Raw genomic sequence first — 461,373 nt, 5'->3', positions numbered from 1 at the left:
ATCTATCAATTTATCTGTAAAGAATAAACGGCTTTCAAACATTTTTTGGTGCACTAACACTTCGCCTTTAGCTTGTGTAGCAACTACCAATACAATACTTAATAAATCTGGAGTAAAACCTGGCCATGGCGCATCTGCAATGGTAAGAATAGAACCGTCAATATAGTTTTGTATTTCGTAACCATCCTTGTGAGCAGGAATATAAATATCGTCTCCTCTTCTTTCAAGAGTGATTCCTAATTTAGCAAATACGTTAGGTATTTGCCCTAAATCTTTCCAGCTTACGTTTTTAATGGTTAATTCACTTTTTGTCATAGCAGCAAGACCAATCCAACTTCCTATTTCAATCATGTCTGGAAGCATTGTGTGGTCTGTACCACCTAAAGCATCGACACCTTCTATAGTTAATAAGTTAGAGCCAACACCAGAGATTTTTGCTCCCATTCTGTTTAGCATCTTACACAACTGTTGTAAGTAAGGTTCGCAAGCTGCATTATATATTGTTGTTGTACCTTCTGCTAAAACTGCAGCCATTACAATATTTGCTGTTCCTGTTACAGAAGCTTCATCTAAAAGCATATCTGTACCAACTAATTTAGTGGCTTCAACACCATAAAAATAGTCTTCTCTATTATATCTAAATTTAGCACCTAGATTTATAAAACCTTCGAAATGTGTATCTAAACGACGACGACCAATTTTATCTCCTCCTGGTTTTGGTATGTAACCTTTACCAAAACGTGCTAATAATGGACCAACCATCATAATAGAACCACGTAATCCACTACCATCTCTTTTAAAATCGGCAGTTTGCATATAATCTAAGTCTATAGCATCTGCTTGAAAAGAATAAGATCCTTCACCAAGTTTTTTAACTTTAACACCTAAATTTTTTAGAAGTGATATTAGCTTGTTAATATCAATAATATCTGGAATATTATTAATTGTTACAACTTCTGGAGTTAGTAACACTGCACATAATATTTGTAATGCTTCGTTTTTTGCGCCTTGTGGTTGGATGTCTCCTTTAAGTTGGTGACCTCCTTCTATTATAAATGTACCCATTTCTTGTGTTTAGTATCGCTTTTTACCTCGATTTGAGTTGTTTGTTTTCTTTTGGTATGCTTTTTTATTAGAAGTATTAGTGTACTTCTTTTTAGCACTAGATTTTAATAAACTAGCAGAATCTGTTAATTCCTCTTCAGAGTTTTTTAAGTCAATTTGCCCATTAGACAATTCGAATAAATGATTAAAAATCACATAATCCTCAACTGTATCTTTATTCCAATTTAAAAAACACTTTTTCATGTGATTTGCAATGGTATAAAGTAAAGCTTCTTTTAAATCTCCATCTTCCCAAGACACTGCCACGTCAATCATGGTTTTAATATTGTTTCCGTAGAAACGGTATTTAGGAAAATTTTGAGGGTACTCTAAAGTTTCAGGACGCTCTTCAAGAACTTCTTTTAATGGCTTTTCGTATGGTGAATCTACGTCTAAACCAAAGTTAGCCATGATAAATAATTGATCCCAAAGCTTGTGCTGAAAATCTGGTACATCGCGCAAATGCGGTTGTAAGTTTCCCATTACCGCAATAATAGCCTTTGCTACTTTGTTGCGCTCCTCTTTGGTTTCTCTGCTTTTTGCAAAATTTACCATTTTTTGAACGTGTCTTCCATATTCAGGAATAATTAAGTGTTCACGCTCAGTGTTGTATTCTATATCGTCTATCAAATTCAAAATTGTGTAGATTTAATGTGTTGCATCGAAGTGTCTAATGCTTTCGCAAAATACAAAATTGTTTATGGATTTACACCAAATAAACTTCAAAATAATCAATTAAATGTGTTTATTTTTTCTTTTTATTTCAATTTAAAAATATAACTCTAACCTATGCCATGCTTAGGGTTTCTATATTTTAGAAAGAAAAAACAACTCTAATTTATTAACAATCCCTTTAAAACTTCTTTAATAGAACGCAATAATTAAAGAGAAATTACACCTTCTACTTTTTCTCCAATTTCAATATATTTGGCAATAACAACATCTGGATTTTCCATTCTAACATTAATAGAAATGCTAGTATATTTCCCGTTACTTGATTCTTTTGTTTTTATTACTGCTCCTGAAAAATCAAAAATAGCTTCAATTTCTGCTATTTTATGCAAATCTGAAAGCACAATAAATTTATACAAATATTCCGATGGCCATTGTGTAGTCTCTAATAATTGTTCTTTTAATTTCGCGTAAAATGCTTCTGGATTTTCTTCTTTGCTCATAAAACTAATTTGTTTTAGGTATGGTTTGCAAAGATAAGTTATCCTTGCATTTTTTTTATACCTTTTTTATTCCGAATTTTACATCGAATTCTTATAGATTTTTGTTTTAAACCTAAAAGTTTAACTTTTGCAATTTAATAAAGTTCTTTTTTCTCAACATAGCATCGCTACGTTTATAAAAGAAAGCGAAGTTAAAGTGCAAAATATAAGGTTTGCAGGTAAAAGAAAAATTTATACTAATTCGTTAAAAATTATACTATAGTTGAATACAAAAACAATTGTCATAACAGGAGGACCAGGAAGTGGAAAAACCTCAATAATTAACGAATTAACAAAAAGAGGCTTTACTTGTTTTGAAGAAATTTCAAGACAAATAATTCTTAAAGCACGAGAGGATGGCATCGAGCAGTTATTTCTTACCAACCCTATACAATTTAGCGAACTACTTTTAGATAGTAGAGTTAAACAACATGATGATGCTTTAGAAAGTAATAATGAGTTTGTTTTTCTAGACAGAGGTATTCCAGATATTCCTGCTTACATGGATTTTAAAGGTGATATTTATCCTGAGTTTTTTACAGAAGCTTGCGAAAAGCATAATTACGATTCTGTCTTTATTTTAGCTCCTTGGCAAGAAATTTTCACAAGTGATAGCGAACGTTACGAGAACTTTGACCAAGCATTAGAAATACATGAGAAACTTCTAGAAACTTATACAAAATTCGGTTACAATTTAAGAGATGTACCTTTTGGCTCTATTGAAGCCAGAGCAGACCACATAATAGACGTTGTAAAAGCATTATAATACAATTTGAATCATCCTATTAACATATTAGAACGTTATTGGAAATTCACCTCATTTAGACCGCTTCAAGAAGAAATTATTAACTCGGTTTTAGAAGGTGAGGACACCTTTGCCTTGCTACCAACAGGTGGAGGGAAATCGGTTTGCTTTCAAGTACCTGCTTTAGTAAAAGAAGGCATTTGTATTGTTGTTTCGCCATTAGTTGCCTTGATGAAAGACCAAGTGCAATCTTTACAAAATAAGGGTATTAAAGCCATGGCTTTAACTAGCGGAATCTCTTATAAAGAGCTAGATACACGCCTAGACAATTGCATCTATGGCAATTATAAATTTCTTTACCTTTCTCCAGAGCGTTTGCAACAAGATCTTGTACAAGATCGTATAAGACAAATGAATGTTAACCTTATTGCTGTGGACGAAGCGCATTGCATTAGCCAATGGGGAAACGACTTTAGACCAAGCTATAAAAATATTGTTAAACTAAGAGAACTACAACCTACTGTAAATGTTATTGCTTTAACAGCAAGCGCAACACCTGAAGTGGTAGACGATACTATAAAGGAACTCGATTTTATTAATCCAAAAGTGTTTAGACAATCGTTTTCAAGGTCTAATTTGGCTTATATGACGTTTACTGAAGAAGATAAACTCTTTAGACTTAAAGCTATACTAACAAAAAACAAAGCGGCTTCAATTGTTTATGTACGCAATAGAAAAGCAACACAAGATATTTCTAACTTTCTAGAAAGTAATGGTTTTACCGCGACTTTCTATCATGGTGGATTAACAAATACCGAAAAAGATAAAGCTCTTGAAAACTGGATGAACAACCAAAAGCAAGTTATGGTTGCCACCAATGCTTTTGGAATGGGAATTGATAAACCAGATGTAAAAACAGTTATTCATTTAAATTTACCAGAAAGTCTAGAAAGTTACTTCCAAGAAGCTGGTCGTGCTGGTCGAGATGGCAACAAAGCTTTTGCTGTTATCTTAAAAAACAAGAGTGACGAATTATTGGTAAGAAATCAGTTTTTAAAAGTGTTACCACAAGTCGATTTTATTAAGTTAGTGTACAGAAAACTAAGCAGCTACTTCCAAGTACCTTATGGAGAAGGACAGGAAGAAACTTTTGATTTCAATTTTAATAGATTTTGCAAAACATATGGTTTTAATACCCTTTTAGCATATAATGCAATCCTTATTTTAGACAGAACAAGTATAATTACATTAACTAAATTATTTAAAAATAGTACTCAAGTACTATTTAAAGTTAGCAATAATGCGCTATTTAGCTATTTAGAAACGCATCCTCAAATAAGTATTATAGCAAAATCTATATTAAGAACTTATGGAGGCGCTTTCGAGCAGGAAACTAAAATTAACACGACGTTAATGGCAGAAAAAGCGTCTACAAGTGAAGATAAAATAATTGAAGCTTTAGTATTACTTGAAAAAGCCGAAATAATTACTCTAAAACATTCTAAAACCGATGCACAAATCACTTATTTAGTGCCTCGTGAAGATGAAAAAACCATCAATAGAATTACAAAGGTTATTAAACAACAAAATGCATTAAAGGAGAAACAGGTACTATCTGTTTTAGAGTATTCAAATAATGATACCATATGCAAAAGCGTACAACTCCTCTCCTATTTCGAAGAAACCCAAGTTAAGGACTGTGGTATTTGTTCGGTTTGTATTACTAGAAAGCCATCGAAAAAGGTAGCTTCAGCAGATATAAAGAAAGACATTATTAAAGCTTTAGAACATGGTGAACTATCATCGAGAGCATTGTTTGAACGTCTTAGTTTTTCCGAAGAAAACATTAACACGCAATTAAAAGAATTGTTAGAGTACAATATTATTAGTATTACAAAAACAAACAAGTACAAATTAGCACATATATAATGAGTAAAAAAAGAGATTTAAGAATAGTATTTATGGGAACACCAGAATTTGCGGTGACCATTTTAGATACCTTATTAGAAAACGATATAAATGTTGTAGGTGTTATTACAGCTCCAGACAAACCTGCTGGTCGTGGTAGAAAACTAAACAAAAGTGCTGTAAAAGAATATGCTGAAACTAAAGGCTTAAAGATCTTACAACCTACAAATTTAAAAAGTGAAGACTTTCTAGAAGAATTAAAAAGCTTAAATGCTAATTTACAGATTGTAGTTGCTTTTAGAATGTTACCAAAAGCAGTGTGGCAAATGCCAGAATATGGCACGTTTAACTTGCACGCATCTTTATTACCTAACTATCGTGGTGCTGCACCTATTAACTGGGCTATTATTAATGGCGAGACTAAAACTGGTGTTTCTACCTTTTTTATAGATGAAAAAATAGACACTGGCGAAATGATTTTGCAAGAAGCAATAGCAATAGATAAAAACGAGAACGCAGGAAGCCTTCATGATAAGTTAATGCACCTTGGAAGCGGCCTTGTTATTAAAACCGTAAAACACATTGCTCTTGGAGATGTAAAAGCAACGCCTCAACCAGAAAACGCTATTTCAAGAACAGCTTACAAACTAAACAAAGACAATTGTAAAATAGATTGGACTGAAAACATAGACACTATACATAATAAAATACGTGGTTTAAGTCCGTATCCTGCTGCTTGGTGTCAACTTTTTAATAATGAAGAGGCTCTGGATATAAAAATATATACTGTAGAAAAAGAAATTATAGAGCACGACTACAAAGTAGGAAGTATTATTTCTAGTAAAAAAGAAGTAAAAGTTGCGGTAAAAGATGGCTACATTAACATACTAGATATTAAACTTCCAGGAAAGCGAACATTAGATATTAAATCGCTTTTAAATGGTTATACTTTTAAAAGTGATGCTAAAATGCTCTAAGCCCTTATGGTTACTGTAAAAGTTAAAAACTCGTAAAAGTGGTCAAGTTTATTAACAAAAGCCAAAAGTTATTAACAATATAGCGTATTTCCCTTGCTATTACTTGCGTAGTACCATAATCCGTATAAATTTGTAGGAGGATAACAAAAATATTGTTTACCAACTATTTATTAATAATTAAAATTTACATTATGAACAAAACAGATTTAATCGATGCTATGGCAGAACACGCAGGAATTACTAAAGCAGCTTCAAAGAAAGCTTTAGAATGTGCGTTAATTGAAATTGAAGGTGCTTTACAAAAAGGTGACAGAGTTTCATTAGTAGGATTTGGATCTTGGTCAGTTTCTAAAAGAGCTGCAAGAGATGGAAGAAATCCTCAGACAGGAAAGACTATCAAAATCAAAGCTAAAAACGTTGTTAAGTTTAAAGCTGGATCTGATTTAGCTGGTGCAGTAAACTAATTTTTACTACATTATATCTTACAAAAGCCTTCCCAACGGAAGGCTTTTTTAATTTAAAGCACAGATTTATTATTTTATTTTATATAAATTTTAACAAGAAAGAGTATAAACCTTTAAAAATATTGCTTATTAAATAAATATAGTTTACATTTATTTTATAAATTTCTCTTTTAATATGATATTAACCAAACCAACAAAAGGAGATTTGTTAGTCGCAGAACCATCGATAATAGGTGATTTATCTTTTAATCGCTCTATTGTATTATTAACAGATCATTCTACAGAAGGCTCTATAGGTTTTATACTTAATAAACCCTTAGAATTTACTATCAGCGACTTAATACCTGAAATCGAAACACCTTTCAAGGTCTATAATGGTGGTCCAGTAGAACAAGACAACCTCTATTTTATTCATAAAGTTCCAGACTTAATACCAAATAGTATAGAAATTTCTTTGGGTATTTTTTGGGGAGGCGATTTTAGTGAAGTTTCAAAGCTAATTATCGACGGTAAAATAAACGAAAAGGATATTAAATTCTTTTTAGGCTATTCTGGTTGGGAAATTAACCAATTAGAGGACGAATTAAAATCTAACGCGTGGGTAATTACAAAAAACGTCTACAAAAAATCAATTATAGAAAAAGACTACGAGTTTTTCTGGAAAGAAAAAATGGTGGAGCTTGGTGGAGAATATAGTATTTGGTCTAATGCTCCTGAGAATCCTAGTTATAATTAGTTTCTATTTATCTTAATATGGTTAAGGTTTAAATAGGTTTAGCCCAATCTCACTTTTACATTTATTTTTTGAAGTAGCATTTTACTCACTTCATTTACAAACACCTTTTTTCTGTATTTTGTAATAGGCTGTATGCCTTGTATTACATTAGTTACAAACAACTCGTCTGCTTTTTGAAGTTCGAAAGGAGAAATAGACTCTTCTATTAAAGTATAATCTGGTAATAATTCTAATACATTAATAATTTGCTGTCTCATAACACCTTTTAAACAACCATCTGCCAAAGGTGGTGTTTTAATAGTATTTCCTTTTACAAGAAATAGGTTTCCATTTAAGGCTTCAACTACACTTTTGTTTGTATTTAATAATAAACAGTTATCCAAATCATTTTCTTTAGCATATATACTTCCTATAACGTTTATAGCTCTGTTATTTGTCTTTAAAGTAGATAATAATCCTGGAGCAACATAAAAGTCTTTAAATAAATCAACTTGATAAGCGTCGTCGTTTAATAAATAGAAATCTGTATCTAACGCTTTCGCGGAAATAATAAACGTAACCTCTTTGTTAGTAGGAAAATATAATCCACCACTATTTCTATGTACTTGAACCTTTACTCTTGCTGATGCGCTTAGTAGATTGTTTTTTTCTATAGTTTTTAAAATTTCGGCTTCTATAAATTCCATTGTAAAGCTCATAGGTATTTCCATACGCATAATACGCATAGAAGACATTAACCTAAAATAATGATCCTCAAGAAATAGTATTTTACTATTTGAAACCTTAATCGTTTCAAATAGCGCATCACCATAACTATAGCCACGGTTTTCTGCTGTTAATACTTGGTTGTTATCGCTAAAATTTCCGTTAATATTTATCATAAAAAAAGTGCCGAATTTCTTCGACACAAATATAAGTTTAAAATATGTAATTTATTAAGCAGAGCCTAATACTTGTTTTAAATCTGAAATCTGATTTTCCCAAAGCATCTTCCCTTCTTCAACTTCATCTTCTTCGGCAAAATCGGTAATCATTATAGAGACATCTTTAGTAATTTCGTCTACCTGTATTCTAATTTCGAAGTAATAAGATTCACCTTCATCTTCCATCCAACGAAATTTAACACGTTCTCCACTTTTTTTTGTAAGCAGTTTTGCTTGCTCTTCAGAGCCATCCCAAATAAATTTAAAAATCTCACCACGAGAATTTACATTATCTGCATACCATTCAGACAAACCAGAAGGTGTCGATATGTATTGATAAAGCAATGTAGGTGAGGCATGTATGGGAATTTCTATTTCGTATTTAACTTTTTCGTCCATGTAATAATTATATAAAAATATTATGTCTCCAATATATACATTAATTAATGAGTTTTAAAAAAAAATTAAAAAAATATTTTAATTCACTTTTATGTTTGCGCACTATGAATTTGTTTTTATATTTGCAATCTCAAAATAATGGCGAGGTAGCTCAGCTGGTTAGAGCGTCGGATTCATAACTCGGAGGTCATGGGATCGTGCCCCATTCTCGCTACAACATTGAAATCATTGTAAATAAACGGTTTAGTCTTTCTAAACCGTTTTTTTTATGCTTAATTTTAACAAGATTATTACATTTGCATACGATAATGAATACGATACAGCATACGATTTGAAAATTAAAAAGAATTTTTCTACACCAAAAATCTATAACGCGAAAGGTGATTTAGCCAAGCGTTGGTATGTTTATTTTTACTTTAGAGATCCTGAAACTGGAAAGCTTAAGAGAATGACACCAATCTATGGTGACGCTAACTCTTATAAAACCAAAGAAGATCGTTTACAAATTTTAACACAATACCGTAAAACTCTTATTAAATTATTAAATCAAAGCTTTTCTCCTTTTAAAGATAATACTGAAGCGTTTAATAATTTTGTCTAATATTTCTACTTGTAATAACTGTAGACGCATAATAATCTTACATACTAGTTTCTGAAGCTATTATTCACAAAACAAATTAAGTAAAATAAGCGGATAAAGATTAAAACCACAATTAGCAAGTTAAAAATAGTACTTATTTATGTTATTCTAATGTAGCATACTCTTAATGCTTAAGTTAAAAATTACTAATTCAATTCTCTCCAACACTATAATAAAAAGTTAAATTTATGAGTTTTTCTGCTTAAATATCGTATAAATCACGTTTAAACGCTAAAACACGTATTTCATAAACAACACTAAATCAGTGATATATAAAATTTAAACACATTTAATCGTGTTTATTAGCGCTTTGACGTTAATTTTAAAATATTTTTTTTAATTTAGCAAAAAAAATAAATTAATTTATAGATTGCTAAATCTAAAAAAAAATATGAAAAAAATTACCCTACTAATGTTAATATGCTTCAGTGCATTAATTTCAGTTAACGCTCAAACCAAAACTAAAGAAAGAGCTAAACAATTATTAAATATTCAAGGAGAACTTACTTTTTCGTTTAAAGTTAATAGTTCTAAAGATGTAATAAGTGAAACTCAAAATATGTCTTTTGTTAATTTTGATGAATCTACAAATACTGTTACAGCTTGGGCTAACACTAAACAGTTTACCCAATTTTTAGAAAAAGGCATACCTTATACTATTGATGATGCTCAAAACGATTTAACTCCTCGTTTAATGACTAATCAATTAAATAATAGTTTAGGCAGGTTTACAAATACACTTACGTTTCCTTTAACAGCATATCCTACATATGCTGACTACGCACAGCAAATGCAGGATTTCGAAGATGACAATCCTACTTTGGTAGAAACCTTTAGTATTGGTTCTACTGGACAAGGAGATAAAGAGTTATTATTTGTTAAGATTTCGGACAATATTGGAACAGATGAGTCTGAACCAAGATTAATGCTAACCTCATCTATGCATGGAGATGAAATTGCTGGATATCCAATGATGTTAAACTTAATTGACTACATTTTAGAAGCTTATGGAAATAACTCGCATGTAGATCATCTTAGAATTAAAGACTTAGTTGAAAATGCCGAAATATGGATTAATCCTAGTGCTAATCCTGATGGAACATACCATAATAATTCTTCTAATACATCTGTAGCTAATGCTAGAAGAGGAAATGGAAATAATATAGATTTAAACAGAAACTACCCAGATAATATTGGTGGAGCACATTCTGATGGCGAAGCATACCAAACAGAAACTTTAGCTTTTATGAATATGGCACAAAATAACAAATTTGTTATTGCTGCAAATTTTCATGGTGGTATTGAATTAGTAAATTATCCTTGGGATAATACTTATGATAGACATCCAGACGATGCCTGGTTTATTGAGGTTTGTGGAGAATACAGAGATAATGCCCAAAACGATGGTTCTTCTGGATACATGGATGACGAAAACAATGGTATTACGCATGGTGCAGATTGGTATTTAGTATATGGAGGTCGTCAAGATTATATGAATCACGATCATAATACAAAAGAAGTAACAATAGAACTTTCTAACACAAAAAAACCAGCTGCAAATCAATTAGTAAATTTTTGGAATTATAATAGAGAAGCCCTTTTAGATTTCTTAGCCCAAGGAGTTTATGGTTTTAAAGGTATCGTTGAAGATGCTTCTGGAAACCCAGTTCCTGCTACAGTAAAAATAGTAGATCACGATGCGTTAGGTTCTTGGGCATCAACAGATACAAAAGGAGATTTTTATAGACCTATAAAAGCTGGTACTTACGATATAATTATACAAGCAGATGTAGATTGTTATGAAAATGTTGTATTACAAAACCAAACAATTACAAATAAACAAACAATAGACCTTGGAACCATTGTATTAAATTCTGGAGCAGCAATACCTACTATTAAAACACCTACAGTTGGTAGCACAACAGCTACTATAGATTGGTACGAAATACCAAATAACACATTTATACTTACATACAGAGCTATTGGAACTTCTACTTGGACGACTATTAATAATTTAACCACTAATACTTATGAAATTACAGGATTATCTGTTGGTCAAGAGTACGAAGTTAAAGTAAGATCTATTTGTGCCAATTCTAACACTTCAAACTATTCTGCTTCAAAAACATTTACTACGCAAGCTAGTTATTGCGCTTCTAATGGAAATAATACTGGTGATGAGCATATTAGTAAAGTAGAATTAAATACTATAAATAATAGTACTGGAGTTAGTGCAGGTGGCTATGGAGACTACACAAGTATAAGTACAGATTTAACAGTAGATACAAATTATACAATTACGGTTACTCCAACATGGACTCCAACACCCTATGCTGAAGGGTACTCGGTTTGGATAGATTATAATAGAAATGGCGATTTTACAGATACTGGAGAACAAGTGTTTACCCAAAGCGCTACAACAGCAACATCTGTTTCAGGCAGCTTCACAGTTCCAAATGGAACAACTTCTGGACCTACACGTATGCGTGTTTCTATGCTTTATAATGCTCAACCATCGTCTTGTGGTACACTTAGCTATGGTGAAGTTGAAGATTACACTGTTAATATTCTTATTGGAACTTTAGATGTTAAAGAAAACACTTTAGAACAAGTAAGTGTTTACCCAAATCCATTTAATAACACCTTAAGTATAAAATTCCCTATTGCTTTTCAGAATATTAACATTCAAATTTTTGATTTAAGCGGTAGAATTGTTTATTCAGAAAAAAAGAATAACAATAGTAATACAATTCTTAGCATTTCAAATTTAGATAAACTTTCAAACGGCACATACCTATTAAAATTAACCGATTTAGATTCAAATAAATCCATAATTAAGAAGGTTTTAAAATAAACAATTGACGAAATACATATAAAAAAGATAAAACACATCTGTTTCGTTTTTGTTTAATTAACTGTAATTCAAATGATTAAATAAAACAAAATAACCATTAATCTATTATTATTGCATTTCACAGATGTGCTATGTGTTTTTACACCATAATAAAAACTAGGTAGCCTCAACCTTATCGCTTATGAAAAATTTTACATTCAAAACAAAACTATTCGTCATTTTAACTTTTTTTGGCTTTTTAAATAGTCAGACACTAACCGCCCAATGTTCTTCAAACGGAAATGATGATTCTGCTGAATATATTGGTCGTATCCAATTAAACACTATTGATAATAGTTCTGGAGTTGGAATAACAGGTACAGGTTATTCCAATTACACTGCTTTATCCACAAATTTAACAGCAGGTTTATCTTACACACTATACATTACGCCTACATTTCTTTCTACTGCATATGATGAAGGCTATAGCATTTGGATTGATTATAATAACAATAATGACTTTACAGACCCTGGAGAACAAGTTTTTACGCAAATACCTACTAATGTTGCTCTAATTACTGCTCCATTTGTTGTTCCAAGCGGAGTAGCTGCAGGGACAAAAAGAATGCGTGTATCAATGAAATATAATGGTATTGCAACGTCTTGCGAATCCTTTGGTTATGGCGAAGTTGAAGATTACACAGTAAACATAATTGCGTCAGCTAGTCCAGAAATAGATATTACTGGTAACTCAATAAGTATTATAGATGGTAATATATCTCCATCAATTGCTGATCATACAGATTTTGGAACTTCATTAATTGGTTCTCCAATTGTTAGAACCTATACTATAAATAACAATGGCACATCAAATTTAAACATTGGCTCAATAACTATAGGTGGTACAAATGCATTAGATTTTGTAGTAACCTCGCCTCCTGCTCTAATAGTAACTCCTAGTTCTAGCACAACATTTAGTGTCACTTTTACACCAATTGCAATAGGTTTAAGAAATGCAAATATTTCTATAGTAAATAATGATAGTAATGAAAATCCATATAATTTTAATATTCTAGGAAATGGCGTAAGCGTTATAGCTAATGGTCCTGGAGGCATTACTGTAGATCTTGAGCTATGGCTAAAAAGCACAGAAGGCTTAAGTTATACAAATGGTCAAAGCGTTAGCACTTGGGCAGACCAAGGCAATGGATCTGATGCAACAGTTAATACTGCTGGACAAGAACCAACTTATAAAGATAATGTAACAGACAACATTAATTTTAATCCTGTAGTAGAGTTCGATAATAGTTTTTCAACTTTCGTATTAGATGGTGATTACTCATTCGATGATACATCAACACAATTTTTAGAAGGATCTTCTGGTTTTTATACTCAAGACATGTTTATTGTTATTATTCCTGATGAAACAATAATTAACAACTCTTTCGGGTTTATGGATGTTTTCTGTGGCGACATAGATCTTTCTTCAAATGCTCCTGATGCAACAGGAATTGGATTTGGAGATTATACAGGTAGAATAACTGGAGAAAGCATTTCTTTCGCTTTAGATAGTTATGATAATACAGATCCAGGAGATGGGTATGCTGTTCATGATGGAACTACTGCCAGTTATTCTAATGTTGGAATTATTAACACTAGAAATAATACTGCTACTACACAACAAGAATTATATTACAACGCTAACGACATAGAAACTACACAAAACGATATCGCAGAATTTACAAATGTAAATGACTCTCGTTTTTGGTTAGGAAGAAGTGAAGGATGGGAAGCTAGTTTAAACGCTAGAGTTGCAGAAGTAATAACATTTTCATCTAGATTAAGTGATACAAATTTAACAGATGAGCGCAATAGAGTACAATCATACTTAGCAATTAAATATGGTATTACTTTGGGTATAAATGGTACTTCTCAGGATTATGTAGATAGTAATGGAAGTGTTATTTGGGATCAATCTGCAAATGCTGGTTATAATTATGACATAGCAGGTATTGGTCGTGATGATAATTCTAACTTAAACCAAAAACAATCTAATAGTGTAAATAATGCTACAGATGTTCTTGGTCCTATTGAAGGCATCCTAACTATAGGATTAACAAACATATACGATACTAACAATCTTAATAAAAGCACTAACGCTAACACTTTAAATGATAAAGACTTTTTAGTTTGGGGAAACAATAATGCTAGTTTAGATGCAGCTCCAACTACTATTGCTGTAGACTTGAGCACTGGTATTACTGGTTTATCTACTCCTGTAAGCTTCTTAGGAATGCAGCGTATTTGGAAAGTTGTTGAAAATGGTAGTGATATAGGCAGCGTTAAAGTATCAATACCTCAAAATGCAATTAGAAATATAAGTCCTCCTGGAAGCTATTATATGTTTATCTCAGATACACCAATATTCGATCCAACAGCAGACTATAGGCTAATGAATTCAAATGGTGCAAACTTAGAAACATCATATAATTTTAATGGCACTAAATACATCACTTTTGGTTATGCTCCACAAATAATAGTAGAACGCTCTGTTTATTTTGATGGCGCAGCTGATTATATAGATATGGAAGACACTTTAAATTTAAATACTTCTGGCTTTACGGTGTCTGCATGGATTAAAACAGACGGGAGTTCTAACAACTCTTCAATTCTATCTAAAAGAGATGCTATCTATACTGAAGGTTACGATTTAAAAATTAACGCTTTAGGTAGAGCCGAAATGTCTTGGGGAATTTCAGGTACACAATCAATCTCTTCAAGTATTCCTATACCTCAAAATGAATGGCATCAAATTTCTATTATTTACGATGGAGCTCAAGCTAATTTATATATTGATGGTGTTTTAGACACTACCGAAACACTAACCGCTCCCGTAAATACAGACCAATTTTTCCATATTGCTGCAGCAGGAAAAAATACAGTTACTGCTCATTTTAAAGGAAATATAGACGAAGTAAGAGTTTGGGATACAGCATTAACAGAAAACCAATTAAGATATGTAATGAATCAAGAAATTCTTGATAACGCATCATTCGTAAACGGAAAAGCAGTGCCAAACACAATAACCAAAAATGACATATCATCAATATCTTGGTCAGATTTAGCAGGCTATTACCCAATGTCAATTTACACATATACAAATACAAATGATGAATCTGGGAATAATAACCAAGGTGCATTAAGGAACTTAAATACTGTAGATTTTCAAACTGCTCCATTACCTTATACTAGTGCTGTTGGAACAGATTGGAATTTAAATTCAACTTGGACCAATGGAAATGTACAAACAATTCCTGGAGCTGTTTCTATAGTAGACAATACTGTTACAGTAGATTGGAATATTGTTGAAACCAGCCATAATATTACTTTAGATAACGGTACATTACCTGCGGCAAAAAACAATAATAGAGCTGTATTATCTTTAAATGTTATTGCCAATAAATTAATTGTAACTGGAGATACTAGCACAAACTTAGGAAATGGATTAACAGTGTCTCATTACTTAAAATTAGATGGAAAAATTGATTTAAATGGAGAGTCGCAGTTAATACAAACACTAAACTCTGATTTAGATGCTACAAGTTCTGGAACCTTAGAACGTGACCAACAAGGTACTCTAGATTTTTACACCTATAATTATTGGTCTTCTCCTGTTGGAGCTACTAATAGTACATCAAACAACAATAGTTATACTTTGCCTCAAATATATAATGATGGCTCAGACCCAAATGCACCTTTAAACATAAATTTCATAACCAATAGTTATAATGGTACACCATCTTCTCTAGGAACACCAATTGGAATTGCAGATTTTTGGATTTGGAAATACGCAAACCTATCAACAAATTATTACAACTGGCAACATGTTAGAAGCACAGGCTCTATGCTTACAGGAGAAGGTTTTACTATGAAAGGTGTTACAGACACAAGCAACAACGTCTCTTTAGAACAAAATTACACTTTAGAAGGAAAACCTAACAACGGAGCAATTACTCTTAATATAGATAACGAAAGCGACTACTTAGTTGGTAATCCTTATGCCTCTGCAATTGATGCCGATAAGTTTATTTTAGACAATACTGACACTACAGGAGCAATTTATTACTGGGAACATTTTGGTGGTGGCACACATAACACTTATGGATACCAAGGTGGTTATGCTATTTACAACCTATCTGGTGGAGTTCCTGCTATAAAATACGATTACTCTGTTAGTGCTCCAGACCCAACTGGTGGTAATGGAACTAAAACACCTGGACGATTTATTCCTGTTGCTCAAGGTTTCTTTGTAACTGGAACTGCAGATGGTAGCACTATTAATTTTAATAATGATCAACGTGTTTTTCAAAAAGAAAATACAACCTCTGTATTTGTAAAAACCAATAATAATCAATCTACTAATTATCAAAATCAACAAGTAGACGATAGATTAAAAATTAGGTTAGGCTTTAGGACTTCAGATTCATTTAATAGACAATTATTAGTCACTAGAGATTATCATGCTACAAATTTAATAGATTTTGGATTTGATGCAGAAAACATAGACGACCTTAGTACAGATATGTATTGGATTGTTGATACTAAGAAATTTACAATTCAAGGTACTAATGAAATAGAGGCCTCGACTATTCTTCCACTAGGAATTAAAACTAGCGAAAGCGGTATAAACACCTTTAAAATTGATGCACTAGAAAATGTGCCTACCGATTTAGAAATCTATATCTATGATGCTGCTACAAATACAAGTCACGATATTAGAAATAATCCAGATTTCACAATAGACTTACCAGCAGGAGAGTACTTAGATAGGTTCGAACTACGCTTTAGTAATACTGAAACTTTAAATACAGAAGATTTCGAAACAATAGAAACAGGTATTCAATTCTATTTTGCAAACAATAATGAATCCATTGTAATAAACAACCCTATGCTTAAAAACATTACTAAAGTTGAAATGTTTAACATGTTAGGGCAATCTATAATTATGTATAATGATTTTGAAAATCAAGACTATATAAAACTTAGTACAAACAATATAAGTGTTGGAAGTTATATTTTAGAAATAAAAACCGATGAAGGTAAGCTATCTAAAAAAGTATTGATCGAATAGTAAACATTTAACTTCTTATATATTTTAAGTTGAAACCACAATTTTAAAAAGCTCTAAAGGAAACTTTAGGGCTTTTTAATTATTAAATACTGTATTTAATAATTAAAAACTTGTAGAAGTAACCCTTACATATATCGTTTTTACAGGTTAATTCGAGCTCTTTTTTTAGCTAGCTTACTTTAATTCATAAATTTAGAAGTGTTAAAACACCTCAATTCCTAATAAGCTATTTAATGACTAAACTTTCGCTAAAATTCGTTTTACTTTCATTTCTATTTATTGCTTTTTTTACTAATATATTCGCCCAATCTAATGGAGACGACAAAATGAAAATACGTTTAGGATTTACCTCTGTAAAAAATATTCACAGACAACTTTTAGTAACAGCAGATACTAATGCAACATCAGGAATAGGTTTTTGCTATAATGCTAATAGTTTTGAAAACCATCCATACAATATGTACTGGACAATTAGCGATAGACTGTTTTTAATTCAAGGTATAGATATAATTAATGAATATTCTATTCTAGCTTTAGGATTGGACATAAGTACAGCTGCTGTTAGCACAAAATAAATGCAAAAAGCCTGAAATTAAATTTCAGGCTTTTTCTATTTAATATTTTTAGTTTTACTTAACCGCAGTAATAAGAGCTTCTAAAGACACTTTGGTCTGATCTCCTGTTATCATATTTTTTAAAGTATAAACCGAAGTATTCATCTCCTCCTCGCCTACTAACACCACAAATGGAATCTCTCGCTTGTTAGCGTAATTCATTTGTTTTTTCATGTGCTTACCGTTGGTAATTTTATCTGGGTACAATTCTGCATTTACACCAGCTTCTCTCAAAGATTTAACTGCTTTTAAACAAAACAACGCTTCTTTATCACCAAAATTAATAAACATAACCTCTGTACTTTTTGCTATAGTTTCTGGAAACAATCCTAATTCTTCAAGTACTAAGTATATGCGATCTAAACCAAAACTAATACCAACACCACTTACATTCTTTAATCCAAAGACGCCTGTTAAATCAGCATATCTTCCACCTCCTCCAATAGAGCCCATTTTTACACCTTCTGGTGCAGAAACTTCAAAAATAGCACCTGTGTAATAGTTAAGACCACGTGCTAAAGTAACATCAAGTTGTAGCTTTGCAGATTGTAAACCTAAACTAGAAATAGCTTCGTTTATAAAATCTAACTCTTCAATACCTTTTTTTCCTTCTTCGGAAGTACTAAGAATACCTTTTAAAATTTCTATTTGAGCTTCAAAATCACCAGATAAAGAAAATAATGGTTGCAATTTATCAATCCCACTTTGCGGAATTCCTTTACCTAACATCTCTTCTTTTACCTTCTCCTCTCCTATTTTATCTAACTTATCTAAAGCAACAGTAAAATCGATAAGCTTATCGCTTGCTCCAATTACTTCCGCAATACCAGATAATATTTTTCGGTTGTTAATTTTTATAATTGTGCCTTTTAAACCTAAAGCTGTAAATACGTTATCGTACAACTGTATAAACTCTACTTCTTGCCAAAGTGAATCACTACCAACAACATCTGCATCGCATTGATAAAACTCTCTAAAACGTCCTTTCTGTGGTCTATCTGCTCTCCAAACTGGTTGCATTTGATAACGCTTAAATGGAAACTCTATTTCGTTTTGATGTTGTACAACGTAACGTGCAAATGGCACTGTTAAATCATATCTTAATGCTTTTTCTGAGATATATTCTCCTACATATTTATTCCCTAATTCATAATAAAAATCACCAAATATTATTATAGTTAAAGTAGTTAAGTACCTGTCGTCATCCTCGACAAACATCTCTAACAAAAAGTCTTTATCTAAATATGTTTGAATTTTCGTAGATATATCTGAACTTAATTTATCTAAATTTATAGATCTCTCATCAAATTTAATTTCCTTATTTCTTCTTAATACTTCAGGAAAAACATTAATGAAATTATCAAAAAAACCTTCTTTTTCTGCTTTATTTGAATTTTTCTCAATAAATGCTTTAAAATTTCTCAAAGCCAACTTAATTGACTTAATTAAATTATTATTATAATCACTAATAAAATCACCACTATTCAAAATTTTAAAAATCAAGCGATCACCTTCTTCACCATACTTCCCCATTAAAGTATCGCTATTTTCGAAACTTGGTGTTTCTATAGGTTGAAAACCAAAAGTTTGAAACTGAGATTTTATGGTACTAAAAATATAGTTACGTTTTGCAACTTGTTCTGGATTAAAATCTCTTGTTCCTTTTGGTATGCTTGGTTTTTGTGCCATATGTATTTCCTGCTAAAGCAGGTTTTTTTTAATAATTGTTTGAATTCTAAATAAATTCAGAAAACAAAAATAGTAGTTTAATTTTAAATTATTGCTTCTCGATACAATTCCTCATACTTCGGAATCACTCGAAGTGACAACGTAGTTTTGTCATTGCGAGCTTTTTCAATAAAAAAAAGCGTGGCAATCTTTTGATAGGTTACCCAAGTATAATTGAAATACAAATTAACAGATTGCCAAGTCCTTCGTCCTCACAATGACACTGTGTTTCTACTGCTAGTTTATTAACTTAGACATATACTCGTACAACTCTCCTTTTGTAATGTTTGAACCTTGCTGAATAAGTGTAAACCTATCTAAGTTTTTATCTTCGCTATAGTCTTTTTTAGCTTGTACGAATTCTACATTATCATGCATTAAGTTAGCACGTAGCCAAGCAAAACCTTCTGCTGTAGTTAAATCTGCCTCGTCTTTTACTTTAACACCAATTAAATGCATATGGTCTTCGTTTAAAGCAAACAAGTGAATGTCGTTTGGTGAAATATGTTCTAAATATTTTGCTTGGTTTAAAACACCTTCCCAAATTAAATCGCTAAAAATATCTAATTCCAATTCTGCTAATTCTGGTTTATTAGCTTTTAAATTAGTCCATTCATCTCCTGTTATAGATTGTGTCGCTAAGAAGTTAATAAACTCTTGTTCTAATTCTTCAAATTGTTCTTTTGTAAGTCTTGCGTATTTCATGAAAAAATATAATTTTTCGTTCCCATGAAAATGGGAATATTATTAATTTATTATTCTATTTCTTAATACCTAATGCCTTTGCAGTAGCGAAAGGTCTATCTGTTGCAAAAACATCTATTCCTTTGTCTTGCCATAATTTATAAGGCACATCTCCTTTAGATTCAGCTTGTTTATCTAAGTTCCCTAAAGTACCTAAAATGGTTTTTATACCATGAGATTGTACTGTTTTATAAAAATTATTTGGAGACAAACGTGTGCCTGTAAATGCTAACATATTTTCTGTAGGAATATTAGAGCCTAATAACCAACCTAACTCTTTTTCATTTCTAGCAGAAACAGATAGCAATAAGTCTGGCGCCAATTTATAGGCGTTTTTAGCTTGTTGCATGTCGTAAGTAATAATAATACAAACATCTTCTGCTTTTTCTGCTCTAATAGCGTCTATTACAGTTTCTACGTTTACACTACGTTTAATGTCTACTGTTAATATTACATTATTAGTTTTTGCCCATTTTAAAACGTCTGTAAATAATGGGATTTTAAAAGTTGTTTCGTTTCCAAAAGCATCTTTTAAATAGTAATCGCTTAACTCTTTATAGGTATGGCTTGTTAATTTACCTATTCCTGTAGTTGTACGCTCTAAACTATTATCGTGCAATAGTACTAATTTATGGTCTGTTGTTTTGGCTACATCTATTTCGTAAATAGCAGGAATACTATCGTTTACATATTGTAATGTTTCTAAGCAGTTTTCTGGATAATTTTTAATGCTTTTTCCTCCTCGATGCACACTTATAATTGGTGCTGCATTTGCCGAATATTCAAAAGCTTCAATTAACGCAGACTTTTTAATAGTTTGTGTTTCAGCTTCAGTTGAAGTTGAAGTTGAGGTATTAGAAACATCGTTCTTGCAAGACACAAAAGAGATAACTAATAATATGTAATATAAATGCTTCATAAATTGGTGTTTCCGCGACAGCGATATAATTAAAATTAATTTTAATTTTAAAAATTAGAAACGATTTTTAATAAAAAATGCGCTTCTAAAAAAATTAGAAGCGCAAATTTACGTAAATTATTATGTTTTATTATTAGAAAATGTAACGCACTCCTACTTGTGCTTGCCATCTTGATAATAATGACGTGTTGTAACCAAAAGTTTCTTGATTAGACTCGTTAAAAGAATATGTTGGTGTATTTGTAGACTGGTCTACAGACACAGAAACTGGACTTACATTGTTAGGAAGTTGTACAATTCCCCAATCGCTATTTAATAAGTTTCCAACGTTTAGAACATCTACACTTATTTGGATAGTGTTTGTTTTACCGTTTCCAACATTAAATTTATAATCTTGTAATAATTTAACATCCCACTTTCCTCTCCATGGTGCTAATGCTCCATAACGGTCTGTATAATCACCTCTTTTTTCGCTTAAGTAATCATCCTGTTGAATATATGCTTCGTAATTTGCTGCTTGAGTAGCTTGCTCTGCTGCTGTTCCAGAAAACTGCATTTGTTGTAATTCTCCTGCTGTTGGTACATATAATAAATCGTTATTCTGTCCAGAACTATCGTTATTTATGTTTCCTGCGTAAGTATAACTAAAACGTCCGCCTTGTGCATACTCAAAAAATGTAGATAATGTTGTAGACCATTTATCGTTAGCGTAAGTAAATTTCTTACTTGCTACACCAATAAATCTGTGTTTATCTCCATATTTAGAAGCACTTAAAACAGCGTCATTTGCATTTCCAGATACTTGATTAAAATCGAATGCATCACCAGTAATTTCAGCTTCAATTGAATTTACATCTTTAGAGTCTAAATGGTTATAAGCTAAACTTGTATAGAATCCTTTTCCAAACGTTTTTTGAGCCTTTAATGTATAGTTCCAAATACGTCCTTTATTAGAATTTGTAAATACATATGCATTATTACCTTTATCTGCATCTGCATAAACGGGTCTATTATCTCCAGGTGCATTTAAAGTTTCTGTAGGATTACGTAATCCCCAATTTTGAACATGCGCTCCATTAATATCTTTAGTATAAGATACATCTGCAGTCATTATTACACCATTTTCGAATTTATAATCACCACCAATATTTGTTCTCCAAACTTGTGGCCATTTATATTCGGGATCTACTATTTGAAAGAAACCATCGTCTGCTCCACTTACTTGATTACCTAACCAAACAAAAGGAAAACGACCTGTAAAAATTCCTGATCCACCACGTACTTGAAAAGTGTTATCACCTTTAACATCGTAATTAAACCCAACTCTTGGAGAGATTAATGGCTTACTATCTGGTAATTTTGTAGACTCTAAAGTAACTTCTTCGTTAGTATTTGGATTAAAATAAGTAACCGAATTGTCTCTTGTAGCTCCATTTTCTGTATTAATATACTTCTGTATTAAATCTGCAGTATCAAAATATAATGGTTTATCCATACGTATACCGTAAGTAAGCTTAAAATCGTCTGTAACATTCCACTCGTCTTGAACATAAAATGCTAATTGTCCAACGTTAAGCTCTGCTAATTTCCAACCTCCATCATTTCCTTCTCCATTAGCGTTAAATTGATCATAAGCATTTTGTGTTGCTCCTAAATACTGGTCTACTACTCCTCCTGGTTGTGCATTGTCTAAAAAAGTTTGAACATCTGGATACGGAGAAAATAATCCGTAATAAGGGAAAATACCAAAGTTGAAAGATTCGTAATTTACTAAGTTAAATGAATTTTTAAATTCGAATTTCTCAAAGTTAAATCCTACAGTAAACGTATGGTCTCCTTTAAAGAAATTCATATTATCTGTTAATTGAAAAACGCGTTGGTCTAATTTATTATTTATTGAAAATGGCTCATGACCAGCAATAATATAACTTGAACCTGCTCCATCTTGAATAGAAATTACTGGTGCTGGACCAGATAAAGGGTTTCTAAAATCGTCGAAGTGAGTGTAACCTATTTGTAATTTGTTTGTAACATCTCCAGGTAAAGTAGAATTTAATTCTATTTGAAATGAATTTAACTTATTATTAATTTCGTAACCAGAGTTTTCAAATTGTAACGTTCTAAAACTTGGACCTCTAACACCAATAGCTGTTGGATGTGCTGGCTTTTCTTTTGATGCATCTAAGAAATTGTAGATTACTGCTAATCTGTTATTATCATTGATATTCCAATCTAATTTAAAAATTCCTTTTGTAGAGTTAGAGTTGTAGTTAAAACCTTCGTATCTACCAGGATTATATCCTAGATTCAATAAAGCATTACTAACATCCATTAAGTCCTGCTCTGCAACAATAGACTCATTTACTGCACCAGTACCTCTATTTGGTGCAAAAGGAGCACCTAAATCTGTACGTTCGTCTTTTTCAAAATTGGCGAAAAAGAATAACTTATTCTTTATAATTGGACCTCCAATACTTAATCCATATTGTGTTTGTTCTAAATCTGCTTTAAAAACATCTTGTCCTTTAATTTTACCACCTGTAAGATCTTCATTTCTTGTAAAGCCATATACAGTTCCGTGAAATTCATTTGTTCCACTTTTTGTTACAGCATTTACAGATGCACCTGTAAAACCCGATTGTGTAACATCGTATGGTGCTAATGATACTTGAATTTGATCTATAGCATCTAACGAAATTGGCTGAGAATCTGTTTGTCCTCCAACTGTTGCTGCATCCAATCCAAAAGGATTTCCAAAAACAGCACCATCTAAACTAAAATTGTTGAATTGATCGTTTCTACCTCCAAAAGAGTTTCCAGAAGACGAAGGTTCTAATCTAGTAAAATCTGCTGCAGATCTTGAAATTGTTGGCAAACTTGTTAATTCTCTTCTTCCTACACTTGTTTCTGCTCCTGTACGGTCGCTACCAAAAGTTCCTGTCCCTCCCGTTCCTGTTATAACAACAGTTTCTAAAGACTGATTATTTGAAGCCATAGTAATGTCTAAGTTTTGCGTTTTACCTAAAGTTAAATAAACATCGGTAAAAGCTTGTTCTTTGTAACCAACAAAACTAATTGTAATAGAATATGGTCCACCTACCTTAAGATTAAGTAAGTTAAAACGACCATCGAAATTTGTAGCAGCACCAAATCTAGTTCCTGTTGGTGTATGTATCGCAAGTACATTGGCTCCAGGTAAAGGTTCATTCATCTCGTCTAAAACAAGACCTTTTATGTTAGATGTTGTAACCTGAGCAAAAGCCAAAGCGACAAAAAACATAAGTAAAACTGAAAGTAATTTTTTTTTCATTTCGTAGTGAGTTGTTGTTGTTATATTTAATCATGCTTGCATAATTAATTCTCTACAAAATTACCAAAAAAAAAGCCACTTATAAATAAGTGGCTTTTTAATATTAATATTTTATTAACATAACGTTAACAAAATTTACTTTTTAAGCTTGTGCTACAACTTCAAACTGAATATCTGCAGATACTTCTCTATGTAAACGAATAGATGCATTGTATAGACCTAAACGCTTAACATTCCCACCTGTTACTAAGATGAATTTCTTATCTATAGTGTGACCTTCTTTTGCTAAAGCTTCTGCAACATTAATATTGTTTACAGAACCAAATAACTTGTCTCCTTGACCAGTTTTAGATGCAATCTTAATTTCTAAACCTTTGATAGCATCAGAAATTGCTGTTGCTTCTTCGATTTCTTTCTTTTCTTTATATGCACGTTGCTTTAAGTTCTCAGCTAATACCTTCTTTGCAGAAGACGTAGCGATAACAGCGTGACCTGTAGGAATTAAAAAGTTTCTACCATAACCGTTCTTAACCGTTACAACATCGTCTTTAAATCCTAAATTTTCAACGTCTTGTTTTAATATAAGTTCCATTGTTATGAATATTTTATTTTAATAAATCTGTTACATAAGGTAATAACGCTAAATGACGCGCTCTTTTCACAGCTACAGATACTTTTCTTTGATACTTTAAAGAAGTTCCTGTTAAACGTCTTGGTAAAATTTTACCTTGTTCGTTTATAAAACCTATTAACCAGTCTGGATTCTTGTAATCAACATACTTGATTCCAGATTTCTTGAAACGACAATACTTTTTTTGCTTGTTCGTATCAATATTTAAAGGCGTTAAATATCTAATTTCACCTTCTTTTTTTCCTTTTGCTTGTTGCTCTATAGATGCCATAATTACGCTTTTGCTTTTAATTTAACTCTTCTTCTCTCTGCCCACGAAATCGCGTGCTTGTCTAAAGCTACAGTTAAGTAACGCATAAAACGCTCATCACGTCTAAACTCTACTTCTAAAGGATTAATGTGTTCACCATCTACGGTGTACTCAAATAAGTGGTAAAACCCACTTTTTTTGTTTTGAATTGGGTAAGCTAACTTCTTAAGTCCCCAATCTTCTTTGGATACCATCTTTGCTCCTCTACTAGTAAGAAATTCTTCGTATTTCTGTACTGTTTCCTTTATCTGCGTATCAGATAAAACGGGATTTAAGATGAAAACAGTTTCATAATGATTCATAAAAATCTATTTATTTGTGTTAAAATGAGTGCAAAAATAACTCTTTTTGTAATAACACACAATTCTTTTTACAATTAAAATAAAGTATTAGCACAGTCGTTCAATTAAGTCTAATAAAATGTTCAAATTTACATTTAAGCGATGTTTTTTGGTTTTAATCCGAATTTTTTGTAACATTGTCGATAATTAAACCCAAATAAATATACGCTATGACTCTAAATTGTGTAGTAGTTGATGATTCGGCAATACAAAGACTTTCAATAGTTAAATTGATTGAGAACAACAACTCCCTAAACCTAATTGCTGAATACAGCAGCGCTTTAGAAACAAAAAATGGCTTGAACACACATAAGGTAGACCTTATCTTTTTAGATATTGAAATGCCTGTACTTAATGGTTTCGAACTATTAGATGTGCTAAACAACAAACCTCAAATTATTTTTGTTACTGGAAAAACAGAATACGCATTTAAAGCTTTTAACTACGACGCGACAGATTACCTACAAAAACCAATTAATCGCGAACGTTTTAATCAAGCAGTTGATAAAGCTTTAGAACAACACAAACTTAAATTAGACTTTAACGAGACTGAAGGTGAGCACATTTTTGTAAAAAGTAACCTTAAAAAACGTAAAGTATATATTAAAGACATTAAGTGGATTGAAGCACTTGGTGATTACGTTAAATTAGTAACCGAAGACACTTCTCTTGTAGTTTTATCTACAATGAAAGCTTTTGAAGGCGAACTACCTGAAGGTAAATTTTTAAGAATTCACAAATCCTACATTGTGAATTTGGACAAAGTAGACCGATTTAACAGTAAAAATGTTGAAGTTGGTTCTTACGAGATTCCTTTAAGTAGGAACAAAAAGACTTTACTTGTTGACGCTTTGAATAATATTTAAGCTGAAACAAATTCTATAAAATTTAAAATCCTATTCGAGAGAATGGGATTTTTTTTGCCTAAAACTTATCCTTTCTGTCATTCCTGCGAAGGCAGGAATCTATTATAAATAAAATTAAAAGTGGATTCCTGCCTGTGCAGGAATGACAAAACCACATTGTGAATTTGGACAAAGTAGACCGATTTAACAGTAAAAATGTTGAAGTTGGTTCTTACGAAATTCCTTTAAGTAGGAATAAAAAGACGTTACTTGTTGACGCTTTGAATAATATTTAAGCTGAAACAAAAACTATAGAATTTAAAATCCTATTCGAGAGAATGGGATTTTTTTTGCCTAAAACTTATCCTTTCTGTCATTCCTGCGAAGGCAGGAATCTATTATAGAATAAGACTTAAAATGGATTCCTGCCTTCGCAGGAATGACATAAAAGATTTCACTTTTCAGCAGAATTAATGCAATCACACAATTTGAAACCAAATTGCTATTTCATTAATAATTATCCACATTCAAAATAACACGAACACCTTTAAAAGGACCAATAGTTTCAAAACTTGAATTAATTTTCTTTATCGCTTCTTTTGTTTTACCTAAAGATTGTGGTTGTGGAATTTTTATTAGAATATTTTTTAAATATTGATTTCTAACTCTCGACACTGGTGGGAATTCTGGGCCTAAAACATTGCATTTAAACACTTGTCTTAATGATTTTGCAAACCAATCGCTCGCAGTTTCTACCTTATTATAATCTCTATGTTTTAAGGTGATTTTTATAAGTCTATAAAATGGAGGATATTTAAAATCGCGACGTTCTTGTAACTGCTCTTTAAACATTCCAAGATAATCGTTGGTAGATACTTGTTGTAATATTTTATGATACGGATTATAGGTTTGTATTAAAACCTTACCACGTTCTTTTGTTCTTCCTGCACGTCCAGAAACCTGAAGCATGAGTTGAAAACTACGCTCATGTGCTCTAAAATCTGGAAAATTAAGCAAATTATCGGCATTCATAATACCTACAACTTTTACATTTCTAAAATCTAAACCTTTGGTTAGCATTTGTGTACCAACTAAAATATCTATTTCCTGTTGTTCTAAAGCCGTAATTATTTTCTCGTAACCATATTTCCCACGAGTAGTATCTAAATCCATTCGTGCAACTTTAGCCTTTGGAAACAGAGTTTTTGCTTCGTTTTCTATTTGTTCTGTACCAAAACCTTTAGTATCTAAATTAGACGTACCACAAGCCATACATTTTTGCAACATCGCACTAGTATAACCACAATAGTGGCAACGTAATTGACCTCTGTATTGGTGGTATGTTAAACTTACATCACAATTTGTACACTGTGGCGAATGACCACAAGTATTACACTCTACAATTGGCGAGTAACCTCTCCTGTTTTGAAACAAAATTACCTGGTAACCTTCTTCTAAAGCTTCTGTAATTTCCTCAATCATTCTATCGCTAAAATGACCTTTCATGCGTTTCTTTTTGTATTTCTCGGCAAGATCTACCAACTCAATATCTGGTAATTGCACATTGTTGTAACGACGGTTAATTTCTACTAATCCGTATTTATTTTCAATAGCATTATTATAGCTTTCTAAACTTGGCGTTGCACTACCTAACAATGTTTTAGCCTTATGTAAATGTGCTAAAACTATTGCAGCATCTCTTGCGTGATAACGTGGTGCAGGATCGAATTGCTTGAAAGATTGCTCGTGCTCCTCGTCCACTATTATTAATCCCAAATCGTGAAATGGTAAAAATATAGATGAGCGAGCACCTAAAACTATTTTCGCTTTCGCGGAATTACCCAATACTTGATTATAAACCTCAACGCGCTCATGTGCTGAGTATTTACTATGAAACACAGCTACTTGCTCTCCAAAATAATTTTGAAGACGCACAACTAATTGTGTGGTTAAAGCAATTTCTGGCAATAAATACAATACTTGCCTGCCTTCTGCTAAAATTTGTTCTATAAGTTTTACATAAACTTCGGTTTTACCAGAAGAAGTAATACCATGTAAAAGCGTTACATTTTGTGTCTCGAAAGACGTTTCTATTTGTTTAAGTGCTTCAGTTTGGTATTCGTTTAAAGCCTTGGTCTCTTCACTTTCATCGCCTTCATATTGCACACGATCTGTTTGGATATGGTATTCTTCTAAAACACCTTTATCTATTAACGTTTTTACAATTGCCGAAGAACCTCCACTCTCCTCTATCAACTCTTTAACCTTTACAGGTTTTTTAGTTTTTGCCGAAATTGAAAACAAAGTCATTACTACTTGTCTTTGTTTTTCGGCTCTACTTAAATCGTTTAACAATTCATGCAAACCAATTTCGCTAGTATATTCTGGCATAAGTTTAACATAACGAACATATTTAGGCTTGTATTTATCGTAAATTTCTTCCTGTAATAAAATAACTTCCTTTTCTATTAATCGCTTAATAACTGGAAGCACATTCTTTTTATCTAGAATGTTAGAAATCTCTTGAATCTTTAAAGTTGATTGATGATGTAAGGCTTCGTACACCAAATATTCATCGTCTTTTAAATCGGTATCTTTTATTTCCTTTTCTAAATTTCTACTAACTAGTGTTTCGCTCTCCAAAATAAAAGCATTTGGCAATGCTGCACGCATAACCTCACCTACTGTACACATATAATATTTCGAAATCCATTGCCAAAATTCTAATTGTTTTTGTGTAACAATAGGCGTTTCGTCTAAAATTTGATGAATTTCTTTGGCTTCATATATTAAAGGCGGATTGGTATGTATTGCACCAACTAAACCTGTGTGAATTTTTGTTTTACCAAAAGGTACAGACACTCGCATACCAACTTGCAAAAACTCAGATTCGGCTTTTGTAATGCTATAAGTAAACATTTTTTCCAGCGGAATGGCTAATATGACGTCTATGAAATGATTCAATTCGATTGTTGGATTATTCGATATTTAGATTACTAAATTTTTAACTAATAACTTAATACTGCTTACCGCATAACACGCTCCCAATATTGCGTTTGGTAAAAAAAACCAATATAACCTCGTACCTGCAAAATATCATTATTATCGTTATCCAAAGCTAACCTTAATTTATATGTTTTTCCGTTTTCAGGATTTATTACTGTTCCTTTTCTGTAATATTCATCATCCTTTTTCATGTTTTTAATTATTTCTAAACCTAAAATTGGTTTATTATAATCTATTCCATTGCAAAAGACACAAGGCAAATCTCTTTTTGAAGCATCAAATATTTCTATAATTTTTCCAAAGACTTTTCCGTCTCTTTTAAAAATTTCTACAATCGATTTTTTTTCCTTCGTTTCATCATCAACTGTTATCCATTGTCCAAAAACATCTTGGGCATTTCCTGAAAAGGAAATTAAAAAAATAAAAACTATTAGATATTTATTCACTTTCCTGTTGTTTTCTTAAGCCCATTAACGCCATGTTTAAATCGAAACCTAATAGCAGAATATTTGCGTTTAGCCAAAGGTAAAATAGCAATATTAATAAGGCTCCAATAGAACCATAAAGCTCGTTGTAATTTGAAAAATTCTCAATATATATTCCAAAAAAATATGAGGTTAACATTATTAATATAGTTGTAAACAAAGCACCTACAGAGAAAAAACTGGCTTTCCTACCTTCTCGTGTTCCTAGATAATATAGTGTTGCAGTTGCTAGAAAAGTAATGATAACAAAGAAAGCATATTGTGCTATGTTTGCCCAAAAACCTGCTTTACGTCTTGATTCGTAACCATATTCTTTAAAGAACTCTAAAGTGTTATCTACTACATAAATTTGAAAGTATCCTAAAAACGCTACTGTTAAAATTAGTAGTAAAGATAGAATTAATGCTACTCCCATTGCAAAGAAATATTGCTTAAAAGCGTTACGAGTCAATTGTTGATGATAGGAATTCTCGAACCCAGAAAATAGTGCGTTTACACCATTTGTCATTAAAAAAATAGCAACCACTAAAACAGTAGATAATAATCCGGTATTACTATTGTTTCCTTTTAGGGCATCAAATATATTATCGTGAAAAAAATCTGTTGTTGTTGGTGGCAATACCGATTCTAAAAAAGTTAAAAACTCGCCTTCAAAATCGTCTATAGGAATACTTGGTATAATAATTATTATAAAAAGCAAAAACGGAAATAGTGCAGTAAAAAAACTATAAGCTATTGCACTTGCTCGCGTTGTTAGTGCTCCTTTTGCTATTCCTATGACATAAAGCTCTAATAAATCGTAAAGCGATAAACCTTCTAATCCTGGTAATTTTATCTTACTCAGTAATTTTATCACAATATTAAGCACAGGAATTTTTAGCAGTTTTTGTTTTAACTGCTTTTCTTTAAGCTGTTTTTCAACAACTTTCTCTTCTATTAATTCTTCAATCCTTGCTTCCGGCATTTATATGCTATTTAATCTACGGCTTTTAAGCTTAAATCTAAATTATAAACGGAATGTGTTAACGCTCCAGACGAAATATAATCTACTCCACAAAGAGCATAATCTCTAATCGTTTTTTCGTTTATACCTCCAGAACTTTCGGTTAAGCATTTGTCTCCAATAAGCTTTACTGCAGTTCTAGTGTCTTCGTAATTAAAGTTATCTATTAAAATTCTATAAACACCGTCGGTTTTCAAGATTTCTTCAATTTCGTTTAAATCTCTAGCTTCTACTATAATTTTTAAATCGCGATTGGTATCTTTTAAATACTGCTGTGTTTTTTCTATGGCTTTAGTAATTCCGCCTGCAAAATCAATGTGGTTATCTTTAAGCATAATCATATCGTACAAAGCGAATCTGTGGTTCTCTCCTCCTCCAATTTTTACAGCCCATTTCTCTAATGCGCGAATTCCTGGAGTTGTTTTACGTGTGTCTAGAATTTTTGTTCCAGTACCATCTAGTAAATCTACAAACATTTTAGTTTTAGTCGCAATCGCACTCATGCGCTGCATAGCGTTAAGCACAAGTCTTTCTGCTTTTAAAATAGATTGAGAAGCACCTTTTACATAAAAAACAATGTCACCATAATTTACTTTACTACCATCCTCTATAAGCGTTTCTACTTTCATTTTAGGATCGACATAAGCAAATACTTGTTTTGCAAATTCTACACCTGCAATTATACCATTGTCTTTAACTAAAAGCTTTGCTTTGCCTTGTGCTGTTGCAGGAATACACGATAGCGAACTATGGTCTCCATCTCCTACGTCTTCACGAATGGCATTTGCAATTATTAATTCTATTTCTTTATTAAATTGTTCTTGAGAAATCATTGCTAAAAAATTGTTTCAGCTAAAATAATGATTGCAAATCAAAAAAATGAAATTTTTAAATTCCAAATTATAAAAAGTTTTACCTTTACCACATGACCATTAAACTCATTGCCATTGGCAAAACAGACAACAAGCAGCTTCAAGCGTTAATAGACGAGTACCAAAAGCGTTTAGGCTTTTATATTAAGTTTAATTTAGAAATTATACCTGATATAAAAAACTCTAAAAACTTAAGCGAAGCACAACAGAAACAAAAAGAAGGCGATCTTATTTTAAACAAATTAAGTGCTACTGATGTTTTAATTCTGTTAGATGAAAATGGTAAACAGCACGATAGTGTAGGTTTTTCTAATTACCTCCAAAAGCATATGAATTCTGGAATAAAACAGCTTGTATTTGTTATTGGTGGACCTTATGGGTTCTCTGAAGATGTTTACAATAAAGCTAAAGGAAAAATTTCACTCTCAAAAATGACTTTTTCTCACCAAATGGTTCGCTTATTTATTATCGAGCAATTGTATAGAGGTTTTACTATTTTAAGGAATGAACCTTACCATCATAGATAAGTTACTGTTTAACCAAAGTCATAACTTCCTTGTTTCCAGAGCGACTCATTGTAAAAGCTAAAGTATCTTTAGTCAATTTATTAATTTCTACCGCAATTTCCATTTTACTAGTTGGTGTGCAGTATAATAAACCGTTAGTAATTTTATAACTTCCTTCTGTTTTATCAGACTGGATTTTAGAAGTATAGCTTTTATCTTCTTTAAAATTGAAGGTTACATTATTATTGCAATTATCTGTTCCTGTTGCTTCATTAATCCAGCTTACACATTCCCACTCACCAATTATATTTTTTGAGTGTTCTGCATCGTTACAAGACATAAATAATACAATACATAATAGGCTAATACATTTTTTCATGGTGTTTGGTTTTGTTTAGTTAAGGCTTTAAAATTTTTACTAAGGTATACTTATCTAGCCTCATTTAATAAAAACGTTACACTTTTAGAATTATACTTTTAAGTATAATTGTATTTTTACCTTTTAAAAAACAAACCATGCAACTAGTCTTCGCTACAAACAACCTCAACAAACTAAAGGAAGTACAATCTTTAATCCCATCTTCTATAAAACTATTAAGTTTAAAAGATATTGGTTGCTTTGAAGATGTTCCAGAAACTCAAAATACTATTAAAGGTAATGCCGTCCAAAAAGCCGAATACATAAAAGAGCATTACGGTTACAATTGTTTTGCAGACGATACAGGACTTGAAGTTGAAGCTCTAAATAATGAACCTGGAGTATTTAGTGCGCGATATGCAGGACCAAAACGCGATGCTAACGACAATATGGATTTGCTTCTAAAAAACTTAAAAGAGAAACCAAACCGAAAGGCCCAATTTAAAACCGTTGTATCTCTAAACTTAAATGGTGAGTTAAAAACGTTTACTGGTATTTGTAAAGGTGAAATTACCTTAGATAAAAAAGGAGACCAAGGTTTTGGCTACGATCCTATTTTTATGCCAAATGGTTATACTGAAACCTTTGCTGAAATAGATTTAAAACTGAAGAATAAAATTGGACATCGTGGGAAAGCGGTTACTAAACTTGTTCAATTTCTGAGTACTTTATAAGGCTTGACTTTGTCAAAAAAATAGGCTAACTTCGTATTTAAACTATCGCGTATTTAAACTATCGTTTGATATAAAATATTAAAACAGTTTCATATCAGTTAACACGTTAACAGCAATAACCCTTCTCAAAAGCATGAATAAGGATTTCTCTTTCATTAAAAAGAAACTTGAAGAATTTGAATCAACGGGTAATCTAACGTCTATAATAGCCGCATATTGTGATATAAAAAATGATTCGATAGAAGAAAACACAAAAACATTATTGAATTACGGCTGGTATATTCCTGGTGATATTGAAGTCAAAAAAGTTTCTGAGGTCATCGATTTAATAAAAACTGAAAGAACAGTAGAAGCTGATTCTATCATGGTAAATTTCTTTAAAAAAAATTTAATCTCAATAGAAGAAAATTTAATTCAAAAACATAATGAAAGAAAAGCAATAATTAAAGAAGCTTTTAAAGCACATAACTCCAATATGTTTTATTCTTCTACAATTCTTTTCTTGTCACAGGGAGATGGAATAATGGATGGTAAAATTTTTCATAATAGAAAAAATTTAGAAAAGCATTTAGACAAAGAAAAAAATCCAAGTTTTGTAGAATTTTTAAAAGAAGATAGCTCACTAAATGTTCCTTCTATAAAAGTCAAAAATTCTAAATATTTCAGTAAACTTAATAGACATTCTGTTATGCATGGACAATCAGTTGACTACGGCACAGAAATAAATAGCCTAAAGGCGCTTTCTCTTTGTTGTTTTGCAAGTGACTGGTACAATCGGTATAATAATTTAAGCTACTAACACTAGCTAAAAGCAATTACGTCTGACCTTTTGCTTTGCGAAGGCCAAATCTATTCAAAAAAGATTGAAGTAATAAAATCGTTCTCCACCAAGTCCATTTTATGCGCATTATCTAAAACACCATAAGCCGTTACAAACGTAATATGCACCATCTTTTTAGATTTTGTAACCGCTTTTAAACCTTCACGTTTGGTACGTAGTTTTTGAGCATAATCTTTACTAATACTAAATTCGTCTGCATAAAATTTCATCTCACAAATGTTTATAATATTATCTTTTCTATCGATAAGCATATCTATTTGGAAGCCTTTTCCGTAGTTATTATCCTTTCTATGCAAAAAGCTATTAACGTTCGTTTCTACACCTAAAATACCTAAGGCGCTTTTAATACTATCTATATGTTTAATACACAAGTTTTCGAACGCATAACCACACCATATTTTATACTGTTGCGTTTCGCTTACGCGTAACCAATCGCTTTTATTAAGCTTATTGCGTCCTACCATAAAACTGAGATAAAATAAAGAGTACTCATCGGTTAAACGAAACAACGTATCCTTTTTACTTTTCTCTAAAGGCTCGAACGTAGATATAAAGCCAGAAGCTTCCAACTCGCTTAAAATATTGGTAAAGTAACCACCATCAGATAATTTAGTGAGTTTTAAAATGGTTTGTCTATTTAATCCGCTAGCTTTACTAGCCAAAGCTTTTACAATTTTTATATGGCTTCCAGCATTATCGAATAATGCAGGATAAAGGTTTTCGAATTCGGTAGTTAAGAAACCATCTTTTTTAAAACAGAGATCGTTAATGTTTTGCGCTGCACTTTTTCCTTTTTCTACCTGATCTAAATAATGCGGAATACCACCTAAAGATAAATACAGTTGAATAATTTGATAATGACTTAAATTTATATTTTTTTCCTTCAGAAAGGCCTCAGTCTCCTGCAACGTAAAAGGCATTAAACTAATAAGTTTGGTAATACGATTATGCAAACCGCCTTTAGCATTCACTACATGCTGAAGCATCCACGAAGCTGCAGAACCACAAACAACCACAATTATATTTTGTTGTGATGCCCAATTGTTCCACCAATGTGCTAAGGCCTCCATAAAACCAGAGCGCTTACTAGCAATCCATGGTAATTCGTCTAAAAAAACAACCGGTTTCTGTTTTGTTTTAATAGCTGCAATAACCTGACTTAACTCACTAAAAGCCATAAGCCAACTTTCTGGTTTTTTATAGATTTCCTTATTGGGAAAATAGAGATTCATCTGTAATGAAAAGTTTGTTAACTGGTCGTGTAGATTTGCATCCTTTAAACCTGTCATTTCAAAGACCTTTTCATTTTTATAAACTTCGCGTATTAAAAAGGTTTTACCAACACGACGACGACCAATAACAGCTAACAAATGTGCTTTATCATCCTTTTGCATGGCTTGCATGGTTTTACGCTCTTCTACTCTACCAATAATTCTCATATCTATTATATTACGCGGAATCTCACCAAATATAATAATTATAGCGTACTATAGAATTATAATACGCGGAAAATTAAACAACAAAATACATTCCGCGTATTATAGAAATTATTTATTATTTACTTTATATAGAAATCCAGAATAAATTAATATTAAATAATAATTTACTAAAAACAAAACTGTAGTTTTTAAAAGGCTTACGGCTATTAAATAGCACTTAAAATTATAAAAATTGAATATCCTAAATAATTACGTACCTTTGCACCTTGAAAAAACGCATATGCGTTTATTACTCCTCAGAGTGAGGATGTGTTACTAGAAGTTTTAGGTTAAGTATGTTCAATGCACTTCTATTCGTAACACCAAAATAGTTTGACATTGAAATACATAAAATAAGAATGAGCACATTCCAAGAATTAGGTCTAAACGAAGATCTTTTAAAAGGTATTACAGATTTAGGTTTCGAAACACCATCTGAAGTACAAGAAAAAGCAATCCCAATATTATTAAACGAAGAAACAGATTTAGTAGCCTTAGCGCAAACTGGAACTGGAAAAACAGCTGCATTTGGTTTTCCAATGTTGCAAAAAATTGATATTGATAGTCGTACAACACAAGGTTTAATACTATCTCCTACTCGTGAACTTTGTTTGCAAATTGCAAACGAAATGAAAGCTTACGGTAAATATTGCAAAGGTTTAAACGTGGTTGCCATATATGGTGGATCAAGCATTACAGACCAAGCAAGAGAAGTAAAGCGTGGCGCACAAGTAATTGTAGCTACTCCTGGTCGTATGAAAGATATGATTAAGCGTAGATTAGTTGATATTACTAAAATCCAATATGCGGTTTTAGATGAAGCTGATGAGATGTTAAACATGGGTTTCAAGGAAGATATTACAGATATCCTTTCTGGAACACCAGACGAGAAAAACACATGGTTATTTTCTGCAACTATGCCAAGAGAAGTGGCAACTATTGCAAAAAAATTCATGAATGAGCCTCAGGAAATTACTGTAGGTCATAAAAACCAGAGTACAGATACAGTATCGCACGAATACTATATGGTAAACGCTCGCGATCGTTACCAAGCTTTAAAACGTTTAGCAGATGCTAATCCAGAGATATTTTCAGTAATATTTTGTAGAACAAAACGTGATACACAAAAAGTAGCAGAAAACTTAATTGAAGATGGTTACAGTGCAGGAGCTTTACATGGTGATTTATCTCAAAATCAACGTGATATTGTGATGAAGCAATTTAGATCGCGTCAAATACAAATGCTTGTTGCAACAGATGTTGCTGCACGTGGTATTGATGTAGACGATATTACTCACGTAATTAATTATCAATTAAGTGATGAAATAGAAACCTACACACACCGTTCTGGTAGAACTGGTCGTGCTGGAAAAACTGGTGTTTCTATGGTTATTGTTTCTAAAAGTGAAGTACGTAGATTAAAAAGTATCGAACGTATTATTAATAAGAAATTTGAATTAAAAGAAATTCCTAACGGAATGGCTATTTGCGAAGTACAATTAATGTCTTTAGCAAATAAAATACACAATACAGAAATCAATCATGAGATTGATAAATACTTAGAAGATATTAATGCACTGTTTGAAGAGACTTCAAAAGAAGAGCTTATTAAAAAATTCTTCTCTGTAGAATTTACACGTTTCTTTAATTATTACCAAAAATCGAAAAACTTAAACGTTGCAGCTGGAGATTCTGGTCGCGATAGTGGTCGTGAATCTAGCGGAAGCGCAGCACGTTACTTTATAAACGTTGGTGAGAAAGATGGTTTCGATTGGATGAAATTAAAAGATTTCTTAAAAGAAGTGTTAGACTTAGGTCGTGACGATGTCTTTAAAGTAGATTGTAAAGACACGTTCTCTTTCTTTAACACAGAAAAAGAACACCAAGAGAAAGTATTAGCTTTCTTTACAGATTATAAGCATGAAGGTCGTTTTGTAAACGTTGAAATCACTGAAGATAAACCAAGTCGCGGTGGACGTGGACGTGGAGGATCTGGTGGATCTGGTGGAGGCGGAAGACGTCGTGAAGGTGGATCTGGTGGAGACAGAAGAAGATCTGGCGGTGGAGACAGACGCTCAAGTGGTGGTGGAGACAGAAGACGCAGCGAAGGTTCTGGAGACAGAAGACGTGGAAGCGACGACTCTCCAGCTCGTTCTAGAAGAAGTGATGGTGGAGATAGAGATAAAGGCGAATTTAAAACTACGCACTCAAGATCTGGACGTTCTAGAAGAAAAGATTAAACTAGAAGAAAATAGTATATATATAAATCCCAAATCTTTACGGTTTGGGATTTTTTTTATCGTTTTAATGTAAAATGACCTTTATAAATCTGCTCGTTATTTGGACGTTTAACTACAAACCAATAGTCTGATGTTGGCATATTTTTACCATTATATGTTCCGTCCCAACCTCGACCTAAAGGGTTAAGTATTTTTAATAATTTACCAAACCTATCGTATATTAATATCTCTAAATCAGGATCAGTATTAGAGGCATATATTTGCCAAAAATCGTGAACTGTATCTCCATTTGGAGTAAAGTAATATGGATAATATAATAAGTAAACTGTTTCTGCTATTACACCACAGTTATTTTTATCTCTTACATAAACAGTATACTCTCCTACTCCCAATCCAGTAAAAACTGGACTGTCTTGAAAAGTAATATTATCTATTGAATATTCGTATGTTCCTATTCCATTCGCTATAACAGAAATTACATTATTATTAGCAGTCCAATCTTGAATATTTATAGTTTCTATAACTGCTTCGTCTGAAGCTATAACAGTAAAATTATGCGTTGCACTGCAGCTTTCTTGAACAGACGGATATACTGTAGAGACTGTTAAACTATAATTTCCAGCTTCGCTAATTGTTATTGATGAAGTTGTTTCATTAGTACTCCATAAATAAGTATTGAAACCTGTTTCGGCTTCTATAGTTAACGTTTCACCAACACATATAAAATATCTAGTTTCTAGATTAACTACTGGTTTATCCAAAACACCTATTATAAAGCTAGTAACATCATAACAATTACTGTTATTTGCTTTTTCAATTCTTGCATAAATAGTTTCAGTAGAACTTACATTATTATATGGAAGTTGCAACTGGTTTTCATTTAAATCTGCATCAGCTTGGTTTAAGTAATAAGTAACTATAAAACTACCTGCTTGATTGTTTATTACTTCATCATTTAATTGAGAAAGGTTAAATGCCTCTGTTCCATCATTTAAATCATCGCATAAATACATGTTATTTGGTTGATAAGCGATAATTTGTCCATCTATAATAATATTAAAACTATTAGTATCGAAACATAATGAATTACTACTGTTCTCTATACGAACATGAATTGTCTGAGGATTGCTTTGTGTTTGAAAACTATTAGACAAACTATTCGTTCCATTTTGTGCATCATTAGCATTCAAATGGTAAGTAATATTAAAACCTGACGAATCTTGATTTTGAAGAATTTCTGAATTAAAACTTGTTAAATTAACAAGTTCAGAATTATCATTTTCTACACCATCACAAAAAACAGAATTTGTAACAGGATTAGCTATTGGTTGTTTACTAACTATAAGGTTAAAAGTAGTAATATCGTAACAATCGCTATTTTGAGAATTATAAATCTTTGCAAAAATTTCTTGAGGCATTACTGTATTTGTATATAAATTATCTAATATATTTTGATGATTTATAGCATCTTGCTCAGACAAAAAATAAGACACATTATATTGCGTTTGAGACTGACTTCCGAAGATTTCGTTAGATTTAGCAGGTAGATTAAACGCTGCAAACTCATCGTTACTTACATCATCGCATAGTATATAATCACTCACAATATTAGCAACTGGTATTTCACTAATTATAACTGTGTTAGCAACAGTTCTTGATGAAATACTTGTGTCTATAACAGCAGACACATTGTAAGTACCAGCAGCAGTATAAGTATGCGTAGGACTCACTAAATTAGAGGTGTTTCCATCTCCAAAATCCCAAAGTATTGAATTAATTGTATCTGTGGTAGAAGTTTCTAATGAGAACGTTGTTGTATCACCTAGACAAGTATTTTCAACATTAAACTGCACATTAAAATAAGACTGAATAAATGGTGGCAAACCTAAATAGCAAGTCCTTCCATTTAATTCTAAACCTCTATTAATATAATTAGCTCCTGTGCCAACAACATTTGGTTCTTCAATAATATCTAAAAATATTTTATCCTCGTTTGTCAAGTATATTTTTCCATCGATAGCTAATTGTATTGCTCCAATAAAATCGCTGCCTTGATATAATGTTTGCTGCGAAGTTGTTATGCTGGCAAGAGTATAAGTGCTCAAATCGAACTGGTACACTTTAGATAAATTAATACCATATAACAACTCTGAAATGTATAAAAGATTACTGTTTGGAGAAAACTCAACGCCATAAGTTCCTCCACCAGAATTTGCAAATACTGGATCTACAAGTGTAATAGGATTAGACACAATACCTGTAGCACTATTGAAGTCGAAAATCTCTACTCTACTACCTGTTCCATAAACCGATAACGCTAATTTTGAAGCGTCTGGCGACATTTTTAGATAACCTATAGTTTGTTCAATATCTGGAGAGTCATAAACATAACCAACAGAAGAGACTACTGGAGCCATAGTTACTCCACTAGGAGTTACTTTATAAGCTATAAAATCTTGACTTTCCCAAGAATGGCTAACGACCCAAATATCTGTTTGATTGGCATGCTCTACAGCCGAAATCTTCTCTGCAGTTGGAACACTTAACAGAATGTTCTTATTCGAAGTAATATCTCCATCTCCATTGTTTAGTGTTAAATCTACTTCAGAATAACGTAAACCATTTGCTCCACCTATATCATCTACAGTAAAAATATAATAAACAGAAGTATCGTTTGGTTTAGGTACAATTATTCCTGATTGCGTACTAGATGGATCTCCTAATAAACCAACACCATTAGGCATAACGTTGTGGTTTTTATCCCAAACAGAAATACCATCTGTATAAAATAAAAGATTGCCATTAGTATCGCTAATTGTAGAACAACCTTCGCTTGTACTCAATTGCCCATCTGTTAACACAACTGGAGTTCCAGAATTAAAATCTAATCCTGCGTTTCCTCCAAAATACCAAATAGCAGCTTCGTTTTGTGCGTTTCCTTCTATAGAAAAAAACAAAAGAACACTCAATAATATATAGCTAGCCTTATTCATTTTACTATAAAAATTAATCATAAAGCAAAATATAATATATTATTAATTAATAATCTCTTTTAAAGAACAAAACTGGTATTATATATGTTAATATTTACTCAAACATTGGCTAAATAATACATAATTAGCTTTTTGTTTAGTACTTTTATGCCTTACAAAACAAACATGAAACACTTTATAGCCTTACTTTTTTTAATTATTAGCTCATCATTCGCATTTGCTCAGGTAGAGGAAGCAGATAAGAAAGAGGCTGTTGAAGGTGTTATAATAGACTCTCAAACTAATGGTCCAATAGACAATGTAAACATTGTAAACCTTAATCAGGTAATTGGTACATCTACTAACGATAAAGGAGAGTTTAAACTTAAAGCAAAAGTAAACGACACATTACACCTTACTTATATTGGTTATAAATCTATTAAAGTTCGTGTAACTAACGATTGGTTAAAATTTGGAAGTTCTAAAATTACCTTAACAGAACTAGCACTTGCCTTAGAAGAGATTGTTGTAAACGAATTACAGCTTACAGGTTACTTAGAATTAGATATTAAGCAAGTACAAGTAAATACTAATTACCGTTATAGCATCTCTGGTTTAAGAACAGGCTACGAAGCAGGAAATAACAAATCACCAAATACTATTAGCAAGGTTTTAGGCTCTATTTTTAATCCGTTAGATTTTCTCTACAACACATTTAGTAGAAAAGGCACAGAATTGAAGAAGCTTAAACAGATGAAAAAAGACGACGAGATTAGAAATCTTTTAGCGTCTCGTTTCGATAGAGAAACATTAATGGTTTTATTACAATTGACTAAAGTAGATTTAGACGAAATTGTATCGCAATGTAATTACTCTAAAGATTTTATAAATAAAGCAAACGATCTTCAAATGCTAGACGCCATTAGCCAATGCTATGAAGAATATAAGGTATTAAGCCGTGATAGAAAACGTGGTTAATTAGTTTTAGTCACACTATACAATATAAAAGCCTCAAAAAATCTAAGATTTTTGAGGCTTTTTATTTTGTGTTCTATTTCACTGAGACTAGTGCGTACTAAAAACTATTCCTTCTCATAATAGCGCTCAATAATTTCTGAATAACTTTTAATCGTTTTTTTACACCAATCGAGACGTTTTTCTAGTTTTTCTTCTTCAGTTAATTGCCAATTAATATCTGTTTTTTTCAACTTTGTAGTCACGTGTTGCAGTGTTATTGCAGCAGAAACCGAAATATTTAAACTCTCTGTAAAACCTACCATCGGGATTTTCATAAAAACATCTGCTTCTTTTAAAACGGCTTCAGATAGTCCTTCAGTTTCCCTTCCGAAGAAAAAACAAGACTTCTTAGTTACATCAAAATCGTGCAACTCACAATCGTCTGTATGTGGTGTTGTTGCCACAATTTGGTAACCATTATCTTTTAAATCTTTAATACATTCTTTTACAGATTGGTATCTATTTAAATCTACCCATTTTTGGGCTCCCATTGCAATTTCTCTATCTATACGCTTGGTATTTGTTTCCTCTACTATACTAACTTCCTGTATGCCAAATACATCGCAACTACGTATTACAGCACTTGTGTTATGTAATTGGTAAACATCTTCTGTTGCCACTGTAAAGTGTTTTGTGCGGCCTTCTAAGACTTTATGAAAACGTTCTAATCTGTTTTCTGTAAGATAGGTTTCGAGATGTTCTATAAGTTTAATATCAATCATAATGTAAAAATAAAAAAACCTGATACAAATGCATCAGGTTTTTAAAATCTATATTTTTTTTGTTTAGTTACTTCCTATGTTGCCTTGTGCAATTAAAAGTGAAAGGTCATTTTCAAAATGAACATTTACATAACCGTTTACTGTTAAAACATCGTTGTACACAAAAGGAGTCCCATCGTCAAGCATTTCTATGTTTGTATGACTAGAGCCTGTTGTACCATTTACCATTTTAAAAGTAAAAAGAATTGGTCCTCCTGTTGCTGCATCATTTGCATGAATATGAGCAGGAAGCATGCCACTAGCAGGAGTTCCTTCTAAATTAAAAATAGCTAAAGCTTCACCATTTAATCGCTTTTTAAAAGTAATTGTACCTGAAGCATCTGTTAAATCGCGCTCTTCTAAATCGTAAGTTACTTGATCGCTTGTTAATTCGTTTTGTCCAATATCTCCATTTGCTTTTGGAGTATTTAAATTTACATCGTTAGACTTAATCTCAATATAGCCATCGAAATTTAATAATTCTTCATAAGAGATTGGTGTATCGTCATCCAATTTGGTGAAAACAGTTGTACTCATTCCCGTTTCTCCAACTACAGTATCTAAAGTTAAAGCAATAACTTCTCCATCGTTAGCAGCATTGTCCATATATAAAAAGGCAGAATGATAATCGTTATCAATAGTACCTATCATATTTAATTCAATACTTAATGTAAAATTAGAATTTTTAATAAAACGAACTGAACCAGAAATTTCAGAGTTACCAACTGGGTTCAATATATATGTTTTAGATTCTAAATCTGTTACTTGGTCTGTTTCTGCATCGTCCGATCTACAACTAGATAATAATACTAATGGTAACAATACAAAGACTTTAAAAAATGTTTTCATTTATTGATTAGGTTTTAATTATTGTTTTAATAGCTAAACAAAATTACAGATTAATCATAAGTCTGCCAACCATAAAAGAAATAATACTAACTTTATAGCTTTAAGACTTTATTAAACTAAAACAAGCCTTAAGAGGTTTAACCAAAAAATATGATGATTAGCAAACAACATGTGATCATAAAAAAACAATAAAAACAAATACATGAAACACATTGTTGCACTTACAGGAGCTGGAATGAGTGCCGAAAGCGGACTTAAAACCTTTAGAGACGCAAATGGGCTTTGGGAAGGACATAACGTTATGGACGTTGCTTCTCCCGAAGGTTTTAAGGCTAATCCTGAATTAGTTTTCGATTTCTATAACCAACGTAGAAGACAATTATTAACGGTTAAACCGAATGCCGCACATTTTGATTTAGCAGCTTTAGAAAGTACTTACAAAGTAACTATTATCACTCAAAATGTAGACGATTTACACGAACGTGTAGGTAGTAGTAACGTGTATCATTTACATGGCGAATTATTAAAAGTGCGTTCTATTAAAAATGAAGCCGTAGTAAAACCTTGGACTGCCGATTTAAATCTTGGTGATTTAGACGAAAACGGACACCAATTGCGACCGCATATTGTTTGGTTTGGTGAAGCTGTACCAATGATTGATAAAGCGGTAGAAATATGTAACACAGCAGATGTTTTACTTATTATCGGCACCTCTATGCAAGTGTATCCTGCTGCTAGCTTAATGCATTATGTACCAGAAAATACTGCTACTTATTTTATAGATCCGAATCCTTCTATTGGTGATTCTAAAAACTTAACCGTTATAGAAGCCACTGCAACCAAAGGTGTTAAACAATTTATTAATCTACTGTAATTAAATGAAGTATAGCTTACTCGTATTTTTAATGTGTTTTACTGTTTTTAGCTACAGCCAAGAAACCGAAAACGACTCTACTTACATTACTTCTTTTAAGCATAAAATAATGCTGAAAGCAAATATTAATACACAAACAGAATCGTATTCCATACAAAATAACGACACCGAGAATTTTAGCTTAACGGCTAATAACAATTTTAAATTTACGCTATCTGCTAATTATGAATTTCTGGGTTTAAGTATTGGTTTTTCGCCAAAAGCGAAAAACTTACCTTATAAAACGGCTTTTCAAGATATTAAAATCCGTTTGTTCTTAAAGCAATGGATACAGAATATTCAATACAGACGCGTTCGTGGTTTTTATAGAGATGGTGAAATATTAGAAGGTGTGCAAGAGGAGTTTCCTAACTTTAAAACCATAAGCTGGAATGGAGCAACGTCTTACGTTATGAATCCAAATTTCTCACTAAAACACGTATTATATAATACCGAGTGGCAACGCAAAAGTGCAGGAAGCTTAATACCAAGTTTACGTTATGGTTACCAGCGTATTTCGGATTATGTAGAGAATGAAAAAGAAGCTCAAAATTTCTATAACATTTCTATAGCTTCAGACTATTACTACACTTGGGTTTTAGAAAAAAGCTGGTTTGTTACGCCCTCTATTTCTCCTGCTATTGGTGTACGTTTTACAAACTACGCTTTAGGCGATATAAACGAACAAAATACTTTATTTACTACAGCTTTAAACTTAGGTCTATACTTTGGTTATACCTCTCCAGACTTTGTTGCAGGTGCTAATTTTAATTTCGATTCTAATGCATCGAATGCCAAAACAAAAACCAATATTATTAGCGATAGAAGTTATGCAAAACTCTATTTTGGGTATCGTTTTAATGCGCCTAAATCTGCAAAAAGAAGTGTAGATTGGATTAAAGAAAAAGTAAAAAAGAAGTAAAACCTATAGGTCCATTTCTTTAATACTCTTAATACGGTTTCTTTCTAAAAAGGCATCAATAGTTTCAAAATGCTCGATAACACGTTGGTCTTTAAATTCGAATACCTTTTGAGATAAACCTTGTAAGAAATCACGATCGTGAGATACTAATATTAATGTACCATCAAAACTTTGAAGCGCTTCTTTTAAAACATCTTTAGATTTTAAATCTAAGTGGTTTGTAGGCTCATCGAGAATAAGCAAGTTTACAGGTTCTAGTAATAGTTTTACCATTGCCAATCTGGTTTTTTCTCCTCCAGATAATACACTTACTTTCTTTTCTATATCGTCGCCTTTAAACATAAAACGACCTAAAATATTTTTAATTTGTGTTCTTACATCGCCTTTTGCTACTAAATCTACTGTTTGAAAAACAGTTAATTCTGTATCCAATAAAGCGGCTTGGTTTTGTGCAAAATAACCAACCTGTACATTATGGCCTAAACTACACTTCCCTTCTACTTCAATTTCGCCAAGAATAGATTTAATCATGGTAGATTTACCTTCACCATTTCTTCCTACAAAACTTACTTTCTCGCCTCTAGCAATAGAGAAACTAGCATTTTTAAATACCGTAAGATCGCCGTAGCTTTTAGTTAAATCTTCTACCATTACCGGATAATCTCCAGAACGCTGTGCAGATGGGAACTTTAGTTTCAAGGCTGCAGTATCCACCTCATCAATTTCTATAATTTGTAACTTCTCAAGCATACGCTCTCTAGAGGTTACTTGGTTTGTTTTAGAAAAAGTACCCTTAAAACGATCAATAAATTGTTGATTATCAGCAATAAACTTTTGTTGCTCTTGGTATGCTTTTACTTGGTGTACTCTTCGCTCTTCTCTTAATTGTAAGTAATGCGAATAGTTAGCCTTGTAATCGTAAATACGTCCCATAGTAACTTCTATAGTACGATTGGTAATATTATCGATAAAGGCTCTATCGTGAGAAATAACCATTACCGCATTGGCTTTATTAACTAAGAAATCTTCTAACCAAATTACAGATTCTATATCAATATGGTTTGTAGGCTCATCTAATAAAATTAAATCTGGTTTCTGAAGCAAAATTTTAGCCAACTCAATACGCATTCTCCAACCTCCAGAAAACTCGTTAGTTAATCTTGTAAAATCTTCTTGCTTAAAACCAAGACCTTTTAGGGCTTTCTCTACCTCAGCATCGTAATTAACATCTTCTAAAGCGTAGAATTGCTCGCCTAACTCACTTACCTTCTCGATAATAGACATGTATTCGTCGCTCTCGTAATCCGTTCTTGTTTCTAGGGCTTTATTGTACGCGTCCATTTCACTCTTCATTTTAAAAACGTGAGCAAATGCTTTCGATGCTTCTTCAAAAACAGTACAATTATCTTGTGTTAGCAAATGCTGCGGAAGGTATGCGATTACAGTTTCCTTTGGATGACTTATTTTTCCTCTAGTAGGACTTTGAGCGCCTGCTACAATTTTCATCATAGTAGATTTTCCTGCTCCATTTTTTCCCATAAGTGCAATCTTATCGTTAGGATTAATAACGAAATTTACATCGCTAAATAACGTTGTACCACTAAATTCTACTGCTAAGTTATCTACTGTAATCATATTTATTTCTTTGAGATTGCGAAATTAAGAAAAAGGCTAATATTCTCTTTATTAAAAGTTGACTTTATAAAAAAAATAGTCGAACTTCGAATTTAAACTAACTGCTGATATAAAACATTAAAACAGTTGTATATCAAGTAATACGTTAATTTAAATTCGAAACACCTAAAAACAAACTTCTTAAACCTCTAAATCCAAAACAAAAAAATGGAGGAGTTAGTTGAGATTGGTTGCGAATAAAACTACTTACAATAATATATTAAACACTTCTATAACTACCCTTAAATTTCAGTATTTATAATACTTGACTTAAAAAAAATAGTCAAACTTCGAATTTAAGCTACTGATATAAAACATTAAAACGGTTGCATATCAGTTTAACTGTTGGGCGTAAGCTAAGAATATTGAATCCAAGAAATACGATTTAAATTATTGTGGCGTTTGAAAATTTCAGGTGACTAACAGAATTGGAACTCCAATTGCACGTTATTGGATTATAATAAGTACCTTGACTAAAACAAAATGACTAAATTATGAATATGACCAAATTAATTTTTCTAATTTCAATTTGCTATATAGCAACCTCTTGTAATCAAAACAAAAAGTCAAAGGACATTAATCCAAATACATCCATTGATACCATAAAAGATAAAGTCTCATTGACAACCGACTCCTCAAATGTAGAAATAGACGTTGTCAAAGTTTCCCCAAATAATTACAAAGTACTACTAGAGAATGAGTATGTAAGAATTGTAGAGTATACTCTTAGGCCGGGAGAAAAAGATAATTTGCATAACCATCCTGCCAAAACAGAATATGTAGTATCAGGTGGAAACATAAGGGTCTATCCAGAAAACGGACAACCTGTTGACTATAATGAAGTAACTGGAACGGTTTTTTGGGCGGACAAAACAACAAAACATTATGTTGAAAATATAGGCAACACAACTGTTAAAATCCTCCTCCATGAGATAAAATCGGTTAAATAACAATGACGCTAAGAATTTAATATTGAAATAATACGGAATAACCATTCGTTTATGGTGTTTAGTGGCCAACACTCTATAATATTGCTGGTGCAAGGCTGCTTACAAAAATTATTGCAGATTTTCTATTCGGTTTGTATTTGCACAAATTAGTTACCTAAACAACGCAACTAATCTTATACCAAACGTTAGCAGAAATTTGAGCAGACCAACAACTAATGAAATATTTTATACCATTTATACTACTAATTACAATTTTAGCTTACGGACAAGTTAAGCGAACAGAATTTCCTCTTGCGCTGAATATATTATTGATTGTGTTAATTTTTTTAACCTCTTTTTTAGAAGATTATGCCATTTTAAATAATGACTACGAATCTGACTTTAAAATTCGTAGTCAAACAAAAAAAATAAGTATTTTTTCATTCGTTATTGCATCATTTTGGACAACTCTTTTAATTATTAATGATAATTATAGTAACGTGATTTTTATTATTTTGATTTTTTGGGTGCATTCAATAGTTGAGTTTATTATGCATTTTATCTATAATGCAAAAAAACCATTCACAATATTTATCAAAGACAACGAACTAATTTTAAATAAACGTTGGCATCCGAAAAGAAATCTGAATGAACTCACTCAAATCCAATTTGACCGATTTAGTAAAAATTTAAAACTTGATTTCAAATCAAAATCTGAAATCTCAATAAAAACTACGGAATATAACGCTGACGATATTCAAAAATTATTAGAAATTCTAATAGAGAAATCTGAAAACAATGTTTTTATTCCGAATAATTATGAACCGAAAATAAAAAACAGCTGCTAATATCGTATAAAAATAATGCGTAATTTAGAGCGTTTTTGTTACGTCTGATTTTCCTGCGGAAAATCCTCGCATACAAAATGCTAACTTAAGTTATACATAACCGTTAATTTAAATTCGAAACCACCTAAAAACAAACTTCTTAAACATTTAAACCTCAAAATCGAAAACAAAAGAGTACTTTCGCGCACTATTAAAAATAGCATTTATTATGAAGCGTATTAACGAGTACAGAAAATTATTTCAAGTTGAAGCAAAACCAACACTTGGAGAGCTTAAAAAGAAGTATAGAAACCTAGTAAAGGAATGGCATCCAGATAAGTTTCAAGATGAAGATGAAAAAGCTGTAGAGGCTGAAGAAATGGGTCGTAAGGTTATTGATGCTTACCACTTTTTAGTAAGTATAGCTCCAGAAACTCACACTGCTAATTTAGAAGAATACAATACCACTATTACATCTCCAATTATGGATTGGAAACATAAAGGCTTACTTTTAGAAGTAACTTTTTTAGATGGTAATACCTACGAGTACTTTGGTGTAAATAAAGCATTATACATTAAATTTTCTCAAAGTGATAAGCAAACGCGTTTTGCTAAACGTAGTATTTTTAACTCGTTTACATACAGAAAAATTAAAAAGAAAGAAGTTGTTGCTTAATTAGCAAGCAAAACCTTAACTATAAAAAAGCCTCAAGAAATTAATTTCTTGAGGCTTTTTTATAGTTATTCACTATACTGTAGAAGTGGACTCCTGCATTCGCAGGAATGACAGAGGATACTATCATCAATATTACGAAAGTGGATTCCTGCTTTCGCAGGAATGACAAAACGAATGACAGAATACTATTCCTTTACACGTTTTAAATCTAAATCTTGAAAATCGAAACTAAAATCGATGTTTGGAGAAATACCTTTTATAGCAATACTTTGTGCTTTCTCTTTAGCATCTAAACTAAAAGTAACAAAGGCATCTGCATTCATATCTTGGTATTCCCACTTTACTGCAAAGGTATTATCTTTATAATATTGTAATTCTCCATTTAGTTTTGGTGAGCGCAAAAACTGAATGTATAGTTTTCCTTTTTTCTTAAAAACTTGGGCTTTACCAAACCAATTATCTTTATAAAAACCAGTATATTTTTTATGCTTAATATGCGAAGCATCTACAGTAGCAATAGCATCCCATACTTTTTTTGATGCATCATCATTTCCAGTAGCGCGTTGTTTATAATATGCTGCGTATTTATCTACCCAATTAAAATTGTCAAGACCTAAATAATCGTCTGTTATAGCATTTGCTACAGCCGAGAATAATGCACCACCATCGTCGCTAGTATTGGTTAAAATAACAACACCAAGGTTAAGATCTGGAATTAAAACGGTGTTAGAAAGCATTCCTGGTAATCCGCCTGTGTGTTCTACTTTCATATTACCTTTTACATCAGATAGAAACCAACCTAAACCATAACCTGCAAAGTGAGAATTGTATCTTGGATTTGGATCTGCACTCATAACAGTGTGTACTCTCCACATTTCGCGATGATTTTTTTCTGAAAACAATTGCTGCTTCAAACTGTCTCCAAATTTTCCTTTATTTAATTGTAGTAACATCCATTGCGAAAGATCATCTACATTAGAGAAAATACCACCTGCAGCACCATTCATCATTTCTTTAAAAGTTGGTATTACTCTAATCTCACCTTTTTCCACTGCATGCGATGATGATAGATTACTGGTGTCTTTTATTCTATCTAAAGAAGCATAGGTATTATCCATAGCCAATGGTTCTAGAATATTCCTTTTAATATAGGCCTCCCAAGTCATGCCACTTTTTCTTGCAATAAGCTCTCCTGCTACTATGTATAATAAATTATCGTAATCCCATTTGGTTCTAAAAGCCGATTCTGGTTTAAAATATTGAAAACTACTTAGTAAATCTTCCATTTTAAAATCTGTACCATCGGGAAAAAACATTAAATCTCCCATTCCTAAACCTAAACCGCTTCGGTGTGTTACTAGATCTTGGATGTTGAAATTATCTTCAACATATTGATTATACATTGTAAACTCTGGAATGTGATCTTTTACTTTATCTAGCCAGTTAATTTTTCCTTCTTCAACTAAAATCGCCAAAGCGGCAGTTGTAAATGCCTTACTATTGGATGCAATAGCAAACTGAGTGTGTTCGTTTACAGGACTTTTAGAGATAATAGATTTAACACCATAACCTTTACTATGAATTACTTTGCCATCTTTTACAACAGCAACGGCACAACCGGCAACATTAAATTTACTCATAGCATAATTTACTAATGAGTCTACTTGCTTAGTATTCATTTGGGCATTTACCATAATGGTAAACCCTAATAATACTAATAGCATTGTTTTTTTAAGTGTGGTAAGTTTCATAATTATGGTTTTTAATTAATAGCGATTATATTAAAAGATAAACTATTCTTTTTTATTCTTCTCCTCTATCCATCTACTCATAAACTTTGTACTCTGCATGGTATGATGCATAAGCATGCTTCCTGTAAAGTTATTTCTTCGGTGGATTTCTAATGCATTCTGGGTGTTTTCAACTTTAAGAAGAAAATCTTTAGTGTAGAGTTGCTTATCGAAACGAATATTGATAATGTTTATTCCTAATTTCTGTTTTCCTGCCCAGAAAATTTTATTGTTATAGAGTTCTACTGCTTTTTCGGCAAAGTCTTCAGGAGCATCCTCTATAAATCCATTAGGTTCTAAATTGCCATACATACCTTCTGCTCCAATACTTGTAGTAACACATGGCACACCATTTAACATGGCATCTAAAATTTTACCTTTTAAACCTGCTCCATAGCGCAATGGTATTAAACAAATTTTATAATTCTGCATAAGACTACTAACATTGTCTGCATAGCCTTTTATAATAAAGCCTTCCTTTTCGTTATTTAACTGCTTTGCGTGTTCTGTAACATAAGCACCATAAATATGAATTTCGGCTTTAGGTAGTTTTTTTCTAATAAGTGGCCAGATATTTTCTTTTAAATGTATCAATCCATCTACATTTGGTTGATGTAGAAAGTTACCAATGGTAATAAAATGTTCTCGTTTTTTAAAATCTGGTAATGCTTTTTGCGATTTCTGAGATATAGAGTCTACTAAAAATGGCAAGTAACAAAGTAAGCCATCGCTAACATGAAATTGTTGACTTAAGATTCCCATTTCTACTTCCGAAATGATAATAGACAAATCGCACCTATAAATACTAGCGACTTCTCGCTTTGCAGTATCGTTATATAGATAACTAATATCGAAAACGGTATTGTCTTTTAAGGCTTGATGTCTGCCGCGTCTTAAACAATGTAAGTCTTCTGTGTCCAGTATTCTTAATGCTTTAGGACAGTTTGCTGCAACTCTCCAGCCAAATTGCTCTTCTATCATAAAACGATCGAACAGCACCACATTTGGATTTAATTCTTTTACAAAAACATCGAAACTAGAATCGTTAAGGACAATGTTTTCTATCTTTACTCCTATTTCTTTTAAATCGAAAGCATTATCACTTTTAGCACAAGCTGTGGCAAAAGTAATATCGTAATTTTTACTTTTAAATATTTCTATAAGTTGCATCATTCGGCTTCCTGCTGCAGAACTTTGAGGTTCTGGCCAAACGAAACCGATAATAAGAAGTTTTTTATTCAAGAGGGAGGTTTAAAAAAGTGTTCTATTAAAACAATGCGGTTTTAAGCAAAAAATTATTGTGGTCTTGGAGCCAAAGCATACATTGTTCTTACTTGGTTTGCCCATTTTAAGACGTCTTTAATTTGTTGTTCGCTTAATTTAGCTTCACTATGCGTCCAAGTGTAAGAAGGTAAAGGCATCTCTTTTGCTTCTACCATTTCTATTAACTCTTCCATTTTATGGTCTTTTCTTTTTACAGAAGAACCTGTCCATTTAGAAACGTTAAAATGTTTTGTCCCATCTTTTACGTGGTCTGCCATCCAATAGTTTACAGGTGTAATGTTGTTGTACCAAGGATAACGTGTTGCATCACTATGACAATCGAAACAAGCTTGCTCTAGTATTGTTTTTACATGTTCTGGAGGTTTAGTCTCTTCTAAAAATGCAGCTACAGATTCTAATGAGCCTTCATTTTTTTCAGGCCCAAAAAACTGAGCTATTACGAATGCAACTAATAATAGGAGTAATATTTTTTTTACAATTTTCATATCCTTAAATTTATTTAGTTTTTGCATATTATTTGTTATTAATAACAAAAAAATAACATGCTCATTTCATTTTACTTAATTTTAAAGCCTAAAAATAATAATTTCATTTGACTACTGAAGCCTTATACCAAGAATTAACTTATGTTAATCACTCTAGAGAAAAGCGATTATACTATGCTAACCTAGTTATTAACGACATAAGCCTAATACCTAAACTATTAGATATTCTTTTTATGGTTGACGATAAAATATCTCCTCGTGCTGCTTGGGTTTTCGAATTTATGTGTGGTGAAAAGCTAGAGGCTATTATTCCTTTTTTAGATTCTTTTACCAAAAACATACATAAAGTACATTTAGATTCTGCAGTAAGACCAGTTGCTAAAGTTTGTGAATATTTGGTTAAAGCTTTGTATAGCAAACATGACAACGCAATTAAAAAAGCACTAAGGCATAAACATAAAGAAAAAATTATTGAAGCTTGTTTTGATTGGATGATTAATGATGAAAAAATCGCTCCTAAAGCGTATGCTATGAATAGTCTTTTCCTTTTAGGAAGTGATTATGATTGGATACATCCAGAACTAGTTTTAATTTTAGAGCGCGATTACCAAATGCAGAGTTCTGGTTTTAAAGCTAGAGCGGGACATATTTTGAAGAAGATAAAGAGGTAGTGAAGAACTAATAAATTAAATTAACTCCTCTTTCTTCAAATTCTAAAAAGGAATTTGAATGCATTACTCCGCTTTGAAAAAAGAGGAGAGCACTACATATTGAACTTTTAAAATGTATAATCATGTTTCGTAACTTATTGCTTATCATTTTACTATAAATACAATCGTTAAGCGCTCCTTCCTTTAGTTAAAGGAAGGTGGTTTTTTGAAGAAAAATCGGATGGTTTGCGATAAGCGCGAAGCGGCTTTTTAAAAACAACAGTTAGTATTAGAGTAAGCGCGTTAAGGGTTGATGCGGCATCCTTTTTTTTGCTGCCATATATGGCAAAAAAAAGATATAGCGGAAAACCTGACTTTTTACAATCTTAACAGGTTTTTTTAACCTGTTAAGATTGTAAAAAGAAACGCCATAATAATAAAATGAATACATTTTTACGTGTCTGCTTTACGTTTTTAGCAATTAACGAGGTGTTTAAAACTAGTTAATAAGTGCCAAAAACTTATTACTTGTAACTTCTTACTTATAACTTTGTTAACTATCTTTATGCCTTTCAAAATTTGAAACAAAACAACACACAACTATGTCATTAAATGCATTAAATGCCATCTCACCAATAGATGGACGTTATAGAAATAAAATTGAAATATTAGGCGACTACTTTAGTGAAGAAGCCTTAATTAAATACCGTGTTCTAGTTGAAATAGAATATTTTATTGCGCTTTGCGAACAACCTTTACCACAATTAGAAGGTGTTAATCCTTCTGTTTTTGAAGATTTACGTAAAATATATAAAGAGTTCACTACTGAAGATGCACAAGCGATTAAGGACATTGAAAGTGTTACAAACCACGATGTAAAAGCTGTTGAATACTTTATTAAAAAGGAGTTTGATAAACTTGGCTTAGAACAATACAAAGAATTTATTCACTTTGGTTTAACGTCTCAAGATATAAACAATACTGCAATACCTTTAAGTATTAAGGAAGCTATGAACGATGTCTATGTACCTCGTTATTTCGAGTTATTAAAACGCTTAGAAGAACTAGCTAGTGATTGGGCAAATATACCAATGTTAGCAAGAACTCATGGTCAGCCAGCTTCTCCTACTCGCTTAGGGAAAGAGATTGAAGTATTTGTAGTGCGTTTAAAAGAACAATTTAATTTATTAAACGATATACCAAGTGCTGCTAAATTTGGTGGTGCAACAGGTAATTTTAATGCACATAAAGTAGCCTATCCAACTATAGATTGGAAAACTTTTGGTGGTACTTTTGTACAAGAAAAATTAGGATTATCACATTCTTTCCCAACAACACAAGTTGAGCATTACGACCATATGGCTGCTTTGTTCGATTGTTTAAAGCGTATAAACACTATTATTATTGATTTAGATCGTGATATTTGGACTTATGTGTCTATGGATTACTTTAAGCAGAAAATTAAAGCTGGAGAAGTTGGAAGTAGTGCAATGCCACATAAAGTAAATCCTATTGATTTTGAAAATTCTGAAGGTAATTTAGGTCTTGCAAATGCAATTTTCGAACATTTATCGGCAAAATTACCAATTTCACGTTTACAACGTGACTTAACAGATAGTACTGTATTGCGTAATGTTGGTGTCCCTTTTGGACATACACTTATTGCTTTTCAATCGACTTTAAAAGGGTTAAATAAATTATTACTTAACGAACCTAAGTTTGCACAAGATTTAGAAAACAATTGGGCTGTAGTTGCAGAAGCGATTCAGACTATTTTACGTCGTGAAGCCTATCCTAATCCTTATGAAGCTTTAAAAGGTTTAACAAGAACTAACGAAGCGATTACTAAAACGTCTATTTCAAATTTTATTGATACTCTAGAAGTTAGCGATGCTATTAAAACAGAATTAAAAGCTATTTCGCCAAGTAATTATACAGGTATTTAAAATACTTTTTTACACAAATAAAAAAAGGCTTATCGAGAGATAAGCCTTTTTTATTACTATATAAATCACAGTTTATCCTTTAAAATAATCCATAACTTTTTGAAGTTGATTTCCATCTACATCTGCATTTTGCATTTGTGATATTAGTTGATATAGTTTTTCAGGCTTCATATCATCTCCTAAAACTCTTACAACTGCAAACCCAAATTCGTTAGAGCTTGCTAAGACTAAAAATTCATCTACAGCATCATCGTCTCCAATAGTATTAACTCTAAACTTCATGCCATTATCGCTGAATTCCATTAGCTCACTATACTTTTTATTTTTAAAAATAGTTTTCACTTTTTCTAATTCTTGAGTATAGTTCTCTTTACTTACATCTTTAGCTTTATATGCTAAAATATTAACCTTTTCAAAAGAATTGTAAACAACTTTTTCTTCTTCGTTTAATTCAACTTTAGAAATATCTATCATTTTTGCTGATAGGTCTATGGTTAAAAATTCTGGTAAATCTTGATGCTCTACAAAGTAGTTTTGTATTGAAGCTTCGTCTTTACAACTTACTAAAGCAAGTGCTAAGAATAGACTAAAGCAAACGGTTTTTATAATTGATTTCATAGGATTTATGATTTTATGATTGATAATTTTTAGAATGCTTACTTATTATTTTTCTTATCTAACTCTTTTCCTCCTGGTAAATCGAAAGCATTAATAAGTTTAGACAATTGATTTAAATCGATATCTCCAACAAAAGAAACCAATACAGATTCCATTCCTCTTTTCTTACCATTAACAGAAACTTCTAAGTCTTTAGTAATAGCGTCTAAGCCATTTACAAACATTAAAAGCTCTGCAACGTGATCTTCGTTTTTACCTTCTTTAACATAGAATCTTACAACTACACCATCGTCTTTAATTTCCATTAATTCTTCAAGAGAACTAGAACGAGACTTTACCCATTTTGCAATATCTCCTGCAACAGCTTTATCGTCTGTAGCTAGAGTTTTAAAACTAGTAATACTTTTTACCATATCCATAAACTCTTGTGCTTCTTTATCGTCTGTTTGCACATTAATTTTTGCCAACATTTGAAACATTTTAGGCTTAATAGAGGCATATGTTACATTATCGTTATCGCTATACTTATCAAATATATCGCTTTGAGCCATTGCTGTTAATGGCATTAATAGTATTGCAAAAGCAAATACAATTATTGATTTTTTCATAGTGTTTAATTTATTTATTGTGTTCATTTTTTTCGTTTTTATTTGTTATTAATGTAAAAATGTGTTCGCGTGTTAGAATTTGTTTTTAGTATTTAAATTCGTTTTGCGCTCGGTTCATTTTTTTTCGTTTTAATTGTTAGTAATGTAAAATGCTTTTGCATTATTTTAAGTTTGATGCACTTTCAATTTTTAATTCATTTTAGGTTAATTACCTTTTAAATAAGCGATCCATAGGATTCGTTATTTCTTTTAGATAGTCAACTTGTGTGCCAGCTTTATTAATTACGCCTAAATAACCTACTTGAGCAGTGCCTTTATTAAAGTGTTTAGACATGATCGTTAAGGCTTCTTTAGCATTATTAATTTCAACTTTTTCTGCATCTGTTATAGTTGTTTTACCTAAATTATCAGGTTTAAAAACATAAATAGATAACATAAGAACCGCAACTGCTGCAACAGATAACCACTTAAAATTTAATACTTTTTTAGTTTCTAGTGGTAGTTGTTTAGTAAACTGTTCTTTTTGGCTTACCAAAAAATAGTTAAACATTGGCTTATACATTTCTAAATGTGGCGCTACAGTTTCTTGCGAAAAATAGTCTTTTAACTGCTGCTCTTCCTTTAGTGATGTCTCGCCGTTTTCGTACTTTTCTAGTAAGTTTTCTATATTATTTAACACCATAATTGTGTGTATTTGTTAATTTTTCTCTTATTGTTTTTCTTGCTCTTGATAAAGCGACACGTATTGCTGTCTCATTCATATCAAGCATTTCGGCAATCTCTTTAAAATCGTATTGCTCTATATCTCTTAATTGTACTACCATTTTTTGTTGTTCTGGTAGTGATTCCATTATTTTACCAACCCAATCAATACTATCATTTAATTCTACTTCTTTTTGAAGCGAAATGCTATGGTCTTGATAATTACTATGCACAATTTTTAAATTCTGTGCTTGCTTAGATTTTAATTTATCGTAACAAAAATTCTTTGTCATGGTCATTGAAAACGCTTCAACATTTTTATAGTCTTTTATCTTCGTTTTATTCTTCCACAGTTTTATTAAGACTTCTTGAGTAGCATCTTCTGCCTCTTCTCTAGACACAAGCAATCTTTTTGCTAGTCTAAAGACCTTATCTTTAAAAGGCGTCACAATATTTAAAAACTCTAACTGTGTCATTTAATTGGTTGGTTTATGTTATTACGACGAACGTGTTTCTATTTTGTTACAATTTATTTTCAAAAAATATTTTATTAAATTAAAAGTAAGTACTTTTAAGCTGAAAAAGAAAACATTACCATATATGAAAACGCCCAAGATAATTCTTGCTACCCTACTGCTACCTCTACTTTTTACTAGTTGTTTTGAAGATTTAGACGATAATCCAATTAGCACATTAGATATAAACGAATTTGTTTACAGTGGATTAGATTCTTACTACTTATATAAAGATAGTGTTCCTAATTTAATTGAAGACAAAGCCAATAGCAGTAATTTTAGCAGCTATTTAAATGGTTTTAATTCACCTGAATCTTTATTCGAAAGTTTAATTTACGACAGAACAAATACTGATAGATTTAGCTGGATAACAGACGACTATATTGCACTTGAACAGCAATTTGATGGTATTACAAAATCTAACGGAATGGAATTTGGGCTTAAACGTTACACTCCAGGAGGAAATGAACTTTATGGTGTGGTTCGTTTTATATTACCAAATACAAGTGCAGAAACTAACGGGTTACAAAGAGGCGATTTATTTAATGCAGTAAATGGTACACAACTAACCATTAGTAATTGGAGAACACTTTTAGGTCAAAATAATTACACCTTAAATTTTGCCGAATATAACGACAATGGCACTTCAGGAACAAACGATGATACTATTGATGCTACAACAAATACTGTTGCACTTTCTAAAATACAATACACAGAAAACCCTGTTTTTAAAACAGAAATACTTCAAGTAGAAGGTGAAAATGTAGGTTACCTTATGTACAATGGTTTTGTTAGTAATTTTAATAACGCTTTAAATAGCGCTTTTGGCGCATTTCAAGCAAATAATGTACAGCATTTGGTTCTCGATTTACGTTATAATCCCGGAGGTTCTGTAAATACGGCAACGCTTTTAGGTAGTTTAGTTACAGGAAGTAATACTGGTCAAGTTTTTGCAAAATTAAAATACAATAGCCAACAACAAGGCAACAACTTTAATTACACATTTGTAGATAATAACAACGGTTCTACGCTTAATAACTTAAACCTAAATAAGGTGTATGTTTTAGCAACAGGATCGTCGGCTTCGGCTAGTGAAATGGTTATTAATAGTTTAGATGCTTATATAGAGGTTATTCAAATTGGAACGCAGACTGTTGGTAAATCTCAAGCTTCTATTACATTATACGATTCTCCAGATTTTACAAGATCTCAACCAGATCCTAGACATACTTATGCTATGCAACCTCTAGTTGCGATTACTGTAAATAAAAATGATGATCAAGTACCTGCAGAAGGCTTAAACCCTTTAATTGAAATAGAAGAACAAGTAAACAATTATGGTGTTTTAGGTAATGTAAACGAGCCTCTTTTAGCTGAAGCTTTAGCACATATTGCTGCTACTAATAAAGTTGCAAGCACTAAAAAAGGTAAAGTTTCTAAAACTATATTTGATAGCAACGATTTATTACCTCATTCTAAGGAAATGTATATTGAGTAATAAAACATATTTTAATTGGAGTACTGGAAAAGACTCTGCCTTAGCATTATACCACTTACTTAAAGACGAGCGTTTTACCGTAGAAAAACTAGTCACCTCTGTTAATTCACATTATAATAGAGTAACCATGCATGGCTTGCCAGTCTCATTATTAATTAAACAGGCCGAATTATTAGAGATACCGCTTCAAACTATTAATCTTCCTGAACAGCCGAGTATGGAAGATTACGAAACAATAATGACTCAAGCTATAAGTCGTTTAAAAGCTGAAGGATTTACACACAGTGTTTTTGGCGATATTTTTTTAGAAGACTTAAAAGCATATCGAGAAACTAATTTAAGTAAAGTAGGTATTTCTACAGTGTTTCCGCTTTGGAAAAGAGATACCAAAGCACTTATTACAGAATTTTTAGATCTTGGGTTTAAAGCAATAGTAGTATGTGCTAGCGCAAAACACCTATCTGAAGACTTTGTTGGTAAAACCCTAACAAAAGAACTTATAGAAAACTTACCCGAAGATGTAGATGTTTGTGGAGAAAATGGTGAATTCCATACCTTTTGTTACGATGGTCCAATTTTTACAACACCTGTTCCCTTCTCTATTGGAGAGAAAATATATAGAGAATACGATACACCTAATACTGAAAATGAAAAAACCGGGTTTTGGTTTTGTGATTTATACTAAATACGAAAAGCCTGCAAAATACAGGCTTTTCGTAGGTTAATTTGTATTTAGATATTGATTAATTAAATTATAACTTATTAGTTAAAATAGATTTTTGAAGCTCCTATTCCAACAGAAAAACTATTCGTTTCTGTTCCTGTTACTATATCATAAACTAATAAAGTACTATTTTCAGTAAAAATTGAATCTGCAACAAACAACTCATTATTTTTAACAGACAAGCCATAAGCAGAACTTGCCGTAATAGAAAATAAAGACGTTGCTGGTAATGCTGTAGCAGCATCTATTAAACCATATACTTCATTGTTTAATATGTAATATGCTATACCATTATCGTAAGCCATTAAACCTGGATGCTCACCATCTGCAAAAGTAAAAGTAGAAATAATTGAATTGTCCGACATATCTATTTTAGTAATTGAAGCCTGTGTTTCATTTCCTGTCCAACTTTCGTTACCTCCAGATAATACTACTAAATCTCCTTGATTATTAATAGCCATTTCATCTGGCTTAGAACCTACAGTTATGGTATCTGTAGTACTATCTGCAGTATTAACTACAGTAACAATATTATTACTACTATAACCTCCTTTATGAGAAACATAAAGTTTATTAGAATTTACTAAAACTTGCTCTGGTCCTTCACCTACAGCAATTGTTGATGTTATAGTATTAGAGTTTAAATCTACAACAGCAATGTAATCATCTGTAGCATCAAATGGATCTGCCCAATCAGATACATAAGCAGTATCACCATCGAAAGCAATATATCTAGGTAATGATAATCCTGTAGAAATTTCGCCTAATTTTTCAAATGTATAACGGTTAACAACTGTAATTGTTCCTGCGTCTACAACGATATAAGCTTTATTTCCATTAAAACCTACAGACTGTAAATACACTCCTAAGTTTTCATTATTTACATTAAAATAAACTTGATTTTCTAAAGTAGATAAATCGTTAGATATGTAAGAAATTGAAGATGGTCCACCTTCTGTACTTACAATAATTCCGTTTTCGTAATCTCCTAAAGGCTCAGAAGGTGTTGCTAAATCGTCATCATTAGAACATGAAAACACTAACAGTGAAAGCGTTAAAATTGAATAAATAATCTTTTTCATAATTGTTTTAAAATTTATAGTGTAATTGAATATTAAAGTTTCTGTTTGACATTGGTCTAAAAGCTACATTTTGATAAACTTCATTAAAAATATTATTAATGTTTAAGCCTAAATCTAATTGGTTTGTTGTTGTTTTAATTACTTTATAGTTAAGTCCTAAATTAGCAACATCGTAAGGTTCTAAACTATAAAAAGAACCTTTTAAATTATCGGCAGTTGTAAAAACACTACCATTAAATAAATGCTGATAATAAGCAGAAAACTTATTAAAGCTATATGCTAAAGAGGCGTTTGCTTTATGAAAAGGCACATAAATTAATTGTTTATTAGTCTCTAAATTCTCAGACACTGTATAAGAGTAATTAGAAGTAAACTTTAATTGATGTTTATTAAATGTTTTTGTAATATCTATACCTATTTCTGCACCATAACTATGAGACTTAGCTATGTTTTTAGGTGACCAAAATCCAGACGAATTTGGTTGCCACTGTATTAAATCTTCAGTTGAAATATAATAGGTGTTTAATTGAAATTGTAACCAATTAAAAGAAACAACATGGCCTAAATCTATTTGATAAGAAGACTCTGGCACTAAATCTAAGTTTCCGCCAGGTTGCCAATATAAATCGTTAAATGTTGGAACTCTAAAATTCTTAGAACCATTAATTTTTAATTTGTAATGGCTCGAAAAACGAAAAGCACCATCCATCGAGAATAATAATGGGCTTTTAAAATTAGACATTACATCTTGGCGTACATTAAAACCTAAATTCACTTTTTTATTAGGGTTGTATTGTAGCAATCCTGTAGCAGAAAATGCGCTTCTATTTGGCTCACCAAAACTACTCCCTTCACCTTCAAAATAATTATAATCTAAAATACTTTTTACAGATAATGTTTTAGATAACTTATAATCGAAATTGTGTTTTAATAGTAACGTACTTACTTCTCCAAAAGAAAAGAATTCAGAATCTTTGTTTTGAAAAAACTCAAAATACTCTTTTAAATAAGCAACCTTCAACGCAGACGTATAAGCCAAACCATTTCTTGACCACTCTAACATTGATCTAGAGTTTCTATCTTCGTATTTACTATTAGAAGGTGTTGCAGTTGTTCCAGAAAATTCTCTTTCACCTAAAAAATATTGATGGTATAGCTTTATAACATCTTTATCAGAAATAAAATAACCCAAATTAGCACTCAAACTTAAATTATTAAAAGCACCATTTTCGTTTACTTGATCTCTGCCTAAATATTTATAGTCATTTTCAGAATCTATATAATTTACACCAATATTAAAAGCAAACTTCTCGTTACCATAATCGGTTACAAAACTTACGTTTTTTGTATCGAAACTTCCATAATTAAGTTTGACATCGTTTTTTAAATGCGAACTAAAACTTAGGGTATTATCTAAATGAATACTTCCGCCAATGGCACCACTTCCATATTGTACACTACCTCCTCCATTTCTAATAACAACTTGATTGATGTTGTTAGTATTTATGGTATTAAAATCGGTTTGCCCATTAAGTTGAGAGTTTATAGAAATACCATTCCAAATAACAGCAGTTTGAGAAGCATTTGTTCCTCTAAAAGAAGGTGAAGACACCATTCCATAACCATTTTCTTTAAAATAAATATTAGAATTAAAACGTAGTAGATTGGTGAAATTTGAGTTGTTTTTGCTTAAAATTGAATCGTTTAGAACGGTAACTTTAAAACCTGCTGCATTTTGATTAAGCTTAACATCGTTTAAAACAACCTCCTCTAACTTATGGACAGAATCTAGCTTAGTTTGAGCTACAATGCTTAAACTAAAAAGAACACCTAATAAAAATAGAATACTTTGTTTCATAATCTTAAAACCTTTCTCCCGAAGATTTTTACGATATTGAAAATGGCAGGTCTCCTGACTCTCGTCTTGCTATCTGTCTTCCCAGAAATTTTTTCCAGTGACTTGAAGGGTGATAACAAGCATTCACTTACGTGAACTAAGATTACAGTTGCGGGAACAGTTCAAGGTTTTAACTTGATTCCCTTTTAATTAACTTTACTTTATTGTAAAGTCAAACCAAAATTCTTTGCAAAAGTAAATTCTTTTTTAAATGCAGACTAATTAAACTTACTTTTTCTTCGTCAGTTTATAAAATAGATAAATGAAGCCTACTAAAAAATGTAGTAAAATAATGCCTCCTAGTATATATATTGTTAAATTTGAACCGTCTTTCATTACTATAATTTTATATAAATTTAAAGGAATCTCATCTATTTAAATGTTACAAATGTTACAGAACAAGTCTTTATTATTACTTTTATTTTCACTTCTATTTTTACTAAATTGTAAGAATGAGAAACATAATTTAACTCCCGATGATTATAATCTAAAGCATAATATTGAAGAGGGAAATGAAACCAAAAACAACTATGCTGAAGGCTTTAAAATTATTAATTATAACGGTTTCGATGTTTTAGAAATCAATAATCCATGGCCTGAAGCAGAAAAAAATTATAGGTATGCATTGATTTCTAAAGAAAGTGCTGCGAAAACCACATTTAATAAAGACGGTTACGATGGTATTATTACAACACCAATAGAAAAAATTGTAGTAACTTCTACTACTCATATTCCTGCTCTTGAACTTTTAGGAGTTGAAGAAACCTTAATTGGTTTTCCTGGAACAAACTATATCTCTTCTAAAAAAACCAGAGCACGAATTGATAATGGAGACATAAGAGAACTTGGCAAAAACGAAGGTATAAATACTGAAGTTTTATTAAACCTCAATCCACACTTAGTTGTTGCTTTTGGAGTAGATGGAAAAAGCAAGTCGCTAGAAACTATTAAGAACGCTAACATTCCAGTAATATATAATGGTGATTGGGTAGAAAAATCGGCTTTAGCAAAAGCAGAATGGATTAAGTTTTTTGGTGTACTTTATAATAAGCAAAAGGAAGCCGATTCTATTTTTAATAGTATTGAAAAAGACTATTTAGAAGCTAAGAAGATTGCAGCGAAAGTTACTAAACAACCAACAATTTTAAGTGGTGCCATGCATAAAGATATTTGGTATTTACCAAATGGAACAAGTACAGAAGCACAGATCTTAAAAGATGCTAACGTTAATTATTTATGGAGAGAAACTACAGGAAGTGGAAGTTTAGCTTTAAACTTTGAAACTGTTTTCGATAAAGCTAAAACTGCCGATTTATGGTTAAGTCCATCATACTATTCAAGTTTAGAAGCACTAGAAAAAGGAAATAAGCATTACACAAAATTTGATGCTTTTAAAAACAAAAACATATACTCTTTTGCAGATACTACTGGAGAAACTGGAGGCGTCTTATATTACGAACTTGGAACTGCAAGACCAGATTTAGTTTTAAAAGACATTATTAAAATCTGTCACCCAGAATTATTACAAAATTACACACCATCCTTTTTTAAACCTTTAAAATAATTGCAAGATACCAACACATACAAAGCTTCTTTTATAGTGTTAACATTAGTTTTAATACTGTGTTTCTTTGCTAATATTAGTTTAGGATCTGTTTCTATTCCATTTAAAACCATTTTCGAAAGTTTAGTTGGTATTACAGATAATTATATTATTCAAAATTACAGATTACCAAAAGCCTTTACTGCTATTTTGGTTGGTTCTGGTTTAGGAATTTCTGGACTATTAATGCAAACTTTATTTAGAAACCCATTAGCTGGTCCTTTTGTTTTAGGTATTACCTCTGGAGCTAGTTTAGGTGTTGCTTTGTTAATTATGGGATCATCGGTTTTTGGTGGTTTTTTTGCTACACTTTTAATTTCTAAATGGAGTTTAGTTATTGCAGCAAGCTTAGGTAGTTTTCTTGTGTTATTAACTGTTTTAATAGTGTCTTCAAGAGTAAAAGACACCATGGCAATATTAATAATAGGTCTCATGTTTGGTAGCATTACTGCTGCTGTAGTAAGTGTACTTTCTTATTTTAGTTCTGCCGAAGAATTACAACGTTACATTTTTTGGGGCTTTGGGAGTTTAGGTGATTTACAATGGAGCGAACTTAAAATATTTGGGTTCATTTACGCTCTTGGAATTGTATTTAGTATCGCTTCAATTAAAGCATTAAACACACTTTTACTAGGAGAAAATTATGCAAAAAGCTTAGGTTTAAATATTAAACAAAGCAGATTAATCGTTATTATAGCAACCAGTTTATTAGCAGGTACAATAACTGCTTTTGCTGGACCAATAGCCTTTATAGGTTTAGCAATTCCGCACATAACAAGACAGGTTTTTAATACCTCTAATCATAAAATATTATTACCAGCAGTGTTTTTAATTGGTGCCATTGTTATGCTTATTTGCGATAGTATTGCACAATTACCAACAAGCGATTATACCTTACCAATTAATGCTATAACCTCTTTAATTGGTGCACCTGTTGTTATTTGGCTATTGGTTAGAAAACGTAAAATGGTGTTTTAAATGGAAAAAAATATAGAACATACCATCCTAGAAACAAAAAACCTTTCCATTGGCTACAAGTCTAAAAAGGCTGAAACTATTATTGCTTCAAATATTAATTTACAATTAAAAGAAGGGCAGTTAATAGGATTAGTTGGTGCTAATGGTATTGGAAAATCTACATTATTAAGAACCTTAACACAAGTACAGCCCAAATTAGCTGGTGCTCTCTATTTAAATAATAAACCATTAGATAAATACGATAATTTAGAATTAGCACAAGCAATGAGTTTGGTTTTAACCGAACAAATAGCCTCAAAAAACTTATCGGTTTTCGAACTTGTTGCACTTGGTAGACAACCATATACCAATTGGGTAGGTAGTTTATCTGAAACTGATATTTTAATAATAAACAAAGCCATTACACAAACAAACATTGAAGATTTAAAACATAAAAAATGTTTTGAACTTAGTGATGGACAGCTTCAAAAAGTAATGATTACACGTGCATTAGCACAAGATACCGACTTAATAATTCTAGATGAACCTACCACGCATTTAGATATGTATCACAAAGCATACATTCTTAAACTACTTCAAAAGTTAGCTAAAGAAACTGGCAAGACTATATTATTTTCTTCTCACGAAATAGATTTAGCAATACAGTTATGCGATACAATGATAGTAATGACAAAAGATAATGTGATTACCGATTCTCCAAAAAGCTTAATTAAAAAGGGTGTTTTCGAAACACTTTTCCCAAAAGACTTAATTGTATTCGATGAAAACTCTGGAACTTTTAGAGTGAACTAAAAACGATTGTTAAAAATTTCTATCATTAAATTCTACTAATTCCATAAAATTAGATTTTTATATACCATTTTGGTTTCTACGCAAAAACATCTAACTTGCTTATATGCAAAGGATAAACAAAAAGATTTTAATAAAAACGAAGCTTATACATTCTATTAGTATTGTATTACAACTATCTTTATTTTCTTTTTATTATACTTCTGCGCAAAATAATCTACCAAGTATTAAACATTTTTCGTTAGAAGAAGGGCTGTCTCAAGTTACCATTAATGACCTATTACAAGATAAAACTGGTTTTGTTTGGATAGCAACACAAGATGGTTTAAATAGATTTGATGGTACAAATTTTAAGCATTATAAGTACCAAGAGTTAGATTCTACAAGTATTCCCGGAAACTTAACAAATGTATTATTAGAAGATAAAAACACAAACATATGGGTAGGATCTATTGGTAATGGCCTTTCTTATTATAACCAAAAACTAGAACGTTTTTATAAAGTAAAATTAAAATATGCAAAAAACGAAAATGAAACCATATCTGATTTAGATATAGATAATCAAGGTAATGTATGGGTAGCATCTAGACTCTCGGGATTGCACAAGCTTAAAAGCTTAGAGAATAACACCTTTTTACAAGAAAATTATTTTAATAATCAATCATTAAGTGCCTTACTCTATCAATCTAACAATAACAATCTCTGGGTTGGCGATTTTAATGGTAACGTTTATAAAATTAACTCTTCTGAGAGCTTTAACCCTAACATTAAACCAGAATTTACAATTAAAAGTCGTGTTCGCTGCTTTTTTAATACAGGAAAGCACTTATTAATTGGGAGCGATTATGGCTTATATATCTATACTTTTAAAAGTAAAAAGTTAGAGCTATTCAAGTTTGAATTAGAAAACCTTATCTCGGTAAAGTTTATATCCTCTTTTTTAAAAGGAAATGATGATTCTGTATGGATTGGAACTGGAAATGGTCTTTTTCTATTAAACTGGAAAAAAATGAAAATAATTCGTGAAATAGAAAAATCAAAAAATAACAAAGATTTATTAAGCAATAATACGGTTACTGCTTTACTAAATATTGATAAAGATAAAATACTTGTAGGCACTGCAAATAATTTAAATCTACTAAATTTTAAACCTCCTCTTTTTAAAAATATATCAAAAAACAAACAAGGTAATCACCTCCTTAATGATAATGTTATTTTTTCAATTCTAAGAGATAAAACAGATTTATGGGTTGGCACTTCAGATGGTGGATTAAATTTAATAAGAAATGGTGTTCCTTATTATTTTGAAAAGGTAAAAAACGACTCTTCAATTACATTTGGTACTGTAAGAGAAATAATTAAAGACCATAAAAACCAAAGACTTTGGGTGGCAACCACAAGAGGTTTACGTATGTTAAACCTAAAAACATTTGACCCTAAGCAACCAAAATTTAAAGTATTTAGATACAATCCTAACGATATAAATTCTATAAGTGGCGATTTTTTAAAAGGAATGACACTAGATTATAATAATAATATTTGGGGAGCAACTTATGGATATGGTATTTTTAGATTAGAAATAAAAAACAACGATAATATAAAAATAACTCGCTACGAAAATAATCCTGTAAACAAAAACTCCTTACAAAGTAATGTAACTATGTGTGTAAAAACCGATAGACAAAACAATGTTTGGATTGGTACGCAAGGAGGATTAACCAAACTATATTTTAATAACAATAATTATACTAATCCCGTTTTTACAAACTATAATAAAAATTCTTCAAAAAAAGAAAGCCTTTCTAATAACTCCGTTTACGACATATTAATAGACAAAAATGACAGTATTTGGCTAGGTACTCGCCATGGATTAAATTTATTCACAGGCAATAACACTTTTGTTTCATGGAAAGAGCAAAGCCAATTCCCTAATGCAGCAGTTTATAGTATACAAGATGATAATAAAGGAAATCTTTGGCTAGGTACAAATGACGGTTTAGTAAAATTTAATACTAAAAACAGGAAATTCACTCAATATAGCACACAAGATGGTATACAAAGTAACGAGTTTGATATTCATGCCAAATTTAAAGATAGTTTAGGCACTATATATTTAGGAGGCATTGGAGGTGTAACATATTTTAATCCAGAAGAAATAGAAGCTATTGATATAAAAAAAACAATTTACTTCTCAGAATTAAAAATAAAAGATTCTGTTATAAAGCCAAATAGCAAAAAAAACAATGTGTTAAGTAAATCTATAATAAATACAAGTTTATTAGAGTTTAAACATAATCAGTTTCCATTTTATTTAGAATTTTCATCAATAGATTTTCGTCATTATAAAAATGTGAAATATGGCTACAAACTTTTACCAACAGACGAGAATTGGAATATGTTAACTGGTTCAAAAATTCAATTTCTTAATTTACCTTCTGGCAAGTACACTTTACAAATAAATGGTTTTTCTAGAGGAATAGAGTGGGATAAAAAACCATTAGAAATGAAATTAAATATTTCACCACCATGGTGGTTAAGTACTTTAGCATATTTTGGTTACTTTATAATATTAATTTCACTCGCTTATTTGTTTTATCGTTTTCAATTATCTCGAAAACTAGCTGTTGAAGAAAGCTTACGTTTAAAAGAAGTTAATCTACTCAAAAACAGTCTATATACTAACATTACACACGAATTCAGAACACCTTTAACAGTTATTTTAGGTATGGTAGAATCTCTAAAGCTCAATGTACAAGATAGGGTGTTTAAAGGTGCAGATAAATCTTTAGAACTAATACATCGCAATAGCGAAAGCTTATTACAACTAGTAAATAGAATGTTAGATCTTGCCAAATTAGAAAGTGGAGTAGTAAAATTAGAACTATATAAATCTGATGTGATTCCATACATTAAATATGTGTGCGAAAGCTACCATTCGCTCGCGCAAGCAAATAGTATAAATCTTACAATTTATTCTGAAATTGACCATTTAGAAATGGATTTCGACGCTAACAAGCTTTCTTCAATAATTTCTAATGTCCTTTCTAATGCTATTAAATTTACACCAGAAAATGGAAAAATAATTGTGCATCTAAACCATGTCATAAATTTAGGTCATGAGTTTTTATTATTAAAAATAAAAGACAATGGACTTGGTCTAACAGAAAACGATTTATTACATGTTTTTAATCGTTTTTATCAAGCAGATAGCTCTACGTCTAGAAGTTACGAAGGCACAGGTATTGGTCTTGCATTAACAAAGGAATTGGTGAATTTAATGCATGGAGACATATCTGTAAAAAGCAAACTGGGGAAAGGCAGCGAATTTATTATTAAAATACCAGTAACCAGAAACGCTATTTTATCACTCCCTCAAACTCCATTATACACATCAAAAACAACAGTTTTAGAAGAGTCTATAGAAGCTATAGAATCCATAAATTCTAATTTACCAATTGCGCTTATTATTGAAGATAACATAGATGTAGTGCATTACTTAAAAACATGCTTAGAGAACAAATACCAAGTGCAACATGCTATAAACGGAAGGATTGGTATAGATATGGCTTATGAAAATATTCCAGATATTATTATCTCAGATGTAATGATGCCTGAAAAAGATGGCTTTGAAGTCTGTTCTACATTAAAATCTGATGAGCGTACAAACCATATTCCTATTATATTATTAACAGCAAAAGTTAGCAACGAGGATCGCTTAACAGGTCTCTCATTAGGTGCAGATGCATACTTATCGAAACCATTTAACAAGGAAGAATTATATATAAGACTCGATCAGTTATTATTACTTCGTAAAAAAATAATTGCGAAATTTAAAACGAGTGATTTTAATGATCTGGTAAAAAAACCTACTAGTAACCCTGAAGATAAATTTCTAAAAAAAATAATTTCAATTATTCATGAAGATATTAATAATCATGCTTTTGGATCTAAAGAGCTTGCTAAAAAACTTTTTTTAAGTGAGTCTCAAGTTTACAGGAAACTAAAAGCTATTAGCGGAAAATCTACTGCACTATTTATTAGATCTATTCGTTTACAAAAAAGCAAAGACCTAATACAGACTACAAATAGAACTATTGCTGAAATTGCCTATGATGTTGGATTTAATGACCCTTCGTGGTTTAGTAGAGCTTTTAAAGAAGAGTTTGGTCTCTCACCAAGTGAATTTAAATAGCATTTTCAGTGTAATATCTTAAAATTTCATCCTTTTCCTTTTCATTTTAAATATTCTATCTTTTTTAACTACATCTCCTCCTCTGCATAAATAATCCTATTTTTTGACAAAATACTACATGTAAAACATGTCTCTAAAAGCAACTACTATTTTAAACAAGAAGCTACATTCCTATTGGTCTTAAACGCATTTAAGGGCTTGATATTGACAATACTTACTACAAATAAATTCTAAATACTCAAAAGTGTCAAATGCATTATTAATTCACGAATAATACAACATTTAGATAATATAGTGAAAGAGTAAACAAACTATAGCTTTTAATATTGTAAAAGCATTAAAGCTATAATTGACTAGTTGTTTCTATTACATCTTCTAAATCATGTTTTACTTGTTCCCTTTTTAATAAGAAGTAAATAAATTTATGGAATACAGCATAGAGAAAAATAGCTTAAAACTAGATTTTTAGAAGCGAAACTTTAAAATAAAAGAGAATAAATAATATTAAATAAAAACCATCATGAAAAAGTTTAAAACCATGAGTTTAAAAAATAAGACAAAGCACTTTGCATTGATTAAAAGAAATAATGTTTTTGCAAAAAAACTCATTTTAATACTATGTTTTGTAGGCTTAGCAACATTAGCTCACTCACAGGCCAGTTTGGCCGCAGAAAATAGAATTGACGACATTGTTGTAACAACCAAAAACGGTGAAAAAAAAATGTACACAGTTTTTAGAGATGCTATAGCAATAGACCAATTTTTCTATATGCCTGGTGCTCTTGCAATTACTAATAAAATTGATAAAGAGGGAAATGAAATTCCAGATTTAACATTGCTAAGGTTTCAATATAATACTGGTAATGAGACTATAGAAGGCGGTATTTTACAAGGTACAATGACGATGGCTGCAGAGCCAGAGGTTATTGAAACTATGAAAGCATACATATTAAAAAAAGCACAAAAAAGTGAATTAACAAAAATGCCACAGTTGAGAAAAAAAATAGATGAAATTAGGTTATCTGCAATGCCTCTTGAAGAATGTGAGTTTAGAATACTCACTAATAAAGGACAATTTTTAGGAAACCCAGATACTAAAACTGCTTTTCAAGGACCATTAATTGCTAATCAAAAAATGGGATTTAGCCTAAATTTAAATGCATTGGGAGCTGCTGTTATTTCAGAACTAGCAACTGGAAAAGGCGGAATCCTAATTCAAGTAAAAATGAAATATAGAGGTCTAACACCTCCATGTGGATATGGTATGGAAGCAGGATGGAAAAATGTATATAGCTTCTATGAACAACAAACAAAAAAGGAAGGAGGCATAAGTTTTTGGAAATTTAAATTTGGAGGTGCAGACACCAAGAACAAACTAATAGAAAGTCTTGAACAAACAAACGATATTAAAATTACACGAATTAAATGTGATACAATTAATAACTCTCCAGAAGATCAGCATTTTCAAAAATTAAAAGATAAAATAGAAAATGAAGTCATGAGTAAAGAGTATCAAGAAAGAGAAGCACACCTAAACCAATTGCAATCTATGTTTGCAAGTACCGAAGATGATGATATAAAAAAGAAATTATTAGATAAAATTACAGATGCCGAAAAAGCGATACAATTTGGCTACCAAAACTCAGTAAAAAATATTAATAAGAGAAAACAAGGCTCCATTTCTTATGATTCTAGGACTCAATATCTACAGTCTCGCACAACTAACTTTTTTAGCATAATTGGATTCTCAAAGTTTAATATGACAGAAGAAGAGTTAAAAGAAAAAGGCCATATTATAGATATTAATGCAAACGATGCGTTTCCATATATAGCAATAGGACTAGAAGAAATAAATCCTGCTTTCGATTTAAGGTCTATAGCGCTAGATATAAGTTATAAAAATAGCGAAGGAAATATACACAGCGAAGCATGTAGATGGACACCAAAAAAGGGCTGGACAAACTTTAATGGCAGCAAAATAGGCTATTTGAGGTTTAATTTAATTGGTGAAAAAGATATTGAAAAAAGAAATGAACCTGCTGTAAAAATTAAGTTACAAGTCAATTCAAAATTACTTAATGGTTCATTTGTTATTGAAAAGGATGTTCAGCTAGAAAAAGGTAATAAAAACATAGATGCTTTAGGGATTATTACTAAGCAATTATCAATTGATGGTAGCAACTTATCGTTCTATAAAATAACTGGTGATAAAACAGATTTAGATTTTGCTGAAGTTAAACTTAAAATAGGTGATTTAAATATTAAAAAATCCATAAAACCCTATGCCCAAAACGGAATTTATGGAGAACCTAAACCAATAGTTTTATTAGTACCAAAAGACAATAGCTCAATATCTAGTGAAGTCACTTTTATAACTAAAAAGGAAGAAATAAAAAAAACAGAGCTTATAGAAATAACCGAAAACACGTTACGAGATTTACAATGGAGAACCTTTGATAATGAATAGAAATCTCATTAAATATTGAAAATATGAAAAATTATACAAATTATATCGTTTTATGTTTTTGTTTATTAATATCCAACTCTTTATATCCGCAAATAAAAAAAACAGCGAAATTAAGCGCCAAAAACCAAGCTAAAGCAAGACTTCTTTTACCAAGTGCTCAAATAATAAAACTTGCTCCTCGAAAAATGATGCCTTATAGAAAAGATAAAATTTGGGTTTTAGGAACAAATACCAGTAAAGGGCATTGGTCCAAACCGCTCACTAATGAAATAAATACATTCTATAAAAACAAACAATATTACACCTATCCCATTAAATTATATAGTTCTAATTGGTCCTATAATAAAGCACATCTAAATAGTAGTTTTACTACATCAATTGGAATAATAAAAAAGAAGGGATACAAGATTCCTAAAAAAGTTTTTAATATAAATACTATAGTACCAGACTGGGATTGGATTCGTAAAAAAAAGATACGGACTATACATTTGGCTGGAACACCTAGTAAAAAAAACGTCTATTTTTTAAAAAAAATAAAAAAAAATCAACTAATTAGCTTTAAGACTGCACATGATCATATTATTGTAACAGACACCTTATACGCTCCTATTTCTATTATAAGTACCGAAAGAGAGAAAAGGAACTATATAAAAATTATTGCCAACTGTATTGTCTATGAGAGCCCTATAAAACCCGCTTCTGTTCACATTAATAGCAAAACGGATTATGTATTTTCTACTAAAAAAATCATATTTAAATCTAAATACGAAGACTTAGAAAAAACAGCTCTTACTCCTGCTCCTCCATTTGTTATTGGCGATACAAATATTAAAATTCATAAAGATCCATATTTAGAAGACGAAAGCAAATTAATGAATCGGTTATTTATTGAGATTATGATGCAAATAGTTAGGGATTTAAATTCGGACATAGATGAATGGGAAAAAGATAAACTTTTAACAGAATTTCAAAATTATAAAAAAAACAAAATAAATCATGACATATTATATAAAGACAAAGACTATGATAATGATTTTAGGAATGTATGCAGTCAGATAGAAAATATAAAAATTAGAAAAAACAGAAAGCTTAAGGATTTAGACCTATTTGTTGAAGGTAATTTTGGAGACTTACCAGAAGTCCCTTTTAAATATTATACCATACCTACTAAAGCGACACTATTACCTGTTAAAAATATAACTACAGGAATACAAGATAAATTGGGAGATATATACTTTAAGGCTGGTGGCGATTCAAAATTATCATTAACCATCCAAACAAAGTTAGGATATGATGCTACAAAACTTATTAAAGCAAATCTAGAACTAAATGCAAAAGGAGTGATTTTAGAAAGTAACACTCCAAAAACAGTAATAAAATTTGAAGAACAACCTTTAAAATCAAGTGGTAAAACAATAGGTAAAATAACACCTATTAGTAATCAAATTCTTCGTTTTGAAATTGACTTACAAGAAGAGAATTTAGACCTGATAAAACTTTTTCTTCAAACTAATAATACTTTTAATTTAGACTATAAAGTCTTTCAAGGACAAAAAGAAGGTAGTCAAAAAATATCTCTTAAAATTCCTGAAAACATTTTAAAGCAATTGGATTTTACCGATTTGCAAAAAGAGTTTAATACCATTGAAAGCAATACATCTACAATCATTGATGCTATTAAAATAACAAGCAATTTATCGCCTGTTTTAGAAAGTACAGGAGAAGGTACTTTAGAATATATAGAAATATCTTTAGCATTCTTATTTCAAGACAAAACTGTATTTCGAGGGCCTAAAAGGTTCTCATCACATTCTGTAAATGGTTCTGAAGAAGAGATTTATTTTATGAAATATTCAGAGGATTATACAATAAAAATAACTGGTACAGCATACTACGAATTTGGCCAAAGAGATATTGTAAATAATAATTCCTTTACTAATACTAAATATATAACACTCCAGGAAAGCATGTTTAAAAAAAACGATTAAGAATTTCCTAAACAATTAATATTAATTTAAACAAAAGTACTCATGAAAAATTATAATAAAATAACAACAGCAATAATTATAATCCTATTTACAATACAACTCCAAGCACAAGGAGATTGGAATGCTCCAACCGAGGAAGAAGAACGTAGTAAAATATATACTATGAAAGATGCTATTAGAGATAAACAATATGTTTTTTCCTTTAATTTTAATAAAAGTTCTGAAACAGCTATGTGGAGCGGTATTTTTTTAATGCTAGAAAAAAGATTTAGATATACAGATTATAATATTACTCTACAATGTTTTAGCAGTGCAGGAGAAAGCGAATCTTACGATAAAGAATTAGCCACAAAAAGAGGTAATGCAGTTAAGAAATTTTTAATAGATAAAGGTATTTCTAAATCAAGAATTAACATTGAAGTATATGGAAATAAAGATATTTACGGCATTAAATCTGAAGGGTTTAATGGACTCAAAGATTATGTCTATCATAGAAGAGTCGAACCCATTTTTGTTCTTAAAGAAAAAAAGAAAATTAAAGATTTTATCATTGACTTTAAAAACGCAGAAACCTTAAATGATGACATTGATGAAGGTCAAGAAATATTTCTTGATCTAATAGAGCCTTATGTAAAAGCAATTAAAGAAGGTAATCACTTACAAAAGCTACCAGGTGTTGGAAGACCATCTTCAGACCAAGATGAATTTTTAGAACAAGCCGAAAGCCTTATTAAAGAAACTGTAAAAGCAGGAACCAATCCTAAAAAACTTGGAAAGCTAATTGCAACTTATGGTCTTGGATCGTTTATTGATCTCTTTACAAGTAATCAAACCAAAGTAATCGCTAAAAACAGGAAAGAGATGTACATCATGATTATAGAAGCATTTACGAAGTACTGCTTTCCTAAATACCCATCTAATAATAGGATAAAACAAGGTAATTATAGTAGCAGTCAAAAGTATCTTTTTTATGTTATTGGTTATGAAATTAGCAAACTCTCAAATCATGAAAAATATAAAATTAGAGCGCGCTTTATTGCAGGGCAAACTCCAGGGTTATCTACAGAGTCTAGAAGTCATCGTTTTAAATATAAAATAAATAATCCATCGACATTTAAAAGTAGTATGTCTTTCTTTTTTGCAAAAAGTGAATATAGATATAGAGATTAATAACTTTTTTATTGTAAGTAAACATCTATCTCTATAACAGTATTTATTTACTCAGCAATACAAAAGTAAATTTTCTTAACATACTAAAAAAGGACAGCTTTCCTGCTAATATAATTGATGAAATAGCATTAATATAAACTCTACAAAATAATCACTATCTTAAATACAAAAGTAAACGCCATGAAATCAATATATTATGCTAATCGTATTATTTATCTTTCTTTTGCCATGCTTTTTTTTACTTGCAAAGACAAAACACCAAAACCAAATCCTGCATTAGCTTCTATAGATTTAAAACGAGGCGAACTATTATTATGCAGTACCGAACAATTTGGTGATGTTAGTTTCTCCTTAGATTGCAACTACGAAGTAAAAGAAACCTTTGATTTAGCCCTTTCATTATTACATTCGTTTGAATATACAGAAGCTGAAAAAGCTTTTGTAAAAGTAGTAGATATGGATCCAGAATGTGCAATGGCATATTGGGGAATTACCATGAGTATGTATCATGGTCTTTGGGCACCACCAAGTGAAAATGATCTCAATAAAGGATTACAACTTCTTGCTATAGCAGAAACATTGCAAAAAACAGAAAGTGCACAACAATATCTTGGTGCAATTACAGCATTTTATAAAGATTGGAAAACAAAAGACCATCGTACACGCGTATTATTGTATGAAAAGGAAATGGAAAGAATGTATGCTAAGCAGAAAGAAGATACAGAAGCCGCCATTTTTTACGCATTAGCAATAAGAGCTGCTGCAGACCCAAAGGATAAAACCTATGCAAGGCAAAAAAAATCTGGTAAAATATTAGAAGATTTATTTATTAAGCAGCCCAATCATCCTGGAATAGCACATTATATTATCCATAATTACGATTATCCCGAGTTGGCTCAAATGGCATTAAATACTGCTAGACGTTATGCTATTATAGCACCAGCCTCAGCACATGCACAACACATGCCTTCCCATATATTTACGCGTTTAGGACTTTGGCAAGAATCTATAAACACGAATATAAATTCTGCTTCTTCAGCAGTTTGTTATGCTGAAAGTATTGCTCCAAATGCCAATTGGACGCAAGAAATTCATGCGGTAGATTATCTAGTATATGCGTATTTACAATTGGGAGACAATAAGAAAGCACAAGAAGAATTAGATGCCATGCAATCTGTAACTGCCGTTTTTCCTAAAAACCATTTTGCTTCTAGTTATGCGTTAATTGCTATGCCAATTCGAATGGCTTTAGAAAATAAAAACTGGAAACAAGCTGCCAATCTAGAGTTACCTTCCATAGCTTTCCCTTGGGAAAAATTACCTTGGGAAAAATCCATGATGCATTTTGGAAAAGCACTAGGGTATTCACATACTGGAAATATCGCTTTAGCGGAAGCAGAATTAAACACTTTACACATATTACATAAAAAATTAGTTGAAGCAAACGAAACCTATAAAGCAGATCAAGTAAATATTCAAGTGCATGCTGCAAATGCATGGATTCAATTAGCAAAAGGAAATAAAACGGAAGCACTAAATTTAATGCAACTTGCCGCAAAACTAGAAAACGAAACCTCTAAACATCCAGTAACTCCAGGTGAAGTTTTACCTGCAGACGAGCTTTTAGGCGATATGCTTTTAGCTTTAAATAAACCAAAGGAAGCATTAGATGCTTATGAAGTAAACCTTCTTGGACATCCAAATAGGTTTAATGGAATTTATGGTACAGCAATAGCAGCAAAACAATCTGGAAACCCAGAAAAAGCTACTCAATATTTTAAAGAACTTATAGAACTAACTAAACATGTTAATAGTGATAGACTAGAATTAGAGGAAGCTCGATTGTTTATTGCAAAACAACAACCTCTTTAGTTTATGCGTTCTAAAACCTTTATTATTTCAATAGTTTTTGTATTATTTTTATCTTGTAATAAGCAGAAAATCAAACCATTGCCTATTTACAATCCTGCAAATTTAAATAAAGAATTAGTAGATAAAAGCTTAAGAAGCACATCAAAAAACCACACTGTTTTAGATTTTAATCTCATCAATCAAAACGGACAAATTATAACTCAAGACAATTACAAAGGTAAAATTTATGTAACCGATTTCTTTTTTACAAGTTGCGGAACTATCTGTCCGACTATGACAAATAATATGTTCAAAATTCAAAAGGCATTTTTAAATAATCCAGATGTAATGTTCCTATCAATATCTGTAACTCCAACAATTGATAGTGTTCCCGTTTTACACGAATATGCAAAAAACAAAGGTGTTATAGATGTTAAATGGAATGTAACAACTGGTAATAAAAAACACATCTATAATCTTGCTCGTAAAAGCTACTTTGCTGTTGTAGAGAAAGGTGATGGAGGATTACAAGATTTTATACACACACCAAATTTTATATTAGTAGATACAAAAAAGCAAATTCGAGGTATTTATGATGGAACTAATAATGACGATGTTAAACGCATAATTAGTGATATAAAAATCTTACGTAATTAGCTTATATCTTTTCTTTACATTCCTACATTTTTCATCAAAATAATTATCTTTGATAAAATTCAATGTATTACATGAACGACAACATTATCCTTATTCTTGCTATATTAATTTCAGCCATTATTGGTGGTTATTTAGGAATGCTTTTTACTAAACTAAAAAGTAAAAGCGAAAAAAGCACTTTAGAAGAACGCAATAATAACTTACAACAACAGTTTAACGACTTCAAGCTGTTTTCGGAAACAGAGAACCAAAAACAAAACCAAACTTTCGACAATCAGTTAACAGAATTAAAAGAAACTATTTCTAAGATTGAAGTTGAACGTGAAGATATTAGACGTGAAAAAGACTTTTTAAATACGGAATTAGCACGTAGAAATTCGGAATTCGAAAACCTTCAAAAACTTAATCTTAAAAGAGATGAAGAGTTAGAAGAACAACAAAAACGATTACGAACAGATTTCGAGAATCTTGCTAATAAAATTCTTGATGCTAAATCTGAAAAATTCACACTTCAGAATAAAGAAAATATAAAGAGCATTTTAAATCCTTTACAAGAGAAAATTCAGCTATTCGAAAAGAAAGTAGACGATACTCAAAAGGAAAGTATAAGTATGCATTCTGCTTTAAAAGAACAATTGTTAGGCTTAAAAGATTTAAACCAACAAATGACGAAGGAAGCAACCAACCTTACCAGAGCTTTAAAAGGCGACAGTAAAATGCAAGGAAATTGGGGAGAACTAGTTTTAGAACGTGTTCTTGAAAAATCTGGTTTAGAAAAAGACAGAGAGTATTTTGTACAACAAAATTTCACTAGAGAAGATGGTACAAGAGTATTACCAGATATTGTACTACACTTACCAGACAATAAAAAAATGATTATTGACAGTAAAGTGTCTTTAACAGATTACGAGCGTTACGTTAACGCAGAAGACGAGGATAGAGAAACGTATTTAAAAGCACATATTAATTCTATTAGAAGACACGTAGATCAACTCTCTGACAAGAAATATGAGGATTTATACGATATAGAAAGCCCAGATTTTGTATTACTTTTTGTACCAATTGAGCCTGCTTTTGCAGTAGCAATTAATGCAGATAACTCTTTATACAATAAAGCTTTCGAAAAAAACATTGTTATTGTTACACCTTCTACGCTTTTAGCCACTTTAAGAACCGTTGACAGTATGTGGAATAACGAAAAACAGCAACAGAATGCCATTGAAATTGCGCGTCAAGCAGGTGCTTTATACGATAAATTTCATGGCTTGGTAACTGATTTAACTGGAGTTGGAAAGAAAATTGACGATGCTAAAAAAGATTATTCTGCTGCAATGAATAAATTAGTAGAAGGAAAAGGAAACCTTATTACTAGTGTTGAAAAAATTAAAAAGCTAGGAGCAAAAGCAAAAAAAGCGCTACCTGAAAAAATTATAAAACGCGCTCAAATCGACGAATAATAAACTAACAATATGATGAAATTTTTATTTAAAACATTTGTAGTAATACTTCTTATAATAGCTGGTTATTTTGCTTTTATCTATTATGCCTCTTATAGTGAAGGTGTTCGTGCTGGTGAATTGGTGAAATTTAGCAGTAAAGGCGTTTTGTTTAAAACTTGGGAAGGAGAAATTAGCCAAGGTGTTAGTGAGGCTCAAATTTTCAAATTCTCGGTAGAAGCCGGAGAAACTAAAGTTATTGAAGACTTAAACAAATACCAAGGTCGTTTAGTTAAACTTACTTATTTTGAACGCTACAAATCTTTATTTTGGCTTGGTGATACACAATATTTTGTTTCTAAGGTTGAATTAAACACATCTAATAACGAATAATAACATGCCAAATTATAGAAAAGTTGATAGCTCGAGGATAAATCTTTCAGAATTAATGAAGCCTTCCCATTCTAATTTTAGTGGAAAAATTCATGGAGGTTACATATTAAGCATTATGGATAATATTGCTTTTGCATGTGCTAGTAAACACTCTAAAGCATATTGTGTAACTGCTTCTGTAGATACTGTAGATTTTTTAAATCCAATAGAAGTTGGAGAGCTAGTTACAATGAAAGCTTCTGTTAATTATGTTGGTAGAACCTCTATGGTTGTTGGTATTCGTGTTGAAGCAGAAAATATACAAACAGGAAAAATGAAACACTGTAACTCATCTTACTTTACAATGGTAGCTAAAGATGATAATGGAAAATCAATTGAAGTTCCTGGTTTAATATTAAACGATAAGACCGAAGTAAAACGTTACCTAAAAGCACTTAAGCGAATAGAAACTAAAAAGGCTAGACAAGAAGAATTCGATCATCAAGATTTTTCACATCAAGATTATTTACATGAGTTAAAAGGGTATAAAGTTAAAATTGAGCTACCTGACAATTTTTAACAAACAAAAGAGCCTTCAATATTATATTGAAGACTCTTTTAATTTTATAAAACTTAATAATTAAAGTTTTACAAATCGCTTAGTTAAAGTAATATCTTGATCTGGAGACGACAGTCTTACCAAATACAAACCACTATTCCACTTTGCTATATTAACGCTAGAAGATAACTCACTTAAAAGTTGTGAATATACTTTCTTACCTAAAACATCGAAAACTTCAAGTTGTAAACCTTTGTCTGTTAGCGTAGGAATGTTAATATTCATAACATCGTTACATGGGTTAGGATATATTGAAAATTTTGTTGGTGCTTCAAATTGCGGAGTACTTAATATTCCTTCTGCAACAACTGTAATTGTCCCATTCATACTTCCTGGATGTGGAGTACATTCGTAAGGATTAGTACCTATTGAAGTAAATACTCTACTATAAGTCACTCCTGCTCCAGATGCAATAAAACCGCTATCCCAACTTTCTGTGCTTCCTGCTTTACTAGTAACAGTATGAGTACCTGTGGCATAATAGTCCCAAACAACTGTGTCTCCAACCTCTATTGTTCTGTCAGCATTATTATTAGTGCCAGTTGCACTAGGATTAGAGCCAAAACTCCAATCAATAGTAATTGTTTCGACTTGTGCGCTAAGACTCATTGAGCTTATTGCACAAAAAATAAAAAGTAATTTTCTCATCATATAATAGTTTTTTATTAAAAATACAAAAAAAATACCTTTTTAAAATAAAAAAATGAAATAAATGCAAGTTTTTAGTTAAAACTTACACTTATCTCATTTTATATAAAAAACTATTTTACTTACTTAAATACATCTTTCTACGTGAGTATAAATTATAAAACTCATCGTCTTTTAAATCATCTATAAATAATATGCTTTCTCCAGTACTTTTCATTTCTGGACCTAACTTTTTATTTACGTTATGAAACTTATTAAATGAGAAAACAGGTTGCTTAATGGCATATCCTTTCAACTGTGGATTGAAATTAAAATCTGTTACTTTTTTCTCGCCTAACATTACTTTAGTTGCATAATTTACATAAGGTTCTCCATATGCTTTTGCTATAAACGGAACCGTTCTAGAAGCTCTTGGATTGGCTTCTATAATATATACCATATCATCTTTTACAGCAAATTGTATGTTTATTAAACCTACTGTATTTAAAGCTAAAGCAATCTTATTAGTATGATCTATAATTTGTTGCATTACTAAAGGTCCTAGATTAAAAGGAGGTAATAAAGAATTACTATCACCAGAGTGAATACCACAAGGCTCAATATGCTCCATAATTCCTATTATATACACATTTTCACCATCGCAAATTGCATCTGCTTCTGCTTCAATTGCTCCATCTAAATAATGATCTAGTAACAATTGATTTCCTGGCATACGCGCTAATAAACTTACAACATGCTCTTCTAATTCTTGTTTATTAATTACAATTTTCATGCCTTGCCCACCAAGTACATAAGAAGGTCTTACTAGAATTGGAAAATCTAAAACATCCGCAATTGCTGCTGCTTCGTCTGCAGTTGTAGCAATATCGAATTCTGGATAGGGAATATTATTTTCTTTTAACATATTAGAGAATAAGCCTCTATCTTCAGCTAAATCTAAAGCTTCAAAACTAGTTCCTAAAATTTTAACACCATATTTAGATAGCTTTTCGGCAAGCTTTAATGCCGTTTGTCCACCTAACTGTACAATAACACCTACTGGTTTTTCATGTCTAATTATATCGTAGATATGTTCCCAAAATACAGGTTCGAAATACAATTTGTCTGCTATATCAAAATCGGTTGAAACCGTTTCTGGATTACAGTTTATCATAATTGTTTCGTAACCACATTCTGCAGCTGCTAACACACCATGTACACAACAGTAATCGAACTCGATACCTTGTCCTATTCTATTTGGACCAGATCCTAAAACAATAACTTTTTTCTTATCTGAAACTATACTTTCGTTATCTGCATAACGTTTACCATCTGGAGTTTCAACATCACTTTCGAAAGTAGAATAATAATAAGGTGTTTTTGCTTCAAATTCTGCAGCACAAGTATCTACTAACTTATAAACTCTAGTAACACCTAATTCTTCTCTTTTATTATAAACCTGACTTTCTAAACAGCCCAACATGTGTGCTATTTGTCTATCTCCATAACCTTTTTGTTTCCCTTCAAGAAGTAAATCTTTTTGGATTGTATCTATTGTAAAGGTTGAAATTTCTTTTTCTAAAACATATAATTCTTCATATTGCTTTAAAAACCACATGTCAATTTTTGTAATTTCATGAATACGGCTTAATGGAATTCCCATTTGTATCGCATCATAAATAGCAAATACACGATCCCAACTTGCATTGGTTAATTTGTCTATAATTTGATCGTAATTTTTATAACCCTTTCCATCTGCACCTAATCCATTACGTTTAATCTCTAAAGATTGCGTTGCTTTATGAAGCGCTTCTTGGAAACTTCTACCAATTCCCATTACTTCTCCAACAGATTTCATTTGTAAACCTAATGTTCTATCAGATCCTTCGAACTTATCAAAATTCCAACGTGGAATTTTAACAATAACGTAATCTAAAGTAGGCTCGAATAAAGCAGAAGTAGATTTTGTAATTTGGTTTTGTAATTCGTCTAAGTGATAGCCTAAAGCTAATTTAGCAGCAATTTTAGCAATTGGATAACCTGTTGCTTTACTAGCTAATGCTGAAGAACGCGATACACGAGGATTAATTTCGATGGCGATAATATCTTCATTTTCATCTGGACTTACAGCAAACTGCACATTACAACCACCTGCAAAATCACCAATATTACGCATCATATGGATTGCCATATCACGCATTCTTTGGTATGTTTTATCACTTAATGTCATTGCTGGAGCAACAGTTATAGAATCTCCAGTATGAATCCCAATTGGATCCATATTTTCAATAGCACAAATAATAACAACATTATCGTTAGAGTCTCTAAGTAACTCTAATTCATATTCTTTCCAACCTATTAAGGCCTTATCGATCATAACTTCATGGATAGGAGAAATTTCTAATCCACGCGTTAATAACTCATCAAAATCTTCTTCTTTATGCACAAATGAAGCACCAGCTCCTCCTAAAGTAAAAGAGGCTCTAATTATTAAAGGAAACCCAAATTCTTGAGCAATTTCTTTCCCTTTTAGATAAGAAGTAGCTGTAGCTTGCGGTGCCATAGGAATATCTATGGCAAGCATTAACTCTCTAAACTTCTCTCTATCTTCTGTAATATTAATAGCGTCTATATTAACACCTATAATTTCTACATCGAAATCTTTCCAGATTCCTTTTTCGTCTGCTTCAATACATAAATTTAAAGCAGTTTGTCCTCCCATTGTTGGTAAGACCGCATCAATATGAGGATGTTCTTTTAATATTTTAACTATCGATTTTGTGGTTAGAGGCAGCAAATAAACATGATCAGCCATTGAAGGATCTGTCATTATTGTTGCTGGATTAGAGTTTATTAAAACAGTTTCAATTCCGTCTTCTCTAAGCGAGCGTAATGCTTGCGTTCCAGAGTAATCGAATTCACAGGCTTGCCCAATTACAATAGGTCCTGAACCTATAATAAGTATTGATTTTAATTTAGAATTTTTTGGCATTTTAGTAATTTATTATGTGATGCAAAAATAGTAAAAATTAGACACAAAAAAAGGCGTTACACCTAAGTAACGCCTTTATAATATTAACAATTGTTAATCATTATTTTTTATGTCTAGTTTCTGTTGAAACAGATAATTTCTTTCTTCCTTTTGCTCTTCTACGAGCTAATACCTTTCTACCATTAGCAGAAGCCATTCTTTCTCTAAAACCATGTTTATTTCTTCTTTTTCTTTTCGATGGCTGAAACGTTCTTTTTGGCATTTTCTTATTTTTTAAATCTGAATTGTAAAATCTTTCTAATTGTTTTGGGTGACCCCTAAAACTGAGCGCAAATATACAACGACTTTTTTATTTCACAAACCTTATTTTAAAAATATTTTATTATGAATTGCTTTATTTCTAAATATGAAGCATTTGGCAATAAAATAAGCCTAAAATGAAGCACAAATCCAATTCTTAACGATGCATATTTCAGAAAAAATGAGTTTCTTTGCACTCCTATATGATAAATATAACGCATAAATCATAATAGGCATTTCAAAAAAACAATAAAAACGTATTACAATGTATAATAAAGTCTTTAAATTAATAATTGCAGGTTTAATATTAGCAACAGCTGTATGGCAGTTTACAGAAGGTGGTATTGGTAATGGTATCATGCTTATTTTCTTAGCACTCATTTTTGTGTTTCTATATTTTAAAAATGAATTTATTTTACTTGCCTTTTTAAAATTACGTAAACAAGATTTTCCAGGCGCTCAAAAATGGCTTAACAAAATTAAGAGCCCAGAAGCAGCTTTAGTAACTAAACAACAAGGTTATTTTTACTACTTACAAGGTATCATGGTTTCTCAATCTGATATGAACCTTGCTGAAAAACACTTTAAAAAAGCTGTAACTCTTGGTTTAAGCATGGATCAAGATATGGCAATGGCAAAATTAAATTTAGCCGGTATTGCTTTTTCTAAGCGTAAAAAACAAGAAGCGACTATTCTTATTAATGAAGCTCAAAAACTAGATAAGAATGATATGCTTAAAGAGCAAATTAAAGAAATGAAAGCAAATATGAAACGTGCTCAAGGTGCTCCAAAACAACATTATGGACAAGGCGGCTCTATGAGAGCGCAAAGAAGAGCTTCGAGATAGTCAAAGACTTATGTTAAAATATTAGATTCAAAAAAAGCTCACTATCGTGAGCCTTTTTTTTGTTTAAAACTTATAATAAAGGAGCCCAAAGTTTACAATAAGCTTCTTTCAGTTTTGTAAAATTAGATCTTTTCGACCATTCTTCAGGAATCATCTCTTTAGCATTTCTTAAATCAGCTATAAAATCTGCTTTTAAGTCTTCGCTTGTCTGTTTATCGTAAATAACTGCATTAATTTCAAAGTTAATTTTAAAACTTCTATAATCCATATTTGAGGTCCCTATAGTCGAAAACACATCGTCTACAACCATTGTTTTTGAGTGTATAAAACCTTTGGTATAACGGTATACTTTTATATTAGCCTTAAACAAGCGCTCTAAATACGAATTTGTTGCGTGTTTAGCAATCCAAGAATCACTTTCGTCTGGAATAAGCAACTTTACTTCTATTCCGCTAAGTGATGCTATTTGTAATGCCATGATAAATTCATCATTTGGGATAAAATACGGAGTTGTTAAATAAATATAATCATCAGCAGAAGTGATTGCAGAAAACATAACATCCATAATATTTGCCCAATCAGTATCTGGACCACTGGCTGCTATTTGTACTGCAACGTTATCATTACACGATTCATTTGGGAAATAATCTCTGGTAATTTTCACTTTGGACTCAGATACAAATTCCCAATTAATAAAAAACTGAGCTTGTAATGTTACAATTGCTCCTCCTTCTATACGTAAATGTGTATCTCTCCAATACGTTTCTTTCTCCGGCTTGTTTACATAAGAATCTGAAATATTTATACCTCCTAAATAACCAATAGCACCATCGATAACAGCAATTTTTCTGTGATTACGATAGTTCATTCTTCCTGTAAATTTCGGGAATAAAACTGGCATAAATGAATAAAACTGAACACCACTCTCTATCAATTTGTTTTTCATTTTATGCGAAATATCTGCACCAACATCGTCCACACTTAGCCTTACTTCTATTCCTGCTCTTGCTTTATCGCAAAGGATATTTAAAAATTCTGAGCCAATAACATCATCTTTTACAATGTAGTACTCTAAGTGAATGTGGTGTTTTGCTGCATTCAAATCTTGAAAAAGGCGTTTGAATTTAACTTCGCCATTATTTAGAATCTCAACTGTATTAGATAGCGTTAATGGTGCTTTATCACTTTTCTGTAATAATTTTACTAGTTTTATTTTATCTTCTAAAAAATCGTCTTCCAATTCTTGAAGTTCTTTTGTATTAAGATTTAATTCATCGTTAAGGGTTTTTATAATTTTCTCATTGAGAATATTCTTGCGATTAAATATTTTGTTCTTCCTATATTCTTGTCCAAATAAATAATAAACTAAAAGTCCTACAAACGGAAAAAACACTAGCACAATAATATATGTTAGTGTTTTGGTAGGATTGGTATTTCTAAAAAGAATAGTTATTGCTGCCGAAATAGCTAACAAGTAATTAATAACAATAATTAACTTAAACCAATTATCTTTTAGAAACTCTATCATTTATGGAGTTATAGAATAGTAACCTTTTTCTGGAATATCAATAAAATATTGTTTTTTTGAAGCATTATTTAACTTGTTCTCTCTTAACCAAGGATTATGAATTTTTAGAATTTTGTAGTTAATACCCATATCTTTTGCAAACTGTGCAAAATCTGTAACAGCAGTATCTACAGATACTTTATAGGTTGGAATGTTTGTATATAAATCTTTTTGCCTAAAGTTAAACCCATATTTTGTTGGGTTAGATAAAATTTCTTTTAAAGCTATAATTCTAAATACGTAACGACCTGTTTCTTGTCCTAAAAGCAAATCGTAATAACTTTCAACTTTCTGAGCGTCTAATCGCTTAGAAACACCATAATTTCCAGCATTATAAGCAGCAGCAGCATTGGTCCAAGACCCTAAACGTTCTTTCGATTTTTTTAAATAATCGCAAGCTACTTGTGTTGCCATTTCGAGGTTATAACGCTCATCTACATTTGCATTTACTTCCAATCCATTTTCTCTTCCTGTTGCCTTCATAATTTGCCAAAACCCACTTGCTCCTGCTGGAGATTTTGCATTTGTTAATCCGCTTTCTATTACTGCTAAATATTTAAAATCGTCTGGAATTCCGTTTTTGGCTAAAATAGGCTCAATTATAGGAAAATATTTTTGTGCACGTTTAAACATTAATAAACCATTAGATTGCCAATAGGTATTTACCAATAACTCTTTATCCATACGTTCTAAAATATCTGGATTATGTAAAGGCATGCGTTCACCAGCAAAGTCCAAATAATCTGGAACCTGCAAGGCATAAACGTTATAATCGTTAATAATTTTCTTTTCTAAATTCTCGTCTGTTGGCGCTTCTTGATAGGCGTTTATAAATAATGCTCCTAAGCATAAAAGACCAATTCCTGCTAATACTTTTTGTACAATTTTCATCATCATTTCGTTTTTTATAAAATTATAATAATTTACGGATAAACTCTTCTTTATTCTAAAATAAATTTAGGTAAATTCTCGTTAAACCATTTGTATTTATCTATTATCATTATATGTGTTCCATTTTTTACTGTAATACAATTTTCTATACAGTGATGCGGAAAAACCATATCTTTTTCTCCATGTATATGAATTACTTCTAGGATAACTTCATCCTGTTCCCAATTAATGACCTGTTCTATCGACCAATCTAAATAGTACTTATCATTAACGGAAAGATACTTCTTATACAGGTCTATACGTTTCTTTATTAAATCTCCAAACGAAAATTTAGTTAATAAATCGAGATTACTCGCTAATTGGGTTGGTAACAATTTATAAGCTTTTGTAGCTTTTAGCACTTTAAATCTTTTTGGCAGCTCATGTTTCGTTTTCACACTAGACACCACAAAAAGCTTCCGCAAAGTAATATGTTTACTCATTTCTTGAACCAAAATACCACCAAAAGACACGCCTAATAATACTACATTTTCATGATTTATTTTCTTGGTCATCCTTAAGGCATAGTTACTTAGCGTTTCGTTTTTTATAGGAATCTCCCAATGCAACTTATGCATTTGAAACTGATTTTCTGGTAATGAGATATTATCAAAAATCGATGGATTTGCTGCCATTCCAGGCATTAAATAAACATGTATTATGTCTTGATTCATAAGGATTTAACAGTGATTAACAACTAATTAACGATAAGTTTTCGTATTTTTGCAATGTGTAAAGCTATAAAATAGCTGGCATTATATTTGTTCCCTTAACAATAAATTAAACTTATTATATTATGACTGATGCTGCTGAACTGGTTGACAATGATTTTCAACGTCAATTTGAATTAAAGATTGGAGAACATTTTGCAAAGATTGAATATTCTTTGCAAGAACGAAAAATCTTCTTAACTAAGTTAATTATTCCTGAAGAAATTACAGACGAAAATTTTACTTCAGATTTTTTAAAATTAGTGTTTGAGAATATTGAAGAACGTAATTTAAGTGTTGTACCTACAAACCCTGAAATTGCTAAATTTATTCGAAAGAATAGACAGTACAAGAAATTACTCCCTGTTGGATTAAGGATTTAATTTAGAAGGTTTTAAAGACATAAAAAAAACTGAAACTAATATTTCAGTTTTTTTTATGCCATTATGTTTTCAAACTCAAACCTTACCAATCCATCATCATCGATATTAGTAAGATTAACTTGGTGTATTGTATTAACTAACTCTGGATTCCAAGGTGCTTTTACCTTTACATAGTTTTCGGTAAAACCATGAATATAGCCTGCCTTATTTTCACTTTCAAACAAAACAGATCTAGAAGTTCCTATTTGTTTTTCGTAAAAAGCACGACGCATTTTAGAGCTTAAACCTCGTAACATTTTGCTACGTTTACTTCTTACATTTTTAGGTACAACAGTTTCAAAACTTGCTGCTTCTGTATTGTCTCTTTCAGAATATGTAAACACATGTAAATAAGAAATATCAAGTGTGTTTAAAAAATTATATGTTTCTAAAAAATGCTCTTCTGTTTCACCAGGAAATCCAACAATAACATCTACACCAATACATGCATGCGGCATTACTTCATTAATTTTCGCAACACGATCTACATACAATTCTCGCATGTAACGTCGTTTCATTAACTTCAAAATATCGTTATGCCCACTTTGTAATGGAATATGAAAATGAGGTACAAATGCTCTAGATTTACTTACAACATCTATAGTTTCATTCTTTAACAAATTTGGTTCTATAGAAGAGATACGAAGTCGCTCTATACCTTCAACTTTATCTAAGGCTTGCACCAATTCTAGAAAGGTATGTTCGTGCTTTTTATTGCCAAATTCACCTTTACCATAATCACCAATATTGACTCCTGTTAATACAATTTCTTTAATACCTTTTGAAGAAATTTCTTTAGCGTTATTTATTACATTTTCTAATTCGTCACTTCTAGAAATCCCTCGTGCTAGAGGAATGGTACAATACGTACATTTATAATCGCAACCATCTTGCACTTTTAAAAAGGCACGTGTTCTGTCTCCTATAGAATAACTACCAACATAGAAATCGGCATCATTAATATCGCAAGAATGCACTTCGCCAAAATCGTTTTTGGTTAAATCGTTTAGGTAATCTGTAATTTTGAATTTCTCGGTTGCTCCAAGTACTAAATCTACTCCATTAACATCTGCTAATTCTTGCGGTTTTAACTGTGCATAACAACCTACTGCTGCTACAAAAGCATCTGCATTTGCTTTTTGTGCCTGCTTAACTATGGTTTTAAAACGCTTATCGGCATTTTCTGTAACCGAACAGGTATTAATAACATAAATATCTGCTGTTTCAGAAAAATCTACACGCTCAAAGCCTTCATCTTTAAAATTTCTAGCTATTGTAGAAGTTTCAGAAAAATTAAGCTTGCAACCTAAAGTATAAAATGCGACTTTTTTTTGTTTCATGAAAATATAATAAACGCCACAAAATTACATAAAAAGAGCGTTTTAATTAGTTAAAACGCTCTTTTATTCTAAAAAATAAATAACTTAATTTTTAATTATTTTTTTAGTTACGCTTCCTTTGTCTGTTTGTACACGTAACATATATACACCATTACCTAAGTTAGTAATGTTAATTTTTGTAGTATTATTAAAGTTTAAAACGCGTTTCCCAGTAATATCGAACACTTCTACTTTTTCAATACTTTTTGGGTTATTCATCTTAATATTAATAAAATCTTTACTTGGGTTTGGAGATATTGAAACATCATTTAGAGAAAACTCTTCTACGCCTAGTAATAAACAAGTTCCTGTAAAAGTATAAGTTCCATCTAATAATGGTGCTGTAGTAGTAACAGCCCAAACACCAGCAGTAGTATCACTTTTAGAAGCATAAGCTTGCCCTGCAACTAGAGCACCAGCTGTAACTCCTGTATCTCCATTAACTGTATTACCCATTACAAAACCTATCCAATAATTAGCAACTGTAGCTCCTGCTGTATTATCTAAAACTACAGGTGTAGTAAAAGTAAAAGTAACAGTATAAATAGCAAAGGTAGATATTGGAGTTTCTGTAACCACAGTTGGTGTAATAGTTTCTGAACTTACAACAGTACCTGGAATACCACCTACTTCACTATAAACAGTAATATCTCCTGTAGGGTTTAGAGTAGCCAAATCTGCAGTAGCCATTTTAACTGTTATAGATGTTAAAGCAAACTGAGTATAGGCGTCAACAGGGAAATCGAATGCCACATTTTGGTTATTGTTTTCAGGGTTTGTGTATACAATACTAGACACAGGAGCATCGTTACCTACCGAGCAAGCTGTTTGTGCATTAAGTTGTAAACCAAATGCAACGAGTAGTAATAATAAAATGTAGTTTTTTTTCATGATTTTAAAATTTAATTATTAATGTTAAATATAAATAAAAAATAATCAATCTCATTAATTAAACTAAAAAACTCGATCGTAGAATAGAAGTAATAGCTTTGTTTTTTGGTATTTAATCTAATTTTTTAAGTTTATTCCTAGGTTAGAATTTATATATTTACTCCCAACTTTATTTAAATATTCGTGTTTTACTTACAACTTACATTTTTTACAAATAAGTTAAAAGACAACACACTAAAACTGATAAGCAACACTTGAAGGCAAAATATTAATTATGGATTTAAATATTAATACGACTATTAAATACATACTACTCTTACTGTTATTTTTTTTGTTTTTTTCCTGCGGAAATACTAAAAACGAAAATAATCTAAACCAAGTATTTAGATATAACGAACATAAAAATATTGGATCACTAGATCCTGCTTTTGCTAAAGACAATGCCGATATTTGGGCTGTAAACCAATTATTTAATGGTTTAGTACAAATGGACAATGCTTTAAATGTACAACCAAGTATAGCTAAAAGTTGGACAGTTTCTCAAGACGCACTCACCTACTCTTTTTCACTTAGACACAATGTTTATTTTCACAAACACAAATTGTTTGGCAAAGATTCTACACGTACAGTAAAAGCTTCAGATTTCGAGTATAGTTTTAATAGACTAATCGATAAAAAGATTGCTTCTTCTGGTCGTTGGGTTTTAAATAAAGTGGATCGTTTTTCAGCAGAGAACGATAGTACTTTTATAGTTAAACTAAAACAGCCATTTCCTGCTTTTTTAGGCTTACTTACCATGAAATACTGCTCTGTGGTACCAAAAGAAATTGTAGAGCACTTTGGAACAGATTTTAGAGCAAACCCAATTGGCACTGGACCTTTTAAATTTAAACGTTGGGAAGAAAATATTAAACTTGTTTTTAGGAAGAATAACAATTATTTCGAGAAAGACGATAAAGGCAAAAAATTACCATATTTAGAAGCTATTGCCATTACTTTTTTACCAGATAAACAAAGTGAATTTTTACAATTTATTCAAGGTAATTTAGATTTTTTAAATTCTTTAGACGCTTCTTATCAAGACGATATACTAACAAGTAAAGGTGAGTTAAGAGCAAAATACAAAACTATTAACCTGATTCGTGGACCTTATTTAAACACTGAGTATTTAGCATTTTACATGGATTCTAAAGTTCCAGAAATGCAATCGAAATTAATTAGACAAGCCGTAAATTATGGTTTCGATAGGCAAAAAATGATGACGTACTTGAGAAATGGTATTGGTATTCCTGCAAATGGTGGTTTTATACCTAAAGGATTACCTGGCTATAATGCTAATATTGGCTACACTTATGACCCTGACAAATCTAAAGAGTTAATTAATCAATTTAAAAATGAAACAGGTATCAATACTCCAGAAATAACCATTACAACTACAAGTAACTATTTAAATTTCTGCGAGTATATACAACGAGAATTACAAAAAACAGGCTTAATAGTTAATGTAGATGTTATTCCTGCATCTACTTTAAAAGGTGCTAAGGCAAATGGCAAACTCGATTTATTTAGAGCCAGTTGGGTTGCAGATTATCCAGATGCTCAAAATTACTTATCGCTTTATTATAGTGATAATTTTGCACCAAATGGCCCAAATTATACGCACTTTAAAAGTGAAGAATTTAATACGCTGTATACTCAATCATTTTCTGAAACTAACACCAAAACTAGAGAAATACTTTATACTAAAATGGATAGTATAGTTATGCAAGAAGCTCCTATTGTTCCATTATACTATGATGAAGTCGTTAGATTTACACAACAGAATGTAAATAATTTAGGCATAAACCCTATAAATATGTTAGAGTTAAAACATGTTACTAAAGAGTAACTGTATCTTTTTCTAGACTCCCTTCTTCAACTAAGTCTGTAATAAAAAAATATTGCGATATTCCATAAAGCATCATTACTAATCTTTTGTAAAAAGGAAACTCTTTATAATAAAAAGAATATATTAATGTAATACTCTCACATAAAACGGCTATTGTTACACTCACTAAAATAATAGTATAACTTTTATTATTTATAGCTCCTTTTCTTAAATAAGCAAATAATAATACTATTAAACACGAATATAAATATAGTAGGGAAAAATACACCTAAATTACCTAAGACTAACAGCATAATAAAAATTAGATATATAAAACATACCAAAAGGAAAGGCAGTAATCTAAGAATTTTAAAACCCTGTTTGTTATAAAAGCGTCTAGCTTAAGACAGCTTACTAATAATAAAAAAATTACAATAGAGACAAAACAACTAATGGTTTTGTGATTAACCTTTATAGCACAGTTTCAAAAATTTAATTTTACAAAAATATCTGAAAACAAAATAATGAAAAATGCTATAGAAAAACAAGGTTTGTTGATGAATACAACTTTTATAATAGCCATATCATTAGTCTCTTTTATTCTACAATTTAATTTTTATTAACTGTTTTCTTTAGCAATTTTCACTTCAATCAAAATGCCGTAAACAATCAAAAACTGAGCTATCCCATAAAAAAGCATAACAGAAATATTTTGAAAAGGAAGTGGCCTATAATATGTTTTTACACCCATAATAACTTCAGAAAGTATTAAAAAAAACATAGCTATCAATACAAGATTATAACTTTTAGTATTAACATCGCCCTTTCTTAAATAAGCAAATATGCATAATAATAAGGAAACAAAAAAGTAGATTAAAACTGGTATAAAAAAATCACCCAAACCTTTATAAATAAGAGAGAGAACTGATACCATAAAAACAAAACCTCCAGCTAAAAATGGCACTAATCTTGAAATTTTAAAATCCCTATTATTAGTAAACCGAAAACAATACATAATCTTAGCCAAAATAAAAAACAACATACTAATAATAAAATTCAAATTATTAATATGATTAATTATACTAACACTTGCTGTCCAAAATAGAAACAAAGCCAAAAAAGTAAAATAGTGCTTTTTTTTATCGTTTTTATTATAATTTTTTAAATAAAAGACTATTAATAAAATCATAAGGAGTGATTTAGTAATATATCTATATGGAATCGGATCCAAATATAATTTACATAAAAGATCTATAAATAAAATTGAAAAATAACCGGTTACAAAATATGGTTTTTTAATATTGAAAAAATTGTCAAGCATTTTGAGCTTCAAAATTATTTATTAATATATTCTTAAAAAAAATAAGGAAACAAAGAATAATTTAAACCTAATTTAACTTATTTTTTCTATCGAGATTCTCTTTATTATTATTATTATTAGTTTCTTTTAAAATCCCTAAGACTATTAGATATTGTGCTAAACAATAAAAAAACATAACTGTAATCTTATTGTAAGCTATTAATGGATTATAAAACATTTTAAGTATGTTAATACTATCTGCAAGCATAAATGACACAACTCCTATGATTACTAGCCAAAAACTAATAGTGTTAACCTCTCTTTTTCTTAAATAAGCAAATTGCATTAACAACATTGAAACAAACAAATAAATGAGTAGCGGCACAAAAAACCCTTCTAAATTACTATAAACCATAAAGATAATAATACTCATATAAGTAAAACAGAAAAGTAGAAAAGGAATTAATTTATTTATTATAAAAACTTCATTATTTAAGAATCGTACAGAATAGCATATTTTGGCAATAACAAATAATAAAGCTGCAATAACAAAATGCAATATATTACCATTGTCTCCTGTTATAAAAAAAAAATTTCCAATAACAAATAAACTTAAGGCAGCAATAACCAGTCTCTTTTTATTAAAATCTTTTTGATAAGTATTATAAAGATAAAACAGTAATAAGCTTAAACCTAATAATATTTTTGAAATATATCTATAGGAATATAACGCATCATTATTCTTAAAAAGGGCATCTAAAAAATATAAAATTATATATAGAATTGAAAATCTAAATGTATTTTTAAAAATAAATTTCATATTGGTAATTGGGGTAACCAATGTAAAAAAATATATTTAATAAATAAAGACTTATTAAATATATTTATTCTCTTCTAAATTTTTTAGTCTCCTCAAAAACATATTCTAAAATAGATTGGTCTACTTCGGTAAATTCTAAAGTTCTTCTAGACATTACAACTTTACAAACCTCAAATGCTTTCTTAGTTAAGTAAGTAGTAAAACCACTACTTCCTCCCCAACTATAACTTGGTATGAAGTTTCTGGGAAAGCCACTACCAAAAACATTAGCATTAACACCTATAACTGTTCCTGTATTAAACATCGTATTAATACCACATTTACTATGGTCTCCCATCATTAAACCACAAAACTGTAAGCCTGTTTTAGCAAAACCTTCTGTATCGTAATCCCAAAGTCTTACCTCTGCATAATTATTTTTAAGGTTAGAATTATTAGTATCTGCACCTAAATTACACCATTCTCCTATTACAGAATTTCCTAAAAAGCCATCATGTCCTTTATTAGAATACCCAAATAAAACAGAATTATTTACTTCTCCTCCTACTTTACAATGTGGTCCAACAGTAGTTGCTCCATAAATTTTTGTAGCAAGTTTTAAAGTTGCATTTTCACACAAAGCTAATGGTCCACGAACTACACTGCCTTCCATAATTTCGGCATCTTTTCCAATATAAATAGGACCTGTACTTGCATTAAGTGTTGCAAATTCAAGCTTTGCTCCTTCTTCAATAAAAATATTTTCAGGAGCAATTATGTTATTAGACTTTGGTATTGGTTGAGATTCTCTATCTTTAGTTAGTAATTCGAAATCTTGAGCAATAGCCTCTCCGTTTTTAGCAAAAACATCCCAAGTATGTTCTATTGTAATTACATCTTCGTCAAATTCTATAGCATCAAATGTTGATAAATCTATATCTTCTTGATCTTCTTCAGTAAAAAAAGCAATAACCTCTTCTCCTTTAAAAATCGCCTCATTTCGTTTCAAGCTTTTAATCTTATCAACCAAAGTTTCGGTTGGACAAAACGAAGCATTAATCATTACGTTAGCTTCCATCTCTACCATTGGCCATTTTATAGACAAATAATCTTCTGTAACAGTTGTTGTAGTTACTAGTAAATGCATTTCCCATTTTTCACGAATGGTTAAAATACCAACTCTAATATCTGCAACTGGTCGTGTATAAGTAAATGGCAACAATTGATTTCTTGCTGGGCCATCAAAGAGAATGTAATTCATAATATAGTTAAAAAGTTGAAAGTTATAAAGTTTTGCTTATTCTTTCTTAAAGCTTAAGGTTTAAACAAAAATAGTATAATTGTAGAAAACAAAAAAGCCTTTCATTTTATATGAAAGGCTTTTTAATATGTTGCAAGCTAAATTATTTTTTAAACTTAGCGTATTTAGTTTTGAACTTGTCAATACGACCAGCTGTATCTATTAATTTAGATTTACCAGTGTAAAATGGGTGAGATGTTCTTGAGATTTCCATTTTAACTACTGGATACTCAACACCATCTACTTCAATAGTTTCACTTGTATTTGCTGTAGATTTTGTTAAAAAGACGTCTTCGTTAGACATGTCTTTAAATGCTACTAGTCTATAATTTTCTGGATGTATACCTTTTTTCATCGCTTTATGCTTTAATTGTATTCTAAATTCGAGGTGCAAATTTAGTTATTTTTTACAAACCTACACTATTTTTTTTAAAATAATTTAAACTTATTTCTGTAACGTTTTTTTATCTTTGACAACTAACTATTATAATTAACTAATAAACTACAAAAATATGGAAACTTCAACAAAATCATCTGCAATTAATCTTGGCCTATATTTAGGAGGCTTAATGGCTCTTACTACCATTTTAGGTTATGCTCTTTATCTTGAACTTTTAACTAAATGGTGGCTAGGAATAATACTATTTATTGCAATTATTGCATTTGGAATAGTTTCTGCTTTAAAATCTAAAAAAATGCAAAACGGCTTTATTACCTTTAAAGAAGCCTTTAGTTCTTACTTTATTACTGTTGCTATTGGAATATTAATTAGTATGGTTATAAGTATAATAATTTTTAACTTTGTTGATCCTGAAGCTGCATTAGCTTTAAAAGAAAAAACAATTGAAGCCTCAGTACAAATGATGCGTAGTTTTAATGCTCCAGAAGAAGCTGTTGCCACAGCTGTAGAACAAATGGAAGCTCAAAAAAATCAATTTTCTATTGCACCTCAATTACAATCTAATGCTATATTTTTAATTATTCAAGCAGTAATAGGTCTTATTGTAGCTTTAATAGTTAAAAGAGACCCAGAAAACGCATAATAGTTTTATATTTGAAGTATCAATTTCAAAATAATACATGGATATATCTGTAGTCATACCACTACTTAACGAACAAGAATCACTCACAGAATTACACGATTGGATTGCAAAAGTTATGCAATCCAATCGTTTTTCTTATGAAATAATCTTTATAGACGATGGTTCTACAGATGGTTCTTGGGAGACTATAGACGCACTTTCTAAAACCAATACCAATGTAAAAGGCATAAGGTTTTTAAAAAACTTTGGAAAATCTCAAGCCTTGCACGCTGGATTCGAAAAAGCACAAGGTGATGTTATTATTACTATGGATGCAGATTTACAAGACAATCCAGAAGAAATACCTTCGCTTTACAACAAAATTACTACAGAGCATTTTGACCTTGTTTCTGGTTGGAAGAAGAAACGTTACGATAATAAATTTACAAAAAACTTACCCTCTAAACTTTTTAATTGGGCTGCCAGAAAAACATCTGGAGTAACCCTTAATGACTTTAATTGCGGACTTAAAGCCTATAAGAATGTTGTTGTTAAACACATAGATGTAAATGGAGAAATGCATCGCTATATTCCTGTTTTAGCTAAAAACGCTGGTTTTACCAAAATTGGTGAGCAAGTAGTACAACATCAAGCTAGAAAATATGGAGAAACTAAATTTGGAATGGAACGTTTTATCAATGGATTTCTAGATTTAATTACCATATGGTTTATATCTCGTTTTGGAAAAAGGCCAATGCATTTATTTGGTGCTTTAGGTGTAATTATGTTTGCTATTGGTTTTGTTTTTTCTGTATACTTAGGAATCGACAAACTGTTTTTTCATAAAACAGGACGATTAATTACTGAAAGACCACAGTTTTATATTGCTTTAGTGACGATGATTATTGGTACTCAATTTTTTATTGCTGGCTTTTTGGGCGAAATAATTTTACGCTCTAAACAAAATAAAAAACGTTATTTAGTAAAGGAAGAGTTAAACCTAAAAGGCCAAAATTCAAACTAATACTACTTTACAAATTTTTTATAATGCTTACTTTTACATTCTATTAATTTACAACTATGATACATATAGAACCAGAATTACTAAATAGAGTCAATGCCTGGCTAACTCCAGCTTTCGACAAAGACACGCAATCACACATAAAAGATCTTATAGGCACAAATCCTAAAGAACTAAAAGAATCATTTTACAAAAATTTAGAGTTTGGAACTGGTGGAATGCGTGGTGTTATGGGAATTGGCACTAATAGAATTAATAAATATACTTTAGGAAAAAACACACAAGGTATTAGCGATTACTTGTATAAAGTGTTTCCAAACGAAACATTAAAAGTTGCGATAGCTTTTGATTGTAGACACAATAGCAAATCTTTAGCTAAAGTGGTTGCAGACGTGTTTTCTGCAAATAATATTGAAGTCTTTTTATTCGAAGACCTTCGTGCGACTCCAGAATTATCTTTCGCTTTAAAACATTTAAACTGCCACTGTGGTATTGTTTTAACAGCATCACATAATCCTCCAGAATATAATGGTTACAAAGTATATTGGCAAGATGGAGGACAATTGGTTCCACCTCAAGATGGAGAAGTTATTAATGTTATTAATAATTTAGATTATGCAGAAATAAAATTTAATGCAAATGAAGAGTTAATCCATTATATAGGTAAAGAAGTTGACGATGTTTTTATTAATGCATCAGTAAAAAACGGAAGCTTTAATACTTCCGCGGAAGCGAGAGAAAATTTAAACTTAGTATTCACTTCACTTCATGGAACTTCAATTACTGTAGTACCAGAAACGTTAAAACGTGCTGGTTACACAAATGTTAATATAGTTGAAGAACAACGCGAACCTAATGGCGATTTTCCAACGGTAGTATCTCCAAACCCTGAAGAGCCTGAGGCTTTAAAAATGGCAATGGAATTGGCAAATAAAAGCGAAGGCGATATAGTAATTGGTACAGATCCAGATTGCGATAGATTGGGTGTTGTTGTTAGAGATTTAGAAAATAATCTTGTTATTTTAAATGGAAATCAAGCCATGTTATTAATGACGGATTTCTTACTTAAACAATGGCGAAATGAGGATAAAATAAACGGTAAACAATTTATAGCAAGTACTATTGTTTCTACACCAATGATGAGTGTTTTAGCAAAATCTTACAACGTAGAATCTAAAATTGGTTTAACCGGTTTTAAATGGATTGCTAAAATGATTAAAGACTTCCCAGAACTAGACTTTATTGGTGGTGGAGAAGAAAGCTTTGGTTTTATGGTTGGCGATTTTGTTCGCGATAAAGATGCCGTTACAGCCACTTTACTAGCATGTGAAATTGCAGCTCAAGCAAAAGCGAAAGGCAGTAGTGTTTACCAAGAATTAATTAAGCTTTATGTTGCACATGGTTTATTTAAAGAACGCCTAATTTCTATAACAAAAAAGGGAATTGAAGGTGCACAAGAAATAAAACAAATGATGATTGAAGCTCGTGAGAATCCGCTAACAATAGTAAACAATTCTAAAGTTGTTTTAATTGAAGATTATCAATTATCGGTTTCAAAAAACACCGTTACAGGAGAAACAACTACAATCGATATCCCCAAATCTAATGTGTTAATTTACTATACAGAGGATGGAAGTAAAATTGCTTTAAGACCAAGCGGGACAGAGCCAAAAATTAAGTTCTATATAAGTGTAAATACAACTTTAGACAATGTGTCTGCTTTTAAAGCAACGGAACAACAATTGGAAACAAAGATTGATAATATCATTAATGATTTGAAACTAAACTAAAGAATGAATTATCTTAAAAAAATATTTGTCTATGCCTTGCCATACAAGCGATATATCTATTTAAACATTTTCTTCAATACATTATACGCTTTATTTGGCGCACTATCTTTTGTAGTATTAATGCCAATGTTAAATATTTTATTTAACGAAGAACGAGAAATAATAGAAAAAAAACCTATTTATAATGGTTTAAGCAAGCTTGGGAATTACATTAGCGACAGCTTTAATTATTCCATACAAGAATACGCACAGGATGATAGATTAAAATCGCTAACCTTAGTTATTTTTATGGTTATCATTGTTTTTTTACTAAAAAACATATTCAATTATTTAGCCTTATACTTCGGTACTTTTTTAAGAAACGGAATCTTAAAAGATTTACGTAATGCACTTTACAAAAAAACAGTAAGCTTACCAATTAGTTTCTTTTCTGAAAAACGTAAAGGAGATATTATGGCAAGAATTGCAGGAGATGTTAACGAGGTACAAAATTCGTTTCTATCTGTTCTAGAAATTATTGTAAGAGAACCACTTAGTGTTATTTTTTCAATAGGAATTATGCTAACGATTAGTGTAAAACTTACCATTTTTGTATTTATTTTTATACCTACAGCTGGTTTTATTATTTCGCTTATTGCAAAAAAATTAAGAAAACAATCTGCAGATGTTCAAAAAGAACAAGGTGTCTTTTTATCTACTTTAGAAGAAACATTAAACGGTTTAAAAATTATTAAAGGCTTTAATGCAGAAGGTATCTTTAATACAAAATTCACCAACTCTACGCATCGTTCGTTTATTTTTTCGAATAGAATGATGAATCGTCAAAATATTGCAACTCCCTTAAGCGAGTTATTAGGAATTATTACAATTGCATGTTTATTATGGTTTGGTGGACGTATGGTTATAATAGATCAATCTTTAGTTGGATCTTCATTTATAGCATTTATGGGATTAGCATATAATATATTAACACCAATTAAAGCGTTAAGTAAGGCCAATAATAATGTACAACGTGGTAATGCAGCAGCAGCTAGAGTATTAGAAATAATTGATGCAAAAAGCCCTATTAAAGATAGTCCAAACGCAAAAACTAAATCCGATTTTATAACAGGTGTTAAAATTGAAGATATCTCTTTTAAATACGAAGAGCAATTAGTATTAAAAAACTTTACAATAGACGTTAATAAAGGAAAAACTATAGCTTTAGTTGGACAATCTGGTAGTGGAAAAAGTACTATAGCAAACCTTGTTACTCGATTTTACGATGTTAATGAAGGCAAAATCACTATTGATGGTGAGAATATTAAAGACCTAACTAAGAAGTCTTTAAGATCTTTAATGGGCTTAGTAACTCAAGACTCTATACTATTTAACGACACTGTAAAAAATAATATTCTAATTGGTAAAGAAAATGCAACAGACGAACAAGTTATAGATGCTTTAAAGATTGCTAACGCTTGGGAATTTGTTAAAGACTTACCTAAAGGTATAGAAACCAATGTAGGAGATTCTGGAAACAAACTATCTGGTGGACAAAAACAGCGTTTAAGCATCGCGAGAGCTGTGTTAAAAAACCCTCCAATTATGATTTTAGACGAAGCAACCTCAGCATTAGATACAGAAAGCGAACGTTTAGTTCAAGTTGCTCTAGAAAACATGATGAAAAACAGAACCTCTATTGTAATTGCACATAGATTATCTACTATTCAAAATGCAGATGAAATAATTGTTATGCATAAAGGAGAAATTGCAGAACAAGGTAAACACAACGAACTTATTGCCTTAAACGGTATTTATAAAAAATTAGTCGATATGCAAAGCTTTGAGTAAGCAAGAAAAGACACTAAATAAAAAAAGGATAAACGTAATGTTTATCCTTTTTCCGTTTACGTATAGATTTGGGGCATCTAAAACATAAGTATTATTTTCTAAAGTAAACTTATGTAAATAATAGTTACCAACAAAATATTTTTGTGTTTAATCGTTTAAAAACATCTTTTAAACGGATTAATTTAAAAACATGCTTTCAAAGTCTGAAGCTTAGCTGAAAAAACAAATCATCAATAGTATTCATTTTAAAAGAAAAATACATTTACTTTAAACCTTATTAAACTATAATAGTCTAAAAGAAAATTCGATATAGTGACCACAGAAACTGAACTTATATCTCAACTACAAGCTAAAGGCAATAAAGACGCTGCTTTTAGAGAGCTTGTAGCGCAATATAAAGAACGATTGTATTGGCACATTAGAAACATTTTGAAATCGCATGACGACGCAGACGATGCGCTACAGAATACATTTATAAAGGTTTACAGAAGCATCGATGGTTTTAAAGGTGAAAGCAAACTCTATTCGTGGCTCTATAGAATAGCAACTAACGAAGCAATTACTCTAATAAATAAAAATGCAAAACGCTTACAAATAACAAACCAAGAAGCACAAGATCTAGCCATAAACAATATGGAATCCGATGTTTATTTTGAAGGCGATGCCATACAACTTAAGCTCCAAAAAGCAATTGCAACATTGCCAGAAAAGCAACAAATGGTTTTTAATATGAAATACTTTCAGGACATTAAATATAAGGAAATGTCTAAAATTTTAGACACTAGTGAAGGTGCCTTAAAAGCATCATACCATATTGCAACAAAGAAAGTTGAAGCATATTTAATTAATGATTAAACTATTTAATAATTATAGAGTCTTAATAGTAATAAACGACGATAAAGGTTTCCAATATATCGGAAAGTAAACATGAAAAACGAAAACTCACATAACGTTAAAAATCCAGGTTTTAAAGTTCCTCAAGGTTATTTTGAAGCACTTGAAGATTCTATTTTAGCAGAAACAAAACTTAAAAGTTTAGTTAGCTCTTCTGGTTTTAAAACACCAGAAGGTTATCTAGAAAACTTTAATGTTTCAATTAAAAAAGAAACTAAAGTTATTTCTATTTTCTCTAAAAAGAATATGTTTCTTGTTTCAAGCATTGCAGCTGCTTTAGTATTATTCTTCAGCTTAAATATTTTTGATAATTCACCTTTATCATTTAACGATTTAGATATAACAACGGTAGACAACTATATAATTAATGAAACTGAAACAGGAGACCTGTTTTCTCTATTTCAAGATAGCGAGTTAAGCGAAACAAATTTTATAGATTACACTATAAGTGACGAAGCATTAGATGGATATCTAGAGAATATTGATGTTAACGACTTATATTCAGAATAAAAAAATATAAACAAAAAATGAAAACAATAAAAACAATAAAAACAATACTCATCCCAGTTTTTTCTTTGCTTCTATCGGTAAGCATACATGCACAAAAACCTAATAAAGAAAAAATAAAAGCTTTAAAAGTAGCACATATTACAGAACAATTAGACCTAACAACTAAAGAAGCTCAAGCTTTTTGGCCAATTTATAATGCTAATGAAGAGGCACGTTATAGACTTAGAGATAATAAAGTAAAAGATTGTTTATACGATTTAAACCAAACAGCAGCAGAATCTAAATTCACTGAAAAGGAGTCTAAAGAATTACTAGAAAAAATATCTAAATTAGAAGAAAATAAATGCAACCTTCAGATTGATTACATCAGTAAACTTAAAGACGTATTGCCTGCAAAAAAAATACTTAAACTAATAAATGCTGAACGTTCATTTAGATATAAAATGATTAAAGAGTTTAAAAACAGGCATAAAGGAGAAAAAAATAAAAGATAATTATAAAAAAAGCAACCATTGGCCGCTTTTTTTATGTTTTATACTTACCTAAAAATCAATTTAGCAATCCTCTTGCTTCCTGCTGCGTAAGCAACACTGTCGTTTACAAAACAAAGTGTATAAAAACCTTCGTCGCTTATATGTTTCCATGATTCTCCTGCATTGTTAGAATAATCTATACCCTTAAAACCAATGGCAACTAATTCTTTTGCCGCGCTACCAGGAATATACTGTACACAACTTCTATATCCAGGGTTTTGGTTTTGTGCAACTAATTGCCACGTTTTACCACCATCTGCAGTTCTTATTTTATTAGCAGAACTGTCTGCTGGCTTTGTATAATCTCCTCCTATTGCAAATCCGTTTTTATTATCGTAAAAATCTAAACTATACATCCCTTGTGGTCCATTACCTTGTACAATTGGAGTATTAAAAACCTCCCAAGTTTCACCTTTATCGGGAGAATACATTATGCGGCTTGCTCCTCCTCCTGTTGCTACCCAAGTTTCGTCGCCTACAATTGCAATATTAGTATCGCTTGCAGCAAAGGCTGCTTCGTCTTTTATTGCTTCTGGTAACACATCACATGACAATTTACTCCATGTGTTTCCACCATCTCTAGTTACAATAACACTTAAACAACCATCTGTTGGATTACCAATGGCAACACCTTCTTTATCGTTCCAGAAACCCATAGCATCATAGAATGCTTTTTCGTGGTCTTCTTGGTAAACTATTGACGTTTAGTTTTCTCCTATTTTATATAAACATGCTGGACTTTCTACAGATAAAGCAAAACCCGCTTCATTAGTAGTAGCAAAAGCTCTGAGATTTAATTCTCACTATCTATCTCAATTGGAAAAACAATTTCGTCTTCTCCTATCATTCCTCCTTTTCCGGTAGAAGTCAAGAAAAATAATCACTCATAATCTTTAAGTATTTCTATAGCTCTAACCTTTAAGGTAGAATCTTTAAGTAACACACTTATTTCTATTTCGCTAATATCTCTAGGAATAAAAATAGTTTCTTTTTTTGCTTCCTATTTTTTACATGAAAATAATGATACTGCAATACCTAAGGTAATTAAAAGCTTTTTCATTTGTTCTTTTGATTTTCTTAATTTCTATAAAAATAAAAAAAGCTCCACGACATAATCGTGGAGCTTTTCAAAATAAAAATATTAATTTATTTAATCTCTTACAATTTTTAAAGTTGTTGTGTTATTAATATTAACCATATAAATACCTTTTGAGTACGTAGAAAAGTCTAACTCTATTTGATTACTATTTGAGTAATTGTTTTTATATAATAACTGACCAATAGTATTATAAACAGCTACTGTATTAATTGAAACATTCGAATTCTTAATAGTTAACAACCCATTTGTTGGATTTGGAAAAACTTTTAAATAATTATGTAAATTAAAATCATCAACCGATAACGATTCGTTATTACCATTATATGTTGGTGCTTGAATTACAAAATTCCCAATTCCGTTAGGTATTCTTGCATAACCCATATCTTCTGTTTGCGCTCCAAAAGTTATGCTTTCAATAACAGTACCATCTGCATAAGATAAGACAGCCTCTTCTCCTCCAGAAGAAAATTTTAAATCGGCATGTAAACCTACTTGTTCCTCATCTTTATCACACCAAACAATTAAATAACTATCTGGTGCAATTGTAGTTCCTGTAGGGAATTCCCATACTAACGGATCTGTAGAATCATCTGATAAGTATAAATTATCTAAACTAAGCGTTTGAGATGAGTTATTATAAAGCTCTATCCAATCGTCGAACTCTCCATCTTGATCTGCTATAGTTGTTCCATTATCAGCCATAATTTCGTTAATAACTAAATCTCCTACAGTTAATGTAGTGTAAGTAGCATTAATTGTATAAAACTCGTACTCTGCTCTAGCTGGTGAAAACGCACCAATATTATTATTTTCTGCATAAATATAATATTGCATATAGTCAGTATCTACAATAACATCTACACCATAAATGTCGTCTCCAGATCCACTATCATTGTGATTTCCATCATCATACATTAATATTCTAGTGAATGGCAATGTTTCATCTGTTCTATAACCGAAATACACTGCGTCTGTGTTAGTATCTATAACTGTACTTGTTATTGTTACTGTATCTCCTATTGTTGGAGTTGTAGTAGATGATACAGTTCCTGTTATATTAGGTTGCGTATTTGTAAAATCTATTTGTGATAATAAATATGTACTTCTAGCAGACATTAAGTTTGTAAGTCCCGAAGCAGTATTCATTCCTAAACTATAATCTGTGTTTATATTACCCGTAAATTGAGCGTCAGTATAAAACTTATTTGTATCTGCTGTTACAGCTGTTGTAATAAGTGCTTGGTAATCGTTTGCTAATGTTAAGTAGCTAGAGTTACTGATATTCTCTGTTAAAATAGTTTTATAGTGTGCTAAATATTTCTTCTTATATGTAGGTACTGCTAAAAGCTTAGATAGTAAAGGAAAATTAGCATCTGTATCATGTAATAAATGATCTAGCTGTGCTTTATCTGTAGTAGAGTTTAAACTTCCATTTCCTCCTCCACCTCCTCCAGGTCCTCCTCCACTTGCTCCAGTTTGACCAAATGTTCCAAAAGACATATTTAAATCCCAAACTATAGATTTAAAACGACCATTATCGTCTTTATATAAATAGTAGTTTTGCTTAAATTGCCCAATGTAACTATCTAAATTAACCATGACATTATCGAAAGCTAGCATCCAAATAGCCATATCTACATCTAAAACCGCTTCAATATTTGTAATATCACTCTCTAAAGCATTAGTTAATTCTATTAAATTATCCCAATGTGCTACAGCAATTGTCGCATCAGTTTCATCATCAGACTTAATCTCATAAGCATCATCATAACTAAAACTATTAGTTCCTAAATAAGCTAAATTAGGAAAATTAGTAGATTGTGGTCCTGCTCCATCTGGAGGACTACAGCTAAAAAAAGCATTATCGTTAGAGTTAAAATGCTTGTTTACAAAGGTTTTGGTTATAGCTTCTGTATTAGTATATAAACCTATTAAAATTCCGTTTACATACACATTTGCATAATTTGCTTGAGGAGCATCCATATATTGGTTTACAATATTATAAGCTACAGTTTCTCGAACAAAAGAGGGATCGAACATTACATTCGCTAATTTTATATCTTTATAACCTTGATGATCTTGGTCGACATAAGTGTCTAATTCTATATGAAATGGGTTTTTTGTTTGGTTAGCATTATAAGAGCTATTTCCTTTATATTTTACACCTACTTGGTTGTAAATAGTTCCATTAATACTTACTGAGGTTGCTTCTGTATAATTATTATCTGCAGCTTTTTCTGCATCTAACAAAGCATCCCAATTACTTTCTGCAAAAACTATTTCTATAGTTTGAATTGTATTAATATCATACAAATCTTGAGCATGCGTTTTAACAAAAACGAGTAAAAATAATATTAGAGTAATTAGTTGTTTCATTTTATAAAATTTAATGTTATTAGATTTTAGATGCGGAATTTCAAAAAAACTTGCGTTAAACTTATTGTTTTTTTAAACTTAAACCAATACAGTGCTATTAAAACACAAAAAGACAGCAATACAAGAATGCTTAGTAGAATATTTCTTAAATTATTTTGTGTCTCATTAATTATAAATGAGTCAGTTTCTTTAGTCGTTATGTATTCAGGATGATCTCCTTTTAATATAATGTTATGGTAATTCTTTTGATTATGATAAAGATTAAACATTATTGTATTTCTTACAGCATTATAGCTACTACCTTTAAATATAAAAATGAAATTGTTTTGATGTGAATGTCCATCGTTTAAACCTTCTTTAATATAAATTAATTTTAAAGCTTAATAACCTTTCTTTTAATGTCAAATTATTAGAAATATATTTAAAAAATAAAGCGTCTATTTGTTCTTTGCCTTTTAAATGTTCTAATTCTGGAAAAGATTGTTTAGATGATTTAAACGAAACAGCTGCAGAATCTAAATTCACTGAAAAGGAGCCTAAAGAATTACTAGAAAAAACATCTAAATTAGAAGAAATTAAAGGCAACCTTCAAATTGATTACATCAGTAAACTTAAAGGCGTATTGTCTGCAAAAAAAATACTTAAACTAATAAATGCTGAACGTTCATTTAGATATAAAATGATTAAAGAGTTTAAAAACAGGCGTAAAGGAGAAAAAAATAAAAGATAATTATAAAAAAAGCAACCATTGGCCGCTTTTTTTATGTTTTATACTTACCTAAAAATCAATTTAGCAATCCTCTTGCTTCCTGCTGCGTAAGCAACACTGTCGTTTACAAAACGAAGTGTATAAAAACCTTCGTCGCTTAAATGTTTCCAAGAATCTCCAGCATCGTTAGAATAGTCTATACCTTTAAAACCAATGGCAACTAATTCTTTAGCCTCTCTTCCTGGAATATACTGTACACAACTTCTATATCCAGGGTTTTGGTTTTGTGCAACTAATTGCCACGTTTTACCACCATCTGCAGTTCTTATTTTATTTGCAGAACTGTCTGCTGGCTTTGTATAATCTCCTCCTATTGCAAATCCGTTTTTATTATCGTAAAAATCTAAACTATACATACCTTGTGGTCCATTACCTTGTACAATTGGAGTATTAAAAACCTCCCAAGTTTCACCTTTATCTGGAGAATACATTATACGGCTTGCTCCTCCTCCTGTTGCTACCCATGTTTCGTCTCCTACAATTGCAATATTAGTATCACTTGCTGCAAAGGCTGCTTCATCTTTTATTGCTTCTGGTAACGTATCGCAAGACAGCTTATTCCATGTGTTTCCACCATCTCTAGTTATAATAATACTTAAACAACTATCTGTTGGATCACCAATAGCAATACCTTCTTTATCGTTCCAGAAAGCCATAGCGTCGTAAAATGCTTTTTCATGGTCTTCTTGATAGACAATTGAAGTTTCGTTTTCTCCTATTTTATATAAATAAGCAGGACTTGCTACAGATAGAGCAAAACCAGCCTCATTAGTACTGGCAAAAGCTCTAAAATTTAATTTTTCATTATCATTATCTATTTCAATTGGAAAAACAATTTCGTCTTCTCCTATCATTCCTCCCTTACCTGTAGAAGTCAAGAAAAACAATCCCTCATAACCTTTAACCTTTTCTATAGCTCTCACATTTAAAGTAGAATCTTTAAGCAATACACCTATCTCTACTTCGCTAATATTTCTTGGAGTAAAAACAACTTCTTTTTTTGCTTCATCTTTTTTACATGAAAATAATGATACTGCAATACCTAAGGTAATTAAAAGCTTTTTCATTTATTCTTTTGATTTTCTTAATTTCTATAAAAGTAAAAAAGCTCCACGACATAATCGTGAAGCTTAGGGAAGTAAATTCAAAAAATAGTTAGTTATCTTTTTTCAAAGTCTTTATATCTGCTATAAGTTGTTGTACAGAAGTTTTATTGAGCCCATTATAAATACCACGAATATGTTTGTTTTTATCTATAAGCACAAAGTTTTCGGTATGTAGGAAGTCGTCTTCTGTTTTTGGCTCTCCTAAATCTTCTTCTACAAAATAAGCTTGTCTTCCTAAATCGTAAATTGTTTTACGCTCTCCTGTTACTAAATGCCATTTACTACTATTTACATTTTTAGCAATTGCATAATCTTTTAAAGCTGCAACAGAATCTATTTTTGGAGTTACTGAGTGTGATAATAATAGAATCTCATCATCATCTTTAAATTCTTCTTGTAAAATAGACATGTTAGCTGTCATTTTCGGGCAAATTCCTGGACAGGTTGTAAAGAAAAAATCTGCTACATAAATTTTATCTTTAAACGTTTCTGATGTTACTGTTACTCCTTCTTGATTAGTTAGTGAATAATCTGGTATTTTATGAAACTCTTTTGCTTCATCACTACCTGCATCTAACCAATATGGCGTAAATGTAGCGTCTTTATAGAATGGCAAACTTGCTACTCTACTTGTTTTTTCTGTTTTATTGTTACAAGCAAAAATTAATAAGAAAACTAAAAACAGTAAACTATAACTTTTTTGTTTGTACAACTTCTTCTTCCAGTTCATAACACAATCCTGCTCTTTTTAAGCCAAAAATTCGTCCGTTTTTTGCCTCATAATTATTATACAATTTTCCATTTCTACGCCAAGCGCGTTGTAAACCTTCTTCTTTTCCGTTTACAATATTTATTTCTTTAAACAACATGCCTTCTTTATACCACTGTTTTTGAACGCCATTAACTTTTCCGTTTAGGTGATTTGCTTCAGATCGAATTCTACCGTCTTTCCACCAGCTTTTTGTTGTTCCATGTTGCAATCCGTTGTTGTAGTAAGATTCAAAACTTAAGGTTTCATCTTGATACCATTTTTTATAACTTCCTTGTCTTTTACCTTCAACATAAAAAATTTCTTCAGCCTTAATTCCGTTAGGATAATTTAAAACAGAAATCCCAGAAAAGGGCTCATTGTTATAATAAATGAGCCCAATGTTGGGTTTGGAAATTAATTCAGGTTTTAATACTTCTATTAAAACACTATTATTCTCAGTATTATTTATGGCATTATTATCCTTTTCCTTGTGTTTACAAGAAAAAAATAAGACAATGCTTAATGCTAAAAATAGCTTACTGAATGTTACTTGGAGTTCCTTGATAATCACCTGGGAATAAAATATAATATGAATTTAAATATAATTCGTTTTGAATATGATAGTGATACTCTGCTGTTGTTGTATGCTGCGTAGTACTTGTATGTCCACCTGAAACATCTAAACCTGTAGCATATGCTCCTGTAGAGTTACATTTTCTTCCGTAAAGAAAGAAACCATCTGCAATTATACCTATTAACGCATCATCGTCTTCAGACCAAGCCTTAGTTTCTAAATGGTAATGGTAACTTTGTGGTCCTGTGTGAGCTGCTGTATAATCTAAAGATCCAACGGCATTGTCTAAAGGAATATTTGGTCCTTCTTCGTCATTATAAATCATTGCTCCAGATACTGCAATACCAATTGGACCTAGTCCTGTTGTACTTGAACTTGATGCTAATTGTGGATTTGCAGATACTGTTAGGCTGTAAGAACCATTAAAATCGTCTATATTTCCAGGAGCCATTTGATCGTGACTTGTAACTGTTGGCTCTACCCAATTTACATGATTTGAACTTGAAACCGTAGTCATTGTATTACCCATAGGACCTGTTATTGTTCTTGATGTTGTGTTAGACCAATATGGAGAGGTATGATTTGGCATACCATTAGATTGAATAACAACATTATCACCACTAAGTACGATATCTAAGTTGTTTGCATCAAAATCCGCAAATGCTTCATGTAATGTATTTGCAGTAGTAGCAGTACTACCGTCTGAATCTGAGTTACTGTCGTCGCTAGTACAAGCTATAGAGATAGCTATTAAAGCAAAAAACAATGTGATTTTAAAAAAGTTTTTCATAAAAAAGGGTATATTATTTTGTTTGTTTTCTATTTAGATGCTACTTAGAAATAAAACTTGCGCTTTATTTTATTTTAAAAAAAATTATCTTGGAGCTCTTCCGCCTTGTGGTCTTTTGCTATTACCATTTGCTCCTTTTTCTAATTCTTCTTTAGAAATAAAACCATCGCTATTAGTATCTATTTTAGAAAAGTCTTGTTTTAATGGTCCTTTTGCTTCTGTTTTAGATAGTTTCCCATCTTTATTAACATCCATTTGCTTAATAAGTTCTGCTGTATTTGGTCTTTCTCCTCTTCCGCCTTGAGCACTTCCTTGTTGCTCTTGTTGTGATACTTCACCCATTACACAACGACTTATATAAGGAAACTCTTCTGTTACTAAATATATGTATTTCCCATCAATTGTAATACCATTACATTCATCTAAATCTCCAGAACTATCAACATATTCGTAATCCGAGCCATAAGTTCCATCATGATGTCCTCCAACAGAAATATCTATAGTTTTACGTGCTGTATACGTACAATCTTCTCCATCCCTATTACCATTTAGCAATTTATAACTTGGCTTATATTTTCCACTTTTAGAATAATACATTGGAAATCCATCGTGAGCAAAACCTATATGTACTAAATCTTCACCAGTATCAAATTTACTAATTATAGACGTTGGAGAACCGTGATAATGGTATGCTCCTGTTGGCTGCACGTGTGCATGATTAAAATCTAATCCTAAATCTATTACATTTTGTATAGCCTCTACTCTATAATTCTCTCCTGTTTCGCATTCTACAACCTCTGCTGTTCCTGGTTCAAATTTCACACCGTTTAAGGCAACTCCTGGTTCTCTCATCCATTGTGCATTTCCTGTATATTTAGGATTTAAAGGAAAAGTATATGTTAGATTTTGAGCAGAAATAGTATTAGGGTTGCCTTGATTTGGAAACGCTCCCGTTTCATGATTTGGTAACGAATTTGTAATCATAATACGTTCGTTACCTGAAATAGTAACTTCTGTTTTTGTATCATAACTTTCGTCTTTTAAACTATAAGCTGCAAAATAGTTACTCACTTTATTTGAAGCTTCATCATCATGGCTATGATACTCTTCATCATGAGTATGTATGCTAGTATTTTTATGGCTATTACAACCAAACAAAACGGCTACTAAAATAATTGTTGAAAATTTATTTTTCATTTTAAATAGTTCTTTAAAAAAATTAATCTCTTTTTTTACGTTTTGGTTTATCGTCTTTAGCATAAAACACCTTTAATTCCTCTAGGTCTAGTTCGTTATCACTATTAGTATCGATTTCTTGAAAATTCTTAGTTAATTCTCGCTTTCTTTTTACAGCAACTTCTAATTCGTTTAATAAGCCGTCTCCATTATCATCAACTTCTTTTATTATTTTCTCGGCAGATACTTTTTTAGGTTTCTTTTTTCCTGATCTATTGTTTAAAGAATCTTTTAATTCTTGAAGATCAATAAATGAATCTTCATTACTATCTATCTCGTCAAAATCTTCAGCAATCTTTCCTCTTGTATCTTTTGAAGCTTCATCTTTATCGATAACCTCGTCATTGTTAGTATCTAATTTTGATAAAATTTCTGAAGCATCCGGTTGTCCACCTCTTTGCCCACCACCTTTTCCACCTCTACCACCTCCTCCTCCTGGAGGTCCTTGTGCGTATAAGCCTATAGTTAATAGTAATGTAAAAATTGTAAATGTTAATTTATTGTTCTTCATTTTAGTTTTCATTTAATATTTAGATGTGTAATTTAAAAATAACTTGCGCTAGACTATTACATTTTCTAAATACCTAATTCTACATTTAATTTAGATGCTATAGTTTTTGTTTTATCTCTTAAACTAATACTATTTGCTAATTGCATTTCTGTTTGTATTAACCTATCGACTAAGGCATTTTGATAGCCTCTGCTATTTAATAGGTTAATATAATTAGATTGTGTCGAAAAAGAGTTTGCTGTTTTAAAGCCGATGTCTCGATTAGAAACAATATCTAATAAAGAAACATGCAATTCTATTTCTGGTTTTAAACGGTTAGTAATAATGTTTTCAATTTTAGCTTCTTGACTATTAAAGTTATCTAACTCGTTTGGGTAAGACGCTATTAAATGTTTTAGTACTGCACTTTCTATAAATTCAAAATTATTTGTGCTATTTATAGAGTTTATTGCACCATCATGTAACTGAGTTAGCTTATAGTTAAGTAAAACAATATCCTTTTTTAATTGAGTTGTTATCTCTTCTGGCTGCAAACCAACATTTCTTATTGTGTTACTAATGGTTTTTACATTTTCTGAATATCTGTATATTGAAGAATCCAGAATTTTTAAATTAGAATCTAACTCTTCGTTTAAACTTTGATAGATTTTTTGTTCTACAATTTTATTTTTTCTTATTTCGTTTAGGCTATTAATTTTCCAGGCAATTAAAATACCGATAACAATTAAAACGATTTCGCCAAAAGCATAAATTAAGTAGCTTTTAGTTTTACCTGAAGCTATTAAAGTTCTTCTAAGTTTTCTGAATATCTTCATTCTTTACATTACTTTAAAATGACACATAATTACTTTTTTTATAAAAAAAACTCCATAATTTTTACATTATAGAGCCTTTTACTACCAACCAAAATTTTAATAAAAATAATTTAATTTAATTTAAATAATCACTTACGGCACTTGCTCTTGCTGAAACATGAGTATTAAGTTCGTTTACTGCGCTTTGAAAATCTGAGCTATTATTTAAAAATGTATAACCTTCAATTTCCGAAATTGCGTACGGCTGTACTAATGATGCATAAGTAGAATAAGTAGACTGCATTGTGCTTACATTAAACGCACCATCAGCAACTTCTTGAACATAGGTATCGTATTGAGATTTATATACAGAATCTTGATATAAATAACCAATTAATGGCCATTCGCTAGCATTTAATCCTGAAAAATCTAACGGTAAAGAACCTTCCATATTTCCATTTTCAAGTGCCTCGTTATTATCCCAAGGAATCCAAGTTAATTTACTCGTATCTGGATTATTATATAAAAAGTAATTATGTGTCATTCTACCATAAGTATCCCAATTTTGAATAACCGTATTCACTGCTAAATATTTCAAAAATACATCTGTATCTAAAACAGCATCAAGATTTGTTCTCCAAGCTACAGGATCCGTAGTTCTTGTATCGTCGTGTAAAATTGATAATAAACTTTCTACATCAGAAAAATCATCTTCATCTTCGTTTGTTTTCTTTACATATTCAGATTCATTATAAGTTCCAGCGGCAAAACTTGCTGCATCTCCATCTGGCTTATATAAATTACCATTATCGTCCAAGAACTGTTCATCTAAAACAGTATCATCCACTTCTTCAACTAAAGTATATAACCCAAAATATTCAGGTCCATTTCCATGATCTACATAAACGGTATAAAATGCGGCATGAGAAGATACTAAACCAGCATTTCTAAAAACATCTGTCGCTACTTTTTCACGAAGCATAGATTTATCGTTAAAATTATTTTTAAGACTTAGCTTTTTAAAGCCATAGAAACGTTGGTTATCAATTTGTGGATAATCATCTTCAAACTCATCGAAATCCAATTTAAACGACAGCTTTAAAATACCACTTTCCCAACTTGTTTTTAAACTTGAATTCCCTTTAAAACGAACGCCAACTCTATACCATTCTTTACCATTATAAAATACTTCTCCAGGTACAAAAATTGGATTTTCTTCATCTAATACTGTTTCACCTGGACCTCCTGGACCTCCTCCTGGGCCTCCTGACACAGAACCAAACGTTCCATACAAACTAGTCATATCGTCCAGCATACTTTGCCAACGTGTTTCTGTTATTACAATGTCAAGTCTTTTAACAGCATTGTCTTCAAAAACTTCATCAAAATTAGGATCTGCATCTTTACTATGTGTTTCTGCTGTCCAATCTGTTGCTACAAAATCGCTATCGTCTGCTTCTTCTGCCGCTTCCTCTTCTGCAACTACAGTCGCAATATCTTCATCGCTAGCACAGGCGTTAAATGTTAATATAGTGGCTCCAAATGTTACTGCTACTATAAATAGGTTTAGGTTTCTTTTTAATCTTTTCATTCTGTTTATTTTTGGTTTACTTAACTGCTAATTAGTATTTTTTACTTTCTTTCTTTTCTTTTTGGCTTTGGTGCTTTTTTAAATTCTTTTTCAGAAATAAAACCATCTTCGTCTGTATCTATTTTAGAGAAATCTTCTTTTAACGGACCTTTAAGTTCAGCCTTTGCAAGCTTCCCATCTTCATTTTTATCCATTTCTTTTAGTAGTTTACTAAATGTTGGAGGCGTTTTCTCTTGCCTGTCTTGCGATTGACCAAAAGAACTATTAGCGACTAATAGTGTTAATCCAAAAACTAATACTGCTGTTTTAAATGTGTTACTTTTCATAATCTAAATTTTATTTGTTATGTACTTTTAGATGCTACCTAAATAAATAACTTGTGCATGTTTTTGTTAAATAAAGCACAAAAAAAAGACCTTTATATAAAATAAAGGTCTTTTAAAATATTACTGTAAACAATAGCTATTCTGGTCTGCTCGGTCTTCCTCCTCTTGGACCTTCTGCTCCAGGTCCATCAGGTCTACGTGCTTTTTTTATAATATTACTAAAACGTTGTTTTTGTTCTGCATTACACAAATTATAAATACCTCGAAGCCTATTAAAAATAGCTTTTTCTTTTAAAATTTCTTTTTCCGAAATTAATCTTATTAAGCTATCTATTTCACCTTGATTAACTTCTGAAGCTGAAATTTTTTGAAACAATTCATCTTTATAAACCTTAACATTATCACCAATATTTTTCATACTGTCGTGATGATTTTTTTCTACACTCCTAAATTGCTTTAATTGTGTCTCATTTAACCCTAATGCTTTTACAATAAATTCACCATTTTCTTTTGGTCTTTTATGTTCTGGTCTTCCTAAATAGTTATATAAGAAAAAACCATTCATTATTAATAATACTAAAAGGAGAATATATAAAACGCTATTCTTTTTCATGTGTCTTTTTTATTACTTTTTTATAATCGCATGTATTTTATTAATCATTTTTATTTGCGGCAATATTTTTAATGTACTTCTTTAATCATTAATTTAAAATAGAAGATTCTTGATCTGCTGTAATTCCATAATCTGAAGCAAAACTTGTTATCGACGCTTCGTATTTAGAACTATTTATTTGTTTTACGGCATAAACATTAACAAAAATAATACAAGCTAAAGTTGCTAATTGTAACTGTGGTGTAAACCAACTCCAAATAGATACAGATACTGTTTTCTCTTTTTCGGCAAATAAAAGCTGCATAGTTTTGTCCTTAAAAAAAGGAGGCGTTTCTACAACCTCTACTGTATCAAAGACTTCTAAAGTCTTTTTAACGTTATCTTTTATATTCATATTTGTATTCATTACTATATTGTATTAGATGCGAGTTTTATAAAAAACTTGCGCTAATTGTTATTTTTATAAAAGTTTTCTAACAATTTTTGCAGACTTTTTTTAGACCTAAACATTAAAGATTCTATAGAAGGCAAGCTTTTATTTGTAATTTCACTTATCTCTTTATAACTCTTGCCATCTATTTTATTAAGCGTAAAAACAACACGCTGTGCTTCGGGCAATTGGTTAATTGCATAAAATAAAGTTTCACTTGTTTCTTTATTTTCCAGTACAACTCCGGGATGATTCATCTCTGTAAAATATGCCGTCTTGTCCATTGGTATTGCGTTTCCTGTAATAGACTGCAAAAAAGCAAAACGTTTTTTTGTATTTTTCTTTCTTATAAACTCTAAACATTTATTAGTTGTTATTCTATAAATCCAAGTGGATAATTTAGAATCACCTTTAAACTTATGTATAGAATTAAACACTTCTACAAAAACCTCTTGTGCAATATCCTCCGCATCTTCAGTATTAGGCACAAACGAAATACAAGTAGCAAATACCTTTTGTTGAAAATCGTCCAAAAGAATACTATAAGCTAGTTGGCTTTTATTTATTAATTGTTTTATGAATTCGGTTTCTGTCAAAAAATAGAATTAAAAATTATACTAATAGTATTTAGATGCAATACTAATTAAAAACTTGCGTAAAAATATTTTTTTTTGAAAAGATAACACTTTAGTTAAACGCTTCAACTATTAAACTTTTAACGTACCTTTGCAAGCTGGATTAGCCATCAAAATAACTTGATTTTTAATTCGATTAAATATTGAAAATGAGATTACACAGAAATTTATGTTTTGCTACTGTTGATGGATTATTATTAATCTTTAACGAAGGCAAGTATGCAGATAAAGTAGTACAACAACTTTTAAAACGAGATAAACGTTGGGGAAGTAGAGATCGTGGTTTTGTTGCCGAGACAACTTACGATATTGTACGTTGGAAACGTTTATATGCTGAAATTGCAGATGTAAAAGAGCCTTTTTCGCGTGACGATATTTGGCGTTTATTTGCTGTTTGGGCGACATTAAAAGGTATAAAATTACCAGATTGGACTTATTTTGAAGGTACACCAACTAGAAAAATTAAAGGCCGTTTTGATGAGTTGTCTAAAATCAGAAAAATAAAAGAGTCTTTTCCAGATTGGATGGATGAATTAATTGTATCTGAATTAGGCGAAAAAGTATGGAGCAAAGAAGCTACCGCACTTAACCAACAAGCTGATGTTATTTTAAGAGTAAACACTCTTAAAACTACTAAAGAAAAATTAAAAACTGCATTATTTGATTTAGACGTTGAAACCGAAGAATTAAAAGGTTATCCAGATGCTTTAAAACTTGCAGAACGTGGAAACGTTTTTACTACAGAAGCTTTTAAAAACGGATGGTTTGAAGTTCAAGATGCATCTTCTCAATTAGTTGCAGAATTTCTTGATGTAAAAGGTGGAATGAAAGTTGTGGATACTTGCGCAGGTGCTGGTGGAAAAACATTGCATCTTGCTGCCTTAATGGAAAACAAAGGCCAAATAATTGCAATGGATATTTATGACAATAAATTAAAAGAATTAAAGCGTCGTGCTAAACGTGCTGGAGCTCACAATATAGAAATGCGAGTGATTGATTCTACCAAACCAATTAAAAAATTATACGATAAAGCAGATCGCGTTTTAATAGATGCTCCTTGCTCTGGTTTAGGAGTTTTACGTAGAAATCCTGGTGCAAAATGGAATATGCAACCAGAATTTATTGAGAGAATTAAAAAGACACAATTAGAAATTTTAAACTCGTATTCTAGAATGGTTAAACCTGGAGGAAAGTTAGTATATGCTACGTGCTCTATTTTGCCATCTGAAAACAATGAACAAGTTGACAAATTTTTAACATCGGAAAACGGAAAAGATTTTACCTTTGTTAAAGACAAAGTAATATTATCTCACGAATCTGGTTTCGACGGATTCTATATGGCATTATTAGAAAAGAAGTCTTAAAATTAAAAATTAGTTATCATGAAACACTTTTACCTTACATTAACTTTTTTACTAACAACATTTGTTGCTATAGCGCAAATTCCTTCTGGTTATTACAACAGTGCAAATGGCTTAATAGGTTTTACCTTAAAAACAGAATTAAGAGACATTACAGCCAATGGGCATACTGCTAGAACTTACGATCAATTATACGATGGCTCTGGAGTAAGTGGCTCTCAAGGCTATGTAGATACACATTCCGATGTTAATGTTTCATCTGGAAACGTATACGAAAACGACGGAACAGTTTTAGATATGTATTCTGAAAACCCATTAGGTACAGATCCATACAACTTTACGCATAATGTAGACGAAGGTGGAAATCAAAATGCTGAAGGAGATTGCTATAATAGAGAACATTTAGTTCCTCAATCTTCTTTTAATAGTGCTTTGCCAATGCAAAGTGATATACATCATGTAATACCAACAGATTGTAGAGTGAACAATTACAGAGGAAGTTTCCCTTTTGGAAATGTAGGCTCTGTAAATTTAACTTCACTTAATGGCTCTAAAAGAGGAACAAGTTCTGCAGCAGGATATAGTGGTGTTGTTTTTGAACCTATCGATGAGTTTAAAGGAGATATTGCTAGAGCTTTATTATACTTTGCCACTCGTTACGAAAACACGATAAATGGCTACACAAGTTTCGATATGTTTAATGGTAGTAACGATCAAGTATTTTTTCCTTGGGCAATCGATACATTATTAGATTGGCATAATAACGTAGATCCTGTAGATCAAAGAGAAATAGACAGAAATAATGCAGCATTTAATTTTCAAGGAAACGCAAATCCTTTTGTAGACCATCCTGAATATGCAGATTTAATTTGGAATCCAAATCCAGATACTCAAGACCCAACAACACCAACAAATTTAGTGGCTTCTAATCCAACTGCAAGTACTGTCGATTTAACTTGGACAGCCTCAACAGATGATACTGCTGTAACAAGTTACGATATTTATGTTGACGGTGTTTTTTATGTAAACACAAGCTCTAATACAACTACGTTTACTGTAACAGGTTTAAGCCCAGAAACAACTTATATCTTTACTATTTTAGCAAAGGATGCTGCTGGCAACACCTCTAACCTAAGTGCTTCTGATACTGCAACAACACTTGCTGGAGGAGCAACAGGAACAAATTGTACAAATGAAGATTTCGAAAACATACCAGTTAATGCAGGATCTTATGCCACAAGAACTTGGACAGGAGTAGATGGTATTGCAAATGGTTGGACTGCAACAGACGCAAGAACAGATCAAGTATTAAACACAAGATCAATATGCATTAGAAACGGAACTTTAACATCACCTTCAATTAGTGGAGGTATTGGTGAACTTACAGTAACAACACAATTAACTTTTGGAGGATCTGCAGGAACTTTTGATGTTAAAGTAAATGGCGCTTCTGTTGGTTCTATTCCTTATACTGGCGATAATACAACTAGTACAACTACTACTATTTCTAATATAAATTTAACAGGAAACGTATCAGTTGTTTTAGAGAACCAATCTGCCTCAAACAGAGTTAGAATTGATGATTTATCATGGACGTGTTATTCTGCATTAAGTATTGAAGACTTTACGTTAAATACAATTAAAATATATCCAAATCCTGTTAAAGGAAACCTTTTAAATATTGAAGTAGAAGAAAACACTCGTTTTGAAATCTACTCTATATTAGGTAAGAAAATTTTAGAAGGAAACGTTACTCCTGCTAACAAACAAGTAAGTGTATCAAGATTAAACAAAGGCGTTTATATCCTCAAATTAGAAACTCCTAACGGAAGCATTTCTAAGAAATTAGTGAAAGACTAATCTTTAATAAAATATATAAAAAAAGCGATTCTAAACGAATTGCTTTTTTTTTGGTTAATAACCACGTGAATAACTATAAAATTAAGTGTCATTTTTAGTAAAAAAATCTAACTAAAAAACCTAAATTTGTGTTTTTAAAAACAACTCAAACAACTATAAAATGATTCATTTCTTCGGAAACCAAAACAGTAAACTATATGCTGTTCAAGCAACAAAAGAATTATCAACTATAACCATCTCAAAATTGATATGGTTATTTGGCGACCAACCAAAAATAAATGCAGCGTCTATAGACGCTTTTTTTATTGGTCCGCGTGCAGCCATGATAACACCTTGGAGTACCAATGCTGTAGAAATTACCCAAAATATGGGAATAGAAGGTGTTATTAGAATTGAAGAATTTGAAAGTTGTAAGCAGGATTTCAAGGATTTCGATCCTATGATTTCTGAGCAATACAAAAGCATAAATCAATACTCTTTCACTATAGATGTTAAACCTGAACCAATTCTTAATATCGAGGATATCTCAGCATATAACAAACAAGAAGGCTTAGCTTTAAACGATGAAGAAATTGAATACCTAGAAGGTGTTTCAAAAAAAATAGGACGATCATTAACAGATTCTGAAGTCTTTGGTTTTTCTCAAGTTAATAGTGAACATTGTCGTCATAAAATATTCAATGGTACTTTTATTATCGATGGTGAAGAAAAACCAACGTCTCTTTTTAAATTAATAAAAGAAACAGCAAAACAACATCCTAATGATATTGTTTCGGCTTATAAAGATAACGTGGCTTTTATTAAAGGCCCAAAAGTGGAACAATTTGCTCCTAAAACAGCAGATAAACCAGATTATTACACAACATTAGACTACGAATCTGTAATTTCTATAAAAGCAGAAACGCACAATTTCCCAACAACAGTAGAACCTTTTAATGGAGCTGCAACTGGAGCTGGTGGAGAAATTAGAGATAGACTTGCAGGTGGAAAAGGTTCTTTACCTTTAGCAGGAACTGCTGTTTACATGACCTCTTATTCTCGTTTAGAAGAAAATAGACCTTGGGAACAAAAAATGGAAGCTAGAGATTGGTTATACCAAACTCCTGTAGATATTTTAATAAAAGCTAGTAATGGTGCATCAGACTTTGGAAACAAATTTGGACAACCATTAATTTGTGGTTCGGTATTAACTTTCGAACACGAACAAGATGCTAGAAAAATTGGTTTCGATAAAGTAATTATGCAAGCTGGTGGTATTGGTTATGGTAAAGCAGATCAAGCATTAAAAGACACTCCAAAAACTGGCGACAAAATTGTAATTCTTGGTGGTGAAAACTACAGAATTGGAATGGGAGGAGCAGCTGTTTCTAGTGCAGACACTGGAGCTTTTAGCTCTGGAATTGAACTAAACGCTGTACAACGTTCTAATCCAGAAATGCAAAAACGTGCTGCAAATGCAGTTCGTGGTATGGTAGAAAGCGAAGAAAATTTTATTGTTTCTATTCACGATCATGGTGCTGGAGGACACTTAAATTGTTTAAGTGAATTAGTAGAAGATACTGGTGGAAAAATCGATTTAGATAAACTACCTGTTGGAGATCCAACGTTGTCTGCAAAAGAAATAATTGGTAACGAATCTCAAGAACGTATGGGATTAGTAATTGCCGAAGAACATTTAGATACTTTAAATAAAATTGCAGAACGCGAACGTTCTCCAATATATACTGTTGGTGAAGTTACAGGAAACCACCGTTTTACTTTCGAATCTAAAACCAAAGGTGATAAACCAATGGATTTAGCTTTAGAAGATATGTTTGGCAGCTCTCCTAAAACCATAATGAACGACATTACTGTAGATAGAAACTATGGTGGAATATCATACAATACAGATAACTTTTATAACTATTTAGACCAAGTATTACAGTTAGAAGCTGTGGCTTGTAAAGATTGGTTAACAAACAAAGTAGACCGTTGTGTTGGAGGAAAAGTAGCAAAACAACAATGCGTTGGACCACTACAAATACCATTAAATAATGTTGGAGTTATGGCTCTAGATTATAAAGGTAAAGAAGGTATTGCAACATCAATTGGCCACTCTCCTATTTCAGGACTAATAAATCCTGTCGCTGGAAGTAGAAATAGTATTACAGAGGCTTTAACAAATATTATTTGGGCACCTTTAAAAGAGGGGCTACAAAGTGTATCGCTATCTGCAAATTGGATGTGGCCTTGTAAAAATGAAGGTGAAGACGCGCGTTTATACGAAGCTGTAAAAGCAATTTCAGAATATGCTATAGATTTAGGTATTAATGTGCCAACTGGAAAAGATTCACTTTCTATGAAGCAGAAATACCCTAACGAAGAGGTTATTTCTCCTGGAACAGTAATTATTTCGGCTGCTGGTAATTGTAACGCTATTTCTAAAGTTGTTGAGCCTGTTTTCAAACAAGGAAAAGGAGACATTTATTATATTAATATTTCTCAAGATTCTTATGAATTAGGAGGGAGTTCTTTTGCGCAAATCAATAATAAAATAGGAAATACTACACCAAATGTTAAAAGTGCAGATTATGTAAAAACGGTATTTAACACCATTCAGAAATTAATAAAAGAAGAACAAATTGTTGCAGGACATGATGTTGCTTCAGGTGGTTTAATTACTACTCTTTTAGAATTATGTTTTGCAGATAACAATTTGGGTGCTGAATTAGATATTACAGCAATCAACGAAAAAGATGCATTTAAAGTATTGTTTGCAGAAAATGCAGGTATTGTTTTTCAATCTAAAGATGCTTCAATAGAAAAAGTATTAGCAGATGCTAACATAGATTTTTTCAACATAGGAAAAGTAACAGAAAGCGACACGCTAAGCGTTATTAATAACACTGAAGTTTTCACTATGACAGTATCACGTTTACGTGATGTTTGGTATAAAACATCTTTCTTATTAGACCAAAAGCAAACTGCAAATAATTTAGCTGAAGCACGTTATAACAATTATAAAAATCAGCCATTAAAATATATATTCCCTAAGCATTTTACAGGAAAATTAGAGGACGTTATTGCGAACGCAGTGAAGCAATCTCATCATAATAAAGAGATTGCCACGTCGCAAACTCCTCGCAATGACGGAAAACGACCTAAAGCTGCTATTCTTCGTGAAAAAGGTTCAAACTCTGAGCGTGAAATGGCTAATGCTATGTACTTAGCAGGTTTTGATGTTAAAGATGTACACATGACAGATTTAATATCTGGTCGTGAAACACTTGAAGATATTCAGTTTTTAGGTGCAGTTGGAGGTTTCTCTAATTCTGATGTTTTAGGTTCGGCAAAAGGTTGGGCTGGAGCTATAAAGTACAACGAGAAAGCAAATAAAGTAATTAACGATTTCTTTAATCGTGAAGACACTTTATCTATTGGTATTTGTAACGGTTGCCAATTATTTATGGAACTTGATCTTATTAATCCAGAACACGATGTACATGGAAAAATGATTCATAATGAATCTAAAAAACATGAAAGCTCGTTTACTTCTGTAGCTATTCAAAAAAATAACTCTATAATGCTATCTACTTTAGAAGGCACTACTTTAGGTGTTTGGATTTCTCATGGCGAAGGTAAATTTAACTTACCAAAAGAAGAGAATCAATATAATATTGTTGCTAAATATGGTTATGAAGGGTATCCAAATAACCCAAATGGATCAGACTTTAACACAGCAATGCTTTGTGATACAACTGGAAGACACCTAGTAACGATGCCACATATTGAACGTTCTACTTTTCAATGGAATTGGGCAAACTATCCGGAAAACAGAAAAGACGAAGTATCACCTTGGTTAGAAGCTTTTGTGAATGCTAGAAAATGGATTGAAACTACTAAACGTTAAAAAAGAGATTCTGTAATATCGTAAGTAAGATTATATATATTTTTGTAATGCTATCTAATTGATAAATTACAACCAACAAATATGATTTACAATGCTTATAAAAGTAAGAATTCATCAAATCTCATACATGAATTTTTTGAATTAAAAATCTCTAAATCAGTTTTACCACTTCAAAACAAAGTGCTCCCTCTTGGAAAGCACTCTATGGCTTATACATACAAAGGATTACACAAATTAACTGTTGCCAATAAAACATATAATGGTACTGGTCTTATTATTTCTGGACAGACCACAAAATCGTATACTTTAAATGTAGACATAGAGAGCGAATGCGCTGGTATTATGTTTCATCCAACAACTTTATATAAACTTACACAATTAAATGTTTCGCAAATTAATGATAAACATATTCCATTAGAAGAGGTTTCTAAGCCTCTTTTTAATACAATAAATTCATTTTTTTTAAGAAAACTAAAAGGAGAAGAAGCACTTAACGCCTTAGAATCTGATATAAAAAAACTTCCACTTACAATAAACAACCATACAAGAAACGTTGATAAAGCGATTGCTATTATCAACAAAAAAGATGGACAAATTTCAATTAATGATCTTTTAGAAGAAATACCAGTTTCTCAAAAAACATTAGAAACCAAGTTTAAAGAAATGGTTGGTTTAACTCCAAAAAAATATGCTAGACTATATAGGTTTAGCAGATTAATGAAGATGTACGAGCAAAGGCAATTGAAATTTAAAGATTTAGTAGAAATGTATAACTTTCACGATATTTCACACTTTTCTAAAGAATTTAAGTACTTCATGAACGAATCTCCTAAGTCTTACTTTAAAAATGAGAGCGAATTAATAAAAAAATACTTAAAATAGTAGATATTACGATTTTTTACATCCTTGTTTAATTTAAACTAATTATATTTACCTAGAATTTATGTAAAATTTATTTAATTAAATGAAAGTTAAGGGATTCATTTAAAAATAGTTAGTTATTAAATAAGCTTATATATAAAGCATAGATTCTTGCTATCAATCAATTAGCAGAGGAGCTGTTTTTAACAGCTCCTTTTTTTTCATCTTTGAAATAGAATTAAAAATCCTTACTTTGCAAGTCTTACTAACTTCCAATTAAAAGTATGACTGAAATAACTCGCCTCTTCGATTTTCCTTATTATCAACTAGAAAAATATAATCTAGAAGCCGCTTTAGTAACTAAATATGATGGAAAATGGACACCAATGTCTACCCAAGAGTATATAGACAAAGCCAATGCTGTTAGTCGAGCTTTATTAAAAATAGGAATTAAAAAAGATGATAAAATTGCACTTATCTCCACAACTAATAGAACCGAATGGAATATTATGGATATTGGTGTATTACAAACTGGTGCGCAAACCATTCCTATTTATCCAACTATTAGTGCCGAGGATTATGAATATGTATTAAACCATAGCGAAGCTATTTATTGCTTTGTATCAGACATAGATGTATTAAAAAAAGTACGCAAAGTACAAGCAAATACAAAAGTAAAAGAAGTGTACTCTTTTAATCATATAGAAGGTTGTAAACATTATTCAGAATTATTCGAGCTAGGTAAAGATGAAAGTACACAACATGAAGTACAAGCAAGAAAAGATGCGGTCTTACCTTCAGACTTAGCAACAATTATTTACACCTCTGGTACAACAGGAAAACCAAAAGGAGTAATGCTTTCTCATAATAACATAACAAGTAATGCGTTAGACGCTTCAGATCGTTTGCCGTTTATGGACAATGTAGAAAATAGAGTATTAAGTTTTTTACCTATTTGTCATGTTTTCGAACGTGTACTAATCTACCTTTATCAATATGCGGGAGCAACTATTTACTTTGCAGAAGGTATTGATAAAATTGGAGAAAATGCCAAAGAAATTAAACCAAACCTAATGAGTGTTGTACCACGATTATTAGAGAAAGTTTACGACAAAATCATGGCTAAAGCCGAAGATTTATCAGGTATAAAAAAAGCACTTTTTCATTGGGCAGTTCGTTTAGGTGAACAATGGGAACCATATGGTGCAAATGGAGCTTGGTACGAATTTCAATTAAAAATTGCGAACAAATTAATTTTCAGCAAATGGCGCGAAGCACTTGGTGGCGAACTACATACAATGGTTTCTGGCAGCGCAGCTTTACAAACTAGATTAACAAGAGTGTTTTCTGCAGCTGGAATGCAAGTGATGCAAGGTTATGGACTTACAGAGACTTCACCAGTTATCTCAGTAGAGATGTATGCCAACCAACATTTTAGAGTAGGTAGTGTAGGTAAACCAATAAAAAATGTAGAAGTTAAAATTGCTGAAGATGGCGAGTTATTAGTTAAAGGACCAAACGTAATGCTAGGTTATTTTAAAGACCCTGTAAAAACAGCAGAAGTTATGACTGGTGATTACTTCCATACAGGAGACAAAGGAGAAATAGATTCAGACGGTTTCATTAAAATTACTGGTCGTAAAAAAGAAATGTTTAAAACCTCTGGCGGAAAATATGTAATTCCACCACTTTTAGAAAATGACATGAAACAATCGCTTTTTATAGAACAAATCATGGTCGTTGGTGAAGGTGAAAAAATGCCAGCAGCTATTATCCAACCTAATTTTGAATATATAAGAGGCTGGATTAATGATAAAAATTACAAGATTGGCACATCTCAAACCGAAATTTCAGCATCTCAATTAGTAATAGATCGTATTCAAAAAGATATTACTACGTACAACCAAAACTTTGGTAAATGGGAACAAGTTAAACGTTTCGAGCTCACACCAGATGTTTGGTCTATAGATGGAGGACACCTTACGCCTACTATGAAAATGAAACGAAAAGTAATTACAGAAATCTACCAAGAACTTTATGATAAGATTTATAGGAGTTAAATTATAAAAAACCTTATAAACCTAAAATTAGCACTAGAAATAGTATTTATTTCTTAATTTACTATGCGTGCATAATAAATTTTCACTATATTTGGATTCCTAAACAAACGAATTCAATTTTAATGAAAGATAAAACCATAGACTATTTACTTCGTACCACTTGGTTAGCAGTAAATAAAATGTATAATGAAGAAGCTGCCAAATTCGACTCTACTATGGCAACTGGTTTTACTTTACTTAGTATCGATCCAGAAAACGGAACACCTTCAACTTCTTTAGGCCCTATTATGGGAATGGAAGCTACTAGTCTATCTCGCATTCTAAAAAAAATGGACGAGCTTGGTTTAATAGAACGTAAACCAAACCCAGAAGATGGTAGAGGCGTACTTATTCACTTAACAGACTTCGGAAGAGAAAAAAGAGAATATTCACGAGATCGTGTATTAACTTTTAATGACACCATAAAAGAACACGTTTCTGAAGAAAAACTAAAACACTTTCAAGAAGTTACAGAAACAATTAGCGAATTGATTTCTAACAAAAAAATATACAATCAAAAAGAACATACTTTAAAATAAGATGAGCAAACGTAGAATAAAAAAAATAGCCATTATTGGTTCAGGAATTATGGGAAGCGGTATCGCTTGCCATTTTGCTAACATTGGAGTTGATGTTTTATTATTAGACATCGTACCAAGAGAGCTTAATTCTAAAGAAAAAGCAAAGGGATTAACTTTAGAAGACAAAGCTGTAAGAAACAGATTAGTAAACGATGCCTTAACAGCATCAATAAAATCTAAACCTGCACCACTCTATAATGCATCTTTTGCAAATAGAATTACTACAGGAAACTTAGATGATGATATCGCTAAAGTAAAAGATGTAGATTGGATTATGGAAGTTGTAGTTGAAAGACTCGATATCAAACAACAAGTTTTCGAAAAATTAGAAAAATACAGAACTCCAGGAACGTTAATTACTTCGAATACTTCTGGTATTCCAATTAAATTTATGAGCGAAGGACGTAGTGAAGATTTCCAGAAGCATTTCTGTGGAACACACTTTTTTAATCCTGCACGTTACTTAAAATTATTCGAAATCATTCCTGGACCTAAAACAGATACGTCTGTTTTAGATTTCTTAAATGGTTACGGAGAAAAATTCTTAGGAAAGACCTCAGTAATCGCTAAAGATACACCTGCCTTTATTGGTAACCGTATTGGAATTTTTAGCATACAAAGTTTATTTCACGCAGTTAAAGATTTAGATTTAACGGTTGAAGAAGTAGATAAATTATCAGGACCAGTAATTGGTCGTCCAAAATCAGCAACTTTTAGAACAGTTGATGTTGTTGGATTAGATACTTTGGTTCACGTTGCAAACGGAATTAGAGAAAACTGCCCTAAAGACGAACGTTTAGAGTTGTTTAAATTGCCAGATTTCATCAATACCATGATGGAGAATAAATGGTTAGGAAGTAAAACTGGTCAAGGTTTTTACAAAAAGACAGTTTCAGCTGAAGGCAAAAAAGAAATTTTAACTTTAGACTTAAACACTTTAGAATACCGTGAAGCTAAACGCGCAAAATTTGCAACTTTAGAATTAACAAAATCTATTGATCACGTTGCAGACCGATTTAAAGTATTAGTAAAAGGAAAAGATAAAGCCGGAGAATTTTACAGAAAAAGTTTTTCTGCATTATTCGCTTACGTGTCAAACCGTATTCCTGAAATTACTGATGAATTATACAAAATTGACGATGCCATGAAAGCTGGTTTTGGTTGGGAACATGGTCCTTTCCAAATCTGGGATGCTATTGGTGTTGAAAAAGGAATTGAAATGATGCAAGCTGAAGGTTTAAAACCTGCAGATTGGGTGCACGATATGGTTGCTTCAGGAAGCGATAGCTTCTACTCTATTCAAGATGGTGCAACTTATAGCTATGATATTCCGAAGAAAATACAAGAAAAAATCCCTGGACAAGATTCATTTATCATTTTAGATAATATTAGAAAAACAACCGAAGTTTTCAAAAACTCTGGTGTTTCTGTTCAAGATTTAGGAGATGGTATTCTTAATGTAGAGTTCCAATCTAAAATGAATACTATTGGTGGTGACGTTTTAGCAGGATTAAATAAAGCTATTGATATGGCTGAAAAAGATTTTGCTGGATTAGTTGTTGGAAATCAAGGTCCAAACTTCTCGGTTGGTGCAAACATAGGCATGATTTTTATGATGGCTGCCGAACAAGAATATGATGAGCTTAACGCAGCTATTAAATATTTCCAAGACACAATGATGCGTATGCGTTATTCTTCAATCCCAACAATTTCTGCTCCTCATGGAATGGCGCTTGGTGGTGGTTGTGAAATATCACTACACGCAGATAAAATTGTAGCAGCAGCAGAAACTTATATGGGACTTGTAGAGTTTGGTGTAGGTGTTATTCCTGGTGGTGGTGGTTCTAAAGAAATGGCTTTAAGAGCATCAGATACTTTTAGAAAAGGTGATGTGCAGTTAAATACACTTCAAGAATACTTTTTAACTATTGGTATGGCAAAAGTATCTACTTCTGCTTACGAAGCATTCGATTTAGGTTTAATGCAAAAAGGAAAAGATATCGTTGTAGTTAATAAAGACCGTCAAATAGCAACTGCAAAAGCACATGCTAAATTAATGGCAGAAGCTGGTTATACACAACCTGCAAAACGTAACGATGTATTAGTTCTTGGTAAGCAAGCTTTAGGGATGTTTATGGTAGGTACAGATTCTATGAAAGATTCTAACTACATAAGTGAACACGATATGAAAATTGCAAATAAACTAGCCTACGTTATGGCTGGTGGTGATTTATCTGAACCAACTTTAGTTACCGAACAATACTTATTAGACTTAGAGCGTGAAGCTTTCCTTTCGCTTTGTACAGAACGTAAAACTTTGGAAAGAATTCAGCATATGTTAACCAAAGGGAAACCTTTAAGAAACTAAGAAAAATGAAAACAGCATATATAGTAAAAGCATATAGAACAGCAGTTGGTAAAGCACCAAAAGGCGTGTTCCGTTTTAAAAGAACAGATGAATTGGCAGCAGAAACCATCAAATACATGATGAAGGAATTGCCTGGTTTAGATCCAAAACGTATTGACGATGTTATTGTTGGTAACGCAATGCCTGAAGGTGCTCAAGGATTAAATATGGCGCGTTTAATCTCTTTAATGGGATTAGAAATTGTTGATGTTCCTGGTGTAACAGTTAATCGTTTTTGCTCTTCAGGAGTAGAAACTATTGGTATGGCAACAGCAAAAATACAAGCCGGAATGGCAGATTGTATTATAGCAGGTGGAGCTGAAAGTATGAGTAGTGTCCCAATGACTGGTTTTAAACCAGAATTAAATTATGACGCTATTGTAAAAGGAGGCCATGAAGATTATTATTGGGGAATGGGAAATACTGCAGAAGCTGTTGCAAAGCAATTCAAAATATCTCGTGAAGATCAAGATGAATTTACATTTAATTCTCATATGAAAGCATTAAGAGCGCAAGCTGAAAATCGTTTTCAAGATCAAATTGTACCAATTGAAGTAGAGCAAACATATATTGATGCTAACGGAAAGAAAGCAACAAAATCTTATACAGTAACTAAAGATGAAGGACCTCGAGCAGGAACTAGTAAAGAAGCTTTAGCAAAACTAAGAGCAGTATTTGCTGCTGGAGGAAGTGTTACTGCTGGTAACTCATCTCAAATGAGTGATGGTGCTGCTTTTGTAATGGTTATGAGTGAAGACATGGTTAAAGAACTAGGTTTAGAGCCAATTGCAAGAATGGTAAACTATGCTGCTGCTGGTGTTGAGCCTCGTATTATGGGTATTGGACCCGTTAAGGCTATTCCAAAAGCATTAAAACAAGCAGGTTTAAAACAAGATGATTTATCGTTAATTGAATTGAATGAAGCTTTTGCTTCTCAATCTTTAGCAGTTATTCGTGAGTTAAACTTAAATCCAGATATTATTAACGTAAATGGTGGTGCTATTGCACTTGGTCACCCATTAGGTTGTACAGGAGCAAAACTATCTGTACAGTTATTTGATGAAATGCGTAAGCAAAACATGCAAGGTAAATATGGTGCAGTAACAATGTGTGTAGGTACTGGACAAGGTGCTTGTGGAGTATTTGAATTTCTTTCTTAAAAAAGAATCAAACCCAAAAAACTAATAAAAAAAGAGAACAACAAGATTATAATATAGCTATGGCAACAGAAGAAAAAGAATTATTAAGAGGTGGACAGTTCCTAGTAAAGGAAACAAATTGTGAAGATGTATTTACTCCTGAAGATTTTTCAGAAGAACAAAACATGATGAAGGAAGCGGTTATGGAATTTAACGACCGTGAAATTATACCACACAAACCTCGTTTTGAAGCTAAAGATTATGCATTAACAGAAGAAGTTATGCGTAAAGCTGGTGAATTAGGATTTTTAGGTGTAGCTGTTCCTGAAGCTTATGGCGGATTAGGAATGGGCTTTGTATCTACAGTTTTAACTTGTGATTATATTTCTTCAGGAACTGGTTCTTTTAGTACTGCATTTGGAGCACATACAGGTATTGGTACTATGCCAATTACATTATATGGTACAGAAGCTCAAAAGCAAAAATATGTTCCAAAACTATCTACTGGAGAATGGTTTGGATCTTACTGTTTAACTGAACCTGGTGCAGGATCTGATGCTAATTCAGGAAAAACAACAGCTGTACTATCAGAAGACGGTAAATCTTACAAGATTAATGGTCAGAAAATGTGGATTTCAAACGCAGGTTTTTGTACAGTAATGATTGTTTTTGCTCGTCTTGAAGATGATAAAAATATTACTGGTTTTATTGTAGAAAATGATGCTGCAAATGGTATTACAATGGGTGAAGAAGAACACAAATTAGGTATTCGTGCTTCTTCTACGCGACAAGTGTTTTTTAACGATACAGTTGTACCAATCGAAAATATGTTAGCTGGTCGTGGCGAAGGTTTTAAAATTGCCATGAATGCACTTAACGTTGGACGTATTAAATTAGCAGCTGCTTGTTTAGATTCTCAACGTAGAATTTTAACATACGGCGTAAAATACGCAATGGAGCGCAAGCAATTTAAAACACCTATTGCAGATTTTGGAGCAATTAAAATGAAGCTAGCAAAAATGGCTACTGATGCTTATGCTGGTGAATCTGCAACTTATAGAGCTGCAAAAAATATTGAAGATAGAATCGCTTTACGTGAAGCTGCTGGAAACACACACCAGGAAGCAGAACTTAAAGGTGTTGAAGAGTATGCTATTGAGTGCTCAATATTAAAAGTAGCAGTATCGGAAGATGTACAAAATTGTGCAGATGAAGGTATTCAAATCTTTGGTGGTATGGGCTTTAGTGAAGAAACTCCTATGGAATCTGCTTGGAGAGATGCACGTATAGCACGTATTTACGAAGGAACTAACGAAATTAACAGAATGTTATCTGTTGGTATGTTAGTTAAGAAAGCAATGAAAGGTCACGTTGATTTGTTAGGACCAGCAACTGCTGTAGCTAATGAGTTAATGGGAATTCCTTCTTTTGAAACACCAGATTATTCTGAATTATTTTCAGAAGAAAAAGCAATTATTGGTAGACTTAAAAAAGTATTTTTAATGGTTGCAGGTGCAGCTGTTCAAAAATATGGTCCAAAAATGGAAGAACACCAACAGTTATTAATTGCTGCTTCAGATATCTTAATTGAAATCTATATGGCTGAATCTACAATTTTAAGAACTGAGAAAAATGCTAAACGTACAAGCGAAAAAGAACAAGCTGTACAAATAGCAATGTCAAAATTATATTTATATAATGCAGTTAGTATCATTGAAAACAAAGGAAAAGAAAGTGTTATTTCTTTTGCTGAAGGAGATGAGCAACGCATGATGTTAATGGGACTTAAACGTTTCACAAAATATACAAACTTCCCAGATATCGTTGATTTACGTAATGAGATTGCTGAGAAAGTAAAAGAAGAAGGTAAATATTGCTTCTAAAAATTAAGTTTTAATTAAATAGTTAAAAAGTCGTTTCTTTATTAGAAACGGCTTTTTTTTGATTCGAAACAAAACCTAAGAATTAAATTAATAGTTAAAAACCGCTTCAGATTGAAGTGGTTTTTTATTTTTCATTAATTTAGAAGAAAATTTAATAGTAATGAAAAACACAATCTACCTACTACTCTTCTTTGTACTTTCACCATATATAACAACACAAGCCCAAGGCTTACTACAAGAAAAAAACAATTTTACTAGACAAGACACGCTTAGAGGCAGTATTACTACAGAACGCGAATGGTGGGATTTAACCTATTATCATTTAGATATTAAAGTTAATCCTGAGGATAAAACAATTTCTGGAACAAACACGATTCAGTATACCGTTTTAAAACCGAATCAAGTTTTACAAATCGATTTACAAGATCCTTTAGAATTAACTAAAGTCACTCAAAATGGTAAAGTATTAGAGATTAAACACGATGGAAACGCACATTTTGTAACACTTAAAGAACAACAAAATATAGGCGAAATAAATAGTGTAATTGCATATTACCAAGGTAAACCACGTGAAGCTGTTAGAGCGCCTTGGGATGGTGGTATTTCTTGGAAAAAAGACAATAACGGAAATCATTTTGTAGCCTCGTCTTGTCAAGGACTTGGAGCAAGCGTCTGGTGGCCAAACAAAGACCACATGTACGACGAAGTAGATAGTATGCTTATTAGTGTAAACGTACCAAAAGGCTTAACAAACGTCTCTAACGGAAGGCTAAGAAGTGTTGATGAGAAAGAAAACACAACAACCTTTAATTGGTTTGTAAATAACCCAATTAATAATTATGGTGTAAATATTAATATAGGTGACTATGCTAATTTCTCTGAAGTTTTTAAAGGAGAGAAAGGTGATTTAGATATGAATTATTATGTATTAAAAGATAATCTTGAAAAAGCTAAAGAACATTTTAAAGATGCTCCTAAAATGATGAAAGCATTCGAACATTGGTTTGGACCTTATCCTTTTTATGAAGATAGCTTTAAATTAGTAGAAGTCCCATATTTAGGTATGGAACACCAAAGTTCTGTAACTTATGGTAACAAATATATGAAAGGCTATTTAGGACGAGATTTATCTGGAACTGGATTAGGCTTAAAATTCGATTTTATTATTATTCATGAAGCTGGACACGAGTGGTTTGCTAACAATATTACTAATATAGATATTGCCGATATGTGGATTCACGAAGGCTTTACAGCCTATTCCGAGAACATTTTCTTAGATTTTTACTACGGAAAAGAAGCGTCTGCAGATTACGTTATTGGTACTCGAAAAAACATACAAAACGATAGACCTTTAATTGGACAATACAACGTTAATAACGAAGGCTCTGGAGACATGTATTACAAAGGTGCAAACATGCTGCATACTTTACGTCAAATGGTTAATGATGACGAAAAATGGAGACAAATGCTTCGCACTTTAAACTCTAAGTTTTATCACCAAACTGTAACGACACAACAAATTGAAGACTGCTTAGCTGAAGAATCTGGTTTGGAATTGAAAGGTTTTTTTAATCAGTATTTAAGAAGTATAAAAATTCCTGTTTTAGAATATAAAGTTGAAGGCAAAAAACTAAACTACAAATGGACTAATACTGTTGATGACTTTGTAATGTCAATTCAAATTGAAATTAATGGAGAATCACAATGGATTACACCTTCTTCAGAAAATAAAACATTAAAATTAAAGTCTAAAAATGCTAAAATAAAAGTAGATAGAGATTTTTATATAGATATAAAAGTACTCTAAATATGGATTTAGAAGAACTCTATTTTAAATCTGATACAGAATGGCGAGAATGGCTACATAGTAATCATGATAGTGATAATGGTATCTACCTCATCTTTTACAAAGTTGACCATAAAAACGAAAGTATGCGTTGGGAAGAAGCCGTAAAAGTGGCGTTATGCTATGGTTGGATAGATTCTACAGTAAAAAGTTTAGGTAACGGTAAACGCAGACAATACTTCTGTAAGCGTAATCCTAAAAGCGTTTGGAGTGCATTAAACAAAAGACATATTAAAGCCTTACTTGCCGAAGACTTAATGCATAAAAAAGGTTTAGAAATTATAAAAACCGGAAAGAAAAACGGAAGTTGGACGGCTTTAGACACTGTTGAAAAAGGTATTATTCCAGAAGCATTACAATTGGCTTTTAATAAAAACTCTAAAGCTTTTGAAAATTATAACAACTTTGCGCCTTCCTATAGAAAACATTACTTGTATTGGTTAAACCAAGCCAAAAGAGAAGCTACAAAAGAGAAAAGAATTACAGAAATAATAAAATTTTGCATGGCTAATATTAAATCTCGCAATACGTGGTAATTTCTTTATTTTGAAAGACTACAAATATTTTTCGACTGAATAAAAAAACCATCAAAATGAATATTCAAAAAATAAATTTCACTAACGCTGAAAGTCAACAATTAGTTGGTAGATTAGAGCTTCCTATAAATCAACATCCTCATAATTTCGCCATATTTGCGCATTGTTTTACTTGTAATAAAAACTTGTCTGCAGTAAAAAATATTACTCGAGAATTAACGTCTAACGGCTTTGGAGTGTTACGTTTCGATTTTACTGGTTTAGGCGAAAGTGAAGGTGATTTTGAAAATACTAACTTTTCAGGAAATGTAGAAGACTTAATTAGTGCTTCAAATTATTTAAAAGAAAACTATACTGCTCCTACCCTATTAATTGGACATTCTTTAGGTGGAGCAGCAGCAATTTTTGCAGCAGCAGAAATAGAATCTATAAAAGCTGTTGCAACTATTGGAGCGCCTTCAAACCCTAAACATGTTCAAAATTTAATACAAAGTAGTGTTGATGAAATTAAAACTACAGGAAAAGCCAACGTTAATATTGGAGGAAGACCATTTACAATAAAAAAGCAATTTTTAGATGATATAGAAACGAAGTCTTTACCAGACGTTGCTAAAAACTTACGTAAAGCAATATTAGTAATGCATTCTCCACAAGACGCGACTGTTGGTATTGAAAATGCTGAAGAGATTTATGTTTCAGCAAGACATCCAAAAAGTTTTGTTTCTCTTGATGGAGCAGATCACTTATTAATGCGAAAAGAAGATTCTATTTACGTTGGAAGTGTAATTGCTACTTGGGCAAAACGTTATATTTCTATTCCTAATACAGAAACTATTTCTACTTCTCATCAAGCTGTAGCAAGTTTAGATGCTGAAGATGGTTTTACAACGCAAATGACAGTAGGAAGCCATACTATGATGGCAGATGAACCTACAAGTTATGGTGGTAACGATTTTGGGCCTTCGCCTTACGAGTTGGTTTCCGCAGGACTATCTGCTTGTACAGCAATGACTGTTCAGATGTACACCAAACGAAAAGGCTGGGATTTAGAAAATATAGAAGTACACACGTCGCACTCAAAAGTACCGACTCCTATTTTAGAAAACGATGAAACTAAAGAAATCCAAATAGATACTTTTAGTAGAGAGATTAAACTAAAAGGAAATTTAGACGATAAACAAATACTACGTGTTCTTCAAATTGCTAACAAATGCCCTGTACATAAAACACTGCATAGCGATATCGAAGTGGTTACTAAATTGGTTTAAATAAAAAAGCGCATCATTAAAATTAATGATGCGCTTTTTAAATATATTAAAAATTCAGATTATTATATTCCACTTATAAAACTCCCATAAGGATCTTTAAACTGAATACCTTCAGTAAATCTGTACTTACTTAATTGCTTATACTGTACTAATCCCCAAAGCACAAACTCTTTAATAAAATAGCTTTCTTCTTTTGCTAGATTTGGTTGGTATTTACCTAACAAATCATCTAAAGGAGTTACTGCATCTAATAAAGCTTTATATTCTTTATCACTTAAATCGTCCAACAATTCAAAACCATCACGATTATTAAAGAACCAGGACACAATATCATCATAAGGACTTTCGTCTTCCTGTTTTTTTAATTTTTCAATCTCAGGAAAGAACTCTGGAAACAAACTTTGTACAGCTTCGTCAATTAATTTAAAAGCCACTTGTGCTGCACCTTCTTGTTCTCCTTCGTAAACCAATTCTACTTTTCCAGTTATTGCTGGAATAACACCAATAAAATCGCTTAAACGTACCATTGTATTTTTATCCCCAGATTTTAGAGATCGCAATTCGGCAGTACTTAAAAGGTTCTGGTAAGCTGTAATACTTAGACGCGCACTTACACCACTTTTAGCATCTATATATTCGCTTTCACGTGCTTCAAAAACAATCTGCTCTAATAAGTCTTTTGCTAATTCTGGCACTTGTATTGCTTCAGATTGTGCTTTATCTAAATTCGCCTCTTGCTCTGTAATTAATTTTGCAGTTTCAATATCTGTTGGATAATGCGTTAAAATTTGTGAACCAATTCTATCTTTTAAAGGTGTAACAATGCTACCTCTATTGGTATAATCTTCAGGATTGGCAGTAAATATAAATTGCATATCTAAATTCAATCGTAATTTAAAACCACGAATTTGAATATCTCCTTCTTGTAAAATATTAAATAAAGCCACTTGTATTCTGGCTTGTAAATCGGGTAATTCGTTTATAACAAAAATACAACGGTTTGCTCTTGGTATCATTCCGTAATGAATCACGCGATCATCTGCATAACTCAATTTTAAATTTGCTGCTTTTATTGGGTCTACGTCTCCTATAAGATCAGCAACAGTTACATCTGGAGTTGCTAATTTTTCTGCAAAACGCTCACTTCTATGTAACCATGTAATTGGTGTATCATCACCTTTTTCTTTAATCAATTCAATAGCAAAACGTGATATTGGTTGTAATGGATCATCGTTAATTTCACTGCCTTCAACTAAAGGAATATACTCGTCTAACAGATTAAGCATTAAACGCGCTAAACGTGTTTTTGCTTGACCACGCAAACCTAACAAGTTAATATTATGTCTTGATAAAATGGCACGTTCTAATTCAGGTATTACGGTGTTTTCGTATCCATGAACACCTTCAAACGTTGTTTCTTTATTCTTTATTTTTTCAATTAAATTATCTCTTAATTCATCTTTAATCGATTTGCTTTTATATCCAGTATTTTTTAAATCGCCTAAAGTTTTTATATTTTTTATATCCATAATTTTTTAAAATCTTTTTCAATTGAGTAGAAAAGCTATTCTTTTTTACTCCAAATTTTCACTTTTTTTTATCCTTTAATTCTCTTTTTTCTATTGGTTTCATAATCTTCAAAAATCATTTCACCTAAACCTTTTAAGCCTGTATAAAATGCTTTTCCTTGATTTGCTTTTGTAAACGTTTCTACAAATTGTTGTAAATATGGATCTTGAGCAATCATAAAAGTAGTAATTGGTATATGCAATTTCCTAGCTTGTTGTGCCTGTGCATAACATTTATTTGTAATGTATGGATTTAGTCCGTTACTATCTTTGTAATAAGTACCATCTGGCATTTTCAAACAACTTGGTTTCCCATCGGTTATCATAAAAATTTGCTTATTGGTATTACGCTTTCTGCGTAATAAATCCATTGCCAATTTTAAACCTGCAACTGTATTTGTATGGTATGGTCCAACATTAAGATATGGTAAATCTTTAATTTTAATTGGCCAAGCATCATTACCAAAAACTAAAATATCTAAGGTGTCTTTTGGATAACGTGTGGTAATTAATTCGGCTAAAGCCATGGCTACTTTTTTAGCAGGAGTGATACGGTCTTCACCATACAAAATCATACTATGGCTAATGTCTATCATTAAAATAGTACTCATTTGCGATTTGTGTGTGGTTTCTTCCACTACCAAATCATCTTCCGTTAATCTAAAATCACCAATACCGTTATTAATTTGGGCATTACGAAGACTTTCGGTCATGGACACTTTATCCATACTATCGCCAAATTGGTAATTTCTAAAATCGCCTGTGTGCTCATCTCCTATTCCAACACCTTTACTTTTATGGTTACCGCTTCCACTACGTTTTATGTTTCCAAAGATTTGATCTAATGCAGATTGCCTAATAGCGCGTTCCGTTTTAGCAGTAATTCCAGTGCCTTTTTTACCATCTGGTTTTATCTCGTCTCTTATATAACCTTTTGCTTTTAGATCTTCAATAAAATCTTCGATAGTATATTCTGGAGTAGTAAGCTTGTATTCTTTGTCTAGTTCTTTTAACCAATCTATAGCTTCATCAAAATCTCCAGATGTATGCGTAATTAGCTCTTTAAAAATATCGAAAAGAATTTCGAAAGGTGATTGTGATGGTGCTTCGTATTGTTTAAACACGAAACCTTTTTTGTGTAATTTATCTTTTTTCATTGCTCTATAAAAATACGATAAAATAGCATCTAAATAAACCTCTTAACATCTATTTAAGATTATGTTTCTTAACTTTATACAAACTAATTTACCAAAAATGAAAAAACTATCCTTTCTACTTTTATTACTCCTCTCTTTCACAGCGTTTTCACAAGAGTTCTCTATGGACTTAGTAAAAAACATGAAACCAAGAAATATAGGTCCAGGCGGAATGTCTGGTCGTGTAACTGCTATTGATGCAGTACATAGCAATCCAGATATTATGTACGTTGGTACAGCTTCTGGAGGTTTATGGAAATCAATTTCTGGAGGTATAAAATGGGAACCTCTTTTCGATAAGGAAGTTACATCGTCTATTGGTTCTGTTGCTATACAACAATCTAATCCTAGTGTTATTTGGGTTGGAACTGGTGAAGGCAATCCTAGAAATAGTTTAAATGGAGGTTACGGAATTTATAAATCTTTAGATGCTGGAAGAAGCTGGAAATCTATGGGTTTAGAAAAGACACGACATATTCACAGAGTTGTTATAGACCCTACAAATCCAGATATAGTTTATGCAGCAGCCATTGGCAGTCCTTGGGGAGAACATAGTGAACGTGGTGTGTATAAAACGACAAATGGCGGAGAAACTTGGAGCAAAATTCTATTTGCAAACAATAAAACTGGAGCTGCAGATTTGGTTATGGATCCTTCTAACCCAAATAAATTAATTGCGACGCTTTGGGAGCACAAACGTGAACCTTGGTTTTTTAATTCTGGCGGAAAAGGTTCTGGTTTACATATTACTCACGATGGTGGAAAAACATGGAAACAAATTACTGAAAAAGAAGGTTTTCCTAAAGGAGAATTAGGTAGAATTGGTGTAGCTATTGCTCCAAATAAGCCTAATATTATCTATGCTTTAGTTGAAGCTAAAAAGAATGCATTGTACAAAAGTGAAGATGGTGGTTTTAGTTGGAAAAAAATTAATGATAAAAGCGATATTGGCAACAGACCTTTTTACTACTCTGAAATTTATGTCGATCCTCAAAATGAAAACAGAGTATATTCTGTTTTCACCTACATTAATGTGAGTGAAGATGGCGGAAAAAACTTTAAACAATTAATGCCTGCCTATGGTGTTAGTAATGGTGTGCACCCAGATCATCATGCATGGTGGATACATCCTGAAAATGGAAATTTCATGATTGACGGAAACGATGGAGGCATGAATATTACAAAAGATGGCGGGAAATCTTGGCGTTTTATTGGCAATATGCCTGTAGCTCAATTTTATCATATTAACGTGGATAATGAGTTTCCTTACAATGTTTATGGAGGTATGCAAGACAATGGTTCTTGGCGAGGACCAGCTTATGTTTGGAAAGCGCAAGGTATTAGAAATAGCTATTGGCAAGAAATTAGTTTTGGTGATGGTTTTGATGTTATTCCAGATCGTGACGACTCGAGATATGGTTGGACCATGAGCCAGCAAGGATACGTAAGTAGATACGATTGGCAAACAGGAAATAATTATGGTGTGCAACCAACACATCCTGATGCAGAAGTATTGCTTCGTTTTAATTGGAATTCTGCAATAAACATTGATCCTTTTAGTAATAAAATACTTTACTTCGGAAGTCAGTTTGTACATAAATCGAATGATAAAGGTGATACTTGGGCAGTTATTTCGCCAGATTTAACAACCAACGATCCCGAAAAACTAAAACAACGTGATAGTGGTGGAATAACCATTGATGCCACAGGAGCCGAAAATCACTGTACCATTTTAGTTATAGAACCTTCTCCAATTGAAAAAGATATGCTTTGGGTTGGAACAGACGATGGTAAAGTACATGTTACCCAAAATGGTGGTAAAACCTGGGATGATGTCAGCAAAAACCTAAGAGGTTTACCAAAAGGCAGTTGGATTGTTCAAATAAAAGCAAGTAATAAGAAAAAAGGTGAAGCCCTTTTAGTTGCCAACGATTACAGACGTTTTAATTTCGAACCTTACGCTTACCGAACGACAAATTATGGAAAGTCTTGGGAACGTATTGTAGATACTAACGATGTTAAAAGTTACACATTATCAATAGTTGAAGATTTAGAAGAACCAAACCTGCTTTTTTTAGGTACAGACGATGGTTTATATGTTTCTATAAATGCAGGGCAAAAATGGACTAAATGGACAGAAGGTTTCCCAACAGTTCCTGTAAAAGATTTAGTTATCCATCCAAGAGAACACGATTTAGTAATTGGAACTTTTGGTCGTGCAGCTTGGGTTTTAGACGATTTAAGACCGTTGCGAGCCATTGCTAGAAATGAAATAGCAAATACTAAATTAGAACTCTTCTCTCCTCCTACTGCTTACAAAGCAGCTTACCAACAAGCAACAGGAAGTCGTTTTGGTGGTGATGCTATGTATTCTGGCGATAATAGAGATTCTGGAGGACGCTTTAGGTATTTTGTAAAGGTTGATGAAACTAAAAAAGAAGAAAAGAAGGATGATGAAAAAGAAGATGAAGAAACTACTGAAGAAAACGAGAACGTAGTAAAATGGGATTCAATTACAATGAAAATCTATGACAACGATAAATTAATAAGAACCATTAAACGAAAAACTCCAGATTCTACAGGAATATATAATTGGTCATGGAGATTGCGAGAAAAAGGAGTGGATTATCCTTCAAAATCAATAAGAAAAAGAAAAAATGAGCCAAGTGGTGTTTCGGTTAAGCCAGGAAAATATAGAGCTGTGATGCATTATGGTAATTTAATTTCAGAAGAATTAATTACTGTAAAAAATGATCCACGAATTGAGGTTTTAAAGGAAAATACAGACGTTATTTATTCAGCATTAAAAGTTATTGGGTATAATAGACAAACAATGGCTGATGCTACTAAGCAATTAGCTGAAAGCAAGCAGACAGCAGAGAAATATAAAAAAGACCTCAACGCTTTAGATAAAGAAAAATACAAAGAAGAAATAAAAGCGTCCAAAGAGATAATTAAAAAAATAGACATATTATTCGCTATTTATTTTGGAAAAGAAGACAAACGTCAAGGTATTACACGTAGTAATCTACCAACTGTAAATTCTAGATTAAATAAGGCAAATAATTATATTCGTTCTAGACAAAATGGTTATACTATTACCGAAACCGATCTATTTAATCATGCAATAAGTGCACTAAATGAAGCCTTAAAAAAAACAAATACATTCTTTAAAGACGAATGGAAACCTTATCAAAATAAAATTGAAAATCTAAGCATTTCAGAATTTAAAGAGATAAAAGAATTTAAAATAGATTAATATGTAGATTCTTGCAAAAAACCATTAATAACCTTAACTTCCTAAATTATAATTTTAAACTAATTATCACCATGAAAAAAATAGTATTATTCTCATTATTAACTGTTTTCGCATTCACAACAAGTTGTAAGAAAGACGCAAAAGACAAAGTTGAACCTACAACTGAAGCTGAAAAAGCAGTAAAAGTAAAATTTGCACTATCTCCAAAAAGCGGTAGTACAGTAAAAGGTAATGTTGTATTTACGCAACTAAATGGAGAAGTTGAAATGACTGCCATTTTAGAAGGCTTAAATTCTGGTGAACACGCAATACATATTCATGAAACGGCAGATTGCTCATCAGACGATGGGAAATCTTCTGGTGGACATTGGAACCCAACTGCCCAACCACATGGGAAATGGGGAGATGCAGCAGGTTTTCACAAAGGAGATATAGGAAACTTTACAGCAGATGCTAGCGGATTTGCTATAGTTAATAAAACTACAGACCAATGGTGTATTGGCTGTGGAGACGAAACTAAAGACATTTTAGGAAAAGCTATTATTGTACATGAAGGTGTAGACGATTTTACCTCACAGCCAAGTGGAGCAGCAGGAAGCAGAGTTAGCTGTGGTGGTATTATTAAATAAATTTTAACTACAAAAAAAGAATATGCAATTAGAAGCTTTAGTAGCTAAATTTCAAAAAAAGGACGAAAGAGCTTTTGAGAAATTATACAATATGTACAGCGAAAGTATGCATGGTGTTATTTACAATATCGTTAGAGATCACGATATTGCTCAAGAAGTCATGCAAGATGTATTTATAAAAGCATGGCATAAAGCCGACTCTTACAGTTCTAGTAAAGGACGATTTTTTACTTGGATTCTTAATATTGCTAGAAATGCAGCAATAGATAAAACACGTTCTAAAAGTTTTAAGAACAGTTCTAAAAACCTTAATGCCGACTATTTCGTAGATATACTACCAACTCAAGATAACCTCGACAACTCTACCGATGCCATTGGCATTGCAAAGTTTGTTGGGAAACTAGCCGATAAATGTAAAAAGGTTATAGACCTACTTTACTTTAAAGGTTATACGCAAAAAGAAGCGTCTGAAACACTCGACATGCCTATTGGGACTATTAAAACTCACAATAGAAATTGTATTAAGGAATTAAGAGAAATGGTATTAAATTAAAATGGAAAAGGAACAATACATAGCATCTGGAATATTAGAACTTTATGTTGCTGGTTCATTAACTGAAGCAGAAAACAAAGACGTTTATAATATGATGCTAAAACATCCTGAAGTACTTCAAGAGGTTTTAGACATAGAAGCTGCAATAATTAAACTAACTAAAGCTGCAGCTCCAAAAGATAAAGTGATTTTTAATTCTATATTAAATAAATTAAAAGACACAGATAATGATACAAAAGTAGTTTCATTAAATAATAAGCCTAAAAATAGTTGGTATAATTACACTGGTTGGGCTGCTGCACTTATTTTTGGTGGTGGATTATTATGGATGAATACTCAAAACAATGCATTAGAAACGCAAATTACCGAAATACAAACTGAAAAGGATTTCTTCGAAACTCAAATAGAAGATTTAAATTCTGATTTAGTTGATTCTAAGAAAATAATTAATGTGTTTAGAGATAAGGATATTATTAGCGTGCCACTTGCTGGACAAGCTGTATATCCTGAAGCTTATGCAAAAGCATATTGGAATAAAGAGGATAAAACAGTTTATTTAGATTTAGCAGGCTTACCAGAACCTCCTGAAGGTAAGGTTTACCAAATTTGGTCTTTAACTTTAAACCCATTAACACCTACTAGTTTAGGTACAATAGATGATTTTAAATCTGATGATAATAAGATTTTTAGTCTAGAAAACACTAACGAATCTCAAGCCTTTGGTATTACATTAGAACCAGCTGGAGGAAGTGTTTCTCCTACGCTAGAACAATTATATACATTAGGAGTTATAGAATCTTAATAAAAAAATTACACCTACTTAAACAGCCTCAAATATATATTTGAGGCTGTTTTTTTTGCTACTATATGCTTGATTCATTTTAAATATAATTGATAATGAATTTGAGACATCTTACTCTATCAATTATTAAGCTCTAGCCATCTTTTTATGCTGTAGTCTTTACTATAATTTTTTACTAGATGAGATAGAAGAAACAATCCTTATTAGCGTTGCTCTATTTAATATTAATACATAGATTAAAAAGAAACTAAATGTGATTTAAGGTTATCGAATTACTATTTAAAAAAAAGAGACTCAAATATAATGTTTGAGCCTCTAATTATAAAGTAATCCTCTTCCCTGAAAAGATCACTTTAATTAATAAAGAAAGTCCTTACTTATCTAGTTAAGAACATAAGCAAGGTACTTTCCAATCAACCAACAAAAAAACAAACAAAACTTTCTAACTTTTTCATAGCTTAGACTTTATATTTTACTGATTTTTATACTGATTACAAACTACTTACGTAAATAAAGTAATTATGGTTTTATATTAAACACATTACTATTAAAAATTATAAGTTAATGTTGCTTTAGCATTAAATGGTGTTCCAGGAGTAAAATGAATTTCTTCCACAGATTCCGTTTCATTTTGCAATCTAGACTCTGTTAAAAACTGTGTTTCGTTCCAATCTGTATCAAATACATTTTCAATAGCTATACCTAAAGTAAGATTAGAATTCACCTCATAATTTAAATTAAAATCTGTAACAAAATAACCTTCAGCAGTAACAGAATAGTCTTGGTTTGCAGCTCTATCATCTAAAAAACGATAGCGTAAAGCACCCGAAAAACCTTTATAATCGTTTAATGCTAATCCACCAACCATAGTAAAACTTGGTGCTAATGGAATATAATCTTCGCCATCTTTCTCCTCTACGCTTCTCGCTTTAGTTAAGGTTGCATCTGTATTAAAGTATAGGTACTTATTTAATTGGTATCTTAAACCAAAATCTAAACCTAGACGTTCTGTTTTTCCGCTAGGTTCTACAATTCCAGCATCTCCAACGTAAACAAATTCTTGCTCTAAAAATAAATACCAAGCTGTAGTATTTATTACCAAATTTTTAGTTGGCTTCCATACATTACCAAAATCCACTCCATAAGCTCTAGGTAAAACATTCTTACCTTCTTGGCTTACCACTACTCTAGTATCGTTAGAATGGAAACCAATTCCAGACTTTAAAAACCATTGTAGATTGTTGTTTTTGTTGTACTGTATATTCAATTTTGGTAATAATGCCGTTTTGGTTTCCGATTGTGTTTTATAATCTTCAGTTAAATCATCATTATATAAAAACTTAAAATATTCTAATCTTAAACCTGGTGTAATTTTTAAATTACCTAAATCGAATTCAGCTTTATAATACCCAAATGCGTTGGTTTGGTTTATATCTCCAAGCTGTAAATATTCTAAAGTGGTATTTCGGTTTAAAGTATGAGACAACTCTACATCATTAACTCTATCGTGTCTTAAACCAAAACCACTGGTTACTTCAATAATAGCATTATTAAAAGCATTCTGTTTTTTAATTTCGGTATTAAAACCAAAAATTGAGCGCTCTTCTTTTTGCTTAATTTGATCTCCATTTATAGGATCGTCAAGAAAAAACGTAAAGTTTGAATATAACTCGAAATCGTAATACGAATAAAATGTATTAGATTTTACCGTCATGTCGTCACTTGTAAAAAACTTATGCTCTAAGTTTATATTTGTTCTACTGGTATTTCCTCCTTCGGTATTATCAATAGCTCCAAAACGATCTATTTTTCCGCTTTTAACTGCACGATTAGGAACCTGTCCAGAAGCATCCCAACGACTAGTAAAATGTGTTATTGTTGCAGAAATCTTGTTTTTGTTTTCGAGTAAAGTAGTATACTTTCCAATTAGGTTTAATCTATTAAAGTTCTGTGAAGTATTAAAAGGCCCTTCAGTTTCAATATACTCAATACCTGCATAAGCATTACTTTTACTGTTTCTATCTGTAAGATTAAATAACCCTAGCGTTCTTATGGAATTAAAATCTCCATAAGACACCTTTACAATATTACTTTCAAGACTACTTTTTGTTTTAAAACCGATGTAACCTGCAGTAGTAAAATCTTTTGCTTGTGCACAATACGGTCCTTTTCCAAAATTAATATTATCTATTGTTTCTGGAATTACAAAGTGTAAATCACTATAGCCTTGACCATGTGCATGAGAGACATTATTTACAGGAATTCCATCTACATTTATAGAAACGTCTGTTCCATGATCGATATCGAAACCTCTTAAAAAAATCTGTTCTGCTTTTCCTCCTCCTGCATGCTGACCAATTATTAATCCTGGTACTTTTCTTAAAACTTCTTGCGAAGAATTAATAGGTGTTGTTTGTAGATCTACCTTTACTAACGTATTTAAAATGTTTTTTTGCTCTGTTAAAACAAGTTCATCAAGTTGAAAGATTCTAGAATCTAAATCTACTATTATCTTTTCCTCAAAATCTTGTTGACTAAGGATAATTTCTCTCATTTTAAAGCCTAATAAGTTAACTGTTATTGTGTCGCCAACATTGTTATTTTCTAGAACAAAATATCCATTATCCGCAGTATGTGCATGCGATTCTGTATTTAAATTATAAATATAGGCGGTGCTTAAAGGTTGTTTACTATTGTTGTAAACATACCCTTTTATTTGTTGTGCAGTAAGTATTTTGAAGCTTAGAAAAAAAACAAAGTATAATGCGATTTGCAGGATACTCTTTACGTTTTTCATTTTTTATAATTGGTTTATTTTTATTTCCATTAGTGGTCCTAACTCATAAGTTGCACCAAGAAGTTCTTCTTTTAATGGTTGTAATTCTTTTGTTAATCCGTTAGCCTTGTATATTTCGGCAACGTGATATAGTACTTCTGGCTCGTAAGTTTTATTAATTATAAACTCATTTACAATCTCTAAAGCTTTTGTAGTTTCACCATTATTATATAAAGACCAAGCTAACAAATCGTAAGATTGTGGTGTTGCTCTATTTTCAATTTCTCGATTCGCAATAGCTATTGCTGAATCTACAAATTTATTGTTTTCTGCAAATAATTTAGCATTGTAAGCATTATACATTTCTCCATATTGAGAATTTTTTACTGCTTCGTTATAATTTGCTATATAATTTTCTTTTGACACCTCATCTTTTAAAAACTCAGAGATTTCTGCTTTTAAAAGAAAATAATCTGGTGCACTATAGTTTTCTGTAATTGTGTTTAAAATTCTAAGAGCTTCTTCTGGATTGCGTTCGTGAGAATAAACAATCCAAGCAATTCCTTTTTTTGCATAAGCATCGTTAGGGTTAAGCAATAAGGCCTTTAAAAAGTATTCGTAAGATTTATTTATTTGCCCATCGTGCCCATAAAAATCTGCAATATTGGTATAAGACCATTGTTTTAAACCTGCTAAATTTGAAGATTCTGCTTTAGCCATTGCCATTTCCATATACTTAATTGCAGCACCAAGCTTACCAATGTGATCGTTCCATTTTGCTGTTCTAATTAAGTAATCGAAACTATTTAAATCTACTACTTTTTCAAGGTAAGATTTTGCAATATCGAAGTTCCCTAGTTCCATATTGACATCAAACATCATTTTTTGAGTGCTTTCTAGATCTTCGGCAAGTATTTCGGCTTTTTCTAACAGTAATAAAGATGCTTTAAAACGATGTTGGGAAATGTAATTTCTAGCTAAAGCTCTCAAATAGCCTGATTTATTCTGATTTGTTTTTTGATTGAGTTGCAATAAATATGCTTCCGCATTCTTTAAGTTTTCAATATTACCTGTCGCAGCAAACAACTGTGTTTCTGCACTTGCTATTTTTGCTAAATATGGATATTGATTTGGTGTTGCTTCTAGTTTGTTTGCCCAGAATAGTTGTTCTTCTTTGGCATTACTTAATTTTTTGTTTTCGGCAATTAAGAAAACATCATAATCTTTTGCATTAGTAACCGTTTTGTCTACCTCTTTACAATTAAAAAGTAAAGCTAGAACTAGCAATAAGTATAAATTAGTTTTCATTTTGTTTTGTTTTTGTTGGTTATTGTGTTGATTCTATTGTGAAAAAAATCCAGAGCGCTTACATAAGCACTCTGGATTATTATTATATTCTACCAAGGAGAAGCTAAGTAAGGAAAAGAAGAAGAAAATGGCTTATCATTTGCATCTACATGGTCATCTGTTAATTGAGGATTTTCAGAACCATCTGGTCCACCAAAAATTAATAATAACTCTACAGAAATAACATCGTCAGCTAAAGCACGACCAGTTAATACGTTAGTTCCATCAAAAAATGTAGTTGTACCCTCTAAAGACACTGTTAAAACATCTGTAGCTAATGCTCCTGTAAAAGTAGATGCATTCCAACCTAAAGCATTTGTTGTATATCCTGCATTTAATGCTAATAATCTAGATTCAAAAGCAGATTGAAAAGCAGCTCCTTGAGCAGAAGGCACAGTTGTATTAAAGGTGTTCTTTGCAGACGCATCTACAAAAACAGTGTTTATTGCTGGTCTTGCCATTTGATCATCTTGAGAGTAGGTTCCTGAGAATTCTACTGTAGGCTCAGTTGTTGGCGTTGTTGTTGGTGCAGTATCATCATCACTAGAACAATTAAATGCTGCTCCAGATATTAGTAATGCGAACATTATAGTTTTTATATTTTTCATAATTATATATTTTTAAAAAGTTGATTATTATTTAGACTTAGTTTCTACCCAAGTATTTATGTTTCCAGTTCCACCAATCATTGCTTTTGGCACTTCAATAATAATTGACATAACATTTGATCCTGCAAAAGTATCTGCTCCAGGATTATTAAAACTAGTTGCATTACCTGCTATAATCTCACCATATTGAGCGAAATCCATAAAGAAAGGATCATCTCTTGGTCCTGCAAATGCTGTAATACCTGTTGTAGAAGTTGCAGTAATTGCAGTAGCTCCATAAGGTGTAATATCTACAACCGTTCTACTAGCAGTATCATTAACCGTACTGTTTAAACTTGTAGAACTTGAAGCAAAAGGTCCAAATACATACATTTTTCCATCTCTTGGAATAGCTTGTATAACCAAATCTTGAATAGCATCACCATCTGTATCGATGTTGATTTCTACTAACACATTTTCATCAAATGCCGCAGTACCTGATGCTGTTGGGCTTAAAAGACCTTGAACATTTACTACAAAAGCAATGTTACCTGAGTCTTGTCCTTGAAATGCGTAGAAGTCTGTAATGTCACTTGTTCCGCCTGCAACTGCTGGAGCATCGATGTGATCGGCTGCTACCATAAAGAAACCTGTAACCGCTATAGCTGAAGCTCCTAATAAAATTTTAAATTTTTTCATAATAAATGAGATTTTTGTTAATTAATTTTTTGGTTCTCAGTTCTACATACGCAGTAATTTCAAAGTCGGTTTTGTTAAAGTTATGTTAACACAAAAAACCACTAACAATGTGAATTGAAAAAACTAACTTTGTCGACCTAAAGAAATAACAAGTGAACCCATCTGCTTCAGGCTGGATTAAAAAGCTAATCTCAATAAACGACAAGGAATTCTCGAAAGAGTTCTCATCACTTGCTGTGTTATATAAAGCCCTTATTCCTTGCGGCTACATTTATGGTAGTAACACGAATATTGTAAATGATATAATTGATAAAGACGATTTGTCTTCTGAAGAGATATGTAAGGTCAATCATCTTATAGCATTATACGTTACACATAATAGCCTAAAAAATACAGATGATTTTATAGAAGATACCGTAGAGTTTTATAAAAAAATAAATGCACATAAAACCAATTTCTTTCTAGATATTATTAGCAAAGGCGATACTACTGAAACGCTTGAGAAAATTATTCATAAAAGAATTCAAATAGATAACAACCTCATCGACAAGAGCTTCAATTACTTTATAACCAATGCTTTATTATTTATTGACGTTCTAGCTTACAAGCAATATTTAACCACAGGAGCTATTTCTGAAAATTCTATTATTAAAGAGGAAAGTGCTATAGAAACTATTGTTTTAAAAACTTTAAATGCTAAAGTTGAAAAAACCAAATACGATAACAGCCTTATAAACTTATTCGATCAATCTTTAAGATACCAACAAACAAATAAGCTCAATTATAACGAAGCTATTACACTTTTAAAAACGCCTTTAGAAAAACAATACATCCTAGATTTAGCTTGCATGGCAACTTGGTCTGATAAAACAATAGACGACAACGAACGCTACTTCTTATTTCAATTAGGCAAAGACTTACAACTTGAAACAAAAGATGTTAAAAATGCAATGCATTCCATTTCAGACTTTTATATAAAACACAAAAAAGACATTGTATTATTAGGCTCTAAAAATATTGTGAAATCTTTTTACAACAACTCTAGTGCAATGGTAATGAAGCTAATCTCTAGAAATAGTAAGCGCTTACAAAAAGAATTATCCCAAAGTAAAGAGTTAATGCTATTATTAACAAAATCTACTGTTAAAGATCTTTCTAAAGAAGAACAAAAAAAAGTAAACGACCAATTACTAGATATTTTTAAAGCAATACCAAGTCTTGCTATTTTTATATTACCAGGAGGCGCATTGCTACTTCCATTAGTTATTAAATTTATTCCAAAACTATTACCATCTGCATTCGATGATAATAGAATTGAAGAATAATAAAATTAAACATATTTGGCTTAACGTTTACGCTCTCTATTAGCAATATAATTATTTATGGCTTCTTTGGTTGTATACCAATTTCTACCTTCTTTATGTGCATCTATTTTTCCTTGTCTAGCCAATAAGCTAACATATTCTTGACTGTAAGCTACATCAGGCTCTTTAACAATATCGCTTATTATTTGATAGTCTTTATCATGCTCTGGCAATGCAGTTAAATAAATATTTGTTGTACGTTCTAAAGCTTGAGCCATTAGTAACATTAATTTTGCGTAGTTACCTTTATTGGCTTGATTTAAAGCTGCATAATATTTATTTCTATCATTTTTTAAAATAATAGCTGGCGGAAAACCTTCACGCATTAATAACAAGTTCATGACCAAACGAACTGTACGACCATTACCATCGAAAAATGGATGAATATGTACAAACCTATGATGAAATACTGTAGCCAACTCTATACTATTTAATTGTAAAGGATTCTCGTTTACAAAGTCTACCAACTCGTTAAGTAATTGATGCACTTTACGCGCATTTGGTGGCACAAAATTAGCACCACTTATACGAACACCTGCATTACGCAATCGTCCTGCAAAGTCATCTTCTATGGTTCTAAGAACTAAAGCATGCAAAGACATTATATCTTTACTACTTAAAACATAATCTGGTTTAACTAAAGTATATAAATAGTTTATGGCATGCTCGTGGTTTTTTGCTTCAAAATGCTCGCGAAGCGATTTACCCTTAATAGTAACGCCTTCTTGTAAAATCATTTTAGTCTCGCGAAGATTAAGCGTATTACCTTCTATACTATTAGAATTATAAGTCCATTCTATTAGTAAAGCTTCTCGAATACCTAATAAAGCTGTATTAGGAAAAGGTCTCAGTTTTTTAAGATACTGCACCTTCTCTTCCAGACGTATAAACGTTTCTTTTAAATCTTCTCTATATGTTGTATCCAATGTTTCCACATTACAAAGATACAAAATATATCGGTTACTATTAAATTTTAATCTATCCGATGTTAATCTGTTTTTTACTCTAACCAGTTTTTAAAATCCTTAACACGTTCACGAGCTACAATTACATCTTGCTCGTTGTAGTTATTCAGTTTTATTTGTAAACGCGAATTGGTATAACTCACCATATCTTTGATTGCCTGAATGTTAACAAAGAATTTTCTGTTTATTCTAAAAAATTGCTCTGGAGCCAATTCGTCTTCCAAACCGTCTAGTGTGGTATCTAAAAGGTAATTTCTACCTTGTGAAGTATGTAAATATGTGCCTTTGTTTTCGCTATAAAAACATTCGATATCATCAATATTCACCAATTTTAAATACTGACCAACCTTTACCGAAAAGCGTTTTTTATACTCGCGTTCTATCGGGTTTACTAGTAGTTTTTTTATCTCGTTAAAATCTAGCGTTACACTTTGCTTTTTTGGCATTCGTGTTTTAAATTTTGAAACCGCAGTTTCTAATTCCTCATCGTCTATTGGTTTTAATAGATAATCGATACTGTTTAACTTAAAAGCTTGAAGTGCGTACTCATCGTAAGCGGTTGTAAATATTATAGCCGAAGTAATTTCGATAGCATCGAAAATCTCGAAAGAAAGGCCATCGCTTAATTGAATATCTAAGAAAATAAGATCTGGATGCTCGTTATTTTGAAACCATTCTATAGACTCTTCTACCGAGTGTAACATTGTTTCTGCTTGAATATCTAGAGTTTTAAGCATACGTTGTAAACGTCTTGCAGATGGTTTCTCGTCTTCTATAATTATTACGTTCATTGGTTTAATGGCTTTTAGTTTAATGGCTTTTAGCCTTTAGCTGCTTACTCTTGTGTTACAACTTTATCGATTATACTGTTGCTGCTTGCGTTAAGGATTGAAAGGTTTGTTTGAGCTCCTCGAAGAGAGCGAGCCTTGAAAGCCTGACCAAGACAATGCAAAAAAGCATTGTCTTGGTAACGCCCAAACTATTTCCAAATGTGTTTGTCTTTTTCCATAATTTCTTTAATTTTTCGTTCTTCCCAATTGCTTCCTAAAATAAAGTTTGGTAGAAAAACAGTGAGCGCGTGTATAATAATTACAATGCCCCAAAGTGCAAAGGTTATAAAATTATGGGCTTGAAAATAGCTTTCTCCAGGTTCTAGGTATTCTATGTTTTGAAAAACAACTATTAAATTTATTACTACATAAAAAAGTAAATGTGTGTAAAAACCTTTTATCTTTTTAACACGTTGCCTTGCACGATCCAAACGTTGTTGGTCTATTTTATTTGTGCCCATAATTATTCCCATTTTTTATTTTCTTCTTCCATATACTTTTCAATTTTACGTTCTTGCCAAGCTTTACCAAATATTAAGTTTGGACCAAAAACACCCATAAAATGAAAAAACAAACCAATGCCCCAAAAAATTATTGTTGAAAACACATTAAAGCTCCAAAATTTAGTTCCGTTTAGGTTTTGCGAAATCATATATAGAATAAAAGCATTAATTACTACATACGAAGCCAAATGCCAGTAGAAACCTACGATTTTTTTTACTCTTTTCTTAGCTCTTAAATAGGCTTCTTCGCGCTCGTAATTACGCTCTGTGTCTCTACTACTGTATGGTTCTATATTATTTTTCATTAGTCTTTAGCTATAACGTTTATCTTCTTCCTCTTTCATAAATTTTTCAATTTTACGTTGTTCCCAATTGCGTCCTAAAACACCATCGTTTACAAACACTTTGTAAGCATGAATACTTAAGCCTAATCCCCAACCAAACATTGGAAATAAAAACCATTTAAAACCCCAAAAAGTATAATAATTAATAAATATTAAAAACGGAATAACTGTACAATAAGATATTAAATTATAATAAAATTCTTTTTGTTCCTCTACGCGTTTACGTGCTCTTACATATCTATCGTCGAATTGTTTCTCTGGTATCTGTCTCATTACTTTTACTTGTTTGGTAAGCATTGGTATTGCAACTGTAAAGTGGGTTTTATCTTCTACAATACTTACTTTTCTGTTTGTTAATAATTGGTAGCGTTGCGTAATATTATTTAAACCTACTCCACTACTCTTTTTAATTACTTGTTTGGTTTGTAGATTGTTTTCTACAATTAGGTCACCATCACTTTCGTAAATTTTAATATGTAATGGCTTGCTTGTTGTTACCACATTATGCTTTACTGCATTTTCTAAAAGTAGTTGTAAAGATAATGGCACTACTTTACTTTCTGGATTCGAGACTTGCTCTGGAATATCGAAAATAATACTGTCCTCGAACCTCATTTTTAGAAGCGACATATAAGTTTTTGCAAATTTTAGTTCCTCGTCAACTGTTATTAAATCTTTGTTTTTTTGTTCTAAAACATAGCGATATACTTTAGACAAGCTGGTTGTAAATTTTTGTGCATTATCTGGATTCTCTTCTATTAAACTGGTTAATACATTTAAACTATTAAATAGAAAATGAGGATCTAACTGGTTCTTTAAAGCATCGAACTTTGCGCTTGCTGTTCCTGCAATTACTTTTTGTTCTTTAACTTTTCGGTCTTGTTTACTTTTGTAATAATAAATACTATAAAAAATTACGGTAATAAAAATTGAAATACTTAATGCAAATTGATAATTACTTAGTGTTTCGGTTTTTAAAAAATCGTTAAAAGTACTATTGTAAATTATTACTTGTGTAAAATAACGAATGCAAAAGACTGATAAAATTGAAACTCCAATAGACAATATTATTGCTATAACAAGGTTTTTAAACTCGAAAAGTTTATTCCCCAATCTATCGGTTAAATAACTTAAAGTGTAAGCGTTTACCAAATACAAAACAACAGAGTACGCTTGGTTATGTATAAAATACTCTAGTAAATATTTATCTAAATTAATTGTATCTCCATTAATATGCCTAAAAACACATATAATAAGAAAGACTATAATACCAATTCCAAACGCTTTACCAAACTGCTTAACAAAATTAATCATATTTATTCTTTACAAGATTGTATCATTGCTTCTGCACGTTCTTTTCCCCAATGAGGATGAAACTCAGATTCTGGTTTAAAGTTAGCAAAAAGTTCTAAGGCTTTATCAAATTCCTTACAAAATGGCTTAGTATCTTGTCCAAAATATTTTGCGCTTCCCATATTCCATTCAGCTTTATTTAAAACAACTCTTGGATTTGTAGGATCTAGTTTTTGCGCTTTCATGTAAAACTGTTCTACTTTTGGAGCCATCGTCATGCCATATTTTGCGCCATCGCTAGCAACATAAACGGTATATAATATGGCTTGCATAACTAGAATTTCAGAATTGTCTTTAGAGTTTGTAGTTGCGTCATTAATAAAATCTTGCGCTCTTAATAATTGTGCATTCAATTTTTTGGTGTCTTGCATTATAGCAAATCCGTCGAGAATTAAAACTTGTGCTGCATAATAACTTGGCAACCAGTTTTCTTTTTCTGCGCTTGCAATACGCTCGAAAAGGTTAACAGCATCTTCGGTTTTATTCTCTTGCCATAAAGCCATTGCTTTTTGCATACCTGTTTCGTATTTACTTTCGGTTTGTCTTTGTGCTTCAACTTGAGAAGTTAAAAGCATAATGATAATAATTGCTAATCTGTACATAATGGTGTGGTTTTTAATGTTGAGACAAATATGCAACAGAATGTCTGCTTTTTAAAAAGTGAATTACCGAGTTGTCGTTTTTTTATGCTGAATTGTAAATACTTTATAAAATGAAGATAAAATATTAAAAATCGCTTTGCTCTTTTTCTTCAAACCATCCGATTTTTTACTGAAGTAAAAACCACCTTCCTTGGACTGAAGGAAGGAGCTCCAAACAAGAATATTTAACATTAAAACAAAAATACGTAGTGCTACTTATTTTATATAAGGCAGATATTACCTAAATTTAAGTCTTAAATAAAATGGATGTCAGAAATTTTCACACCAAAAGTCGTTTGGACAATTGTACAAGTATGCATTAGCATAATTATACTTTTAAACCTTATTCTAAACCTCAACAAAGTAAAGAACGATACCGTAAACAATAGACTAAGTCTTTGGGCAAATGGAAAGTATTTTTTTATCACCTTTTTTTGGGGCGTTTTAGGCGGACATTTTTTCTTAGGAAGCGCGAAACCTCTATTCTGTTGTAATTGGTGGTTGCCAGTTGCGCTTCTAGTAGTAATTGCTGGTATACTAATGTTGCTTAGAAATAAAATAAAAGTAAAACCATACCACCAAGTTATATTAATTATTTGCGGATTGATTTACGGTCACTTTGTGTGGTCGCAACGTCATGAAGACACTATTTTCGAAAACGGTATTTGCGAAAACACCAACATATTTTGTAAAGATGATTGAACTAAAAAAAATAGTAAATAGTGAAGTCGTTATTAAAAGAATAGAATACTTTTTAATAACACTTTTTGTGGTGCTAATTGCTTGGGACTTGTACTTAGCAGTAACAAAGCCAGACAACAATACTATAAGTAGAGTAATACAAGACAATGTAGATAGTGGTAAATACATACTCACCTACTTTTGGGGAGCCATTTGTGCCAATATCTTTTTTCCAATACAACATAAACCAAAAATTAATCCAACAGTTGGCTCTATTATAATGTACGTAATAGCATTACTAATCTGGATTGCAGATCCAAAAGAAACTGTAGAAGAGTTTTTAAAGGCAGATTTATACCGTTATGGTTTAGGCATGGTATTCGGTTTTATAATTGGTTTTGTGTTTTGGAGACAGCAAGTTGGAAAAACAATAGAAATTAAAGAAGAGTAGTCTTTAGGCTAAGAAATAGATGTTTTGAAGAAAAGGCGAAGCACTTTTAAATAAATTTTAAACCCAAATAAAACAGTAGCTAATAAAAAAACAATAACAGCAAATAAACCAACACCTTAATTCCGACACAGTCGGGAACATCAAAATCAAGAAATAATGAGTGAAGGAATGTAGATGCAAAGCGAAGCTTTAAGCACGTAATTCCGAAAGCGAATGTCACTTTAGTGATTTCCTATTTTAATCGTGATTTTTTGGTTCGTTTTGTATCAAGACAAAATGAACGTAATAAAAAACAGCATCAAATCCTTCCTTAAATTTAAGGACAATGAGTTTACAAATAAAAATAGATGTTTTGAAGAAAAGGCGAAGCACTTTTAAATAAAAAAGCAATATTAAAATAAGTAACACTACATGATAACAACAAAACTAAAAACATACAAACACGTACTACTAGTCTTTAGCTTCCTATTATTAGCCAGTTGCAAAACCTATTTAGCACCAAGTTACAACCAAGAAATAATAACCAAATCTACAGCTGCAACAACAAGCACTTTTCAATACTTTGCAGCAATTGCTGGAGGCACAAATAAAGAAAGCTTTACAACGCGCAAAAACACCTACAACACATTAATAGGGCAATTTGAAACCCTAAAACTCCTGGCCAAAGCAAGACCAATACCAAGTAACAAAACCACACAACGTATAAATAATCTATTAGCAGAACGCAACAGCCCAACCTCATCTAGCGATTACCCAAGTGCTTTTGCCTTTAACCGTATTGTAGAAAACTTGGTTAAAATGAAAGAAAAAGACCAAGCCTCTGGTTTAAACCCAATAGTAATACAAGCCTTTAAAGGAGAGATTGAAATATTTTTAGACCAAGCCATAACTTACGAAAGCTTTTTAAAACGTTAATAACATGAATACTAAAACAGCCAACCTAATAGACTCTATAAAAGACGCAGCTTCCACAATACTAGAAAAAGACATTGCATTGGTAAAAGGATTTAGCGAACGCCAAATAGAAGCCATATCTAAGCAAACCTTAATTATAAAAGCTGGTATTGCAACTGGTGAAATTGAAGACGACCTCATCGCCTTTTTTCTCGACGGACTTAAACACATGGTTACCAACTTTATAAACACACTTAAAGGCATACTTAAAGTAGTTTTAGAAAAAGTATGGAACGGCATTATTGCCGTGCTTTACGAAGCTATTGGCATTTTTAATGTGTAAAAAAAAGATGTTTTTTACTAAATAAAATACGTAGTTATATGTATTGCTTTTCTTATATTTTAAATTTAGCTTGCATCTATAAAAAAAATAGATAATTGAGGAAAACCATAAAGTTTTAATAATGCAAATGGTTTTCTTTACATAATAGATATATAGTTACTAGTAACTATATATCATTGTTAGCATACATTAACCACGAAACCCAAGCTGAACAATGAAACAAAGAATTTTACTAATTTTTATGATTGGTTTTTTAACCAAAATTTATTCACAAGACAAAAAAATTAATTTTGAATTATCTGTTGGACCGACATTATCAGTTCCAAAAACAAGTGAATTAACTAATACTAATGTTGACGGAAGTCCTGAAATTAAATCCTCAATAAACATAGGAGCATTTATTTTACCAAGTGTAAACTATTCACTTAATGAGAAATCATCTCTTGACTTTGGAATCGGATTTTATCTGGATAGATTTTCTATTGAAGATAAAATAGGAGCAGTTACGAATAAAGGAAATCGAAGTATTAGTCAAATTCAGACACCAATAAATTTTAACTTTCAATTTAGTCAAGATAAATCTTATCAATTTGGAATTGGAGGATTTGCGAGTTTTTTAATATCTGCGAAAGAAAAAGGAGAAACTATAACTGATTTTTCACAAATTGATATAATTGACCCAAACGACCCTACATTCAATAACAATTCAACTGTCAATTATGATAATAATATTAAGGATAATTATAATTCAGTTAGTTTTGGAGCATTTATTCAATTAAAGAAAAGTATTTCCTTTTCATCAGACAAAAAAGGGTTTATACTTATAAGAATTAATCAATATTTTAATTCTATAAAAAACAACGATTCCGATTCTGATTTGAGCCAATATATTGACTTTAAAAATGAAAAAGAACCGACAACAGTAAATTTAGGAATTGGAATAATCTTATAACGTATGCTAACACCGTGTATAATTAATTGCTTGGTCACTGCCGACTTACGAACATTCCTGCGGAATATTCTATCTGTGATTTATTTGCTAAATTAGTTGCTTAACCACGCAACTAACCATACACAACAACATTGCCAAACATTTAAAAAACAAAAAAATATTCACCTTGCAAGTAGAAGTAAACAATCCAAGACTCAATTGTTACAAATGCATGAGACCCTCAAGCACATGCATTTGCAAACACATTAGCCCTTTCCATACTAAAACTCGTTTTATTATTCTTATGCACCCAAAGGAGTACAAAAAAGAAAAAAACGGAACAGGACATATAACGAATCTTCAACTTGAAAATTCAGAAATTATAGTTGGTGTCGATTTTACCAATAATAATCGTGTAAATAAAATACTGTCTAATAAAAAAAAATGTTCTTTCTTACTTTATCCAGGAAAAGATAATTTCAACTTATCGCTAAGAAAAAGTTCCGAAATAAATTCTTTCATGGGTAATAATCCACACATCTTCATTATTGATGGTACATGGCCTTGCGCTCGTAAAATGCTTAAACTAAGTAAGAACTTGCAAAAACTAAAAAGAGTGAGTTTTGATAATAAAATAAAATCAAAATTTATTATCAAGCAGCAGCCAAAATCTCTTTGTCTTAGCACTATTGAGTCTGTCTATACTGTCTTAAATTTACTTAATGAAGGTGACTTAGAACAATGCGAAACGAAGGGCTTCCTTATTCCTTTTGAAAAAATGATTGAGTATCAACTCGAATATATTTTAAACCCAAATAGTAAAAACTATTGTTCAACTGCGAGCACAGAGATTATGCCTAAGAACATGTATAAAAAAAACACGGTAAGAAATGTTATTTTTGAACAAGAATAGATGTAATTACTAAATTAATAAGGAAGATATAAAGAATTATAAAAACAGACTTTAACACTGTCTGTAATTAATGGCTAGTTATAGCCTACTTCCAAAAATCCTCACTCTATTTTTCTATTCAGTTTTTACTTGCTAAAGTAGGTCCTTAGACACCTAACAAACCACCTAAAAACACCTTTTTTTAGCTTTTAAAAATACGTAGTTCTACGTATTTTTTTTGATATGTATTAATCTTAGCTTGCTGCAATAAAATAATTAGGGCAATTGTGGATATCCGTAAAGATTGAATAATACTAATTGTTTTCTTTACAAATTAAAGATGTAGTAGATTTTAGCTATATATGATTGTTACCCAAAATTAAAAAAACTCCGTGAATAAAGAGAAAATTGAATTTGCTAAACTTTTTAGTAATTGTAAAAAAAAAGCAATTACTAGTGTTAGAGAATGTTATTATCCAGAATGTAAAACACAATCAATAAATTCCCATATTCTTCAAAAAAACGGAATTTTATCATCAATCGCACCTAAAAAGCATCTTTGGGAACTTGGGATTAATCATTATAAATCACCTCCGTTTCGTTTTGAAAGAAATGGTCTTAATCAAATTTTTTCATTTAATTGTTTTTGTGAAAAGCACGACAATAGCTTATTTAAAAAAATTGAAAGTGAAGTAATTGATTTCAGTGATTATGAAACCTGTCTTTTATTTACTTTAAGAACAATTTATAATGAAATATTTCGAAAAGAAGTTAATAGTAAAACATTTGAATGTTTAATTCAAGAAAAAGATGGAAGTTATAATAATGCTCATTTCAGAGAAACATTGAGGCAAGAAAAACTTGGATTAGACGATTTAAAATTATTAGAGAACGATATTTGGTCTGATTTTAATAATAAAACTCAATCTTACATTTTTAATAATAGGAAAATTAAAAGAGCTGAAATTTGTCTATCATCATTCTACACATATGACACAAGCATTGAGATTGAAAACTATTATTACAAATTCGGAAAAGATATGGAACGAACTTCAGAAATTTATATTAATAGTTTCCCTTTCGAAAAACATTCAATTTTATTAATGGGCTATCATAAACGAGATGAAAATAAACTAAAAGGTTATTTCAATACCTTTTTTAAAGAAAACGAAAAAAAAGTACAAAGAAGAATAACAAACCTTATGCTATTTAATTGCGAAACTTGGGTTGTATCTGATAATTTCCACAAGTCTAAAATTGAAGGAATTGAAGATTTATATGCAACAGCTGTAACGTATACAGGAAATAATAAAAACGAAAGAAAAACATTTGATTTGAATTTCTTTAACGAAGATTTTAAAACTAAATTTCAGCAATGGAAAAATAATAACGTTGGTTAACACCTTATAAAAACAATGCGTGGTTTAGTACTTAACAAGAGTCCATGCTCATTTATTACGTCTGATTTTCCTTCGAAAAATTCTCATACACAAAACCGCATTATTCTTATACATCAACGTTAGCTAAAATAAAAAAACACTCATTTGAATGAATAATCTAGGAATATTAAAAAAATTAATAGAACAACTTGAAACTGATTTATCAACTAATAACAAGTTGATAATCGCATTAATAATATTTGTCTTATTGAATTTTATCTTAACAGGTATAAATATATATTTTCAATTCAAATTAAAGAATAAAGATAAAGAAATTAATCATCATAATTTGAGGGAATCAAAAAGGATTGAACATCAAGAAAAATTATATATTTTACTCGAAAGTTTGACTTATTTTGATGGCAAAGCATCTGAAAAAAATAAGTTCCAAAAAACTATCACTGAAATAAATAAATTTTTAACTCAAAAAAGATTGTATCTAAATAAAGATATTATTAAAATATCACAAGAATTCACAGATTACAACACCCAAATTCTTGTTGATTATAGAAAAAAAAATTACGAAAAAGAGATTTTAATATTAGAAAAATACAATACCAAATTCAATGATTCAAAATCATAACCGAGGAAAAATAATTAGAATGCCTAAGAATTTAGGTGTAAATTCAATTAATTTGGTGTTAACTGAATTTAAAGATGTGTTTAATTATAATGAACAAAGACTTACGGGATATGTATTAGATTTGTCTAAAATTAGAAAGATAAATGTTCTTGGTATGCTAATTGTGTACAAAATAATAGAATATTCAGTTGAAAAAAAATGTTTCCAAAACCCTGAAATTCATTATGAAGAATTGATGGAGGACAAGTGGGCTGAATTTGAATTTATTCCTATATTAAACTCCTATATTAAAGAAGTAGATTCTTCTCAAAGTTTTAAAAATTTAAAAATACAACTAACAGATAAATTCATCTTAGCTCCACAACCTTTATTAAGAAATTCAGATTTTACTGATAAGTATTTGAAAAATAAATTTCTACCTAAAATAAAACAGTATTATCAAGGTCGTGATAAGGTTATATCAATGGTATTTACATGCTTTAGTGAAATACTGCTTAATTTTTGGGAACATGCAGTAGATGACACCAAATCTATTATGATTGCTGATGGTAATAAAAATTATATGGAGATTGCTTGTTCTGATACAGGTAACGGAATAATATCAACTCTAAAGAAAAACCCAAAATATAACGGTTTTTCAAATACTGAGTTAATTTCAAAATGTGTAAATAAAAATGTAACATCAAAGGAAAACACATATCATATGGGCTTTGGGTTATGGATAATTGATCAGATAGTTAAAGAAGTGAAAGGTAGATTTCATTTATTTTCTGAAGGAGTTCATTACTCAAATGAATATGGAAAAGTGAAAATTAAAAATACAGGATTTTGGCAAGGAACAATTGTTTACATTGCCTTACCTCTAAATAATGCTAAATCTCTCTGCGATATTGATAGATTTAAAACAAAAGCAATGGATAATATTAAAATAGATTTCTTATGATAATTAAATTAGAAAAATTTGGACCAATAATTAGTGATAAAAAACTAGGTGATACTATTTCTAAACTTATAGAGAAATCACTAGAGTCTAACAAAGCGATTGAAATCGACTTTCAGAACGTCATTAGTATGGCAACATTTTGTGCAAAACAAATATTCGGGAAATTATATATAGAAAAAGGAGCTGAATTCTTTTTTGAAAAGATAAAAATGTCCAATGTAAATGATGACTTAAAAATCATTATTAAAATGGGAATACAAAGTGCAATTGAAGAAAAATAACTGTACCTAACTTTTAGTTTGGATGTTCCCACAATGTTTTATGACGAGAATCCGGATTTTTATGACAGCCTCATTATTGAATATTAGTTTCCTATACGGAAAAGATAATGTGAATAAATATTTGAAAAAAAAGTAAATTTAAAAAAGGACAACAGGCAACTTGATAAAATAAACCAAAAAATTAAAGAAAGTTACAATTATAAAAATGGCGCAGAAACAAAAATCATCAACAGAAGACCACTTAAACAACCTAAAGAATGATTTGATTATTCATTTTTATCAAGATGCAGCTTTCTATGAAAGACGAACTTATATATTGTTTTTCATCATTTCTGGTTCTGGTCTATATGCTTGTTTAGATTTATATAAAAACTTAAATGAGAATAATAATATATTTTTATTACTAGTGACCTCTGTTTTTTTTATTATTCCTTTGATACTATCGATCATTTCAAATGAAATAGCACGGAAGAAGAGTTTATACAAAGCTGAATACTTTCAAAGTCGAGATGAAATAGACAGAGAAGGTGCTGGTAAATATATTAAAATAGAAAATGGTTTAAAATTAACTATTGGAACATGTTTTTTAATCGGTATAACATTAATAGCAATTATATATTATCAAAATTTTTAACATATTCAAAATTAGAAAATGTTTAATTATAATTACTTTTAATTAGCCTTCTTAAGCTTGTCCTGAATTTATAAATCAACACTCTACTTACAAATTATCCAACTGGTTATCAGTTCCATTCTCGCTAATAGTCCAAAAGAAACCAACAAAAAAGAATTGATCTGCAGCAGGTTTTAAAGCACGTCTAGCAAAATTATTATTTATGTCTGGCGTGTTTGCATATTGGTAACCGTTTACATTATTAAAGCCTAAGGCATTGTTTACAGAGAAATATAGAATTTTCTGTGGGCTTAATAAATAAGCCCAATTAAGACTTAAACTATTGTAACTTTTGGTTTTTGCATTTAAAAAACCATCTTGGTTTGGGTTAGTGTACGTTCTACCAGAAGCAAAAGCATAGCTTAAACCTACTTGGCTTTTCCAATCGTTAATCCAATATTTTCCAACTACAGACACATTGTGCTTGTTTGCAAAATTAGGTTGTGCTGCTGTGGTGTAGTTTCTATAATCGCGCTCTGTATCTAAATAAGAGTAGCTTACCCAATAGTCTATATTTTTTATGCTTTTATTATCGCGATAAAAGAGATCTAAACCTTTGGCAAATCCGTTACCAGAGTTGTTATAATTAGCATCAAAACTAGCAAACTCGGTATCGTACTTAACTAGGTTGTTATAATTTTTGTAATAGGTTTCGGCTCTAAAAATTCTGCCATCGTTATTGTATTGGTAATTTAAAATATAATGTTGTGTTTGCTGTGCTTTTAGGTTTTGCTCGAACTTTAAAATGCTAGCGTTTGGGTTTTGGTAAAAATCGCCATACGCTAAAGACACTTGGCTTCTAGCTCCTGTTTTATAGGCTAAAGATAATCTTGGTGCAATAGTCGCTTCTTTAAACAGTTCGCTATATTCTGCACGCAAGCCTGCTTTTAAGGCTAGTTTTTTAGAGAAAATAACATCGGCTTCTGTAAAAGCAGCAGAGATGTTGTTTTTAAATCCGTAATCTAGAGGTTGTATAGTTTCATTCTGGAACGCTTCGTTAAAATTAGTTGCAAAATATTCTGCTCCAAAGTTTAATTTAAAGCGGTTGCTAAAGCTTTTACGTAGTTTTAGTTTTGCATGGATTGAGTTTTCGGTAGCATCGATGTTATTAGCGTCTATTGCTATATTGTTTATAGCATGAGTGTAACTAAAACCTGTTTCTAATTTCCATTTGTTTTCTAGTTTTGCAGCGTAAGAACCGTTAAGGTAAAGGTTAGAGTTATCAAGTTTAAAATGTAAACCTTCTGGACTGTTTATATCTTCTTGAATAAGTTCGAAATTACTTTTATCGAAAGCCGAATAGAGTTTCAACATTCCGTTATTAGTTTTATACCTGTAAACAGCTTCTCCAGAAACACTTTGAACCGGTTTTTTCCATTCGTTTCTATCTTTAAAAACAGCTTGATAAGGTGCTAAATTAATATACGATGCATTAACACTTAGCGAGCTTCGCTCCCACTTTTTAGTATTACTAAGTGTTGCACCAAGCGACATAATACCAATATGCGTTTTCTCCTGAGTTGGTTCTTCTATAGTATTTAATAACAATACGCTTGATAAAGCTTGACCATATTCTGCACTATAACCACCAGTTGAAAAGGTGATACCATCAAATAAAAATGGTGAATAACGTCCGCGAGTTGGTGTATTGTTTGCAGAAGGTGTATAAGGTGTAAACACGCGAATACCATCTATAAATATTTGAGTTTCCTCTGCTTCTCCTCCACGAACAAACAGTCTACCATCTTCGGCAACCGTTGTTGTACCTGGTAATGTTTGTAATGCGCCAACAAAATCGCCAAGTGCACTTGCTGTGGTTACCACATCCATAGAGGTTAAAGCAGAGATTTTACTATTATCGCCTGCCGAAAATGTTCCTGCAGATAATACAACGGTATCTAACGCGTTTATATCTTCTCTTAAGGTTATTTTTAAGCTGTTTAAAGTAGAAACATCGCTTGAGAGTATATAAGTCTCGAAAGAAATATAAGAAACGGTTAGCGTTTGTGTGCTTGTTTCGGTGGTTTTAAAACTGAATTGACCTCCTGCATTTGTAGTTGCTCCATCGTAAGTACCATCGAGATATACGTTGGCGCCTTCAATGGGATTGTTTTTAGCGTCTTTAACTGTTCCGCTTACAATTGTTTGCGCTGAGAATTGAAAGCTTATTAGTGTAATTAAAATTGCGATAAGAGACTTCATAATTTGGTTCGTTGGTTTTAATTGATGGTACAAAGATGCGTTTGCACTATCGTTTTTAAAACTTATACTTACCGAACTGTCTATTTTTTAGGCTGGAGTGTTTGTTGGATTTGCTTGATTGGTTGGATTCTTGGATTGTTGAATTGTTGGATTCCGCAATACTGTCATTCCTGCGAAGGCAGGAATCTACTTTGTGTATTCAATACTTGTGGGTTCCTGCCTGCGCAGGAATGACAATGTGGTTGAATAGACTTTAGCGTCGCGAAATGTAGGTATTGGAATTTTGGATTACTCGATTATTAGATTAGTTCGATAACTCGATTGGTTGGATTCTTGGATTCTTGGATTCTTGGATTGTTCGATTATTAGATTAGCTCGATTCCGCAATACTGTCATTCCTGCGAAGGCAGGAATCTACTTTGTGTATTCAATACTTGTGGGTTCCTGCCTGCGCAGGAATGACAATCTGGTTGGATTGGTTGGATTGGTTGGATTAGATTGATTGTTGGATTACTCGACTTGTTATATTTTCGGATTAGCTTGATTATTGGATTAGCTTGATTATTGGATTCTTGGATTATTGGATTGTTCGATTCCGCAATGTTGTCATTCCTGCGAAGGCAGGAATCTACTTTGTGGGCTCAATACTTATGGATTCCTGCCTGCGCAGGAATGACAATGTGGTTGAATAGACTTTAGCGTCGTGAAATGTAGGTATTGGAATTTTGGATTACTCGATTATTAGATTAGTTCGATAACTCGACTGGTTGGATTCTTGGATTCTTGGATTGTTCGATTATTAGATTAGCTCGATTCCGCAATACTGTCATTCCTGCGAAGGCAGGAATCTACTTTGTGGGCTCAATACTTATGGATTCCTGCCTGCGCAGGAATGACAATGTGGTTGAATAGATTTTAGCATCGCGAAATGTAGGTGTTGGATTTTTGGATTACTCGATTATTAGATTAGTTCGATAACTCGACTGGTTGGATTCTTGGATTGTTGGATTGTTGGATTCTTGGATTAGCTCAATTCCGCAACACTGTCATTCCTGCGAAGGCAGGAATCTACTTTGTGTATTCAATACTTGTGGGTTCCTGCCTGCGCAGGAATGACAATGTGGTTGAATAGATTTTAGCGTCGCGAAATGTAAGTGTTGGATTTTTGGATTACTCGATTATTAGATTAGTTCGATAACTCGACTGGTTGGATTCTTGGATTGTTGGATTCTTTGATTAGCTCGATTCCGCAATACTGTCATTCCTGCGAAGGCAGGAATCCACTTTGTGGGTTAAATACTTATGGGTTCCTGCCTGCGCAGGAATGACAATGTGGTTGAATAGACTTTAGCGTCGCGAAATGTAGGTATTGGAATTTTGGATTACTCGATTATTAGATTAGTTCGATTCCGCAACACTGTCATTCCTGCGAAGGCAGGAATCTACTTTGTGTATTCAATACTTGTGGGTTCCTGCCTGCGCAGGAATGACAATGTGGTTGAATAGACTTTAGCGTCGTGAAATGTAGGTATTGGAATTTTGGATTACTCGATTATTAGATTAGTTCGACAACTCGACTGGTTGGATTGTTGGATTGTTGGATTATTTGATTAGCTCGATTCCGCAATACTGTCATTCCTGCGAAGGCAGGAATCTACTTTGTGGGTTAAATACTTATGGGTTCCTGCCTGCGCAGGAATGACAATGTGGTTGAATAGACTTTAGCGTCGCGAAATGTAGGTGTTGGATTTTTGGATTACTCGATTATTAGATTAGTTCGATAACTCGATTGGTTGGATTCTTGGATTGTTGGATTCTTTGATTAGCTCGATTCCGCAATACTGTCATTCCTGCGAAGGCAGGAATCTACTTTGTGGGCTCAATACTTATGGATTCCTGCCTGCGCAGGAATGACAATGTGGTTGAATAGATTTTAGCATCGCGAAATGTAGGTGTTGGATTTTTGGATTACTCGATTATTAGATTAGCCCGATTCCGCAATACTGTAATTCCTGCGAAGGCAGGAATCTACTTTGTTTTTAGAATACTTGTGGGTTCCTGCCTGCGCAGGAATGACAAATTGTAGAAATAACAAAAACGTTCTCTAAATAATATTAGAGATAAATTAAAGAGATTGCCGCGCTTTTTTTCTATTGAAAAAGCGCGCAATAACAGTAACGTTTTACTTTTTAGATTTATGATAAGGTCTAATAATAAGTCTGGCTGCTTTATCGAAATTAATATAATTGTAACTCCAATTAAAAAACACAATCACTCTGTTTCTAAAACCTACAAGTGACATTAAGTGTACAAACATCCAAACAAACCAAGCAAAAAAGCCTGCAAATTTATAATGCTTTAAATCTACAACAGCTTTATTTCTACCAACTGTAGCCATAGAACCTTTATCGTTATAGGTAAACGCTTTAAGTGGTTTTTTATCTATAAGCTTTAGTATGTTTTTACCTAATAGTTTTCCTTGTTGTATTGCTGGTTGTGCTACTTGTGGATGTCCTTTTGGGAAAGCTTCGGTTTCCATTAATGCAATATCGCCAAGTGCGAAAATAGAATCGTAACCTTCTACTTGGTTATATCTATTTACTTTATAACGGTTAGAATGTTTCATTACCACTTTTGCATCAAGACCTTTTACTGGTCGTCCTGTTACTCCTGCTGCCCAAATTAAGGTTTCGGACTGTAAAACTAAATCTGAATTTGTGGTTACCGTTTTGCCATCGTAATCTTTTACAAACGTGTTACAATGTACTTTTACGCCTAATTCTTGCAGAAACTGTTCTGCTTTTTTTGAAGCATGTTCACTCATTGGTGGTAACACTCTTGCATTACCTTCCAGCAAATGTATTTGCATTCTATTGGCATCAATATCTTTATAATCTCTTGGTAAAATGTGGTTTTTAAGTTCTGCAATTGCTCCTGCAAGCTCTACTCCTGTTGGTCCACCTCCAACTATCACAAAATTTAGTAATGCTTCGCGATCGGTTTTATTATTACTTACTGCTGCACTTTCAAAATTTTGAAGTATTAAACTACGAATATTAAGTGCTTGTGGCACTTTTTTCATTGGCATACTATGCGCTTGAATAGCTTTATTACCAAAGTAATTTGTTTTGGTTCCTGTAGCTAATATTAAATAATCGAATGTAAGACTACCAATATCTGTATGGATTTCCTTTTTATCGGCATCTATTTGCTCTACTTCTGTTAAGCGGAAATAGGTATGCTTATGGTTTTTTATAATTTTTCTAAGTGGATAAGCTATAGAATCTGGTTCTAATCCTGCCGAAGACACTTGATATAATAAGGGTTGAAAGGTGTGGTAATTCCGTTTGTCTATTAATACTACTTGTACATTTTTGTTTGCTAAAGATTTAGCCATACTTACACCTGCAAAACCACCACCAACAATAACGATTCTTGGTAATTTAGATTCTGGAATATTCATAGAAAAATAGTATTTAAATAGAGTACTCAAAGATACAATTTACTGTTTATAAAGGCTAATAATTAAAGGTTAAACAAATGGTTAAGTAGATTGTTCGATTTTTGGATTAGCTCGGTTATACTCGTCATTGCGAGGAGAGACGAATGAACGACGTGGCAAACTTTTGTTGAATTATTAGTTTTTTTGGATTGTTTGATTGTTGGATTCCGAGATGCTGTCATTCCTGCGAAGGCAGGAATCTACTTTGTTTTAGTATACTTGTGGATTCCTGCCTTCGCAGGAATGACAATGTGGTTGGATAGATTTTAGCGTGATGAATTATTAGTATTGAATTAGTTTATGGATGGATATAATCGAATTTTGGATTTTTGGGTTCTTGGATTAGCTCGATTCTACTTGTCATTGCGAGGAGAGACGAAGGAACGACGTGGCAAACTTTTGTTGAATTATTAGTTTTTTTGGATTGTTTGATTTTTGGATTCCGCGATGCTGTCATTCCTGCGAAGGCAGGAATCTACTTTGTGGATTCAATACTTGTGGATTCCTGCCTTCGCAGGAATGACAATGTGGTTGGATAGACATTAGCGTGATGAATTGTTAATATTGAATTAGTTGATGAATGCATATAATCGATTATTGGATTACTCGACTTGTTGGATTAGCACAATTTCACTTGTCATTGCGAGGAGAGACGAAGGAACGACGTGGCAATCTTTTGTTGAATTATTAGTTTTTTTTTGGATTGTTCGATTGTTCGATTCCGCAATACTGTCATTCCTGCGAAGGCAGGAATCTAAGTTGTTTTAGTATGCTTGTGGATTCCTAACTTGCGCAGGAATAACAAAGCATTTTAAATTACATACTTTTACATAACTCAAACCAACTTTAATGAAACCAACCTCAACGTTTTCCTTTTACATTCTATTTGCCATTATTGTTTTATTTGAAACACTACTTGCTAGCTGGCTAGATTTAAACTGGATACATTACATATCCAAACCTCTTGTTGTTATAAGTCTTATTATTTTCTTTTTACTAAATAGCAAACACCTTAAAAAAAACATTAGAATGCTAACGCTTCTGGCATTGGTGTTTTCGTTATTAGGTGATGTACTTTTACTTTTTGTAAGTGAATCTGAATATTTTTTTATCTCTGGTCTCATTGCTTTTTTAATAGCTCATATTTTCTATTGTGTGGTGTTTTTAAAACATAGAGATAAAAGTAAAAAGCCTTATGGTTTTATTGCCTTACTTTTAATTTATGCTTTTGGAATATTTTGGTTTCTAAATTCTGGTTTGAACGATTTATTGATTCCTGTAATTTTATACATGCTTGTTATTTTAGCAATGGCTACTTCGGCATTTTTAAGACACCAAAAAGTTGGTGCTAAAAGTTATAATTTGGTGTTTTATGGCGCGTTGGTTTTTATGATTTCGGATAGTCTTTTAGCACTTAATAAGTTTTACTTACCGTTTTCTTTAGCAGATTTTGGTATTATGTTTACTTATGCTTTAGCACAATTACTTATAGTTAAAGGGCTAATAATACAAAGTGATAAAAGCGTACTATAGAGATTAACTATAGTAGATGCTAAAAACAAACAAATGAGTGATTTAAAAATTTTATATAAAGTATTAATTTAAGAACAAATCTTGAATTTAAACCGCTTTGCGTTAGGGATTACTCGTTCATTCTTATTTGATAAATAAAAACTCATGATTGCTTCGCAGTTGAAGCGGCATCCTTTTGTTTTTTTAGACAAAAGATATAGCGTAAAGCCCGACCTTTAGGTAACGCCAAAAAAATTAATATTGCAATTAATGTAACATATCTTATTTTTACACTACTTATATAGTAACCTAACCAAAAACATTGAATAAAGAACTCGAACATAGTTTTGTAGAATTACTGGAAAAACACCAGAACATCGTGCATAAAGTCTGTAGATTATACACCAATAACTACGATGCGCATAACGACTTGTTCCAGGAAATTACCATACAATTATGGAAGGCTTACCCGAAATTTCGTGGTGATGCTAAGTTTAGTACTTGGATGTATCGCGTTGGTTTAAATACAGCTATTACATTATATAGAAAGTCTAAACGAACGATTAACACTACGCAGTTTGATACTGTGCAGTTTAAAATTAAGGCTGAGGATTATGATGATACCGAGGAGCAGCAATTAAAGCTATTGTATAGTGCTGTACACCAATTAAATGATATTGAAAAAGCGCTTGTTTTCCTTTATTTGGAAGATAAGAATTATAAAGAAATTAGTGAAACAATGGGTATTAGCGAAGTGAATGCTAGAGTGAAGATGAATAGAGTGAAAAATAAGTTAAGAACCATTTTAAATCCGTAATTATGGATGAATTAGAATTATTAAAAAAACACTGGCAAAGTGATACCGTTGAAGAGAAACAATTAAGCTCTAAAGACTTGTACCCTATGCTTTGGAAAAAATCGTCTTCGATTGTTAAGACTTTATTTTATATAAGTATTGCAGAATTAATATTTTGGGTAGCGATTACTTTTCTACCAAAATTATCTACTTCTTACAGAGAACAAGTAGAATCTACGCACATTAACGAAACCTTGTTAACGACTTTAACTATTATAAGTTTTGTTGTTATACTGCTATTTATATACCTTCTCTACAAGGCGTACAAAAGTATTTCTGTTACGGATAATGCAAAGAAACTAATGGAAAGTATTCTTAGCACCAGGAAAGTGATAAAGTATTATGTTGGCTACAATTTAGTTATGGCATTTGTATCTATGATTTTAGGCTCCTACTACGCAACCCAAACAGATCCTAAAGTAGCCGAATTAATGACAAAATCTGATACCAGTGGAAAGCTTTTAGTTGCTGGCTTAATAATAGTGATCACAGTTATTTTTGTGGGCTTAATTTGGTTATTTTACAAACTACTTTATGGTATCTTAATGAAACGTTTAAATCGTAATTATAAAGAATTAAAAAAATTAGAAGTTTAAATATGAAAATTGAAGAAGCCATATTATTTTTTGAAGGTCTAAAGACTATGAACAGTTCTAAAAAAGAATTAAAAACCTACACTAGTTTTATCGCTGTGCTTACAGATATAAAAAGCAGAGCAATATCTGATGAAGATTTTTTAGCCATTGAAACCGAGTTAACAGCTTTAAAAATTAAAGAAAATGCTAATGACGCTAAAATATTAGGCAAAAAAAAATGCAACTTTATTGCATTTGTAAAAAAGAAACTTTCTTTAATTTCTGAAGGACAACATATGAGTAATGGCATGGCTTTAGGCATGTCTATTGGTCTATCTCTTGGTATGTCTATTGGCATTGCTTTTGGCAAAAATAATGGTATGGCTCTAGGTATGAACTTTGGAATGTTAATAGGAATGGGTATTGGTATGGCCATTGGAACAGCCAAAGACAAAGAGGCTAAAAAAGCTGGTAACGTATTAAGTACTAAAGGTTAATTTAAAACGTATAAATAGTATGAAAACTCAAGAAAACGAATTCTTTATTGATAAAATTATAACCAAATACCAATCTTTATCTAAAAAAGAAAAATCTAATATTAACTTATGCTTAGCATTAATTTTTACTGTTTTTATTATTGGACAGTTATATAATGGAGGTGAAGTATTTGGAGCGTTTTTATACAATATTAGTCACTAATACTATTTTAAAAACTTAAACCGTTATTGCTATTAAAGGTTCTAGAATGACTTGAAATTTTCTTAATTCTTTTTCTAATACAAACTTAGCTTGCTTGATGAGATGGCTTCCTTCCCTCGCAATGACATAGCGTTTTGTTTTTACTGAGACTGTAAACTGTTTATTTTAAAACTGTTTACTAATTAACTATCCAACCACTCACGCTTCTTATTTAACTCTTCTTGAGCCAATAATTCTTCCTGCGGAATTACTTTTAAAAATGAAGGATGCTGCTCGATAGCATATTCTATTTTCTCTACAATACTATCTATAGATTCGTTTTCGTAATCAATATCTAAAGGTTTTTTAATTTCGAAAGTTTGATATACATTTTTCTTTTTTATGTACAGTCCTTTTTTATCGAAAGAACGTCTAAATCCATCTATTACAATAGGTACAACAATTGGTTTGTAGCGTTTTATAATATGCGCTGTTCCTTTACGAATAGGCTTAAATGGAGTTGTTGTGCCTTGCGGAAATGTAATTACCCAACCATCGTCTAAAGCTTTTGAAATGGCAGAAATATCACTCATTTTTACTTGCCTGTTTACATTTTCGCCCTTGCTTCTCCATGTACGTTCTATACTAATAGATCCTGTATAAGCAAATATTTTAGGTAGTAGACCAGATTTCATAGTCTCTTTGGCTGCAACGTAATACAAGTTTAATTTTGGATTCCATAGGTAACCAACATTTTTAATAGAATCTCCTCTATTACTTAAACTCGCATTAAACACATGAAACATTGAGAATACATCTGCAAAGTACGTTTGATGATTAGAGATAAAAAGGACGTTAGTATCTGGTAAGTTTTTTATAATTTCAGAACCTTCAATCTGTAGATTATTAAAACCACGAAAGCGCCTGTGAGATAATACTCCAAGGAGTCTAATAAGCCACTTTTTTAAAAATAATATATGTCCGAAAGGATTTCGTTTAAATAAACCCATAATTTTTTTATAGTTTTTAGGATTAACAAATGTAGCGAAATACAACTATTTAAAGCTAGCCTTTAACAAGTCTTTCACTTCACTAAGCATCATAGCTGTTGCTCCCCAAACTAAATGATTATTCAAACGATAAGCTGGAACACTCACCTTTAAGCCATTAGCTAGCGTAACTGTTTTGGTTGTTATTATTTTTTCATCTAAAAAATCGCTTAGTTTTACTTCTAAAAGCGCCTCTACTTCTGTGTTTTGTTTTATAAATTCGGGCGTTTTGTCTACAATCCCAATAAATGGTTTCACATAAAAATTACTTGGCGGAATATACATTTGGGTTAATTCTTTTAAAACAGTAATGGTATTTTGCTCTACTCCTATTTCTTCTTCGGTTTCACGTAAAGCCGCTTGTTTATTGGTTTCGTTAGCTTCTAGTTTACCTCCTGGAAATCCTACTTGTGCAGAATGTACTCCTTTATAAGTTTTTCTTAAAATTAAAATAAGGTAAGTTTCACCTTCTGCATTTGGATAAAACAATGCCATAACAGCACTTTTTCTTGCATTCGCTATTCTTTTAGCTTGTAGCTTTATTAAATCTGCTCTATAAGGAGGCGACATTTTAAACTGTGAAGTTTCGGCTGGCAGTGGTAAATTCTCTATTTTTACAATAGATTTTAAAAACGATTCAAATTTCATTTATGAGAGTACTTTTAATACTTAGTTTTTTACTTTTATTTAATTGTGAAGATAAACAAACTAAACCTAAACCTGTTGAGAAAAAAGTTGTAAAAATCGATACTATTATACCAAAAGCAGAAGAAATAGTAATAGAAATAGACAGTTCTAAACTTACATTAGAAGAACGTTATCTTCCTTTAAACGATGATAATGCCATGGATTTCTTTGCAGAATATGGCAAAATTAATAAAGAAAATAAAGTACGTATTTATACCCAATATGGTAATATAGATTTAGAGCTATTTAACAATGTGCAATACCATAGAGCAAATTTTATCTTTCTTACAAAAAACAAGGCTTTCGATGGTACGCAGTTTCATCGTGTGGTAAAAAACTTTGTAATTCAAGGAGGCAATAGCGATGAGCCTGAAGTTTTAAAAAAACGCAGAAAAATGGGCCGTTATCTTTTACCTCCAGATGTTAGACATGGTTACAAACACAAACGTGGTGTGATTTCCATACCTAGTGGAGAAATTAAAAATGCTTACAAATTAGCATCTCCTTTCGAGTTTTTTATTACACAAAGTAATCAGTTTCATTTGGATGGAGAATACACCGCTTTTGGACGTGTAACTAGTGGTATGGAAGTGGTAGATAAAATAGCAGAACAAGAAGTTGATGGAGGACATTGGCCAATGCATAATATCTATATTGATAAGGTTGTGGTAATTGATTAGAAATCAGTATTTAGTATGCAGTGCTCAGATACCGTTTTTAGTTAAAGAACTAAAAGCAAGTCCAAAACAGTATCATTTCCTTCAAGAAAAGAGAAAAACTATCGATACAAACTTGGCAACCTCAACTTAAACTTTACAGCTAAAATACGTATTACTATAACTACCAAACCTGCAATTATAAATACCAGATTACCTTCTATTGGTAAGCGTTTAATAATAAAGTAAACAATACCTCCAATAATACAGGCTGTTGCGTACACTTCTTTTCTAAAAATTACAGGAATTTCATTACATAAAATATCACGAATTACACCTCCAAAACAAGCAGACATTGTACCTAAAGCAATACAAATAATTGGGTGTAAACCTGCATTAATACCTTTCTCTATTCCAACTACTGTGTACAAACCAATTCCAATAGTATCGAATAAGAATAGTGACTTACGTAGGTAATCGATTTTAGTTTTAAAAATAACTGCTAGAATTGTTGATGCTAATACCACGTAAACAAAGGTCATATCCTTCATCCAACTTACTGGTGTTTCTCCAATTAGCACATCGCGTAATGTACCACCTCCAACTGCTGTTACAAATGCAATAATGAGAACACCAAAGGCATCCATTCTTTTGTTAAGTGCAACTAATACACCAGAAATGGAGAATGCAAAGGTTCCTAATATGTCGATAAAATAGAACATTGACTATTTGAATTGTTGAATTGTTGAATTGTTGAATTGTTGAATTGCTGAATTGCTGAATTGCTGAATTGCTGAATTGCTGAATTGCTGAATTGCTGAATTGCTGAATTAAATAAAGAATTTATTTCTAGACTCCAAACTGTGTTAAATGATGATCTAAATGCTTGTAGAAAGAGTTATTCCATTCTGTTGCAGTTAATTTCCCAAAAGAATGAGATTCTTTACCTTCAAAATAATCTTCGCCTAACTCTTGAGTTTTTATTATAAAATCTACCAATCGTTTTTTTTCTATTTCAAAATCTCTAGTATCTGCAATTATAAATTGAGGTGCTGTTCTTCCGTTTTTAGAATAAGGCTTTTCGTTTACAACTGCTTTTTTTACAAACAGTTTTAACATTGTTCTCACCAATGCATTAGGCTTGGGATGCTTATCTGTATAAACCATTTCGTAAGCGACACAACAATGTGCTAACATTTGCGAAACATTCATTTTTCCCCAATTTGGTTGTGTAGTAGCTGTTAAAGCTTCAATTTTAGTAACGACTTCGTTAGTGATTTCTTTATTAAAAATATTTTTCATTTTATATATCCTTTTTAATGTGATTTATTCACCTTTTTAATAAAGTGAAGTCTGATTCTTTGAGTTCCAAAAAATAAATTTTGGATAAGCAATTTGTTCAATATTTCAGAAAAACAAAAGTATTAATTTTCCTTTTAACAGATACCAAAATAATTTCGATTTAAGCAATTCACTCAAATTTTACAAAAGAGTAAAATCTGGTTCTCTGAGATACTTCGTTTACACTCTGCATAAGCGATTCACTCAAATTTTACAAAAAAGTAAAATCTGGTTCTCTGAGATACTTCGTTTACACTCTGCATAAGCGATTCACTCAGTTTTTACAAAAAAGTAAAATCTGGTTCTCTGCTTACATGTTTTGGGTGTAATAATTATAATCTTTTAAAATGGTTTCAACAAAATCCTTATCGTACATTTTACTTTCAATATTTAAAATTTCGCAAATTTTATTTCTTAAAATAATAAACGTTTTATAATCGTTCGCTTTTTTAGCAATATTAAAAGTCTCTTTAATTATTCTAACATCTTTATCTTTTAACTGCGTAACGTTTGTAAACACAGGTTGATAATCTTCAACTAAATCTTCTAAAATGGTGCTCGAAATTTTATGTTTATTTTTAGTGGAAATAACCACAGTTCCTGCAGCTGCATCTCCAATACGTTGTTTTTTTTCAGAAAATAAAATACTTAAAGTCCCTATAGATCCAAAAAACATCCAGATATCTATTAAACGCAACATCCAACGTACAAATAAATTATACCATTGCGTAGGCGAACCATCAAGACGCACAACTTTAATTTTCATTATCATTTTACCAATGGTTTTTCCATCGAAAATAATATGACATAATACAGAATAGAACAAAGCTGGTAATGTAATTAAGCCTAACAAACCTCGTTTTCCCCAATCATCAATTTCGAAAATATCTGAAAGAGACACTAGGTTTTCCATTATAGATATATAGGTAAACAGAATAATTCCGTCTATTAAAAAAGCAAGCAGCCTTTCTCCTAGCCCAATAAGTTTGTAATCTAAGTTTACATTTTGCGCAGTGTTAATTGCTAAATTGCTCATGGAAATGTATATTCGTTAAAATAATTATTGATAATATGCGTGAGGCATCTTTTGTGAAGCAAAATAAGGAAAAATGGATTGCATTTGAAAAATCATTGCATAATAATATTAAAATAAATCCAGACACCTTAGCTTCATATTATATTCAGCTAACAAACGATTTGGCTTATGCACAAACGTATTATCCTGAGAGTAAAACGTTATCCTACTTAAATTCGTTAGCTTCACAAGCACATCAAAAAATTTATATCACAAAAAAAGAAACAAGCAATAAAATTGTTTCCTTTTGGAAATACGAGTTTCCTTTGTTTTTTAAACAATACCATAAAACCTTATTATATACCTTTTTGTTTTTTATGGCAGCTGTAGTTATTGGAGCTGTTTCAACTCTAAACGACGATAGTTTTGTTCGCCTAATTTTAGGCGATGCTTATGTTAACATGACCATTGAAAACATAGAAAAAGGCGAACCAATGGCTGTTTATAAAAGCAGCGGAGAAATTGGGATGTTTTTAGGTATTACAATTAACAATATACGTGTAGGTATTTTTGCTTTTGCAATGGGTATTTTATTTAGCGTAGGTACTATTTATGTATTGTTTAGTAATGGTATTATGCTTGGCGCTTTTATTACTTTTTTCTACAATCATGGTGTTCTAGAAAAAACCTCTACTGTTTGGCTTCATGGTACTATTGAAATTTCTGTAATAGTAATTGCAGGATGTGCAGGACTTGTAATGGGAAATAGCTTTTTATTCCCAAAAACATATTCCAGACGTGTTTCCTTTATGAAAGGTGCTAAAGATGGTTTAAAAATAATGGTAAGTACTTTTCCGTTTTTTATAATTGCTGGTTTTATTGAAGGCTTTATAACAAGGTATGGAGATAATATGCATTGGGTAATTTCTTATAGTATTATCTTAGCTTCAGTAGCATTAATTAGCTATTACTATATTTTTTATCCTATTTTGCTTAACCGAAAACTAAAACTTAATTGAAAACAAAATATATAGAATTACGTACCAGAAGTTCTTTTGGTGCAATTATAGACAGCTACTTTTCTTTCCTTAAATACAATTTTAAAGATTACATAAATTTGTATTTAAGATACAATGCATTAAGCGTTATTTTTGTGTTATTATCTAGCTACCTTTTAGTTACTGGCTTTATGGGTTTAGCAAGTAGAGATTTTAGATTTGGAATGGGAAGCGACACAACCGAAACTCAATTATATCTAGGACTTGGAGCTATATTACTTGCTTTAATTTACTTTATCACTGCCTTAATTAACTACAGTTTTTCTAGCGCATACATTACCCAATATGTTAAAACTGGTGGAAACCAAAACTCTAAAGATATTTGGGATAGTATAAAAATTAACATTGGAAATATATTTTTATTTATTCTTTTAGGCATACTAATTTATATTGGATATTTTATTGTGTCCTTAGTACTTGCCTTTATTCCTATTGTTGGTACATTAGTACAATATGCTATTAGTTTTATCCTTTCTGCTATGTTCGGAATAGCATTTATGGCTATTTTTTCGAATAACCTATCTACAATCGATGCTTTAAAAGAAGGTTGGGAATTCTCGATCAATAACTTCTTAAAAGTAATAGGTTATAGCTTTGTAATTGGTGTTTTAAACTTAATGATTACTGCTTTAATATTAGCAATTCCAGGTTTTATACTTTCTATTTATATCTATTTTTCTGCGGAAAGCAATATCGATATTTTAACCAGTAATTTTGCTAGTATATTATTTACAATTTCATTCGCTATATTCCTTTTGTCGTTTATTTTCTCGCAAGCACTATCACAATTAGCTTACGGAGTGCTATTCTACAATTTGCATGAAGAAAAGTACAACACTTTTTTACAAAGTAAAATCGATTTGATTGGTAAAGATGAATAAAGCTTTAAAAATCACATATCTGCTATGCTTAGCTTTTTTTAGTTTCACATCTGTAAACGCGCAGGAGCTTGAAATAAAAAAAGACTCTTCTACTATAGATGTAACTTATTTTAAAGAGAACATAAAAGAACGTTATACTGGTAACGACTTTAATTACTCGATTAACGATACAGGTGGTGTTAATTTAATACAATCTGTTTTAAAAAAATTCTTTGGTTGGCTTCAAGATATCTTCGGAATAGATATAGATGTAAATTATAAATTTTTAGAATACATAGTCTATGCTCTTTTAGGTGTTGGTGCCTTGTTTTTACTTATTCGATTTTTAATGCAAACACCCATAAGCAATGTGTTTAAAAATGAATCTCGAACCATAGATTCTATTTATTTTACTGAAGACACTTTAACCGAAACTAATTTTGATAAGCTCACAAAAAAAGCAATTAAAAAAGGAGACTATAGACTTGCAACACGTTACCTTTATTTAAAATCTTTACAGCAACTCTCTAAAAAAGAGATAATAAAATGGAATTTCGATAAAACAAATAGCGAATATCTAACCGAAATAAAAAACAAAAACACGAAAGACTTATTTAAAAGAGCCTCTTACATTTACGATTATGTTTGGTATGGTGAGTTTTCTATAAACGAAGACAATTTCAACCAAAACCAAGCGCTTTTTAATCAATTAAACAATGCAACTAATGGATAAGCGTTCAAAAATAGCATTGTTTAGCATTGGCGCAATTATCTTGTTCATGATTATTGCCGAAATTGTAAAACCCAAAGCCTTAAGCTGGAGAGATTCTTACAACTCTCAAGACAAAATACCATTAGGCTGTTATGTATTATATAATGAATTAGAAACATTCTCTAGCAACGCTATTATTACCAATACAAAAGATTTTTATTCAAGTTCTAAGTCCTTAGATTCTACAAAAAAATCAACAGCTATTTTTATAAATAAAAACATCTCTTTTTATGGAGAAGAAGCAGATGCTATATTAAATTATGTAAGTCGTGGAAATACAGCATTAATTTCGACATCTAGTTTTTATGGTAAAATTGCAGATACATTAAACATTGAAACAGAAAACATTTACAGTAGTCTTATTAAAAAAGAAACAGAGCAAGACTTCACCAATCCTAGATTAGGAGATAACAAAACTACTTTTAAAGATGTAATCGAGAATAGTTATTTTACTTCAATAGACACTTTAAAAACCACTGTTTTAGGCACCGTTTACAATGAAGATTTTGATAAAGAAGAAATAAATTTTATTAAAGTGGAATTTGGAGAAAACAATGGTGCTTTCTTTATACACACAAATCCTTTTGCTTTTACTAATTATCATTTATTAAATAATAATGAAAATTATGCAGCAACCGTTTTATCTTACTTACCTAAAGGGCAAATAATTTGGGACGATTATTACAAATCTGGACGTAGAGTTATACAAAGTCCGTTGCGTTATATCTTATCGCAATCGCCTTTAAAATGGGCTTTCTATTTATCATTAATAACCTTAATAATTTTTGTGCTTTTTAAAAGCAAACGTACGCAACGTATTGTTCCTGTTATAGAACCACTAAAAAACACAACAGTAGAATTCACAAAAACTATTGGAGGTTTATATTTTCAGAATAATGAATACACTAATATTATAGATAAAAAAATCACCTTTTTCCTAGAAAATATTAGAACACAATACTATTTAAACACAACCAATTTAAATAGCGATTTTATAGAGAAACTTACGCTTAAATCGGATAAATCACCTACAGAGGTAAAAGCATTAATAGATTTAATAAAGTATTGCAAACAAAAGATAGTGCATACCGAAAATGATTTAATTGTTTTAAACACAAAATTTGAAGAATTTTTAAATAACGAGGACTAAATGGAAGATCAAAACAACCTAGAGAACCAAAATCTAGACGCTACAAATAACACGAATAACGAAGCTGAAGCTAACAACATTTTAGAAGCAAACACTAGCGAACAATTTAGTAGTCGAATAGATTTAGAACCATTACAAAAAGCTGTAGAAAGTGTAAAGCATGAGATTGGTAAAGTTATCGTTGGACAAAGTAACATGGTCGAATTGCTTATTATCTCTATTCTTGCCAATGGACATTCGCTTATAGAAGGTGTTCCTGGTGTTGCAAAAACAGTAACTGCAAAATTGCTAGCAAAAACCTTAGATGTAGATTTTAGTAGAATACAGTTTACACAAGATTTAATGCCAAGTGATATTCTTGGAACTTCAATTTTTAATGTAAAATCTCAAGATTTCGAATATAAAAAAGGACCTATTTTTTCTAATATTATTTTAATAGATGAAATAAATCGTGCGCCTGCAAAAACACAAGCTGCATTATTTGAAGTTATGGCAGAACGCCAAGTAACTATAGATGGTAATCGCTACATAATGGAAAAACCTTTTTTAGTTTTTGCTACACAAAACCCAATAGAGCAAGAAGGAACGTATAGACTTCCAGAAGCACAATTGGACCGTTTCTTATTTAAAATTGAAGTCGATTATCCGTCTTTAGAAGAAGAAATAGAGATCCTTGTTGGTAATCATAAAAGTAAAGATATTATCGATTTTGATAATATTACAAAGGTTTTAAATGCTGAAGAAATTGCAAAATACCAAGACATTGTTAAATCAATTCTTATTGAAGATCATTTAATAAAATACATTGCCTCTATAGTAAATAACACAAGAAATAATGCAAATCTTTATTTAGGAGCTTCACCAAGAGCCTCGATATCTATTATGAATGCTGCCAAAGCAAATGCAGCTATTAATGGTCGTGATTTTGTTACACCAGACGATATTAAACGCTGTACAAAAGCAGTATTAAAACACCGTTTAGTACTAACACCAGAACGCGAAATGGAAGGCTTTACAAATGCTAAAGTAATAGACCAGATTTTAGAAACTATAGAAATTCCGAGATAGTGAAATCATTTTTTAAAAATAGTTATTTAACCTCTCGATTTTTTTTAATCGTAGGAATTATTATTGCCCTATTTATTATGGCATATATTTTTCCTGGATTATTAAATATCATAAAAATGCTATTTTTTGTTTTTTGCGGATTAGTAATAGTAGATTTTATTATTCTTTTTAAACAAAAAGGAATTAATGCTACACGTCTACTACCTAATAAACTAAGTAATGGCGACGATAACGAGATTGCAATTACTATAGAAAATAATTATAATTTTAAAACTCATATTAAATTAATCGATGAGCTTCCGTTTCAATATCAAAAACGAGATTTTAATATTGATACTTCTGTAGAAAAACTTGAAAGCAAGAAAATAAAATACACGTTACGCCCACTAGAGCGTGGCGAATATCATTTTGGAAACCTTAACATCTATACCAATTCGCCTATAGGTTTAGTATCTAGACGTTTTAAATTTGGTAAAGATGAAATGGTGCCTAACTATCCTTCATTTTTACAATTAAGAAAGTATATGCTAATGGCATTTACTAATAAGCTTTCGGAATATGGTCTTAAAAAAATTAGACGTATTGGCCACACCATGGAGTTCGAGCAAATTAAAGATTATGTTCCTGGTGATGATATTAGAAATATTAATTGGAAAGCTACTGCAAAACGTAACCAGTTAATGGTTAACCAATTTCAAGACGAAAAATCCCAACCAGTATATTCTGTTATCGATAAAGGGCGTGTAATGCAAATGCCATTTGAAGGTTTAAGCCTTTTAGATTATGCTATAAATGCAACACTAGTAATTAGTAACATTGTATTAATGAAGCAGGATAAAGCTGGTATGTTTTCATTTTCAAGAAACGTTAGCAATAGAGTTGTTGCACAGCGCAGACCTTCTCAAATGAATACCATTTTAGAAACGTTGTATAATTTAGATACAGATTACGCAGAGTCGGATTTCTTAAGACTTTATATAGACGTTAAAAGAACTATTAACCAAAGAAGTTTACTTTTACTGTATACCAATTTTGAAACGCTTGATGCACTTCATAGGCAATTAGGCTATTTACAAGCTTTAGCTAAAAACCATTTATTAGTCGTTATCTTCTTTAAAAACACAGAACTAGATAAAATTACGACTAAAAAATCTAAAAATACTTTCGAAATTTTTGAAAAAACAATTGCAGAGAAATTCATTTACGAAAAAAAACTTATTGTAAACGAACTTCAAAAACATGGTATTTATTCTATTTTAACTACACCTCAAAATTTAACCGTAGATACCATTAACAAATACTTAGAAATTAAAGCCAGAGGATTATTATAAAAGGCACATTATTGCATTTTATCTTAGGTTTAAGCCCTTTTACCGCTAAAGTTTTATTTATTTTTTATTTTCTAATTTTTAGTATATCTTGCTATAGCTATTAATTAATTCAAATAAAACCCAATGAAATCATTTTGCTATTTCCTTATTGCAATTGTTTCAGCTTTAAGCTTTCAAACAGGAAACTCTCAAACTATAAATAGTCCTTGGACCACTAGTTTTGGACCAAATGCTATTAATAATCCTTTACGAGAACAAGAAGCTGGTTTAGATCGTTTTAAAACCTGGAACTTAAACGCTGCAGGTTTTAGACTATCTGCAGGACGTTTAATAAAAAATAAAATCACTTTTGAAGCTGTAGCATCACTTAATAGTTTAGAAGAAAATTATCCTACCGAAGAGACACTAAATCTAGAGTACTCATATATTTCTTTAGATGGTATGTTTAAATACCAACTTACAAATGGACTTAGCATTTTAGATCCTTACGCTACTATTGGTGGAGGATATACTTGGTTAGATACTATTGGAGCTGGTACAATTAATGCTGGTATTGGTACAAATATTTGGATTGGTACTTCTTTTGGGTTTAATGTTCAATCTACCTACAAACACGCTTTCGAAACTTACGGATTAAAACATTGGCAACATTCTTTAGGAATAATATTTAGATTTGGAGGAAAAGACACCGATAACGATGGAATAAACGATGATAAAGACGCATGTCCTGAGCTATTTGGAACCTTCGAAACCAATGGTTGCCCAGACACAGACAAAGATGGAGTTATAGATACCGAAGACCTTTGCCCAAATAATTTTGGACCAACAAATATGCGTGGTTGTCCAGATAGCGATGGTGATGGCACACCAGATAAATATGATAAATGTCCAGAAGTAAAAGGTGAAATTAATGATGATGGTTGTCCTGTTTTCGATACAGATAAAGATGGTGTAATAGACAGTAGAGATAAATGCCCTCAACAACCTGGACCTCCTCAAAATGCAGGCTGCCCAACGCAACAACAAGTACAGCAGAAAAACATAACACAACGTCAACAACAAATAGAACGTAATAATGCTATAAAACAACAAGTAACTAATGACCTAAAGACGCATGCGCAATCAATCGCGTTTAACAATGGTAAAGCCACTTTAACTAGTAGCGATATAACAGTATTAAATAATATAGCAAAAATTATGTTGTCTCAACCTAACATGAAATTTCATATCACTGGACACACTGATAATACAGGAAGCAACGAAACAAATTTATCTCTTTCAGAAAAAAGAGCTAGTAAAGCCAAAACATATTTAATTTCTAAAGGCGTAATTGCAAATAGTTTAACCTCTCAAGGCTATGGAGAAGACAATCCAATTGCAGATAATAGTACTGCTGATGGTAGGTTAAAAAATAGACGTATTGAGATTTATATTGTTAATTAAAATTGAAAGTTTATTTACTTGACTAATAAATATTTTAACTAGAGAAACAATAAAGGCGACCAAATGGTCGCCTTTATTGTTAATATATCTTCTTTTTATATACTTTCTCCTAACCAAGCATTCATCATCCAAATAGTTTTTTCTTGCTCTGTAATTAAATCGCTCATCATAGAATTAGTTCCTTCATCTCTAGCGTCTCCTGCCTTATCAAGAATTTGTCTTTCTAAATTTAATAATTCAGCTAAAGAAGTTACAATTAAATGTACCGCATCGTTATCTTTTGAAATATTTTTTCCAACAGGCACTTTTGCTTTTTTAATATAATCATCGAAAGTGTGTAAAGGTGTCTCTCCTAAAGTAAGTACACGCTCTGCTAACAAATCAACTTTCATGTTAGCATCTGTATATAATTCTTCGAACTTTACATGCAAGTCGAAAAAATTCTTTCCCTTTATATTCCAATGTATTCCTCTTAAGTTTTGGTAATACGTTTGAAAATTTGCTAATAAATTATTTAAATCTTCAGCGATTTCCTTAGTCTTATTTGTGTCTAATCCTAAACTATTTAATGCCATAATTTTATATTTTTATATTCATTATTTATAATACATCAAATTTAATCCAAAAATAAACGCTAATAAGCATAAGTTTTATTGATAGATTTTATATTTTTATAGTTTAAAACTATATAAAATGACAATCACTCAATTAACATATGTTCTTGCTGTAGCAGAACACCAAAATTTTACTAGAGCAGCACAAAAATGTTTTGTAACGCAGCCAACATTAAGTATGCAAATTCAGAAATTAGAAGATCAATTAAATATTTTAATTTTCGATAGAAGTAAAAAACCAATTGAATTAACAGATGTTGGTAGAAAAATAGTTAACCAAGCAAAAAACATAGTAAACGAATCTAACAGAATACAAGATATTGTAGACCAACAAAAAGGGTTTATTGGAGGTGAGTTTAAATTAGGAATAATTCCAACAGTAATGCCAACATTACTGCCAATGTTTTTAAAAACCTTTATTAAAAAGTATCCTAAAGTAAAACTTAAAATTGAAGAGCTTACTACTGAAGAAATTATAACCAGAATTAACGATGGACACTTAGATGCTGCTATTGCAGCTACACCTTTAGAAAACGATTCGATAAAAGAACGTGTTCTCTATTTCGAGCCTTTTATGGCATATATTCCTCAAGGACATCGTTTAAGCAGTAAAAAAACAATAAGCACAGAAGATTTAGACATTGAAGACATGCTCTTACTTGAAGATGGGCATTGTTTTAGAGATGGTGTCATTAATTTATGTCGCGTATTTAAAGACCAGAACGATGAGAGTTTTCAATTAGAGAGCGGAAGCATAGAAACATTAATAAAACTCTCTAACGAAGGCTTAGGCATGACCTTACTACCATATCTACATACATTAGATATTAATGAGAAAACAAGAAACAACTTAAAAGAATTTAATGCGCCTTCTCCTGCTCGAGAAGTGAGTATTATCTACCATAAAAGCGAATTGAAAATGCAGATTATTGAAGCTTTACAAGATGTTATTTCTGGGATTATTAGAGGAGCAATTGCGTTTCAAAATGTTCAAATAATAAGTCCGTTACCAAAATAGAATTACTAAATATCAAACATAAAAAAAGCGACTCGTGAGTCGCTTTTTTTTTATGCTTTTAAATAGATTAGACATTTGTCTAAATCTGGGTTTTCGTTTATTAAGGATGTTATATAAATTTTCAACTCTTCAATTTCGTAAGGTAGTAACCGTTGAAGTGCTTTCTGAACTTCCTTACAAAACAAGTTGGCATCAAAACTAACTTTATTAAGTATCGTTTTGGTGTACTCGAACATTGCTCTTGACATAATAATTGTGTTTAATTAAGTAAAAAAGTAAATTTCAAGAATAGGCAAACAAGTTTTAAATTCGATTAAATGTAGTGAAAAAATCAATTGAAAAAGAGGATGTTTCTTATTTTCATTGTTAATTTATTCACAATTAACTATTCTAGAATTTATTATCACCATCTAACAAATCTCCTAAACCTCCTAGAATACTACCTTCTCCTTTACTGTTCCCTCCTTTTGGTAAGCTTGCTAAAACACGACCAGCTAATCTGCTAAATGGTAACGATTGAATATATACTGTTCCTGGACCTTGTAGCTTTGCAAAAAACAAACCTTCACCACCAAAAACTGTATTTTTAATACCTCCAACAAATTCTATATCGTAATTTATGCCTTGAGTAAAACCAATAATACAACCAGTATCCACGCGTAAAGTTTCTCCTGTTTTAAGTTCTTTTTTAGCTGTGGTTCCTCCTGCATGAACAAATGCCATGCCATCACCTTCTAGTTTTTGCATTATAAAACCTTCACCTCCAAAAAGCCCACGACCAAGTTTTTTACTAAACTCTACTCCTATGCTCACACCTTTTGCAGCACACAAAAAAGCATCTTTTTGGCAAATAAATTTCCCGTTAAATGCGGTTAGATCTATTGGGATTATTTTTCCTGGATATGGAGAGGCAAAAGAAACGTTTCGTTTTCCATCTAAATCGTTGTAAAAAGCTGTCATGAACAAGCTTTCACCTGTAAGAATTCTTTTTCCTGCGCCTAGAATTTTCCCAAGAAAACCTTCATCTTTTTTTGAACCGTCTCCAAAAATGGTTTCCATTGTAATGCCATCATCCATCATCATAAAACTACCAGATTCTGCAACAACACCTTCTTGATAATCGAGTTCTATCTCTACGTATTGCATTTCTTCTCCGTAAATTTTGTAATCTATTTCGTGTGATGTCATTGTTTCTTGATTTATATTGATATGCTAATTTGTAGCATTATAAACTAAAATGTTACAACTATTTTATTTTTTCACTCTAACTGACCATTCAAAATTAAAAGTAGATACTACTATTCCTTCTTTATTTGTACCTATAGATTGCATCCAAAAGGTTTGACCATCACCAGTTGCTATCGTTTTTCTTAAAGCTTCATCTATTAAATGTCCATCGTTACAAGAAAAAGTAATTCTTCCTGTTGCTTTTTTAGTAAAGCTTGCATTATTATTAGACACTAACATCGATACTTTTTTTCCAGAAGCTCTAATTTTCATAAGCACTAAAGCACCAGTTGTTAACTCTGCAGCCATACCTTGAACTGCCCAAAACATGGATTTAAATGGGTTTTGATTAATCCAACGGTGTTTTACTTTTACAGTACAAGAGTTATCGTCTATAGTTTTTACGCGAACACCTGTTAAGAATACTGCAGGTAGTTTAAAAAAGTTGAAAGTGTTTATTTTACTTGGTGTAAGCTTCATATATTTTAAGATTTCTTCAAAATTATTGAAAATATTTCATATTCCAATATGTTAAAAATTTGTTAAATTTTAGTACTATGCGTTACATAATACCTTTTTAAAGACATATATTTGTATAAGCAACTATTATATACTTTTAAAATGCAAGAAAAAAACCACACCAATATTGCCACTTTTATTCATCTTTCTACCTTTTCAAGGTTTCTTATTCCTTTTGGAAATTTTTTAGGACCATTAGTATTGTGGATAATAAACAAAGACAAATCTGAATTTATAGATGAGAATGGAAAGCAAGCCTTAAATTTTCAAATAAGCATATTAATTTATTCTTTAATTATTGGCTTAATAACCATTCCGTTCTTTGCCTTCAGTATTTTTAATGGATTCGATTTTATGAATTTCGATCTTTTCGAAGGCATTCATTTTAATTTAAGCAAACCTTCTCCTCTATTTTACATTGGAGGTTCTTTAGGTTTCTTGGCTGTAATAGGCTTTATACTTGAAATCGTTTTTATAATAAAAGCAAGCATAAGAGCTAGAGATGGAGTCATTTTCGAATACCCATTAAGTATTAAATTTTTAAAATAACGTGTACTGAACTTGGTTTTAGTATCTAAAAAAAATCATCAATAATCAATCAAAAAATGAACAGTTTAACAACATTAATTCGCATGACAATATGAAGATAGAAAACACAAAAGCACAAATGCGTAAAGGTGTTTTAGAGTATTGCATATTATCTGTCTTAAAAGACAAAGATGCTTACGTCGCCGAAATTTTAGGCACACTAAAAGACGCTAAGTTGCTAGTAGTAGAAGGTACAATTTACCCACTACTTACACGACTTAAAAACGCAGGACTTCTTAATTATCGTTGGGAAGAAAGCACCTCTGGACCACCAAGAAAATATTATGGATTAACAGAAACAGGACAATTGTTTTTAAAAGAATTAACCACTACTTGGGACGAATTGCAAACAGCAGTTAACATTGTAACACCATCAAAAAACAACACTAATGAATAAGACAGTCAACATAAATTTAGCAGGTATATTTTTTCATATAGATGAAGATGCGTACTTAAAATTACAGCGCTATCTTGAGGCTATAAAACGTTCATTTACAGATTCTCAAGGACGATCGGAAATAATTGCAGATATCGAATCTCGTATTGCAGAATTATTTTCGGAACGTATATTAAACGAAAAACAAGTTATTGGAAACAAACAAGTTGACGAGGTTATTACCATTATGGGACAACCCGAAGACTACCTTGTTGATGACGAAATATTTGAAGATGAACCGCAACAAAAAGCATATTCTAAAGGTAGATCTAAAAAATTATTTAGAGACACAGAATCCTCTTATGTTGGTGGTGTTTCTTCTGGATTAGCACATTACTTTAGTATAGATGCTTTATGGATTAGAATTATATGGCTAGTATTAGTTATAGGCGGTTTTGGTACAGGAATACTAATTTACATCCTCCTTTGGATATTGGTTCCTGAAGCTAAAACAACTTCAGAGAAAATATTAATGACTGGAGAAAACGTCACGATCTCTAACATAGAAAAAAAAATTCGTGACGGCTTTGGAACAGTTTCAGAAAGTGTAGGACACAATTTGCAAACTGCAGGCGATAAACTTAAAGAAGGTTTTGAAAATGCAAGCGATAATATATCTAATTCTGTAAAAAACATAGATGTTAATAAGTCTACTAACAGAATAAAATCTAGCTCACAGACGTTTTTCGATACTATTGCAGATATTTTTATGTTCTTTATAAAAATCTTTTCTAAGTTTATAGGTCTTATATTAATGTTTACTGGTGCAGTTGGTGTAATAGCAACTACTGTCGTTTTTATTTCTTCAATGTTTATGGGACGCATAGGTCAAATACATCTTGGAAATTCTGACTTTACGTATTTAGCAGAAGCATCAAACACGCCTTTATGGTTTGTGTTTTTAGTAATCTACTTTTTATTTGTAATTCCATTATTATTACTTTTCTATTTAGGTCTTAAAATTTTAGTAAATAATCTAAGATCTATAGGTAATGTCGCTAAGTTCACTATGCTAGGTCTTTGGTTGTTATCATTAATTGGCATATGCATTATTGGAGCAAAGCAAGGCTTATCTTATAGCGAAAAAGCACCTTCAATTACAACCGAAAAATTAGAGAGCATTACAAAACAGGATACTTTATTCTTATCTATGAGAGGTAATGAAAGTTATGCTGATGGGTTTTATAAAAACTTTCATGATTTTGATACTGCTTTTAACGATAAAGGTGATAAGATCACTTTTTCAAGAGGTGTTCAATTTAGAATTCGCTCTACAAGAGATAGTGTCGCAAAAATTAAAGTTGTAAAATTATCTAGAAATTCATCTTTTGAATCAGCCAAAAAATTAGCAAATAATATTAGTTATGATTATGAATTAATTGGAAATGAATTACTACTAGATAATCATTTCGTAATTCCAAATAATGATATTAAGAGAAATCAAGAGGTAGAATTAACTATTTATTTACCAATTGGAATGACACTTTTTGCTGAAGAAAACACACATAGATTCCACAGCCGTAATTGTTTATTATCTACAACCAAAGAAGGTCATTTTCTAACCGTTAAAAATGGAAAACTATTATGTAACGATTGTGACGAAGACGACAACGACGACGATGATTTTGAAATCGATTTAAACATTAATAAAGATGGTGCAAAGCTTAAAATAAATTCTGAAGGTATTGAAGCTTCAACAAATGTTAATTCTATACAAATTAACGAAGATGGTGTAAAAAGCAAAACCAATAACGTTGAAGTAAATATTGACGAAGATGGTATTAAAATAACTTCGGATAAAAATAAAGAATAACACAAATAATTTATACTGAACGTGTTTCAGTAATCTATAAAAACAGAAATTATGATAACCATAGCAAAGTTTTTAATCGCATTAATACTAAATATATTACTGTAAAAAAAACAAACAAAAATCAACCAACCGCAAACCATCCCATTCTTTTTTAAAAGTTTGGGATGGTTTTTGTTATATATTTGCTGAACAATTAATTACAAGATTTCCGCTTTCTCGGAAAATAAATATGAAAACTAAAATACACCTCCTTATTCTTACTTGCTTTATTACTCTTTCTGGATTTTCTCAAAGCACAGAAAAAATAAAAGGCAATAGAAACGTTACGACTCAAACTACAGAAATTGATCAATTTAACAGATTGGTAATTGGTGACAATTTTAAAATTAACATAAAACAAGGAAAAACACCCTCTATACAAGTAGATACAGACGATAATTTACATGAAGTAATAGTCTTTAATGTACAAGAAGGTAGTTTAAGTTTTAAAACGAACAAGAAAATTACTTCTAGTAAGAAAATGGAAATTACTGTAATATTTAAAGATTCTTTAAATATTATAGAATTAAAAGAAGATGCCGAGTTAACAGGAAAAAGCACAATTAAAGCGCAAAATCTAATACTAAGAACAAAAGAATCTACCAAAGCCTTTTTAACTATTGAAGCAGATACTCTAAAATATATTGGAGCAGGAAAAACTAAAGTCGAATTAAATGTAACTGCAAAATCTACAACTTTAGATTTAAGTGATAATACTTCTATTGAAGCTTTAATAAACTCTGAAATTATTGCTATAGACATGCTACAACGTGCCAGCGCAAGACTAGAAGGAGATGCTAACGAATTAATAGTAAATACAGATAATTCCTCTACTTTGAAAGCTGAAAAACTTACCGTAAAAACGTGTCATTTAATTACTGAAGGAAGAGCAGATACACATATTGAAGCCGCTTCAAATTTTATTATTGAAGCTTCTGGAACTACGGAAACTTATATTTATGGTAGCCCAAAAATTGAATTGAAAAAATTTGAAGATGAAGCTGTTTTGAGAAAGAAGTAGAAAAACTAGTTAATATTAGAACTAAAAAACCCGAAGCAATTGCTTCGGGTTTTTTAGTTCTAATATTTATATTTCTAACCTAAGCTAGAATAAGTCTAACTAGTTATAATTAGAAGTACTAACCTCGAAAGTAGAGTCTTTAGCTGCTAAATAACGTTCTGCATCTAAAGCTGCCATACAACCTGTTCCAGCTGCTGTAATTGCTTGTCTGTACACATGATCTGCTGCATCACCACTAACAAAAACACCATCTACATTAGTTTTAGATGTTCCTGGTTTAGCGTTAATTATATATCCTGTTTCATCAAGATCTAAAAAGCCTTTAAAGATATCTGTATTTGGTTTGTGACCAATAGCTACAAAAAATCCTGTTGCAGGAATATCATGCGCTTCGTTTGTTTTATTATTTTTTACTCGAACACCTGTTACTACTTGCCCATCACCTAAAACTTCTTCAGTTTCTGTGTTAAATAGTATCTCTATATTCTCTGTGTTTTTTACTCTTGCAGCCATAATTTTAGACGCTCTAAACTCATCACGTCTTACTAACATTGTTACTTTTTTACAAAGCTTAGATAAATAATGTGCTTCTTCACAAGCACTATCTCCTGCTCCAACTAAAACAACCTCGTGGTTTCTATAAAAGAAACCATCGCAAACTGCACATGCAGAAACACCTCCACCAAGTTTTAAATATTTTTGCTCAGAGTCTAAACCTAAATATTTAGCACTTGCTCCTGTAGATATAATTACAGTCTCTGCGTGAATTTCTTTCTCCTCGTTTACCCAAACTTTATGTACATCTCCAGAGAAATCTACTTTAGTAATCCAGCCGTCTCTTACATCAGTTTCAAAACGTTCAGCTTGCGCTTGAAGTTCCATCATCATTGCAGGTCCAGTAATTCCTTCTGGATAACCAGGGAAATTTTCTACTTCGTTAGTTGTCGTTAACTGTCCTCCAGGTTGTGTTCCTTGGTACAAAACAGGTTTCATGTTCGCTCTGGCAGCATAAATGGCAGCAGTATATCCTGCTGGTCCAGATCCTATTATTAGGCATTTTACTTTTTCTATTGTATCAGACATGTTCTATAATTTATACTACAAAAGTAGTTTTTTTGATAGAATACTTACAGTTAAGTTATCAACAGAAATTATAGACACATAAAGTTTTATTATTCTAAAGAAACCACAAATAAAAGCATCAACAATCTTAAAGTTTATTGCAATGCTTTCACATTATTATTAATAGCTATTTATATCTATTAATTCAAACTCATCTTTATTTACATCATGTATTCCCATAAAATCGCAATAATTTGATCCAAATAAAATACGCTGTGCTTTGTTGCTTTTCTCCCAAATCCCTGTCCATTTTCTATTACCATTTACTTTATATGTTTCAACATCTATTAAATTATAACCTTCCCTATCTCTTTTGTTTACTAAAGTTATAAACGCTGCTTCATCAAAATTTCTATTTAATTTCCCATCCTCTCCTGCTATCCATACACCAGACCACTTTAAGCCATTATTTGAATTATAAACCTCAATATCAATTAACTTATACCCAGATTTTGCTAATTTCTCTCGCTTTGTTCCAAATTTTGAAGTTGAATAGTTTCTATACATTACATATTTTCCTGAGCCCTTTTTAAATAATCCTGCCCATTTTCGTTTGCCATTTATAGTGTATGTTTCTAAATCATAAAGACGGTAACCTTTTTTATTCATCTCTTTCCATTTCTTATTAAACTGGTCTTGATTATAATTTCTCCACATTGCATATTTTCCTGCTCCTTTTTTAAAAACACCATTCCATAAATTGTTTGAAAATTCAAAATTTTCTAAGTAATATCCTTTCGATGATAAAAATTGCCATTCTGTATTAAAATTATTGGTTGCGTAACCACGTCTAATAATTACATCTTCTCCAGTTTTTCTCCACACGCCAACAAAATTTTTATTTGAACTTTTCATTCCTGTACCACATTTATTTATTGGTGTTTTTTGGGTTCTATATCCAGGTTGGACATTATTCATTTTATTTAAAATTTTATAGACAAGGTTTTCTCTTTTAGCATAATTTGCTGGAATCAATACAACAATCGCAATACTATCATTTGGCTTTATGTACATAAAAGATCTTAAATTGCTATGTGCTCCTCCATGATATATTCTATGTCTAAGCCCGCTACCTTCACTTAAAACACCTCTTCTTGTTTTAACTGGACTCCCATCTGCCTTTCTATTACCATCATCTCTCCATAGGCTGTCTGTATTTTCTAATAGTTCACCTTCTATAATACCTCTTGAAAACCTAAGAAGATCTCTTATATTTGATTTCCAACCACCACCAGGCAGAACATATTCTTTACTTCCATCTACTTTTAATTTAATAGCACCATCTATAGGTTTCTGAAACCCAACCATACTATCATTAGAAACTTCTAAACTTGGCATATCTAATACGTTTTTAATATTAGTATTTATCCACCTTGTATAGCTTCCTGTTTTTTCATCTATAACGGCTCCTAATAAACTATAACCATACGAAGAATATTTATATCTGTCTCCAGGCTCAAAATCTAATGTCATATTTCTAAAAACATCAACAGAAGAATTTGCGTTAAAACTATTACTATTTGTTAAATAATTTTCTTTATTATAGCTAGCTCCTTTTCTATAATGATTAATACCACTTCTATGCGTTAATAGCTGCTTTAGTGTGATTTTTTCTTTATTTTCTTTGTCAGATACTTCTTCACCATCAATATTAGCAGTCCAATATGGGTAATGCGCGATAACTGCATCGTTTATATCAATATCATTTCTACTTTCAAAAATCTGAAACGCAGCAACTGCTGTTAATGTTTTAGATATAGATGCCCAATTAAAAACCGTAGTATCACTAATAGGAATTTTACTATCGACATCCTTAAACCCATAGCCTTTGGTGTAATTTATTACTCCTTCCCTAAATACGCCTATTGCTAATCCTGGTAGATTTTGTAGTATCATTTCTTCTTCTACAATATTATCTATATCCTTTGTAGTTATTTGCGCATTTGCCATGATGGCAAAAAAGCATACTATTATGGTGGTTTTTAAAGTTTTCATATGTATTGGTTTTATAATAATTGTTTGCACTTCACTTTATACTAGTCAAGCATGATTCCTTTTTTATTCTTTTAATAATTTTTCTACATTTAATTTTTTAATATAATCCCATAACTCTTCCGCATTAATATTCACTCCTGAGGCGTTTACAATTATTCTATCTTCAACTTTGTATAGTAGTTGTGTTGCTTTTTTTTCTTCACTATATTGAGCTATATATGGCTTTATATCCTTTTCATCTTTACCTTTATTTTCCATCGCATAAGCAAAATCAATCATTCCTATATCATCTGGATTCTTAGCACAATCAACTACGTAAATATCTATTTCCCTTTTCTCTACTTTGTTAGTATAGACTAAGTGCATGTTGTTTTTATTACTTTGTCCAATAGGTGGTTTACCGTGCACTTTGGTTGTTATTGATAAATCACCAAGTTTGTTTGGTACCCATTTTTCAAATTTTGTTTTTGTAATAGGAGTTAAATTGTATAATTTTTTGGCTACTTCTATCTTTCTATCTTTTTGTATTTGCCTTAAAGACCATTTCACCTTTTTATTCGCAGGTTCAATTTTGGAAAAATGTATCGTACTTGTTTGATATGGAAGAGAGTCTACTTCACTATTATTTTCAACTATTTCAAGGCGCTCTTCTATAAAGTTCCATCCTTTTTCAAACTTAATATTTGCACTAATATTAGCATAAGGATTATTAGTCGTAGGAGATGTTTTAATACAATCGTCCTTAAATGTTATAGCTCTATCAATATAAAACCAAAAATATTTACTGTTAGCAACAAGACTATCTCCAACAGGTTCTAATATCGCTACGTTTATGCCATACTTTTTTATTAATAGTTTGTATTTCTGAGCGTAAATAGCATCAAATGGTGTTTTTGCAAAAACATCCCTGTCTTTACAGCTACTGTTCATTGAAAAAATATTTTGAAACTTATAAGGTTGCAAAGGAATACTATCATAAAGTGCCTTAATATCAAATTCTGGTAAATTAAAATAGATTGTCCCATCCGTATTAATTTTTCCTAATTTAATTTCTTTACCATTCTGTTGTCTTTGAACAATTTCTAGTGCTTCATGCCTATAATCTAAGACTCCTTTAAAATGGTTTTCAACTTTTGGAAATGCTTGGTCTTGTTGTGCTTTACATGACTGAAATAGTATAAACACCAATAGGAATAGTACGTGAATTTTTGTTTTCATTTTTATTTTTTTTTAAAGTTCGAGTTTATGACTACTACTCTTTCATATAGAATCTCTCAAAAGGTTAACAGAATGAGCTATTAAAAAAAACGTAAAATGATTATTAAATATAAAAAAAGCAGTTTTAGAGCTAGGCAGCAATAACACTTGCATTGTTTTAGATGATGCCGATTTAGATAAACACCTAGACGTCATGGCAAAAGCAAGATTTTCAGAATTCAGGACAGAGTTGTATTGCTGCTAAACGTTTTATAGTAAAAGAAGGTATTTACAATAAATTTGTAAAACGTTTTAAAGACAAAGTAGAAAACTTAAAATATGGTGACCCATTAAAAGAATCACCCGAAATTGCCACACTAGCAAGTGCAGATTTAGCTAGCGATTTAAGGAAACAAGTTGAAGCATCCATAAAAAAAAGAGCCAAAGTTTTAATTGGAAATAAAATAGACAAAACCTATTTCTCACCTACAATTCTTACCGAAGCAACAGAAGATATGGACGTTTTTAAAGAAGAAACTTTTGGTCCAGTCGCACCCATTATTAAAGCAAAAAACCTAGATCATGCAATTACACTAGTATCTAATAGTCCATTTGGATTAGGGACCATGCTTTTACAAAAGACATAGAAACAGCAAAACAAAAAATTATAGATATTCCAGGTGGCGCTTTTTTTATAAATGATTTAGTAAAATCTGATCCAAGATTACCATTTGGAGGCACAAAAACTTCAGGATATGGTAGAGAATTATCAAAAGAGGGTATTCATGAGTTCGTAAACATAAAAACAGTATACATCAATAAATAAACACAACAGGTGCAAAATAAAAAGTTCAATTAAAAAAAAGTGAAATTTTGGCATAAAAAAAGCTCAGTAAAAACTGAGCTTTTAAAAGTCGGGGTGGCAGGATTCGAACCTGCGGCCTCCACGTCCCAAACGTGGCGCGATAACCGGGCTACGCTACACCCCGAAAACAGTTATCAAAACTAAAACATTAAATTTTAGAAGTGCAAATATACTTTACTTATTTAAATAACAAGCTATTTTTATTGTAAATTGTAGAAAACATTTCAATTTAACAATGGGAACAAAAAAACTAGCTTACTTTGTACTGTTATTGCTCACTTTTTCGGCTTGTGCTCAAGATAAAAACCCAATAAATAATAAAAATTCTCACGAGGTTATAGTTTCAGAACTAACAAATCCTTGGGGATTTGTATTTTTACCTGACAGTTCTATGCTAATTACAGAGAAAGAAGGTAAAATAATTCACTTTAAAAACAAGACTAAAAAAGAAATTAAAGGCTTGCCAGAAATCTATGTTCGTGGTCAAGGTGGACTATTAGATATTAATATTCATCCAGATTATAAAAACAACGGTTGGATCTACTTCTCTTATGCTTCACCAAAAGGAGAAGAAAAAGGTGGCAATACTGCTATAATGAGAGCAAAAATTAAAAACGACTCTCTAATTGAAAAAGAATTGCTTTATAAAGCAGAACCAAATACTACTAAAGGTCAGCATTTTGGATCACGAATCCTTTTCGATAAAGAAGGTTATCTATATTTCTCTATTGGAGAACGTGGTAATCGTGACGAGAATCCACAAGATATAACTAGAGATGGTGGCAAAATATATCGATTAAACGATGATGGCTCAATACCAAACGACAATCCTTTTACAAACTCTAAAGGTGCTAAAAAAGCCATTTGGTCTTATGGACATCGCAATCCACAAGGCATGGAGCTACACCCAGAAACTCAAGACATCTGGACACACGAGCATGGACCTAAAGGAGGTGACGAAATAAATATAATAAGAAAAGGAAAAAACTACGGCTGGCCTGTTATTACCTATGGTAAAAACTATTCTGGCACTTCAATTACCGACGAAACTAAAAGGGAAGGCATGGAAGAGCCGCTTCATTATTGGGATCCATCTATTGCACCTAGTGGTCTGTCTTTTATTTCTTCGGATAAATATGGAGATTGGAAAGGTAGTTTATTAGTAGGTTCATTAAAATTTAGCTATTTAGATCGTTGTGAAATTAAAAACGGTAAAGTTGAAAAAGAAGAAAGGCTTCTCGCTGGTATTGGCAGAGTACGTTCTATAGAACAAGGTCCAGATGGTTATATTTACGTTGGTGTAGAAAACTTAGGCATTGTTAAATTGATAAGACATTAAATAGTTATGAAAAACTTCAGCTTCAGTTTATGTCTGCTTTTTTTGATGTGTTCTTGTAATTCTTCAGATAAAAAAATGACTCAAAACAGTGCTCATGTTAATCAGGATTTTTCCGAAGGCAAAGAAATCTACAACGACTTTTGTATGCAATGCCACATGGCAAATGGAAAAGGTGTACCTAAGGTTTTTCCGCCTTTAGCGAAATCAGACTACTTAAAAAACAACAGATTAGAGAGTATAAAAGCTATTAAATATGGGCTTTCTGTGGAGATTACAGTTAATGATAAAAAATACAATTCGGCAATGGCTTCACAAGGCTTAAGCGATAAAGAAATAGCAGATGTAATGAACTACATTACAAATAGTTGGACAAACAAAAATACATCGTTAATAAGTGAAGAAGAAGTTTCGAAGGTTGAACGCTAATCTTTTGTTTCAAATTCCTAAATTTGTTCAATTAAATTTAATAAACAAAATATGCTTATAATAGGAATTGCTGGTGGTACAGGTTGTGGTAAAACAACTGTAGTAGAGCAAATAATGAATGAACTACCAGAAGGTGAAGTTGGTATTATTTCTCAGGATTCATACTACAAAGACACTTCAGAAATGTCTTACGAGGAGCGTACTAAAATAAACTTCGACCATCCAAAATCTATAGATTTTAAATTATTAAGACAGCATTTAACAACTTTAAAAGCTGGAAATAGTATTGAGCAGCCAGTCTATTCTTTTGTAGACCATAACAGAACAAAAGAAACAGTAACTACACATCCCAAACATGTGATGATTGTAGAAGGTATTCTTATTCTTAGTAAACCAAAAATTCGCGACATGTTCGATATTAAAATATTTGTACATGCAGATAGTGATGAGCGTTTAATAAGACGTGTAAAAAGAGATATTGCAGAACGTGGTAGAGATATAAATGAAGTGCTTACACGTTACCAAACAACGCTTAAACCAATGCATCAACAATTTATTGAACCAATGAAAGAGTATGCAGATTTAATTATTCCGAACAATAAATACAACACAGTAGCTGTTGATATTGTACGTACAATAATTAACGAAAAACTAACTTAATGCTTAAGTATTTTAAAAATATATTCTTAATTATTTTTATAGCATTTGCTATATGGATGCTGTTTTTTGATGGTAATTCTTTAATAATTCACAATGAATTAAATAATGATATCGAAAAACTTGAAAAAGAAAAAGAGTATTATAGAAAAGAAATAGTTAAGGACAATAAAGCCATTAAGGAATTAAAAAAAGAAGAAGGTCTAGAAAAATTCGCTCGCGAAGAATATTATATGAAACGAGATAACGAAGACATTTATATAATTGAATATCAAGACAGTTTAAAAGTTAAAAAAGATGAGTAAAAAACTATTTAGCGATTTTGATAGTGTTTCTGCAAAAGCATGGAAACAACAAATTCAGGCAGATTTAAAAGGCGTAGACTATAACTCTACTTTAATTTGGAATACTCCTGAAGATATTAATGTAAAACCATTTTATCATGCAGACGATTTTAATGGAGAACCTTTTCCAGAAATCCCATCAAACTCATGGTCTATATGCCAATCTATATTTGTTTTTGATGTTGAAAAATCTAATGCAAAAGCCATAAACGCAATCGAACGCGGTGCGGAAAGCATTCTATTTATTATCCCAAATAAAGAAGTTTCAATTGAAATTTTATTAAAAAACATCAATGCTACTTCTACTCCATTATTTTTTGAATTACAATTTTTAGATGCAGATTATGCTAAGCAGCTATCTGCTATTACTGGAGTTTCTTTATTAACAGACAGTATTGGAAACCTTGCCAGATCTGGTAATTGGTTTAATAATTTAAAAAGTGATCACGAACAATTAGAAAAAATTGTTTCAAAAAAAAACAACACACTTAGCGTCGATTTAAGTTTATACCAAAATGCAGGTGCAAATATTATACAGCAACTCGCTTATAGTTTAGCACATGCAAACGAATATTTAAATATTTTAAATAGTAATTTAAAATCTAAAATTACTTTTAAAGTATCTGTAGGTACTAATTACTTTTTCGAAATAGCAAAGCTTCGTGCTTTAAGGCTACTTTGGAAAACTTTAGCATCAGAATATGGTGTAATAGAAGATTGCCACATTATAGCTATACCAACAAAACGTAACAAAACACTTTACGATTACAATACCAATATGTTACGCACAACTACGGAATGTATGAGTGCTATTCTTGGTGGCGCAAATACTGTTTGTAATCTTGCTTACGATGCTATTTACCATAAAGACAACGAATTTGGCGAGCGTATTTCTAGAAACCAGCTTTTGGTTTTAAAACATGAAAGCTATTTTAATGCTGTCAAAAATGCATCAGATGGTGCTTACTATATCGAGAGTTTAACACAACAGCTTTCGGAAAAAGCATTAGCATTATTTAAAGAGATAGAAGCCAAAGGTGGTTTTCTAAAACATTTAAAAGAAGGGTTAATTCAGAAAAAAATAAAAGAAAGCGCAGCTAAAGAACAAGCTAGTTTTGATAATGGAGACATTACATTATTAGGTACAAACAAGCATCCAAATACAGAAGATAGAATGAAAGACGACCTTGAGCTCTATCCTTTTTTAAAAATGAATGCCAGAAAAACGCTACTTGAACCTATTTTAGAAAGACGATTAGCAGAAACTATAGAACAAAACCGATTAAAAACAGAATAAACATTTTACAAATGAAGACAACTTTTAAACTTTTAATTTTAGTAATTTTAGTTACAATTTCTAGCTGTAACAATTCTAAATCAATCGATTACAAATACTCAGAAAATCCTAAACTACTGGCTTGCGACTTCCCAAATGGCCATTTATTGCAAGAGGCTGTTTATTCTTTCGAGAACGACATAATTAGAGCTTATAATATTAATAATAAAAATTTCACAAAAGCATATTCTACTTTTCTAAACGAAAGACAAAGAGGTAAATTAAATGTGAAAAATATTGCCAGCGAACATAGTTTAAAAATAGCAAAAGCCTTAAAAGAAAGTACTAATTTATGGACAGAGACCAACGGAAAAAACTCGCTTAATAACTCAGGTCCATTAGTAGATTGTATTGCCAATAACATAAAAGACAAAGACATTAAAGCAACCTATAACGCTTTATTAGCGACTAACAGCTTAAAGCCAAGTTTAATTTTACCGCTTTTAAGTAGTAGTTCAAGATTTATCCAAGCAGATGGTAGTTTAAAATCTTATGTAGCTTTAGAGTTTTTCTATTCTCAATTATTAAATACCAAACTAGAAGAACTAAACACAAACTTTTCGCAAGCACAGCCTGATCCAACAAAGCCTAGTGTTGATGGTGTTAATTTTAAAAAAACACCTAAACAAGCAGTTCCTACAAAAGGAGCTGCGAATGATCCACACGCTGGACATAACCATGACTAATGAGCAGAAAAAACCTTCAACATATCGCAATTAAATCTGTAGTAAAAAGTCAAGAAACAAAATCTGTTTCCTCTTTAACTGCTGAAGACATTCCTGTAAAATCGAATTATTCAAAATCTGATTTAGAAAACTTAGAGCATTTAGGTTTTGTAGCAGGAATTGCTCCAAATTTACGTGGACCATACTCAACAATGTATGTGCGTAGACCTTGGACTATTAGACAATATGCAGGATTTTCTACTGCAGAAGAAAGTAATGCGTTCTACCGTAGAAATTTAGCCGCAGGACAAAAAGGATTGTCTGTCGCTTTCGATCTAGCAACGCATAGAGGTTATGATTCTGATCACGAACGCGTAGTTGGAGATGTTGGAAAAGCTGGAGTTGCCATAGACAGTGTTGAAGACATGAAAGTACTTTTCGACCAGATTCCGCTAGATAAAATGAGCGTTTCTATGACTATGAATGGTGCTGTTTTACCAATCTTAGCCTTTTATATAGTTGCAGCACAAGAACAAGGCGTTGCATTAACAGATTTAGCAGGAACCATACAAAACGATATATTAAAGGAGTTTATGGTACGTAATACGTACATCTATCCTCCTACACCATCCATGCAAATTATCTCGGATATTTTTGAATACACGAGCAAGAACATGCCAAAATTCAATAGTATTAGTATTTCTGGTTACCACATGCAGGAAGCAGGAGCCACTTGCGATATTGAGTTGGCTTACACACTTGCAGATGGTTTAGAATACATAAGAAAAGGGTTAGCCGCAGGAATGGACATTGATACTTTTGCGCCAAGACTCTCTTTCTTTTGGGCTATTGGTATGAACCATTTTATGGAGATTGCTAAAATGCGAGCTGCAAGAATGTTGTGGGCAAAATTAGTAAGTCAGTTTAATCCTAAAAATCAAAAATCATTGGCATTACGTACGCATTGCCAAACTAGTGGTTGGAGTTTAACAGAACAAGATCCATTTAACAATGTAGCACGTACAACTATAGAAGCTACTGCTGCTGCTTTTGGTGGCACACAAAGTTTACACACCAATGCCTTAGACGAAGCTATTGCACTACCTACAGATTTCTCGGCTAGAATTGCAAGAAACACACAAATATATTTACAAGAAGAAACCAATATTACCAAAACGGTAGATCCTTGGGCTGGAAGTTATTATGTTGAAAAACTAACCGATGACATCGCACAAAAAGCGTGGTCTTTAATTGAAGAAGTTGAAGAACTTGGTGGCATGACCAAAGCTATAGAAGCTGGTATTCCAAAACTAAGAATTGAAGAAGCTGCGGCAAGAAAACAAGCACGAATAGATTCTGGTCAAGACCTTATTATTGGTGTTAATAAATATGTTTTAGACGAAGAAGATCCGCTTCATATTTTAGAAGTCGATAACCAAACCGTTAGAAAACAACAAATTGAACGTTTAGAAAAAACAAAAGCAGAACGCGATACTAAAAAAGTAACTCAGGCTTTACATAATTTAACCGAAGCTGCACGATTATCTAACAAAACTAAAGACTCTAATGTAAGTGCTGAAAATAATTTACTACATTTAGCAGTAATAGCAGCAAAAGAACGTGCTACTTTAGGCGAAATTAGTGATGCTTTAGAAGCTGTTTATGGTAGATATAAAGCACAAATAAAATCATTTTCTGGTGTGTATAGTAAAGAGATAAAAGACGACAAGAGTTTTGCAAAAGCAAAACAATTAGCAAACCAATTTGCAGAGCAAGATGGTAGACGACCACGTATTATGATTGCTAAAATGGGACAAGATGGACATGATCGTGGTGCAAAAGTTGTGGCTACTGGTTATGCAGATATTGGTTTCGATGTAGACATTGGTCCATTATTTCAAACGCCTCACGAAGCTGCAAAGCAAGCTGTAGAAAACGATGTGCATATTCTTGGTGTCTCTTCTTTAGCAGCAGGACACAAAACATTAGTGCCACAAGTTATAGAAGAACTTAAAAAGTATGGCAGAGAAGATATTATGGTAATTGTTGGTGGTGTAATACCAAAACAAGATTACCAGTATTTATTTGATGCTGGAGCTGTTGCAGTTTTTGGTCCTGGAACTAAAATTAGTGAAGCTGCCATTACTATTTTAGAGGTTTTGATTGATTAAAAACTACAAACCAAATAGTAATAAACTATAAAAAAAATAGTAGTACTATTTAAAACCACTTAGTGAAAACTTAGTGGTTTTTTTTGTTTTTACGGATATCCTCAAAATATATTAATTAGACTGTTGTAATTTGGCTTTTGTTGAAGAAAAATACGTAGTTCTACGTATTTTTTTCTAGACTAATAAGAGCTAATTTCGTTGCTTATATCTTTTAGGGTATAAATAATAAGAAACTTATTATATCCTCTTATATTTAATGGATATGAGGAATAAAGGTTATTATATAACTAGTTGTGCATAATGCGGAAAAACGATAAAAATTGAACATTTGAACTAAATAAGCCAGCCGCACAAACAGCACATTTGGTTTTTTGCCGACACATAAGCCAACGCTGAAAAAACCAAAAGAGCTGTTTTTTGCCAACGCTCGAGTAAAAATTGAACTGAATACGGAAAACCGTAATCCGAAATAAAAAAAAGAGAGTAATTTGAAAGACTTAAAACCAACCGAAAAAATATGGAGTTAATCCAAAATAACCCTTACCGAATTGCAGGAATTCTTTCAAATGCTACTGCAAAAGAACTTGAAAAGCAAAGAGGAAAAATCAGAGCATTTGCAAAGGTTGGAAAGAAAATAAATTCTGAATATGACTTTCAAGATTTAAATAGCATTACCAGAACCGAAGATTCTATAAATAAAGCTTTTTCAAACATTGAGCAAAACCAAGATAAAGTAAACTATGCTTTGTTTTGGTTTTTAAATGTCAATCCTTTTGATAATACTGCGATTGACTACCTGAAAAATGGAGACAAAGAAAAAGCAATTGAAATCTGGGATAAAGTAACCCAAAACAAAGATGTAAATTCTAAGAACTTTTCAGCTTTTAATAATTTAGGAACTTTCAAATTATTGAGCAAAAACCAAGATGAAATAAAAAAAGGAATTGAAGCTAAAATCAAACTTATAGAATCTGGATACTTTGAAAATTTTGTTCATTCTGTTGCAGATGAAACTTTTACCATTGACAATAAAAAACAAATAGAAAAATTGGTTGATGAATTGCTTACGCAATTCAAAAACCAATATTCTAGTTCTGAAACATTACAATTATTCAGTAATTGCAACGGTTCTACTCGAAATTATCTTTCAAAAAAGTTCACAGAAGAACCGCTACACAATATTGAAAGCCAAATTTCCAGAAGTAAAAACAAAAGAAAGGATAACAAAATTGATGCCTACCAATTTGGACTAAACTTAGCTGCAAACTGTAAAGATGACTTAGTAACGTTGCAATCATTACTTGGAATTACTGATTTAAAATATAAAACAATTGCAGACCAATTAGCAAATGAAATAATGCAATGTGGAATTGATTATTTCAACGAAAGTCAAGAAAATGATTCCAATAAAGATTACTTAAAACAAGCTCAAGAACTTAATAAAACAGCATTGTCAATTGCAGTTGGAAGTTTGATTCAAGATAGAGCAAAAGACCATATTTCTACACTCGAAGAAATGAAAGACAATAGCCTTTCTCAAGCTGTTGAACTATTGCAATCTGTAAAAGATGCTTATGAAACAAATGAAGCGAAAATAAGGCAACAGATTAAAGATTTAATGGAAAATGATGCCGAAATAAAGTTTGGATTGAAAACAATTAACCAAACTGCTGTTGATGATAACATTAAAAATTCGATTAATTGGAAAGAGGTAAATAACTTGCTAAATGCAGTTTTGGATAGTAGTAGTTTAGGGAAGATAAAAGAAAGCTCTAATAACAAACTCAAAGCGGAATTTATTGAATTAGCAAAATGGTTAAAAGAAAATTCTTCAAGTAATTCTGTAATAACTAGAATAATTAATGACTACAAAAAGATACCGCCAAAACTAACTTTCAAAGTTACTTCTTCTGAAATAACCAATACAGACAATCAACCTTTATATATTAAATTTGTGAGGTATATTGGATTAAACCTCAATATAAAAGTTGAAAATCCTACTTCTGTAAACTTTTACCTAAAGTATATAAATCCTGATGGTAGCATCAAACGAAACTCAAAAATATCACCAATTGGATACTCTCAATCAACTACAAAAGAAATAAATAATGATTCAAAAACAATTGAGTTACCAGGTTGGGGGAATTCTGATGAATGCACGTATAAGATAGGAGAACATCGAATTGAAGTATATGTAGATGAATATTTGATTCATAGCAAAAAATATGTTGTTGAATTAGCACCTTCTGAAAGATTACAAAAGGAAATATCAAGTGCTGAAAAGAAGTTAAGACAAATAAATCAAACTAATTACCTCGAAAATGAAATTAGATTTGCTCGCAATGAAATGAGCGAAATTCAAAAATTCAAACTGTTTAGAGGTAGCTCTGAAAAGCAAGAACAAATTCAATCCCAACAAAAGAAAATTGACCAGCTCACAGAAAAATCAAAAATAGAAAAGAGAAGAAACATCAAATCTCAAGAAGAAAAGATTTACAAATTAAAAATGGAACTTTCAGCAGCAAAATACTAACAATGAAAAAAACAATACTAATAATTGCTTTTTTAGGAGCAACCAATCTTTTTGCTCAAGAGCAACCAAGTACGGAATTAATTGAAAAAATTAAAAGTTTACAAACTCAAGTAAACCAACAGCAAAACGATATTCAAAAACTTTATTCCGAATTGAATAAAGAATACAGAACATATCGTATTGTTAAAAAAGATTTGAACCAAACAATTATAGACAATCAAGTAAAAGTTGTCGATAGCTTGAATACTCTAATTAACAAAAGCAAGCAAGAGTTATCTTCTGTCAACAAACAACTAAACAAAAAAATTAAACAAACAGGCGAAAATGCAAATTCCAAAATTTCAGAATTAGATAGTAGTTTAGGCAAAAATCGTTTGTATTGGATAATTGCAACTTTGGCTACACTTTTATTAGGTGGTTTGGTTTATTGGCTATTGGGTAAACGTATGCTTTCAGATAAAAATGAAGTTAAAAATCAAATACAATCAAGTAAAACAGATGTTGAAACACAAATAAAGAACACTAAAACTGCATTAGAAGAAGAAAGTGTGAAGTTAGATAGCCAGCTTTTAGAAATTATTAGCTCACAATTAAAAATCAAAGAATCAGAAAGTAAAACATTAGGCAAAGAGGAAAAAGACCATTCTTTAGTACTTAAAGTTGCTGATGAAGTAACAAGAATCTTAATGAATCTCGAAGTAATGGACAAGAGCATCAAAGGATATAAACATTTGAAAAAATATTCTGAATCCATTTTAGATAATCTTAAAGCTTATGGATATGAAATCCCTAAACTTATAGGACAGAACTACAATTCAGGAATGAATATGGTAGCAACATTAGAATTTGATGACAGTATTGAAGAAGGAAAACAAATAATAAAAAGAATTATAAAGCCACAAGTAAACTTTGATAAAAAAATGATACAAGCGGCTAAAGTAATTGTTGCATTCAACGAATAAAAAAATAAATATGGCAAGATTAAAAATAGATTTTGGGATAGATTTAGGAACTACCAATTCCGCTATTGCAGTAATGGAAAATGGGAAAACAAAAGTTTTTAAAAATGAAGTTAATGGAGAAACAACACCATCTTCTGTTACAGTAACGAAAAAAGGGTTTCAAGTAGGTGTGAAATCTTTTGCCCAATTTCCTGTGGATAAAAGAAGAGCATTTAACAAACCAGATTTCCAATCAAATATTTTTACAGAGTTCAAACGAACTATGGGTAATGCGGTTCAGCATACCACATTAAAAGGCAATTTAAGTTCTGAAGACTTATCTGCGGAAGTTCTAAAGACTCTTAAATCTTATGTAAAAGAAGAAGATGTAAAATCTGCAATAATTACAATTCCAGCTGCATTTGAAATGAATCAAATTAGTGCAACAAAAAAAGCTGCCGAATTAGCAGGAATTGAATACGTAGAGTTAGTGCAAGAGCCTTATGCTGCTGCAATTGCCTATGGTGTTCAATCTTCAAATAAAAATGGATATTGGTTAGTTTTTGATTTTGGAGGTGGTACTTTCGATTCTGCTTTGGTAAAAGTATCTGATGGTATTATTAAAGTAATAGACACAGAAGGCGATAACTTTTTAGGTGGTAAAAATTTAGATGAAGCAATTGTTGATGAAATATTTATCCCATACTTAAAAGAGAACTTTTCAATAGACTTTATTATATCCAATTCTGAAAAGTTTAACGCTTTTAAAGAAATGTGGAAACCTTTAGCAGAAGATGCTAAAAACCAATTATCATATAAAGATGAGTATTCTATACTTACTAATCTTTATGATGAATATGGAGAAGATGATGAAGGAGAAGAATTTGAAATAGATTTAACAATAACACGAGAACAACTTAAAAAAGTAATTACGCCATTTATTCAGAAAGCAATTGATTATTGTAATGTCTTATTGAAAAGAAATAACAAGAACGGTCAATCTTTAGATGAATTAATATTAGTTGGTGGACCTACGCTTTCACCTGTAGTTCGAGAAATGCTTGAAACTCAAATTAAAAAACCAAATACTAGTGTTGACCCAATGACAGTAGTAGCTGAAGGTGCTGCCATATATGCTTCTACGATAAACAATCCTGTTGAAAATGTAGATATAGATACATCAAAAGTGCAATTACATATCGATTATGATTCAATGGTTGTTGGAGAAAGTACTTTTATAACTATAAAAACGAAAGATGAAGATAGAATAGTTTTTGCAGAAATTGCTAGAGAAGATGAAGCCTTTAAAAGTGAAAAAGTAGAAGTAAATAGTATTGGTGAAGTAATTGAATTACATTTAAAATCAGAAGAGCGTAATGTCTTTTCTATTCTAATTTATGATGAAAAAGGTAATAAATTAGAATGTGAACCCTATAATTTTTCAATTTCTGAAGGTACTGATGTTGGAAAAACAGTTTTGCCACATACTGTTTGTATAGAGGTTATAGATAAGGTTTCAAGAAAAAAAATACTTAAACCCCTAAAAGGTTTAGAAAAAGGAAAAACTCTTGCAGCAACGGGTGTTTTTAATGACCTGAAAAATAAAAAACAAATTCGTCCAGGAATGGATGATTTTATTGATATTCCAATATACCAAGGCGAACCGTTTACAAAAGCAGTTTTAAACAATCACGTTTCAACAATTCGTATAACAGGCAATGAACTTCCTTCATTATTAGCCGAAAATAGTATTGCCAATCTAACTATTGAAATAGATAGGTCAAATATTATGACAGGTAAAGTAAACTTTATTGACATTGATTTTGAAATGCCTTTTGAAGTAATTGCTAATGACTCTAAACTCACAGAAGCTTGGTTAAAAGAACAAGTTGAAGAAACCGAAGATAATATTGATAACCTTGATTCTAATAGAAAAGAAGAATTTAAAGAAAAACTAAACAAAGTCAAAAACATATTTGAAACTAAAAAAACTGAATCAGGAAGATTAGAAGCTCGTTCCGAACTTCAAAAACTTGCAAAAGAGGTTGAGCAAATTGAAATTCAAAATGAATGGCCAAAATTAGAAGAAACTTTGAAGGAAGAATTTTATAAATTAGAAGAGGTAAATAATGATTTAGGGAATGATAAAACTACACGAACTGTAAATCAATTTCGTTCGCAATTAGAAGAAGTTATAAAAGCAAAAGATGCAAAACTTGGAAATATTCTTTTAGAAGAAATCAATAGCTTTTTTGTTCAATTAACATTAATATATCAATTAATCGGATTTGTAAGACAACACAATGATAATTTCGGTTCATACAATTGGAAAGATAGTAGTAGAGCAAGAACGCTTCTAAATAAAGGTTTACAAATTATAGGAGAAAATCCAGATGTAGAAGAATTACATCCTATGGTAATCTCAATAATTGATTGTCTTGTTGATGAAGATAAACCAACTGATATTTTTGAAGGTTAAAATTATATATTATGAAAAGATTTATTTTAACATTATTCTTAGGTCTAATATTTGGTTTTGTTTCTTCTGCTCAAAGTTATTTAGGCTACGTAAATAAAACTGTAAACTTCAGAACTGAAGCAAACACAAGTTGTAAAGTTATTTCTTCATTACAGCAAGGAACAGTATTGTTTGTTATATCTAAAGATAAAGTCAACGGCTTTTATCAAGTTTTAGATATTGAAACAAATAAAGAAGGATTCGTTCATTCTAATTTTGTAAAATTAGATAGAATGCTTCCTAAGAATGAAGAAGGTATTTTTACACCAATTGGAAAGACTAGTTCCGAAAAACCTGTTATTAAAATTTACAACAACACAAGTAAAACACTAACATTAAAATTGAATAATGAAATATATTCATTCTCACCACAAGAACGAAAGTCATTAACATTATCTTCTGGTTCATATTCTTACAGAGCTTCTGCACCTGGAGTGTTACCTGACTATGGTACTGAATTGATGAAAAGCAGCTATGAGTATGAATGGAGTTTCTACATTTCAACAACTAAGAATTAAATGATTAACAAACAATACATATTAACCAAAGGACAAAGTATTGCGAATAAATACAAAATAACCTTCTTTTTAAAAAAAGGAAGTTATGCAGAAACATATCGTGTAAAAGACCAAGAAGGAAAAACAAAACTATTAAAGTTGTTTACCTATTCTAAATTAGATAGAACACAATTCAATGACAATGATGCTGTTTTAGAAATTGAGATTTTAAAGCAAATTAAACATCCTAATTTGGTAAAGTATTGTGATAATGGCGAATTGCTTTTAGAAAAACAAAAGTATGCTTTTGTAATTCTCGATTTTATTAGTGGCGAAACGCTAGCTGATAAAATGAAGCGAGAGCAAACATTCAATCCTTATGATGCAAAAGATATAATTTCAGGCGTATTAAATGGATTGAATTATTTACATAATCTTAAAAATCCAGTTATTCATAATGATATTACCAATCTAAATATTATGACTGACTTATCTGGTAAAGTCGAAATTCCAAAAATCATTGATTTTGGTTATGCTAGATATTTAAGTCAATCAAACAAAGATTTTTTAAAAGATGGTTTAAACCCATTTTATCAAGCCAACGAAAATTTTAACAAAGTATTTTCTGTGCAGAGTGATGTGTTTTCAGTTGGAGCTTTATACTATCATTTACTTTTTGGTTTACCACCTTGGTTTGTAGAAATATCAAAATACAAGTCCGATAGGATAAAATTAGAAGATGTTATTTTAGAAGAACGAAATAAAACTTTAAAATTTAACGATTCTGATATTAAAATTGACCAACAAACTGTAAATATCATAAGCAAGGCATTACAACCAAATGCAGAAAATCGTTTTAAAAATGTAAAAGAGTTTATTCAAGCTATCAACGGAGAAATTGAAATTAAACAAGTTTCTAATTCAAACGAAGCCGCCAAACCTAAATTAAAGAACATAAAAAATGGTCAAGGCTTTAAGGCTATTGCAGGAATGCAAAAACTTAAAGAAACCATACAATTAGATGTAATTGATGCATTAAACGAGAAAGAAAAATATGCCGAATATGGTTTAACAATTCCTAATGGAATGTTGCTTTATGGTCCACCAGGTTGTGGGAAAACATTTTTTGCAGAACGAATGGCAGAAGAAATTGGGTTTAATTTCTACCAAATAAAGCCTTCTGATATTCAGAGCAAATTTGTAAATCAATCGCAAGAAAATATTAAAAACCTTTTTGATGAAGCTCGTGAAAACGCACCAAGTATCATTTTTATTGATGAATTGGATGCTGTTGTTCCTAATCGTGATAATTCAAGTGTAAATCATATGAATACAAGTGCTGTAAATGAATTTTTAGCACAAATGAATAATTGTGGAGATGATGGTGTATTTATTATTGGAGCGACAAACAGACCTAATTCAATTGACCCAGCGATTTTAAGAGCAGGTCGTTTAGATAAAGTAATCTATTTACCACCACCAGATTTTGAAGCTCGTGAATTGATGTTTAAGTTATATTTAGAAAAACGACCAAGGGAAATTGGTTTAGACTACTCTACTCTAGCAAAATCTACAGAAAATTATGTTTCAAGTGATATAAAGTTTTTGTGTGATGAAGCATCTAGAAAAGCACTTAAAATGAAATCTAGAATTTCAAAAGGGATTCTAATCGAAACTATTGAACAAAACCGTCCTTCAATTTCTTTAAAAGAATTGAATAGTTATAAATCAATTAAAGCTAAAATGGAAGGCTTAACAGATAACACTAACCAAAGACCAACTATTGGTTTTAAAAACAACTAAAATGGAAACAATAAACTTTGACAAATTATTATTAAAGACTGCGTTTTCTTGTATGGCTTGTGATGGAGATATTGACAAGAGAGAAGTGAAATTGATAAAAAAATTACATAAAGAGAAAAAGACTTTTGGCGATATAGATTTTAATACAGAAATGGATAATTTACTAATCGCAATCAATAAAGATGGACACCAATTTTTAAAAGATTATTTTAATGAACTTACATCTTCTAACCTAACAGAAGCGAATGAATTAAAATTAGTAGAAGTCGCAATTGATACAATTAAAGCAGATGATAAAGTTGAGTATAGTGAAATTAAGTTTTTTAAAGTTATTCGCTCTAAATTAAAAATAGCTAATCAACCAATTCTAGATAAGCATCCTGACTTTGAAGATTATTTAGAACAAGACATTATCAGCGACTCATATTTATCAAGACTTCAAGAGGATTTTTTTGATACGCATATTTCGAATGAATTTGAGTTAATTAGCGAAATAGATAGCGACACATTTGATAGCTTAAAAGAAAGCAATGAAGAATAGCGGAACAATAATTAAAATTGCATTAGCAATATTATTGTTATTATGTTTATTAGATATGCCTTATGGATTTTATCAATTAGTGCGTTTTGCTTCACTAATCGGTTTTGGAATTTTAGCATATTTTGCAAGCGAAAAGGAAAGTAAAACAGAAATGATTATTTACGGAGGACTTGCACTACTCTTTCAACCGTTTTTTAAAATAGCACTCGGAAGAGAAATATGGAATATTGTGGACGTAATTGTCGGTATAGGCCTTATTGCAAGTTTGATAATTAGTAACATAAAAAGCCAACGCTAAAAGCCATACACATTTACAGTCGCATCATCCAAGCTTCACCAAAACTGTAAAAGAGTATGTCTTTGCCAACGCTCAATCCGAACTAAATAACAAACATCGGAAAACCAAGCTGAACGTGAAAGCACTATGCACAACAACGTGTATAAAACATAGCTATTACAGGCTTCCCGAAAGGTTTTTGTATACTTACAAAGTACGCCAAATTTTTTATTTGGTTATATTTAGAAAAGAAAATTAAACATAAAAATAAAAAATTCGGCTCGTGCTAAATCCGAAAAGTTAGCGTTTATTTATACGCTACGTTTCATACACAATACCGTTAGCTAACATTTGAGAATGAACAAACCAACAATATTTTTACTTCTATTTTTATTAATAGTTAGCTGTCAAAAAAAGAAAGACAAAATCGATTTTAAAAACAAGTTAAGCGGAAAAACCTTTGAAGATATAAATAACCCGTATTTTCCTAGAGATTTTGAATTCAAAGACTCAACATTTATCGCGTATCAATTTAAACGTAGACATGGTAATTATAAATTCATAGAAAAAGGAGATTCTACATTTATAATAATTGATGATCAACTAGGATATATTAGTGAAAATAGTGATGGGGATTTTGACCTTTTAATTATTGGAAAAACAATAGATGACACTCTCAGACTAAAGCAGAAAAAACCTAAATGGAGTTCGGAAAAAATCTATGGAGAATGGATTGTAAAAAGCAATAAAAAGTCCGAACAAAGTTCTGAAATGAGTTATTTATTGGAACCAAATAAAATATCATATTCGAGAAATGGCTTGGAAATTGAATCCGAAATTGAGATTAGTAAAACTCACGATTATGTTAACATGGAACTTGTGCATTCAGATAAAAAAACTGAATGTTTATGGAGAATAATTAGTTTAACAAATAACAAAATGATTATTGATAAGTCCACAATTAGTGGAGAATATTCATTCAGCACAGAAAATAATATTGAATTGACAAAAAAACGTTAGCTAACATCGCATAAAAATAATGCGTAGATTAGTGCTTAAACAAAGAACAGTGCATTTTTGCAACTTCTGATTTTCCTGCGGAAAATCCTCGCACACAAAAACGCACTATTCTTATACGTAACCGTATAGAAAGAGAGGACTCGTACGTGTAAGGGAACGTTATTCTAAAACACGTTATAGTTCTCCTCTTTTTCTATCTAAAGATATTTATTACAAACTAAAGAAACACGTTAGACAACATTTGAAGAGACAATTCCGAATTCAATAACACAATCACTGTATTTCAACTAGTACATTTAGTTTTTAGTAGAAAAACACGAAACCTATTAATTTTTATCTAAAAAATTAATTTAACTTGTTATCAATAAATGATGTGTAATTTAAAGTAAATTATAAGATATGAAAACTTGCAATTTAAAATGGATGCTAACTCTACTGTTAGCTTTACTTCTATTTGAATCATGTAATACTGATGATGACCAAATCAACACATATACAAATGAACCAGTTGTAACTGATACAACAACCCAACTTATGGTTGAGTGGAATGACCTATGGCTAAAACTAGATCGGTATTCTTTTGGAATGCGACCAAATGCAACAGCTAGAGCATTGGCATATATTCATCTTGCAGCTTATGAAACTGTAGTTAATGATATGACAGATTTCACTTCAAATACTTCTAGATTACAAACTTTAACCATTGATAGTGCTCAGCGTGCAAATACAATTGACTTAAACATTGCATTAAATACATGTTATGCTGAAGTAATGGATCACTTTATGTATAATACATCTAGTGAAATGGATGGTGCAATAGACCTGTTTAAAGTGACAAAAGAGAATGTGCTTTTACAAAATGTTTCTAATCAAGTACTTCAAGATTCCCGACAATGGGGAAACTATATTGCAGAACAAGTCATAGAATATAGCCAAAATGATGTTCAAGCAGAATCACAAATATTAGAACCACAGCCATTATCTTATGAGCCTACAATTGGAGAAGGTTTCTGGACTTATAGTGCTGATCAAGAAAGAGCCTTGTTTCCTTATTGGGAATCCGTACGCACTTTTGTAATCTCTTCTGATGAGACTTCTAGTACCCCTCCAATGGAGTACAATGAAGATTCTAATAGCGATTATTTTGCACAGATGATTGAGGTCTATACCATAAATAACACAGCTAAATTGGAAGATAATGAAGATTTATGGATTGCCGAGTATTGGTCAGATGATGTTGAAGGTCTAATGATGAGTCCACCTGGTAGGCAAATTTCAATTGCCAAACAATTAATTATTCAAAATGATTTAAGTCATGAAACATCTTTAGTACTATTACTTAAATTAGGCTTTGCGCTTAATGATGCAGCAGTATCTACTTGGGCAGACAAGTATAATTACATGGTTATGAGACCAAATGTATATATACAAGAGTTTATTGATGTCGAATATGAAACAAACCTTTACAGATTTATAAATTGGCCAAATCCATCATTTCCAAGCTATCCTTCTGGTCATTCCTGTTTTGTATCGGCAGCGGGTGGGATTTTTATTGATGTATTTGGTAATGATATAGATTTTACTGAACGCTCTCATGAAGGAAGAACTGAATTTAGAGGTACGCCAAGACAGTTTAACTCTATTAGTGAAATGGTAGAAGATGCTGCATTTTCTAGAGTACCACTAGGAGTACATATGCGAATAGATTGCACTGAAGGAATGCGACTGGGTTATGAAATTTCAGAAGCTATAAATGGTTTTGATTTATCAACTAATTAAACTTATATAAAAAACGTTGCCTAACATATCATTGTACTTTGCTAAGTATAGATAGAAAGCGCTCGGGTAATTTGAAAACATTCTATTTCATTCTTAGAATTACCTTGCCAAAGCTTTAATTCTACTTTCTGAGCATACTCACAAATAAGCTTAGAATCGCTCTTATCTGTCTTGATTTTTGATAGCTTCATCTGTATAAATCGTTTAACAGATAATGAATTCTCTACAGACAATTTTATACTAGACTCTAACAAATAATATGCTAATTGATAATGATAATAACCTGTAGCTTCCATTACACAATGACTATAAGTATTCTATAGTTTTGTAAACTTCCTAAAGCCTCCCACATTGTTTTTAAACTGATAGTAATTACCATCAGAATCGGTAACATCAAATACTAAATAACTAATGTCAATTCCAAAATATTTTATATCTTTATTCATAAGAAAATGTTTTTTGAAAGGACAATCTACGCGAGTTTCAACGACTTAAAAGCGAGGTCTTAAAGCCTCATAGAACTGTACGAAATCTGTGTAGAAAAGAGAGGTGATTTTCAATGTTGACGAGATCTAAGTCTCTGCGTTTATAATAACCTTAATTCTCTCTTTTGTGCTTTCTGTTTATTTATCTAATTTAAGGATAATACAAACTTAAGACGTGTATAATTAATTGCTAGTACTAGCCTACGTGGAAAATCCTGCGGATTGTCCACTGGTTCGGTTCATTTTTACTAATTTAGTTGCTTGACACGCAACGAAATCATACACAACACGTTAGCAAATATTTACAAAAAAATACTGGTCATAGAACGAACAAAGCCTTTCATCAAAAGAAACTTATGGTTAATATAACCAATTAAAATATTCAAACAAGAAAATACTACTTTTATAAAAATAATCAGAAATTATGAATTTCAAAAAATCAATTTCAATAAGCCTAATATTCTTTGCTGTGATAATTACAACATTAATTTCTTGTACCCAAGAAGAATTGGAACAGTTTATCCCGACTCAAGCAACTTTGTTAACGCCTACAAATAATGAATTGGATGTTAATAAAACACCTCATTTTAGTTGGGAACCTAGTACAGATAACAATGGAGATGACAATTTAATCACATATGATGTTTATCTATGGACTGCAAATCATCCAGAAACTTTAATTGCAGAAAATCTATCTGAGACGACTTTAAATGCATACCCAAACAATCTAATGAGCCTAACTACTGGAGAGACTTATTTTTGGAAAGTTATATCAGTAGACCAGAGTAGTAACGAAGCTTCAAGTGAAACTTGGAGTTTTACTGTAACAGAGTGTCCAACTTTAACATTTGACGGGAAAACATATATTACCATAAAAATTGGCAATCATAGATGGTTAAAACAAAACTTAAACTCTGCTAGTCACCCTATTGGTCACAGTACTTGTTATGATGATGAAAATATTAATTGTGCAATTCGCGGAAGACTATATGATTGGTATGCGGCAATGAATATTGCCGAACAAATACCTGGATGGCATTTATCGAGCGATGAAGAGTGGAAAGATTTAGAGCGAGCTCTAGGTATGGATGAAAGCGAAATAGATTATTCAGGAGTTCATCGTGGTGTCAATCAAGGAATTGGAACTCAACTTAAAATAGGAGGAACCAGTGGTTTTGAAGCGAGAAATGGAGGGTATGCAGCTCACAATTTTGCCACTGATGAATATACTTATTTATCTTTAAATGAGAGAGCTAGTTTTTGGACATCAACTGAAAAACCAAACTCCATTTATGTCTATTTTAGAAACCTCAAAACAGTTTCAGAAGGTATTGGCCGCTATGGTGGTGATAAGGAATTTTTGAAATCCGTGAGACTAGTAAAGGATTAGTAATAATAACATTTGCTAACACCATATATAATTTATTGCTGGCTTCTTGCCTACTTGCGAAAGTACTCGCGGACTTTCTTGGTCTGTAATTATTTACTAAATTAGTCGCTTAAAACACGCAACTAACCATACACAAAACCGTTGTGCTTCATTATCAGAAATCGCTAACCAATGATAAAATTCTTTAGAAAAATTAGACAAAACTTACTTTCGGAAGGAAAAACCGGAAAGTACTTCAAATACGCTATTGGGGAAATTATACTTGTAGTTATAGGCATTTTGATTGCTTTAGGAATTAATAATTGGAATGAAATCAGGAAAGAAACAATTAAAGAAAAGCAGATTATAAGCAATCTGCATCAAGAGTTTATCCAAAATAAACAAATTATTGAATCGATTAAGGATGGATTTAAATTAAGTTCAAACGCATGCTATACATTAATGAATCTATTGAGTGAAGATTTACTTGAACCGTCAGCCCAAAATATTGATAGTTTAATTTACTTATCACTTGAACACACACCATTTATTCCATCAAATAGTGTTTTTAGTGAGATTATTGAAGCAGGTAATATTAATTTAATAACTGAAGAATCTTTGAAGAAAAAATTATTCAAATGGTCTACAGAAATAGAGAATATTCAAGCAACATATTTAGTATTTGAAAAATGGATTGAAGATGGTTACCTACCATATTTGAGTAAAAAAATATCTTTAAAGAATTTAGATAAATATAGTCCTATGGCTTGGGATAAAAAATCAAAATTTGAATCAGATTATAATATTATTTTTAAAGAACGTGAGTTTGAAAACATCATTGACAACACACTATATCATCACTCAAAGATGACGAAATTATATGATAACGTTGAGTCTTTAATTAATGAAATTATCGCTCAAACTGATACTTTGAATAAAAAAAAACGAAAGCAAAAAAACGTATATAAAACATAGTGCGAGTTGTTTCTAAAACGAAAGTTCGGACATTTTACGAAGTCGCAAATTTAAAAATTTGGCTTGTGCTAATCCGAAACGAAACTGCCATTTTTCTGCACTACGTTTCATAAACAAACACGTTATGCTTCATTATGACAAACCACTAACCAATGATAAAATTCTTTAGAAAAATTAGACAAAAAATGCTAACTGAAAACAAATTCAGTAAATATTTACTTTATTCAGTTGGCGAAATTGTTTTGGTTGTTATTGGAATTTTGATTGCCTTATCCATAAATAATTGGAATGAGTCAAAAAAAGATAGAGTTCAAGAAATAAAGAATTTTAAAAACATTCAACAAGATATTCTTTTGGATACTGTAGATATTATGTACAATGTAAAATACCATAAATTGTTTCAAACATCGCAAAAACAATTGCTCAATTATCTACATAGTAAAGATTTACAACCTAAAGAGATTATAAAATATGAATTAGCCCTCGGAACTCCGATCTTTTTGACGCTTCATGAATCTTCATTTACGAACTTGAAAGATTATAACATCAATATAATCTCTAACCAAGAACTCAAAAAACAAATATCAAATCATTATGACAATATTTCAAAAGTAATGTTACGCGTGGAAAACGACCTTGAGCCTTATAAAACCTACATATTCCTAAAACCATATTTTTTAAAACATTTCAGTAATGTAAATAAAGTTTCCAAACTGGGAGATACTGAATTTAATAACGAAGATTATTACAATGCAGAAACGACTTTAAACACATTAATTTTAACAGATACTTTGGGTCTTAAAAACAACAGAGCGTTTAAAATTGACTTGGCAGAAAGTATAGCATATACTGGATTTAAAATAGACATGTACAAGCACTTATTAAAAGCTATCTATACGTTAAATGATTCCATAAACAACGAACTGAAAAAAATCGAATAAATTAATGATAAAACTGTTTCAAAACCTTCCACAGAAGGTGAAACCACCAAGTATTTAAAATATAGTATTGGAGAAATTGATTAAATAATTGCTAGCGGATTTCATAAAACAAAACACTTGTAATTAACTACCTTGGGACTGGCCGGACAGTTGCCGTTAGCAATATCTGCAACTAGCCATAGGCGTATTCCAAGATCAAATCCTAATTAAATTTCGTTTTTTTTATGCTGCATATTGTTGTAAAACAACATAAGCTGTTCCTCTTTTAACAACCGCAAAAGCTCTTGCTATTAATTTATTTCTAACATTATTAATAGCAAGCATTTTATCTTTCCCTTCGGCTAATTTTCTCTGATAATATAAGCATAAAAAACCGCTAAACAGATAAAAAAAATATGCTATTGGTGAAATTGTATTAGTTGTAATAGGTATTTTAATTGCTCTGCAAATTAATAATTAGAATCAATCTCAAAAAGAAAAGCAAATTGAAACACAATACCTAAATAACATTGTTAGAGACCTCAACCAGCAGTTGAATTCTATTGATGCCCAAATGCAAACGGAACAATCTTATTATAAAACTGCAAGCTATTTAATAGAAGATTACAACAAAGATCATGTATTTACTTTAGACAGTATCTTTTACAAACGTGCTAGTTACTTAGGTAATAGAAAAACATTTGTGATTACAGACCCAACCCATACCAATTTAATTTCTTCTGGAAAAATTAGTGTTTTAAAAAACCAATCTAATAAAGACCAACTTCTAAATTATTATAAAGAATTAGAACGTATTGAAAAAATTATTCAAAACAATAATTCTCTACAAATTGATCAGCATTATTTTGAAGCCTTATTAAAATTTGTTTATAATTATGAAAATCTGTTTGAAACATTTGGCAAAAACTTATCAAAATTTCCAGGTCATTTAGTAACACCTAACTACGAAACTGATATTCAAGAGATCTCTAAAAGTGTTATTTCAAAAGATGAAAATAAATTAGCATTAATGAATGCTATTACACTAAGATAATATTTTGCACTTGGTCATTATGAACTTTTGATAAGCGCAAGGTCTGATACAAAAACATTAATTGAAGAATTGAAACACGAATAACTTGATAAGATTTTATAGAAAAATAACGAAAGAACAATGTACAAAAAGAATAGCGTATTTATCGCTACAAGTTTAGATGGATATATTGCTGACAAAAATGACAGAATTGATTGGCTATATACTATCCCAAATCCAGATAATGACGATATGGGATACGTGGAGTTCAACACTAGAATTGACGCACTTGTTATGGGATGAACAACATTTGAAACCGTACTTAGATTTGATGTTGAATGGCCATATGATAAGCCTGTTTTTGTGTTGAGTAATAAACTAAAAGAAATACCTGAAAGCCATAAAGAAAAAGCATTTTATCACCTTTGCATAGATGGAAGAACTACAATAAGGGATTTTTTAAAAGAGGACTTTATTGATGAAATGGTTCTTACTACAATACCAATTTTATTGGGTGGTGGTTCTTCCTTATTTACGGAACTGCCAAACGAACTGAATTTTGAACTGATTGGAACAAAAAACTATCTGAATCAAATAACACAGAATCACTATAAGCGGAAAAAATAAAATACGAACTAGCAACAAAGTACATAATCTATTGCTAGTTCTAGTCTACTTACTAAAATTATAGCAAATTTTCTATTCGGTTTTTATTTCCTAAATTAGTTACTTAACTAATAACAAATGAACACGTTATCTGCAATAAATGGAAAAAGACTATTCGCACATTAAACTCCCTGCAAATGGCAAATGGCAAACTTTAATTGGGCCCATTTCAGGGTTAATTACGTTTGAAATTATCGCCTACGCTAAAGGAAAAGAAACAGAAGGAAAATACGCTGTATTACATTCAATAGCAACTAATGCATTCGGTTCTGGAAAACTAAATAATACTAAAACAAATTATGGTGATCGGTCGAATAGATTATCGCTGAAATGGATCCAAAACAAAGAAAAAAAACTATTCTATTCATTACAAATCAAAACTAATCGTAATTATGGTAATGAAGAAATAATTTTTATCAAGATGAAAGAACTATTAAATATTCAGCCTTATCAAGATTAACAAATACAGTATATAACAAATAGAATTTAAAATACTTTGCAAAAGCAAGGTGTTTTTTTGGCAAATAATTACTAACTTAGTTTCACATAACCTACTCTTTTAAAACAAATAAGAAACAAAACTACTACAACACACGTTGCGTTTTATGTTTAGTTATCCCAAATAAAGGCCATACATTTTAATAGAACATATTAAAAAATTGATAACTCATTAAATATAAAATTATGACAACAGAAAACAACATTAAAACGATTAAGGCTTTATACAACGGTTTTTCAACTGGAGATATGCCAACGGTTTTAGGGTTAATGCATCCTGAAATTGAATGGAACGAAGCTGAAAGTAATGCGCTTGCAGATGGAAATCCTTACGTTGGTCCAAATTCAATTTTAGAAGGCGTATTTGCACGTCTTGGAGCAAACCACGAACACTTTGGCTTGCAAGATGTAAAAGTCCATGGCATGAGTGATAACATGGTTTTAGCGACTCTAAGATATGATGGTAAAGTAAAAACAACTGGAAAAAGCTATAATGCTCAAGCTGCACATTTATGGACGCTTAATGCTGAAGGAAAAATTACTACATTTCAACAGTATGTTGATACTAAGAAGTTAGCAGATTCTGAAAAGTGATTTAGAATAACCAAACGTGTTAATAATAAACGGAAAACCGAATAAAGTAGGTCTAAAAATCAATATAATTATGAAAAAGTCAACCAATCAACTCACTTTAATTACGATATTTATTACATTATTTTTCACAATTCAAAGTTGCGAGCAAAAGGAAAAAGGATTAACCAAAGCTATTGAGAAAGAAGTAGTTGTTAAATCTGAAAAACCTGAATACTTTTTACTTAGACCAGAAGTGGAAAAAGCATATGGCTATTCGCATGCTATAAAAATTGGAAACGACATTAAAATTTCTGGTGCTGTAAGTATGGATAATGAAGGCAATCCAACTGCAATTGGCGATTTAGGACAACAAATGAAAAATTGTTATGCAGATTTAGAAAAAATACTAAAACACTATGGTTGCACATTTGATGACGTAATTGCAGAAAATATTTTTACAACCAATATGGCATTGTTTCTTGAAAATGCAGCTTACAGAAATGAAATTTACAAAAAGCAATTTCCAACAGGTTCTTGGCTTGGAGTTAAAGAATTAGCCATGCCAGAATTTATGATTGAAATAGAATTAGAAGTACATAAACCTGAATAATCTAAAACCTTATAAACAAAAACTTGCCAACTAGAATAATTACTAATTGGCAAGTTTTATGTTTTAAAACTTCTTAAAAACTAATCTACTTTTTTAGCTTCTTTTTTAATTTCAAAATTTTCGAAATCTCCAGCGTTTACAACGGTCCATTCATCAAATGTTTTAAAGTGTTTTTTAATTGCCTTATTAACATCTGCAACGGTAAGACTACTTACTTTAGCTTCAATATTTTGTTGAAAACTTAAATCTCTATCGTAATACATGTTGTTACTAATAACACCAGATAACTCGTTATCTTTTGCTCTAGCAACACTTTGTCCTTGAATCCAGCCATCTACAGCTGTTTTAAGTTCTTCTTGAGTAATACCATCTTTAATAAAACGAGCGATTTCCTCTCTAAAACCTAGTTGTACTTTTTCTGCATTTTCTGGTGCATAAATAGCATAAACCATAGCTGCAGAATTGTTATCGTTTTTATTATTATCTACATTTACTCTTGCTCCTGCTCCATAACTTACACCATCTTGTTGGCGCAAACGGTTTGCTATTCTAGAACTTATAAAACCACCACCTAAAATTTCGCCAGCCATTTGTAATGCAGCATAATCGTCGTCATATTTACTAGTTTCTATTGGTAAGGTTCCAAAAGAGATGGCATTCTTTTTATCTGGTGTTTTAATTTTTTGGTTTGCTGATTTATTTTTTTGATGCTTATCGCTAATAACTGTGTAAGGTAAATTAGACTTAAAGTCTTTAAACGCATTATCAAAATAGCTTTTTAAAGCCTGCTCGTCTATATTACCAATAGCAACTAAAGTTGCGTTATTGGAGATTCCATAAAAATTATTATAATACGCTTGAAGCTCTTTAACTGAAACTGCATTTATTGCTGCAACCTCTTCATCTATTGTCCAATTATAAAGTGGATGTCCTTTTTTATAATACTGGTTTAATAGTCCCATTTCTCTAATCGCTAAAAACTGTGGATCTGTTTTGTTTTGCTCTATAGCTGCCAAATCTTCAGTTTTAAGCTTATCTAGTTCTGTAGCATCAAACAACGGATTCTTTAACATATCTACCATTAAGGATAAGGCTTCTGTAAGATTTTCTTCTGTACTTGTAAGATTAGCAGTTATTTTCCCATTAGAACCACTAAAACTAATCGAAGATTTAATAGCACTTAATTTATCTTCAATAGCTTGTCTAGATTTACTTTTTGTTCCTTTATTCAACATTTTTGCGGTATAACTTGCTGCAAGCCCTTTATTCATGAGATCATTAACATTTCCTGTTCTAGAAGTAAAAGAAACGGTTACTGTTTTGCCTCGATTATTCTTTTTAATAAAACCATATGCTATTGGACTACTACTTAAAGTTCCTGTATTTAAAGTGCTTTGAATATTATCGAAAGACACATTAAAAACATCTCCTGCTCCCATGCTTTCTTTTCCTTTGTAGTTTGTTACTAAAGCCTCAATACCTTCTGTATGTTCTATAGATACTCGCATAGGTTTTTCTTCAGGAATAAATAAACCAACCGTTCTATTGGTTTTAATTAAATAGCGTTGTATTGCTGCATTTACTTTATCTGCTGTCATGTTTTCTACACGATCACGCAAAACAAATGCTAAACGCCAATCTCCTGCTCCAATAAACTCACTCATAAAGGTGCCAAATCTTGCAGAGTCTCTAAAAACATCATCTGCTTGTTTTAAAAACTTAGTTTTACCACGATTTACTTCTGTTTCAGTTACAGGATTATTTCCTAAATTATCTAATAAAGATAACAAGGTTGTTTCTGCTTCTGTTAATGATTTGTCTGAAGGCACATCAACATTTATGTACATAAAACCAGGTTCTTTTGTAAAAGGAGAAAACGACCAAAGGCTAGACGCTTTTTTTTCGTTTACTAATGCTTTATATAATCTTCCAGAAGGCTCATCGGCAAGTATTAACTCTGCAACTGCAATTGCTGCATAATCTTCGTGAGATACTGCTGGAGTATGATAAAGAGCAGATACTATTTGCAAATCTCCAACGCGACTTAATGTTACTCTTTTTTCTCCATCTTGAGCAGGTTCTATGGTTGGAACATCTTTTAAAGGTGCTCCTGAATTTTTAAGTACACCAAACTTTTTTACAACTTTGGCTAACATATTAGCTTCTTCAAACTTTCCTGTTACCATTAATACAGCATTGTCTGGTCTATAATATTTTTTATAAAATGCTTTTAAGTTTTCAATAGGCACACGTTCAATGTCTGAGCGATTTCCTATTGTAGATTGTCCGTAGTTATGCCATAAATATGCAGAACTAATTACTTTATCTACAAGCACACTTGAAGGTGAGTTTTCGCTCATTTCAAATTCATTTCGTACCACAGAAAATTCAGATTGAAGATCTTTTTCGGCTATAAAGGAGTTTAGCATGCGATCGGATTCCAAATCTAAAGCCCAATCCAGATTTTCTTCGGTAGCATTAAAGGTTTCAAAATAATTAGTACGATCGTACCAAGTAGTTCCGTTTGGTCGTGCACCATGTGAGGTTAATTCTTCTGGAATGTTTGGGTGATTTGGAGTACCTTTAAACACCAAATGCTCTAATAAATGCGCCATTCCTTTTTCGCCATAACCTTCGTGTCTAGAACCTACTCTATAGGTAATATTTACAGTTATTGTTTGTGCAGAATTATCTGGAAACAGTAGTACTTTTAAACCATTGTCTAGCATATATTCTGTAATACCTTCAACACTTGCTGTTTTTTTTATTTGCGATTGTACAGTAAAAGAAAATACTAATAGTAGGATTAAGGTTAGGGACTTTTTTAAAATTTGATTTATGTTTTTCATAATATAAAAAGTTGATTAATAGCACTTAAAGATATATAAAAAGACTTAATACGTTGCAAACCAAACACTCTATTTTACTGATTTTAAGCATTATATAATAAAATAAGTAATTATACGTAAGAAAACACATGTATAATTACTCTAATTGTAATATTATTCTTTCTAAGACTTTCTATTATTATTAATTTAGATGATTATTTGTATCTAAATACCTTAAACAACTTCCGTTTTATTACCTTATAGTTGTATTTTTGAGTTTAATTGAAGCACAACTTAACTAAGCCTATCGCTTTAAATGTGTACAATACAATAAGAACTCTTGGAACAATTTTTGCTTCAATATTAAAAGACAATATATCTTTGCAATAACAATGAAAAGCAGCGCCTTGAAACATATTAATTTAAATTGTATCCTTTTAGGTCTCTGCTTTGCTTTAAGCTTACATATTAATAGTTATGCCCAACAAGCTACTTTTCCTAATGTTCCTAAAAAAGTAGATAATGCAGAAAAGCAAAAAAACAATAAACCCATAGCCTTTAATGGAAGTGATGGTCCCTATATAATAAACGATTCTTTATTGTATACCATTACCTCAAAAAACAGGCTTACGGTCTCTCCATTTTTTAATAGAGATTCGGTAGTTGTAAGAGTAGATAATAAAGATAAAAACGCGTTTTACTTGTCTTTAAAAGATGAATATACAATTCCTGAAACAGTTTACAGCCTGCCAGAAAAAATGGTTATTATTTCAGACATTGAAGGTAAATATGATGCTTTTTCTAGTTTTTTATATGCAAATAAAGTAATTGATGAAAACCATAACTGGATTTATGGCAATGGTCATTTAGTTTTAGGAGGCGACTTTGTAGATAGAGGTAAAAATGTAACACAAGTACTCTGGTTAATATACAAACTTGAAGATCAAGCAAAAAAACAGAATGGTGTTGTACATTTTATTTTAGGAAACCATGAAATACTTAATTTTTATGGAGACCATAGATACAATCTTGGTAAATACATAAAAGCTGCACAGGAAATAAGCCAACTAGAAGACCAAAAAGAAGCGGTAAAGCATCTATACTCTAAAAATTCTGAGTTAGGTAAATGGTTAGCTACAAAAAATATTATTGAAAAAATTGGCCATTATCTATTTGTTCATGCAGGATTAAGCCCTGAAATTCTAGATTACAAATTAGATCTTGAGGACATAAATAAACTTGTTCGCTTACAATTTCACAGTTTAAAAAAATCAAAAGATAAAACGACTGATTTTCTTTATAGTACAAAAGGTCCTTTTTGGTATAGAGGTTTAGTTAAGACTAGGTTTCAATATGATAAAATAAAAGAGACAGAACTTGAGGCCATTTTAAAATATTATAATTCAGAAAAAATAGTAATTGGTCATACTCCAGTTAAAAAAATATCAACCGGTTTTAATGGTAGCGTAATCATGACTGATGTTCACCATGAAGACATTAAATTTACAGGTAAAACAAAAGGATTACTTATAGAAAATAATCAAGAATTCATTATCGACGATAACGCTATAAAAACACCATTACAAGACTAATTATAAAGTTTTAAAGTAAGTATCTAGAAAGAGTAATCTATCTTCTAAAAACAACTTTAAATAATTATAATGTTCCTTATTAGTTTCTTCATTCAACTTGTTTTTCCAAACCAATTGTTCGCGTTCGTAAACTTTTTCTTCAGTAAACTTAGCATAGACTTTATCAATTCTAGACAGTAAGTCTTCATTACTAAAAGCAGTAGTTCTTAATGCAATCCATCTTGCTTTTACTTTTGCTTTATAATTGTTTGGGTTAACTTCTAGCAATCTATTAAAAAGCCCATTCCCTAAAACATTATCTGTTATGCGCTCGCGTTTACCATCTTGAATAACACCTAAAACACCATCTAAATCCCATGGAGTAAAAAAGTAAGGCTCATCTTTATCATACTTTCCTAGGTAATAGTTTTTACCTAAATTATCGGTTGCTCTAAGTACATTTACAAGAAGATAATAGTCTATAGCGTTAGTAATATGAACCTCTTTTTCTATGTTTTTAGAAAATGCTTCATCTGTACCATTAACTACTAAACCCGTAAATTGAGATAAATTTTCGAAATCTGAGGTGTAATTTATAAAAGGATATTCCGTTTTCCAGCCATTCCAATGTGGGAAAATATTATTAAACTTAGCAGGAGACTTGCTAAAATCTGGTCCACCATCATAAGAATTAGCTTTGTATAATTTACCATTAATAATCTTACCAACATTCTTTTTAAGCTTTAATTGTTTTCTATCTACAGATTCTGAAAACTGATAAATGCCAAAATATTCGTTGTTTTTAAAAACTTCAACATACTTTACTTCGAACCCACTTTTTGCTTTAGGTTCTTTTTCTGCATAATAAGGTTTATGAATTTTTGTCCATAAATTAGTTGCTATATGAGACCGTAAACGCAATGGCTCATTATACATACCATCTAAAATCCAATCATCATCAGATCGCATACCTTTAAACTTTACATCTTTTTTTTCTTTGGAAACACCATCTGTCCAAAACTCTAAATCGAAAGATTTCTTTGGAAAACCTAACGATAAATTACCACGTTGCCTAACTCCTATTACACTTTCAAGGTATTCGTTATTATTAAAATAGGTAAAATAACCTGGTATTTTTGAATCACTATTAATAGTAGAAGTATCAATAGTAATATGTATTAGCGGTATTTTAGAAATATATAAAACGTAGTCTTCTCCATTTGTAACACTTACACCTTCAGTATATGATAATTGGTTTGAGGCTTCCTTTAACTTAAAATTTTTATTAAATTTTATAGTAGTAATCTTTTTATTTATTGAAACAATGGAATCTAAATCCTTTTGATGCCAAACAATAATTTTATGCTTTGTATCAATTCCATAACTTCCTTTATCTGCAATAATTTCTTGTGCAAAACTATGTACTCCATAAAGTAACGTGCAAATTATAAGCAGACTATATGATAATTGTTTCATTTTAAAATTGAGTTTCAGGTAAAAATACCGAATAAATACTTTAACCTAATGTTCTGTTTAAATAATACAAATTCTATGCCTTAATTAACTTATTTCTATCTCTTTTGGCTCTATACTAGACAACAAAAGGCATAAATAAAGAAACAACTTATAAAAGCTAACTTTTAAGTTTAAGCAACTGTTAACAACTTCCGTTTTCTAAACCCATAAATAATTGTATTTTTACGTCTGGACTTTTAAACGAAAGCTCTCTAATAAAACCAAATCAATTAATGGGTAAAATAATAGCCATTGCCAATCAAAAAGGAGGCGTTGGAAAAACAACGACTTCAATAAATCTAGCAGCTTCTTTAGGTGTTTTAGAGAAAAAAGTATTACTTATCGATGCAGATCCACAAGCGAATTCTACCTCTGGACTAGGCATAGATGTAGAAACTGTAGAGATTGGAACCTACCAACTTTTAGAGCACACCAACACTGCTAAAGAAGCGATAGTAAAAACCAATACACCAAACTTAGATATTATTCCTGCTCATATAGATTTAGTTGCTATAGAAATTGAGCTGGTAGATAAAGAGGATAGAGAATACATGCTAAAAAGAGCATTAGAGCCAATAAAAGATGATTACGATTTTATAATTATAGACTGTGCTCCTTCTCTTGGTTTACTAACACTAAACGCTTTAACTGCTGCAGACGCTGTAATGATACCTATACAATGTGAGTATTTTGCACTAGAAGGTTTAGGTAAATTATTAAACACCATTAAAAGTGTCCAGAAAATACATAATGCAGAATTAGACATCGAAGGCTTATTATTAACCATGTACGATTCGCGTTTACGTCTCTCTAATCAAGTAGTAGAGGAAGTACAAAAACATTTTAACGATATGGTTTTTAAAACCATAATACAACGAAATGTTAAACTTAGTGAAGCACCAAGTTTTGGTGAAGACATTATTAATTATGATGCCTCTAGTAAAGGTGCAGCAAATTATTTAAGTTTAGCAAAAGAAGTAATAAATAAAAACTCCTAAGCAATGGCGAAGGCAACAAAAAAACAGGCTTTAGGTAGAGGACTTTCAGCTTTACTAAAAGACCCAAGTAACGATATACAATCTGTACAAGATAAAAATGCAGATAAAGTTATTGGTAATATTGTGGAATTAGAATTGGATTGTATTGAGATGAATCCGTTTCAACCACGTACTAGTTTTAACGAAGAAACCTTACGCGAATTAGCATCTTCTATTAAAGAACTTGGTGTAATACAACCCATAACGGTAAGAAAATTAGGATTCGAAAAGTATCAATTGGTTTCTGGAGAACGTCGTTTTCGTGCTAGTAAATCTATAGGTTTAGAAACAATACCTGCATACATACGTATAGCAAACGATCAAGAAAGCCTAGAAATGGCATTGGTAGAAAACATCCAACGTCAAGACTTAGATCCTATTGAAATTGCATTATCGTACCAACGTTTAATTGATGAAATTCAATTAACACAAGAACAAATGAGTGATCGTGTTGGTAAAAAACGTTCTACAATTGCAAACTATTTACGCTTATTAAAACTTGATCCAATTATTCAAACAGGAATGCGTGATGGCTTCTTGTCTATGGGTCATGGTCGTGCAATTATTAATATTGAAGACCAAACAATACAATTAGATATTTACGAAAAAATATTAGCTAATAAATTATCTGTTCGTGATACAGAAGCATTAGTAAAAAACTATAATGCTACAGACGAAGTGGTTGTTCCTAAAAAAGCAACTAAAGAAGAATTGCCAAAGTTTGTTAAAAAAGGAGTAGCCGCTTTTTCTGAATACTTTGGACATAAAATAGACGTTAAAGTAGCTAGTAATGGTAAAGGAAAAATAACAATTCCTTTTCATTCTGAAGAAGATTTTAATCGTATTAAAAAGTTAGTTGAAGGTGACAAATAAACTACTTATATCCATCTTTTGTTTACTACTTAGTCTTTCCGCTTTAGCGCAAAAAGACAAAAAAAAGATAGAGGAAAAGAAAGCAGAAGACAAAAAGGAACAAACAAAACAAAACGTTGAAGGGTTAGTTATTGTACCTGCAGATTCTGCTTTGGTACGTAAAGAAATAGATCCATTACGTCCATCTAAGGCTGCCTTCTACTCTGCTATTTTACCTGGTTTAGGTCAAGCTTACAACAAGAAGTACTGGAAAATCCCTCTTGTTTATGCAGCACTGGGAACAGGTGTTTATTTTTACATAGATAACAACAAACAATACAAACGCGTACGTGATGCTTACAAACGTAGATTAGCAGGTTTTGAAGACGACGAATTTCAAGATCGATTAACAGATGATGGTTTACGTGAAGCACAAAAATCGTTAAGAAGAAATAAAGAATTATCGCTTTTAGTAACTATCGGTTTATATGCTTTAAATATTATAGATGCCAATGTAGACGCGCATTTATTACAATATAATGTAGATGAGAATTTAAGCTTTAAACCACATTATAAAATTGATGAGTTCGATAAAAAAGGAACTGTTGGCCTGACCATGAGTTTTAAGTTGGATTAGTAATTGCACTTCGACTGCGCTCAGTGTGACAAAAAAAATAGATTTCTGTATAAACACAGAAACAAAATATTAATAAAATTTCCAATGTCTCGGAAACTAAAATTTATAATTTTTGATGAAAATCGCTTTACTAGGCTATGGTAGAATGGGAAAAACAATTGAAACCATTGCTTTAAGTCGTGGACACAAGATTGTAATTAAAACTTCCGAAACCGTAACTTCTGAAATAACAAAAGCAGATATTGCTATAGACTTTAGTATTCCAACTGCTGCTTTTGGTAATATTTCTAACTGCATTAATAATAATATACCTGTAATTTCTGGAACTACTGGTTGGTTAGATCATTATGATAAGATTGTTGATTTGTGCCAGCAAAAAAAAGGAGCATTTATATATGCTTCAAATTTTAGTTTGGGTGTCAATATCTTTTTTGAATTGAATAAAACCTTAGCAAAAATGATGTCTGCTTTAGAAGATTACAATGTTAGTCTTGAAGAAATTCATCATACAAAAAAACTTGATGCACCTAGTGGTACAGCTATTTCTTTAGCTAAAGATATTGTAGAAAACCACAACCAATTCAACTCTTGGCAATTAGATGCTAATGAAGAAAAAGTACTTCCTATTACTGCAAAACGTATCGAGAACGTACCAGGAACACATAATATTACTTACAAAAGCGAAGTAGATACCATTAAAATAGAACATATTGCACACAGTCGTCAAGGTTTTGCTTTAGGAGCTGTTGTAGCTGCAGAATGGCTTATTGGAAAAACAGGTGTTTATACAATGAAAGACGTGTTAAATATTAGTTAACTAAAAATAAAAATGTAACATTTGCGAAAGCAAAACCACTAATAGACTTTATTAACTATTAGTACAAAATATAGATTATGAACGGAACACAATGGATTATATTCTTCTTGATTATTCAATTAATTCACGGATTAGCCACTTGGAAATTATATATAAAAGCAGGTCGTAAAGCGTGGGAAGCCTTTGTTCCTGTTTACAATGCTGTTATTTTAATGAAAATAATTAATAGAGAATGGTGGTGGACTATCCTACTCTTTTTACCTATTGTAAACCTTATTATGTTTCCAGTTATTTGGGTAGAAACAGCAAGAAGTTTTGGAAAAAACTCAAGATTAGATACTATTCTAGCTATAGTAACTTTAGGTTTTTATAACTTTTACTTAAACTATGTTGCAGATGTTAGTTATGTTGCAGACAGAAGTTTAAAAGCAAGAACTAGCGCTGGAGATTGGATAAGCTCAATTCTTTTTGCAATTGTAGCAGCAACTATTGTACATACTTATTTTATTCAGCCATTTGTTATTCCTTCTTCTTCATTAGAAAAAACATTATTAGTTGGAGATTTTCTTTTCGTTAGTAAATTTCATTATGGAGCAAGAGTACCAATGACAACGGTTGCTTTGCCAATGGTACACGATTCTGTTCCGAAGACAAAAATGAAATCTTATATATTTGACGATAAATACGAAGAACGTAACACTTCTTGGAAAAACAAACTACAATTGCCTTATATGCGATTGCCTGGTTTCCAAAAAATAACACGAAACGAAATTGTAGTTTTCAATCAGCCTGCAGATACATTGTTGGACATGAATGATTTTACACCAGACCGAAATTACTACAAACCAATTGATAAGAAAACTAATTTAGTAAAACGTTGCGTTGGTGTTCCTGGTGATAATTTAGAAATAAGAGAAGGTCATGTTTACATAAATGGAGAGCAAAATATTTTGCCAGATCGCGCGCGATTACAGTTTTTCTACACTGTAAAAACTAATGGAGATATTAGACAGTTGTTTAATAAGTATGAAATTACCGAAAGTAGCGCTAATGAAACGTATTACATTGAAAACAAGTATTTAGACGATCCTAAAATTAAAGATTTTATAAACGCTAGTACAGATGTAAATTTAAATATAATAAAAAGAGATTCGCTAAAAACAGAAGTCTCTGGTCGATTAAATCAGCGTTTTTTCAATCGCTTAAAAATGACTGTTGCCAATACCAATTATATTGGTAACATGACTGAAGAATTAGCTGCGAAAGTAGCAAAAGACCCAAGCGTAATCTCTTTAGAGAAAGTAAACTCTGAAACTCCAGATGCTCGTTTATTTCCTCAAGATTCTGAGTATAGTTATACAGCAGATAACTTTGGACCAATTTACATTCCTAAAAAAGGAGAATCTTTAGATTTAACTATAACAAATTTCCCATTATACAAACGTGTAATTGGAGAATACGAAAGAAATACAATTACGTCTCGTGGAAACCAAATTTTAATAAATGGAGAAGTTGCAACAAACTATACCTTTAAACAAGATTACTATTGGATGATGGGAGATAATAGACAAAACTCAATCGATTCTAGATATTGGGGATTTGTACCTTTCGATCATGTCGTTGGGAAACCTGTTTTAGTATGGATGAGTTTCGATACTATTAAAAAGAAAGTACGTTGGGATAGATTGTTTACTACTGTACATGGAACAGGTAAATCTACATCTTACTTAATACCAGTATTGGTTTTAATTGCTGGGCTTATAGGTTTTAATCGCTTTAGAAAACGTAAAAAAAAATAAACCATGGATAATTCGCTACTAGAAAGCTTATTAAAAGCACTTGAGTTTTCTCCAGAAAATAACGAGTTACGTTTTCAAATTGCAAAGATTTATCTCAATAGTTTTAATTATACTGAAGCTGAAAAACATCTTATTTCTCTGTTAGACAAAGCTAATAAGAAAGAGTACAAGTATTTATTGGCTAAATGTTATTACAATCAAGAAAAATATAATTTAACCGAAGTTATACTAGAAGAACTTACAGAGAATAGCAATGACATAGACCATCTCGAATTGTATTGCAGCGCATTACTAAAGCTAGAAAATCATGCCGAAGCATTATCTATTTATCAAACGATTTTAGAAATAGATAATAGATATTATAATCCTGATTTCGAGTCGGTTTTTAAACTTGCAGTTACTAGTGAAGTTGACGATTTTATTGACGAAGATGCACTTTCCATGCTAAAAAAACCAGACGTTAATTTTAGCGATGTTGGTGGTATGGAAAATGTAAAAGAAGAAATAGATTTAAAAATTATAAAACCACTACTCCACAAAGATTTATATAAAGCTTACGGAAAAAAAATTGGAGGTGGTATTTTGCTTTACGGTCCTCCAGGTTGTGGAAAAACGCACATTGCAAGAGCAACAGCAGGAGAAATTGATGCCAATTTTATAAATATTGGTATTAATGATATATTAGATATGTGGTTGGGAAATTCAGAAAAGAACCTTCATGAAATTTTTGAAACTGCACGCGAAAATAAACCATGTGTTATTTTTATAGATGAAATTGATGCACTTGGAGCCAATAGAAACGACATTAATAAAACAGCAGGACGCACAGTAATAAACCAGTTTCTGTCTGAGTTAGATGGTATAGATTCAGATAACGATGGTATTCTTGTTTTAGGAGCCACAAATGCACCTTGGTATATAGATCCAGCCTTTAGAAGACCTGGCCGTTTTGATCGTATTATTTTTGTAGCGCCTCCAGATGAAAAAGCTAGAGAATCTATTTTTAAAATTCAGTTAGAAGGAAAACCAACGGAAGACATAGATTTAAAACAATTAGCTAAAAAAAGCAAAGAATATTCTGGTGCAGATATTAGCTCTAGTATTGATATTGCAATAGAACAAAAGTTGCTAGAATCTTTTAAAGATGGTATTCCAAAACCTCTAAAGACAAAAGATATTATTAAAGCTTTTGGTAAAATGAAACCTTCAACAAAAGAATGGTTTGGTTCTGCTAAAAACTATGCTCTATATTCTAACGATTCTGGATTGTACGACGACATTCTTACTTATTTGAAAATAAAAAAATAATGGAAAGCCCTAATCTACAAAGAGGTCTGCAGTTATTTGAGTTAGGACGATTTAAAGAGTCTATTCCATATTTTCAAAATGCTATAACAGAGAATGCCGAAGACTTTAATGCAAAATATTTTTTAGCACAATGCTACTTTCAGTTAGATAATATCGACAAAGCCTTTACTGTAATTACAGATTTAAGAAAAGACTATCCTAACGAAGCTGAGATATACTTTTTACTGTCACAAATTTATCTTCATGAAGATAAGCTTAAAGAGGCTAATGAAAATGTAGATAAAGCATTAGAAATTGATCCAGATGACGAAAATCATTTTGGACAGAAAGCTTATATTCTTATAAATAGTAAACAATTTGAAAGCGCTTTAGATTTTGCAAACGAAGGTTTAAGAATCAATTCTAAAAACACCTTTTGCTTAAACGCAAGAACAACTGCACTTACCAAATTAAACCGAAAAGATGAAGCTGCTTCATCAATAGAGAATCTTCTTAACGACAACCCAGAGAACGCTTACTCTCATGCTAATGTTGGTTGGTCTCATTTAGAAAGTAATAAGCCTAAGGAAGCTTTAAAACATTTCAAAGAGGCTTTAATGCTGGATCCTAATTTAGATTATGCTAGAAGTGGAATGCTTACTGCTATGAAATCTAAAAATAAAATTTACAATCTCTATTTAAGATATTCTTTTTGGATAAGTAACAAGTCGCAAAAAAACCAATATATTTTTATAATAGGTTTATATATTGCCTACCGCCTTTCTTTAAAATTATTATCGGCAAGCGGATTAACAATTATGGCAATTCCATTAATAATTGCTTATTTATTATTTGCATTAGGCAGTTGGATTATGGATCCTTTGTCTAATATGATTTTGATGTTCGATAAATTCGGAAAATACCTTTTAGATAAAAAAGACAAATTAAGCGGACAAATTATGTTTGGCCTTTTAATAAGTGCATTGCTATTTTTTGGAGTCTACTTTATTCTTAACGATCCGCTTTATGCACTAATTAGCGCTGCTTGTTTAGCTGCAATATTGCCTTTAACACGTGCTGCACTATCAGATACTGAAAAGTCTGAAATTATTAACTATATTTATGGAATAGCCATGATATTAATCGCCATTTTTGGAACATCTTTAGGTTTCGAATTTGGAACAGTTGCAACAGCTGTTGGTATTCTATTTATTGCCTACACTTGGTTAGGTAGCTTTTTAACAAAATAATGACAATATTACTCCATCCTACATATTTCCCAAGCATTGCAACTTTTGTTGCTATTATAAAAGCAGATGCTGTTGTTTTGGAAGTTTACGATAATTACCAAAAGCAAACCTATAGAAACCGTTGTTATGTTTATGCTGCAAATGGAAAATTACAATTAAGTGTTCCTGTTGTTTTTAGCCAGAAAAATAGACAAAAGTATAGCGAAGTTAAGATTGCCAACGATTACAAATGGCAAGACAATCATTTTAAATCTTTAGAATCGGCCTATAGAACCTCTCCTTTTTACGAGTATTATATAGATGAATTAAAACCACTTTTCGCACAAACGTTCGATACTATTTTAGATTTTAATCTAAAATGCTTTGAAGTCATTTGCGAATGCCTTCAGCTTGAAATAAATAGTTCTAAAACTAAACTTTTTGAAAAAGAACCCAAAGATTTAAAAGATTACAGAGGCTTAGTAAATGCTAAAAAAGAAAATATAATTACCTTAGAACCTTACACTCAAGTGTTTTATTCTAAACATGGCTATATTAATAATTTAAGCATATTAGATTTACTTTTTAACGAAGGACCTAATGCTATTAGTTATTTAGAATCTCAAAACATTCTATAATGATGCAACCATTCTTACATTATGGTATTCATTTTTTACTGCCTTTAGCAATAGCTTTATACTTTTTTAAATCACAGTGGAAAAAGGCTTACTTAATAATGATTTTGGGTATATTAATTGACTTAGATCACTTGTTAGCAAATCCTATATTTGAAGCCAATAGGTGTAGTATAAATTTTCATCCGCTACATAGTTATTACTTAATTCCTTTCTACTTGCTTTTAGTGTTTCCGAAAAAAACAAGATGGATAGGCTTAGGTTTATGTATTCATATTTTAGCAGATGCTGTAGATTGTTGGATGATGAGCTGATAACACTTAGCATTTAACAATAAAAATTGATAATTGTTTATTGATCACTGAACAAGACTAACCTTCGTCATTATAGGATAATGATCTGAATACTGGACATCGTAAGTTTTAAAACTATTTACTTTAAATGCAGGATCTGCAAATATAAAATCGATACGCATTGGAAAGAACTTAAAGTTATACGTTCTACCAAAACCATTTCCAGCTTCTTTAAACGTGTCTTTAAAATCTGCTCTAACCTGTTTATAAACATAAGAAAAAGCTGTGTTATTAAAGTCTCCACAGATAATTGTTTTATAACTACACTTGTTTTTGTGCTTTAAAAATAATTCGGATTGAAACTGTTGCATTTTAAAAGACTCTCCTACTCCATTAAATAGTTTCTCGGATTCTTTGGTCGTTAAATTTTCAACTTTTGGATCGATACGTAGTGACTGTAAGTGTAAATTATAAATTCTAATAGTGTCCTTATCTTTTACGATATCAATATAAATAGCATTGTTAAAAGTATTAGGAAATTCTACCGAACCAGAATTTATTATTGGATAATTTGAGAAAATGGCTTGTCCGTAATTTTTCTTTTTACCAAGTAGCTTTTCATATTTATACTTGTAAAAACCTAATTTAGTGCTTTCTCGTGGATGGTATTCTTGTAAAGAGAGAATATCTGGTCTTTCTTTTTTTATAAAACCAACTAGTTTTTCCTCGGCATCTTCATTAGGAATCCATTTATAGAGATTAAATAATCTCACGTTGTAATTCATAATAGAAATATTGTTTATATCCTCTATTGTTTTAGATTCAGAAAACTTATACAAAGAACCAAAAATAGAATACCCAATAGCTAAAATGAGTAACGATAATAAAAGTTGTTTTTTTATTTTAACTAGCCAATAAACAAAGAATAAGACATTTAAAAGTATTAAAATTGGCACACCTAAACCTAACACAGACAGGGCTGCAAACGTTTTTGGTGGTAGTAATGGTAAGATATAAGACAACAGTAAAATAAATGCCACAACAGAGTTGAAGAAGAACATTATTTTCTCGAAAAATTTTAATTTCCGCATTTTACTTTCCGGCTTTAAATAGATATTCTTTTTCTGCAGCAGAAAGACTTTCGTAACCGCTTTTACTTATTTTATCTAAAATAACATCTATTTTCTTTTGGTTATTAAACTCGCTAAACTCGCCTTTAGTATAACCACCAACTTTAGATTTATCTTTATAAACTGTTTTAAGGTTTCCTTTTTTCCTAGGTTTAAACCAACTAGTGATAGTAACTAATAATCGTTCAAAACCTTTTCCAATGTCATTTCCTTTTACTAATTGTTTAGTATAAATATATCCAAAAACAGCTCCTCCTAAATGAGATAATTCTCCTCCTGCATTTGCATAAGGTATTAAAGCTATAAATGAAATAAGATACAATACTGTTAGCACCCAAAGCTTAAGCTGAAACACACCGAACAAGTTTAATACATAGTTTGGAGATTTAGTGGTTGCACCAACCAAAACTGAAAAAACAGAAGCAGAAGCACCTAGTAATATCGCAGATTCATCTACCAAAGCAGGTAAGAGATTATACGAGACAACAAATACTAAACCACCTACTAAACCACCAACAAAGTAGTAGTTAATAAGTTGTTTTACAGAAAAGAAGGTTAAGAATATACGTCCGAAATAATACAAAGCAATCATGTTTCCTAAAAGATGCCAAAAACTAGTATGCATAAAAGCATAAGTAAGAAACGTCCAAGGTTTAAATATAAGTTGATTTAAATCTTCGGGTAGCGCTAAGTAATCTTGAAATAATAATAAATGTGATTTTGTTGCTAAAAAATAGACTGTATTTAAAAGTGCTACAACAGCAAAAACACCAATGTTTACGAAAATTATTTTTTCGTGAACAGACGCTAAATTATACTTGTATTTTAAATCTGAAAGCAAACTCATTAATTAGCTCTATTTTTTTTGATTAGTTGTTTCTTCCAATACCACATCATAATAAATCCTGTAATTGCGCCACCTATGTGTGCCATGTGCCCAACATTTGTAGAACCTACTAATGGCGTTCCTGTTAAAACTGCAGAAACAACATCTCCCGCTACATAAGCCATAACTAAATATTTAAGCTTAATAGGAATTGGAGGAAACATTAGCATAAACTCTACATTTGGAAACAAATAAGCCGTTGCAACAGCAACACCCATAACTGCACCAGAAGCGCCTAAACTAATTTTGTTAAAATTAGTAACTAAGTTTTTAAAAGAGTTCTCTGTTAATAATGACTCCCAAGCAGGATAATACTTTCCTTGACTTAGCGTAGACATTATATCTGTTTTGTTAAAACCTGAATTAGTTAATGTATTTATTGCCAATTCTATTTGTATATAATCTACTAAAACACTTAAAATTACTGCTCCTAAACCTGCAGAAAAATACAAAATTATAAACTTATTCTTTCCTATCGCCCTTTCTAACAACGTCCCAATAAAAATAAGCATTAGCATGTTAGACAATAAGTGCATGAAGTCTAAATGCATAAAAAGGTGTGTTACTACCTGCCAAATATGGAAATCGTTATTTAATGGATAATACATAACCATCCATTTGTTAAACAAGGTTGTATCTCCAAGCGTAATTGATGCTACAAAAAATATAACATTAATAATTACAATATGCTTTATTACTTCTGTTAACTTAATCATTACACAAACTTTTTATCCAACTCGTCTACAGTCATTGTTATAAATGTAGTTCTATTAGTTGGCGAAACATTAGGTTCCTTACATGCAAAAAGTGAATTCACTAAATGCTCTTGTTCCATAATTGTTAAGCTTTGTCCTGTTTTTATTGCTAAACTCTTAGCTAAAGACTTGGCAAGCAAATCTGTTGGACTAAAGTTACTATCTGGCACTTCGTTTTCGACATCATTAATAAGTTGCTCTAAAATAATAGACACCTCACTTTCTGGAACACTTACAGGCACTCCAGAGATTTCAACAAGTTCTCCTTTTATGGTCTGAAAAATGAAACCTGTGTGTTCTAAATCGGTTTTTAACTGATTAATAATCTCAATCTCTTGCGGTGAAAAATGAAGTTGCAATGGAAACAATAGTTGTTGACTCATTGCTTCTTTAATTGTCATATTCTTCAAGAAATCTTCATACAACACACGTTGGTGTGCACGATGTTGATCTATTAACAACATACCAGATTTTATAGTACTTACAATGTACTTATTATGAAACTGATACGTGCTTTGCTTCTTTTCTACTTGATTATCGTTATCAAAAATCGATTCGTTTTTAGCTGCACTCTCAAAATGTACTTCGCTAAAATCTTGCTGTGTTTGCGTGCCTTTAGATTCTAGACCTACATACAAACCTTCCCAATTTGAACTTGAAGGTTTTTTATAAGAACTACTAATTACAGGTCCACTATTACTAGATTGTTTTTCCTCTCTAAACGGATTAAAACTTCTATCGATTTCTACAGAAGGCTCTCCTTTTTGTTGATAGCTGTATGGTGTGTCTAAATTTGCATCGCGATCAAAATCTAAAACTGGTGCAATATTAAACTGTCCTAAACTGTGTTTTACTGCCGAACGTAAAATGGCATACAAAGTATGCTCATCGTCAAACTTAATTTCAGTTTTAGTAGGATGAATATTTATATCTATAGTTTGTGGATTTACCGTTAAATTTAAAAAGTAACTAGCGTGTGCTCCATCCTTTAAAAGCCCTTCAAACGCTGAGCCAATAGCATGATTTAAATAAGCACTTTTTATAAATCTATCGTTTACAAAAAAGAATTGCTCGCCTCTCGATTTCTTAGCAAATTCTGGTTTACCAACAAAACCTGAGATTTTTAACACTTCGGTATCTTCATCTACTGGAACTAGTTTTTCGTTTGTTTTTGTTCCAAAAATATTTACAATACGTTGTCTGTAATTACTTTCTGGAAGATTGAACGACTCACTTCCATTATGATACATAACAAATCCAATATTAGGATGCGCTAATGCTACACGATGAAATTCGTCTATAATATGACGTGTTTCTACAGTATTCGACTTTAAAAAATTACGTCTTGCAGGAATATTATAAAACAAATTCTTTACTGAAATCGACGTTCCTTTTGGTGTCACCACAACCTCTTGGCTGTTTACAGTACTCCCTTCAATTTCTATGCAAGTACCAACATCTTCGTTTTCTTGCTTTGTTTTTAATTCTACATGTGCAATCGCTGCAATACTTGCTAATGCTTCTCCTCGAAAACCTTTGGTATTAAGTTTAAAAAGATCGTCTGCTGTTCTAATTTTAGAAGTCGCATGACGCTCGAAACTTAGTCTCGCATCTGTAACGCTCATACCTTTACCATTATCGATAACTTGTACAAGTGTTTTTCCTGCGTCTTTTATAATAAGTTTTATTGTGGTTGCTCCAGCATCAATTGCGTTTTCCAGTAATTCTTTGACTACAGAAGCTGGTCGTTGTACAACTTCTCCTGCAGCAATTTGGTTTGCAACATGATCTGGTAATAATTGAATAATATCTGCCATTTACAGCTTAGAAAAATATAGTGAGATCGAAATCGATTATAAAAAGAAAAATAAGCACTAAAACCGAAATAATAATTAATACACGTCTATTAACTGCTTTGTCTGGTGAATTTTGAAATTCATCTACAGCTTTTACCAATCTATTTTTAACATTACCTGAAGCCTCTAAAGTAGAACGTTCGGCATCAAATTTACCTTTCATAGCAAACGGACTCCCTTCTCCTTTATAAAAACGTGGCTTATAATTATAACGCTTATTTTGTTTTAGTTTAAATCCCATAACAATTATAGTTTATATTCTAGATAGTACATGACTGCAATAATAATGCCTAATAATAAGATTAATAACGGTAAACCTACTTTACGTTTTCCTGCACCAGTTTTTCTAGTGCGTTTCCATTCTGAGGTTATCTCACTTTTAGTGTCAGATTCCGTTTTTACATTCTTGATTTCATCTTTAGAGAATCTAGAATTATAATTAAACGTTTTGTTTTTTCTTTTATTAAACACAGTGTTATTTTATACTATTGAAATACACTCAAAAGTACTGAAAATACAGAAGAAATTATATAATGAAATGCTAAAATTGTTAACAGATATATTTCTCGTAAATACGAGAAGAAGCAAAGTCTACTCCTATGTGCTTACATTTTATAAAAATAAAATCCTGAAATTAACAACTAAAACCGTGACTGAAAACTAAGTACCAACTACTTAGACTTACTTCTTACTAAGAACTGCCATTTTAATAGCAGCTACAGCAGCTTCTGTACCTTTGTTTCCATGAATACCACCAGAACGCTCGATACCTTGTTGTTCGTTATTATCTGTTAATACACAAAAAACCACTGGTGTATCATGAAGTACATTTAAGTCTTTTATACCCTGAGAAACGCCTTCGCAAACAAAATCGAAATGTTTAGTTTCACCTTGAATTACGCTTCCTATAGCAATAACAGTATCGACATTATATTGTTGCATTTTTTTACAACCGTAGATTAGCTCAAAGCTTCCAGGAACATTCCAACGTGTAATGTTCTCAGGTAATACGTTATGCTCGATTAGCGTTTCGTAGGCTCCTTTGTATAAGCCTTCGGTTATATTATCATTCCATTCTGAAACAACAATCCCAAACCGAAAATCTTTCGCGTTTGGGATTGATGCTTTATCGTATTCCGATAAATTATTATTTACTGTTGCCATGTTTATTTTTCGCTATAGCGATAAATTATTTGTTTGACATTGCTTGCGCTTTCCCAATAAACACTTCTACTGAAGAAGCTTCAGGTGCATTAGGATACGTGCTTTTAATAGTATTAAAATAACCTAAAGCTTCAGAAGCTTTTCCTAAATTTAAAGCAGTAATTCCAGCTTTATAGTAATATGTAGGAGCAGTTAATTCATTAGTTCTCATTTTTGCAGCTTGTAAGTAATACTTTAAAGCTTGCTCTGGCTGCTCTAATTGAATAAAAGCATCTCCAATAGATCCTTTTGCCATTGGTCCAGCAGCTTGATCTTCACTTTCAAATTTATCTAAATGCGTAATTGCATTTTTATAATCCTTTAAGTTTAAGTAAGCCATTCCAGCGTAATAGTTTGCTAAGTTAGAAGCAGGTGTTCCACTGTATTCTTTTATAATATCTAACATACCATATTTACCTTCGCTACCTTTTAGTGCAACGTTGTAAAGAGAATCGCTAGAAATACCATTAACAGCATCGTTAAATTGCTTTTGTGCATGGTACATTTCGTTCATTCCATCTGCATTTGCAGGTTCTTGAACAAATTTAGTATAAGCTAAGTAACTTAAAACCAAAGCAGCAACTACTCCAATAATAATGAAAATGTATTTCTGGTTAGCAGCCACAAAGTCTTCTGTCTTAGAAGCTGTCTCGTCTAAAGCATCAAATACTTCTGCAGTTGTTGAGTTCTCTCCCAAGTTCTCATCTATAACTTCCTTTTCTTTTTCTGTTTTTGGTTTGTAACCTCTTTTCTTATAAGTTGCCATGTATCGTTTTATTTATGCGTCGCAAAAATAAAATATTTCTTCATATATAAAAGCTTATTTATTTGTTATTTTGCAAACCACATATAATTGCAAAAATAACAGCTACTACATTTGTGAAAATAGTCTATGATTTTAAAATCACTTTCCTTAGTAAATTACAAAAATTTCGAGAGCAAATCTCTTACTTTCAACGACACCATAAATTGCTTTGTAGGCAACAATGGCGTAGGAAAAACGAACATTCTTGATGCTATTTACCACCTGTCTTTTGGTAAGAGTTATTTTAATCCTGTGGCTTCACAAAACATTAAACATGACGAAGAATTTTTTGTTGTAAATGGTGATTATAATAAGGCAAATAAATCTGAAAAGATTGTAGTTAGCCTAAAACGAGGACAAAAAAAGGTAATTAAACGCAACGGAAAGGCTTATAATAAGTTTAGCGAGCATATTGGCTTCTTACCTTTGGTAATAATTTCACCAGCAGATAGAGACCTAATTACAGAAGGTAGCGATACACGAAGAAAGTTTATAGACAGCGTAATTTCGCAAAGCGACAAAACCTATTTAGACGATTTAATTAAATACAATAAAACACTCGCACAACGTAACAGTTTACTAAAATATTTCGCACTTAATAATACTTTTAATATTGATACGTTAGAAGTATACAATAGCCAATTAACAGATTTTGGCACTAAAGTTTTTAATAAAAGAGAAGCCTTTTTAAAAACGTTTATTCCTATTTTTAAATCTAGATATCAAGCCATTAGTAATGGAAATGAATCTGTAGATTTAGCATACAAAAGTGATTTGTTTGACACAGATTTAAATACATTACTTATGCAAGTTATTAATAAAGATAAGATGATACAGTATACCAGTGTTGGTGTACATAAAGACGATTTAGTATTTAATATAGACAACCATCCTATTAAGAAGTTTGGAAGTCAAGGACAGCAAAAATCGTTCTTAATAGCTTTAAAGTTAGCACAATTCGATTTTATAAAGCAGCAAAGCGGTTTTAATCCTATATTATTGTTAGATGATATTTTCGATAAGCTAGATGAAGAACGCGTTACGCAAATAATAAAGTTGGTGGACGATGAAAACTTTGGTCAATTATTTATTAGCGACACACATGCTGAACGAACAGAAAAAGCTATAAAACAGGTGCATCAATCTTATGAGATATTTAAGTTGTAATCTGTAGTGTCATTGCAAGAAGTGACACAGGAACGACGTGGTAATCTTTTAATTATATAAAATTCACACTATGAAAAAAAGTATTTTTGTCTTATTAGTATCTATTATCGTTTTTAGCTGTTCTCAAAAACCAGAAACTTTAATAGAACATATTGAGGGTTATTGGGAAATTGAAAGTGTTTTATTATCTAATGGTGTAAAAAGAGAATACAAAGTAAACCAAACAATTGATTACATTTCTATTGGTGACAGTTTAAAAGGTTTCAGAAAAAAAATGAATCCTCGTTTTGATGGCAAATATGAAACATCAAAGGACTCTGAAACACTTCAGCTTAAAATAGAAAACGATAGTTTAAACTTGTATTATTCTACTGAGTTTTCTAATTGGAAAGAAACCGTTTTAATGGCAAATAAAAGTCAGTTAAAAATTATTAATCAAAATAACAATGTATATTTATACAAACGCTTTACTCCTATTATAGTAAAGTAAATTACTAATTTAATTAATGAGCCTTCCGATGTCTCGGAAGATAAATATGGCAAAAAGAAACAATAGCATATTAAATATTCAAGACGCTTTACAAGACTTTGTAGAAAGCAATAAACTAGAAAAAGGTTTAGATAAGGTTAATGTTCGCGATGCTTGGGCAAAATTAATGGGTAATGGTGTAAATAATTATACAACTGCTGTAGATATAAAAAACGAAACACTCTATGTACAATTAAGCTCAAGTACTTTAAGAGAGGAATTAAGCTATGGTAAAGATAAAATTGTAAAAATGCTTAATGAAGAATTAGGTAAAGATCTAATAAAAAAAATAGTACTAAGATAGTTTTACACCAAAGAAGTAACTAAAACTATTATTATATTTCACTACTTAACCTATTGAGCATTACCTATAACCAGTATCAATAATTTTAAAACATATTTGGTATCAATCTAGAGTTAAGAGAGATACATCTACAATTTTTAATATTATTAAATTGTAATCAAAAAAAATAAACACAGATTCTTTAATAAAAAATATTATATTTGTTACTTATTATAAATTAAATTTTTTTTAAAATGGCTCAAGGCACAGTAAAATTTTTCAATGATTCTAAAGGATTCGGTTTTATAACTGAAGATGGATCAGAAAGCGACCATTTCGTACACATTTCTGGATTAATCGACGAAGTTCGTGAAGGAGACGTAGTAGAATTTGACCTTCAAGAAGGTAAAAAAGGTATGAATGCAGTAAACGTAAAAGTAGTATAATTATATATTCAATTTACTTTATTACAAAAAAAGCTCACTATTTATTTAGTGAGTTTTTTTTTGCACCTATCTAAAGCAGGTTTAAACAAATAAGTAACATTAATTAATGTCATTATTTTTGTTTTCAATTAAATAATTAAAATTTATTACAATGAGTAAAGGCACAGTAAAATTCTTCAATAACACTAAAGGATTTGGTTTCATAACAGAAGAAGGTCTAGACAAAGACCATTTTTTACACATTTCAGGTTTAATTGATGAGATTCGCGAAGGCGATGAAGTTGAATTCGATCTATAAGAAGGTAAAAAAGAATTAAACGCAGTTAAAGTTATTTAATATATACTACAAACTTTTTTATTTTAGTTGAGTTCAGTTCAAAAAACAAAAAGCGCAACCAATGGTTGCGCTTTTGAGTTGTATATAAGTCCTGCTTACAATTATTATTGTTTCATTAATTTAATAACACTTTTCGCTTCATCTGAAGTAATAGTCATAAAATACAGACCAGAAGCAGCATTCGATAAATCGATTGCTTTCATTTCATTCATATTAAATAAATCTACAGTTTTAATAAAACGACCGTTAATGTCATTAATTTCGGCTTTTACTAAATTTATTTGTCCTATTTTTTTCAAATTAAAAGTCCCATTTGATGGATTAGGATATACTTTAATCATGTTACTTATAACATCAATTTCTGAAACAGATAATGCATAGTCACAGTTATAAACGTTTACCTCATCTAAATACCAACCTTCACGACCATTACAACCATCGGTTCCAAAATCGAAACTAAACTGTACAGTTCCATTAGCCGTTACACCTAAAGACGATAAGTCTACAACACTGGCTCCCCAACTTCCTTTATTAGAACCTGGATCTGTTCCTGTAAATGCAACTTGACCTTGCATAGGATTATCATTTCCGCCTCCATTTATCGCTCCATTATAGGCATTATTTATAAACGCAGAAGCTGGTAAAATAGTCCAATTAGCAGCACCATCTACCTTATATTTTACATTTCCACCATCCCAACTAATCTCTGTAGATACATAATGATTAAACGCTAATTCGTAAGTTCCTGTTGTAACATTAGGCATTGTAATTACTGGACTTACTAATTGTATAATTCCGTTTTGAAAATCTGCTTGGCAGTCACCACCATAAGTCTCTCCTATTGCAGCATTTACTGCATAAACACCATTACCTGCTCTATTATTTGGCAAACTTGTTTCCATTTCCCAATCTCTTGGTGTCCATGTTGCGCCAGTTGGTACTTGACTAAAAGTCCAACCATCTGTTCCTGTTTCCCAATCTTCAAAGAAGATAGGATTATTTATTCCTGCATCGCAAGTTGGTGGTACATCAGCTAGAATTGGTGAAAACCCACACTGTATTGGTTCTATACGGAGTTCTACAGCCAAAACCGCGTTTGTTACTTGCTGTATATCTGCAGCAGTAATAATTTCTCCAGAAGCTCCTGCTGGCATGCCAATTGTAGATAAACCTTCTAAATTTACACCTAGCAAATCATTAGCCGAAGTTTCTAATGCATTTGCTAGATCAATAAAATTACTAGTAGCAGTTAAATACAGACTCTGTGCTCTCCAAAAAACATGAGCAGCTTTAGTAAAACCAATTCCTACAATTACTTGTCCATTATAATTACCACCATCTACCATTAAAGCATAAGCGTGGTTAGGAACACCAGAGTTTACATGTACTCCTCCAGAATCACCATCACTACACCAATAATTTCCATCTGTAACTTTTCCAGGATGCCCATTACAAGTTGGATCCCAAAGGTCACGAATTGGTGCACTAAAAAATGACGCGTCTTCTCCCATTCTCCATCTATCTGAACTTTGGCAAGCAATTCTTAATGTATGGTCATCATCTGTATCTTCATAATTATTTAAAAGATCTATGGTTTCTCCCCAAATATCTGAGTAAGACTCATTGATTGCTCCAGATTGCCATGCATAAACTAAACCACTAGTATATTCTGTGTAAGCGTGTCCCCATTCATGTGCTATTACATCGTCTGCTGCTGTACCATCACGATAATTTGCAGTAGAACCATTCCAACTAGCATTTGCGACATTAGGATTGTTATTTATAGTTCGCATTTGTGCGTCTGCACCATCGTATGATGTGTAACCAAAAGTATTATTAAAAAAATGATAAACATGTCCAGAGGCTTCGACCTCATTACGTTGCCAAATATCTAAAGCACCAGGAAAAGCATCTCCTTCTTGCCAAATTACATTACTTGTATCTCCTTCAAAAACTATGCGATCTATAGCGTGTGCCATTCCTGTAAATTGTTCCACAATAGTTCCATTGTGAGCGTTTACAAACACAAATTCTCTAACATCATTTTCATTTCTTATTTCAACTTCGTAAACCAAATAATTAGCTCCTTTAAAACCTTGAACTAGTCCTTTTTGAAAAATATATAATTTTGTATCATGGACTAATAATGCAGCACCAGAATAATTAAGATCCTGGTTTTCTATAGTTTCTATAGCAATAGAATGTGCTTCAGTTTTTGCTATACTAGGTGCAGCATTCAACTTTATATCTGTAATATAATTACCATTTATTGCCGTTAAATTGTTTTCAGAATTAAAATGAAATAATAACTTACCATCGTAAACAGACACACCATTATAGTATTGATTTAATACAACACGTTGAAATCCTATATTATCAACCTCCTCTGTTTTTAATTTGAAAGTACTACTAACGTCTTCAATTTTATAAAGTTCCTTATTTTCATTTAAAAAACTGAACGCTTTTTCGGCAACAGAACTACCAATAAGATCTAAAGGATTATTGTTCGAGAATCTAATAAACTCTGGAACTTTAGAATCTTTGTTAATTGTAACCGAAGCATTTGTTTTTTGTTTAAAGTTTTCAATTGCTCTTTCTGTATTTTGCGCTTGAGAAAAAGTTGAAAATAAAAAACAGACTAAGAATAGACTTTTAATAGTTTTCATAATATTTTTTTTTAGTCTTGCTAAATTACTTGATTGTTAGGTACAAAAAAAGCCTAACTGTGTTAAAGTTAGGCTTAAACGTTAGTTTTTATCGTCTAAATGCTTAGAACATCTCTCTTCCTGAGAAATGAAAAGCACCTTCTATTGCAGCATTATCGTCACTATCACTTCCGTGTACAGCATTTTCTCCAATTGAAGCAGCATATAATTTACGAATAGTACCATCTGCAGCATCTGCAGGATTTGTAGCACCAATTAAAGTTCTAAAATCTTCAACAGCATTCTCTTTTTCTAAGACTGCAGCTACTATAGGTCCACGTGTCATGTATTCTACTAATTCACCAAAGAAAGGTCTTTCGTTGTGAACTGCGTAAAATGCTTCAGCGTCTGCAGTAGTCATTTGCGTTAATTTCATTGCTACGATTCTAAAACCAGAAGCATTAATTTTTTCTAAGATTGCTCCAATATTTCCTTTTTCAATTGAATCAGGCTTAAGCATTGTAAATGTTCTATTTGTTGCCATTTTAAATTTTTATAAATTTTTGTGCAAAAGTAGTATTTTTCTATTGAAAAACAATAACATACCTTTTCTACATTAAAATAACAGTAATAAAACATCCCTTTTTAGTTTCTATTTTATCTTAAAAGAAAAAATAATTGTTTTCTCACAAAGCATTTCCAAAGCAAACATACTATAAATCAATATTAAAAATTTGTATATTCGCGACCTATGAATACACAAGATATTTTGGAGATTAAAGCACTTTTAGCAACTCCTAAAAAAATTGCAATTATACCACATAAAAATCCAGATGGAGATGCCATTGGCTCTACTTTAGGTCTTTTACACTACTTACTTCAATTAAATCACGATGCAAAAATTATTGCTCCAAACGATTTTCCTGACTTTTTAAAGTGGCTTCCAGGTGTAGAAACTGTAGAAATTCACGAAACTGAAAAGGAAAAAACTGAAGCGTTTATTAACGATGCAGATATTATTTTTACCTTAGACTTTAATGCATTCCATAGAACAGGTAACATGGAATCTGTTTTAGCAAATAGTAAGGGCTTAAAAATAATGATTGACCATCACCAACAACCAGACGACTACGCCAAATATATGTTTAGCGATGTGTCTATGAGTTCTACTTGTGAGATGGTATATCATTTTTTAGATAAAATTGATGCTTTAGATAAAGTAAATACAGAAATAGCAACCTGTCTTTATGTTGGAGTTATGACAGATACTGGCTCGTTTAGATTTCGTTCTACAACAAGTACAACACATAGAATTATTGCTAGTTTAATAGATAAAGGAGCAGATAATACAGCAATACATAATAATGTATATGATACAAATAGCTATAACCGACTACAATTATTAGGTTGTGCATTAAGTAATTTAAGAGTATTGCCAGAGCACAAAGCTGCTTATATTACGCTATCTCAAAAGGAATTACAAGATTTAGATTATAAAAAAGGAGACACCGAAGGTTTTGTTAATTATGCATTATCTCTAGACAAAACTGTTTTAGCTGCTATTTTTATTGAAGATAAAAAACAAGGTATTGTTAAAATATCTTTACGTTCTAAAGGCGATTTTTCTGTAAACGAATTGTCTCGTGCTCACTTTCAAGGTGGAGGACATACAAACGCAGCTGGTGGAAAAAGTGACACCTCTTTAGAATCTACAGTTGAAAAATTTATTAGTATATTACCAGCTTATAGTAAAGCCCTTAATAATGAATAAACTTGTAGTTTTACTCTTTGCTTTTACATGTATATTCGCTTGTAAAACACCAGAAGCTCGAAAACCAGAGACTGTAAAAACAGGATCTTCAATCGAGGAATCTGTAATACGTAATAAAAAACTTTACGAAACCGAAGAAAAAGCTATCCAAGCATACATTAAAACTCAAGACACTAAACAATTTACGGCTTCAGAATTTGGTTTTTGGATTGCTAAAGATTCTGTAGTTACTGGAAACGAAACTTCTAAATTAGCAGAATTTAGTGATGTTGTTAATTTCGATTTTAATCTTAAAGCCTTAAATGGTCAAACTATTTATACAGCTTCAGAATTAAAAAATAGAAACTACGCCATGGACCAAGAAGAACTTTTTACAGGTTTGCGCGAAGGTTTAAAATTAATGAAAGCAGGAGAAACATACACCTTTATATTCCCATCGCAAAAAGCGTATGGCTATTATGGAGATGAAAATAAAATTGGTAGAAACACACCTTTAATTAGTCAAGTAACAGTAAATTCAATCACAAAAAAATAATATCTTTAAAATGAATAACATTAAACACACTATGAAACTTTTTATTATTGCCCTATTGGTAAGCATGAGCGCATCATCTTGTCAAGATCAGTATCCAGATTTAGAAGATGGATTGTACGCAGAAATTAATACCACTAAAGGTATAATGGTTGCAAAATTATATTATGAAAAAGCACCTGTTACTGTTGCCAATTTTGTTGGTTTAGCAGAAGGTACTCACCCAAGTTTAGCAGATTCTTTAAAAGGAAAACCTTTTTACGATGGTATTATTTTTCATCGTGTTATGGATAAATTCATGATTCAAGGTGGAGATCCAACTGCAACAGGAACTGGAAGTGCTGGATATAAATTCTATAGTGAGTTTGACACAAGCTTAAGCCACGACAAAGCAGGTATATTATCTATGGCAAATTCTGGAGGTTTAAATACAAACGGTTCTCAGTTTTTTATTACAGAAATTCCATTTACTAAATTAGATGCTTTTACTGCAGATGGAAGTTTAAAGAATTGTGATGGCCAACGTGTAAGTTGTCATCCTGTTTTTGGAGAATTAGTTAAAGGTCTTGAAGTTCAAGATTCTATTTCTAATCTACCAGTTTCTAAAGAACGTGGTAGAGTTAATAGACCGTTAGAAGATGTTGTTATTAACAAAGTAACAATTATCCGTAAAGGCAAAAGTGCTAAAGCTTTTGATGCTACTAAAGTATTTACAGAGCTAGAACCTCTTTTACCTCAACGTTTAATTGATATGAAGACAAAACAAGAAGCGCTAGCAAAAGAGAAATCTAAGGCAGCAGCTCAAGATTTTATTAAAGCTAATACAGGTTTAGAAGGTGAGATTTTCGAATCTCCAACAGGAATAGTTATGATTCATAACAAAATTAAAAACGGTGTAAAGCCTAATACTACAGATAAAGTATTAGTTAATTGTAGCGCTTACTTTATGAATGATAACTTACTTTATACTACTTACGTAGATATTGCTAAAAAAATGAACCAATACGATGAGCAACAAGACAAAGGAGGTGCTTATAAGCCGTTTCCAATGATTTACAATGAATCTGCTGGTTTGGTTGCTGGATTTAGAGAAGCAATGCTAAGAATGAATGTAGGAGACAAAGCAAGAGTTTATGTTCCTAGTTATTTAGGATATGGAGCAGGTGGACGACCACCAAAGGTTCCAGGAAATACAGATTTATATTTTGATATCGAAATCTCAGGTATACAGTAATAAAATTCTAAAATATTTTTACAAAAAAAGCCTTTCAGTTTATTCTGAAGGGCTTTTTTTTTTTAAAGAAAAGACTTCGTTTTAATCGGAATATAAAAATAGCATTACTTTTATTAGTTTTTATATTAACACTAGAGCAAGCAATAGCTAAACTTGACTTTGTCAAAAAAAATAGTCGAACTTCGTTTAACGTATGATATAAAACATTGAAACGGTTGTGTATCAGTTTAATTGTTGGCATTCATTAAACATGATGAAATCTCGAATAAAAACCCTAAATTACAGTTTAAAATAAACTCTTAACAAAAATTAATAATTATGAAAAACCTCTTTACACTACTCTTTATTGTAAGTTTTCTATTTAATAATAACGCACAAGCACAAAATATAACAAATACTTTAGGTGCTAATGGTGATTTTAAAATTGACAATAGTGTAGCTACTAACTTGATGACAATAAAATCAAATGGAGCAACTATCCTTAATGGAAGTCTAAGCACACCCGCTAAAGCAACATTAGCAAATGCAATAACTTTAGATGAGTCTGACCACACCTTAATTTGTGCGGATGGAGGAACAACAACAGTAACATTACCTACAATTACATCAGAAACTCACGGAAGGATATATATAATTAAAGCTGGAATGATTGCTACTGGTCAAGTAAATATTGTAACAGGAAATAGTGAGCAAATTGACGGTAATTCAAGTATTACATTAGACACCAATTGGGAGTTTATAAAACTTCAGGCAATATTTCAAACAGGTTCTCTTTCTATTACTACATGGGTGATAATTGGCGGTAATTACACACCTTAAATAAAACTAATCATTAGAAAGACTTTAATTATGAAAAAAATACTACTTATTTTATTTCTTTATTCAAACTTTATTAATGCACAAGAATTAGCTGTGGATAATTCTAGTAAAATTACTATTGAAAATGGAGCCTCTTTAAATATTGGAGGCCTAGAATTAGCTCCTTCAACAACTTATGATGTTTCTGGAGCAATAACTATTACCAAATCAGAAACCCCTATCACAGGTTCCAATGGAATCAGTATAGATAGAGTTTATAATAATTCAAATGCCATGAATGGTTTTGAGGGCACTATGATTTTTCATTATGAAGATATTGAACTTCTAAATAGTGGTGCAAATGAGAGTACTCTTAAACTCCAAGTTAAGGAAAGCCCTAGCGGAATATGGGCACCATTTACAGGAACAATTGACCAAGCTTTAAACACAATTACTTATACCTTCTCTTCAATTGACTTTTTATCAATAACAGCAAGTGGAGATGGAATCACATTACCTGTGGAAGATTTTGGGAATGAACTTGAGGAAATTAAAATTTATCCTAATCCAACAGCTTCAATATTGAAAATATCTACCGATAGAAACCTGTCATATGAGTTATATAATCTCTTTGGACAACGAATTTTGAGAACAAAAAAATCATCCATTGAAATGTTATATTTACCAAATGCTGTTTATTTGTTAAAAGTAACAGATGAAGATTCTAACTTTTCAAAATCATATAAAATTGTAAAAGAATAGACCGTAATAATTACTATCATTTTAAAAAAAATATTACTAACACAATTACACCTTCTGAAATTTAAAGTTTTATCTGAAATATGATAAACAAGAAAACGAAATGCCAACAATGTATATAAAAAATAGACGAAATATTTCCAAATTTGAGGCTCTTGACTCATGTCCATTTTGTTCTCAATAGAAAGTTTTTATGCTTTGCAATCGCCTACTTTTCATATACTAAACGTTAAACGAACCGCTCCAAAATCCAACATAAAACAAAAAAAAGCACAGTCCTAAAACTGTGCTTTTCTATTTTACTTATTTAGAAATTCAATAAGTGAATCTTCTAATACATTACTTTTTAGGAATTTCCTTTAAAATCTCTAAAACAAAGTTCCAATATTTTTTAGCCGAAGAAATACTTGCTCTTTCATCTGGAGAGTGTGCTCCTTTAATAGTAGGTCCAAAACTAATCATTTCCATCTCTGGATAGTTTTGACCAAGAATACCACATTCTAATCCTGCGTGACATGCAGCAACGTTTGCTTTCTCTCCGTTTATTTTTTCGTATAAACTACTTAATACTTTTAATATAGAAGACTCCATATTTGGTGCCCAACCAGGATAATCTCCAGACAACTCAACCTCACAACCTGTAAGCTCAAAAGTTGCTCTTAAAGTATTTGCTAAATCGTCTTTAGAACTCTCTACTGAAGAACGTGTTAAACAACCCACTTTAATAGCACCATCTTTAATAATTACTCTTGCAACGTTATTAGATGTTTCTACTAAACCTGGAATATCTGCACTCATTCTAAACACACCATTTAAAGCTGCATATAAAGCACGAGTAATACCTTCTTGAACACCTAAGTCCATTATTTTTTCTGGAGTATCCACTTTAGAAATTACGACTTCTAAATCTGGCTCCATTGTTTTCATTTCTGTTTGAATAGATTTTATTAGTAAATCCATTTCAGTAGAAAAAGCTTCTTCATGCATAGCATCTATAGCAACAGTAGCATTACTCTCTCTTGGTATTGCGTTACGTAAACTTCCACCATCTATTTCAGAAATACGTAAACCAAAGTTTTCGAAACCATCAAATAATAAACGGTTCATTATTTTATTTGCATTACCTAAACCTTCATGAATTTGCATTCCCGAGTGTCCGCCTTGTAAACCTTTTACAACAATATGGTACCCAATTTTAAACTCAGGTGTTTCTTCTTCTTCGTAAGTTCTTGTAGCAGTTACATCTATTCCTCCTGCACATCCTACTCCAATTTCATCGTCCTCTTCTGTATCTAAGTTTAATAGAATACCTCCAGAAAGCAAGCCTCCTTTTAGTCCCATTGCACCTGTCATCCCAGTTTCTTCATCTATAGTAAACAACGCTTCAATTGCAGGATGCGCGATAGTTGTACTTTCTAAAATAGCCATAATTGTTGCCACTCCTAGCCCATTATCTGCACCTAAAGTTGTGCCTTTTGCTTTTACCCAGTCACCTTCAACATGCATCTCGATACCTTGAGTATCGAAATTAAAAGTAGTATCACCATTTTTTTGGTGTACCATATCTAAATGCGATTGCATAACAATAGTTACGCGATCTTCCATTCCTTTTGTCGCTGGCTTTTTAATAATAACATTTCCAACTTCATCTTCTATCGTTTCGAAACCTAGTTTTGCTCCAAAATCCTTCATAAAAGCAATCACACGTTCTTCTTTTTTAGAAGGTCTTGGCACTGCATTTAAGTCGGCAAATTTGTTCCACAATTCTTTTGGTTCTAAAGCTCTTATTTCTGAATTCATCTATTATTTTATTTTATGAATTGCAAAAGTACAAAAAAGACTTGTGGTGATGTTAAAAGCAAAGCCATCTAACAGAAAATTAACTATTTTTGAATTATGCTGAAAAACAAAAAAATATTAATTGCATTCGCCATAGTTCCTGCTTTTCTATTAGTAAAGTTATTAGCTAAGTTTCCAGAATTTATTGAAACCTATTATAGTAAAGGCTTATACCCATTAACCTCTAAATTGTTTCGTTATACTTTAGGTTGGTTACCATTTTCTTTTGGCGACTTTGTTTATGCCTTTGCAATTATCTATAGTATAAGATGGCTTATTATTAATAGGAAGCGCATTTTTAAGGATTTTAGAAATTGGTTAATAGATGTGTTTTCGGCATTATCTATCGTTTATATCGCGTTTCATTTGTTTTGGGCAATGAATTATTACCGATTACCGCTTCATAAAAACCTAAATTTAAAAGCAGATTATACTACCGAAACTCTTGTAAAGGTTACAGAAAACCTTATCGCAAAATCTAACGCAATTCATCTTAAAATTACAAAAAACGATACTATAAAAGTAGCATTCCCTTATTCTAAATCTCAAGTAATGTCTAAGGTACCCGAAGGTTATACGGCATTACAAAAAACGTTTCCGCAATTGGAATACAAAGGTAAGAGCATAAAAAAATCGTTACTTAGCTTCCCTTTAACTTATATGGGATTTAGCGGTTATTTAAATCCGTTATCTAACGAAGCACAAGTAAATAGTATGATACCTGTGTTTAAGTTTCCTACTACAGCATCTCACGAAGTGGCTCACCAATTAGGTTATGCTGCAGAAAATGAAGCAAATTTTATAGGCTTTTTAGCTGCTACAAATAATGAGGATATCTATTTTAAATACTCTGGTTACACGTTTGGTTTACGCCATTGTCTTTATGAAATCTATAGACGAAATCCAGAACAATACGAAGCGCTTGTACAAACCATTAATCCTGGAGTTTTAAAAAACTATCAAGACGTTCGAGACTTTTGGAATGCACATAAAAACCCAATAGAACCTTTATTTCATTCAACTTATAACACGTTTTTAGAAGCCAACAACCAAAAAGGAGGCATGAAAAGTTACAGTTATGTTGTTGCACTTTTAGTTAATTACCTACAAGACAAAACACTTTAACAATAATCATTTGCTTTAAAGGGTTTCTAATTATTATATTTAGTGTCTAATCTCTTTTTAAACCAATTTATGATTAAAAAATCTCTAGTATTTGCTTTTCTAATATGCAATTTATGTCTCTTTGCGCAAGAAAACATTCCGAAGAATGATGGTGTAAAAACCATTAGTTCTAATTACACAGCGGTTACGAACGCAAAAATTTACGTCTCACCTACTCAAGTAATTGAGAACGGAACCATTGTTATTAAAGATGGTAAAATTGTATCTATTGGTAGTAATGTATCGATACCTAAAAATGCGGTTATTACAGATTTATCTGGAAAAAGCATTTATCCTTCATTTATAGACATCTACTCTACTTTTGGAGTTGAAAAACCTAAAAGACCAGAAGACCATTCGCGTAGACCACAATACGATGCTGGAAGAGAAGGTTATTATTGGAACGACCATATTAGAGCAGACCAAAATGCTATCGACAAATTTAAGTACGACGATAAAGAGGCTAAGAAATTAATGGAAGCTGGTTTTGGAGTAGTTAACACACATATTAATGATGGTATTGTTCGTGGTACAGGAACATTAATAGCACTTAATAGCGAAGGCAGTGATGCTAATAGAATATTAAAAGAGCATTCTGGACAGTACTTAGGCACAAGCAAGAGTGCTACTTCTAGACAAGCCTACCCAACCTCAATAATGGGAGCTTTTGCTTTGCTTCGCCAAGTAAATATGGATGCCAAATGGTATGCCACTGGAGCAGCAAAAGAAACAGATAGAACTTTAGAAGCTTTTAACAGAAATAAAAATCAGGTTCAAATTATTGAAGCTGGCAGTAAAATGAATGCTTTGCGTTTAGATAACATTGGAGATCAATTTAATACGCAGTATGTTTTTGTTGGTGGTGGTGATGAATACGAATACATAAAAGATATAAAAGCCACTAACGGCACTTTTATTTTACCTCTTAACTTTCCAGATGCTTTCGATATGGAAAATCAGTTTTTAGCTAATTCTGTAGATTTAGCAGATTTAAGAGAATGGAACCAGAAACCATACAACCCTAAAATATTAGCAGATAACAATGTTAATTTTGCACTTTCTACATACAAGTTAAAAGAAGCAAAAGAATTTATGCCTAATCTTTTAAAAGCTATTGAAGCTGGATTATCTAAAGAAAAAGCATTAGCAGCATTAACAACTATTCCTGCTCAAATTCTTGGAAAGAGCAATGAAATAGGAAGCTTAAAAACAGGAGCTTATGCTAACTTCCTAGTAACCTCTGGAGATGTATTCGAAAAGGAAACTACCATTTACCAAAACTGGGTTACTGGTATTAAAAATGAATTAAAACCAATGGATATTACAGATATTCGTGGAGATTACACTTTTAATTTAGGAAACACAGATTACAAATTAACTATTAAAGGAAAAATTGAAAAACTAAAGTCCGAAATTAAAGCCAACGATAAAAAGTTAGGTTCTAAAATTAGTTTTAGTGACGATTGGATGCATCTTACATTTTCGACAGTAGATACTACTAAACAAGAATTTATTCGTTTGGTTGCTAACATAGAAAACTCCTCTGCCTTTAACGGAAAAGCTGTTTTTCCTAACGGAAATGAAACAACTTTCTATGCCAAAAAGAAAACAGATTCTAAAACATCTGATAATAAAAAAGACGAAGATGAGAATAAAGAAGATGATGATGACAAAAAGGACACTGTTGCTAAAGCTGGAAAGCGCTTTCCTGTAACTTACCCTAACATGGCTTATGGTTTTGAAGCTTTGCCAAAACAAGAAACACTTTTATTTAAAAATGTAACAGTTTGGACTAATGAAAAAGAAGGCATTTTAGAAAACACAGATGTATTAATTAAAGACGGCAAAATTTCTAAAATAGGACAAAACCTCAACGCATCGCATGCACAAATTATAAATGGAGAAGGAAAACACTTAACCTCTGGAATTATAGACGAGCATACGCATATTGCTACATCGTCGGTTAACGAAGCTGGACATAATTCTACAGCAGAAGTAACTCAAGAAGATGTTATTAACCCAGAAGATATAAATATCTATTACAACCTTTCTGGTGGTGTTACCTCTGCACAAGTGCTACATGGATCTGCAAACCCAATTGGTGGACGCTCTGCTATTATAAAACTTAAATGGGGAGAAACAGCTAATAACCTAATATATAAAAATTCGCCTAAATTTATAAAATTTGCTTTAGGCGAAAACGTAAAACAGAGTAATTGGGGAAGTGATAATAAAGTTCGTTTTCCACAAACAAGAATGGGTGTTGAACAGGTTTATACCGATTATTTTCAGCGTGCTAAAGAATACGATGCAAAAAAGAAAAGCGGACAACCTTACCGAAAAGATGTTGAGATGGAAGTAATTGCCGAAATTTTAAACAAAGAACGTTTTGTTAGCTGCCACTCTTACATACAAAGTGAAATTAATATGTTAATGAAGGTTGCAGATAAATTTAACTTTAACATTAATACGTTTACACACATTTTAGAAGGTTACAAAGTCGCAGACAAAATGAAAGCACATGGTGTTGGTGGTTCTACCTTTAGCGACTGGTGGGCTTACAAATATGAGGTTAACGATGCCATACCAACAAATGCAGCAATTATGCATAATGCAGGAGTTACTGTTGCAATAAATAGTGATGATGGCGAAATGTCAAGACGTTTAAACCAAGAAGCTGCAAAATCTGTTAAATATGGAGATATAAGCGAAGAAGATGCCTGGAAATTTGTGACGCTAAATCCTGCTAAGCTATTACATATCGACGATCGTGTTGGCAGTATTAAAGTTGGAAAAGATGCAGATGTTGTTTTATGGAGCGACCATCCAATGTCTATTTACGCTAAAGCAGAAAAAACGATTATAGAAGGTGTTACTTATTTTGATATCGATCGTGATAAACAATTACGAGCATCTATAAAAAAAGAGAAAAACGAATTAACATCGTTAATGCTTCAAGCTAAAAACAAAGGTTTAAAAACAAAGCCTATTGTAAAGAAAGAGAAAGCTCATTTTCATTGTGACTCAGAATTTTAAAATTAGTAGACAGTGTTCAGTAGGCAGTTTTACTCGGATGGCTTACTCAAATGGTTTAGTCTGATATCTTGCTCTAGTGGCTTACTCAAATGGTTTACTTTTAAATTAATAAAAAAGGTTTTCGCTTCCGCGGAAATAAAAAAATATAATTAGAATGAAAAAATTAAAATATAACATATTAGCTTTTGCCTTATTGCTTTCGGCAATTGCAATTGCTCAACAAACACCAGCTTCTAAACAAACAAATGCTATTTCTATTGAAGGCGCAACTGCACATATAGGAAATGGAGAAGTTATCGAGAACTCGCTTATTATGTTTAACAATGGTAAAATTACTTTTGTTGGTAGTGCCATGATGAAAATTGCACGTCAAGGAGAAACAATTCTTGCCAAAGGCAAGCATATTTACCCTGGTTTTATAGCTCCAAATTCTACTTTAGGCTTAGTAGAAGTTGATGCTGTTCGTGCAAGTAACGATGTTGATGAAGTTGGTGCAATGAATCCACACATAAGAAGTTTAATTGCTTATAATACTGAATCTAAAGTAGTAGAGTCTATGAGACCTAATGGTGTTTTAATGGGACAAATAACACCTCGTGGTGGACGTATTTCTGGAACCTCATCTGTAGTACAATTTGATGCTTGGAATTGGGAAGATGCAGCTATTAAGGCAGATGACGGTATTCACATGAATTGGCCAAGTCCATTCTCTCGTGGTCGTTGGTGGAAAGGAGAACCTTCTATGTTAAAAGAAAATAAAGGTTACAAAAAGCAAGTTGAAGAATTAACATCTTATTTTGCAGAAAGCAAAGCATACCAAGCAAGTAGTAAATCTCCAAAACATTTACCTTTCGAAGCTTTACAAGGAGTAATTGATGGTTCTAAAAAACTATATATTCACGTTGATGGTGAAAGAGGTATTACAGATGCTATTAATTTTACAAAAGCAAATAACATTAACCATATTGTAATTGTTGGAGGTTACGAAGCTATTAAGGTAAGTCACTTATTAAAACAAAACAATATTCCTGTTTTATTACAACGTGTACACAGCAAACCTAAAAACGATGATGATGATTACGATTTACCATTTAAACTAGCTAACCAACTAGTAAAATCTGGTGTTTTAGTTGGTTTAGAAAACGCAGGAGATATGGAGCGTATGAATGCAAGAAACCTTCCGTTTTTAGCTGGAACTTGTGCTGCTTATGGTTTAGACAAAGAACAAGCCTTAAGTTTAATTACTTTAAACACTGCCAAAATTTTAGGAGTAGATGCTAAAGTTGGTTCGCTAGAAGTTGGAAAAGATGCAACTCTTTTTATAAGTGAAGGCGATGCTTTAGACATGCGTACAAATAAATTAGAAAAAGCGTACATTCAAGGTCGTGATATTAGTTTAGAATCTCACCAAACGGAATTGTACAAACGTTATAGCAAAAAGTATAAGGAGTAGTTTTTTAAATAAATAATTATGAAAAACCTCTTATTTGTAATCATTATCTTAATAAGCGTTTTAGGTTTTGCTCAAGAGCAAAAAACGAATACAAAACCCTTATTTATTTCTAATATTAACATTAGTGCTTTTGATAAGGTCTATTTAGATTTAGATAAAGTTACGAATAGCATCACTAATATTAACTTTGGGATGAAACGTATAGACGAAATTAGACAAGGTCAACTTATTATATCTACTGAAAACATTGGAAGATCTTTAAAGAATATAAAAATTGATATGCAACCAAGTTTAAATACTGAAGTACAACGCATTATGTTTACTTGAAATTTTCACAATCCACGAAGTCCTGGTTTTATTAGAATTAACCAATAAAAAAAGAGCCGAAAGGCTCTTTTTTTTATGTTATATTTTATAAATATTATTCTACAAACTCACCTTTTTCTGGTTTTGCAAATACTTTCGTATCTACAGCAGAAGAAGATACTTTAATATCAATAAAGTTAGTTGTTGCTTTTGCTTCAGTAGGCTTATCATTTTTAAAACCATAACCTGTAATCGTTTTTGGTAATTGTAAGCCATTTACTTCTTGCCAATTTCCATATTTTCTAAAGTGTAATTCTTTTTTATCTATTCCTGGCACAAAAGATACTGTATAACCTAGCCATTCCATTAAATATGTTTCTGGATTGTAATACAATACATAACGATCTTCTGGTGTTTCACCAACTCCTGCATTATACGTTACTTGAATTCCTGGATACGTTACGCCTCCGAAAACCAAAGGTTCTGCATCTGCATAATTAATACCATCGTCTGATAGTATAAAAGGCATAGCATAAAAGTAAAACATTAAGTTATAATAGAATTTTGGAGGATAACCTTTATACTCTCCTTCCATTTTATTTAAGAACCAAGCTTTATTACCATCGAAGCCAATAGTTGCTTTTGGACTTTCTATTAAAGCCTCTCTAGAGTGTAGGTTTGTTAATGTAACTTCTTTTCCGTCTGGTTTATCCATAGTAAAAGATAACGACTTCATCGTTTCCCATGCATCTATTCCTCCATGTGCATTAAATACTTTCGTAAGGTTTTCTGGATAAATAGAAGTTGTTACGTCTAAAACTTCTTTTTTGTAATCTATAGTTATTACAGGTTCTGGTGATTTGTTTTGCTTACATGCAGTAACAATAAGTAATAAGGCTATTGCAACACTATAATTTTTCATCAATTATAATTATTTTTTGTTTTTCTATATGTCGAATAACAAATCTAATACTTACAAAAAAAGCTTCAGAATTAACTGAAGCCTTTTAACAAAACTTTATCTTTTCTTATTCTATTATTAGTTTTTTAATGAACTGCTTCTTGTTTTGCTTCAATTTTACAAAATACAGTCCTGCTTCTAAGTTTTTAACGTTAAGCTGAAGTGTTTCATCTATAGTATTTTGTATTACTATTTTACCTTGAACATCTATGACCTCAACAGTGGCATTTCCGCGTAAAGCGTTATTTAATTTAATATTTACAATGCTACTTGCTGGATTTGGATATAGTGTAAAATAGTTAGTATTAAATTCTTCAACAGATAGACTTTCTACTACAAACTCTGTTTCGAAAGTATTTGTAATTACTGGTGCATTGAAATCGAAATAAATTTCGGCAGTATTTGGTATAATAGTACCAATAGTATAACCTGCAGTTGGCTTTATTCTAAAGTGAACATAACCATTACTTCCATAATTGTCTTGCGCTTGTGCAGGTAGGTTTATGTTATCAAACGTCCAAGTTAATTGGTTTGCGTTTTGCATCATCACCACATCGTGTGTTGCTCTAATAAACTGTAATGTACTTAAATCTAATTGTGTGTCTACTGTGTTTTCTATTCTAACATTTATAGCTTCGGCAGTACCAATATTTTGAAACCTTATAGTATAGTATAAGTACTCGTCTGTTGTAATAAAATTGTTATAAACAATCTCTCGTCCATGAGATTCTGTAATATCGTTTGGATCGTAAGAGCCAATAACTTCTTGGGTTACTACAGATACATTGTTTTCGCTAACCACATCGTTAGCAGCAGTAGAATAGACTACAGAACTAGTTACTAATTCTCCTAAGTTTACAGTTGCTGGTGTAAACAATTTAAACCAAACTACTCTTGATTCTCCTGGTAAAAGATTTGTAAAATCTACAATTGCTCCTGTTGCAGTTGGTGCTACTGTTAAACCACTATTTTGTGGTGTTGCATCTACATAATCTACAATTGTATCATTTATAAATGTTACTGTTCCAGAGGTAATTGTTGTTGCACCTAAATTTTCTATTACTAAATCGTTCCAATAAGTAAATCCTGGTCTTGGTGCACTAAATGGTATTAAATAGACTGAAAGATCTTCGCAAGACATTTGCTCGGTTACTGGAAAGTCTATTGTTACTGTGCTACCATTTAAAACTGTTACATCTTCAAACAATGCAGTTGGTATAGTAAAGCAACTCTCGTAACCTGTATTTACTGCAAAAGTAATATCGTAAGCATCTGTTTCTATTTGGTTTACTATTGTAAAGCTTCCTGTATTAGAATTTACTGTACTTACATTACCATCATTATTTATTTCGTAAGTAAAGAATCCGTTGGTAAAAGGAGTATCTGTTCCATTAAAAACACCATCGTTATTGTCATCTAAAAAAGCATTAACTTCTATAAACCCAATGCTACTTGCACAGAATACATCAAAATCTATAGTATCGTTTTCGCAACCAATTACAGAACCATCAGACGCTATATAAACCGTTGCAGTTGTACCAGTGGTTGTAAATGTTAATCCTGTTAAATCTCCATCGTCATTAAGACCGTAAGGATTATCCGCATTTAGGTTTGTTATTCCATCACTATCTAAAACTATTAGATCATCGTAATTAAATTCGGTTGAACCAGAATTAAATACAATGTATAATGCTGAACCATCGTTACTTGAAAAGTTGTATTGTAATGTTTCGTCATTTGCATAACAAAAACTAGTATTTACAGGTTGCCCAGAAGCACAATCTACCATTACGTTTGGATCTGCTCTTGTTGTAAAACTTGTTTCGTTACAATTATCTGCGTTTCCATTTGGATTGTAAGGTGTAACTGTAACAAAATATCCTGTGTTGTAATTTAAAGTTCCAACATTGTAAGTAGAAACATTACCTACATCTACCATATCTAATACAAACTCTCCTGTAGAAGTTACAAGAGTTAAATTATATCCTGTTACATATCCAGAAGCAAGTGTCCATGAGATATCTGTGTTTTCGTTAACATCTATTGCTAAATTTTGTGGTGTTGTTATTACAGCATCGCAAGTTGGTATTGAAGAAGTATCTAAACAGCTTACTACATAATCTATTGTCGAGTAATTATTTCCTTGGCAGTCTACACTACCATCAGAATCCACATAAATTATAATTGTATCTCCAGAAGCTGCAAACACTAAATTAGTTACATCTCCTGCGTTTCCGTAAGGTGTTGCTGCATTTAAATCTGTAACGCCATCACTATCTAAAACGATTAAGGCATCGTAGTTTTCTTCAACTTGACCAGAATTAATAACCAATTGAAGTGGTGTACCACCACTACTTGTGTAGGTATATTGAATTGTATTATCGCTTTCATAACAAAATGAATTTGTTACTGGCTGGCCACATATTACTGTTACAGGACATGTACTAGTAATTACATTGAAAGATGAAAATGCAAAACAACTATTTGTTACAGAACTTACAGAAGCTGTTATATTTTGACTATCATTTTGCGGAAAATAATTTGAAGGATCTGTTATTTCATTTACCTGACTAGCAGCATCTGAAGCACTTTCATAGAAAGTAATTGTGTTTTGTAGTGGGTCTAAGCCATCTAAAATTTCAGGAATTGTAGTTGATAAATCGTAAGCTTGGTTAGGATTACAAGATGTTAAATCACTTGCTGTACCTAGCGTTGGATAATTACCAACTTCTACAGTTGTTGTTTCTATATTTATACAACCTGTCATTGTATTGGTAATAGTAACTGTATAATCTCCAGATTGAGTAATAAGTATTGTTGGAGAATCTTCTCCTGTATTCCATTGGTAAATACAATTTTGCTGTGTTAATGTATATGGAGCTAACTCCAAAGTATCACCTTGGCAAATAAAATAGTTATCGTTAAATTGAATAATAGGCAATGTATTAATTACTAAACTAATTGTTGTAGTTACATAGTCTCCAGTTCCAGTTCCAGTTTCTGTTACACCAGCATAAACTGTAGTTGTATTTAGATTACTAGTATAAGCCGAAGGATTTGTTATTGCATTTGTTTGCGCGTTAGCATCGTTATTAGTTTGGTAATATGCAACAGTATAATTACTAGCATTAATATTACTAAGGATGTCTGGATTTGCAGTGGTTAAATCGAAAACAGCCTCACCAGTTGCTGTAGTTCCACAAACACCAAGTGTAGCAGGATTAACTTGAAATGCTGTATATTCTGTAAGTAATACTAATTCTACATGAGCTGAGCAACCATCGTTTATATTTTCTACTCTTACATATACAGTTTGTTGGTTTGCTACAACATTAATATATGGACTGGCTAATGCGTTAACATCATTATCTGCATCTACTAAACTTTCATGGTAGGTAACAGTTAGTCCTGTTGTACCATTTGTTATTTCTATATCCTTATCTATTAAATTAAAAGGAGTAAAACCATCATTATCTGGATCCTCTTCTACTAATGGTGTTGGCTGATTAATTTGTAAAAAACTTACATTTAAGTAAAGCACTGTATTGTTATTAACATATACACAACCGGAATTTACGTTTTCTATTCTTATATAAATAGTTTGATAAAAAGACGAGCTATAGTTTTCGTAAAATGTAGGATTCGTAATTACGTTTGTATTATTATTTGCATCATTTATATTTTGAAAATAAGAAACAACTAAATCAGGATTTCCATTTGTAATTTGGCCTTCGTAAATTGTTAAATCAAAAAAACCAACACCATTTCCATTTCCACAAGAAAACATATCGTAAGCTTGAGGATTAATGTTCAATGTATTTACAAGTAAATTATACGTTACAGAATTAGATGTACAGTTACCATTAACAGACTGTACTACAGCATAAATGGTTTGTGGATTAGTTGTATTTGTATAAGGACTACTTAAAGGATTCATTTGCGCATCAGCATCTGCTTGCGTTACATAATGCATTACAAAGAAATCACTTGGATCTTGACCTCCTAAAATTTGTTGGTTTTGTTGGTCTAAATCAAACTCGGCAAAACCATCTCCATCATCATCACAAATTTCTAAATCGTCTGGTGTTGATGCAAGACCTACTGGAGACACTATTAAATCGAAATCAATAATTGTAAAACATCCTGACACAGTACTTTCTACTCTTACAAATATCGCTTGCTGGTACTGCATTGTATTCGAAAAATAGGTAGGATTTGTTATAGGACTGGAAGCACTATTAGCATCTGTAATACTTTCATAATAAGAAATAGAATATGGTTCACCATTAAAAATTTGTGGTTCATTAACAGTTAAGTCAAAAGTATAAAATCCATCTACTGCACCATCATTATCACAAACCTCTATTGCACTTGGCAGGCCAGGAGTAGGATTAGGTAAAACATGGATGGTTAATGCAGAGGTTTCATAGCATAAAGTTGCTGGGTCCTCTACTCTAACAAAAAGTGTTTGAGGATTAGAAAAATTTGTAAATGCGGTAGGATTAGTAATAATATTCGTTCCATTACTAGCATCTGCTTGTGTTAGATAATAACTTGTATAAAAAACACTTGTATCTCCTGCAAACCAAGCATCGTTTAAAGTTAAATCTATAGTACTAACTTCATCGTTATTATCATCGCAAACTTCATTTGATGTAGAACTGCCTATATTAGGAACTTCTCCTGTATTTATATAAAAATCTGTTGTATCAAAAAGACCACTAGAAGTATCTGTAATTCTAACAAAAATTTGTTGATTTGCAATAATATTAGAATAGGGGCTACTTAACTCATTAGTTCCAGCAATAGCATCACTACTTGTTTCGTGATAAGTAACAACTAGGCTTGTAGGATCTTGAGTACCTATAACCTCGTTGGTTTTCGATTCTAAATCAAAATCGGCATAACCATCTGTATTTACTTCACATATAGTGTAGAATGATGGTGTGTTTGCAACTACTTGAGCATGCATGAAATTTAATGAGAAAAGGATGAATCCTAAAAAAAGTAATTGTTTTTTCATAAGTGTGATGTTAGTTTGTATTGGTCTTATTACTTATAGAACAATTAATAAGTAAAAATTCCTACTTTAGAATATTATAGGAACAAGGTATTTAGCGTAAATTTGTTTTAGGTATAAATATAAGAATTTCTTTACTTAAATGGTTAATAAACAAATAAACAGTACCCAAAACACATTAATAAAACAAATTGTTTTATTAAAAGAGAAGTCTCGCGAACGTAAAAAGTCTGGACTATTTTTAATTGAAGGCGCTCGAGAAATAACATTAGCTCTAAAAGGCGACTACACGCTAAAAACTATTTTGTTTTATGCTGAATTATTTTCTGCTGAAGATTTAAAAGCACTTTCTATTAACAACACCGAAATTATAGAAATAAGCAAAGACGTTTACACTAAAATAGCATACAGAGAAACTACCGAAGGTATTATTGCTATTGCCCAAAGTAAACAAAACGACATTGAAAATTTAACCTTTAAAAACAACAATCCGTTAATTCTTGTTGCCGAAGCTCCCGAAAAACCTGGAAATATTGGTGCTATTTTACGTACTGCAGATGCTGCCAATGTAGATGCTGTAATTATTGCAAATCCAAAAACCGATTTATACAACCCAAATATTATACGCTCTAGCGTTGGTTGTGTATTTACCAGCCAAATTGCAACTGGTTCTACCCAAGATATAATTGCTTTTCTTAAAGTTAAAAATATTAATATTTACTCTGCTATTTTACAAGAATCTAAAGAGTACCACAAACAAGATTACACACAACCAACTGCAATTGTTGTTGGCACAGAAGCTACGGGATTAAGTGATGCTTGGCGCAAAGCTGCAAAGCAGAACATTAGCATTCCTATGCAAGGCGCAATAGATTCTATGAATGTATCTGTAGCTGCTGGAATTTTAATTTTTGAAGCCAAAAGACAACGCGATTTTAAATAAAAATTGCAATAAAAAAAAAAACTAAAATCAAAATTCCAAAATAAAATCTGTCATTGCGAGAAGCTTTTTTTTGCGACGTGGCAATCTCATCAAATATTTTACAATTTATGACCTCAACTACTCTATTCTACATTCTTATAGTCATTCTGATTATTAGCTTTATCATCGATCAAATTTTAGACGTTTTAAATGCTAAACATTATAATGATGCCATTCCTGAAACATTAAGCGATGTTTACGACACCAAAGAATACCAAAAATCTCAAGACTATAAGAAAACAAATTATAAGTTTTCACTATTAACTGCTACTTTTTCTTTAGTAACAACTTTAGCTTTTTTCTTTTTAGATGGTTTTGCTTTTATAGACGAATTAGCAAGAAGCCTTAGTAGTAACGAAATAGTAATTACACTTATTTTCTTTGGGATTATTATGTTAGGAAGCGATATAATTTCTACACCCTTTGAATATTATAGAACTTTTGTAATTGAAGAAAAATTTGGATTTAATAAAACCACAAAAAAGCTATTTGTAATCGATAAAATAAAAGGTTGGTTAATGACAATTGTAGTTGGTGGCGCAATATTAGCTTTACTAACATGGTTTTACCAAACTACAGGAAACACATTCTGGATGTATGCTTGGGCATTAATTGCAGTATTTACATTATTTATGAATCTCTTTTACTCAAGACTAATTGTACCATTATTTAATAAGCAAACGCCTTTAGAATCTGGTAGCTTACGCAATGCTATTTCTAGTTATGCAGAAACTGTTGGGTTTAATTTAGATAAGATTTTTGTTATCGATGGTTCTAAGCGAAGTACCAAAGCCAATGCCTATTTTTCTGGTTTTGGAAGCGAAAAACGAGTAACACTTTACGATACTCTAATTAACGATCTTGAAGAAGAAGAAATAGTTGCCGTTTTAGCTCACGAAGTTGGTCATTATAAAAAGAAACACATTATTTTTAACCTTGTAGCGTCTTTACTCTTAACTGGTTTTACTTTATACATTTTATCACTTCTAATTTCTAATCCGTTATTATCGCTAGCTTTAGGAGTCTCGAAACCTAGTTTCCATATTGGCTTAATTGCATTTGGTATTTTATACTCTCCAATCTCTACAATTACAAGTTTAATTATGAATTGGTTTTCAAGAAAATTCGAATACCAAGCCGACGATTATGCTAAAAACACATACAAAGCCGAACCTTTAATTACATCACTTAAGAAACTTTCTAAAAACAGCTTGAGTAATTTAACGCCACATCCTGCTTATGTTTTTATGCATTATTCGCATCCTACTTTATTGGAGCGAATTAGTAATTTGAAGAAATAATCTAACTTGACTTTTTCATTTTTTTAGGCTAACTTCGTTTAACGTCTGATATAAAACATTGCGATTTTATATCAACGAAACATTAGGCACAATTCGAAAAAATCATGACATTAATAACACATATTTGGACTAAAAACATCAACGTAATTGCTGGCGACAGAAGACTTACTAATAAAAAATTAACTAATCCAATAGTATCTGAAAACACCCGAAAAATTTATGCAAATAAAAATAGTTTCTTTTCTTACCATGGTGATTATGATATAAATAATGAAATGACTATGACAGATTTAGCAGGTGATTTCTATTCAGAGAATTCAAATAAATCAGTTGTTGATATTGCTGATAACCTCAATCGGATTCTGATTGAAAATCGAAATAGACCTTTAAAAACTGGATTTATCATTGGCGGACAATTCGACACAAACCAGTCTGCATATTTTAATGAAAACAAAATAATTTATGATCATCAGAATCATGAAATTGGAAGTAGATTAAATTACGAATCTGAACAACAACGTATTAAGTTAATGGAATTATTACATATTTCCATAAATGAAGTAACGAGCAACTCATATAAGTCTTGGAGTAAATATGACGAATATTCTAATCAAGATTTTCTTGACATATTTAATTCATTTTACAACAAAGTTCATAAAGATCCAGAAGCTAATCCAAGTAACGGTATAGGTTCTGAATTTGATCTAGGTATAATTAGAAACGGTAAATATGAATGGATTAAGCTAACATAAAACTGTACCTAACACCGTATATAATTTATTGCTAGTTTTGGTTTATTTGGAGAACTTTAGGATTTTCAAAAGGTATGTTTTAGTTTACTAAAATAGTTGTTTAAACCACGCACCAAATCATATACATAACCGTTAGGAGTGAATTCCTCCGTCATTCCCTCCTAACGCCTCACGCATTAAACTCGTCGCGACTGCCAAATGGCACTCACTCTAACAACGGATAAAATCCATTGAAACGAGATCCAATCCGTGAGGCGTTAAACGAAATCCTACCACTACTCCACCAAAAAATCAAAATACTGGTCTCTATACGGTTCTCCTCGTAAAGTAAAATGCCACCATTCTTGAGCATAATTTCTAAAACCATTGCTAAGCATTACCCTCTGTAAAATCTGCCTATTTTTAGATTGAGATTCTGTTAAATTGGCATTTACAACCCAAGATTCACTACCAAAAAAATCGTAAGGAGATCCCATATCAAGCGCTTCACCAGTTTTTAAATTAACCAATGTAATATCTAAAGTACTACCACTACTGTGTCTAGATTTAGAAGCTATATATCCAGACTTAAACAAGTTTTTTTTTTGCACTCTTGGATAAAACTGTTGTTTCATTAAAGTATCGTTAACAACTTTTGCCCAACGCACAAAATGGTTTACTGCACGCTGTGGTCTATAAGAATCGTAAATTTTAATAGATAAATTTTGCTTCGCTAATTCTGTTTGCACCTTTTTTAAAGCACTAGCAGTTTGTTTTGTCATTATAGCAACATTAGCATTATAGCCATCTATAATTTCTCCAACAAAATTGTTATCGCCACAATATTGTAGCTCCACTTGTATTGTAGGAATTTCTATTTTAGCGTACACAAAACCTTCAGGTAATTGAGCAAAAGCCACAAATGAATATAATGTTAGTAAAAAGCCAAAAGCAAATCTCATAATACAGAATTTATATGCTAATTTAGAGAAATAATTATTTATCTATGGTATTCCCTTGGCATCTTTACGCAATGGCTTTTATGTATATTTTTGCAGGTATTATGCATTTTATTAAACCCAAAGCATATTTACGTATTATGCCTCGCTACTTACCTAACCATAAACTATTGGTTTTGCTTAGCGGAATTGCAGAAATTACATTAGGTATTGGTTTATGTATTCCAATACTTAAAAACGCTTCAATTTATGGTATTATAGTAATGTTAACCATATTTCTATTAGTTCACTTTTATATGTTAAGCAGCAAAAAAGCATCGGCAGGAATACCTAAATGGATTTTATTGTTACGAATTCCGTTGCAATTAGCATTAATATATTGGGCATATTGGTACCTTCAAATTAATTAAAATTATGTTTTATTCGGAAGAAACACCACTCAATCTACCAGACTCAGACATTAGTTATTTTCCAAATTTCTTTTCTAAAACTGAAGCACATGCGTTTTACAGTTCAATTCTAAATGAAACCAATTGGAAACAAGATAATATTACTGTCTATGGAAAAACGTATGAACAACCAAGGTTAACAGCACTTTTTGGGAATAATAACAAACCATACAGTTATTCCAATATTACAATGCGTCCTGAAGCATTTACTGGTCTTTTATTAAAAATAAAGTCTAAAATTGAAACAAAAACAGATGCAAAATTTACAACTTGTTTGGCAAATTTGTATCGAGATGGTAACGATAGTAATAGTTGGCACGCAGATAACGAAAAAGAGTTAGGTAAAAATCCTATTATAGCTTCTGTAACATTAGGTGCAGCACGTTACTTTAATTTAAAACATAAAAACGTTAAGAGCTTAAATCAAAAATTATTATTAGAAAATGGTAGTCTATTATTAATGCAAGGCGAAACACAACACCATTGGTTACACCAAATAGCAAAGACTAAAAAAGAGGTAAAACCTAGAATTAACCTAACCTTTAGAGTTATTCGTTAAATATAACGCACAAAAAAAACCAAAGTCCCTCAACTTTGGTTTTCTGTATTTGCGTTTTATTCTTTGGTTAGATTTAGGGTTTCTATATCAATTTAAAGCGATGTGCAAATATTAATTAATTAATCCATTGACTAAAAAGTATATCCCTTAGTACATTTCAAATGTAGGATAGTTTTTGCTTTACGGACGTTTAAAAGCGTCATTTTTCGATGAAATACGTTAAATTTTAACATTTAACGACGAAATAAGTCATAAAATCGACGAAATACACACCTCTATAAAGAGTGAAAAACTATTTTCGTTAAATATTAAACAGTAAATTTGCTTTATAGAAATTACAAATGGCATTCATTTTGTAATACAATAAGTCTAAATCTATATATCATGAAAATAAAGTTTCTAATTGTTTTATTGTTTGTTGGGAGTTTAAGTAGTGCTCAAGAAAAAAACTATACAGCTCAAGAAATTGCCATAAACAAACTAATTGATGGCACGCTCCTACTTCCTAATGGTATTGAAAAACCAAATTTGGTAATTATTATTGCTGGTTCTGGACCTACAGATCGCGATGGAAATCAGAACTTTCTAAAAGGTAACTCACTTAAAAAATTAGCACAAGGTCTTTCAGCAAAAAACATTGCAACCTTTCGTTACGATAAGCGCATAGTAAAACAAATAAGAAAAGGAAATGTAGATAAAGACATGATGTTTGATGATTTTGTAGTAGATGCAAAATCTGTACTCACTTATTTTAAAGACACTAAAAACTATAACAAAATATACATTGCTGGACACAGCCAAGGTAGTATGGTTGGAATGCTAGCTGCAAAGGGCAATGCAGATGGTTTTATATCGCTAGCTGGAGCTGGACAATCTATAGATAAGGTTATTATTGAACAAGTAGAAAAAACAGCACCAATGTTTTTAGAAGATACCAAACGTGTATTTAAAGTTTTGCAAGGAGGTAAAACAACTTCAGATTTCCCACCTGCTTTAGCTTCTATATTTAATATAGATGTACAACCGTTTATTGCAAATTGGATGTCTTACAATCCTCAAGTTGAAATTAAAAAATTGAACATGCCAATACTTATAATTAATGGCACAAAAGATTTACAGGTTTCAGAGGCTGAAGCTAAGCTTTTAAAAGAAGCTGCTCCTAAAGCAGAAATAATAATTATTGCTAAAATGAATCATATCTTGGTTCCTATAGAAGGTGATAATTTAGAAAATTCTAAATCTTATAACGAAACTGCTAGAAAATTAGCTCCCGAATTACTTGAGGCTATTGTTGAATTTGTAAAGTAATTCTCAACATTCTTATCTAATAAAAAAGGCTCACAAAATTGTGAGTCTTTTTTATTGCAATTTATACCAATAGAAAAAGCGCCTTATAAAAGACGCTTTTTCATACTAACCAACCAAAAATATGGTAATTACTACTCTTAATTTAAAGTAACCACACTCTAAAATAGTCGTTGCAGTAATTACTATCTATATTTCAATTAACGTGCCAATCTAATTCTGTAGTATTTGTGACATCTTATTTTATGAAAAATTTCACATTTAGCCTATAAACTGCAATTAATTAAAATGAAACTTTATAGAATAGAAAAAGCGCCTTTTAAAAAGACGCTTTTTCATACTAACCAACCAAAAATATGGTAATTACCACTCTTAATTTAAAGTAACCACACTCTAAAATAGTCGTTGCAGTAATTACTATTTATATTCCAATTAACGTGCCAAACTAATTTTATAGTATTATTTGCCTTATATTTTATGAAATATTTCACACTAAATACATACAATAGAAAAAGCGCCTTAAAAAGGGCGCTTTTTCATACTAACCAACCAAAAAAATAAGAACCACCTACTCTTAATATAAAGTAACCACACTTTTAATTAGTCGCTGTAAGTAATCTCGATTTGTATATTTCAAATTGTGTGCCAAAGTTTATTTCTTACTTTTTTTTATCCTGTTTTAATTTGGTATTTTGCGAGAACTAATTAAACTAAATTATGGACATTACACTACCGTTTACAAATGATGCTATTGTTTTTGGCTTATTATTTCTAGCCTTAGGCTTTGTATTCTATACCGAAAACAAAAAAACAGGATTTTGGAAAACATTTTACAAGTTTGTACCAGCACTATTAATGTGCTACTTTATCCCTTCGTTATTTAGCTTATTTGGTTGGGTAGACCCAGAAACCTCTAAAGCATATTTTGTTGCGAGTCGTTACTTCTTGCCTGCATCACTAGTACTATTTACATTAAGCATAGATTTAAAAGCTGTTTTTAATTTAGGGCCAAAAGCACTAATAATGTTTTTAACAGGAACTGTAGGTATTATTATTGGTGGACCATTAGCCATTTTATTAATATCTATTTTTTCACCAGAAACGGTTGGTGGAGCCGATTTTGATGCCGTTTGGAGAGGTTTATCTACGCTTGCAGGAAGTTGGATTGGAGGAGGAGCTAACCAAGCTGCAATGCTAGAAATATACCAATACAATCCGGAAAAATACGGAAACATGGTAATTGTAGACATATTTGTAGCCAATGTTTGGATGGCTATTTTATTATTAGGAATTGGCAAAAGAGAAAAGATAGACAAATGGCTAAAAGCAGATAACTCTGCTATTGATGCGCTTCAACAAAAAATGGAGAATTTCGCTCAGAAGACAGTAAGAAATCCATCTCTAAACGATTATATGGTAATACTCATGATTGCGTTTACAGCAGTTGGTGCTGCTCATTTTGGATCTGAACAAATTACTAACTTTTTAAAGAATAATTTTGAAGCCGTTAGCGATCCTAAAAGTGCATTATCTTCTTTTGGAAGTAGTTTCTTTTGGTTAATTTCTATCTCTACTCTAATTGGTGTGTTACTGTCTTTTACCAAAGCAAAAAAATATGAAGGTGCAGGAGCTAGTAAAATAGGAAGTATTTTTATTTACATTTTAGTAGCCACAATAGGCATGAAAATGGATTTAGGAGGGATTTTAGATCAGCCTGGCTTAATTATGATTGGTTTGGTTTGGATGACAATACACGCAGGTTTATTAATACTAGTTGCCAAACTAATTAGAGCACCTTATTTCTTTTTAGCAGTAGGAAGCCAAGCTAACGTTGGTGGTGCAGCTTCTGCTCCTATAGTTGCAGCAGCTTTTCATCCATCTTTAGCCACTGTAGGAGCGCTTTTAGCGGTCTTTGGTTATGTAGTGGGAACTTATGGCGCAATACTCTGTGCCGAATTAATGAGAATAGCTGCAGTTGGTTAGTATTTAATTATTTTTTATATCATATTTACGCACTTAAAAACTAAAAATTACACATGCAAAAATTATTTATTCTATTAAGTTTATGTTTTCTATTTTCTTGCGGAAACAATTCAGATACGCTTATTGTAAAAGGAAACATTAAAGGTTTAAAAAAAGGGACTGTTTACCTAAAAAAAGCTAATAGTACGACTTTAATAACTGTAGATTCTATGGTGGTGAATGGAAATTCTAATTTTCTATTACAAACAGAAATAGATAGTCCTGAAATTTTCTATCTGTATCTTGATAAAAATGATACCGAAGAGAATAGAATTACCTTTTTTGCAGATAAAGGTATTACAGAAATTAATACCTCAAGAAAACGTTTTAGTTACGATGCAAAAATTAATGGATCTAAACAACAGAAAGTTTTTGAAACATATTTAAGCATGGCATCAAAATTTAATGATAGAAACTTAGAGTTAATAAAAGAGAATTTCGATGCTATTAAAGAGAAGGACACTGCACTAATTAGTGAAACTGAAAAAAATTATAAAAATCTTGAAAAACGCAAGTATCTATACACTGCGAATTTTTCAATTACTAATAGAGATAGTGAGGTTGCCCCATATTTAGCATTAACAGAATTGTATAATGCAAACATTAAATTATTAGATATGGTAAACGATACACTAACTAGTAATGTTAAAGCTTCTAACTACGGAAAGGAATTACAAAGCTTTATTGATAAGATTAAAGAGAAAAAATAAAGAAGTAGTCTACTGTTGTTATAAAAAAAATCCTAAGAGGATATTAATTTTAAGAAAATATTTTTGAGGGAGAATAGTAACAATAGAATTAGTTTAATCTTGTTTACTTATGGGATATCGGTAATAAAATATACCATAAAACGAGTTGTGGTTAATTTGAGAAACATTGAGAGTGAACATTACTAAAAGATATTTAAGTAAAAGTCCGAAAGAATTATTTTGGCTTTCCTTATTAGGAATTCCTTATATGATATGGATGTATTCAATCGGAATTGAACTCAATAAAAAAAACCAAAAAGATATCGGAATTAAAAAAATACTACTGAATATTCTTTTTGGTTATCCAACTATATATTTGATTAGTGCGTGGATTTTAATATTATCTGGAAATATGAATATGGATACTATTTTACCTTTTCATTTTGGCGCAATGTTCTGTATATTTTTACTAATAATTTTAACATCTCGAACAATAATTAAATTTGAAAAAGAAGAGAATTTGCAAGAATCAAGCGGAATTGGTCTCTTTTTCGGAATTTGGTATTACTTCATTGGAATTTGGTATATACAGCCAAAATTAAATGAATATATTAAACGAATTGAATAAAAAACTAACCACAACATTCGTATATAACAAATAGAATTTAGAATCCTTTATATTTCATATCAATAATAAATACTTCAAAATTAATTAAAATCTTCTTTTATATTAATACATCATTCTTCTCTGAATGTTTTTGCTAGTTTTATATTATACTAAATGTATACTCAAATACATTTAGTAGTTTTTAAGAGTCTATAGAGCGAATCGTTTCGACTAAGCTAAACAAAACTTCTAGTTCTTCAATATCGTTATAAAAACAAAAAACCTCAACCATAAATATGATTGAGGTTTACAAAGAGCCGATGGAGGGACTCGAACCCACGACCTGCTGATTACAAATCAGCTGCTCTAGCCAGCTGAGCTACATCGGCGAAACGAGTGCAAATATAATTTTGTAATCTATATTTGCAAACTTTTTTTTGATTTATTTTTAAACTTTTTACAGTTTATTTATTCTTTCTATTAATTCAAGACCTTTAGTCTCTAAGTCTGAACTAATTGACTTAAAATGTGATTTTTTATTTTCTACATTTTTTGCATTAACTCTTACAATTAAATCATCGAAAACCTTGATTGCATCATCAATAACTGCTTCACTTTGTTTAGTGTCCTTGTTAGAGTTTGTATATTCCCAAACGTAAACTGCTTCAATAATGTCTCCTAAGACATAATTAAGGTCTTTTTTTAGGTCTCTTTTATTTGCCATAATATTAAATTTATTTAAGATGCAAAAGTAAAGAATTAATTTGGAATAAATGATTGAAAAGAATGAACTGTTTTATTTAAAATAAATTAAATATAAACTTCTAATAGTTCTGCTGATTCAGCATTAATTTGAAAAGATGAAATTGCAGCAGGCATTAATATTGTTTCACCTTTTTTAATTGTTTCAATAAAACCTTCTACTTCTATTGTTGCTTCACCTTCAACACATATATAAATAATAAAAGAATCGAACGTGTTCTTTTTACTAAGTTTTTCAAATTGAATAGACAGGTAATTTACTGTAAAGTACGTACAAGTTACCAGCTTGTTTGTTTTGTTCTCTATTTTAGAATAACTAATTCTAAAATCGTCTTTCATATTAAAATTAATAGCATCGATTGCTAAATCGTTATGTAAGTCGCGAGAATTCCCATTGACACCTACTCTATCCCAATCGTAAACGCGATAAGTGATATCGCTGGTTTGTTGTATTTCGGCAAGCATTACACCTGCTCCAATAGCGTGTATACGACCAACATCTATAAAATAGGCGTCTCCAGATTTTACTTTATCGAAATTTAATATATCTGGAAGAGTTTTGCTGCTTAAATGCTTCAAATATTTTTTTGAAGTCATCTCTTCATTAAAACCAACTATTAAGTTAGCATCTATATCTGCTTGCATAACGTACCACATTTCAGTTTTACCAAAAGAATTATGTCGTTTTGCAGCTAATTCGTTATTAGGGTGTAATTGTATAGATAAGTCTTCTTTTGCATCTATAAACTTAATTAACAGTGGAAATTTATTACCAAAGGTCTGGTAATTTTTAATTCCTATAAAATCTGATTTATATTCTTTTAAAAGACTTTGAAGTGATTGCCCTTTAAAGTCTCCGTTAGCTACAATTGAGACATCATCATCAACATCGCTAATTTCCCAGCTCTCTCCAAGAGTCTCAATACTGGTTTTTTTACCTAAAACTGATTTTAATTTATTTCCTCCCCAAATTTTTTCTTTAAAAATGGGTTGAAACTTAATTGGATAGCGTTTTTTAAATATCATTATTAACCTGAATAGCTTACGAAGTTCCTAGGTGTTTCGTATAAAGTGACTTCTAAATCTAAATGTGATTCTAGCTTTACTTTTATTTTTTTATGAATAACCACTACAATGTTTTCTGCTGTAGGATTCAAATCTTTAAACTCCAAAACATCTAAGTTTAGATTTTTATGATCGAAGACATCTTCAACTTCATTTTTAATAATATCTCTAAGAGTTTTAATATCTATTACAAAACCTGTTTCTGGATCTATTTCTCCAGTGACACTTGCTATCAATTCGTAATTATGTCCATGATAGTTAGGATTATTGCACTTACCAAAAACAGCGTTGTTTTTTTCGTCGCTCCAATCTTTTCGATACAGTCTATGTGCTGCATTAAAATGTGCTCGCCTACTAACTGTTACTTTCATCTGTAATGTTTATGTATTGGTAGAATTTATCGAAAATAATCTTAAACCAAGCTGTATATAACTCTGGTTGTTCTATTATATCCTGTTTTACGATTTCTAATGGCATCCATTTCCAAGCTTCCACTTCGTTTGTATTAATCTTTGGAATAGCGTTATAATAGCCAACCATAATATGGTCTAATTCGTGTTCTGTTAAACCATTATCGAAAGGCGCCTTATAGATAAAAGACATTTTCTCTTTTAATGGTGCTACAAAGCCCATTTCTTCTTGTAAACGCCTTGTACCAGCTTCGATATTGCTTTCTCCATCTCTTTGGTGGCTACAACATGTGTTGGTCCATAAACCTGGTGAATGGTATTTGCTTAAAGCCCGTTGCTGAAGCATTAACTCGTTTTTATTATTAAAAATAAAAACAGAAAAAGCACGATGTAAAACAGCTTTTTCATGCGCTTCCATTTTAGGCATTAAGCCTATTTGCTCGTCTTTTTCGTTTACTAAAATTACTTTTTCTTCTGCCATATTTTTATAGAGGAAAGCAAATTTACAAAATAGACCGTATAATTTAGGCCTTTTAAGTTTATTTTAATATTGCATGTAAAGCATAAAAAAGTGCCATATCTCTATGGCACTTTTTTATTTAATACTTATTAATACTTTATTTCTATTGCTAATTTTTAGTTACAATAAACATACTACGTCTATTTTGTTGATGTTCATCTTCACTACACTTAACACCGTCTGAACACCCATTTACAAGTTGTGTTTCTCCATATCCTCTACCTGAAAGACGACTAGATGAAATTCCACCTTTTTCAATTATCCAATTTCTAGTTGAAACGTTTCTACGTTGCGATAATGCTTCATTATAAGAATATGGTGCTCTGGAATCCGTATGCGACTGAACATCAATACTTACAGAAGGATATTCATTTAAATAGTTAATCACTTTCTGTAACTCTATTTGTGCGTCTGGTCTAATGTAAGACTTATCGAAATCAAAATATATAGGATCTAAATCTAATAATTTAAATAAATCTACTCCAACAGAAGCTGGTTCTGCAATAATAGTTTTTGGAGTTAAATTTAACTTTAGAGTTAAATCTAATTTAATCTCAGGGTCAATAATATATGTTAATTCTTCTGGGCTATAACCTTCTTTACTAGCTACAGCTTTATAAGTTCCTTTTTTACAATCTGTATTGTAGCTAAATGCTCCATTAACATCTGTTGTAAAACGGTATACTTTTTCTTTGCTATCATTGTAAATAATAACATTAGCTTCTGGTATTACAATATTAGTGTTCTTATCTACAACTGTCCCAGCTACTAGTTGATTACATATTTCTCGTTGAAATCTATAAATATCATCATCACCTTTACCATTATATCGGTTAGAAGTAAGATATCCAGTATTAGTAAATTCATCTATAATAAATTCAAAATCATCACGTGGACTGTTAATAGGCTTACCTAAATTTTCGATTTTTTCAATATTTCCATCTAGACTTGCATAGAAAATATCTAAACCTCCTAAACCTTGATGTCCATTAGAAGAAAAGTATAGTGTTCCATTATTACTAACATAAGGAAAGTTTTCACGCCCTTCTGTATTTACTACGTCTCCTAAATTTGTAGGCTCTCCATAATTACCATCTTCTAAAATATCTACTACAAATATATCAGACTGACCTCTAGTTCCAGGCATATCTGAAGCGAAATATAGCTTTGTATTGTCTAAACTTAATGCAGGATGCGCAACGTTATATTCATCGTTGTTAAATGGCATAGATATTAAATTACTCCATTCTCCATCATCATTTAATGTCGCTTTGTATATTTTTAAACCTACAACTTTATCACTACTCTTTCTTTTTTTACCATTATGATAGTTATTACGAGTAAAGTAAATGGTTTTTCCATCATCAGTAAATGATGTTGAAGACTCGTGATACTTTGTATTTAATACCTTTGAGAATCTTTTAGGTGTCTCTCCTTCTTTTGCAAAAAACAAATCAAGAAAAGGTTGCTCATTCCATTTGTATAATTTCCCTTCTCCTCTTGAAGAAGCAAATACGATTCCATCTTTGTAAAACGATGTACCAAAGTCTGAAAACCTAGAGTTAAAATCTAAATTTTCGATAGTAAAATTACCAGACAATTTATCGATTGTTGTTAAGTAATCTGGAGATTCTAAATATTTTATTGATCTTGAATCGTTAGGTTTAAGAACTGCAAATTTCTTTAAATATTTATTAGCAGCTTCATATTTACCTGTAGCTTTAAGAGCCATAGCATATCTATAATAATTTTCAAAATCTATTGCTGTATCTTGAGCTAGAAGTTCTCCGTACCATTTTGCAGCTTCTTCCATTTCAACATTAAAATAATAGGCATTAGCTAATTTGGTTAAAACCTCAGGGCTATTATTTCCAGATTTAACAAGCTTATTAAGGTCTCTAATTACCTCTTTGTACTTTAAGTTCTTATACTCTTTATCTACACCAGTATTAACCTTACCATCCTCTTGGGAAAAAGCAGTATTAAAGGTTATAGAAAAAATTGCTAGTATTATATATATTCTTTTTTTCATAATTACTATTTTCTATATTAGAAGAATCTTGGTGATAATATTTTTTGCTCATCGAAAATTTCAAATCTTAAAAACACTTCATACGAACCTTGTTCAAACTGTGTTTTTCCTAAATCTGTGGTTTCTCTATCGTAAGCTAAACCTAACATAAGCCTATCTGTTAATTGATAACCAACTAAAGCACTTACCGCTGCACTCCATCTATAAGCTAAGCCTAATGTTAATTTTTCTCTTAAAAGAGCGTTAACAGTTAAATCTGCTTGTAATGGTGCTCCTGCAACTCCTTTTAATAATACAGCTGGTTTCAATTTTAAATCTGAATTAATATCAAATACATATCCACCTATAAGATAAAGGTTAACATTCTCTTTTGCTACAGATAGAGAAGCTTCATCAAAATGTTTAGTCTCTAATAAATTAGGTGCAGACAAACCAACATACCATCTATCTCCTTTTCTATAATAAATACCAGCACCAATATTTGGTGAAAATTTATTTTCAATATCAGATTGTAATAATTGATCATTTGCATTGAACTGACTTAACTCTGAATAAGCCACATCTAATAAGTGACCACCAGCTTTTAAACCAAAAGCTAGTTTTCCTTCTTCTGAAGTATTAATCGTATATGAGAAATCAATATCAAAATAAGTTTCATGAGTTGGACCAATATTATCATTAATAATAGATAAACCTAAACCAACTTTTTCATTATCACCAATAGGAGAATGAATATTAAAAGTTTGCGTATCTGGAGCACCATCTAAACCGACCCATTGTGTTCTATACAACCCTGTCATGCTAATACCTTCTCTAGATCCTGCATAAGCAGGATTTACACTCATTGTATTATACATATACTGTGTGTATTGAGCGTCCTGTTGCGCAGTACTTTCTAAAGCAAAGATAGAACTGATAAGAGTTACTAAAATTAATATTCTATTTTTCATTATAAAAGGTATAATTTAATTTTGAAGGCAGAACTGCTCTGCCTTCATTATTGATTTTAATTAACGTTGAATGTATAAGTGACCAGCTTTAGATTTAGCTTCGTCTCCTTTTTTGTATTTAACAATATAGAAATATGTTCCGACTGGTAATTGTTCTTTTTGTTTAATTGTCACTCTACCATTAGATTCACCTTTAAAGAAATTATCGTTTTGACCATAACCTTCAGTTTCATAAACTAAAACTCCCCATCTGTTATAAATCTCAACAGTATTTTCTGGGAATAACTCAATGTTTTTAATAACAAACACATCATTATCGTTATCTCCGTTTGGTGTTACCGCTTGGAAAACTTCTAAATCATCTATAATAGTACCATTATCAAACTCTAAGTAATCTGGAAGACCATCTCCATCACTATCCTGTGCATCTCCTCCAAATCCTATACCATCTTCATTTGAATCAGCATTCTCATCAATAGTTAATATACCATCATTATCATCATCATCATCTAAATAATCAGGTATACCATCACCATCAGTATCGTTATCCGTTGGATCATCATTTCCTGTTGAATCAACATCTCCATCTGAAACATCTACATCTCCATAATCTTCATTAATAGTATCAACTCCATCATTATCATCATCAGTATCTAACCAGTTTGGTATACCATCTCCATCTGTATCTCCTAGAGCGAATTCAAGACCGTTTATTACATTGTCTTCATCACAATCTCCATTAAACCAATCTGTAGATTGAGGTAATGTTACACTGTCTGTTAAGAAGCTACAATCACTTAATGGATCTGTTCCGTCAACTATTTCTTGACCGTTTGTTACACCATCTCCATCACAATCTGCTGCTAGCCAATCTATAGTTGGTTCTACTGTAATATCATCTTCAATAAAACTACATGGATTATTTGGATCTGTTGGATCTTCACCATCCGGAGGTGTTAATTCATCTCCATTTGTTACACCATCTCCATCACAATCTGCCGCTAACCATATGTCACTTGGCGTTTCTGTAATATCATCTGAAATGAATTCACAAGGATTAGTTGGATCTGTTGGATCTTCACCATCTGGAGGTGTTAATTCATCTCCATTTGTTACACCATCACCATCGCAATCTGCATCTAAATCAGAAAGACAATCTTGTATTGTTACAGTTCCACTTGGATCTGTATTACTTGTGTTTCCACTTGTAACCGTTCCATCAACTGTAAATATTTCATCACCTTCAGAAATAGTATCAACTGTAATAGCAATAACTACAGCTACACTTGTTTCTCCTGCTGGAATTGTTACAGTAGTTGTTGTTTCTGTGTAATCTGACGTTCCTGCTGTTCCTGTTGTTGTTACAATATCTACTACTGTATCTACTGAACTTACTACATCAATTGTTACTGGTACTGTTGCTGTTCCATCTCCTTCGTCTACTGTTACATCTCCTATTGTTATTGTCACTGAATCGTTATCTGTAATAGTTACCGTTCCACTTGGATCTGTATTTGTTGTGTTTCCACTTGTTACTGTTCCGTCAACTGTAAAGTCTTCTGGTGACTCACTTATTGTATCATCAGTAATTGGTATAATAACATCTACACTTGTTTCGCCTGCTGGGATAACTACTGTTGTTGTTGTTTCTGTGTAATCTGATGTTCCGGCTGTTCCTGTTGTTGTTACAATATCTACTACTGTATCTACTGAACTTGGTACATCGATTGTTACTGGTATTGTTACTGTACCATCACCTTCGTCTACTGTTACATCTTCGATTGTTACTGTTGGTGTAGCATCGTTATCTGTAATAGTTACTGTTCCACTTGGATCTGTATTACTTGTGTTGCCACTTGTTACTGTTCCGTCAACTGTAAACTCTTCACTTGGTTCATCTGTAACATCTTCTAAGATTGGTACACTTACGCTAACACTTGTTTCGCCTGCTGGAATAACTACTGTTGTCGTTGTTGTTGTGTAATCTGATGTGCCTGCTGTTCCATCTGTTGTTACAATAGTAATTATTGTATCTACTGAACTTGCAGTATTTAAAGTTACTGGTACTGTTGCAGTTCCATCTCCTTCATCGACGGTTACGTCTCCGATTGTTACATTAACTGAATCATTATCAGTAATTGTTACCGTTCCACTTGGATCTGTATTTGTTGTGTTTCCACTTGTTACTGTTCCGTCAACTGTAAAGTCTTCTGGTGACTCACTTATTGTATCATCAGTAATTGGTATAATAACATCTACACTTGTTTCGCCTGCTGGGATAACTACTGTTGTTGTTGTTTCTGTGTAATCTGATGTTCCGGCTGTTCCTGTTGTTGTTACAATATCTACTACTGTATCTACTGAACTTGGTACATCGATTGTTACTGGTATTGTTACTGTACCATCACCTTCGTCTACTGTTACATCTTCGATTGTTACTGTTGGTGTAGCATCGTTATCTGTAATAGTTACTGTTCCACTTGGATCTGTATTACTTGTGTTGCCACTTGTTACTGTTCCGTCAACTGTAAACTCTTCACTTGGTTCATCTGTAACATCTTCTAAGATTGGTACACTTACGCTAACACTTGTTTCGCCTGCTGGAATAACTACTGTTGTCGTTGTTGTTGTGTAATCTGATGTGCCTGCTGTTCCATCTGTTGTTACAATAGTAATTATTGTATCTACTGAACTTGCAGTATTTAAAGTTACTGGTACTGTTGCAGTTCCATCTCCTTCATCGACGGTTACGTCTCCGATTGTTACATTAACTGAATCATTATCAGTAATTGTTACCGTTCCACTTGGATCTGTATTTGTTGTGTTTCCACTTGTTACTGTTCCGTCAACTGTAAAGTCTTCTGGTGACTCACTTATTGTATCATCAGTAATTGGTATAATAACATCTACACTTGTTTCGCCTGCTGGGATAACTACTGTTGTTGTTGTTTCTGTGTAATCTGATGTTCCGGCTGTTCCTGTTGTTGTTACAATATCTACTACTGTATCTACTGAACTTGGTACATCGATTGTTACTGGTATTGTTACTGTACCATCACCTTCGTCTACTGTTACATCTTCGATTGTTACTGTTGGTGTAGCATCGTTATCTGTAATAGTTACTGTTCCACTTGGATCTGTATTACTTGTGTTGCCACTTGTTACTGTTCCGTCAACTGTAAACTCTTCACTTGGTTCATCTGTAACATCTTCTAAGATTGGTACACTTACGCTAACACTTGTTTCGCCTGCTGGAATAACTACTGTTGTCGTTGTTGTTGTGTAATCTGATGTGCCTGCTGTTCCATCTGTTGTTACAATAGTAATTATTGTATCTACTGAACTTGCAGTATTTAAAGTTACTGGTACTGTTGCAGTTCCATCTCCTTCATCGACGGTTACGTCTCCGATTGTTACATTAACTGAATCATTATCAGTAATTGTTACCGTTCCACTTGGATCTGTATTTGTTGTGTTTCCACTTGTTACTGTTCCGTCAACTGTAAAGTCTTCTGGTGACTCACTTATTGTATCATCAGTAATTGGTATAATAACATCTACACTTGTTTCGCCTGCTGGGATAACTACTGTTGTTGTTGTTTCTGTGTAATCTGATGTTCCGGCTGTTCCTGTTGTTGTTACAATATCTACTACTGTATCTACTGAACTTGGTACATCGATTGTTACTGGTATTGTTACTGTACCATCACCTTCGTCTACTGTTACATCTTCGATTGTTACTGTTGGTGTAGCATCGTTATCTGTAATAGTTACTGTTCCACTTGGATCTGTATTACTTGTGTTGCCACTTGTTACTGTTCCGTCAACTGTAAACTCTTCACTTGGTTCATCTGTAACATCTTCTAAGATTGGTACACTTACGCTAACACTTGTTTCGCCTGCTGGAATAACTACTGTTGTCGTTGTTGTTGTGTAATCTGATGTGCCTGCTGTTCCATCTGTTGTTACAATAGTAATTATTGTATCTACTGAACTTGCAGTATTTAAAGTTACTGGTACTGTTGCAGTTCCATCTCCTTCATCGACGGTTACGTCTCCGATTGTTACATTAACTGAATCATTATCAGTAATTGTTACCGTTCCACTTGGATCTGTATTTGTTGTGTTTCCACTTGTTACTGTTCCGTCAACTGTAAAGTCTTCTGGTGACTCACTTATTGTATCATCAGTAATTGGTATAATAACATCTACACTTGTTTCGCCTGCTGGGATAACTACTGTTGTTGTTGTTTCTGTGTAATCTGATGTTCCGGCTGTTCCTGTTGTTGTTACAATATCTACTACTGTATCTACTGAACTTGGTACATCGATTGTTACTGGTATTGTTACTGTACCATCACCTTCGTCTACTGTTACATCTTCGATTGTTACTGTTGGTGTAGCATCGTTATCTGTAATAGTTACTGTTCCACTTGGATCTGTATTACTTGTGTTGCCACTTGTTACTGTTCCGTCAACTGTAAACTCTTCACTTGGTTCATCTGTAACATCTTCTAAGATTGGTACACTTACGCTAACACTTGTTTCGCCTGCTGGAATAACTACTGTTGTCGTTGTTGTTGTGTAATCTGATGTGCCTGCTGTTCCATCTGTTGTTACAATAGTAATTATTGTATCTACTGAACTTGCAGTATTTAAAGTTACTGGTACTGTTGCAGTTCCATCTCCTTCGTCTACTGTTACATCTCCTACTATTACAGTAGGCGTTGGATCGTTATCTGTAATAGTTACTGTTCCACTTGGGTCTGTGTTAAATGTGTTGCCACTTGTTACTGTTCCACCAACGGTGAAATCTTCACTTGGCTCATCTGTTGTGTCATCTAAGATTGGTACACTTACGTTCACACTTGTTGCTCCTGCTGGAATAACTACTGTTGTTGTTGTTGTTGTGTAATCTGATGTGCCAGCTGTTCCGTCTGTTGTTACAATAGTAATTATTGTATCTACTGAACTTGGAATACTTAACGTTACTGGTACTGTTGCAGTCCCATCGCCTTCGTCTACAGTTACATCGCCTATTGTTACATTAACGGAATCGTCATCAGTAATCGTTACCGTTCCACTTGGATCTGTATTTGTTGTGTTTCCACTTGTTACTGTTCCATCAACGGTGAAGTCTTCTGGTGACTCACTTATAGTATCATCTGTAATTGGGATAATAACATCTACACTTGTTGCTCCTGCTGGAATAACTACTGTTGTTGTTGTTTCTGTGTAATCTGACGTGCCTGCTGTTCCTGTTGTTGTTACAATATCGACTATTGTATCTACTGAACTTGGTACATCGATGGTTACTGGTACTGTTACTGTTCCATCACCTTCCTCTACTGTTACATCTCCTATTATTACTGTAGGTGTTGGATCGTTATCTGTAATAGTTACTGTTCCACTTGGGTCTGTGTTAAATGTGTTGCCACTTGTTACTGTTCCACCAACGGTGAAATCTTCACTTGGCTCATCTGTTGTGTCATCTAAGATTGGAATAATTACGTCTACACTAGTCTGTCCTGCTGGGATTGTTACTGTTGTTGTTGTCGTTGTGTAATCTGATGTTCCGGCTGTTCCGGCTGTTGTTACAATATCTACTACTGTAGCTACTGCACTTGGTGCATTTAAGGTTACTGGTACTGTTGCTGTTCCGTCTCCTTCATCGACAGTTACGTCTCCGATTGTTACGATTACTGAATCATTATCTTGGATTGTTACTGTTCCTGATAAATCACTTCCTGCAACATTTACATCTCCTGAATCTACTGTTCCATCTACTGTGAATGTTTCATCTAATTCATCTATAGTATCGTCTAAGATTGGGATGATAACATCTACTGATGTTGCTCCTGCTGGGATTGTTACTGTTGTTGTTGTCGTTGTGTAATCTGATGTTCCGGCTGTTCCGGCTGTTGTTACAATATCTAGTACTGTAGCTACTGCACTTGGTGCATTTAAGGTTACTGGTACTGTTGCTGTTCCGTCTCCTTCATCGACAGTTACGTCTCCGATTGTTACGATTACTGAATCATTATCTTGGATTGTTACTGTTCCTGATAAATCACTTCCTGCAACATTTACATCTCCTGAATCTACTGTTCCATCTACTGTGAATGTTTCATCTAATTCATCTATAGTATCGTCTAAGATTGGGATGATAACATCTACTGATGTTGCTCCTGCTGGGATTGTTACTGTTGTTGTTGTCGTTGTGTAATCTGATGTTCCGGCTGTTCCGGCTGTTGTTACAATATCTACTACTGTAGCTACTGCACTTGGTGCATTTAAGGTTACTGGTACTGTTGCTGTTCCGTCTCCTTCATCGACAGTTACGTCTCCGATTGTTACGATTACTGAATCATTATCTTGGATTGTTACTGTTCCTGATAAATCACTTCCTGCAACATTTACATCTCCTGAATCTACTGTTCCATCTACTGTGAACGTTTCATCTAATTCATCTATAGTATCTTCTAAGATTGGGATGATAACATCTACTGATGTTGCTCCTGCTGGGATTGTTACTGTTGTTGTTGTCGTTGTGTAATCTGATGTTCCGGCTGTTCCGGCTGTTGTTACAATATCTACTACTGCAGCTACTGCACTTGGTGCATTTAAGGTTACTGGTACTGTTGCTGTTCCGTCTCCTTCATCGACAGTTACGTCTCCGATTGTTACGATTACTGAATCATTATCTTGGATTGTTACTGTTCCTGATAAATCACTTCCTGCAACATTTACATCTCCTGAATCTACTGTTCCATCTACTGTGAATGTTTCATCTAATTCATCTATAGTATCTTCTAAGATTGGGATGATAACATCTACTGATGTTGCTCCTGCTGGGATTGTTACTGTTGTTGTTGTCGTTGTGTAATCTGATGTTCCGGCTGTTCCGGCTGTTGTTACAATATCTACTACTGTAGCTACTGCACTTGGTGCATTTAAGGTTACTGGTACTGTTGCTGTTCCGTCTCCTTCATCGACAGTTACGTCTCCGATTGTTACGATTACTGAATCATTATCTTGGATTGTTACTGTTCCTGATAAATCACTTCCTGCAACATTTACATCTCCTGAATCTACTGTTCCATCTACTGTGAATGTTTCATCTAATTCATCTATAGTATCTTCTAAGATTGGGATGATAACATCTACTGATGTTGCTCCTGCTGGGATTGTTACTGTTGTTGTTGTCGTTGTGTAATCTGATGTTCCGGCTGTTCCGGCTGTTGTTACAATATCTACTACTGTAGCTACTGCACTTGGTGCATTTAAGGTTACTGGTACTGTTGCTGTTCCGTCTCCTTCATCGACAGTTACGTCTCCGATTGTTACGATTACTGAATCATTATCTTGGATTGTTACTGTTCCTGATAAATCACTTCCTGCAACATTTACATCTCCTGAATCTACTGTTCCATCTACTGTGAATGTTTCATCTAATTCATCTATAGTATCGTCTAAGATTGGGATGATAACATCTACTGATGTTGCTCCTGCTGGGATTGTTACTGTTGTTGTTGTCGTTGTGTAATCTGATGTTCCGGCTGTTCCGGCTGTTGTTACAATATCTACTACTGTAGCTACTGCACTTGGTGCATTTAAGGTTACTGGTACTGTTGCTGTTCCGTCTCCTTCATCGACAGTTACGTCTCCGATTGTTACGATTACTGAATCATTATCTTGGATTGTTACTGTTCCTGATAAATCACTTCCTGCAACATTTACATCTCCTGAATCTACTGTTCCATCTACTGTGAATGTTTCATCTAATTCATCTATAGTATCTTCTAAGATTGGGATGATAACATCTACTGATGTTGCTCCTGCTGGGATTGTTACTGTTGTTGTTGTCGTTGTGTAATCTGATGTTCCGGCTGTTCCGGCTGTTGTTACAATATCTACTACTGTAGCTACTGCACTTGGTACATTTAAGGTTACTGGTACTGTTGCTGTTCCGTCTCCTTCATCGACGGTTACGTCTCCGATTGTTACGATTACTGAATCATTATCTTGGATTGTTACTGTTCCTGATAAATCACTTCCTGCAACATTTACATCTCCTGAATCTACTGTTCCATCTACTGTGAATGTTTCATCTAATTCATCTATAGTATCGTCTAAGATTGGGATGATAACATCTACTGATGTTGCTCCTGCTGGGATTGTTACTGTTGTTGTTGTCGTTGTGTAATCTGATGTTCCGGCTGTTCCGGCTGTTGTTACAATATCTACTACTGTAGCTACTGCACTTGGTGCATTTAAGGTTACTGGTACTGTTGCTGTTCCGTCTCCTTCATCGACAGTTACGTCTCCGATTGTTACGATTACTGAATCATTATCTTGGATTGTTACTGTTCCTGATAAATCACTTCCTGCAACATTTACATCTCCTGAATCTACTGTTCCATCTACTGTGAACGTTTCATCTAATTCATCTATAGTATCGTCTAAGATTGGGATGATAACATCTACTGATGTTGCTCCTGCTGGGATTGTTACTGTTGTTGTTGTCGTTGTGTAATCTGATGTTCCGGCTGTTCCGGCTGTTGTTACAATATCTACTACTGTAGCTACTGCACTTGGTGCATTTAAGGTTACTGGTACTGTTGCTGTTCCGTCTCCTTCATCGACAGTTACGTCTCCGATTGTTACGATTACTGAATCATTATCTTGGATTGTTACTGTTCCTGATAAATCACTTCCTGCAACATTTACATCTCCTGAATCTACTGTTCCATCTACTGTGAATGTTTCATCTAATTCATCTATAGTATCTTCTAAGATTGGGATGATAACATCTACTGATGTTGCTCCTGCTGGGATTGTTACTGTTGTTGTTGTCGTTGTGTAATCTGATGTTCCGGCTGTTCCGGCTGTTGTTACAATATCTAGTACTGTAGCTACTGCACTTGGTGCATTTAAGGTTACTGGTACTGTTGCTGTTCCGTCTCCTTCATCGACAGTTACGTCTCCGATTGTTACGATTACTGAATCATTATCTTGGATTGTTACTGTTCCTGATAAATCACTTCCTGCAACATTTACATCTCCTGAATCTACTGTTCCATCTACTGTGAATGTTTCATCTAATTCATCTATAGTATCTTCTAAGATTGGGATGATAACATCTACTGATGTTGCTCCTGCTGGGATTGTTACTGTTGTTGTTGTCGTTGTGTAATCTGATGTTCCGGCTGTTCCGGCTGTTGTTACAATATCTACTACTGTAGCTACTGCACTTGGTGCATTTAAGGTTACTGGTACTGTTGCTGTTCCGTCTCCTTCATCGACAGTTACGTCTCCGATTGTTACGATTACTGAATCATTATCTTGGATTGTTACTGTTCCTGATAAATCACTTCCTGCAACATTTACATCTCCTGAATCTACTGTTCCATCTACTGTGAATGTTTCATCTAATTCATCTATAGTATCTTCTAAGATTGGGATGATAACATCTACTGATGTTGCTCCTGCTGGGATTGTTACTGTTGTTGTTGTCGTTGTGTAATCTGATGTTCCGGCTGTTCCGGCTGTTGTTACAATATCTACTACTGTAGCTACTGCACTTGGTGCATTTAAGGTTACTGGTACTGTTGCTGTTCCGTCTCCTTCATCGACAGTTACGTCTCCGATTGTTACGATTACTGAATCATTATCTTGGATTGTTACTGTTCCTGATAAATCACTTCCTGCAACATTTACATCTCCTGAATCTACTGTTCCATCTACTGTGAATGTTTCATCTAATTCATCTATAGTATCTTCTAAGATTGGGATGATAACATCTACTGATGTTGCTCCTGCTGGGATTGTTACTGTTGTTGTTGTCGTTGTGTAATCTGATGTTCCGGCTGTTCCGGCTGTTGTTACAATATCTACTACTGTAGCTACTGCACTTGGTGCATTTAAGGTTACTGGTACTGTTGCTGTTCCGTCTCCTTCATCGACAGTTACGTCTCCGATTGTTACGATTACTGAATCATTATCTTGGATTGTTACTGTTCCTGATAAATCACTTCCTGCAACATTTACATCTCCTGAATCTACTGTTCCATCTACTGTGAATGTTTCATCTAATTCATCTATAGTATCTTCTAAGATTGGGATGATAACATCTACTGATGTTGCTCCTGCTGGGATTGTTACTGTTGTTGTTGTCGTTGTGTAATCTGATGTTCCGGCTGTTCCGGCTGTTGTTACAATATCTACTACTGCAGCTACTGCACTTGGTGCATTTAAGGTTACTGGTACTGTTGCTGTTCCGTCTCCTTCATCGACGGTTACGTCTCCGATTGTTACGATTACTGAATCATTATCTTGGATTGTTACTGTTCCTGATAAATCACTTCCTGCAACATTTACATCTCCTGAATCTACTGTTCCATCTACTGTGAATGTTTCATCTAATTCATCTATAGTATCTTCTAAGATTGGGATGATAACATCTACTGATGTTGCTCCTGCTGGGATTGTTACTGTTGTTGTTGTCGTTGTGTAATCTGATGTTCCGGCTGTTCCGGCTGTTGTTACAATATCTACTACTGTAGCTACTGCACTTGGTGCATTTAAGGTTACTGGTACTGTTGCTGTTCCGTCTCCTTCATCGACAGTTACGTCTCCGATTGTTACGATTACTGAATCATTATCTTGGATTGTTACTGTTCCTACTGGATTTGTATTACTTGCATTTCCACTAGTTACGGTTCCATTTACTGTGAATGTTTCGTCTAATTCATCTTCTGTATCCTCTAAGATTGGAATCACAACATCAACACTTGTTTGCCCTGCTGGAATCGTTACTGTTGTTGTTGTCGTTGTGTAATCTGATGTTCCGGCTGTTCCGGCTGTTGTTACAATATCTATTACTGTATCTAAGGTACTAATCGCATCGATTGTTACTGGTACGGTTGCTGTTCCATCACCTTCATCTACGGTTACATTTTCAATTGTAATAGCTACAGAACACTCTAAAGCTAAGACTGAATCATCTATAGAAGACCCTATAGCTTGACCAGCTCCACTATTTGCAAGATTTGGCACACCAGTTGAACTTACTCCTCCATTAGCACTAGTATTAATGCTACCATCTGGGTTTAATTGAGTCAATCCAATATTTGTTGCCGCACCTTCAATAGCATCTGGACAACCATCGTTATCACTATCTAAATCTAAATAATCTGGAATACCATCATTATCAAAATCTGAAGTACAACCGGGAGTCACTTGCGTAGTCGTTGTAGGATTCCCAAAAACTATTGTATTAAATAAATAACCTGTATCGAATTGTCTTTTAGAAAATGTTATATCAAATTCATCTATAAAAGGCATTTGTATACTAAACCAAAGATTCTCATCGTTTGCTGCAGGTGCATTACCTGTAGATGTAACTTTAAGAAAATCCCCAGAAGTACCAAAAGAAGATAAAGAGACGTTGTTTGCTACTAATAAAGAGGTCGCAGTAGTTACTTCGTAATTTAAAATATCTTCCTTATTAAACTCAATCAACTCACCAGGAGTTGTATCGTCAATATCTTGAAACACCATATTAGCAGGCACTTCAATAAGAGTATTGCTACCATTAATTAAAAATTCGAAATCAAAATTAGCAAAACCAGTTGTTGCTGGACCTGTACTCGATAAATATATAGGGTAGTAAATAATTGGCTGTCCTCCACCTGGATCAAAACTTTCCCCAGAAAGATCTGCAACTAAATTAGCTGTATCAGAATTATTTAACACTGTAATTCTTAAATCTATAGCAGTACCTTCGTACGAACCTACGTTAGCATATGTTGCGCTATCTCCAATATTCCCTGCATTACCACTAGGTATATAAGTTAAATCTGAAGATTGAATAAGAATATCTACTGTTTTAGAAGGCGAACATTCGTTTATATCTAAAATACCATCATTATCATCATCTAAATCTGTTATATCATCTACTCCGTCACCATCAACATCTGACAATACCTCAACATAAGCAAAAGCCGTTGTACAATTTGTTGGTGTATCAGTTTCACAAATTTGATACTCTATTACATAGTTTCCAACTGGAGTACCTGCTGTTACATTAACTGCTCCTGTTGAAGTATTTAAGGTTACTCCTCCATTAGATGTACTTAATTGAGTTAGAGTTACTCCACCAACTCCAATTGCTGGCACATTACCGTCTAAATCATCATTTGAAAGTACATTAACAATTGTAACTCCACCAACACCTTCTATAACAGAGCCATTATCATCATTTGCTGTAATAGACAGTGTCGTTTTACAGAAAGATATATCCTTAATAGCTGAACCATGAACAGTCCCAGCAGTACATGCTGTACATTCATCCCAAACCAAAGTAATTGAAGAAATACCGTTAGCACTAGTAAAGTTTACACCTGCTTCATCATTTGTTCCTGAAGTAGAATTATCATTAGAATCAATAAAACCAGAACTGTTTGTTGTATAAGATGGGTTTGCCGATTCTGTAAATGTTGGGAAAATTGCTCCATCTACTACATCATTAGCAGTTATAGTGTAACTATCTCCATTTGGTCCAGAACCATTTATATGTGATAAATCAAAATCAATAACATTAACTGTTTCAGAAAAAGTTATTGTAATAGTTATGCCAGTTGCATTAAATCCATTTGTAAAAAACTGCAATGCTTCATCTCCATTATCTGTTCCTACATTTGGTGTTTGTGTTCCCCATATTCCTAAACTACCCGTATCACCAGTAAATGCTACTGTAGCATTAATTCCACTTCCTGAAATATCATTAAATGTGTTTGCAAGAGAACCATCTGGAGTCCAGTCAAATTCGCTACTATTGGTAGGTGCAGTTTCCCATATTAATGTACCAGAAGCAATTGCATTAGCACAAGGATCAGCAAAACCACATAACTCAACTGTTGCTGGAATAACACATTCAAAACTAGTAGCTACTTGGTCATTTCCTGTTGAAGTCAATCCCCCTTCACTACCATCTATTACGTGTCCTACAAAACAAATAGACCCTCCATTAGCACGATTAAAAAATGTTGTTGCATGACCACCAACACTTGCATGAACAGGATCATCTGTTCCAACTGTAAATGAAGGCGGAATTGTTGGGTCGTCTGTAAATCCACCATGACCTAAAGAGCTACTACTACTTATACCCCAAGTGTATAATATATTTGTATCTGATGCTGTGGCACCTGCAGTAATAACAGAAGCTCCCGCATGTTCTTCAGATGTATGAGATGTTGACAATTGAATAGCGCCTACAAAATCTCCTCCTCCAGAGGCTTGAACTGCAGTCCATGTATTTACAAGATTAGAAGCACTTGTTATTAACTCTCCATCAGTATTATGTCCTACACCATAAATTTTTGTATCTGACCCTAATGCTAGTAAACCTGTTTCACCATTACCTCCAGTCGGGCTATCATCTGGATTATCCATAAATGAAGCAATATAGGTTATAGGAACAGGAGGCGCCATCATTTGAGTAGCAAAATCCAAGTCTTGAGCTCCGGTTCCGTTTCCAAGTACAACATCATCTCCCCATGTATAAATATCACCATTACCTAATAGTGCATAACCAGCATATTTATTTCCAGTAACATTAGCTACCCCAGTTAATGGAACTCCGGAAGACGTTTCAACTTGTTGCCATATACTATCATCATTATCATCGTTACCAGTTGGAGCTGTTGTTCCAGATGTAGCTACCCATATTTCACCTGCGCTTATAACAAATAACACATCAGAACTTGCATGAATTTGCGTAATGTTTGCAGCAGTAAAAGGTAAGGTTTGCGTAGCATTCATATCATTGAACGCATTATCAGTACCAAAATCAGCACTTATAACTTCACCAAGATTTCCCCAAACATATAAACTTGTAGTTGTTGCTAAAAAACCTTGAGCTCCACCATTTCCTGACAACCCAAAATGTATTGGAGTACCAGTGTATGTATAACCGTTACCTGGTATAACTTCTGTAATAGTATTTGCGTTTCCACCACTAGCAGCCATATCTTCTCCCCATGCTACAATATTTGTAGTGGTTTTAGCCATTGAACTATGATATGATGTTATTAACACATCAGAATTAGGATCAAAAATTCCTTCTGAAGTAATTGTTGGACAATCCTGAGCACTTAAATTATTAAGTGCGAAAACCGAAAGTCCTAGAGTTAATAAAAGGCTTTTAAGTAATGATAAATTAAACGAGAATCGGTTAGAGATTTCCATATTAGAATGAATGTAATTAGATTTTTTATTTTTATAGTAGGTATAACTAAATAAACCAGCAAGACTGCTGGAATACATTATGTTTTTTAAAATTGAAATTGAATGAATTTCAAGAAACTTCGCGATTAAATTTATTAAAGTAATTTTGATCATATATTACTTGTTATTGATTATAAAGAGAAAACAAATCAAATTTTTTGCTCATGTAAAAAATATACTACAAGAGAGTTTAATTTCTACGCTATTTAGGCATTTTATTCGACAAGGTGTAATCACTTTAATACATTAAACTATCATTTATTTCGAAAAAGGTTATCAATAATCTTTTAATATCAACAATTTTTTCAATTTACAAAGCGAGCATAAAAACTAAATAAATTTGGCTCCATAGAAAACTTACTCTTTGAAATATGCAAATTATATCACGCAAAAATATTTTAAATATATTGTAGTAGACAAAGAAGCGCCTGAATATTTAAATTAATTAGTCAAAACGCGAAATTAAACGCTGAAAAACAAATTTTCACACGTGTAACAAACAAATCTTACACGAAATCTTAATTTAATAACAAAAAACGAGCAATTATATTATAAAACTAAAGCCTTAAAACATATTAAAAGTGCATAAAATAAATTAAAATTCATTAGTATTTTTAATACAACTATATTTGCAAAAAATCTATTTTTAATGAAATTTTTAGACGAAATTAAGAGAAGGCGAACATTTGGTATTATCTCGCATCCAGATGCAGGAAAGACAACACTTACTGAGAAGTTACTTCTTTTTGGTGGTGCTATACAAGAAGCTGGCGCAGTAAAAAGTAATAAGATAAAAAAAGGTGCTACTAGTGATTTTATGGAGATTGAACGCCAACGTGGAATCTCTGTCGCTACCTCTGTTTTAGCTTTTGAATATGATGGTATAAAAATAAACATTTTAGATACTCCAGGTCACAAAGATTTTGCTGAAGATACTTTTAGAACACTAACAGCAGTAGATAGTGTTATTGTTGTTATAGATGTTGCAAAAGGTGTTGAAGAACAGACCGAAAAACTAGTTGAAGTTTGCCGTATGCGTAACATACCTATGATTATTTTTATTAATAAAATGGATAGGGAAGGTAAAGATGCATTTGAGTTATTAGATGAAATTGAACAAAAATTAGGGCTAAGAGTTACGCCATTAAGTTTCCCTATTGGAATGGGTTACGATTTTAAAGGTATCTATAATATATGGGAAAAGAATATAAACTTATTTAGTGGAGATAGTAGAAAGAACATTGAGGAAACTATAGAGGTATCTGACTTAGCTTCAGAAGAATTAAACACTTTAGTTGGTGACAAAGCTGCTAATGAATTAAGAGAAGAAATAGAATTAGTTCAAGGAATATACCCTGATTTTAACAATCAAGAATACTTAGATGGTAAACTACAACCTGTATTTTTTGGTTCTGCTTTAAATAGCTTTGGTGTTCGTGAATTATTAGATTGTTTTGTTGAAATAGCACCAAAACCAAGAGCTAAACAAAGTGAAGAACGATTAGTAAAACCAGATGAGGATAAGTTTACTGGTTTTGTTTTTAAAATTCATGCCAACATGGATCCAAACCACAGAAATCGATTAGCGTTCGTAAAAATAGTCTCTGGAGAATTTAAAAGAAATACTCCTTATTTACATGTGAGACATAATAAGAAGGTTAAATTCTCTAGTCCTAATGCTTTTTTTGCTGAGAAAAAAGAGATTGTAGACATCTCTTACCCTGGTGATATAGTTGGATTACAAGACACTGGAAGTTTTAAAATTGGAGATACTTTAACTGAAGGAGAAATTTTAAATTATAAAGGAGTTCCTAGTTTTTCTCCAGAACATTTTAGGTATATTAACAATGCTGATCCATTAAAATCTAAACAACTATATAAAGGAATTGATCAATTAATGGATGAAGGTGTTGCCCAATTATTTACTTTAGAATTAAATGGAAGGAAAGTAATTGGTACCGTTGGTGCTTTACAATATGAAGTGATACAGTATAGATTAGAACATGAATATGGAGCAAAATGCACCTATGAAAACCTAAATGTATTTAAAGCGTGTTGGATTGAACCTGAAGATCCAAAAAATGATGAATATAAAGAGTTTTTAAGAGTAAAACAACGCTATTTAGCTAAAGACAAAAGTGGTAAACTAGTATTTTTGGCTGATTCTTCTTTTTCTCTACAAATGACACAACAAAAATATCCAACAGTGAAATTTCACTATGTTTCAGAATACGAATAGCTGAAATCGATTTTAAAGATTTTTAAGAGGTTTTAAACACTAAACACTACATTCTATAATTAAAATTGATTTTTAAAAATAAACACCTCTATAGAAGTTAATCTTTTTACAAAAATCAATTTTAATTATAGATTACTACTTTATTATCAATTTTAATTATAACTTGTTCTTTTAGTAAAAAAACCTCTAAATTCTATTTAGAGGTTTTTTTATACTTGACCTCATTGTCTTAATTATTTAATGTGCTAAAAATATATTTTTAGCACATTAAATAATTAAGACTCTATGGACAAATTATGAAATTATTATGCTTGACCTGTTGGTCCAAAATTTAATGGTATTGGAGGTTGTTCGTAATCTTTTATTTCTCCATGTGCTTTTTCAAATCTTTGTACATTTTCTCCTAAAGCTTTTAATAATCGTTTTGCGTGTTGAGGCGTTAAAATTATTCTAGATTTTACCTTACTTTTTGGTGTTCCAGGCATAATACTAACAAAATCTACAACAAACTCTGATACAGAGTGATTAATAATTGCAAGATTAGAATACGTTCCTTCAGCTACTTTTTCGTCTAATTCTATGTTAATTTGATTTTGTTTCGGTTTATTGTCTTTATTATCTGCCATATTTTATGTTTTATAGTTCCTATTAATTTGTTTAGCTCTCGATAGTTATCTCAACAAGGAGGAAACTGAATGATTATATTAAAATAAAAAGTCCTGCTATTATATAGCAGGACTTTTCTAATATTATTTAAAACTCTCGTTTCAATTTAAGAAGCTTCCTGCCTGCGCAGGAATAACTACTACTAATTGTAGTTAACCTCTTGTTTAGCTTGCATCATTTGATCAAACTCTTCTTTAGATCCTACAATAATGTTCTCGTAAGAACGCATTCCTGTTCCTGCTGGAATTCTGTGTCCTACAATTACATTTTCTTTAAGACCTTCTAAAGTATCAATCTTACCTGCTACTGCTGCTTCGTTAAGTACTTTCGTTGTTTCCTGGAACGATGCCGCAGAAATAAACGATTTAGTTTGTAACGATGCTCTCGTAATACCTTGAAGTATTGGAGTTGCCGTTGCTGGTTTTACATCTCTTGCTTGTACCAATGCTTTATCTTCACGACGTAATAAAGAATTCTCGTCTCTTAATTCGAAAGCCGTTATTAACTGTCCTTCTTTTAAGTTTGTAGAATCTCCTGCATTTTCTACAACTTTTTTACCAAAAATAGCGTCGTTTTCTTCGATAAAATCAGCTTTATGTGCTAATTGATCTTCTAAGAAAATAGTATCTCCAGAGTCAATAATTCTCACTTTACGCATCATTTGTCTTACAACAACTTCGAAATGCTTATCGTTAATCTTCACACCTTGTAAACGGTATACTTCTTGAACTTCGTTCACTAAGTATTGTTGTACAGCTGCTGGTCCTTTTATGTTTAAGATATCGTTTGGTGTAATAGAACCATCAGATAAAGGCATACCTGCTTTTATAAAATCATTTTCTTGAACAAGAATCTGACTTGATAACTTCACTAAGTATTTCTTAATATCTCCGAACTTAGACTCTACAATAATCTCACGGTTACCTCTTTTAATTTTTCCGAAAGAAACAACACCATCAATTGCACTTACTACTGCTGGATTAGAAGGGTTACGAGCTTCAAATAATTCTGTTACTCTTGGTAAACCACCAGTAATATCACCTGCTTTTGAAGATTTACGAGGAATTTTAACTAAGACTTTACCAATCTTAACTTTCTCTCCATCATCAATCATGATGTGTGCACCTACTGGTAAGTTGTAAGAACGAATTGCTTCACCTTTACTATCTTCAACAATAAGTGTTGGTATTATTTTCTTGTTTCTAGATTCTGAAATTACTTTTTCTTGGAAACCTGTTTGTTCATCAATTTCTACTTGATAAGTAACACCTTGCTCGATATTTTCATATCTCACTTTTCCTGCAAATTCTGAAACAATTACACCGTTATATGGATCCCATTCACAAACAACATCTCCTGTTTTAAGCTTATCTCCATCCTTAACGAATATAGTTGAACCGTAAGGAATATTATTTGTACTTAATGTAATACCTGTTTTCTTATCTATTAACTTAAGTTCTGATGTACGAGATATAACGATGTCTAAATCATTTCCATCTTTATCAGTACCTTTTACAGTTTTTAATTCTTCAATTTCGGCAACTCCGTCAAATTTAACTGCGAAGTTATTTTCTTCTGAAATGTTACCTGCAATTCCACCTACGTGGAATGTACGAAGTGTTAACTGTGTACCTGGTTCTCCAATAGATTGTGCTGCTACAACACCTACTGCTTCACCACGTTGAACCATTTTGTTAGTTGCTAAGTTTCTTCCGTAACATTTAGCACAGATTCCTTTTTTAGCTTCACAACTTAATGGTGAACGTACTTCTACAGCATCAATAGGAGAGGCTTCAATTGCCGCAGCAATATCGTCTTCAATTAACTCACCTGCTTCTACTATTAATTCTTCTGTTAATGGGTTATATACATCGTTAAGTGCAATACGTCCTAAAACACGTGCTCCTAGCTTCTCTACAACTTCATCATTTTTCTTAAGAGCAGAAACTTCTACACCTCTTAATGTACCACAGTCTACACTGTTTACAATTACATCTTGAGATACATCTACTAGACGACGCGTTAAATAACCTGCATCGGCAGTTTTAAGTGCTGTATCGGCAAGACCTTTACGTGCACCGTGAGTAGAAATAAAGTATTCTAAAATTGAAAGACCTTCCTTAAAGTTAGATAAAATTGGATTTTCAATAATAGACCCTCCTCCTGCTGTAGATTTTTTAGGCTTAGCCATTAATCCACGCATTCCTGTAAGCTGGCGAATCTGTTCTTTAGATCCACGCGCTCCAGAATCAAGCATCATAAACACCGAATTAAATCCTTGTTGATCTTCTCTAATACGTTTCATTGACAATTCTGTCAATTCTGCATTTGTTGATGTCCAAATATCAATAACTTGGTTATAACGTTCGTTGTTTGTTATAAGTCCCATGTTATAATTTGCTTTAATACCGTCTACTTTCGTATTGGCAGCATCAATCATAGATTGCTTTTCTGGCGGGATAATAATATCTCCTAAACTAAATGATAATCCACCTCTAAATGCAAATAGATAACCTAATGTCTTAATTTCATCTAAGAAATCTGCAGTTTCAGGAACACTTGTTAATTTTAAAATATCACCAATAATATCTCTAAGAGATTTTTTAGTTAATACTTGGTTAACATAACCTGCAGCAGCTGGTACTTTTTCGTTGAAAAGTACACGACCTGTTGTAGTTTCTATAATTTGAGGAACTAATTCTCCTTCTGCGTTAAAATCTATTGTACGTACTTTAATCTGTGCGTTTAAGTCTACACGCTTTTCATTGTAAGCAATGTTTACTTCTTCTGCAGAATAAAATGTTAAGCCTTCACCTTTTACTTTAACTTCTGGTGTTGATGTACGTAACTTAGTCATATAATAAAGACCAAGTACCATATCCTGAGATGGTACTGTTACTGGAGCTCCATTTGCTGGATTTAAGATATTATGAGATGCCAACATTAACATTTGACACTCTAAAATAGCTTCTGGTCCTAACGGTAAATGCACTGCCATTTGATCTCCATCAAAATCGGCATTAAAAGCTGCACACGCTAATGGGTGTAATTGTATTGCTTTACCTTCAATAAGTTTTGGCTGAAAGGCCTGAATACCTAATCGGTGAAGCGTAGGCGCACGGTTTAGTAATACTGGATGCCCTTTAAGGACGCTTTCCAAAATATCCCAAACTACTGGCTCTTTTTTGTCTATAATTTTTTTAGCTGATTTTACCGTTTTTACAATTCCTCTTTCGATTAATTTACGAATGATGAATGGCTTGTAAAGTTCTGCAGCCATATTTTTTGGAAGACCACATTCAAATAATCTCAACTCTGGTCCTACTACAATTACCGAACGTGCAGAATAATCAACACGCTTACCAAGTAAGTTTTGACGGAAACGTCCTTGCTTACCTTTAAGTGAATCTGATAAAGATTTTAACGGTCTGTTAGAATCTGTTTTTACTGCAGATGACTTACGTGTATTATCTAATAATGAATCTACAGATTCTTGTAACATACGTTTTTCGTTACGTAAGATTACTTCTGGAGCTTTAATCTCTACAAGTCTCTTAAGACGGTTGTTACGTATAATTACACGACGGTATAAATCATTTAAATCTGAAGTTGCAAAACGTCCACCATCTAAAGGCACTAAAGGTCTTAATTCTGGCGGAATAATTGGCACAACTTTTAAGATCATCCATTCTGGACGGTTTTCTCTATTTAAGTTAGACTCACGTAAAGCTTCTACAACTTGAAGACGCTTTAACGCTTCAGTTTTACGTTGTTTAGACGTTTCTGTGTTTGCTTTGTGACGTAATTCAAAAGATAAAGAATCTAAATCTATACGTGCTAATAAATCGATTAAACACTCAGCACCCATTTTAGCTATAAACTTGTTAGGATCTGAATCTTCTAAATAATTATTATCTTGAGGAAGTTCTTCTAAAATATTTAGATATTCTTCTTCAGTAAGGAAATCCATTTTTTGAATTGGCTCTCCTTCAGCATTTTTAGCATTACCTGCTTGTATTACTACATAACGTTCGTAGTAAATAATCATATCTAATTTCTTAGATGGTAATCCTAATAAATAACCTATTTTATTTGGTAAAGAACGGAAATACCAGATATGAGCAACAGGTACCACTAAATTAATGTGACCTACTCTATCTCTACGTACTTTCTTTTCTGTTACTTCTACACCACAACGGTCACAAACAATACCTTTATAGCGAATTCTTTTATATTTACCACAAGCACATTCGTAGTCTTTTACAGGACCAAAAATACGCTCACAGAATAAACCATCTCTTTCTGGTTTATGTGTACGATAATTAATAGTTTCTGGCTTTAAAACCTCACCTCTAGACTCTGCTAAAATAGACTCTGGTGATGCTAAACCAATTGAGATTTTGTTGAATCTCTGTACTGTATTCTTATCTTGCTTTCTTGCCATTTCTTTATAGTTTTCAGTATTCAGTATTCAGTCGCAGTAGTTATTGCTGACTGAACACTGTAAACTATTTTTTACTCCTCTAATCTAATGTCTAATGCTAGTCCTTTCAATTCGTGCATAAGTACGTTGAAAGATTCTGGTAATCCTGGATCTGGCATTGGTTCACCTTTTACGATTGCTTCGTAAGTTTTAGCTCTACCGACAACATCATCAGATTTTACTGTTAAGATTTCTCTTAATGTTGCAGATGCTCCATAAGCCTCTAGTGCCCATACTTCCATCTCTCCAAAACGCTGACCACCAAATTGTGCTTTACCACCTAATGGTTGTTGTGTAATTAATGAGTATGGTCCTATAGAACGCGCGTGCATCTTATCGTCTACCATATGCCCTAACTTAAGCATGTAGATTACACCAACTGTTGCTGGCTGATCGAAACGTTCTCCTGTTCCACCATCGTATAAATATGTATGACCATATCTAGGTATTCCAGCTTCGTCTGTTAATTCGTTAATTTGTTCAATAGTTGCTCCATCAAAAATTGGTGTTGCATAAGTACGACCTAGATCTTGTCCAGCCCATCCTAATACAGTTTCATATATCTGTCCGATGTTCATACGAGATGGTACACCTAATGGATTTAATACGATATCTACAGGAGTTCCATCTTCTAAGAAAGGCATATCTTCTTGACGTACAATACGTGCAACAATACCTTTATTTCCGTGACGTCCTGCCATTTTATCACCAACTTTAAGTTTACGTTTCTTAGCGATGTAAACTTTAGCTAATTTAATGATACCTGCTGGTAATTCATCTCCTACAGAAATTGTAAACTTCTCACGACGTAAAGAACCTTGTAAGTCATTTTCCTTAATCTTGTAGTTGTGAATTAAATCTGCAACTAATTTATTTGTATGGTCATCTGTTGTCCATGTACCACCAGTTAAGTGAGTATATTCATCAACAGCATTTAGCATTTTTAAAGTGAATTTTTTACCTTTTGGTAAAACTTCTTCTCCTAAATCGTTAAAGATACCTTGTGATGTTTTACCATTAACTATAGTGAAAAGTTTTTCTACTAAAACAGCTTGTAAATCATCGAACTTAGCATTATAAATACCTTCTAATTTAGAGATATCTTCTTTATCTTGAGCTCTTTTACGCTTATCTTTAATTGCACGAGCAAATAACTTTTTGTTAATTACTACACCATGTAATGATGGAGATGCTTTTAAAGAAGCATCTTTTACATCACCTGCTTTGTCTCCAAAGATAGCACGTAATAACTTTTCTTCTGGTGTAGGATCACTTTCTCCTTTTGGAGTAATTTTACCAATAAGTATATCTCCAGGTTTAACCTCTGCACCAATACGAATCATTCCATTCTCATCAAGATCTTTAGTAGCCTCTTCTGAAACGTTAGGAATATCGTTAGTTAATTCTTCGTTACCTAATTTTGTATCTCTTACGTCTAAAGAATACTCATCTATATGTATAGAAGTGAATATATCTTCACGAACTACTTTTTCAGAAATTACAATTGCATCCTCAAAGTTATACCCTTTCCAAGGCATAAAGGCTACTTTCATATTTCTTCCTAAAGCTAATTCTCCTTTTTGAGTTGCATAACCTTCAGATAAAACTTGACCTTTTTTAACTTTATCACCTTTCTTAACGATTGGCTTTAAGTTAATTGAAGTTCCTTGGTTTGTTTTTCTGAATTTTACTAAAGGATAAGATTTTGTATCACTTTCAAAACTTACTTTAGCTTCATCATCGGTACGTTCGTACTTAATAATAATCTCGTTAGCATCAACATATTCTACAACACCTTCTCCAGCTGCATTAATTAATACACGAGAATCTGATGCAACTTGTCTTTCTAATCCTGTTCCAACAATTGGTGCTTGCGGACGTAATAATGGAACTGCTTGACGCATCATGTTAGATCCCATTAATGCACGGTTGGCATCATCATGTTCTAAGAAAGGAATTAAAGATGCTGATATAGAAGTAATTTGATTTGGTGCTACATCTGTATAATTTACAGCTGTAGGTTCAATTACAGGAAAATCTCCTTCTTGTCTTGCAATAACCTTATCATCAAGAATCTTACCATCGTCATCTACCTTAACAGTAGCTTGGGCAATCATCATATTTTCTTCTTCCTCTGCACTTAAATATACAGGAGTATTTTTTATATCTACAACACCATCTGTTACTTTTCTGTAAGGCGTTTCTAAGAATCCCATAGAATTCACTTTCGCGTATACAGCTAATGATGAAATTAATCCAATGTTTGGACCTTCAGGAGTTTCAATAGGACATAAACGTCCGTAGTGTGTATAGTGAACATCACGTACTTCGAAACCTGCTCTTTCTCTTGATAAACCACCTGGTCCTAATGCTGATAGACGACGCTTGTGCGTAATCTCTGCAAGAGGATTCGTTTGATCCATAAATTGAGATAATTGGTTTGTACCAAAGAATGAATTAATAACAGACGATAACGTCTTAGCATTAATTAAATCTATAGGTGTAAAGACTTCGTTATCACGAACGTTCATACGTTCACGAATAGTACGAGCCATACGTGCTAAACCAACACCAAACTGAGAAGATAATTGCTCACCTACTGTACGAACACGACGGTTAGATAAGTGATCGATATCATCAATCTCTGCCTTAGAATTTATTAACTCAATTAAATATTTTATAATAGTTATAATATCTTCTTTGGTAAGCACTTGCTTATCCATACCAATATCTAACTGTAATTTTTTGTTCATTCTATAACGCCCTACTTCTCCTAAAGAGTAACGTTGATCACTAAAGAATAATTTATCTATAATACCACGTGCTGTCTCCTCATCTGGCGGCTCAGCATTACGTAATTGTCTATAGATATGTTCTACTGCTTCTTTCTCCGAGTTAGTTGGATCCTTTTGAAGCGTATTATGTATAATTGCGTAATCACCTTGTTGTGCACTTTCTTTATGTAAAAGAATAGTTTTTACACCAACTTCAATGATTTCTTCAATATTATCTTTATCTAATTCTGTATCACGATCAAGCACAATTTCGTTACGCTCAATAGATACTACTTCACCAGTATCTTCATCAACGAAATCTTCATGCCATGTATTTAATACACGTGCAGCAAGCTTACGACCTAATATTTTCTTTAGTCCAGATTTTGATACTTTAACCTCTTCGGCTAAATCGAAAATCTCTAAAATGTCTTTATCTCTTTCAAAACCGATGGCTCTGAATAGAGTAGTAACAGGTAATTTTTTCTTTCTATCGATATACGCATACATCACTTGATTGATATCTGTAGCGAATTCAATCCAAGATCCTTTAAAAGGAATTACTCTTGCTGAATATAATTTTGTTCCATTTGCATGGAAAGATTGTCCGAAGAATACACCTGGAGATCTATGTAATTGAGATACTACAACACGTTCTGCACCATTGATACAAAAAGTACCGGAAGGTGTCATGTAAGGTATTGTTCCTAAATACACATCTTGAACAATGGTCTCGAAATCCTCATGTTCAGGGTCTGTACAGTAAAGTTTTAACCTTGCTTTTAATGGAACGCTATATGTAAGTCCTCTCTCTATACACTCATCAATAGCATATCTTGGTGGATCGACAAAGTAATCTAAGAATTCTAAAACGAATTGATTACGAGTATCTGTGATTGGAAAGTTCTCCATGAAGGTGTTATACAATCCTTCATTACCTCTTTCTTCAGATTTTGTTTCAAGTTGGAAAAAATCCTGGAAGGATTTTATTTGGATATCCATAAAATCTGGATATTCGGTTCTATTTACAATAGACGAGAAATTTAATCTTTCAGCTTGTGTTACTAACATCAATGGACGAAATTTTGATTAAAAAAAAATACTTGTATATAGGTACTACCTATATACGACAAATGGTCTAGGTCGTTGAGAGTATTCTCAAGACCTAAACCTTTGTAAAAATTATTGGTAATACTTACTTAAGTTCTACCTCTGCTCCTGCCTCTTCTAATTGAGTTTTAAGAGCTTCTGCTTCATCTTTAGTAACACCTTCTTTGATTGCACTTGGTGCATCATCAACTAAACCTTTAGCTTCTTTTAATCCTAATCCAGTTAATTCCTTAACTAATTTTACAACAGCTAACTTAGCGCCACCTGCTGCTTTTAAGATTACATCAAATTCAGTTTGAGCTTCAGCTTCGTCTCCTCCACCTGCAGCTGGTCCTGCCATTGCTACTGCAGCAGCAGCAGGCTCGATACCGTATTCATCTTTTAATATAGTTGCTAACTCATTTACTTCTTTAACTGTAAGGTTAACTAACTGTTCTGCGAAATCCTTTAAATCTGCCATTTTGTGATAATTTTTTAATTTTTAATATTTAAGTGTAAAGTGCGTACTATTTAAATTATCCCTCTTTTTGAGATAATGTTTTAAGAATCCCAGAAAGTATTTGTCCACTAGATTTAAGTGCAGAAATAACATTCTTAGCAGGAGATTGTAATAATCCAATAATATCTCCTATTAATTCTTCTTTAGATTTGATATCAACTAACATATCTAGTTGATCATCTCCGATGTATACTGTTTCCTCAATAAAAGCTCCTTTTAATAAAGGCTTTTCTGATTTCTTACGGAAAGCTTTAATAACTTTCGCTGGAGCATTTCCAGTTTCAGAATACATTACTGATGTATTACCTTTAAGCGTTGATGGTAGGTCTCCAAACTCTCTGTCTGAAGCTTCCATTGCTTTTTCAAGTAATGTATTTTTTACAACTGCTAATTTTACGTTTGCTTTAAAACAAGCACGACGTAAATCTGAAGTAGTTCCTGCATTTAAGCCTGATATATCAGCTAAATATATATTAGCATTATCGGCTAATTGTGCAGTTAATTCTTCAATAACTTGTGATTTTTCTTCTCTTGTCATAATAAAAGTTATTTAACTACTAACCGATTTTTGTATCAACTGCAATACTAGGGCTCATTGTAGAAGACATAAAAATGCTTTTTACATAAATTCCTTTTGAAGAAGTTGGCTTCAGTTTCATTAATGTTGTTAATAATTCGTTTGCGTTATCTAAAATCTTATCAGCACTAAAAGATGCTTTTCCGATTGAAGCGTGAACAATACCAGTTTTATCAACTTTAAAGTCAATCTTACCAGCTTTTACTTCTGTAACAGCTTTTGCAACATCCATAGTTACTGTACCTGTTTTTGGATTAGGCATTAAACCACGAGGACCTAATACACGTCCTAAAGGACCTAACTTACCCATAACACTTGGCATAGTAATGATTACGTCTACGTCTGTCCAACCACCTTTAATTTTATCAAGGTACTCATCTAAACCAACGAAATCTGCACCAGCTTCTTTTGCTTCTGCTTCTTTGTCTGGAGTTACTAATGCTAATACTTTAACGTCTTTACCTGTACCATGTGGAAGAGATACAACACCTCTAACCATTTGGTTTGCTTTTCTAGGATCTACTCCTAAACGCACAGCTAAATCGACTGAAGCATCAAACTTAGTGTTACTAATTTCTTTTATAAGTGTTGAAGCTTCTTGTAAAGAATATACTTTATCCTTTTCTAGCTTTGCAACAGCCTCTTTACGTTTCTTTGTTAATTTTGCCATTTTAAAATCTTTTTAGGTTAATTAGGTGCTTCACCACCTTTAACAGTTATACCCATAGATCTTGCAGTACCTGCGATCATTTTCATTGCTGAACCGATTTCAAAGGCATTTAAATCTACCATTTTGTCTTCCGCAATTGCTTTTATCTGATCCCAAGTTACCTTAGCTACTTTACGTACATGAGGTTCACCTGATCCTTTTTTCACTTTGGCCGCTTCTAATAATTGTACTGCAGCTGGAGGAGTTTTGATTACAAAATCAAATGATTTGTCTTTGTAAACAGAAATCACAACTGGTAAAACTTTACCAGCTTTATCTTGGGTTCTAGCATTAAACTGCTTACAGAATTCCATGATATTAACACCAGCAGCACCTAAAGCGGGTCCAACCGGTGGCGACGGATTCGCTGCACCTCCCCTTACTTGTAATTTGACTACTTTGCCTAATTCTTTTGCCATTTTAAATAATTTAGTTTTGTCTTAAATCTATTTTGAAGCTGATTTAACACTTTCTTTATTGTAACAATTATTAAATTTTTTCTACTTGCATATAACTTAACTCTAATGGTGTCTTTCTTCCGAAAATCTTAACCATTACTTCAAGCTTACGTTTTTCTTCATTAATATTTTCGATTGTTCCATCAAAACCATTAAAAGGTCCATCTATAACTTTTACCGTTTCTCCTTTTGTGAATGGTATAGCAACACTAGAATCCATGTCTACAGATAATTCATCTACTTTACCTAACATTCTATTAACTTCAGATTGTCTTAAAGGCAAAGGGTCTCCTCCTTTTGTAGCTCCTAAGAAACCTATTACATTAGTTATTGATCTAATGATATGTGGCACTTCTCCTGTAAGGTTAGCCTTTATCATAATATAACCACTGAAATAAACTTTTTCTTTAGTTACTTTTTTTCCGTTTCTAATTTGAATTACGTTTTCTGTAGGAACCAATACTTGCTCAACATAATCTTGTAAACCTAAACGAGCTATTTCATTCTCGATATAAGTTTTAATCTTATTTTCTTGACCACTTACCGCTCTTACAACGTACCACTTTTTTTCTCCTACTTCAGCCATAACTTTATATTAACTAATTAATTTAAAGTATTCGCTAATAACTTTGCTAAAAACAGTATCAACTCCCCAAATTGCTAAAGAGAATATAATTGAAAATACAGCAACTAATATTGTTAACTTTTGTACTTCTGGCCAAGGCGTCCAAGTTACATTGTTTTTCAACTCACCGAATGATTCTTTTATATAATTTACTATTCCAGCCATTTAAATCTTTATTTAACGAAATATGTATTACTACATTTCTCTAATTCATTTTGAGAAACAAGGCTATTAATAACCTTAATTACTATAAGCACGGGCGGAGAGACTCGAACTCCCGACACCTGGTTTTGGAGACCAGTGCTCTACCAACTGAGCTACGCCCGTAAATATAAGTTAAGGTGTCACGAAAACGAGACACCTTAACTTAATATCTATAAGACTATATTAGTCTAAAATTTCAGTTACCTGACCAGCTCCTACTGTTCTACCACCTTCACGGATAGCAAAACGAAGACCGATACTCAAAGCAATTGCTTGAATTAACTCAACGTGAATTGTTAAGTTATCTCCAGGCATAACCATCTCTACTCCTTCTGGTAATGCAATGTTCCCTGTTACATCCGTTGTACGAACGTAAAACTGAGGACGGTAATTATTATGGAATGGAGTGTGACGCCCACCTTCTTCTTTTTTAAGGATATAAACCTCAGCTTTAAATTTAGCATGTGGAGTTACAGAACCTGGCTTACAGATTACCATACCTCTAGAGATTTGAGACTTCTCAATACCTCTTAATAAAATACCTGCATTATCTCCAGCTTCACCTCTATCTAATATTTGACGGAACATTTCAATTCCAGTAACAGTAGATGTTAATTTCTCTGCACCCATACCGATAATTTCAACAGCATCACCTGTATTAGCAACACCTGTTTCGATACGACCTGTTGCTACAGTTCCACGACCAGTAATTGAGAATACATCTTCAATAGGCATTAAGAAAGGCTTATCAACTTCTCTTAATGGCTCTTCAATCCAAGCATCAACTTGTGCCATTAATTCCAAAACAGTATCAACCCACTTTTGCTCACCGTTAAGCGCACCTAAAGCAGAACCAGATACTACAGGTCCATTATCACCATCATACTCATAGAATGATAACAATTCACGAACTTCCATGTCAACTAACTCTAAAAGCTCTTCATCATCAACCATATCCACTTTATTTAAGAATACTACCATTCTTGGGATACCTACTTGACGACCTAATAAGATATGCTCACGAGTTTGTGGCATTGGTCCATCTGTTGCAGCAACTACTAATATAGCTCCATCCATTTGTGCAGCACCCGTAACCATGTTCTTAACATAATCGGCGTGACCTGGACAATCTACGTGTGCGTAGTGACGATTCTCTGTTGCATATTCTACGTGTGAAGTATTAATTGTAATACCTCTCTCTTTCTCCTCTGGAGCGTTGTCAATTTGATCAAATGATAATGCATTTGAGAAACCTGCATCAGCTAATACTTTAGTAATAGCAGCAGTTAAAGTTGTTTTACCGTGATCTACGTGTCCAATTGTACCAATGTTTAAATGTGGTTTTGAACGATCGAAAGTTGCCTTTGCCATGTTTTAAATAATTTTAATCTTAGTTATATAATAATATTTGTATTCTGTTTTTTGTCTTTTAATAAATTGAGCCAATGACGGGAATTGAACCCGTGACCTCTTCCTTACCAAGGAAACGCTCTACCTCTGAGCTACACCGGCTTAAATATTAGAGCGAGAGACCAGGTTCGAACTGGCGACATTCAGCTTGGAAGGCTGACGCTCTACCAACTGAGCTACTCTCGCAATTATTTAATAATTCTTTGTTTAAAACTTACTTTTTCTTGGTAAAAAAAGTGGGGAGAATAGGATTCGAACCTATGAAGACGTAGTCAGCAGATTTACAGTCTGCCCTCGTTGGCCGCTTGAGTATCTCCCCAATCTTAAACTTATCAATACTTTTAAAGAACTTTTAAAAAAAGTTTTTACACTTCTTTTATTTTGAGCCGATGGAGGGACTCGAACCCACGACCTGCTGATTACAAATCAGCTGCTCTAGCCAGCTGAGCTACATCGGCTTTTAATACCTTTTTTTCGTAAAAAAAAGTCCGCTATTTCTAACGGACTGCAAATGTATATATTTATTTAGATATTCGAAAACATTTTTTATAAATTTTTTTATAAATGTGCTCTTAATTTCTCTTTTCGCTTTTTTAACTGCCTTTCTAACGATGCAATTGCGATATCAGCGCCTTCTTCGAAGGATTTACATTGTTTTTTTACAACAAAACTATCTCCAGGAACACTAACTCGTGCTTCGAAAACTTTATTTTCTTTACCACTTGTGTTTTCTACCTTCAAAAACACGTCGGATTTTATGACTTTATCAAAATAGGTATCTAACTTATTCATTCGTTCTTGAACGAAGTTTAATAATTCTGGATTTGCATTAAAATTTACTGCTTGAGTGTTTACTTTCATGTGGATATATTTATTTGCTTTTTAATTGACACATGTTGTTCGCTATTAATATTTGTAATGATAATAGAGTTTATAACATGCTCGATTCATAAGCGTTGTATTAAATAGGTTATACAATAGCTGTTATTTTTTACTTCTTGGATGTGCATTAGAATACACTTTCTTAAGTTCGGCTATACTATTGTGAGTATAAATTTGGGTTGCAGCCAAACTTGAGTGTCCTAAAAGCTCTTTAACAGCATTTAAATCTGCACCTTGATTTAATAAGTGGGTTGCAAATGAGTGCCGTAATATGTGTGGACTCTTTTTTACCTTATTAGATGCTAGACTAAAATACTCATTTATTATTCTGTAAACAAGAGTTTCGTAAATTTTAACTCCTTTTTTTGTTAAAAAAAGAGCTTGATTATCTTCGATTACACTTAACTCTTTTCGCTTTAGTATATAAGCTTGTATTGTTTGTATTACAGATTGCAATAAGGGCACGTAGCGTTCTTTGTTTCGCTTACCTAATACTTTTAAGGTTCTGTTACCAAAGTCTACATCTGATAGTTTTAAATTAACCAATTCTATTCTTCTAATTCCGGTGGAGTAGAATAATTCTATTATTAATTTATTTCTTACACCTTCGTAATCGTCTTCGTATTTTAAATCGTCTAATGCTATATTTATTTCGGCTTCAGAAAAAGGAACTTGTAATTTTTTACTAGTTTTTAAAGCTTTATGTTTTGATAGTGGGTTTATTTCTATGTCTCCTATTTTTAATAAGAATTTATAATAGGAATTTAATGCTGAAACTTTTCGATTAATACTTCGGTTTGAAATTTTAGATTCTACTAGCTGTACAATCCAATTTCTAATTTGAGAGTAGTTTACTTTGTCTAATTGTGAATCGTCGAATTCTTTGATTAAAAAAGATTGAAAGGCATTAATATCGTTTGTGTATGCTTTTACAGTAAGCTCGGAATAGTTTCGCTCTAGTTGAAGATAATCTGTAAATGCTTTTATAGACATGATTGTTATTTGACTTTAAATATAAAAAATTAGCACGTATTGCCGCGTTAAGGATTGTAGTGCCATCCTTTTTTATTCTTCTTAAAAAAGATATAACGGAAAGCCTGACCAAGATCTACATTTTTCTTGTAGGTCTTGGTAACGCCCAATAAATTACTCTTTAAAGAGAGAAGCTCTTTTGCTTAGGTCTTGAATCATTTTTTCTTCGTCTTCGCTTTCTAACAAGACATTATATGTTTCCCAAAATTCTTTATTATAAGGTTTTGGTGAAAAAATATCCATGTCCCATTTGTTTTCAAGTTCTGCATCTATCTTATCGTGATCTAATACAATGTCTGAAAACAGAATTTCTTGTATTGTAAAATAATATCTTTCTTCTTTATTAAATTGTTCGGCAAATTGCTCGTCTTGTTTGTTTTTAGGTTTATAACCTACGTTAACGAGTTTTGGTGTTTCGTAATAAATGTAATTAGGGTACATTTTATCTTTATACTCCTTGTAGTTTATTACTAATTTATGATTGGTTTGCGTATCGAACAAGCGCTTGCTTCTGCTTTTTTGTTCTTTTGATGCTGCTACTAATTCGTATTCTACTTTTTTAATGGCAAAATTATCGTAGTAGATGTACAGCCAGCCTTTGGCTTGGTAGCCTTCGTTATAAATACCTTTGGTATCTAAACCTACGTATTCTTCGCCTTTTGTAATTTCAATTTTATATAGTTTACGTTCGTTATCTACTAAAATGGTGTCTAGTTTAAATTGATGATTCTTTAATATGTCTTCACCAAATAATGCTTTTTTACCGTCTACATTTCTAAACATGTTGAGTTTTCCTTGAAATATATTTTGAAGTCCGTTTACTCTGTTGTCATTCCACTTAATAGACTTTTCTAATAAAGCTGTTTTAACCTGACTTCTTCTTAAATTTTTAGGATTCGTTCTTACTGTAGAGTTCTGATTTAAGTAAGAAGCATAGGTAAACAAACTATCGATATCTCTTAGATCGTAACTTTTACGCATTTGATCTACGTTTATCTTTAGGTAATTTTTTGCTGGTACTGAGTAACCAGAATCATAAACCGAAATGGCGCTTTCTATAAGCCATTTAAATTCTTTTTTATTACGTTCTTTATGTCTTAAAAAACCTTTTTGAATGTATGAGGAATCTGGCATTGTTAGAGGCAATTCTTCAATTGCTTTTAATACAATATCATTTCCCGTTTTTGGTCTGATTTCTGCCTCTAACACAACCTCATCTAGAGATGCAACTGCTTCTACTAAGTATATTGGTTCTGAAGCGTCGTACAGATCTAATGGGATTTTTTCTGTTGAAAATCCAATAGATGAAACCACTAAAGTATCTGATACGTTCTCTTTTGGAATACGAAGTGCAAATTTCCCATCTGCATTTGTTATTGTTCCTATTGCTGTGCTTTTAATATAAACACTTGCACTTTCTATAGGTGTGTCGCTAAAAAAATCTACTACTTGATTATTGATTTCTTTTTGCGCGAACGCAATTGTGCTGAATAAAAAGAATAACAGACATAAGATTTGATTTGGGTATTTCATTTTTAAAAAAAGTTGATATTTATAATTTGACCTCTTATCAATAACGAAAACAATGTTACATTATTGAAATGAACTTGGTAAAAGTAATATTTCTTTTCTAAACCTTAATCTCTTTCTATAAACTATAAAATTCTTGCTTTACTGAGTTTAGCTCAGCACAAATAGCAAGAATCTTATATTTTACTGTAAGGATATTTACCTTTATATCAATTACCATTTTAGCAAATTGAAAAACAATTTTCGCTAAAACAATAATTTAATTAATGCTTTACAGCCGGTTTATATTCCTTTTTATCAATTACCATTTTAGCGATAATCTCTCTTAAGATTTCTGAAGTTCCTCCACCAATAGGTCCTAGTCTACTATCACGCAATAAACGTGCCATTGGATATTCTTCCATATAACCATAGCCTCCTAACATTTGAAGACATTGATAAATAACATCGTCTGCCATTTTTGTAGAACGCAGTTTTGAAATGGTAGCTTCTTTTACAACATACTCATCTTTATCTAATCTTGCTGCTACTGTATAATTAAACTCTTTACACACTTCCATGTCTGCATAGCAATCTGCCATTGTATGACGTAAAGCCTGGAATTTGTCTATAGTTTTGCCAAAAGCTTGGCGTTCTCCCATATATTTTACGGCATATTCTAGTGCAAATTCCGCTCTAGCATGCGAATTGATTCCCATAATTAAACGTTCGAAAGCAAAATGCTGCATAATGTATGGAAACCCTTTTCCTTCTTCTCCCATTAAATGGCTTGCAGGAATGGTTACATTATCGAATGCAATTTCTCCTGTATCACTAGCTCTCCAACCTAATTTATCTAATTTTGTTGCGCTAACACCTTTAGTGTCTCTATCTACAATAAACATACTAATACCTTTATTACCAAGTTCTGGACTTGTTTTGGCAGCTACTACAATATAATCGCTATATACACCATTTGTAATAAATGTTTTAGATCCGTTTAACACGTAAGTATCTCCCTTTTTAACAGCAGTTGTTCGCATTCCTGCAACATCACTACCTCCAAAAGGTTCGGTTACTGCCATTGCACCAATCATTTCACCTGTTATACTTTTGGTTAAATATTTTTGTTTTACTTCTTCACTTCCTTCTGCATTTACATGTGTCATTGCTAAGTAAGCATGTGCCCACATTGCAGCAGCAAAACCACCAGAATTCACTTTTTGAAGTTCTTCTAAAAATATAACGGTATAAAACAGATCTAAATCCATTCCTCCATAAGCTTCTGGATATGCTATCCCGAAAAAGCCCATTTCTCCAAATTTTTCCCAAATAAAACGTTCTATGTGTCCAGTTTTTTCCCACTTATCTATATGTGGAACAACTTCTTTTTGTAAGAAATCTGATAAACTTTCTCTAAATAAATTATGTTCTTCGGTGAAGTATCTACTATCCATTTTATTATATTCTAATTAAGCTGTAAATATAACTTAATTATCTCTATTTTTTTTACCGGAAAGTCTTTAACTTTTGTTAATTCCTCAATATTTTCAAAGCCTTCGTGAAGAGTTCTATATTCAATAATATTATGGGCAATTTCGTAATCTATAAATCTAGCTGTTACCAATTCTGATTTAGAAGCTGTGTTTAAATTAATTTTACTGATTGCTTTTGGTGTTTTTAAACTAAAAGATTTTTTAAGTTCTTCTATCGTTTCAGGTTTTAAACCATAGACTTCGTTTAATTCTATTAATGAAACAAAACCATTTTGTTTTGTACGGTATTTTATTATACGCTCTGAATACGCTTCACCTATTCCATAAACCTTTTGAAGCTGCATTGCTGTTGCGACGTTTAAATCTATCTTCTCAGCTTCCGTCTTAGGTTTACTAGTATTAAAAGACTTTGTGTATTGTTTTTTAGGCTTTGGATTTGTTACCCAATCTGGAAATTTAAAATATGGTGAGATTTTATTAAAGACAGAATCTGAAACTTTTGTGACTTGTTGGAACTGTTTTGCTGAATTCACCCATTGGTTTTTAGCTCGAAATTTTGAAAGCCTATCAATTTCTTCATTTGTCATACCCAAGGTATAGCCTTTATAATCTGTAATAAAGTTTGGATTGAAAGGGTAGATTTTTGGTTTACGTTTTTCAACTTCAACCAATTTTAGTGAATCTATTTCTGCTTGAAATAATTGTAACGCTTTTAAGTCAACGCTTATTTCTTCCGAAGAAAAACTAACATATGCATAAACACATTGAAAGGTAACGATAAGTAATAGTAATAAAAAAATCCCATTTCGTTGTTGCTTAGTGAACTTGAAATGGGATCTTATATTTTTCATATTAATACTATATGTTATTCTTTATTAGCTTTAATGGCAGTCGTATACTTTAGAAGCTCTTCCTTTACTTTAGGTGCAAGAAGTACCAGACCAATCATGTTTGGAACCATCATTGCAAATACCATAGCATCTGAGAAACCAATTACAGAACCTAAACTTGCTGCTGCTCCAATAACTACAAATACACAAAAGATAACTTTATAAGTGTACTCTGCTTTTTTAGTACGTCCGAATAGGTAAGACCATCCTTGGTAACCATAGTAAGACCATGATATCATTGAACTGAATGCAAATAAAACAACTGCTACAGTTAATACATATGGAAACCATGAGATTGAAGATTCGAATGCACTAGACGTTAATAATATTGCTTGAGCATCACTTCCTGGAGGATTAGATGGATCTACAAAACCAGTAATAATTAATACTAAAGCCGTCATTGTACAAACAACAACTGTATCTATGAAAGGTTCTAATAATGCTACTAAACCTTCACTTGCTGCATATTTTGTTTTTACTGCTGCGTGCGCTATAGAAGCCGAACCAATACCTGCTTCGTTTGAGAACGCTGCACGTCTAAATCCTTGTACTAATACACCTACTACACCACCAGCAATTCCTTCTGGGCTAAATGCTCCATCCCAAATTGCAAGAAAAGCTGATCCAATCATATCTGATTTAGAAATGATTACGAATAATGATGCTGCTACATAAATAGCAACCATAAACGGTACAATTTTATCTGTAACACTAGCTATTTTTTTAATACCTCCAATAATAACGATACCAACTAAAATAGCCATAACAAGACCAAATGCCCAACCATAACCATGTAGGAAAGATTGCTCTCCTCCAGTAATATTTTCTACTAATTGAAATGCTTGATTAACTTGGAACATGTTTCCACCTCCAAAAGAACCACCAATAACAAATATTGCAAACAATACTGCTAGCACTTTACCTAAACCACCAAGACCTTTAGATTTTAGTCCTTTAGTTAAGTAGTACATTGGTCCACCGTAAACAGTACCATCTGCTTCTATATCTCTGTATTTTACACCTAAAGTACATTCTACAAATTTTGAAGCCATACCTAAAAATCCAGCTACAATCATCCAAAACGTTGCTCCTGCTCCACCAATTGAAACAGCAATGGCAACACCTGCTATGTTTCCTAGACCTACAGTTGCTGATAAAGCTGCTGTTAATGCTTGGAAATGACTAACCTCTCCTTCATGATTTTCAATCTTAATGGTTTCAATAGAATCTCCACCTGGAGTTGAATCTCCAGCCACATGTAGATCCTGCACACTTTTATCATCTGCACCATCTAAATGATCGTATTTACCTCTAACAATATTTACTGAAGTAAAAAATCCTCTAAAGTTTATAAATTTAAAGTAAAAGGTAAAATATAAAGCTCCAAGGATTAAAGGAAATAAAACCCAAAATATTTTTACGCCTCCTCCAAAATCTATTCTATAAAATATTATATCTACAAACCAACCTGTAGCGCTTCCAAAGGCATTATCGATTTTTTGATCGATACCTATTTCTGTAGCATCTTGAGCCAAAGATAATAGTGGTAAAATTAATGAGAAAATTGAAAGAAGATACTTCTTCATAATGTGTTTTTAGTTAGTTAGTTTTTAGTTTAAGAACAGCAAGATGCAAAAAAATGCTGAGTTTATAAAATGGTAGTCGTTAAAATATTAACACTAATCTAAATCGTAGATAGAATTAAGCTCTTGTATTTGCTCTGGTCTTCCAAGAACAATAACCTTAGAATGTGGTACTAATTTTGTTTCGGCTTCTGGATTTACAATGTATTCTCCATCGCTTCCTTTAAAACCAATAACTGTACAACCAGTTTTGTTTCTCAAATCTAAATCCTTAATAGTCTGCACTTTATTAGACGTGTTATAGAGTTTATCTACATCTATTTCTTCAATATTTACATTTTCGTTTCCACCTACAGCTAGATTATCTATAAACTCGATTAAATCTGGAACTACAACTAAAGACGCCATGTGATCTCCACCAATTCTATCTGGTGAAATAACATTATTTGCGCCTGCTAATTTTAATTTTTGATAAGAGGTTTCACGAGAAGCACGACTAATTATGCATGCATTTTTATTTATTTGCCTCGCAGAAAGCACCACAAATAGATTATCTGCATCACTTGGCAAAGCCGAAATTAGTGTACCTGCTCTTTCTAAACCTGCTTGTAAAAGTATTTCATCTTCGTTAGCATTACCAAATACCATTGGTATTGTTTCACTCTGGAACTTCTCTATAATATCTTTATTTTTCTCTATAATTACAAATGGCTTTTTATAAGACATTAATTTTTTAGCCGCCTGTTTTCCATTACGTCCAAATCCACAGATAATAGTGTGATTTTTGAAACTATCAATTTTCTTTTGCATCTTTTTCTTTTTTAGCTCATCGAAGTTATTTCTACTAATAATATACTCGGTAATAATAGAAAGTGCGTAACCTACTATTACAACACTAGATAAAATTAAAAATACAGTAAATATTTTGGAGCTATCATCCAGCGGTTGCACCTCTCCAAAACCTACGGTTGTAATAGTAATAACCGTCATGTAAATAGCATCTACCCAAGAGTATCCTGAGATCATTTTAAATCCTAGGACACCTGTTAATAATACAAATATTAATAGCGCAATGGCTAAATATATTTTTGTTCTAAAAAATTTAAGTAGTGAATTCACCATTTTTTTACAAGTCGAAAACTGAGGATCTTTTAGTATATACGATATCTTTTATTCGCATCCAGAAAGCCATAAATAAATATAAAGCAAAACCGAAACCAACAGTTATAAATGTTAAATACATAAAAGAGGTACGTACAATTTTTGCACGAATACCTAACCTATCTGCTATTCGCTGACAAACATGATAACCATGCTTTTGAAAAAACAACAATGTATTTCGTGCTATTTGCATAGTGCAAGGTAATAAAACCTTTTCTATTTTAATTCTAAATTAGTTTGATATTTTATTAAGCAACTGATTCCCAATAGCACATTGCAAACATTTATTTTTATTACAATACTCTGTTTTAAGCTGAATTAAAGCTTGAGAGTCTAATGCAGATTTAGAAACCTTTTTTAAGCTATTAAATTTATTGACAATGCTATTTTTTTCTGAAGTTATTTGCTGAAGCAATTGCACAATGTCATCGTCTATAGATTTACCTAATTGTTTAGCATAGCTAAATTTTATAGGAATAATAGTATTGATTAACAGCAAATCTATAAAGGATTTTGTTAATCTCTTTTTTGATGATTTAGATACTTTACTAAAAGTATAGTGTGTTTCCCAAAAAACAGAAGTTTCTACAGAAAACAACTTATAGAAATCCTCTAAGGTTTTAGCTTCTATTATTTTTGAAAACACATTTTGATGTAAATAATACATATTCGCTAATTGTGATAAACGAATGGTTGGGAAATTTGGCGGTCGTAATCTAAAAAAATGCAGAGGTGTTACGTTTTTAGAAGACAAACTAAATTTTTGTTTTAAAAACTGATATTCTTTTTCTAGTGCTATAAAGTATGGTTCTTGGCAATCTTCTTTTAGTAATTCTGCTTGCCCAAATAATAAGGCTTCTAAACTTAGTAGTTTAGATTGCTGTTTTCTTATTATCGAAAAATCGAAAGAATTAGCAATACTAGCAAAAGCTTCACCATTTACTTTTAGCCCAAAGTTTTTAGATAACATTTTAAATAAAACAGCTTCCCAGTTATTAGTACTTTGTTCTAATACAATTGTAATATCGTTTGCTTTGCGCTCTAACCGTTCAAAATACAAACGCTCTAACCAATTAGAAATAGTAAATTCTGGAATTGATGCAAAATCGTTTTCACAATTCATCCACTTTTGAGTATTACTGAATAATTTCTGGTAGTTATTTAGTGCTTCTTTTGTTACGTAGTGTTTTAATTCTAGTGTTGGTATTTCTGTATTGTCTTTTCTAAATATTTCGGTGTCATGTTCCCAAACTACATGCATAATTACATTGTCGTAATTACTATCTGTTTCATGGTTATGTAAATACCAATCGCTAGATTTTATATGAATTTCTAAATTTCCTGCCCAAATCTGGCTTCCTATTTTTAATTGTGCATTAAAAAAGTCTGGTCCAGCGTTATGGTTATGCTCTCCTACGTTTATTAACGCAACCAATTCATCTTTTGTGGTTTTAAGATTAGTAGTCTCTAATTTTTTATGTTTCCAGAGGTAATGGAGAAAATCTTCTTGCATGTTTTAAATGTACGTATTTACTTAAACATTAAACTTTACTTTATAAAAAAATAGTCGAACTTCGTTTAATCCTGGAGTTTTTTTGGGAGTACAAAACATAACCACAACTCTAACACTAGATTCTGCATTAGTTATATTGATTGAGTTTATCTTATATTAAGGATTTGAACAACATTTGGCAGAAACCTAATACAATGAAAATAGAATATAACGAATCAGAAAACACAATTGAAATTAAAGATGGACTTAAAAATCAATATCTGATATTAAAGATTTTAATGATATTGAATTTAGCAAACGCTTTAACCCGTTTAATTGGACAGAATAAAACGGGATATGGAATAATTGAATATTTTTGGATTGCGATAGGAATTGTTTCTATAATTGCTCTCTATTTCTTTCTTTTCAAAAATTCCACAGCAGAGAAAATTAAAATCGGAGAAATTAAACGACTAAATGAAAAATCTGTATTTGGCAGAAAAAGATTCTCATTGGAATTAGATAACGGAAAAAAACGAATTTTAGGAAATTTCAAAAATGAATTTGAACTAGTTGAAATGCGTGAATTATTTACAAGAGTTGGAATTCCAAACTGATAAAAACGTTGCACAACAATCTATAAAAATAATTACTATTTTGGGCATAACGAAAGGTTGTCCCTCTTTTATTACGCCTGATTTTCCCTCAGAAAAATCTTAGCACACAAACACAAAACATTTTACACACAACAACATTGATATTTGGTTAAATAATAAAGATGAAAAACAAAGAGGCTATCTGGAATATATGTAAGGAATGTAAAGGGCGTGGCAAAAAGAGACGAAAATTACGCAAAAAAGCACGACTCAACTATCAGGAGGCATTAAGATTATTTGAAAAAACAAATAGTGTTAAAAAAGCACCTGTTCGCCCAAAAGGAAGCTTATATTCATGTTTAAATTGTAAAGGATCTGGCTTAGTTGCATCTACTAGTCATCCTGTAGCAGATACAGAAAACCATCCTCATGTTGCTATTATTGGTGGTGGTATTGGAGGAGTAGCTTTAGCTGTAGCTTGTTTACATCGTGGCATTCCTTTTACTCTTTATGAGCGCGATAATAACTTCGAAGCACGATCTCAAGGTTACGGCCTCACCTTACAACAAGCCAGTAAAGCTATTAAAGGATTAGGTGTTTTTGCGCTAAAAGAAGGTGTAATTTCAACAAGACATGTGGTTCATACTACAGAAGGAAAAGTTATTGGTGAATGGGGAATGAGAAAGTGGATACAGTCTGGTGATAAAAAATCTTCGAAGCGCACAAATGTACATATTGCACGACAATCTTTACGTTTAGCGCTACTTGAACAACTCGGTGGACATAATATGGTAAATTGGGGACATCAATTAGTAGATTTTAAGGAGTCTAAAGGAGAAAGTGTTGATTTAAGTTTTAAAGTAGATGGGAAATTAAAAATCGCTAAGGCAGACCTTGTGGTTGGAGCCGATGGTATTCGAAGTACTGTAAGAAAATTGTTAATTGGTGAGGCTATTAACCCATTACGTTACCTAGATTGTATTGTAATATTAGGTATTTGTCCTTTAGATACTCTCGATGGACTTGATAGTCCTTTGCTAGACTCGGAAACGGTATTTCAAACCGCTAATGGTAATGAGCGCATTTATATGATGCCTTATAACAATAACTCAATAATGTGGCAACTTAGTTTTCCAATAACAGAAAAGAAAGCAAAAGCGTTGAGTGCTATAGGACCTAAAGCTCTAAAAGAAGAAGCATCTAAAAGAACACAATGGCACGATCCCATTCCGCAAATTGTTGCAGCAACACTAGAAGCTCAAATTTCTGGTTATCCTGTATACGATCGAGAATTACTAGATATAGAATTATTAGATAAAGCTGGACCAGTAACTCTAATAGGAGATGCAGCTCATCCTATGAGCCCATTTAAAGGACAAGGTGCAAATCAGGCTTTGCTAGATGCGCTGGCATTGGCTCGAGGAATCTCAAGAGAATGTAGACCATTATCTCAATGGAGAAAAGCTGGAGTGAGGCAAAGCGTATTAACTACATTTGAATTAGAAATGCTAGAACGTAGTGCTTCTAAAGTAAAAGGTTCTGCAGAAGCTGCTAAGTTTCTACATTCTGAAATTGTACTTAAGGAAGGTGATGAACCTAGAGGAAGATGCTTAACGAAGAAAGACATATAATTCCCATTTAAATAGCTGTTTTCTTTAGCATTACAAACTTGACTTTGTCATTTTTTTCTACTAACTTCGTTTAACGTATGATATAAAACATTGAAACGATTTTATATCAACGAGACATTGTGTGTAATTAAAAACGAGCATGAATAAAATTATTATTATAGTATTGATTGGTTTAACAAGTCTTGTTGGCTATACACAAGAAGACTTTACAAATACTATAAAAACGCTATATGAAAACAAACAATATGACAAGATTATATCTGAATATTCTGGTAATGTAAAAAACTATTCAGCAAAAGCTGTTTATTATGTTGGAATGACATATTATAGCAAATCTGATTATAATAATTTCTTAAAATTAATAGACTTATCTATAAAAAAAGATAAAACAGATCCAGATACTTTTTTCAGCAAAGGTGTTTACTATAATTATAAAAGGAAGTTTTCTACTGCTATTAAATTATTAAAAAAAGCAATTAAATTAAACCCAAATGAAAGCAGTTATTTAGGTGCGCTTGGAAATTCATATTGCTTTTTAGGTAGGTCAGACAAAGCTCTTAGCCTTTATAAATCTGCAATAAAAAAAGAAAATCCTCCTGATTATATATTTACACAGATTCCTTTGGTTTATTTGATGAAAAATGACATAAAAAACGCAATCAAATCTTTTTATATTGCAAAGGATAATATCTCAAAAGATTCAGAATCTTATATTAATCTTATTAAAAATATTGCAAATCACGAACTGTTATCTAAGGAATACGACAAAGCACTAATTGCATTTAAAGAACTAAACGAATTACGCCCTAAAGGTTTTGGTTATTATTCTGAAATTATACAAGTTTATTATGCTAAAAAGGAATATAAAAAAGCTGAAACATATAAACAGAGATTATATGAAAACTACTCCAAAGACACATTAAATGTCTATCGAAAAAAATGGTTTTGCTTAGACAAATTCATTTGGAAAGACAAAAGAGTACATGCTATGGAATACTTTGCTGTAAAAGAAAATAAATATTTTTATAAGCATGTTTTTTATGTGTTAAACGAAAATGGAAAAGCTAAAATTACCATCCAGATGGAAAACGCACCCAATCCTGTTAAATCAGGCGAACCAAAATATAATCTTGGAATGGAAATCAATGGAACGCACACATCTTTACCATATAAATTTGATGAGAATTTTGACTATGATGAGTTAAAAAAAACGGTGATTCAAGTTCTTAACGAAAAGGTAAATGCCGATTTAAGCTCAAGAAGATGAAACAAAAAAAGCACAGTTTTAAAACTGTGCTTTTTGCTTTTTTATTATGAGATTCCTTTTTTTATTCTGTTAAAGCGATAAAGAGATTGCCACGTCCTTCGTCCTCGCAATGACGTTTACTCTATATAACCCATTTTACGCATCCAATCGTCGTTAAACATTTTACCTACATAACGTGAACCATGATCGTGAAACAATACAACAACAACATCGTCTTTAGTAAAGTGTTCTTTTAATTGTAACACACCTTTAATTGCTGCACCAGCAGAATTACCTAAAAACATACCTTCTTCTTTACTTAAACGCTGTGTGTAAACTGCAGCATCTTTATCTGTTACCTTAGTAAAACCATCGATAATATCGAAGTCTACATTTTTTGGTAAAATGTCTTCTCCAATACCTTCGGTTACGTATGGATAGATTTCTTTTTCGTCGAAAACTCCTGTTTCGTGGTATTTTTTAAATACTGAACCGTAAGTGTCTATTCCCCAAATTTTAATATTTGGATTTTGTTCTTTTAAATATTTACCAACTCCAGAGATTGTTCCTCCTGTTCCTACTCCAACTACAAAGTGTGTTATTTTACCATCTGTCTGTTTCCATATTTCTGGTCCTGTACTTTGGTAATGTGCTTTTGCATTACTTGGGTTATCGTATTGGTTTACGTACCATGAGTTTGGTGTTTCTTCGCCTAAACGTTTAGATACCGAGTAGTACGATCTTGGATCGTCTGGTTCTACTGCTGTTGGGCAAACTACTACTTCTGCTCCTACTGCTTTTAAGATATCTACTTTTTCTTTGGACTGCTTATCTGCCATTACAAAAATACATTTGTAGCCTTTTATAATTGCTGCTAATGCTAATCCCATTCCTGTATTTCCAGAGGTTCCTTCTATAATTGTTCCTCCTGGTTTTAATCTACCATCTGCTTCGGCATCCTCAATCATTTGTAATGCCATACGATCTTTTACCGAGTTTCCTGGGTTAAAGGTTTCGTATTTAGAGAGTACCAAACATGGTAACTCTGCTGTAAGTTTGTTTATTTTTACTAGTGGTGTGTTTCCTATAGTTTCAAGGATATTTTCTGCGTATTGCATGCTTTTTTTTATTTTACTTTTTCTTTTGCAAAAGTACTAAAATGGAAATATACTTTTGTTTCTTTTAACGTTCATTTTAAGTAAAGCTTAGCGCCACTGTAATTAAGGCTTAAACTAACCAAAATTTCAGGTTTAAATGACTAAACATAATTAATAAGCCTGCGTTAGGGATTGATGCGGCATCCTTTTTTGCCATTAAAAGCAAAAAAGATATAGCGGAAAGCGCGACCTTTAGGTAACGCCCAAAACATGCTACTCGAAACGAATGGCTTTTACTGGAGAAATTTTAGTGATAATGTACGATGGGATTAGCAACATTGCCAAGCAGAGTACAAATGTGCCGATGTTTAATAGTATAATATAGTCGAGACTTATGTATACTGGAATGGTGGTCATGTAATATTGCTCTGGGTTTGGGAAGCTTAGAAAGCCAAAATACTTTTGAGCAAATAACAGACTTAAACCTATTAGATTTCCCCAAAACAAACCTTTAATTATAAGATAGGTTGCGTTGTAAACAAATATTTTTCTTACGCTATTACTGCTGCTTCCTAGTGCTTTTAGTATACCAATCATTTGTGTGCGCTCGAGTATTAGGACTAGTAATGCGGTTATCATGTTAATGCCTGCAACTATAATCATGATACCAATGATACCAATAATATTTTTATCGAAAATACCAATCCACTCGAATACCATCCCGAATTTTTGCTTTACCGATTCTACGTTTAATGTTGAGGGCGTTTCTTGAAAAATGGCTTTTGTTTTTTGGTCTATAGCATCGAAATCGTCTATAAAAACTTCAAAATTGCCTATTTGGTCTGGCTCCCATTTATTTAAACGTTGAATGTGCTTGATGTCTCCAATGGCAAACAATTGGTCGAATTCTTTAAAACCTGAGTTGTAAATACCTATAATTTTATATGGCAAAATTCTTGGAGGCTTAGAGATATCTTCTCTTAAAAAGTAAGCGTTTACTGTATCTCCAATTTTTAGCTTTAGTCTTTTTGCAAAGTATTGAGATATTAAAAGGTCTTCATTTCGTTTTTGTGTAAAGTCTGGCAAGACACCTTCTACTAAGTATTCTTCTAGATATTGCCAATCGTAATCTGCTCCAACTCCTTTTATTACAACACTCTCGAAAGTATCCGGCTGCCTAAATATAGCGTGTTTTGTTGCAACACCTTGAAGGTGTTTTATGCCTTGTACACTACTAAAATCTGGATAAAAATCTTGATTTATAGATATTGGATTTTCGCTTTCTTGAGAATTATTAGTGTCGTAATTGGTAATGTTTATATGCCCATTAAAAGCGACTACTTTATCTCTTATTTTTTGTTGAAGTCCGATTCCTGTGGCAATTGCAATCATCATTACAATAATTCCCAAAGCAATTGCTACGATTCCAATTTTTATTATTGGTGCCGATATACTACTTTTATACGCTTTACTGTCAATAATGCGTTTTGCTATAAAATATTCGAAATTCAAAAAAGTTATGAGTGTACAATTAATGTGGTGTAAAAATACAGTTTTATTATTTCTTTTTTTAGGAATTTCTTGTGGAAAGGCTAATAAGTTTGATGCTATTGGTAAGAAGGCTGAAGTAAGAAATGAGAAAACGGAAGCAACTGTACAAAATGATGGTGCTAGTAATGAGATTCTAAATCAAACACAAAATGATGTTATTATTGGTGCAAACCAGACTGAAGCGTATTTAAAGCTTTTAGAAGGTAAGCGTGTTGGTGTTGTGGCAAACCAGACTTCTGTTATTTTTAAGGATAAAATTACTTCATCAAGTACTCTTGATAATGACAGATACATTCATATAGTAGATTCTTTAATTTCTAATAAAGTAAATATTAAAAAAGTATTTGCTCCAGAGCATGGTTTTAGAGGTAAAGCTGATGCTGGAGAAATTGTTAAAGATGGTTTAGATACCAAAACTGGCTTGCCTATAATTTCTCTCTACGGGAAAAACAAAAAGCCTTCTGCAGCCCAATTAAAAAATTTAGATGTTGTGGTTTTCGATATACAAGATGTTGGTGCACGTTTTTACACTTACATTTCTTCGCTACATTATGTTATGGAAGCTTGTGCTGAAGCTAATATTCCTGTTATTATTTTAGATAGACCAAACCCAAATGGACATTATGTAGATGGGCCAATTCTAGAAAAAGAACATAAGAGTTTTATTGGCATGCATCCTATTCCTGTGGTTCATGGTATGACGATTGGAGAATATGCACAAATGATTAATGGTGAAAGTTGGTTAGATAACGCTATAAAATGTGAACTTACGGTTATTAAAATGAAGAACTATTCGCATAATTACGCTTATAGTCTACCTATTAAACCGTCTCCAAACTTACCTAATGATATTGCTATAAATTTATATCCTAGTCTTTGTTTTTTTGAAGGTACAAATGTTAGTGCTGGACGAGGAACCAAATTACAGTTTCAAATTTATGGCTCTCCTTTTTTACCAAAATCTGATTTTAGTTTTACACCGCAACCTAACTTTGGTTCTAAGTACCCTAAGCACGAAAACAAGGCTTGCAATGGTTACAATCTAACAAAAGAACAAAAGTTAGGTGAGATAGATTTAAGCCACTTAATTAATGCTTATAATACTACGAGTGATAAAAGTAAGTTCTTTTTATCTAATGGCTTTTTTACAAAGCTTGCAGGTACAAAACAACTGCAGAAACAAATTGAAGCTGGCGAAACTATAGAAAACATAAAAGCCACCTGGAAAGATGGCTTAGATAGTTTTAATGCAATGCGAGCTAAATACTTACTCTATTAATTAGTTTTCGTATCGTGTTCCATTAGGACGTAGATTATTAGCTCTATAATCTTCACGAGTTTGTTTTTCTATAGTCTTATCGTTATCTGGTTGAGAAAGATTGTAAGTAACCTTTTTAACCTCTATTAAAGTGGTAGGTTGCTTTTCTGGGCTTTTTTGTACTACCTCAGCAACAGGATTATCTTTTTCATTTTTAAGTCGTGCAATTCTTTTTGCCTCTTCTCTTTCGGCAGCTATTTCAAACACATTTTTTTTATTCACATTAGAAACCACTCTTGTTTCTTTTTCTTTACGAGTTCTTGCTGGTATTTTAGCTATTATTTCCTCTTTAGCTACTCTAGGTTTTGCAACCGCAACAGCAGTATCTACTTCTTTTTTCTCTCTTGACTTAACATCACGAGCATCTTCTTTCTTCTCACTTGGCTCAACAACAGCAACACGAGTATCCTTTTTCTTCTTTCTTGACTTAACAACTTCAACACGAGTATCTGCTTTCTTCTCTCTTGACTTAACAACTGCAACACGAGTATCTTCTTCTTTAGTTACTTGTGGTTTTTTCTTAAGTGGCTTAATGTTTCTAGCTATTTGCTCTTCTTCACTTAAACTAGATCTTAAAATACTTTCTTCTAAATCATCAATAGCATTTTTAGGTCTTGGTATATCTTCTACACGTTTTACACCTAGAGCAATAATTTTATCCTCTCTATACACAGCAATAGTATACCTTCCTTTTTTTAAGTGATATAAAGGAATTTTAATTTCTGGCGCATCAACATCTATAATTATAGAATCTTTTTCGTCGTGACTTAAAAAAGTAACACGCAAAATATTTTTATCACTTTTAAGTGTTAATGTATCTAATGTAAAGTTTAGCAACTGCTCTAAACCTGCTGCATCTTTATTGATATTTTTTTGAATATTTGTAAGTGCTTGTTGTTGCCCATAGGTAAACAAGCTTGAAAGTAAAGCAAATGAAAGTAGGGTTAGCACTTTTAGGTTTTTCATGACTGATTTTTTTTTCTAATTTATTGAATTTTGCTAAAAATCAATTAGTTTCAGGGAGTACAAAAGTAAAGCAAATAGCACTTTTAGCTTAGTATTTGATATATAAATTAGGATAATTTAGTCGAAAAGCATAATATACTCGGTTAACTGCAACTTTATCTGATAATCAATCATATAACCAATAAATAGCTTTAATTACTAACTATTATACAATGATTATACCGGAAAACAAATAATAAACAACTTACAAAGCGTTAGAGTGAAAATTTAAAAATATTCTATTTCGTAATTTGATTGGTTGGTTTTCTATATTTATGAAAAGGTTGTTTTAAAAGATGCTTTAAACTTGCATTTTCTTCTGCATTTGGAAACGTATCTACTCCGTAAACAATTTCGGTTCGATCTAAATGCATATAAGTACCAAAAATGCGATCCCATATTGAGAATATATTTCCGTAATTAGAATCTGTATATGGCAGCTTATAATGATGGTGTACTTTGTGCATATCTGGTGACACAATTATATAACTTAATAGTTTATCTAACTGCTTTGGCATTTTAATATTGGCATGCGTAAACTGTGTAAATATTAGTGACATAGATTGATATAGCATTACAATACCAATTGGTGCACCTATTATAAAAACACCTGCTAAGGTGAATATAAAACGAATAACACTTTCTAAAGGATGGTGTCTATTTGCAGAAGTTGTATCTACTTCATGATCGCTATGGTGTACCAAATGTACCATCCACAACACACTAATTTTATGTTCTGTAAAATGCGCCAAATAAGCACCTACAAAATCTAAAAGTAAAACACCTAAAACTACATATAACCAAAACGGCATTTCTGGAAGCCAATTAATAATACCAAAGTTATTTGTAGTTACCCAATCTGCAGTTTCTAATAAAGCAAAGGCTAATGCGAAATTAATTATTATAGTTGTTAGCGTAAAGAATAAGTTAGGCAATGCATGCTTCCATTTTTTATACTTGAAATTAAATAATGGTAAAATGCCTTCTAATAGCCAGAATAAAGTAATACCTCCAACTAGAAGAATACTTCTATGCAGTGTAGGTATATTTTCGAAATAGGTGATTATGTTTTCCAAATTAGAATTTTTCTTTAAAGATAATTAAATTTTATCTCGAAGGTTAAGTACTAAATTTTTACACTGAAATTTGCAGAAGACACACAAAGGGATTACTCTTGTTTTTTATATTCTATATTCCTATTCTTTCTTAAAGTAAGAGAAACAGTTTTGAAATTACTCTGCTTTGCTTATTCTTATTTAACTGAATACTGTCACTTTAACTAACCTACAACTTAATCAGTTCCTTCATTTTCTCTACAATATTGAAAGCGGCAGGACAAATTGCAACATTTTGCATTGTTAAATTAGAGATTTGCTGAAACTTCTTTCTATCTGTATGTGGGAACTCGCTACAAGCTTTTGGTCTTACTTCGTAGATTGAGCAATAATTATCGGCTCCTAAAAAAGTACATGGCACACTTTGTAATACGTAATCGTTGTCTTCATCTACTCTTAAAAACTGATCTACAAATTTTTGAGTTTTCATTTTAAAATGCTTCGCAATTCGATCTACATCCTTATCTGTAAATAAAGGTCCTGTGGTTTTGCAACAGTTAGCACATTCTAGACAATCGGTTTTTTCAAACTCTTCCTCATGCAATTCCTGCATGATATAATCCAATTTTTTTGGCGGCCTTTTTTTAAGCTTAGTAAAAAAGGATTTATTTTCCTTATGCTTATCTTTGGCGAGCTTTGGAAGATTATTGATAATGTCTTGCATTATGCGAAAATAAGATTTTCGTAATTATGAAGTGTATATGAACGAAATAATCTTTAAAAGAGAACTACTAATTAGTAAATTGCCATGACGAAAGTCTCGCAATGATAATCATATGAAAAAAGACTTATTCGGAAAAGCATTATTAGATTTTTATAACGGAAATACCTCGGAAGACATTATTACGTCTACAAATATTTCTGATGAAGATATTTTGCCTCTAGATTATTTATTTAGAAATTATGCTGAAATGCCAAAACTTGAAAAAGAAGCACTAAAACTTGCCAAAGGAAGCATATTAGATGTTGGTTGTGGCGCTGGAAGTCATAGTTTACACCTGCAACAAGAAGGTTTCAATGTAAAAGCGATAGACATCTCTAAAGGCGCTATTGAAATCTGTAAAAAGCGAGGCGTTTTAAATGCTGAATTATTGCCACTTTTAGACGAAAAAGAAACATTCGATACTATCCTTTTGTTAATGAATGGTACTGGCATTTTTCAAACTGTAATAGCTTTACCTAAATATTTAGCGCATTTAAAAAGTTTATTGAATGCTAATGGTCAAATTCTAATAGATTCTTGCGATATTAAATACATGTACGAAGATGAAGATGGTGGCTTTTGGCAAGATCTAAACTCTGGTTATCATGGTGAGTTAGATTATTTTTTAAGCTATAAAGGAGAAAAAGAAGCACCAATGAAATGGTTATACCTTGACAGTAGCACTTTAAATACTGCTTGCGCTTCGGTTGGGTTGCATTGTGAAATTGTAGCTAAAGGAGAGTATTTCGATTATTTAGCAAAGCTGTATGTTAAATTATAAAACTTAACAATATCTTGAAGATCTTCTTTTACAAATTCTTTTTTATCAATTTTATTTTTTAACACTGTACAATTTTTAAAATAATCCATTGCTCTTTTTCTAAAAGACTTGGTTAAACTTATTTGATTAAAAATTTTTGACTTTTCACCAGCTTTTAAAAACATCACTTGATTGTGGCTTCCCATATAACCAGGAATATAAACTGGAGCAGCTCCAGGAGCTCCTGTTGCTCCATTCTAAACACCATCAGACTGTACAGCTACAGTTCTACCTACTAATCTTAAATTACCATCGACCATAAGCTCTACAAAGCCTAGTTTGCTTTGCTTTGCTTTTTATTTAAAAAAACGGGAATGTATTTTTCTACTCTCGTTTTCTCTACTTTTTTTCTCCTACTTTTTCTTTGTAGGTTACAGTAAAAACAACTTGCTCAATTTCTTTTGGTAAATATTTAGATTTCTTAGCTTTTTTTTCCTTTCTAAACTTAAGTTTTTCCTTACCCAAATTAATACCATTAGACATCATTACTAAAGAAGCTCCTCCTTTTAAAATGATTCCATTTTTTAAGGTTACTTCTGCTTTTGTCCAACCGTATTGTGCGAAAGCAAAACTAGTTGATATAAGTAATACTAGAGTAAGTAGTAGTTTTTTTATTTAAATTAGCAATTTTATAATAATCTGTTTGAACACCTTTCTCTATTAAAGTCATGTTATTTAAACTAAGAAACTTAATGTCTGCTATTATTGTTTCTAACATGTAAGTGTATTTCAGTTTGAATCTTTTTCTTTTTTTTTATATCTCAACTAAAAGATCATGATTTGAAATTAAAATTTTTTCATCTTCACCTTCTTTAGGTTCATAACTTATTTCTAAATCTCCTTTACTTTTTGTAAATGAATAAATAAAAACCTTACTAGAATTTCCATTAACAGCTTTCCATTTACCAGAGATTAATTTGGTAACATGAACAACTCTTTTACAACAGTCTAGTTTTTGAAAGCGAACTAGGAATGAGCAAAAATAAATTATTGATTTCACTCTACAAATTATAACCTTTCTCAGATAATAAAGCAATGACTCCACGATAAACACCACTACTCCACATCTCGGAAATCCTGCTCATAGACTCGTTCATAGAATCTTGAGAACCTAAAATTTTCTGTCCTGTATCGCTTTTATAAAACTCATTTAATATTACCTTATCGCCTTCTGATAATCCATCTTTTTTAAACATGCTCTTTCCTGCTTTAGAAGCATATAAAGTATTCATCTTTTTTACATCTTCATGCGTAAAATGCCCTCTGTATGCAGATACCATCATTTGTGCTAATTCGTCCATTGCTACAGATTTACCTTTTTTTACCTCTGTCCATATTGCATCTGGCACTTTTTTATCTGTAAACTGAACTTTTAACATTTGATACATTTGTTCCATTACATCATCATAATAAGACATTGTTCCGTTGCTTATAACGCACTTTTTAACGTCTTCACTATAGGCATCTACTTGCGCAAAACTGGTTACCGATACGCTTAAAAATAATAGTAGTGTAAAAATATTTTTCATGTGTTTTTCTTTATTTTTTTTTAATGACCACATGCTGTTCGCTGTTAATAAACCTTCTTGGCGAAGAAACTTTGAACATGCTCGCTTTATTAATTTTTGTTTTGTTTTCTAAAATCAATTATTGTGCCACACCATTAATATAGGTTTGTTGCACTTTTGTTAAAGGTATTTTTTCTTCAGGAATTTCCATAATATCCTGATTTAATATTACATAATCGGCATATTTACCAGCTTCAATACTTCCTTTTTCTAGGTCTTCAAAATTAGCATAAGCAGCCCAAATAGTCATTCCTTTTAAAGTTTCTTTTCTAGACAATGCATTTTCTTTTTGAAATCCGTTTTCAGGAAATCCTTTCAAATCTTTTCTTGCTACAGCTGCATAAAATGTTAAAAACGGATTGACTTGTTCTATAGGAAAATCGGTACCTAAGGCAACTCTTCCGCTTTTTTCTAATAATTTTTTGTAGGCATAAGCACCTTTTACACGTTCTTCTCCTACTCTATCTTTTGCCCAATACATATCGCTTGTTGCATGTGTTGGTTGGATAGAAGGTATTATGTTTTCATTTTCAAAATAATCGAAATCATTATCTGTAATCACTTGTGCATGCTCTACTCTCCAACGCTTATTGTTTTTGTTCGCTAACGTTTTTTTATACGTTTTTAAAACAAAACTATTAGCCGAATCTCCTATGGCATGTGTATTCATTTGGTAACCTGCATTCTCGATTTTAAGCGCTAATGCTTTATAATCATCTGTTCCAATTACCATAGAGCCAAAATGATTATGCTCATCGTTATAAACCTCTTTTAAGGCTGCTCCACGAGAACCTAAAGCACCATCTGCATATACTTTTACAGATTGTACGTTTAGTCTTTTTGTTTTAATTTTACCTTTATTTAAATAGTAGTCCAAATTATCTTTAGTATTGCTAACCATTGCGTATACTCGCATTTGCAAAGTATTCGTTTTTTGTAAACTATCTATTAACTCAATCACTTGCTTATCCAGTCCAGCATCACTTACCGTTGTTAAACCTAAATTGGTACAGAATGTTTGCGCATCTAATAAAGCATGAATCTGTTGTTTACGTGTTGGCTTAGGAAAAATGGCTTGTACCAATTCCATAGGATTATCAATAAGAATTCCGGTAAGTTCTCCATTTTCTACTTTTATTTCACCTCCTATAACTTTAGTTTTTACAGTAATATTAGCCATATCTAAAGCCACTTGATTACACAACATTGCATGACCATCTATTCGTGTTATAGCTACTGGAATATCTGGATATAATTGATCTAAAAGTGTTTTGTTTGGATACGTTTTATCTTCCCAATCGTTTTGATCCCAACCTCTTCCTTTAATAAATGTGGTGTTTTTTTTATTCTGAAAATCGATAACACGTTTCATTACGTCATCAAAACTTGTTGTACCTACTAGATTCACCGTTTGCTTGGTTAAGCCTAAACCATAAAAATGACAATGTGCATCTATTAAACCAGGCACAATAGTTTCGCCTTTGGCATCAATAATTTCTTTAGCTGAATAGTTTTGTTGTATTTCTGAAGTGCTTCCTATGGCTTCAAACTTTCCATCTTTAATAGCAAATGCTTCCGCTTTAGCGAAATCGGAATCTACGGTGTAAACATTAGCGTTTATTACTATAGAGTCTACTTCTGTTTTCTTGTTACCACAACCAAAAGTTGTAAGAAGTATTAAACTGAATAAAAGGCTTTTCATATTAATAATTTTTGAGGTATAAATATAGTAATAAAAAAACGTCCTCTAATATGGAGGACGTTTTTGAAATGAAATAAAATTACTTCTAATTAATTTGCTTAATTATATTCCTAATGTGTGAGATTACTTCGTACCTCGCAATGACTAAACAACTATTAGAAATCAAACTTATAAGTTCCTCCAGCTAAAAATTGAATGCCTTGAACTGGCGTGTTTTTCCACTTGTTGTAATTTTCTCCAATAAGATTGTTTCCTTTTACAAATACCGAAATACGATCGTTTACATGATAACCAACATGAACGTTAGCATCGAAATAACTATCTAAAGTTACTATTTGCGTTTCGTTTATAAGGTTAGGCAAACTTGGGTTTTCTATATCATTAAACCCAGTTAAATCTTTACGTTCTCCAACAAAGAACAAGTTTGCGCCTGCAAACCAATTCTCGTTAATTTGATAATCCATAAATAAAGTTCCTTTTATTTCTGGTAAATTCCAAGCTTCAGCTTCGTTCTTTGTGTTATACACGAAATATTCACCTTTAACTCCTAAAGTGAAGTTTCTATTTATATCTACACTTAACTCTGCTGATACTCCTAGAGTTGTAACATCATCATAAGTTACACCAAACGAATTACCATAATGGTAACTTTCATCATTATTAAAACCGTAAGGCACTAAATTATTTTGAAATAAGGCTTTACTCTTCTCCGATTTATAACTACCACTAACCGAATACCCAATAGTGTTTGAAAGCTTCCCTCTTAAACCTGCATAAGCATTGTATTGCTGGTCTGTTGGTGTAATAAACAAGGTTGGTGATACAAATGCATTTTCTGTTGCAAAATCGTAATAAGAGTTCTGAATCAAACCACCTTTTACACCTCCAAAGGCAATAACATACTCGTCTACTAAACGATAGCTTGCACTAATATTTGGGTAGATAAAGAAACTACTTTTACTGGCTTCGGTATCGTTTAAATAGGTTAATGTTACACCTAGGTTTACGGTTAAATCGTCTTTTTTAATTTGATACGTTGGAGCTAAACCTACTTGAATGTTTCCGTAGTTTATTTTAGTAGCATCAAAATAATTTCTATCGAAACTGCCACCTAAATAATCTAAACTTAAAACCGTAGAAACAGCTTCGTCTCTAACAGGAATATCTGCAGTACCACTTAACTTAAGTCTATTCTCTCCAGAGCCTTGGTTATCTCCAAAACGTCTAAACAAGATATCTGCTCCTTTAAAAATACCGTCTTCAATATTTAATGCTCCAGAAATATGAGCATCTGTAAAGTTATGGCTCACATCTAAAGAATCTGCAGTAGCTTGGTTAAATAACGGTTGCTGCAAACCATACCAATTGTAAGATTGTAAGCCAAAACCTCCAGCAACAGTCCAATCTAAATCGTTAGTTAATTTACTGTAGCTTAAATCTATTTTAGAATCTAAAAAATTATCATCTGTAAGCACTCCATCAATACCACCTTGAGAAGAGTGATGACTAACGTGTGCACTAACATTTTCGCCACTATTAAGCTCATGATTTAAGTACACTTCGCCTACAATAGTAGTATATGTGCCAACTCCTAAAGTGGCATAATTATCGTATAATTTTACTTTTTTTGCTTTATCTACAACTGCTGCTTTACCTTTTGCAGGTGTAAATGTTGATGCTACAGGAAATGAAAAAATATTATATTTCACTTCTTTCTTTGTTGCAGTTTCTGCATCGTCTAACGTAGGTGTTTCCTTTACTTTAAATGCGTCTGAAATTGTTGGCGCATATGGTTTTATAACGTTAATAACATCTGGATTTAACGTGTCTTGCTCGCGTTCTTGTGCGAACATTAGCGTTGTAGTTAATGCTGCTATAATTAATAAGAATTGCTTTGTTTGAAACATATATTCTCTTTTGTTTTTTCTGTCATTCCTGCGAAAGCAGGAATCTATATTAATTCTTGTTATTGTTTGGATTCCTGCCTGCGCAGGAATGACAAAGCTGTGTGTTTTTTTAATTCTGAAATACTAATCCTCAGTTTCTACTGAAGCATTGGTTTTCGCTTGTTCTGTTTTTATTTTACTTAATTCGGTTTGAGCTTCAGTTACAACCTCTGGGAAATCTTTAAAATTCTTGATTACACTTTCTAAAATATAAGTTGCTTGAAAAGCATCTCCTAAAGCATATTGGTTTTTTGCCATAACAATTAATCCTTTTGCACCATAGAACTTATAACCAGAATAGTCTTTAGCTAAACGTTGTACTACTGTGTTTGATGCAGCATAACTGCTTTCTTTATTTTTAAAATAAGCGTTATAGTATAATGCTTCGGCTGCTGTTTCTCCAGTTGCAGTTAATTCTACATTAGCGTAAGCAGATTTTGCTTTAGCTTCATCGCTAGTCTTAATTGCCGAACGTGCAATAATAACGTAAGCATCACTTTTTATTTTATTATCTAAGTTTAAATTACTCAGTACTTTTTCCGCGTAAGCGACAGCTTCTGTATATTTATTTAATTGATAATTTGCTTGCATTAAATTAGATTGAGCAAACAGACTGTTTTGCGGAAAATTAGCTTCGGCTTCCAAACGTTTTAAAGTAGGTATTGCTTCGTTCCAGTTTTTCTCCTCTAATGTTATTTGAGACAAACGCAATAAAGCTTCTTCGGTAAATTCGCTTTGAGATGCATCTACAACTGCTTTATAATGTGGTTTTGCATTTTCTTTCAACTCTTTTTTGAAATACAATTGTGCTAAATAAAAGTGTGATTGGTTTGCATGTAACCCATTATTAAAATCGTTTAAATAACGATTAAATAACTTAATAGCATCGTTTGTATTACCATCTAAATACTGCTTTTCTGCAGATTGGTACGTTGCATTATCTAAATCTCCATCTGCAACTTCTACATAATCTAAGGTTTGCACCCAAACTGCGTATTCGTCTACACGACCTAAATCTATATAAATTAAACGTGCTGTTGCTACTGCTTGATTAGCTTCTTGAGAATTAGGGAAATCTCCAGCTACTTTTTTAAATTTAGTTAAAGCCTTCTCGTTATCATTTTTGTTATAGTGTACTAAACCTTGACGCAATAATGCTTTTGAAGTAAAAGACCCATTGTTATATTCTGAAATTAATTGACTGTACATAGCAACACCTTTATCTGCATTACCAGATTTTACATAAGCATTACCCAAAGTGTACATAGCATCGTCACGTAATTTTGAGCTTGGATATTTAGAAATGAAAGTTTCTAGCTCTGAAATTTTCTTATCTGTTTGCCCTAAATAACCATAACTCATCGCTTTTTGAAAGAATGCGTAATCCATTTCAATTTTATTAACGCTTAGCGCTTCGCTATACATTGTAATGGCATTTTCGTAAGCACTTGTTACAAAATAACTATCTGCCAAACGTAAATAGGCATCGTTTAATCTTACTTTATCTTCTTTGTTATTAGTCGTGAAGTTTTTGAAGTATTGAATGGCTTGATCGTGATTTTTTTGCTTAAAGTAAGTGTAAGCTAAATTATAATTTAAGTTTTTATATTCTGGCGTTTGGTTAGCATCTGTTTGCTGCTGAAACTGTTTAAAACCAATTAAAGCATCATCGTAATTTGTTAAGTTATAATCGGCTTCTGCTTTCCAAAATGTTGCTCTTGCAGTATACTTTGCATCTTGAGATTCGCCAATTGAAGCATCGAACATTTTTTCGGCTTCAACATAATTGCTTTCGTTATACAACTCTATTCCTCTGTAATACGTTACTTTTTGGTAAGCTACTTTATTTTCGAAACTCTTTTTTCCTTTTAATAAGACTAAAGCTTCTTTATAGTTTTTGGAAGTAATATAAGAATCGATTAATAAAGTTTCTAACTCTTCTTTGTAATTTGTTTCTGGATATTTATCTAAATAGCTCGCCAATACTTGAGGAACCGATTGGTATGGATTACCAATTTCGTAACTAATTTTAGCGTAGTTAAGCCATGCGTCTTCCTGGATTTTTAAATCGTAATTCATTTGCGAAGCATTTCTAAAAGCATTTAAAGCTTCTTGCTTTTTATCTAAACTCACATAACTTTCGCCTAAATGGTAATATGCGTTTTGTGCTACACTATTATTACCATCAATAATTTTATTGAATTCTGAAATGGCTTTTTCGTAATCTTTTTGCTTGTAATAAGCATAACCCAATTGGTAGTAATCTGTGTTGTTCCACTTACCATTTTTGCCTTTATATTGGGTTAAATAAGAAATGGATTCTGCATATTTTTCTAAATTGAAATAACTCTCTCCAACAATTTTATTGAGTTCGGATATTTCCTCTTCCTCGTTAGTTTTCTCTAATTGCGCTTTTGCTAATTCTATTGCTTTTTCAAACTTACCTAGTTTAAAATTTAAATCTGCTTGATAATAACTAAGCTTTTCTTTGTATTTATCTTCGCCTTCAACTTGTGTAAAATATTCGTTTGCTTTATCGTAATCATCACCTTCATAAGCCATAAAACCAATATAGTATTTAGCTTGTGACCCATACTTTTGAGAGTTTTCTACTCTATTTAAATATTTTTTAGCTGCTTTATAATTTTTGGAAGAAAAAGCAGTGTAACCTCTATTGAAATTAAATTTTTCGCGTTCGGTTTGAGATAGCGAATTTTCGTCTACTTTACTATACCATTTTTCAGAGTATGCAAATTTTCCATTTTCGAAATAATAATCTGCAACATCTACAAAGGCTGTGTTTTTTTTAGTACTTGTAGGATAATCTTCTACAAACTCCTCTATTAATGTATCTGCATTTTTCTGGTTTAATCGCACTGCACAATTTGCAATATAATAAGTACAGTCCGACTCTATAGCTTCGCCTTTAGACGTTTTTTTAATTTGCTTAAAAGCGGCTTGAGCAGCTAAGTATTGCTGATTATTATATAACGATAATGCTTTTTGATAGGCAACGAAATCGTTTGTGTAAGTCGCAGATTGTTGTGCAAAAGAAACTAATGTAAAACTTAAGGCTACAAATAGTGATAAAATATGTTTTTTAGTCATTGACTAGGTGTTTTAAATTTAAAAATCAAAGATAAATTAATCCTAATATGTTAACGTTAGAAATTTGTTATAATTATAAACCGACTTATTAAAAATTGAAGAGATACTTTTTGCGCTTAAACTAATAAATGATACTTTTACCACGCAAATTGACCCTAATTTATGACAGATTCCTGTATTATTATTCCTTGTTTTAATGAAGCAAATAGGCTTGATATTGATGCCTATAAAACGTTTCAAGAACAAAATGATGCATTCGATTTGTTATTTGTAAATGATGGAAGTACAGATGAAACCTTATCTGTTATAAATAATTTAAAAGATAAAGCACCAAATGCTTCGGTTTTAAATTTCGAAAAAAATATTGGTAAAGCTGAAGCTATTAGACAAGCTGTTTTACAATTAGACAAACATTACAAGTATGTTGGTTATCTTGATGCAGATTTATCTACTTCTCTATCTGAGATTTCTAGGCTTTTAAATATCGCTAAAACCAAAAACAAAACCTTTGTTTTAGGCTCTAGAGTGAAGGTTTTGGGTAGCTCGATAAAGCGAAAGTTTTACAGACACTTTTTTGGAAGATTGGTTGCTACTTTTATAGATGCTTTCATTTTAAAATTAGAAATTTACGATACACAATGTGGTGCCAAAATTATTAATCGTGAATTAGCAACTTCCATTTTTAAAGAACCCTTTAAAACAAAATGGCTATTTGATGTGGAATTATTAGCAAGAACAAAGAAAAAGCAAGGCGCAAACTACTGCAAGGCTAACATTTTAGAAGTCCCATTAAACCAATGGCATGATACAGAAGATACAAGAATATCTTTTCTAGACTTTTTAAAAACACCTTTTGCTTTGGTGAAACTTTATTTTAATTACAGATAAAAATGATACAAAAACTAGAGACATTTATTACTAATCATGCATTAGCTATTCTTTTAGTTTTTGCATTAGTAACTAGAACTCTTATTGCTATCTTCTATAATACTATCAGTATTTATCCAGATAGTCAAGATTATATAAATTTAGCTCAATTAATATCAAGTTTTAATTTAGAAAATTATCCAGGTAATAGAACGCCAGGATATTCTATACTAATAGCATTAGCTAATAACAGTTTAATTGTTACTGTAATACTCCAACTCTTTTTAGGAATTTTAAGCACTTATTTATTATTCGATTTTTCGTTAAGAAGAACAAAAGATAAAAGTACAGCATTTTGGATTGCGTTATTAACCAATTCGTTTTTGCATTTTTTGTTTTATGAATTTGCCATTTTAACAGAAACACTAACTGTTTTTTTAGTGATTTTTAGTTTTTGGATTATAGAACGTTATCAATTACTACAAACCAAAACACCAAAGAAATACTATTTATTACTTTCCATAGTTTTAAGTTGGCTCTACCTTACAAAGCCATTATTTATATATTTTAGTTTGGGTTTTGCATTATTCTATTTAGTAAAACAATTTAAAAACAACATACATCACACACTTATTAAAAGTATGCTTGTAATCCTTATTCCATTTCTTACCTATTTTACATGGAATAATTTTAACAAAAAAAATATTGGATACTTTACAAACACCTATTATTTTGGTATTAATCTAGCACAGACCGCTACTTCCTTTTTTGAAAAAGCACCAGATAAAGACGCTTTGATAAGAGATATTTTTGTTAGAAAAAGAGATTCTCTAGTAAAAGCAAATAATACTTACCACTACCCAATGAGTATATGGTATGCTTATGATGATTTAATAGAAGAAACACAATTAAGTCCTCAAGACTTATCTGCAGAATTAGGCAGGATATCTAAAGATTTATTTAAAAAGCATCCAGATTTGTACGCTAAACAAGTGTTTAAATCATCATATTTATTTTTTGGAAATATTGATAGTTTAAAATGGAAAATCGAAAAATTCGATAATAAGTTTACGAAAGCAGCTTTATATCTCTTGTGGTCTCGCATTCAAAAGCATCTATTAATATTCTTTAATATTTTATTTTTAATCTTTTCGGTAAGGACATTGTTTTTGTTTTTTAAATCTAAATGCAGCCTTTTCGATATGAACTTATTTTTAGTTTGTATTGTGCTATCTGGCGCTTTAGCTCAGGCTCTTGTTGCTTTTGGTTCTAATAGTCGTTTTGCATTTCCGTTTTTACCATTAATTGTTTATTTTGTTGTTATTAATGTTTTAGATTTGAAGTCTAAACATTTCAGAATAAAAAAACTATAAAAAACGTATGTCTCAAACTGTTCTAGAATTTAAAGATGCTTCCATATTTCAAGGTGACAGCTTAGTATTATCTAATGTTAATGTAGAAATTAACAAAGGTGATTTTGTCTATTTAATAGGAAAAACAGGCTCTGGTAAAAGTAGTTTTATGAAAACCTTATATGCCGATATTCCTTTAAAAAAAGGAGAAGGCAGTATTGTAGACTTTAACTTAAACACATTAAAAGAAAAAGATATTCCGTTTTTAAGACGTAAATTAGGTGTTGTTTTTCAAGACTTTAAATTACTAACAGACAGAACTGTTAATGCAAATCTTGAATTTGTTTTAAGAGCAACAGGCTGGAAAGATAAAGCTGCAATGACAACACGAATGGAAGAAGTATTAAATAAAGTAGGAATGAAAACTACTGGTTTTAAATTCCCTCATGAGTTATCTGGAGGAGAGCAACAGCGTGTTGCTATTGCTCGTGCTTTACTTAATAATCCTGAACTTATTCTAGCAGATGAGCCAACAGGAAATCTAGATCCTCAAACAAGTATTGAGATTATGGAAGTATTACAAGAAATTAACAAAAATGGAAATACTATTTTAATGGCAACACACGATTATGCTTTGCTTTTAAAATACCCAAGCAAAACTTTAAAATGTGATGAAAATCAAGTTTTTGAAGTTGTACAACGTAGAGTTTAATTGCTTTTTTTATTATGCAACCATCGTAATTGACTAATTACAGGAAGACATAAAAGTGTTTCCTTAAAATTGGTTTGCTTTGCAAAGGGAGAAGCAACTAGAAGCAAACAAACGGTATAAAAAATAGCATGAGAACTTACGCCAACAATAAGTTCTATTCCAATGTGCAAACTAAGAATTAACACTCCCCAAATTTTGTGCATATTAGCCTTAAAAAATATTAGTAAAGCAAATAACTCTATACTTACAGCTATTAGGTAAAACAAATAACACAATGCATAGTGTTCCATAACCCATAAACCTATTACTGTTGGTCCTGCAACTTCAAATTGATGAATAAGCATATTTCTTAATGCTAACGGTGAAAACAAGCTCACATCTTCTTTAAACAACTGTATAACTCCCCAAAATAATTTCCAAAAACCTGTTAAAGAGTATGCCATTAAAAGGCAAAATTGAGCAGTAGCAAACATTAGTATACTTTTAATTTTATAATTACTTACTTTTTCTGAAGGTATTAGAGCGAAAAAGAAGGCTAACAATAAAGAAAAATGAAAACCGTGACTTATTTTTCCAAAAGAACTATCTAAGGCTATAATAAGAAAGAAAAATATAAAAAATAAGATTCTAAGAGTATGGTTTTTGGGAATAAAAAAGATAAGGAAAAGAATAATAATTGAAATACTTTGAAAAACAAAAACTAACATAGAAGGATCTAATCCTTGAAATATTACCATTGCCCAAATTGGTTCTATAAGTGTTGTATTTTGATAAACAGTAACATTCTGGAGTTGCATGAAGATTATTACAGCAAAAAACATATACGAAAAGCGCATTACATTTTTTATATTAACAAAAGCTAAATCTAAATCTCCAGAAAAAATACCGTTTTTACCAAAGGCATATTTCCAAAAAACATGGTCTTTAAGACTGTTAATCATAAATAGTAATTTTTCCGTTTCTGTATTCTAACTGTTTTGTAATAGTAGGCTTAGAATAATCTTTTTTACTTAAGTCAAAGTATTTTTTATACATAATATATTCGCTGCCTTCTGAAAAAAAAGTTTTAAAAAATAGATTATTAAAACTCTTATTTTTTTCTAAATCTTTATTAATTTTAATATACTCATTGTTTATATCACCTGGGTATAAATGGTGTATTTCTGTTAATTTTTTTAAATCTTTAGGCTTAGCAAATGCTGAATCTCCTAATTTAGAAACCATAACAAAAGACACTTCTAATTTATCGCGTGATTTAGAATATAAAGACCATCTAAAAAAAGGAAACCACTCATTTTTTTCGCTGTAAGAACGACCAGCTAATGCAAATACTAGATAAACAACAGACCAAATGATTATAAAATTTTTATAAAATTTCATTTTATTTTTTAGGTTTATTGTAAATATGCGGGTTTTTACGCACTCCTTTTTTAAAAACTTTTCTTACTAACATTCTTAAACTAGAATCACAATCTAAAAACAAATTGGTAAGAGTTTGGTTTGGTCTACCTCTAAATTTAGTAACATGAAATTTATCAGTCTCACGTAAGGCTATATTACTAAAATAGTAATTAGAAATACAACAACGCGAACCATCTACTGTTACTTTATTTACAGAATGCCATGATTTAGAGTGTGTTGCCATAACAATCAACCTATTAAACCTGCTCTGTAGTTCTACAGCTTCTTTTTTTGGTCCATTTGGCCATAATTCTAAATGCCCTCCATTTTGCTGTTCCCAATCTGGTGTAACATAATACAGTAGGTTTAAAACTCGCCAACGTTCGCGTTCTGCATCGTGAGAATTATCTAAATGTGGATTTAAAAAATTATCTTTTGCCATTAAAGATAAACCTCCTGCATACAGAGAATCGTCTGGATATAAAGATGAAATATTACAAATTTCACCAATAAGCTTTACAACTTTATTATTTTGAAAAGCATAAATAACAGCCTCTAAAAGCTTATCATGTTTATTCATTTGCGCAGAAACATGCTTATGCTCTTTTATAGACTTTAGCATTTTCATTTCTTCTGGTTTAGGAAACACTTTCGCACATTCTAAAGCTAATTCTTCTGGCAAAACATTATCAATATAAAAATACCCGATAGTTTTCTCGCTATCACTAAATTGCTTTATTAAAGACTGTTTATTAGCCAAAATATGGTTATATATAATATCTGAAATAGCTTGTTTATCCAAAAGAAAATATAAAAAATTAATGTTATGCAATTTACTATTTTCTAAAGAATTATAGCGCAAAAAATTAAAAAGACAATTTCTTATTGCTTCCTGTTAAAAAACAGTATTTTTAAACACACAAAAATTATGCTTTCAGTTTTAATTCCAACATACAACTTTGATGTTTCAAAATTAATTACGATAATACATTCGCAACTAGTTAAGAGCGCTATTGCCTTTGAAATTATTGTTTTAGAAGATGGCAGTACACTTGAAACAAATTCTAGCAACAACTTAAGTAGTACATCTATTATTGTAAACAAAACGAATATTGGCCGTGTAAAAGCTAGGCAATCATTGGCTTTAAAAGCAAAATACGATTGGCTTTTATTTTTAGATGCTGATGTTTTACCAAAGTCCAATCAATTTATTGCTAACTATATTAAGGCAACTAAATTTGATTATGATACTTATTTTGGAGGTTTCGCTTATTATGAGGACAAGCCAGAACAATCATTTGTTTTACGTTGGAAATACGGAAAAACTAAAGAACAAATTGATGCATCTATTAGAAATAAATCACCCTACAAAGTCATTATTTCAGCTAACTACTTAATTAAAAAAGATGTTTTTAATGCAATCAATTTAAAAATTGAGGATAATAAAGGCTACGGTTTCGATAATTATTTTGGCGCATTACTTCAAGATAATAAAGCTAAAGTTTGGCATATTAACAATGAAGTCTACCATCTTGGAATTGAAAAAAGTGAGCTCTATTTAAAAAAGAAAGAACAAGCAGCATTAACCTTGCTACATTTTTATAAAACTGAAGGTATAAATAATCACAGTAATGATTTGCTTAGGCTATTTTCTAAGTTAAAGAGTATTAAACTAACTTGGTTTTTTAGTTTAATTTACAAAGTTTTTAAAAATAGTATGAAAAAAAACTTATTAAGCAATTCGCCTTCAGTAACTACATTACAACTTTACAGAATAAGCTTTATGTGCAACGCTTATAAAAAAGAGATTACTGTTTAGATTTTAAAAACGCTGAGTATTCTCTAATATAATCTGCCTCATCATATGTCTCTGAAGCCAACACCAAACACACAGCACCAGAGGAAAAATTATCCAGTTCTCTCCAAATACCATCAACAATTAGCAATCCTTTATCTGGTTTATTTAACGTAACGGTTTTTAAATTCTCACCATCTTTTACTACTACATCAAAACTACCACTTAGAGCTATTAATAACTCATGACAAGCAATATGAGAATGCCCTCCTCTGTTTGCATCGCTTGGCACATCGAACAAATAATAGATACGCTCTACATTATAAGGCAAAACGCTATTCTCTATTACACATAAATTCCCACGTCTCTGTTCATCTATAATTTTAGGAATATTAATTATGGCTACGTTATCTATTGTGGTCTTTTTCATTACTATTGTGTTTCTTGTCCAGATTTTAAAAGTTTTTTATATGTTGAAATACCTCGTAATCCTACTTTAAACTTCCTGAAAAATTCTTTACTTGTTATAAATTCTTTTTGTTTGATTAAAAAAAGATAATGAACTAATTTTAAATAGCCTTTAAAACCATGATACTTATAAAATACTGCACTTCTAGCGAATACTAAACGATCGCTTCCAGAAGCTCTTCCTGAGCTATTAAAGTCGTGAAACAAAATATAGTCTGATTGAAACCAGAGTTTTAAATTTGCTTTCAAACAGTCTCGAAGAAAAATATATTCGTCTGCTGTTTTAAAAGTAGCGCCTAATCCAAAATTGGTATTAAACGTTATATTTTTAGCATTAATACTATTTAATTTAAAGGTAATAGTTACAGAATTTACTTGCTTTAAAGATTCTAAATTATGCCATTTACTACTAGTATACATTTTAAAATCCCTATCCTCGAAGTCCTTCATTTTAAAAGTAATAACATCAGTTTCAGTATTAGTTTCAAAACTTTTAATTATTACATCTTCAAAATTAGAATGATAAATTACATCATCGTCTGCAATTAAACAAATTGGTCCTATGGCATTTTCTAAAGCTAAATTTCTACTATTAGTTAAGCCTTTAACAAATGAATTTATTACTCTAATATTAGAATGCTTAGACGTTAATAAACAATCTTTTGTGGTTTGATTAATAATGAGTAAATTATAGTTTTCATAGCTACCATTAGGGAAAAGCTTTACTAAAAAATCTAAAGAATCCCTGTTCATTGTAGACAACAGAATCTCTAATTTAAAATTAGTTTTGGTAGCATTGCTCATTAAATTATCTTTGAAAGCAAATGTATAAAATATAAATGAAGATTCTATTAGTTGGAGAATACAGTAGATTGCATAGCTCTTTAAAAGAAGGCTTAGTTAAACTAGGTCACGAAGTTACTATTGTGAGCTCTGGAGATGGTATGAAGAAGTTTAAAACCGATATTAATTTTAATTCTAAAATTAAATCTTCTTTTCTTTTAAATAAACTTAATAGCTTATGCATACGTTTTTTTAATACCGATTTTATTAAGATTGAAAACGCTTATAGGTTTAAAAAATTATTACCTAAATTTCGAGATTTTGATATTGTGCAGCTTATTAATGAAGATGCTCTTTTTATAGAGCCCAAAACTCAAATTAAAATACTACAACAACTAATAACGCACAACAAAAAACTATTCGTCTTATGTTGTGGAGACGATTTTACTTCTGTAAATTATTACTTAAATGAAAATGTAAAATACTCTATTATAACACCTTATTTAAAAGACAAGACCTTAAAAAACCTGTTTGTCTTTTCTTTAAAATACACAACAAAGCCATACAAAAAACTACACGAGTTTTTAAAACTGAATAGCTCCGGAACAATTGCATCAGACATGGATTACCACCTACCAATGCAAGGTCTTCCTGAATATCTAGGACTAATACCAAACCCTATTAACACCGACAAGGTCGAGTATATTAAACCAAATACAAATAATAAGATTATTATATTTTTAGGAATAAATACGCGCTCAAAAATAAAAAAAGGAATCTCTTTTTTTGAAAAAGCTTTAGAAGATATTCAAGAGAAATATGCAGATAAAGTATCCATAAAAATCACCGAGAATTTACCTTACAACGAGTATATAAAGATTTATAATGAATCGCACATTTTGTTAGATCAAGTTTATGCATACGATCAAGGTTATAACGCTCTCGAAGCTATGGCAAAAGGAAAAGTTGTTTTTACAGGTGCAGAACAAGAATGGTTAGATTACTACAATTTAGAAGAAAACACTGTTGCTATTAATGCATTGCCAGATGCTCAAGCTATTTTTAGTACATTAGAATGGTTGATATTAAATCCAGAAAAGATTGCCGAAATTTCTAAAAATGCACGACAATTTATTGAACGCGAACACAACTACATAAAGTCTGCTAAACAGTATCTTGAGGCTTGGACACACTAATTTTCTTAAATTTAAAAGAGTACCAAATAATAATTAGCACCATAAAAAAGTAGATAATATATCTAAAAAAGTGAGCCATTACAACACCTTCTGTACCATAAATACCTACCAAAAAAATAGACAAACCATAAAATAAGGCTAGCGATATTATTTCGGTAACAACAAAGCTTACTAACATCTTTTTTGCCAAGAATTGATGTGCAATTACCAAAGATGCTATTTTAACAAAATCTCCTAACAACTGCCATTTAAACAAAGGTTCCATAGCATCAAAATCTGGATAAATAATATTTACAATTACATTTCTAAAAAGGTAAATAATAACCATACCAATTCCAAAAAGCGGTATTAATGTTTTGTAAATATGTATTACTTCTTTTTTAAACTCCATTCCCGCTTGTATTCTCGCAAATTTAGGAATTACATAAAGCGTAAATAATCCAGAAGAAAATACCATATAGTTTTTAGATAAAAAAAGCATTGCTGTCCAGTTTCCTGCTTCATCTTCGCTAATACGATTAGAAATTTGTGTTCTAATATCTATTTCTACAAAATTTAATAAAACAGTAGATACCAAAGACATAATGGTAAATACTAGCAGCCCTTTAAAGTAAATATTATTTAACTTTAAAGTATCTAGCTTTATATACTTTTTAAGAGTTTTACCAAATACAAAAATGCTAACAAGTAACTGTAAAACTGGAGTTATTGCAATGGCAACCAATACACCATTAAGATTAAATTGCAACAAAAACGACACAAATAAAACACTAGAAAGCAAATACGAAAATAGTTCGATTTTTGCATACTTTTTATAAGCAGAAAGTCCGTTTAAAACACCACTAAAAACTTTATTTAAAGCTATTGATGGCACAATAACTGCAAGTAATTTTATAACAAATACAAACTCAATATCTCCAAATAGATAGACTGCAATAGTATTAGAAAACAAAAGCAATGTTAAGCTGCTAAAAAGAACACCAACTACTATAAAAACAAAAGTAGTCGAAAACATTTTATTTAAAAGGATCTTATCCTCTTTTAGTTCTGAAGTATATTTTACAACACCATTAAAAACACCTAAAGAAGACGTGCTAGTTACAATACTTATTAAATTTCTAATCTGCCCTACTTTTGCTAACCCAGAAGCACCAACCGTTTCGGCTAATAAATTCTGAATAAACACAGAAACAAACAGTCTCACACAAATTACTAAAGAATTAAGAGATGTAATCTTTAATAAAGTATGCTGTTTAAAATAGGCCTTAAAATCATTTAAACTCATCTAAAAGCGTTTACAGTTTTAATAACTTTAAGCACTTCAGCTTCCGTTAAAACAGGACTTATTGGTAAACTTACACAGTTTCTATGAATATGCTCTGTAATTGGTAATTGTAATTCTAAAAACTCTTGTAAAGCTTTTTGCTTATGTGGAGGTTTAGGATAATGTATAGAAGATTGTATTCCGTTATCTAGTAAGTAATCCATAAACGCCTTCCTATTGTCTACCAAAACTACAAACAAATGAAAGTTGTGATTTTTAGAACCATCATAAAACGGAAGCGTAATTTTTTTATTTTTTATTTTTGATAAATAGTGTTTCGCAATGTCACGTCTTCTCTCATTGTCAGCGTCTAAATGCTGTAATTTAATATTTAATATACGCGCTTGAAGTTCATCAATTCTATTATTTACACCAAGTCTAACATTCTCGTATTTTTTTTCAGAACCATAATTCCTTAATTCTGAAACAACCTTAGCCAGTTCATCATCATTAGTCGTAACAGCACCTGCTTCTCCCAAAGCGCCTAAATTCTTACTTGGATAAAAACTAAAAGCAGCAGCATTACTTATATTCCCTGCTCTTTTACCTAAAGCGTTTTCTGCGCCATGCGCTTGCGCAGCATCTTCTATTAACAATAAGCCATGTTGTTGAGCTAACATAGAAATAGCTTCACTATCTGCCAACTGTCCATACAAATGCACAGTTAATATTGCTTTGGTTTTACTTGTTATATACTTTTTTATAGTTGAAGCTTCACAATTAAAAGTGGCACTATTGGGTTCTACAAAAACAGGTTTTAAACCTGCCTGAATAATGGATAGAATAGATGCTACATATGTGTTTGCAGGCACTATAACTTCGTCTCCTTTACTTAATTTTCCTATTTGTAGATATGCTTTAAAAACAAGAATTAAAGCATCTAAGCCATTGCTAACGCCTACACAATATTTTGTACCACAATAATTAGCGTAATTAGTCTCGAAAGTTGTTGTACCTTTTCCTAACACGTAGTAACCAGAATCTAAAAACTCTTGAAACTCTGCTTTAAGTTGGACACCAAAGCGCGCATTTATTTTATGTAAATCTAAAAATTTAATCATTTAAAAGCTGCCTCTAAGTTAATACCTGAACTTGTTTTAATAGCATATGTGCGTTGTGGCATTAAATAAGCACCAAAACTTTCTTTCCAATAGGCCAACCCTGAATCTATTTTAAGCGTATCGTCTGTTGCTGCACTACCAAAACTTATATATTTATAATTAGAATATTTTTTAATAATAACATCAAACAAGAAATCTAACGCTCCCGTTTCATCTCTATCTTCTTTCCCAGAACTGTATTGAAAATGTACTACATTTTTTGTAATAAACAACACTACTCCTGCATGTAAAGCAGTTCCTTCTTTAGCGGCATAAAATTTTATTTCGTTAGGGAATTTAGCTTGTAAAGAAGCAATCTCGCTATATGTATGTACTGGTTTTACACCAAACTTATTTTTTAAGTTTTTAATTAATATATTTTTCCAAAAATAATCCATTCCAGAATCTACTAGCTCCATTTGCTTTTGAGCTTTCTTTATACCTCTTGCTCTATTTCTATTGGGTTTATATTCTTTTAAATTATCTAAAACATAATAACTGTTATTAGCTACAATATTGTAATCTATTTCTCCCAATACATATTCAAACTCTTCGGCAATATTCTTATTATAAATAAAAGGTAGTTGTTTAATATTTATCTCTAAAAAGCCTTCAGCATTTATCCATTTTAACAGCGCGCTTATAGCATTAAAATAGTCTGGTATTCTCGTTTTTTTAGAAATAACAAAACTCCCATAACTTAAACCTTGATGCGAAAACAGCTGATTTCCTTTTCTATTTGCTGGTAATACTGCAAAAAGCTTTTCATCTTTAAAAACCATTAGCGAAAAATCCTCGAATCGATCACTATGATAGTCCATAAACCCTCTTTGAAAAAGAAATGTAGCATTCTTGGCCTTGGAAACAAAGTCGTCCCAAAGTTTAAGATTTTCTGGCGTGTATTTCTGTACAGTATAGATAGCGGAAATTGTTAGTTAAGGTTATGCATAGCAAAATACAATAATTTTAATTTTTTAAACAAAAAGAGCGACCAAATAGTAGCGCTTTAAATATTATTTTAATTTTAAGCATAAAAAAAAGAGAAACACTTTTCAGCATTTCTCTTTTTAAAAATTATAAATATTAATTGCTATTAAGCAATTTTATTTCTTTTTCTGTCTGCTTCTTTTAACCAAATTTTACGTAAACGTAAGTGGTTTGGTGTAACCTCAACATACTCATCTTTTTGGATGTATTCTAAAGCTTCCTCTAAAGAGAATTTAATTGCAGGTACAATTTTAGCTTTATCATCTGCTCCAGAAGAACGTACATTACTCTGCTTTTTAGCTTTTGTAATGTTAATATTCATATCGTCTTGACGAGAGTTCTCACCAATTACTTGACCTTCATAAATATTTTCTCCAGGCTCAACAAAAAACTTACCTCTATCTTGTAATTTATCAATAGAATAAGGAATTGCAGTACCATTCTCCATAGATACTAAAGATCCAGAAATACGACCAGGAATAGCACCTTTTAAAGGCTGGTATTCTTTATAACGGTGTGCCATAATAGCTTCACCAGCTGTAGCTGTTAATAATAAGTTACGTAAACCAATAATACCACGAGAAGGGATTAAGAATTCGCAAATCATACGATCTCCTTTTGCTTCCATAGAAAGTAACTCTCCTTTACGTAATGTTACAAACTCTACGGCTCTACCAGAAACAGTTTCTGGAAGGTCAATAGTTAACTCTTCAATTGGCTCACATTTAACACCATCAATTTCTTTAATGATTACTTGTGGCTGTCCAATTTGAAGCTCGTAACCTTCACGACGCATAGTTTCGATTAATACCGATAAGTGTAATACACCACGACCAAAAACCATAAATTTATCTGCACTACCAGTTTCACCTAGTTTAAGTGCTAAATTCTTTTCTAATTCTTTTTCTAAACGGTCTTTAATATGACGAGATGTTACATACTTTCCATCCTTTCCAAAGAAAGGCGAATCGTTAATTGTAAATAACATACTCATTGTAGGTTCATCTATCGCAATAGATTTTAAAGCTTCCGGATTTTCAATATCAGCAATTGTATCTCCAATTTCGAAACCTTCAATTCCTACTAATGCACAAATATCTCCAGTTTGAACGCTCTCTACTCGTTTACGTCCTAAACCTTCAAATATAAATACCTCTTTTATTTTAGTTTTTGTAATAGTACCATCTCTTTTTACTAAAGAAACTGCTTGTCCTTCTACAAGACCACCTCTTTGTAATCTACCAATTGCAATACGACCAGTAAAAGAAGAGAAATCTAAAGATGTAATTAACATTTGCGTTGTTCCTTCCTTAAATTCAGGTGTTGGAACATGCTCAAGAACCATATCTAATAATGGTTCAACATTATCAGTTTCATTTCTCCAGTCGTCACTCATCCAGTTGTTCTTAGCACTACCGTAAACTGTTGGAAAATCCAACTGCCACTCTTCTGCACCAAGTTCAAACATAAGATCGAAAACTTTTTCATGTACAATATCAGGAGTACAGTTTTCTTTATCAACTTTATTTACAACCACACAAGGCTTTAAACCTAAGTCAATCGCTTTTTGTAATACAAAACGCGTTTGAGGCATTGGTCCTTCAAAAGCATCTACTAATAAAACAACACCATCAGCCATGTTTAAAACACGCTCAACTTCACCACCAAAATCGGCGTGACCAGGAGTATCAATAATGTTAATTTTTGTACCTTTATAAACAACAGATACGTTTTTAGACGTAATGGTAATACCACGTTCTCGTTCTAAATCGTTGTTATCAAGGATTAAATCTCCTGTGTTTTGGTTTTCACGAAACAGTTGACAGTGGTACATAATCTTATCTACCAATGTTGTTTTACCGTGATCTACGTGAGCAATAATTGCAATATTAATAATCTTAGTCATAAATGTGTGCCTTATTTTAAGCGTGCAAAGGTACTTATTTTTTATTGAATTTCCCATATAATATTTTTATTTGGGCATTACCTTTTGTTGCTAGTCTATTTTTAGGCAAAACTTAATGTAAGTGACTGAGCAACAAAACGTCGGGCTTTCACTACTCGCTCTCTGCGAGGAGCTCAAACATGTCGTTCAATCCCTAATGCAGTACTTGTTATATTTAGGTTATTAAATTAAACTTTAATTATAACCATAAATTGAAATTTTAAATACAAAAACTATCCCGAAACTTGAGGTCTCAAGCTTATTAAACTTGTTGAGAAACAATAAAAAATTTGAACAATTAATCTAAAAGTAACAACTTGACTTTGTAATAAAAAAAGCCGAACTTCGCTTATCGTCTGATATAAAACATTGAAACGATTTTATATCAACGAAACATTAGCAAACATATGTCCAATGAAAATATTGAAAATCATGATGATTCTTCTTTTGTTGACTAGCTGTTCTGATAAAAAAACGGAGAAAAAACTTACTGAATTTGATAAAATTTTAGGGAAAGAAAATAGCGAAACTCTACATTTACTTGTATCAGAATTTGAAAATGATTTTCTAAAACGACAATATCCGAATCTAGATATCAAAAGCGGATATGAAAAATTTGTAACAGAAATTAGCGAGAATAAAATAGAATTTGTTGAGTTTTCAGAAAAATCCAGAAACTTATTCTATGAAAGTAAATTAAGACTTGAAATATATTGTGTTAATGACTCAACTTGGATTGAAAAAAACCCATGGAATGATAAGACTTTTTTGGTAAAAGGTAGAACAAAATGTCTCAATCCAGACGGAACATTTGAAAATGGTTCAATGGAAATGCCTTTTAACGAAAATGAAATTACGAAAGATTCAATAAAAGAAAAATATAAGTACTTTGTCGAATCAAATTATAATGGAAAATATTTAAAGGCACTCAACTCAATTTCTAGTAAATCTGAATTTTTAAAGTCATTTTATAAAATCAGAACTGATTTTGGAGTTATAGAATCTCAACTAATTGCTGAACAGATGTTAAGATATAAAGTTGACTTTGATAATTATTATATAAAGAGATTAGTCATTATTGAATTAAGGTATTAAATACGTTTGCTAACAACGTGTATAACTAATTGCTGGTTCTGTGCATACTCGGAAAATCCTGCGGATTTTCCTCTGGTTCGTTTTCTTTTAGTATTTTAGACCTAGCCAACGCAACTAGCCATACACAACACGATAAGCGAACAACTAAAAAAGATATATTAATTTCACAGTTATCTTTTCAGTTTAAAGTTCTGCTTCAACTTCATTTATTTATCTTTGCAATCAAACTTAAGACTACTACATATGCAACTTCAAGACATACCTAAAATAAAACATACAAATTCTAATAACTTCTTTCTTTTATGTGGACCATGTGCCATAGAAAGCGAAGACATGGCTTTTAGAATTGCTGAACGTGTTCTAGAAATCACCAATAAATTAGAAATTCCTTACATTTTTAAAGGCAGTTTTAAAAAAGCCAACAGAAGTAGAATAGATAGTTTTACAGGAATTGGAGACGAGAAAGCCTTAGAGATATTAGCTAAAGTTTCAGAAAAATTTAATGTTCCTACAGTTACCGATATTCACGAAGTTAGTGATGCTGCAAAAGCTGCACAATATGTAGATGTATTACAAATACCTGCTTTTTTAGTACGCCAAACAGATTTAGTTGTTGCTGCTGCTAAAACAGGAAAAGTTGTAAACTTAAAGAAAGGACAGTTTATGAGTCCGGAAGCTATGAAACACGCTGTACAAAAAGTTAAAGACGCAGGAAGCGACAAAGCTTGGATTACAGATCGTGGAACTATGTTTGGTTACCAAGATATGATTGTAGATTTTAGAGGCATTCCAACCATGCGAGCATTTGCACCAACAGTTTTAGATGTCACACATTCTCTACAACAACCAAACCAAAGCGCTGGAGTTACAGGTGGAAGACCAGATATGATAGAAACCATTGCACGTGCAGGAATTGTAAATAACGTTGATGGTTTATTTATAGAAACACACTTCGATCCAGCTAATGCAAAAAGTGATGGCGCTAATATGTTACATTTAGATAATTTAGAAGGCTTACTAACTAATTTAACTGCTATTAGAAAATTAGTTAATTCGCTATAATTTTTTTTTGTCCTTCCTGCGAAGGCAGGAATCCACATTAAAGAACTACAACTCAAAATGGATTCCTGCCTTCGCAGGAATGACAATAATACTTAATTCATTATGAAAGAAAACAATATAAAAGGAGGTGATGCACCCATTAAATGCGAATTAGAGGCTGGCAAAAATTACGCTTGGTGTACTTGTGGCCATGGAGATGCGCAACCATTTTGTAATGGCTCGCACAGAAAAGCTAACGCAACACCTTCAATGAGTTTTACTGTAGAGGAAGACAAAACTGCATATTTATGCACTTGTAAATTAACTAAGAATCCACCTTATTGCGATGGATCTCATAAATAAAATTTAGTTCTCTACACTAATGTTTATATAGGAATGTAAAAAAATATTTATATAAAATTTTACAGTTTATTAAGACTAACATCGTCTTTAGTCTTTAAAATTCCGTCTTTGCCTTTCGAGATTAAAATATAATTTAATCCTTGCTCTGTTTGTTCATAAAAGAACTCATTATTCCAATAATCCAACGTCATATTTTTTCTTAAAGGATTATTTCTAATTATTGCAGTCAATTTTTTTGGGTAAACACCAAGTGATTTCTTTTCGTGTTCAAGAATCTCTTCAATTTTAATTATTTTTTCAGTAGTATTTGATTCTCCTTTATTTGTGAATAAAAAATAGCCTAGAACTAATTTTATAGGAAGTATTATTATAAGAAATATTAATAATAATTTTAAATAAGGATGAATCATTACCTTTTTCGGTAATTTTTTTTCCTTTTCTAATTTCCGTCTTGCTTTTTTCTTTTTCCAAAACTTAAATTCTGTAAAAAAATCTAGAATTGTTATAAATAAATCTAATATAGAATCTAACATTTGGTCTATTTAATATTTTGTGCAACTTGTTTTAAAATAGAAATTAAAACAGTATCATTTATAGCTTCCAACGTTTTATAACGCAACGATTTTACAACTTTACGGTTTTCACTTACCAAATACTCTGTGTGTTTAGTAATATAACTTGAATGCCAAAACGCAATATCTACAAACTCATTTTTATGGCTCGCATTTAAATAGCAAATAGGACGTTTACCAACATAATAACAAGGTATTCTCCATTTGTATTTTAATTCAGCTTCAGGGATTGTATGCTCTATAATAACTTGCACATGCAATAATATAGAACGATACCGTTCTGGCTGGTTTAAGATGTAATCTTCTGCTGGGTTCATTTCGGAATGGAATGCTTTTTGATTATCATTGTAAATATGAAAAAATACCTACTTCTTTTTATTCTTTCACTTTCATTTCAATTGCTAATTGCACAAGACTATAATTTATTAGATGATAAAGTTAATCAATATCCTAAACAATTTCATTCTATTGAATCTTTAGCAAAGCGAATTTCTTCAGATTTCACAACAGATATTGACAAAACAAGAGCTTTATTTTACTGGTTATCAAATAATATAACTTACGACAATGATGACGCAAATGATGGTAAAGGAACCTACAAAAGAATTAAATTAGACAAGAACTACAAGACCAAATTAACTGAGCAGCAAATAAAATATGCAAATAGGTGTTTACGCAAGCAAATGGCTGTTTGTGAAGGCTACTCTCAAATCATGAAACACACCTTAGATATTTTAGATATTGAATGTGAAGTTATATCAGGCTATGCGAAAAAAAATGCACGAGAAATAGGAAGAGTAAGAAACACAAGTAATCACGCATGGAATGCTGTTAAACTTAATAATGAATGGCAGTTAATAGATGCAACATGGTCTGCTGGAGAATACAATTCTCAAGCCATTAGCACTTATTTTCTAATACAACCAGAGCAACTTATTCTTTCGCATCTACCAAAGGACTCTAAATGGCAATTATTAGATAAACCTATTACTAAGTCTAAATTCTTTTTTCGACCTGTGATATTTTACACCTATTACACTTCTGGTTTAAAACTAAATAAAAATCAAATTGGATTACTAAAGGTTAAAACAGGTGAAAAAATTAAACTTGTTTTTTCAAAAATAAACGAAACGATTTCTTATAGATATGAGTTTAAAAATCAGCCTTATACTTCTCCTCTAAAATTTAAAAAAGAAAAAGATAATTACGCTGTAGAAATAGCGTTTAATGAAACAAGAAACTCTGAACTAACAATATACAGTAACAATACTGGTGTTCTTGAATTTAAGATTTTAGTAGCAAAATAAAGATATTAAAACAAAGTAATCAATCCTATTACAATTAGAGCAATACCAATAATAGCTTTAAATGGCATTAAATGGCATTAACTTACCTGATATTTTATGCAGAGTATCTTTAAAAGCTGGCGCTTTACCAATAACGTGAGTTAATAATAAAAAACCACCAATAAGACTTACAATATTAAATAACAATCCACCAGAACCAAACAATCTTAATAATGCTAAAACAACTAATGCTCCACCAATAATAGTTTGAAAAGGTGCCAAAGTTGTAGCGATTTTACTAAAAAAATTACGCTCTCCATCTAATTTGTCTAGCGTAGCTACGCCTAGTAATAATCCTCCTGCAATATTTGCAATGGTTAAAAGAGTAACAATCATAACTCCTGTTTCTTTTTAGTTGAATTCCAATGTAGTTAAAAAACTTCTCGATACAAAATTCTAAAAAAGAATTTCACTCGAAGTGACAACTAACATTGCAAATCGCATCAATTAAAGAAATTCAAAAACAAACAAAAAAGCCTCAAGATTTCAATTTTATGAAACTTTTAACTTGCGAGAATGGATTATTTTAATTTACTTTGTATTTCAAAGTACTTTTATTATGAGCGATAAAGATTATTTAAAAGATATTAGCGAGATTAAAAACTTGATGAATAAAAGCTCAAGGTTTATTTCATTAAGTGGATTATCTGGAATACTAGCTGGCATTTATGCATTAATTGGTGCAGCGCTCACCTATTATCTTGTTACTAAGTATAGCTACGGAACTCTAAAATTAGACGGTTGGATTTTTAGACGCGTTTTATTTATTCTTTTTATGGTTGCCTTTTCAAGTGTTATTACTGGTATTTTTTTAACGACTAGAAAAGCCAAGCAAAATGGCGAAAAAATCTGGGACACATCATCTAAACGCTTGTTATTAAATTTTTTAATACCCTTAGTTGCTGGTGGAATTTACACTTTAATAATTTTATATCAAGGTAAATATGGCCAAACAGGAGGTTTAATGTTAGTTTTTTACGGATTCGCTTTAGTAAATGCTTCGAAATATAGTATTGGTGATATTAAATACTTAGGTTACACAGAAATAGTTTTAGGCTTAATTGCTGCATTATTTCCTGGCTACGGCTTCTACCTTTGGGTTATTGGTTTTGGTGTCATGCATATTATTTATGGAACTATTATGCATTTTAAATACGATACAAAATGAAATTAAGAGCATCTATAAATCTGCTTATTGGTATTTTACTAACAGATTTCATATTTCTCGTAATTGCTTTTGTTATTTTAGAAGGATATAAATATTCCCACAACGTAAATAAAATCGAATATTTTATGTTGAAGGATATGAGTTTTACTGAAAAAATAGCATATTTATCAATTTACTTAATAGTATTAGTAAATATAACGTTGATTGTTTACGCATTAATAAAGATCAATAAAAAAAACGCTATAGTTCTTAAAAAATTTTTAAAATGAACAGAACACTAAAAATCGGAATAATTGCAGCACTACTCGTTTACGGTTGTGGATTGCTCTATACATATTACTCTAATATTAAGTTCGAGGAGCGCGTTGCTTTTTACGATACAGATAAAAATGGTTTAATAGATAATAAGGAGATAACAAAAAACTCTGTTGCAACTGCAAAGCAAATGACTAAGCGCAAAACGACAAAACAAGCTTTTATAATGCTAATTCCATTGTCGTTAATATTTGGTTTATTTGCAGGCGGAATATCTTTTCTCTTTAGGAAGATGAAATATATTGATGATAATGAAATCGATTATAGAAAAGGAGATCAGAATAAATAATAACAATAAAATTCCTGCCTTTGCAGGAAATGTATGAGCATAATCATTAACATAAATAAACTATTCGATCACAGAATTAGATTAGGCATCATGTCTATTTTAATGGTGAATGAGTATGCCGATTTTAACATGCTTAAAGAGTTACTTGGTGCAACCGATGGCAATTTAGCAAGCCACACCAAAGCCTTAGAAAAAGCAGAGTACATAAAAATTGAAAAACAATTTATTGGCAAAAAACCAAACACAAGATATAGCACAACTAAGCTTGGTAAAGCCGAATTTAAAAAACACATTAATGCCTTAGAAAAACTAATACATAAATCTTAAATCCTTTTTTTTATATAATCACTTTGAAATTCAAAGTACTTTTAAATACTATTATGAAGCAAACTATCATCATTATCTCGTCTTTCTTGTTCAGCACTTTATTCTATGGTCAGAATATTGGTTTAAACATATCCCTTTTTAGCTTACTCACTTTAATTATTTTAATTATTGGTAACACCAATAAATTTAAAAACAAAACAACAATAGCGTACACAATACTCTACTTATTAACCGCTGCGTTAGTGTTCTTCCAACATTCGTTTTTAGCTTTTATTACTAATATTGTTGTCTTCTTTACTTTAGTTGGAAACGTTACAGAATCTAAATCTTCAATTTTTGTAAACTGGTTAAATGGTATATATACAAGTGTTGCTGGTTTTTTTCATAGAAATTTAGACTTCAATAAAGAAGAAGAAACACCCAAATTAAAAAAAGACATAGACGTTTTACATTGGGCAAAGCTTATAGGTATTCCTTTAATTTTTATAATTGTTTTTATTCTACTATACAAAAACGGAAATTCTGTTTTTAATGCTCTTATTTCTCAAATCAACTTTAAGTTTATCAACATACAATGGGTTCTATTTTCAGTCTTAGGTTATTTTTTATTCAGCAATATTATAAACCCTGTACAAGTTGAACCTGCAACGCAATCTGACCTAAAATCTGGAAATACACTTTTAAAAACCGATAGTTTTTCCGAAGAAAAATTAAAAAAAGAAAAGCAGTTAGGTACAACACTTATGCTTTTACTTAATGTTTTAATTGTATTCTATTTAGTTACAGACATTATAGCTTTAAGTGCTTCATCATCTTATGATGCTGTTGCGCTATCGAGTCAGGTTCACAATGGTATTAATGCGCTAATTGCTTCGATTATAATTGCTATTGTAATTATTCTGTACTTTTTTAGAGGAAATATAAACTTCTATAAAGACAATAAAACACTTAAAAATTTAGCGTTTGTTTGGATTATATTAAATGCAGCTTTAATAATTCTAATTGCATTTAAAAACAACGATTACGTTACTGCTTATGGGCTCACATACAAACGCTTAGGTGTTTACATTTACTTATTACTCACTTTTATTGGTCTAATAACAACGTTTTTAAAAGTACTTAAAATTAAGAACTTATTGTTTCTATTTAGAATCAATACACAAATAGCTTTTGTTTTACTTATTGGCTTAAGCACTGTTAATTGGGATGCATTTATTACTAGATACAATATTAACAATGTAGAGTCTTTAGATGTAAATTATCTAATACGCTTATCTAATAACAACTCTTTTATTTTATATGATTTGCGCGAAAAAGGGACATTAAGCCCAAATAACAATCGTGCAATATATGTAAAACACAAAGCGTATTTAAAGAAGCTTAATACTAGAAATTGGCAAGAATACACCTTTGCAAATTTTAAAGAGAATACTAATACAGAAACACATAACTACTAATGAATATTCCATCGAACATAGGGAAATCCATATTACTAGCATCATGCATTTTTTGGATTATTTATCTTATACAAGAAGGTGATTTAGATTTTGCTCCAATTGTAGTATTATCCCTAATTCCAATAAGTATTTGTGTATCACTTACAATAGTAATTACTATTTGTCCTGTATTCTGGGCTTTAAGAAAAGAAAAAGAAGATAACAAATCGCTAGCAAAAAGATGCTTTCCATATTACTCCATTGTTGCTTTTAGCTTATGTATTTATGGAGTAATAGCTTCAAATTTTGATGCTTTCTTTGTTAGCTTCTTAATTGCCGCTTATTTAACAACTGCACAATCTTGGGTTTGGTTTGCTAAAGAAAAGAGCTCATGAAAAAATTAAGAAAACAACTTATTAATTGGCTTTTCGCCATTTCTAGTAAAATCTACACTCGTATTTATAAAAACCATGAGCCTTGGGCAATTACTAAAAACGACCTACTCTCCTATTCTAAAGAAAGTTTAGGATACAGTTTAGGTTTATTTTTAAAGAAAAATAATTTCGATCTTATTCCAAAAGTGGAGCGTCACGATTGCTACCATGTTTTAACTGGTTACAGCACAAAAGTAGAAGACGAAATTGCCTTGCAATACTTAAGTTTAGGTAATGGTAAGCGAAGTCCTTATTTATTTGGAGCTGTTTTTTTAGGCACCATTATTCTACCAGATTATTTAAACTATTATATAGAATCTTATAAAATTGGAAAGCAAGCAAATGTGTTTCATAGCCTTGATTTTAAGCCCTTATTAAAGACAAATATTGAACAATTTAGAAAAATTATTTTTTCTAAAAAACACATCCAAACTATTAAAAACACAAGTTATGAACAGGTTTAAAACGAAACTATTCAAGTATGCAAAAAAGCTATCTATTATTGCTTTACTAGCCATTACGTTTGCAGTAATATGCAATAGTATTATTATTTATAATGCTGAAGGCAAAACGTTTTCCAAAACAGAAAATATTCCTAAAAACAAAGTTGGATTAGTTTTAGGAGCTGGCAAATATCTTAAAAATGGAAGAATAAATTTATACTATAAATATAGAATAGATGCAACCGTAAAATTATATAAAACAGGCAAAATAGATTTTGTTTTAGCAAGTGGAGATAATGGTATCGAAGCATATGATGAACCTACAACCTTTAAAGAAGATTTAATAGCTAGAGGAATACCAGAACATAAAATTTTTCTAGACTATGCAGGTTTTAGAACACTAGACTCGGTTATTAGAGCTAAAGAAATTTTTAGTTTAACCCAATGTACAATCATCTCTCAAAAATTTCATAATGAACGTGCCATTTACTTGGCTAAAAAAAATGGTATTAACGCCATAGCATTTAATGCTAAAGATATAACTGGTCGTTATGGCTTAAAAACAAACCTTAGAGAGTATTTAGCAAAAACTAAAGCTGTATTAGATGTGGTATTTAATGTACAACCAAAGTTTCTTGGAAAAAAAATAGAAATCAAATGAAAATTACATTTCAACCTTACTACTTCGCGGTATTTTACACTTTGCTATTAGTAGAAATAGCAATTGCATTGCTACTTAAAGGAGGATTTATCAGGCATACTTTTGGCGATTTCTTGTCGGTAATTGTACTCTACTGCTTAATAAAAAGCTTTGTAGACATAAAACCAGGGCTACTTACCATAATTGTTCTTTTAATAGCATTTGTTATTGAGTTTCTACAATTAGCAAACATTCTAGATTTTCTTAATCTAAGAGACAACAGATTAATAGCAACAATATTTGGTACTTCTTTTAGTATTCAAGACCTCGTCGCTTATACTTTAGGCGCATTATTCATATTGATTACAGATATAATATTAACAAAAAAAGCATCAAAAAAATGAAACCTAAGATTCACGAACTCAAATTTTTAAAAAAAATTGGTGTGAGTAATATCTTTAAAACCATTTTTCCAAGAAAACAACAGTCTGTTAGCATCATATTTATGCTAATGCTATTCAGTTTTGCCATTCTATTTATTAGAGTTTCAATAACCAAAACACTATACTATACTTTTTTAGTTTGGAATGTTTTCTTAGCAGTTATTCCTTATATAATTACTATGTACTTTTTAGATAAAAAGAAGCTAGATAAAGTTAGCTTTGCGCTAGTCTTTTTTACTTGGCTAGCATTTTTACCAAACGCACCATATATTATTACAGATTTGTTTCATTTAAGCAAAAGCACCTATAACAATATCTGGATAGACACATTAGTAATTAGCACATTTGCCATTACTGGTATGTTATTATTCTATTTTTCTTTGTTTCAAATGAAAGATATACTGTTAAAGTTTTTCAACAGAAAAAAATCTAAAACTATAATTATAACAACCATTTTCTTATCTGCTTTTGGTGTTTATATTGGTCGGTTTTTACGCTATAATTCTTGGGAAATATTAAGTGATCCTTTTCAACTGTTTAACGATATTATTAATATGCTATTTCATCCCATAGAACACAAAGACGTTTGGTTGTTTACTTTCTCTTTTGGGCTATTTTTACAACTAGGCTATTCTGTTTTTAAGCATTTAAAAAAAACAAATATTTAATTCAATAAAAGCAATAATTGTTAAGAATTGGCAATTATTCAACTTTTTGTTTATCTTTACTACGCGTTGATTTATAGCTATTTAATACGCCTTAGTCTATTTTACTATCCCTTATGTTAGAATAAATTAAATAATTATTTGATTTAATCTAATATAGCTATGACCAATAATACTCTTATAAAAAAAAGACAACTTGCCTGTATCATGTTTACAGACATTGTTGGGTTTACATCTTTAATGAGTAAAGATGAAGGCTTAGCCCTTAAAACTCTTGACGAAAATAGAGTTATCCATCGCGCAATCCTTAAAAAGTATGATGGAGAATGGATAAAAGAGCTAGGCGATGGTATTTTAGCCACCTTTTCTACTGCTACAGATGCTGTTTCTGCTTCATCAGAAATACATATAGCAACAAAAAGCAATCCAAATTTAAACTTAAGAATTGGTTTACATTTAAGTGAAATTATTTGCGAGAATGGAGATGTTTTTGGTGATGGCGTAAACATAGCCGCCAGAATAGAACCCACTGCGCCTACTGGTGGCACACATATTTCTCAAGCTGTACAAAGTAATCTTTACAACAAAAAAGGAATTGAAACCAAATTTATTGGTGAATTTAACCTGAAGAATGTAAAAAATGACATGAAAATTTATCAGGTTTTAGTAACCGATGAATTTGAAAGTATAGTCAACATAAAAAAAGAAGATTTCAATACAAATAATACAGAAACACATAAAAAAAGTATTGCTGTAATGCCTTTTTTAAACATGACTAACGATAAAGATCAAGAATACTTTTGTGAAGGTATTGCAGAAGAAATTTTAATTATATTATCCAATGTAAAAGACTTAAAAATTATAGGCAGAAGCTCCTCTTTTCAATTTAAAAACAGCAAATTATCACAAAAAGAAATCAGTGCTATATTAAATGTCAATCATATTCTCGATGGAAGTGTAAGACGAAGTGGCAACAGATTAAGAATTAATGCACATTTAAGCAACGTTCAAGAAGATCGACAAATTTGGGCAGAACGTTATGATAGAGAACTAACAGATATTTTTGAAATCCAGGATGATATTGCTTCAAAAATCGCGAAAGAACTTAAAGTAAGCTTGTTGGATAACTCTAAAAAAGTAAATCCTGTAAATATGGAAGCTTACGAAATGCTTTTAAAAGGTAGGTTTTACGAAGAGCAATTTATACAAGGATTCGACAAAGCACTAACATGCTACACACGTGCAATAGAACTAGAACCAGACTATGCCGAAGCTTATGCAGCTTTAGCCAACATCCATTTTCTGTATACAATGTATCTTATTCATCCTCCAAGAGATGGTTTTAGAAGAGCACAACATTATGCAGATAAAGCCTTATCTATTAATAATGAAATTGCCGAAGCCCATTTTCTTATTGGTCAAATAAATTTTTGGTATCACTGGGATTTTAACACAGCAAAAACGCAATATATTAAGGCAACACAAGCTAGCGTTCCTTTCTATTTTTCTGGAGTTGCCATAGATCCTTGGTATTATGCTTTTGTAAAAGGTGATTTTGAAAGCGCAGTAAATGCTACTTTAACCATTATGGAAACCAATCCGCTATCCTTCTTTTATCAATTTCTATTGAGTTGCTATTATACTTGGGGAAGACAACCTAAAAAGGCTAGAGAAGTATTAAATAATTTGTTAATAGCAATACCTCGTCACTCAGACGCGCAACGCCTATTAGCCTACAATAGCTTACTAGAAAATGATAGTGCTAGAGCTGTAACCGAAGCTAGAAAAGCTGTTGAATTAGCGCATGGTTTGGGATGGTCTCAAATAACATTAAGTATTGCTTTAGCACAAAATAAACAAACAGAAGAAGCTTACGACCTTTTAAATAGTTTACAATCTAATTTAGAACAAGTAAATATTTCACCACTTGGAATTGGACTTATATACGCTTATTTAAATGATTTTGACAATGCTTTTTTATACTTAAACAAAGCCATAAAATATAAAGATATCTGGATGGTATCTTTAAAATATGGTCCTGAATTTGATCCTTTACGGAAAGACCCAAGATTCGATACACTTTTAGAACAAATTGGATATCCAGATTATACACAAAAGGATTATTAAGATGAAGAACTAAACCACTAAAAATGAAAAACCCAGCAACCAATACATTGCAAATAGGTTATGAATATATTTCTTCAGATGAAGATAAAATTATTCAGGAAATGATTGACGAGATGCAAGCTCAAATGGATAGAGTTTATGCCCAGAAGAAAATGCCTCGTCAAATTCACACTAAAATGCATGGTTGTGTAAAAGCAAAATTCATAATAGAACCAGACCTAAAAGAAGCATTAAAAATAGGTGTTTTTAAAACAGTCAAAACATATAATTGCTGGGTACGTTTTTCGAATTCTCAATCTAAACCGCAAAAAGATAAAAAGAAAGATATTAGAGGTATTGCAATTAAATTAATGGATGTTCAAGGAGAAAAGTTACTAAACAATAAACGACATGAAACCACTCACGATTTTTTATTAATGAGCAGCGAAACATTTTTCTCTAAAAACATTAAAGAGTTTAGAGGTACACTAAAAGCATCTACTGCAAAAAACAAATTAAAATTATTGCTCTATTTTTTAAACCCGAAACATTGGAGTTTGTTAAAAAGGTTAATGGGTACTTTTATAAAATGCAAAAATCCGTTAGAAATACCATATTGGAGCACACAACCTTATCGTTTTGGCGCATTAGACAAGGCTGTAAAATATTATTTAAAACCATCTGCAGATAATTGTTATGTAAACGAAAACATAAAAGAGCCTCATTATTTAAAAATAAATATGGCGCAGACCTTGTATAATCATCCTGCAAAGTTCGACTTCTTTGTGCAGTTTCAAACAGATGCAACGACAATGCCAATAGAAGACCCAACTGTGCCGTGGACCTCGCAATATGTAAAATTGGCAACTTTAGAAATTCCGCCACAACAGTTTAACACAAACAAACAATTAGAGTTTGGGGAGAACTTATCTTTTAATAGTTGGCATGTGCTTCCAGAACACAGACCGTTAGGCAGTTTTAATCGTGTTAGAAAACGTGTTTACGAGTTTATGGCTGAATATAGACACAAAAAAAATGGAGTACCAGATGTTGAACCAAAAGCGGATGCTTCATTTTTTAATAATGTACATATTCATGATAAGAATAGAATTAACGTCGCAATTCCAAAAAATAAAGCGTTAAAAAAAACAGCCCAAGTAACTATAAATTGCTCTAAAGCGACTGCTTTTAACTTTATTACAAATGGTGAAAAATTACCAAATTGGTTAAAAAAACACGGTTCCATTCCTGCAGTACTCTATACTAAAAACAACGCAGAAACTTATGACTTTGTTGGTGCAAAAAGAACAGTTTATTTAGATAAGAATCAATCTACTTTAGAAGAACTTTTAAGCTATAATCCTTTTGCAAACTACTCCTATAGAATTACAGAATTCACAAACTCCATAAAGCATTTCTCGAACACTGCATACGCACAAGTTTGGTTTAATACTATAGATGATAAAACCCGAATTACTTGGGACTACACTTTTACTTACAAGAACATTTTTTCAAGATTAATATTAAACTTGATTTTAACTTTTGTGTTTAAAAAATTTATGCAAGCAAGCTTAAATAACGCAAAAAAATATATCGAAAATGGTGATTAATAAATCTAATTCATAAAACAATTAAAAGATGAGTAACACTAATTTAGAAACCATAGATTTAAAAAGTGTCTTTTGTATAAAATCTATCCTTTGGAAACTTTTTGGAGTTGGATTTGCTGTTATTGCTATAAAAGGTTTTATGATTCCTAATCATTTTTTAGATGGTGGATTGCTGGGAATTTCAATCTTAATTCATGAATTTTACCATATAAATGTTGGCATTCCATTAATACTATTAAATATTCCTTTTGTTATTCTTGGCTATAAAATTATTGGTAAAAATTTCGCTATTCATTCTTTTGTTTCACTTATTTTACTTGGCGTTTTTATTACAGTTTTACCAATTCCAACAGTTACTCACGATCACTTTCTAACTGCTGTTTTTGGTGGTGTATTTGTTGGGTTAGGCATTGGTTTTGTTATTCGTGGTGGAGGCGTTATTGATGGTTTAGAAATTCTTGCAGATTATACTAACGAGCAATATGGTTTTTCAACTTCCGAAATTATTGTTGCCATTAACACAATCCTGTTTTTAATTATTGCATGCTTCTTAGGCATTGAAAAAGCAATGTATTCTATTTTAACTTTTTTTACTGCTATTAAAGTTTCAGATTATGTTGTAGATGGTTTCGAAAAACTAATTTCATTAACTATTATTTCGCCAAATCCAGAAGTAATTAAAAGTCTAATAGTAAACGATTTTAATAAAGCGATTACAACCTACAAAGGCGAACGCGGTAATTTACCAGGATCTTTTGGCATTAAACAAGATTGCGATATTGTAGTAGCAGTAGTAACGCGATTAGAAGTACACAAAATAAAGAAAGCTATTAAGCTTAAAGATCCAAAAGCTTTTATGTATATTCAAAGTATTAGAGAAGTTGGTGGAGGTATTACAAATAAAAAGAAGCATCATTAAAATGATAGACAATTTTACAGAAATATATAATCATGTTTTAGCGATTTTAAATGCTAAACTCCCAAGTTATTTAACGTATCACAACACAAATCACACCTTATATATTTTAGAAAACGCAATATATATAGCCCATAAAGAAAATGTTTCTAAACCAGATTTATACTTACTAAAAATAGCTGCACTATTTCATGATACAGGTTTTATTTATAGTTATGATACTCACGAAGAAAAAAGTTGTGAGATTGCTAAAAATGAATTAAAAAAATTTAATGTTTCAAATGAAGACATAAGCACCATTTGCAACATTATTCGCGCAACAAAGGTTCCTCAAAATCCAAAAACGCTATTAGAAAACATTTTAGCAGATGCTGATTTAGAATACCTTGCTACTACTAATTTTAAAAAAGTGGGCGATAAACTGTTTGAAGAATTAAAACATTTTAAACCTCAAACCACAAGAAAAAAATGGAATGCTACTCAAATTAAATTTATAAAAAATCATCATTATCATACTTCATTTTGCAAACACTATAAAGAACATAGAAAGCAAAAAAACCTTAATTTGCTTCTAAAATTATAATTACAAACTACACAAATAACGTATGGTTGTTATCGATGGAAAAAAGAAATAAGCACCACCTTTAATGGTTACAAATCGTTTTAGATTTTTTTCTGTTTTATTAATTGGACAACCTTGTAGAGTAAATTGCTGTTCTTCGTCTTCTTTAGGGTTTTCTACCACACCAATAATAGGATCTGGATCGCTATACAATTCTTTTATCTTAGGATAATTAGACCAAGTATATTGTAAAAACTCAAATTGCCTACTAATATCCGCACTAAAGCAATTAAAATATAAGCCAACATCTCCTTTAGGTTTGTTGTTATTTGGAGCGCCAACAATAGGATCTCCATAGGCTCTCGCTCTACGAATTAAACGATGACGGTTACTGAGTAATAATGATTTTTTGGGAGAATCTGTTTCAAAACTATCTCTAGGATTCATACGTCTTGCATGCGAACCAAATGGGCATTTTAAACCTTTAGGATCGTCTTTAGCATATAAAAAATCATTGTTATCACTTACGCCTCCAGGATCTTTATCTGGGAATTTAGAAATTGGAGAGCCACTTGGCCATCTTCCCATCATTTTCGAAGCTAATTTTATACTTGCTTCTTCGTTAAAAGCACCATCATCGTTACGTGTTCTATCATTCATAAAGTTCCAGAAACCTTCAACATCTTGTTGCATTTGCCTAACAATAAAATAGCTTCCGTTTTTACCTAAATCCTTTTTCCCTTCTCTTAATGGGCTAGGTGGCAACAAATCCATATTACCTTGTGCCTCTGCAATGGTTGGTGAATCTGGATATACTTTATAATTATTTTTATAGCCTAAAATAAACTCTCCAGCATTTACAGTGTTATGCTCTGGTCCTGTTCTACCACTTCCTCTAACTATTGGCTGCGCAATGCCATCACGAAAACCAAAATGCTCTTTATTATCTTTTAATGAAATACCATCAAGATTCCTATGTTCTTCTAAGCCATGCTTTTCAAAATCTATTTTAAGCGCATTAAAATAGTCTAAACAGGTTGCTTTGTCTTTCCCAAATACCAAAAGCGCCAATTCTACAGGTTCATTTTTTAATCCTCCCCAAAACCAATTTTCGGGAGAACTACTATCTATATCTCCAAGAATACTTGTTCTGTGCACAGTAGTCATACCTTCTTTAAAAGGAGGAGAAAACGTATTGATGTTTTTTTCTGAAAGACCTAACGCTTTAAGACCATTTGGTGCAAAAGCAATATTTAAGCACGTTTCTGGCAATTGCTCTTTTACTACAATTGAAGCATTGGTTAACTGGCTACTAATTGCACTAATCCAACGTTTTGCAGCTTCAGCATTAGTAATTTTAAGCAATGCAAATCTGGAAAACTGCATATTACCATAAGCTCTAAAAACATAACCTTGAACATCTTGTAATTCTATTGTATCCATTTTTTTTAAATTAATTCGAATAATTTCTTTGCTCCTTTTTCATTTAAATCTTTAGAAAACAATACTCTAATTTGAGAATTATTGTTCACATTTTTTATAGACAAATTTGGGTAGGCAGAGTACCAAATTTGTGTTGTAAGTTCAGAGTCTCTACTCCATGCTAAAAAACGCTCTTCGTCATAAGCACCACCAGTCATTAAAAAACGGGTTTTAGGAAACACCTTGGTATTAGAAAAAATACCAGTTAATCCCCAACCACTTTGATCTATAAAATCGCCTAAATATTGCTGCCAACTCCCATCGAAATTACTAAAAAATAGCACTCTTTTATTATCGTCAAATAATACCCAACGTGCAAAATGAATAGTAGGAATACCCATAAGCTCTCCTTTTGTAAATTTTATTGGGATTAATGTTTTTGCAAAAAGCATCATTGCTTTAAATGTAATTAATCTTACTTTTCCTTCTTTCATTTCTACCAATTGTGAAAACTGATTTTGATAATTAATTACTTTATTTTTATCTAGTTTCCCTTGGATTTCTTGGTTTTCCTTACTTAAATCTTCTCCACTTGTAAGATCTTCATATTCTTCAAGCTCTTTAATTTTTTTTGAATCTAAATCACTTCTCACTTTTGTGTAATGCACATCGTGCCTTTCGTAACCAAACTCTACAATTAATACCCAAATAATAATTACTGGAAGTAAAGCAAGTAAAACTAAAACCAATAGAATAAATTTAAACCAATGCATTTTAGGCATACTAAATTTTTCTTTTAGCCATGAAAATTTTGAATGAGAAGTTATCTCTTTTTTTAATTGCTGATGAATTTCTCTAGCCGATTTATTCTCCAAATTTCCAGTATCTAGTTTTTCTCTTAAATACATTCTTAAACCTTGTTCTTGCCTTATTTGCACAAGACTTCTACCTGGACTTCCTTTGTAAAAAGCAGAAGCTTGAATCATAGATTCTTTTAGAAAATCTGTTCTGGTTTGTGCGTTACAGCTCTCTGACTTTGGATAGTTTAAACAACACGAATAAATGCTGTCTAAAAGATGATGTTCCATATCACCACATAAATCTGCAATGTGATCCATTACAGATCCATCAAAATTTGAAGAAAATATAAGTTTAGGTTTTCTGTTTGTGTTTTTAAAAAAGATTAAACCTTCGTCGTCAATAATAAGCCATCTTAAGTAATGGATATTATTAGTTTTTTCAAACAACTCATGTTCTCCTTTCTCTAATGCGTACTTCATTTTAGAAAGCACTTTATACAAGTCTTCTAACTTATCTGGATTAATAGGTGTAACAAGGGTTAATGGATTTTGCTTACTCATTTTTAAAATGAACTTTGGTTAATTAATAGCGGTTTCTTTGTTTTTTTTATATTCAAAATATCTAAGTGCTCCTTTACTTCCAGAGTCTACAAGATTGGTTTTATCTTGATCTGTTAGGTTAAAATTTGTAGCAGAAATACCTAAATCATCTATAAAAATAGTACGATCTACTAAATGGCTTTCTTCAAACAAATCAATATCTTGAGAATTCATTAAAGTATCAAACAAATGCTTGATGTATAGAAATATCCACATACCATATTTAAACTCATTTAGGTATATTGTTTTTTTAAAACCATGTACTTTTTCGGTAGCAAGGCTTTCTTCATTATCATCACTATTCTTTTCGTAAATCTTTTTAGGTTCTAAAAAAAGACCTAGAGATTCTTGATGATACTCAATGCCATCTTTATGAAAACGTGGTTTATCGAAAAAAGACAACGGATAATTAAAAATCACACCACCATCTACATAAATATGATTATTTGGTATACTGTTTGAAAACTGCCATCCTTTAAAGAAAAACGGAATAGACATTGATGCTCTAACAGCTTCTGCAACAATACAATCTGGTGTTTTATATGCAGAAAATTCGCAAATATTTTTTGTGTTTAAATCTGATGCAAAAACTATTAACTCTTTACATCCTGCCTTTTCAAAATCGCTAAATGTAGCTTTTTCTGAAAGTTCTTTTTTAGAAGCTACATAGCATTTATATATAAATTTTAGAATTTCATCTCCACTATACAAACCGTATTTAGTAAATATTCTTATAGGATTCCATCCGCTTTTAAAAGCCTTAAAATCTAACTTACGCATTAATGCTTCAATTTCTGAAGGTGCCAATTGTAAAGCAATCATTAATGCTACAATTGCTCCTGCAGACGTTCCAGAAACTCGCTCAATTCCTTTATAAATTTCAGCTTTATCTAGTTCTTTTAAAGCACCAACGTAAGCAATGCCTTTAACGCCTCCTCCTTTTAATGCTAAGTTTTTGATATTCATAGTGTTGGTTTATCTTAAATTTACGTTTTTTTACAATACAAACCTTAATTAACCTTATAGAAATAACTGTTTTTCAGTAACTTATAAGAAAAAGGCTTCTTTTTTTTACTTCTTAATATTAGTACTCTATTATAGAGCAACGTTCAAATTTCCACTTAAGCACCAAACAATAACATTTAATTAATACAATGTTCATTTTCAATTCATTAATTTTATAAAATATAACTATTGACTAAAACCATAAAAATGAAGCATTTATCTGCAGCCTTATTACTTTCTGTTTTTGTTATTTTCTCTTGTAAAAAAGAAGAAGAGAAAACAAATACGCTTACAATGGGAGATTTTGAACTATCAACAGACGTTGTAATGCATAACAAACCTGTTACTATTACCTATAATGGTGACGATCAAGACATGGAAGGTATTTACTATATGCTTAATGGCTATAAAGCTTATCCGCAGGATTTAATTTTCGAAAATGGAAAAGCGACAATTTCAATTCCAGATTCTATTACTGCAATAGCTTTAAATTTAAAAGTAGATGGAGACTACTTAGATAATGACAAAAAAGGGTATCTATTTCCTGTTTTAGATAAAGACGGAAATACTATTGTTGGTAGTAAATCTAGCATGGAAGCCTATAAATCTGGCAGTGGTCAAAATTACGGATTAAAAGGTGATGCAGATGTTTTTGCGCAAACACTTGAAGCAGATATTACTGCAAATCCAGAACTTAAAGAACTTTGGGGAACCAGATATTTAAGCAATGTTATGAGGAGTGACAGCAAAAAAGGCAAAATATTAGCAAACACAATGTTAGCTGAACTGGCCTCTAAAAAAGAATTAACAGAAGACGATTACAGTAAAATAAGCACTATATATAGAAACCTAAGAGACACTAAAAGAATAGATTCTATTTCTAAGATTGCTATTGAAAAGTTTCCAAATGGAAAACTGAAACAACAATCTTTAATGAATAGCTTTTACGATGCAAAAACACTAGCCGATAAAGAGAAAATTTTCAATACTCTTGAAACGAATTTTGGAATGGATGCTAATTTATCTTATGCAGCAAATAGTATTGCTGAACAAAAATTTAAAGCAGGAGACGAAGTTGGTTTTAAATTATATGCTAGTAAAATTACCAGCGCAAATGATAAAGCTGGATTATACAATAGTGTTGCTTGGCCTGCTGCAGAAGAAGGAAAAAACATGGAACTAGCTTCACAACTTTCTAAAGCTTCTTTAGACTTATTAATGGAAGCTAAAAAAGATATTACTAATAAACCTGCTTACTATACAGAAAACCAATACAAAAAAAGTATAGATAACTCTTACAACATGTTTGCAGATACTTATGCTTTATTACAATACAAATTAGGTAACGTAAAAGAAGCCATAAAGTATCAAGCCAAAGCTATTGGTGATGAAAAAAGTAACGATGTTAACGAGCGTTACATAGAATTTTTGATTGCAGACAAGCAATATAAATTAGCTGCAGATAAAGCGAACTCGTTTTTAAGTGAAGGTAATGGTTCTAGCAAAATGAAAGACTTTTACAAAACAGCTTACACAATTTTAAAGCCAGAGGCTACAGATTTTGATGCTATAATTACTAAAATCGACAAAACTAATAACGATAGAGAATTAGCAGCATTAGAAGAAACCATGCTAGATGAAGAAGCACCACAATTTGTGCTTAGAAATTTAGACGGCGAAAACATCTCTCTTGAAGATTTAAAAGGAAAGACTGTTATTTTAGATTTCTGGGCAACCTGGTGTGGACCTTGTAAAGCTTCTTTTCCAGGGATGCAACAAGTAGTAGAAAAGTATAAAGACGATGAAAGTGTTGTTTTACTTTTTGTAGATACTTTTGAAGATGGTAAAAACAGAGAAGAAAATGTAGCTAAATTTATTAAAGACAACAACTACGATTTCCATGTGTTAATAGATGGTAAAGTGAAAGATAGCAACGATTATGAAGTTGCTAAAAAATATGGTATAACAGGAATACCTACTAAAATAATTATTGGCCCTAGCGGAAAAATAAACTTTAGAGCTGTTGGTTTTAGTGGTAGTAACGACAAACTAAAACAAGAAATGGACTTAATGATAGCGTTGTTGAAGTCTTAAACGACACTATCCTAAAACAATAAAGAAAGAGGCGCGCAAATTTGCGCGCCTCTTTTTTATTGCTTTACTATTTTTTTTAATCGTTATCTAAAACAGTTAGAGTTCCAGGTATAACTGAATCCACATCACCTTGACTTACAGTAATTGTAAAGGATGCAGTTTGTGTTGCTTCAACTACATTATCCTCTTGCGAAACAAAGCTAAATTGACCAGTAGTATCACCTGTTTCTATGTAAAATGATGTTGTCAAAACAGCGATATCACTTGCAGGATCGAATGATGGATTAAACTCAATGATGTTTATAGCTGGACTTGACAAAGTAAGAATTGCTAGGCCCTGATCACCTTCTGTAATAGTAAGATCATTTACTGTAATTATTGGAGCAGAAGGAACACTAGTTACATCATTAGGATCTGTTCCTGCATTTGCCTCCACACAATCATTAAAACCATCATCATCGCTATCATCATCATTTGGATCTGTAATGTTTCCGTTTGGATTGCAATTGGTTTGCCCATTATCTATACCTGTAGTTTCTTCACAATCTGTTAAACCATCTTGGTCAGAATCTACAGTGTTTACACCTAATAAATATATTTCTCCAACACTAGATTGATTTGAAATTGTATTTGTTGCTAGAACAAATACTTGTTGCAACATATTTGCATCTATATAAGTACTTGGATTTGCTATAGCATTTGTGTTAGTATCAGCATCTATCTGAGTTTCAAAATAACTAAAAGTAGTATTTGGATACGTTTGACCATATGTATCTGTTAAATCGTACTCTAAAGCAGAGGTATCACAATTTGATGCCCAAAACTCTATAACAAAATCAATAACATCTTGTGCATCTAAATAATCAGCAATACCATCTCCATCACTATCTTCGTTCATTGGGTTCCCATCGTTATCATAATCTTCATCTACTGTATTTACACCATCATTATCATCGTCTTCATCTTGATAGTTTGGTATACCATCTCCATCTGTATCATCATCATCTAAATTATTATTTCCGTTTATATCTTCGTTTATATCAATAACACCATCATTATCTGTATCAGATAAATCTGTACAAGACATTTCTGTTCCTAAATCTGTAGTTGGAGCTGTAAAGGTTCCATTAATAACAGCTGTAGATTGGCTATTTGTTACATCTATTACTTGCGCAGAATAAGACGTATCGGCAGCACAATAATCTATAATTTGAGAAATTGTACCATCTGTAATTGGAATAATTTGCGATTCGTTATTATAAAACAATTGAAGGTATCCATTTGTAATAGCATCGCCATTACAATCGTTAAAAATTGCAGTAAAATTTGTTGTTAATGCATTACTATTTTGAACTGTTACTGTAATGTTTTGATTATCAGAATAAGGTCCTAAAGCCATTGAAAAATCATTATTTACACACCCAAAATCTGGAACAGTTAAGGTTAGCGTTTCATTTGCTGGAGCCAAACCACAAACCAATCCATTATTATCTGTATAACCAGAAGTAGTAGAAGCCCAACCAGAAGTATCTCTATCTAACTGTATTAATATATTAGGAATAGGATTGTTATTTTGGTCTACAATAGTAACGCAAAAATCGACAGTTTCGAAAGGCGCATCGCAGTTCCAGAAACTAAAATGAGATACTTCACCTTCGTATCTTCCATTAACTAAGGTTGCAGAACCTTCTTCTTTCCAGTAGCCATTATCCTCATCAAAATACCATAATGGAATTGTTGCTGGAGGATTTGTAATACTACTACCAACAGGAACCCTTATTATTGCAGGATCTCCTGGCGCAATATTTAATTCTTCTCCACCTTCTCCTCTTAATTCTACAGCAATCATACCATAAGATTCTAAAATTCGAAGTTCTCCATCTGTATTTTCTGCGGTTAAGTTTCCAGGCATCATTTGCGCAAAGTTTTCATTATCTACATTTAATGGTTTGATAATAATAGCCACTTCACCTTGATAAGGACCACCAAATTGATTTGTAAACTGCCCAGGAAACTCAACTTCTGTACCATCTGGCAAATCTATAGTTAATGCTTGGCCAGCTGTTATAGTTGCTACTGGCTCTAAATCTAGTAACATTATTTTAACTTGGTTTACACCACTTGTTGGAACTAAAGCTCGCGAACCATTAATAAAACCAGTCTTATTTGCTTTTATATTTGCAAATTTATTATAAACTGTAGCACTAATTAGTGAAAATACACCGTTAGCATCTGTAGTAGTAAATGCAGAACCTATATTAATAGTCACTCCTGCTATTGGGTTATTTTCTTCGTTTACAACTGTCCCAATAAAACGCGCTTGAATAGCATCTCCAAAATTTTGTAAAAACGGATTGGTTTCTCCATCTTCAGAACTTTCGTTTAAAGGTATATTATTGTCGTTCTCGCAAGCCGTTAACGAAAATAAAAAAACTAAAAGGAATACATATTTTATTAATTTCATAATTCTATCTTTTATCTTTATAAATATAACAACTAGTATTTAAAAACTCCTAATCTTTGAGTTTGATTTGTGGTAAGAAATTAAATATGTTGTGTTAAATACTTTTCTCAACAAATATTACCTCTTTTTCTAAATCAGTAACATTTGAAGGCTCTTTTCTATTTTTTTCTTGAATTTTTCTAACAATAGATGTTGTTCTATTTCTAGATAAAAACCTAGGCAAGTTTGCTAAAAGCTTATTTAAAACTCCAGGAACCGCAACTACTTTCCCTTTTAGCATGGCTTTATAACCATAAGCGGCAACGGCTTTAGGGCAAGCCATATTAAAGCTTATTTTATTGTTGGAAGACGAACTAGAAACCACTTCTTGAAAACAAGTTTTTGTTGGCCCAGGACATAAAACAGTTACAGAAACACCAGTATCTTTAAGTTCGTTTGCAATAGCTTCGGAAAATGAAAGTAAATAAGATTTAGATGCATAATACAAAGCCATCATTGGACCTGGTTGAAATGCTGCTAAAGAGGACACGTTTAATATTTTTCCATGATCTCGATCTATCATACCTTGAAGCACTAATTTTGTTAAATGCGTAATGGTAATAATATGTAAGTTTAACATCGCAGATTCTTTTTCCCAATCGGTATCTGCAAAAGAACCAAAAACGCCAAAACCTGCGCAATTAACTAGAACGTCTATACTAGTGTTTTCTAATGCATTAAAAACACTAGCAGCGCTATTACTTTTACTTAAATCTGTAGCAATAATTTTGACTTTACTATTTGATGTGTTTTGTAATTGAGTCTGAATTGTTTTTAGTTTCTCTTCGTCTATATCTATTAAAACTAAGTTATAATTATCCTTAGCTAATAATAACATTAACTCATACCCTAATCCTGATGCTGCTCCTGTTATTACTGCTGTTTGTTGCATATTTACTTTATATAATTAACACTACTCTTTTCCATCTACATAATCTTGCAAATAGGCAAAACGCGGTGTTAATTTACCATCATTTGTAGTCATTCTAGCTCTTTTTAATATACCATTCTCATCGTTATTAAAGAAAGCAGGAATTACATGTTTTAAAAACATATCTCCAAAACCTTCACTAGCATCTTTTGGTAATTCGCATGGCAAATTATCTACAGCCATCATTGTAATTGCTCCTTGCGCATCGAATGCTACTTCTTTTTCTGTTTTCGCATCGTAGCCATAAAATGGATCTGCAATGGTAGAAGGTCTAATGGTACTTGCTACTGGACCATCGATATCGCAAGAGATATCTGCTACTAAATTAATTTTAAATTCTGGATGTTTAGCATCTTCTCTTGTAAATAAATAAGGTGCTCCATCTCCATAAAAATGACCAGCTATAAAAAAATCTGATACTTTAGCATAAGGCATAAAGTTACTTATATAACCAGTTGCGTCCTTATAAAACTCAAACTTATCGCCTACTTTTCCATCTTTACGTTTTGCATATTCCATAACGTCTGCCATACAATATACTGGCTCTGTAAAATCACTTGTTAAGTATAGCGCATCGCTTACTTCTTTTATTTTTAAATGATCTAATATTTCTTTGGCGCCTTTGGCTACTTTACCTGTTCCTGTAAGTAGTATTTTAATGTTTGGAAGTTTTATTTTATCTAGTTCTGCTTTAACAGCATCTAAATCTCTAAGTGTTTCTACTTTTGGTAAGTTGAATAGCTTATCGCGCAAACCCAATGCTCTAAAACCGTTATATGCACCAACTAAGCCTGCATAACGACCAAAACCAATAAGTCTTACTCCGTTTTGCTTTACGATAGTTTCGTGATCATACATTTCGATATTCTTAGATAGAATTGCTTTTAACAGCTTTCGATTGTATGGTTGTTTTTTGATTGTATGACTGAAGAAAAAATATTTTTTATTCGGAATTAAAGATTCCATTGGCACTTCTTTTACGCCAAACATAACGTCTGCATCTGTGACATCTTCTGAAACATTAATGCCTTGATTTTGATACTCTGAATCACTAAATACACGAATATTAGAAGATTCCACGACAAGTTCTGCGTTTGGAAATTCATCTTTTAATGTTGTTAAATCTTGTGGTGAAAAAACCACACGACGATCTGGCGGGTTTTTGCGTTCTTTTATTATTGCAAATTTCATGTTGGAGATATCTTATTTGTTTCTGCTAAAATACTTTTATAATTAGGGTTTAGCAAATAAAAAAAGAGGTTTGATATTGCTTTTGAATTAATATTTTCTGTACTTTTGTGATACCTTAAAAGGATTGAAAGGTTCTTTCTTGATAAGTGCGTTAAGGATTGAGGCATTGTTGAAGCTCTTTTTTGTTTTTCTCAAAAAAAGCGACTGCCGAAAGCCTGACACTTTTTTGCCTTTAAAAGCAAAAATGAGTAACGCCAAAAAATTACTATATTATATTTGGGGTCGACTGGTTTTGACAGCGAGATTAATTAATTTGTAAGCACGTCGAGTAATGAAATTATACTCGTAAATACTTATTTTCAACTTTTTAAACGGCGAGAACAACTACGCTTTAGCTGCATAATCTGAATTATAGTAAGATTAAGCCTCGTCCTACTAGGTAGGAGAGCTAAATGTCTTCAGAAAGCCTTAGTTAATGGCGTTCTATTTAAGGCATCGTAAAAATTGACTATGATTGTGTTGTGCTTCGAGACACTTTTAAGATAAAGAAGATAAGTTGTAAGTGGGTTGTCTTTAACCAGCTTGCAATCGAAAACCCAAGAAAAGAATAAACGTGTAGAAAGCCCTTTGGTTACTTGTTTGGACGAGAGTTCGATTCTCTCCGACTCCACTTATTGAGTATCAACTCAAACCTAAAACCCTCTAAATTTATGATTTAGAGGGTTTTACATTTTATTCCATATCATTTAATAGTGTATAATATCATCTAAAAGGTGTGCAATTCGGTGTGCACAAAAAACACTTAATTATTGCACACCGAATATCCTATAAATACATGATTTACAGAGTGTTGCGTTAATTTTAAATTTGTAAATTTCATTTAAAAAATGTACTTTAAGGTGGAACTTTAAATGCAGTATTATGAGTAAGAGCTATCACCTCATGTTTTTTATAAGGAAAAGCAGATCTAAATCGCTTGATAATTCGGCGATTTATTTAAGAATCACTATCAATGGGAAACGCTCTGAAATGAGTATTAGTAGGACTATCTCACCTAAGAAGTGGCATCCAAAAAAAGGTAAAGCTATTGGCACAGATCGAGAAGCTATTGAAATAAATTCTCATATAGAAAATATCATTTATAACTTAAGAAAAGTACATCAAAAGTTGTTGGACGAGCAAGAATCAATAAACCCAGCATTGATGATTAAAGAGCTTACAGGTCAAAATAAAAAGACGCATTACGTTCTCCAAATTTTTAAAGTCCATAATGAAAAAACCGATTTATTAGCTGGAAAAAACATTTCTGTTAGTACTGCTAAACGGTATTGGACTTGTTATGATCACGTAAAACAATTTATTGAGGAAGAATATAACCTGGAGGATTACAAATTAAAAGATATCGATTACCGATTTATTACCAAATTTGAGTTCTTTTTAAAAACGACTAGAAAATGCAATCATAATTCTGCATTAAAATATATTAATAATTTTAAAAAGATTATTCGCATTGCTTTAGCGAATCAATGGATGGAAAGAGATCCATTCTACAATTACAAAGTTCAGTTCGAAGCTGTAGAGCGAGAATATTTAACAGCTGAAGAAATAGACATACTTTACACGAAAGAATTACATTTTGACAGACTGAAAGTGGTTAGAGATATGTTTGTCTTTTCTTGCTATACAGGTCTCGCCTATTCTGATGTTGAAAAGCTTTCTAAGTCAGATATCACAATTGGTATTGATGGCAAGCAATGGATAAATATTAGACGTACCAAAACAAATACGCGAAGTAGTATTCCGTTGTTACCCATAGCAAAAGAGATTTTAAGTCGTTATGCTTACGATCCAAAAGTTATAAAAAGTGAGCGTTTAATTCCAGTATTTAGCAATCAAAAATCTAATGCTTATTTAAAAGAAATAGCGATGCTCTGCGGCATCACAAAACCATTAACTACACATTTAGCGCGACATACCTTTGCGACTACTGTGACTCTAACTAATGGAGTACCTATTGAAACCGTTAGTAAAATGCTTGGTCATAAATCATTGCGCACAACACAACATTATGCAAAAATTGTAGACCGTAAAGTTAGTGACGACATGAAAATACTTGAAGAGAAACTGAAAACCCAGAGAAAAGACCGGAAAGAAAATCAATAATTCATTCCATTTTAATGCTAAAATCTATAGCGTTTTTAGACCTAATTAGTTTTACTATCAAATGATTCATTTTGCGATAAAAACGGAACATAACCAAAATCTGTACAAGTAGTGAACAAGTAATGAACAAGTTGTGGTACAAGTAGTGGTCCGTATATATAAACATTAATAAACAAAAGAAAACATTTATAAACTAAGCTATCAAAAAATATAAATAATTTTTTCATTTTTCAAAAAACTAAAAATATCTTATTTGGTTTTTAATTGTAGTTCAGAATCAAAAATAAGACGCTTTTTAAAAGCCCTAATCAATTATCTCTTCACTCTAAACACAAATATTATTAAGCCTCTAAATCGTTTTTAAAAGCTTTAAAATCAACAAATTATTAATGTACTTAGGAGTTCATAGTACTTGGCTTCAAATGATTTAATTTGATGTCTGTTCTCCATTATTTGAAGCCTCATTATTTATTTTAGTCTGAAATTCTTTTTTTTCTTGAAATCGCACATTGGCTTTTTGGTTAAGTTTTACATTACCCAAATGCTGTCTTTTTTCAAGCATTAGTTTTTGCTTTGGCTCAGTTACTTCGAAAAGAGATTGCAACATTGCCAATGTTGGTTTAGTTTGATTCTTTTCTATATCTTTTATAATGGCGATGAGTGCATTTATTCTTTTCTTAATCCGATTTTCAGTTTCCATTAAGTTTGGTTTCAGATTATCTTCTGGAGACAGTTCATTGCGTTCAAAAAACTCTAACATCAAAAGCAAAGTCATCGATTGAGATTTTGATATTTTCTTACAAAAATTTCGAAATTTAACTGCAACAGAAAGCTTAATTCCCAACTTCTCGAATCCCTCTTTTTCGTAACCTTTATCCATTTTTTCTGAAAAAAATTATTGGTTTCATTGGGCTGTAAGGATTTTTTCTGAAAAATCATTTCTATCCCCAGTTTAATAAAATATTAATTATCTGAATATCAATAAGTTAAATAATAGTAACATCGCGTAGCGTGTTACCCTCTTGCTATACCTTTTTTTCGATACATCTTCAAAAAAATATACTTCCATTTAAGATAATTTACCAATCAAATCAAACATTGTGATAACCATAATTTAAGAATCAATTATAGTTACTCTTGAATATTTTCAGCCTAATTCAGCTTTTGATTGCATTATCGATAAAAACATTTACTTATTATATCTAGAGCGTTTTCCTTTTCTTTTTTCTCATTAGTAGAATCTTTCAAAAGAAAAATTAACAGCTAAGAAAATAACATATGGATTCCCCTTATCATTTACTTCCCATAGAGCCTTCGCTGTTGCCTTTTCGATGTGAGTCTCCTAAAATTTAAATGAATAAGGACTTATAAAAAGAGCGACACAGGAGCCTGATTATGCAGTCCGTCTCGTTTAAATTTTAATGCTTTAGAAGATAAGGCAGAGGATTGACTATACTTAAGCGGACTCAACTCTTAAGATTGGGTCCAAGATTTTATAATAAAGCTCGTTCTCGGAATGTAGCTTTTGGCGGAATGGAGAGGAATGTGCTGACTTACTTATCTGGCTGTTAATTTATTGTAACGGAAAAAGTTAGGTAATTAAATAATAAGCTAATAGTATAGCTGCTGTCTAATTCATATAATCTTGCCAGGTTACCAAGATGTATTTTTCCTTACCATTATATTTCTTTTTTAAAAACCCGTATTCATATACAAACAGATAAATTTCTCCTTTTTGGTTTTTCCAGTAATGGGTAAAAAACTTAGGATCAAAGCCTTCACAAATTAATTTAGATTTTCGAAGGGTCGAAAAACCGGATTTATTATATTTCTTTAATATTTTTCTATTGGTTCTAAGTTTCCTGTCAACTATTAAATAGAAAGCTTCAGTTTCCTGTCGTTTTTCATACTGATCAATTGATTTGCATTTAGCAGAACAAAATATTTTATCTGTACGTCCTTTTACGATAGTACTACAAATTGGGCATTTCTTTATAACCATAAAACTAATAGTATATTATACTCATAATATACTATTTAATTTATAAAATCTAGTTAAAATTGTAATATGAATTCTATGAAATCAATTACGCTTTACCATTTGATGATTAAAAATCAAAAAATGATTGGTTTAAAATTTTCACCTGATAAGCTTATACAAAATTTAATAAAGGGGCTTCCTAATCCTAAATGGAGTCAAAAGTATAACATGGTGTATATTGAAAACACCAAAGTAAATCTCGGTATTATATATAATACATTCAAGGGAGTCGTATGGATAAATTACAACCGTTTTCTCACGAATAAGCCTATTAATACTCATAATGAAGATATTGATGTTGAGTGGTTTAGAAAGAGAGAGACCTTGCCAGAATACAGACTTTGCCCTGAAGCGTATTTGTTAAAACTAGAATTAAAACGCTATGCTAATAGTACGGTTAAAACTTATGTCACTTTTTTTGAACTATTCATTAATTATCACAATGATAAAGAATTAAAAGCCCTAGACGAAAACGACATTCGGTTATTTCTTCAGCATCTTATTCAAAAGAAACATTCCAACTCCTATGTAAACCAAGCTATCAATGCAATAAAATTTTATTATGAAGTTGTCTTAGGTATGCCCAACCGTTTTTATGAAATTGAAAGGCCTCGAAAAGAGTCAAAATTACCTAAGGTAATATCAAAGGAGGAAATACTTTCAATTATTGAAAACACCAACAATATCAAACATAGATGTATAGTACAGTTATTATATGGCTCAGGTTTAAGACGTAGTGAGCTTTTAAATTTAAAATTAGAAGATATAGACAGTAAACGAATGCTAGTCCGTGTAGAAGGTTCAAAAGGAAACAAGGATAGATTAACCTTATTGTCCAAAACAGCACTTATCGATTTAAGGAAATACTACCTTAAATATGAACCTAAAATATATTTATTTGAAGGCAAGAAAGGATTTAAATATAGTGGAGCAAGTGTTTTAAAGGTTGTAAAAACTTCAGCCGAAAAGGCACGTATAAGAACAACAGTGACACCTCACGTTTTGCGACATAGTTTTGCAACACATTTATTGGAGTCGGGTACAGATTTAAGACAAATACAGGTGCTTTTAGGACATGGCTCATCTAAAACGACTGAAATATATACACATGTTGCAACAAATACTTTTAAAAGTATTAAAAATCCCTTAGATTCGTAATACTAAAAATGGAATAAACATACTAAGGTACGTTTATCCAATTGTTGTGCACAAGTCAAAAACAAAAGAAATAAATGATATTTGAGATACCCTTCGATAAAAACCTTTACCAAACCCAAATGTTACTTCATTTTAATCTGACTTGGAAAAGGAATAAAGAAAATAACAGAATGAGATTAATTTGGGGAATTCCAATGGTTCTAATTGGTTATTATATGATTACTAGTGAAAACTATTTTGGCTATTTATTGATCGGTTTTGGAATTCATTCCATCACGAATTTCATAGATAATTATATACATTATCGAAAAAATAAAAAACAATATTTCGATTTGATTGAGACAGAAATTGACAATCAAAAAAAATCTCAAGAGAATAGTATTTGGGAATTCAATGAGGAAAGTTTTTGCTACAAAGATTATAGATATGAGACGAAAATGATATGGAGTTCATTTAAAAGCTACCGAGTAATTGAATCAAATTTATTTCTTGATATAAATATTGGACCCAGTTTATCGTACGTTCTGGCGGAATCTGAAATCGGAAAGGAAGAATTTGAAAAAGTAACTGAATTTATTAAAACTAAAATCGGATAAAAACCAGTGCACAACAATGGCTATAATTAATACGGGTTTTGGTGCTTAACCCAAAGTTTAGAGCTTTAAACCAAGTCCGCCAAATCTTTTGATTTGGCTTTATAAAAAAAAGATAAAACAAAATAAAAAGTTTTGGCTAAGTGCTTAATCGAAAGTTCACTACTTTTAATTCCCGTACTAACCATAGCCGAGCCGTTGGCAACTATTACCAATCATACTCTGAAAAAAATGACAAAAGAAGACCAAGACGAAAAAAAAATATTAGATGAATTGATAATATTGACCGATAAAACATTTTCTGTTAAATATTCTTTTTTTAATAAGTTAACTCCAGTCATTTTAGGATTTTTAGGTTTATTGGTAAGTTTGAAATCTGGGGATAATTCATCGAAAGTTTCGTCATTGCTTTTCTTTTCAACCATACTCTTATTAGGGCTTTGTGTCATTTTTTCTCTAGCAGTTTTATATTCCGAATTGCATTACTCAAAGAAGACTCTGAAAAATTATAAAGATGCAGCCACAAAACATATCCTGGACGGATGCGTAGAGAAATCAATAAATGTAAATGTAGAAAAAACACCATTTTACGAATTTTGTGAAAAAATGACACTTATCTCTTTAGGTCTATCCATTTTAAGCTTGATAATATATTCCTGTGCCTCAACATTTTGTATCTGAATTTAAATGCATTTACTTAAAAATATCGGAATGAAAAACCGTAATCTAAAAAAATAAACAGTTGCCAACACCGTATAAAAATAATGCGTAGTTTAGTGCTTAATCAAGAGTCCGTGCACTTTTGTTACGTCTGATTTTCCTGCGGAAAATCCTCGCACACAAAACCGCACTATTCTTATACATAAACGTTGGCAAACATTTAAGAGACTCGTTAACTAATTGAAAATCATCGTTCACTCATTTAGAGTTTCGGAATTACTAAACAAAGAATAGATTTGAAAATAATCTAAACTGAATGAAAAAAATTGGACTAATACTTTTGACAATTCTGCTAAATCTCAATTTGAGTTTCTCACAAACCGAATCTGAAATTGACTTACTATTAAACGGAATTTCGAAAACGGAAAACTCTAAAGAAATAACAAAAACGGAACAATCTAAAAAGATTATTGCTTTTGGAGAAAACTCGCTAAAAACTCTTGCGGAATTTTTTACTGACTCAACTCTGACTAAAGTTAAATCGGAATGTCAAGAGCGGAATTTAACGAAAGGAGAAATTGCAATTATTATCGCTGACCGAATTGAGGGAATGCCATATTTTATAGTTACTGGAGTTCAAAACTGTACGATGGAATTTTGTGAAAATAACCCGAACTTAATTGAATATTATTTACCTTGGATTGAGAAAGATGGTGGAAAATTATTTAAAGAAAAATATATCAATTGGCTCGCAAGTTATGACCGGAAATCAAAAAGTGAAAGACGGAAAGAAAAGCGGAAATTGAAAAAAGAGAAAACATAAAAACGATTTGCCAACACCGTATATAAAAAATTGCTGGTTTTGTGCTAAATCAAAGGTCGTTGCACGTTTGCTACGTCTGAATTTCCTTCGGAAATTCCTCGCACGCAAACCCGCAACTTTCCATATACATAAACGTTGGCAACAAGCTGAACTCACTCAAATGGAACGTCGAACGATAATAATATTTGGATTTTTATTCTGTTTAATCGGAATTTTTATCGCGCCTTTATTTTATGAAAATACGCAATACGGAGAAATTTTCTTTTTGCTAATATTATATCCACTTCCAGCTCTGATTTTAGCAATACTTAACGGATATTTACTTTGGTTTACTGAATTGAAAACTCAAAATCTGATTTTGAAAATCGGAATCGGACTCATTCCCATTCTGATTATGATATTACTCGCTTTTGGAAAGGAATCGCCAATTCAATTCATAGCGACTTTTGGAATTATTGGAATTGGAATAACTAATCTGATTTGGATTACGAAACTGATTAATAAAAAGCCAGTTGCCAACACCGTATAAAAATAATTGCTAAATTAGTGCTTAAACAAAGGTCGTTGCAGTTTTGTTACGTCTGATTTTCCTGCGGAAAATCCTCGCACACAAAACCGCAACTATTCTTATACATAAACGTTGTAGCACATTTAAGAAAACCCAATGGCAACATATCAATTTCTAACATTTGTACTTCCAAGAAAGCCGATTGAAACAAAATATGGCGGAATTCCAAAACAGCTTGAAATAAAACACGCTGAATGGGAAAAGTATTGGGGAAATTATGACGTGGAACTGAATGATGCACCTGAACCTGAATTTGAAGATGCGATTTCAACGAAATGGTGGAAAGGAATTCAAATTAACATTGCAGAATTAAGAAACGAAATTGACAAAATTATTCCAAGAGCTTCGTGGAATAACGAAAGTTGGAAAATCGAAAATGACGAAGTTGACCACGATTTGAGCATTGACTATAACGAAAAAGAGAATTTTATAGAAGATTTTAGATTTCGGACTGATATGAGAGATTCTAAACTGAATTTCTTAAATTCAATGTTGGAATTATGTGATAGAAATGACTGGATTTTAATGGACGAAAATGGAAATCTATGCAATCCGAATATTATAGAATTAGCGGAATTATTAAAAAATTCAAAAGCACATTTATTTATAACAAACCCAACTGAATTTTTTGATAATCTAAAATAAGTGATGAATAAAAGAAATTTAAAAATCATAAAACTATACATAATTAGCTTATTCTGTATTGTCTTTTATTTCTTATTAGAGAATTCTAGCATCATATCTGAACTCGTTCAAAAATCTGAAAGAGGTCGTTATGGTAGCTTCCTGACATTTTTTCTAACAGGACTATTCAAATACGGTTTATTAGTAATCGGAATAAGCATTATTTTAATTATGAGTTTTATGCTAATAAGAGAAAGGAAAAAAAACACTTGAATAAATAAAAACGTGCTACAACACCGTGTATAATTAATTGCTTTGGCAAGTGCCTATTTGGAAAATTCCTTCGGAATTTTCTCGCGTTCGTTTTTGTTTACTAAATTAGTTGCTTAACCACGCAACTAACCATACACAAAAACGTTGTACACAATATAACAAATCACATTCTGAACATCAAAAACCTATGAAAAATGGGCTTATTTGGAATGTTCCTCGCTAAAAAAGTTTTCAGAAAATTTAGTACTAAATTCCCGCAAGAGCAAAAAATTACTCTGCGAGATAATTTCTTTGCACTTGCTACTTTTCGTCTTCGAAAGAAAAAAAAACACAGTACTAACAACAGAAAATCAACCTCTTAAAAATCCTTATTTAGATTTATTATAAATAATTTGCATATGTCAAATGCAAAATATATTTTTGTCGAAAATTAATTATTTATATTAAGTCTAAATAAAAACAATGAAAAATTTATTACTAACCTTAACCTTATTTTTGCTAACTAATTTAGCATTTTCACAAAACGGAACAGTTTCTGGAACTGTTACAGACAATAATAAAACTGATCTTTTCGGAGTAAATGTTTCTTTAAAAAATACCACCAAAGGAACGCAATCCAACGAAAATGGAGAGTTTGAAATAACTAATTTAGAAAACGGAAACTACACGCTTTCAATTTCTTACTTGGGATTTAAAACAAGAGAAATTTCCATTTCAGTTTCAAATAATCAAAACACAAAATTAGAAACAATTACACTTTACGAAGGAAATGAAATCTTGAGCGAAGTTGTTGTTGAAGGAGAAAGACGTAATAAATTTTCGAGAAAGAAAACAGCATATGTTTCTAAACTTCCTTTAAAAGATATTGAAAACACACAAGTGTATAGTACAATTACCAATGAACTTTTACAATCACAAGTAGTTACAAATTTTGATGATGCTCTAAAAAATGCAACAGGAGTAGAACAATTATGGGCTTCAACTGGTCGTGGTGGAGATGGAGCTGGATATTATGCTCTTCGTGGATTTTCTGTTCAACCACAATTAGTAAATGGTCTGCCTGGATTAACAAACGGAACAATTAATCCTGCAAATATTGAACGTATTGAAGTTCTAAAAGGTCCTTCTGCAACTTTATTTGGAAATTCGGTAAGTTCTTATGGTGGACTTATAAATGTTGTTACCAAAAAACCTTATGTTGGAACTGGTGGAGAATTATCTTTTACTTCTGGAACTTATGGACTTAATCAAATCGTGGGAGATTTCAATACTGCATTAAGTAAAGAAGATAATTTGTATTTCAGATTAAATACAGCTTACACTACAGAACAAAGTTTTCAAGATGCAGGTTTTAGAAAATCATTTTTTGTAGCACCATCTTTATCGTATAAAGTCAACAACAGACTTTCATTTTCATTTTACGGAGAAATCACACAAGCAGAACAAACAAATCCAACCTTTTTATTCTTGAACAGAAGTGCACCAACAGAATCAGCTAATCTTGAGGAATTGGGTTACAACAACAAGCTTTCGTTTACAAGCAACGATTTAACATTGCTAAATCCAACACAGAATTATAGAATTGAAATGGACTATAAATTGTCGGACACTTGGCAATCACAAACCTTACTTTCCAAAAGCTCAACTTCTACGAAAGGCTATTACTCGTATCTATTTGAATTTGGTATTTTAGGCGATGATACATTTTCTCGTTTTATCAGCAAACAAAATGCAAATACACAAACAACCGATATTCAACAAAACTTTATAGGAGATTCTAAAATTGCATCGCTTCGAAATAGAATCGTTATTGGTTTAGACTATTTCAATGCAACCGAAACAAGTAATAATAGTGGTTACGCATTTTATGGAAATATAACACCAGAAGGAGGCTCAAATGGAGACAATCCTTTTACGCCAGATGTTGTAGAAACTGATTTATTTCCACTTTCAACTGCTGGAGTTGATGGTGTTTTAGAATCGCAAGCTGTTGGAAACAATAAATCCTCTTATAATATTTATAGCATCTATGCTTCAGATGTTGTGAACTTTACAGAAAATCTATCTGCAATGATAGGTTTACGATTAGACCGTTTTGACAATAAAGGAGATTTGACTAATACAGAAGACGATTTTGTACAAACCGCTTTTTCGCCAAAATTTGGCTTACTATATCAACCAATAAAAGACAAATTATCTGTTTTTGCTAACTATCAAAATGGCTTTAATAATGTTGCACCTCAATTAGTAGGAAATCCAGAAGATGGTCCACAAAGGTTAGAAACTTTTAAGCCAGAGCAAGCCAATCAATTAGAGTTTGGATTGAAAACAAATTTCTTTAATAACCGTTTAAACGCAACTATTAGCTATTACGATATTAAAGTAAAAGATAGAGTCATCATTGACCCAAATTCACCTTTTAATAGAATTCAAGGTGGAGAAATTGAGAGCAAAGGTGTAGAAATAGAAATCAATGCCAATCCACTTAAAGGGTTAAATATAAGAGCTGGATATAGTAATAACGAAAGTATAACTACAAAAACGGACGACCCATTAATTTTAAATAAAAGACCTTTAGAAGCTGGTCCAAAAACACTTTATAATCTTTGGGCAAATTACGAATTTCAAGAAGGAAAATTAAATGGTTTTGGTGCTGGCTTTGGTTTTAATGGTGCAAGTGAGCGTTTTGTAAAGAACTACACGACAACAGGTAATTTTACATTACCAAGTTATATAGTTGCAAACGCATCTGTATTTTATCAAGCCGATAAATATAGAATTGGGTTAAAATTAAACAATGCTTTTAATAAAGAATATTACAAAGGTTGGTCAACTATAAATCCACAAACACCAAGAGCATTATTGGCAAATATTTCATATAAATTTTAATTAGTCAAAGTCAAAAGGGCAACTTATTTTAATAGTTGCTCTTTTTAAATTTAAAACAATGTCATTTAAAAAAATACTTTTTCAACTACATAAAATTTTAGGACTTGCGACTGGACTTGTTGTTTTCATTGTTGCAATTACAGGTTGTTGTTGGGCTTTTAAAGAAGAAATTGAAAGCCTTTATGATGATTATAAAAAAGTAGCACCACAAAACGAATCTAATTTAACACCAACAGAAGCAAAAGAACTTACTAAAAAAATATTTCCAAACAACTCTGTTCACGGAACTATTTTTGGAAAAAATGACGATGCTATTGAAGTTATTTTTTATGATGCAGAACCAGAGTTTTACCAAAGTGTTTTTCTAAATCCGTATTCAGGAGAAATTATACAAATTGACGACCACCTTTCAGGTTTTTTTGCTTTTATCTTAAAAGGTCATATGCGACTTTGGTTACCAAAAGATATTGGCGAACAAGTTGTTGGAGTGTCGATTTTAATTTTTCTTTTAATCATTATTTCTGGTTTCTTTTTATGGTTACCTAAAAAGCGTAAAAACTTAAAACAGCGTTTAAAATTTGATTGGAAAAAAACAACACGTTGGAAACGTAAAAATTTCGATTTGCATACAGTTATAGGGTTTTATGTTTGTTCACTTGCGTTAATCATAGCATTTACGGGTTCCATGATGTCCTATGATTGGCTTCAATATGTCGTTTATAAATCGGCAGGTGGAGAAAAAAATCCCACTTTTTTAATACCTAAAAATCAGAGTGAAAACCTTGTAAATATAACTGATGTTTTACCAATAGATTTCCTTTTAACTAAACTCGAAAAAGAAAATCCAAATGCGGAAAGTTTTGAAATACATTATCCACATTCCAATTCAGATGCAATTTATGTCGAAGTAGGCAATAGTAAAGGTTTACACTACGATGCAGACTTTTTGTTTTTTGACCAAAACACATTGAACGAAATACAATCCGAAACCATTTATGGAAAGTATGAAAACACCAAAGTTGCTGACAAAATACTACGAATGAATTATGACATACATATTGGAGCAATAGGAGGAATTGTGGGCAAAATTATTGCATTTTTAGTTAGTTTACTCGTTGCAAGTTTGCCAGTAACTGGAATTCTATTGTGGTACGGACGAAATTATAAAAAGAAAAAATCTTTAGATAGCATTAAAGTTTAGTCTATAAATTACCATTCCACACACTTTTACGCCAACGCTTCATCCAAGCAAAAAAGAGTGTTCCATTACATTGCAGAAGAAACATTTGAGAAGAAAAATTTTGAGTAAGTTGGTTGTCTATTTACTTTAGCATCTGCCATCTGAAATTGGACAAATTTGAAACTAAAAGTAATTGCATAAACGAAATATTAAGTACTTAAAATCAAAGGCTTGGGGAAAATACTGTGTACAACAATGTATATAAAACATAGCTGTTACAGGCTTTTCGAGAGGTTCTTGTGTATTTACAAAGTACTCCAAATTTTTAATTTTGTATATTTAGAACAGAAAAATTAAATATAAAAATTAAAAATTCGGCTCGTGTATAATCCGAAAGATTAGTGTCTTTTTAGACGCTACGTTTCATATACGTGACCGTTGTAGCACATTTAAGAAAACCCAATGGCAACATATCAATTTCTAACATTTGTACTTCCAAGAAAGCCGATTGAAACAAAATATGGCGGAATTCCAAAACAGCTTGAAATAAAACACGCTGAATGGGAAAAGTATTGGGGAAATTATGACGTGGAACTGAATGATGCACCTGAACCTGAATTTGAAGATGCGATTTCAACGAAATGGTGGAAAGGAATTCAAATTAACATTGCAGAATTAAGAAACGAAATTGACAAAATTATTCCAAGAGCTTCGTGGAATAACGAAAGTTGGAAAATCGAAAATGACGAAGTTGACCACGATTTGAGCATTGACTATAACGAAAAAGAGAATTTTATAGAAGATTTTAGATTTCGGACTGATATGAGAGATTCTAAACTGAATTTCTTAAATTCAATGTTGGAATTATGTGATAGAAATGACTGGATTTTAATGGACGAAAATGGAAATCTATGCAATCCGAATATTATAGAATTAGCGGAATTATTAAAAAATTCAAAAGCACATTTATTTATAACAAACCCAACTGAATTTTTTGATAATCTAAAATAAGTGATGAATAAAAGAAATTTAAAAATCATAAAACTATACATAATTAGCTTATTCTGTATTGTCTTTTATTTCTTATTAGAGAATTCTAGCATCATATCTGAACTCGTTCAAAAATCTGAAAGAGGTCGTTATGGTAGCTTCCTGACATTTTTTCTAACAGGACTATTCAAATACGGTTTATTAGTAATCGGAATAAGCATTATTTTAATTATGAGTTTTATGCTAATAAGAGAAAGGAAAAAAAACACTTGAATAAATAAAAACGTGCTACAACACCGTGTATAATTAATTGCTTTGGCAAGTGCCTATTTGGAAAATTCCTTCGGAATTTTCTCGCGTTCGTTTTTGTTTACTAAATTAGTTGCTTAACCACGCAACTAACCATACACAAAAACGTTGTAGGTAATTTACCAAACCAAGAAACTGAATGGAAAAAATTCAAAATCAGAAACACACAAAAGAAACTCTCTACTACTCTATTTCCAGAATGTTGGAACGAGCATCTTATTATGGTTTTCGAGCTCTTGTGGTTCTTTATATGGTTGGAGAAACTCTGAAAATGGAAAGAACTGAAGCATTAAGTATTTATGGTTGGTTTACAGCTTCATTAGTGTTTTCTCAAATCGTTGGAGCTCTTTTTGGAGACTTACTAATCGGAAATAAAAAATCAATAATAATTGGTGGAATTATTCAAGCAATCGGAGCGTTTAGTTTATGCATACCCTCGACAACTGGACTTTATTTAGGCTTATTTCTTGTTGTTTTAGGTAGCGGATTTTTCACACCAAATATCATCTCAAATTTTGGAAAGACTTATTTGAATAAGACTAAACTATTAGATTCTGGATTCACGATATTTTATCTCGCAATAAATTTAGGTTCATTTTTGGGTATTTTATTAATTGGTTATTTAGGAGAAAAATATGGCTACAATATTGGATTCGTTATATCTGGAATATTAATGTTAATGTCAATAATTCCTATCTTTCTTACAAAGGAAAAAAGATTGGATGAAATTGAGAAAAATGAGTTTCCAATAAGTAAAAGAATTTTAAACATCTTAATTGCATTTATTGTTGTTGGTTTATTTTGGGGATTCTACGAATTATCAAGCATTCGGACTTTTGATTTACAATTACAATTGAGCGAAATATCAACTTTAGGTATTCCAAATCATTTATGGCAATCAATCAACTCTATTTTCATTTTACCCATTAGTATAATTGCGATTATTTTGTGGACATATTTTTACAGTAGTCAATTCTTTAAATTAATGCTTGGGTTTATTTTTGGAGTAATATCATTTGGAATATTGTTCCTGATTCCAGAAGTGCCGACTGAACAGCATACAATAACTTATTTGATTTCATTATTTTTTCTTGCTATTTCGGAAATTCATATTGCGCCAATAATTCATTCGATTTTAACAAAATATTCTAATCCAAAATATTTAACAATTCTGATTAGTTTGGCATTCCTGCCTACAAAATTAATTTATTTAGTTTTTGGGTTGTTTAACGATAAATTATATGACAATCCAATGTTAGGATTGAAAATTGGAATAGTTGGAATGACTATTATTGGAATTGGACTTATTGGATATGTAGTGTGGAATAAAAACTACCTACAACACCGTGTATAATTAATTGCTTTTGTCGTTGCCTATTTGGAAAATTCCTTCGGAATTTTCTCGCGTTCGTTTTTGTTTACTAAATTAGTTGCTTAAACACGCAACTAACCATACACAACAACGTTAGGCATAATTCTAAAAACAACCAATGAAGAAAAATCTATTTTTTATTTTTTTTTTAATTTATATGATATCATGTCAATCAAGTCTTGATTTTAACGAAAAAAATAAAGTTTATAAAGGAATTGATAACGAAAATGAATTATATCTAACTTTCATTAATGACACAATAGTTGGAATTAATTCGGACATTTTTAAAAATTGCGGTTGGAATTTCATGCATTTTAATGAAGATAAAAATGGACTTTATAAAACCAACGAATTAAAAACCGACACAGCTTGGTTTAGACCTGAAGGCCAAAATGTTAAAATGATAGAAGCTAACAATACTTTAATTTTTGAGAAAATCGAGTTAACAAAAACTAAAATTGATAAACTTGAAAATGATATAGAAGTTTCTCAAAATTTTACGAGCAAAGGAATAATTTATGAGTGTGGATTTGTTATTAAAGAAGTTGGCTATTTTTATGAAAGAGCAATACAAGAAGTCAAAAACAATCTAAAAAATCCAAATTCTGCAAAGTTTAACGAAGTTTATATCCGTAAACATAAAGAATTCAATGAGAACAGTGAGTATTTAGAAACCAAGACAACGAAAGTATCACTTGATGTAGAAGCAAAAAATGGATTTGGAAATTTCACAGAAGACACTTATTACGTGTTCTTTACTCCAAAAAAAGAGGATAATTCAAAATATGATATAGAATTTAGCGATTCACCAATATTGAATTCTGATTTAACAGAACGATATCAAAAATTAATAGATGAATCGAAAGATGAACTAGACTCTATAGATTTGAAAGAATAAAAACTATGCCTAACAACGTGTATAATCAATTGCTAGTTATGTGTGTACTCGGAAAATCCTACGGATTTTCCTCTGGTTCGTTTTCTTTTACTAATTTAGTTGCTAGCCAACGCAACTAACCATACACGTATTCCAAGATCATTTCCTAATAAATATTCTGTTTTTTTTTAAGCTGCATGCTGTTGTAAAACAACATAAGGTGTTCCTCTTTTCACAACAGCAAAAGCTCTTGCAATTAGTTTGTTTCTAACATTATTTATGGCTAACATTTTATCTTTTCCTTCTGCTACTTTTCGCTTATAATATTGTCTTAATTCACTATCATGTTGTATTGCAGAAACGCTTGCCATACTTAATAAGCTTTTCATTTTTCTGTCTCCTAAATAATGACATTGTTTTCGCTTATAGATACTGGTTCCAGAACGATGCTCGAATGGCGCTGTTCCACAATAACTAGAAAAAGCACGCCAACTTGCAAAGCGTGTAAAGTTTCCTGTATGGTAAATTAATTGACTAGCAACTACTAAACCTACTCCTTTTAAACTCGATAATAATTCATAATTTTTTTGCATCGATTCATCTTGAGAAATAATCTCTTTTATCCTATCCTCTACTGATTTTACTTGCTTAGATAAATAGTCTATACTGCGTTTTAAGCTTATGCAACCAGAATCTGTGGTTGGACTAGATAAAAGTATTTTCATTTCTTTTAAAGTACCTTTAAGACCTGCATTATTTCTAACTAATTGATCCCGTAAAGCTAACAGTCTTCCAAGCTCTAAATGAGACATACTTTTTACTGTACTTGGTTCCAACTCTTCTCTATAAAGCCAAGCATAACGTGCTATTAAAGCCGCATCAAGCTTGTCTGTCTTTTCTTTTACAATTCCCGATGAACGTTTTATTTTTAAAGGACTTTCTTCTACATAAACTATAGATTGACTAGCGAAATAAAGCGCTAATTTTAATGAGTAATATCCTGTATTCTCAAAACAATAAAAAACGTCAATTTCATTGGTATACTTTGAAACCCATTTTAAAAGACTTTTATAACCTACTACATCGTTAATAAACTCCTTATGTACTTCTGCTTGATAACAAAAGGCATCTATTGTTTTTTTTGAAACATCGATTCCAACGACTTCTTTGTAATTTTTCATATTTTTACAATTAGAGTGAATAAATATGTTGCGTTAACTACTTCCTTTATCGGGAGATTTTGACTCCTGGTATTCCAAATGGTTCTTGGCAACAGTATAGAAAGAGAGGACTCGTACGTGTAAGGGAGCGTTATTCTAAAACACGTTATAGTTCTCCTCTTTTTCTATCTAAAGATATTTATTACAAACTAAAGGAACACGTTACCTGCAAGCTGAAAAAACAATGACGCTGAATAAAATAACAGACAAACAAGGAACAAGTTATTTACACATAACTAAATCCGAAATCCTGACAATTGATTGGGCTGATGGAAAGAATCTAGTATTTTATGCGTTTGATAAAAGCAAAAACCTACGTGTAGTTGATAAAGAGTATTTTGGAGTTTCCACAGTCGGAAACAACTATAAAAAAATTGAAGAACAACTATCTGGCTCTTTAGAAGATTATTGCTCAACTAAAGGAGAAAACGGAGATATCTATTTCTGTACATATCAAGAAGATAAATTATATCGGTTTGACAAAGACGGAAATAAAACACTTGAATGGGAAGTTGAAATTGGAGTAGGTCATCCCATTTATGATATAAAGTTTGAATCACCTGACTCTATGTGGTTCGCATTTCCAACTGGACAAACAGTATCTCAAGTTTCAATTTCTGAAAAAAAAGAGATTTTTAAAGTTGGAGAATATTCTTGGGACGACAATTCCGAGTTCTTGAGCTATCCTGAAAGTATTTTCATCAATGAAAATCATTTGTTTATTCCGAATATGGGAAATAACCGATTATATAAAATAGATTTAAAAACGAAAGAATTAATCTTGGTTAGAACCTTTGAAGAAAAGATATGGCAATATGCTCAAACTGAATTTGGAACTTTTATTGTGACTGATTCTGGGATTTACGAAATGAAAGAATAATGGAGAAAAAGCCAGCAGGTAACAATGGCTATAATTAATACGGGTTTTAGTACTTAACCCAAAGTTTGGGTATATTTATGAAGTCCGCCAAATCTTTTGATTTGGCTTTAAAATAAAAAAGATAAAACAAAATAAAAAGATTTGGCTAAGTGCTTAATCGGAAATTCAGTAATTTTAATTCCCGTACTAACCATAGCCTAGACGTTGTAAACAATTAAAGCCGAATGGTATTTACAGAAGAAACAAAAGAAAATGAACTTTACGTTTTTATGAATGGAAAGTTGATTTACAAGAAATGGTTAAAAACTGGTCAATCTAAAGTTTTTGATGTTATGGCATATGACAAATACACTCTGAAATCAATAAAAAAAGCATAACAATTTGACTGAATACAATTTAGAATATCTACAATCTCTCATTGAAAATAAAGTTGAGGAAAGTCTTAATCTTGAATATAAATCTTCTGGTGCATTAGGAAAACAAAATAATAAAACAACTGAAATTTCTAAAGATGTTAGTTCTCTTGCTAATTCTGACGGCGGAATTATAATCTATGGAATTGCAGAGGATAACAATAACCACCTTCCGAAAGAAATTGATCCAATTGACAGAAAACAGTTTTCTAATGAATGGTTAGAGCAAATAATTCAAAGTAAGATTAGACCAAGATTGAATGATTTTAAAATATATCCAATCGATATTGAACTTAATAAGGTTGTTTATGTTGTTAAAGTCGGAAAAAGTAACACTGCTCATCAAGCAGACGACAAAAGATACTATAAACGTTTTAACTTCCAATCTACAGCAATGTATGACTATGAAGTTAGAGATATTCTAAATAGAACTAAAAACCCTGAAATTTCTTTAGATTTTAAATTTAAAAATCAACATAAAGAAATCATTATTTATGCAATAAATTCGGGCTCTGTTTATGCTAAATATGTAAATGTAAAATTTAGAATTCCAAAAAAGATCTGCGAGGAACAATATTATAATTCTTATAACAACGAATTTTTTCAAATAAATACTGACAACACTATTAGAGATGTACTTGATGTACAAATTTTGGGAATGGGTAATATCAGTGAAAAATATGGTCCTTCAAGATATGAACCTATTTTGCCAAGACAAAGATTTAAGCTAACTGAAATAAAACTAACCAATTACCCTTTTGATTATGAAAACATATTAGAATGGGAAATATTTTGCGATAACTCTCAACCAATAGCAGGAAAGATAAGATTTGCAGAATTGTTAAATAAATAAAAACAAAATGAAATTTCAAAAAGGAGAAGAAATAATTTATACAACTTTAAAAGGAAAACAATATCAAGGACATATTATTCACAGAAAATGTGATTTTCCAAATAATTATATCGATACAGGTTTTGAACACGGTGGTTTTGATTATCTAATAAGAATTGTAAGAGAATTGAAAGATGAAAATGTTTTTGTGAATGAAAAAGATTTGAAATAATAACTGTTTACAACACCGTATATAATTTATTGCTCGCTTCTTGCCTACTTGCGAAAGTCCTCGCGGACTTTCTTGGTCGGTAATTATTTACTAAATTGGTTGCTTGAAACACGCAACAAACCATATACAACAACGTTGTCTATCATTTATGAAAACACTTTTGTTAACATTAATATTTTGTCTTTTTAATCTGAATTCTTCCGAAATTATCGGAAAATATCAAATTGAAAGCAATCGTGCTGGAGATACTCTTGAATTGAAAAAAGACGGAACTTTTGAATATGAATCACGTGGAGACAGTTGTTATATGTGGTCTGACTTTTCGGGTACTTGGGAATTGAAAAATGACGAATTAACACTTTTTCATAACTACTCATTTCAAGAAGAAACGACAGAATATATTGAGAAACTAGATAAATTTTCTAGAGACTTTGTGATATTTGAGGTTACGGATAAAAACGGAAAACCTATATCTGAATTTGAAGTAAAATATTCCATTAATAATGAAACTCAAATCAAGAAAACCGATAAAAATGGAATTATAAAGTTCAATAAATATGATATTGAATCTGGTAAAAATGAAAATGTCGGAATTCAAATAAAATATCTAACTAATGGAAACGAAACATCAGAAAGCACTACTGTCAATGGAAATTCTGACAAAATTACTTTGAGAATTAATGACAAACCAAAGACAATTGAGAAAAGAGAAAAATATCGTTTCTCTTATAAAAATGGAATATTAAAGTCAATTGAATTTCCTTACGTTGAAGAAACTAGTACGTATAAAAAACTATAGACAACACCGTGTATAATTAATTGCTTGGTCACTGCCGACTTACGAACATTCCTGCGGAATATTCTATCTGTGATTTATTTGCTAAATTAGTTGCTTAACCACGCAACTAACCATACACAACAACGTTGGCAATAATTAAAAAATAAAATATGCCTGAAATAAATCTCATTAAATTAGAAGGAAAACCTTTTGAAAAACTTATTGAAGTTATAAGTAAAGGAATTGGAACTTTATATAAACCAAGAGCAATCAGAAAAGAAGCTGATTCCAAAGCTTATGAAATCGAGATTATTGAGCAAGCCAAATCAAAAGCTATTGCAGAAGGAAAAGAGCTTGAAGCAGATACATATTTAAGAATTCAAGAAAGACTACTTTTTAATGAAACTGAACGCCAAAAAAGCATAGATAATGTTGTAGAAATAGCGGCAGAACAACTTAAAAACGAAGATAATATATCCCCAGAACCTGTGGATAAAGATTGGTCAAAAAGATTCTTTAATATAGTTCAAGATATTTCCGATGAAGAAATGCAATCATTATGGGGTAGAATATTAGCTGGGGAAACTAAACAGCCAAATTCTTACTCAAAAAGAACTTTAGAGCTATTAAAAAATTTATCTAAAGCTGAAGCAGAAACATTCACGAAATTTGCTGAATTAAAGATAGTTTCTGGGAATGGTGTAATCTGGAACAATGACAATGGTGACTTTCTCAAAAAGGAATTTAATATTACTTTTAATGATAGGTTATTAATGACTGAATTAGGTCTGATTTCTAGTGAAAACAATCTTGAATTTAGTTTTCCACCAACAAAGACAGATAAATCAACTAATGTTATAGAATATGGGAACAAAGGAATTGTTTTATACAGAGATGAGAATACCCCAAAACAAGCAATTAAAGTTTTGGTCTTTACAAAAACGGGTATGGAATTATCAAAATTAATTGAACCAAAATCAAATTCTAATTATATAACTAAAATATGTTCAAGCTTCACAAACCCAAAAGTTAAAATAGAATATGGAGATTTGTTGAAAATTGGAGGAGGATTGAGGTTATTGAATAAATCGGAATTTAACAAATAACTATTGCCAACAACGTATAAAAATAATTACTGTTTAGTGCTAAAACAAAGGTAGTTGCGTATTTGCTACATCTGAATTTCCTACGGAAATTCCTCGCACGCAAACACGCAACTATTCTTATACAAGACCGTTGTCTATAATTTATGAAAACACTTTTGCTAACATTAATAATTTGTCTTTTTAATTTGACTTCGACCGAAATTATCGGAAAATATCAAATTGAAAGCAAACTCTCATATGATACTCTTGAGTTGAAAAAAAACGGAACTTATGAATATGAATCTCGTGGAGACAGTTGTTGGATGTGGTCTGATTTTTCTGGTACTTGGGAATTGAAAAATGACGAATTAACACTTTTTCATAATTACTCATATCAAGAAGAAACAACAGAATATATTGAGAAACTCGATAAATTCTCTCGAGATTATGTAATATTTGAGGTTACGGACAAAAGCGGAAAACCTTTATCTGAATTTGAAGTAAAATATTCCATTAGTTATAATAAATCTCAAATCAAGAAAACCGATAAAAATGGAATTATAAAGTTCGATAAATATGATATTGTTTCTGGCGGAAATGAAAATGTCGGAATTCAAATTAAATATCTAACGAACGGAAATGAAACATCTCAAAGCACAACAGTAAATGGAAATTCTGACCGAATTATTTTGAGAATTAATAGCAAACCTAAAACAATTGACAAAAAGGAAAAATATTTGTTTTCTTACAAAAACGGAATATTAAAGTCAGTTGATTTTAGATACGTTGAAGAAATAAGTACGTATAAAAAACTATAGACAACAACGTATAAAAATAATTGCTATTTTGTGCTTAAACAAAGGTAGTTGCGTATTTGCTACATCTGAATTTCCTGCGGAAATTCCTCGCACGCAAACACGCAACTATTCTTATACAATCACGTTGTAAAACATTTAGACCAACCATTGAACATAGAAGTAGACGATAGAGAAATAGTTCCTTTAAACGAATTTGAATTAGGCTGGAGATTTGAAAAAACTCATAGTCCTGATATTTCTGAATCTGAAAAGAAACAAATTCAACCAGTTTCTGAAATGGAATCGAAAAGACTGAATAAGGTCATTGACTATTTCGAACAGGAATATAATTTAAGAGAAAAATTTACTCAAACGGATTGGATAAGTGCGAATGCAGAAAGTGATGAGAAAATTGAGCGGTTTAGAAACCAACTCGAATTGACTTTGGAAAAATGGGACGAAGAAATAATAATAACTTGGCATCGGAACATTACGCTGAAAACAACGAAAGAAATATTTATAAAATATTGGACTGATTTTTTATATCCGAGTTCTGATGATGTAACTCTGATTTCGGAAAAAACGAATTGGGTAATGTTTTACCGACATTTTGAAGTGGCAAATATTTGGACTAAAACATCTGAATATTTAAAAGCGGAATAAAAACGTTTTACAACACAGTATAAAAATAATTGCTATTTTAGGCTTAAACAAAGGTCGTTGCGCTTTTGTTACGTCTGATTTTCCTGCGGAAAATCCTCGCACACAAAACCGCAACTATTCTTATACATAAACGTTGGCAACTATAACTCACTCGAACTTTGAAAAAGAAATAAATGAAAATTAAAAATTTAGGTTGGTACATTACAATGCTAATTTTATTTGGAATTGTTTTTTATGTTATCCCCAAATATCAGATTGATAATGACACAAAACTTTTTGAGAACAATTATGAAACTATAGCTTATTGTCAACTCGAAACAAAAAGTTTATTAAGTTATAAAAATAAACAACTTGTTAAGTGGAATTATACAATTGACGGTCGGAATTACAGAAAAGTTAAAGACCAAACAAATAACATACAAGATTCTGAATATTATATCATTCATTATAATCCTCAAAATAAGGAAGATATTGTAATTGATTATAAAAAATTTGTAATTAAAGGAAATTACAAAAACACAAGTAGCCTGAATATAAAAGAGGATTTACTTAATAATGACCTAGTTACTTTTGAATATTTTGTCAATGACAAAAAATATAAAAGAATTCAATCTTGTGAATTGAATAATGGATTAGATTTAGAAAAAGAATACTTGGTAAAATACAAAGTTGAGAATCCCAAAATAGCATATGTGTTTTTAGACAGTATACGAAAATAAAATAATTACAGTTGCCAACAAAGTATATAAAAAATTGCTGGTTTTACCTAAACCAATGTTTGTTGCTCGTTTGTTAGCTTCTGATTTTCCTTCGGAAAATCCTCGCACACAAACACGCAACATTTCATATACATAAACGTTGGCAACAAGCTGAAAAACCACGAATACGAAATTGAGAGATAAGAATAGAATACCGAAAATATTAAATGAACTTGAACGAATTTGGAAAGCGAATCCTGATTTTAGATTAGGTCAATTAATTGTTGCTGGTGCGAAACCAAAAGAACCTTGTCCTGAAGTATTCTATATTGAAGACGAAAATCTATTAGAAGGACTATTAAATTTCGAAAATAGAGCTGATTTAAAAACTCACGAATCGGAATCTATTCCCGATTGGAAAAAATATCCTAATGTTACCAGAATAGAACATAAAGAACTATCCGCAGAATTACTTTCGGAATTGATAAATGCTCTTAAAAAATCTGACAAAAGAATAGTTATTACACCAATTAATTTAATGAAATTGAACGGAGCACCTGTTTCTGACCAAACTTGGTTGTTAGGTCAAAAGCCAAGAATTAAAGTATTAAAAAAACTATTACGCGAATTAGAAGATAGCGGAATGTTAACTGAACGAAAATCCAAACAAGATTTTTTAGGAATTAAAGAAATTGGATACGATATTGTTTAATAAAGGAATCGCTAAAAAAATATGACTGAATCGGAATTGAACGAAATAGAACGCAGAATTAATAACTCGACTAAAGGAAATTGGATTCCAATGATTGAGGGAATAACACACGATTCTGGCTCTGACTTTATTATGACAAACGTCGATAATAGTGATGATTTCAAAAATCCCGAAAGAGGTCAAGATATTGAACTAAATGGTGGAACAAAAGACGATATCGTTTTTATTGCAAACGCCAAACAAGATATTCAAAAATTGATTGCGGAAATAAGGAAACTGAAAAACAAAACGGAATAAAGCCAGTTGCCAACAACGTGTATAATTAATTGCTTTGTTCTAGCTTACGTGGAAATTCCTGCGGAATTTCCTCTGGTTCGTTTTAGTTTACTAATTTAGTTGCTGAAACACGCAACTAACCATACACAACAACGTTGTCTATAATTTATGAAAACACTTTTGTTAACATTAATATTTTGTCTTTTTAATCTGAATTCTTCCGAAATTATCGGAAAATATCAAATTGAAAGCAATCGTGCTGGAGATACTCTTGAATTGAAAAAAGACGGAACTTTTGAATATGAATCACGTGGAGACAGTTGTTATATGTGGTCTGACTTTTCGGGTACTTGGGAATTGAAAAATGACGAATTAACACTTTTTCATAACTACTCATTTCAAGAAGAAACGACAGAATATATTGAGAAACTAGATAAATTTTCTAGAGACTTTGTGATATTTGAGGTTACGGATAAAAACGGAAAACCTATATCTGAATTTGAAGTAAAATATTCCATTAATAATGAAACTCAAATCAAGAAAACCGATAAAAATGGAATTATAAAGTTCAATAAATATGATATTGAATCTGGTAAAAATGAAAATGTCGGAATTCAAATAAAATATCTAACTAATGGAAACGAAACATCAGAAAGCACTACTGTCAATGGAAATTCTGACAAAATTACTTTGAGAATTAATGACAAACCAAAGACAATTGAGAAAAGAGAAAAATATCGTTTCTCTTATAAAAATGGAATATTAAAGTCAATTGAATTTCCTTACGTTGAAGAAACTAGTACGTATAAAAAACTATAGACAACACCGTGTATAATTAATTGCTTGGTCACTGCCGACTTACGAACATTCCTGCGGAATATTCTATCTGTGATTTATTTGCTAAATTAGTTGCTTAACCACGCAACTAACCATACACAACAACGTTGTAAAACATTTAAAAAAACATTTGAACATAGAAATTGACCATAGAGAAATAATTACACTAAATGACTTTGAGTTAGGTTGGAGATGGAAAAAAACTCATAATCCTAATATTTTAGAAACTGAAAAAAATCAAATTCTACCAGTTTCTGATATAGAATCGAAAAGACTTTATAAGGTAATAAAGTACTTCGAAACTGAAGGGAATCTATCAGAAAAACATGTTCAAACTGACTGGCTAAGTGCAATTCAAGAAAGTGAAGAAAAAATTGAAAGATTCCGAACTCAAATCGAATCTATCCTAGAACCATGGGATGAAAGCATTTTAATAAATTGGCATCGGAATATTACTCTGAAAACAACAAAAGAAATATTCTTAAAATATTGGACTGATTTTTTATATCCAAGTTCAGATGATGTAACTATAATATCAGAAAAAACTAACTGGATAATATTTTACAGACATTTTGAAGTTGCTAATATTTGGACAAAAGTATCTGACAATAACTAATCTGAATGAAACATTTTACAATAATGCTCATTTCTAAAATATCCATAATTATAAGTATAATCGGAATTTGGATTGCCGTAAAAATCCAATACGATTTATTTGTTGGATACCAAACTGCGAATGCAAAGACGCAAGCATTATATGGACTTACGCATTTAATGCAGATACATTACGTTTTCATAGGAATAACTTCTTTTATATTTTCAATAATTTCAATTTTTATAAAAGAGAACTTAAAGACAATAATCTTAACATTAAGTCTATCTATTTTATCAATTTTACTTTTGGTTTTAGAAATATGGAGATTATTCTTATAACAAAAAACGTTTCACAACACCGTGTATAATTAATTGCTGGTCACTGCCGACTTACGAAAATTCCGCTGGAATTTTCTATCTGTGATTTGTTTGTTAACTTACTCGCTTAACAACGCAACTAACCATACACAACAACGTTACCACACATTTGAATGAACATCGACAACAGAACTAAATTAGAGGAATGGCTTGACCAAAATTATTGGTTTGAAGAAGGATTTATATCTGAAATTAATGATTCAAAAAACGGACTTGAAATTGTAATCGGATATCAAACAGTTGGAACATATGTCGCAGGAGAAAAGCAGGAATTAAAGGAGTTTTGTTTAAAACCAATCGGACTTAAGAATTGGACTTATAAAAAAGAACAATTCTCTCCAACAAGCGAATCTTGCATTAACGGAATTGATTTGACAGAAAAAGGGATTGGTTTGAAATTCGATACAGGAAGTCTATTTGAAATGGCTTGTGAATCCATAGAAATTAGCGAACCGAAAATCACTCGAACCTACACAAAACCTCGGACTAGTAATAGAGGAATTTATGTGACTGCAATTCTAAAAGAAGTTCCAAGAGTAGATTATTGGATTGAAGAATTTAAAAAACATAATATTAAAACAGGTTTTAGATATTTTTCAAGCGAGCTTATTCAATCCGAAAAAGTTCCATATCCAGATTATAGTGGATACTTTATACAAACTTTGACTAAAATAAACGAAACTCAAAAAGGATTATTCTTCAAATTTGTCGGAATTGAAAACGGCGAATTAAGAATCTCTATTGAAAATGGGGATGAAAATAAAGAGTTGTTCAAAACCATTGAATTAATTGTTTCTGGTTGGAAAAACACAACAATTAATTCTGGGAATGTGAAATTTACTGGAGAGGAATTTAAAGAGTTTTTAGAGAACGGAAAATATCCAGAACGAATTGAAAAAATAAAAAACGTGTGGTAACACCGTATAAAAATAATGCTTAGTTTAGTGCTTAATCAAGAGTCCGTGCATTTTTGTTACGTCTGATTTTCCTGCGGAAAATCCTCGCACACAAAACCGCACTATTCTTATACATAAACGTTGTGTACAATGCCTAAAATGATCCAGAAATTTAACTTAAAACTGATTTTATTAGAATGTTTCGCTCTGATTTTTATCATAAGCGGAATTGACCGATTGTACGTGGCATATAACGGAAATCAATTCGATGCTTTAATGAATGAAGATTGGGGAAAATTTGAATCGCTGACTGATGTTAGAGTTGGAGAATTTTTTATTAACCAAGCATACTGGACTATAGCAAGTCTACTAATCGGAATTTTAATTGTTGGACTTATAAACTGGAAAAACAAATTCGGAATCATAAATTCAATAGTAGCTCTCATTTTGACATTTGGAATATCTGCTACTGGAATTTACTCTGACGGAATAATAAACAGATATCTGAATTACTTTTGCGGAATATTTGCTGAAGGTTATGGAATGGCTTTTTTAATTGGCGGTTTGATAATAGCATTAATCGGAATTATAATTTTATGGAAAACTATAAAAATGAACAAAAGCACTATACACAACACCGCGTATAATTAATTGCTAGTTTTAAGCCTACTTACGAACATTCCTGCGGAATATTCTATCTGTGATTTATTTGCTAACTTAGTTCCTTAAATCACGCAACTAACCATACACAATCACGTTGTATGCAATACCGGAACGATGAACGAAACCGCTGAAAAAATCCTAAAAAACAAATCCGATTATAGAAGGAATCTAGAGTTTTTGGATACAAAATATAACGGAATATTTTCAAGAAAATTAATAAAAGAAAAAAATGAGATTAATATTCTATCTCTATTTTCTGAAATGGAATTTGGATATGTCCTAAATCAATTATTTTCAGAAGTAATTTACGAACCAAAGATAAATGGAAAAACCCCAGATTGGTTAGTAAAATCTGAAAATCAAAATATCATATTTGAAGTAAAGAAAATAAATCCAATTGAAAAAGAATTAAATAATAAAATTGAATCATTTAAAAAAGATGAATACTTTGGAAATACTCAAAGTTCATTTATTACTTCAATTAATAATTTCATCCCACAAATCTCAAAAATCACTAACAAAGAAGAAACATACAGAGATTTAATTAAAATAGATAACTACAAATTAATTATTTGTATTGATGTAATTAACTTACAAAAAGATTTTATAACAGATAATGACTTAAAAGAATATTTAGACTTTGAAAGTAAATATTCAATTCTGAAAAATTATCCTGAATTCTGTGAAAACGTAGCAGGAATTATTGGGAAACCTATTTTCGGTAATTTAGTCTTTATTGAAAATAAAATTTCTAAATTTAATATTAATAAAAGTAATTTGAATATAATTGAGAATATTTAAAGTACTGCATACAACATCGTATAAAAATAATGCTTAGTTTAGTACTTAATCAAAGGTTAGTGCAGTTTTGCTAGCTTCTGATTTTCCTTCGGAAAATCCTCGCACACAAAACCGCACTATTCTTATACATAACCGTTGTCTTTAATGCCTAGATATTTCTAGGTCAGCAAATTTTCAGCTTATAAATAAAGCCGTTTTAATCAAAAAAAACTGAACTATTCCTCAAGTACAAAATGGAATCAATACGGAATTTAGTGCGTGTCATATTACTGTCATATCTTTGTCATATATGTGTCTTATCGCTTACAATATAAAGGAGAAGTTAATATTTAGATTTGCATAAAACTTAAAACAATAAGAATATGAATTCTAACACAACTAACTTAAGAGATATTAAAAAAATGAGATTAGAGCGTCATTGGTCTCAGGAACAATTGGCGGAAATGAGCGGTTTAAGCATAAGAACTATTCAACGAATAGAAAACGGAGAAAACGCAGGGTTAGAATCTCTAAAATCTTTGGCAGCCGTCTTCGAAACCAATATTGAAGATTCGAATAAAAAAGAAGAAGTAGATCAAATTAGAAAAGAAGAAACGTATATCCAAAAATTAAAGGGGTTTTATAAACTTCTTGGTCTCTCGCTAATTAACCTTATTTTATTCTTTTTTATTGCGGTTAATGACTCAGATTCGGAAGGTTGGTGGTTGTTTATTTACATGCTTATTACCTGGATTGCTTTCTTAGGAATTTATTCTTTCATTAGTTTTGATTTCTTTGGAGAAGAATGGAAAAGAAAGATGATTGATAAAAAATTCAAAAAGAAATAATGATTTTTAATTAGTAATAACGAATGACAAAACGGACAAAAAAGCACTAAAGACAACAACGTGTATAATTAATTGCTTGTTTCAATCCTACGTGGAAATTCCTGCGGAATTTCCTCTGGTTCGTTCCATTTTTGCTAAATTAGTTGCTTAACCACGCAACTAACCATACACGTATTCCAAGATCATTTCCTAATAAATATTCTGTTTTTTTTTAAGCTGCATGCTGTTGTAAAACAACATAAGGTGTTCCTCTTTTCACAACAGCAAAAGCTCTTGCAATTAGTTTGTTTCTAACATTATTTATGGCTAACATTTTATCTTTTCCTTCTGCTACTTTTCGCTTATAATATTGTCTTAATTCACTATCATGTTGTATTGCAGAAACGCTTGCCATACTTAATAAGCTTTTCATTTTTCTGTCTCCTAAATAATGACATTGTTTTCGCTTATAGATACTGGTTCCAGAACGATGCTCGAATGGCGCTGTTCCACAATAACTAGAAAAAGCACGCCAACTTGCAAAGCGTGTAAAGTTTCCTGTATGGTAAATTAATTGACTAGCAACTACTAAACCTACTCCTTTTAAACTCGATAATAATTCATAATTTTTTTGCATCGATTCATCTTGAGAAATAATCTCTTTTATCCTATCCTCTACTGATTTTACTTGCTTAGATAAATAGTCTATACTGCGTTTTAAGCTTATGCAACCAGAATCTGTGGTTGGACTAGATAAAAGTATTTTCATTTCTTTTAAAGTACCTTTAAGACCTGCATTATTTCTAACTAATTGATCCCGTAAAGCTAACAGTCTTCCAAGCTCTAAATGAGACATACTTTTTACTGTACTTGGTTCCAACTCTTCTCTATAAAGCCAAGCATAACGTGCTATTAAAGCCGCATCAAGCTTGTCTGTCTTTTCTTTTACAATTCCCGATGAACGTTTTATTTTTAAAGGACTTTCTTCTACATAAACTATAGATTGACTAGCGAAATAAAGCGCTAATTTTAATGAGTAATATCCTGTATTCTCAAAACAATAAAAAACGTCAATTTCATTGGTATACTTTGAAACCCATTTTAAAAGACTTTTATAACCTACTACATCGTTAATAAACTCCTTATGTACTTCTGCTTGATAACAAAAGGCATCTATTGTTTTTTTTGAAACATCGATTCCAACGACTTCTTTGTAATTTTTCATATTTTTACAATTAGAGTGAATAAATATGTTGCGTTAACTACTTCCTTTATCGGGAGATTTTGACTCCTGGTATTCCAAATGGTTCTTGGCAACAGTATAGAAAGAGAGGACTCGTACGTGTAAGGGAGCGTTATTCTAAAACACGTTATAGTTCTCCTCTTTTTCTATCTAAAGATATTTATTACAAACTAAAGAAACACGTTGTAAGCAAGTTAACCACTCATATGAAAACAAAGAACTTCATAATTATATTATCAATCGTCACCCTTTATTCTTGTAAAAAGACGACTGAAAAAACGGCTAAAGGTCTTACTGAATTAACTGAAAATTGGAACACAAAAGAGACTTCTTTTTGGATAGAAATAAAAAAAGACAGTTCACTTACGGAAATTGAATCTTCTGACACTTTAAAATATCCGGCTTTTAAAGTCAAAAAAAAGTTTGAATTAAAAACAAATGGTAAATTACAAATTAAAAAAAGTTTGTTAATTAATTCATTAAGTAGAAGTAAAGTTTTTGAAACTGATATTTATTCAAAAAAAATAAACGCAAACATTAAATCTAGATTATATCTGACTTATGATTATCTATTAAAGGAATATACAATCATTCTCTTAGACACTGTGGCAACTGATGAAAAAAGAAAATCGAATAAAATTCAACTTGATAGTATGTATAAGTACGCCGAAAAAAATAATTTATATTTATGCGGAACAGCTGCGAATGAAATTTTATATAAAGACATACCCGAATTCCCTTCAATGAAAGAAGTAAGTTTAGATTCCGCTTTAATAATTATAGATGTTTGGAAAAATGAATAAAACCTGCTTACAACACCGTATAAAAATAATTGCGGTTTAGTGCTTAATAAAAGGTCGTTGCGTGTTTGTAACGTCTGATTTTCCTGCGGAAAATCCTCGCATACAAACCCGCAACTATTCTTATACATAAACGTTAGCAAACATATGAAAAAAGCGAAGTACAGAATAATAATTGGAATTTTATCAATCTTGATTTCTGTAATATTTCTAATCTCTGAAGTTCCAATCTATTTTGAACAAAGAAATCCAGAAAACAGTTTAATTAGCTATTATTATATATTAACTGCTGAATTGCACGCTGGTGGCTGGATTATAGCATTAGTTTTATTAATTTCTGGGCTATTGTTAATTTATAAAAGCAAACTTTCCCAACTGACTTATAACTTATTTGGAATAGCAATTATTGTGGAATGCATTGCGCAGATTATAAGTCGAGATGTAGGAATTTTTTATGGCTATCTCTTAGTTGTTCCAATTGGATTAGGTGCTTTTTCACTATTCATTACTAATTCTAAGAAATGGAAAGAGCGACTGGATTGGAATACTCAAATAGGAAAAAAAGTTTTGATTGTGAATACTGTGCTTGCATTAATAATTGTTGAATTTCCAAGATTGATTCTTAAAGGATATGATTTGTTATAAAAAAATACGTTTGCTAACACCGTGTATAATTAATTGCTTTGGCAAGTGCTTATTTGGAAAATTCCTTCGGAATTTTCTCGGGTTCGTATTTGTTTATTAAATTAGTTGCTTAAACACGCAACTAATCATACACAACAACGTTAGCCACAATATGACGAAAACCCAAATCAGAGATATAATAACAAAGATTCATTTCTACCTTTTAGGATTTGCATTACTCAATTTCATTCTGAAAAACACAATTGAAATAAGTCTAAATTACAGATTCGCATATTTAATAACGATTTTGATTTATGGAAGCGGAATTATTCTCTTTTTTTGGAATTTCAAGCCATTTAAGAAAATTGGGTTTTACTTTGGTTTCTATGCAATTACACCAATTCTGACTTTATTGTTCTGGTTGTTTGGCGGAATATTTTTCGGAATTATAGCATCAATAGTGCTTTATCCTATTCAACCGAATCACATACAAATTGAGAAAAATGATTTTGTGATTTATCAAGAAAATCAAGGATTTTTGGGAATGTGTTGTCCTTATGAGATTACGGAAAAGCAATTTTTAATACTTGAAAAGAAAATTAAAGAAATAGATTTAAACACTGAAATTGAATTTAATGATAATTCAATATATACAATAAACGGAAAAACGGAATTAAAAATTAAATTTGAAGGATATCAATTTTTAGAAAGGAATTTACCTGAAAGAGATACAATAATTTTAATCAAAAAAGAATAAATACTGTGGCTAACACCGTATAAAAATAATTGCGGTTTAGTGCTTAATCAAAGGTCGTTGCGTGTTTGTAACGTCTGATTTTCCTTCGGAAAATCCTCGCATACAAACCCGCAACTATTCTTATACATAAACGTTCTACGCAATTTGAGACAAACATTACGCTGAACAGAAAACAAGTATTAAAAGATAAAATTATGGAAACTACATTGATTATCGGATTTGTGATTTTAACCATTGTATTATGGTCTTGGGCAATTCTAGATATTATAAAATCGAAATTTAAAAGCCCAATAATGAATATAATTTGGCTTTTAGGAGTTCTGCTTCTTCCTGTTTTAGGTTCAATATTGTATTTCCAATTGAGAAAAAAGTATGTGATTAAAGAACCAAGAAAATTTCAACCCAATTTTAATAAAACGGAATTAAAAACAACTGAATAAAACACTCTAAATCGGAAAAGAACGCAGAATTTACTCTTAAAGAATTATTACTCTAACGGAATTTATAAATGTTGCGTAAAACTGATCTGAAAAATAGAATTAAATCTTTCGGAGTTTAGCAAGTTTCGGAATTGAAAAAACTGAAAGAAAAATTTAGCGGAATAAAAAACTGCGTAGAACACCGTATATAATTTATTGCTAGTTCTAGCCTACTTACGAAAATCCTTGCGGATTTTCTATCCAATATTTATTTATTAACTTAGTTGCTTAAACACGCAACAAACCATATACATAAACGTTGTGCGTCATTTAAGAAAAATCGAAAACGAAAGAAATTGAGTTGGATAAATAAAATATTTGGAACAAAAAAGGTAGAGGGAATTCCAACTCGAAAAATTGACTATATCCAAATAACTAAGGATTGGAACGCAGACCCAGTTTCACCTGAAATTGAATTAAAAGTGGACGGAATTGACTTAATAATGGATATTTATCTCAATCATTTTCAATTCAACAAATATCAGGAAGGCGACAAAGTTAAAATCCGATTTAAAAACTGTGCGAAATATTCTCTGAATACTTGCAATGACGAAGGGTATTCCTATGGACAATATAGAACAAATCACAACGAATTACCTTGGGGAGAATTCTATGAAATTAAAAGCGGATTAGATAAAGAGTTGCCGAATCCGATTGAGAAAATTCAAACTAGCAATTCTGACAGAAAACATTTTATTTTCTTTTTTAAAGACGAGACATTTGAATGTCTTGCTTCTGATTATTATTTAGATTTTTACAACGAAAAAGTACTAAACCAATGTAAAAAAAACTATAATGTTGTTTTAGAAGGCAAAGAAATTGGAACTTCTAAACTAGAAAAAGCAGATGCACCAATGGGTGTTGCATTTGGACTAATTGAATTCAATGGAATAGAAACGCCATACGAATTCTTTAAAGAATACTGCTTGAAAAATAATATTGTAATAAATACTGACGACCCAGAATTTGAATTTATTGATACTAAAGTAATATCAGAATTAAAAGTATTGAGACAGGACGGACTTGAAATAAAAGGAGTTGCCGGAAATGCAATTACAGGAATGAAAAATGAAGGATATGAAATCTCAATTTTGGGAATAAGTTACCCATTTTATGAAGAGGAATTTCCTCATCATGTTGAACATTATAGAAATATGTATAAATCGGAATAAAAACGAACGCACAACAGTGTATAAAAAACATAGGGCATTTGCGCTAAACCGAAAGTTCAGTGAATATTTATAAAGTCCGCTAAATATAAAATTTGGCGTTTATAGTAGAAAAGATAAAAGCAAAATATTTATATTTAGCTAAGTAATAAACCGAAACGATAGTGCTTATTTATTGCCCTACGTTTCTTATAATAAACGTTGGGCATAATTTAAACGAATGATAGAGATTCACATTTTACAGTTCTTTTTAGGAGTAATCCTATTTTTTATAATCAATTGGATTGGAAGACATTCTTATTCTGTTGGATATATGCAAATTTCAATGTTCTTGAAAGTTGAAGAAGCACCTGCTTTTAACTTTCTGTTCCGAATAATTAGCCCAATTGTTTACCTTTTTATCGTCTCAGCTATTCTGTACAAGCTTGGATTAGACAAATTCGTAGCTAATGTTTTCTTTATTTCTATTTACTACATCTTATTCCGTTTAGCATTTAATCTAGCCACTAATCGTGGACTTTTAATGAATTGGTATAGACAAGTGCTTTATTGGATTTCAATCGTTTCAATTTCTTATTTCGCCTATACAGAAATCATATATAAAAAAGAGAATATACTTCCCGACTTTGATACAATTTCAAATGAATTATGGATTATAATATTAATTTTTTTATTTCACACCCTGAATAGAATTAGAATATCTTCTGACAAAACCATCGAGAGAAAGGAAAATTATTTAAAAAGTCGCCTTTCGTCTTTTAAAGAAAAGTATTCTGATTTAGTCAATGAAAATCTAAATAATGACAAACTTAAATCTATAGCTTATGCTATAATGATTTATGAAGATTTCAACAGACCAAAAGCTGCTCGATTAGTTGAAAATGCTCGTTTTAAAATTACAGGTAAAAAACATTCTCTTGGACTAATGCAAGTCCAAACAAGTGAATTTATCAATGACAGAAAAAGTGTTGAATTAGGTATTGAAAAACTCAATAAAGCTTACAATAAAGAAATTAAAAAAAGAGGATTAGACAGAAAAGAATCTATTGAGATTTTATTACCAGATGCTTGGAGCAATGAATGGTCTATGGAAAGAAGAATTGTTTCTAATTATAACAAAGACGACAACTATGTTGATGAAATTCGAACTTTAACAGAAAAAATATTTGAATTAAATACTTCACAAAATAAAACATACTTATTTCCTACTTACAACGGAGATAAAAATGATTACTATGGAGAAGAAGAATAAAAACTATGCCCAACACCGTATAAAAATAATTGCGGCTTAGTCCTTAATCAAAGGTCGTTGCGTGTTTGTTACGTCTGATTTTCCTTCGGAAAATCCTCGCATACAAACCCGCAACTATCCTTATACATAAACGTTGTATGCAATACCGGAACGATGAACGAAACCGCTGAAAAAATCCTAAAAAACAAATCCGATTATAGAAGGAATCTAGAGTTTTTGGATACAAAATATAACGGAATATTTTCAAGAAAATTAATAAAAGAAAAAAATGAGATTAATATTCTATCTCTATTTTCTGAAATGGAATTTGGATATGTCCTAAATCAATTATTTTCAGAAGTAATTTACGAACCAAAGATAAATGGAAAAACCCCAGATTGGTTAGTAAAATCTGAAAATCAAAATATCATATTTGAAGTAAAGAAAATAAATCCAATTGAAAAAGAATTAAATAATAAAATTGAATCATTTAAAAAAGATGAATACTTTGGAAATACTCAAAGTTCATTTATTACTTCAATTAATAATTTCATCCCACAAATCTCAAAAATCACTAACAAAGAAGAAACATACAGAGATTTAATTAAAATAGATAACTACAAATTAATTATTTGTATTGATGTAATTAACTTACAAAAAGATTTTATAACAGATAATGACTTAAAAGAATATTTAGACTTTGAAAGTAAATATTCAATTCTGAAAAATTATCCTGAATTCTGTGAAAACGTAGCAGGAATTATTGGGAAACCTATTTTCGGTAATTTAGTCTTTATTGAAAATAAAATTTCTAAATTTAATATTAATAAAAGTAATTTGAATATAATTGAGAATATTTAAAGTACTGCATACAACATCGTATAAAAATAATGCTTAGTTTAGTACTTAATCAAAGGTTAGTGCAGTTTTGCTAGCTTCTGATTTTCCTTCGGAAAATCCTCGCACACAAAACCGCACTATTCTTATACATAACCGTTGTATGCAATACCGGAACGATGAACGAAACCGCTGAAAAAATCCTAAAAAACAAATCCGATTATAGAAGGAATCTAGAGTTTTTGGATACAAAATATAACGGAATATTTTCAAGAAAATTAATAAAAGAAAAAAATGAGATTAATATTCTATCTCTATTTTCTGAAATGGAATTTGGATATGTCCTAAATCAATTATTTTCAGAAGTAATTTACGAACCAAAGATAAATGGAAAAACCCCAGATTGGTTAGTAAAATCTGAAAATCAAAATATCATATTTGAAGTAAAGAAAATAAATCCAATTGAAAAAGAATTAAATAATAAAATTGAATCATTTAAAAAAGATGAATACTTTGGAAATACTCAAAGTTCATTTATTACTTCAATTAATAATTTCATCCCACAAATCTCAAAAATCACTAACAAAGAAGAAACATACAGAGATTTAATTAAAATAGATAACTACAAATTAATTATTTGTATTGATGTAATTAACTTACAAAAAGATTTTATAACAGATAATGACTTAAAAGAATATTTAGACTTTGAAAGTAAATATTCAATTCTGAAAAATTATCCTGAATTCTGTGAAAACGTAGCAGGAATTATTGGGAAACCTATTTTCGGTAATTTAGTCTTTATTGAAAATAAAATTTCTAAATTTAATATTAATAAAAGTAATTTGAATATAATTGAGAATATTTAAAGTACTGCATACAACATCGTATAAAAATAATGCTTAGTTTAGTACTTAATCAAAGGTTAGTGCAGTTTTGCTAGCTTCTGATTTTCCTTCGGAAAATCCTCGCACACAAAACCGCACTATTCTTATACATAACCGTTGTAGGTAATTTACCAACCCAATAAACTGAATGGAAAAAATTCAAAATCAAAAACACACCAAAGAAACTTTTTACTACTGTTTATCAAGAATGCTTGAACGAGCATCTTACTATGGTTTAAGAATACTCCTGCTCTTGCATATGACAGGAATAATTCTACAAATGGATAGAACAGAAGCATTGAGTCTTTTTGGATGGTTTGCAGGTTCATTAGTGGTTTCACAAATTATTGGCGCACTACTTGGAGATTTAATTATAGGAAATAAAAAAGCAATAATTTTTGGTGGAATTATTCAGGCTTGTGGAGCATTTACTCTTTGTAGTGCTTCAACTTATGGACTGTATATTGGAATGTTTCTTGTAGTTTTAGGTAGCGGACTTTATACGCCAAATATTATCTCAAATTTCGGGAAATTATATTTGAGTAAAACCAAACTATTAGATTCAGGGTTTACAATATTTTATTTAGCAATAAATTTAGGCTCTTATCTTGGAGCCTCACTGATTGGGTCTTCTGGAGAAAAATATGGTTATAATATTGGATTTATAATATCTGGAATACTAATGCTAATATCGATAATTCCCATACTCATATCTAAAGATAAAATTGCAAAAGAAACTTTAAAAAATGAATTATCAATAGGCAATAGAATTTTAAACATTTCAATTGCTTTCACTGTTGTAGGGCTTTTTTGGGGCATTTACAAAATCTCAAATATTCGAATTTTTGATTTACAATTAGAATTCAGTGAAATTTCTACTCTTGGTATCCCTAAACATTTATGGCAATCTATTAACTTTTACTTTTTCATACCAATTAGTGTAATCGCAATTATAGTATGGACATATTTCTATAGCTCACAATTTTTTAAATTAATGATTGGCTTTATTTTTGGAGCAATCTCATTCGGTATTTTATTTCTAATTCCAGAAGTTCCTAATGAACAACATGCAATTTTATATTTGTTATCATTATTATTTCTTGGTATTTCGGAAATTTATATTTCGCCAATTATCCATTCAATATTAACAAAATATTCTAACCCAAAATATCTAGCTATTCTAATTAGTTTGGCATTTTTACCAACAAGGTTAATCGCTTTAATTTTTGGTTTGTTTAATGAAAGATTTTATGAAAATCCAGTTCTAGGATTAAAATTTGGAATAATTACTATGACTGTTATTAGTATTGGACTTATCGCACTTGTGTTTTGGAATAAAAAAAACTACCTACAACAAAGTACTGTGGTGAAAAACAAGTAAAATCCCATTAATTTTTCACTAAAACACTTCTATAGCTTTCATCATATATTAATCCTGATTTAGCAATAGCAAAAGCTTGTTTTAATAGCTTATTACAAATTGCAATTAATGCTAATTTTTTACTCTTTCCTTTTGCAACTATTCGCTCATAAAGTTCTCGACAAGCTTTATTACATTTACATGCATTAAGGCTGCACATAAATAATAAATTACGAAGCTTTTGATTACCCATTTTACTAATTCTTGGTCGCCCTTTTACACTACTTCCACTTTGTTTAATTACTGGTGTTAATCCTGCATAACTACATAATTCACTTGCGCTTTTAAAGCGATCAAAACCTCCTGTTAAAACTATTAGCATAATAGATGTTTTTGGACCAATACTTGGAATCGTTTTTAAACGAGTTAATAGATCTTGATGAGTTAGGTTCACTAAGGCCAACAACTTATCCTCTAAGTTTTTTTTTTCTTTACCAAGGTATTTTAAACTGCGTTTTAAGGATCTTACGACTGCTTTACTGGGCGCTCCCAAAACAGTTTCTCCATGCAATTTGTTTTTTATCATTGTACTTTGTTTAGTATAGATAGAAAGCGCTCGGGTAATTTGAAAACATTCTATTTCATTCTTAGAATTACCTTGCCAAAGCTTTAATTCTACTTTCTGAGCATACTCACAAATAAGCTTAGAATCGCTCTTGTCTGTCTTGATTTTTGATAGCTTCATCTGTATAAATCGTTTAACAGATAATGGATTCTCTACAGACAATTTTATACTAGACTCTAACAAATAATATGCTAATTGATAATGATAATAACCTGTAGCTTCCATTACACAATGACTATAAGTATTCTATAGTTTTGTAAACTTCCTAAAGCCTCCCACATTGTTTTTAAACTGATAGTAATTACCATCAGAATCGGTAACATCAAATACTAAATAACTAATGTCAATTCCAAAATATTTTATATCTTTATTCATAAGAAAATGTTTTTTGAAAGGACAATCTACGCGAGTTTCAACGACTTAAAAGCGAGGTCTTAAAGCCTCATAGAACTGTACGAAATCTGTGTAGAAAAGAGAGGTGATTTTCAATGTTGACGAGATCTAAGTCTCTGCGTGTATAATAACCTTAATCCTCTCTTTTGTGCTTTCTGTTTATTTATCTAATTTAAGGATAATACAAACTTAAGACGTGTATAATTAATTGCTTGGTTCACTGCCGACTTACGAACATTCCTTCGGAATATTCTATCTGTGATTTATTTGCTAAATTAGTTGCCTAACCACGCAACTAACCATACACAAAACCGTTAGCAACAATTGTAGAAACTCCCTCAAGCGGAAAAACACCAAGATAAAAACTACTGTTTTTTTTTTCAAGCAAAACGCTGAAAAACTTACTCAAAATCGGAATTAACTCTTGCCGAATTTTGGCTTGTTCGAGAATGGAATTGCGGAATAAAAAAAAGCCTAGCTTTAGTCGCGAAATTTTTTTTGAATTTTAAGAAAGTATTATCGAAAAAAATGTGTCGCGGAATTTTCACACAAACGGAATTACTAAATATCTGAATTTAAGCTCATTAAAAGCTAGGTACGTATTCGGTGCTTAGATAATATGAAATATAAATTAAATCTCTGATTTCAAGCTTTATACAAAGTTATGGATAGTTTCTCTTTCTCATGTACACTCATAACCATAATAATCAATTGATTGATTTTAGGCTCATCTTGATACATGAAATGTTAAAGTTTGTTAAATCGAGACCAATTCGGTGACCTCTAAAAAGCATCCCTTTTGGAAGGCCTATAAATACTAGAAAGTTGAAATTCTCGTCGTTGTCTCCGACTCCACAAAAACCTCATAATAAACAATTTATGAGGTTTTTTATATAACTACACTTAATTACAACTCTAATTTAAAATTTCAAGTCTAGGGTCTAAAATAGCTTTATACTCAACTTTCATATCATCGCTCAAAAATGATTCTCCAACCACGCTTAAAGCATCCTTTTTAAATTCTTTAAAACGGTTTAACACACTATTGATTTGCTTTTTAGATAACCCTAAGTCAGTTCCAAAATCTAGAAAATTTTGAAGTGTTATTTTTTTCTTTTTCCCAGCAATAATCAAAGCTAGTTCTTCTGTATCTTCTGGATTAACAATGACTGTGTTCAATAAATCATAAGCAGGTGATAATGACCAACCATAAAATGTTTTAATCATGGAAAAGTTTTTTAAATGCATATCGTTATTTCCTATGAGGTAACTAAAAATAGTGAGCTCAAAAAAACGAAGTTTATCTAATAATGTATTATCTGCATAAGCCTCAATTGCTTTTCCTATACGCTCCATTGAACCTCGATATTTATCGAAAGCCTCTGTTACTTGAAACATATCAATCATATGTATTTTAGACCCATCCTCTGCCCTGTCAATTCGTTTGGTGATATAAGACAATTCTCCTGAAGCTAATTTAATCAAAGAATGAGGCACAACATCAATATTAAATAAATCTACCATTTTCATAGTTAAATGTTCATTTGATGGCATTTCTTCATAATCCTTTGATGGTGGCTTAAAAATATAATTCCCTCCTAATGCGACAACTATTGTTAACCTGCTATCCGTTTTATCTTCATTTAATAATGAAATAAATAATTTAGGTTGCACACCAGGAACCGAAACACTTCGTTCAACAACTTTTTTTGCCAACTTATTCATTTCATCTAATGAATACTCAATTATTGGTGTTGTTTCAGTACCAAAAAAAGCTAAGCTACATTCTGTATGAAAATCATTGCCTGTATCAACCTCTTTATAACAGTATAAATACTTACTGCTCCAATGCAGTTCTGACAACAAGTTAATAGCAAACCCATTTTGTCGTTTTTATTAATTTTCCAACTTTTAGATGCTATACCTAATAACCAACCTTCAGGAATTAAGCCTTCAAAAAAAAGCAAACAAACGCTTTTCTTTGTACTCTTGTACTCTTGTACTCTTGTACTCTAACAGGCATAGTAAAAGTTATGAAATTTCCTGTATATTTATTTACATATTCAGTCTCATACTTAAATGTAAAATCTCCATCATTGGTCTCTGTTAAAAGATCACTAAATAGGGTATTGTAATATATTTTAGCTTGTCTCATTATCATCTAATTCTTTTAAACTCATAGGTACAAGTTTGTGACCAAACATTTTTAAAACTTGATTCACTTTACCCAAGTTTAAATTTGTTTTGTTTTGTTCTATTTTTCGGATTACCGTAAGCGCTACTCCTGCTCTATCTGCAAATTCTTTCTGAGTTAAATCGACTTCTTTTCTACGCTCCTTTACAAAATCTGCTAATTCTTTCATTATATGTAATTAAATATAAATTATACAAATAATCAACTTATATACGCAATTACATATAAAATAAGAAAATCTTGTTTACAACAATAGTTAAACGACTCGATTATCAAAGATTACTAATTTTTGAGATGATTAGATTTATATCCTCATTCAAAAAGTTCGAACTCTTTTGCTCGGAGTCCACTTTCTCCCCTCTAAAGCATTGATTTTAGAGTGTTTATTTTTTAGACGTATGCACTAAAGCACCATAAAGAGGCAGAAGAACTGCGCCTCCAGAAATTGCCAAAATTAATAATGCAGATACCGTTTTAGTAAATTCACCTAATCCTATTTATGCTAAAGGCCAAATTGCTGGCCAAACTAAAGCGTTTGCAATGCCTAGTGCTGCAACAAAAAAAACAGGTGCAAATCTGTTAGCAAAAACAATGCAAAATCAAAGTATAATCCCTAAAATTTTGAAATTAATTTAAAAAAGCGCTATTTTATAAAATAGTGCTTTTTATTTTTTTCCATGTTTTTATTAATAAAAAACCTGAAACGACCGATACTGCAGTTAATATTAAAGCTAAATTATATTCTCCATAAATATAGTATCCAGTTGCAAACATGCAACTGTATATTAATACGCAACCTAAAAGCATAGCATACAACCCAGAAGGCACACTCCAACCTTGGTTATTATCTTTAAGTATAATACCTTCTTTTTCGGCATCGTTAATTACTTTTTGCCATCCTGGACCTCCAGGTTGAATTTTGTTATAGAATTTTTGAAGCACCTCATTACTCTCTGGTTGCGTAACATATGTAGCAATAAGCCAAATAATTGTGGTAATTAAAACAACCGCTGGATATTGATAATAGTCTGGAAACATCCCTGATTCTGCTCCAAAAAAGAACATTCCTGCAGGAGTTAATTTTAGAATAATTGAGATAATACCAGAAGCAAACATAGCTGTTATTTCGCTCCAAGCATTAATTCTCCACCAAAACCAACGCAGAATAAAAATTAAACCTGTACCTGCTCCAAACATTAATAAAACATCAAAAAGTTGTAATGCATTTTGAAGTAATAATGCTAAAACAGAACTTAAAACCATAAGTACAACTGTTGAAACCCTACCTACAAACACTAATTTTTTTTCTGATGCATTAGGATTAATTTGTTGCTTATAAAAATCATAAACCATGTATGAAGATCCCCAATTTAATTGAGTAGAAATAGTAGACATATATGCTGCAATTAAAGATGCTAAAACCAGGCCTAATAGACCGCTAGGGAGTTTTGTTAACATTGCTGAATACGCTAAATCATGACCCAACTTATCGTTAGTAACATTAGGAAAAGCCTCCTGTATACTCGCTAAATCTGGGAATACGACTAAAGAAGCTAAAGCCACCATAATCCATGGCCAAGGACGTAAAGCATAATGCATAATATTAAAAAAAAACGTTGCACCAATAGCATGATTTTCGTCTTTTGCAGCTAACATTCTTTGTGCAATATAACCACCTCCTCCAGGTTCTGCTCCAGGATACCAAGAACTCCACCATTGTACCGCTAAAGGAATAATAAAAAGTGTTATTAATGCATTTGTATCATTAAAATCCGGTAATATTGAAAGCTTATCTGAAACATTCTCGTTGTTTAACAAAGCCTCTAAACCTCCAACTTCTGGAATGTTAATTAAATAGTAAGCTGCACCAATAGCTCCTCCCATTGCAACAAAGAATAAAACAAAATCTGTATAAACAACACCTTTAAAACCGCCTAAAGCACTAAATACAACTGTTATTAAACCAGCACTAATTACTGTTTGCCATGGCTCTAAGCCCAACATAATACCTCCTATTTTAATTGCTGCTAATGTTACTGCAGACATTGTAATAACATTAAAAATAACACCTAAATAAACAGCTCTAAATTTCCTTAAAAATTTTGCTGGCTTACCTCCATATCTAAATTCATAAAACTCTATATCTGTTTTCACGTTAGATTTTCGCCATAATTTAGCATAGACAAAGACTGTTAACAATCCTGTAATTAAAAAAGCCCACCATACCCAATTACCAGAAACACCATTAGTTCTAACAATATCTGTAACTAGATTAGGTGTATCTGTAGAAAACGTTGTAGCAACCATAGATACGCCTAACAACCACCAAGGCATTGTGCGACCTGAAAGAAAAAACTCTGAAGAGCTCTTTCCTGATTTTTTTGAAACATAGATACCAATGGATAGTGTTATCACAAAGAATATTATTATTAATGCATAATCTAAAGTGCTTAAGGATACCATATATGTTATTTTTTAGTGCTTTTATGCAAAAAATATTTAAACGTAATGTTTAATCTTTCTTTACTTTTTTAATCTATATCGCCCAATTTATAGAATTTTTATGAATTTGTCTGAGGTTTTTTTAGCCTATCGCAATACATTGATACTATTCTTACATTGATATTGTTTTAGAAAAAAGTAAACTCTATTTAAATTCATTTTTTGACTGACCAAAATACTATTAAAGATTTTAGTTTCAAAACAACACATTTTCTAAATACATAAGAAGAATCACGGAACATAAATGCGTTTCATTTTTTAATTCTGTATTTAATGGGCATTTTATTTTAACCACAACAACCATATATATTAGCTAGTTACATGTGAGTTATTATGTCATTACCAAAAAACAGCGCGTTTATTTATGCTAAAAAGCACGAAAATCTATATTTTCAAGCGGCAATAACCTAATGGGTAACAATGTTCATGTAGACTAATTTGTTCTCTGTGGAAAGAATAAGATAAGTTTATACACAGCTATAACATCAAGAAGAAAAAACCATGGGTTTATTTAAAATTATTTCACATTAAAAACACTAGAAAGACGATAAAACGTATGACTCCTAAAAAGGCGAGACCAAAAAACAACCATTGAATAGGTTTAACTTTCTCTTTAAGAAAATAAATAGCAAAAAAAGTTGCAAAAACTGGAGCTATATAACGTATTGAAACTGCTGTTCCCATAGCTATATATTTTAAGGACAAAAAGAAAAGCACCATGGGAATTAACCCAAAAATGCTTCGCATTATTAATAATTTCTTTTGGTTTCCTTTTAGTGAAATTTTGTTTTTTAATAAAAAAGGCAGTGATAAAAAATCACTACCTTTAATTTATTAATTCTGTATCGCTATTTTAGGACCTCACAAGTCTTTAAAAAGAAACTTAAAGTTTAATATCTAAGTCTACATGTTCCCATTCTGAAAAACCGCCTTTTAAATCGTATATTTTTTTAAAGCCAGCTTGCAACAGTTTATCAGCGCACTTAGCGCTTCTAGCTCCTCTTTGACAATATAATATTACAGGTTTTTCTTTATCTAATTTAGTAATATCATCTTCAAAAGTAGGTGAATTAAAATCTATATTTTGAGAATTCGAAATATGCCCTGCTTTATGCTCTGCTGGAGTTCTTACATCTACTAATTGCACATTTTCTAGGTCTATTAATGTCTGCATTTCTTCAATAGAGACTACTGTAATTCCATTTTTAGTTTTTGTAGAACAGCTAAATACACTTATCATTAAAACTAATACGATTACTATTGTTGATTTTTTCATTGTTTTTATTTTTTACTTCCGCAAAGACGGAATTTTTTTGATTGATTGATTGATTGATTGATTGATTGATTGATTGATTGATCTATTCTTCGACTTCTCCTGTCCATTCTGAAAACCCACCCATTAAATTGTAAGTGTTTTCAAATCCCATTTGATTCATGAGTGCACATGCTTGACCACTTCTTCCGCCAGCTTTGCAATACACATAATAATTTTTATTTTTATCTAATGCTTCCAATTCATAGACAAAGGCCTGGCCTTTAAATATATTTAGATTCTTAGCATTTGGTATAAACCCGTCTGCAACCTCTTCTTCAGTTCTTACATCTAATAAAAAAGCATTTTCGTCTGCTTTTAGTTGTTGAGCCCATTGCTCTTGTGATAAATCTGCCATTGTTATTTTTTAAAGTGCAAAGTTAATGAAATTAACTTTTCCTTAAAATATAGACGAAAAAAAACATAAAGTGTTACATCCACAACTCATTTTTTAATATTTACGTTAAAATTAATTTGATTTTTAGCATTCAATTTATATCTTTGACCTTTATACTAAATATGAACGCAAATTTAAATTATACTTGGTGGTGGACTTCTCGAAAAACAATTCGTGAATAAACTCTTACGTATATTTAATTAAACATACAAAAGGCTTGTCATTCACGACAAGCCTTTTTTTTTATTCTGAATTTGTTTCAGAATCTTAAATAAAAATAACATCTCATTAATTGAGATACTGAAAATAAATTCAGAATAAATGAAGACTTTTAGCCTTTACACCAATTACAAAAAAATCCTTGCAGATACTATTACACCTGTGAGTATCTACTTAAAAATTCGCGATAAATTTCCGAATAGCATCTTATTAGAAAGTAGTGACTATCATGCAAGTGATAATAGTTTTTCTTACATCTGTTTTAATCCTATTGCTTCTATCAAAGTTTCAGGAGATACTATTGAGCAAAAATTCCCAGATGGTAGTATGCTAAGAAATCGTACTACAGATGTTCCTAAAATGATACATAAGTTCACGCAACGTTTCAAGGTCACTTCTGATGAAGATTTTAAATTTATAAACAATGGTGTTTTTGGTTACACCTCTTATGATGCTGTAAAGTACTTTGAAGACATTGAAATTTCAAAAAAACCAAATTCAATAGATATACCAGATATTTATTACGCAGTTTACCAAAATATTATTGCCATTAATCATTTTAAAAATGAGGCTTATATTTTCGCACATTGCTTTAATGATAATGCCAGTAATATTGATGAAATATTACATTTAATAAAGTCTACAAATTTTGCCTCTTACGAGTTTTCTACAGATTCAGAGATTGAATCGAACTTAACTGATAACGAATATAAAGAACATGTAACATTAGCAAAACAACACTGTGCTCGAGGTGATGTTTTTCAACTTGTGCTTTCGAAAAAGTTTTCTCAAAAATTTAAAGGTGACGAGTTTAATGTCTATCGCGCTTTACGAAGCATTAATCCTTCTCCATATTTATTCTATTTCGATTATGGCGATTTTAAAATATTTGGAAGTTCACCTGAAGCACAATTAGTTGTAAACGAAGGTATCGCAGAAATCCATCCTATTGCAGGAACATTTAAACGTACTGGAAACGATGAAAAAGACACAGAATTAGCAAAACAATTGGCTAGTGATGAAAAAGAAAATGCTGAACATGTTATGCTTGTTGACTTAGCCAGGAACGATTTAAGTAGACATGGAAGCCAAGTAAAAGTTGAAACATATAGAGAAGCACAGTTTTTCTCTCATGTTATACATTTGGTAAGTAAGGTTACAGGAAAAATACACGACAATACACCAACTATGCAAGTAGTTGCAGATACATTTCCTGCAGGAACTTTAAGTGGTGCTCCAAAACATAACGCGATGCAACTTATTGAGAAATACGAAAAAACCAGTCGTGCATTTTATGGAGGAGCTATTGGTTTTATGGATTTTAATGGTAATTATAATCATGCAATTATGATAAGAACATTCTTAAGTAAAAATCACGAATTGCATTGGCAAGCTGGAGCTGGTTTGGTTTCTAAATCTAATCCAGAAAGTGAATTGCAAGAGGTGTATAATAAATTAGGAGCGTTGACAAATGCTATTGAATTAGCAAAAGAAATTTAATATGAAAAAAGTATTAGTAATAGACAACTACGATAGTTTCACATACAACTTAGTTCATTATTTAGAAGACTTAGGTTGTAAAGTTACTGTAAAACGAAACGACAAATTAACTTTAGAAGAGGTTAACGCATTCGATAAAATAGTACTATCACCAGGTCCTGGAATTCCAGATGAAGCTGGTTTATTAAAAGCCATTATTAAACAATATGCTCCAACAAAAAGTATTCTTGGCGTTTGTTTAGGACAACAAGCTATAGCCGAAGTTTTTGGCGGAAGTTTAGTAAATTTAGATACCGTCTTTCATGGTGTAGCTACCAAAGTTGATATTACTGTTGATAATGAATCGTTATTTAAAGGCATGGAAAAAACCATAGAAGTTGGCAGGTATCATTCTTGGGTTGTAAATGCAAATTTACCAGAACAATTGGAGGCTACTTCTTTCGATAAAAACGGACAAGTAATGTCTTTAAGACACAGACTTTACGACGTAAAAGGAGTACAATATCATCCAGAAAGTGTATTAACACCTAATGGAAAACAAATTTTAGAAAACTGGATTAATAGTTAGTTAGCAGTTAGCAGTTAGCAGTTAGCAGTTAGCAGTTAGCAGTTAGCAAAATTGAAATTAATTAGAACTAAACAAAAATATAATAAAAGTGAAAGTCCTAAATCAATTCAGAGAATTGAACATCAAAATTAAGAAATAATGATCGAAGGAATGGAGACGCAAAGCGAAGCTTTAAGCACGTAATCTCGAAAGAGAATGATGCTTTAGCAATTTCCTGAGTTTGATCGTGATTTTTTGGTTCCTTTTGTATCAAGACAAAATGAACAGAAATAAAAAAGAAGTATAATAAATAAGATACCTGCTTTCGCAGGCATTAATATGAAACAAATACTAAACAGATTAATAAATCACGAGAACATCTCAAGCCTAGAAGCTAGAAATGTATTGGTTAATATTTCTGAAGGGAAATATAACCAAAGTCAAATTGCATCGTTTTTAACAGTTTTCATGATGCGTAGCATTACACTAGAAGAGCTTAAAGGTTTTCGCGATGCGCTTTTAGAACTTTGCATCCCAGTAAATTTATCAGATTTTAATGCCATAGATTTGTGTGGCACTGGAGGCGATGGAAAAGACACGTTCAACATTTCTACTTTATCCTCTTTTGTAACTGCTGGAGCAGGTGTAAAAGTTGCCAAGCATGGAAACTATGGTGTGTCATCTGCTTCAGGATCTTCAAATGTTATGGAGGCTTTAGGTATTCATTTTTCTAATAAATCAGACTTTTTAAAATATTCTATAGATCAAGCAGGAATATGCGTGTTACACGCACCTTTATTTCATCCTGCCATGAAACATGTTGCTCCTATTCGTAAAGAATTAGGTGTTAAAACCTTTTTTAACATGCTTGGACCTATGGTAAACCCTTCATTTCCAAAAAACCAAATGGTAGGTGTTTTTAACCTAGAATTACAAAGGCTTTATGGTTATTTATATCAAAATACAGACAAAAACTATAGCATAGTTCATGCGTTAGATGGTTATGACGAAATCTCTTTAACTGGAGAAACTAAGATAATTTCTAATAATTCTGAAACGATATTAAGTCCTTCAGATTTAAAAGTAGACCAAATAGAACAATCAGAAATCTTTGGAGGCACATCTGTAAAAGAAGCTGCTAAAATTTTCAAAAGTATTATTAAAGGTAAAGGAACTGAAGCACAAAACAATGTTGTTTGCGCAAATGCAGGATTAGCAATTGCAACCGTAAATAAAATATCGCATCAAGATGGATTTCAACTTGCTAAAGAAAGCTTAGAAAGTGGTAGAGCTAAAGCAAGTTTACAGCGCTTAATAGAATTGAGTAAATAAAAATGTCACTTCGAGTGATTTTGAGGGACGAAAAATTGTATCGAGAAGTATAAAAAAATTCTCGATACAATTTCGCTAAAAACCGAAACCACTCGAGCAGACAAGAATACTAAAACATGGATATTTTAACCAAAATAGTAAACGATAAGCGCATAGAAGTAAACCTTCGAAAGCAACTTATTCCTACAAAACAATTAGAACAATCTATTTTGTTTGAAAGGGAAACGATCTCTTTAGCTAATAAACTTAGAAACAGTACTACAGGAATTATTGCAGAACATAAACGACGTTCTCCGTCGAAACAAATTATAAATCACGATTTAAATATTTTTGATGTAGCAAAAGGTTACGAAGAAGCAGGCGTTTGCGGTATGTCTGTTTTAACAGATGGCAAATATTTTGGAGGTTCTTTGGACGATTTGCTAACAGCACGAGCAAGCTGTAACCTGCCTCTACTTCGTAAAGAATTTATTATAGATACTTATCAAATAATAGAAGCCAAAGCTTATGGTGCAGATGTTATTTTATTAATAGCTGCCATACTAACAAAAAACGAAATAAAACAGTTTTCGGAACTCGCAAAAAGCTTAAATTTAGATGTTCTTTTAGAAGTCCATAACGAAGAAGAGCTAAATAAATCTATAATGCCTAGTTTAGATATGTTAGGCGTAAACAATAGAAATTTAAAAACGTTCGACGTTAGTTTAGAAACAAGTAAACAATTAAGTGCATTAATTCCAAACGACTTTGTAAAAGTATCAGAAAGTGGAATTAGTAATATAGAAGCCATTAAAACTTTACAACCTTTTGGCTATAAAGGATTCTTAATAGGAGAAAACTTTATGAAAACAAAAAATGCTGGAGAAAGCGCAAAACAATTTATAAAAGATTTAAGACTATGAAACTAAAAGTATGCGGAATGAAAAATGAAAACAACATCCTTGATGTTGCAGATATTAAACCAGAATATATGGGTTTCATTTTTTACGAAAAATCATCACGTTATTTTGATAGCGTTATTCCAGAAATTTCAGAAGACATAAACAAAATTGGCGTTTTTGTAAATGCTACTTTCGATTTTATAAGAGGTAAAGTAGAAAAGCACAATCTTCAAGGTGTACAATTACATGGTGGTGATGAAACGCCAGAATTGTGCGAAAGACTTAAAGCATTAGACTTAACAGTTATTAAAGTGTTTTCTGTAAAAAATCAATTCGATTTTAAAGTCTTAGAGCCTTTTGAGGACGTTTGCGACTATTATTTATTCGATACAAAAGGAAAAGAACCTGGTGGAAACGGTTATACTTTTAACTGGAATATCTTTAAAAAATATCCATCTATAAAACCATATTTTTTAAGTGGAGGTATTGGTCCAAACGAAATGGAAGCGCTACTTCTATTCTTAAAAAGACCAGAATCCGATCTTTGTTGCACTTTAGATTTAAACAGTAAGTTCGAAACAGCAGCAGGAATAAAAGACTATACAAAACTAAAAGATTTTCGCAAAAAATTAGTAGAAGCTAATTATATAAAAGAAGATTAAATAATTATTTCATGTCGTTCCGTTAAGCGTATTAATACAAATATCGGAATCCATTATTTACAGAAAACACATGACATACAATATTAACGACAAAGGATATTACGGAGAATTTGGAGGCGCATACATTCCAGAAATGCTCTATCCAAATGTTGAAGAATTACGCCAAAACTATCTTAAAATAATGGCAGAACCTTCTTTTAAAGAAGAGTTTGATCAGTTATTAAAAGATTACGTTGGACGCCCTTCTCCACTCTACTTAGCTAAAAGGTTAAGCGAAAAATACAATACAAAAATCTACTTAAAACGAGAAGATTTAAACCATACAGGAGCACATAAAATAAACAATACTATTGGTCAAATTCTAATGGCGCAGCGTTTAGGCAAAAAACGAATTATTGCCGAAACTGGAGCTGGACAACACGGAGTTGCAACAGCAACTGTTTGTGCACTTATGGGCTTAGAATGTATTGTTTACATGGGCGAAATTGATATTGCACGTCAAGCTCCAAACGTTGCAAGAATGAAAATGTTAGGTGCAACCGTAGTTCCTGCGTTATCAGGAAGTCGTACATTAAAAGATGCCACTAACGAAGCCATAAGAGACTGGATTAACAATCCTGTAAACACCCATTACATTATTGGTAGTGTTGTAGGACCTCATCCTTATCCAGATATGGTTGCTCGTTTTCAAGCAGTCGTATCCGAAGAGATGCAATGGCAATTACAAGAAAAAGAAGGCAAAACCACGCCAGATTACGTAATAGCTTGCGTTGGTGGTGGTAGTAATGCTGCTGGTGCTTTTTATCATTATTTAGAAAATACAGACGTAAAGTTAATAGCAGTAGAAGCTGCCGGAAAAGGTGTTCATTCTGGAGAAAGCGCGGCAACATCTGCACTTGGTAAAGAAGGCGTTATACATGGTAGCAAAACGTTGTTAATGCAAACTGGCGACGGACAAATTACAGAACCATACTCTATTTCTGCAGGTTTAGATTATCCTGGTATTGGTCCAATGCACGCACATTTATATAAAACAGGTCGTGCAGAATTTATTTCAATAACAGACGATCAAGCCATGAATGCAGGATTAGAATTATCTAAGCTAGAAGGTATTATTCCAGCCATAGAAAGTTCGCATGCATTAGCCGTTTTCGAACAGAAAAAATTTAAACCAGAAGACGTTGTTGTTTTAAGTCTTTCTGGTCGTGGAGACAAAGACTTACAAAATTATATAGACTATTTCAATCTATAAAATTATTTGGGCGTTACCGCAAGGGTCAGGCTTTCAAGGCTCGCTCTCTGCGAGGAGCTCAAACAAACCTTTCAATCCTTAACGCAGTGAGAAGTGAGAAGTGAGAAGTGAGAAGTGAGAAGTGAGCAGTGAGCAGTGAGCAGTGAGCAGTGAGCAGTGAGCAGTGAGCAGTGAGCAGTGAGCAGTGAGCAGTGAGCAGTGAGCAAAAATAAAAAAAGAAAACAACATAGGACGAACAATAATTTAATAAAATAAAAGTCCTAAATCAATTCATAGAATTGAACGACAAGACGAAGAATAGATAAAGAAAAGCTCCGAAAACAGGAGTGCAGACTTTTTTGGTCTGTGCGACGCGGAGTTTTCGAATCGGTTTCAGTTTAAAAAACTAAAAATCCCTTTGCTTGTCCGTGATTTTTTTTGCTTAGTTTATCCTGAGCGTAGTCTAAGGATTTTGCATCAAGGCAAAATGAACGTAAATAAAATTTAATTAGATTACGTATTCAATTACGCAATTACAAAATAAATTCATTTTAAAATGAACAGAATAAACCAAAAACTAAAAGAAAACAAAAAGCTATTAAGCATCTACTTTTCGGCAGGTTATCCTAATTTAAACGATACTGTTTCAATAATAGAAAACCTTGAAAAAAATGGAACAGATATGATAGAAATTGGTCTACCATTTAGCGATCCTTTAGCAGATGGACCAACAATACAAGCCAGTTCTACACAAGCTCTAAAAAACGGAATGACAACCGATGTTCTTTTTAATCAACTAAAAGACATTCGTAAAACCGTTTCTATCCCATTAATTATAATGGGTTATTTTAATCCAATGCTTCAATATGGAGTAGAAGCCTTTTGTAAAAAGTGTCAAGAAATTGGTATCGACGGTTTAATTATTCCAGATTTACCTGTCGATGTTTATAACGACCAATACAAAGCTACTTTCGAAAAATACGGATTAATAAACGTGTTTTTAATTACACCACAAACAAGTGTAGAGCGTATAAACTTTATCGATTCTATTTCTAACGGATTTATTTACATGGTAAGTAGTGCAAGTGTAACAGGAAGTAATTCTGGTTTTGGAGAAGAACAAACGGCATATTTTAAACGTATTGCAGACATGAAATTAAAAAATCCGCAAATTGTAGGTTTCGGTATTTCAGATAATAAAACATTCTCACAAGCTACAGAATATGCAAAAGGTGCTATTATTGGTAGTGCTTTTATTAAACACTTATCTAAAAACGGAACAGATAAAATAGATTCTTTTGTAGATACTATTTTAAAATAGACCAAATTATGAAGGACAATATTATATACAGAGCAGCAACTCTAGAAGACATCCCAACACTTTTAGATTTCGAGCAAGAACTAATTGCTTACGAGCGTCCTTTCGATTCTAATTTAAAAGACAGCTGCACTTATTATGATTTAGACTACCTAATAACATCTAGTAAAGCTCAGCTTATTGTAGGCAGCTTTAATAAGGTAATTATAACCTGTGGCTATGCTAAAATTGTGCAAGCAAAACACTATCATAAAAATACCGAATACTCTTATATGGGATTTATGTATGTTAATCCTGAGTTTAGAGGACAAGGTATTATTCAAGAAACAATAGCACAACTTAAAAAGTGGTCTGTTTCTAAAAACATTTTAGAAGCTCGTTTAGAGGTTTATAATGACAATACTTCAGCTTTAAAAGCCTATGAAAACAATGGTTTTAAAAAGCATATGATTGAAATGAAAATACATCTAAAATAAACCAATGAAAATACTTAACGACCTCAAAATTACTTTGCTATTATGCCTTACTTTAGGCTTAGCTCCTTTTTTACCAGAACCTCATCTTTGGGGAAAGCTAAAATGGATTTTTGGAGGAGGAAATGGCATGCGAATTAAAGACTGGTTCGATGTAGTACTTCATGGCTTTCCTTGGGTTCTTTTAATTCGTATAATAATTCTAAAATTCTTCAAAAAAAATGGCGCTTAATATTGTTTTAATAGAACCCGAAATACCAAACAACACTGGAAATATTGGAAGATTAGCTTTAGCTTCTGGTTCTAATCTACACTTAGTAAAACCGTTTGGATTTGAAATTACAGATGCACGACTAAAACGTGCTGGATTGGATTATTGGCAACATCTTAATTTGTATTATTATGACAGTGTTGCCGATTTTTTCAATAAAAATGAAAACAAAAAAATGGTGTTTCTTTCTAGTCATGGTACAAAAGACCATTGGGATATTGAATTTGAAGATGATTTGTTTTTAGTCTTTGGAAAAGAGTCTAAAGGACTCTCCAAATCTATAACAGAAAACAATCCTGATAAATTATTTAAAATCCCACTTTATAGTGAGCATGTACGTAGTTTAAATTTAGCAAATGCCGTAAGCATTGTTACTTACGAAGGTTTAAGACAGCTAAGTAGTTTAAAATAAAATCAGTAAAAAACACAAAGACGAATAACTAATTTATGTTTTATTTAACCAAAATCTTGTGGTAAAACGCTCAATTTGTATTATATTTTTATAAATAAAATACAATGAAATACCACATTATAATAAACAGTGTAAAAACTATTGACGCACTTGAAAACGCATGGTCTAAGGCAGATTACGTGCAATTATTAGACAAATTTGGTTTCGAAGATTCTGGAGAGAATACTTCAGAAAAAGAATTAATAGAATTACTCTTTATGGCCATTTCAGATTTCGAACCTGAGGAAGCTGCAGCTATTATTCTAGACTACAAATTATCTGATAAATTAAACGAAAATCAAATAGAACAGATTTCGCATGAAATGCTTTTAGATAAAATTTCTGAAGAATATGCAGACATCTCTCTACACCATCAGTTATTTAACATCAACCAACTACTTTACAAAGCCTTTAACGGTACTTTTCCTAGTGCCAAAGCCACTATTGTAGAATTCGAAATCACACCTAATAAAGACATCTCTAAAGAGGTTGTCTTGAAAGTTTTAAATGCTACACTAGCAAACAGCAATGTAATAAAGCGTTTGTTTCATGATGCTTTAGATGGTAAAGAAGCTTTTAATGAAGCCGAAAGTATTATTTGGGATTTAAAATATACAGGAGAAACTTCATACACACTAATTACTTCAGAATACTGGATGAGTCGTGATGAATTTACAAATGCTGAGTTTGATGTAAATGTAGTAGAGTTTGAGGAAGACGATGAAGATTAATACTCGCTACTAATTTATTTTTTAAATAAATATTTCAATCATTATTAAACCAAATTAAAAATTAATAGTCTAGCTATAATTAACTAAAATAATAAAATTAGGCCTTTTCACACTTGATCTTTTCTCTGTAATTTTAGCAACTGCTCAAGAAAAAAAAACAAAAAAAAGCATTTGAGAAAATGAATACAACTTCTAGTGTTTCTATTTCTTTAGAGAAATCTAAAAAGAAGAAAAAAGAGAAGAAATAACAGTATTGCTATTAAAGCAAAAATGCCTTAGATAATTCTAAGGCATTTTTTTATTTTTAAAGGAAACTCTTAAAACTATTAAGCTTAAAATTAATGTTTTATAAACTTAACTGTTTTAGTGCCTTTATCTGTTATAATTTTAACAATATACAATCCATCTGAAAATGGGCTCATATTAGTTTCAGTTTGCACTTCTTTTTTCTGAGTTAAAACTTGTTGACCAAGAGTATTAAAAACAAATAGCTCTTTTAACTGAGCATTTTCTGTATTTAAAATTTTAATGTTTTTTGAAGCAGAATCATAAATTAAAGATATTCCATTTAATGCTTCCTCTTCAACAGATAGTGTATTTCCATCTTGAAAAACAACACTAAAGCGTTCTTCGTTTACTCCAGAATCTAAGTAAGTTACAAAATCGCTTTCCATAAGGTTGTGATAAGTGTTTAGCATGCTATCTTTTATATAAACCGAAAGGCCATCTGGAACATTTTCCATTTCAGAAATACTAATTGTAAATAAACCTACATCTGTAACCTTTACTCCAAGTGGTAATTCGTCTTGAATATTAACTTGAGCTAAAGCTTGAATCGCTAATTTAGAATCCTCTTGAACCCAATATAACTCATTAGGTTGATCATTATAAGCCTTTGCATCATATCCATTATCATAATTATAAGTCGCATTATCTAAATCGTAACCTAACCCAATAACTCTTTTGTATTGTGAAGGACTAGTAAATGAAAACCAAAATTTAGTTCTATCATCTATTGTCGAAATTGTATTTGAGTTAGAAGTTTTATAAAATACAGCTTCATTTAAATACTCTTTTGCAAATGAGCGTTGTTGATTATTAAAAACTAAAGTACCTGCGTTTTCCATGGTAACAAAAAAGGCTTGTCCAATAGCAATGTTTACTGTTGCCTTAGGTTTAGAAGCAGTTCCGTTGTTACTTACTAAACCTGCAACTGCAGGAAGACCTAACATTAGATTATAAGTAGCATAACCACCTTCGTAATTAGCATACACATGACTATTATTGGTTATAAAATGTTCCCAAAAATATAATGTCCCATCAATTATGGATAAGTTATCATTAATAAACTGGTCTGCATTTAAAGCAGAAGTATAAGGATTTCCTAATAAAAAATCATTGCCAGCTACTACAGGATAAGAATAATCACCATCATTTGCAATGCCTTTAAATACGTATTCCTGTTCTGATCCAGAAACGCCAGATCCTTTCATAGAATATCCTCTTCCTGGAGTTAAGCCTGTTGAAGGCGTTAAAAAGTTCCACCCTGAATATTCACCAGAAACCGCATTATAATCGTATAACCAATAGTTACTTAATGTTACTGGTGAGGTTGCTGGATTCGCATCGTAACCTCCAGTAAAATTAACAACTCCATTAGCATCTTCTAAATACCCAATTTGCCATGTGCCTCCTCTGTTTACTGGTGCACTCCAATAATTATAATTATATAAATTCGATGTACCTTGTTGTCTAATTTTTAAACTTCCTGAGCCAGAATTTAATGTCGTTCCCGCATGGTTTTGAATAAGCTGTGCTTCACCTAAAAGGTCTATTATACCGTTATTAACTATACCGTTTTCTACTTCTAATAAAAAACCATTACTAACCTCTAATGTTCCACCGCTTTCTACTTCTACTTCCCTAACATGTGCGTTAGCGGTTAAAACAGCATCAATTCCAGACTTAACTGTAAGTTTTAAACACGCATTAGTATTATCTGGTGCGTTTGCTGTTCCAGAACCATTATAAAAATTAGTCCCATCCCATACAATTTGATCTGTATAACGTAGTGTAAAGTAATGGTTATTACGTAATCTAACATTTGTAGCAGTAGCAGTTGTACCTACTATTGTTAAATCGTAGACATCATCTGGTGAAGAAAAATTATAATTATTATCTACAACTAATTGTAAAGGGACACAACTTTGTTTTCCAGATAGATCAAAACTACTTACATCGAAAGAAACGTCTACTCTTCCAACATTATCTTTTCTTCCTACTCTCCATCTTGAGTTTAACTGCTCTGTATAATTATTTGTGTTTGTACTAAAATTATAAGTAGGATCTTTTGTTTCTTCTCCCCAAAACAAAAACTCATCATCATTTAAATTATTTGGATTGCTTACTCTAACAATACCTGTACCACGTGAGTCTGTATGGCTTGAGCCGTCTAACGCTTGACCAATACCTGCAACATCATGATCGAAATTACCATTTGCTGTGTTATCATGTGTATAAATATCGTTTGAGGCTAATGCTCTATCGTATTTTGCTGCTAAATAATTATCTATTATAATACGTTGAGCTGTATTAATAGTAGATTTAAATACTACAAGCTCTGTTAAATCTCCAACAAAACCATTTGTACCAGAAGTATAACCTCCAACATTAAAGCGTTGAGAAGCATGAGAAGTATAATTAGATGAGCCTGCTCTATCTTGTAATAAATCTGAATTCCTATATAACTGCTTTCCTGTTGTAGGATTTGCATTATAAGACCATATTGAGTAGTCATTTAATCCTGTTAAACTTCCTACTTGTATTCTCGCTGTAGTATTACAACATGTACCTATGTCGAAATAAACTGTTCCACTCCAAGGAATATGACTAGAAAAACGAGTAGAGCCTACCAAAGGATCTGTACTATAAAGACTAGACGTTTGTGTAGTGTTATCTGACTTAGCAACAATTATAGAAGTTGCTTGATTAGTAATAAAGTTTGCTGTAGTTAGTGTAAGACCTGTTCTTAATCTATTGATTCCATTAAAACTAATTTCATCATAGCCATTAACAATATTAGAAACTAATGTTGGTCTCGTGGATCCTGTTTCACTTAAATTAAAAGCAGAAATTCCAGCCGAATTTGCCCAACTATTAATACTGGTTCCTGTTGTTACAACACCATTGTCTGGACGGTACCAAATAATTAAATCTGACGTTCCATCATTAGTACCAACTCCTCCAGGACCGGTTTGTGCATTTATAATATTAAAAGGTATAACACAGAAAAAAAGTAATACTATCGATAGAGCTTTAGGGAAAAACATATCTATTTTAAATTTTTCTGGCAAAAATAGATTGAAAACGTATTATACACTACTTTTTAAATCTTAAAAAACAAGCGAATTCGTTAAAAGGTAAAGTTAGCAGACCAAATGCATTATTTCTAAAAAAACCATTAACTAAATAGATTTGTTTAGAAGATAATTTACAGTTATTTCTTATTTTTCTTTAAATACTCTAAGTATAAGTTTTCAACCTTAGTTCTAGCCCAAGGCATGCGTCTTAAAAATTTCAAACTCGATTTTATTGTAGGATTATCTGTAAAGCACTTAATTTTTATGTTGTAACCCAAATATTCCCAACCATAATATGCTTGTAAATCGGTTACAATTTGCTCTAACTTTATGCCATGAAGTGGGTTGTTTTTTTGAGTTTCCATGTAGTTTTAAATTTTATTTTATCTGTTTGAGTATAGTTAAAGTCTGCATTAAACTTCAACTATACTCAATGTGATAAAAAATCTATTGAATCATCTTTTTAATTTTCACAGCCTTTTCAAAATGATCTAATTGGTGTGTTTCTATCCACCAAGTAGCAGCTTCCATTAATAACTTAGGATTATCATTTTTGTTTTTAAAAAAAGCATAAACAGAAAGACCAACATTATCTCCTTTTTGTGCAATTTTGGTATCGCAAACTTCTATTATTTTATCTTTTAATGCTTGAGTCATTTTAACTTCTTGAACTACTAGAACGCCTATCGCTACTAGAACCTCTACTTTTATTTTTACTACGGTTTCTTCCACCTCCATTTTCAGAGTTAGAATTCCCTTTAGATTTATCTCCAGAACCTTTTGCTTTAGGCTTGCTATTTCTGGGTTGTCTATTTTGACCTGGCTTTATAGGTGTAGTTGAAGCATTTGGATCTGGCTCGAAACCTTCCATAATTTCAACTGGTAATTTTTCACCAATAAGTTTTTGTATATCTCTTAAAAAAGTAGTTTCGTCTGCACTTACTAGAGAAATAGCTTCTCCTTTAGCTCCTGCTCTACCTGTTCTACCAATTCTATGTACGTAATCTTCAGAGATATTAGGAATCTCGAAGTTTATAACGTGTGGTAATAATGGAATATCTAATCCACGCGCAGCAATATCTGTAGCAACCATAACACGAACAGTTCCATCTTTAAAACCTTTTAAGGCTTTAGTTCTTGCTCCTTGACTTTTATTTCCATGAATAGCTGCTGCTGAAATACCAGAACCTATTAATTTTTTAGTTAGGTTATTAGCTCCATGTTTAGTACGTGTAAAAACTAATACTTGTTTCCAATTCCCTTCAGAAATAAGTTTAATTATTAATCCTGTTTTATGCGCTTTCGCTACGCGATATACTTTTTGAGTAATCGCTTCTACTGCTGTATTTTCTGGAGTTGCTTCTACTTGTACTGGATTGTTTAGAATAGTAAAAGCTAGCTTTTTAATTTCTTTAGAAAACGTTGCCGAGAACATTAGATTTTGTCTTTTATCTGGCATTAGTTTCATTACGCGTTCTATATCGCGCAAAAAACCCATATCAAGCATTCTATCTGCTTCATCTAAAACAAATATTTCAACGCGCTTTAAAGAAATTGCGCCTTGATTACATAAATCTAACAAACGTCCTGGTGTTGCTACCAAAACATCTACTCCATTTCTAATATTTGCTACTTGAGGTTTTTGGTTTACACCACCAAAAATAACAGTACTTCTTAAATTTAAAAACTCACTGTACTCTTTAACATTAGCATATACTTGTGCTGCTAATTCTCTTGTTGGTGTTAATACCAACGCACGAATTGGTCTAAATTTTTCTTTAGGGTTTTCGCTTAATATGTGCAGCATTGGTAAAGTAAAACCAGCTGTTTTTCCTGTTCCTGTTTGTGCAGAGGCCAAAACATCGTAACCATCTAAAATAGGTGGAATTGCTTTTGCTTGAATAGGTGATGGAGTATCGTATCCTTTTTTACTAATTGCTTTTAGTATTGGCTCAGAAAGGCCTAATAATTTGAATGACATAAATAGTGTTTATGAAGCAAACGCTATCTTAATTGTAGGTCACTTCTTTATTTTGCTGCAAAGGTACTGCTATTTTATGCTATAGTAGATTAATTAAGGAATGTTTGTGTTTTATAGACTTGGCTTTGTAAAAAAAATAGGCGAACTTCGAGTTTAAACTAACTGTTGCTACATTGGACGCTGTTGGTAAAAAAAAAAAAAAACAAAAATGAAATACTTCCTTAAATTTTCTCTCCTAACATTACTTATTCTTTCATTCTTTAAATGCAAGCAGCCAACAGATACATTAAAAATTAAAGAAGAAAAACGTAAGAAAATTGAAATAATAACAAATTACGGATCGATGGTTTTCGAACTTTACAATAGCACACCATTGCATCGAGATAACATCGTTAATCTTGCAAATAACAAAGCTTACGACAGTTTACTTTTTCATAGAATTATAAATGAATTTATGATCCAGACTGGAGACCCAGAAAGTAAAAATGCGCAACCAAAAGACACACTCGGAAATGGAGATGCTCCATATTTGGTAAATGCAGAATTCCGTAAAGAATTATTTCACAAAAAAGGAGCACTCGCTGCTGCTAGAGAAGATAATCCTAAAAAGTCTTCAAGCGCTATGCACTTTTATATTGTGCAAGGAAAAAAATTTAATGATAGCCTTTTAAGTCTAGCTGAAAACCGTATCAATAAAAAAAAGGCTAGAGCATATTTTAAAAATGATATTAGAAAAAAGCCTTTAATTGATTCTATACAATATGCAAGTGACCATTACGATGTATTAAAGGAACGTTACAATTTATTAATGGATAGCATCTTGAGTATTGCTAATAATGACAAAAATTTTAAATCCTATATTATTCCAGAAAAGCAACGTGAAGTCTACAAATCTATTGGAGGCACACCGCATTTAGATCAAGATTACACCGTTTTTGGTCAGTTAATAAAAGGAATGAACGTATTAGATTCAATAGCAAGTGTTCCTACAAATGATTTAGCTAGGCCCTTAAAAGATGTGAGAATACAATCGATAAAGGTCATAAATTAAAACGCAAGAATAAAATTAAAACTGCGTCCAAAATCATGTGAAGCTTATCCCTAAGTTTTGGCTTATATGGGAAAATCTACAATATATACTTTGCTATTTTTAATACAGTTACGAGTATTCTTATAGCGTATATTTTATGTCCAATATTCTTAACGCTTCATTAAAACAAAACTCTTTTTTATTCCGTAATTTTGTTTTTTATCATTCCTTCGAAATAGAAGATTTATAAAACACTTATCTATAAAATATAGTATCGCTAAATAAAGATTCCAACCAAAGTTTATCTAAAGGAAGGCAAAAAAAACAGGAATAACACAAATTATGCAATTCAAAATACAATCAGAATTTAGTCCAACAGGAGATCAGCCTTCAGCAATAAAAAAATTGGTGAACGGCTTAAACTCTAATGAGAGATACCAAACTTTACTTGGTGTTACAGGTTCTGGAAAAACATTTACAGTTGCTAATGTTATTGAACAAACACAAAGACCAACATTAGTACTAGCTCACAATAAAACTTTAGCTGCACAATTATACAGTGAGTTTAAACAGTTTTTTCCTGAAAATGCTGTGGAGTATTTTGTGTCTTATTACGATTATTACCAACCAGAAGCCTACATACCAACTTCTGGTGTTTATATAGAAAAAGATTTATCTATTAACGAGGAGATTGAGAAAATGCGCTTAAGCACAACCTCTTCTCTACTCTCTGGTCGTCGCGATGTTATTGTAATAGCATCGGTTTCTTGTTTGTATGGTATTGGAAATCCTGTAGAGTTTCAAAAAAATGTAATTTCTATAGAACGCGATCAGCAAATTTCGCGTACAAAACTATTGCATCAACTAGTACAAAGTTTGTATTCGCGTACCGAAGCAGATTTTAGACACGGTAATTTTAGAATAAAAGGAGATACTGTAGATATATTCCCAAGTTATGCAGACAATGCTTTTAGAGTTCATTTTTTTGGAGACGAAATAGAATTAATAGAACAATTCGATATACAAACCAACAAGGTTATTGAGGAGTACGAAAGACTAAACATCTATCCTGCAAACATGTTTGTAACCTCTCCAGATATTTTGCAAGGTGCCATAAAAAGTATTCAAGACGATTTAGTAAAACAGTATGATTACTTTAAAGAAATTGGCAAGCATTTAGAATCCAAAAGACTTAAAGAACGTACAGAGTTCGATCTTGAAATGATTCGCGAACTTGGTTACTGCTCTGGTATTGAAAATTACTCTCGCTACCTTGATGGTAGAATGCCAGGCACACGACCTTTCTGCTTATTAGATTATTTTCCAGACGATTATTTAATGGTTGTAGACGAAAGTCATGTAACGATCTCACAAGTGCATGCTATGTATGGAGGTGATTACAGCCGAAAAGTAAACCTAGTCGATTATGGTTTTAGATTACCTGCTGCAATGGATAATAGGCCTTTAAAATTTGAAGAGTTTGAATCTTTGCAAAACCAAGTATTGTACGTAAGTGCAACGCCTGCAGATTACGAGCTTCAAAAAACCGATGGTGTTTATGTAGAGCAAGTTATTAGACCAACAGGTTTACTAGATCCTATTATTGAAGTACGACCAAGCTTAAACCAGATAGATGATTTAATTGAAGAAATACAACAACGTATCGAGAAAGACGAACGTACTTTAGTTACCACGTTAACCAAACGTATGGCCGAAGAATTAACCAAATATTTAAGCCGAATTTCTATTCGTGTTAATTACATACATAGTGATGTAGATACTTTAGAGCGCGTACAAATTATGCAAGATTTACGTAAAGGTATTTACGATGTTTTGGTTGGTGTAAACTTATTGCGTGAAGGTTTAGATTTACCAGAAGTGTCTTTAGTTGCTATTTTAGATGCAGATAAAGAAGGCTTTTTACGTTCGGCAAGATCATTAACACAAACCGTTGGTAGAGCTGCAAGAAACTTAAATGGTAAAGCCATTATGTATGCAGATAAGATTACCAAAAGTATGCAGAAAACTATTGATGAAACCGAATATAGACGCGAAAAACAAATAGCTTACAATACAGAAAATAACATGGTACCAAAAGCCCTAAACAAAAGTTTAGATAGTGCTTTAGGTAAAAACTCTGTAAGTACTTATAGCTACGAATTGGAAGCTGCACGTGCTGCAGAACCAGAAAGCGAATATTTAACTAAAGGTGAATTAGAAAAGAAAATACGTGAAAAACGTAAAGTTATGGAGCAAGCAGCAAAAGCTTTAGATTTTATTGTTGCTGCAAAATTACGTGACGAAATTAAAAGTTATCAAGGGAAGTTAGAAACTTTGAAATAGTATGTTTTTGGTAGAGGTTCGATTATCGTGTTCGTGTATGAAACGTAGCTCGTAAAAAGACACTAACTTTTCGGGTTAACACAGAGCCGAATTTTTATATTTTGTTTTTAACTTATCAATCTTAAAAGCCAAATTTAAAAATTTGGCGGTCTTTGTAAATATACACGTACCTATGGGTCAAACTCTTATTAGCTATGTTTTACACACGTTGTTATGAGATTTTTTTATTTCTAATTATTTTTACTATTCGGGTATATACTATTTCTGCCAAATTCCACATATATAGTTTAGAGTCGGTTGTGTTATTAAACTGAACAACAACAGTATCAATATCTTCATAATATTCGGAAAAACTCTGATATCCAAGAACCCACCCCGAATGTTTGTACACATAAATCGAAGAATAGATTTCTTGTTCGCCTTCATCAAACACTGAACCATCGTTTAGTGCTCTTAAAAAAATGCCAACATCTTCTGCTGTAGCAAACATTCCACCATATTCCGTTTTTAAATCGGATTCATAGCCAACATGATATCCACTCATAATATCGTCTATATTTACTTCATTAAGGGAATTGAATGTATTGTTTAGCTCGAGTGGTGTCAAAATTTTCTCCTTAATATATTGGTTACGGCTATAACCTAAGACCTTGTCCATGAGTTTCCGAAGCAATAAATAATTCGTGTTTGAATAACCATAATCTTCACCTGGCTTAAAATTGGCTGGCAAATCAAGTGCCAATTCAAGGGTTTCTTTATGACTTTTCGGTGGATTATCCCAATAACCATAATCTGTATAATTTGGTATACCACTCCGATGTTTTATCATCAACCTCAGAGTAATTTTTTCTGCATTTTCAATTCTACCCACAAGTTCTGGAAAGTAATCAGCCAGCGTTTTATCTAAAGATAAATGTTTGTCTTTTACTAATTTTGTGATAGCAACAGCGACATATAGCTTGCTGATACTGCCAATATTGAATAAGGCTTGAGAGTCGGTAGGTATTTTGTTTTTTCGGTCTTTCCAACCACTTGTATAAAATGCTGGCGGTTTACCTGCTTCGTCTACATAAACAATCATTCCATCAAACCCATAATCAATTGCCCTATTTACTTGTTCTTCAACAGTATCAGGTAGTGGTAATATCCAAGCTTTTACCAAAATCCATGGTACGAACCACAAAGAAAATATACTTGCAATAATAAATACTATTCTGAGTATTCGTTTTGTTTGTTTTTTTGTCATTCTATTTCAAGGGAATGTTTTTTTTAAATACACTAATTGCTCATAATGTTTCGTTGATATAAAATTGTTTTAATGTTTTATATCAGACGATAATCGAAGTTAGCGAAAAAAAATGAAAAAGTCAAGTTATAAAAGGCTCTTAAAACATGAGATTCCTGCCTTCGCAGGAATAAGTTCAACTAGCTAAATTGAATGCACCAAAAGGCTTTTCAATTTAGAGTTTCACTTAATTATACTGTACCTTAAAAATATCGATTAAAACTTCTGCAGGAACCATCATATTTGGGAAACCATCCATTAAATACAATACTTTTGTAATGGACTCATGATTTAATCCCATTCGTAAACCATAATTATATAATTTTACTTCTTCACTACGTGTACGCTCTTTATCTATATGTGTTAATAAAACTAGACGATGAAACTGTACTATACGTTCGCTATGAGATTTAAGGTTCTCATAATTTATAGGGTGCTCAATTAAATAGTCGAAATCTTCTCGAGAAACATTTAATTGTTTAGAGATACCTAAGAGGAAGTTATACTCTAATCTCTTTAAGTTTTTATCTGCTTTAGCAAACGCTATCATTTCAGACAGCAAACTTAGTTTTTCGACTTTGTTAGGCATAATAAGGAATAATTTTTCTTTTTATAAAATTACATAATAATGGCAATTTATAATCGTAGAAAGTACGTAGCTTGTCGAAAAATGAGTAGTTTTACACCGATTTTAAACGCTGTTTATCAATTATCTAAAGAATAAAACGCACAAAACAGCATTTAAAACACTAATTATAAACACATTACAGCATGACAAATAATGATATCTTAAAAAAGCTAAGAGTTGCGCACAAACTAAGAGATACTGATATTATTGCAATATTAGATTTAGTAGATTTTAGAATTGCTAAAACAGAGCTAAGTGCTTTTTTTAGAAAAGAAGACCACCCTAATTATGTAGAATGTGGTGATCAAATATTAAGAAATTTTCTAAATGGATTGATTATTCATCTTCGTGGACCAATGCCAAAGAAAGGTGAGGAACCTAAAAAAGAAGCTGCAAGGAAAGTAAAACCTAATCCTTTAAGTAATAAGAAGAATTTTAATAAACCAAAAAGAAAGAGCAACGATTAACGTTGCTCTTTCTTGTTTTATGTAATATTTATAAAAGTTAGGTATTGAACTTAACTCGATACAAGAACCTTATAGTAAATATATTTATGCTAATACAGCTTGTACTTTATCTGCTGCTTCTTGAAATTCTGTAGCACTCATTACATCAAGTCCAGAATCATCAATTAATTTTTTAGCAATATCTGCATTAGTACCTTGTAAACGTACAATAATTGGCACGCTAATGTTACCCATGTTTTTATAAGCATCAATTACACCTTGAGCAACACGATCGCAACGCACGATACCACCAAAAATGTTAATTAAAATAGCTTTTACAGCTGGATCTCTTAAAATAAGCTCGAATGCAATTTCTACTCTTGCAGCATCTGCAGTACCACCAACATCTAAAAAGTTAGCTGGCTCACCACCTGCTTGCTTAATTAAATCCATAGTTGCCATTGCTAAACCAGCACCATTTACCATACAACCTACGTTTCCGTCAAGGTCTACATAGTTAAGTCCTTGCTCACCTGCTTCTACTTCAATTGCGTTTTCTTCACGTAAATCGCGCATTGCTGCTAAATCTTTATGTCTATATAATGCACTAGCATCTAAAGTTACTTTAGCATCTACAGCCATTATTTTATCGTCACTTGTTTTTAAAACAGGATTGATTTCAAATAAAGCAGAATCCGATTTTACGTAAGCTGTATATAAAGACGTTACAAATTTTGTCATGTCTTTAAAAGCTGCTCCAGATAAACCTAAGTTAAAAGCAATTTTACGTGCTTGAAAAGGTAAAATTCCTGTTGCAGGATCTATTTCTTCGTTAAAAATTAAATGTGGAGTCTCTTCTGCAACTGTTTCAATATCCATTCCACCTTCTGTAGAATACATAATCATGTTACGCCCAGTTCCTCTGTTTAATAAAACAGACATATAATATTCTTCTGGCTCAGAATCTCCAGGATAATATACATCCTCACATACTAAAACTTGGTGTACACGCTTTCCTTCTGCCGAAGTTTGAGGTGTTACCAAATCCATTCCTATAATATCTCCAGCGATAGATTTAACTTCGTCTAAGTTTTTAGCCAACTTAACACCACCACCTTTACCACGACCACCTGCGTGAACCTGTGCTTTTATTACGTGCCAACCTGTTCCAGTATCTTCGGTTAATTTTTTTGCTGCAGCTACTGCTTCATCAGCATTTTGAGCAACAATACCACGTTGAATACGTACGCCAAAGCTGCTTAATAATTCTTTTCCTTGATATTCGTGTAAATTCATCTTTATTAATGGATTTATTTAAATTTCTGCTTAAACAGAAAGTCTATTAAATTTTAGTGCTACAAAAGTAAATAATCACAATAACTTACCCTAATATTTAATTATGAAAATACAATATCAAGAACTATTACTTTTTTAATTTTGTTAAATAATTAACAAACTGTTTAAATATGTAATATTTTGTTGTAAAAATTTATTAATTTAAACAAACAAATATCTTTGATAAAAAAATAATTTATGACCAATACGCAATTACTTAAAATAGCAAAAGACTTTGGAAGTCCTGTCTATGTATATAATTCTGAAATCATTTCGCAACAATACAAACGTTTAACGTCTGCTTTTAAGTCTGTAAAAAAGGTAAAAATAAATTATGCCGTAAAGGCACTTTCGAATATTTCTATTTTAAAATTGATGAAATCTCTTGGAGCAGGGCTAGATACTGTTTCTATTCAAGAGGTACAATTAGGCTTAGCTGCTGGTTTTAAAGCTGAACATATTATTTTTACACCTAATGGTGTCTCTCTTGAAGAAATAGAGCAAGCAGCCATATTAGGTTGCCAAATAAATATTGATAATCTATCGATACTTGAGCAATTTGGCACAAAACATCCAGATATCCCTGTGTGTATTCGTATAAATCCACATGTTATGGCTGGTGGAAATACTAACATTTCTGTAGGACATATAGACAGTAAATTTGGTATTTCAATACATCAAATTCCACATATTCTGCGTATTGTTGAAAATACAAACATGAATATAAACGGAATACACATGCATACTGGGAGCGATATTTTAGATATAGATGTTTTTATCTATGCAAGTGAAATACTTTTTGAAACTGCAAAAAACTTTAAAAATTTAGAGTTTATAGATTTTGGGTCTGGTTTTAAAGTACCATACAAGCCTGGAGATATTGAAACTAATATTGAAGAGTTTGGAGAAAAATTATCCACTCGTTTTAATGAGTTTTGTAAGGAATACGGAAAAGAATTAACCTTAGCCTTTGAGCCAGGAAAGTTTTTAGTAAGCGAAGCTGGACTGTTTTTAGCAAAAGTTAATGTGGTAAAACAAACCACTTCTACTGTTTTTGCACAAATAGATTCTGGATTTAATCATTTAATACGTCCAATGTTATATGGTTCTCAACATGAAATTGAAAACATTTCTAATCCTAAAGGACGTGAACGTTTTTACAGTGTGGTTGGTTATATATGCGAAACAGATACGTTTGCAAATAATAGACGTATTTCTGAAATTAATGAAGGTGATATTTTAGCCTTTAAAAATGCTGGAGCTTATTGCTATTCTATGGCTAGTAATTATAATTCTCGTTATCGTCCTGCAGAAGTGCTTTGGCATAATGGAGAAGCACATTTAATAAGAAAGCGAGAAACTTTTGATGATATAATAAATAATCAAATTAAAATAGATCTAAAACCTAAAAAAGAAAAAGCATAACTATAAATAGCACTTAAATTGAAGTGCTATTTATTTGTTCAAATTCTAATGTTATTATCGTATTGGTAATCTTATTTTTTTTAATTATCTTTAGTAATGCGCTAGTTTGTAATTATTTATCATTAAAAATTATTTACCTACAAAAGCTGCGTTAAGTCTAAACCATAATTGGTTAATTTATTTAATTACTAAATCTTAAATTATGAAAAAATTGATTTTATTAGTAAGTGTAAGCTTGCTCCTCTTTAATTGTAAGAATACAACACAGCGTTACACTCAAGATTCCCCAGAAATTGAAATTGTAAAACAAACCATCGCTTTTTACGATGTACACAATTGGGATAGTTTAGCCATGAACTATGCAGATACTGCAAAAGTTTATTACAACACAAGAAAAAACGTTTTAAGCGCTAAAGATTTAGAAGCTTTTTTTACTAAAAATGATAGCTATATGTCAACTCGAGCTTATGAAGATGATAGCAGAGAGTATGAAATGATTGAAGACAATAACGGCAAAAAATGGGTCAATTTTTGGGGATTATGGAAAGGTAATTTAAAAGATAACAATAAAGGCATTGTTATTCCTGTGCATATTACCTACCAATTTAACAAAGGTAAAATTGTTGAAGAATTTGGGTATTGGAATAACGCTGAACTAATGAATGATATTCAAGAGATAGAAAACAAAAAAATGTCTTTAGAAGAAATTGATGCTATTGATGAATTATAGGTTTTGAAACAAACTATTTTTTAACCGTTCCATTAAAACAATTCATCGTAGGGGTTTATAGAGTTTTTCTATAACGCCTCAAAACAAAGCCAGTTCCTAACAATGCCAAATACCATTGCTCGTTCTTAAAGTATTTTCTGCTTGTTTTGCTGCAATTGTTCTTGATATAAATTTTTCTATATCCTTTGGAAATTCGTAATACGTAAGCTCTTTTTTGGTTTCTTGAGCATTCGCTAAAGTAACTAGAAACAAATAATTATTGAGGTTAGTGACCTCAAATTATAATATAATAAAGCTATAAAAATAAAAAAGAGGCAATGCCTCTTTTTTATTTTTATTTTAACATTATACTTATTTACTACTCTTGCCACCATAATGGTGTTATTAAATTATCTTCTCCTTGAGACAAAACTGCTTGGTTATAATTAACTGTATTAGTAGTCTGCTCAAAAATTGGGTAGTTTAAACGCGATGGAACTTGATCAAGAACAGCATCCACTGGTGGTATTAATTCTGGGAATCCAGTTCTTCGATACTCTGTCCAAGCTTCGAAACCTTGGCAAAATAATGCTAAGTATTTTTGAATACCTATTTGTTCTAATGCATTTGAAGAATCGTATGGATTAGTTGATAAAAAACTTAAGGCTTCATCATTAGTTAACTCATTTGCTTTAAACGAAGCCATAACACCTGCGTTATAGTGAGATTCAACTGGTACATTAATGTATCCTTTATAAGCAGCTTCTGTTATTAAGAATTCTAACTCAGAATACGACAAAAAATAACCTGGAGCATCGGCTCTTAAGTAGAGTTCTGCTATAGGTGATATTAAACCATCAAATCCTCCAAAAACATACTCGCCATTTTGGTTTAAACCAATCATTTTTGATGTTCTTGGATCTAAACCATTATTTAAATGAGAAAACAAAACTGCACTTGATCTGTACTCGTGTCTTTCTCCCTCAACAATAGTCTCATGTATTGGGTTTTTATCATCTCCTATTCCAGAATAATTATATTTAGCTTCCTCTGTGTTAGCATTAAATAAATTACCATTATCTATAAGTTCTTGTAACTGTGCATTAACAGAAAGATTATTAGATGCTCTCATTAAAATTTTAAATTTTAATGAATTTGAGAAACGTTTCCATTTGTTAGCGTCTCCTTGATAAAGCACATCAAAATTAGAGTTAATAACATCTGTTGTATTAAAGAGTTGATTAGATTGCTCTAATGTAGAAATTAACTCTCCATATATTGTTTCTTGTAAATCATATGCAGGAGTATCACTGATAGAAGCCTCAAAATATGGTACATCTCCAAACAAATCTGTTATTAATGCAAAAGTGTAAACTTTTAAAACTAAAGCTGTTGCTTTTAAGTTGTCATTATCATTTGCTTCTGCATAATTAATAAGTGCTTCTATATCATCTATTCTAGAATATAAGCTACTCCAAATATTATCAACCTCTCCTTGTCTGGGTATGTATCTTGTTTCATCATTATATTGAAGTTTTTGTATTTGTTGAGACCAAGCAATACCCATATCTCCACTAGCTTCAACTCTATAATTTGTATTGGATAGCGCTCTTATAATATCTGGTAAATTTTCTTCTGTTACTATATTTACTGTTTCTTCTTGGTTGTTGACATCGTCGTCACTATTACAAGCAAAAAATGTAAATAGTAAAAGTGTTGTTGCAAAAACAAATGTTAGTTTCTTTTTCATAATCTAATAATTTTGTTGGTTAGCAATTTATTATTAGATGCAAAAAAAGTTAAAAGGTTGCGTGTTTTTCTTACAAATTCTTAATCTTTTATTTCTTTTTTATCTGAAATAGTAGTTGTTCCGTATTTATCGAAGAGATAAATTAAACTCGTCATGGTTGCTGCACCAAGCTCAAGTTCTCTTTTATTAACAGCATCGAAAGTATCGTTTGCTGCATGATGATGATCGAAATAACGCTGAGAATCTGGACGTAATCCTGCTAAAACAATATTATCGTTTTTTAAAGGGCCTATATCTGCTCCACTATATCCTTTTTCGAAATAGTGAATTAAATAGGGTTTAAATAATGGTTCCCAACTTAATACTTTATTTAGGTTAGCATCGCTACAATCGAAACTAAAACCTCTTGGTGAAAAACCTCCTGAGTCGCTTTCTAGTGCAAATACATGATTTTCATTTTTACGTTTTGCTTCTTCAGCATATTTTTTACCTCCACGTAATCCATTTTCTTCGTTCATGAAAAGGACAACACGAATGGTACGTTTTGGTTTTATACCGCTTTCTTTTAACAATCTTACAACATCCATAGATTGTACTACTCCTGCTCCATCATCATGCGAACCGTCTCCAAGATCCCAAGAATCTAAATGTCCACCAACTACCATATATTCGTTAGGGAATTCGCTACCAGTAATTTCACCAATAACGTTATAAGATAATACGTCTTCAAATTGCTCGCAACTTTGTTTGAAGTAGAATTCTAAGTTTGCATCCTTTTTTAAGGCTTCTGAAAGCGCATTAGAATCGTTAGTACTTATTGCTGCAGAAGGTACGCGTTGGTTGTTAGGTAAATCTAAATATCCCATACTTCCTGTGTGTGGCAAATTGTCCTGACGTAAATTTAAAGAACGTACAATTACACCAACTGCACCAAGTTTCCCTGCTTCGTAAGCTCCTGCATAACGTTGTTTTGAACACCCTCCATAAGCTTCGAATGTGTGTATTAGTTCTGGATTTAAAGCGCCATTAAAAAATACTATTCTTCCTTTTACGCTAGTTCCAAGTGCTGCTAATTCTTCGAAACTTTTTACTTCTATTACTTTCGCTTTTAATCCTGTTGATGCAGTTGCTACTGATCCTCCAAGTGCACAAATATTTACATTAAATTTTTTTCCAGAGGTTTCGAAATAACCAACTTCTTTTTCGCCACGTTCCCATTTAGGCACCATAACTTCTTGAAGCCATACTTTATCTAAACCTAGTTTTTCTAGTTCTAACTTTGTGTATTGCACTGCTTTTTCTGCATTTACAGAACCTGACAATCTTCCTCCTATTTGGTTTGACAAATAATCTAGCCATTGGTAAGACTGCCCATTTGTTAACGATTGACTATAAATGGTTTTTACGGTTTCTTTATCGTTTTGTGCAAACACGTTTGCTGATAAGAAAAGAACTGCTATTAAGAATTTTAGTTTCATGGTGAGTGCGTTAGCGATTAAACGGTTTGTTTGAGCTCCTTTTTGCTTTTCGCAAAAAGAGCGAGTAGTGAAAGCGCGACCCTTGTGGTAACGCCCAAAATATTATTTATAAGGTTCCTGCCTGCACAGGAATTGGTTACTCGTTATTTAATTGTTCTTTATATAAATGCAGATTAGCCTTTGTTTTGTCGTCTAATTCTGGTTCTTTAATGTCTTTATACTCTTTTAATGTATTGTACAAAATAGTTGCGACTGCTAATCTTGCTGCTGGTTTATTATCTGCTGGAATATTAAACCATGGCGCGTGTTCTTTACTAGTTCTATTGATGGCGTCTTGGTAGCAATCCATATAATTATCCCAAAGTTTACGTTCTTTTAAATCGCCTGCTGAGAACTTCCAGTTTTTTTGTTTTAGGTCTAAACGACGTAATAATCTACGTTTTTGTTCGTCTTTTGAGAGGTTCATGAAGAACTTGAAGATTAGGGTTCCGTTTTCGGCCAGATGTTTTTCGAAATTATTTATTTGG

The 461,373-nt window shown here is 31.5% G+C and carries 413 protein-coding genes, 8 tRNA genes, 1 other RNA gene, 3 pseudogenes and 1 riboswitch (2 of these 426 only partly in view); of the genes and pseudogenes, 236 read left to right on the top strand and 189 right to left on the bottom strand.

Annotated elements, in window-relative coordinates:
- The 3 genes from murA to CW733_RS02580 all read right to left on the bottom strand — a co-directional run.
- Positions 1-1,065: the 5' portion of a UDP-N-acetylglucosamine 1-carboxyvinyltransferase gene (gene murA, locus CW733_RS02590; RefSeq protein ID WP_100995404.1), read on the bottom strand. The gene continues 252 nt to the left of window position 1, outside the view; 1,065 of the gene's 1,317 nt are visible here — the first part of the coding sequence; the start codon lies at positions 1,063-1,065; its stop codon lies off the left edge, out of view.
- Positions 1,066-1,074: 9 nt separating this feature from the next.
- Positions 1,075-1,734, bottom strand: a complete 660-nt coding sequence (locus CW733_RS02585; protein ID WP_100995402.1) for a DUF4290 domain-containing protein — start codon at positions 1,732-1,734, stop codon at positions 1,075-1,077.
- A 251-nt stretch (positions 1,735-1,985) separates the two neighbouring features.
- Positions 1,986-2,279 carry a DUF493 family protein gene (locus tag CW733_RS02580; RefSeq protein WP_100995401.1) on the bottom strand — a complete coding sequence of 98 codons (294 nt, stop codon included), beginning with the start codon at positions 2,277-2,279 and terminating at the stop codon, positions 1,986-1,988.
- A 262-nt stretch (positions 2,280-2,541) separates the two neighbouring features.
- Here CW733_RS02580 and CW733_RS02575 point away from each other — a divergent pair, with 262 nt between their 5' ends.
- The 5 genes from CW733_RS02575 (at position 2,542) to CW733_RS02555 (ending at position 7,148) form a co-directional block, all read left to right on the top strand.
- On the top strand, positions 2,542-3,084 hold the full coding sequence (locus CW733_RS02575) for an AAA family ATPase (RefSeq protein ID WP_100995399.1): 543 nt from the start codon (positions 2,542-2,544) through the stop codon (positions 3,082-3,084).
- 6 nt (positions 3,085-3,090) lie between these two features.
- Positions 3,091-4,992: an ATP-dependent DNA helicase RecQ gene (locus CW733_RS02570; protein ID WP_100995397.1), complete on the top strand. Its 1,902-nt coding sequence runs from the start codon at positions 3,091-3,093 to the stop codon at positions 4,990-4,992.
- Positions 4,992-5,948, top strand: a complete 957-nt coding sequence (gene fmt, locus CW733_RS02565; RefSeq protein ID WP_100995395.1) for a methionyl-tRNA formyltransferase — start codon at positions 4,992-4,994, stop codon at positions 5,946-5,948. The genes CW733_RS02570 and fmt overlap by 1 nt, the downstream gene beginning before the upstream one ends.
- A gap of 191 nt (positions 5,949-6,139) precedes the next feature.
- Positions 6,140-6,412 (top strand): HU family DNA-binding protein, encoded by a 273-nt coding sequence (locus CW733_RS02560; RefSeq protein WP_055436671.1) that lies wholly within the window; start codon positions 6,140-6,142, stop codon positions 6,410-6,412.
- A 175-nt stretch (positions 6,413-6,587) separates the two neighbouring features.
- Complete coding sequence (locus tag CW733_RS02555; protein ID WP_100995393.1) at positions 6,588-7,148, top strand: YqgE/AlgH family protein; 561 nt, start codon at positions 6,588-6,590, stop codon at positions 7,146-7,148.
- A 38-nt stretch (positions 7,149-7,186) separates the two neighbouring features.
- Here CW733_RS02555 and CW733_RS02550 read toward each other — a convergent pair whose 3' ends face one another.
- Both CW733_RS02550 and CW733_RS02545 read right to left on the bottom strand, forming a co-directional pair.
- The gene (locus tag CW733_RS02550) at positions 7,187-8,029 is read right to left on the bottom strand and encodes an aminotransferase class IV (protein ID WP_100995392.1); all 843 of its coding nucleotides are present in this window, start codon (positions 8,027-8,029) and stop codon (positions 7,187-7,189) included.
- A gap of 54 nt (positions 8,030-8,083) precedes the next feature.
- Positions 8,084-8,470 (bottom strand): START-like domain-containing protein, encoded by a 387-nt coding sequence (locus tag CW733_RS02545; protein WP_100995390.1) that lies wholly within the window; start codon positions 8,468-8,470, stop codon positions 8,084-8,086.
- 140 nt (positions 8,471-8,610) lie between these two features.
- Here CW733_RS02545 and CW733_RS02540 point away from each other — a divergent pair.
- The 5 genes from CW733_RS02540 to CW733_RS02520 all read left to right on the top strand — a co-directional run bounded on the left by CW733_RS02540 (position 8,611) and on the right by CW733_RS02520 (position 17,649).
- Positions 8,611-8,684: transfer RNA gene (locus tag CW733_RS02540), tRNA-Met, on the top strand.
- 54 nt (positions 8,685-8,738) lie between these two features.
- Positions 8,739-9,071, top strand: coding sequence for a hypothetical protein (locus CW733_RS02535; RefSeq protein ID WP_100995388.1), 333 nt, complete (start codon positions 8,739-8,741; stop codon positions 9,069-9,071).
- A 430-nt stretch (positions 9,072-9,501) separates the two neighbouring features.
- Positions 9,502-11,964: a M14 family zinc carboxypeptidase gene (locus CW733_RS02530; RefSeq protein ID WP_100995386.1), complete on the top strand. Its 2,463-nt coding sequence runs from the start codon at positions 9,502-9,504 to the stop codon at positions 11,962-11,964.
- A gap of 181 nt (positions 11,965-12,145) precedes the next feature.
- Positions 12,146-17,074, top strand: a complete 4,929-nt coding sequence (locus tag CW733_RS02525; RefSeq protein WP_232730387.1) for a LamG-like jellyroll fold domain-containing protein — start codon at positions 12,146-12,148, stop codon at positions 17,072-17,074.
- A 233-nt stretch (positions 17,075-17,307) separates the two neighbouring features.
- A complete protein-coding gene (locus CW733_RS02520) occupies positions 17,308-17,649 on the top strand; it encodes a hypothetical protein (RefSeq protein ID WP_157811524.1) in 342 nt (113 codons plus the stop codon).
- A 54-nt stretch (positions 17,650-17,703) separates the two neighbouring features.
- Here CW733_RS02520 and hisS read toward each other — a convergent pair whose 3' ends face one another.
- The 7 genes from hisS to rpsF form a co-directional block, all read right to left on the bottom strand.
- Positions 17,704-19,377, bottom strand: a complete 1,674-nt coding sequence (gene hisS / locus CW733_RS02515) for a histidine--tRNA ligase (RefSeq protein ID WP_100995383.1) — start codon at positions 19,375-19,377, stop codon at positions 17,704-17,706.
- Between the two features lie 276 nt (positions 19,378-19,653).
- A complete protein-coding gene (locus CW733_RS02510; protein WP_100995381.1) occupies positions 19,654-20,121 on the bottom strand; it encodes a DUF6495 family protein in 468 nt (155 codons plus the stop codon).
- Between the two features lie 55 nt (positions 20,122-20,176).
- On the bottom strand, positions 20,177-21,079 hold the full coding sequence (locus tag CW733_RS02505) for a glycerophosphodiester phosphodiesterase family protein (RefSeq protein WP_100995379.1): 903 nt from the start codon (positions 21,077-21,079) through the stop codon (positions 20,177-20,179).
- Between the two features lie 133 nt (positions 21,080-21,212).
- Positions 21,213-24,389 (bottom strand): carboxypeptidase regulatory-like domain-containing protein, encoded by a 3,177-nt coding sequence (locus CW733_RS02500; protein ID WP_198520101.1) that lies wholly within the window; start codon positions 24,387-24,389, stop codon positions 21,213-21,215.
- Between the two features lie 142 nt (positions 24,390-24,531).
- Positions 24,532-24,981 (bottom strand): 50S ribosomal protein L9, encoded by a 450-nt coding sequence (gene rplI, locus CW733_RS02495; RefSeq protein WP_100995375.1) that lies wholly within the window; start codon positions 24,979-24,981, stop codon positions 24,532-24,534.
- A 13-nt stretch (positions 24,982-24,994) separates the two neighbouring features.
- On the bottom strand, positions 24,995-25,294 hold the full coding sequence (rpsR, locus tag CW733_RS02490; RefSeq protein ID WP_198520124.1) for a 30S ribosomal protein S18: 300 nt from the start codon (positions 25,292-25,294) through the stop codon (positions 24,995-24,997).
- Entirely contained in the window at positions 25,294-25,632 is a 339-nt protein-coding gene (gene rpsF / locus CW733_RS02485) for a 30S ribosomal protein S6 (RefSeq protein WP_100995373.1), read from the bottom strand. The genes rpsR and rpsF overlap by 1 nt, the downstream gene beginning before the upstream one ends.
- 209 nt (positions 25,633-25,841) lie before the next feature.
- Here rpsF and CW733_RS02480 point away from each other — a divergent pair, with 209 nt between their 5' ends.
- Positions 25,842-26,537, top strand: a complete 696-nt coding sequence (locus tag CW733_RS02480) for a LytTR family DNA-binding domain-containing protein (protein WP_100995371.1) — start codon at positions 25,842-25,844, stop codon at positions 26,535-26,537.
- A gap of 489 nt (positions 26,538-27,026) precedes the next feature.
- Here CW733_RS02480 and priA read toward each other — a convergent pair whose 3' ends face one another.
- The 4 genes from priA to nadC form a co-directional block, all read right to left on the bottom strand.
- Complete coding sequence (priA, locus tag CW733_RS02470; RefSeq protein ID WP_100995369.1) at positions 27,027-29,480, bottom strand: primosomal protein N'; 2,454 nt, start codon at positions 29,478-29,480, stop codon at positions 27,027-27,029.
- Positions 29,481-29,542: 62 nt separating this feature from the next.
- Positions 29,543-29,968, bottom strand: coding sequence for a DUF2147 domain-containing protein (locus tag CW733_RS02465; protein WP_100995367.1), 426 nt, complete (start codon positions 29,966-29,968; stop codon positions 29,543-29,545).
- On the bottom strand, positions 29,961-30,971 hold the full coding sequence (locus tag CW733_RS02460) for a YihY/virulence factor BrkB family protein (RefSeq protein ID WP_100995365.1): 1,011 nt from the start codon (positions 30,969-30,971) through the stop codon (positions 29,961-29,963). The genes CW733_RS02465 and CW733_RS02460 overlap by 8 nt, the downstream gene beginning before the upstream one ends.
- Before the next feature lie 11 nt (positions 30,972-30,982).
- Positions 30,983-31,843: a carboxylating nicotinate-nucleotide diphosphorylase gene (gene nadC / locus CW733_RS02455; protein WP_100995363.1), complete on the bottom strand. Its 861-nt coding sequence runs from the start codon at positions 31,841-31,843 to the stop codon at positions 30,983-30,985.
- 92 nt (positions 31,844-31,935) lie between these two features.
- Here nadC and rlmH point away from each other — a divergent pair, with 92 nt between their 5' ends.
- The gene (gene rlmH / locus CW733_RS02450) at positions 31,936-32,409 is read left to right on the top strand and encodes a 23S rRNA (pseudouridine(1915)-N(3))-methyltransferase RlmH (RefSeq protein ID WP_100995361.1); all 474 of its coding nucleotides are present in this window, start codon (positions 31,936-31,938) and stop codon (positions 32,407-32,409) included.
- Between the two features lies 1 nt (position 32,410).
- Here the strand turns inward: rlmH and CW733_RS02445 are convergent, their stop codons facing one another.
- Complete coding sequence (locus CW733_RS02445; protein WP_100995359.1) at positions 32,411-32,767, bottom strand: lipocalin family protein; 357 nt, start codon at positions 32,765-32,767, stop codon at positions 32,411-32,413.
- A 137-nt stretch (positions 32,768-32,904) separates the two neighbouring features.
- Between CW733_RS02445 and CW733_RS02440 the strand changes: the two genes are divergently transcribed.
- Complete coding sequence (locus CW733_RS02440) at positions 32,905-33,480, top strand: non-canonical purine NTP diphosphatase (RefSeq protein ID WP_100995357.1); 576 nt, start codon at positions 32,905-32,907, stop codon at positions 33,478-33,480.
- A 133-nt stretch (positions 33,481-33,613) separates the two neighbouring features.
- Positions 33,614-34,279 (top strand): hypothetical protein, encoded by a 666-nt coding sequence (locus tag CW733_RS02435; protein WP_100995355.1) that lies wholly within the window; start codon positions 33,614-33,616, stop codon positions 34,277-34,279.
- Between the two features lie 50 nt (positions 34,280-34,329).
- Here the strand turns inward: CW733_RS02435 and CW733_RS02430 are convergent, their stop codons facing one another.
- Positions 34,330-35,760: an ATP-binding protein gene (locus CW733_RS02430; protein WP_100995353.1), complete on the bottom strand. Its 1,431-nt coding sequence runs from the start codon at positions 35,758-35,760 to the stop codon at positions 34,330-34,332.
- A gap of 398 nt (positions 35,761-36,158) precedes the next feature.
- On the opposite strand from CW733_RS02430, the gene CW733_RS02425 reads away from it, so the two are divergent.
- Positions 36,159-38,039 (top strand): DEAD/DEAH box helicase, encoded by a 1,881-nt coding sequence (locus CW733_RS02425; RefSeq protein WP_100995351.1) that lies wholly within the window; start codon positions 36,159-36,161, stop codon positions 38,037-38,039.
- Positions 38,040-38,095: 56 nt separating this feature from the next.
- Here the strand turns inward: CW733_RS02425 and CW733_RS02420 are convergent, their stop codons facing one another.
- The gene (locus CW733_RS02420; protein ID WP_198520100.1) at positions 38,096-41,032 is read right to left on the bottom strand and encodes a T9SS type B sorting domain-containing protein; all 2,937 of its coding nucleotides are present in this window, start codon (positions 41,030-41,032) and stop codon (positions 38,096-38,098) included.
- Positions 41,033-41,197: 165 nt separating this feature from the next.
- Here CW733_RS02420 and CW733_RS02415 point away from each other — a divergent pair, with 165 nt between their 5' ends.
- Positions 41,198-41,989, top strand: a complete 792-nt coding sequence (locus CW733_RS02415) for a carboxypeptidase-like regulatory domain-containing protein (protein WP_100998625.1) — start codon at positions 41,198-41,200, stop codon at positions 41,987-41,989.
- A gap of 104 nt (positions 41,990-42,093) precedes the next feature.
- On the opposite strand, the gene CW733_RS02410 is transcribed toward CW733_RS02415, so the two are convergent.
- The gene (locus tag CW733_RS02410) at positions 42,094-42,750 is read right to left on the bottom strand and encodes an RNA methyltransferase (protein WP_100995347.1); all 657 of its coding nucleotides are present in this window, start codon (positions 42,748-42,750) and stop codon (positions 42,094-42,096) included.
- A gap of 63 nt (positions 42,751-42,813) precedes the next feature.
- Positions 42,814-43,638, bottom strand: coding sequence for a CHRD domain-containing protein (locus tag CW733_RS02405; protein WP_100995345.1), 825 nt, complete (start codon positions 43,636-43,638; stop codon positions 42,814-42,816).
- A 202-nt stretch (positions 43,639-43,840) separates the two neighbouring features.
- Between CW733_RS02405 and CW733_RS02400 the strand changes: the two genes are divergently transcribed.
- Positions 43,841-44,512, top strand: coding sequence for an NAD-dependent deacylase (locus CW733_RS02400; RefSeq protein ID WP_100995343.1), 672 nt, complete (start codon positions 43,841-43,843; stop codon positions 44,510-44,512).
- A gap of 4 nt (positions 44,513-44,516) precedes the next feature.
- Entirely contained in the window at positions 44,517-45,473 is a 957-nt protein-coding gene (locus CW733_RS02395; protein WP_100995341.1) for a DUF4421 family protein, read from the top strand.
- A gap of 3 nt (positions 45,474-45,476) precedes the next feature.
- Here the strand turns inward: CW733_RS02395 and CW733_RS02390 are convergent, their stop codons facing one another.
- Positions 45,477-47,108: an ABC-F family ATP-binding cassette domain-containing protein gene (locus tag CW733_RS02390; protein ID WP_100995339.1), complete on the bottom strand. Its 1,632-nt coding sequence runs from the start codon at positions 47,106-47,108 to the stop codon at positions 45,477-45,479.
- 533 nt (positions 47,109-47,641) lie between these two features.
- Here CW733_RS02390 and CW733_RS02385 point away from each other — a divergent pair.
- From CW733_RS02385 to CW733_RS02375, 3 genes are all read left to right on the top strand, one after another.
- Positions 47,642-48,097, top strand: a complete 456-nt coding sequence (locus CW733_RS02385; RefSeq protein ID WP_100995338.1) for a cupin domain-containing protein — start codon at positions 47,642-47,644, stop codon at positions 48,095-48,097.
- Positions 48,098-48,312: 215 nt separating this feature from the next.
- Entirely contained in the window at positions 48,313-48,924 is a 612-nt protein-coding gene (locus CW733_RS02380; protein WP_100995336.1) for a hypothetical protein, read from the top strand.
- A 208-nt stretch (positions 48,925-49,132) separates the two neighbouring features.
- Positions 49,133-49,579: a KTSC domain-containing protein gene (locus CW733_RS02375; protein ID WP_100995334.1), complete on the top strand. Its 447-nt coding sequence runs from the start codon at positions 49,133-49,135 to the stop codon at positions 49,577-49,579.
- Between the two features lie 185 nt (positions 49,580-49,764).
- Here the strand turns inward: CW733_RS02375 and CW733_RS02370 are convergent, their stop codons facing one another.
- Genes CW733_RS02370 through CW733_RS02360 form a run of 3 tightly spaced genes read right to left on the bottom strand, consistent with a single transcriptional unit; the run spans position 49,765 to position 53,138 of the window.
- Positions 49,765-51,330, bottom strand: coding sequence for a serine hydrolase (locus tag CW733_RS02370; protein WP_198520099.1), 1,566 nt, complete (start codon positions 51,328-51,330; stop codon positions 49,765-49,767).
- A gap of 42 nt (positions 51,331-51,372) precedes the next feature.
- Entirely contained in the window at positions 51,373-52,611 is a 1,239-nt protein-coding gene (locus tag CW733_RS02365) for a glycosyltransferase family 4 protein (RefSeq protein ID WP_100995332.1), read from the bottom strand.
- Between the two features lie 53 nt (positions 52,612-52,664).
- Positions 52,665-53,138 carry a heme-binding domain-containing protein gene (locus CW733_RS02360; protein WP_100998621.1) on the bottom strand — a complete coding sequence of 158 codons (474 nt, stop codon included), beginning with the start codon at positions 53,136-53,138 and terminating at the stop codon, positions 52,665-52,667.
- A 107-nt stretch (positions 53,139-53,245) separates the two neighbouring features.
- Between CW733_RS02360 and CW733_RS02355 the strand changes: the two genes are divergently transcribed.
- Positions 53,246-53,809, top strand: a complete 564-nt coding sequence (locus CW733_RS02355; protein WP_100995330.1) for an adenylosuccinate lyase — start codon at positions 53,246-53,248, stop codon at positions 53,807-53,809.
- Between the two features lie 581 nt (positions 53,810-54,390).
- On the top strand, positions 54,391-55,734 hold the full coding sequence (gene purB / locus CW733_RS02350) for an adenylosuccinate lyase (RefSeq protein ID WP_100995328.1): 1,344 nt from the start codon (positions 54,391-54,393) through the stop codon (positions 55,732-55,734).
- 72 nt (positions 55,735-55,806) lie between these two features.
- On the opposite strand, the gene CW733_RS02345 is transcribed toward purB, so the two are convergent.
- The 4 genes from CW733_RS02345 to CW733_RS02330 all read right to left on the bottom strand — a co-directional run bounded on the left by CW733_RS02345 (position 55,807) and on the right by CW733_RS02330 (position 58,138).
- The gene (locus CW733_RS02345) at positions 55,807-56,352 is read right to left on the bottom strand and encodes a DUF4252 domain-containing protein (protein ID WP_100995326.1); all 546 of its coding nucleotides are present in this window, start codon (positions 56,350-56,352) and stop codon (positions 55,807-55,809) included.
- 38 nt (positions 56,353-56,390) lie between these two features.
- Positions 56,391-56,960 carry a DUF4252 domain-containing protein gene (locus tag CW733_RS02340; RefSeq protein WP_198520098.1) on the bottom strand — a complete coding sequence of 190 codons (570 nt, stop codon included), beginning with the start codon at positions 56,958-56,960 and terminating at the stop codon, positions 56,391-56,393.
- Between the two features lie 208 nt (positions 56,961-57,168).
- Positions 57,169-57,642 carry a hypothetical protein gene (locus tag CW733_RS02335; protein ID WP_100995322.1) on the bottom strand — a complete coding sequence of 158 codons (474 nt, stop codon included), beginning with the start codon at positions 57,640-57,642 and terminating at the stop codon, positions 57,169-57,171.
- Complete coding sequence (locus CW733_RS02330) at positions 57,629-58,138, bottom strand: RNA polymerase sigma factor (protein ID WP_100995320.1); 510 nt, start codon at positions 58,136-58,138, stop codon at positions 57,629-57,631. Before CW733_RS02330 ends, CW733_RS02335 begins: the two co-directional genes overlap by 14 nt.
- Before the next feature lie 124 nt (positions 58,139-58,262).
- Between CW733_RS02330 and CW733_RS02325 the strand changes: the two genes are divergently transcribed.
- Both CW733_RS02325 and CW733_RS02320 read left to right on the top strand, forming a co-directional pair.
- Complete coding sequence (locus tag CW733_RS02325; RefSeq protein ID WP_100998619.1) at positions 58,263-59,675, top strand: S41 family peptidase; 1,413 nt, start codon at positions 58,263-58,265, stop codon at positions 59,673-59,675.
- Complete coding sequence (locus CW733_RS02320) at positions 59,668-60,360, top strand: diphthine--ammonia ligase (RefSeq protein ID WP_100995318.1); 693 nt, start codon at positions 59,668-59,670, stop codon at positions 60,358-60,360. The genes CW733_RS02325 and CW733_RS02320 overlap by 8 nt, the downstream gene beginning before the upstream one ends.
- A 77-nt stretch (positions 60,361-60,437) precedes the next feature.
- On the opposite strand, the gene CW733_RS02315 is transcribed toward CW733_RS02320, so the two are convergent.
- Together CW733_RS02315 and CW733_RS02310 are read right to left on the bottom strand one after the other, a co-directional pair.
- On the bottom strand, positions 60,438-61,481 hold the full coding sequence (locus tag CW733_RS02315; RefSeq protein ID WP_100995316.1) for a YncE family protein: 1,044 nt from the start codon (positions 61,479-61,481) through the stop codon (positions 60,438-60,440).
- 7 nt (positions 61,482-61,488) lie between these two features.
- Positions 61,489-63,339: a TonB-dependent siderophore receptor gene (locus CW733_RS02310; protein WP_100995314.1), complete on the bottom strand. Its 1,851-nt coding sequence runs from the start codon at positions 63,337-63,339 to the stop codon at positions 61,489-61,491.
- Positions 63,340-63,365: 26 nt separating this feature from the next.
- A riboswitch (cobalamin riboswitch) is annotated at positions 63,366-63,575 on the bottom strand.
- 191 nt (positions 63,576-63,766) lie between these two features.
- Between CW733_RS02310 and CW733_RS02305 the strand changes: the two genes are divergently transcribed.
- The 12 genes from CW733_RS02305 to CW733_RS02250 all read left to right on the top strand — a co-directional run bounded on the left by CW733_RS02305 (position 63,767) and on the right by CW733_RS02250 (position 81,461).
- The gene (locus CW733_RS02305) at positions 63,767-64,942 is read left to right on the top strand and encodes an ABC transporter substrate-binding protein (protein ID WP_100998617.1); all 1,176 of its coding nucleotides are present in this window, start codon (positions 63,767-63,769) and stop codon (positions 64,940-64,942) included.
- Positions 64,943-65,959, top strand: a complete 1,017-nt coding sequence (locus CW733_RS02300) for an iron ABC transporter permease (protein ID WP_100995312.1) — start codon at positions 64,943-64,945, stop codon at positions 65,957-65,959. It abuts the gene before it with no gap.
- A complete protein-coding gene (locus CW733_RS02295) occupies positions 65,960-66,751 on the top strand; it encodes an ABC transporter ATP-binding protein (protein ID WP_100995310.1) in 792 nt (263 codons plus the stop codon).
- A gap of 103 nt (positions 66,752-66,854) precedes the next feature.
- Positions 66,855-70,940 (top strand): hybrid sensor histidine kinase/response regulator transcription factor, encoded by a 4,086-nt coding sequence (locus tag CW733_RS02290; RefSeq protein ID WP_100995308.1) that lies wholly within the window; start codon positions 66,855-66,857, stop codon positions 70,938-70,940.
- Between the two features lie 520 nt (positions 70,941-71,460).
- On the top strand, positions 71,461-73,407 hold the full coding sequence (locus tag CW733_RS02285; protein ID WP_100995306.1) for a hypothetical protein: 1,947 nt from the start codon (positions 71,461-71,463) through the stop codon (positions 73,405-73,407).
- Between the two features lie 23 nt (positions 73,408-73,430).
- A complete protein-coding gene (locus CW733_RS02280) occupies positions 73,431-75,395 on the top strand; it encodes a hypothetical protein (protein WP_100995304.1) in 1,965 nt (654 codons plus the stop codon).
- A gap of 42 nt (positions 75,396-75,437) precedes the next feature.
- Positions 75,438-76,565, top strand: a complete 1,128-nt coding sequence (locus tag CW733_RS02275; protein ID WP_100995303.1) for an OmpA family protein — start codon at positions 75,438-75,440, stop codon at positions 76,563-76,565.
- Positions 76,566-76,745: 180 nt separating this feature from the next.
- Positions 76,746-78,437 (top strand): hypothetical protein, encoded by a 1,692-nt coding sequence (locus CW733_RS02270; RefSeq protein WP_232730386.1) that lies wholly within the window; start codon positions 76,746-76,748, stop codon positions 78,435-78,437.
- Between the two features lie 3 nt (positions 78,438-78,440).
- Positions 78,441-79,073 (top strand): SCO family protein, encoded by a 633-nt coding sequence (locus tag CW733_RS02265; protein WP_100995299.1) that lies wholly within the window; start codon positions 78,441-78,443, stop codon positions 79,071-79,073.
- Between the two features lie 71 nt (positions 79,074-79,144).
- Positions 79,145-80,530: a DNA recombination protein RmuC gene (rmuC, locus tag CW733_RS02260; protein ID WP_100995297.1), complete on the top strand. Its 1,386-nt coding sequence runs from the start codon at positions 79,145-79,147 to the stop codon at positions 80,528-80,530.
- Positions 80,531-80,542: 12 nt separating this feature from the next.
- Positions 80,543-80,902 carry a 6-phosphogluconate dehydrogenase gene (locus tag CW733_RS02255; protein ID WP_369806624.1) on the top strand — a complete coding sequence of 120 codons (360 nt, stop codon included), beginning with the start codon at positions 80,543-80,545 and terminating at the stop codon, positions 80,900-80,902.
- A gap of 4 nt (positions 80,903-80,906) precedes the next feature.
- The gene (locus CW733_RS02250) at positions 80,907-81,461 is read left to right on the top strand and encodes an acyl-CoA thioesterase (RefSeq protein ID WP_100995293.1); all 555 of its coding nucleotides are present in this window, start codon (positions 80,907-80,909) and stop codon (positions 81,459-81,461) included.
- A 60-nt stretch (positions 81,462-81,521) separates the two neighbouring features.
- Here CW733_RS02250 and CW733_RS02245 read toward each other — a convergent pair whose 3' ends face one another.
- From CW733_RS02245 to rpmH, 3 genes are all read right to left on the bottom strand, one after another.
- Positions 81,522-82,109 (bottom strand): T9SS type A sorting domain-containing protein, encoded by a 588-nt coding sequence (locus CW733_RS02245; RefSeq protein WP_198520097.1) that lies wholly within the window; start codon positions 82,107-82,109, stop codon positions 81,522-81,524.
- A gap of 157 nt (positions 82,110-82,266) precedes the next feature.
- A complete protein-coding gene (carB, locus tag CW733_RS02240) occupies positions 82,267-85,119 on the bottom strand; it encodes a carbamoyl-phosphate synthase large subunit (protein ID WP_100995289.1) in 2,853 nt (950 codons plus the stop codon).
- 100 nt (positions 85,120-85,219) lie between these two features.
- The gene (gene rpmH / locus CW733_RS02235) at positions 85,220-85,381 is read right to left on the bottom strand and encodes a 50S ribosomal protein L34 (RefSeq protein ID WP_034059443.1); all 162 of its coding nucleotides are present in this window, start codon (positions 85,379-85,381) and stop codon (positions 85,220-85,222) included.
- Positions 85,382-85,684: 303 nt separating this feature from the next.
- Here rpmH and CW733_RS02230 point away from each other — a divergent pair, with 303 nt between their 5' ends.
- The gene (locus tag CW733_RS02230; RefSeq protein ID WP_100995287.1) at positions 85,685-86,266 is read left to right on the top strand and encodes a hypothetical protein; all 582 of its coding nucleotides are present in this window, start codon (positions 85,685-85,687) and stop codon (positions 86,264-86,266) included.
- 70 nt (positions 86,267-86,336) lie between these two features.
- On the opposite strand, the gene cls is transcribed toward CW733_RS02230, so the two are convergent.
- From cls to CW733_RS02215, 3 genes are read right to left on the bottom strand one after another with little or no spacing between them, the layout of a single operon-like run.
- Entirely contained in the window at positions 86,337-87,794 is a 1,458-nt protein-coding gene (gene cls, locus CW733_RS02225; RefSeq protein WP_100995285.1) for a cardiolipin synthase, read from the bottom strand.
- Entirely contained in the window at positions 87,795-88,724 is a 930-nt protein-coding gene (locus CW733_RS02220; protein ID WP_100995283.1) for a lytic transglycosylase domain-containing protein, read from the bottom strand. It lies immediately after the preceding gene.
- A 50-nt stretch (positions 88,725-88,774) separates the two neighbouring features.
- On the bottom strand, positions 88,775-89,437 hold the full coding sequence (locus tag CW733_RS02215; RefSeq protein WP_100995281.1) for an alpha/beta hydrolase: 663 nt from the start codon (positions 89,435-89,437) through the stop codon (positions 88,775-88,777).
- A 122-nt stretch (positions 89,438-89,559) separates the two neighbouring features.
- On the opposite strand from CW733_RS02215, the gene CW733_RS02210 reads away from it, so the two are divergent.
- Positions 89,560-89,856: an N-acetyltransferase gene (locus CW733_RS02210; protein ID WP_100995280.1), complete on the top strand. Its 297-nt coding sequence runs from the start codon at positions 89,560-89,562 to the stop codon at positions 89,854-89,856.
- 53 nt (positions 89,857-89,909) lie between these two features.
- On the opposite strand, the gene mtaB is transcribed toward CW733_RS02210, so the two are convergent.
- A complete protein-coding gene (gene mtaB, locus CW733_RS02205) occupies positions 89,910-91,235 on the bottom strand; it encodes a tRNA (N(6)-L-threonylcarbamoyladenosine(37)-C(2))-methylthiotransferase MtaB (protein ID WP_100995277.1) in 1,326 nt (441 codons plus the stop codon).
- 84 nt (positions 91,236-91,319) lie between these two features.
- Entirely contained in the window at positions 91,320-92,165 is an 846-nt protein-coding gene (locus CW733_RS02200) for a T9SS type A sorting domain-containing protein (protein WP_100995275.1), read from the bottom strand.
- Between the two features lie 274 nt (positions 92,166-92,439).
- On the opposite strand from CW733_RS02200, the gene CW733_RS02195 reads away from it, so the two are divergent.
- The gene (locus CW733_RS02195) at positions 92,440-94,053 is read left to right on the top strand and encodes an ABC transporter substrate-binding protein (RefSeq protein ID WP_100995273.1); all 1,614 of its coding nucleotides are present in this window, start codon (positions 92,440-92,442) and stop codon (positions 94,051-94,053) included.
- On the opposite strand, the gene CW733_RS16390 is transcribed toward CW733_RS02195, so the two are convergent.
- The 5 genes from CW733_RS16390 to CW733_RS02170 all read right to left on the bottom strand — a co-directional run bounded on the left by CW733_RS16390 (position 94,043) and on the right by CW733_RS02170 (position 97,786).
- Positions 94,043-94,219, bottom strand: a complete 177-nt coding sequence (locus CW733_RS16390) for a hypothetical protein (RefSeq protein ID WP_157811523.1) — start codon at positions 94,217-94,219, stop codon at positions 94,043-94,045. The two genes, CW733_RS02195 and CW733_RS16390, sit on opposite strands and share 11 nt — an antisense overlap.
- A gap of 432 nt (positions 94,220-94,651) precedes the next feature.
- A complete protein-coding gene (locus tag CW733_RS02185; RefSeq protein ID WP_100995270.1) occupies positions 94,652-95,353 on the bottom strand; it encodes a lysoplasmalogenase in 702 nt (233 codons plus the stop codon).
- Positions 95,354-95,420: 67 nt separating this feature from the next.
- Complete coding sequence (locus CW733_RS02180) at positions 95,421-96,152, bottom strand: lysoplasmalogenase (protein WP_100995268.1); 732 nt, start codon at positions 96,150-96,152, stop codon at positions 95,421-95,423.
- Between the two features lie 64 nt (positions 96,153-96,216).
- Positions 96,217-97,392, bottom strand: a complete 1,176-nt coding sequence (locus CW733_RS02175) for a GlmU family protein (protein WP_100995266.1) — start codon at positions 97,390-97,392, stop codon at positions 96,217-96,219.
- Positions 97,393-97,534: 142 nt separating this feature from the next.
- The gene (locus tag CW733_RS02170) at positions 97,535-97,786 is read right to left on the bottom strand and encodes a type B 50S ribosomal protein L31 (RefSeq protein WP_055448443.1); all 252 of its coding nucleotides are present in this window, start codon (positions 97,784-97,786) and stop codon (positions 97,535-97,537) included.
- 157 nt (positions 97,787-97,943) lie between these two features.
- On the opposite strand from CW733_RS02170, the gene CW733_RS02165 reads away from it, so the two are divergent.
- From CW733_RS02165 to CW733_RS02135, 7 genes are all read left to right on the top strand, one after another.
- Entirely contained in the window at positions 97,944-98,474 is a 531-nt protein-coding gene (locus CW733_RS02165) for a DUF4199 domain-containing protein (protein ID WP_100995264.1), read from the top strand.
- A 37-nt stretch (positions 98,475-98,511) separates the two neighbouring features.
- On the top strand, positions 98,512-99,477 hold the full coding sequence (locus tag CW733_RS02160) for a glycosyltransferase family 2 protein (RefSeq protein WP_100995262.1): 966 nt from the start codon (positions 98,512-98,514) through the stop codon (positions 99,475-99,477).
- Positions 99,478-99,533: 56 nt separating this feature from the next.
- Positions 99,534-101,264: a phospho-sugar mutase gene (locus tag CW733_RS02155; protein ID WP_198520096.1), complete on the top strand. Its 1,731-nt coding sequence runs from the start codon at positions 99,534-99,536 to the stop codon at positions 101,262-101,264.
- Positions 101,265-101,267: 3 nt separating this feature from the next.
- Complete coding sequence (locus CW733_RS02150; protein ID WP_100995260.1) at positions 101,268-103,094, top strand: ABC transporter ATP-binding protein; 1,827 nt, start codon at positions 101,268-101,270, stop codon at positions 103,092-103,094.
- 312 nt (positions 103,095-103,406) lie between these two features.
- Positions 103,407-103,949 carry an RNA polymerase sigma factor gene (locus CW733_RS02145; RefSeq protein WP_100995258.1) on the top strand — a complete coding sequence of 181 codons (543 nt, stop codon included), beginning with the start codon at positions 103,407-103,409 and terminating at the stop codon, positions 103,947-103,949.
- A 72-nt stretch (positions 103,950-104,021) separates the two neighbouring features.
- Entirely contained in the window at positions 104,022-104,498 is a 477-nt protein-coding gene (locus CW733_RS02140) for a hypothetical protein (protein WP_100995256.1), read from the top strand.
- Between the two features lie 17 nt (positions 104,499-104,515).
- A complete protein-coding gene (locus CW733_RS02135) occupies positions 104,516-104,992 on the top strand; it encodes a sensor of ECF-type sigma factor (protein ID WP_100995255.1) in 477 nt (158 codons plus the stop codon).
- A 44-nt stretch (positions 104,993-105,036) separates the two neighbouring features.
- Here CW733_RS02135 and CW733_RS02130 read toward each other — a convergent pair whose 3' ends face one another.
- Together CW733_RS02130 and CW733_RS02125 are read right to left on the bottom strand one after the other, a co-directional pair.
- Complete coding sequence (locus tag CW733_RS02130; protein ID WP_100995252.1) at positions 105,037-105,687, bottom strand: hypothetical protein; 651 nt, start codon at positions 105,685-105,687, stop codon at positions 105,037-105,039.
- Between the two features lie 494 nt (positions 105,688-106,181).
- On the bottom strand, positions 106,182-108,506 hold the full coding sequence (locus CW733_RS02125; RefSeq protein ID WP_100995251.1) for a CotH kinase family protein: 2,325 nt from the start codon (positions 108,504-108,506) through the stop codon (positions 106,182-106,184).
- 448 nt (positions 108,507-108,954) lie between these two features.
- On the opposite strand from CW733_RS02125, the gene CW733_RS02120 reads away from it, so the two are divergent.
- Positions 108,955-109,236 carry a hypothetical protein gene (locus CW733_RS02120; RefSeq protein ID WP_100995249.1) on the top strand — a complete coding sequence of 94 codons (282 nt, stop codon included), beginning with the start codon at positions 108,955-108,957 and terminating at the stop codon, positions 109,234-109,236.
- Between the two features lie 44 nt (positions 109,237-109,280).
- Here CW733_RS02120 and CW733_RS02115 read toward each other — a convergent pair whose 3' ends face one another.
- From CW733_RS02115 to CW733_RS02060, 12 genes are all read right to left on the bottom strand, one after another.
- Complete coding sequence (locus tag CW733_RS02115; RefSeq protein ID WP_100995247.1) at positions 109,281-110,342, bottom strand: oxidoreductase; 1,062 nt, start codon at positions 110,340-110,342, stop codon at positions 109,281-109,283.
- 88 nt (positions 110,343-110,430) lie between these two features.
- Entirely contained in the window at positions 110,431-111,111 is a 681-nt protein-coding gene (locus CW733_RS02110; RefSeq protein ID WP_100995246.1) for an SCO family protein, read from the bottom strand.
- Entirely contained in the window at positions 111,071-111,703 is a 633-nt protein-coding gene (locus CW733_RS02105; protein WP_232730385.1) for a toxin-antitoxin system YwqK family antitoxin, read from the bottom strand. The genes CW733_RS02110 and CW733_RS02105 overlap by 41 nt, the downstream gene beginning before the upstream one ends.
- Entirely contained in the window at positions 111,669-112,496 is an 828-nt protein-coding gene (locus CW733_RS02100) for a YHYH protein (RefSeq protein ID WP_100995244.1), read from the bottom strand. The genes CW733_RS02105 and CW733_RS02100 overlap by 35 nt, the downstream gene beginning before the upstream one ends.
- An 84-nt stretch (positions 112,497-112,580) precedes the next feature.
- Positions 112,581-113,693 carry a YHYH protein gene (locus tag CW733_RS02095; RefSeq protein WP_100998611.1) on the bottom strand — a complete coding sequence of 371 codons (1,113 nt, stop codon included), beginning with the start codon at positions 113,691-113,693 and terminating at the stop codon, positions 112,581-112,583.
- Positions 113,694-113,715: 22 nt separating this feature from the next.
- Positions 113,716-114,243: an EF-hand domain-containing protein gene (locus tag CW733_RS02090; protein WP_157811521.1), complete on the bottom strand. Its 528-nt coding sequence runs from the start codon at positions 114,241-114,243 to the stop codon at positions 113,716-113,718.
- A 65-nt stretch (positions 114,244-114,308) separates the two neighbouring features.
- On the bottom strand, positions 114,309-115,058 hold the full coding sequence (locus tag CW733_RS02085; protein ID WP_100995241.1) for a hypothetical protein: 750 nt from the start codon (positions 115,056-115,058) through the stop codon (positions 114,309-114,311).
- Between the two features lie 115 nt (positions 115,059-115,173).
- Positions 115,174-116,628, bottom strand: a complete 1,455-nt coding sequence (locus tag CW733_RS02080; protein ID WP_100995239.1) for a CotH kinase family protein — start codon at positions 116,626-116,628, stop codon at positions 115,174-115,176.
- A gap of 41 nt (positions 116,629-116,669) precedes the next feature.
- On the bottom strand, positions 116,670-116,954 hold the full coding sequence (locus tag CW733_RS02075; protein ID WP_100995237.1) for an EF-hand domain-containing protein: 285 nt from the start codon (positions 116,952-116,954) through the stop codon (positions 116,670-116,672).
- A gap of 136 nt (positions 116,955-117,090) precedes the next feature.
- Positions 117,091-117,567, bottom strand: coding sequence for a Spy/CpxP family protein refolding chaperone (locus tag CW733_RS02070; RefSeq protein WP_157811520.1), 477 nt, complete (start codon positions 117,565-117,567; stop codon positions 117,091-117,093).
- A gap of 88 nt (positions 117,568-117,655) precedes the next feature.
- Complete coding sequence (locus CW733_RS02065; protein WP_157811519.1) at positions 117,656-117,961, bottom strand: hypothetical protein; 306 nt, start codon at positions 117,959-117,961, stop codon at positions 117,656-117,658.
- A 53-nt stretch (positions 117,962-118,014) separates the two neighbouring features.
- Positions 118,015-118,593 (bottom strand): RNA polymerase sigma factor, encoded by a 579-nt coding sequence (locus CW733_RS02060; RefSeq protein ID WP_100995231.1) that lies wholly within the window; start codon positions 118,591-118,593, stop codon positions 118,015-118,017.
- A 188-nt stretch (positions 118,594-118,781) separates the two neighbouring features.
- Between CW733_RS02060 and CW733_RS02055 the strand changes: the two genes are divergently transcribed.
- The 12 genes from CW733_RS02055 to CW733_RS02000 all read left to right on the top strand — a co-directional run bounded on the left by CW733_RS02055 (position 118,782) and on the right by CW733_RS02000 (position 138,362).
- Complete coding sequence (locus CW733_RS02055; RefSeq protein WP_100995229.1) at positions 118,782-119,996, top strand: RsmB/NOP family class I SAM-dependent RNA methyltransferase; 1,215 nt, start codon at positions 118,782-118,784, stop codon at positions 119,994-119,996.
- A gap of 18 nt (positions 119,997-120,014) precedes the next feature.
- Complete coding sequence (locus CW733_RS02050) at positions 120,015-121,853, top strand: endonuclease (protein WP_100995227.1); 1,839 nt, start codon at positions 120,015-120,017, stop codon at positions 121,851-121,853.
- Between the two features lie 160 nt (positions 121,854-122,013).
- On the top strand, positions 122,014-125,742 hold the full coding sequence (gene purL / locus CW733_RS02045; protein ID WP_100995225.1) for a phosphoribosylformylglycinamidine synthase: 3,729 nt from the start codon (positions 122,014-122,016) through the stop codon (positions 125,740-125,742).
- Positions 125,743-125,823: 81 nt separating this feature from the next.
- Positions 125,824-126,624 (top strand): helix-turn-helix transcriptional regulator, encoded by an 801-nt coding sequence (locus CW733_RS02040; RefSeq protein WP_100995223.1) that lies wholly within the window; start codon positions 125,824-125,826, stop codon positions 126,622-126,624.
- Between the two features lie 263 nt (positions 126,625-126,887).
- The gene (locus tag CW733_RS02035; RefSeq protein WP_100995221.1) at positions 126,888-128,663 is read left to right on the top strand and encodes a long-chain fatty acid--CoA ligase; all 1,776 of its coding nucleotides are present in this window, start codon (positions 126,888-126,890) and stop codon (positions 128,661-128,663) included.
- Positions 128,664-128,785: 122 nt separating this feature from the next.
- Positions 128,786-129,241 (top strand): MarR family winged helix-turn-helix transcriptional regulator, encoded by a 456-nt coding sequence (locus CW733_RS02030; protein ID WP_100995219.1) that lies wholly within the window; start codon positions 128,786-128,788, stop codon positions 129,239-129,241.
- Position 129,242: 1 nt separating this feature from the next.
- Entirely contained in the window at positions 129,243-131,651 is a 2,409-nt protein-coding gene (locus CW733_RS02025; RefSeq protein WP_100995217.1) for a 3-hydroxyacyl-CoA dehydrogenase/enoyl-CoA hydratase family protein, read from the top strand.
- Positions 131,652-131,656: 5 nt separating this feature from the next.
- On the top strand, positions 131,657-132,850 hold the full coding sequence (locus tag CW733_RS02020) for an acetyl-CoA C-acyltransferase (protein WP_100995215.1): 1,194 nt from the start codon (positions 131,657-131,659) through the stop codon (positions 132,848-132,850).
- Between the two features lie 59 nt (positions 132,851-132,909).
- On the top strand, positions 132,910-134,712 hold the full coding sequence (locus CW733_RS02015; protein ID WP_100995214.1) for an acyl-CoA dehydrogenase family protein: 1,803 nt from the start codon (positions 132,910-132,912) through the stop codon (positions 134,710-134,712).
- A gap of 160 nt (positions 134,713-134,872) precedes the next feature.
- Complete coding sequence (locus tag CW733_RS02010) at positions 134,873-136,519, top strand: M1 family metallopeptidase (protein ID WP_100995212.1); 1,647 nt, start codon at positions 134,873-134,875, stop codon at positions 136,517-136,519.
- Positions 136,520-136,521: 2 nt separating this feature from the next.
- Positions 136,522-137,094, top strand: a complete 573-nt coding sequence (locus CW733_RS02005; protein WP_100995210.1) for a YdeI family protein — start codon at positions 136,522-136,524, stop codon at positions 137,092-137,094.
- A 56-nt stretch (positions 137,095-137,150) separates the two neighbouring features.
- Positions 137,151-138,362 carry a bifunctional alpha/beta hydrolase/OsmC family protein gene (locus CW733_RS02000; protein ID WP_100995208.1) on the top strand — a complete coding sequence of 404 codons (1,212 nt, stop codon included), beginning with the start codon at positions 137,151-137,153 and terminating at the stop codon, positions 138,360-138,362.
- A 62-nt stretch (positions 138,363-138,424) separates the two neighbouring features.
- Here the strand turns inward: CW733_RS02000 and CW733_RS01995 are convergent, their stop codons facing one another.
- Positions 138,425-139,891, bottom strand: coding sequence for a sigma 54-interacting transcriptional regulator (locus tag CW733_RS01995; RefSeq protein ID WP_100995207.1), 1,467 nt, complete (start codon positions 139,889-139,891; stop codon positions 138,425-138,427).
- A 68-nt stretch (positions 139,892-139,959) separates the two neighbouring features.
- Entirely contained in the window at positions 139,960-141,087 is a 1,128-nt protein-coding gene (locus CW733_RS01990) for a VWA domain-containing protein (protein WP_100995204.1), read from the bottom strand.
- A 97-nt stretch (positions 141,088-141,184) separates the two neighbouring features.
- On the opposite strand from CW733_RS01990, the gene CW733_RS01985 reads away from it, so the two are divergent.
- The 4 genes from CW733_RS01985 to CW733_RS01970 all read left to right on the top strand — a co-directional run bounded on the left by CW733_RS01985 (position 141,185) and on the right by CW733_RS01970 (position 146,369).
- Positions 141,185-144,385, top strand: coding sequence for a hypothetical protein (locus CW733_RS01985; protein WP_100998609.1), 3,201 nt, complete (start codon positions 141,185-141,187; stop codon positions 144,383-144,385).
- Positions 144,386-144,456: 71 nt separating this feature from the next.
- Positions 144,457-145,014 (top strand): superoxide dismutase family protein, encoded by a 558-nt coding sequence (locus CW733_RS01980; protein WP_100995202.1) that lies wholly within the window; start codon positions 144,457-144,459, stop codon positions 145,012-145,014.
- A gap of 22 nt (positions 145,015-145,036) precedes the next feature.
- The gene (locus tag CW733_RS01975; protein WP_100995201.1) at positions 145,037-145,567 is read left to right on the top strand and encodes an RNA polymerase sigma factor; all 531 of its coding nucleotides are present in this window, start codon (positions 145,037-145,039) and stop codon (positions 145,565-145,567) included.
- A gap of 1 nt (position 145,568) precedes the next feature.
- Positions 145,569-146,369, top strand: a complete 801-nt coding sequence (locus CW733_RS01970; RefSeq protein ID WP_100995199.1) for an anti-sigma factor domain-containing protein — start codon at positions 145,569-145,571, stop codon at positions 146,367-146,369.
- A 547-nt stretch (positions 146,370-146,916) separates the two neighbouring features.
- Here the strand turns inward: CW733_RS01970 and CW733_RS01965 are convergent.
- The 4 genes from CW733_RS01965 to CW733_RS01950 form a co-directional block, all read right to left on the bottom strand.
- Positions 146,917-149,166: a TonB-dependent receptor domain-containing protein gene (locus CW733_RS01965; protein WP_100995197.1), complete on the bottom strand. Its 2,250-nt coding sequence runs from the start codon at positions 149,164-149,166 to the stop codon at positions 146,917-146,919.
- A gap of 3 nt (positions 149,167-149,169) precedes the next feature.
- A complete protein-coding gene (locus tag CW733_RS01960) occupies positions 149,170-150,453 on the bottom strand; it encodes a lipopolysaccharide assembly protein LapB (protein ID WP_100995195.1) in 1,284 nt (427 codons plus the stop codon).
- Between the two features lie 89 nt (positions 150,454-150,542).
- On the bottom strand, positions 150,543-151,100 hold the full coding sequence (locus tag CW733_RS01955; protein WP_100995193.1) for a DUF4331 family protein: 558 nt from the start codon (positions 151,098-151,100) through the stop codon (positions 150,543-150,545).
- 27 nt (positions 151,101-151,127) lie between these two features.
- Complete coding sequence (locus tag CW733_RS01950) at positions 151,128-151,778, bottom strand: DUF4331 family protein (protein WP_100995191.1); 651 nt, start codon at positions 151,776-151,778, stop codon at positions 151,128-151,130.
- Positions 151,779-151,930: 152 nt separating this feature from the next.
- Between CW733_RS01950 and CW733_RS01945 the strand changes: the two genes are divergently transcribed.
- Positions 151,931-153,103, top strand: coding sequence for an LETM1-related biofilm-associated protein (locus tag CW733_RS01945; RefSeq protein WP_100995189.1), 1,173 nt, complete (start codon positions 151,931-151,933; stop codon positions 153,101-153,103).
- Positions 153,104-153,123: 20 nt separating this feature from the next.
- Here CW733_RS01945 and CW733_RS01940 read toward each other — a convergent pair whose 3' ends face one another.
- From CW733_RS01940 to CW733_RS01915, 6 genes are all read right to left on the bottom strand, one after another.
- Entirely contained in the window at positions 153,124-154,077 is a 954-nt protein-coding gene (locus CW733_RS01940; protein WP_100995187.1) for a Fic family protein, read from the bottom strand.
- Positions 154,078-154,142: 65 nt separating this feature from the next.
- Positions 154,143-154,898, bottom strand: coding sequence for a LytTR family DNA-binding domain-containing protein (locus CW733_RS01935; protein WP_100995185.1), 756 nt, complete (start codon positions 154,896-154,898; stop codon positions 154,143-154,145).
- A 188-nt stretch (positions 154,899-155,086) separates the two neighbouring features.
- Positions 155,087-155,398, bottom strand: coding sequence for a 2TM domain-containing protein (locus tag CW733_RS01930; RefSeq protein WP_100998607.1), 312 nt, complete (start codon positions 155,396-155,398; stop codon positions 155,087-155,089).
- 2 nt (positions 155,399-155,400) lie between these two features.
- The gene (locus tag CW733_RS01925) at positions 155,401-155,745 is read right to left on the bottom strand and encodes a 2TM domain-containing protein (protein ID WP_100995183.1); all 345 of its coding nucleotides are present in this window, start codon (positions 155,743-155,745) and stop codon (positions 155,401-155,403) included.
- Between the two features lie 6 nt (positions 155,746-155,751).
- The gene (locus CW733_RS01920; RefSeq protein ID WP_100995181.1) at positions 155,752-157,098 is read right to left on the bottom strand and encodes a 2TM domain-containing protein; all 1,347 of its coding nucleotides are present in this window, start codon (positions 157,096-157,098) and stop codon (positions 155,752-155,754) included.
- 2 nt (positions 157,099-157,100) lie between these two features.
- The gene (locus CW733_RS01915; RefSeq protein WP_100995179.1) at positions 157,101-157,739 is read right to left on the bottom strand and encodes a hypothetical protein; all 639 of its coding nucleotides are present in this window, start codon (positions 157,737-157,739) and stop codon (positions 157,101-157,103) included.
- Positions 157,740-158,045: 306 nt separating this feature from the next.
- Here CW733_RS01915 and CW733_RS01910 point away from each other — a divergent pair, with 306 nt between their 5' ends.
- The 11 genes from CW733_RS01910 to CW733_RS01860 all read left to right on the top strand — a co-directional run bounded on the left by CW733_RS01910 (position 158,046) and on the right by CW733_RS01860 (position 165,850).
- The gene (locus tag CW733_RS01910; RefSeq protein ID WP_100995177.1) at positions 158,046-158,480 is read left to right on the top strand and encodes a hypothetical protein; all 435 of its coding nucleotides are present in this window, start codon (positions 158,046-158,048) and stop codon (positions 158,478-158,480) included.
- Entirely contained in the window at positions 158,473-158,910 is a 438-nt protein-coding gene (locus CW733_RS01905) for a hypothetical protein (RefSeq protein WP_100995175.1), read from the top strand. The genes CW733_RS01910 and CW733_RS01905 overlap by 8 nt, the downstream gene beginning before the upstream one ends.
- A gap of 411 nt (positions 158,911-159,321) precedes the next feature.
- Entirely contained in the window at positions 159,322-159,825 is a 504-nt protein-coding gene (locus CW733_RS01900; protein WP_100995174.1) for a hypothetical protein, read from the top strand.
- 4 nt (positions 159,826-159,829) lie between these two features.
- A complete protein-coding gene (locus CW733_RS01895; RefSeq protein ID WP_100995172.1) occupies positions 159,830-160,147 on the top strand; it encodes a hypothetical protein in 318 nt (105 codons plus the stop codon).
- Between the two features lie 214 nt (positions 160,148-160,361).
- Positions 160,362-161,099 carry an outer membrane beta-barrel protein gene (locus tag CW733_RS01890; protein WP_100995171.1) on the top strand — a complete coding sequence of 246 codons (738 nt, stop codon included), beginning with the start codon at positions 160,362-160,364 and terminating at the stop codon, positions 161,097-161,099.
- A 166-nt stretch (positions 161,100-161,265) separates the two neighbouring features.
- Positions 161,266-161,991 (top strand): tRNA-uridine aminocarboxypropyltransferase, encoded by a 726-nt coding sequence (locus tag CW733_RS01885; RefSeq protein WP_255411472.1) that lies wholly within the window; start codon positions 161,266-161,268, stop codon positions 161,989-161,991.
- 371 nt (positions 161,992-162,362) lie between these two features.
- A complete protein-coding gene (locus tag CW733_RS01880) occupies positions 162,363-163,370 on the top strand; it encodes a hypothetical protein (RefSeq protein ID WP_100995167.1) in 1,008 nt (335 codons plus the stop codon).
- A gap of 148 nt (positions 163,371-163,518) precedes the next feature.
- Complete coding sequence (locus CW733_RS01875) at positions 163,519-163,992, top strand: hypothetical protein (RefSeq protein ID WP_100995165.1); 474 nt, start codon at positions 163,519-163,521, stop codon at positions 163,990-163,992.
- 19 nt (positions 163,993-164,011) lie between these two features.
- Complete coding sequence (locus CW733_RS01870; RefSeq protein ID WP_157811517.1) at positions 164,012-164,935, top strand: ATP-binding protein; 924 nt, start codon at positions 164,012-164,014, stop codon at positions 164,933-164,935.
- Positions 164,932-165,216 (top strand): STAS-like domain-containing protein, encoded by a 285-nt coding sequence (locus CW733_RS01865; protein ID WP_100995161.1) that lies wholly within the window; start codon positions 164,932-164,934, stop codon positions 165,214-165,216. The genes CW733_RS01870 and CW733_RS01865 overlap by 4 nt, the downstream gene beginning before the upstream one ends.
- A 205-nt stretch (positions 165,217-165,421) precedes the next feature.
- Positions 165,422-165,850, top strand: coding sequence for a hypothetical protein (locus CW733_RS01860; protein WP_100995159.1), 429 nt, complete (start codon positions 165,422-165,424; stop codon positions 165,848-165,850).
- An 87-nt stretch (positions 165,851-165,937) separates the two neighbouring features.
- On the opposite strand, the gene CW733_RS01855 is transcribed toward CW733_RS01860, so the two are convergent.
- Positions 165,938-168,091: a TonB-dependent receptor gene (locus CW733_RS01855; RefSeq protein ID WP_100995157.1), complete on the bottom strand. Its 2,154-nt coding sequence runs from the start codon at positions 168,089-168,091 to the stop codon at positions 165,938-165,940.
- A gap of 2,182 nt (positions 168,092-170,273) precedes the next feature.
- Positions 170,274-171,554, bottom strand: coding sequence for an NAD(P)/FAD-dependent oxidoreductase (locus tag CW733_RS01850; RefSeq protein ID WP_100995155.1), 1,281 nt, complete (start codon positions 171,552-171,554; stop codon positions 170,274-170,276).
- A gap of 888 nt (positions 171,555-172,442) precedes the next feature.
- On the opposite strand from CW733_RS01850, the gene CW733_RS01845 reads away from it, so the two are divergent.
- The 5 genes from CW733_RS01845 to CW733_RS01825 all read left to right on the top strand — a co-directional run bounded on the left by CW733_RS01845 (position 172,443) and on the right by CW733_RS01825 (position 175,235).
- Complete coding sequence (locus CW733_RS01845) at positions 172,443-173,126, top strand: lysoplasmalogenase (RefSeq protein WP_100995153.1); 684 nt, start codon at positions 172,443-172,445, stop codon at positions 173,124-173,126.
- Positions 173,127-173,427: 301 nt separating this feature from the next.
- The gene (locus tag CW733_RS01840; RefSeq protein WP_100995151.1) at positions 173,428-173,922 is read left to right on the top strand and encodes an RNA polymerase sigma factor; all 495 of its coding nucleotides are present in this window, start codon (positions 173,428-173,430) and stop codon (positions 173,920-173,922) included.
- 2 nt (positions 173,923-173,924) lie between these two features.
- Complete coding sequence (locus CW733_RS01835; protein WP_100995149.1) at positions 173,925-174,557, top strand: hypothetical protein; 633 nt, start codon at positions 173,925-173,927, stop codon at positions 174,555-174,557.
- Between the two features lie 2 nt (positions 174,558-174,559).
- Complete coding sequence (locus tag CW733_RS01830) at positions 174,560-175,033, top strand: hypothetical protein (protein WP_100995147.1); 474 nt, start codon at positions 174,560-174,562, stop codon at positions 175,031-175,033.
- A gap of 19 nt (positions 175,034-175,052) precedes the next feature.
- Complete coding sequence (locus tag CW733_RS01825) at positions 175,053-175,235, top strand: hypothetical protein (protein WP_100995145.1); 183 nt, start codon at positions 175,053-175,055, stop codon at positions 175,233-175,235.
- Between the two features lie 182 nt (positions 175,236-175,417).
- On the opposite strand, the gene CW733_RS01820 is transcribed toward CW733_RS01825, so the two are convergent.
- A complete protein-coding gene (locus tag CW733_RS01820) occupies positions 175,418-176,224 on the bottom strand; it encodes a 1-acyl-sn-glycerol-3-phosphate acyltransferase (protein WP_100995143.1) in 807 nt (268 codons plus the stop codon).
- A gap of 45 nt (positions 176,225-176,269) precedes the next feature.
- The gene (locus tag CW733_RS01815; protein ID WP_100995141.1) at positions 176,270-176,911 is read right to left on the bottom strand and encodes a CoA pyrophosphatase; all 642 of its coding nucleotides are present in this window, start codon (positions 176,909-176,911) and stop codon (positions 176,270-176,272) included.
- Between the two features lie 2 nt (positions 176,912-176,913).
- Here CW733_RS01815 and CW733_RS01810 point away from each other — a divergent pair, with 2 nt between their 5' ends.
- Positions 176,914-177,630, top strand: coding sequence for a peptidylprolyl isomerase (locus CW733_RS01810; protein WP_100995139.1), 717 nt, complete (start codon positions 176,914-176,916; stop codon positions 177,628-177,630).
- A 98-nt stretch (positions 177,631-177,728) separates the two neighbouring features.
- Here the strand turns inward: CW733_RS01810 and CW733_RS01805 are convergent, their stop codons facing one another.
- From CW733_RS01805 to CW733_RS01795, 3 genes are all read right to left on the bottom strand, one after another.
- A complete protein-coding gene (locus CW733_RS01805) occupies positions 177,729-178,328 on the bottom strand; it encodes a trimeric intracellular cation channel family protein (RefSeq protein ID WP_100995137.1) in 600 nt (199 codons plus the stop codon).
- A 127-nt stretch (positions 178,329-178,455) separates the two neighbouring features.
- Entirely contained in the window at positions 178,456-178,908 is a 453-nt protein-coding gene (locus tag CW733_RS01800; protein ID WP_100995135.1) for a DUF1569 domain-containing protein, read from the bottom strand.
- 349 nt (positions 178,909-179,257) lie between these two features.
- Positions 179,258-179,983, bottom strand: a complete 726-nt coding sequence (locus tag CW733_RS01795) for an RDD family protein (RefSeq protein WP_100995133.1) — start codon at positions 179,981-179,983, stop codon at positions 179,258-179,260.
- Positions 179,984-180,018: 35 nt separating this feature from the next.
- On the opposite strand from CW733_RS01795, the gene CW733_RS01790 reads away from it, so the two are divergent.
- The 7 genes from CW733_RS01790 (at position 180,019) to CW733_RS01760 (ending at position 187,644) form a co-directional block, all read left to right on the top strand.
- Positions 180,019-180,981 carry a stage II sporulation protein M gene (locus tag CW733_RS01790; protein WP_100995131.1) on the top strand — a complete coding sequence of 321 codons (963 nt, stop codon included), beginning with the start codon at positions 180,019-180,021 and terminating at the stop codon, positions 180,979-180,981.
- Complete coding sequence (locus CW733_RS01785; protein ID WP_100995129.1) at positions 180,978-181,901, top strand: hypothetical protein; 924 nt, start codon at positions 180,978-180,980, stop codon at positions 181,899-181,901. Before CW733_RS01790 ends, CW733_RS01785 begins: the two co-directional genes overlap by 4 nt.
- A complete protein-coding gene (locus tag CW733_RS01780; RefSeq protein ID WP_100995128.1) occupies positions 181,894-182,613 on the top strand; it encodes a hypothetical protein in 720 nt (239 codons plus the stop codon). Before CW733_RS01785 ends, CW733_RS01780 begins: the two co-directional genes overlap by 8 nt.
- The gene (locus CW733_RS01775; protein WP_100995126.1) at positions 182,606-183,802 is read left to right on the top strand and encodes a DUF4350 domain-containing protein; all 1,197 of its coding nucleotides are present in this window, start codon (positions 182,606-182,608) and stop codon (positions 183,800-183,802) included. Before CW733_RS01780 ends, CW733_RS01775 begins: the two co-directional genes overlap by 8 nt.
- Positions 183,803-184,870, top strand: a complete 1,068-nt coding sequence (locus tag CW733_RS01770; protein ID WP_100995124.1) for a MoxR family ATPase — start codon at positions 183,803-183,805, stop codon at positions 184,868-184,870.
- Between the two features lie 77 nt (positions 184,871-184,947).
- Positions 184,948-186,201, top strand: coding sequence for a DUF58 domain-containing protein (locus CW733_RS01765; protein WP_198520095.1), 1,254 nt, complete (start codon positions 184,948-184,950; stop codon positions 186,199-186,201).
- Between the two features lie 123 nt (positions 186,202-186,324).
- The gene (locus CW733_RS01760) at positions 186,325-187,644 is read left to right on the top strand and encodes an OmpA family protein (RefSeq protein ID WP_100995120.1); all 1,320 of its coding nucleotides are present in this window, start codon (positions 186,325-186,327) and stop codon (positions 187,642-187,644) included.
- A gap of 95 nt (positions 187,645-187,739) precedes the next feature.
- Here the strand turns inward: CW733_RS01760 and CW733_RS01755 are convergent, their stop codons facing one another.
- Complete coding sequence (locus CW733_RS01755) at positions 187,740-188,219, bottom strand: Dps family protein (RefSeq protein WP_100995118.1); 480 nt, start codon at positions 188,217-188,219, stop codon at positions 187,740-187,742.
- A gap of 118 nt (positions 188,220-188,337) precedes the next feature.
- Between CW733_RS01755 and CW733_RS01750 the strand changes: the two genes are divergently transcribed.
- A complete protein-coding gene (locus tag CW733_RS01750; RefSeq protein ID WP_100995116.1) occupies positions 188,338-189,276 on the top strand; it encodes a hydrogen peroxide-inducible genes activator in 939 nt (312 codons plus the stop codon).
- A gap of 50 nt (positions 189,277-189,326) precedes the next feature.
- Here CW733_RS01750 and CW733_RS01745 read toward each other — a convergent pair whose 3' ends face one another.
- From CW733_RS01745 to CW733_RS01735, 3 genes are all read right to left on the bottom strand, one after another.
- Positions 189,327-189,524 carry a hypothetical protein gene (locus tag CW733_RS01745; RefSeq protein ID WP_100995115.1) on the bottom strand — a complete coding sequence of 66 codons (198 nt, stop codon included), beginning with the start codon at positions 189,522-189,524 and terminating at the stop codon, positions 189,327-189,329.
- A 142-nt stretch (positions 189,525-189,666) separates the two neighbouring features.
- Positions 189,667-190,464 carry a TIGR00266 family protein gene (locus tag CW733_RS01740; protein WP_100995113.1) on the bottom strand — a complete coding sequence of 266 codons (798 nt, stop codon included), beginning with the start codon at positions 190,462-190,464 and terminating at the stop codon, positions 189,667-189,669.
- Between the two features lie 63 nt (positions 190,465-190,527).
- A complete protein-coding gene (locus CW733_RS01735) occupies positions 190,528-190,983 on the bottom strand; it encodes a DUF4442 domain-containing protein (protein ID WP_100995111.1) in 456 nt (151 codons plus the stop codon).
- A 141-nt stretch (positions 190,984-191,124) separates the two neighbouring features.
- Here CW733_RS01735 and CW733_RS01730 point away from each other — a divergent pair, with 141 nt between their 5' ends.
- From CW733_RS01730 to CW733_RS01715, 4 genes are all read left to right on the top strand, one after another.
- Positions 191,125-191,571, top strand: coding sequence for a DUF4870 domain-containing protein (locus tag CW733_RS01730; protein WP_100995109.1), 447 nt, complete (start codon positions 191,125-191,127; stop codon positions 191,569-191,571).
- Between the two features lie 91 nt (positions 191,572-191,662).
- The gene (locus tag CW733_RS01725) at positions 191,663-192,007 is read left to right on the top strand and encodes a PadR family transcriptional regulator (RefSeq protein WP_055437507.1); all 345 of its coding nucleotides are present in this window, start codon (positions 191,663-191,665) and stop codon (positions 192,005-192,007) included.
- Complete coding sequence (locus CW733_RS01720) at positions 192,000-193,859, top strand: PspC domain-containing protein (protein WP_100995107.1); 1,860 nt, start codon at positions 192,000-192,002, stop codon at positions 193,857-193,859. The genes CW733_RS01725 and CW733_RS01720 overlap by 8 nt, the downstream gene beginning before the upstream one ends.
- Positions 193,860-194,088: 229 nt before the next feature.
- A complete protein-coding gene (locus CW733_RS01715) occupies positions 194,089-194,919 on the top strand; it encodes a GIN domain-containing protein (RefSeq protein WP_100995105.1) in 831 nt (276 codons plus the stop codon).
- A gap of 99 nt (positions 194,920-195,018) precedes the next feature.
- On the opposite strand, the gene trxB is transcribed toward CW733_RS01715, so the two are convergent.
- The 3 genes from trxB to CW733_RS01700 form a co-directional block, all read right to left on the bottom strand.
- The gene (gene trxB, locus CW733_RS01710; protein WP_100995103.1) at positions 195,019-196,002 is read right to left on the bottom strand and encodes a thioredoxin-disulfide reductase; all 984 of its coding nucleotides are present in this window, start codon (positions 196,000-196,002) and stop codon (positions 195,019-195,021) included.
- Between the two features lie 159 nt (positions 196,003-196,161).
- Positions 196,162-198,036: a serine hydrolase gene (locus CW733_RS01705; protein WP_100995101.1), complete on the bottom strand. Its 1,875-nt coding sequence runs from the start codon at positions 198,034-198,036 to the stop codon at positions 196,162-196,164.
- 63 nt (positions 198,037-198,099) lie between these two features.
- Positions 198,100-199,254 (bottom strand): hypothetical protein, encoded by a 1,155-nt coding sequence (locus CW733_RS01700; RefSeq protein ID WP_100995099.1) that lies wholly within the window; start codon positions 199,252-199,254, stop codon positions 198,100-198,102.
- 109 nt (positions 199,255-199,363) lie between these two features.
- Between CW733_RS01700 and CW733_RS16580 the strand changes: the two genes are divergently transcribed.
- On the top strand, positions 199,364-199,498 hold the full coding sequence (locus tag CW733_RS16580) for an aldehyde dehydrogenase family protein (protein ID WP_255411493.1): 135 nt from the start codon (positions 199,364-199,366) through the stop codon (positions 199,496-199,498).
- A pseudogene (locus CW733_RS16575) lies at positions 199,488-200,059 on the top strand (aldehyde dehydrogenase family protein). Before CW733_RS16580 ends, CW733_RS16575 begins: the two are co-directional and overlap by 11 nt.
- Before the next feature lie 88 nt (positions 200,060-200,147).
- On the opposite strand, the gene CW733_RS01690 reads toward CW733_RS16575, so the two are convergent.
- A tRNA-Pro gene (locus CW733_RS01690) sits at positions 200,148-200,222 on the bottom strand.
- Between the two features lie 111 nt (positions 200,223-200,333).
- Between CW733_RS01690 and CW733_RS01685 the strand changes: the two genes are divergently transcribed.
- From CW733_RS01685 to CW733_RS01610, 16 genes are all read left to right on the top strand, one after another.
- Positions 200,334-201,437 carry a PQQ-dependent sugar dehydrogenase gene (locus tag CW733_RS01685; protein WP_100995097.1) on the top strand — a complete coding sequence of 368 codons (1,104 nt, stop codon included), beginning with the start codon at positions 200,334-200,336 and terminating at the stop codon, positions 201,435-201,437.
- A 75-nt stretch (positions 201,438-201,512) separates the two neighbouring features.
- Entirely contained in the window at positions 201,513-201,863 is a 351-nt protein-coding gene (locus tag CW733_RS01680) for a cytochrome c (RefSeq protein ID WP_232730384.1), read from the top strand.
- Positions 201,864-201,914: 51 nt separating this feature from the next.
- Positions 201,915-202,523, top strand: coding sequence for a uridine kinase (gene udk, locus CW733_RS01675; protein ID WP_100995095.1), 609 nt, complete (start codon positions 201,915-201,917; stop codon positions 202,521-202,523).
- Complete coding sequence (locus CW733_RS01670) at positions 202,523-202,825, top strand: septum formation initiator family protein (RefSeq protein WP_100995094.1); 303 nt, start codon at positions 202,523-202,525, stop codon at positions 202,823-202,825. Before udk ends, CW733_RS01670 begins: the two co-directional genes overlap by 1 nt.
- Positions 202,818-204,161 (top strand): methylmalonyl-CoA mutase subunit beta, encoded by a 1,344-nt coding sequence (locus CW733_RS01665; RefSeq protein ID WP_100995092.1) that lies wholly within the window; start codon positions 202,818-202,820, stop codon positions 204,159-204,161. Before CW733_RS01670 ends, CW733_RS01665 begins: the two co-directional genes overlap by 8 nt.
- Before the next feature lie 11 nt (positions 204,162-204,172).
- A complete protein-coding gene (locus CW733_RS01660; RefSeq protein ID WP_100995090.1) occupies positions 204,173-204,886 on the top strand; it encodes a hypothetical protein in 714 nt (237 codons plus the stop codon).
- A complete protein-coding gene (scpA, locus tag CW733_RS01655) occupies positions 204,886-207,036 on the top strand; it encodes a methylmalonyl-CoA mutase (protein ID WP_100995088.1) in 2,151 nt (716 codons plus the stop codon). The genes CW733_RS01660 and scpA overlap by 1 nt, the downstream gene beginning before the upstream one ends.
- A 517-nt stretch (positions 207,037-207,553) precedes the next feature.
- Entirely contained in the window at positions 207,554-209,569 is a 2,016-nt protein-coding gene (locus CW733_RS01650; RefSeq protein WP_100995086.1) for a hypothetical protein, read from the top strand.
- A gap of 2 nt (positions 209,570-209,571) precedes the next feature.
- The gene (locus CW733_RS01645) at positions 209,572-210,531 is read left to right on the top strand and encodes a hypothetical protein (protein ID WP_100995084.1); all 960 of its coding nucleotides are present in this window, start codon (positions 209,572-209,574) and stop codon (positions 210,529-210,531) included.
- Between the two features lie 10 nt (positions 210,532-210,541).
- Positions 210,542-212,989: an Hsp70 family protein gene (locus tag CW733_RS01640; RefSeq protein WP_100995082.1), complete on the top strand. Its 2,448-nt coding sequence runs from the start codon at positions 210,542-210,544 to the stop codon at positions 212,987-212,989.
- A gap of 11 nt (positions 212,990-213,000) precedes the next feature.
- On the top strand, positions 213,001-213,546 hold the full coding sequence (locus CW733_RS01635) for an SH3 domain-containing protein (RefSeq protein WP_100995080.1): 546 nt from the start codon (positions 213,001-213,003) through the stop codon (positions 213,544-213,546).
- Positions 213,547-215,328 carry an AAA family ATPase gene (locus CW733_RS01630; RefSeq protein WP_100995079.1) on the top strand — a complete coding sequence of 594 codons (1,782 nt, stop codon included), beginning with the start codon at positions 213,547-213,549 and terminating at the stop codon, positions 215,326-215,328.
- Between the two features lies 1 nt (position 215,329).
- Positions 215,330-215,869, top strand: a complete 540-nt coding sequence (locus CW733_RS01625; RefSeq protein ID WP_100998603.1) for a hypothetical protein — start codon at positions 215,330-215,332, stop codon at positions 215,867-215,869.
- A complete protein-coding gene (locus CW733_RS01620; protein WP_100995077.1) occupies positions 215,859-216,167 on the top strand; it encodes a DUF6804 family protein in 309 nt (102 codons plus the stop codon). The genes CW733_RS01625 and CW733_RS01620 overlap by 11 nt, the downstream gene beginning before the upstream one ends.
- Before the next feature lie 336 nt (positions 216,168-216,503).
- A complete protein-coding gene (locus CW733_RS01615; protein WP_100995075.1) occupies positions 216,504-217,166 on the top strand; it encodes a hypothetical protein in 663 nt (220 codons plus the stop codon).
- A 399-nt stretch (positions 217,167-217,565) separates the two neighbouring features.
- Positions 217,566-218,945, top strand: coding sequence for a vanadium-dependent haloperoxidase (locus tag CW733_RS01610; protein WP_100995073.1), 1,380 nt, complete (start codon positions 217,566-217,568; stop codon positions 218,943-218,945).
- Between the two features lie 41 nt (positions 218,946-218,986).
- Here CW733_RS01610 and CW733_RS16565 read toward each other — a convergent pair whose 3' ends face one another.
- Together CW733_RS16565 and CW733_RS16685 are read right to left on the bottom strand one after the other, a co-directional pair.
- Positions 218,987-219,241 (bottom strand): IS110 family transposase, encoded by a 255-nt coding sequence (locus CW733_RS16565; RefSeq protein WP_232730383.1) that lies wholly within the window; start codon positions 219,239-219,241, stop codon positions 218,987-218,989.
- A 21-nt stretch (positions 219,242-219,262) separates the two neighbouring features.
- Complete coding sequence (locus CW733_RS16685) at positions 219,263-219,391, bottom strand: hypothetical protein (RefSeq protein WP_255411471.1); 129 nt, start codon at positions 219,389-219,391, stop codon at positions 219,263-219,265.
- A 463-nt stretch (positions 219,392-219,854) separates the two neighbouring features.
- Here CW733_RS16685 and CW733_RS01600 point away from each other — a divergent pair, with 463 nt between their 5' ends.
- From CW733_RS01600 to CW733_RS01560, 8 genes are all read left to right on the top strand, one after another.
- Entirely contained in the window at positions 219,855-220,820 is a 966-nt protein-coding gene (locus CW733_RS01600) for an FISUMP domain-containing protein (protein ID WP_100995071.1), read from the top strand.
- Between the two features lie 171 nt (positions 220,821-220,991).
- Positions 220,992-221,774 carry a DUF6090 family protein gene (locus tag CW733_RS01595; protein WP_100995069.1) on the top strand — a complete coding sequence of 261 codons (783 nt, stop codon included), beginning with the start codon at positions 220,992-220,994 and terminating at the stop codon, positions 221,772-221,774.
- 152 nt (positions 221,775-221,926) lie between these two features.
- Positions 221,927-222,715, top strand: a complete 789-nt coding sequence (locus CW733_RS01590) for a DUF6090 family protein (protein ID WP_100995067.1) — start codon at positions 221,927-221,929, stop codon at positions 222,713-222,715.
- A gap of 532 nt (positions 222,716-223,247) precedes the next feature.
- Positions 223,248-223,748, top strand: coding sequence for a hypothetical protein (locus CW733_RS01580; protein ID WP_157811516.1), 501 nt, complete (start codon positions 223,248-223,250; stop codon positions 223,746-223,748).
- 345 nt (positions 223,749-224,093) lie between these two features.
- Positions 224,094-224,354, top strand: a complete 261-nt coding sequence (locus tag CW733_RS16495; RefSeq protein ID WP_198520093.1) for a dihydrofolate reductase family protein — start codon at positions 224,094-224,096, stop codon at positions 224,352-224,354.
- A gap of 139 nt (positions 224,355-224,493) precedes the next feature.
- On the top strand, positions 224,494-224,853 hold the full coding sequence (locus CW733_RS01570; protein WP_100995063.1) for a hypothetical protein: 360 nt from the start codon (positions 224,494-224,496) through the stop codon (positions 224,851-224,853).
- Between the two features lie 224 nt (positions 224,854-225,077).
- Complete coding sequence (locus tag CW733_RS01565) at positions 225,078-225,485, top strand: nuclear transport factor 2 family protein (protein ID WP_100995061.1); 408 nt, start codon at positions 225,078-225,080, stop codon at positions 225,483-225,485.
- A gap of 70 nt (positions 225,486-225,555) precedes the next feature.
- Positions 225,556-226,074 (top strand): RidA family protein, encoded by a 519-nt coding sequence (locus tag CW733_RS01560; protein WP_100995058.1) that lies wholly within the window; start codon positions 225,556-225,558, stop codon positions 226,072-226,074.
- A gap of 80 nt (positions 226,075-226,154) precedes the next feature.
- Here CW733_RS01560 and CW733_RS01555 read toward each other — a convergent pair whose 3' ends face one another.
- Complete coding sequence (locus CW733_RS01555) at positions 226,155-228,923, bottom strand: pitrilysin family protein (RefSeq protein WP_100995056.1); 2,769 nt, start codon at positions 228,921-228,923, stop codon at positions 226,155-226,157.
- Positions 228,924-229,309: 386 nt separating this feature from the next.
- On the opposite strand from CW733_RS01555, the gene CW733_RS01550 reads away from it, so the two are divergent.
- Positions 229,310-230,494, top strand: a complete 1,185-nt coding sequence (locus CW733_RS01550) for a metallophosphoesterase (RefSeq protein WP_232730382.1) — start codon at positions 229,310-229,312, stop codon at positions 230,492-230,494.
- Here CW733_RS01550 and CW733_RS01545 read toward each other — a convergent pair whose 3' ends face one another.
- Entirely contained in the window at positions 230,495-231,949 is a 1,455-nt protein-coding gene (locus tag CW733_RS01545) for a CotH kinase family protein (RefSeq protein WP_100995052.1), read from the bottom strand.
- Between the two features lie 272 nt (positions 231,950-232,221).
- Between CW733_RS01545 and CW733_RS01540 the strand changes: the two genes are divergently transcribed.
- The 9 genes from CW733_RS01540 to CW733_RS01500 all read left to right on the top strand — a co-directional run bounded on the left by CW733_RS01540 (position 232,222) and on the right by CW733_RS01500 (position 240,595).
- On the top strand, positions 232,222-232,986 hold the full coding sequence (locus tag CW733_RS01540) for a ParA family protein (protein ID WP_100995050.1): 765 nt from the start codon (positions 232,222-232,224) through the stop codon (positions 232,984-232,986).
- Between the two features lie 3 nt (positions 232,987-232,989).
- Entirely contained in the window at positions 232,990-233,898 is a 909-nt protein-coding gene (locus CW733_RS01535) for a ParB/RepB/Spo0J family partition protein (RefSeq protein WP_100995048.1), read from the top strand.
- Positions 233,888-234,514 (top strand): DUF5683 domain-containing protein, encoded by a 627-nt coding sequence (locus CW733_RS01530; RefSeq protein WP_100995046.1) that lies wholly within the window; start codon positions 233,888-233,890, stop codon positions 234,512-234,514. The genes CW733_RS01535 and CW733_RS01530 overlap by 11 nt, the downstream gene beginning before the upstream one ends.
- A gap of 115 nt (positions 234,515-234,629) precedes the next feature.
- The gene (gene dapB / locus CW733_RS01525) at positions 234,630-235,331 is read left to right on the top strand and encodes a 4-hydroxy-tetrahydrodipicolinate reductase (RefSeq protein ID WP_100995044.1); all 702 of its coding nucleotides are present in this window, start codon (positions 234,630-234,632) and stop codon (positions 235,329-235,331) included.
- A gap of 77 nt (positions 235,332-235,408) precedes the next feature.
- Positions 235,409-237,130: a signal peptidase I gene (gene lepB, locus CW733_RS01520; protein WP_100995043.1), complete on the top strand. Its 1,722-nt coding sequence runs from the start codon at positions 235,409-235,411 to the stop codon at positions 237,128-237,130.
- Between the two features lie 3 nt (positions 237,131-237,133).
- Entirely contained in the window at positions 237,134-238,438 is a 1,305-nt protein-coding gene (locus CW733_RS01515) for an AAA family ATPase (protein WP_100995041.1), read from the top strand.
- Complete coding sequence (locus CW733_RS01510; protein ID WP_100995039.1) at positions 238,438-239,667, top strand: tetratricopeptide repeat protein; 1,230 nt, start codon at positions 238,438-238,440, stop codon at positions 239,665-239,667. The genes CW733_RS01515 and CW733_RS01510 overlap by 1 nt, the downstream gene beginning before the upstream one ends.
- Positions 239,667-240,284 (top strand): WbqC family protein, encoded by a 618-nt coding sequence (locus CW733_RS01505; RefSeq protein WP_198520092.1) that lies wholly within the window; start codon positions 239,667-239,669, stop codon positions 240,282-240,284. The genes CW733_RS01510 and CW733_RS01505 overlap by 1 nt, the downstream gene beginning before the upstream one ends.
- Positions 240,284-240,595, top strand: coding sequence for a DUF6122 family protein (locus tag CW733_RS01500; protein WP_100995035.1), 312 nt, complete (start codon positions 240,284-240,286; stop codon positions 240,593-240,595). Before CW733_RS01505 ends, CW733_RS01500 begins: the two co-directional genes overlap by 1 nt.
- A 44-nt stretch (positions 240,596-240,639) precedes the next feature.
- Here CW733_RS01500 and CW733_RS01495 read toward each other — a convergent pair whose 3' ends face one another.
- The 8 genes from CW733_RS01495 to CW733_RS01460 all read right to left on the bottom strand — a co-directional run bounded on the left by CW733_RS01495 (position 240,640) and on the right by CW733_RS01460 (position 247,170).
- A complete protein-coding gene (locus tag CW733_RS01495) occupies positions 240,640-241,665 on the bottom strand; it encodes an endonuclease/exonuclease/phosphatase family protein (RefSeq protein ID WP_100995034.1) in 1,026 nt (341 codons plus the stop codon).
- A 1-nt stretch (position 241,666) separates the two neighbouring features.
- Positions 241,667-242,551, bottom strand: a complete 885-nt coding sequence (locus CW733_RS01490; RefSeq protein ID WP_100995032.1) for a rhomboid family intramembrane serine protease — start codon at positions 242,549-242,551, stop codon at positions 241,667-241,669.
- The gene (locus CW733_RS01485; protein ID WP_100995030.1) at positions 242,551-243,306 is read right to left on the bottom strand and encodes a rhomboid family intramembrane serine protease; all 756 of its coding nucleotides are present in this window, start codon (positions 243,304-243,306) and stop codon (positions 242,551-242,553) included. Before CW733_RS01485 ends, CW733_RS01490 begins: the two co-directional genes overlap by 1 nt.
- Positions 243,306-245,162 carry a DNA mismatch repair endonuclease MutL gene (mutL, locus tag CW733_RS01480; RefSeq protein ID WP_100995029.1) on the bottom strand — a complete coding sequence of 619 codons (1,857 nt, stop codon included), beginning with the start codon at positions 245,160-245,162 and terminating at the stop codon, positions 243,306-243,308. The genes CW733_RS01485 and mutL overlap by 1 nt, the downstream gene beginning before the upstream one ends.
- A gap of 7 nt (positions 245,163-245,169) precedes the next feature.
- Positions 245,170-245,442, bottom strand: a complete 273-nt coding sequence (locus CW733_RS01475) for a riboflavin synthase subunit beta (protein WP_100995027.1) — start codon at positions 245,440-245,442, stop codon at positions 245,170-245,172.
- Between the two features lie 5 nt (positions 245,443-245,447).
- Positions 245,448-245,672 (bottom strand): hypothetical protein, encoded by a 225-nt coding sequence (locus CW733_RS01470; RefSeq protein WP_100995025.1) that lies wholly within the window; start codon positions 245,670-245,672, stop codon positions 245,448-245,450.
- Positions 245,673-245,882: 210 nt separating this feature from the next.
- Complete coding sequence (gene ribH, locus CW733_RS01465) at positions 245,883-246,365, bottom strand: 6,7-dimethyl-8-ribityllumazine synthase (RefSeq protein ID WP_100995023.1); 483 nt, start codon at positions 246,363-246,365, stop codon at positions 245,883-245,885.
- 25 nt (positions 246,366-246,390) lie between these two features.
- On the bottom strand, positions 246,391-247,170 hold the full coding sequence (locus tag CW733_RS01460) for a tetratricopeptide repeat protein (protein ID WP_100995021.1): 780 nt from the start codon (positions 247,168-247,170) through the stop codon (positions 246,391-246,393).
- 126 nt (positions 247,171-247,296) lie between these two features.
- Between CW733_RS01460 and CW733_RS01455 the strand changes: the two genes are divergently transcribed.
- The 5 genes from CW733_RS01455 (at position 247,297) to CW733_RS01435 (ending at position 249,932) form a co-directional block, all read left to right on the top strand.
- Positions 247,297-248,376, top strand: a complete 1,080-nt coding sequence (locus CW733_RS01455; protein ID WP_100995019.1) for a DNA replication/repair protein RecF — start codon at positions 247,297-247,299, stop codon at positions 248,374-248,376.
- A 70-nt stretch (positions 248,377-248,446) separates the two neighbouring features.
- Positions 248,447-248,866 carry a hypothetical protein gene (locus CW733_RS01450; protein WP_100995017.1) on the top strand — a complete coding sequence of 140 codons (420 nt, stop codon included), beginning with the start codon at positions 248,447-248,449 and terminating at the stop codon, positions 248,864-248,866.
- Between the two features lie 46 nt (positions 248,867-248,912).
- Complete coding sequence (locus CW733_RS01445) at positions 248,913-249,209, top strand: DUF721 domain-containing protein (RefSeq protein ID WP_100995015.1); 297 nt, start codon at positions 248,913-248,915, stop codon at positions 249,207-249,209.
- Positions 249,210-249,442: 233 nt separating this feature from the next.
- The gene (locus CW733_RS01440; RefSeq protein WP_055448295.1) at positions 249,443-249,634 is read left to right on the top strand and encodes a cold-shock protein; all 192 of its coding nucleotides are present in this window, start codon (positions 249,443-249,445) and stop codon (positions 249,632-249,634) included.
- A gap of 151 nt (positions 249,635-249,785) precedes the next feature.
- Positions 249,786-249,932, top strand: a complete 147-nt coding sequence (locus tag CW733_RS01435) for a cold-shock protein (RefSeq protein WP_100995013.1) — start codon at positions 249,786-249,788, stop codon at positions 249,930-249,932.
- A 143-nt stretch (positions 249,933-250,075) separates the two neighbouring features.
- Here CW733_RS01435 and CW733_RS01430 read toward each other — a convergent pair whose 3' ends face one another.
- Together CW733_RS01430 and CW733_RS01425 are read right to left on the bottom strand one after the other, a co-directional pair.
- Entirely contained in the window at positions 250,076-252,637 is a 2,562-nt protein-coding gene (locus CW733_RS01430) for a M4 family metallopeptidase (protein ID WP_100995012.1), read from the bottom strand.
- 103 nt (positions 252,638-252,740) lie between these two features.
- The gene (locus CW733_RS01425) at positions 252,741-253,160 is read right to left on the bottom strand and encodes a nucleoside-diphosphate kinase (protein ID WP_100995010.1); all 420 of its coding nucleotides are present in this window, start codon (positions 253,158-253,160) and stop codon (positions 252,741-252,743) included.
- A 207-nt stretch (positions 253,161-253,367) separates the two neighbouring features.
- Between CW733_RS01425 and CW733_RS01420 the strand changes: the two genes are divergently transcribed.
- The 5 genes from CW733_RS01420 to CW733_RS01400 all read left to right on the top strand — a co-directional run bounded on the left by CW733_RS01420 (position 253,368) and on the right by CW733_RS01400 (position 257,713).
- The gene (locus tag CW733_RS01420; RefSeq protein ID WP_100995008.1) at positions 253,368-254,387 is read left to right on the top strand and encodes a bifunctional oligoribonuclease/PAP phosphatase NrnA; all 1,020 of its coding nucleotides are present in this window, start codon (positions 253,368-253,370) and stop codon (positions 254,385-254,387) included.
- Positions 254,380-254,922 carry a gliding motility-associated peptidyl-prolyl isomerase GldI gene (gldI, locus tag CW733_RS01415; protein ID WP_100995007.1) on the top strand — a complete coding sequence of 181 codons (543 nt, stop codon included), beginning with the start codon at positions 254,380-254,382 and terminating at the stop codon, positions 254,920-254,922. The genes CW733_RS01420 and gldI overlap by 8 nt, the downstream gene beginning before the upstream one ends.
- Before the next feature lie 10 nt (positions 254,923-254,932).
- Positions 254,933-256,153: a peptidylprolyl isomerase gene (locus tag CW733_RS01410; RefSeq protein WP_100995005.1), complete on the top strand. Its 1,221-nt coding sequence runs from the start codon at positions 254,933-254,935 to the stop codon at positions 256,151-256,153.
- A gap of 318 nt (positions 256,154-256,471) precedes the next feature.
- A complete protein-coding gene (locus CW733_RS01405) occupies positions 256,472-256,972 on the top strand; it encodes a hypothetical protein (protein ID WP_100995003.1) in 501 nt (166 codons plus the stop codon).
- A gap of 30 nt (positions 256,973-257,002) precedes the next feature.
- A complete protein-coding gene (locus tag CW733_RS01400) occupies positions 257,003-257,713 on the top strand; it encodes a T9SS type A sorting domain-containing protein (protein WP_100995001.1) in 711 nt (236 codons plus the stop codon).
- A gap of 336 nt (positions 257,714-258,049) precedes the next feature.
- Here the strand turns inward: CW733_RS01400 and CW733_RS01395 are convergent, their stop codons facing one another.
- Positions 258,050-259,510 (bottom strand): aminoacyl-histidine dipeptidase, encoded by a 1,461-nt coding sequence (locus CW733_RS01395; protein ID WP_100994999.1) that lies wholly within the window; start codon positions 259,508-259,510, stop codon positions 258,050-258,052.
- A gap of 96 nt (positions 259,511-259,606) precedes the next feature.
- On the opposite strand from CW733_RS01395, the gene CW733_RS01390 reads away from it, so the two are divergent.
- From CW733_RS01390 to CW733_RS01375, 4 genes are all read left to right on the top strand, one after another.
- Positions 259,607-260,674 carry a DUF3810 domain-containing protein gene (locus CW733_RS01390; RefSeq protein ID WP_100994998.1) on the top strand — a complete coding sequence of 356 codons (1,068 nt, stop codon included), beginning with the start codon at positions 259,607-259,609 and terminating at the stop codon, positions 260,672-260,674.
- 69 nt (positions 260,675-260,743) lie between these two features.
- Entirely contained in the window at positions 260,744-263,749 is a 3,006-nt protein-coding gene (locus CW733_RS01385) for an amidohydrolase family protein (RefSeq protein WP_100994996.1), read from the top strand.
- 154 nt (positions 263,750-263,903) lie between these two features.
- The gene (locus tag CW733_RS01380) at positions 263,904-265,202 is read left to right on the top strand and encodes an amidohydrolase family protein (protein ID WP_100994994.1); all 1,299 of its coding nucleotides are present in this window, start codon (positions 263,904-263,906) and stop codon (positions 265,200-265,202) included.
- 18 nt (positions 265,203-265,220) lie between these two features.
- Positions 265,221-265,529, top strand: coding sequence for a hypothetical protein (locus CW733_RS01375; RefSeq protein ID WP_100994992.1), 309 nt, complete (start codon positions 265,221-265,223; stop codon positions 265,527-265,529).
- A 94-nt stretch (positions 265,530-265,623) separates the two neighbouring features.
- On the opposite strand, the gene CW733_RS01370 is transcribed toward CW733_RS01375, so the two are convergent.
- Positions 265,624-266,430 (bottom strand): DUF6503 family protein, encoded by an 807-nt coding sequence (locus tag CW733_RS01370; protein WP_100994990.1) that lies wholly within the window; start codon positions 266,428-266,430, stop codon positions 265,624-265,626.
- A gap of 106 nt (positions 266,431-266,536) precedes the next feature.
- Positions 266,537-271,492, bottom strand: coding sequence for a T9SS type A sorting domain-containing protein (locus tag CW733_RS01365; RefSeq protein ID WP_100994988.1), 4,956 nt, complete (start codon positions 271,490-271,492; stop codon positions 266,537-266,539).
- Between the two features lie 139 nt (positions 271,493-271,631).
- Between CW733_RS01365 and CW733_RS01360 the strand changes: the two genes are divergently transcribed.
- The 3 genes from CW733_RS01360 to CW733_RS01350 all read left to right on the top strand — a co-directional run bounded on the left by CW733_RS01360 (position 271,632) and on the right by CW733_RS01350 (position 274,524).
- Positions 271,632-272,432, top strand: coding sequence for an RNA methyltransferase (locus tag CW733_RS01360; RefSeq protein WP_100994986.1), 801 nt, complete (start codon positions 271,632-271,634; stop codon positions 272,430-272,432).
- Positions 272,433-272,539: 107 nt separating this feature from the next.
- On the top strand, positions 272,540-273,772 hold the full coding sequence (locus CW733_RS01355; protein ID WP_100994984.1) for a M48 family metallopeptidase: 1,233 nt from the start codon (positions 272,540-272,542) through the stop codon (positions 273,770-273,772).
- A gap of 104 nt (positions 273,773-273,876) precedes the next feature.
- Positions 273,877-274,524 carry a hypothetical protein gene (locus CW733_RS01350; protein WP_100994982.1) on the top strand — a complete coding sequence of 216 codons (648 nt, stop codon included), beginning with the start codon at positions 273,877-273,879 and terminating at the stop codon, positions 274,522-274,524.
- Positions 274,525-274,799: 275 nt separating this feature from the next.
- Here the strand turns inward: CW733_RS01350 and CW733_RS01345 are convergent, their stop codons facing one another.
- On the bottom strand, positions 274,800-275,465 hold the full coding sequence (locus CW733_RS01345; RefSeq protein ID WP_100994980.1) for a M15 family metallopeptidase: 666 nt from the start codon (positions 275,463-275,465) through the stop codon (positions 274,800-274,802).
- A gap of 44 nt (positions 275,466-275,509) precedes the next feature.
- Between CW733_RS01345 and CW733_RS01340 the strand changes: the two genes are divergently transcribed.
- The 6 genes from CW733_RS01340 to CW733_RS01315 all read left to right on the top strand — a co-directional run bounded on the left by CW733_RS01340 (position 275,510) and on the right by CW733_RS01315 (position 281,114).
- Positions 275,510-275,872, top strand: a complete 363-nt coding sequence (locus tag CW733_RS01340; protein WP_100994978.1) for a DoxX family protein — start codon at positions 275,510-275,512, stop codon at positions 275,870-275,872.
- Positions 275,873-275,876: 4 nt separating this feature from the next.
- Entirely contained in the window at positions 275,877-276,470 is a 594-nt protein-coding gene (locus CW733_RS01335; protein ID WP_100994976.1) for an alpha-ketoglutarate-dependent dioxygenase AlkB, read from the top strand.
- A gap of 384 nt (positions 276,471-276,854) precedes the next feature.
- A complete protein-coding gene (locus tag CW733_RS01330; RefSeq protein WP_100994974.1) occupies positions 276,855-277,778 on the top strand; it encodes an alpha/beta hydrolase in 924 nt (307 codons plus the stop codon).
- Between the two features lie 714 nt (positions 277,779-278,492).
- Complete coding sequence (locus CW733_RS01325; protein ID WP_100994972.1) at positions 278,493-279,758, top strand: DUF819 domain-containing protein; 1,266 nt, start codon at positions 278,493-278,495, stop codon at positions 279,756-279,758.
- A 53-nt stretch (positions 279,759-279,811) separates the two neighbouring features.
- Positions 279,812-280,507, top strand: coding sequence for a DUF4369 domain-containing protein (locus tag CW733_RS01320; protein ID WP_100994970.1), 696 nt, complete (start codon positions 279,812-279,814; stop codon positions 280,505-280,507).
- A gap of 172 nt (positions 280,508-280,679) precedes the next feature.
- Positions 280,680-281,114, top strand: coding sequence for a hypothetical protein (locus tag CW733_RS01315; RefSeq protein WP_157811515.1), 435 nt, complete (start codon positions 280,680-280,682; stop codon positions 281,112-281,114).
- Positions 281,115-281,408: 294 nt separating this feature from the next.
- Here CW733_RS01315 and CW733_RS01310 read toward each other — a convergent pair.
- The 8 genes from CW733_RS01310 to CW733_RS01275 all read right to left on the bottom strand — a co-directional run bounded on the left by CW733_RS01310 (position 281,409) and on the right by CW733_RS01275 (position 301,235).
- Positions 281,409-281,482, bottom strand: a tRNA-Thr gene (locus CW733_RS01310).
- A gap of 68 nt (positions 281,483-281,550) precedes the next feature.
- Positions 281,551-281,817 carry a hypothetical protein gene (locus CW733_RS01305; RefSeq protein WP_100994966.1) on the bottom strand — a complete coding sequence of 89 codons (267 nt, stop codon included), beginning with the start codon at positions 281,815-281,817 and terminating at the stop codon, positions 281,551-281,553.
- An 86-nt stretch (positions 281,818-281,903) separates the two neighbouring features.
- Positions 281,904-282,881 carry a type I phosphomannose isomerase catalytic subunit gene (locus CW733_RS01300; RefSeq protein ID WP_100994964.1) on the bottom strand — a complete coding sequence of 326 codons (978 nt, stop codon included), beginning with the start codon at positions 282,879-282,881 and terminating at the stop codon, positions 281,904-281,906.
- 2 nt (positions 282,882-282,883) lie between these two features.
- The gene (locus CW733_RS01295; RefSeq protein ID WP_100994962.1) at positions 282,884-283,291 is read right to left on the bottom strand and encodes a 6-carboxytetrahydropterin synthase; all 408 of its coding nucleotides are present in this window, start codon (positions 283,289-283,291) and stop codon (positions 282,884-282,886) included.
- On the bottom strand, positions 283,275-283,811 hold the full coding sequence (gene idi / locus CW733_RS01290; RefSeq protein ID WP_100994960.1) for an isopentenyl-diphosphate Delta-isomerase: 537 nt from the start codon (positions 283,809-283,811) through the stop codon (positions 283,275-283,277). The genes CW733_RS01295 and idi overlap by 17 nt, the downstream gene beginning before the upstream one ends.
- A gap of 148 nt (positions 283,812-283,959) precedes the next feature.
- Positions 283,960-285,882: an OmpA family protein gene (locus CW733_RS01285; RefSeq protein WP_100994958.1), complete on the bottom strand. Its 1,923-nt coding sequence runs from the start codon at positions 285,880-285,882 to the stop codon at positions 283,960-283,962.
- A 17-nt stretch (positions 285,883-285,899) separates the two neighbouring features.
- A complete protein-coding gene (locus tag CW733_RS01280; RefSeq protein ID WP_100994956.1) occupies positions 285,900-286,832 on the bottom strand; it encodes a type IX secretion system membrane protein PorP/SprF in 933 nt (310 codons plus the stop codon).
- Positions 286,833-286,892: 60 nt separating this feature from the next.
- Positions 286,893-301,235, bottom strand: coding sequence for a Calx-beta domain-containing protein (locus tag CW733_RS01275; RefSeq protein ID WP_100994954.1), 14,343 nt, complete (start codon positions 301,233-301,235; stop codon positions 286,893-286,895).
- 535 nt (positions 301,236-301,770) lie between these two features.
- Between CW733_RS01275 and CW733_RS01270 the strand changes: the two genes are divergently transcribed.
- Positions 301,771-303,360 carry a peptide chain release factor 3 gene (locus tag CW733_RS01270; RefSeq protein ID WP_100994952.1) on the top strand — a complete coding sequence of 530 codons (1,590 nt, stop codon included), beginning with the start codon at positions 301,771-301,773 and terminating at the stop codon, positions 303,358-303,360.
- Between the two features lie 305 nt (positions 303,361-303,665).
- Here CW733_RS01270 and CW733_RS01265 read toward each other — a convergent pair whose 3' ends face one another.
- The 24 genes from CW733_RS01265 to CW733_RS01150 all read right to left on the bottom strand — a co-directional run bounded on the left by CW733_RS01265 (position 303,666) and on the right by CW733_RS01150 (position 326,941).
- The gene (locus tag CW733_RS01265; RefSeq protein ID WP_100994950.1) at positions 303,666-303,986 is read right to left on the bottom strand and encodes a DUF3467 domain-containing protein; all 321 of its coding nucleotides are present in this window, start codon (positions 303,984-303,986) and stop codon (positions 303,666-303,668) included.
- 182 nt (positions 303,987-304,168) lie between these two features.
- Positions 304,169-308,470, bottom strand: coding sequence for a DNA-directed RNA polymerase subunit beta' (gene rpoC, locus CW733_RS01260; protein WP_100994949.1), 4,302 nt, complete (start codon positions 308,468-308,470; stop codon positions 304,169-304,171).
- A 71-nt stretch (positions 308,471-308,541) separates the two neighbouring features.
- Positions 308,542-312,354, bottom strand: coding sequence for a DNA-directed RNA polymerase subunit beta (gene rpoB, locus CW733_RS01255; RefSeq protein WP_100994947.1), 3,813 nt, complete (start codon positions 312,352-312,354; stop codon positions 308,542-308,544).
- 124 nt (positions 312,355-312,478) lie between these two features.
- Positions 312,479-312,853: a 50S ribosomal protein L7/L12 gene (rplL, locus tag CW733_RS01250; RefSeq protein WP_100994946.1), complete on the bottom strand. Its 375-nt coding sequence runs from the start codon at positions 312,851-312,853 to the stop codon at positions 312,479-312,481.
- 55 nt (positions 312,854-312,908) lie between these two features.
- Entirely contained in the window at positions 312,909-313,430 is a 522-nt protein-coding gene (gene rplJ, locus CW733_RS01245; protein WP_100994944.1) for a 50S ribosomal protein L10, read from the bottom strand.
- A gap of 19 nt (positions 313,431-313,449) precedes the next feature.
- Complete coding sequence (gene rplA, locus CW733_RS01240) at positions 313,450-314,139, bottom strand: 50S ribosomal protein L1 (protein WP_100994942.1); 690 nt, start codon at positions 314,137-314,139, stop codon at positions 313,450-313,452.
- A 17-nt stretch (positions 314,140-314,156) separates the two neighbouring features.
- Entirely contained in the window at positions 314,157-314,597 is a 441-nt protein-coding gene (rplK, locus tag CW733_RS01235; protein ID WP_055448229.1) for a 50S ribosomal protein L11, read from the bottom strand.
- Positions 314,598-314,667: 70 nt separating this feature from the next.
- Positions 314,668-315,222 carry a transcription termination/antitermination protein NusG gene (gene nusG, locus CW733_RS01230; RefSeq protein ID WP_100994940.1) on the bottom strand — a complete coding sequence of 185 codons (555 nt, stop codon included), beginning with the start codon at positions 315,220-315,222 and terminating at the stop codon, positions 314,668-314,670.
- A 9-nt stretch (positions 315,223-315,231) separates the two neighbouring features.
- The gene (gene secE / locus CW733_RS01225) at positions 315,232-315,426 is read right to left on the bottom strand and encodes a preprotein translocase subunit SecE (RefSeq protein ID WP_055448227.1); all 195 of its coding nucleotides are present in this window, start codon (positions 315,424-315,426) and stop codon (positions 315,232-315,234) included.
- Between the two features lie 89 nt (positions 315,427-315,515).
- A tRNA-Trp gene (locus CW733_RS01220) sits at positions 315,516-315,588 on the bottom strand.
- 60 nt (positions 315,589-315,648) lie between these two features.
- Positions 315,649-316,836 (bottom strand): elongation factor Tu, encoded by a 1,188-nt coding sequence (tuf, locus tag CW733_RS01215; protein ID WP_100994938.1) that lies wholly within the window; start codon positions 316,834-316,836, stop codon positions 315,649-315,651.
- A 69-nt stretch (positions 316,837-316,905) separates the two neighbouring features.
- Positions 316,906-316,977, bottom strand: a tRNA-Thr gene (locus CW733_RS01210).
- Between the two features lie 11 nt (positions 316,978-316,988).
- Positions 316,989-317,061, bottom strand: a tRNA-Gly gene (locus tag CW733_RS01205).
- 51 nt (positions 317,062-317,112) lie between these two features.
- Positions 317,113-317,194 (bottom strand) — tRNA-Tyr (locus tag CW733_RS01200).
- Positions 317,195-317,259: 65 nt separating this feature from the next.
- A tRNA-Thr gene (locus CW733_RS01195) sits at positions 317,260-317,333 on the bottom strand.
- A gap of 100 nt (positions 317,334-317,433) precedes the next feature.
- The gene (gene hpf, locus CW733_RS01190; protein ID WP_100994936.1) at positions 317,434-317,736 is read right to left on the bottom strand and encodes a ribosome hibernation-promoting factor, HPF/YfiA family; all 303 of its coding nucleotides are present in this window, start codon (positions 317,734-317,736) and stop codon (positions 317,434-317,436) included.
- A gap of 123 nt (positions 317,737-317,859) precedes the next feature.
- Positions 317,860-318,750 carry a tyrosine-type recombinase/integrase gene (locus tag CW733_RS01185; protein ID WP_100994934.1) on the bottom strand — a complete coding sequence of 297 codons (891 nt, stop codon included), beginning with the start codon at positions 318,748-318,750 and terminating at the stop codon, positions 317,860-317,862.
- 153 nt (positions 318,751-318,903) lie between these two features.
- Positions 318,904-320,322: a carboxypeptidase-like regulatory domain-containing protein gene (locus CW733_RS01180; RefSeq protein ID WP_100994932.1), complete on the bottom strand. Its 1,419-nt coding sequence runs from the start codon at positions 320,320-320,322 to the stop codon at positions 318,904-318,906.
- 260 nt (positions 320,323-320,582) lie between these two features.
- The gene (locus CW733_RS01175; RefSeq protein WP_100994930.1) at positions 320,583-321,755 is read right to left on the bottom strand and encodes an acyl-CoA dehydrogenase family protein; all 1,173 of its coding nucleotides are present in this window, start codon (positions 321,753-321,755) and stop codon (positions 320,583-320,585) included.
- A gap of 11 nt (positions 321,756-321,766) precedes the next feature.
- Positions 321,767-322,645, bottom strand: coding sequence for a helix-hairpin-helix domain-containing protein (locus tag CW733_RS01170; RefSeq protein ID WP_100994928.1), 879 nt, complete (start codon positions 322,643-322,645; stop codon positions 321,767-321,769).
- Positions 322,646-322,659: 14 nt separating this feature from the next.
- Positions 322,660-324,270: a sodium:alanine symporter family protein gene (locus CW733_RS01165; protein ID WP_100994926.1), complete on the bottom strand. Its 1,611-nt coding sequence runs from the start codon at positions 324,268-324,270 to the stop codon at positions 322,660-322,662.
- A gap of 93 nt (positions 324,271-324,363) precedes the next feature.
- Positions 324,364-325,389 carry a TrkA family potassium uptake protein gene (locus CW733_RS01160; RefSeq protein ID WP_100994924.1) on the bottom strand — a complete coding sequence of 342 codons (1,026 nt, stop codon included), beginning with the start codon at positions 325,387-325,389 and terminating at the stop codon, positions 324,364-324,366.
- 4 nt (positions 325,390-325,393) lie between these two features.
- Positions 325,394-325,621: a PspC domain-containing protein gene (locus CW733_RS01155; protein ID WP_100994922.1), complete on the bottom strand. Its 228-nt coding sequence runs from the start codon at positions 325,619-325,621 to the stop codon at positions 325,394-325,396.
- 39 nt (positions 325,622-325,660) lie between these two features.
- Positions 325,661-326,941: a DUF2851 family protein gene (locus tag CW733_RS01150; RefSeq protein ID WP_100994920.1), complete on the bottom strand. Its 1,281-nt coding sequence runs from the start codon at positions 326,939-326,941 to the stop codon at positions 325,661-325,663.
- 194 nt (positions 326,942-327,135) lie between these two features.
- Here CW733_RS01150 and CW733_RS01145 point away from each other — a divergent pair, with 194 nt between their 5' ends.
- The 3 genes from CW733_RS01145 (at position 327,136) to CW733_RS01135 (ending at position 330,414) form a co-directional block, all read left to right on the top strand.
- Positions 327,136-327,537, top strand: coding sequence for a hypothetical protein (locus CW733_RS01145; RefSeq protein WP_100994918.1), 402 nt, complete (start codon positions 327,136-327,138; stop codon positions 327,535-327,537).
- A gap of 161 nt (positions 327,538-327,698) precedes the next feature.
- Entirely contained in the window at positions 327,699-329,147 is a 1,449-nt protein-coding gene (locus CW733_RS01140; RefSeq protein WP_100994916.1) for an NAD(P)/FAD-dependent oxidoreductase, read from the top strand.
- 139 nt (positions 329,148-329,286) lie between these two features.
- Positions 329,287-330,414: a lipopolysaccharide assembly protein LapB gene (locus tag CW733_RS01135; protein WP_100994915.1), complete on the top strand. Its 1,128-nt coding sequence runs from the start codon at positions 329,287-329,289 to the stop codon at positions 330,412-330,414.
- Positions 330,415-330,530: 116 nt separating this feature from the next.
- Here CW733_RS01135 and CW733_RS01130 read toward each other — a convergent pair whose 3' ends face one another.
- Both CW733_RS01130 and CW733_RS01125 read right to left on the bottom strand, forming a co-directional pair.
- A complete protein-coding gene (locus tag CW733_RS01130; RefSeq protein ID WP_100994913.1) occupies positions 330,531-331,511 on the bottom strand; it encodes a PLP-dependent cysteine synthase family protein in 981 nt (326 codons plus the stop codon).
- 252 nt (positions 331,512-331,763) lie between these two features.
- On the bottom strand, positions 331,764-333,002 hold the full coding sequence (locus CW733_RS01125) for an FtsX-like permease family protein (RefSeq protein WP_100994911.1): 1,239 nt from the start codon (positions 333,000-333,002) through the stop codon (positions 331,764-331,766).
- Between the two features lie 7 nt (positions 333,003-333,009).
- On the opposite strand from CW733_RS01125, the gene CW733_RS01120 reads away from it, so the two are divergent.
- Entirely contained in the window at positions 333,010-334,320 is a 1,311-nt protein-coding gene (locus CW733_RS01120) for an exo-beta-N-acetylmuramidase NamZ domain-containing protein (protein WP_232730381.1), read from the top strand.
- On the opposite strand, the gene CW733_RS01115 is transcribed toward CW733_RS01120, so the two are convergent.
- The 3 genes from CW733_RS01115 to CW733_RS01105 all read right to left on the bottom strand — a co-directional run bounded on the left by CW733_RS01115 (position 334,321) and on the right by CW733_RS01105 (position 337,143).
- On the bottom strand, positions 334,321-335,325 hold the full coding sequence (locus CW733_RS01115) for a hypothetical protein (protein ID WP_100994907.1): 1,005 nt from the start codon (positions 335,323-335,325) through the stop codon (positions 334,321-334,323).
- A gap of 278 nt (positions 335,326-335,603) precedes the next feature.
- Positions 335,604-336,440 (bottom strand): sterol desaturase family protein, encoded by an 837-nt coding sequence (locus tag CW733_RS01110; RefSeq protein WP_100994905.1) that lies wholly within the window; start codon positions 336,438-336,440, stop codon positions 335,604-335,606.
- Between the two features lie 208 nt (positions 336,441-336,648).
- Positions 336,649-337,143 (bottom strand): YkgJ family cysteine cluster protein, encoded by a 495-nt coding sequence (locus CW733_RS01105; protein WP_100994903.1) that lies wholly within the window; start codon positions 337,141-337,143, stop codon positions 336,649-336,651.
- 112 nt (positions 337,144-337,255) lie between these two features.
- On the opposite strand from CW733_RS01105, the gene CW733_RS01100 reads away from it, so the two are divergent.
- Entirely contained in the window at positions 337,256-337,963 is a 708-nt protein-coding gene (locus CW733_RS01100; protein WP_100994901.1) for a bifunctional 2-polyprenyl-6-hydroxyphenol methylase/3-demethylubiquinol 3-O-methyltransferase UbiG, read from the top strand.
- Between the two features lie 378 nt (positions 337,964-338,341).
- Here CW733_RS01100 and CW733_RS16385 read toward each other — a convergent pair whose 3' ends face one another.
- The 7 genes from CW733_RS16385 to CW733_RS01070 all read right to left on the bottom strand — a co-directional run bounded on the left by CW733_RS16385 (position 338,342) and on the right by CW733_RS01070 (position 346,326).
- Positions 338,342-338,488: a hypothetical protein gene (locus tag CW733_RS16385; RefSeq protein ID WP_157811514.1), complete on the bottom strand. Its 147-nt coding sequence runs from the start codon at positions 338,486-338,488 to the stop codon at positions 338,342-338,344.
- Between the two features lie 85 nt (positions 338,489-338,573).
- Positions 338,574-338,720 (bottom strand): hypothetical protein, encoded by a 147-nt coding sequence (locus CW733_RS16380; RefSeq protein WP_157811513.1) that lies wholly within the window; start codon positions 338,718-338,720, stop codon positions 338,574-338,576.
- Between the two features lie 36 nt (positions 338,721-338,756).
- On the bottom strand, positions 338,757-339,002 hold the full coding sequence (locus CW733_RS01090; RefSeq protein ID WP_100994897.1) for a hypothetical protein: 246 nt from the start codon (positions 339,000-339,002) through the stop codon (positions 338,757-338,759).
- Between the two features lies 1 nt (position 339,003).
- A complete protein-coding gene (locus CW733_RS01085; protein ID WP_157811512.1) occupies positions 339,004-339,531 on the bottom strand; it encodes a DUF2059 domain-containing protein in 528 nt (175 codons plus the stop codon).
- A gap of 118 nt (positions 339,532-339,649) precedes the next feature.
- Positions 339,650-341,272, bottom strand: coding sequence for an amidohydrolase (locus CW733_RS01080; protein ID WP_100994893.1), 1,623 nt, complete (start codon positions 341,270-341,272; stop codon positions 339,650-339,652).
- A 155-nt stretch (positions 341,273-341,427) separates the two neighbouring features.
- Complete coding sequence (locus CW733_RS01075) at positions 341,428-343,179, bottom strand: TonB-dependent receptor (RefSeq protein WP_100994891.1); 1,752 nt, start codon at positions 343,177-343,179, stop codon at positions 341,428-341,430.
- Positions 343,180-343,302: 123 nt separating this feature from the next.
- Complete coding sequence (locus tag CW733_RS01070; protein WP_100994889.1) at positions 343,303-346,326, bottom strand: tetratricopeptide repeat protein; 3,024 nt, start codon at positions 346,324-346,326, stop codon at positions 343,303-343,305.
- Between the two features lie 162 nt (positions 346,327-346,488).
- On the opposite strand from CW733_RS01070, the gene CW733_RS01065 reads away from it, so the two are divergent.
- From CW733_RS01065 to CW733_RS01055, 3 genes are read left to right on the top strand one after another with little or no spacing between them, the layout of a single operon-like run.
- Positions 346,489-347,214, top strand: a complete 726-nt coding sequence (locus CW733_RS01065; protein WP_100994887.1) for a glycosyltransferase — start codon at positions 346,489-346,491, stop codon at positions 347,212-347,214.
- A 2-nt stretch (positions 347,215-347,216) separates the two neighbouring features.
- Positions 347,217-348,566 carry a glycosyltransferase family 39 protein gene (locus CW733_RS01060; protein WP_100994885.1) on the top strand — a complete coding sequence of 450 codons (1,350 nt, stop codon included), beginning with the start codon at positions 347,217-347,219 and terminating at the stop codon, positions 348,564-348,566.
- A 7-nt stretch (positions 348,567-348,573) separates the two neighbouring features.
- On the top strand, positions 348,574-349,257 hold the full coding sequence (locus CW733_RS01055) for a cell division ATP-binding protein FtsE (RefSeq protein WP_100994883.1): 684 nt from the start codon (positions 348,574-348,576) through the stop codon (positions 349,255-349,257).
- On the opposite strand, the gene CW733_RS01050 is transcribed toward CW733_RS01055, so the two are convergent.
- From CW733_RS01050 to CW733_RS01040, 3 genes are read right to left on the bottom strand one after another with little or no spacing between them, the layout of a single operon-like run.
- A complete protein-coding gene (locus tag CW733_RS01050) occupies positions 349,254-350,198 on the bottom strand; it encodes a hypothetical protein (RefSeq protein WP_100994881.1) in 945 nt (314 codons plus the stop codon). The genes CW733_RS01055 and CW733_RS01050 overlap by 4 nt on opposite strands.
- On the bottom strand, positions 350,191-350,637 hold the full coding sequence (locus CW733_RS01045; RefSeq protein WP_100994879.1) for a hypothetical protein: 447 nt from the start codon (positions 350,635-350,637) through the stop codon (positions 350,191-350,193). The genes CW733_RS01050 and CW733_RS01045 overlap by 8 nt, the downstream gene beginning before the upstream one ends.
- A gap of 1 nt (position 350,638) precedes the next feature.
- A complete protein-coding gene (locus tag CW733_RS01040; RefSeq protein WP_100998602.1) occupies positions 350,639-351,460 on the bottom strand; it encodes a 2OG-Fe(II) oxygenase in 822 nt (273 codons plus the stop codon).
- 126 nt (positions 351,461-351,586) lie between these two features.
- Here CW733_RS01040 and CW733_RS01035 point away from each other — a divergent pair, with 126 nt between their 5' ends.
- Positions 351,587-352,477 carry a glycosyltransferase family A protein gene (locus tag CW733_RS01035; RefSeq protein ID WP_100994877.1) on the top strand — a complete coding sequence of 297 codons (891 nt, stop codon included), beginning with the start codon at positions 351,587-351,589 and terminating at the stop codon, positions 352,475-352,477.
- Here the strand turns inward: CW733_RS01035 and CW733_RS01030 are convergent.
- Positions 352,467-352,883 (bottom strand): FdtA/QdtA family cupin domain-containing protein, encoded by a 417-nt coding sequence (locus CW733_RS01030; protein WP_100994876.1) that lies wholly within the window; start codon positions 352,881-352,883, stop codon positions 352,467-352,469. The two genes, CW733_RS01035 and CW733_RS01030, sit on opposite strands and share 11 nt — an antisense overlap.
- Positions 352,884-352,885: 2 nt before the next feature.
- Entirely contained in the window at positions 352,886-353,725 is an 840-nt protein-coding gene (locus CW733_RS01025; RefSeq protein WP_100994874.1) for a glycosyltransferase family A protein, read from the bottom strand.
- Positions 353,726-353,760: 35 nt separating this feature from the next.
- Between CW733_RS01025 and CW733_RS01020 the strand changes: the two genes are divergently transcribed.
- Positions 353,761-354,900: a glycosyltransferase gene (locus tag CW733_RS01020; protein ID WP_100994872.1), complete on the top strand. Its 1,140-nt coding sequence runs from the start codon at positions 353,761-353,763 to the stop codon at positions 354,898-354,900.
- Here the strand turns inward: CW733_RS01020 and CW733_RS01015 are convergent.
- The 4 genes from CW733_RS01015 to typA all read right to left on the bottom strand — a co-directional run bounded on the left by CW733_RS01015 (position 354,869) and on the right by typA (position 360,217).
- Positions 354,869-356,185 carry an O-antigen translocase gene (locus CW733_RS01015; RefSeq protein ID WP_100994870.1) on the bottom strand — a complete coding sequence of 439 codons (1,317 nt, stop codon included), beginning with the start codon at positions 356,183-356,185 and terminating at the stop codon, positions 354,869-354,871. The two genes, CW733_RS01020 and CW733_RS01015, sit on opposite strands and share 32 nt — an antisense overlap.
- On the bottom strand, positions 356,182-357,285 hold the full coding sequence (locus CW733_RS01010) for a DegT/DnrJ/EryC1/StrS aminotransferase family protein (RefSeq protein ID WP_100994869.1): 1,104 nt from the start codon (positions 357,283-357,285) through the stop codon (positions 356,182-356,184). Before CW733_RS01010 ends, CW733_RS01015 begins: the two co-directional genes overlap by 4 nt.
- Positions 357,282-358,145 (bottom strand): GNAT family N-acetyltransferase, encoded by an 864-nt coding sequence (locus tag CW733_RS01005; protein WP_157811511.1) that lies wholly within the window; start codon positions 358,143-358,145, stop codon positions 357,282-357,284. The genes CW733_RS01010 and CW733_RS01005 overlap by 4 nt, the downstream gene beginning before the upstream one ends.
- 272 nt (positions 358,146-358,417) lie before the next feature.
- Positions 358,418-360,217: a translational GTPase TypA gene (gene typA, locus CW733_RS01000; RefSeq protein ID WP_100994865.1), complete on the bottom strand. Its 1,800-nt coding sequence runs from the start codon at positions 360,215-360,217 to the stop codon at positions 358,418-358,420.
- A 453-nt stretch (positions 360,218-360,670) separates the two neighbouring features.
- On the opposite strand from typA, the gene CW733_RS00995 reads away from it, so the two are divergent.
- From CW733_RS00995 to CW733_RS00985, 3 genes are all read left to right on the top strand, one after another.
- The gene (locus CW733_RS00995) at positions 360,671-361,351 is read left to right on the top strand and encodes a hypothetical protein (RefSeq protein WP_100994863.1); all 681 of its coding nucleotides are present in this window, start codon (positions 360,671-360,673) and stop codon (positions 361,349-361,351) included.
- Between the two features lie 243 nt (positions 361,352-361,594).
- A complete protein-coding gene (gene kdsA, locus CW733_RS00990) occupies positions 361,595-362,413 on the top strand; it encodes a 3-deoxy-8-phosphooctulonate synthase (RefSeq protein ID WP_100994862.1) in 819 nt (272 codons plus the stop codon).
- A gap of 102 nt (positions 362,414-362,515) precedes the next feature.
- Complete coding sequence (locus CW733_RS00985) at positions 362,516-362,755, top strand: CDGSH iron-sulfur domain-containing protein (protein ID WP_100994860.1); 240 nt, start codon at positions 362,516-362,518, stop codon at positions 362,753-362,755.
- Between the two features lie 59 nt (positions 362,756-362,814).
- Here the strand turns inward: CW733_RS00985 and CW733_RS00980 are convergent, their stop codons facing one another.
- Positions 362,815-363,288, bottom strand: a complete 474-nt coding sequence (locus CW733_RS00980) for a hypothetical protein (RefSeq protein WP_100994858.1) — start codon at positions 363,286-363,288, stop codon at positions 362,815-362,817.
- Between the two features lie 5 nt (positions 363,289-363,293).
- Positions 363,294-363,644, bottom strand: coding sequence for a DUF1801 domain-containing protein (locus CW733_RS00975; protein WP_100994856.1), 351 nt, complete (start codon positions 363,642-363,644; stop codon positions 363,294-363,296).
- 36 nt (positions 363,645-363,680) lie between these two features.
- Here CW733_RS00975 and CW733_RS00970 point away from each other — a divergent pair, with 36 nt between their 5' ends.
- Positions 363,681-364,634 (top strand): transglutaminase domain-containing protein, encoded by a 954-nt coding sequence (locus tag CW733_RS00970; RefSeq protein ID WP_157811510.1) that lies wholly within the window; start codon positions 363,681-363,683, stop codon positions 364,632-364,634.
- A gap of 57 nt (positions 364,635-364,691) precedes the next feature.
- Here the strand turns inward: CW733_RS00970 and CW733_RS00965 are convergent, their stop codons facing one another.
- Positions 364,692-365,009 carry a hypothetical protein gene (locus CW733_RS00965; protein WP_232730380.1) on the bottom strand — a complete coding sequence of 106 codons (318 nt, stop codon included), beginning with the start codon at positions 365,007-365,009 and terminating at the stop codon, positions 364,692-364,694.
- A 223-nt stretch (positions 365,010-365,232) separates the two neighbouring features.
- Here CW733_RS00965 and CW733_RS00960 point away from each other — a divergent pair, with 223 nt between their 5' ends.
- The 13 genes from CW733_RS00960 (at position 365,233) to CW733_RS00895 (ending at position 376,048) form a co-directional block, all read left to right on the top strand.
- Complete coding sequence (locus CW733_RS00960; RefSeq protein ID WP_100994853.1) at positions 365,233-365,841, top strand: hypothetical protein; 609 nt, start codon at positions 365,233-365,235, stop codon at positions 365,839-365,841.
- A 265-nt stretch (positions 365,842-366,106) separates the two neighbouring features.
- Positions 366,107-366,445, top strand: a complete 339-nt coding sequence (locus CW733_RS00950; protein ID WP_100994850.1) for a hypothetical protein — start codon at positions 366,107-366,109, stop codon at positions 366,443-366,445.
- A 33-nt stretch (positions 366,446-366,478) separates the two neighbouring features.
- The gene (locus CW733_RS00945; protein ID WP_100994848.1) at positions 366,479-366,772 is read left to right on the top strand and encodes a transcriptional regulator; all 294 of its coding nucleotides are present in this window, start codon (positions 366,479-366,481) and stop codon (positions 366,770-366,772) included.
- A gap of 53 nt (positions 366,773-366,825) precedes the next feature.
- Positions 366,826-368,229, top strand: a complete 1,404-nt coding sequence (locus tag CW733_RS00940; protein WP_100994846.1) for a DUF4173 domain-containing protein — start codon at positions 366,826-366,828, stop codon at positions 368,227-368,229.
- Complete coding sequence (locus tag CW733_RS00935) at positions 368,229-368,603, top strand: hypothetical protein (protein WP_100994844.1); 375 nt, start codon at positions 368,229-368,231, stop codon at positions 368,601-368,603. Before CW733_RS00940 ends, CW733_RS00935 begins: the two co-directional genes overlap by 1 nt.
- On the top strand, positions 368,600-369,106 hold the full coding sequence (locus CW733_RS00930) for a Coq4 family protein (protein WP_100994842.1): 507 nt from the start codon (positions 368,600-368,602) through the stop codon (positions 369,104-369,106). Before CW733_RS00935 ends, CW733_RS00930 begins: the two co-directional genes overlap by 4 nt.
- Positions 369,093-369,746 carry a vancomycin high temperature exclusion protein gene (locus CW733_RS00925; protein ID WP_100998600.1) on the top strand — a complete coding sequence of 218 codons (654 nt, stop codon included), beginning with the start codon at positions 369,093-369,095 and terminating at the stop codon, positions 369,744-369,746. The genes CW733_RS00930 and CW733_RS00925 overlap by 14 nt, the downstream gene beginning before the upstream one ends.
- On the top strand, positions 369,743-370,129 hold the full coding sequence (locus CW733_RS00920) for a DUF2809 domain-containing protein (protein WP_100994840.1): 387 nt from the start codon (positions 369,743-369,745) through the stop codon (positions 370,127-370,129). Before CW733_RS00925 ends, CW733_RS00920 begins: the two co-directional genes overlap by 4 nt.
- Positions 370,126-370,836 carry a DUF1361 domain-containing protein gene (locus CW733_RS00915; RefSeq protein WP_100994838.1) on the top strand — a complete coding sequence of 237 codons (711 nt, stop codon included), beginning with the start codon at positions 370,126-370,128 and terminating at the stop codon, positions 370,834-370,836. The genes CW733_RS00920 and CW733_RS00915 overlap by 4 nt, the downstream gene beginning before the upstream one ends.
- Before the next feature lie 159 nt (positions 370,837-370,995).
- Entirely contained in the window at positions 370,996-372,960 is a 1,965-nt protein-coding gene (locus CW733_RS00910) for an adenylate/guanylate cyclase domain-containing protein (protein ID WP_100994836.1), read from the top strand.
- A 23-nt stretch (positions 372,961-372,983) separates the two neighbouring features.
- The gene (locus tag CW733_RS00905) at positions 372,984-374,549 is read left to right on the top strand and encodes an SRPBCC family protein (RefSeq protein WP_100994833.1); all 1,566 of its coding nucleotides are present in this window, start codon (positions 372,984-372,986) and stop codon (positions 374,547-374,549) included.
- A gap of 28 nt (positions 374,550-374,577) precedes the next feature.
- Complete coding sequence (locus CW733_RS00900; protein WP_100994831.1) at positions 374,578-375,468, top strand: YitT family protein; 891 nt, start codon at positions 374,578-374,580, stop codon at positions 375,466-375,468.
- Between the two features lies 1 nt (position 375,469).
- Entirely contained in the window at positions 375,470-376,048 is a 579-nt protein-coding gene (locus CW733_RS00895; protein WP_100994829.1) for an HD domain-containing protein, read from the top strand.
- Here the strand turns inward: CW733_RS00895 and CW733_RS00890 are convergent, their stop codons facing one another.
- Genes CW733_RS00890 through CW733_RS00880 form a run of 3 tightly spaced genes read right to left on the bottom strand, consistent with a single transcriptional unit; the run spans position 376,049 to position 379,815 of the window.
- Positions 376,049-377,470: a Dyp-type peroxidase gene (locus CW733_RS00890; RefSeq protein WP_100994827.1), complete on the bottom strand. Its 1,422-nt coding sequence runs from the start codon at positions 377,468-377,470 to the stop codon at positions 376,049-376,051.
- Between the two features lie 5 nt (positions 377,471-377,475).
- Complete coding sequence (locus tag CW733_RS00885) at positions 377,476-378,810, bottom strand: hypothetical protein (RefSeq protein ID WP_100994825.1); 1,335 nt, start codon at positions 378,808-378,810, stop codon at positions 377,476-377,478.
- An 18-nt stretch (positions 378,811-378,828) separates the two neighbouring features.
- Positions 378,829-379,815 carry a patatin-like phospholipase family protein gene (locus CW733_RS00880; protein WP_100994823.1) on the bottom strand — a complete coding sequence of 329 codons (987 nt, stop codon included), beginning with the start codon at positions 379,813-379,815 and terminating at the stop codon, positions 378,829-378,831.
- Positions 379,816-380,061: 246 nt separating this feature from the next.
- On the opposite strand from CW733_RS00880, the gene CW733_RS00875 reads away from it, so the two are divergent.
- Entirely contained in the window at positions 380,062-381,948 is a 1,887-nt protein-coding gene (locus tag CW733_RS00875; RefSeq protein ID WP_100994821.1) for a TlpA disulfide reductase family protein, read from the top strand.
- A 76-nt stretch (positions 381,949-382,024) separates the two neighbouring features.
- Here CW733_RS00875 and CW733_RS00870 read toward each other — a convergent pair whose 3' ends face one another.
- The 3 genes from CW733_RS00870 to CW733_RS00860 form a co-directional block, all read right to left on the bottom strand.
- Positions 382,025-384,412, bottom strand: coding sequence for a hypothetical protein (locus tag CW733_RS00870; protein ID WP_100994819.1), 2,388 nt, complete (start codon positions 384,410-384,412; stop codon positions 382,025-382,027).
- Positions 384,413-384,506: 94 nt separating this feature from the next.
- Entirely contained in the window at positions 384,507-385,343 is an 837-nt protein-coding gene (locus CW733_RS00865) for an SDR family oxidoreductase (protein ID WP_100994817.1), read from the bottom strand.
- A gap of 21 nt (positions 385,344-385,364) precedes the next feature.
- Complete coding sequence (locus CW733_RS00860) at positions 385,365-386,573, bottom strand: NAD(P)-dependent oxidoreductase (RefSeq protein ID WP_100994815.1); 1,209 nt, start codon at positions 386,571-386,573, stop codon at positions 385,365-385,367.
- Between the two features lie 278 nt (positions 386,574-386,851).
- Here CW733_RS00860 and ssrA point away from each other — a divergent pair.
- Together ssrA and CW733_RS00850 are read left to right on the top strand one after the other, a co-directional pair.
- Positions 386,852-387,246: a transfer-messenger RNA gene (ssrA, locus tag CW733_RS00855) on the top strand.
- Positions 387,247-387,494: 248 nt separating this feature from the next.
- On the top strand, positions 387,495-388,736 hold the full coding sequence (locus tag CW733_RS00850; protein ID WP_100994813.1) for a site-specific integrase: 1,242 nt from the start codon (positions 387,495-387,497) through the stop codon (positions 388,734-388,736).
- Between the two features lie 427 nt (positions 388,737-389,163).
- Here the strand turns inward: CW733_RS00850 and CW733_RS00845 are convergent, their stop codons facing one another.
- Together CW733_RS00845 and CW733_RS00840 are read right to left on the bottom strand one after the other, a co-directional pair.
- On the bottom strand, positions 389,164-389,616 hold the full coding sequence (locus CW733_RS00845) for a BfmA/BtgA family mobilization protein (RefSeq protein WP_198520091.1): 453 nt from the start codon (positions 389,614-389,616) through the stop codon (positions 389,164-389,166).
- A 750-nt stretch (positions 389,617-390,366) separates the two neighbouring features.
- Positions 390,367-390,738 carry a hypothetical protein gene (locus CW733_RS00840; RefSeq protein WP_100994811.1) on the bottom strand — a complete coding sequence of 124 codons (372 nt, stop codon included), beginning with the start codon at positions 390,736-390,738 and terminating at the stop codon, positions 390,367-390,369.
- Between the two features lie 66 nt (positions 390,739-390,804).
- Between CW733_RS00840 and xerA the strand changes: the two genes are divergently transcribed.
- From xerA to CW733_RS00775, 11 genes are all read left to right on the top strand, one after another.
- Positions 390,805-391,935, top strand: a complete 1,131-nt coding sequence (xerA, locus tag CW733_RS00835) for a site-specific tyrosine recombinase/integron integrase (RefSeq protein ID WP_232730379.1) — start codon at positions 390,805-390,807, stop codon at positions 391,933-391,935.
- A gap of 74 nt (positions 391,936-392,009) precedes the next feature.
- Positions 392,010-392,531 (top strand): hypothetical protein, encoded by a 522-nt coding sequence (locus CW733_RS00830; protein ID WP_100994810.1) that lies wholly within the window; start codon positions 392,010-392,012, stop codon positions 392,529-392,531.
- 228 nt (positions 392,532-392,759) lie between these two features.
- Positions 392,760-393,209, top strand: coding sequence for a hypothetical protein (locus CW733_RS16375; RefSeq protein WP_157811509.1), 450 nt, complete (start codon positions 392,760-392,762; stop codon positions 393,207-393,209).
- 295 nt (positions 393,210-393,504) lie between these two features.
- Complete coding sequence (locus tag CW733_RS00820; RefSeq protein WP_100994806.1) at positions 393,505-394,011, top strand: hypothetical protein; 507 nt, start codon at positions 393,505-393,507, stop codon at positions 394,009-394,011.
- Between the two features lie 7 nt (positions 394,012-394,018).
- On the top strand, positions 394,019-394,540 hold the full coding sequence (locus CW733_RS00815; RefSeq protein ID WP_157811508.1) for a hypothetical protein: 522 nt from the start codon (positions 394,019-394,021) through the stop codon (positions 394,538-394,540).
- A 135-nt stretch (positions 394,541-394,675) separates the two neighbouring features.
- Entirely contained in the window at positions 394,676-395,224 is a 549-nt protein-coding gene (locus CW733_RS00810; RefSeq protein WP_100994798.1) for a hypothetical protein, read from the top strand.
- Between the two features lie 714 nt (positions 395,225-395,938).
- On the top strand, positions 395,939-398,365 hold the full coding sequence (locus CW733_RS00800) for a TonB-dependent receptor (protein WP_100994802.1): 2,427 nt from the start codon (positions 395,939-395,941) through the stop codon (positions 398,363-398,365).
- A gap of 58 nt (positions 398,366-398,423) precedes the next feature.
- Positions 398,424-399,566: a PepSY domain-containing protein gene (locus tag CW733_RS00795; RefSeq protein WP_100994800.1), complete on the top strand. Its 1,143-nt coding sequence runs from the start codon at positions 398,424-398,426 to the stop codon at positions 399,564-399,566.
- A gap of 441 nt (positions 399,567-400,007) precedes the next feature.
- On the top strand, positions 400,008-400,556 hold the full coding sequence (locus CW733_RS00790) for a hypothetical protein (RefSeq protein WP_100994798.1): 549 nt from the start codon (positions 400,008-400,010) through the stop codon (positions 400,554-400,556).
- A gap of 427 nt (positions 400,557-400,983) precedes the next feature.
- Positions 400,984-402,198, top strand: a complete 1,215-nt coding sequence (locus CW733_RS00780) for an MFS transporter (protein ID WP_100994794.1) — start codon at positions 400,984-400,986, stop codon at positions 402,196-402,198.
- Positions 402,199-402,334: 136 nt separating this feature from the next.
- Entirely contained in the window at positions 402,335-403,114 is a 780-nt protein-coding gene (locus CW733_RS00775; RefSeq protein ID WP_157811507.1) for a hypothetical protein, read from the top strand.
- A 167-nt stretch (positions 403,115-403,281) separates the two neighbouring features.
- Here CW733_RS00775 and CW733_RS00770 read toward each other — a convergent pair whose 3' ends face one another.
- Positions 403,282-404,274, bottom strand: coding sequence for an IS110 family transposase (locus tag CW733_RS00770; protein ID WP_100994760.1), 993 nt, complete (start codon positions 404,272-404,274; stop codon positions 403,282-403,284).
- Between the two features lie 223 nt (positions 404,275-404,497).
- Between CW733_RS00770 and CW733_RS00765 the strand changes: the two genes are divergently transcribed.
- From CW733_RS00765 to CW733_RS00680, 16 genes are all read left to right on the top strand, one after another.
- Entirely contained in the window at positions 404,498-405,193 is a 696-nt protein-coding gene (locus tag CW733_RS00765) for a hypothetical protein (RefSeq protein ID WP_100994790.1), read from the top strand.
- Positions 405,194-405,574: 381 nt separating this feature from the next.
- Positions 405,575-406,459: a helix-turn-helix domain-containing protein gene (locus CW733_RS00760; RefSeq protein ID WP_100994788.1), complete on the top strand. Its 885-nt coding sequence runs from the start codon at positions 405,575-405,577 to the stop codon at positions 406,457-406,459.
- A gap of 7 nt (positions 406,460-406,466) precedes the next feature.
- A complete protein-coding gene (locus tag CW733_RS00755; RefSeq protein WP_100994786.1) occupies positions 406,467-406,670 on the top strand; it encodes a hypothetical protein in 204 nt (67 codons plus the stop codon).
- Between the two features lie 148 nt (positions 406,671-406,818).
- Complete coding sequence (locus CW733_RS00750; RefSeq protein WP_100994772.1) at positions 406,819-407,469, top strand: hypothetical protein; 651 nt, start codon at positions 406,819-406,821, stop codon at positions 407,467-407,469.
- Between the two features lie 149 nt (positions 407,470-407,618).
- The gene (locus tag CW733_RS00745; RefSeq protein ID WP_100994784.1) at positions 407,619-408,554 is read left to right on the top strand and encodes a DUF2806 domain-containing protein; all 936 of its coding nucleotides are present in this window, start codon (positions 407,619-407,621) and stop codon (positions 408,552-408,554) included.
- A gap of 185 nt (positions 408,555-408,739) precedes the next feature.
- On the top strand, positions 408,740-409,351 hold the full coding sequence (locus CW733_RS00740) for a hypothetical protein (RefSeq protein ID WP_100994782.1): 612 nt from the start codon (positions 408,740-408,742) through the stop codon (positions 409,349-409,351).
- 147 nt (positions 409,352-409,498) lie between these two features.
- A complete protein-coding gene (locus CW733_RS00735) occupies positions 409,499-409,993 on the top strand; it encodes a DUF2947 family protein (RefSeq protein WP_157811505.1) in 495 nt (164 codons plus the stop codon).
- Positions 409,994-410,166: 173 nt separating this feature from the next.
- Positions 410,167-410,712, top strand: a complete 546-nt coding sequence (locus CW733_RS00730) for a hypothetical protein (protein WP_100994778.1) — start codon at positions 410,167-410,169, stop codon at positions 410,710-410,712.
- 172 nt (positions 410,713-410,884) lie between these two features.
- Positions 410,885-411,403 (top strand): hypothetical protein, encoded by a 519-nt coding sequence (locus CW733_RS16490; RefSeq protein ID WP_198520090.1) that lies wholly within the window; start codon positions 410,885-410,887, stop codon positions 411,401-411,403.
- A 21-nt stretch (positions 411,404-411,424) separates the two neighbouring features.
- Entirely contained in the window at positions 411,425-411,700 is a 276-nt protein-coding gene (locus CW733_RS00715) for a hypothetical protein (protein ID WP_100994774.1), read from the top strand.
- 147 nt (positions 411,701-411,847) lie between these two features.
- The gene (locus tag CW733_RS00710; RefSeq protein ID WP_100994772.1) at positions 411,848-412,498 is read left to right on the top strand and encodes a hypothetical protein; all 651 of its coding nucleotides are present in this window, start codon (positions 411,848-411,850) and stop codon (positions 412,496-412,498) included.
- A gap of 148 nt (positions 412,499-412,646) precedes the next feature.
- Positions 412,647-413,132, top strand: a complete 486-nt coding sequence (locus CW733_RS00705; RefSeq protein ID WP_100994770.1) for a hypothetical protein — start codon at positions 412,647-412,649, stop codon at positions 413,130-413,132.
- 469 nt (positions 413,133-413,601) lie between these two features.
- On the top strand, positions 413,602-414,405 hold the full coding sequence (locus CW733_RS00695) for a hypothetical protein (RefSeq protein WP_100994766.1): 804 nt from the start codon (positions 413,602-413,604) through the stop codon (positions 414,403-414,405).
- Positions 414,406-414,627: 222 nt separating this feature from the next.
- Entirely contained in the window at positions 414,628-415,035 is a 408-nt protein-coding gene (locus tag CW733_RS00690; RefSeq protein WP_157811504.1) for a hypothetical protein, read from the top strand.
- Positions 415,036-415,161: 126 nt separating this feature from the next.
- Positions 415,162-415,848, top strand: coding sequence for a hypothetical protein (locus CW733_RS00685; protein WP_100994747.1), 687 nt, complete (start codon positions 415,162-415,164; stop codon positions 415,846-415,848).
- Positions 415,849-416,210: 362 nt separating this feature from the next.
- Positions 416,211-416,675 carry a helix-turn-helix domain-containing protein gene (locus CW733_RS00680; RefSeq protein WP_100994762.1) on the top strand — a complete coding sequence of 155 codons (465 nt, stop codon included), beginning with the start codon at positions 416,211-416,213 and terminating at the stop codon, positions 416,673-416,675.
- 211 nt (positions 416,676-416,886) lie between these two features.
- Here CW733_RS00680 and CW733_RS00675 read toward each other — a convergent pair whose 3' ends face one another.
- A complete protein-coding gene (locus CW733_RS00675) occupies positions 416,887-417,879 on the bottom strand; it encodes an IS110 family transposase (protein ID WP_100994760.1) in 993 nt (330 codons plus the stop codon).
- A 59-nt stretch (positions 417,880-417,938) separates the two neighbouring features.
- Here CW733_RS00675 and CW733_RS00670 point away from each other — a divergent pair, with 59 nt between their 5' ends.
- From CW733_RS00670 to CW733_RS00630, 9 genes are all read left to right on the top strand, one after another.
- Entirely contained in the window at positions 417,939-418,700 is a 762-nt protein-coding gene (locus tag CW733_RS00670; protein WP_100994758.1) for a hypothetical protein, read from the top strand.
- 144 nt (positions 418,701-418,844) lie between these two features.
- On the top strand, positions 418,845-419,342 hold the full coding sequence (locus CW733_RS00665; RefSeq protein WP_100994756.1) for a hypothetical protein: 498 nt from the start codon (positions 418,845-418,847) through the stop codon (positions 419,340-419,342).
- 151 nt (positions 419,343-419,493) lie between these two features.
- A complete protein-coding gene (locus CW733_RS00660) occupies positions 419,494-420,078 on the top strand; it encodes a hypothetical protein (RefSeq protein ID WP_157811503.1) in 585 nt (194 codons plus the stop codon).
- A gap of 194 nt (positions 420,079-420,272) precedes the next feature.
- Positions 420,273-420,518: a PLDc N-terminal domain-containing protein gene (locus CW733_RS00655; protein WP_100994752.1), complete on the top strand. Its 246-nt coding sequence runs from the start codon at positions 420,273-420,275 to the stop codon at positions 420,516-420,518.
- Between the two features lie 335 nt (positions 420,519-420,853).
- On the top strand, positions 420,854-421,729 hold the full coding sequence (locus tag CW733_RS00650) for a hypothetical protein (protein ID WP_157811502.1): 876 nt from the start codon (positions 420,854-420,856) through the stop codon (positions 421,727-421,729).
- A 217-nt stretch (positions 421,730-421,946) separates the two neighbouring features.
- Positions 421,947-422,978: a hypothetical protein gene (locus CW733_RS00645; protein WP_100994749.1), complete on the top strand. Its 1,032-nt coding sequence runs from the start codon at positions 421,947-421,949 to the stop codon at positions 422,976-422,978.
- Between the two features lie 153 nt (positions 422,979-423,131).
- Complete coding sequence (locus CW733_RS00640) at positions 423,132-423,818, top strand: hypothetical protein (protein WP_100994747.1); 687 nt, start codon at positions 423,132-423,134, stop codon at positions 423,816-423,818.
- Between the two features lie 155 nt (positions 423,819-423,973).
- Entirely contained in the window at positions 423,974-424,660 is a 687-nt protein-coding gene (locus CW733_RS00635) for a hypothetical protein (protein WP_100994747.1), read from the top strand.
- Positions 424,661-424,826: 166 nt separating this feature from the next.
- Positions 424,827-426,059, top strand: coding sequence for an MFS transporter (locus tag CW733_RS00630; protein WP_100994746.1), 1,233 nt, complete (start codon positions 424,827-424,829; stop codon positions 426,057-426,059).
- A 7-nt stretch (positions 426,060-426,066) separates the two neighbouring features.
- On the opposite strand, the pseudogene CW733_RS00625 reads toward CW733_RS00630, so the two are convergent.
- The 10 genes and pseudogenes from CW733_RS00625 to CW733_RS00585 form a co-directional block, all read right to left on the bottom strand.
- Positions 426,067-427,038, bottom strand: a pseudogene (locus CW733_RS00625) (IS110 family transposase).
- A 933-nt stretch (positions 427,039-427,971) separates the two neighbouring features.
- Positions 427,972-428,919, bottom strand: coding sequence for a HipA domain-containing protein (locus CW733_RS00620; RefSeq protein WP_369806618.1), 948 nt, complete (start codon positions 428,917-428,919; stop codon positions 427,972-427,974).
- Positions 428,832-429,023, bottom strand: a complete 192-nt coding sequence (locus CW733_RS16745; RefSeq protein ID WP_369806617.1) for a HipA N-terminal domain-containing protein — start codon at positions 429,021-429,023, stop codon at positions 428,832-428,834. Before CW733_RS16745 ends, CW733_RS00620 begins: the two co-directional genes overlap by 88 nt.
- On the bottom strand, positions 429,002-429,211 hold the full coding sequence (locus tag CW733_RS16740) for a HipA N-terminal domain-containing protein (protein ID WP_369806616.1): 210 nt from the start codon (positions 429,209-429,211) through the stop codon (positions 429,002-429,004). Before CW733_RS16740 ends, CW733_RS16745 begins: the two co-directional genes overlap by 22 nt.
- Positions 429,198-429,419 carry a helix-turn-helix domain-containing protein gene (locus CW733_RS00610; protein WP_100994744.1) on the bottom strand — a complete coding sequence of 74 codons (222 nt, stop codon included), beginning with the start codon at positions 429,417-429,419 and terminating at the stop codon, positions 429,198-429,200. Before CW733_RS00610 ends, CW733_RS16740 begins: the two co-directional genes overlap by 14 nt.
- Before the next feature lie 220 nt (positions 429,420-429,639).
- Positions 429,640-429,819: pseudogene (locus CW733_RS16560) on the bottom strand (glucose/galactose MFS transporter); the annotation flags it as partial.
- 79 nt (positions 429,820-429,898) lie between these two features.
- On the bottom strand, positions 429,899-431,713 hold the full coding sequence (locus CW733_RS00600) for a sodium:solute symporter family protein (protein ID WP_100994742.1): 1,815 nt from the start codon (positions 431,711-431,713) through the stop codon (positions 429,899-429,901).
- Positions 431,714-432,274: 561 nt separating this feature from the next.
- Complete coding sequence (locus CW733_RS00595; protein WP_255411501.1) at positions 432,275-432,559, bottom strand: EamA family transporter; 285 nt, start codon at positions 432,557-432,559, stop codon at positions 432,275-432,277.
- A gap of 76 nt (positions 432,560-432,635) precedes the next feature.
- A complete protein-coding gene (locus CW733_RS00590) occupies positions 432,636-433,028 on the bottom strand; it encodes a rhodanese-like domain-containing protein (RefSeq protein ID WP_100994738.1) in 393 nt (130 codons plus the stop codon).
- 82 nt (positions 433,029-433,110) lie between these two features.
- The gene (locus CW733_RS00585) at positions 433,111-433,422 is read right to left on the bottom strand and encodes a rhodanese-like domain-containing protein (RefSeq protein WP_100994736.1); all 312 of its coding nucleotides are present in this window, start codon (positions 433,420-433,422) and stop codon (positions 433,111-433,113) included.
- 360 nt (positions 433,423-433,782) lie between these two features.
- Between CW733_RS00585 and CW733_RS00580 the strand changes: the two genes are divergently transcribed.
- The 11 genes from CW733_RS00580 to CW733_RS00530 all read left to right on the top strand — a co-directional run bounded on the left by CW733_RS00580 (position 433,783) and on the right by CW733_RS00530 (position 443,077).
- Entirely contained in the window at positions 433,783-435,180 is a 1,398-nt protein-coding gene (locus CW733_RS00580) for an anthranilate synthase component I family protein (RefSeq protein ID WP_100994734.1), read from the top strand.
- Position 435,181: 1 nt separating this feature from the next.
- Positions 435,182-435,748: an aminodeoxychorismate/anthranilate synthase component II gene (locus tag CW733_RS00575; protein ID WP_100994733.1), complete on the top strand. Its 567-nt coding sequence runs from the start codon at positions 435,182-435,184 to the stop codon at positions 435,746-435,748.
- Between the two features lie 318 nt (positions 435,749-436,066).
- Positions 436,067-437,059, top strand: coding sequence for an anthranilate phosphoribosyltransferase (gene trpD, locus CW733_RS00570; protein ID WP_100994731.1), 993 nt, complete (start codon positions 436,067-436,069; stop codon positions 437,057-437,059).
- A 116-nt stretch (positions 437,060-437,175) separates the two neighbouring features.
- Positions 437,176-437,961, top strand: coding sequence for an indole-3-glycerol phosphate synthase TrpC (trpC, locus tag CW733_RS00565; protein WP_100994730.1), 786 nt, complete (start codon positions 437,176-437,178; stop codon positions 437,959-437,961).
- Complete coding sequence (locus CW733_RS00560; RefSeq protein WP_100994728.1) at positions 437,958-438,602, top strand: phosphoribosylanthranilate isomerase; 645 nt, start codon at positions 437,958-437,960, stop codon at positions 438,600-438,602. The genes trpC and CW733_RS00560 overlap by 4 nt, the downstream gene beginning before the upstream one ends.
- 70 nt (positions 438,603-438,672) lie before the next feature.
- A complete protein-coding gene (gene trpB / locus CW733_RS00555; RefSeq protein ID WP_100994726.1) occupies positions 438,673-439,854 on the top strand; it encodes a tryptophan synthase subunit beta in 1,182 nt (393 codons plus the stop codon).
- Between the two features lie 535 nt (positions 439,855-440,389).
- Positions 440,390-441,154, top strand: a complete 765-nt coding sequence (gene trpA / locus CW733_RS00550) for a tryptophan synthase subunit alpha (RefSeq protein ID WP_100994725.1) — start codon at positions 440,390-440,392, stop codon at positions 441,152-441,154.
- A gap of 8 nt (positions 441,155-441,162) precedes the next feature.
- Positions 441,163-441,627, top strand: coding sequence for a GNAT family N-acetyltransferase (locus CW733_RS00545; RefSeq protein WP_100994723.1), 465 nt, complete (start codon positions 441,163-441,165; stop codon positions 441,625-441,627).
- A gap of 4 nt (positions 441,628-441,631) precedes the next feature.
- Positions 441,632-441,856 carry a hypothetical protein gene (locus tag CW733_RS00540; RefSeq protein ID WP_100994721.1) on the top strand — a complete coding sequence of 75 codons (225 nt, stop codon included), beginning with the start codon at positions 441,632-441,634 and terminating at the stop codon, positions 441,854-441,856.
- On the top strand, positions 441,846-442,307 hold the full coding sequence (locus tag CW733_RS00535) for a tRNA (cytidine(34)-2'-O)-methyltransferase (RefSeq protein WP_100994719.1): 462 nt from the start codon (positions 441,846-441,848) through the stop codon (positions 442,305-442,307). The genes CW733_RS00540 and CW733_RS00535 overlap by 11 nt, the downstream gene beginning before the upstream one ends.
- A 104-nt stretch (positions 442,308-442,411) precedes the next feature.
- Entirely contained in the window at positions 442,412-443,077 is a 666-nt protein-coding gene (locus CW733_RS00530; RefSeq protein ID WP_100994717.1) for a hypothetical protein, read from the top strand.
- A gap of 338 nt (positions 443,078-443,415) precedes the next feature.
- Here CW733_RS00530 and CW733_RS00525 read toward each other — a convergent pair whose 3' ends face one another.
- The 4 genes from CW733_RS00525 to CW733_RS00510 form a co-directional block, all read right to left on the bottom strand.
- On the bottom strand, positions 443,416-446,406 hold the full coding sequence (locus tag CW733_RS00525; protein WP_100994715.1) for a T9SS type A sorting domain-containing protein: 2,991 nt from the start codon (positions 446,404-446,406) through the stop codon (positions 443,416-443,418).
- Positions 446,407-446,573: 167 nt separating this feature from the next.
- The gene (locus CW733_RS00520) at positions 446,574-446,801 is read right to left on the bottom strand and encodes a VF530 family DNA-binding protein (protein WP_100994713.1); all 228 of its coding nucleotides are present in this window, start codon (positions 446,799-446,801) and stop codon (positions 446,574-446,576) included.
- A gap of 82 nt (positions 446,802-446,883) precedes the next feature.
- On the bottom strand, positions 446,884-447,093 hold the full coding sequence (locus CW733_RS00515) for a DUF6500 family protein (RefSeq protein WP_100994711.1): 210 nt from the start codon (positions 447,091-447,093) through the stop codon (positions 446,884-446,886).
- 1 nt (position 447,094) lies between these two features.
- On the bottom strand, positions 447,095-448,417 hold the full coding sequence (locus CW733_RS00510) for a DEAD/DEAH box helicase (protein WP_100994709.1): 1,323 nt from the start codon (positions 448,415-448,417) through the stop codon (positions 447,095-447,097).
- Between the two features lie 208 nt (positions 448,418-448,625).
- Here CW733_RS00510 and CW733_RS00505 point away from each other — a divergent pair, with 208 nt between their 5' ends.
- Together CW733_RS00505 and uvrB are read left to right on the top strand one after the other, a co-directional pair.
- On the top strand, positions 448,626-449,468 hold the full coding sequence (locus CW733_RS00505) for a peptidylprolyl isomerase (RefSeq protein ID WP_100994707.1): 843 nt from the start codon (positions 448,626-448,628) through the stop codon (positions 449,466-449,468).
- A 321-nt stretch (positions 449,469-449,789) separates the two neighbouring features.
- A complete protein-coding gene (gene uvrB, locus CW733_RS00500; protein ID WP_100994705.1) occupies positions 449,790-451,790 on the top strand; it encodes an excinuclease ABC subunit UvrB in 2,001 nt (666 codons plus the stop codon).
- A gap of 211 nt (positions 451,791-452,001) precedes the next feature.
- Here uvrB and CW733_RS00495 read toward each other — a convergent pair whose 3' ends face one another.
- Positions 452,002-453,036 (bottom strand): serine hydrolase, encoded by a 1,035-nt coding sequence (locus CW733_RS00495; protein WP_100994703.1) that lies wholly within the window; start codon positions 453,034-453,036, stop codon positions 452,002-452,004.
- A gap of 226 nt (positions 453,037-453,262) precedes the next feature.
- Complete coding sequence (locus CW733_RS00490; RefSeq protein WP_100994701.1) at positions 453,263-453,664, bottom strand: hypothetical protein; 402 nt, start codon at positions 453,662-453,664, stop codon at positions 453,263-453,265.
- Positions 453,665-453,846: 182 nt separating this feature from the next.
- Here CW733_RS00490 and CW733_RS00485 point away from each other — a divergent pair, with 182 nt between their 5' ends.
- Positions 453,847-454,170, top strand: a complete 324-nt coding sequence (locus CW733_RS00485) for a DUF1456 family protein (RefSeq protein WP_100994699.1) — start codon at positions 453,847-453,849, stop codon at positions 454,168-454,170.
- 84 nt (positions 454,171-454,254) lie between these two features.
- On the opposite strand, the gene sucC is transcribed toward CW733_RS00485, so the two are convergent.
- Positions 454,255-455,445: an ADP-forming succinate--CoA ligase subunit beta gene (sucC, locus tag CW733_RS00480; RefSeq protein ID WP_100994697.1), complete on the bottom strand. Its 1,191-nt coding sequence runs from the start codon at positions 455,443-455,445 to the stop codon at positions 454,255-454,257.
- Between the two features lie 237 nt (positions 455,446-455,682).
- Here sucC and lysA point away from each other — a divergent pair, with 237 nt between their 5' ends.
- Together lysA and CW733_RS00470 are read left to right on the top strand one after the other, a co-directional pair.
- Entirely contained in the window at positions 455,683-456,909 is a 1,227-nt protein-coding gene (gene lysA / locus CW733_RS00475; RefSeq protein ID WP_100994695.1) for a diaminopimelate decarboxylase, read from the top strand.
- Positions 456,910-457,111: 202 nt separating this feature from the next.
- On the top strand, positions 457,112-457,639 hold the full coding sequence (locus tag CW733_RS00470) for a hypothetical protein (RefSeq protein ID WP_100994693.1): 528 nt from the start codon (positions 457,112-457,114) through the stop codon (positions 457,637-457,639).
- A gap of 358 nt (positions 457,640-457,997) precedes the next feature.
- Here CW733_RS00470 and CW733_RS00465 read toward each other — a convergent pair whose 3' ends face one another.
- The 3 genes from CW733_RS00465 to CW733_RS00455 form a co-directional block, all read right to left on the bottom strand.
- Positions 457,998-459,368 carry a SusD/RagB family nutrient-binding outer membrane lipoprotein gene (locus tag CW733_RS00465; protein ID WP_100994691.1) on the bottom strand — a complete coding sequence of 457 codons (1,371 nt, stop codon included), beginning with the start codon at positions 459,366-459,368 and terminating at the stop codon, positions 457,998-458,000.
- A gap of 80 nt (positions 459,369-459,448) precedes the next feature.
- Positions 459,449-460,846: a M20/M25/M40 family metallo-hydrolase gene (locus CW733_RS00460; RefSeq protein ID WP_100994689.1), complete on the bottom strand. Its 1,398-nt coding sequence runs from the start codon at positions 460,844-460,846 to the stop codon at positions 459,449-459,451.
- Between the two features lie 136 nt (positions 460,847-460,982).
- A protein-coding gene (locus CW733_RS00455; protein WP_100994687.1) for a PPK2 family polyphosphate kinase crosses the window boundary here: on the bottom strand, positions 460,983-461,373 show its end. 488 nt of this gene lie beyond the right edge of the window; only the last 391 of its 879 coding nucleotides appear in the window; its start codon lies off the right edge, out of view; it ends in the stop codon at positions 460,983-460,985.

This window comes from Lacinutrix sp. Bg11-31, assembly GCF_002831665.1.
In the GTDB taxonomy this organism is placed as follows: domain Bacteria; phylum Bacteroidota; class Bacteroidia; order Flavobacteriales; family Flavobacteriaceae; genus Lacinutrix.
This window is presented reverse-complemented; position numbering and strand designations above follow the sequence as displayed.

Coding starts and splice junctions, on each gene's coding strand:
- CW733_RS02580 (WP_100995401.1), bottom strand. CDS start 2,279: ATGAGCAAAGAAGAAAATCCAGAAGCATTTTACGCGAAATTAAAAGAA.
- fmt (WP_100995395.1), top strand. CDS start 4,992: ATGAGTAAAAAAAGAGATTTAAGAATAGTATTTATGGGAACACCAGAA.
- CW733_RS02560 (WP_055436671.1), top strand. CDS start 6,140: ATGAACAAAACAGATTTAATCGATGCTATGGCAGAACACGCAGGAATT.
- CW733_RS02555 (WP_100995393.1), top strand. CDS start 6,588: ATGATATTAACCAAACCAACAAAAGGAGATTTGTTAGTCGCAGAACCA.
- CW733_RS02550 (WP_100995392.1), bottom strand. CDS start 8,029: ATGATAAATATTAACGGAAATTTTAGCGATAACAACCAAGTATTAACA.
- CW733_RS02545 (WP_100995390.1), bottom strand. CDS start 8,470: ATGGACGAAAAAGTTAAATACGAAATAGAAATTCCCATACATGCCTCA.
- CW733_RS02535 (WP_100995388.1), top strand. CDS start 8,739: ATGCTTAATTTTAACAAGATTATTACATTTGCATACGATAATGAATAC.
- CW733_RS02530 (WP_100995386.1), top strand. CDS start 9,502: ATGAAAAAAATTACCCTACTAATGTTAATATGCTTCAGTGCATTAATT.
- CW733_RS02525 (WP_232730387.1), top strand. CDS start 12,146: ATGAAAAATTTTACATTCAAAACAAAACTATTCGTCATTTTAACTTTT.
- CW733_RS02520 (WP_157811524.1), top strand. CDS start 17,308: ATGACTAAACTTTCGCTAAAATTCGTTTTACTTTCATTTCTATTTATT.
- hisS (WP_100995383.1), bottom strand. CDS start 19,377: ATGGCACAAAAACCAAGCATACCAAAAGGAACAAGAGATTTTAATCCA.
- CW733_RS02510 (WP_100995381.1), bottom strand. CDS start 20,121: ATGAAATACGCAAGACTTACAAAAGAACAATTTGAAGAATTAGAACAA.
- CW733_RS02505 (WP_100995379.1), bottom strand. CDS start 21,079: ATGAAGCATTTATATTACATATTATTAGTTATCTCTTTTGTGTCTTGC.
- CW733_RS02500 (WP_198520101.1), bottom strand. CDS start 24,389: ATGAAAAAAAAATTACTTTCAGTTTTACTTATGTTTTTTGTCGCTTTG.
- rplI (WP_100995375.1), bottom strand. CDS start 24,981: ATGGAACTTATATTAAAACAAGACGTTGAAAATTTAGGATTTAAAGAC.
- rpsF (WP_100995373.1), bottom strand. CDS start 25,632: ATGAATCATTATGAAACTGTTTTCATCTTAAATCCCGTTTTATCTGAT.
- CW733_RS02480 (WP_100995371.1), top strand. CDS start 25,842: ATGACTCTAAATTGTGTAGTAGTTGATGATTCGGCAATACAAAGACTT.
- CW733_RS02460 (WP_100995365.1), bottom strand. CDS start 30,971: ATGCCGGAAGCAAGGATTGAAGAATTAATAGAAGAGAAAGTTGTTGAA.
- nadC (WP_100995363.1), bottom strand. CDS start 31,843: ATGATTTCTCAAGAACAATTTAATAAAGAAATAGAATTAATAATTGCA.
- rlmH (WP_100995361.1), top strand. CDS start 31,936: ATGACCATTAAACTCATTGCCATTGGCAAAACAGACAACAAGCAGCTT.
- CW733_RS02445 (WP_100995359.1), bottom strand. CDS start 32,767: ATGAAAAAATGTATTAGCCTATTATGTATTGTATTATTTATGTCTTGT.
- CW733_RS02440 (WP_100995357.1), top strand. CDS start 32,905: ATGCAACTAGTCTTCGCTACAAACAACCTCAACAAACTAAAGGAAGTA.
- CW733_RS02435 (WP_100995355.1), top strand. CDS start 33,614: ATGAATAAGGATTTCTCTTTCATTAAAAAGAAACTTGAAGAATTTGAA.
- CW733_RS02430 (WP_100995353.1), bottom strand. CDS start 35,760: ATGAGAATTATTGGTAGAGTAGAAGAGCGTAAAACCATGCAAGCCATG.
- CW733_RS02425 (WP_100995351.1), top strand. CDS start 36,159: ATGAGCACATTCCAAGAATTAGGTCTAAACGAAGATCTTTTAAAAGGT.
- CW733_RS02420 (WP_198520100.1), bottom strand. CDS start 41,032: ATGAATAAGGCTAGCTATATATTATTGAGTGTTCTTTTGTTTTTTTCT.
- CW733_RS02415 (WP_100998625.1), top strand. CDS start 41,198: ATGAAACACTTTATAGCCTTACTTTTTTTAATTATTAGCTCATCATTC.
- CW733_RS02410 (WP_100995347.1), bottom strand. CDS start 42,750: ATGATTGATATTAAACTTATAGAACATCTCGAAACCTATCTTACAGAA.
- CW733_RS02405 (WP_100995345.1), bottom strand. CDS start 43,638: ATGAAAACATTTTTTAAAGTCTTTGTATTGTTACCATTAGTATTATTA.
- CW733_RS02400 (WP_100995343.1), top strand. CDS start 43,841: ATGAAACACATTGTTGCACTTACAGGAGCTGGAATGAGTGCCGAAAGC.
- CW733_RS02395 (WP_100995341.1), top strand. CDS start 44,517: ATGAAGTATAGCTTACTCGTATTTTTAATGTGTTTTACTGTTTTTAGC.
- CW733_RS02390 (WP_100995339.1), bottom strand. CDS start 47,108: ATGATTACAGTAGATAACTTAGCAGTAGAATTTAGTGGTACAACGTTA.
- CW733_RS02385 (WP_100995338.1), top strand. CDS start 47,642: ATGAATATGACCAAATTAATTTTTCTAATTTCAATTTGCTATATAGCA.
- CW733_RS02380 (WP_100995336.1), top strand. CDS start 48,313: ATGAAATATTTTATACCATTTATACTACTAATTACAATTTTAGCTTAC.
- CW733_RS02375 (WP_100995334.1), top strand. CDS start 49,133: ATGAAGCGTATTAACGAGTACAGAAAATTATTTCAAGTTGAAGCAAAA.
- CW733_RS02370 (WP_198520099.1), bottom strand. CDS start 51,330: ATGAAACTTACCACACTTAAAAAAACAATGCTATTAGTATTATTAGGG.
- CW733_RS02360 (WP_100998621.1), bottom strand. CDS start 53,138: ATGAAAATTGTAAAAAAAATATTACTCCTATTATTAGTTGCATTCGTA.
- purB (WP_100995328.1), top strand. CDS start 54,391: ATGTCATTAAATGCATTAAATGCCATCTCACCAATAGATGGACGTTAT.
- CW733_RS02345 (WP_100995326.1), bottom strand. CDS start 56,352: ATGAAATCAATTATAAAAACCGTTTGCTTTAGTCTATTCTTAGCACTT.
- CW733_RS02340 (WP_198520098.1), bottom strand. CDS start 56,960: ATGAAAAAATCAATAATTGTATTTGCTTTTGCAATACTATTAATGCCA.
- CW733_RS02335 (WP_100995322.1), bottom strand. CDS start 57,642: ATGGTGTTAAATAATATAGAAAACTTACTAGAAAAGTACGAAAACGGC.
- CW733_RS02330 (WP_100995320.1), bottom strand. CDS start 58,138: ATGACACAGTTAGAGTTTTTAAATATTGTGACGCCTTTTAAAGATAAG.
- CW733_RS02325 (WP_100998619.1), top strand. CDS start 58,263: ATGAAAACGCCCAAGATAATTCTTGCTACCCTACTGCTACCTCTACTT.
- CW733_RS02315 (WP_100995316.1), bottom strand. CDS start 61,481: ATGAAAAAGATTATTTATTCAATTTTAACGCTTTCACTGTTAGTGTTT.
- CW733_RS02310 (WP_100995314.1), bottom strand. CDS start 63,339: ATGAAACAAAGTATTCTATTTTTATTAGGTGTTCTTTTTAGTTTAAGC.
- CW733_RS02305 (WP_100998617.1), top strand. CDS start 63,767: ATGTTACAGAACAAGTCTTTATTATTACTTTTATTTTCACTTCTATTT.
- CW733_RS02295 (WP_100995310.1), top strand. CDS start 65,960: ATGGAAAAAAATATAGAACATACCATCCTAGAAACAAAAAACCTTTCC.
- CW733_RS02290 (WP_100995308.1), top strand. CDS start 66,855: ATGCAAAGGATAAACAAAAAGATTTTAATAAAAACGAAGCTTATACAT.
- CW733_RS02285 (WP_100995306.1), top strand. CDS start 71,461: ATGAAAAAGTTTAAAACCATGAGTTTAAAAAATAAGACAAAGCACTTT.
- CW733_RS02280 (WP_100995304.1), top strand. CDS start 73,431: ATGAAAAATTATACAAATTATATCGTTTTATGTTTTTGTTTATTAATA.
- CW733_RS02275 (WP_100995303.1), top strand. CDS start 75,438: ATGAAAAATTATAATAAAATAACAACAGCAATAATTATAATCCTATTT.
- CW733_RS02270 (WP_232730386.1), top strand. CDS start 76,746: ATGAAATCAATATATTATGCTAATCGTATTATTTATCTTTCTTTTGCC.
- CW733_RS02265 (WP_100995299.1), top strand. CDS start 78,441: ATGCGTTCTAAAACCTTTATTATTTCAATAGTTTTTGTATTATTTTTA.
- rmuC (WP_100995297.1), top strand. CDS start 79,145: ATGAACGACAACATTATCCTTATTCTTGCTATATTAATTTCAGCCATT.
- CW733_RS02255 (WP_369806624.1), top strand. CDS start 80,543: ATGATGAAATTTTTATTTAAAACATTTGTAGTAATACTTCTTATAATA.
- CW733_RS02250 (WP_100995293.1), top strand. CDS start 80,907: ATGCCAAATTATAGAAAAGTTGATAGCTCGAGGATAAATCTTTCAGAA.
- CW733_RS02245 (WP_198520097.1), bottom strand. CDS start 82,109: ATGAGTCTTAGCGCACAAGTCGAAACAATTACTATTGATTGGAGTTTT.
- carB (WP_100995289.1), bottom strand. CDS start 85,119: ATGCCAAAAAATTCTAAATTAAAATCAATACTTATTATAGGTTCAGGA.
- rpmH (WP_034059443.1), bottom strand. CDS start 85,381: ATGCCAAAAAGAACGTTTCAGCCATCGAAAAGAAAAAGAAGAAATAAA.
- CW733_RS02230 (WP_100995287.1), top strand. CDS start 85,685: ATGTATAATAAAGTCTTTAAATTAATAATTGCAGGTTTAATATTAGCA.
- cls (WP_100995285.1), bottom strand. CDS start 87,794: ATGATAGAGTTTCTAAAAGATAATTGGTTTAAGTTAATTATTGTTATT.
- CW733_RS02220 (WP_100995283.1), bottom strand. CDS start 88,724: ATGAAAATTGTACAAAAAGTATTAGCAGGAATTGGTCTTTTATGCTTA.
- CW733_RS02215 (WP_100995281.1), bottom strand. CDS start 89,437: ATGAATCAAGACATAATACATGTTTATTTAATGCCTGGAATGGCAGCA.
- CW733_RS02210 (WP_100995280.1), top strand. CDS start 89,560: ATGACTGATGCTGCTGAACTGGTTGACAATGATTTTCAACGTCAATTT.
- mtaB (WP_100995277.1), bottom strand. CDS start 91,235: ATGAAACAAAAAAAAGTCGCATTTTATACTTTAGGTTGCAAGCTTAAT.
- CW733_RS02200 (WP_100995275.1), bottom strand. CDS start 92,165: ATGAAAAAAAACTACATTTTATTATTACTACTCGTTGCATTTGGTTTA.
- CW733_RS02195 (WP_100995273.1), top strand. CDS start 92,440: ATGGATTTAAATATTAATACGACTATTAAATACATACTACTCTTACTG.
- CW733_RS02185 (WP_100995270.1), bottom strand. CDS start 95,353: ATGCTTGACAATTTTTTCAATATTAAAAAACCATATTTTGTAACCGGT.
- CW733_RS02180 (WP_100995268.1), bottom strand. CDS start 96,152: ATGAAATTTATTTTTAAAAATACATTTAGATTTTCAATTCTATATATA.
- CW733_RS02175 (WP_100995266.1), bottom strand. CDS start 97,392: ATGAATTACATTCTCTTTGATGGCCCAGCAAGAAATCAATTGTTGCCA.
- CW733_RS02170 (WP_055448443.1), bottom strand. CDS start 97,786: ATGAAAAAAGGTATACATCCAGAAAATTATAGACTAGTAGCATTTAAA.
- CW733_RS02165 (WP_100995264.1), top strand. CDS start 97,944: ATGGAAACTTCAACAAAATCATCTGCAATTAATCTTGGCCTATATTTA.
- CW733_RS02160 (WP_100995262.1), top strand. CDS start 98,512: ATGGATATATCTGTAGTCATACCACTACTTAACGAACAAGAATCACTC.
- CW733_RS02155 (WP_198520096.1), top strand. CDS start 99,534: ATGATACATATAGAACCAGAATTACTAAATAGAGTCAATGCCTGGCTA.
- CW733_RS02150 (WP_100995260.1), top strand. CDS start 101,268: ATGAATTATCTTAAAAAAATATTTGTCTATGCCTTGCCATACAAGCGA.
- CW733_RS02140 (WP_100995256.1), top strand. CDS start 104,022: ATGAAAAACGAAAACTCACATAACGTTAAAAATCCAGGTTTTAAAGTT.
- CW733_RS02135 (WP_100995255.1), top strand. CDS start 104,516: ATGAAAACAATAAAAACAATAAAAACAATACTCATCCCAGTTTTTTCT.
- CW733_RS02130 (WP_100995252.1), bottom strand. CDS start 105,687: ATGGGTTTCTGGAACGATAAAGAAGGTGTTGCCATTGGTAATCCAACA.
- CW733_RS02125 (WP_100995251.1), bottom strand. CDS start 108,506: ATGAAACAACTAATTACTCTAATATTATTTTTACTCGTTTTTGTTAAA.
- CW733_RS02115 (WP_100995247.1), bottom strand. CDS start 110,342: ATGAAAAAGCTTTTAATTACCTTAGGTATTGCAGTATCATTATTTTCA.
- CW733_RS02110 (WP_100995246.1), bottom strand. CDS start 111,111: ATGAACTGGAAGAAGAAGTTGTACAAACAAAAAAGTTATAGTTTACTG.
- CW733_RS02100 (WP_100995244.1), bottom strand. CDS start 112,496: ATGAAAAACTTTTTTAAAATCACATTGTTTTTTGCTTTAATAGCTATC.
- CW733_RS02095 (WP_100998611.1), bottom strand. CDS start 113,693: ATGAAAAATAAATTTTCAACAATTATTTTAGTAGCCGTTTTGTTTGGT.
- CW733_RS02090 (WP_157811521.1), bottom strand. CDS start 114,243: ATGAAGAACAATAAATTAACATTTACAATTTTTACATTACTATTAACT.
- CW733_RS02085 (WP_100995241.1), bottom strand. CDS start 115,058: ATGAAGATATTCAGAAAACTTAGAAGAACTTTAATAGCTTCAGGTAAA.
- CW733_RS02080 (WP_100995239.1), bottom strand. CDS start 116,628: ATGAAAAGATTAAAAAGAAACCTAAACCTATTTATAGTAGCAGTAACA.
- CW733_RS02075 (WP_100995237.1), bottom strand. CDS start 116,954: ATGAAAAGTAACACATTTAAAACAGCAGTATTAGTTTTTGGATTAACA.
- CW733_RS02070 (WP_157811520.1), bottom strand. CDS start 117,567: ATGAAAAAGAATAGCGTTTTATATATTCTCCTTTTAGTATTATTAATA.
- CW733_RS02065 (WP_157811519.1), bottom strand. CDS start 117,961: ATGAATATAAAAGATAACGTTAAAAAGACTTTAGAAGTCTTTGATACA.
- CW733_RS02055 (WP_100995229.1), top strand. CDS start 118,782: ATGAGATTACACAGAAATTTATGTTTTGCTACTGTTGATGGATTATTA.
- CW733_RS02050 (WP_100995227.1), top strand. CDS start 120,015: ATGAAACACTTTTACCTTACATTAACTTTTTTACTAACAACATTTGTT.
- purL (WP_100995225.1), top strand. CDS start 122,014: ATGATTCATTTCTTCGGAAACCAAAACAGTAAACTATATGCTGTTCAA.
- CW733_RS02040 (WP_100995223.1), top strand. CDS start 125,824: ATGATTTACAATGCTTATAAAAGTAAGAATTCATCAAATCTCATACAT.
- CW733_RS02035 (WP_100995221.1), top strand. CDS start 126,888: ATGACTGAAATAACTCGCCTCTTCGATTTTCCTTATTATCAACTAGAA.
- CW733_RS02030 (WP_100995219.1), top strand. CDS start 128,786: ATGAAAGATAAAACCATAGACTATTTACTTCGTACCACTTGGTTAGCA.
- CW733_RS02025 (WP_100995217.1), top strand. CDS start 129,243: ATGAGCAAACGTAGAATAAAAAAAATAGCCATTATTGGTTCAGGAATT.
- CW733_RS02020 (WP_100995215.1), top strand. CDS start 131,657: ATGAAAACAGCATATATAGTAAAAGCATATAGAACAGCAGTTGGTAAA.
- CW733_RS02015 (WP_100995214.1), top strand. CDS start 132,910: ATGGCAACAGAAGAAAAAGAATTATTAAGAGGTGGACAGTTCCTAGTA.
- CW733_RS02010 (WP_100995212.1), top strand. CDS start 134,873: ATGAAAAACACAATCTACCTACTACTCTTCTTTGTACTTTCACCATAT.
- CW733_RS02005 (WP_100995210.1), top strand. CDS start 136,522: ATGGATTTAGAAGAACTCTATTTTAAATCTGATACAGAATGGCGAGAA.
- CW733_RS02000 (WP_100995208.1), top strand. CDS start 137,151: ATGAATATTCAAAAAATAAATTTCACTAACGCTGAAAGTCAACAATTA.
- CW733_RS01995 (WP_100995207.1), bottom strand. CDS start 139,891: ATGGATATAAAAAATATAAAAACTTTAGGCGATTTAAAAAATACTGGA.
- CW733_RS01990 (WP_100995204.1), bottom strand. CDS start 141,087: ATGAAAAAAGATAAATTACACAAAAAAGGTTTCGTGTTTAAACAATAC.
- CW733_RS01985 (WP_100998609.1), top strand. CDS start 141,185: ATGAAAAAACTATCCTTTCTACTTTTATTACTCCTCTCTTTCACAGCG.
- CW733_RS01980 (WP_100995202.1), top strand. CDS start 144,457: ATGAAAAAAATAGTATTATTCTCATTATTAACTGTTTTCGCATTCACA.
- CW733_RS01975 (WP_100995201.1), top strand. CDS start 145,037: ATGCAATTAGAAGCTTTAGTAGCTAAATTTCAAAAAAAGGACGAAAGA.
- CW733_RS01970 (WP_100995199.1), top strand. CDS start 145,569: ATGGAAAAGGAACAATACATAGCATCTGGAATATTAGAACTTTATGTT.
- CW733_RS01965 (WP_100995197.1), bottom strand. CDS start 149,166: ATGAAAAACGTAAAGAGTATCCTGCAAATCGCATTATACTTTGTTTTT.
- CW733_RS01960 (WP_100995195.1), bottom strand. CDS start 150,453: ATGAAAACTAATTTATACTTATTGCTAGTTCTAGCTTTACTTTTTAAT.
- CW733_RS01955 (WP_100995193.1), bottom strand. CDS start 151,100: ATGAAAAATATAAAAACTATAATGTTCGCATTACTAATATCTGGAGCA.
- CW733_RS01950 (WP_100995191.1), bottom strand. CDS start 151,778: ATGAAAAAATTTAAAATTTTATTAGGAGCTTCAGCTATAGCGGTTACA.
- CW733_RS01935 (WP_100995185.1), bottom strand. CDS start 154,898: ATGAACGTAATAATTATAGAAGACGAGAAACCATCTGCAAGACGTTTA.
- CW733_RS01930 (WP_100998607.1), bottom strand. CDS start 155,398: ATGGGCACAAATAAAATAGACCAACAACGTTTGGATCGTGCAAGGCAA.
- CW733_RS01925 (WP_100995183.1), bottom strand. CDS start 155,745: ATGAAAAATAATATAGAACCATACAGTAGTAGAGACACAGAGCGTAAT.
- CW733_RS01920 (WP_100995181.1), bottom strand. CDS start 157,098: ATGATTAATTTTGTTAAGCAGTTTGGTAAAGCGTTTGGAATTGGTATT.
- CW733_RS01915 (WP_100995179.1), bottom strand. CDS start 157,739: ATGTACAGATTAGCAATTATTATCATTATGCTTTTAACTTCTCAAGTT.
- CW733_RS01910 (WP_100995177.1), top strand. CDS start 158,046: ATGTCAGAAATTTTCACACCAAAAGTCGTTTGGACAATTGTACAAGTA.
- CW733_RS01905 (WP_100995175.1), top strand. CDS start 158,473: ATGATTGAACTAAAAAAAATAGTAAATAGTGAAGTCGTTATTAAAAGA.
- CW733_RS01900 (WP_100995174.1), top strand. CDS start 159,322: ATGATAACAACAAAACTAAAAACATACAAACACGTACTACTAGTCTTT.
- CW733_RS01895 (WP_100995172.1), top strand. CDS start 159,830: ATGAATACTAAAACAGCCAACCTAATAGACTCTATAAAAGACGCAGCT.
- CW733_RS01890 (WP_100995171.1), top strand. CDS start 160,362: ATGAAACAAAGAATTTTACTAATTTTTATGATTGGTTTTTTAACCAAA.
- CW733_RS01875 (WP_100995165.1), top strand. CDS start 163,519: ATGAATAATCTAGGAATATTAAAAAAATTAATAGAACAACTTGAAACT.
- CW733_RS01870 (WP_157811517.1), top strand. CDS start 164,012: ATGCCTAAGAATTTAGGTGTAAATTCAATTAATTTGGTGTTAACTGAA.
- CW733_RS01865 (WP_100995161.1), top strand. CDS start 164,932: ATGATAATTAAATTAGAAAAATTTGGACCAATAATTAGTGATAAAAAA.
- CW733_RS01860 (WP_100995159.1), top strand. CDS start 165,422: ATGGCGCAGAAACAAAAATCATCAACAGAAGACCACTTAAACAACCTA.
- CW733_RS01855 (WP_100995157.1), bottom strand. CDS start 168,091: ATGAAGTCTCTTATCGCAATTTTAATTACACTAATAAGCTTTCAATTC.
- CW733_RS01850 (WP_100995155.1), bottom strand. CDS start 171,554: ATGAATATTCCAGAATCTAAATTACCAAGAATCGTTATTGTTGGTGGT.
- CW733_RS01845 (WP_100995153.1), top strand. CDS start 172,443: ATGAAACCAACCTCAACGTTTTCCTTTTACATTCTATTTGCCATTATT.
- CW733_RS01835 (WP_100995149.1), top strand. CDS start 173,925: ATGGATGAATTAGAATTATTAAAAAAACACTGGCAAAGTGATACCGTT.
- CW733_RS01830 (WP_100995147.1), top strand. CDS start 174,560: ATGAAAATTGAAGAAGCCATATTATTTTTTGAAGGTCTAAAGACTATG.
- CW733_RS01825 (WP_100995145.1), top strand. CDS start 175,053: ATGAAAACTCAAGAAAACGAATTCTTTATTGATAAAATTATAACCAAA.
- CW733_RS01820 (WP_100995143.1), bottom strand. CDS start 176,224: ATGGGTTTATTTAAACGAAATCCTTTCGGACATATATTATTTTTAAAA.
- CW733_RS01815 (WP_100995141.1), bottom strand. CDS start 176,911: ATGAAATTTGAATCGTTTTTAAAATCTATTGTAAAAATAGAGAATTTA.
- CW733_RS01810 (WP_100995139.1), top strand. CDS start 176,914: ATGAGAGTACTTTTAATACTTAGTTTTTTACTTTTATTTAATTGTGAA.
- CW733_RS01805 (WP_100995137.1), bottom strand. CDS start 178,328: ATGTTCTATTTTATCGACATATTAGGAACCTTTGCATTCTCCATTTCT.
- CW733_RS01800 (WP_100995135.1), bottom strand. CDS start 178,908: ATGAAAAATATTTTTAATAAAGAAATCACTAACGAAGTCGTTACTAAA.
- CW733_RS01795 (WP_100995133.1), bottom strand. CDS start 179,983: ATGAGCAATTTAGCAATTAACACTGCGCAAAATGTAAACTTAGATTAC.
- CW733_RS01790 (WP_100995131.1), top strand. CDS start 180,019: ATGCGTGAGGCATCTTTTGTGAAGCAAAATAAGGAAAAATGGATTGCA.
- CW733_RS01780 (WP_100995128.1), top strand. CDS start 181,894: ATGAATAAAGCTTTAAAAATCACATATCTGCTATGCTTAGCTTTTTTT.
- CW733_RS01775 (WP_100995126.1), top strand. CDS start 182,606: ATGGATAAGCGTTCAAAAATAGCATTGTTTAGCATTGGCGCAATTATC.
- CW733_RS01770 (WP_100995124.1), top strand. CDS start 183,803: ATGGAAGATCAAAACAACCTAGAGAACCAAAATCTAGACGCTACAAAT.
- CW733_RS01765 (WP_198520095.1), top strand. CDS start 184,948: ATGGCATATATTTTTCCTGGATTATTAAATATCATAAAAATGCTATTT.
- CW733_RS01760 (WP_100995120.1), top strand. CDS start 186,325: ATGAAATCATTTTGCTATTTCCTTATTGCAATTGTTTCAGCTTTAAGC.
- CW733_RS01755 (WP_100995118.1), bottom strand. CDS start 188,219: ATGGCATTAAATAGTTTAGGATTAGACACAAATAAGACTAAGGAAATC.
- CW733_RS01750 (WP_100995116.1), top strand. CDS start 188,338: ATGACAATCACTCAATTAACATATGTTCTTGCTGTAGCAGAACACCAA.
- CW733_RS01745 (WP_100995115.1), bottom strand. CDS start 189,524: ATGTCAAGAGCAATGTTCGAGTACACCAAAACGATACTTAATAAAGTT.
- CW733_RS01740 (WP_100995113.1), bottom strand. CDS start 190,464: ATGACATCACACGAAATAGATTACAAAATTTACGGAGAAGAAATGCAA.
- CW733_RS01735 (WP_100995111.1), bottom strand. CDS start 190,983: ATGAAGCTTACACCAAGTAAAATAAACACTTTCAACTTTTTTAAACTA.
- CW733_RS01730 (WP_100995109.1), top strand. CDS start 191,125: ATGCAAGAAAAAAACCACACCAATATTGCCACTTTTATTCATCTTTCT.
- CW733_RS01725 (WP_055437507.1), top strand. CDS start 191,663: ATGAAGATAGAAAACACAAAAGCACAAATGCGTAAAGGTGTTTTAGAG.
- CW733_RS01720 (WP_100995107.1), top strand. CDS start 192,000: ATGAATAAGACAGTCAACATAAATTTAGCAGGTATATTTTTTCATATA.
- CW733_RS01715 (WP_100995105.1), top strand. CDS start 194,089: ATGAAAACTAAAATACACCTCCTTATTCTTACTTGCTTTATTACTCTT.
- trxB (WP_100995103.1), bottom strand. CDS start 196,002: ATGTCTGATACAATAGAAAAAGTAAAATGCCTAATAATAGGATCTGGA.
- CW733_RS01705 (WP_100995101.1), bottom strand. CDS start 198,036: ATGAAAACTTTAAAAACCACCATAATAGTATGCTTTTTTGCCATCATG.
- CW733_RS01700 (WP_100995099.1), bottom strand. CDS start 199,254: ATGAAAACAAAAATTCACGTACTATTCCTATTGGTGTTTATACTATTT.
- CW733_RS01685 (WP_100995097.1), top strand. CDS start 200,334: ATGGGAACAAAAAAACTAGCTTACTTTGTACTGTTATTGCTCACTTTT.
- CW733_RS01680 (WP_232730384.1), top strand. CDS start 201,513: ATGACTCAAAACAGTGCTCATGTTAATCAGGATTTTTCCGAAGGCAAA.
- udk (WP_100995095.1), top strand. CDS start 201,915: ATGCTTATAATAGGAATTGCTGGTGGTACAGGTTGTGGTAAAACAACT.
- CW733_RS01670 (WP_100995094.1), top strand. CDS start 202,523: ATGCTTAAGTATTTTAAAAATATATTCTTAATTATTTTTATAGCATTT.
- CW733_RS01665 (WP_100995092.1), top strand. CDS start 202,818: ATGAGTAAAAAACTATTTAGCGATTTTGATAGTGTTTCTGCAAAAGCA.
- CW733_RS01660 (WP_100995090.1), top strand. CDS start 204,173: ATGAAGACAACTTTTAAACTTTTAATTTTAGTAATTTTAGTTACAATT.
- scpA (WP_100995088.1), top strand. CDS start 204,886: ATGAGCAGAAAAAACCTTCAACATATCGCAATTAAATCTGTAGTAAAA.
- CW733_RS01650 (WP_100995086.1), top strand. CDS start 207,554: ATGGAGTTAATCCAAAATAACCCTTACCGAATTGCAGGAATTCTTTCA.
- CW733_RS01645 (WP_100995084.1), top strand. CDS start 209,572: ATGAAAAAAACAATACTAATAATTGCTTTTTTAGGAGCAACCAATCTT.
- CW733_RS01640 (WP_100995082.1), top strand. CDS start 210,542: ATGGCAAGATTAAAAATAGATTTTGGGATAGATTTAGGAACTACCAAT.
- CW733_RS01635 (WP_100995080.1), top strand. CDS start 213,001: ATGAAAAGATTTATTTTAACATTATTCTTAGGTCTAATATTTGGTTTT.
- CW733_RS01630 (WP_100995079.1), top strand. CDS start 213,547: ATGATTAACAAACAATACATATTAACCAAAGGACAAAGTATTGCGAAT.
- CW733_RS01625 (WP_100998603.1), top strand. CDS start 215,330: ATGGAAACAATAAACTTTGACAAATTATTATTAAAGACTGCGTTTTCT.
- CW733_RS01620 (WP_100995077.1), top strand. CDS start 215,859: ATGAAGAATAGCGGAACAATAATTAAAATTGCATTAGCAATATTATTG.
- CW733_RS01615 (WP_100995075.1), top strand. CDS start 216,504: ATGAACAAACCAACAATATTTTTACTTCTATTTTTATTAATAGTTAGC.
- CW733_RS01610 (WP_100995073.1), top strand. CDS start 217,566: ATGAAAACTTGCAATTTAAAATGGATGCTAACTCTACTGTTAGCTTTA.
- CW733_RS16565 (WP_232730383.1), bottom strand. CDS start 219,241: ATGGAAGCTACAGGTTATTATCATTATCAATTAGCATATTATTTGTTA.
- CW733_RS16685 (WP_255411471.1), bottom strand. CDS start 219,391: ATGAATAAAGATATAAAATATTTTGGAATTGACATTAGTTATTTAGTA.
- CW733_RS01600 (WP_100995071.1), top strand. CDS start 219,855: ATGAATTTCAAAAAATCAATTTCAATAAGCCTAATATTCTTTGCTGTG.
- CW733_RS01595 (WP_100995069.1), top strand. CDS start 220,992: ATGATAAAATTCTTTAGAAAAATTAGACAAAACTTACTTTCGGAAGGA.
- CW733_RS01590 (WP_100995067.1), top strand. CDS start 221,927: ATGATAAAATTCTTTAGAAAAATTAGACAAAAAATGCTAACTGAAAAC.
- CW733_RS01570 (WP_100995063.1), top strand. CDS start 224,494: ATGGAAAAAGACTATTCGCACATTAAACTCCCTGCAAATGGCAAATGG.
- CW733_RS01565 (WP_100995061.1), top strand. CDS start 225,078: ATGACAACAGAAAACAACATTAAAACGATTAAGGCTTTATACAACGGT.
- CW733_RS01560 (WP_100995058.1), top strand. CDS start 225,556: ATGAAAAAGTCAACCAATCAACTCACTTTAATTACGATATTTATTACA.
- CW733_RS01555 (WP_100995056.1), bottom strand. CDS start 228,923: ATGAAAAACATAAATCAAATTTTAAAAAAGTCCCTAACCTTAATCCTA.
- CW733_RS01545 (WP_100995052.1), bottom strand. CDS start 231,949: ATGAAACAATTATCATATAGTCTGCTTATAATTTGCACGTTACTTTAT.
- CW733_RS01540 (WP_100995050.1), top strand. CDS start 232,222: ATGGGTAAAATAATAGCCATTGCCAATCAAAAAGGAGGCGTTGGAAAA.
- CW733_RS01535 (WP_100995048.1), top strand. CDS start 232,990: ATGGCGAAGGCAACAAAAAAACAGGCTTTAGGTAGAGGACTTTCAGCT.
- dapB (WP_100995044.1), top strand. CDS start 234,630: ATGAAAATCGCTTTACTAGGCTATGGTAGAATGGGAAAAACAATTGAA.
- lepB (WP_100995043.1), top strand. CDS start 235,409: ATGAACGGAACACAATGGATTATATTCTTCTTGATTATTCAATTAATT.
- CW733_RS01515 (WP_100995041.1), top strand. CDS start 237,134: ATGGATAATTCGCTACTAGAAAGCTTATTAAAAGCACTTGAGTTTTCT.
- CW733_RS01510 (WP_100995039.1), top strand. CDS start 238,438: ATGGAAAGCCCTAATCTACAAAGAGGTCTGCAGTTATTTGAGTTAGGA.
- CW733_RS01505 (WP_198520092.1), top strand. CDS start 239,667: ATGACAATATTACTCCATCCTACATATTTCCCAAGCATTGCAACTTTT.
- CW733_RS01500 (WP_100995035.1), top strand. CDS start 240,284: ATGATGCAACCATTCTTACATTATGGTATTCATTTTTTACTGCCTTTA.
- CW733_RS01495 (WP_100995034.1), bottom strand. CDS start 241,665: ATGCGGAAATTAAAATTTTTCGAGAAAATAATGTTCTTCTTCAACTCT.
- CW733_RS01490 (WP_100995032.1), bottom strand. CDS start 242,551: ATGAGTTTGCTTTCAGATTTAAAATACAAGTATAATTTAGCGTCTGTT.
- CW733_RS01485 (WP_100995030.1), bottom strand. CDS start 243,306: ATGATTAAGTTAACAGAAGTAATAAAGCATATTGTAATTATTAATGTT.
- mutL (WP_100995029.1), bottom strand. CDS start 245,162: ATGGCAGATATTATTCAATTATTACCAGATCATGTTGCAAACCAAATT.
- CW733_RS01475 (WP_100995027.1), bottom strand. CDS start 245,442: ATGGGATTTAAACTAAAACAAAATAAGCGTTATAATTATAAGCCACGT.
- ribH (WP_100995023.1), bottom strand. CDS start 246,365: ATGGCAACAGTAAATAATAATTTATCGGAATACGATAAAGCATCAATC.
- CW733_RS01460 (WP_100995021.1), bottom strand. CDS start 247,170: ATGGCAACTTATAAGAAAAGAGGTTACAAACCAAAAACAGAAAAAGAA.
- CW733_RS01455 (WP_100995019.1), top strand. CDS start 247,297: ATGATTTTAAAATCACTTTCCTTAGTAAATTACAAAAATTTCGAGAGC.
- CW733_RS01450 (WP_100995017.1), top strand. CDS start 248,447: ATGAAAAAAAGTATTTTTGTCTTATTAGTATCTATTATCGTTTTTAGC.
- CW733_RS01445 (WP_100995015.1), top strand. CDS start 248,913: ATGGCAAAAAGAAACAATAGCATATTAAATATTCAAGACGCTTTACAA.
- CW733_RS01440 (WP_055448295.1), top strand. CDS start 249,443: ATGGCTCAAGGCACAGTAAAATTTTTCAATGATTCTAAAGGATTCGGT.
- CW733_RS01435 (WP_100995013.1), top strand. CDS start 249,786: ATGAGTAAAGGCACAGTAAAATTCTTCAATAACACTAAAGGATTTGGT.
- CW733_RS01430 (WP_100995012.1), bottom strand. CDS start 252,637: ATGAAAACTATTAAAAGTCTATTCTTAGTCTGTTTTTTATTTTCAACT.
- CW733_RS01425 (WP_100995010.1), bottom strand. CDS start 253,160: ATGGCAACAAATAGAACATTTACAATGCTTAAGCCTGATTCAATTGAA.
- CW733_RS01420 (WP_100995008.1), top strand. CDS start 253,368: ATGAATACACAAGATATTTTGGAGATTAAAGCACTTTTAGCAACTCCT.
- gldI (WP_100995007.1), top strand. CDS start 254,380: ATGAATAAACTTGTAGTTTTACTCTTTGCTTTTACATGTATATTCGCT.
- CW733_RS01410 (WP_100995005.1), top strand. CDS start 254,933: ATGAATAACATTAAACACACTATGAAACTTTTTATTATTGCCCTATTG.
- CW733_RS01405 (WP_100995003.1), top strand. CDS start 256,472: ATGAAAAACCTCTTTACACTACTCTTTATTGTAAGTTTTCTATTTAAT.
- CW733_RS01400 (WP_100995001.1), top strand. CDS start 257,003: ATGAAAAAAATACTACTTATTTTATTTCTTTATTCAAACTTTATTAAT.
- CW733_RS01395 (WP_100994999.1), bottom strand. CDS start 259,510: ATGAATTCAGAAATAAGAGCTTTAGAACCAAAAGAATTGTGGAACAAA.
- CW733_RS01390 (WP_100994998.1), top strand. CDS start 259,607: ATGCTGAAAAACAAAAAAATATTAATTGCATTCGCCATAGTTCCTGCT.
- CW733_RS01385 (WP_100994996.1), top strand. CDS start 260,744: ATGATTAAAAAATCTCTAGTATTTGCTTTTCTAATATGCAATTTATGT.
- CW733_RS01380 (WP_100994994.1), top strand. CDS start 263,904: ATGAAAAAATTAAAATATAACATATTAGCTTTTGCCTTATTGCTTTCG.
- CW733_RS01375 (WP_100994992.1), top strand. CDS start 265,221: ATGAAAAACCTCTTATTTGTAATCATTATCTTAATAAGCGTTTTAGGT.
- CW733_RS01370 (WP_100994990.1), bottom strand. CDS start 266,430: ATGAAAAATTATAGTGTTGCAATAGCCTTATTACTTATTGTTACTGCA.
- CW733_RS01365 (WP_100994988.1), bottom strand. CDS start 271,492: ATGAAAAAACAATTACTTTTTTTAGGATTCATCCTTTTCTCATTAAAT.
- CW733_RS01360 (WP_100994986.1), top strand. CDS start 271,632: ATGGTTAATAAACAAATAAACAGTACCCAAAACACATTAATAAAACAA.
- CW733_RS01355 (WP_100994984.1), top strand. CDS start 272,540: ATGACCTCAACTACTCTATTCTACATTCTTATAGTCATTCTGATTATT.
- CW733_RS01350 (WP_100994982.1), top strand. CDS start 273,877: ATGACATTAATAACACATATTTGGACTAAAAACATCAACGTAATTGCT.
- CW733_RS01345 (WP_100994980.1), bottom strand. CDS start 275,465: ATGAGATTTGCTTTTGGCTTTTTACTAACATTATATTCATTTGTGGCT.
- CW733_RS01340 (WP_100994978.1), top strand. CDS start 275,510: ATGGTATTCCCTTGGCATCTTTACGCAATGGCTTTTATGTATATTTTT.
- CW733_RS01335 (WP_100994976.1), top strand. CDS start 275,877: ATGTTTTATTCGGAAGAAACACCACTCAATCTACCAGACTCAGACATT.
- CW733_RS01330 (WP_100994974.1), top strand. CDS start 276,855: ATGAAAATAAAGTTTCTAATTGTTTTATTGTTTGTTGGGAGTTTAAGT.
- CW733_RS01325 (WP_100994972.1), top strand. CDS start 278,493: ATGGACATTACACTACCGTTTACAAATGATGCTATTGTTTTTGGCTTA.
- CW733_RS01320 (WP_100994970.1), top strand. CDS start 279,812: ATGCAAAAATTATTTATTCTATTAAGTTTATGTTTTCTATTTTCTTGC.
- CW733_RS01305 (WP_100994966.1), bottom strand. CDS start 281,817: ATGGCAAATAAAAGAGACCTAAAAAAAGACCTTAATTATGTCTTAGGA.
- CW733_RS01300 (WP_100994964.1), bottom strand. CDS start 282,881: ATGATATTTAAAAAACGCTATCCAATTAAGTTTCAACCCATTTTTAAA.
- CW733_RS01295 (WP_100994962.1), bottom strand. CDS start 283,291: ATGAAAGTAACAGTTAGTAGGCGAGCACATTTTAATGCAGCACATAGA.
- idi (WP_100994960.1), bottom strand. CDS start 283,811: ATGGCAGAAGAAAAAGTAATTTTAGTAAACGAAAAAGACGAGCAAATA.
- CW733_RS01285 (WP_100994958.1), bottom strand. CDS start 285,882: ATGAAAAAAAGAATATATATAATACTAGCAATTTTTTCTATAACCTTT.
- CW733_RS01280 (WP_100994956.1), bottom strand. CDS start 286,832: ATGAAAAATAGAATATTAATTTTAGTAACTCTTATCAGTTCTATCTTT.
- CW733_RS01275 (WP_100994954.1), bottom strand. CDS start 301,235: ATGATCAAAATTACTTTAATAAATTTAATCGCGAAGTTTCTTGAAATT.
- CW733_RS01270 (WP_100994952.1), top strand. CDS start 301,771: ATGAAATTTTTAGACGAAATTAAGAGAAGGCGAACATTTGGTATTATC.
- CW733_RS01265 (WP_100994950.1), bottom strand. CDS start 303,986: ATGGCAGATAATAAAGACAATAAACCGAAACAAAATCAAATTAACATA.
- rpoC (WP_100994949.1), bottom strand. CDS start 308,470: ATGGCAAGAAAGCAAGATAAGAATACAGTACAGAGATTCAACAAAATC.
- rpoB (WP_100994947.1), bottom strand. CDS start 312,354: ATGTTAGTAACACAAGCTGAAAGATTAAATTTCTCGTCTATTGTAAAT.
- rplL (WP_100994946.1), bottom strand. CDS start 312,853: ATGGCAGATTTAAAGGATTTCGCAGAACAGTTAGTTAACCTTACAGTT.
- rplJ (WP_100994944.1), bottom strand. CDS start 313,430: ATGACAAGAGAAGAAAAATCACAAGTTATTGAAGAATTAACTGCACAA.
- rplA (WP_100994942.1), bottom strand. CDS start 314,139: ATGGCAAAATTAACAAAGAAACGTAAAGAGGCTGTTGCAAAGCTAGAA.
- rplK (WP_055448229.1), bottom strand. CDS start 314,597: ATGGCAAAAGAATTAGGCAAAGTAGTCAAATTACAAGTAAGGGGAGGT.
- nusG (WP_100994940.1), bottom strand. CDS start 315,222: ATGGCTGAAGTAGGAGAAAAAAAGTGGTACGTTGTAAGAGCGGTAAGT.
- secE (WP_055448227.1), bottom strand. CDS start 315,426: ATGGCTGGAATAGTAAATTATATAAAAGAATCATTCGGTGAGTTGAAA.
- tuf (WP_100994938.1), bottom strand. CDS start 316,836: ATGGCAAAGGCAACTTTCGATCGTTCAAAACCACATTTAAACATTGGT.
- hpf (WP_100994936.1), bottom strand. CDS start 317,736: ATGAAAGTAAACACTCAAGCAGTAAATTTTAATGCAAATCCAGAATTA.
- CW733_RS01185 (WP_100994934.1), bottom strand. CDS start 318,750: ATGTCTATAAAAGCATTTACAGATTATCTTCAACTAGAGCGAAACTAT.
- CW733_RS01180 (WP_100994932.1), bottom strand. CDS start 320,322: ATGAAATACCCAAATCAAATCTTATGTCTGTTATTCTTTTTATTCAGC.
- CW733_RS01175 (WP_100994930.1), bottom strand. CDS start 321,755: ATGGATAGTAGATACTTCACCGAAGAACATAATTTATTTAGAGAAAGT.
- CW733_RS01170 (WP_100994928.1), bottom strand. CDS start 322,645: ATGAAAAATATAAGATCCCATTTCAAGTTCACTAAGCAACAACGAAAT.
- CW733_RS01165 (WP_100994926.1), bottom strand. CDS start 324,270: ATGAAGAAGTATCTTCTTTCAATTTTCTCATTAATTTTACCACTATTA.
- CW733_RS01160 (WP_100994924.1), bottom strand. CDS start 325,389: ATGGTGAATTCACTACTTAAATTTTTTAGAACAAAAATATATTTAGCC.
- CW733_RS01155 (WP_100994922.1), bottom strand. CDS start 325,621: ATGCAAATAGCACGAAATACATTGTTGTTTTTTCAAAAGCATGGTTAT.
- CW733_RS01150 (WP_100994920.1), bottom strand. CDS start 326,941: ATGCAAGAAGATTTTCTCCATTACCTCTGGAAACATAAAAAATTAGAG.
- CW733_RS01145 (WP_100994918.1), top strand. CDS start 327,136: ATGAAAATAGAATATAACGAATCAGAAAACACAATTGAAATTAAAGAT.
- CW733_RS01140 (WP_100994916.1), top strand. CDS start 327,699: ATGAAAAACAAAGAGGCTATCTGGAATATATGTAAGGAATGTAAAGGG.
- CW733_RS01135 (WP_100994915.1), top strand. CDS start 329,287: ATGAATAAAATTATTATTATAGTATTGATTGGTTTAACAAGTCTTGTT.
- CW733_RS01130 (WP_100994913.1), bottom strand. CDS start 331,511: ATGCAATACGCAGAAAATATCCTTGAAACTATAGGAAACACACCACTA.
- CW733_RS01120 (WP_232730381.1), top strand. CDS start 333,010: ATGAGTGTACAATTAATGTGGTGTAAAAATACAGTTTTATTATTTCTT.
- CW733_RS01115 (WP_100994907.1), bottom strand. CDS start 335,325: ATGAAAAACCTAAAAGTGCTAACCCTACTTTCATTTGCTTTACTTTCA.
- CW733_RS01105 (WP_100994903.1), bottom strand. CDS start 337,143: ATGCAAGACATTATCAATAATCTTCCAAAGCTCGCCAAAGATAAGCAT.
- CW733_RS01100 (WP_100994901.1), top strand. CDS start 337,256: ATGAAAAAAGACTTATTCGGAAAAGCATTATTAGATTTTTATAACGGA.
- CW733_RS16385 (WP_157811514.1), bottom strand. CDS start 338,488: ATGATGTCTAATGGTATTAATTTGGGTAAGGAAAAACTTAAGTTTAGA.
- CW733_RS16380 (WP_157811513.1), bottom strand. CDS start 338,720: ATGTTAGAAACAATAATAGCAGACATTAAGTTTCTTAGTTTAAATAAC.
- CW733_RS01085 (WP_157811512.1), bottom strand. CDS start 339,531: ATGAAAAATATTTTTACACTACTATTATTTTTAAGCGTATCGGTAACC.
- CW733_RS01080 (WP_100994893.1), bottom strand. CDS start 341,272: ATGAAAAGCCTTTTATTCAGTTTAATACTTCTTACAACTTTTGGTTGT.
- CW733_RS01075 (WP_100994891.1), bottom strand. CDS start 343,179: ATGTTTCAAACAAAGCAATTCTTATTAATTATAGCAGCATTAACTACA.
- CW733_RS01070 (WP_100994889.1), bottom strand. CDS start 346,326: ATGACTAAAAAACATATTTTATCACTATTTGTAGCCTTAAGTTTTACA.
- CW733_RS01065 (WP_100994887.1), top strand. CDS start 346,489: ATGACAGATTCCTGTATTATTATTCCTTGTTTTAATGAAGCAAATAGG.
- CW733_RS01060 (WP_100994885.1), top strand. CDS start 347,217: ATGATACAAAAACTAGAGACATTTATTACTAATCATGCATTAGCTATT.
- CW733_RS01055 (WP_100994883.1), top strand. CDS start 348,574: ATGTCTCAAACTGTTCTAGAATTTAAAGATGCTTCCATATTTCAAGGT.
- CW733_RS01050 (WP_100994881.1), bottom strand. CDS start 350,198: ATGATTAACAGTCTTAAAGACCATGTTTTTTGGAAATATGCCTTTGGT.
- CW733_RS01045 (WP_100994879.1), bottom strand. CDS start 350,637: ATGAAATTTTATAAAAATTTTATAATCATTTGGTCTGTTGTTTATCTA.
- CW733_RS01035 (WP_100994877.1), top strand. CDS start 351,587: ATGCTTTCAGTTTTAATTCCAACATACAACTTTGATGTTTCAAAATTA.
- CW733_RS01030 (WP_100994876.1), bottom strand. CDS start 352,883: ATGAAAAAGACCACAATAGATAACGTAGCCATAATTAATATTCCTAAA.
- CW733_RS01025 (WP_100994874.1), bottom strand. CDS start 353,725: ATGAGCAATGCTACCAAAACTAATTTTAAATTAGAGATTCTGTTGTCT.
- CW733_RS01020 (WP_100994872.1), top strand. CDS start 353,761: ATGAAGATTCTATTAGTTGGAGAATACAGTAGATTGCATAGCTCTTTA.
- CW733_RS01015 (WP_100994870.1), bottom strand. CDS start 356,185: ATGAGTTTAAATGATTTTAAGGCCTATTTTAAACAGCATACTTTATTA.
- CW733_RS01010 (WP_100994869.1), bottom strand. CDS start 357,285: ATGATTAAATTTTTAGATTTACATAAAATAAATGCGCGCTTTGGTGTC.
- CW733_RS01005 (WP_157811511.1), bottom strand. CDS start 358,145: ATGGACTATCATAGTGATCGATTCGAGGATTTTTCGCTAATGGTTTTT.
- typA (WP_100994865.1), bottom strand. CDS start 360,217: ATGACTAAGATTATTAATATTGCAATTATTGCTCACGTAGATCACGGT.
- CW733_RS00995 (WP_100994863.1), top strand. CDS start 360,671: ATGAAAATATTGAAAATCATGATGATTCTTCTTTTGTTGACTAGCTGT.
- kdsA (WP_100994862.1), top strand. CDS start 361,595: ATGCAACTTCAAGACATACCTAAAATAAAACATACAAATTCTAATAAC.
- CW733_RS00985 (WP_100994860.1), top strand. CDS start 362,516: ATGAAAGAAAACAATATAAAAGGAGGTGATGCACCCATTAAATGCGAA.
- CW733_RS00980 (WP_100994858.1), bottom strand. CDS start 363,288: ATGTTAGATTCTATATTAGATTTATTTATAACAATTCTAGATTTTTTT.
- CW733_RS00975 (WP_100994856.1), bottom strand. CDS start 363,644: ATGAACCCAGCAGAAGATTACATCTTAAACCAGCCAGAACGGTATCGT.
- CW733_RS00970 (WP_157811510.1), top strand. CDS start 363,681: ATGAAAAAATACCTACTTCTTTTTATTCTTTCACTTTCATTTCAATTG.
- CW733_RS00965 (WP_232730380.1), bottom strand. CDS start 365,009: ATGATTGTTACTCTTTTAACCATTGCAAATATTGCAGGAGGATTATTA.
- CW733_RS00960 (WP_100994853.1), top strand. CDS start 365,233: ATGAGCGATAAAGATTATTTAAAAGATATTAGCGAGATTAAAAACTTG.
- CW733_RS00950 (WP_100994850.1), top strand. CDS start 366,107: ATGAACAGAACACTAAAAATCGGAATAATTGCAGCACTACTCGTTTAC.
- CW733_RS00945 (WP_100994848.1), top strand. CDS start 366,479: ATGAGCATAATCATTAACATAAATAAACTATTCGATCACAGAATTAGA.
- CW733_RS00940 (WP_100994846.1), top strand. CDS start 366,826: ATGAAGCAAACTATCATCATTATCTCGTCTTTCTTGTTCAGCACTTTA.
- CW733_RS00935 (WP_100994844.1), top strand. CDS start 368,229: ATGAATATTCCATCGAACATAGGGAAATCCATATTACTAGCATCATGC.
- CW733_RS00930 (WP_100994842.1), top strand. CDS start 368,600: ATGAAAAAATTAAGAAAACAACTTATTAATTGGCTTTTCGCCATTTCT.
- CW733_RS00925 (WP_100998600.1), top strand. CDS start 369,093: ATGAACAGGTTTAAAACGAAACTATTCAAGTATGCAAAAAAGCTATCT.
- CW733_RS00920 (WP_100994840.1), top strand. CDS start 369,743: ATGAAAATTACATTTCAACCTTACTACTTCGCGGTATTTTACACTTTG.
- CW733_RS00915 (WP_100994838.1), top strand. CDS start 370,126: ATGAAACCTAAGATTCACGAACTCAAATTTTTAAAAAAAATTGGTGTG.
- CW733_RS00910 (WP_100994836.1), top strand. CDS start 370,996: ATGACCAATAATACTCTTATAAAAAAAAGACAACTTGCCTGTATCATG.
- CW733_RS00905 (WP_100994833.1), top strand. CDS start 372,984: ATGAAAAACCCAGCAACCAATACATTGCAAATAGGTTATGAATATATT.
- CW733_RS00900 (WP_100994831.1), top strand. CDS start 374,578: ATGAGTAACACTAATTTAGAAACCATAGATTTAAAAAGTGTCTTTTGT.
- CW733_RS00895 (WP_100994829.1), top strand. CDS start 375,470: ATGATAGACAATTTTACAGAAATATATAATCATGTTTTAGCGATTTTA.
- CW733_RS00890 (WP_100994827.1), bottom strand. CDS start 377,470: ATGGATACAATAGAATTACAAGATGTTCAAGGTTATGTTTTTAGAGCT.
- CW733_RS00885 (WP_100994825.1), bottom strand. CDS start 378,810: ATGAGTAAGCAAAATCCATTAACCCTTGTTACACCTATTAATCCAGAT.
- CW733_RS00880 (WP_100994823.1), bottom strand. CDS start 379,815: ATGAATATCAAAAACTTAGCATTAAAAGGAGGAGGCGTTAAAGGCATT.
- CW733_RS00875 (WP_100994821.1), top strand. CDS start 380,062: ATGAAGCATTTATCTGCAGCCTTATTACTTTCTGTTTTTGTTATTTTC.
- CW733_RS00870 (WP_100994819.1), bottom strand. CDS start 384,412: ATGAAATTAATAAAATATGTATTCCTTTTAGTTTTTTTATTTTCGTTA.
- CW733_RS00865 (WP_100994817.1), bottom strand. CDS start 385,343: ATGCAACAAACAGCAGTAATAACAGGAGCAGCATCAGGATTAGGGTAT.
- CW733_RS00860 (WP_100994815.1), bottom strand. CDS start 386,573: ATGAAATTTGCAATAATAAAAGAACGCAAAAACCCGCCAGATCGTCGT.
- CW733_RS00850 (WP_100994813.1), top strand. CDS start 387,495: ATGAGTAAGAGCTATCACCTCATGTTTTTTATAAGGAAAAGCAGATCT.
- CW733_RS00845 (WP_198520091.1), bottom strand. CDS start 389,616: ATGGATAAAGGTTACGAAAAAGAGGGATTCGAGAAGTTGGGAATTAAG.
- CW733_RS00840 (WP_100994811.1), bottom strand. CDS start 390,738: ATGGTTATAAAGAAATGCCCAATTTGTAGTACTATCGTAAAAGGACGT.
- xerA (WP_232730379.1), top strand. CDS start 390,805: ATGAATTCTATGAAATCAATTACGCTTTACCATTTGATGATTAAAAAT.
- CW733_RS00830 (WP_100994810.1), top strand. CDS start 392,010: ATGATATTTGAGATACCCTTCGATAAAAACCTTTACCAAACCCAAATG.
- CW733_RS16375 (WP_157811509.1), top strand. CDS start 392,760: ATGACAAAAGAAGACCAAGACGAAAAAAAAATATTAGATGAATTGATA.
- CW733_RS00820 (WP_100994806.1), top strand. CDS start 393,505: ATGAAAAAAATTGGACTAATACTTTTGACAATTCTGCTAAATCTCAAT.
- CW733_RS00810 (WP_100994798.1), top strand. CDS start 394,676: ATGGCAACATATCAATTTCTAACATTTGTACTTCCAAGAAAGCCGATT.
- CW733_RS00800 (WP_100994802.1), top strand. CDS start 395,939: ATGAAAAATTTATTACTAACCTTAACCTTATTTTTGCTAACTAATTTA.
- CW733_RS00795 (WP_100994800.1), top strand. CDS start 398,424: ATGTCATTTAAAAAAATACTTTTTCAACTACATAAAATTTTAGGACTT.
- CW733_RS00790 (WP_100994798.1), top strand. CDS start 400,008: ATGGCAACATATCAATTTCTAACATTTGTACTTCCAAGAAAGCCGATT.
- CW733_RS00780 (WP_100994794.1), top strand. CDS start 400,984: ATGGAAAAAATTCAAAATCAGAAACACACAAAAGAAACTCTCTACTAC.
- CW733_RS00775 (WP_157811507.1), top strand. CDS start 402,335: ATGAAGAAAAATCTATTTTTTATTTTTTTTTTAATTTATATGATATCA.
- CW733_RS00770 (WP_100994760.1), bottom strand. CDS start 404,274: ATGAAAAATTACAAAGAAGTCGTTGGAATCGATGTTTCAAAAAAAACA.
- CW733_RS00765 (WP_100994790.1), top strand. CDS start 404,498: ATGACGCTGAATAAAATAACAGACAAACAAGGAACAAGTTATTTACAC.
- CW733_RS00755 (WP_100994786.1), top strand. CDS start 406,467: ATGAAATTTCAAAAAGGAGAAGAAATAATTTATACAACTTTAAAAGGA.
- CW733_RS00750 (WP_100994772.1), top strand. CDS start 406,819: ATGAAAACACTTTTGTTAACATTAATATTTTGTCTTTTTAATCTGAAT.
- CW733_RS00745 (WP_100994784.1), top strand. CDS start 407,619: ATGCCTGAAATAAATCTCATTAAATTAGAAGGAAAACCTTTTGAAAAA.
- CW733_RS00730 (WP_100994778.1), top strand. CDS start 410,167: ATGAAAATTAAAAATTTAGGTTGGTACATTACAATGCTAATTTTATTT.
- CW733_RS00715 (WP_100994774.1), top strand. CDS start 411,425: ATGACTGAATCGGAATTGAACGAAATAGAACGCAGAATTAATAACTCG.
- CW733_RS00710 (WP_100994772.1), top strand. CDS start 411,848: ATGAAAACACTTTTGTTAACATTAATATTTTGTCTTTTTAATCTGAAT.
- CW733_RS00695 (WP_100994766.1), top strand. CDS start 413,602: ATGAACATCGACAACAGAACTAAATTAGAGGAATGGCTTGACCAAAAT.
- CW733_RS00685 (WP_100994747.1), top strand. CDS start 415,162: ATGAACGAAACCGCTGAAAAAATCCTAAAAAACAAATCCGATTATAGA.
- CW733_RS00680 (WP_100994762.1), top strand. CDS start 416,211: ATGAATTCTAACACAACTAACTTAAGAGATATTAAAAAAATGAGATTA.
- CW733_RS00675 (WP_100994760.1), bottom strand. CDS start 417,879: ATGAAAAATTACAAAGAAGTCGTTGGAATCGATGTTTCAAAAAAAACA.
- CW733_RS00665 (WP_100994756.1), top strand. CDS start 418,845: ATGAAAAAAGCGAAGTACAGAATAATAATTGGAATTTTATCAATCTTG.
- CW733_RS00660 (WP_157811503.1), top strand. CDS start 419,494: ATGACGAAAACCCAAATCAGAGATATAATAACAAAGATTCATTTCTAC.
- CW733_RS00655 (WP_100994752.1), top strand. CDS start 420,273: ATGGAAACTACATTGATTATCGGATTTGTGATTTTAACCATTGTATTA.
- CW733_RS00645 (WP_100994749.1), top strand. CDS start 421,947: ATGATAGAGATTCACATTTTACAGTTCTTTTTAGGAGTAATCCTATTT.
- CW733_RS00640 (WP_100994747.1), top strand. CDS start 423,132: ATGAACGAAACCGCTGAAAAAATCCTAAAAAACAAATCCGATTATAGA.
- CW733_RS00635 (WP_100994747.1), top strand. CDS start 423,974: ATGAACGAAACCGCTGAAAAAATCCTAAAAAACAAATCCGATTATAGA.
- CW733_RS00630 (WP_100994746.1), top strand. CDS start 424,827: ATGGAAAAAATTCAAAATCAAAAACACACCAAAGAAACTTTTTACTAC.
- CW733_RS16740 (WP_369806616.1), bottom strand. CDS start 429,211: ATGAGACAAGCTAAAATATATTACAATACCCTATTTAGTGATCTTTTA.
- CW733_RS00610 (WP_100994744.1), bottom strand. CDS start 429,419: ATGAAAGAATTAGCAGATTTTGTAAAGGAGCGTAGAAAAGAAGTCGAT.
- CW733_RS00600 (WP_100994742.1), bottom strand. CDS start 431,713: ATGGTATCCTTAAGCACTTTAGATTATGCATTAATAATAATATTCTTT.
- CW733_RS00590 (WP_100994738.1), bottom strand. CDS start 433,028: ATGAAAAAATCAACAATAGTAATCGTATTAGTTTTAATGATAAGTGTA.
- CW733_RS00585 (WP_100994736.1), bottom strand. CDS start 433,422: ATGGCAGATTTATCACAAGAGCAATGGGCTCAACAACTAAAAGCAGAC.
- CW733_RS00580 (WP_100994734.1), top strand. CDS start 433,783: ATGAAGACTTTTAGCCTTTACACCAATTACAAAAAAATCCTTGCAGAT.
- CW733_RS00575 (WP_100994733.1), top strand. CDS start 435,182: ATGAAAAAAGTATTAGTAATAGACAACTACGATAGTTTCACATACAAC.
- trpD (WP_100994731.1), top strand. CDS start 436,067: ATGAAACAAATACTAAACAGATTAATAAATCACGAGAACATCTCAAGC.
- trpC (WP_100994730.1), top strand. CDS start 437,176: ATGGATATTTTAACCAAAATAGTAAACGATAAGCGCATAGAAGTAAAC.
- CW733_RS00560 (WP_100994728.1), top strand. CDS start 437,958: ATGAAACTAAAAGTATGCGGAATGAAAAATGAAAACAACATCCTTGAT.
- trpB (WP_100994726.1), top strand. CDS start 438,673: ATGACATACAATATTAACGACAAAGGATATTACGGAGAATTTGGAGGC.
- trpA (WP_100994725.1), top strand. CDS start 440,390: ATGAACAGAATAAACCAAAAACTAAAAGAAAACAAAAAGCTATTAAGC.
- CW733_RS00545 (WP_100994723.1), top strand. CDS start 441,163: ATGAAGGACAATATTATATACAGAGCAGCAACTCTAGAAGACATCCCA.
- CW733_RS00540 (WP_100994721.1), top strand. CDS start 441,632: ATGAAAATACTTAACGACCTCAAAATTACTTTGCTATTATGCCTTACT.
- CW733_RS00535 (WP_100994719.1), top strand. CDS start 441,846: ATGGCGCTTAATATTGTTTTAATAGAACCCGAAATACCAAACAACACT.
- CW733_RS00530 (WP_100994717.1), top strand. CDS start 442,412: ATGAAATACCACATTATAATAAACAGTGTAAAAACTATTGACGCACTT.
- CW733_RS00525 (WP_100994715.1), bottom strand. CDS start 446,406: ATGTTTTTCCCTAAAGCTCTATCGATAGTATTACTTTTTTTCTGTGTT.
- CW733_RS00520 (WP_100994713.1), bottom strand. CDS start 446,801: ATGGAAACTCAAAAAAACAACCCACTTCATGGCATAAAGTTAGAGCAA.
- CW733_RS00515 (WP_100994711.1), bottom strand. CDS start 447,093: ATGACTCAAGCATTAAAAGATAAAATAATAGAAGTTTGCGATACCAAA.
- CW733_RS00510 (WP_100994709.1), bottom strand. CDS start 448,417: ATGTCATTCAAATTATTAGGCCTTTCTGAGCCAATACTAAAAGCAATT.
- CW733_RS00505 (WP_100994707.1), top strand. CDS start 448,626: ATGAAATACTTCCTTAAATTTTCTCTCCTAACATTACTTATTCTTTCA.
- uvrB (WP_100994705.1), top strand. CDS start 449,790: ATGCAATTCAAAATACAATCAGAATTTAGTCCAACAGGAGATCAGCCT.
- CW733_RS00495 (WP_100994703.1), bottom strand. CDS start 453,036: ATGACAAAAAAACAAACAAAACGAATACTCAGAATAGTATTTATTATT.
- CW733_RS00490 (WP_100994701.1), bottom strand. CDS start 453,664: ATGCCTAACAAAGTCGAAAAACTAAGTTTGCTGTCTGAAATGATAGCG.
- CW733_RS00485 (WP_100994699.1), top strand. CDS start 453,847: ATGACAAATAATGATATCTTAAAAAAGCTAAGAGTTGCGCACAAACTA.
- sucC (WP_100994697.1), bottom strand. CDS start 455,445: ATGAATTTACACGAATATCAAGGAAAAGAATTATTAAGCAGCTTTGGC.
- lysA (WP_100994695.1), top strand. CDS start 455,683: ATGACCAATACGCAATTACTTAAAATAGCAAAAGACTTTGGAAGTCCT.
- CW733_RS00470 (WP_100994693.1), top strand. CDS start 457,112: ATGAAAAAATTGATTTTATTAGTAAGTGTAAGCTTGCTCCTCTTTAAT.
- CW733_RS00465 (WP_100994691.1), bottom strand. CDS start 459,368: ATGAAAAAGAAACTAACATTTGTTTTTGCAACAACACTTTTACTATTT.
- CW733_RS00460 (WP_100994689.1), bottom strand. CDS start 460,846: ATGAAACTAAAATTCTTAATAGCAGTTCTTTTCTTATCAGCAAACGTG.